Consider the following 383,839-nt stretch of genomic DNA (forward strand, 5'->3'; position numbering starts at 1 on the left):
CCGTCGCCACCGACCGCAACGGCAACGAGATCAACGCCAACACCGGCGTGGAGCTCGACGCGGTGGCGTCTGCCATCACCGTCGAAGCCACGGTCGACAACGGCGATGCCACCCTGGACATCCGCGGTACCACCACCGATGTGGCCCCGGGCAGTGTGGTGACGATCACCATCACCGACCAGAACGGCAACACCGTGACCGCCGACGCCACTGTCAACGACGATGGCAGCTACGCCGTGGACGGCGTGGACGTCAGCGGCCTGATCGACGGCGACCTCACGGTTGAGGCGGTCGCCACCGACCGCAACGGCAACGAGATCAACGCCAACACCGGCGTGGAGCTCGATGCGGTGGCGTCTGCCATTACCGTCGAAGCGACCGTCGACAACGGCGATGCCACCCTGGATATCCGCGGCACCACCACCGACGTGGCCCCGGGCAGCGTGGTGACGATCACCATCACCGACCAGAACGGCAACACCGTGACCGCCGACGCCACTGTCAACGACGATGGCAGCTACGCCGTGGACGGCGTGGACGTCAGCGGCCTGGTCGACGGCGATCTGACGGTTGAGGCGGTCGCTACCGACCGCAACGGCAACGAAATCAACGCCAACACCGGCGTGGAGCTCGATGCGGTGGCGTCTGCCATTACCGTCGAAGCCACGGTCGACAACGGCGACGCGACCCTGGATATCCGTGGTACCACCACCGACGTGGCCCCGGGCAGCACCGTCACCCTGACCATCACCGACCAGAACGGTAACGTGGTCAACACCACCGCCACCGTGAACCCGGACGGCAGCTACGCCGTGGACGGCGTCGATGTCAGCACCCTGGTCGATGGCGATCTGACCATCGAAGCCGTGGCGACCGACCGCAACGGTAACGAGATCGACGCTAGCACCGACGTGGTGCTGGATGCGGTCGAGAGCGCGATCACTGTCGAAGCAACGGTCGATGACACTGCCGCTACGCTGGACATCACGGGCACCACTATCGATGTGGCGCCAGGTAATACCGTTACCCTGACCATCACCGACCAGAACGGTAACGTGGTCAACACCACCGCCACCGTGAACTCGGACGGCAGCTACCGCGTGGACGGCGTGGACGTCAGCGGTCTGGTCGACGGCGATCTCACGGTTGAGGCCGCCGCCACCGACCGCAACGGTAACGAAATCAACGCCAACACCGGCGTGGAACTCGACGCGGTGGCGTCCGCCATCACCGTCGAGGCCACGGTCGACAATGGCGATGCCACTCTGGACATCCGCGGCACCACCACCGACGTGACCCCGGGCAGCGTGGTGACGATCACCATCACCGACCAGAACGGCAACACCGTGACCGCCGATGCCACCGTCAACGATGACGGCAGCTACCGCGTGGACGGCGTGGACGTCAGCGGCCTGGTCGACGGCGATCTGACGGTTGAGGCGGTCGCTACCGACCGTAACGGCAACGAGATCAACGCCAACACCGGCGTGGAGCTCGACGCGGTGGCGTCTGCCATCACCGTCGAAGCCGCCGTCGATAACGATGGCCTGCTGCTGGATATCCGCGGTACCACCACGGATGTGGCGCCCAACAGCATCGTGTCACTCACGATCACCGACCAGAACGGCACGGTCATTCGCACCCAGGCAACGGTCAAGGCGGACGGCACCTACGAGGTGAACGACGTGGCGATCAGTGGGCTGGTGGATGGCGAGCTGACTATCGTGGCTGTTACTACTGACCGCAACGGCAACGAAATCAACGCCAACACCGGCGTGGAACTCGACGCGGTGGCCTCCGCCATCACCGTCGAGGCCACGGTCGACAACGGCGATGCCACCCTGGACATCCGCGGTACCACCACCGACGTGGCCCCGGGCAGCGTGGTGACGATCACCATCACCGACCAAAACGGTAACACCGTGACCGCCGATGCCACCGTCAACGATGACGGCAGCTACAGCGTGGACGGTGTGGACGTCAGCGGGTTGGTCGACGGCGACCTCACCGTCGAAGCCGTTGCCACCGACCGCAACGGCAACGAAATCAACGCCAACACCGGTGTGGAGCTCGATGCGGTGGCGTCTGCCATTACCGTCGAAGCGACCGTCGACAACGGCGACGCGACCCTGGATATCCGTGGTACCACCACCGACGTGGCCCCGGGCAGCACCGTCACCCTGACCATCACCGACCAGAACGGCAACGCCGTGACCGCCGATACCACCGTCAACGATGACGGCAGCTACAGCGTGGACGGCGTCGACGTCAGTGGCCTGGTCGACGGCGAGCTCACAGTTGAGGCGGTCGCTACCGACCGCAACGGCAACGAGATCGATGCACGAGACGCGGTAGAGTTGGATGTATATGAGCCGGGTGTGACTGTCGAACTTCTCGGAGCGGGCAGCGACGGCGTCTATAACATTGCTGAAATAGCGCAAGGTCAGCCCGGTAGCGTGACGGCGTCGATCACGTTGCAAGAAGGCACGCAAGTCGGTGATACGCTGAGCGTTGTCGATGGTAACGGCTCGATCTTGTTCCGGGGCAACGTGACTCAGGCCCACCTGGACGATGGATTACAGGTCGAAGTACCGGTTGAGCAGGGAGCGACGAACGTAAGTATTACGGCCACCGTGCGCGACGGTCAGGGCAATCAAGCGACCAGCCAGGACAGCAAAGGCGTTTCGAATGTCGCGCCCGAGGCCAAGATCACCATCGACACCATCGCCGGTGACGACGTGATCGACGGTCGTGAAGCAACCCAGACCGTTACCGTAACGGGTAGCGTGGGCGGCGACGCGAAAGCGGGCGATACCGTGACCCTGACCGTGGGTGAGAGCAGCTACACCGGCACCGTGGGCGCGGATCTGACCTATGCCATCGACGTCCCCGGCGCGGTCCTTGCCCAGAACGATCAGGTCACTGCCGAGGTGACCGGTAGCGATGCGGCGGGCAACGCCTACGAGCAGGCGACCGAACGCGACTACGCCGTCAACGTCGATGTCACTGCCACGTTGAGCTCTTTCTTGCACCCAGGGGGTGATGAGGATGCCTCGACGGTGACTTACACCGTCAAACTGGGCGCCCCGGTGGATGTGGACAAGACCTTTACCTTCGAGGTCAACGGAGAAGCACAGACGATCACTGTAAAGGCGGGCGATAGCGTAGGCTCGGTGGATTACTTCTATAGCGACCCTGATGTCTATCTGGATGACGATATCATTGGCCTGCCCACTGGTCTGACAGTGGACGGGGATGATACCGCCTGGCAATGGACGCTGGTTAACGATGCCAAGGCCTACGACATCGACGATAGTATCGATGTCACAAACGTCAGTCTTAAGGCGATAATTACCAAAATCTCTCTCATCGACGTAAGCAATGTCGATGTGTCCAATAGCTTTAAAGTGACCGCTTACGGCACTGATGGCCAGAAGGCTAACCTGTCCAAGGTAATCGGCACTGATCACGATGGCTTCGGCGTCATGGGGCCAGCGTCGGGAGACGATCGTGAACTAGGGTTTGGTAACAACGGTGTCAGCGAAAAGATTGCTATTGATTTCAATAATGAAGTCAAAAGCTTCGACGTACAGTTCGCGTGGCGCAATAACAACGAAAAGGCCAAGGTCGAATTCATCGACGCTCAAGGCAACTCGGTTGGCTATGCGATCGTGTCCGGTGGGGGTACATCGAACAAAGCGATAGTGACCTACTACGATGCCGAGGGCCAAATTACTCGAGAAGAATCCGTACCTGGTGGCTCAGATCGGGTCGACCAAGCCTACCGTTTCGAGCCGGGCACCGGGGACAGCTTCCTGCGCGCTGAGTTCACCGCGGTCGGGTTCGACGATGACTATCTCATCCACTCCATTACCTACAATGAGGTACTCAGCACAGGTACCACTGCCATCACGGGCAAATCGGATATCGTGTTCGAAGTCGTCACGTCCAATCCGCCGGATCCAAGCAAGTATACTTTCTCCGGTAATGATTTCCCGACGGCCCTGGTCGATATCGACGGTGTGATCCATACCGTGACACTTGATCGAAATGGTCGTGGCACCGTTGAAGTTACCGTCGATGGAGGTCGCGATGTCGTGGCTAACGTCATCGAGGTCAATGGCAACTTCGAAGCCGTCGATGTGCCGGTTGGCTTGACGTTGGAAGCGTATCCGCTGCCCGAGGCCACCATTACCCTCGACACGATTGCCGGTGACGGTGTCGTCAATGCGAAAGAGGCGACGCAAACCATCAAGATCACGGGCACCGTCGGTGGCGATGCCAAGGTCGGGGATGCCATTACGTTGACCGTGGGCGGACAGAACTACACCGGTCAGGTGGGAAGCGGTTCGACCTTCGCGATCAACGTGCCTGGAAGCGTATTGGCTGCTCACACCCAAGTGACGGCCACTGTCGATGGACGCGATGCCTTCGGTAATGCCTATACCGGATCGGCGAGCAAGTCCTACCTCGTCGATACCCAGGCGCCGAGTGCTGGCACGACGACCCTGACCATCGATGATGTGACCAGTGACAATACGGTGAGCGTCAAGGAAGCGGCGGGTACGATCAACCTGACAGGTCGCGTGACAGGGGAGTTCACAAGCGGAGACGTGGTCACGCTGATCATCAACCAGAAGACCTACCAGACCCGAGTGGATGGCTCCGGCAAATGGAACGTCGACGTGTCGGGTAACGATCTGTTCGTGGATAGTGATCAGCGAATCGACGGTTCCGTGGCGGCGACCGATACCGCAGGCAATGTGGGTAACGTCACGGCGGTGAAGGCCTACGGCGTACAGCCAACCATCAGTGTCAACGAAGGCATGTTGAAAGGCCTCGATGTACTGGTCGATGAAACCGGGCTGCGTAAAGAATCCTCGGTCTCGTCCACGACCAACTTCTCGAAGGCGTTCGATGTGGGATATGCCTCGGGGCAAGAGGGTACGGCGTCCTATCAATTGGCTCTGGATCCCAGTGCGGATCAGGGACCGATGCTTAAAGCTTCAACCACCGGCGAGAATATCACCTTGGCCATGCAAGGGGGTAAGGTGGTGGGCCTGACCGAGAGTGGGCAGGTGGCCTTCGAGGTCAACGTCAATCAAGGCGGCGACGTCACGCTGACCCAGCATATGGCGATCCACCATCCGGATCCCACCCGCGGTGATGAAGTCCTGCCACTCAAGGATGCGGGTATCAAGCTGATCGTGACGGCGAGCCAGAACGGTATGGCGTCTTCCAGCAACCAGGCAGACATCAAACTCGGTAGCCATCTGAAGTTCGAGGATGACGGCATCACCTTGAGTCAAGATGCCAGTGACTATCATGCGATTGCGCGGGATGTACCCAAGGTTCTCAACGGCACCTTCGATCTGTCGTCCCCGACGATCAGCGATACCAAGAGCAGTACGTTCAACGGTTTCACCGTTACGGCGCAAGGTTTTACATCTGCAACGGACTCTACACTCACCGATGCGCAGGTTTACCGCAACGCGAATGGTATGGGGGTCAACAGCAACGGAAGCCCGTACCATAAGATCAATAGCGAGATCGATTACCGCTTGTTCAAGGATGGCACGGCGGCGTCGGAAGTGCTGGTCTTCAAGCTCAACCCGGGAAGTCTGGCGTTCGGTCTGAAGGCTCAGTTCAGCGCAATGTTTGGCGGTGAACTCGAAAAAGGCATGGTGGAGTTCTATCGCGGCGGTGAGCGAATCGGCAGTCGCGAGTTCTCTTCCGATGCCGCCAGCGGTATCTACGCGGGCGACTTCAAATCGATTCCTGGTGGGTTCGACGAAGTCCGTTTCATGGCGACGGATAATGGACGCAAGGATTTCGTCGACAACAGTGACTACGCCATCAAGAGCATCACGTTCTACGGCGAGGTGCCGAACCAGGTCATCGCCAGTGCTCATGGCAAGGTCACGGCCGAAGCAGCGGACGGTGTGCGTGACTTCAGCTTCAAGGGCCTGGTCAACGATTACGGTTACAAGATCACCGTACTCAACGATGGAAGCTCGCTGGTGGCTCGTGACGCTGAGGGTGCCAAGGTCTTCGGTCTCGAGCTTTCCAAGGAAACCGGGCGATGGGATTTCCTCCAGTACAAGGCGATCCCCGAGGACATCAAGTTCGTGATCGAAGCCACTGATGGCGACGGTGACAAGGCCTCGACCACCGTGACGCTGGATGCCTACGCCGACCCGATCCCGGTCGTGAATATCGAGAGCGTGACCACGGGACAGGAAGTCGGTGTCAACGTGCTGACGAAAGTATGGGGCAGCCTGGCGGATAATACCTTTGGTACTTCGAGCACGGCGGTCAACACGGGGAACGCGTCTCAGCAGATAGGTGGCTCTAGCTTAGCCACTAGTACAACACGTGCTTTGAGCATACAGTCTCGCGACGGCAGTAACGAAACGGCGTATTTACAGGTCGGAGACACTTATACCCTGGCTTGGCAGGAATATGTTTCAACGTGGCTGGGAGGCAGTTGGCAAGCTAAAAGCATGCAGGCCACGGTAACGCGCTCCGACAGGTCTGCCCTTGATGACTCAGCAAGAGATATTGTGGTTTTCTCCGGAACGATCAATGGTTCAGCTCAAACCCTTGTCATTGATAGTAAGGGTATCGCTGGAGGCAATTCAGCCTACCGTACCAACGATCAGTTTCCCGATAGCACAGTCGGTTTCCGCGAGATGGATATTTCCGGCTCCTCTGCGCCCAACGCATCGGTCAAGATCACCGATGGCAACGGCAAGTTGATCGAGACGGTCAAGGCTAATGAGGACGGGCAGTGGACGACCCCGCTCAAGCGCCTGGAGGCTGCATCGGGCAAGCTGGTGGCAACGGCCACGGATGAAGCGGGTAATATCACCACCGATACCAAGAACTACCAGTTGGGTGACAAGGGCGACAATGCCCTGACCGGTACTCAGGGTAACGACATTCTCTACGGCGGTGCCGGTAACGACACGCTGGTGGGTGGCGATGGCGACGATATTCTGATCGGCGGTAAAGGAAACGATACCCTTTACGGTGGCGCAGGTAACGATACCCTGATCGGCGGGCCAGGCAATGATACGCTCTATGGTGGCGCCGGGGCGGATACGTTCAAGTGGTCGTTTGGTGATCAGGGCGCAACCAGCAATCCGGCGGTAGATACCGTGATGGACTTCAAGAAGGGCGTTTACGGTCAGGATGCTCAGGCCGACCGGCTGGATCTGGCGGACTTACTGCAAGGTGAAAGTAGCGATAATATCGACCAGTTCATCCACGCCGAGCAGAAGGGCAGCGATACCGTGCTGCACATCAAGTCCGATGGCGGCCTGGCAGCCAACAACACCAATGCGGACCAGCGCATCGTGCTGAAGGACGTCACCATGCCCCAAGGCGAGAGTTCCTCGGACTTTATCCAGAGCCTGCTCGACCAGCACCAGCTGAAGATCGACCAGTAAGGCGCTAAGCTATAGCGAGAACAGAAGCCGTACCGAAGACAGAGGCCGCCGCAAGGCGGCCTTTTTTAACCCCGAACGCTGGTCGATGGCCAGTAGAGAGAGCATGATGTTTCATATCAAACGCAACACCGCCGGCGAGATCGTGCTGCTGAGTCGGGAAGCCTCGGGCGAGTATCACGAGCAGATCGCCGCAGACGACCCTGAAGTGCTCGCCTTTCTGGCCGGTCAATCCAGTATCAAGGCGAACTTTCTTGCCTCGGATCTGGCCTTCGTGCGCGTGGTGGAAGACTTAATGGAGGTGCTGCTCGACAAGGGGGTGATCTCGTTTACCGATCTGCCCGAAGCGGCGCAGCACAAGGTGATGCAGCGCAAGTCGCTGCGGGCCAAGAACAATGTCAATCTGATCGGCGAAGACGGCGGCATCATCTGATATCGCCGCGCGGCTGACTCAGGAAAGGCGAACGCCGGGGCCGGTGGCACCATCCACGCCGATGCGATAAAGCTGGGTCAACTCCTGCTGGTCAACCACCCCTTCGGCGATGACCAGGATGCCCAGCGAGTGGCAAAGCGTCGTCATGCCGCGCAGGAGGGTCTGCTGCTCGAGCGAGGCGTGAATGCCACGTACCAGGCTTGCATCCACTTTCAGGTAGGCGAGCCCGATATCCTGCAGGTCCGCCAGGCGAGTGAACTCGGCGCCCACGTGCTCGAGGCCGAAGGCGCACTCCAGGTGGCGAAGAGCACTACAGAACGCGCGCAGGCTAGCAATCGCACGCGGGTCCTGCGAAGCGGGAAGATCGAAGCATAGCCGCGCGGCGAGCGCCGGGCTCTTCTCGAGCAGGGCGCGCAGCTCATTGGTGAACTGCGCATCCATGATCGCGGCCAGCGACAGGTTGACGCCAAGGCGCACCTCGGGCTCGGCGCGAAGCTGCTCCAGCGCACGCTTGATCACCGCCATGTCGAGCGCGGGTTCGAGGCCGAAGCGTGCAAGCCAGGGAATGAACACGCCGGCGCTTTGCCACTGTGTATCGAGCTCGAGGCGCGCGGGGCTCTCGAAGTGGATCACCCGCTGGTAAGCGTTGAGGACCGGGTAACGGCCCAGGTCCGGGCCCTGCAGAATGGCAAGCTCGAGCGCCGAGCGCCAGGCGGCATGGGTGGTGAACAGTGCCGGTCGCTCGCGCTCGCGAATCACCACATTGGCCGTAGCGTGTGCAGCTTCGGCCTCGGCAAGAGCGGTATCGAGCGTGGCCATCAAGGCGCTGCGCTCGTCCTGAGGTGAGTAGGCGGTGAGCGCGGCAGGCAGGCGCACGTCCTTCAGGGCGATGTCCGCCAGCGTTTGGCGCAGATGTGCGTGCAGCGCGTCGAGATCGGTCTGACGGGGCAGCGCCAGTATGAAGTCGCTGCCGTTGAGGCGACCGACCAGCGCGGTCTGCGCGTCGCCGTCCAGGCTGTCGAGCCGGTTCACCAGCTCCACCAGCAGCGTATCGACTGCGTCATGGCCCAGCCGGTCGTTGAGCGCGGCCAGCGCCTGCACCCGCACCATGGCAAGGGCCCCGGTCGCACGGGCATCGTCGCCTTCCAGCAGTGCCGAGAGCCGGGCCATGAAAGCGTTGCGGTCGAGCGCGCCGGTCAGCCGGTCGTGCTGCAGGTCGCGGCGCAACTCGTCAAGCTTCTGGCTCTCCTGGGTCAGCATCTGGCGCACGCTATCGGAAAGCGCGTTCATCGCCTGGGTCACGTCGCGAAGCTCGCGGGTGCTGGGCTCCTGGATGGTGGTGAAACGCCGCCGGCTGATATCGCGGGCCTGGGCGACCACTCGCGCGAGCGGGCGCTTGATGCTGCTCACGAGCACCGCGGCTACGGCCAGGCTCGCCAGCGCCGCCAACAGAAACCAGCCCGCAAGCTCGATGACGCTGCGCCAAAGCGACGCGTAGGCGAAACTGTAGTGGCTTTGCAGCGTCAACGTGCCGAATTGCTGCCAGCCATCCTGCACGGTGGCGGTACCCGGCGGAATGTCGAAATCGACGAGCCCGCGAAACCACTCGGGCACGTCGCCCCGGTAGTCGCTTGCAAGGCGCTCCACCAGTACCTCGCCGCCGGTGTCGCGCAGTACGATCTCGCGGTAATAGCCGGTATCGAACTGGGCGGCGATCAAGAGCTCCTGCGTGACGATATCCTTGTCCAGCTGGCTCATCGAAAGGGCCAGGGCGTTGGCGTTGTCCTCGTTCTTGATGCGGATCTCCTGCTCGATGTAGAACCGGCTGGTGGTGATGCTGATCGCAAGGCTTCCGATGAAGGAGAGCAGCAGCAGGGCGATGATGGCAAGCCAGAGCTGTTTGATGAGTGACATGATGAATCCTTCTAGAGAAAGCCTTGAGATTGCATACGTTCGAGCACGCCGCGCCAGCGCGAGAGTCGCGCCAGCGGATCGGCGCGCGATTGCGACGAGCCGCCGGCCCAGAGCCCTTCGCTGTTGAAGCTGAACAGCGGGTCCAGGTCGGTGCGTTGTGAGGCAGGGGAGATCGAGGGGGCGATGTTGTCGAGGATCTGCGGCTCGGCGTCGGGCGTGGCGTAGTAGCCCAGCACCATGTGGGCCTGGGTGACCTGGCTTCGCCCCAGCCGGGCGCGCACATAGATCATGCGCAGCCGCTCGCCGGGCACGCCCAGCTGCTTGAGCGTGACATACTTGGCGATCGAGTAATCTTCGCAGTCCCCCTGGCCCTTGCCCATGGCTTCCAGCGGCGTGGCCCAGAAATCCTCTTCCCCCCAGGTCACGATATCGTCGACCCAGCGAATATGCCGGTTGAAGAAGTCGTTGACCTCGCGAAGCTGGGTCTGCACATCATGGCCGGCCAGCCGCTCGAGCAGTGCGAACCAGGCCTCGAGCACATCGAGCCGGCCCTGGCCGTAGAGCATCGCCATGCGCTGGCGAAGGCGCTCGGGATCGAAGGCGCTCGCCGGAAAGGAGAGAAGCCCCAACCCCGCGCCCAGCGACAACAGCCCGAAGGCGCCGAGCAGTGCGCGCCTGGACACCATCGAACGAGAAACGAGAGAACCGTTAGGCATGAACGCCCTGAGCCGCCATCGAATGAGGCTTAAGATTACAAGCTCGTATCCACCAGCGCTATACACCTCATGCTAAAAAGCGCCGATGGCATGAGGGTCGTCATCATCGCAAGCGGGCGTGCTACTCCTCGAACGCGATGCCTGCCTCGTCCAGCAGCGGCGCAAGCGCGGGCCAGACGTTGTCGAGGATGATCGGCTGGGCGTCGGCGGTCGGATGAATGCCGTCGCTCTGCATCAGCTCGCGGTTCAAGGCGACACCCTCGAGCAGGAAAGGTACCAGCGCCACGTCGTACTCCTCGGCAAGCGAGTGATACACTGACGTGAACGCGTCTCGGTAGGCCTGCCCGTAGTTGGGGGGAATATCGATACCCAGCAGCAGCACCTCGGCATCCAACGCCTGGCTCTGCTCGATCATGCCAGCCAGGTTGGCGCGCATCTGGGTCGGGGGCAAGCCCCGCAGCCCGTCGTTGCCGCCGAGCTCCAGCAGTACGATGGCCGGCTCACGGGTTTTGATGATCTCGGCGAAGCGCTCGGCGCCGCCGCCGCTGGTTTCACCGCTGATGCTCGAGTTAATGACCACGGCCTGCTCCGCCAGGCGCTGTTCGAGCAGGGTCACCCAACCCTGGCCCTGCTCGAGACCGTAGGCCGCGCTCAGGCTGTCGCCCATCACCAGCAGCGTCGGACGCTCCTCGGCAACGGCCTGAGGCAGGGCGACGATTACCAGGGCCAGTGCTCCTGCGGTTACCATGGACGCCATACGCCACCTTGAAGGGATGCCACGTTTCATGTCCGACTCCTTTGACCACGATACGAAACCCGCCGCGCCGCCCGAGTCAGCGCGCACGAGCGCGGCCATGCCGCAAACCCCCGGTGTACCACATGCATCGCCGGTTCTGCTAGCCGAGAAGCTCTCCAAGGCGGTCAGAAGCGGCGAGCGCTCGCTGACCATTCTCAAGGATCTGTCGCTGAGCGTCGCCCAGGGCGAAAGCGTAGCGATCCTCGGCAAGAGTGGAGCGGGCAAGTCCACCCTGCTCGGGCTGCTCGCCGGGCTCGACACCCCGAGCGATGGCGAGCTCAGCCTGTTCGGCCACCCCTTGAGCCGTCTCGACGAGGACGGGCGCGCCGCGCTGCGCGCCGGGCGGGTGGGGTTCGTGTTCCAGAACTTCCAGCTGCTGCCAACGTTGAGCGCCCTCGAGAACGTGCTGCTGCCGCTGGAGCTCTCGCCGCGGGCCGGTGAGAGCCAAACGGCGCGCGACTGGCTCGAGCGGGTAGGGCTTGGCGAGCGTATCGATCATTTGCCCAAGCAGCTCTCCGGAGGCGAGCAGCAGCGGGTGGCGATCGCTCGGGCCTTCGTCGCCGACCCGGAGCTGGTCTTCGCCGACGAACCCACCGGCAACCTGGACCCGGACACCGGCGCCCAGGTGATCGATCTGCTCTTCACGCTCAATCGCGAGGCGGGCACTACCTTGATTCTGGTTACCCATGACCACGCACTGGCGCGCCGCTGCGATCGCTGCCTGCGCCTGGCGGCGGGGCAGCTCAACGCTTTCGACCCGGCCGTGGAGGGCGGTGGCGATGAGTAGCGTGAACTGGCGATTGGCCGGGCGTAGCCTCAAGCGTGACCTGCGCGCCGCCGACGTGCGGGCGCTGTTCGTGGCGCTGGTGCTCGCTGTGGCCGCTGCCACCATGATCGCCTTCTTTCTCGACCGCCTGGAGCGCGGGCTCGAGCGCCAGGCAGGGCAGATGCTGGGCGGCGATCTGGTGCTCGAACAGCGCGACCCCTTCGACGACGCCCTGCGCGCTACCCTCGAGCAGGCCGGGTTCGTGCTGAGCGACCAGGTCGACCTGGTATCGATGATCAGTCAGGGCGAGCGCTTTCAGCCCACCAGCCTCAAGGCGGTAGATGATGTCTACCCGCACTACGGCGTCAATCGGGTCGATCGCGGCGAAGGGGTCGAGGAGATCTCGTCCGGCCCGCCCGCCGGGCAAGCCTGGGCGGACCCGCGCCTGGCGGAACTGCTCGGGCTGACGCTCGGCGAGCGTGTCCAGGTAGGTCAGACCGAGCTTGCCGTGACCGGGATCATCGAGCGCGAGGCGGACCAGTCCGCCGGGTTCGGCAACTTCAACCCGCGCCTGATGATCAACACCGCCGATCTGGACGCGACGGGGCTCGTCCAGCCCGGCTCGCGCATCGAGTTCGAACTGCTCGCCGCCGGCTCCGCCCAGGCGCTGGAGCAGGTCCAGCCGCTGCTGTCGAGGTTGCGTGAACAGGGCGTCGAGGTGCGCGACGTGCGCGTCGACCGCCCGCAGCTCGGCAACGCCCTGGCGCGGGCGGAAAGCTACCTGAGCCTGGCCGGGCTGGTCGCGGTGCTACTGGCCGGCGTGGCGGTGGCGATGTCCACAAAGCGCTACGTGGAGCGCCACCTGGACACCGCCGCCTTGTTGCGCTGCTTCGGCGCCAGCCAGTACCAGTTGGTTACCATTTTCGGGCTGCAGCTTTTGGGGCTGGCGTTGGCCGCCTCGCTGATCGGCGCGCTGCTGGGGCTGGCGGGTCAGGCGCTGCTGCTTTGGCTGCTGGTTCAATTTATACCGTTACCTTTGCCGCTGCCCGGTTTCATGCCACTGGGGCTTGGCGTGCTGACGGCGCTGGCCGTACTGGTCGGGTTCGCCGGGCCGACGCTCTTGCGCATCCAGCAGGTCAGCGCCCTCAAGGTGCTGCGCCGCGAGCTCGACCCGCTGCCGCCGGCGGGCTGGCTGGTGGTCGGGACGGCAAGCGCGGTCTTCGGCGCTCTGTTGTGGCTCTACTCCGGCAGCGTGTCGTTGGCGCTCGGGCTGCTGCTCGGCGGGGCGGTGGTGCTCGGGGTACTGTGGGTCGCCAGTGGTCTTTTGCTCGGCGGGGTGCTGGCGCTGGTGGCCAGACTCTCCGGTGCCACGCCCTGGAGCCAGGCACTGCGTCTGGGCGGGCGCCAGCTCGCCCGGCGGCGCCAGGCCGGGCGCGGCCAGCTACTGGCGTTTTCAGTCACCTTCTTCGCCATGGCGATGATCGTGCTGGTACGCGGTGATCTGTTGACCACCTGGCAAAGCCAGTTGCCGGACGACACGCCCAACTACTTCGCCATCAATATACAGCCCAGCGAGCGTGAAGCGTTCGAGGCCGCCATCGCCCCAAGCGTGACCACCCAGAGCGCGCTCTATCCGATGGTGCGCGGGCGCCTCGTCGAGATCGACGGCCAGGCCCCGCGCGAGGCGGTACCGGAGAGCGCCCGCGGTGACGGGGCGCTGCGTCGCGAACTCAACCTGACCTGGCAGGCAGTGCTTCCCGAAGGCAACGAGATCGTCGCCGGGCAGTGGTTTGCTGCGCCTCGCCCGGCACAGGGCTTCATGCAGGAAGTCGAGGCGACGCCCGAGACGGATTCCCCTGTGCCCATTTCCGTCGAGGCGGGACTGGCCGAGCGCCTCGGGCTCACGCTGGGAGATTCGCTTGCGTTCTCCGTGGGCGGCGATCGTATCGATACCCGTATCACCAGCCTGAGAAGCCTCGATTGGGATACATTCAAGCCCAACTTCTTCGTCATCTTTCCGCCGGAAAGCCTCGAGCGCTTCAGCCACAGCTACATCACCGCCTTCTATCTGCCGGAAAGCGAGCAAGGCCTCATACGCCAGCTGGTGCGCGACTTCCCCGGAGTGTCGCTGCTCAATGTCGAGGCGATTCTCGGCCAAGTGCGCGACGTGCTGGGGCAGGTGACCCGCGCCGTCGAGCTGATCCTGGCGCTGGTGCTGCTGGCTGGCATCAGCGTGCTCTATGCCGCGCTGACCGCCAGCCGCCCGGTGCGCGCCCACGAAAGCGGGCTACTGCGCGTGTTCGGCGCGGGCAATCGCATGATCTCCCGTGTGCAGGGGGCGGAGTACGCGCTGCTGGGTCTGGCCAGCGGCCTGATGGGCGCGGCCCTGGCGGAGCTTGCCAGCGCCGCGCTCTACCTCTACTGGCTCGACCTGACGCCCCGGCCGCACGTGGCGCTATGGCTCGTGCTGCCGCTGGGCGGGGCGCTGCTGGTCGGGGTCATCGGTCATATGCTCTCCTACTCCCTGCGCCGCCAAGCGCCGGCGGCGAGCCTGGGGCTTCTGGGCGAGGCGTGACCGGACTGATCGTCAAGCGTGCGGGCATCGAGGCCGTCATGAGGAGCGCTCATGTTTCACCTGACGCGGATGCGATGAAAGTCGCTTCCGCCTGGGGTATGATGGGCGCCTTGCTTTTTTCGATGCCCTAGCCTACGAGGTTTCTCCCATGTTCAGCCGCGATATGACCATTGCCGGGTTTGACGATGCGCTTTTTGATGCCATGCAGAAAGAAGTGGCGCGCCAGGAAGACCACATCGAACTGATCGCTTCCGAAAACTACGCAAGCCCACGGGTACTCGAAGCTCAGGGCAGCCAACTGACCAACAAGTACGCCGAAGGCTACCCGGGCAAACGCTACTACGGCGGCTGCGAATTCGTGGATATCGCGGAGAATCTGGCGATCGATTACGCCAAGAAGCTTTTCGATGCCACCTACGTCAACGTGCAGCCGCATTCCGGCTCCCAAGCCAACAGCGCCGTCTTCCAGGCGTTGGTCAAGCCCGGCGACACCATCCTCGGCATGAGCCTGGACGCCGGCGGTCACCTGACCCACGGCGCCAAGCCCAACTTCTCCGGCAAGCACTACAACGCCATCCAGTACGGCCTGAACGACCAGGGCCTGATCGACTATGACCAGGTGACGTCCCTTGCTCGCGAGCACCAGCCGAAGATGATTATCGCCGGCTTCTCCGCCTATTCACAGATCATCGACTGGGCGAAGTTCCGCGAGATCGCCGACGAAGTGGGCGCCTACCTGCTGGTCGACATGGCCCACGTGGCGGGCCTGGTCGCCGCCGGCGTCTACCCGAGCCCGCTGCCACACGCTCACGTGGTGACCTCCACCACCCACAAGACTCTGCGTGGCCCGCGCAGCGGCGTGATTCTCTCCGCCGAAAACGACGCCGATATCGAGAAGAAGCTGCAGTCCGCCGTCTTCCCCGGGGGCCAGGGTGGCCCGCTGATGCACGTCATCGCCGCCAAGGCGATCTGCTTCAAGGAAGCGATGGCGCCGGAATTCAAGGCCTACCAGCAGCAGGTGGTCAAGAATGCCAAGGTCATGGCGAGCGTATTCATCGAGCGCGGTTTCGATATCGTCTCCGGCGGCACCGAAGACCATCTGTTTCTGCTCTCGCTGGTCAAGCAGGGCGTGACCGGCAAGGACGCGGACGCCGCCCTGGGCCGTGCCCACATCACCGTCAACAAGAACGCCGTGCCCAACGACCCGCAAAGTCCGTTCATCACCTCCGGACTTCGCATCGGTACTCCGGCGGTCACCACGCGTGGCTTCGGTGAAGCCGAGTGCCAGGAGCTCGCCGGCTGGATCTGCGACATCCTCGAGGTGCTCGCCAAGGGCGAAGAGACCGCCAGCATCGAGGCTGCGGTGGCCGAGAAGGTGAACGCGGTTTGCAAGCGCTTCCCCGTTTACAAATAAACCTTGTGTCATCGGCTCCGTTCTATACACGATGATTGGAGTCTGATAGATTTGCCCAGCGCAGCCCAACGTGGCTGCGCTTTTTTAATGCCTTTCTACAACGCGTTCTCACCGTGAATCCAAGTTAGAAGGCGAGGCGGTGATGGCATGGAGAGCGCCCTCTTTTCCTGGTCGTGATATAGCCGCGATCAGCTCTGCCTTTCGAGGCGACAATTCGGTTTCTTTAAGCTAGGCCAAGGAGAAGGTGAGCTTGAATGTGGTTAAGTTTCCTGTTTAAGAGTCAGCTCATTTCTACCTTTGCGGCTCGAGGCATGGCGGCGGGAGGCACCTTCCTGCTTTCCTACGTCCTCGCGACGCTCGTCGATGTCAGAGAGTTCGGCGCTTTCATGCTGTGCCTGTCCATCATGATCGGCGTTCAGGTGTTCACGAGTCTTGGAACCGACAGAGCCACCCTCAAGTACATGGGCGTGGCTACCTCCAATGCCAGCGGCAGTGAGGTCAAGTGGATCTATCAGCGTGGCTTGTTGGTCAACATCCTTGCAAGCCTGGCGGCGGCGGTCGCGCTCTGGTGGTGGGCCGCCGAGATTTCGGCCATGCTCTTCACGGATGTCACGCAAGGCACGCAAGCGATAAGAGTCACTGCGCTGTTGTCTCCCCTTTATAGCGTCATCTATCTATGTAACTTCATCTTGAAAGGGTGGGGGAGGGCCAATGTGTCCTGCCTGTTCGAAATCGGCAGCATCTCGATCGTGTTGAGCGCTCTCATCGTCGGTGCAACGCTCCTTGGCGAGGTGGCCCTGAACGCGACGCATCTCATGACCATGCTTGGCGGACTACTCGTCGTGTACCTGCTGATTGGGCTCTGGGCGGTGATGCGCGTCTATGGTGCCAGTCGTCTCGATACGGGCGGGGAGGTCACGTTCGTGCGAGGTTTCTACAGGAGCTTGCCGGACTTTCTACTGGTGGGGATCATCTTCTACTATGTCCAGTGGGGGGCCAGTATCGTTCTGGGCTTTTTCCATGACGAAGATCAGGTGGCGGTCTTCAGCCTCGGGCTGCGGCTGGCCATGATCATCGGCTTCATTCTGACCGTGTACGACAGCATACTGGGCCCTCGATTCTCGCGGCTGCATCATGAGGGGAATCATGCGGCACTGAGTGCGCTTGCCAAACGCAGCACACTGCAAATGTCGTTCTTTTCGGCGATTCCCGCCATCGTGTTCCTGGGCTGGCCACAGTGGGTGCTGAGTTTTTTCAAAGGCGCTTACACAGATGCCGCCGGCGTGCTACAGCTGCTCGTGGTGGCTCAGGTCATCAATGTTTTTACCGGGTCGGTCATTCTGCTTCTCTTGATGGTCGACAAGCAGCGTGTCGCCCGTAATATTCTCGTTTTATCGGTGGTCATCGGCGGGATATTGTCCTTGATACTGATACCCCCCTATGGAGCCGTAGGCGCGGCGCTTTCACTGCTGGCCTGCCTGGCCCTGCAGAACCTGTTGGCCGTCTATGTCGTCAAGCGCGACCTCGGTTTTTTCATGATGGATTGGCTGGGTGCCATCAGGCGCCACTGATGCATCGAGCGAACGATCAAGAATTGGTAAGCCCATGAAAATGAAGCTTGAGCAACGCTTCGTCCTCCAATCTGGCGAGTGCTGCACGTTTATCAACCCCTTTTCTTTAGGGGTCGTCTCTGAAGAGCTCGACCAGCGCGAGTGTGAACGGCTGAAGTTCTACACCGACGGCATCGCCATCGTGCTGTATGCGCGACTGTTCAAGAACAAGCGGGTAGAGCGCGTCAGTTTCGATGATACGTCGATCGCACCCGTGGTGTTCGGCGATGCAGTGACCAATCACTTGCGGGTTTGCCTGGTCGGAGGCACGCCCGAGAATATTGTCGAAGCGACCCGGCTATTGAAGGAAAAATATCCAGGACTCGACATCGTACTGTCGCGTTCGGGCTACTTCGACAGCGAGCAAGAGCGCGCTGAATTTCTCGATCAGGCGATGACCTTGGATGTGCTCATCGTCGGCATGGGGGCGGGTAAGCAGGAACGCATACTGCTGGATATGCAGGACAAGGGGTGGAGTGGCAGTGGTTACACGTGCGGCGGCTATCTGGATCAATTGGTTCAGGCGAAAGGAGGCGACTACTATCCCGATTTTATCGATCGCTACCACCTGCGCTGGCTGTATCGTATCCTCAAGGAACCACGCCGTCTGGTGGCGCGCTACTTCGTCTATTACCCTTATTATCTTTTGAAGTTTGGCAAAAATATTGGTTAATCATAATGATTCCTAAAAAGATTCACTGCTGCTGGTTTGGTGGTAACGAGAAGTCGACACTCTACAAGGAGTGCATCGCCAGCTGGAAAGTCGTCATGCCGGACTTCGAGATCATCGAGTGGAACGAAGGCTCTGTCGATCAGGGCATTCCGTTCATCAAGGATTGCATCGAAAAGAAGCGCTGGGCCTTTCTTTCCGACTACATGCGAATGGTCGCGCTGCGCGATCACGGTGGAGTCTATCTGGACGTCGACATGGAAGCCGTCAAAAGTCTGGAGCCACTGCTCGAGTTCGACTGTTTTCTTGGCTATGAAGACGCCGACCGCCTCAACACGGCCGTGGTGGGTGGCGTTGCAGGACACCATTTCTTCACGGATGCGATCGAGTTGATCGAGCAACGATTCGAGCAAAAGAAACCTTTTCTGATCGCTCCCGAAGTGGCCAATGCCTGTCTCGCCAAAGATGCCAGCAATATTGAGGTCATGCCATGGTCCGCCTTTTATCCTTATAACCCCTATGCCAAGTCCCATGATCGCAAGGAACTGATGTTCAAGTATATCGAAACGGATACCTACTTGATTCATCATTGGGGGAAGGGTTGGAAAATGGGGTTATTTGAAAAAATAAAAAGAAAGTTGTTTTAAGTATACAGAGTTGTGCGTTCATTAGCTTAACGTTCGATGATTTTTGAGCGTATTAATGTTTTATATGTCTTTCGAGGGCGAGGAATGCTGAAGAACGGGCTTCTTTTTTTTCTTGTAGTGAGCTGGGTTTTCTTGGTCAATGGGAACTTTGACGATAGAGTGCTGCTCTCTTATGAGCAGTACGGCTTGATGTTGTTCGTGCTTGTTGGCTTGCTGGTCACCATGGTGTTTAGTGACTGGATGTTCAGTCTGAAAATATTGTTACTGCCTTTTTTCATTGGCTACCTCTTTCTGGTTTCAATGTTTTTTGGAGGGGACGTTTCGTCGTTAGCAAAGGTCATTGCCTTTTCGCTTGTTGTCTTGTTAGCTAGTTTTTGTGCTAGTAAAATGAGTGTCGAAGCTTTTCTCAAAGCTATCGTCGTATCTCTTTTTCTTCTACTTTCCTTTAATATCTTGCTAGCCAATTTTTCTACTGGGATAGGGCTGGAAGAGGGCAAGTTTGCAGGTGATTGGAAAGGTGTTTTCGATCAAAAAAACGCTTTGGGTAGGCTGTCGGCACTGCTTATGGTATCAGCTACATTGCTTTTTATTAGCTCGAAAGAGTTGGCCGTGAAACTTTGTTGTTTTTTGGTGTTCGTTGCTGCCGTCTTTGTTGTCTTGAATTCAGGTTCAAGAACAGGGTTTGCAACAGGTATGCTGATTTCTTTTCTAGCCTTCTTTTTCCATATGTCTTACACAGTTCTCAATGATCCAAAGGTCAATGGGAAACTTTTCGTATCCATATTGGTACTGGAAGGCTTTATTGTTGTCGCCATTCTTCTTTTCAACGCCCAAGCAGTAGCTCTGCATACGGGTAACGATGGCATCAGTGTTTTTGGAAAGTTTATTTCTTTGACGGGCCGTTTGACGATTTGGGAGTATGCATTGCAGCAGCTCCATGGGGTGCATCTGTGGTTAGGCTATGGTCTGGACAACCTTTGGACCATGGATCATTTTATAACGCTAGGCCCTATAGAAGGAATGGGTGATTTCTATCCAGAAGATAGTCATAACGGATATGTTGATATTCTTGCTCAAGGCGGAGTGCTAGGTGCCATTATTTATTTTGTTTTCTTTGCCGCACTCATGATGGCAGCATATAGAGCCAAGCTCGATGCAGTAGAATTTGTGGTATTCTTTACTTTTATATGCTTTTTTCTCGTATCGAATATTACGGAATCTTATACGACGAAGTCTACAAATATAGTGAATTTTATTTTTGTCTATCTGTCTGCCTTTGTTTTTTTGAAAGAGGCAAAGCAGCGTGACGGCTTTCTTTTTAAAGCTCCTAATGTAAAGAGTATGAAGCGTTTCGCCTTTCGTTCTCGCACTCAAGAACGCAATTGAAACAGGATGCTATCGAAATGATGTCTCGTGGTGGTGAAAGAAAGTCGGACAAGGGGGTAGTGTTTTCAGAACGTTACCCTCCACAACTGGTATTCCCGGTATTGGATATTGCGGCTATTGCATTCGTAGGCTTTATAGCTCATTTATATCGCTTCGGAACTGTGGAACTACATGAGCGCTATGTATTGGCGCTCGCTTGCATGTCTCTTCTTGTTATTATCATCAATAATTCGACCGGTAGTTACAAACGCTGGCGCGTATCTTCGAGCTATTATCTACTTGGCAAGCTCATGCTCGTATGGCTGGCTGTTGCAATCATCGCTGCTTCGCTGATTTATTTTGCAGATGCTTCCGAACGGTATTCCAGGCTCTGGATAGGTTTGACGCTGCTGGGTTCTTTCATATTGGCAGGTGGTGCTCGCATTGCCGTTCAATACGGTTTGCGTCGAGTACGACTGCGAGGAGGAGCGCGACGGCCTATCTTTCTTGTCGGTCCTGGAGCCAACGTTCTCAATGTGGCCAAAGGCATGCGTCAAGCTGCCTGGGAAGGCCATTCAATCGCCGGCGTCGAGCGACTTCATGGAACGCCTGAGCACTCGAACATGACCCGAATCGCCGAACGCATCAGCGCTTCAGGTGCTGCGGAGGTATGGATATGCGTTCCACTCGAGATGGGAGATACCGTTCATGGCCTGTTCTATGCGCTGCGTAACCATACCGAAGAGATTCGCTTGATTCCCGACTTCAAGGACATGCGGCTCTTAAATCATCGCACCAGCGAAGTGGCGGGGCATTTAGCTATCGATTTGAGCGTTTCGCCCATCAGCGGAATGGCACGACTGGTCAAGCGTGCCGAAGATATTCTGCTTGGCGGGCTCATCACGCTGATGATCTTGCCCGTCTGCCTGTTGATCGCCCTGATCATCAAGATGACTTCCAAGGGGCCGGTACTGTTCAAGCAATATCGCACCGGTTCGAACGGCAAGCAGTTCAAGGTATACAAGTTTCGTTCCATGCATGTGCATCAGGAAAGTGAGGGCGTGGTTACTCAGGCTACGAAGGGTGACAGTCGCTTGACGCCGATTGGCGCGCTACTTCGCAAGACATCGCTGGACGAGCTTCCTCAGTTCTACAACGTGCTGCAAGGACGTATGTCCATCGTCGGCCCACGCCCGCATGCGCTGGCCCATAACGAATACTACAAGGAGCTGGTCGAATCCTACATGCGTCGGCACAAGGTCAAACCGGGGATTACTGGATGGGCGCAGGTGAATGGCCTGCGCGGTGAAACCGAGACCCTGGAGAAGATGCAGCGTCGTGTCGAGTACGATCTTTGGTATATCGACAACTGGTCGTTGTTCCTCGACATCAAGATCATTTTCATGACCGTGTTCAAGGGTTTCACCAACAAGAACGCCTACTAGCCGACACGTTTACAAGAGGTAGCGCCATGATATTGGTCACAGGAGGAACGGGGTACATCGGGTCGCATGTCGTCGTCGAGCTCTTGCAAGCAGGCCAGGACGTGGTCGTGCTCGACAACTTGAGTAACAGCTGTCCAAGCGTCATCCATCGTATCGAGAAGATTACCCGGCGTGGCGTGACCTTTTTCGAAGGCGATGTGTGTGATCGAGGGTTGTTGACTGACATCTTTGGGCGTCACGGCGTCTCGGCGGTAATCCATTGCGCTGGTTTGAAAGCCGTCAGCGAGAGTGTGAGAAAGCCACTCGAGTATTATGAAAATAACGTTTACGGCACCTTGAGCTTGTGTGCCGCGATGCAGGCAGCCAACGTGAAGAAGCTGGTCTTCAGCTCTTCCGCCACGGTCTATGGTGAAGAGGCAAGCACCCCTTACGTCGAGACCATGCCCCGCGGAGTGGCCACGAGCCCTTATGGAACGTCCAAGGGAATGGTGGAAAAGGTTCTGGAAGACTTGAGTGCGAGCGACGCACAGTGGTCCATTTCCATTCTTCGCTATTTCAATCCGGTGGGGGCGCACCCTTCCGGTCTGATCGGCGAGGCGCCACAGGGTATCCCCAATAATTTGATGCCGTATATCGCTCAAGTGGCGGCGGGGTCGCTGAGCGAGTTGTCGATCTATGGTAGCGACTATCCTACCGAAGACGGTACGTGCGTACGGGATTACCTGCATGTCGTGGACCTGGCGCAAGGACACTCAAAGGCCTTGACGCATCTGCAGCATGGGGTGCATCACTATAATCTGGGAACCGGGCAGGGAGTGTCGGTACTGGAGATGGTTGAAAGCTTCATGGCTGCCACCGGGGTGAAGGTACCTTATCGATTCGCTCCACGTCGTGAAGGTGACTTGCCTGCTTTCTGGGCCAGTGCAAACAAGGCTTGTCAGGATCTCGGCTGGCGCGCCGAAATGAGCCTGACGGACATGATGATTGACACCTGGCGCTGGCAGCAAAATGCAACGCAAGACACCGCCACTTCATAAGCCGTGCTATAGTGCCGCCGAATCGCTGCCGACGTCTCGGCGGTATCGGGCTGACTTATTTACAAGCGATATCATGTCGAACACTGCACGGTGGGCTCACCACTATACTTCTCTTGCGGCGTTCCTGTTCGGAGCGCTCTCTCTCGTCATTCCCACTGGTTATTCGCTGGGCGCTGCCTTGCTCTTGCTGGGCGGGATAGCGTTGGTTTTTCTGCGTCCGGGCTTGAAGCTGGACCGGCAGGATCGAGCCATCATGGCGGTCATGCTTGCCTACGCCGTGGTCGTCATGCTCATGGCCTTGTGGGGGGGCGAGAGCTCGCGTGCGCTGGACCGCCCCAGCCGACTCCTGCTGGCCGTGCCGGCGCTGCTGTTCGTGCTGGCGTACCCGCCTAGGCTTGCGTGGATGTGGGCGGGCTTTGCCGTTGGTGCGATTGCAGCGGGCACCTGGGCGGCCTGGCAGAAACTCTTCATGGATATAGAGCGTGCAGGAGGATATACGCACGTCATCCAGTTCGGTAACTTGAGCATGCTGCTGGGAATTCTCAGTCTTGCCGGCTTGGGGTGGGCTTTTGTTCAACCTCGTCGCCTGACATGGAGTGCTTTTCTCTTGGGAGGAGCCTTGATGGGCATTCTCGGCTCCCTGTTGTCCGGAAGCCGAGGTGGCTGGATAGGCTTCCCGCTCGTACTCATCGTTCTTTATCGAAGCTATGGCAGTCAGCTTTCTCTTAGACTCAAGCTTGCTATCTTCGGTGGCGTGCTGGCAGCAGCAGCAGTGGTATTTTTCATGCCTCAGACAGGGGTGCAAGAAAGAGTAATTCAGGCATTCAATGATATTGCTTGGTATCTTTCTGGGGATTCACAGGAGACATCATTGGGAGCGCGTTTCGAGATGTGGAAGGGAGCCACTCACTTGATCGCTGATAAACCTTTTCTGGGGTGGGGTGAAATCGGTTATCAGTCCGGAATGGCCTCATTGGCTGAGCAAGGCTTAGTGAATCCGTCCATTCTTCAATTCGGCCACGCGCATAACGAATTCCTGGATGCTTTCGCTAAACGGGGGGTCGTCGGGCTGACCGTTTTGTTGCTGCTCTACCTCGTGCCCATGCGCCTTTTCGGGCGCTACCTGCGTCACGACAATCTCGAGGTACGTTCGGTCGCCGTGGCAGGGGTATTGCTCAGCGTTGCCTATATCGATTTTGGTCTGTCCCAGGTGTTTCTCACCCATAACAGTGGCGTCATGATGTTCGCTTTTCTGCTGGCCATATTGTGGGGCGTGCATGGCCACCATCGTCGCTGTCTGGCGTCACGAACCTAGAATGCGGTGCTGACAGCATGCAAAGGGCGGCCAGTGCCGCCCTTTTTACGTTTTATCGGCAAGATCATGATCGTCTCGAATGACCCGTACTCGCGTCTGCTCCTTGGTCCACTTGCCCGCCTTCTTGTCGATGTACTGAAAGTGCTCGTTGGTGAAGCTTCCCTGATTGCAGGCGTAGCGGTAGGGCACCGTAGGCACCATGGCGGGGTCGAGGTGCTGATTGAAGACGCCGGGGCCGGTCAGCTCGAACACGTTGGTGAGCGTGTTCGCCTCGATATTGCGCTGGACCTGGTCGATCAGGGTGCGCAGGTTGGGGTTCTCGGCCTGGCTCGCAATGAAGTAGTTACTGATTTCGCCGCGCCGTGTGGTAACAAAGAGCTCCGGGGTGTCTTTTCCGATCACGCAGCCAAGTGGCCAGACCGCATGGGCATCGATATCCAGGTAGACCCCGCCGTGATGATAGAGCACCAGCAGTCGCCAGAAGTCCGCCTGGGCGGCGCCGATCTGCAGCCGAGCGTAGTTCTGGTTGATGCGCGTGTCGAAGTGACGGGCGATGAACGCCTGGCGCGCCTCGGTGATCATGAAGCGGTATTCGAAGCGTGGCGCCATCAACCGGTTGAAGAGGTAGTTCAGATAGACCGGCAGGGTGACGCGGTCGGTGAAGTTGGTCTGCCACAGCGTACGGGGTATGGCCGTCTGATCATGGGGTTTCAAAAGCGGCGGCGCGTAGGCGGGCAACGTGAAGCGCTTGTTCGGCGCCAGCGCGTGGAATGCGTAGCTTGAAAGCTTGGTGATGTTGGCGACAAGCTTGATCACTCGGCTTGCCGCCACGATGATCAGGCGACTGGCATTGCTGGGTTGGGTCATGAGAAGCCCGTTTCTTTCCCTCAGAAAAGCGCTATCTTACCCGCAATATTGTGTCACCAGCCACCTTGCCCCTCGAGAAGGCTCAGCACGTTGTTGTCGATGGCGAGCTTGAAGTCCGCCGTGGCAAGCACCATCGCATCTCCCGCGCGCACCACCCGGGTGCTCACGTAGATGTAGTCCTGGCCTTGGGCATAAGTGCCCATCAGAATCGAGCGGGCGTTGCTCTGGGAGCTCAACCTTTGTACCTGGCGCGACAGGATCAGCTCGCCCACGTTCTCCTCAATGAACATGCTATCGCGCATCTTCACCTCGCGAACCTGCATGCCCTGCTGGGCTAGCGCCGAGGCCATGATTTCGGAGCTGATGCGCCCGAAGGTGGAGGAGGTGGTGAGGTTGTCGATACTCACGAAGGTGGCGGCGATCATCGGGCTGTAGCGAGTCAAGGCAGGGTTGCCGGCCATCATCTGTGCGGCGGCCTCGTGAGCCAGCTGGGAGAGATCCGGCGGCGGTGGCTCCTGCGGGCGGCTCTGGTTGTTTGCGCAGCCGCTCAGCATCAGCGCGCCGAGCAGCGAAAGCACCAGCAGGGCGCGGCGGCGGGGAAAGAGGGCAAAGAGTCCGGAAACGATTGCGTGCATGGCCTTACCAGGTATTGGTGAGCGGAACGGAAGGCTCGACGGGCGTGTAGGCCCGTTGGGGCGCGTACTGGCGCCGATCGCCCTTGTTGATGTAATAGATGTTGGACGACGAATAGAGAATGCGCTCGTCGTCGATCACCTGAGTGGTGACGATGATCTCTTCATTGCCGGTGTAGGTCCAGCTGCCGCTGGTGACATCCGCCACCATGGCGGCGGGAATCAGCCCGAGCGCCGGTTCGCTCCAGCGGTTGATCGGAATGGTGGCCACCGCCACGCCCGCCGCCAATGCCGTAAAGGCTCCTACAGGAGGACGCACGAAGCTTCTATCGCGGTGCTCGACCACCTCGACGCCGACCACGACTTCGGCGCTGTTGCTGGTGGGGACGGTGGTCACGTTGGCGCCGCGCGTCACCAGCTCGCTGGTCAGCAGGGCGCGAAAGCCGCGATCGAACTCCCCGCCGCTATAGGCGACGTAGCCTTCCGGGTTGGGGTCCTGGATGTGCAGGTCGCGAAAGCGTACTCGCTCGCGCTGGAGGATCTGGCCGGCTTCGTGGCGGGCCAGCACTTCCCAGTGATGAGCGGCCTGCATGCGCTGCTGCTCGGTGTAGGGGTAGGTCGTGGCGATCGGTACCTGAGAAGTATTGGCGTAGAAGCAACCACTCAACGCAAGGCTTGATAGCCCCACACCAAGCGCGCACCCGAAACGATGTGTTACGGCTAAAAGGCGGGTATACACCGGCTAGTTCCTTCTCTTCGCAAAAGGGCTTTTTGATAGACTAGGCCTTCTAGCCTGAAGCTTACACCTTGGGTATCGACCGCCAGGTGAAAAACTTGAATGAGTAGAGTTCCCCATGCTTGAAGACCACCGGGGCGGCCCGCGCCACGACTCGCTGATGTCCGCCTATTCGCAGGAAGACGGCAACAGCGGCTGGATGATCAGTTACATCGATATCATGACCCTGCTAGTGGCGCTGTTCGTGGTGATCATCGCCGCCGCCGATATCAGCCCCGGCGGCGCCCAGGAGGATACCCTCGTCGGTGCTGATCAAGACACGCCGGTGCCGGCGCTGGAAGTCCCCCTGCCGGAGTCGCTTCAGCGCGCCGCCCCCGCGCTGCCGGCGCCGATTCCCGGCGAGCTGAGCCCGGTCGCGGTCAGCGCCGCGCTCGGAGTGGTCGGCCCGCAGGCTCGGCGCCCGGTCGTCCCTGCACCGAGCGCTCCGCCGGCGCTGCTTGCGCGTCGCGACGTTGCCATCGAGGCGGTCATCGACGATGCGCCGTTGCAGCCCGCCCCGGTGCTCGAGTGGCTGCTGCCCACGCCGCTGTTTGCCTCAAGCGCCGGCGAAGGCCCGCCGGTACAGGCACCGCCGCCGATGGCGGACTACATGGTGATCCTCACCGACCGCCCCCCGGTCAACGTAGTCGCCCTCGACGAGTCGGCGATCCAGGGCGCCGTCGGTGTGGCCGAGCGCTTGAACGCGCGCGTGGCCGAATCCCCCTACCTGCCCAATCTCGAAGGCGTCGAGGTCGCACGCGTGGCTGAAGGCATCAGCCTTCGTGTACAGGACCAGCTGCTGTTCCCCTCCGCCGAGGCCGAGTTGACAGACGGCGGCACGGTCCTGGTGGGCTCGCTGCTGGAAACCATCCAGCGCTTCGATGGCGAAGTGTGGGTAGAGGGGCACTCGGATAGCCGGTCGATCAATACCCCGGCATTCTCCTCCAACTGGGCGCTTTCAAGCGCCCGCGCCATCGCCATCGTCGAGGCACTGGAGGCGGCGGGCGTGGCACCTTCGAGGCTGCGCGCGGTGGGGCTGGCGGATACCCGGCCCTTGGCGGATAACGCAACGCCCGAGGGGCGCACGCGCAACCGGCGGGTCGAGGTGGTCATTCACGTCGAATGAAAGATGGCGAATAAACCAGGCGAGTAGTTCAGGCGAATAGAACGTGCGAATAGAACGTGCGAATAGAAAGTGCGAATAAAAAAAGACCCGCCGGGGGTGGGCGGGTCAGTAAGGGCTTGGCTCGGTGTAGTCTGCTGGCATCAGGTGAGGGGTGTACCAAGGGTGCCAGCAGGTACAATTCGAGTATAGCCTTCCTCAGGCCTTTGCCAAGTTTTTTTATAATTTTCTGCTTGGCTGTTCATCTCTTGTCCAAGTTATTTTCCTTCCATCACCTCATCTCATGCTCTTCCATGGTGCGGCTTGAATGCTCGACGATGGTGCATCTGATCAATGCGGCGTTTGAAATTCTGCTAACCGGCTGATGCATTTAAATAAAAATGCATTGGCACATAACCTGCTAATCAAAAGCCATGATCGCGCACATGGTGCTGATCGTTTGCAGGCCAATCATGTTTGCAGGCCAATCATTGAAGACAGGTGATGTCATGTCGGAACACGCCCGCGCCGCGTCACAACGTGCCCCCGAGACTGCCGCGATCGACCCGGCCCTCAGGCCGCGCCTGGTCGTCACCGATTTGGACGGCTCACTGCTGGATCACGACAGCTACGATTTCTCGCCCGCCCGTGCGGCGCTTTCGCGTCTCAAGGCGCTCGGGGTGCCGGTGATTCCGGTCACCAGCAAGACCCGCGCCGAGCTTGCGCCGCTGCGCGAGGCGCTGGGCCTTACCTCCACGCCTTTCGTGGCCGAGAACGGTGCGGTGATCGGGTTGCCGCCGGGGTGGTGCCACCCTCGGCTGGATCGCCCTGGCGACGCCCGGGACAGCATGGTCGTCAAGCACACCGGGGTAGACAACGCCTTCATTCGCGCGCGGCTCGACGTCTGGCGCCAGCGCCTGAACGTACGCTTCACGCGGATGGGCGAGATGTCCGTCGAGAAGGTGGTCGCGCTGACCGGGCTCGACGACGCCCGCGCCATTGCCGCCCGCAAGCGCCAAGGCAGCGAGCCGCTGATCTGGGAAGACGATGCCGCCGCTCTCGACGCCTTGCGCCAGGCGCTGGCCGGCGATGGGCTGACGCTCACCCAGGGTGGGCGCTTTCATCACGCCATGGGCGCGACCTCGGACAAGGGCCGCGCAGTGACGTGGCTGATCAAGCGCTTTCGCTCGCTGCGCGGCAGCATGCCGCTGACGCTGGGGCTGGGCGATGGCCCCAACGATATCGAGATGCTCGAAGCGGTGGATCAGGCGGTGGTCATCAAGGGCGCTCATCACCTGGCGGTGAACCCTGCAAGCGACGCGCTCTATCGCACCCGCGCAAAGGGTCCGACGGGCTGGGTCGAAGGACTCATTCACTGGTGGGGCGCGCAGGACGAGCGTCTCGCCAGCCTGGCTCTAGGCATTGACGATCACGAACTCGACGATCACGAGCTCGATGGTCACGACGCAAAGCGAATCAAGGAGGATACGCCATGAGCGACTTTCATCAGAATGGCCTGATCACGGACTTTCATAACCTCACCCGGCGCCCGGTCGAGGAGCTTGAGCGTGACTTGGTGCGCTTTGGTGCCCGCCGGCCGATGGGGCTGATCCTGCCATCGCTGTTTTCAGAGCTCGAGGGGCCGGCGCTGTCGGCCATCGTCGACGAGCTCGCCAAGGTGCCGTATCTCGACGAGATCGTGATCGGGCTCGATCGCGCCGACCGCGAGCAGTTCCTGTTCGCCCGCGAGTTCTTCGCCAGGCTACCCCAGCATACGCGCATCCTGTGGAACGACGGCCCGAGGCTTCGAGCGCTGGATGCCGAGCTCGACGAGCATGGCCTGGGGGCGCTGGAACCGGGCAAGGGGCGCAACGTATGGTACTGCGCGGGCTACATGCTGGCCTCTCACCGCTCGTCGGTGGTGGGTCTTCACGACTGCGATATCCTGACCTACGACCGGGCGCTGCTGGCGCGGCTGATGTACCCGGTCGCCCACCCGCAGTTCGACTACAGCTTCTGCAAGGGCTACTACCCGCGTATCGCCGAAGGCCGCTTGAATGGGCGCGTTTCGCGGCTGATGGTCACGCCGCTTTTGCGCGCGCTGAAGACCGTCTGCGGGCCGCTGCCGTATCTGGACTATCTCGATAGCTTCCGCTATCCGCTTTCCGGCGAGTTCGCCATGCGCCGCGACGTGCTCGAGGGCATTCGCATCCCGGCGGACTGGGGGCTCGAGATCGGCGTGCTTTCGGAGCTTCAGCGCAACTATTCGCTGCGCCAGATCTGCCAGGTGGATATCGCCGACGGCTACGATCACAAGCACCAGCCGGTGAGCGAGGACGACCCGACCGGCGGGCTCAACCGCATGAGCCTGGATATCGCCAAGGCGCTCTACCGAAAGCTGGCCACTCAGGGTATCACCTTCAGCAGCGAGGATTTTCGCACCTTGAAGGCGACCTACTACCGGCTGGCGCTGGATCTGATCGAAGCCTACGACCACGACGCCACCATGAACGGGCTGAGCCTCGATCGCCACTGCGAGGAGCAGGCGGTGGAACTTTTCGCCAGCAACCTGCTGGAGGCGGGCAACCTGTTTCTCGACAACCCCCGCGAGCGGCCCTTCATTCCCAGCTGGAACCGGGTGCAGGCCGCAGTGCCGAATCTGCTCGCGCGCATGCACGAGGCGGTGGAGCGCGACAACCAAGGCGATGTCTGACGCCTTCGGTTGCATTCCCGAAAGGCAGGGCCTGAAAGGCACGACGCCCACGCTTGCGAGCGTGGGCGTCGTGTTTTCGTCAGACCCCCGAGCCTAGAAGTCGTCGGGGGAGGGCAGGCTGGCGCTGCCCGCCGGTGAGGCCATGGCCGGTGCGCTCGATGAGGCGATGCGGAAGTTGGCGACCCGCTGGCGCAGCTGGTCGCTCAGCGTCGCAAGCCGTTGGGTGGCGTGGTTGCTTTGCTGGACGAGCCCGGCGTTTTGCTGGGTCATCTGATCCATCTGGGTCACCGCGAGGTTGACCTGCTCGATGCCGCTGCTCTGTTCGCGGGTCGCGGCGGAGATCTCCTGCACCAGGGTGCTCAACTGCTGGATATCCTCGACCACGCGATTGATCACCCCGCCGGTGTCGCGCACCCGTTCGCTGCCTTGTGCTACCTTGACGCCCGAGTCCTCGATCAACTTCTTGATTTCCTGGGCGGCGGCGGCGGAACGGCTGGCGAGGTTGCGCACTTCACTGGCCACCACCGCGAAGCCGCGACCTTGCTCGCCGGCGCGCGCCGCCTCTACCGAAGCGTTGAGGGCCAAGATGTTGGTCTGGAAGGCGATGGCATCGATGGTATTGACGATGCTGCTCATCTGCGCGGCGCTCTCGTCGATGGCCTCCATGGTGCTTACCACCGTGGTCATGGCGTCGCTGCCACGCCGGGCGTTCTGGGCCGTGGTCGCGGCGAGCTCGCGGGCATGCTCGGCGTGCTCGGCGTTCTGCTTCACCGTGGCGGTCAGTTCTTCCATGCTCGAGGCGGTCTCGGCAAGCGAGGCGGCCTGCTGCTCGGTGCGGGTGGAAAGCTCCTCGTTGACGCCGACGATGCGCTCCACGCCGTCATTGACCTGATCCGCACCCTGGTTGATGTCCCCGATGGTGCTCGCCAGCGCTTCGCGCATGCGGTTGATATCGAACAGCAGGCTGCGGCGATCACTGGCTGCGAGCGTGGTGCTGCGGGTCAGGTCGCCATCGGCGATGTGACTGACCACCGTGGCCGCGTAGCGCGGGTCGCCTCCGAGCCGCTTGGCTACGTCGCGAATCACCCAGCCCATCAGCAGCGCCACGGGAATGCCCACCAGCAGCAGCGCGATCAGCGAGCGAAGCAGACTGTCGACGAAGGCTTCGTCGATGTCGTCCACATAGACCCCGGCGCCGTAGGCCCAACCCCAGTCCGCCAGGTAGGCGAAGTAGCTGATCTTGGGAAACTGCTCGTCGCCGGAGTCGATGCGCTGGGAGAAGTAGTCGACGAAGCCGCCCCCGTTTTGCGCTGCGTCGAGCAGCGCCTGGTAAAGGTACATGCCGCTCGAGTCCCGGAAGGTGCTCATGTCGTCACCGGGTTCGCGACGCGGGTGGGAGACGATGTCCAACTGATCGTTGAAGGCGAAGATGTACTCGCCGTCGCCGAATCGGGCATTGGCGATGCTCTCGATGGCACGGGCCTGCGCTTCTTCGTGGGTCAGCTCGCCGCTGCGCGCACGGGCCTGAAGACTTTCGAGCTGATACCCCAGGCTCTCAACGACGTACTGGAGGCTCGTGCGTCGCTCCTGTTCGATGGTTTGTCGGGTGTCCCAGCTCAGCCAGCCGACCAGCAGCAGCATGGCCAGGCAGATTACCGAGAGAATGCCCCAGAGGCGTTGGTTCAACGTCAGTCGCGTCATGGTTTTCCTGAGTACATGTAAGAATCGAAGATGCATCACATATCGGCAGGAAAGGGCGGGGCATGAGTTTGAAACGGATTAATTATTCGTAGTGCGCCGGACGACGGAACCCCGCGTCATACGCGGGGTTCGGCGCATTGCGTTGCCCGGCTCGAGCAGCGCTATCGCGGCGCTTCGCCGCCCATCATTTCGATCAGCCGGTCATGCCCCGGAAGACCCTCGATGCGATCCAGGCGCACGGCGCCATCGGTTTCGCGCTTGAACGCGCTGGTGGGGGTGGCATGAAGACCGAGCTCGTCGAACAGCTGGTTGTTGGTGTAGACCTGCTCCTCGATCGCCACGCTTTGGGCGCTGGCGGTGATCGGTTCACCTTCGCTGTGAGCGGCGAGCGCCTGTTCGGGGTCATCCGCAGCGAGCAGGGTTGCGGCCAGCGCTGGGCTGTTCGGGGCAAGAATGCCGACCAGAATGTGGCGAATCTGCACCTCGCCGGCCTCGACCCAGGGACGCGTCTGGCGCCACAGCGCCTTGCAGTAGGTACAGTTCGGGTCGGTGAACATGTACACCCTGCGCGGGGCGTCGGTGCTGCCATCCTGGACCCAGTGGCTCTGCTCCAGGCTTTGCCAGGTCTGCGCCTCGAGCGGAGCGCGCACGTGAGTCTCGAGCGCCGCCTCGGAGAGGTTCTCGCCCTGGGCATCGAACAGCGTGCCGATGATCGCGTGTTCGCCATCCGGGGTGAGGTAGATCACCATCTCCTGGCCCGGCGAGCTGGCCCCGAAGCCGACCAGCCCGCCAGGGGCATCAAAGCGCTCGTGAATCTCGAGACCGCGCTCGCGCAGGGCGTCGATGGGGGCGGGCAGCGGCGCGTCGGCGGCAAGGGCCGCGTTCAGGCTTGTGCTCGCAAGCGCAAGGGTCAGAAGCGATCTGGCAAGGGGCATGGCATTTTCCGTGTGGCTGCTAGTCGAGGCCCCAGTAGACCACAGCCCGGGCTAGCCTGCCTGCTCGTTGACCAGCCAGCGCGTCGCGTAGGGGGCAAGAGGCGCGTCGACAGGCCCCGCCGTGGGGCCCTCGAGCACGCGCCAACCGTCCTGGCCGAGCGCCTCGATAAGGGCCGAGCCGGTCTCGTCGAGCGGCACGGGCCGGTCGGTGACGTTGAAGAGTGCCAGCAGTCGGCGGCCGTCTTCGAGCGGCCCGCGTTCGATGGCCAGCAGGTGGTCGGGCGTGGCCAGCACGCGCTGGGCGGCACCGGGATGAAAGCAGGGTTCCGCGCGGCGCAGGGCGAGCAGCGCGCGCAGGGCGTGGAATACGTCGTGGGTCGGGGTCGAGGGGCTTGCCAGCAGCAGTTCGAGCTCGTTGCTTGGCCATTGGCGGCGGTTGATCGAACGCAGCCGCCCGCTGCGCTCCACGCCTTCCACATCGTTGAGCGAGCCGGTCAGCGTGTGGATGTAGAGCGCAGGGATGCCCTGCAGGGAGAGCATGATCGCCTGGCTGCAGAGAAAGCGGGCGATCTGCCAGGGGTCCGGTCCGCGCCGGGTGCCGCGCATCGCCTCGAACCAGGTAATGTTGATCTCGTAAGCGGTATCGCTGCCATCGGGGTTGCTGCGCATGCTGACGAAGCCACCGAAACGGTGCATCAGCTCGAGCAGCGCATCGCGCTCGTGATCCGGCAGCAATCCCTCCAGTGGGCGCACGCCGATGCCATCGTGGCTGGCCGTGAAGTTGAGATAGGTGCAGGAATTCGGTAGCTCGGGCAGGCCCGCGAGCCACTCCTGAAGCGTTGCGGCCTCGCCCCGGGTGAGCGTATGCAGCAGCAGCGGCGGCAGAGCGAACTGGTACACCATGTGCGCTTCGTCAGCGATGCGCACGGGGTCGGGGGCGTTCGATGCCAGCCGCTCCAGGCCGAAATAGCTGATGTTCTCCGCGTGGGGCACGTTGGTTTCGGTGATCAACAGCGTGTTGGGCGCGACCTCGTCGACGATGGCGCGCAGAAGCCGCACCACGGTGTGAGTTTCCGGCAGGTGAATGCAGGTCGTGCCCAGGCGCTTCCACAGAAACGCCACGGCGTCCAAGCGCACGATGCTCACGCCTTGCAGCAGGTAGAACAGCAGTATGCCGACGAACTCCAGCAGCACGTCAGGGTTCTCGAAATTCAAATCGATCTGATCATCCGAGAAGGTGGCCCACAGGTGGCGCGTGCCCCGGCGGGTGGCGACCGGCACCAGCAACGGGCTGCTGCGCGGCCGAGTCACCTGGGAGACGTCGGTGTCGGGGTCCACCTCGATGAAGAAGTCGCGCCCGGGCAGGCTTCCGGTCAGGTAGTCGACGAACCACAGCGACTCACGCGAGACGTGGTTGAGCACCAGATCGCCCATCAGGTCGAAATGGCGTGAAAGCTCGCGAATGTGCGACCAGTCGCCGAGCGCCGGGTTGACTTCGCGGTAATGGATGACCGAAAAGCCGTCGTCGCTGCTCCAGGGAAAGAAGGGCAGCACGTGAACGCCGCTGATCACGCCGTCGAGATGGCGGCGCAGGAAGTCGCCCAGCACCGTCAGTGGCGGCGTGTCGTCGGCAACGATCGAGTCGCCGTAGCTGATCACCCACTGATCCTTCTCGCTCCAAAGCGGTGCACCGCGCTCGCCGTCGAGCACTCGGCGGGGAGTGATTGCTGGGGTGCCATCCTGGCTTTCGCCCCGCGCGCGGGCCTCGTTGAAGTACGCCACGTGCTGGCCGATACGCCGCGCTACCTCGCCTGCACGCTCGCCATACAAGTGGGTCAAGTGGCGGTGGAGCGTCTTTTCGAAGTGCGTCATGGGCGCCTCTTTTTTGGACATCGAAAGGGATGTAACAAACGCTGCAGCTTGTGTGCCAAATCGTTACAATGCTAGGTTAAGGCCGCGTTAAATAAAAAGGGTGGGCCCGTGGCGCCCTTTTTGATAACGCGATCTGACGCCCCACGTTACTATCACTGCTCTCATCATAGGTTGACGGTCATGCATTGCCCTTTTTGTGGTGCCAACGATACTCGGGTGACCGATTCGCGCCTGGTGGCCGATGGCGATCAGGTACGTCGGCGTCGGCAGTGTGCCAGTTGCCAGGAGCGCTTCACCACCTATGAAACCGCCGAGCTCATCATGCCGCGTGTGGTGAAGTCCGATGGCTCCCGGGAAACCTTCGAAGAGCGCAAGCTGCGTGCCGGCATGCTGCGCGCGCTCGAGAAGCGCCCGGTCAGTGCCGAGGCGATCGAGGCCTCTGTTGAACGCATTCGCCAGTCGCTGCGCGCCCAGGGCGAGCGCGAGGTCAACGCCCGCGACATCGGCGAGGCGGTCATGAAGGCGCTTAGCGGTCTCGATCAGGTCGCCTACATCCGTTTTGCCTCGGTCTACCGCAAGTTCCAGGACCTCGACGAATTCCGCGCCGAGATCGACCGGCTGGCGCAGACCCCGAAAGGCGAGAAGAGCTGATGCAGGACTTGACCACGCGCGATAGCGCCTACATGGCCCGCGCCATTGCGCTTGCGCGCAAGGGACTCTACACCACCGACCCCAATCCCCGGGTGGGCTGCGTGATCGTGAAGGGTGAGGGAGCCTGCGCCCGTATCGTCGGCGAAGGTTTCCACGCGCGGGCCGGCGAAGCCCACGCCGAGATTCACGCCCTGAACGCTGCCGGTGAGGGCGCGCGCGGCGCCACCGCCTACGTGACCCTCGAGCCATGCTCGCATACCGGGCGCACCGGCCCCTGCGCTGTGGCGCTGATCGAGGCCGGCGTTGCCCGCGTGGTCGTGGCGATGGTCGACCCCAACCCCCAGGTGAGCGGGCGCGGCATCGTGCTGCTCGAACAGGCCGGCATTCGCGTGGCGGTGGGGCTGCTCGAAGACGAGGCCCGGGCGCTCAACCCCGGCTTCGTTTCGCGCATGAGCCGGGGCCTGCCTTTCGTGCGGCTCAAGATGGCCATGAGCCTGGATGGGCGCACCGCCATGGGCTCGGGACAGTCGCAGTGGATCACCGGGCCCGAAGCGCGCCGCCAGGTGCAACGCCTGCGCGCCCGGTCGAGCGCGATTCTGTGCGGCGTGGAGTCGGTGATCATGGACGACTCGCGCCTGACCCTGCGTCCCGAGCAGCTCGGGCTCCCCGACGGCGAGGCAATCGCTCGCCGCCAGCCGCTTCGCGTGATCATGGACTCCACCCTGCGCCTGCCGCTGGCCGCCGCGTGCCTGCGCGAGCCGGGCCAGACGCTGGTGATCACCACCGACGCGCACAGTGAAGAGAAACGCCGCAAGCTCGAGGCGGCCGGTGCGCATATCCACGTGATGCCCGCCTACCAGGCTGGCCGGGTGTCGCTGGCCGACATGCTGCGTTTTCTGGCAAGCGATCATCAGGTCAACGAAGTGCTGGTGGAAACCGGCGCCACGCTCGCCGGTGCCCTGCTCGATGCCGGGCTGGTCGACGAGCTGCAGCTTTTTGTCGCGCCCACGCTCATGGGCGGCGAGGCGCGTCCGCTGTTCGCGTTGCCGGGGCTGACCGAGATGGCGGACCAGAAGCGTCTGGACATACAGGACGTGCGCGCCGTCGGACGCGACTGGCGCATCATTGCAAGGCCCGTCGAGCGCGCTGCTCAGGTGCCGGGTACGTAAAATCTGGCGCGCGCAGGGTAGTCAAGGTACCCTGACGCGCTGAATCGCATACGCGTCGAATCGCATGAGGGTCGCGCGACCACTGTTTGGGAGATTCCATGGTGAACACCTCGTCCGAGGGGCTGTCCCCGATTGCAGAGCTCGTGGAGGATATCCGCCAGGGCAAGATGGTGATCCTCATGGACGATGAGGATCGCGAGAACGAAGGCGATATCATCATGGCCGCCGAGAAGGTGCGCCCGGAGCACATCAACTTCATGGCGCGCCACGCCTGCGGGCTGATCTGCCTGCCGATGACCCGCGAGCGCTGCGAGCGGCTCGAACTGCCGCTGATGGTGGGCAACAACGGTTCCGGTTTCGGCACCAAGTTCACGCTCTCCATCGAGGCGCGCGACGGGGTGACCACGGGCATTTCCGCCGCCGACCGTGCACGCACGGTGCAGGCCGCGGTGGCCCCGGGCGCGCGCGCCCGCGACATCGTCCAGCCCGGCCACATCTTTCCGTTGATGGCCGAGCCCGGCGGCGTGCTGCGTCGCGCAGGCCACACCGAGGCGGCCTGCGACCTGGCGGCGCTGGCCGGGTGCGACCCGAGCGGCGTGATCTGCGAGATCATGAACGACGACGGCACCATGGCCAGGCGTCCGGAGCTCGAGGCCTTCGCTCGCAAGCACGATATCAAAATGGGCACCATTGCCGACCTGATCCACTACCGCATGGTGAACGAGCAGACCGTCGAGCTGGTCGAGGCGACGTCGGTCGCCACCACCCAGGGCGAGCTCATGCTGCATGTGTTCCGCGATCGCATTCAGGGAGCTCATCACCTGGCGCTGGTCAAGGGTCGCCCTTCGCCTGAAGAGGTGACCACGGTGCGCGTGCACCTGGCCGACACCCTGCGCGACGTGCTTGGACTCAAGAAGGCCGCCTCCGGTCGCTGGCCCGCCCAGCAGGCGCTCGAGGAGATCGCCGCCGCTCCCGCCGGGGTGCTGGTGCTGGTCGACGAGGGCCACCCAAGCGTCGACCTCAAGGAGCAGCTCGACGTGTTCCTGGGCCGCGTGCAGCCGCCGCGCACCAGCGACTCAGATGGCGCCGGCAACTACCTGACCATCGGCACCGGCTCGCAGATCCTGCGCTATCTGGGCGTGGGCAAGATGCGCCTTCTGAGCTCGCCCTGGAAGTTCTCGGCGCTTTCGGGGTTCGATCTGGAAGTGGTCGAGCGGCTCGGCCCCGACGACAACGCTCCCCGGTAGATCGTCGCCAGGGCCGGCCCCGGCGCGCACGAGTGAATGTCACGAGCAGGTTTCAAGAGCAGATTTAACGAGTAGGAAGAAAAGAGATGCAATCGCTTTCCCAAGTTGAAGGTACCTTCGTCGACGTCGATGGCCGCTACGTGATCGTGGTGGGTCGCTTCAATCACCACGTGGTCGACAGCCTCGTGGAAGGCGCGGTAGACAGCCTGACGCGCCACGGCGTCGATGCCGACAACATCCATATCGTCCACGTGCCTGGCGCCTGGGAGCTTCCGCTGGCGGTCAAGCGCGTGCTCACCACCCTGAAGCCGGACGCGGTCATCGCCCTCGGTGCGGTCATCCGCGGCGGCACGCCGCACTTCGAGTACGTGGCTGGTGGCTGCAACACCGCCATCAACCACCTGCAGCTCGAGTTCGACACGCCCGTGGCCAACGGCGTGCTGACCGTCGAGTCCATCGAGCAGGCGATCGAGCGCGCCGGCACCAAGGCGGGCAACAAGGGCACCGAAGCCGCCATGGCGGCGATGGAGATGGTCTCGCTGCTGCGAGCACTGCCCATGGGAGAGCCGTCATGAGCGAGCGTCAGGCGCGCAAGCCGAGCGCGGCCCAGCAGGGGCGCCGCGCCGCCCGCGAGCTGACCGTCCAGGCGCTCTACCAGTGGCACATGACCGGCAAGTCCGCCTCTACCGTCGAGGCGGAGTTTCGTAGCCAGCTCGCCGACGACGATCTCGAGGATCACGAGAACTGGGTCAAGGTGATGCAGATCGCCGACAAGGCGCTGTTCCATACGCTGCTGCACGAAACCGTGCGCCACAAGGCGGAACTCGACCGCGAGATCGCCCCGCTGCTGGATCGCCGCCTCGAGGATCTCGATGCCATTGAGCTTGCCATCCTGCGTCTGGGCGCCTATGAACTCGCCAATCGCCTGGAAGTGCCCTACCGGGTGGCGATCAACGAAGGCGTGGAGCTTGCCAAGTCCTTTGGTGCCACCGACGGCCACAAGTACGTCAACGGCATCCTCGACAAGCTTGCCATTCGCTTGCGCAGTGCCGAGGTCAGCGCGCGCCGTCAGTAGGGCGCCGCTGTCCTGCGTTGAGAAGCCCTCGTGCTCGGCGAATTCGATCTCATTGAACGGTTTTTGAAGCCCGCCCGGGTAAGCGCCGCACACAGCGGCGTGGCACTCGGTGCGGGTGACGATGCCACCGTACTCACCCCCGAACCGGGCCACCAGCTGGTGGTCAGCGTCGATACATCGCTCGTTGATGTCCACTTCCCCGCCGATGCGCCCGCCGAGGCGATCGGGCACCGGGCGCTGGCGGTGGCGCTGAGCGATCTGGCCGCCATGGGCGCGCGCTCGCGCTGGTGCCTGATGGCGCTCAGCCAGCGCCATGACGCCTTTGCCGACGAGGCCGCCGCCACTACCTGGTACGCGGATTTTTCCCGTGGTTTTCACGCGCTGTGCGAGGCATTCGATACGGTGCTGGCCGGTGGTGACGTCACCGCCGGCGCGCTCGGCATCAGCGTCACCGTGATGGGCGAGACGCCCAGCGGCCGGGCACTGACCCGGGCCGGCGCTCGGCCCGGCGACGTCATTGCCGTAACCGGGGCGCTTGGCGGCGGTGCCGGCGGGCTACATCTATGGCAACGCGGCGAGCGGGACATGACGCATCCGCTCGTCAAACGTTATCTGCTGCCCACCCCGCGCCTCGAGGCGGGCCTGCGCCTGCGCGGGCTCGCCAGCGCCGCGATCGACGTCTCCGACGGGCTCTTGGCTGATCTTGGCCACCTGCGTCGCGCCTCCGGCGTCGGCGCTGAGCTTGACGAGGCGGCGTTGCCGCCGGCCGCCGGACTTCTCGAGGCGCTCGGCGAGCGCGAGGCGGTGGCGGCGATGCTCGGCGGCGGCGACGATTACGAGCTGCTGGTCACGCTGGCGCCGGACAACGTTGCCAAGGCTCGGCAGGCGCTCGCCAAGTGTGACGTGGCGCTCACCGTGATCGGGCGTTGCAGCGAGCAGCCCGGTGTGCGCGGCGTCGAGGCTGCGCGCGAAGGGTGGCAGCACTTTCAAGGGGAGAGGCCATGAATCAGGCACCTGGTAGCGTCTGGCGACGCCCTACCCATTTTTTCGCCTTCGGCCTGGGCAGCGGCATGGTGCCCTGGGCGCCGGGCACCTTCGGCACGCTGGCCGCAATTCCGTTTTTCTGGCTGATGGCGGATCTGCCGCTAGGCTGGTACATGAGCTTGGTGTTCGTCGCTTTCGTGGTTGGCGTGTGGCTGTGCGACAAGACCTCCCACGATCTCGGCGTACACGACCACTCCGGCATCGTCTGGGACGAGTTCGTCGGCTACTGGATCACCATGGCCGCCGTACCGTTCTCCTGGGAGGCGGCGCTTTGGGGGTTCGTGGTGTTTCGTATCTTCGACGTCTTCAAGCCCTGGCCGATCCGCTGGGCGGATCGCCGCGTGGCGGGGGGCTTCGGCATCATGATCGACGATGTCTTGGCGGGTATCTACGCCTGGAGCACCATGCACCTGTGGTTCTGGCTACACTGAAGGCCAACGCCTTCGCCGATGTGGCTTGAGCCCGGCCTGTCTGGGTCGAAAATTGCACGACCAGCGGCGTCATTCATGAAGCTGTCCGAGGAGATGGCATGCGCAAGGAACGTCTCATCGTCCCGATCATTGTGACCCTGACCGTGATCTGGGCCGTGGCGCAGCTGATTTCGAGCGTACTGTTCGAACGTAGCCTGAACCAGGCGCTGGAGGATCTCGAGGCCCGCGGCGAATGGCGCGTCAGCCGAACCGAAAGTCATCAAGGGTGGTTGACCTCACGAGGGCGGCTTTCGCTGTCGCCGCTGCTTGGTCGTCCCTGGCGGCTCGAGCTGACCTACGATGCCCGCCATGGCCTCTTGACCACCGACGTCCAAGGCACCGTCGTGCCGCGTCTGGACAGCGCCTTGCAAAAGGCGGTTGGCGAGGTATCGGCGTTGTCGCTGCCGCGTTGGGAAGGGCGCTACCATACGCTTACCGGCAAGAGCGAGCTGCGCCTGGCGCTGGCGCCGTTCATCATTCAGCAAAACGGCCGCGAGCTCGACGTGCGCGGCGCCCGACTGCGCCTCGAGGGCGTCTTCGGGGACTGGCGCCTGCGCGCGCGCTTTGATCAGCTCACCTTGAGCGACGGCCAGGCCTACCTCACCCTGGGGCCAACGACGCTCGAAAGCCGCTACACCTACATCGAGGATGCCTACCACTTCGCCCAGCGCGACCACCTGCACGTCGAGTCCGCGACGCTGTTCTATCCCGCCTTCGAAGTCCAGGTCGAGCCCATCGACCTCAACAGCGATATGGTGCTCGACGAAAGCGAGTTGCGCTTGAAGGGCCGCCTGGCACTCGGTGACGTGCGCGTACCCAGCGAAGCGCCGGAGACGTCGCTGGTGAGCGGCGTTATCGAAGCCGAGCTTTCGCGGCTTAACGCCGATGCGGTGCGCAGCATCACTGCCCGACTGCGTCAGGAAGCGGCCTGGGGCGATCGCAGTCTGCCGGTGGCCGAAGGCCTACTGGCCCGCATGGAGCCCGATATCCAGGCGCTTCTGAGCGATTCGCCGCGACTCGACGTGACCGGCATCGAGCTCGAAAGCCCGCTGCTGGGAATTACCGTCAAGGCCGATGGGGCACTGTTCTTCGATGGTCGCAAGCCCGAGGCACTCAGCGTGGTGAACCTTCAGGCACCTCTCGAGCGCGGGCGCTGGAAGGACCGCATCGACGGTGATTTCGTCTGGTACGACGCACCAACCGTGGCCGCGCTTTGGCTGGGGCTTCCGCTAGGCACCCGGGAGCTTCAGTTCGACGTCATCCGCGGTGTGTGGCGGGTGAACGGACGCCCCATGCCGGAGCTGTGGCCGCAATAGGCGCGTGCCAGGGTTGAAGTTTCGCCGTACAGCCCACATTCCTTAGACAAAGCTGGGCGGCACTGGCCGCCGGTATCCGTCGATGGAGGGCGCATGAGCGACCAGGATTTCGAGCACGACAACGAACACTCCGTATGGCTGGACGACGACGCCGAGACCCATGATCACGGTGGCGAAGGCGAACACCACTCCGACGGCGAGCAGGCGCACTCGCTGGTACCGGCAAGCGACATGCTCCCTGAGCGCATCTACCTGCTCCCCATTCACAATCGTCCGTTCTTCCCGGCGCAGGTGCAGCCCTTGGTGATCAACAGGGAGCGCTGGGAGGAGACCATGCGGCGGGTGGGCAACACGCCGCACCATACGCTGGGCGTGGCTTTTGTGGGCGAGCAAGGCGTGAGCGAGCTCGACGAGGAGGGCTTTCCCGCCATTGGCACCGCGGTGAAGGTGCACAAGCTCAAGAGCGAAGACCAGCAGATCCAGTTCATCGCCCAAGGGCTTCGTCGCTTCAAGATCCAGCGCTGGCTCTCCCGAAAACCGCCTTATCTGGTGGAGGTGACCTACCCCAAGGAGCCGGTGGACGCGGAGAACGAGGAGACCCGCGCCTACGCCATGGCGATCATCAACGGCATCAAGGAGCTGCTGCCGATCAACCCGCTCTATGGTGAAGAGCTCAAGCAGTACCTCAACCGCTTCAGCCCCAACCAGCCGGGCCCATTGACCGACTTTGCCGCGGCGATCACCTCCGCCAAGGGGCCGGAGCTTCAAGACGTACTCTCGACCCTGCCCGTGGCGGAGCGTATGCACAAGGTGCTGCCGCTGCTGCGCAAGGAGATCGACGTCGCCAAGCTGCAAAGCGAGATCAGCGAGCAGGTCAACGCTCAGATGCAGGAGCGCCAGCGCGAGTTCTTCCTGCGCGAGCAGTTGAAGGTCATCCAGCGCGAACTCGGTATCTCCAAGGGCGACCGGGAGAACGACGTCGACACCTTCCGCGAGCGCTTGAAAGCCTTGAAAGTGCCCGAGCGGGTGCAAACGCGCATCGACGAGGAGCTCGGAAAGCTCGGCGTGCTCGAGACCGGCTCGCCGGAGTACGGTACCACGCGCAACTACCTCGACTGGCTCACCTCGCTCCCTTGGGGCATCACCAGCGAGGACAAGCTCGACCTGAACCATGCCCGCCAAGTGCTGGATCGTGACCACGACGGGCTGGGTGATGTGAAGGAGCGCATCGTCGAGTTTCTCGCCGAGGGCACCTTCAAGGGCGATGTCGGCGGCTCGATCGTGCTGCTGGTCGGCCCGCCCGGGGTGGGCAAGACCTCGGTAGGACGCTCGATCGCCGAGGCCCTGGGGCGCAAGTTCTACCGCTTCTCGGTAGGCGGCATGCGCGACGAAGCCGAAATCAAGGGACACCGGCGTACCTATATCGGCGCCATGCCCGGCAAGCTGGTGCAGGCCTTCAAGGAGGTCGAGGTCGAGAACCCGGTCATCATGCTCGACGAGATCGACAAGCTTGGCCAGTCCTTTCAGGGGGACCCGGCCTCGGCGCTTCTCGAGGTGCTCGACCCTGAGCAGAACGTCGACTTCCTCGATCATTACCTCGACGTGCGCATGGATCTCTCCAAGGTGCTGTTCGTATGCACCGCCAATACCCTGGACTCGATTCCCGGCCCGCTGCTCGACCGCATGGAGCAGATTCGTCTTTCCGGCTACATCGCCGAAGAGAAGATGCAGATCGCCAAGCACCACCTATGGCCGAAGCTCTTGAAGCGCAACAAGCTGCCGAGAAAGCGCATCAACCTGACCGACGCCGCGCTCAGGCAGGTGATCGAGGGCTACGCCCGGGAAGCCGGGGTGCGCCAGCTCGAGAAACAGCTTCACCGCATCGTGCGCAAGGCGACGGTCAAGCTGCTCGAGGAGCAGGAAGAGCCGGTCAAGATCTCGGTCAAGAACCTCGAGGAGTTCCTCGGCGCGCCGCTTTTCCGAAAGGAGAAGGTGCTCAAGGGCGAAGGCGTGGTCACCGGCCTCGCCTGGACCTCGATGGGGGGAGCGACCCTGCCGATCGAGGCGGGCAAGGTGCACTCGCTGGATCGGGGCTTCAAGCTCACCGGCAAGCTCGGCGATGTGATGCAGGAGTCCGCCAACATCGCCTATAGCTACACGCTGGGCCATCTCAAGGAGTACGGCGCCCAACCGACGTTCTTCGACAAGGCGTTCATCCACCTGCACGTGCCCGAAGGGGCGACACCCAAGGATGGCCCCTCCGCCGGGGTGACGATGACCACCGCGCTGCTGTCGCTAGCCACCGGCAAGGCGATCCCGCGGCCTCTGGCGATGACCGGTGAGTTGACCCTGACCGGCCAGGTGCTGCCGGTGGGCGGCATCCGCGAGAAGGTAATCGCTGCCCGACGCAGCGACATCTTCGAGGTCATTCTGCCCGAGGCCAACCGGCGCGATTACGATGAATTGCCGGACTATTTGAAGGAGGGCATGACGGTCCACTTCGCCAATCGCTACAAGGACGTCGCCAACGTCGTCTTCGCCTAACGCCTTTTTGGTTTTGACTGGACGCCACTCTTGCGAAAGAGTGGCGTTTTTTTGGCTTATTCGTCGAATCAAACTTGGGACACGTTGCGGATAATCGCACGATAATTGTTAACAATGACAAGTGGAAAGCCAACGTGCGCAACAATCAGCCTGTCACCCAACGTGAGTACGTGCTCGACGACGAGACCGTCCTGATTTCCCGGTCGGACCTCGAGGGCAACGTCACTTATGCCAGTGCCGCCTTCGTCGAGGTCAGCGGCTACTCGCGCAACGAGTTGATGGGCTCGCCCCACAACATGATTCGCCACCCGGACATGCCGCCGGCGGCCTTTGCCGACTTCTGGAAGACCATCAAGGCCGGCGATACCTGGCAGGGGCTGGTCAAGAACCGGCGCAAGAACGGTGACCACTACTGGGTCAACGCCACGGCTGCCGCACTGCGCGATGGCGAGCGGATCGTCGGCTATACCTCGGTGCGCCGCAAGGCGAGCCCGGAGGAGATCGCGCTGGCCGACAAGGTCTATGGCGAGCTTCGCGAGAAAGGCACCTCGCGCAAGTATCGCGTCCACCAGGGAGTGCTGCGGCGCAAGGGCATGCTGGGGCTCGTCCGGCGCTTTCACCTGGGCAGCCTGCGCGCCAAGTTGATCGGCATGATGGTCGTATCGCTTCTGTTGTTGAGCCTGGCCGGGGCGGTGGGCATTCTCGGGCTGGTCAACGCCGGCGAGCGGCTCGACCGGCTCAACCGCGCCGGCCTCCAGTCGATTGCAAGTCTTCAGGAGATCGAGCGCCATATCGGCCAGACCGTCGAGCTGGTCGAGCCCGCCGTGCGCAACCCGCGCCGCGCGGACCTTGACGCGGTCGCCGCGACCACCGCCACCTACCGCGAGCAGATCGAGACCCAGTGGGCGCGTTACAGCGCGGCGGAAGAGACGGGCAACGCAAGCGTGCAAGCTTACGATGCCGCGCTCGGCGAGTGGCTGGGCGGCATCAGTGCGTCGATCACCGCGGTCAATGAGGGCAATGGGTTTGCCGCCTTCGAGGCGTTCAACGACGTCGTCACGCCGGCTACCCAGTCGCTGCGCGCGCTGAGCAGCGACCTGGTGATCCAGGAGCGCGACAACGCCCAGGCGCTGGTCGGCGAAGCGGGGCAGGAGCGCCAGCGCATGTTGGTCACTCAGCTATCGCTGATCGCCATCGGCCTGGTGGTGATGATCCTGTTGAGTGTCGTGATCCTGCGTTCGGTCTTCAAGGGCCTGGCGGGGGCTAGGCACATGACCTTCCAGGTGGCGGCAGGCAACCTCGCTGCGCGCAGCCAGCAGCGCTCAAGTGACGAGCTGGGCGATCTGCTCTACTCGCTGGATACCATGCGCTTCAGCCTGGCTGCCGTGGTCGGCGAGGTGGAAAACCGGGTCGCGGTGGTGACGCCCGCCGTCGAGCAGATCGCCGAGGAGAACGAGAGCCTCGCCCGGCGCACTGGCCAGCAGGCCAGCGCGCTCCAGCAGACCGCCGCCAGCATGGTGCAGATGACCGAGACGGTCGCCCAGAACAGCGAGAACGCCCGCCAGGCAAGCGAGCTGGCCGACCAGAACGCTGCCAGCACCCGCGATACCCGCCAGCAGATGGAAAAGCTCGTCGAGCGCATGCAGCGCATTGCCCAAAGCGCTGAGAAGATGACCGAGATGATCGGCGTGATCGACGGCATCGCCTTCCAGACCAACATCCTGGCGCTCAACGCCTCGGTGGAGGCGGCCCGGGCCGGCGAGCACGGGCGCGGCTTTGCCGTGGTGGCAAGCGAGGTGCGAAGCCTCGCCGGTCGCTCCGCCGACGCCGCCCAGGAGATTCGCCGCATGATCGACAGCGCCACCCAGGAAGTCGACGGCGGGCGCACGGCGGTGACCCAGGCGGAAGCCTCGATCGAGAACGTGATGCGCCAGGTCAGCCGGGTGAACGAGCTGATGGCCTCGATCACCGACGCCTCGAGCGAGCAGAGCAGCGGCATCGGCCAGATCAACGGCGCCATCGCCGAGATGGACAGCGCCACCCAGCAAAATGCCCACAAGGTGCAGATGATCGCCGATTCCGCCGACAACCTCACCGTCGAGGTGTTCGAACTCGCCAACGTGGTCGATGCCTTCCGCCTCAAGGGCGCCCAGGAGGAGAACATTCACGCGGCCATCGAAAAGCTCGACCGCATCAACCAGGCAAGCGACCGCCAGAGCCCGGCGCTGGCCGCACCGTGACTCACCCGAGCGGGCTATATAAACACCCGCTCATCTAGCGCCCAAAGCGCTACTCGTGCCACAATCCCTGCGCTGGATTCATCCGCCAGGCCCAGGCCTGGCATCGAACGATCGCGCTCGAGCGCGACGCAAAAAAGCAGTAGAGGACACCATGCCCGAGTATCGCTCCCGTACCACCACCGCCGGTCGCAACATGGCCGGTGCCCGCGCGCTGTGGCGCGCCACCGGCATGAAGGACGACGACTTTCACAAGCCGATCATCGCCGTGGCCAACTCCTTCACCCAGTTCGTGCCGGGGCACGTGCACCTGAAGGACATGGGCCAGCTCGTGGCGCGCGAGATCGAGAAGGCCGGGGGTGTCGCCAAGGAGTTCAACACCATCGCCGTCGATGACGGTATCGCCATGGGCCACGACGGCATGCTCTACTCGCTGCCGAGCCGCGACATCATCGCCGACAGCGTCGAGTACATGTGCAACGCCCACTGTGCCGATGCGCTGGTGTGCATATCCAACTGCGACAAGATCACCCCGGGAATGCTGATGGCCGCCATGCGCTTGAACATTCCGGTCGTCTTCGTCTCCGGTGGGCCGATGGAGGCGGGCAAGACCAAGCTGCTGGATCACGGCCTGGATCTGGTCGACGCCATGGTGATGGCCGCCGACGACAGCGTCGACGACGAAACGCTGGCGGAAATCGAGCGCAGCGCCTGCCCGACCTGCGGCAGCTGCTCCGGCATGTTCACCGCCAACTCGATGAACTGCCTGACCGAAGCGCTGGGCCTGGCGCTGCCGGGCAACGGCACGGTGCTTGCCACCCACGCCGACCGCCGCCGGCTGTTCGAGAATGCCGGCCACCGCATCGTGGAGTTGGCCAAGCGCTACTACGAAGGCGAAGAGGCGCACCTGCTGCCTCGCGCCATAGGCTCGAAAGCCGCGTTCGAAAACGCCATGACCCTGGACATCGCCATGGGCGGCTCTACCAACACCATCCTGCACCTGCTGGCCGCCGCCCAGGAAGCCGAGATCGATTTCACTCTGGCTGACATCGACCGACTCTCGCGCACCGTACCGCAGCTCTGCAAGGTAGCGCCCAATACCCAGAAGTATCACATCGAGGACGTTCACCGCGCCGGCGGCATCATGGCGATTCTCGGCGAGCTCGATCGCGCCGGCGTGCTCGATACCTCCGTGCCCACGGTCTACGGCGACAGCCTGGCCGCGGCACTCGAGGAGTGGGACATCATGCGCTCGCCAAGCAGCGAGGTGGTCGAGTTCTTCAAGGCCGGCCCCGGCGGTATCCCCACCCAGACCGCGTTTTCGCAAAGCGCGCGCTGGCCAAGCCTGGACGGCGACCGTGCCACCGGCTGCATTCGCGATCTCGAACATGCTTTTTCGAAAGAGGGCGGGCTGGCGGTGCTGTTCGGCAACATCGCTCGCGACGGCTGCGTGGTGAAGACCGCCGGCGTCGACGACTCGATCCTGGTATTCGAAGGCCGCGCCTACGTGGTGGAGTCGCAGGACCAGGCGGTGGCGGACGTGCTCGATGGCAAGGTGAAGGAGGGCGACGTGGTGGTGATCCGCTACGAAGGTCCGAAAGGCGGCCCGGGCATGCAGGAGATGCTCTACCCGACGTCGTACTTGAAGTCCAAGGGGCTGGGCAAGGCGTGTGCGTTGCTGACCGATGGGCGCTTCTCCGGCGGCACCTCCGGACTCTCGATCGGTCACGTCTCCCCGGAAGCCGCCGCTGGCGGCGCCATCGGCCTGGTCGAGCAGGGCGACCCCATCCTCATCGACATTCCCAACCGCGCGATCAACGTGCAGGTGAGTGATGCCGAGCTCGCCAAGCGTCGTGAAGCGATGGACGCCCGCGGCAAGGACGCCTGGAAGCCGGTCGACGAGCGCCCGCGCAAGGTTTCCGCCGCCCTCAAGGCCTACGCACTGCTCGCCACCTCCGCCGACAAGGGCGCCGTGCGCGACCTCTCCAAGCTCGACTGAGCTTCCGCGCTACGGTCCTGGCACCGCGCTTCGTGGTGCCTTTCGCGGGTGCGCCGTTCGGCTTACCCGCGCTACGGGGTCTATGCCAGCACTAACCGTAGCGCGGCGTAACGAGCGCCAGCGAGGCATCCGCGTGGCGGCGCCAGCCGCCTGGTTCGACCACCTAGATCAGGTCCGACGCATCCCGGCGTCGTTCATCACGCAGCTTGTCACGGGCGATGAACAGCGCGGCGATGGCGCGCGCCTCGTGGAAATCCTCGCGCAGCAGCAGGGCAGGCAGCTCTTCGATGGCGTGGGTCTCGACGATCAAGGGCTCCGGCTCATCGCCGGGTAGCCGTTTGGGGTATAGGTCGGTAGCCATCAACACCTGGATGCGGTGGTGCATGTAGTTGGGCGCCATGGAGAGCTCGACGAGTGGCTCGATGCGCCGGGCGCCGAAGCCGCACTCCTCCATCAGCTCGCGGTTGGCGGCGGTGACGAGATCCTCGCCCGGGTCCACCAGGCCCTTGGGCAGGGTGAGGGTGTATTCCTCGAAACCGGCGGCGTATTCGCGAATCATCAGCACGTGCTCCGGGTCCGGCATCGCGACGATCATCACCGCCGGTCGGCCGCTACCGCTCAAGCGCTCGAAGCGGCGCTCCGCACCGTTGGAAAAGCGCAGGTCCAGCGCCTCGACGTGAAAAAGCTGGCTTCTCGCCACGCTTTCGCGACCCAGGATGCGCGGCTTGACCGGGTAGCGGGAGGCGTCGTTGGAAGTGGGGGTGTCGGGGTGCGGCATGGGGGCCTCCGTGGCTCGAAAAAACGGCTTGGGCTACAATAGCACGCCTACCGTTTCGACTGTCGTTTCAACACCGGAGTGGCCATGATTGATTGGCGCGAGATCGATACCGTCCTGCTCGACATGGACGGCACGCTGCTGGATTTGCACTTTGACAGCCACTTCTGGCTAGAGCACCTGCCCAAGCGCTACGCCGAGTTGCACAAGCTCGACCAGGCGACCCAGGACACGCTCAAGGCGCGCATCATCGGCGAGCAGGGCACCCTCAACTGGTACAGCCTGGCCTACTGGAGCCGCGAGCTCGATGTCGACGTGGTGGCGCTCAAGCGCGAGGTGCAGCACCTGATCGGCTTTCGCAGCGATGCGCTGGACTTTCTCACCTGGCTGAAGACGGCGCACCCTCGCGTGGTGCTGGCCACCAATGCCGACCGGGCAAGCCTGTCGCTCAAATTGCCGCTGACGGGGTTGGAAAAGTACCTCGACGCCATCATCTCATCGGAAGACGTAGGCGCGGCGAAGGAGGAGCAGGCGTTCTGGTTGGCGCTCGCCGAGCGCGAACCCTTCGACCCGGCCCGTACCTTGTTCATCGACGACAACCCGCACGTGCTCGAGAGCGCCCGCGAGTTCGGCATCAAGTACCTGATGGGGATCAAGCAGCCTGACAGCCAGCGCCCCGAAAAGGAGCTGCAGGCGTTCATCGCCCTCGATCGATTTGCCCAACTGCTGCCCGGCGATCTGCCGGGGCCGCAAGGAGAGTTCAATGAGTGACAGCGTTCGCCTGGATAAATGGCTCTGGGCCGCTCGGTTCTTCAAGACCCGGGCACTGGCCAAGAAAGCCATCGAAGGCGGCAAGGTCCATTACGATGGCGCCCGCGTGAAGACCAGCAAGAACGTGGAGCTGGGCGCGCTGATACGCGTGCCCCAAGGGTGGGACATCTTCGAGGTCGAGGTCATTGGACTGTCCGATCAGCGCCGGGGTGCTCCGGAGGCGCGCACGCTCTACGCCGAGACCGATGAAAGCACCGTCCGCCGTGCCAAGGAGGCCGAGGCGCGCCGTCTTACCAATGAAGTCATGCAGCATCCTCTCAAGCGTCCCGACAAGAAGCAGCGCCGGGATATTCAGCGTTTCCAGCGCCACCAGGGCGAGTGAGCCCAGGGCGCCTGTCGCCCCTGTTGCTGCCCCTATTTTCCAACGGTTCTTTCCATGTCCGATCAAATTCAGCGGTTCCTGTTCGACCAGACCAACGTGCGCGGCGAGATCGTCACGCTCGATACCACCTATGCCGAAGTGCTCACCCGTCACGGCTACCCCCACGCGGTCAACGTGCTGCTCGGCGAGCTGCTTGCCGCAGTGGCGCTTCTGACCGACACGGTGAAGCTCGATGGCACGCTGAGCATCGAGGTGCGCGGGCGGGGCGATCTCTCCCTGCTCATGGCGGAATCCAATCCCGGTGGCGAACTGCGCGCCATCGCTCGCCTCGATGAAGAGGGGGTGCTTCCCGCCGAGGACGCCAGCTTTCGCGAGCTGGTAGGCGAGGGCCAGATCGTGATCACCCTCGACCCCAAGGAAGGCAAGCGTTATCAGGGGATCGTCGCCCTGGAGCATGAGACCCTGGGGGCCTGTCTCGAAGCCTACTTCAGCCAGTCCGAACAGCTGCCCACGCGGCTTTGGCTGGCCGCGGATGGCAAGAAGGCGGGGGGGCTTTTGCTCCAGCGCCTGCCGGATGCTTCTCAAAACCAGGATGTGGACGCATGGGAGCGCAGCGTGCACTTGGCTGAGACGATCAAGCAAGAAGAACTGCTGGGTCTCGAGCAGCGGGAAGTGCTCTATCGCCTCTATCATGAGGAGACGGTGCGTGTCTTCGATCCCAAGGCGCTGCGCTTTGGCTGCACCTGCTCGCGCGAGCGCATGACTCGCGCGCTGCACACCCTGGGCGAGGCCGAACTGAAGGACATTCTGGCCGATCAGGGTGAAATCGACACTCAATGCCACTTCTGCCACACGAAATATCACTACACGGCGGCGGAAATCGAAGCATTGATCGACAACCCCGACGCGCCGGCACCGACCATCCATTGAGCTTGTAGTCAGGCGCCGAGAATGGCTGGATCACCCCCTGCCCCTTTCACGCCAGGCCACCGCTGACTTCTTGGACTAAAGGCAAACGAGTGTTTGAAAAATTACCGCAGCGCAGCACGAGAAATCCTTGAATTGTAGTAGTTTAACTACAAAACGGATCGCTCAAGCCCCTGTTTTACGGGGGCTTTCTTTTTGCCATAATGCGCCGGTCTTCAGTGCTCGGCCGCTTGTCACCTGGCCGGGGAGAACTCGTTCAGCGTAGAAAGCTCAGGCTTTCCGCCATGGCCAACGGCCCAGGAATCGACATGACCACGACTCACGCCACTTCCCAAACCCACGTCAATCTCAGCACCGCCGAACTGGTCGAGCGGGCGGTGGCTCGTGGCGAAGGCCGCCTGTCGGCGGACGGCGCCTTGGCGGTGAATACTGGCGAGCGCACCGGCCGCTCACCGAAAGACCGCTTCATCGTCGAGGAGCCCGGCACCCGTGACCAGATTGACTGGGGCAGCGTCAACCGGCCTTTCGACGCCGACAAGTTCGATGCACTCTGGGCGCGGGTCGAGGCGTACCTGAAGGATCGCGAGCACTTCGTCAGTGAGCTTCACGTGGGCAGCGACACCACCCACTACCTGCCGGTACGCGTGACCACCGAAACCGCCTGGCAGAACCTGTTCGGCCGCACCATGTTCGTGCGCCCCGAGGTCTACAACCCGGCGGGCAAGCAGGCGTGGACGATCCTCAATGCCGCGAACTTCGAGTGTGACCCGAGCCGCGACGGCACCAATTCCGATGGCACCGTGATCATCAACTTCGCCGACAAGAAAGTGCTGATTGCCGGCATGCGTTACGCCGGCGAGATGAAAAAGGCCATGTTCTCGGTGCAGAACTTCCTGCTGCCGGCGTCCGACGTGCTGCCGATGCACTGCTCCGCCAACGTGGGCGAAGATGGCGAGACGTGCCTGTTCTTCGGTCTTTCCGGCACCGGCAAGACCACGCTATCCGCCGACCAGGGCCGCTACCTGATCGGTGACGACGAGCACGCCTGGGGCGACGACATCGTCTTCAACATGGAAGGCGGCTGCTACGCCAAGTGCATCGATCTTTCCGAGAAGAACGAGCCGGTGATCTGGAACGCGATCAAGTTCGGCACCGTGCTCGAGAACGTGGTGCTCGACGACCGCCGCACGCCTGACTATGCCGATGACAGCCTGACCCAGAACTCCCGCGCCGCCTACCCGCTGGAGCACGTCGAGAAGCGCGTACCGGAGAACCTGGCCGGCGAACCCAGCGCCATCGTGTTCCTGACCTGCGACATGTCCGGCGTTCTGCCGCCGGTGTCGGTGCTCTCCAAGGAAGCGGCGGCGTACCACTTCCTTTCCGGTTACACCGCCAAGGTCGGTTCTACCGAGATGGGCTCTTCCGAAGGTTTGGCCGCGACGTTCTCTACCTGCTTCGGCGCGCCGTTCTTTCCGCGCCCGGCCCGCGAGTACGCGGATCTTCTGATCAAGCGCGTCGAGAAGAAGGATGCCCAGGTCTACCTGGTCAACACCGGCTGGACCGGCGGCGCTTACGGGGAAGGCGGCTCACGCTTCTCGATCCCGACCACCCGCGCCATCATCAGCGCGATCCAGTCCGGCGTGCTGCGCGATATCGAGACCCAGCATATCGACGAACTGAACCTGGACGTGCCCACCGCGGTGCCCGGCGTGGACTCGAGCCTTCTGAACCCGCGTGACACCTGGGAAGACCAAGGCTCCTTTGCTCGCCACCAGCGTGAGCTGGCCGACAAGTTCATCGAGAACTTCAAGAAGTTCGAGGGTGTGAGCGACGCGATCCTGAAGGCCGGTCCCCAACAGGGTTAGAACTCTTCACTGTCCTGGCCGCTCATGGAAAGCTCTGGCTGTCATGCCAGAGCTTTCTCGTTTAGCCATCATGGGAAAGGGAGGCGGTGTCTGAAAAATGCGTTGTATCGTGTTGCCAGAAACCGTCGGATCGGTGCCATCCTGCTTTGAGCTTGTGTCGTAAAGCGCACATGGCATGATGTCCAAGCTTGAAGAACGGTAGCGTCAGGGAGATGATCGTTCTAACGAGACGCAGTATTTATCCTCGTAAAAGCGTCGAGCAGGCCGCATGTGATCCAGGCACAATTGGACCAGAATATCCCTTTCATTTTCTTCGATGGCATCAATCATCGCGTAGTGCTCTTTCTCTGCCTGCTGGAGTAATTCAGGCATTTTGAGTCCATGGGAACGGATGCCATGGGTTTTGGCATTTGAAAAGTTAATGGCTTCGGTCAGACTGGGGTTGCCTGTCCCTTCAAATAGCACCTGATGAAAGTGGTTGTTCGCACTGAAAATGGCTGACAGGTTATGATCTTTAACGGCGTTAGAATGTTGTTGCTGCGCTTTCTTCAACTTCTTTAACCACAATGCATCAGCAGGTAATTGAATTAACTTGGCGGCTGCTTCATGCAGAATTTTTCGCAAGACATAAAGGTCTTCTACTTCTTGACGCGTATAAAAGCGCACCATGGCCCCACGATTGGGAGAGCGTGACACGATACCCCGCCGTTCTAATTCCTGTAATGACGCCCGTACGATGTGCCTTTTAGTATTAAACCTAAGTATAAGCTCATCCTCGTAAAGGCGCTGCTTGGGCAGGAGCGAGCCGAAGATAATTTCTTCTTCCAATGCTGAAACAATAGTAAAAACAGCGTTTTGCGTTGAAGTGCCATGTGTCATGTCGGGGCTCCAGACAAGAGGTGACGGGATCGCAAGTAGTGCCTCCAGACTTTGCTTCTTTCATAACTTAATGATTTTAAAGTATTATTTTTATTTTTTTGATTTGGGGATAATATCAGGATTAGCCTCTCGCGACCATACGCCACCCTAGCCAATGCACTGTGTGCGACTATCAACCGATTGTTTTAATTGATGAAATATATTCCATGAAGAATCGATAGGATTATTGATAATCCTATCGATAGGTAGGGCGATAGTGCTATTGGCGCAAAACATCTTGAAACGCCGAAAGGCCAGGATAATGATAGTCATCGAATTTAAAGGGGGTTCACGAGAAACACAGTTGAGCATGGTAGTTTACGTTGCTCTTTTAAAACACGCCGGTTACTTGAATGATCGAGTAATTAGACATTAATGCTGATGAGAGAGTGGCTAATATCGCTCGCTTTAAAGTATTGATGATATAACAAGTGGAGAAGCATAATGATTAAAAAATCTGCACTGGCGCTTTCTGTCGCCATGGTGGCCTCACCTGCCTGGGCGCAATGGCCTGAAAAGTCTATCGAATTGATCGTGGCCTACGCGGCAGGGGGAGGTACCGATGTGACTGCCCGGGTGTTACAGCCCATGCTGGAGCGCGAGCTTGGGCAAAGCGTTGTTGTGGTGAACCGCCCCGGTGCTGGAGGTGAAGCCGGGCATGCAGCGTTGTCTAGTGCCAAACCGGATGGCTACACCCTCGGTATTCTCAACCTTCCGCCCATGTTGACGATCCCTATTACTCGAGACGCCGCGTTTGGTCCAGGGGATATCATGCCTGTCGCTGGGCTGGTCGAAGATCCTTCAGCCCTGTCAGTACCTGCCAGCAGCCCGTTTCAGACACTGGAAGACTTGATCGAGTTTGCCCGCGAAAACCCGGGTGCCGTTACAATCGGTACGACAGGGGTCGGCACCGACGATCACTTGGCCATGAACTACTTGGCAAAGGCTGCGGACATTACTTTGACACACGTACCGTTCGCTGGAGCAGGTCCGGCACGTACTGCGTTGGTTGGCGGTCATGTGTCTGCAGCTGCGATCAACCTGGGCGAAGCCATGCCATCGGCAGAGGAAGGTCAGGTTCGTATTCTGGCTCAGTTCGGGTCTGACGTATCGGAACTTGCACCCGATGTTCCTACCGTTGAATCCCTGGGTTACGACGTTCAGATGATCTCGTCGCGAGGCGTGGGGCTGCCCGCCGGCGTCGACCCTGCCATCGTCGAGCGTCTGTCGGAAGCCTTGGCCAATATCGCCAACGATGAAGCCTTCATCGCGCGTAATCACGAGCTTTATACCGAAGTGAACTATATGTCCACTCAGGATTTCACGCAGTACATCGAAGGCCTCCAGGCCGACTATCAAACGATGTGGGATGAATCTCCCTGGCAATAAGGGTGAACACAATGGTGCAGGCAAAGGTGGCGGCGAGCGAAAAGCTCGCCATCAATTTGTTCGTTGCAGGGGTAGGGGGGCTGTTCCTTTGGGATAGCCACACCCTGCAAGGGGGAAGTGCCTACTTCCCGATCAGTATTGGCGTGGCATTGATCGTTCTTACCGCACTGAGCGCACTCAATACCGTCATGACCAAGGAAGGAGCCACCCTAACCGATGAAGCCTCTCTCATACATGGAGTGGCGGGGTTAGTGCTGTTGGGGCTGTTTGTGCTGGGCGCGACCTTCCTGGGGTTTGTAACGTCGTCTCTTTGGTTCTTACCCGCGATGGCGTGGCTGGGTGGTGAGAAGAGATGGGTGCGTATTGGGGTGATCACCCTGACGTTTGCGCTTCTCACCACGCTTTTGTTTCACGTGCTGTTCTCGCAGACGATGCCGCCCGAGTTGATCTTTGGAGACGTACTATGATCGAAGTCCTGAGCGGCTTTGTGCCTGCCATCATGCCGGACAGCCTGTTCGCCATGCTGATCGGCACCGCAGCCGGTATCGTGGTCGGGGCCATCCCGGGGCTGACCGCCACACTGGCCATGGCACTTTTATTACCCTTTACCTACACCATGGATCCGCTGACCTCGCTGGGCATGATGGCGGGTATCTATAACGGTTCCATGTATGGCGGTGCTATTCCAGCGATATTGATGCGTATTCCGGGTACGCCTTCCGCCGTAGCCACGGTGTTCGATGGCAATGCTCTGGCAATGAATGGACGTGCAAAATTCGCTTTGCATGTCGCGTTGTTTTCATCCGCGGCAGGCTCTGCCATCAGCGCCGTGGCGCTCATGGTGCTCGCTCCTCCCTTGGTCGGGTTGGCGCTGAAGTTTGGCCCAGTGGAATACTTCTGGATCGCTATCTTCGGTTTGACCAGCGTGTCGCTACTGCTGTCGGACGCCCCTGCCAAAGGGCTGACGTCGGCGGTGCTCGGTATCGGTATCGGCTTGGTGGGCATGGATATGATCAGTGGTGCCGGGCGAATGACCTTCGGTGTCAGGCATCTCTATGACGGTGTCAATATTGCCGTATTGCTTACCGGCCTGTTCGCCATTCCCCCGGCGCTGGCGATGCTGGATACCGGTGCGCGAGCCAAGACCAATGTGACGGTCTCGGGAATCGGCATCAAGATGGCGGATATCTACCGGTTGCTCAAGACCTGGGTCAGGGCCGGTACCATCGGTGTCGTGGTGGGTATCATGCCCGGCGCAGGCGGCAATTTAGCCGGTATTCTCAGCTATGCCGAAGAGAAACGGGCAGCGAAAGATGCCAGCCAGTTCGGCAAAGGAGATCCACGCGGGGTCGCGGCTTCGGAATGTGGTAACAACGCAGATAACTCCTCCTCGCTCATTCCCACGCTGGCACTGGGGGTTCCGGGCAACTCCGTGGCGGCGCTGATGATGGGGGCCATGTTGATCCAAGGGCTCAACCCCGGGCCTGCGCTTTTCTCCCAGCATGGCGATGTGGTCTATGGCTTCATGTGGCAGATGCTGCTCACGGCTTTCATCATGCTGGGGCTTGGTTACATCGGCGCTGGATATTTCGCTCGTATGCTGCGTCTGCCGACCGGGCTTTTGGCCCCGATGATTCTGGTGGTGTGCTCCATTGGTACTTACATCGCCTCCAATAGCATCGCCGATGTGTGGATCATGCTGCTGGTCGGCATCATGGCTTTCTTTCTTTCTCGCTCCGGTTACCCGATCGCTCCCATCGTGCTGGGCGCCATTCTTGGGCCGATGGCGGAGTCCAGCTTCCGCCAGAGCATGCTCATCGGTCGTGGAGACCCCATGATTCTAGCCTCCTCGACGATCTCTCTAATCCTGATAGCTCTGATTGTTCTCGTGCTGCTGTTTCCGCTTTTCCGTTTATGGCGCCAATCGCGTGGCTGAGTCGATCAGCAGGCCATTCAATCCAGTATAGGTAAGGTGATAATTCAATGAATTCACAGATGGGCTCTGAATTAATCAGTACGAACCCCGCCACTGGCGAGGAAGTCGGTCGTGTCATCGTGACCACGCCTGAGGGGCTGGATGCGGTCGTCGATCGAGCTTGGCAAGCGTTTCATCACTCAGGATGGAAAAACCTCATGCCCCACCAGCGGGCAGACGTATTGCGTCGCATTGCAGATCGTCTCCAGGAAAAGAAAGCGTATTTGGCAAGCCTGCAAATGCAGGATAACGGCAAGCCGCTGTCCGAGTGTCGCGGAATGGTGGATTACGCTGTCGGCGCTTTTCGCTACTACGCCTCTGCCTGTGAAACGCTGGAAACGGAGGTGACTCCCCCTCGCGGACAATACGTTTCCATGACCGTGCTGGAACCCTATGGCGTCGTGGCGGCGATCACGCCCTGGAACTCACCGATCATGAACGACGCTACCAAGGTAGCGCCAGCACTGGCTGCCGGAAATGCAGTGATTCTCAAGCCATCGGAGGACGCCCCCTTGTTGGCGCCGGAACTTGAGCGTATCGCGCTGGAAGCAGGATTACCCGAGGGGCTGCTGCAAGTGGTTCAAGGGCAGGGGCGTGACATAGGGTCGGCGCTGGTCGGCCACGAGGGTGTTCGCATGATTTCCTTTACCGGAGGTACCACCACCGGGCGGGCGATTGGTCGCGTAGCGGCCGACCGGGTAGTGCCGGCGGCGCTGGAGTTAGGCGGGAAATCGCCGCATATCGTGTTTGATGACGCCGACCTGTCCCTGGCGGTGCCTGCCGTGTTGGCGGGAATATTCGGTTCGGCGGGTCAATCCTGTGTCGCCGGGTCTCGAGTATTTATCCATCGAAGCATTTATCAGTCGGTGCTGGATCAACTGGTGGAGCGAACGCGACAGATCAGGATTGCTGCACCGGATGCCGAGGGGATCGAAATGGGGCCGCTGGCCAGCTTCCAGCATCGCGAGCGAGTTGAGCAGTTTGTCGAGCGTGCCCGGGAGGAGGGTGGACGAATTCTATGCGGCGGCGCCAGGCCGACCGGTGCTGAATTCGAGCAGGGCGCTTACTACCTGCCCACCATCATCGATGGTCTTGGTATCGATGCGGTCTCCTGTCAGGAAGAAGCCTTTGGTCCGGTGCTGGTGGCGTTGCCCTTCGATGATGAGGCGTCGTTGATAGAGGCTGCCAACGGCACCGCATTTGGACTCGCCTGTGGCATGTGGACCGAAAGTTTCAAACGCGCGTGGCGTGTGGCGCGTGCCATCGATGCCGGCTCCATGTGGATCAATACCTACAAGCAATCCGTGACCAGCACCCCCTTCGGCGGTTTCAAGTATAGCGGGATCGGGCGCGAGAAAGGGTTGGAAGGTCTCAAGCTATATGGGCAGGTGAAAAGTCTGTTCTTCGGTCTTCAGGAACACCCGTTCCCAATTTCCAAGTAAGGCAGTGGCATCGCCGTGCTCCTCGATGGCCACTGCACTCGAGGCAAACAAACATTCAAAACAGAGGTGGGAATGGATAAGCGCAAAGTAGCCGTTTACGGGCTGGGTAATATGGGATATCTGGTCGCCGAGCGGGTTGCCCATCATTTTCAGGTCAGTGTTTTCGATCTCGACGAGAACGCCGTGGCCAAAGCCGCTGATGAGTTCGGCGCAACGGCGATCAGGGAGCCCGCCCAAGTCGCCGAGGTCGCGTTTGTGGTGTTGTGTCTGCCCACACCGGCCATATCGCTCACGGTATTGAACGACATCGCGCCGCACCTTCAACGCGATACGATCATTATCGAAACCAGTACCGTCAACCCCTACGACATGGAACAGAGCGCCCGAGTACTGAAACCCCATGGGCTCGCTATTATCGATGCCTCGATCCTGGCCGGGGTGAGTCAGATGGCGGCCGGCACGGCTAGTCTGTTGCTGGGAGGAAGTAAGGAGAGTATCGAAACTGCCCAGGCGGTTCTGGATAGCATCGCAGAAAAACAGATCTACTTTGGTGAGCTCGGCACGGGTGCGGCGGCTAAAGTCATCAACAATGCCGTGGCGCATGCGGTGATGGTCGTGGTGGCCGAAGCGGGGTCCATGGCGACCGCCGCAGGCGTCGATATAGAGAAGTTGATTGGCTTGCTCTCGGACAAGCAAATGGGATTGCATCGTCCATTGACTTATCGGTATGCCGATCGTGTGGTCAACGGAGATTACGATGGCGGCATGCCGTTGATGGCAGCACGTAAAGACTCCCAGCTGGCGGTTCATCTCGCCCAGTCTCAGGGGGTTCCACTGTTTGCGATACAGTCATGTCATACGGTGTACGAGCTAGGCGTCGCACAAGGCTACGGGCGTGAAGATTACGCGGCGATTGCCAAACTCTGGAACGATTGGGGCATGCCCGCGGTGCCTTCCAGCAGCTAATTCAGAGAAATGGTGGGGCGCCGAAATGCTATCGGCAGCCCCTGAATGAGTACTGTCCCACCTTTGAAGCTCTTTGCGATGTCAGTGGTCGCTCCCTTCTTCTGCATGACGCTGTGGCCTTTTGAAGCCAGCCGGGGGCTGGCATTTCATGCCAGCGTCATGGCTTTGTGGTACCGTGTCGGCATTTAAAAGCCGGTATGAGTTTGTGGCACCTATGGATGTAAACGCACGGATTGTTTCGCGTCTGGCCGAAGAGCTGGGCGTAAAGGCGCAGCAGGTCAGCGCCACGGTTGCACTGCTGGACGAAGGCGCCACCGTGCCCTTCATCGCCCGCTACCGCAAGGAGGTGACCGGGGCGCTGGACGACAGCCAGCTTCGAAACCTCGACGAGCGGCTTCGCTACCTGCGCGAGCTCGAAGAGCGTCGGACCGCGGTGATCAGCGCCATCGACGAGCAGGGCAAGCTCGACGACCCGCTCAAGGCGCGTATCGACGCCGCCGACACCAAGCAGCGCCTGGAAGACCTTTACCTGCCGTTCAAGAAAAAGCGTCGCACCAAGGCTCAGATCGCGCGCGAAGCGGGGCTCGAACCCTTGGCAGATGCGCTGCTGGCCGACCCGACCCTCGACCCGGAAGCCGAAGCACAGGGTTATCTGCGCGCCGCCGAGGGCGATACGCCCGCCATCGAGGATGCAAAAGCCGCACTCGACGGCGCCAAGCAGATCCTCATGGAGCGCTTCGCCGAGGACCCGGAGCTGATTGGCCGGCTGCGCGAGCGGCTGTGGGAGGAGGGCGAACTCAGCGCCCGCATGCTCGATGGCAAGGAACGCGATGGCGCCAAATTCTCCGATTACTTCGAACACGATGAAAAACTCGCCAAGGTGCCTTCCCACCGGGCGCTGGCGATGTTCCGCGGGCGCAATGAAGGCGTGCTGAGCCTGGCGATTCGCCTGCCCGGGGAAGACGAGGCGCCGGTGCACCCGGCCCAGGCCGCCATCGCCCAACAGGTCGGCATTCGCGACGAAGGGCGCGCGGCGGATAAATGGCTGATGGAAGTGGTGCGCTGGACCTGGCGGGTGAAGCTTTATACGGCACTCGAGACCGAACTTCTTGGCCGGCTGCGTGAGCAGGCGGAGCAGACCGCCATCGACGTCTTCGCCGCCAACCTTAAGGATCTGCTGCTGGCCGCGCCAGCGGGGCAGAAGGTGACGCTGGCGCTCGACCCGGGGCTGCGCACCGGCTGCAAGGTGGCGGTGGTGGACGCCACGGGTCAGTTCGTCGACCAGGCAACCATCTATCCCCACGCGCCGCAAAACCGCTGGGACGAGTCGCTTTCCGAACTCACGAAACTGATCAAACGTCATAATGTCGAGCTGATCGCCGTGGGCAATGGCACCGCCAGCCGCGAAACCGACAAGCTCGCAGGCGAGCTGGTGAAAGCGCTGGCCCCGAACCAACCTTTGAGCAAGGTGATGGTGTCCGAGGCGGGCGCCTCGGTCTACTCGGCCTCCGAGTACGCCTCGAAGGAGCTGCCGGACCTCGATGTCACCATTCGCGGCGCGGTCTCGATCGCCCGGCGCCTGCAGGACCCGCTCGCGGAGCTGGTCAAGATCGAGCCCAAGTCGATCGGCGTGGGTCAGTACCAGCACGACGTTTCCCAGCTCCAGCTCTCCAGGAGCCTCGAGGCGGTGATCGAGGACTGCGTGAACGCGGTCGGGGTCGATCTGAATACCGCCTCCAGCGCGCTGCTTTCCCGAGTGGCGGGGCTTTCCGCGGTGATTGCCGAGAATATTGTCGCCCAGCGCAACCAGCAGGGCGCCTTCAAGAGCCGCAAGGCGCTTCTCGAGGTCAGCCGGCTGGGGCCGAAGACCTTCGAGCAGTGCGCCGGTTTCTTGCGCATCCAGGACGCCGAGAATCCGCTGGATGGCAGCGGCGTTCACCCGGAGGCGTACAGCCTGGTCGAGCGTATCGCCCAGCAGAGCGGGCGCGAGGTGAAAAGCTTGATCGGGGACCGCCAGGCGCTCAAGGCGCTTGACCCTGCGGATTTCGCCGACGAGCGCTTCGGCGTGCCGACGGTCAGCGACATCTTCAAGGAACTGGACAAGCCCGGCCGAGACCCGCGCCCGGAGTTCAAGGCGGCGGAGTTTCGCGAAGGTGTCGAGAAGCTCACCGACCTCGAGCTCGGCATGGTGCTGCAAGGCACCGTCACTAACGTCACCCACTTCGGTGCGTTCGTGGATATCGGCGTGCATCAGGATGGCTTGGTGCATATCTCGGCGCTTTCCGAGAAGTACGTCGAGGACCCGAGAACCGTGGTCAAGGCTGGGGACATCGTCACCGTGAAGGTGATGAGCGTGGATATCCCGCGCAAGCGGGTAGGGCTCTCCATGCGGCTTTCTGATGAGATCGAAAGCGACAGGGGGCAGAAGGCGTCGAGCGCCCAAGGGGACGGCCGCAAGGCCCCGCGCGCCCAGAAAAACGGTCGCAGCGGCCGCGAACGGCCCGCCCAGGAGGGTGGAATGGGGGCGCTTGGCGCGGCACTGTTGAAAGCCAAGCAGGGCAAATAGTCGCGCGCCTTGAAGTTTGAGCGTATAGCGCCATATTCTTAGCCCTTCAAGGGCTGGCCGAATGGCGGTACCTGCAGATTTTATCCAGGCCTGCACGGCAGGCCTTATAGACAAGGAGTGTTCGTTTTGGCTGAGCCTCTCACTGTGCCCGCCTCGCTGACCGCCCAGATCGAGCGCTTGCTGCCAAGTGCCCGGCTGGGCCGGCTGGGGCGCCTGCGGCGTGGACTGGAAAAGGAAGGGCTGCGCGTCGATGCGGGCGGCCACATCGCCCAGACGCCGCACCCCGAAACGCTCGGGTCGAAGCTGACCCACCCGCACATCACCACCGACTACTCCGAATCACTGCTGGAGTACATCACCCCGGTCTACTCCGAACCGAAGGAGGCGCTGGCGTTTTTGTCGGATCTGCACACCTTCACCTACCAGCACCTCGATAACGAGTGGATCTGGCCGGGCAGCATGCCCTCCAGGCTCTCGGGCAACGAAAGCGTGCCTATTGCCGACTACGGCACATCCAACGTCGGCACCATGAAGCACGTCTATCGCAAGGGGCTCGACGTGCGCTACGGGCGCATCATGCAGGCGATCGCCGGCGTGCACTACAACGTCTCGCTGCCGGAAGACATGTGGCACGCGCTGCGCGAGCTGGAAAAAGCCACCAACATCCCGTTCAACGACTACCGTTCGACGCGCTACTTCGGCATGATCCGTCATTTCCGCCGTCACAGCTGGCTGCTGCTGTACCTGTTCGGCGCATCCCCCGCCGTGGACAAGAGCTTCCTGCCCGATGGCCAGGTGCCGGAGAAGCTCACGCCGATCGGCGACGACACCTTCTATGCCGAGTACGCCACGACCCTGCGCATGTCGGATCTGGGCTACCAGAACAAGGTGCAGGAGCAGCTCAAGATCTGCTTCAACTCGCTGTCGAACTACGTCAACACGCTGCGCCACGCCATCTCCTCGCCCTGGCCGGGCTACGAGAAGCTGGGCGTGAACGTCGACGGCGACTGGCGCCAGCTCAACGCCAACATCCTGCAGATCGAGAACGAGTACTACAGCGACATTCGCCCCAAGCGCGTGGCCCGGCACAACGAGACGCCGAGCCAGGCGCTCGAGGCGCGGGGCGTCGAGTATATCGAGGTGCGCTGCCTGGACTTGAACCCCTTCGACGCCCTCGGCGTGACCGAAGACCAGATGCGCTTCGTCGACGTGTTTCTGCTCTGGTGTCTGCTCAGCGACAGTCCCTGGATTTCTGATGAGGAGTGCGACCGCCTGGACGACAACCGCCGGCTGGTGGTCGAGCGCGGCCGTGACCCGGCGCTCGAATTGATGCGCGACGGCGAAGCGATCACGCTACCCGCCTGGGGCGAGCAGATCTTCGCCGAGATGGGCGAAGTCGCCCGGTTGCTCGATGCGGTGGAGGAGCACGCGCCGCACCAGGCGGCGCTCGATGCACTCGCCCCGCGCCTGCGTGACCCGAGCCTCACGCCCTCGGGCCAGCTGCTGGCTCGTCTCAAGGCGGGCTCGGGTTCGCTCAGCGATACGCTGCTGGCGCTGGCAAAAGAGCAGGGCGAGGCGCTGAAGTCGACCCCGATGCTGCGCTCGCGTCAGGCGCTGCTGGATCAGTTGATCGAAACCTCCCACCAGCAGCAGCACGACATTGAAGCCGCCGACGTTGAATCCTTCGGCGATTTTCTCGAGCATTACTTCACCAAAGCCCGCGAAATGCGCGCCTTTTCGGCCATTACTCCCGAGGAATCAGAATGATGCCATCCGCCATCCGTCCCACCGCATGGGCCGGGTTTGTCTTCTGCGTGTTGATGATGACGGTTGCCCTGATGCTCGAGCACGTGGCGGGGCTGGAGCCATGCCCACTGTGCATCTTCCAGCGGGTCGCGGTGATTGCGGCGGGTATCGTCTTTCTGGTGGCCGCGCTGCACAACCCCAAGGGGCGAGCGGGGAAAGCGATCTACGGCGTGCTCGGGCTTGCCAGCATCGGCACTGGCGCTTTCATCGCCGGGCGCCACGTCTGGCTTCAGCATCTGCCGGCGAGCGAAGTGCCTTCCTGCGGCCCGGGGCTCGACTACATGATGGACATCCTGCCCCTGCGCGACGTGGTATCCCTGGTACTCACCGGCTCCGGCGAGTGTGCCGAGATCGATTTCACTTTCCTGGGACTGTCGCTTCCCGCCTGGACGCTGATCGGCTTTCTGATCTTGTCGCTCGCGGCACTGCGCATTCTCTGGCTGGCCTTCAAACGGTGACGCTCCTTGCCGGCCGCCACGTGCGGGCGGCAGGCAATAAAATCCCGGTAGCGTAATTGACATGCTCTAGCGGAAAGGCGAGTCTAGGCCTGACCGAGAGTCCCGATCAGGAGAACGCCATGCTGGAGAACTGCAAGAATGCCCAGGAGCGGTGGGGAGGTGTGCATAGCCTGATCGACCGCTGGCTCGAGCAGCGGCGCACCTTTTTGATCAGCTTCATCGAGCTCAAGGAAGCCTGCGATGCCGAGCTCGAAGGCGTCGACAAGGCGCGCATCGACACCTTCAGCGAGCTCTTGATGGACTACATCAGCGCCGGGCATTTCGAGATCTACCCCGAGCTTGCCAAGGAGGCCAAGGCCTTCGAGGACGAAAGCGCGCTGGCGATCGCCGACAAGCTGCTCGAGCGCCTCGAGATGTCCACGGCCATGGTGCTCGAATTCGACGAGGACTACGCCAGCGTCGAGCGCTGCCAGGCGCATATCGCCCGGCTTCCCGCCTGGCTCGACCGCCTCGCCAAGGGCCTGACCGAACGCTTTGCCCTGGAAGACCAGCTCATCGCCCGCCTGCACGCCGCGCATAGCCCGCAGAAAGCGCCGCTCTAGCGCGTTAGGTACGACCCTTCCTCTTTATCTCTTCTATCTCCAGCAGCGCCGTGCGCTGCCTTTCGCGGGTGCGCCCTTCGGCTTACCCGCGCTACGATATATGCCTGCACTTGCCTCGTAGCGCGGCGTAACGAGCGCCAGCGAGGCACCCGCGTGGCGGCGATCAGTCGCCTGGATAGTGCTACCGCCACCTGCCGCACCGCCGTGCGCTGCCTTTCGCGGGTGCGCCCTTCGGCTTACCCGCGCTACGGTATGTGCCTGCACTTGCCTCGTAGCGCGGCGTAACGAGCGCCAGCGAGGCACCCGCGTGGCGGCGATCAGCCGCCTGGATAGTGCCACCGCCACCTGCCGCACCGCTTCGCGCTGCCTTTCGCGGGTGCGCCTTTCGGCTTACCCGCGCTACGGTATGTGCCTGCACTTGCCTCGTAGCGCGGCGTAACGAGCGCCAGCGAGGCACCCGAGTGGTGGCGATCAGCCGCCTGGATAGTGCTACCGCCACCTGCCGCACCGCTGCGCGCTGCCTTTCGCGGGTGCGCCCTTCGGCTTATCCGCGCTACGGTATGTGCCTGTACGTGCCTCTTAGCGCGGCGTAACGAGCGCTAGCGAGGCACCCGCGAAGGCGGCGCCCAGCCGCCCGGCGGGTGCGGAGGCTTGTCTATCGGCGGGTGAACCGACCGCCGATGACCAGCATGCAAGGGGTCAACAGCAGGGTGAGGGCGGTGGCGAAGGTGAGCCCGCCGGCGATGGCGCTGGACATCTGCGTCCACCACTGGGCGGAGGGCGCGTTGAAACCGAGCGCCGGGGCGAACAGGTTGACGTTGATGCCGAGCACCATCGGCATCAGGCCCAGTACCGTGGTAATGGCAGTCAAGAGTACCGGGCGCAGGCGCAGGCAGCCCGCTTCCAGGGCGGCCTCGCCGGGCGCCATGCCCTCCTGGCGCAGCTCGTTGTAGGTGTCGATCAAGACGATGTTGTTGTTGACCACAATACCGGCCAGCGCGATTACCCCCATGCCGACCATCACGATGCCGAAGGCCTGACCGGTGACCAGAAGCCCGATCAGCACCCCGGCGGTGGAGAAGACAATGGCCGAGAGCACCAGCACCGCCTGATAGTAGCTGTTGAACTGGGTGACCAGGATCAGCGCCATCAGGCCGATGGCGACCAGAAAGGCGGTGACCAGGAACTGCATCGACTCCTGCTGGTCTTCCTGCTCGCCGGCCACGTTGACCATCAGCCCGTCGGGCAACGCGCCTTCGCCGGCATCGAACAGGGCGCGCAGGCGCTCGTCGGCCAGATACCCGGGGGCAAGATCCGCTTCCAGGGTGATCGCCCGGCGCCCGTTGATGCGGTTGAGCGTGCCCACCTTGGGCGCGGGTTCGAAGGTCACGAAGTTCGACAGCGGCACCTGACCGCGCTCGGTGTTGACGGTCAGGCGCCCGAGCTGGTCCAGCGTGCGGTAGCGCTCCGGCAGGCGAATGCGGATGTCGACTTCGTCACTCACTGTGGGCGGGCGATAGCTTGCAACCTGAAGCCCCGTCGTCAGGAGCTGGACGGCACTGCCGATGGTGGTGACATCGGTCCCCATGCGCGCGGCGGCCTCGCGGTCGACGTTGATCTGCCATTCGACGCCGGGCAGGCTGCGGTTGTCCTGAATGTCGGTGAAGCCGCCAAGCTTTTGCATCAGTGCGCTCAGTCGATCCACCCCGGCATCGGCCACGACCGGATCGGTGGCGCTGATCTCCAGCACGATTGGTTTGCCACCGCCGGGGCCTTGTTCCTGCTCCTGAAACTCCAGGGTGATACCGGGAAGGTCTGCGGTGCGCTCTGCCATGTCCGCGAGGATGACTCGCGACGGCCGGCGCTGATACCAGTCGATGAACTGGAACTGCAGTACGCCCACCACGTCATCGCCCATCTGCTCGTTGGCCACGAAGGAGCGGGCGTAAAGCGCCTCGACCTCGCCAAGTCCGCTCAGGCGCGCCTCGACCCGCTGTAGAATGGCGTCCGCCTCGGTGACGGAAAAATCTCCCCGGGCGCGCACCAGCACCTGGGCGCTGTCCGGTTCCACGCTGGGAAAGAAGTCGATGCCGTGGTTGAAGCGCCCGTAGGCGGTATAGACCACCGCGATCAGCACCAGCGCCAGCGCCAGCACCCAGCCTGGCCTTCTCAGAAGCCGCGCCAGCACGCGCCGGTAGCCGCGCCCGAAGGCGGTGCTCTGGTCAGGCCGTGCGCTCTGATTTTCGGCGTTCTGGCGGCGGGTGAAGAGCCGCCCCAGAGTGGGCAAGAACACCAGCGCCATGGCAAGCGACGCCAGCAGGCAGAGAATGACCGTGGCGGGCAGGTACTTCATGAACTGGCCGACTACGCCGGGCCAGAACAGCAGCGGTATGAAGACCGCAAGGGTGGTGGCGGTCGAGGCGATGACCGGCCAGCTCATTCGCGAGGCGGCGTTGAGCCAGGCCTCGAACGGCGTCTGCCCCTCTTTCAGGTAGCGGTCCGCCAGCTCGCTGACCACGATGGCGCCGTCCACCAGCATGCCGGCCACCAGAATCAGCGCGAACAGCACCACGATGTTGAGCGTGAAGCCGAAGGCCCACACCAGCAGGATGCCGGTGAGAAACGCCCCCGGAATCGTCAGCCCTACCAGCAGCGCCATGCGCAGCCCCATTGCCGCCACCACCACGATCAGCACCAGCACCACGGCGGTCAGCACGTTGTTCAAGAGCTCCGAAAGCATGTCGGCGACGGTGGCCGACTCGTCGAGGATGGTGGTGATGCGCAGCGCCTCGGGCAACAGCGCCTCGGCGGCGTCGAAGCGCTCGCGCACCGCGTCGATGGTCTCGATGATGTTGGCGCCGGCGCGCTTGGAGATCTCCAGCACCACGGCGGGCTCGCCGTCGATGCGCGCGAACCCTTCAGGGGCCTTGAAGGTGGGGTGGATGAAGGCCACGTCGCCGAAGGTCACGACCCGGTCGCCATCGATCTTCACCGGCATCGCCATCACGTCCTCGAGCGAGGTGATGATGCCCGGCACCTTGAGCGCCTGCCGTCCGGCACCGGTATCGAGGCTGCCCGCCGCCACCAGGCGGTTGTTGCGCGACACCTGGTTGAACAGCGCATCGAAGTCGATGCCGTAGCTTTCCAGCACCAGGGGGTCGACGAGGATCTCGAGCAGGTCCTCCTGCTCGCCAGCGATCTCCACCTCGAGCACGTTGGCGATGCCTTCTATCTCCTCTTTCAGGCGCCGCGCGACGGTGATGCGCTCGCGGGTATCGAGCTGCCCGGAAAGACCGATGGTGAGCACCGGAAATTCCGAGACGTTGACCTCCATCACCCGCGGCTCGTCGGCTTCCTCGGGAATCTCCGCCCGGGCGATATCGACCCGCTCGCGCACGTCCGACAGCGCCGTATTGGGGTCGAAACCCGGATCGAACTCGAGCGTCACCGAGGCGTGACCTTCGCTCGACTGGGCGGTGAACTTGCGCAGCCCCTCGAGACCGCGAAGCTCCTGCTCCATGGGGCGCACCAGCAGCCGCTCGCCATCCTCGGGGCTCACGCCTTCGAGCGTCAAGGAGACGTAGATCAGCGGAATGGTGACGTCCGGGTTGGCCTCCTTGGGAATCGCCTGCCAGGCGGTGATGCCGGCGAGCAAAAGCCCGACCAGCAGCAACAGCGTGGTGCGCGTATGGGTGAGGGCGGCCTGTATCAACGAGCGCATTCAGGGGGCCGCCACGGTATCGGGTGACGGCGAAGAGGGGACATCCGCCGCCACTGGCGTGACCGTCTCGCCCACCGCGACCAGCCCTGCGCCCAGGGTGATTACCTCCACCGGGTCCGGCAGGCCGGCCACGAAGGCGTTTTCGAGCGTCGCGCTGACCAGCGTGACCGACGTCTGCACCACCTGGTCATCGTCGCCCAGGTGCTTGACGGCCAGTCGGCCGTCGTCGTCCAGGCTCAACAGCGCAGGGGAGAGCGCGACCACTTGGCGCGGGGGCAGGGTAATGGTGAACTCGGCGCTGCCGCCGGCCAGGCGACGGCGCTCGGGGTTGTCCAGGGTGATTTCGATGTAGAACGTGCGGGTCTGCTTCTCGGCGCGGCTGCTGATATGGGTGACTTCGCCGTCGAGGGTCTCGCCATCGAGTAGCCGCGCGCTGACCGGAAGCCCAAGGCTCAGCGCGTTGACCTCCTGCTGGGAGACCCAGGCGGTGCCGGTCAGCGTGCGGTCGTCGATCAGCCGGCCCCACTCCTCGCCGGGCTGAAGCAGGTCGCCAAGCTCCACCTGGATACGATCGATCACGCCGGCGAAAGGGGCGCTTGGGCGGGTATCGTTCAACTGGCGTTCGAGTTGTGCGACTTGCGCGGCGCTGGCACTGAGCGCGCTTTGCAGGCGCAGAAGCTCTGGCTGGGATATGAACTGGCGCTGGCGCAGGTCCTGGGCACCGGCGTACTCCGCCTGGGCCACGGCGAGCTCGTCGCGGGCCTGCTGCAGGCGCTGTGGCAGCGCATCGTCATCCAGCACCAGCAGGGTCTGACCCTGTTCGACCCGCTCACCCTGGGGCACGGGTTTTTCGCGCACGTAGCCCGCCGCGTTGGCACGCAAAGTCGTCTCCTGACGTGCTTCGAGCTGGCCCTGGAGTACCTGTCGGGGAATGAACGGCGTGCTTTCCAGACGGGTGACTTCCACGCGCGGCGCCTGGTCGGCCTGGGTGGGCGGGGTGTCCGGCGGGGCGCCTTGAAAGCGCTGAAAATCGCCCAGCGCCAGCCAGAGAACCAGCGCCAGCACGAATGCAAGGGCCAGCGCATAGGAGAAGGGAATGCGTCGCATGGGATCAAACGGTCTCGTCGTGGAACAGGCGTGGGCAACGGCTCACACCATAGCGCAATCCCGGCATGGCGGCGAGCCTTGGGCCGGGCGCGAACGGGCGGGTGGCCTCTCGTCTAATTGAGTTTTCGGTGAACTGAGCATACCATCTTGGCGTCTTGAGTTTTGTCGACCCATCCCAAGGCGAATCAACCAAGGAGCAGTGATGAAAGATCCCGTACGTATTGCGATTACCGGCGGTGCCGGCCAGATCAGCTATTCACTCATTTTCCGTATTGCCGCCGGCGACATGCTGGGCGCGGATCAGCCCGTCATTCTCCAGCTTCTGGAAATTCCCCAGGCCATGGACGCGCTCAATGGCGTGGTGATGGAAGTCAACGACTGTGCCTTCCCGCTGGTGCAGGAGATCATCGCCTCCGACGACCCCAACGTCGCCTTCAAGGACGCCGACTACGCCCTGCTGGTGGGTGCACGTCCGCGCGGTCCGGGCATGGAGCGCAAGGATCTGCTCGAAGCCAACGCCGCGATCTTCTCGGTTCAAGGCAAGGCGCTCAACGACAACGCCAGCCGCGACGTGAAAGTGCTGGTCGTGGGTAACCCGGCCAACACCAACGCGCTGATTGCCTCCTGCAACGCGCCGGATCTCGACAAGGGTCAGTTCACCGCGATGACCCGTCTGGATCACAACCGCGCGCTGACCCAGCTTGCCCAGAAGACCGGCAAGCACGTCACCGATGTCGAGAACATGATCATCTGGGGCAACCACAGCGCGACCCAGTACCCGGACATCGCCCAGTGCACCGTCGACGGCAAGGCGGCAAGCGAGCTGGTCGAGCGCGACTGGTACGAGAACGACTTCATCCCCACCGTGCAGCAGCGTGGTGCCGCGATCATCAAGGCGCGCGGCGCTTCCTCCGCGGCCTCCGCAGCGTCCTCCGCCATCGACCACATGCGCGACTGGGCGCTGGGTTCCAAGGGCATCGTCAGCATGGCGATTCCGTCCGACGGTAGCTACGGCATCGAGGAAGGCATCATCTACTCCTACCCGGTGCGCTGCCAGGGCGGCCAGTACGAGATCGTCCAGGGCTTCGAGATCGACGCCTTCAGCAAGGAAAAGATGCAGGCAACCGAGAAAGAGCTGCGCGAAGAACGCGCCGCCGTCGAGCACCTGCTCGGCTAAGCAGGCCATGGCATGACCCGAACCCCGCAAGCGATTGCGGGGTTTTTTATTGCCTGCGCACCCCGTGCCATCACCACCTCAAGCACCGCTTCGCGGTGTCTTTCGCGGGTGCGCCGTTCGGCTTACCCGCGCTACGGGATAGGGTGGCGCCAACCTTGTAGCGCGGCGTAACGAGCGCCAGCGAGGCACCCGCGACGGCGGCGATCAGCCGCCCGGATGTGCCATTGCCGCCTACAGCCCCGCTTCGCGGTGCCTTTCGCGGGTGCACCGTTCGGCTTACGCGCGCTACGGGGATTGTGCCCGCACCTGTAGCGCGGCGTAACGAGCGCCAGCGAGGCACCCGCGTGGCGGCGATCAGCCGCCCGGATGTGCCATTGCCGCCTGCAGCCCCGCTTCGCGATGCTTTTCGCGGGTGCGCCGTTCGGCTTACCCGCGCTACGGGATTGTGCCCGCACCTGTAGCGCGGCGTAACGAGCGCCAGCGAGGCACCCGCGACGGCGGCGATCAGCCGCCCGGATGTGCCATTGCCGCCTGTAGCACCGCTTCGCGGTGTCTTTCGCGGGTGCGCCGTTCGGCTTACCCGCGCTACGGGATAGGGTGGCGCCAACCTTGTAGCGCGGCGTAACGAGCGCCAGCGAGGCACCCGCGTGGCGGCGATCAGCCGCCCGGCAGTTGCTTATGGGTAGCGCTATGCGTGTGAGAGGATCTTCAACTGATCGCGACCATCGCGCTTGGCTTCGTAAAGGGCCTGGTCGCCCTGGCCGAGCAGGCTGCTGAGGTCCTGGGTCGGGGTGTCGATGAGGGTGGCGCCGAGGCTCAGGGTGACCGGCTTGGGCGTGGCGTAGGCCTCGGCAGCCAAGGCGTTGAAAGCGCGGCGCAGCTCGTCGCTCAACTCCTGAATGGCGCTGGCGGAGGTGTCCTTGAGCAGCAGCGCGAACTCGTCGCCGCCCAGGCGCGCCTTCAGGGCATCGCCCGGCAGCAGCTGGCGGGCCAAGTCGCTCAGCGAGACCAGCATGTGATCGCCCGCTGCGTGACCGTGCATATCGTTCATCAGCTTGAAGTTGTCGATGTCGATCAGCAGCAGCGCGCCGGGGCGGGACGGGTGGGCGTCGGCCAGCAGAAACGGCGCGCGCGCCTGGAAGCCGCGCCGGTTGTACAGCGAAGTGAGCGGGTCGCGCTCGGCCAGGCGCGTGATCTGGCGCTCGCGCCGGTAGCGCACCGTACCGGTCATCGACAGTGCGATCAACAGGATCGCCATCACGCCCTCGATCAGCGAGACCCGGATCATCAGCCCCTGGTAGAGCGACAGGTCGAGCAGCGTGCCCGGGGCAAGGGCATAGGCCGCCTTGACCAGATAGAAGAGGCCGTGTGCCAGCAGTACGTAGTGCAGCTGGCGCGTACCTAGGCTGGCAGCCCCGGGTTCGAGCTTGAGGAGCTGTCCCGCGTGGATCGCCAGGGCGCCGACGAACAGCGAGTTGACGGCCATGTAAAGCCGCGAGCTCAGCGTCCAATCCGCCAGTGGCAGCAGGGCACACCAGGCGGGCACCAGCAGCCACCAGAGACGCGAAGGCGCATGGTTGACGAAGCGCGCCACGCCGAGCATGAAGCAGGCGTGGGCGAGTACCAGCAGGCCGTTGGCGAACCAGACGCCGATGAAGTAGAACCCGTAGCTGCGCAGCAGCGACAGGCTCGAGCCGATGACGACCAGCAGGAACCCGGCAGACCAGTACACCAGCGCCCGTTCCCGGGCGCTGCGCCATTCGAGCAACAGGTAGAGGGCGGCGGCAAGCGCCAGGGCGACGTTGATCGTCAGAATCGTGCGGGGGTCGAACGCCATGGGTCACGCAACTCGGTTGATTGGCCGTTGAGTCTGGCTGCCATGACGCTTCAGTCCCTCAAGCTCATGATTCGCCAATGGCGCTGTTCGGCGACCTGGCGCAGCGTATCGTCGGGGTCGACGGCGACCGGGTGCTCCACGGTTTCGAGCAGCGGCAGGTCGTTGTGGGAATCGCTGTAGAACCAGGCCCCCTCCATGGTCAGGTCCTGCGATTCGAGCCACTCGTTCAAGCGCGTGATCTTGCCCTCGCGGTAGCTGGGAACACCCGATACCTTGCCAGTATAGCGTCCGTCGACCATTTCCGGTTCAACGGCGATCAGGTCGTCGACGCCCAGACGTTCGGCGATCGGCCCGGTGATGAAGCGGTTGGTCGCGGTAATGATCAGCAACGTGTCGCCTTGGGTGCGGTGGCGAGCCAGCAGCTCCTCGCCCTTGGCGAGAATGTGTGGCTCGATCTTGCTGGCCATGAACTGCTGGTGCCAGGCGGCAAGCTGCTCGGTGGAGTGGTCGGCCAGGGGTTTGAGCGCCACTTCCAGAAAGGCGCCCATGTCCAGCGTGCCCGCCTGGTAGTCCGCCAGGAAACGGTCGTTGGCTTCGCGGTAGGCCACCGGGTCGACGGCGCCCTGTTCCAGCAGGAACTCGCCCCAGGCGTGATCGCTGTCGGTGGATAGGAGCGTGTTATCCAGATCGAAAATGGCCAGGCTCACGATGTTCCCCTTGTGCTTGATGTTCTGGTGCTTGATGTTCTGGTCTCGAGTGATCGGCGTTCAGGCCACAGCGACGGTGCTTGGCCACCGGGAGGCAGGGCCTGAACGAAAGCGCGGCGGATTATCGCAGACTCCTTCTTTTCTGCCCACTTCGGCTGTCCACGCTCGGCAAGCGTCGGTTTTGCACCGTTATCGCCCTTGGACGTCATATTGTATTGATACGCTTGACCGCCTTATGGAAAAATGAGGACAACTGAAAATTCAAGAAGGTGAAGTCCGTGATCGACGCTGACGGCTTTCGCCCCAATGTTGGCATCATCATCGTCAACAGCCAGGGGCAGCTGCTTTGGGCGCGTCGTGTAGGGCAAAATGCGTGGCAGTTCCCCCAGGGAGGCATCAAGGCAAGCGAAACTCCACAACAAGCGCTTTATCGTGAACTGTTTGAGGAGATCGGCCTGACCGCCGACGATGTCGATATTGTCGCCTGCACCCGGGGGTGGCTGCGCTACCGTCTGCCACGACGCATGATTCGTACCCACTCGCGGCCGGTGTGTATCGGCCAGAAACAGAAGTGGTTTCTACTCAGGATCCGATGTCATGAGAACCGGATCTGCATGACGGCCACGCCCAAGCCGGAGTTCGACGGCTGGCGCTGGGTGAGCTACTGGTATCCGCTGGGCCAGGTCGTGCCCTTCAAGCGGGAAGTGTATCGACGAGCCTTGAGGGAGCTTTCCCCGCGCGTCCAGCGCCTTGCCCTGGACGACGAGTAACGAGCGATGCGCCGGGCGTATTTCATGGCGCCCGGGACGCCGTGGCCTCCACTCCTCAGCGAGGACAATAACAGTGAAGTCTAAAACATCCATGCTCGAGGTATTGCGACGCGTCATCCAGGAGGTCAATGGCGCGCGAACCCTGGAGGCCGCGCTCTCCACCATGGTGCGCCGGATCCGCAAGGCGATGCAGACCGACGTCTGCTCGTTCTATCTCTTCGATCGCGAGCTCGAATCGCTGGTACTGATGGAAACCATCGGCCTGCGTACCCAGGCAGTGGGGCGCGTGGTGCTGCCACTCGGCGAGGGCCTGGTGGGCATGGTCGCCCAGCGCAGCGAGCCCCTGAACCTCGAGGATGCGCGCGCGCACCCTCACTTTCGCTACTTCGAGGCCACCGGCGAGGAGCGCTACTCGAGCTTTCTGGGCGTGCCGATCATTCACCAGCGCCTCATGCTGGGCGTACTGGTGGTTCAGCAGGCGGAAAAGCGCCGCTACGACGACGAGGACGAAGCCTTCCTGGTCACCATGGCGGCACAGCTTGCCGGCGTACTCGCCCACGCCCTGGCCACCGGCAACCTGACCCGCCCGGCGCTGCCCGGCGGGCAGGCGATGTTCAAGGGCGTGGCCGCCTCACCGGGTATCGCCATGGGGCAGGCCGTAGTCATCACCCCGCCGGCGGATCTCAACAGCGTGCCGGATTTGATCCCGAGCGACCAGGAGTTCGAAATCGCGCGCCTCAAGGAGGCCATCGCCCAGACGCGTCAGGAGATCCGCGCTGCTGCCGAGCGCCTGGCCAACCGGATATCGGCCCAGGAGCTGGCGCTGTTCGACGTCTACCAGCAGATGCTGGGCGAGGCGGCGCTGGCTGAAGAGGTCGAGAGACGCATTCGCGAAGGGCAGTGGGCGCCGGGGGCGCTGGCGGACGTGGTGCGCCGCCACGTGCAGTATCTCGAGCGGGTCGACGACGACTATCTGCGCGAGCGCGCCGCCGACATTCGCGATCTGGGGCGGCGTGTGCTCGGCCACCTGCAGCAGGATACACCGACAACGCCAGAAACCTACCCGGACAACGCCATCCTGGTCGGCGACGAGATCAGCGTGGCCATGCTTGGTGAGGTGCCCAAGGGCAAGCTCAAGGGGCTTGTGTCGGTGCGTGGGTCGAGCACTTCTCACGTCGCCATCGTCGCCCGCGCCATGGGTATTCCCACGGTACTGGGCATGGTCGATCTACCGCTGCCACGGCTCAACGGCGCGCCGGTGGTGCTCGATGGCCATCGCGGGCGGCTGTTCGTGCGCCCCGCCCCGGAGCTCCAGGCCCGCTACGCGAGCTTCATCGCCGAGGAACAGGCCTTGAGCGACCTGCTCGAGCACGAGCAGGACCTGCCCAGCGAAACCCCGGATGGCTACCATGTACCGCTGATGGTCAACACGGGCCTGGCGGTGGATGCCGCGACGCTGCTGAAAAGTCGTATTGGCGGGGTGGGGCTCTACCGTACCGAAGTGCCGTTCATGATCGCCGAGCGCTTTCCCGGCGAGAAGGAACAGATGCGCATGTACCGCGAGCAGCTCGAGGGCTTCGCGCCCCTGCCGGTGGTGATGCGTACGCTGGACATCGGGGGCGACAAGGACCTGCCCTATTTCCCCATCGAGGAGGCCAACCCGTTTCTCGGCTGGCGCGGCATGCGCGTGACTCTCGATCACCCGGAAGTGCTCATGGTGCAGCTGCGCGCCATGCTGCGTGCCTCCCACGGGATCGACAACCTCTACGTGCTGTTTCCCATGATCACCAACGTCGAAGAGCTCGACGAGGCCGTGAAGCTTCTCGACCGGGCGATTCTGGAGCTCGGCGAGGAAGGCATCGCGGTCAGGCGCCCCCTGGTGGGCGTGATGATCGAAGTGCCCGCGACCATCTATCAGATGGACGCACTGGCCAAGCGGGTGGATTTCTTCTCGGTGGGCAGCAACGACCTGACCCAGTACCTGCTGGCGGTGGATCGCAACAATCCGCGGGTATCGAGCCTTTACGACGCGATGCATCCGGCGCTTCTCGGCGCGCTAGTGGAGCTCTCCCAGGATGCCCAGCGCCTGGGCAAGCCCATTTCGCTGTGCGGCGAGCTCGCCGGCGACCCCTCCGGCGCTTTGCTGCTGATGGCGATGGGCTTCTCGAGTCTTTCCATGAATGCCCCCAGCCTGCCCAAGGTGCGCGCCGCGATTCGCCGCGTACCGCTTACAGATGCGAAGACGCTGTTGCGCGAGATCATGGCACTGGATACGCCGGCCCAGGTACGCGAGCTCTTAAACCGGCGCATGGACGAGTGGCAGCTGGCGCACCTGCTGCCGCCCAGGGACTGAGCGGGGGCCTTCTAACGAGGCTGGCGCAGGGTGGTTTCACCTGTGAGCCGGCCCAGCGGGCCGAAGCGCTGCTCGGTGATGCAGACCCCGCCGCGATGATCCAGGCTCAGCCAGGTCGTTGCCCGAGTGCCGTACTCCTCGCCTTCGATGAACGCCGCCGACAGGCGGCGTTCGAGCGCAAGCGCCACGCCGGTATCGGGCAGGACATCGTCCGGTGCCGGGCGCGTATCGTGCAGCGCCTGCCGGGTGGCTTCGCGCCAGTTCTTTCCTGCACATTCGAGCGCCCGGCGCGCGGCGGTGAGCTTCGGCCAGGGCGTATCCAGCGTGGCGTTGGAGAGCCCGTGCACGCCCGGCGCCACGCGATCAAAGGTGACGCCCGATGCGCTGCGGTGCAGGTGCCAGAGCGCATCGTGCTGGGCCACCAGCAGGTTGAAGCCGGCAAAGCGCTGCGCTTCCTCCCGGGCCATAGCGCGCAGCCAGGCCTCGAGGTCATCGGCCTGCAGCGCGCGGGCGACGAGTTCGCCCCGGCTGGGGGCGCTGGCAGGGAGCGCGGCGGCGGGCTCTCGCACGTTGGTCAAGGCGGCGACCCGGCCCTGGGCGTTGGCCGCAAGCCAGGTGCCGCCGGCCAGCAGGTCGCGCCCGCCGAGAAGCCCGGGCGCGTCCTGCCAGTAGTCGAGCGGCGCGGTCGGGCGAGCGTGGAACTCGTCGCGATTGCCGGCGAGCTTCAAGGGCGTGGCGCTGTCGGGGCGCCAGGCAAAGGTAATCAGGCACATGTTTTTAAGCACATAGTTTTAAGCACATAGTTTTAAGCACATGGTCGTAGTGGCTTGGTTGCGTGGCAGGGCGGGTCGCCCGCGCTCTCGGAAAAGGTTGATGGTATCATCGCCGCTCTCACTTTCCTGCCAACGGAGAATTTCGCGCCATGAGTATCGCCCTCACCCTTTTCGGCTACCTGGCGCTGGGAGCGGCCGCCGGCACCATGGCGGGGCTGTTCGGCGTCGGTGGCGGGTTGATCATCGTGCCGGCACTGGTGTTCGCCTTCGGCCTGCAAGGCGTGGCGCCGGAAATTGCCATGCATCTGGCGGTGGGCACGTCGCTGGCCACCATCGTGGTCACCGGCGCCTCCTCCACGCTCGGCCATTACCGCAAGGGCAGCATCCACAAGGGGTGGTTCATGGCGCTGCTGCCGGGGTTGATGCTCGGCGCCATCGGCGGCGTGTTCATAGCGGGCAATCTTTCCGGCACGGTCCTGGGTACGCTATTCGGCGTATTCGTGCTGCTCCTGGCCGCCAAGATGGTGTTCGGGCTCAAGCCCAGGCCCGGTAGCCTGGCGCCGGGCAGGGTTGCCATGACCCTCGCCGGCGGCGTGGTCGGGGCGATCTCGGCGCTGTTCGGCATTGGTGGCGGGGCGATGACCGTACCCTGGCTTTCGCGCTGCGGCGCCACCATGACCCAGGCCGTGGGTACCTCGGCGGCCTGCGGGCTGCCCATCGCCCTGGTGGGCGCGCTCACCTTCGTGGTGGTGGGGTGGGGCAATCCCTTGCTTCCCGCCTGGGCCACGGGGTTCATCATGTGGCCGGCGTTCTTCGGCATCGTGCTGGCGAGCGTCCCCTTCGCCCGCGTGGGGGTGAAGCTCGCCCACGTCTTGCCTGCGCGCGTATTGCGGTTATCCTTTGCGCTGCTGCTGGCCGTGGTCGGGCTGCGTTTCGTGCTTGGCTGAAACCCAAGGCTCGCCCACGGCTATTACTGGTTCGCTTACATAGAGACGGCTGATGATCAACTATCCCGCGATTGACCCCGTGGCAATTTCCCTCGGGCCTTTACAGGTGCACTGGTATGGCCTGATGTACGTGGTGGGCTTCGTGGCCGCCTGGTGGCTCGGCTGCAAGCGTGCCTCGCGTATCGGGCTGACCAACGACGACATCAGCGATCTGCTGTTCTACTGCGCCATCGGGGTGGTGGCAGGTGGCCGCCTGGGCTACGCCTTCTTCTACGGCCTGGGTCAGTGGGCCGCCGACCCGCTATGGGTCTTCCGCGTCTGGGACGGTGGCATGAGCTTTCATGGCGGCCTGATCGGCGTACTGCTGGCCGCGTGGCTGTTCGCGCGGCGCAAGAAGCTGGCCTTCTTCACTCTGACCGATTTCATTGCTCCGCTGGTGCCGATCGGCCTGGGCGCCGGGCGCATCGGCAACTTCATCAACCACGAGCTGCCCGGGCGCGTCTCCTCGCTGCCCTGGGCGATGCCGTTTCCCGGCATGGGGCCGGAGCCTCGTCATCCTTCGGCGCTTTATGAGGCGCTGCTCGAGGGGCTGGTGCTCTTCGTCATTCTCTGGTGGGTCTCCGCCAAACCCCGGGCGCGCGGTTTCGTGTCGGGCCTGTTCCTGCTCGGCTACGGTGCGTTTCGCTTTCTGGTCGAGTTCGTGCGCCTGCCGGACGCGCACATCGGCTTCATTGCCTTTGGCTGGGTGACCATGGGCATGCTGCTGACGCTTCCCATGATCGCGCTGGGCGTGGCGTTCATGGTGTGGTCGCGCAGCAACCCGATCGACGCCAAGCGCGTTTGAATCGTGCGTTCTCGGGCGGCGTTGCATCTCTGACGCGCCGCCGCCTAGAATACAGCCTTCAACGACTTTCGACTCTGGACACCCTGTGACTGCAATGATGCCTGCCGCTTCGCCCCAAGCCGCTCCCACCGCCGCGCTCGAACAGCCCTATCTCGACCTCATGCGCACCGTGCTGGAGCAGGGCGTCGATCGCGATGATCGTACCGGCGTGGGCACGCGCTCGATCTTCGGCCATCAGATGCGCTTCGACCTGGCGCGCGGGTTTCCGCTGTTGACCACCAAGAAGCTGCATCTGCGCTCGATCATTCATGAGCTTTTGTGGTTTCTGAAGGGCGACACCAACATCGGCTACTTGAAAGAGCACGGCGTGCGCATCTGGGATGAATGGGCCGACGAGAACGGTGACCTGGGCCCGGTCTACGGCTACCAGTGGCGCAGCTGGCCCAGCCCGAAAGGCGGTGAAAGCGTCGACCAGATCGCCCAGGTGCTGGAGCAGATTCGCACCAACCCGCAGTCGCGTCGGCTCATCGTCTCGGCCTGGAACCCGGCCCAGGTGGACGAAATGAAGCTGCCGCCGTGCCACTGCCTGTTCCAGTTCTACGTGGCCGACGGCCGCCTTTCCTGTCAGCTCTACCAGCGCAGCGCCGATATCTTTCTGGGCGTTCCGTTCAATATCGCAAGCTATGCGTTGCTGACCGCCATGGTGGCCCAGGTGTGCGGGCTCGAGCCCGGCGAGTTCGTTCACACCCTGGGCGATGCGCACCTTTACAGCAATCACGTCGAACAGGCCAAAGAGCAGCTCTCCCGCGCACCGCTGAGCCCGCCCACGCTGTGGCTCAATCCGGAAGTGCGCGATCTGTTCGATTTCACCTTCGACGACATTCGTATCGACGACTACGAAGCCCATCCCCACATCAAGGCGAAGGTGGCCGTATGACTCAGCGCTCCTTATACGAGCCTCTGGTACCGGTGGCGATGATCGTCGCCATGGCGAAAAATGGCGTGATCGGCGTCGAAGGCAAGCTGCCCTGGTACCTTCCGGAGGACCTCAAGTTCTTCAAGCGCATGACCCAGGCCAAGCCCCTGGTGATGGGGCGCAAGACGTTTGCTTCGATCGGCAAGCCCTTGCCCAACCGCCTGAACATCGTCGTCACGCGTGACGACGCCTTCATGGCCGAAGGCATTCGCGTCTGCCACGATCTCTCGCAGGCGCTCGAGCTTGCCGATCAGCAGGCCACCATCGAGGCAGCGGAAGAGATCATGGTGATGGGCGGCGGCGAGATCTACCGCCAGGCGTTGCCCATCGCGCAGCGTCTCTACGTGACCGAGGTCGAGGTCGAGGTCGAAGGCGATACCACCTTTCCGGAAATCCCCCTTTCATCGTTTCGAGAAGTGCAGCGCGTGGCGGGTAGCCCCGGCGAGGGGCAGCCCCGGTACGATTTCGTCGTTTACGAGCGCATAGCCGACTAGTCAGCTCCAAGGAGGGCGCCATGGCCGCCAGCGTACTGAACCTGATCGAATCACTGGAAACGCATCTCGCGGGTACCCAGCAAGAGCTCGAGCAACTGCGCCGGGAGAACGCTCGCCTGAAAGAGCAGCTCGCGCACGTACTCGAACGCCCCTTGGCGGCCACATCGCCCGCCGAAGAAACGCCGGCATCGGCGCCCGAGACTGCCACGCGGGCCGAGGCGCCTCCTTCGCCCCACGCGCTTTTGAAGCAGTGGTACGAGCGCTACCCGCAGGCTTTCTTCAAGGGTCACACCAAACCGCTCAAGGTGGGCATCCATATCGATCTGGCTCAGCGCGAGCCGTGGTCCGGCAAGTTGATACGTCGGGCCCTGGCCAATTACGTCAACCTGCCGCGCTACGTCAAATCCATGCGTGAAGGCGCCGAGCGAGTGGACCTCGATGGCCAGCCTGCGGGTATCGTCGACAAGGAAGCCTCGCTTCACGCAAGCGAGCGGCGCAAGGAGCAGGTAGGCGACGAGCCCGCCAAATCTGCCTTCAAGAAGACCGGCAATTCCTCCGTGTCGGCGCGAAAAGAGGCTCGCCAGCAGGCCGGGCACGACCAACCGTCTCGGTCGAAAGACGAAGGGCAACGGGTCGAAGAAGCAAAGGCGCCACTGACGATGGAAGAAAAAATAAAAGGGTTGATGCAGAAGTTCGAAGGGCGCTGAGACTCGCAAGAGGCCTCCAGGGTTCCATAAAAAATCGCGAATAATAAAAGAACACTGTTTTTTTCTATTGCGTTCCCCGGAATCCCAGTATAGAGTTTGGCTTGCGAGCATTGGACTATAACAAGGCTGATTTGAGGGCATGCCACATATCGCCAAGAAACCGGCGAATGGCAGAAGAGCATGTTCCAGAAGCCACCTGCGGGGGTTTGGAAAAGCCCGGCAGAAACGATCGAAACAGTAAGCTAGTTAAGGAACCTACATCATGAAAAAGACACTTTTAGCGACTGCTGTCATCGGTGCCCTGGGCGCCTCTGCTGCCGCTCAAGCAGCCACTGTTTACGACGAAGACGGCACCAAGGTTGACCTGTACGGCCGTATCGCTCTCGGTGTTGCCGGTGGCGGCCCCGAGTACAACGATGCCGGCGCGAAAATCGATAACGATGTTGAATTCGTCGACGTCTTCTCTCGTCTGGGTTTCCGTCTGAGCCAGGAAATCACCTCCGACCTGACCGCCTTCGGTCGTCTCGAGTGGCGTTTCCGCGCTGACGAGCGTCGCACCGGCGAAGCCTTCCGCGAAACTCGCCAGTCCTACCTGGGTATCACCAGCCAGCAGTACGGTACTTTCCAGGGCGGTAACTTCGACAGCTTCTACAACCAGTTCGTTTCTCTGCCGTTCGACGTCTACGTCGACCAGGGCCTGTACTTCGCGGGTCACCCGAAGCAGTCTCGCGGCGACTCCATCGGTTACTACACGCCGGACCTCGAAGGCTTCACCGTCTTCCTGCAAGGCAAGCACTACAGCGAGCGCGGTCTGGTTGACGAAACCAACCCGGAGCTGGGCTTCGTTCGTGAAACTACCGATCAAGGTAACGTGACTGCCGCACAAGGTGGTGTTCGTTACGCACAAGGTCCTGTGACCGTTGGTCTTGGTTTCGTTGACGACGTCGTTCGTGGCGGCGGTAACGGCGAAATGATGTACGGCCTGATCGGCTCCTACGACTTCACCGACCAGTTCTCTGCTCGCCTGGGCTACGAAGGTCGTGAGAACAGCAATGACGTCGTGGGTGTCGACGAGACTCGTGGCGGCGGTTATGACACCGTAGGCGTAGGTGGTACTTTCACCACTGGCCCGTGGGCATTCAACCTCGATTACTACAACATCGAGCGTGACGATGCCGAAACCAGCCGTGCCTGGTCTACCGGTGCCTACTACAACGTCTCCAGCAACTTCGACGTATTCGTTGAAGTGGCCGACGCCGATGCACCGCGCATCAGCCGTAATGACAGCTTCGGTGACACCATCGACAGCCTGACCGACGACGTATACTGGCTGACAGGCGCTCGTTACTTCTTCTAAGCCCTGGTGCTTGAAAAGTAATACCTGAAGCTAGATAGAACCGGCCCAAAAGGGCCGGTTTTTTTATGTTCGATCATCGTAAGTAACCATGTTACGTGCACTTTCATCTTTTTTTGAAATGTTATAACATATTTTATCGCTGGATGATTCGTTCAATAATCATGCAAGGAAAGTCATGAAGTACCCATTCACGCTCGCCGCATTGGCATTGAGTACAAGCACTTTTGTGCAGGCCGCTACCCTCTACGATGAAAACGACACCCAAGTGGATATTTACGGTCGCATCTCGATCGGTGTCGCCGGCGGCGGCCCGGGTCGGGATGTCGAGGGAAACCGCATCGACAACGATCCCGAGTTCGTCGATGTCTATTCGCGTCTGGGCTTTCGCTTGAGTCAGCAGATCAACCCCGATCTCACCGCTTTTGGTCATCTGGAGTGGCGTTTCGCCGGCGACGAGCGAACCGTCGGTCAGGCCTTCAGGGAAACCCGGCAAAGCTACCTGGGGCTTGCGAGCGAGCGTTTCGGCACGGTCATGGCGGGCAATTTCAACAGCCTCTATTTCCAGAACGTCATCTCACCGTTCGATGTCTATCAGGATCGCGGGCTCTTGTTCAGTTCGAGCAATATCCAGTCGCGCGGTGACTCCATCGGTTACTACACGCCGGAAGTCAATGGCTTCACTACCTTCGTGCAGCTCAAGCACTACAGCGAACGGGGTCTCACCGAGCAGGAGCAGAGCGCCGAAGGCAGCGTCACCGCCGCGCAGGGCGGTATTCGCTACCAGCAGGGGCCGCTCACGCTGGCGTTGGGCGCGGTCGATAACGTGGTGCGTGGTGGGGGCAACGGCAAGGCGCTCTACGGCGCATCCGGCGCCTACAAGTTCGATGACCAGTTCGTTGCGCGCCTGGGTATCGAAACCCAGGCGGATAGCAGCGAATATGGGGGCGGTTTCGATTCCTACGGGATCGGTGGAACCTATACCACGGGACCCTGGGCGTTCAATGCCGACTACTACCGGGTAGAGCGTGACAACACTTCCAGCAGTGACGCCTGGGCAGCCGGCGGTTACTACGCGCTGACCAGCGATTTCGACCTGTTTCTGGAGCTGGCTGACGGAGATGCCCCGGCCATGCGCAACTCCTCCTCGAACATGTACTGGGTCACTGGCGCACGCTATCTCTTCTGACGCTTTGGTCATCTTGCACCTGTGCATTAGCCGGCCCATCACTGGGCCGGCTTTTTTCATGCAGCAATGGTGGCGTCGATTTCTGTCATCACTTCCTTGTATCGCTTCCTTGTAAAAGTTTTGTCGATGTAGAGCGGGGGAGAGTAATCACTTACAATGACCGGCTGACATGAGCGCTGGGTTGGCGCGCCTATCTTTTTCAATCAGGTAACATGTAGGGCAAGGGAAAACGCCCGGTTCGATCCCCGGGCGGTAGCGTGCCTCTTTTCTGGGAACCAATATGCCATTTTCACCACGTGACAATCTGTCGACCGTGCGCCTGTTGCTCGGCGCACTCACTCTTGCCTTGATCAGCGGCTGCGCCACCAGCTACCCCTCGGGCAGCGCGTCGCAGTCACCTCGGTACGCGCTGAACAACGACAGCGCCAAGGCCATTGGCGACGCCAATATCAACGGCTTTCTGGAACAGTCTCCCGCCGGCGGTGTGACGAGCGCGGCAAGAAGCCCTTGGGGCGACAATGTCGAGATCATTGCCGATGCCCCTTACCTGGCGGCCAGTGGCCGAGAGTGCCGCCAACTGCAGATCGTGGCCATGGGCGGCGATACTCGCCGCGGCCTGGTGTGCAAGACGGACAACGGCTGGGTGAACCAGCGGGTAGTGACACAAACGGTAGAAGGGCGCTTTTGATGAACATGCTTTCCATGGATAAGCCCGCACGTTGGATGAAAGGGCTCGCTACCGTTTCCCTCACGTGCCTGCTTGCCTTCGGCAGCACCGCCCAGGCCCAGTTGCTGAGCTTGCCCAGCGATACGATATCCGGTCAGCGCAGCGGCCAGTCGTCAGGCGCCGGCCAAGGCCAGAACTCGGGCCAGGAACAGGTCGACGACACTCCGCGCGCAGATTGGCGAAGCGGCACTTACGGCCCGGTGCCCAGCACCCAGCCACAAAACCCGGACATGCTGCCGCCGTTCGGCTTCAACCTGTTCACTGGCGGCTTTCGTGGTGCCATTGGTGACGGTCTGAACAGCGATTATCGCATCAAGCCCGGTGATCAGGTCACCGTACGCGCCTGGGGGGCTTTCGAGCTTGACCGCACGCTTCCGGTGGATGCCCAGGGCAACATCTTCATTCCCGGCTCCGGCCCCTTGAACGTGGAAGGCCAGAGCAGCCAACAGGTGGACAACAGCGTTCGCCAGGCCATCACCTCCGTCTACCCGGACAACGTCGAGGTCTACACCAACCTGCAAGGCGTGCAACCGGTAGCCGTCTACGTGACTGGCTACGTCGAAAACCCGGGCCGCTACGCCGGCACGCCGGACGACTCGCTGCTCTACTTCCTCGATCAGGCCGGCGGCATCGATCAGGACCTGGGCAGTTACCGCCAGATCCGCGTGCTGCGCAACGGTAACCAGATCGCCACCGTCGACCTTTACGACTTTCTCATCAACGGCACCATTCCCCGCCCGCAGTTCCAGGACGGCGATACCATCGTGGTCGAGGAGCGCGGCCCGGCGATTGCCGTGGTGGGCGACGTTCATCGCGAGCTGCGCTACGAGCTGACCAGCAACACCTTGAGCGGCGCGGAACTCGTCAACTTGGCGCGGCTGAGAAGCGGCGTTTCTCACGTATTGCTGCGCGGTGATCGCCCCAGTGGCCCCATCGCCCAGTATTTCCCCCTGGCCCTGTTCTCCGGCCAGACCATTCGCAGCGGCGATGAAGTGACCTTCAGTGCCGACCAGCGCAGCGAGACCATCGTGGTGGAAGTGGAGGGTAGCTACTATGGTCCCTCGCGCTACGCGCTGCCACGCAACGCTCGCCTGAGCGAGCTGCTTGACGCCATTTCGGTACCCCAGAACCTGACCGCAGTGGAGAGCGTCTCGCTGCGCCGCGAAAGCGTACGCCGCCAGCAGGAGCAGTCGCTGGAAGACAGCCTGCGCCGCCTGGAAACCACCTATCTGGGCGCGACCTCTCGCACCGACGAAGAAGCCCAGATCCGCCTGCGCGAAGCCGAGCTGATCGAGCGCTTCATCCAGCGTGCCCGCGATCTCGAGCCCAGTGGCACGCTCGTGGTCGCCCAGAACGGTCAGATTTCCGATATTCGTCTGCAAGACGGTGATGTCATCACCATTCCAGAAATCAGCGACTCCGTGCTGCTCAGCGGTGAAGTGCTCGTGCCCCAGGCCGTGGTCTATCGTCCAGGCATGAGTGTCATCGACTATGTCAATGGTGCCGGCGGCTTTACCGAACGCGCCAACGAGGACCAGATTCTACTGGTGCGCCAGAACGGTGCCGTCGAACACGCCAGGAACTCACCGCTGCGCCCGGGCGATGAAATCCTCGTCATGCCCAAGGTGCCGAGCCACAACCTGCAGTTCGCCTCGACCATCATGGAAATGCTGTTCCAGATCGCCGTGACCACTCGAGTCGTACTGGACCTGTAGATCATGGCGGAGAACCCGACGAAAGCTCTCGGCGCACGTACGCCCTGGCAAGTCACCCGTAGCGTGTGGTACGCCATGTTCATGCGCGAGGCCATCTCACGCACCATGGCGGACCGCATGGGCTGGTTCTGGATGATCTTCGAGCCGGTCGCCTTCGTGGGAATCATGATTGGCGTACGAAGCTTCATCCGCGGGGATCGCCTCATCATGAACGCCGAGTTCATTCCTTGGCTGATCGCCGGTTTGATGGGCTTTACCCTCGTGCGTGAGGGCATGATGCGCGGCATGGGCGCGGTGGACTCCAACAAGGCGCTGTTCGCGTATCGTCAGGTGCAGCCGGTGGACCCGGTCATCGTGAGAAACTTCCTGGAAGGCATGCTGCGCTCGCTCGTGTTCCTGATCTTGATCGTCGGCGCGTTGATGCTGGGTCAGGACATGTACCCGGACAACACCATTCGCGTCATGGCCGCCTGGTTTTCCTTATGGAGCCTGGGGCTGGGCCTGGGCCTTTTCACCTCGGTCGCGGCTTCGCTGGTGCCCGAAGTAGGCAAGGTCATCCGCATGCTGTCGCTACCGCTCATGCTGTTGTCCGGTGTCATCTTGCCGCTCAACAGCCTGCCGCACTGGTTGCTCGAATACCTGATGCTCAACCCCATCCCCCATGGGCTGGAAACGCTGCGTCTCGGATTTTTCGACAACTACCACGTCGTGCCCGGCACCAGCATGCTCTATTTCTGGCTATTCACGTTCTCGCTCATCGCCCTGGGGCTGGTCATGCACCTGCGCTTTATCGATCGTTTGAAGGCAAGCTAATTCATGCAAGCGTCACTTCGCCGTTTTATCACCAAGTCGCCCCATTGGGCCGTTGCGATTCTGGCCATTTTGCTGGTGTCCTTTTACTGGTTCGTCTGGGCGCAGGAGCGCTACGTATCCCGGGCCACCGTGGTACTGGATAGCCCCCAAGTCGCCACACCGGAATTCAGCTTGTCGTCGCTCATGGGCAGCGGGGGCGGGGGCAATACGCACGATCTGCTGCTGCTGCGCGAGCACCTGTTATCCGTAGATATGCTTCGCCGCCTGGACGAAGCGCTGGATTTTCGCAAGCACTACAGCGAACACGGGGATATTTTCGCCACCCTGTGGAACGCCAACGCCCCCATCGAGGAGCTGCATCAGTACTACCTGCGCCGGGTCAACATCGAGCTCGATGAGTACGCCGGCGTACTCAACGTAGAAGTGCAGGGCTATACCCCCGAGTTCGCCCATGACATGGCGCAGATGCTGCTGGATGCCGGCGAAGACCATATGAACCAGATGGGACACCGGCTCGCAGACGAGCAGGTGCGCTTTCTGGAACAGCAAATGGTTCGCCTGGAAGAGCGCTTTCGCGACACGCGCTCGGAGCTTCTGGATTTCCAGAACGAGTACGGCCTGGTATCCCCGACCGCCACGGTGGAAAGCCTGAACCAGGTAGTCGCCACCCTGGAAGGTGACCTGGCCCGGCTGCAGGCGCAGCGCGATGCCCTGGCAAGCTTTCAAAGCTCGCAATCCGCCGAGCTTCGCCAGGTAGAGCGCAACATCACGGCGCTGCGAGACCAGATCGGCGAGCAAAGCGAACGCCTGGCCCAGGCGGCCGGCGGCGCGCTCAACCGGGTATCGGCGGAATACGAAACCCTGGAGCTTCAGGCCCAGTTCGCCCAGGAAACCTACTCGAGCGCCCTGGCCGCCCTCGAAAATACCCGGCTCGAGGCCGCTCGCCAGCTCAAGCAGGTCAGCGTACTGCAAAGCCCGCTCTACCCGGAATACCCGACCGAACCCAACCGCCTGTACAACGCCACGGTCTTCGCGATCATCACCATCTTCCTCGCCTTCATCCTCAGCATGATCATCATGATCGTGAAGGACCACCGCGACTGAGGTTGGCAACCCAAGCACCGCTACGCGCTGCCTTCCGCGGGTGCGCTCTGCGGCTTACCCGCGCTACGAATACCGCCACACCCCGTAGCGCGGCGTAACGAGCGCCAGCGAGGCACCCGCGTGGCGGCGCCAGCCGCCCGATAGTGCAACGACAACCCGGAAGGAATGTACCCGTAGCGCGGCGTAACGAGCGACAGCGAGGCACCCGCGATGGCGGCGACCAGCCGCCCGGCCGCGCCACGCAACCTGGAGCACCGCTTCGCGCTGCCTTTCGCGGGTGCGCCCTTCGGCTTACCCGCGCTACGGGAATGTGCCCCCATAGCGCGGAAAAATGTGCCCACAACGCGGAAGGAATACACCCCGTAGCGCGGCGTAACGAGCGACAGCGAGGCACCCGTAGCGACGGCCCGGCGCGAAGGCGGCGCCAGCCGCCCGGCCTCGCCACGAAAGAAAAGGTGAACCATGCCGAACATCCTCCACCACGGCGGTGCCACCGGCGTCACCGGCAGCTGCCACCAGCTCGTGCTGAATGGCGAACACTCGCTGCTCGTGGATTGCGGCCTGTTCCAGGGGGATGACGCCCGCGAAGACACCTTCGAGCAGCTCAAGATCGAGTTCGATATCAGCACGCTGAAGGCACTCATCGTCACCCACGTGCATATCGACCACGTAGGCCGCCTGCCATACCTGCTGGCGGCGGGCTTCAAAGGCCCTATCATCTGCTCCAAGCCTTCCGCCAAACTGCTGCCGCTGGTGATCGAAGACGCGCTCAAGATCGGCTTCACCCGCAATGCCCAACTGATCGAGCGCTTCCAGGCCCAGCTCGAATCGCAGATCGTCAGCCTCGATTACCACCAGTGGCACACGGTGGTCGACGACGGCGACATCAAGACCCGCATCAAGCTCAAAAGGGCAGGGCACATACTGGGTTCGTGCTACGTGGATATCAGCCACCAGGATCACACGACCCGGCAAAAAGAGCGCTGGGTCTTCTCGGGAGATCTCGGCGCACCCCACGCGCCTTTGCTGCCTGCGCCGCAGTCGCCCCACGGCTGCGACCATCTGGTGCTGGAAAGCACTTACGGCCATCGCACCCACCCCAATCGCGAAAACCGCCGGGCGGTCCTCAAGCGCGCCATCGAACAGGCGCTGACAAACGGCGGTACGGTCATGGTGCCCGCCTTCAGTATCGGCCGAACGCAAGAGCTTCTATATGAGCTCGAAAGCATCATCTTCGAGGCCCGCAAAAGCCGCTGGAAGGAACTCGAGATCATCGTTGACTCCCCCCTGGCCGCCCGCTTCACCCAGGTGTATCGCGAGCTCAAGCCCTATTGGGACGACGAGGCCCAGGCGCGCCTGAAAAGCGGCCGCCACCCGCTGAACTTCGCCAACCTCTACACCGTGGGCGACCACCAGGAACACGAGCGAACGGTCGAGTACCTGGCGCGCACCGGTCGGCCCGCCGTGGTGATCGCCGCCAGCGGCATGTGCACCGGCGGGCGTATCATGAACTACCTGAAAGCCATGCTGAATGATGCACGCCACCAGGTACTGTTCGTGGGTTACCAGGGCGCGGGCACCCCGGGCCGCGCCATTCAGGAGTACGGCCCGCAGGGCGGCTGGGTAGAACTCGACGGCGAGCGCATCGACATCAAGGCGGGTGTGACCAGTATCAGCGGCTACTCCGCCCACGCCGACCAAACGAACCTGCTCGATTTCGTCAAGCGCATGCGCCGCTGGCCCAGCACCATTCATCTGGTGCATGGCGAACGCGCCGCCCGGCTGGCGCTCAAGGCCGAGCTCGAGGCGATGTACGCACGAAAGGGCAAGCCCGTCTCCATACGCAACGCATCGTAACCACGCGCATCTGGCATACGACCCCATGATCGAAATCAAGAATCTCTACAAGCGCTACCACAACCATCACGGTAGCGACTGGGTGCTGAAAGACATCAATATCACTATCCCCACCGGGGTGAGCGTAGGCCTGATCGGCGCCAACGGCGCAGGTAAATCCACGCTCTTGCGCCTGATTGCCGGAATGGACAAGCCCGAGCGTGGCGAAGTGATTCGCCATAGCCGCGTTTCCTGGCCGGTGGGGCTTTCTGGCGGCATGGCCAGCAGCATGACCGGGCGCCAGAACGTCAAGTTCGTGGCGCGCGTGCAGGGCAGCAGCGCCAAGGAGGTCGAGCGGGTCATTGCTTTCGTCGAAGACTTCGCCGAGATCGGCAGCGCCTTCGACGAACCCATTCGCACCTACTCCTCCGGCATGCGCTCGCGCATCTCGTTCGGGCTCTCCTTCGCCTTCGATTTTGATGTCTACATTTCCGATGAAGCCACCGCCGTGGGCGACCGCGCCTTCAAGGAGAAAGCCAAGAAACTGTTCCAGTCCAAGGTGGGGCAGGCATCGCTGATCATGGTGTCTCACGGCGAAGGCATCCTGAAAGACCTGTGCCAGGCGGGGCTTTACCTCAAGGGGGGCGGCGCTTTCTGGTACGACGATATCAACGAAGCCATTGCCGCCTACCACGTCGATGTGGATGCCCGTAAACAGGCCGGCGAAAGCGAGCTGCCCATGAGCGTGGACGGCGCGCGGCGCTATCTGGCCGATTGCCACCAAATGCTGAAAGGCGCCCAGGAAACCCTGCAGGAGCTTGAAGACGACGGCGCCCCCAGCGAGCGCATCAAGGCCGCCAGGCAAGAGGTCAACACTGCCGGCAAGACGGCCCGCGAGGCCCGCCTGCATCTGGAAGCGCTGGAAGAAAAGCAGCGCAACGCCAAGAAAAAGACCGCATGACGCATCTCAAGACGAGCAAGGAACCCACCATCAAGACGTTTCTGATTACCGGCGGCGCAGGCTTCATCGGCTCTGCCGTGATACGTGAGCTCAAGCGCAACACCTCGCATCGCATCGTCAATGTCGATAAGCTGACGTATGCCGGCAACCTGGAGTCTCTGCCCGGTATCGAACCCGGCGAGCGTTACGCCTTCGAGCGGGCCGATATCGGCGATGCCGCCGCCATGGCGCGCATCTTTGCAACGTACCAGCCCGATGTGGTGATGCACCTGGCGGCGGAAAGCCACGTGGACCGCTCCATCGACGGGCCCGCTGCCTTCATTCAAACCAACGTGGTAGGCACCACCGTGCTGCTGGAAGCCGCCCGCACGTACTGGGCGGGGCTCGACGCCGAGCGCAAGGCGGCGTTTCGTTTTCACCATATCAGCACCGACGAAGTGTACGGCGACCTGGAAGGCACCGAGGAGCTCTTCACCGAACAGACGCCCTACGCGCCGAGCTCGCCCTATTCCGCCAGCAAGGCAAGCTCCGACCACCTCGTTCGCGCCTGGCAGCGCACGTATGGCTTGCCCACGCTGATCACCAACTGCTCGAACAACTACGGCCCGTATCACTTCCCGGAAAAGCTGATACCGCTGATGATTCTCAACGCCCTGGCCGGCAAGCCCCTGCCGGTCTACGGCGATGGCCAGCAGATTCGCGATTGGCTCTACGTGGAAGACCACGCTCGTGCGCTCATCGAGGTCGCAACGAAGGGGCAGATCGGAGAGACCTACAATATCGGTGGGCATAACGAAAAAGCGAATCTCACGGTCGTCGAAATGCTGTGTGACCTGCTGCAAGAGCTGGTTCCCCAGGAGACGGCCTACCGTGACCTGATCACCTTCGTCACCGACCGCCCGGGGCACGACATACGCTACGCCATCGATGCCGGCAAGATCGAACGCGAGCTGGGCTGGACGCCCCAGGAAACCTTCGAGACCGGCCTGCGCAAGACCGTGCAGTGGTACCTGGACAACCAGGCCTGGTGGAAACGCGTACAAGACGGCAGTTACCAAGGCCAGCGCTTGGGCAGCTTGTGACCCCATACTGTATGTAAAAGGGGTAAAGGCACTGGCTGAGCACCCCGTAGCGCGTGGTAAGCGCCAGCGCACCCGCGAAAGCAGCACGCTTAGCGCTGCCAAAGCCGCCACTGCAATACAGCCCAAGCAACACGCGCCCGAAAAGGATTTCCCATGAACATCTTCATCACCGGCGGAAGCGGCCAGGTCGGCTTCGAGCTTCAACGTCAATTCGCGCTCTTCGGCAACGTGCTGGCACCCACACGCCAGGAGCTCGATCTGACCAGCGCCCAGGCCGTCGAAGCCTACCTTGCCCAGCACAAGCCCACGCTCATTCTCAACGCTGCCGCCTACACCGCCGTCGATCGAGCCGAAAGCGAACCCGAGCAGGCCAAGCGCCTGAACGCAGGCCTGCCCGAACAGCTCGCCCAGTACGCTGCCTGCCACGAGGCTACCCTGGTGCACTACTCGAGCGACTACGTTTACCCAGGTAACGGCGAAACGCCCTGGCAGGAAGACAGCCCCACCGGCCCCTTGAGCGTGTACGGGCAAACCAAGCTGGAAGGGGACGACGCCATTATTCGAAGCGGCTGCCAGCACCTCATCTTTCGCACCAGTTGGGTATACGCCGCCCGAGGCCACAACTTCATGAAGACCATGCTGCGCCTGGGGCGCGAGCGCGAGTCGCTCGATATCGTGAGCGATCAAATCGGCGCGCCCACCCCGGCACGCCTCATCGCCCAAGTCACCGCGATGTCATTCAGCATTCACCACTCACAACTCATCCCCCGTCTGCCAAAAGGCATCTACCATCTCGCACCGCGAGGAGAAACCAGTTGGCACGGTTTCGCCCAGGAAATATTCCGCCGGGCGGCCCACGCGGGGCAGGCACTTGCGATCTCCACCGACAAGGTTCGGCCCATCGCCACGCGGGATTACCCCACCCCCGCAACGCGACCGCTCAACTCTCGACTACGAACGACTAAACTCGAAGGCGCTTTGGGTGTCACACTACCGGCTTGGGACGAGCAGCTAGCGCTAACGCTAGGCGAATACCACGAGGTGCCGGGAGTGAACGCGTAGGTGAAGACACCCTCGCTCCCGCCATCGGGTTGGAAATACTCACGGATGACAGCATGAATACCGCACCCCTCACACCTGACGCTTCGCGAAGAAAAGGCATCATTCTGGCCGGCGGTTCCGGCACGCGCCTGCATCCCATTACCCGCGGCCTCTCCAAGCAGCTTCTGCCCATCTACGATAAACCGATGATCTACTATCCGATCTCGGTACTGATGCTGGCAGGCATTCGCGACATTTTGATCATCTCCACGCCGGAAGACCTGCCGCAGTACGAAAATCTGCTGGGCAACGGCGAAGACTTCGGCCTGAGCCTCGAGTACGCCGAACAGCCAAGCCCGGATGGCCTGGCCCAGGCGTTCATCATCGGTGAACGTTTCATCGGCGACAGCCCCGTTTGCCTGGTTCTGGGCGACAACATCTTCCACGGCCAGCACTTTTCCGACCAGCTCAAGCGGGCCAGTCGCCAAACCAGCGGTGCCACGGTATTCGGCTACCTGGTAAAGGACCCGGAGCGCTTCGGCGTGGTCGAGTTCGACGACGCCGGCAACGCCATGTCCATCGAAGAAAAGCCTAAAAAACCGAAATCCGCCTATGCGGTGACCGGGCTCTACTTCTACGACAACGATGTGGTGCAGATCGCCAAGAGCGTAGAGCGCTCCGAGCGGGGTGAGTATGAGATCACCAGCGTGAACAACGCCTACCTGGAGCGGGGCGCTTTGCGGGTCGAGCGCCTGGGCCGGGGCTTCGCCTGGTTAGATACCGGCACCCACGACAGCCTGTTGGAAGCCAGCCAATACGTACAAACCATCGAGCACCGCCAAGGGCTAAAAATTGCCTGTTTGGAAGAGATCGCCTGGCAAAATGGCTGGATCAACGACACCCGCCTAGCCGAGCTAGCCAAACCCCTGGCCAAAACCCAATACGGCCAATACCTCCAGCGGTTGCTCAAGCAAAAATTGCCAAAGTAACCGGTTGCCGCGGAAGACACGGAATAAACCACTGATTTATTTTTTTATATTCGTGTTTTAAGTGTGTATTGGCAGTTAATAGGAATGTTTTATGCAGTGCGAAAAACTCGCAATACCTGATGTAATGCTATTAAAGCCTAAAAAGTTTGAAGATGAACGAGGCTTTTTTATGGAAAGCTTCAATCAAAAAGTATTCGAAGAGGCGACGGGCATAAAGCGCACATTTGTTCAGGACAACCATTCAAGATCTGTAAAGGGTGTTTTGCGTGGATTACATTATCAAGAAAAAAAGCCGCAAGGCAAGTTAGTGAGAGTAGTTTCGGGTGAGATACTGGATGTAGCAGTAGATATTCGCAAAGAATCACCAACCTTTGGGAAGTGGGTAAGTGAAATTTTATCTTCAGATAATTACCGACAATTATGGATACCTGAAGGGTTTGCTCATGGGTTTTTAGTTTTGAGTAAAATTGCCGAGGTCGTATATAAGACTACTGAATATTATTCCCCCAGTCAGGAAAGAGCAATTAAGTGGAATGATCCAGGTTTATCTATTGACTGGAGGGTAGAAAATCTAGATGGCGCCCCAATGTTATCGGAGAAGGATAGCAATGCTGAGTATATGAATGTATTAAAATAAAACATATGGATCTATACGTTTTATGACATACACCTAAGAGAAAAGCCATGTTTGACATAGATAAAGACACATATCGAACAGTTAAAAAGTCAAAATTGATTAATGCCAAATGGTACCTAGAAGTGTATCCCGATGTCGCTAGTGTTGGAATGGATCCTATTCTTCACTATTTAAAATATGGGTGGCGAATGGGAAGGAATCCATGCCGAAGATTTGATACTAGATATTATTTAGATTCGTACCCCGATATTAAAAGCTCAGGTAAAAATCCACTTTTGCATTATATTAAGTATGGAATTCATGAGAATAGAAAAATTAATCGAGATGCCTCCAGTGATAAAGAAGCTGAAATAAAGGATAGAATAGTTGCACATTTATGGGGGGGGCATTCTAGAAATTCCTTATTTGAACTTCAAAAGATTTATAATTCGGAAGAATATACACTGCGTGAAAGAACTTTTGCTGCTTGGCATGCTTCGAGATGGTTTTTCTTTATTGATGAGTATAAAGCGGCGCTAGAGATTGCTTTTAAAGTTAGAGAGATAGATGAAGAAGTTTCATATCAAAAAAGATTTGTGATGCTTTTCACGTTTTGTTATTTAAAACTTAATGATAAAATTAAGGCTAGAGCTGAGCTGGAAAGATATTTGGCTAAAAAGCCGAATGACTCTGATGCACTTTTAGCATTTACTAATACAGTTGGAAATGATGATGAGTTAAGGATAGATTATATTAATCGTATATTTGAAGAAAGTGGTTTTCTAAAAATAAGAAAAATTGAAGAAGAAAAACCATTATCTATGGGTAATATTACAGCTCATAGTCCTGAGCATGCAATAAGCAATTCTGAAAAAGTCAGCATAATAATGCCTATATATAATGCGGAAGAATATATCGATGTAGCAATCAGAGGGCTATTGGAGCAGACATGGCAAAATATTGAAATCATTGCAGTTGATGATCGCAGTACAGATAATACTTTTGAGAAATTAAAAGAATGGAGTGAGAAAGATAACAGAGTAATTCCAATATTACAAGAGAAGAACGGTGGTGCATATGTGGCAAGGAATTCAGGGTTAAAGATAGCCTCTGGTGACTATATTACCACACACGATAGTGATGATTGGTCACATCCTCAAAAAATTGAAGTTCAAGTTAAATACCTACAAGAAAATAGTAAAAAGAAAGGTGTTATTACTTACTGGGTGCGAGCTCTTGAAAATTTAGTGTTTACTCAAAATTGGAGATTAAATAGTGAGCTCGTACATTGGAGTCATTCGTCTTTTTTGTTTAGAAAAGAGCTAATGGAAAAATTAGGATCTTGGGACAGAGTGTTAGTTGGTGGAGATACAGAGTTTATTTGGCGGGCTGAAAAAGCATTTGGCACATGGGCAATTAAAAAAATTAAAAAAACGGTTCCTTTTTCTTTTTCATTAGATGATGAAACCTCTCTAACAAGAACTAAAGCCACACATGTTAAGACAATCCACTTTGGGTTAAGACACACCTATAGAGAAGCTTGTATGTGGTGGCATAAAAATGCTAATTCTTTAAAACTAATACAAAATAGTGAACGAAAGTTTTTTGCTCCTACTAGGATGTTAGATAGAACTTCAGATATAATTAAAATAAAAAAATTGTACATTGCTGATTTTTCTAAAAAGGATTGTAGTCAGGCTTTGTTCAAATACCTGATTAGTGCTAGTAGCGAGAATCGTAGTCAATCTGCTATGTTCCATTGGCCAGACACTAATAAAATAGTAGAAAACCTGCATGATGGATATTTTAGCATGTTAAAGCTCGGTATAAATGCAATATGTGCAGGTGAGATGGTTGAAGTTGAAGAGCTAGTTATAGTTGATGAAGAAGCTGTTAAACACATGTTGGATGCACTTCCTATTTTTGTAAATAAAAAAATGAAAATTAGTTTTTTTAATAAAAAAAATAATTCTAATTCGTCTTCCTCAATTAGTTTGGACGAGCTTTTGGAAGAAATCTATCAGACTGCTGATAGTGAGTAATTTTTGATTTATAAACTCAAGAAAGGTTGCCTATATGGAAAATTTAGCGAGTAAAACGTCAGGAAAAGCAATTAGTGGCTTAATTAGCGATGAGTATAAGTTTTCACGGTTGGCTGATGTTCCAGCACAATACCATTTTTATAAAGATGGGTTCAAACATGAGTTCTTATGGTGGCCAAATGAAAAATCTAATAAGTTATTTGTTTTTTTTTCGGGTGATGCATTAAGAGAAAAATTTGACCTCCCTGTCTATCAGCGCTGGAGCTGGGCCAGTAAATTTCCTGGCTCATGTGTATTTTTTTCTGATCCGACACTTCATCTAAGCAAAACTCTTAGCCTTGCTTGGTATGCAGGCACCACAGACTATGACCCCTTGGAAAATATCTCTAAAGTGGTTGAGAATATATGCGATGATAAGAATATACTATTTAAAGATGTATTTTTTTATGGGTCTAGTGGTGGTGGCCATGCTGCTCTCAGAATGCTAAATTTTATTGAAGATGGAAATGCTATAACTATTAACCCACAAATTAATATTAAAGAATATCACTCAGGTAAAGTGACTGAATTTGTAAAGGTATGTTATGAAGGATATTCAGTGGATGAAGTATTCGAGCTGTTTAGTAATAAGTTGAATTTGATGAGTGATTTTGAAAGATATCTCGGTAAAAAAATATTCTTTTTGCAAAATAAGAAGGATAAACATCATTATGAAAAACATTGTAAACCTTTTGTTAAAAAAATTAGATTATTAGAAAGAGAAATTGGTTTTGATGATAGTCAGCTTACAGAGCTTTATTTCAATCTTGAAGGCGGACATGGTAAAGGTGAGTCTATTGAAGTCTTCGAAAAACTAATGGATTTAATTGAAAGAGACTAGTTAAGGTGACGAGTTCATGACTAAAAAAATATTCATTTTTACCCGCTATAGCGTTTTGTTGAAGACTAAGGCTTGGGCGCTCTCTAAAGATAATGATTTTGACCAATATAGAGAAAAACTTTTCAGCTCTGAAAGAATGCAACAACATTCCTTTTTTTTTAAAGAGTTAACTATACCTAGTATTCTATATCAAAAAAATATTCCTGAGAGTGTTGATTTTTACTATATTGTTTTAACTTCTAAGCATCTTCCTAATGAAGAAAGAATAAAGCTTGAAAGTACCCTATCTGAGCTTCAGCGCTCTAAAATCATTTACATCGAACCTGAGGAAGATCTTTATGATGTGATCAATAATTTTATTTCCAAGGAAGTTAAAGTGGGTGAGATTTTTGCATCAATAAGGCTGGATGATGATGATGCCTTGCATCCTAAATTTATAGCAAGTGTTTCTAAGTATATGGAGAGAAGTTTTGTAGGTCATGTTATTAGCCATTCTCGAGGCTATGCAACTTTATTTGATTTTGATCAACAAGCATTTATTTCTGCTATAAGTATTAACTATCCAAAGAATGCACAAGGGATGGCTTTTATTAATTCAAGAATTAATGAAGATAAATATTTTACTGACCAAGTAAATGTTTATGAAATTGGAAACCATACGATTGTTGATAAATTTTATCCATTAATTATTGATGAAACAATAAATGGCTATATTAGGATGTGCTATAAAAATCAAGACACGGCAGAAAAATTCTATATAAAAAATTCGGCAAAAAATAACAATGTTGCTATAAATAGAATAGCTAAAAAATTTCCCCTAAATTTACTAAAAAGCGAGATGCTTTAAGATGCTAAAATTAATTCCATTCAGAATGTATAATAAAATTAGAAATTTAGGTGACTCAATTAACCCATATGTAATTGAGTATGTGACTAAAGGTGAGGTGGTTCCTGTTTTTTCAAATAAAAAAGATACCCCCCATCTACTAGGAATAGGAAGTATTTTTTTTGATGCTAGTCTATCATCCCATATATGGGGAAGTGGTATAATAAACAAGAAAAATAACCTTCCCAAGATCAATCCTAAAAATATACATGCATTAAGAGGAAAGAAGACAGCTGAGTTATTAATGGATTTAGGTTATAAGATTCCAGACGTCCCATTGGGAGATCCTGGTGTTTTTGCTAAAAATATATTAGATGTTGAAGAATGGAACTATTCAAAAAAATATAAAGCATGTGTGATCCCGCATCATGCTTCGATTGATTCTCCATTCTTTAAAAAGCTAAGAAGGAATAAAGATATTGTCGTTCTTAATATGATGACAAGCGATATATCTATTTTAAAAATTATAGCTCAATCTGAGTGCGTGTTATCTCAAAGCTTACATGGATTGATTTTTTCAGAAGCACTTGGAATTCCTAATTTGTGGATCTCTGATAAGTTCGATGAGAACTGGAAATTTAAATTTGAAGACTGGTTCAGTACAACTCTAAATCCCCAAAAAAATCCTGTATCTTTTGAAGTTCCTTTCTCTGATATGCTTAAAATGTCCCGTCTACATTCAAGCATTATTTCCAGGCAAGATCTTATAGATGCTTTCCCACATAAAGAATTGGTTACAGGGTTGCAAGATAACTATAAAATTTCTCATAACCATAGTGAATTTTTTGATTTAAGAGTAAATAACTTTCCTTATAAAGATTCTATTTTAAATGAAAATACAAATAAGAATGAGATAGAGATGCTAGAAAGAAAGGTTAAAGAGGGGTTTGCTATCGCGAATTCTTTTTTCTCGTATCCGTATTATACATTTGTGAATTTTGGTCATAGCTACAATATCGGTAAGTTAGAAAAAATAACAAACATAATGGATAAAAAACATAATTTTGTATTTGCAACTTTGAATTTTGGAAAACAGCCACCTAAAGGTGTTAGAGTATATAATGTTGATGGATTTAGAGTGACAAAGAATATGCCGGTAGGGGATTCATTCGTCATCCGGCCAAATGGTAGGATCTTGTTCGGTAAAGAGTATTTAAATTTTTACCTTGATTGATATAATTTTATGAATTGATTATGTTAATGTTAAATGTTTTTTCCGATGTTAAAGTAAGGGTGTTGAGCAGTGGTGTAGTAATAGTGCAGCTTGATAGCTTGCCACCATTAGCTGAGTTTTAAAGTCCTTACTGATGTCTAGAAGACCTAAAACGATTCATTTAATATTATAACTACTATGGGGGCTATGTGGCTAACACGTCGATAAAAGATTTCTTAGATGACATTATTCCTTTCTTTATGGATAAAGAAATATGTGTTATTGATGTGGGAGCACATAAAGGTGATGTGTTTAAAGATGTTCTTAATACAGGTGTGACAATAACTGATGCATACTTGTTCGAACCAAATCCTGTTTCATTTAAGAAACTTAAAAATGTAGTAGAGTCTTTGCCGGAAACTACTGTTGTAAAAACGATTAATTTAGCTGTAGGTGATAGAGCGGCTCGTGTAAAAATGAAAGATGCAGACACGATGTCCAAAATTGTAGAAGTAATGGATCCTAAAGTTTCAAAGTCTAAAGCTAGTGATAAATCGTACTTTGAAGTTGATTCGGTTAGGTTAGATGATTTTCTGAGAGATTTTTTGAATGATAATAAAAGAGAGAAAATATCTCTGCTGAAAATTGATGTCGAGGGCTATGAACTCGAGGTTATTGAAGGCGGGCGGGAGCTGCTAACTTCAAAAAAAATTGATGTTGTATATATAGAGGCTGGGTTAAACCCAAACGGAGTACAGCAGACATATTATCGTAAAATAGAAGATGCACTTAATAAGTATGGGTACCGTTTGTTTCGTATTTATGAACAAAAGCATGAGTGGATTGATGACTCGCCTTTTCTACGGCGCATAAATATGGCTTTTTTTAGTGAACGCTTTGCTGCAGAGTATCCTTATAAAGCGACTAAAAAAAAATATGCTGAACGGTCAGTCGTAGTAAATGCTGGTGCTTCCCATGAAAATGGAATAAAGGGTGAGCCTATATTACATGAGACAAGTGTTTTGGTGTCTAAGTCAGCTATTGCTAAGCAATTGAATAAAAATTATAGACGGTTGGAAAGTTTTCATTGGTTAGTTAATGCATTGCATATACGGGGTAGGCTGCCTTACTTGGAAGGGCGTGAAATGGCTCCTGATGCGTTATTAGCAGTACATGAATATATTCGACAAGAGAAACCACGTTTGGTGGTATTAATTGGTGGTGAGGCAACAGCATTAGTAGCTGCGGATGCCTTGAGACAAAATGGAATTGGTAAAATGATTGTATTTGACCACTCACAAAATTTTAGTAGTGGCACACAGAACCGCCTTAAAAGAGAGCATTTATCTGTTTGGTGTGAATTGAACGTCTCTCCTTTAGTTGAGTGGGATGGAGAACATCTTGGCTCTGTGCAGAGAGAAGCTGTTGCTAAAAATAAAAAGTTGCTGAAATGGCATCATCCAGATGATTTTTCAGGAATAAGTAATATAGACTTTCTGGTTGTTGATGGGCCTCATGGAAGTTTATGTCCTTACGCTCGCTACCCAGCCTTGCCTGTATTATTTGATAAGTTAAGTCCTTCTGCTGAAGTATGGCTTGATGATACTGATCGAAGTGATGAAAAGTTAATAGCTGATGAATGGGCAAAGAAATACTCGCTTGATCTTGAGTTTTTTTCTAATGAAAATGGTTTGGCTAAATTAAAAAAATAGAGAGAGAGGGTATTTAAAACAACGATGTATTATGTTGAATCATCAAGAAGGAGGGGGGGGTAAGAAGGATCCTTAAGCCATTGATAAGATTTTAATCTGGCTTTAGTAAGTGTGCAAGCGGTGGCCTATCGCTGCTGATTTAAAAAGTTACGGGTTATATTTACATATGAGTAAAGTGTTAATTATAGCGTGGTGATATGAGTAATGTGCGTAAAGCAGAGGCAGGGTTAGTCGCATGCTTTATTCTTGCTGTTTTGATTTGGCAGCCTTGGGATATGCCTCAACGTTTACTACGGTTATTGATGAAAATTTCGACAGTTCCTCACTGTCTACTCAAGGTGAAGCCCTGCTTGCCCACCCACTGGTTCACCCATCCTCAGGAAGGGGCGTGAAGGCTCGACAGAAATTCAGGTTGATTACGAAGGCTACGAACGTGGTAGTCGCAGGGTGGTCAAAACCCCCCCGTATTCTACCTGCTGAGCAATATGAACTTGCGTTCTGGGTTCGTTTTTGTGAAGAGTTTGATTTCGCCCGTGGTGGTAAGCTACATGGCTTGGGGCATGCTAGTCCGGTGACGGGTGGGAATGAGATTACGGCGAAGGGGTGGAGCGCCCGATTGATGTTCCGCCGAGATGGAGGGGTGAAAACCTACGTGTATCATCAGGATATGGTGGGCGTTTTGGTGATAGGGAAGTGGCTTAAGACTTTGCTTTCCAACCAGGGCAATACCATCATATAAAAATGCGCGTTTTTTTGAATGATCCAGCTTCTGAGAGTAATGGAAGTATGGTGGTATGGGTTGATGATGAGTTGGTGATTGAACACGAGTCGTTGCGCTTTCGTAACCGCATTACACCTGCGAGTTATATACAGCGGTTTTTGTTTAATACGTTTCACGGTGGAAGTAGCCCTGAGTGGGCTCCTCGTAGTAAGGATGGCAGTTATAAAACAGACTGCGCTTACTTTGATGATATTAAGCTTTTGTCATCGTTGTAATTATTAAATGGAGAGATTGTAGGATGAAAATTGCTGTTGCTGGTACTGGCTATGTAGGCCTTTCAAACGCAATGTTATTATCACAACATCATGAAATAGTCGCAGTGGATATTGTGGCTGAGAAAGTGGATATGCTGAATAACCGGGTATCGCCTATTGGAGATGCAGAAATTTCAGCGTTTCTGGCTAGGGAAGACCTAAACTTTACAGCAACATTGGATGCTAAAGCTGCTTATCAAGGGGCTGCTTTTGTTATTATCGCTACGCCAACGGATTACGATCCAGAAACCAATTACTTTAACACTAAAAGCGTTGAAGCTGTTATCAGTAAGGTTATTGAGATTAATCCTGATGCGGTAATGGTCATTAAATCCACTGTCCCTGTTGGCTACACACAGGAAATATCTGAGCAACTTGGTACTCAGAATTTGCTTTTTTCTCCTGAGTTTTTGCGTGAAGGGAAGGCCCTACACGACAACCTTTACCCTTCGCGGATTATTGTGGGCGAATGCTCAGATCGCGCGGCTACTTTTGCAGAATTGCTTAAGCAGGGGGCCGTTAAGCAAGATGTAGAAGTACTGCTTACCAACAGCACTGAAGCAGAAGCCATTAAGCTGTTTGCTAATACCTACCTGGCGATGAGGGTAGCCTACTTCAACGAGCTGGATACCTACGCAGAAACACATGGGCTCGATGCCAAGCAAATTATTGAAGGAGTGGGGCTGGACCCGCGTATTGGCAAGCACTATAACAACCCTAGCTTTGGTTACGGCGGCTACTGCTTACCTAAGGACACCAAACAGCTGTTGGCTAACTATCAGGATGTGCCTAACAATATGATTCAGGCTATTGTTGAGGCCAACCGTACCCGTAAAGACTTTATCTCTGAATCTGTGTTACGCCGTAATCCCTCAGTGGTGGGTGTTTATCGTTTGATCATGAAGACCGGTTCAGATAATTTTCGTGCCAGTGCTATGCAGGGGGTAATGAAACGTTTAAAAGCAAAGGGTATTGAAGTAGTGGTGTATGAACCTGCATTAGAAGCGGAAGAGTTTTTTCACTCAAAAGTCATACGTGATTTTGCTGCATTTAAGCAGAAGGCCGACGTGATTTTGGCGAACCGTATGGTAGAAGAATTGCAGGATGTGGCTGAGAAAGTGTATACACGCGACTTGTTTGGTAGCGATTAAACTTTGATGCACTGTTTATATTGCGCTGTAGATATAGCCTTCAACTAGTAATTTTCAGTGTAACTTATATTAAATAATAAATTTATATGATTGTACAGAAACTTGTTTTTCGTGTATTGCCGTAAAGTGGAGTTGCTTAAGCTTTCAGCAGGTACACGGTATATGGGGCGTGGTTGTTTGCTCTTGCCTAGGGGGTCTTGATTTTTATTGCTCTTGGTAGTCTAAAGCTCTCTTCTCTTTGCTGACAAGGTTTCTGTACGCTAATATATTGGCAGTGCCACAAAGCGTTTTTTACATCTGAAGAGCTTGAATTCTCTTTTTATCTTTACAGCATCTATCATCTGGGTCGTACTGATATTTTGTTGCCTACTTAATTACGTGATAGGAATATATTGTGAGCCAGCAACAGCATTCGATAACTTCACGCTCTGATTCAGAGCTTGCTATCAAGCCTTCTATTAATACATTAGCTCAGGGGGCGATGTTTTGGCAGCCTGATTATCGAGGATCTTCTTCTTGGTTAGAGCATCTTCCATTTCTATTTTGGTTAATTGAAGCGTTGCGCCCACAAAATACGGTAGAGTTAGGGAGCGATCGTGTTGCACATTTTGCGCTTTGCCAGGCAGTAGTGAAGCTTCGCTTGAACGCTCGCTGTTATACAGTCCTACCAGATGGCCAACTTGAAAAAGTATATGACAAGGAGTATGCCACTGAGCATTTTGCATCGATAAGCCAGCCACTTTCCACCACTGCTACACGGGCGGTTGAGCAGTTTGCAGAAGGCTCGGTTGACTTGCTATTGCTACACGTTGAAGCGAGTGATGATAGTGTGGATTACTTGCTTGAGCGCTGGTTATCCAGGCTTTCCTCTCAAGGGGTTGTGGTGGTACCGGGTATTGCTTGTCGTGACCCTGGGTGCCTGGTGTTTCGAGCATTTGAGGCTATTAAGTCGCGTTATCCTTATTTTGAATTTCATCATGCCGGCGGTCTGGGGATTATTGCGGTGGGTGAGCAGTTGCCCACTTTGCTGCAAAACTTGCTGGGGGCATTGGAGTCCGATGCCTCTACTCAGGTAGTACAAGATGTCTTTGCTCGTCTGGGTCGTGGTTGCCAGGATAAAGTAACGTCTCGCCAACAGCGAGTACAGGTGCAGCGCTTGGAAGCTAAGGTCAGTGAGCAGTCAGGTGAGCTTAACAAGCGAAAGCAAAAAATAAGTCAACAAGCAGAACAACTGTTGCAGCTAAATAAGGAGCACGAAAAGCTGCAAGCGAGCATGGCGCAGCAAGAATTTCAAGCGGCTCATGAGCGTGGTCGCTTAGCTGAACGTATTAGTTCACTTGAGGAGTTAAATGCTGAGCTTAAACAGGAGTTAAGGCACCAGCGCCAACAAGCAGAACAACGTGAAATCCGACAGCGTGAAGAGGTTTTAGCCTTAAGACAAAATGAGAATGAGGTACGAGAAGCATTCAAGTTAAAAGGCCAGTATGAGCAGAAGCAGGATGAACTAAAGGTACTTCGTTCAACTATCCAGGCGCGTGAAGAACAGGTTCTGAAATTAACGAGTGATCTGACATATGTAGAGCAAGTAAATACTAAAGAATTTGCTCGACTTAATCAACTCCTTGATGGATATGTTCAGACATTAGGTGAGCGTGATAAACGAGTACAAGAGCTAACTCAGCAACTGGAAAAGCAGAAAGGAGCGAATGAAGAGTGTGTTAATGAGATTAGCCAGCTAACTCTTAAGCAGCAGGATACTGAACGTGTTCTTGATAACGCTGAACAAAGCTGGGCTGCTGCTGAACAACAGGTAGCGCAATATGAACAGAAATTATCAGCCATGACTTCTCAATTACAAGCGTCTACGGTACGTGAGAACGAGGCATTAAAGGCAGTGGATGAGCGCTTTCAGGAGATCGCAGTACTGACCGAATTACTGGAGTATAACGAAACGCAACGCAACCAATTGGAAAAAGAGTTGGAGGCAGCGAAGGCTGCGCAACAAAGGCTGGTGGAAACTGATAAGAGTAAAGTTAGTCAGTTAACACATATGCACCAGGAAATGAAGCGTGCTCTTGGTGAAGCAGAAAAAGGCCGTATAAACGCTGAGCAGCGGGCCATACAGTATAAGAAGGAATGTCAAACGTTATCGGTGCATGAAAAAGAGGTTCGAGAGGCACTAGAGGAGCGCTTTCATGAAATCGCTGTGCTGACTGAACTACTAGAGCAGAATGAAACTCAGCGAGATCATTACGTACAGACCTCTTCTGCTGATAAAGCTCTTCCCTTATCTAAAAGAGCGCTCAAACACCAAATCTCTATGATAAGGGCGAGCTCTTGGTTTGATGCAGAGTGGTATTTGGTTCAATACCCAGATGTTGCCGCCGATGCGCGAATGTCGGTTAATCCTGCTCGCCATTATTTGCTAATGGGAGGATTTGAGGGGCGTAATCCAAGTCCGAGCTTTGACTCAGCTTACTATTTGGCCCAACACTCAGATGTACGTGAAAGCGGTATGAACCCTTTAGTACATTTTCTTAAGTTTGGTGAAAAAGAGTTACGTCGCGTAAAAGCAAATAATAAGTGACTATAGCTGCGTGTCAGTGTTGGAAATGGCTGTACCTAGCTCTATCATCATTGTTAGAAATTAAGTGAACAATTAGGTGGAGTAAATTAAGGATGCAAATTGTACTAGCTGGTACCGGGTATGCGGGCCTTTCCAATGCCATGTTGGTGGCCCAGCATCATGACGTCGTAGCGGCCGATATGGTTTCTGAAAAGGTCGAGATGCTGAACAAGAGCGTGTCGCCAATCGAAGATACGGAAATATCCCCCTTTCTCGCACGTGAGGACCTGCGCTTCACGGCTAAATTGGAAGCCGAAGTCGCCTATCGGGATGCCCAGTATGTGATCATCGCCACCCCAACCGACTATGACCCAAAATCCAACTATTTCAACACGCGCAGCGTGGAAGCCGTCATTGAAAAAGTGATGGAGGTGAATCCGGAAGCGGTCATGGCCATCAAATCGACCGTTCCCGTGGGCTATACGCAGGAAACCGCCTAACGTTTTAATTCCCCCGACCTGATTTTCTTCTCCGGAGTTCCTGCGTGAGGGTAAGGCGCTTCACGATAACTTGTACCCCTCGCGCATCGTCGTAGGCGAGTGCTCAGCGCGTGCTTAAACCTTCGCTGAGCTCTTGAAGCAGGGCGCGCTCAAACAGGATGTCGAGGTACTGCTGACCAACAGCACCGAGGCGGAAGCAATCAAGCTGTTTGCCAACACCTACCTTGCCATATGAGTCGCTTATTTCAACGAACTGGATACTTACGTCCAGATCCATGGCCTGGATGCCCGTCAGATCATTCAAGGGTAGGGCTCGACCCGCGTATCGGCAAGCATTACAACAACACAAGCTTCGCTTACGGCGGTTACTGCTTGCCTAAGGATACCAAGCAACTGCTGGCCAACTACGAAGACTTGCCCAATAACATAATTCAGGCGATCGTTGAGGCCAATCGCACGCGTAAGGACTTCATCGCGGAATCCGTGCTCGAACGTGACCCGAACGTGGTCGGTGTGTACCGCCTGATTATGAAAACCGGCTCGGACAACTTCCGTGCCAGTGCTATGCAGGGGATCATGAAGCGTTTGAAAGGAAAGGGCATCGAGGTCATCGTTTACGAGCCGACCCTTCAGGCAGATGAATTCTTCCACTCCAAGGTGATCGAGGACCTCGAAAGCTTCAAGGCCCTAGCCGATGTCATCTTGACTAATCGCATGGCCAAGGAGCTTGAATACGTGGCTGGCAAGGTTTACACCCGTGATTTGTTTGGTAACGATTGAGCGGCCTGGCACTCATGGCCGGCTACCCTGAACCACAAAAGGGCCTTCATGAAGGCCCTTTTTCATGCTTACGGCGCTCTTGATGATGTGGGCAACAGTGATTCGCGCCTGGCGCAACCGGGGAAAAACACCCATTTCCAATGCAAAAGCGAGCGAGCGAGAGGCCCGAAAAGGCTTCGATCCCGAGTGGTACCTGGCCCAATACCCGGATGTGGCCGCCGCCGGGCTAGACCCCTGGCAGCACTATTGGCACCACGGGCAGTTCGAGTATCGCTTGCCTCGGCGTAACCGCGCCCAGGAGTGGGACCACGCGCTGTGGCGCGGCGGCGAACACGTCGTGCTGCCGCGTTTGCGTGCGTTGGTAGAAAGCGATGAAGCCAGTGATGAGGAACGCTTCACCGCGCGCCTGGCTTTGGCACGCTGGTACCGCTGGAAAGAGCAGTGGGGCGAGGTCATCTCGATACTCACGCCCCAAGGCGTACTGATCGAAGGCGGGGTGCCGCTCACGCCCAACGCCGCCTTGCTGCTTGTGGAGGCCGGTTGTCGTCTATCACGTGATGCCTGGGAAGCGGGGCACCCAGGCCTGCTCGATCAAGCGCTGGCGTTCTTGCAGCGCGCCTTCCCGGATACGGCAGATACCGCGCTCGCCCAGGCCAATGCATGGGGTACACGAAACGATGCGCTGCAGGCGCTGAACCGTTTTTACGCGCGCCGGGGCTTGATGACATTGACCCCGTTCGATTCCGCGTTGCCCCTCGGCTTGGATAACCTGGCCGCTAGTGCCGCTGAACCGGACAGTACGCCGGTCGCCCAAGCGCTGGTCTCGGTCATCGTACCGGTCTACAACGCCGAGGCCGCGCTAGGCACCGTACTCCGTGGCCTGTTTGCCCAACGCGGCGTTCGCCTCGAGATTCTGGCGGTAGACGATGCCAGTACAGATGGCTCCGTTGCTGTCCTCGAGCGCTGGCAGGTTGACTGCCCTGCCCACGTGATGCTGGTAGTGCTGCGCCATGAGATCAACCAGGGCGCCTACGCCGCCCGCAACACCGGGGCGGCCCAGGCCACCGGCGCGTTCATCACCGTTCACGACAGCGACGACTGGTCCCACCCGGAAAAGCTTTACCACCAGGTAGCGGCACTGGAAAACAACCCCGGCGCCCAGGCCTCGCTTTCCCACTGGGTGCGTGCCACGCCTGCGCTCTTGTTCCACCGCTGGCGGCTGGACGAGTATGGCTGGGTCTACCCGAACATTTCGTCGTTGATGATTCGCCGGGGCGTTCTCGAGACGCTGGGGTTCTGGGACGAGGTCCGGGTGAATGCCGATACCGAATACCGCGAGCGGCTCGAGGCGGCGTTCGGCCCGGGCAGCCTGGTGGAGGCGCTACCCGGCGTGCCGCTGGCCATCGGTCGCGCCAGTGGTGATTCCTTGAGCCAGCAAAGCGCATCGCACTTGACGTCACAGTTTACGGGTATGCGCTACCACTACATGGCGGCGGCCCGGCAATGGCACGCAAAGGCCAGCGCTCCCGCCGATCTTTACCTTTCCAAACATCCGAGCATACGCCCTTTTCAGGCGCCAGTAGCCATGGTGCGCGCACCGCAAGCGCCGCTTTCAGATGCGCTCACCGATGAAGAGCGTCTGCGCGCGTCCTCGCTGTTCGATCCCGGCTGGTACGTGGAGCGCTATATCGATCTTCAGTCGGCCATGATCGAGCCCTTCGAACATTTTCTTGCCGTAGGGGCGAGCGAAGGGCGCGACCCGGGCCCGGATTTTTCCACCACGGGGTACGCGCGTCGCTATGAAGAGGCGTTGTCTACCAGCGGGCAGGCGGCCTGGGCGCATTACCTGCACGCGTTGGAAAAAGGACAGGCCACGCACCACGACGCCTTGCCGGTCTGGCCGGGCGAGCGCGCTCACGCCGAGCGGCCGACGGTGCTGCTGTGCGCTCATCAGGCAGGGCATACGCTGTTCGGTGCCGAACGCAGCCTGCTCGACGTGCTGGACGCCATGAACACCTTGGCGTGGAACGTCGTCGTGCTGCTGCCGGAAGCCGGTAATGCGGCCTACGAAGCGACACTGAAAGCGCGCTGCAAGGCGCTGGCGGTGGTGCCTTACGGATGGTGGCAGCAGGGCAAGGCGTGCCACCCGGCTACCACCGCCCACGTTCGCCGGCTGATCGAACGTCTCAATGTCGATGCCGTGCATGCCAATACCCTGGTGTTGGACGAGCCCCTGGCCGCCGCGCGCGAAGCCAAGGTGCCCGCCATCACGCACGTTCGCGAGCTACCCGCCTTCGATGCCGCGCTGTGCCAGACGCTGGGCGCAACACCTGCGCAGCTCTTTGCCCGTACCCATGTGGTGAGCGATTTGATCATCGCCAACTCCAGGGTGGTCGCCCAGGCGTTCGGCGGGCCGGCGGCACCTTGCGTGCGTGTCGTTCCCAATACCATCGACATGGCGCCGCTACTGGCATTGCCGCCGTGCGTGCCGGGGCCTGGCCAGGCGTTTCGAGTGGGGATGCTGAGCAGCAACCTGCCGAAAAAGGGGCTCGACGATCTCGTGCGGGTGGCGCGCCTGCTCGAGCATCGCGCGCCCTCCATTCGCCTGGAGCTTTATGGCCCGCGCAGTGCGGCGCTCGAGCGCGTTCTGGCAGATTCGCCCCCGGCCAACCTGCACGACATGGGCTATGTGGATACCCCCGCTGAGGCGCTGGCGGCTGTGCATACCGTGGTGAACCTCTCGCACTTCCAGGAGTCTTTTGGGCGCACGGTGCTGGAGGCCATGGCCGCTGCGCGCCCGGTGGTGGCCTACGCCTGGGGCGCCTTGCCAGAGCTCGTCGTCGAAGAGCAAACCGGCTACCTCGTACCATTCGGGAAGGCCGAGGCGGTGGCGGACCATCTTGTATACCTGGCGCGCTCGCCTCGGTCGTGCCTCGCCTTGGGTGAGGCGGGCAGGCAACGTGCCCGGGCGCACTTTGGCCCCAGGCAGCTCGCAGAAGCGCTACGCCAAGGGTACGAGACTCTGGGGGCGCCCTGGGCGTAGCGGCGCTCGAGAACGCGGTTGGTGTGATTGAAACGGTTCGCTCGCATGGAGCAGGGCGACACGGAAAGGAAGGCATCGTTTGGGTACTGCACGGGAATTGAAGAGCTGGCTGAAAAAGCATCTTTCGGATGGTGGCGATGCGGCTTGGGAGCAAGCGCCGGTGATGCGGTGGGAGCTGGACTACCCATCGTCCGTTCGAGAGTCCCGCTTCACCGATGCGGGGCGGATCGTGCAGGGCTGGGTGCTGCTTCAGCCAGACCAGCTGCATCTGGTCGACGAACTGCGCATCGTGGCCGCCTGGGAGGCGAGTTTCGAGCTTTGTCATCCCCTCGAGATCGAACGCCCCGATGTCATCGAGCGGGTACTGGAAGAGCCCGCCGACGCGCACCCGCAGCGCTGTTGCGGGTTTCGGTTCACCGTGCCGGCGCGTATCGGGCATTTTGGTCTGTGGCTTGTGTGTGGCGAACACCGCTGGCTGCTTCAAGAGGTCGAGATAAGCGAGAACGCGCCCGAACCTGGCCAGCTTGCGCCCACGCTCAAGGTGCTGGAAGGCAAGGCTGGCTGGCTGTTTCTGGATAACGATACCAACGGCAGCGTCGATCAGTACTGCGGTCGGTTACGGCTGACTCGCCAGGGGCTGGCCGGCTGGCAGGCGTATCTGAACGGGTTTCGCGCCCTGGCCGAGGGAGTCGGCGCGCGTTCAGCGGTACTGGTGGCGCCCTCCAAGGAGAGCGTGATGGGGCCGCGTTACCACCCGCGCGAGGAGGGCACCGGCGGGCCGATCAGCCAGTTGCTGGCCCTGCCCGAAGTCGCCGAGTTCGTCTACCCGGTAGCCGAGCTCCAAGCCTTGAACGATGCCGCCTTCATCCAGACCGATACCCATTGGGCACCGCGCGGCGCCATGACGGCCATAGGCTCGTTGGCAAGCGCCCTGGGGTTCGAAACGTCGGCGGTGCAGTCGCTGTTCGCTGCCGACAAGTACCAGGCGCGCAAGCTGGTGGGCGACCTGGGCAACAAGTTCACTCCGGAGCGCTCCTGCGAGATCGATGCGCTTCGTTCGTTCAACTACAACCGCTATCGCCATTTCGATAACGGCCTGCCGAATTTCGGGCGGCTCGTCGTCCTTGCCTACCCCAAGGCGATGGTGGCCAGTACCTGCTTGATCTTCGGCTCCTCCTCGAGCTATTCGACGTTCAACTACCTGAGCCGCCTTTTTCAGCGGGTGGTGTTCGTGCACAGCGCGGGAAGCCTCGACCCGGCGTTGATCGATGCGGTAAGCCCTGCGTTTCTCGTGGTGCAGACCAACGCGCGTTTCGTGGTTCAAGTACCCAGCGCCGAGCAATCGCTGACGGCGCTGATCGATGAAAAACGCGCGCGATTGACCCCGGAAGAGCATGAACTGGTCGCCAAGCGGCGGGTCGACGTCGATGAAAACGACGAGACGATCGCGCAGCTGGGCCTGGCCGCCTGGGTTGGGCGGTAATCGGCCCGGCGGACCTCAATGAGATGGCCGTGGTCTTGCGCGCTCGAGGCCTAAATCGGCGGGCGAGGATGTTGAATGCCGAAGCGACTGTTACTATGCCCGCTTTCTTCTGGTTGGGTGCTGTACGAGTTTCATGAACAAGACCTCTTCTCGACGCGATCATGCCTGGTATCTTCATCACCGCCGCCCGAAGGCACTGGTGCCATTGCAACAACTCGCGCCAGGCGACGAGGCGGGGGTATGGCACTCTCAGGGCATGGAGCCGCTGTTTCAGTTGAAAGGGCAGCTTCCATGGCCGGGCTGGAACATGGTCGAGGTGGATGGCGAGAGCAGCGTCAGCGGTATCGTCGCGACGCTGACGCTGGAGTCCACCCGCCGCCAGATCACGTTCGATTTTCCCGTACGCCGTGGCAAGGTGACCAAGCGACTGATCTACGTGCCCTTCGGGGTCAAGAAGGTGACGTTCGCGCCGATGAACGCCGCCGGCACCTTCACCTTGCGCCATTTTCAGTTCGTATGGCTCACCCCCATGTTCGCCTACAACCGTATGCTCCAGCGGTTGACGAGCATGCACCAGCATTATCGTGATCTGCCGCTGCACGACATCGTCACGAGCCTGAAACAGCAGGCGCGTAAGCAAAGTCGCAAATGGCAGACCATTGCGCTGGAAGACTACGACAGCACCTTCGTCAGCATGTCGACAAGGCGCCATTACCAGCAGTGGATTCGCCAGATCGAGCAGCGCCGGGCGCCTTCTGAGCACGATATCGCGACCCAGAGCGACTTCGCCTGTAGCGTGTTGATCGTCGGTGCGGTGGTAGGTGATGACGAATCCGCCTTGAAGGCCCGCCTGAACCAGAGCCTGGCAAGCCTGGCTGAGCAATCGCTGGCGCCGCGACAGGCCATACTGCTGCTCTCTACGGATACTCACGCCCGCCTGCGCGAATGGCTCGACGAGTGGCGCCGCGAGCTCGCGTTCCTGCAGGTGATCGAATCTAGCGCCACCAGTATCGCCGGGAAGCGCCGGGAAGCGCTTTCCCGCGCCGAACACGACTGGGTGTGGTACGTGCGCCCCGGCGACCGGCTGGCGGAAAGTGCGCTCTACCATGCCGCGAGCATGGCGGGCGATCACCCCGAGGCCCAAATGCTGGTGGCCGACGAAGACAGCCTGGACAAGCAAGGGGTGCGCCATTCGCCTCTGTTCAAGCCGGCCTATAACTTGGACCTTCTGCTCTCGATGCCCTACATGGGCCGTGCCGTCTGTTATCGGCGTGACCGGCTGACCCAGCTTTCCCCCGAGGCGGCCGGCCCCCAGGATAACGACGCCGATTGGCTCGACTACGCCCAGACATTGAGCCTTGCCCGCCAACAAGGGTTCGTGGCTGATTGGCTGGCGCACGTTCCCCATATTGCCTACCACGGGGTTCCCCGTGAGGAGGAGGCCGATTACGTGGGGCTGGTTCAGCGACACCTGGACCAGTGCTCGGCGGGCGCGCGCGCCAGCGCCGGGCTTCTACCGGGCACTCAGCGCGTGCGCTGGCCCATGCCCACGCCCGAGCCGTTGGTGAGCCTGCTCGTACCCACGCGCGATGGCGTCGACATTCTGCGCCCCTGTGTCGATGCGCTGCTCGAGCGCACCGACTACACCCATTTCGAACTCTTGATTCTGGACAACCAGAGCACCTGCACACGCACGCTGGCTTACCTTCGTGAGGTCGAGGCGCGAGATGCTCGGGTGAGCGTGCTGCACTACGATCATCCCTTCAACTACTCCGCCATCAACAACTTCGGCGCCGCTCAAGCCAAGGGCAGCATCATCGGCTTGATCAACAACGATATCGAGCCGATGGAAGGCACCTGGCTCACGGAGATGGTCGAGCAGGTATCGCGCCCGGAGATCGGTTGCGTGGGCGCCAAGCTGTATTACCCGAACGATACCGTGCAGCACGGCGGCGTCATCCTGGGGTTGGGCGGTATGGCGGGTCATGCGCACCGTTTCTTCCAGCGCGAAGAAGATGGTTACATGGGGCGGCTGAAGGTCACTCAGAACCTTTCCGCCGTGACCGCTGCCTGTTTGTTGCTGCGTAAATCCGTGTTCGATGAAGTCGCCGGGCTCAACGAGGCTCACCTGGCCGTCGCCTACAACGACGTGGACCTGTGCATCAAGGTCCGCGAGGCGGGGTATCGCAACCTCTGGACGCCTTTTGCGGCGCTCTACCACCACGAGTCGATTTCCCGCGGGGCCGACGACACCCCTGAAAAACGCGCCCGCTGGCTCAGCGAATACGCCTACATGCGCCAGGCCTGGGGCGAGCTCCTGGACAGCGACCCCGCCTACAACCCGAACCTCACCCTGGTGCACGAGGATTTCTCGCTGCGCTAACGGCCCATTCAGGGCGGCTAGCGCCGCCACGCGAGTGCCTCGCTGTCGCTCGTTACGCCGCGCTACGGGTGATGGATGCACACCCCGTAGCGCGGGTAAGCCGAACGGCGCACCCGCGAAAGGCAGCGCGCAGCGGTGCGTCAGGTGGCGAAGGCACATCCGGGCGGCTGGTCGCCGCCACCGCGGGTGCCTCGCTGGCGCTCGATACGCCGCGCTACGGGAGTGCACATACTCGTAGCGCGGGTAAGCCGAATGGCGCACCCGCGAAGGGCAGCGCGCAGCGGTGCGGCAGGTGGCGGAGGCACATCCGGGCGGCTGGTCGCCGCCACGCGGGTGCCTCGCTGGCGCTCGTTACGCCGCGCTACGGGAGTGCACATACTCGTAGCGCGGGTAAGCCGAATGGCGCACCCGCGAAAGGCAGCGCGCAGCGGTGCGGCTGGGGGCGGCGTCTTTGTTCGAGCAAGCGCAGGTCCATGATGGAAGGGAGCCTAAGTGAGCAGTAAACACTGGACGGTATTGAGCGATGGCGCGAGGCCCACGGAGGATATCTACTTGCTCGGTTCGGCGGCGCCGCTGCTGGAAGGGCAGGGCCATCTCGTGCAGCGCATCGTGGCGTCGCGGGTGGCGGTGGCGGCGTGGTGGCAGCGGTCGCGTCTTCGTGGGCGGTTGGATGAACACCATCTCGTCATTTGCCGTTCGCTGCCGCTTGCCTGGGTGGCTTGGCTGGAGCGCCAACGGCATCGGTTGGGGTCGATCACGTATCTGATCGATGACGACCTGGAGGTCGCCGCCCGCGACCCGCGCTTGCCTGCGGCGTATCGTGCCCGCATGGCGCGCATCGCCCATTTGCAGCCTCGGCTCCTGGCATTAGCGGATACCGTGGTCGCCTGCAGCGAGCAGCTCGCCGCGCGGCTGCGCCCAAGGCATGCAAGCGTGCACGTACTGACGCCGCCGCTGCTGGCGCCGTTGCCGCCTCGTCACCATTTCGAGCAAGGGCCCAGTGAAAACGCCCCCTGGCAGTTGGGGTTTCATGGCACCCGTGCGCACCTGCCAGATCTTGATCACATCGCGCCCGCGCTGGTCGAGCTGCAGACCCACCGCCAGGACATGCAGCTCGAGATCATGCTGGGCGATCATGCACCGCCCACGCTTGCTTCGCTTCCCGGCGTGCGCACACCGAAGCCGCTACCCTGGGAGGCGTTTCAGGCCTACCAGCGCCAACATCGCTTTCATATCGGGCTCGCGCCGCTGTGGGAAACCCCCTTCAATGCGGGGAAGTCGTTCATCAAGTTCCTGGATATCGCCGCCATGGGGGGAGTGGGCATCTACTCCGACCGTTACCCCTATACGGCCATCGTGCGTCACGGTGAAAACGGCTTGCTGGCAGGGGATTCCCCCGGGGAGTGGCAGGCCGCCATTACGCGGCTGCTGGATGACCCGGTGTCCGCTGGCGCCATGGCGGCGCAAGCCGCAGACGATGCCAGAAGACTCGGCGAGCCCGGCACGGCCGCCCAGTTCTGGGCGGCGCTGCCGCATTCGCACCGCCTCGATGATCAAGGTTAAGTTTAGAGTTTCACGTAGCGTTTATAGTAGTATTCATGCCACAGGACAGGCCCATAGTTCGCAAAGGAGGCGCAGGTGGATAACATCGTCAACGCATTTTTCGAGCACACCCCCAATGCCGATATCGCCGCCGAGCGCGTGGCGTTCGGTACGTCCGGACATCGTGGCCGCGCCACCCAGCGTACCTTCAACGCCGCGCATATCTGGGCGATCACCCAGGCGGTGGTGGATTACCGTGTGGATGCTGGCTACCGGGGGCCGCTGTTTCTGGGGCTAGATACCCACGCGCTGTCTCGCCCGGCCTGGGAGTGCGCGCTACAGGTGCTGGCCGCGAACGATATTGCAGTGATGATCGAGAAAGGACAGGGCTATACCGCCACGCCCCTGGTCAGCCATGCCATCTTGCAGCATAACGCCAACCCCAATGCGCACCGGGCGGATGGCCTGATCATCACGCCTTCTCATAACCCGCCGGAAGACGGTGGCATCAAGTACAACCCCTACCACGGTGGCCCGGCGGATACCGACGCCACCGGCTGGATCGAGGCACGCGCCAACGAGTATCTTGCACGTATCGACGATGTGCCGCGCGTTACGCTTGAAAAGGCGCTCGCCCACGCCAGCGAGTTCGACTTCACCGCGCTCTACGTGAACAACCTCTCGCAGGTCGTCGATATGACGGCGATCAAGCGGGCGGGCCTTAAACTGGGCGCGGACCCGATGGGCGGTACGGCCTTGCCGGTGTGGCAGGCCATCGCCGAGCGCTTCGAACTCGAGCTCGAGGTGGTCAACACCACCATCGACGAAAGCTTCGCCTTTATGCCGCCGGATCATGACGGCAAGACACGCATGGACTGCTCGAGCCCGGCGGCCATGGCGAACCTGCTCGAGATCAAGGAGCGTTTCGATCTTGCCTTCGGTAACGACCCGGACGCCGACCGTCACGGCATCGTCGACGCTTCCGGCCTGATGAACCCCAACCACTTCCTGGCCGTGTGCGTGGATTATCTCTTGAGCTATCGGCCGAACTGGCCCGCCAGCGGCGGAAACGCGCTCAAGATCGGCAAGACCCTGGTGTCGTCGTCGATGATCGACCGCGTGGTGGCGTCTCACGAGCGCGAGCTTTATGAGGTGCCGGTCGGCTTCAAGTGGTTCGTCGAAGGGTTGCACCAGGGGTATCTCGGTTTCGGCGGCGAGGAGAGCGCCGGCGCGAGCCTTCTCACCCGCGATGGCAAGCCGTGGTCGACGGACAAGGACGGCATCGCGCTGTGCCTGCTGGCCGCCGAGATCATGGCGGTCACCGGCAAGACCCCCAGCGCCTATTACGCCGAGCTGACCGAGCGCCTGGGCACGCCCAGCTACAAGCGGGTGGATACCCCCTGCACCTTCGAGGAGAAGGCCGCGTTCAAGAAGCTGACCGCCGAAAGCGTGGCCGCCGATACCCTGGCCGGCGATGCAATCACGGCGATACTGGTCAAGGCGCCGGGTAATGGCGCCGGCATCGGCGGCCTCAAGGTGACGACGCAAAACGGCTGGTTCGCCGCACGGCCCAGCGGTACCGAATCGCTCTACAAGATCTACGCCGAAAGCTTCAAGGGCGACGAACATCTGGACGAGCTGATCGAAAGCGCAAAGGCGCTCCTGAAGAACGTTCTGGTAGGTTGAGTGGTCAGAGACAGCGGTGTGGCACTATGGCGCGCGCCGTGTCTCTTTTAGGCGCATGAGGCGGGTGCATTGACCTCACGCCTGCTACTATAGTGGCACTCGTTAAGGTTCGATTGGCGTACAGGCTCGTAAGCCCCCGAAAGCGCCTCTCAATATCGAGGTTGGCTCGAAGATTGCTGATAGGGATGAATGAATCATCTTATGAGACTCAAGGACGATACGATGAACGTTTCCACGTTTTCCAAGCCCGCTCGCGTCTATACCCCGCTCAACGCGCTGCAGTCCCACGCCGAACAGCTCCAGGCAAAGTCGCTGGCGGATCTGCTGGGAGGCGAGTGCCAGGTGGCGAAGCGGCGCGCCGAAGCGCTGCGTTTCGATTTGGGCTCGCTGCATCTGGATTTCAGTAAGCAGCGCGTAAGCGAACAGACGCTGTCCCTGTTGATGGACTGGGCGCGAAGCTGCCGGCTCGAGGAGCGGCGCGAGGCGCTGTTTGCCGGTCGTCACGTCAACGTCTTCGAGAATCGCCCGGCGCTTCACATGGCCGCCCGCTGGCCCGAAGGCGAGCCGGCCCCGCAGGGCATGGAAGAGGCCGTGGCGTTCTGCCAGGCCCAGAGGCAGAAGCTGGCCGGTATGGTCGAGCGGCTGCACGCGCGCCAGTGGTTCGGCGCTACGGGGCAGTCGATCACCGACGTGGTGCACATCGGCGTGGGCGGCTCGGACCTCGGCCCCAAACTCGTCAGCGAGACCCTGGGCCAGTGCCCTAGCCAGCAGCACGTGGGCGTACACTACGTCTCCAGCATGGATGGTGCCCAGTTGCTGCCGCTGATCGAGCGCCTGAATCCGGAAACCACGCTGCTCGTGCTGGCCTCCAAGTCGTTCACCACCGCCGATACCCAGTTCAACGTGAAAACGGCGCTCACCTGGCTGAGCGAAGCGCTGGAGATCGACGTGCCGACGCTGTGCGGCCATCAGCTCATCGGCGTGTCCACCCGCGCGGACAAGATGACCGAGTTCGGCATTCCCGAGGCGCACCAGCTCGAGTTCAAGGAGTGGATCGGCGGGCGCTTCTCGATCTGGTCGCCCATCGGGGTGAGTGTCGCCATGCAGCTCGGCATGGAGACGTTCGATCAGCTTCTCGAAGGCGCGCACGCCATCGACCAGCACTTTCTTGCCGCGCCGCTTCATGAGAACGTGCCGGTGCTCATGGCCGTCATCGGGGCGTGGAATTCGCAGTTTCTGAATATCGCGACCCACGCGGTACTGCCTTACGATGCGCGTATGGCGAGCGTGCCGGCGTACCTTCAGCAGCTGGAAATGGAGTCCAACGGCAAGAGCGTGGGGCTCGATCAGAAGCTCGTGCCGCATGCCACCTGCCCGATCATCTGGGGCGATGTCGGCCCCAATGCCCAGCACGCGTTCTATCAGCTGTTGCACCAGGGCAGCCACACGGTCAGCGCGGATTTCATCGCCGTGGCCAGCCGCGAGCATGGCATCGAGGGGCCGCTTGCCGATACCCTGAACGCACAGGAGCATTTGACGCTCGCCAACTGCCTGGCGCAGTCCCAGCTGTTCGCGCTCGGTGACGACGCGATTCCGGCGGTATCAAGGGGGCAGATGGCCCAGGGATACCGCGGCAACCAGCCCAACAGCGTCATCTTGATGCAGCGCCTGGATGCCTGGAACATCGGCGCACTGCTGGCGCTTTATGAACACAAGGTATTCGTGCAGTCGGTGCTGTGGAACGTGAACCCCTTCGATCAGCCCGGGGTGGAGCTGGGCAAGAAGCTCGCCACCAGCCTTTATCAGCAGCTCGAAGGCGAGCCGGTGGATACGCCTACGGTGTTCGACCCCAGCACCGGGGCACTGCTCGAAAAAATTCAGGCATGGCGGCAGTGACCGCCCGCCATGATCGATGACGCGAAGAAGTCGCATGACAAAGGATGATTCAATGACTCAGGTCCGCAAGGCCATCATTCCGGTGGCGGGTTTCGGTACACGCCTTCTGCCCATCAGTAAGGCGATTCCCAAGGAGATGGTGCCGGTGGTGGATCGCCCGTTGATCCAGCACGTGGTCGAGGAGGCCCTGGCGGCTGGCATCGACGAGATCATTCTGGTCACCCGCACGGGCAAGTCGGCCATCGAAGATCACTTCGATGCGCATTTCGAACTCGAGCATTCGCTGGCCACCAAAGGCAAGGATGCGCTGCTGGAAACCCTTTCGGCCATCGCGCCGCCCCGGCTCAAGGTCACCAGCGTTCGACAGCCCAATGCCAAGGGCCTGGGTCACGCCATCCACTGCGCCGCCCACCTGCTGGACAAGAACGAGCCCTTCGCCGTCATCCTGCCGGACGTGCTGGTGAAGCCCCAGCCGCAAGGCCAGGGCTGCGACCTGGGCGACATGGTGAAGCGCTGGGACGCCAATAACGCCTCGCAGATCATGGTGGAAGCCGTGCCCGAGGAAGAGGTGTACCGTTACGGCATCGTCGATTGCGACGAACCCCAGGCCGGTGAAAGCGCCGACATGCGCGGCGTGGTCGAAAAACCCAAGCCGGAAGACGCCCCGTCGCGCCTGTCGGTCATCGGCCGCTACGTGCTGCCGTACCGCATCATGGAGCTGCTCCACGACCAGGCCCCCGGTGCCGGCAACGAAATCCAGCTCACCGACGCCATCGACCGCCTGATGCAGGAAGGCCAGACCGTTCAGGCCTTCCGCATGCGCGGTCGCACCTTCGACTGCGGCCACATCGAAGGCTGGCTGCAAGCCAATACCACGCTTGCCCGCGAAGCCGGGTTCGATATCTAGAGCGCTTGGCGCGTTGACCCTGGGAGGGCGGCGTGTGCTGCCCTCCTGCACAGGATCAGCGGTGGTACTGTTTCTCGCGTTCGGGTTGCCAGTAAATGGCGTCGATGCGCAGATCCACCTGGGTGTGATTCGGCAGCGGCCAGGTAATTATATCGCCCACCTTGAGGCCGATCAGGCCCGCCCCCACCGGGGCCATGACCGAAATGGCATCGTCGACGCTCTTGAGGGCGTGCGGGTAGACGAGCGTGCGGACCATCTGTCGTCCGTGGGTCAGGTCCGTAAAACGAATGCGGCTGTTCATGCTGACGACATTATCCGGGATGTCTTCCGGGTCCAGCACCTCGCCCCGAGTCAGCTCCTCTTCCAGAAGATTCGCTACCGCCTGCTCATGGGGCAGGGCGTTGTCGATCAAGCGTTGAAGGCGCTCGGCGTCCAGACGATTGATGATGATGGGTGGGCGTTGCTCCATGTCTTTTCTCCAGGTAAAGCAACTCAAGAAATACCGCTTGTTCAATAAACCGATAGGTGGCAAAAGCCACCAACGCAAAAAAGCCTCTCCCCGAAGGGAGAGACCCTCTATCAAGGCCGCGCGATTTGTTCGCCGGCGCGAGGGCGTCTACATCACGCCCTGGTCGATCATCGCATCCGCCACCTTGCGAAAGCCCGCGATATTGGCGCCCAGCACCAGGTTTCCGGGGTCGCCGAACTCGGCGGCGGTCTCGGCGCACTGACGGTAGATGTCCGCCATGATGCGTTGAAGCTTCTCGTCGACTTTCTCGAGAGGCCACTGCTCCATGGCACTGTTCTGGGCCATTTCCAGTTGGCTGGTGGCCACGCCACCGGCGTTGGCTGCCTTGCCGGGTCCATAGGCGATGCCGGCTTCCAGAAAAAGCTCCACCGCTTCTTTGGTCGATGGCATGTTGGCGCCTTCGCTGACACAACGCACGCCTTGAGCCAGCATCACTTCGGCATCTTCCAGAGTCAGCTCGTTTTGGGTGGCGCAAGGGAAGGCGGCTTCTGCCTTGATGTGCCATACCGAATGGCCATTCATCGGGTAATCACGCACGGGAATATAGCGCGCTTGCGGGCGCTGTCCCACGTACTCCTCCAGGCTGCCCCGGCGACGTTCTTTCAATTCCTTGAGCAGCGCGATATCGATGCCTTCTGGATCATGAATCATGCCTTGGGAGTCGCTGCAGGTAACGGGCCGAGCGCCCAGCTCCAGAAGTTTCTCGATGGTATAGATGGCCACGTTGCCGGCACCGGAGACCAGACACGTCTTGCCTTCGAGGGTGTCGCCCCGGTCGGCCAGCATGTTCTGGGCGAAGTAGACGGCCCCATACCCCGTGGCCTCCTTACGACCCAATGAGCCTCCCCAGCAAAGCCCCTTGCCGGTCAGCACGCCTTCATAACGTCCCGTCAGTCGCTTGTACTGCCCGAACAGGTAACCAATTTCCCGACCGCCCACGCCGATATCCCCCGCCGGCACGTCACTGGTCGGGCCGATATGACGATGAAGCTCGGTCATGAACGCTTGGCAAAAGCGCATGATTTCCGCGTCCGACTTGCCTTTGGGATCGAAGTCGGCGCCGCCCTTGCCGCCCCCGATCGCAAGTCCGGTCAGGGAGTTCTTGAAAATCTGCTCGAACCCCAGAAACTTGATGGTGCCGGCGGTCACGCTGGGATGAAAGCGTAGCCCACCCTTGTAAGGGCCCAGGGCCGAGTTGAATTGAACACGAAAGCCCTTGTTGACGTGAACCTTCCCGGCATCATCGGTCCAGCTGATGCGAAAGAACACCTGCCGTTCGGGCTCTACGATCCGTTCGATGATTGCATGATCGTGGTAGTGCGGGTAGCGCTCGAACAGCGGGCGCAAACACTCCAGCACCTCTTCGGCGGCCTGGTAGAATTCGGCTTGGGCGGGGCTGCTGTGCTGTAGCCGGTTCAAGGTGTCGTGAACGTAGGGCATGAAATCGTTTACCGTTACTGGGTCATTGAAAAGTGATGGCGGACCAGCCAGTGGCCTCATTTAACGACCCCTACGCAAAGCTGCATACCCTATGTCGTTTTGTAATGGTGGGAAAGGCACAAGGATTAGACTAAAGTCTTGCTTTTTTGAGGTGCGGCTTAGTGTTGAGTAGAGTTTCGATAAACGAAAATTAAACGTTTTAGGGCAGGGTGGCCGCGCTAAACGGTGCGTTGGTGGCGGTGGCTCAATCCGGGCGGCTGGTCGCCGCCACGCGGGTGCCTCGCTGTCGCTCGTTACGCCGCGCTACAAGTGTGCAACCCGTGCGCGGGTAAGCCGCAGGGCGCACCCGCGAAAGGCAGCGCGAAGCGGTGCTTCAGGTAGCGGTGGCACATTCGGGCGGCTAATCGCCGCCATCGCGGGTGCCTCGCTGTCGCTCGTTACGCCGCGCTACGAGATGTTCACGTACCCGCCATATGGCGTCATTCCCAATTCATGCTGGCGATGGCGGGAGTGTGTTGTGTGCCCCAGTTCTCGTCGTACCAGCCCTTTTTCACGCAGGCATTGAAACTGGACCAGCGCCATTGGGAGGGCGCCGCTACGTAGCCGTGTTTCACCGGATTGAAGTGGATGTAATCCATATGGCGCTGCCAGTCGTGGTCATCGCGAATGACGTGCTCCCAGAAACCGCGTTGCCAGACGGTGTCTATTTCTTCGGAAAGCAACAACTCCTTGGTGGCGGTTTTCTTGATCTCTCGCCAGCGCGATGAATAATCGGCATCCCCTTCGGGGAGCGTCCATAGGCAGTGGAGATGGTCGGGGAGGATGACGAAAGCGTCCATCGTGAAGGGGCGGGCGTGACGTACGCGACGAAATGCCCCGCCCCAGGGCGGCGATGTTGCGCTCCTTCGCCAGCAGCGGCTGCCGTCGATGGGTGACGACGGTAAAGAAGTAGGTGCCGCCCGGTATCAAGGCCCGTCGGTAGGTTGCCATCGAATCCTCTTGCTGACTCCAAGGTTAATCAAGATTAGACAGGATCGGTGGCATTGAACACCCGTAGCGCGGGTAAGCCGCAGGGCGCACCCGCGGAAAGCACCGCGTAGCGGGGCCGTGAAGGCGCTTTTTACATTTTACAGCGGAGCATCAAACCGGCAGTACCGCACATCCGCTCGGGGTTCGGTCCCGCCTTGTAGCGCGGCATGTCCAGCGCCACCTGGAGGTTGAGCCCGTCCTGGAACATGCTGGCCACTACCTGCACAGCTGCATGTAGCCACCCATCACGCTGAAGGGGCCGACCGCCTGGTCGTCTTTGGTGATAAACCCCGGGATGATGGTGTGGTAGGTGCGCTCACCCGGGCGCAGCACATTGGCGTGATTCTCGTCCAGGTCGAGGGCGTCCTGGGCGATCAGCTCACTGCGCTTTTTGAGGTGGTCGGGCGAGAGCATTTGCTCGACAGTGAGGGACATGTGCTGGCGCTCTCCGGCGACAAGCCGGGAATGCCTAGCGAGATCAGCGGGATGACGCTGCCACCCACGGTGAAAGAGTTGCCGGCCTCGAGGGCTGTTACGCCCTCTACCGTTTATCTAATTAAAAATCGATTTTCAAGGCCGTTCGACTATAGGCGAAGCAAGGAAAGAGCGTCAATGGTCGAGCATGGCAAGGCACCGGTCGGCCTGGCCTGCGCGCGCAGGCCATTTCATTCGCCGTGCAAGGCCATCGACCGTAGCGCTCGGCGGTTTACCCTGGGCGGCGATTCGTGCCTTAATGCGCGTTCAATGATCGGAAAGGAAGCGGGTATGAAAGCGTGGGCACGGTATTTGGTGTGGGGCGGCGAGGTATTCACGGGCAGCAAGTCCTTCAAGGCCAACCCGATACTGGGCAGCGCACGTCTCAACCGGTGGGGACTGCACGCCGCGCGCGTTCGCCTCGCCTACTGGATGACCCGCCTGCGCATGGCGATGCTGGCACCGGGCGTGCCGCGTGCGGATCGTCGCCAGTTCAATGAGCAAGGTTTCGTGCTCAAGGAGAACTACCTCTCCGAGGCAGAGTTTCAGGCGCTCGTCAAGGCCATTGCAGCCTTCGACGGCGAGATACGCGAATGTTGCCAGGGTGACGCTCGTACCCACCGCATCCTTCTCACTCCCGAGGTGCTGAACGCGCTGCCGGAAGTGAAGAGCGTGCTGGAGGCGCCGTCGCTCAAGCGACTGTTTCGCTATTGCGCGGGCCATGCCCGCCTGCCGATCTGCCATATCGAGAACGTGCTCAACGACGCGGCCGCCCCTGGCGTGCGCCGCGATCCGCAGAAGAACCTGCATGTCGATACCTTCCAGCCCACCATGAAGTTCTGGCTCTATCTGGAAGACGTGACCGAGCGCAACGGCCCGTTCATCTACGTGCCCGGCTCTCATCGCCCGCACCGCTCGCGCCTTGAGTGGGAGCACGCCATGAGCCTCGAGGCGAGTGGCCACACCGACCACTATACCGCCAGCGGCTCATTTCGCGTCGGCCCCGAAGATGCGGCGCGCCTGGGCACTGAAGGCCCGCGCGCGTTTTGCGTGAAGGCCAATACCCTGCTCATCGCCAACACCTTCGGCATTCACGCCCGGGGTGACGCCGAGCCGGGCAGTTCGCGATTGGCGCTGTGGGGCATGAGTCGAACCAACCCTTTCCTGCCACTGCCGGGGCTGGGGTTTGGCTACGTCAACCGTCTGCAGTACCGCGTTCTGCAGCGCATGCGTCACCGCGACGACGAAAAGGCCGCCGCGCGCGGTACGCTCTCCTCCTGGCACCGCATCGAACAGACCCGCATCATCGACGACCTCCCCGCCGAACCGGCTTCCAAGGCCCGATAATCCCTGTAGAAAGAGAGTGCGCTGGGTGGCCCAGCCGGGCGGCTGGTCGCCGCCATCGCGGGTGCCTCGCTGTCGCTCGTTACGCCGCGCTACGGGGTGCGTTCTTTCCGCATTGTGAGCACATTCTTCCGCGTTATGGGGGCACATTCCCGTAGCGCGGGTAAGCCGCAGGGCGCACCCGCGGAAGGCAGCGCGACGCGGTGCGGTGGTGTAGCCGAGTCAGGGCGTCTTTTCGAGGCTGTCGAGAGCGAGCTCGATGTGCTGGGGGCGCTGGAGCACGTTGAGCAGCACAATGGCGCGCTCTTCACCCTTGGTATGCTTGAATACCGCTTCCAGGTGCTTGAAGGGGCCATCGCTGATGGTGACCTTTTCGCCGGCGGTGAAGTAGCTGTGGCTGCCTTCCTGGCGGTGGGGCTGGCGGCGCAGGCTGTCGATCAGCGCGTCCGGGACGGCGACGGGCTGATCGCCGAAGGTGAGCAGGCGCAGCACGCCCCGGGTGGAGCGAATGGGGCGCCAGTTGCTGACGACCTGGTCCAGGCGGATGAACAGGTAGTAGGGGAACAGCGGCTCGCTCACCGTCGCAAGCTTGCCCTGGCGCTTGCGCTTGATGTCGAGCACCGGGTGGAAGACCTCGAAAGCCTGGTTGGCCAGATGCTCGGCGGCGCGAAACGACTCGCCGCCCTTGCACTGGATGACGTACCACCGGGCCTTGGCCGCGTGTGGGTGGGATGTCGACATGAAGCTCCTAGGCGTTTTCCGCGAGCAGGCCGGCCAGGGCGTCGAGGGTGGCGTCGATCTGCGCGCGCTCATGCTCGCAGGAGAGAAAGAAGCGCAGCCGCGCGCTTTTTTCCGGCACCGCCGGGTAGAGAATCGGCTGGACGTTGATGTCGCGTTCGAACAGCGCGTGAGAGAGCTTGGCGGCAAGCGGGGAGCTGCCGACGATCACCGGTACCACCGCCGAGCCGATGCTGTGCCCGGTATCCATGCCCAGCGCCTGGGCGCGGGTCAGAAAGTATCGGGCGATCTCCTGAAGCTTCTGCACGCGTTCGGGCTCTTGCGGCATCAGCTCCAGCACCTTGAGCGAGGGCGCGGCGACCTGGGCGGGCATGCCCACGCTGTAGAGAAACCCCGGCGCGAAGTAGCGCAGCGTTTCCACCAGCGCTCGTGAGCCGGCGATATAGCCGCCGCACCCGGAGAGCGTCTTGCTCATGGTGCCCATCCAGATGTCGACGTCCGTCGGGTCGATCGCGAAGTGCTCGCGAAGCCCCAGGCCCGTGTCGCCCATCACGCCGAAGGAGTGCGCTTCATCGACCATCAGCCAGACCTGGTGACGCTTCTTGAGCTCGATGAAGCGCGGCAGGTCCGGAATGTCGCCGTCCATGCTGTAGAGCCCTTCGATCACCACGATGACCCGCTCGAACTGGCCGCGATGGCGCTCGAGCAGCGTCTCGAGGGCGTCCGGGTCGTTGTGGCCGAACCACATCCGCTTGGCGCCGGAGAGCTGGGCGCCCACCAGGGAGCTGTTGTGGATGTACTCATCGTGAAGTACCAGGTCCTTGGGGCCGAGCAGGTAGCCCAGGGTCGAGACGTTGGTGGCATGGCCGCTGACGAAGGCGACGGCGTCCTCGACACCGTAGGTCGCGGCGATGGCGCGCTCGAGCTCGGCGTGGATCGGGCGCTCGCCGGAGACCACGCGGCTGGCGGAGACCGAGGTGCCGTAATGTGAGGCGGCGTCGGCGGCGGCCTTCACCACCCGGGCGTCACCGGAGTAGCCAAGATAGTTGTAGCTGGCGAAGTTGAGGCATTCGCGCCCGTCGATCACGCTGGTGGCGCCGGCCAGCCCCTCGTGTACCTTGAAGAACGGGTCCACCAGGCCGAGCTGCTGGGCGCCTTCGCGCATCATGGCCAGCTGCTGGAAGCCCGGGTGCGCCTCGAAACTGACGAACCGCTCGGGCACGCGCCCCCCGGGGGGCGGTGCTTCGAGCGCCGGGGCGCTGTCGGGCTGGGCTCGGTGGCTGGGGCGGCGGCGGGCCTTCTCCAGAAGCTGTCGTTTGAGATCGGAACGCTTGGCGGTCATGATGCCTCGGTGGCGGAAGTGGAAGCCGTGGGCTTGTCGAGCGCGTCCGCGCCGTGGCGAGCGGCCAGGGAGGCCAGTGCCTCCTGGGGCGACTCTTCGACGTCGTCGTCTGCCTGGCCGAGCTTCTGGATCAGCACGGCGGACAGTTTCGACAGCGTCGAGGCCTCGCTGAGTACCATCACCGGCACCTGGACGCCGAGGCGGTTCTCGATGGCGGTCATCAGCTCCACGCCCATCAGCGAATCGAAGCCCATGTCGTACACCGAGCGGTCGACGTCGATCTTCTCTTCGTCGATCAGAAGGATACTGGCAAGCTCCGCGCGCAGAAGCTCGGTGACCGTCTGCTGCAGCTCCTCCGGCGAAAGATCCGCCAGCAGGGCGCTGATGTCGTCGTCGCTGTCGGCGTGGCCGTCGTCGTCGCTCTGGCGGGCCAGCTCGTCGAAGCGTGGCGCGGCGGCGGTCGGCAGAAAGCGCGCCAGCGCCCCCCACTCGAGTTCAAGCACCCCCAGACTCGGCCCCGGGGTGACGAGCATCTGCTCGAGCACCTTGAGCGCATCGTCGGAGCGCAGGGCCGAGCCGCCCAAGCGCTCCTGCAGCGCATCGCGGGTACGGGTGTTGCGCGCCAGAAAGCCGACGTCCTCGATAGCGCCCCAGCGCACGCAGGTGGCGGGCTTGCCCGCTCGGCGGCGGCTTCCGGCGAAGGCTTCGAGCCAGTGGTTGGCGGCCACGTAGTTGGCCTGGCCGGGGTTGCCGAACAGCGTCGTCGCCGAGGAGTAGAGCACGAAGAAGTCGAGCGCGTCGTCGCGGGTCAGCGCATCCAGGTGGCGGGCGCCGTCGATCTTGGGCGCCAGCACCTTCTGGATGCGCTCGGCATCGAGATTGCGGATCAGGCCGTCGTCGATCACCGTGGCGGCGTGCACGATGCCTGCCAGCGGCCCGAGCTCGGTGCGGGCGCGTTCGAGCACGGCGGCCAGCGCCGCGCGGTCGGTGATGTCGCAGGCGGTGGCCAGGACCTTGACGCCCTGGGCCTCGAACGCCTCGAGGGCGGCCTTGGCCTCCTCTGAGGCGGCGCCGCTGCGACCCAGCAGCACGAGCTTGCGCGCGCCCTTGTCGACCAGCCACTGGGCGGTCTTGAGACCGAAGCCGCCTAGCCCGCCGGTGACCAGGTAGCTGGCATCACCGGAAAGCGACAGCGGCTCTTGGCCGAGTGCCGCGCTCTTGGGTGCTGCGATGGGCGCGTCGTAGGTCACGACCACCTTGCCGATCTGGCGGGCCTGCTGCATGTAGCGGAAGGCGTCGATCACCTGGCTGTGGCTGAAGGCCGTGAACGGCAGCGGGCTCAGGGTACCGTCGTTGAACAGCGCCATCATTTCGCCGAACAGCCGCTGGGTGAGGGCGGGCTGGACCTTCATCAACTGGTCGGAGTCGATGCCGAAGTAGCTCAGATTGTTGCGGAACGGACGCAGCCCGATATGGGTGTTCTCGTAGAAGTCGCGCTTGCCGAGTTCCAGAAAGCGGCCGAACGGGCGCAGCGCGCGCAGGTTCTGGTTGATCGCCTCGCCGGCCAGTGAGTTCAGCACCACGTCCACGCCTTCGCCCTGGGTGTCGTGCAGGATCTCTTCGGCGAAAGTAAGCGAGCGCGAATCATAGAGCCGCTCGATGCCCATCAAGCGCAGGAAGTCGCGCTTCTCTTGGGAGCCGACCGTGGCATAGATCTCGGCGCCCATCCACTGGGCGATCTGCAGCGCGGCGATGCCTACGCCGCCGGCGGCGCCGTGGATCAACACCTTCTCGCCCGGTTCCAGCCGCGCCAGGTGCTTCAGCGCGTAGTAGACGGTGAAGAAGGTGGTCGGAATGGTCGCCGCTGCCGCGAAGCCGACGCCTTCCGGCAGCGGGGCAATGGCGTGCTGGCTGGCAATCAGCCGGTCGCTGAAGCTGGCAGGGCCAAAGCCCACCACCGCCTGGCCGGGCGTGACGTGCTCGACGCTCTCACCCACGGCGACCACTTCACCGGCGAACTCGAGCCCCAGCGTGGGGCCGGCGAAACCGTTCTCGATCGCTTCGTCCGAGAGAAGCCCGAGAGTGTACATCACGTCGCGGAAGTTCAGGCCCGTGGCCCTGACGCGCACCTCGACCTCGTCGGCGGCCAACGCGCTCAGAGTGCGCGGGCGCCACTGCAGCTGACGAAGCTGGCCGGGCAGGGCGAAGCCCAGGGTCATGGCTTGGCGCGGGGCGGTGTTTTCCTGCACGGCCGGATGCGGCGCAGCCAAGGTGCGAAGGCGAGTGGCAAGGCGCGCGCCGTCGGCGTCGATCACCAGCTCGTTTTCCGCGTCCGGCGCGGCGAGGGATTCAACGAGCGTGACCAGCACGCCGCTGGCGTCCAGGTCGGCAAGTTCGACCAGCGTGACCCGGTGGCCCACCGCCTCGTTGGCAAGTGAACGGCCAAAGCCCCACAGGGCGGCGTCACCGGAGCCCGCGGCGAGATCCCGCGCGCCGTGGGTGGCAAGCCACAGGGTGGGCGTATGGCCCCGGCTCTCGAGGCCGCTGGCCTCCAGAGCGAGCGACCATTGCCGGGCGCGGGCGCAGCGCGCCGTCTGCTCGGCGCTGGACGCAGCACCCAGGCCGCGCAGCTCGATGACATCCAGCGGGCCGGGGGCATCCGCCTCGAGTAGCTCGGCCAGCAGCTCGTCAGGGTCGTCGTTGCGTTGAACGAGGCGTGCGTGGCCGTCAAGGGCGGCGTGCAGCCGTTCGCCCAGGTCGTGACTGGCGGCGTCGGTGAGAATGAGCTGGCGGCGTGGCGCCGGGGCGGCCACGGGCTCCTGGGTTACCCACTGGGCGTGCAGCAGGTAGGCCCCGTGCTCTCCCTCTTCCAGGGCGATGGCCGGCGAAAGCTCGAAGCCCTGCGCCGCGAGCCATTCGGCTAGCTGCGCCTGTTCGACCGGTACGCCGTCGACGCCTGGGGTGGCCAGCGCGTCGTCGAGCCAGCGGCTCGGGCTCACGCCGATGCACAAAAGCTGCGCGCCGGGGGCCAAACGCGCCGGCAGCGCTTCGATCAGTGCCCGGGTGCGTTCGGCGCTGGTCACGTCGATGTCGACAAAGGCGAACTGCGCCTTCCGGGCCGGGGCAAGGGGCGCTTCGGCGTCGTCCAGCGCGTCGACATCGATCAGCGCAAAGCGCTCTTGTAGCTGCAGTGCCTGGTGGCGGGCGCTGTCGGTCGTCGCCAGTACCCGATAGTGGTAGCGGTCCTGGGCGTGGCCGAGGGCTTCCAGAAGGCGCTGGCCCAGTGCCGGGGCGCCGGGGCCGGCTTCCAGCACGTTCAGGCGCTGGCCCGAGGGGAGGCCCGTCAGGGCATCGCTGATCAGCGCCTCGAGGGTCTGGGCCAGGGCGTTCCAACCGTTTTCGCCGACCAGCACGCGGTTGAGCTCGGAGAGCTGGTCCACGGTGACGTTCAGGTCGGCAAGGTCGGTGTCGCCCCGGGACAGCGCCTCGCGGTGAAGCCCCAGCCGCCCGACCAGATGGATGGGGGCGAAGTAGTCCGGGTAGTACTGGACCAGAAGCTGCCAGATGGCCTCTGGCGCCAGGGTGTCGTCGTCTTCGGCCACGCGGAAGTCGGCGTTACGGAAGGCCTCGCTCAAGCTGTCGAGCAGCGGCGCGACCTCGGCGGCGTAGCGCTCGCCGGTAGCCGCGGCGTAACGCTTGGCAAGCTCTGCCAGGGTGACGAGCGCCTGCGCCGGTAACGCCTGGGAAGGAGCGGCCAGCGGCGCTGGGGTCAGCGTCACGTCGAGATAGCTGAGCGCGTGGTGGCGGGCGCGGTTGAGGCGAATGGCCTTGAAGCGCGTTTCGCCGAGCACCGCGACGGCGCGACCCTCGGCGTCGAACAGCTCGAAATCCGCCGTGAAGGAGTGGGGGGCGCGCTTGCCCATCACCGCCCGGGCGAGGACCGGCACTCCGGCGTCGCGATTCAGCTGGATGCGGCCGGCGCGCACCGGCACGAAGGCCAGGCCATCGCCAAAGCCCTGGTGGCGGGCGAGCAGCGGAATGAACATCTGGAAGGCGCTGTCGAGAATCCCCGGGTGCAGGTGCATCGATTCAAGCTGGCCTTGGGTCGCGTCGTCGAGCTCGATCTGGCCGATCACCGCGTTCTCTTCGAGCCAGCCGCGCTTGACCGCCTGGAAGGCCGGGCCGTAGTGCAGGCCGATGGCATCGGCCATGGCCAGATGATCGTCGAGTTGATAGTCCGGCGCGCGGGCGGGCAGCGCCGGGGCGCGGCGCTCGAGCATGAAGCCGCGGCTTTCGCGCAGGGTACGCGCCACGGCGTTGAGCTGCCATTCGCCTTCACCGGCGGGCTCGCGGGAGTGAATGGCGATGCGCCCGCTCTCCGGGTCCAGGGTCAGGCGCATGGTACGCCCGTTGGGGCCGTCGAGCAGCAGCGGCGCGCGGATCTCGAACTCTTCGAGATCGAGTATCGCGGTGTCTTTCAAGGTAGCGCTGGCCGCCAGGCCGAGCTCGACGAAGCCGGCGCCGGGGAAGACCGCGCCTTCGCCGACCACGTGATCACCCAGCCACGGCTCGCGCTTGGCGTCGAGCTGACTCTCCCAGGTGTGGGCCTGCTGGGCCAGCGGGTAGCCCAGCAACGGGTGCTGGTAGTAGCGTGACAAAAGCCCCTGGCCCTCGCTGGTGCCGGGCACCCAGTGGCGGGTACGCTGCCAGGCGTAGCGGGGCAGCGCCACGCGCTGGCCCTCGACCGGGAAGAAGGGGCGCGTATCGAGCGCCACGCCGCTGAGCAACAGCTGGCCAAGTGCCTTGAAGAGAAGCTCGCCGGCGTCCTTGTGGCGCTCGATACTGCCCAGCACGACGCCGGGCGTATCGAGACCGCGCAGCGACTCGTTCAGGTAGCGGCGCAGGATGGGGTGCGCACCGATCTCGACGAAGACGTTGTAGCCTTGCGCGATCAGCCGCGTGGCGGCGTTGTCGAACAGTACCGGTTCGCGGATGTTGAGCCACCAGTAGTGGGCGTCGAGCAGAGTGCCCTCGGCAAGCTCACCGGTCACCGTGGAGTAGTAGGGGATCGACGTGGCCTTGGTCTGGATGTCGCTCAGCGCCTCGACCACGCCCTCTTGAATGGTGTCCATGGCCGGGCTGTGGAAGGCGTAGTCCAGCGGCAGGCGCTTGGCGAAGATATCGCTGGCGGCCAGCCGTGCCTCCAGAGCGCCGAGCTGGTCGCGGTCGCCGGCAAGCGTTATGCCCTTGGGGCTGTTGATGCCCGCCAGGCTCACCCGGTCGAACTCCGGCAAGGCAAGCCAGGAGGCGATCTCGTCGGCGCCGATTGCCGCCGCCGTCATTTCGCCAAGCCCTCGCGTCTTGCCCTGGTAGTGGCTTCGGTAGTAGATGACCTTGACCGCATCGTTCAGGCTCAGGGCGCCGGCGGCCCAGGCGGCGGCCACCTCGCCCACACTGTGGCCGAACACCGCCACCGGAGTGACGCCTTTCGCCGCGAACCAGCGGGTGAGGGCGACCTGCAGGGCGAACAGCGCAGGCTGGGCGATCTCGGTACGATCAAGACGGTTCTCGGCCGCGTCGTTTGCGTCGTTGTCGCGCTGCTGGTTGAGCCCGGCGAGCTCGTCGCGCAGGGAGAACTCCCCGAGCGTCTTGAACAGCGCGTCGACCTCGTCGATGGCTGCGGCGAAGACGCTGTCGTCCAGCAGGTCCTTGCCCATGGTTTCCCACTGGCAGCCGTTGCCGTCGTAGACGAACACCGGCCCTTGGGCGTGCTCGGGCCTTTCCAGACGCACGCCGGCCCGGGCATCGTTCTCGGCTACGCCGTCGAGCAGGTCCGCCGCTTCTTGCGCGGTGCGGGCGAAGCCGAGTGCCGCGAAACGGTGGTGATCGCGATGATGAAACAGGGTGTGGACCGCGTCATAGAACGACGAGCGCGCCTCGGGCTCGCCCTGTGCCAGGATCTTGAAGTACGCGGCCAGGTTGGCGGCGTTGGCGGTCAGCGCCTGCTCGCTTCGCCCGCTGACGCGAATGGGCAGTGCCTCGCTCGCTTCAACGGCCGGGCGCGCGGGCTTTGCCGGTGCGCTTTCGAGTATCACGTGGGCATTGGCGCCGCCGAAACCGAAGGAGTTGACGCCGATCACCAGGCGGCCTTCAGGCTTCAGCTTGTGCGCCTTCTGCACCACGCTGAGATTCCATTCGTCGAATTTGATGTTGGGGTTGAGCTTGCGAATGCCGATGGTGGCGGGCACTTCACGATGCTGCAGGCTGTAGAGCGCCTTGGCGAGGCCCGCCACGCCTGAGGCGGTTTCCAGGTGACCGAGGTTGCTCTTGACCGAACCGATGGGCAGCGGCGTGCGGCGATGCTGGCCGAGCGCCTCGCCGATGGCGCGGGTCTCGATGGGATCGCCCACCGAGGTGCCGGTGCCGTGGGCTTCGAGGTAGTCGATCTCGTCCGGCGAGATGCCTGCCTGTTCGTAGGCGCGGCGCATCAGCGCCACCTGGGCGCCGGGGTTGGGCACGGTGATGCCGGACTTGTAACCGTCGGTGTTGACCGCCGAGCCCGCGACCACGGCGAGGATATCGTCGCCATCGGCTACGGCCTGGTCGAAGTCCTTGAGCAGGAACAGGCCCGCGCCTTCCGAGCGCACGTAGCCGTTGCCCGCCTCGTCGAAGACCTGGCAGCGTCCGGTCGGCGAGAGCATGCTCGCCTTGGAGAAGATGATGAAGCCATAGGGGTGCAGATGCAGGCTGATACCGCCGGCAAGCGCCATGGAGGTCTCGCCGCTTCTGATCGACTGGCAGGCCTGGTGAAAGGCGACCATGGAGGAGGAGCAGGCGGTATCCAGCGACATGCTGGGACCGTGGAAATCGAACACGTAGGAGAGTCGGTTCGAGGCGATGCTCGAGGTGTTGCCAGTGGCAGTGGAGGCGTCGATGGCCGCCATGTCGTCCGCCATGCGGTAGGAGTAGTCGAGACTCGCCACGCCCAGAAACACCCCGCAGCCGCTGCCGCGCAGAGTGCTTGGCTTGATGCCCGCGCTTTCGATGCTCTCCCAGGCGAGCTCCAGCAGCATGCGCTGCTGCGGGTCCATGTTGGCCGCCTCGCGCGGGGAGATGCCGAAGAACTCGGCGTCGAAACCACTGATGTCACCAAGGCTTCCCGCGGCGAAGGTCACGCTGGTGCCGGGGTGACGCTTGTCCGGATGCCAGTAGGCGTCGTGGCTCCAGCGATCCGGGGCAACGTGGGTGACCAGGTCCTTTTCGGCCTGCAGATTCTGCCAGAACGTTTCAGGGGTGGTGCCGGGGAAACGATGGGCGGCGCCGATGATGGCAACGCGTTTAGTCATTCTTGCTCCTGCGGTTCTGGGTCTGCCTTGATCCGTTCACTGCTCATGTCGTGCCCGCTCGCGCGCTCGAACAGGGCGATGCCGAGCTCGTGCGCCTGGCGTGCCTTGGGCATCGTGTTTTCCAAAACGGTGCGCTCGGTCGACCATATCATGTAAGGCGTCTCCCCCGCAGGGGCGCCGATATGGGCGTAGGCATCGGGGAGAATCGGCACGTGATCGCCGTAGAATCCCAGAAGCCCGGGGCGGCGGGCCGCGCTCAGCGACGTCTTCACCCGGTCGATCATCTCATCCGCTTCGCCCAGGTGCTTCAAATAGACGGCCAGATCCCTGAAAGGTTTGGACAAGGGCCAGGGGGCCGTCGGCAATGCCCTGCTCGCGTGCGCGCGATCCGGAGCCTCCAGATGCAGCGGCCCATGATTTTCCATGCTGATGACGAAGATGAAGAGCGGCCTATTATCGTCATCTTCCAGCAGACGTCCAACCTTTCGTGCCACGGCCAGATCCCCGATGTACTGGCCGTGCTTGTCGTTGGCGTCGAAATCACTCATGTCGATGAACGACTCGAAGCCGAGTTCGGGAAACACCCGATCGCGCTTGTAGAACGAGGCGATGTAAGGATGCACGCAGACCGTGCGATACCCCTGGGCCTTGAAGGCCGAGGCCAGACTCGGAAGCCCGCGGCGGGCCAGGGTGTGATAGGGATTGAACTGCCTTGCACCCCACGCCTTGGGTGCAAGGCCGGTGAGCACGGCGCATTCGGTGCGCACCGTGTTGGCACCCCAGGCCGGCACCGTCAGCGTGCCCTTGTCCAGCGCCTGGGTACGGGTGGCATCGAAGCGGGTAAGCAAGTGCGGGGCGATGTCGTCACACCAGGGGCGCGGGTCGAAAAACGATTCGCTCTGGATCAGCACCACGTTGGGCGACGTGTCGCTCGCCGCCCGCGCCGTCACACGCTCGAAGGGCGTCGACGCGGGGGCTTTCGAGCGGTAGAGCGCGATGCCGTAGGTCCAGAGGCTCGCGAACAGGCCCAGTTGGTGCATGTCCGTTGCCGGGTGCAGGGTGATCGGCGCACAGCGCCCAAGGCCCAGGCCGACGAGCATCGCCCCCAGGGTGCCAAGCAGGGCCAGGGTGACGACGACCGCGAACAGGCCGTGCCGGCCCGTCAGCGCCGGCTCCAGATACAGGAACATGCCGATCGCCACCGCACCCGCGGTGCTGGCCGCAATGGCGAGGCCAATGCCGAAGAACGGCACGTAAAGGCGTGGATGGCGGATGGCGTCCCAGAAGTACTCGAAGTCGTGGCAGATGAACGGCTCCTCGAGTGTGCGCGACTTGGTGTTGCTCGACTGCACCACGACCAGCGTCAGCGAGAGCACGAAAACGACCGCGAACCAGGGGCGCTGCAGTACCAGCGTGAAAAGCGCGAACAGCAGACACCAGCTGCCCAGGTGCACGCAGGCGGCCCCAACGCCTCGTCGAGTGAGCGACCGGGGGCGGGGGCGCAGGCACGCCTCGAGTGCCACGCTGCCGGCCAGGCCGACCAGCCAGGGGGCCCAGAGGGTGTCGATCAGCGCCTGCATCACGGCGCCTCCAGGTGATCGAAGCCCAGGCGCTTGATCAGCCACTGGGAAAGCGCCGCCGGCAGAACCGCCAGCCACCAGGTGCCGAAATCGAGTGGAAATGGAAAGCTCACCCGGGCGCGATTGGCCTCGATGCCGCGCGCGATGACGCGGGCGGCCTTCTCCGGCGGCCACTCAAAGGGCTTGGGGCCGGGCATGGCATTGCACATGGGGGAGGTAACGTAGCCCGGCATGACCACGGTGACGCCGATGCCGACGGGTGACAAGAGCCCGCGAAGCCCTTCACCGTAGGCCTTGATGCCTGCCTTGCTGGCGCTGTAGCTGGGCGTGCTCGGAAGCCCGTGCCAGGCGGCCAGCGAGCTGATCAATACCAGTTGTCCGCGACCTTTCGCCTTCATAGCCGGTACCAGGTGCTGAACCATGTTGATCGGCGTCTTGAGGTTGATGTCCAGAAGCGCCTGCACCTCGTCCCAGCGCTCGAGCTCGCCCGGGCCTGGAGGGTGGGTGTTCTTGCCGGCGCACAGGATGGCGATGTCCGGCGTGGCCGTGTGGCACAGGGTGTCGAGCCAGTCGCCGAGCGCGCCGGCATCGCCAAGGTCGACCGAGGCGCAAGTGACCGTCGCGCCCTTGGCGAGGCACGCGGCTTCGATGCGCTCGAGCGCGGCGACATTGCGGCCGTGCAGCACCAGGTGGCAGCCGGAGCTTGCATAGTGCAGGGCGAGGGCGCCGCCGATCGCGCCGGTGGCGCCGGTGATCAGGATGCGCTGTCGCGGGTGCGCGATGGAGGGGATATCGCTCACAGCAGTCTCTCCAGGGGCGAGGGGCAGGCCTCCAGTATACGCGCGGCGTTGGTCACGGCGAGTTCGATGCCCACCGTGCAATAGAAGCCGCCGTTGACCTGCACGGTATGCATGACGGTGTTGCGAAAGTAATCGAAGAGCCGCGCGTCGGGTTTGGCGGGGGCCTGCCAGAACTCCTCCAGCGGGCCTTCGCAGGTCAGCCCCGCCAAGTGGTAGATAGGGTCGCTCAGGGCAAAGGTCGGGCAGCCGTTCTCCAGCGCCACGATGCCCACGGTGCTGTTCACCGTGACCGTGCCGGCGGCGTGCTTCAAGAGCGCCTCCAGGTCGCCGGACTCCAGGTAGACGATGCGCCCTTCGAGGTCGTAGAAGCGCTCCAGGCGCTTCAAGGTATGCAGGTGACTGATCAGGCGCATGTCCAGCGGATGGTTCTTGACGCACAAGATCGACCCTGGCGGTGCGTGACGAGCGAAGGAGCCCAGCACGTGATCCATCACCTCCTCCATGTTGGCGTAGGGCGAGTGGTCGCGAATCTGGGCGTCGCTGTCGAGCTGCAGCGGCAACAGGTAGTAAGGCGCGTGCCCTTCGATGAGGGCCTTGACGCGCCGCGCGTCGCGCTTTTTCCACTGCTTCAAGAGCGTGAAGCGCTTGATGTACCCCGCGTACTCCACCGGCGCGGTGATGGGGGCGTGGTTGCGGTAACGGGGCGCGATGAGCGGGTTGGCGAGCCCTGCCGCATGGTAAGCGACATCGTGGCGTGCACGCAGCTTGAAAGAGGATTTGAAGCGCACGGGCTTGGGCAGCGCCGGCAGCGCCTTGCCGGTCTCGAAGAACCAGCTCGGGTCGCGGGGCAGCAGCGAATGGCCGTTGACGCCGTCGCGCTCGAGCGTTATCCAGAAGGGCCGAAAGTACCCCTCTTCGAAGACGTGAGTGCGAATGCCCGCCGCCTCGGCGTGGTCGATCGCCGCGCGATGCACCGGGCGGCGGTCGCCGAACAGTACCTGGTCGGTAATGGCGTAGCGTGCCCAGAGCGACTGGATGAACCCTGGCAGTTCGTCGAGCCGGCCACGAAACAGGTGGCTCGGGCCGAGCGAGCGATGCCAGTAAGCGATGTCACCGGCGTTGAAATGTACCTTCACGACGAGATGACCGTCGCTTTTCAACCGTTGCGCCAAGCGCTGGTAGAAGGGCGAGCAGACGCCCTGCAGAAATAGAAATGCGCGCTTTTGCATCGGCTCAGTGGCTTCCAATCCATAGATGACGGTAGTAGCGATAGAGGCGCTGCTTCAAGGTGAGCGCAGGCCCCGTCCTGCGCGCCTGTTCGAGCAGCGTGATCGCGGTTTCCGCGTTGCACAGCTGCCGGGTGCGGGGATCGACATAGTGGGGATAGCGGATCAAGGTGGCGGCCACGAGGGCATCCAGGCTCAGCCGCCGCTGGCGCCGGGGGCAGTGCAGGGCATCCGTCGTCAATCCCCAGCCGGCATAGAACGGGAGCCCGAAGGTGTGTACCCGACAGCCGCGCAACAGTGCCTCGAAACCGGTCAGCGAGCTCATGGTGTACACGACGTCGACCCGTTCGAGCAGCGTCGATATGTCCCGGTCGCTGGCGTCGAGATCATACAGGCTCGCGGCGTCTTTATCGAGTTTGCCCACGCGGGCGCCGGTCAGCACGTCCGGATGCGCCTTGTAGACGATGAACGCCGCGGGGTTCGCCTCCCGGGTCTTGCGCAAAAGCGCGCTGTTGGTGAAGACCTCCGGCGATCCGGTCGCGATCGAGGCATCGCTTTCGACCTGCCCGGGCACGAGGATCACGTCCCTGCCCTCGGGAAGTTCCAGCGTTCGCGTGCCCTGCACGTTGTACTTCGAAAGCTTGAGGCTCACCAGGCGCGCGCGCAGGGCGGCGGCCCTGTCGAGCTCCTCCGGGCTGAAGTCGGTCTCGCTGAGCAGCGTTTCCAGGTCGCTCGGCTGGCCGGGGTCGTAGTAGATGCCCTGGCGGTCGATCACCAGCGACAGCGGCCGAGCCAGGTCCACCCCCAGGCCGACCGAGCGGACGAAGCCATCCTCCATGCGCCAGAGCCTTTGCAACTGCGCCACGTGGCGGGCCTTGAAGGCGTCATCGATACGGCTCGACCAGACCAGCACCCTGGCGTCGCTATGGTCATCGACGGCGCTGGCTGGCTCGTCGGGAAGCTCTTTTCGATAGCGTACCGTGGCGCCGGGGCCCAGGAAGTCCGCGATGAAGCCGCGTTTCCAGGACGAGAAGCCGCAGGCGAGCCACTCCCCCTGCAAGCGCTCCTTCTGACGCTTTTGATCGCCGATCAGCGCCAGCGTCGCCTCGAGCGTGGTGGCCTCGCCGGTATAGGGGTTGGCGTAGCGGCAGTAGCGCAGGTAGGCGGCGGCGAACAGTTCGACGAGTTGCCGCTTGCGCTGGCGCCGCGGGCACGCCAGACGGTCTTGGGTCAATCCCCAGCCGGCGTAGAAGGGCAGGCCGAAACAGTGAACCGTCTTGCCTGCCAACAACGCTTCGAAGCCGAGCTGACTGGTGACGACGTAGACGTCTTCCACCCGGTCGAACAGCGCCCAGGGGTTCAGGTCGTGGCCGATCACCCGGCAGCGCGGATGCCGGGCGGCGTACGCAAGATGCCCCTGCTTGGTGCCGGCGATCACGTCGGGGTGGATCTTGACCCACAGGATGCTCGACGGGTGCGCCGCGAGGGCATGATCCAGCATGCGCGTGAAGCTTTCGGCGCTGGCGCCGCCGTGCTCGATCGAGGCGTCGTTGGCCGTTTGATCCACCACCAGCACGTTGGCGCCGGGTTCGTCGGGCAGGGGCGCATCCGGGGCGTGGTTGTACTTCGACAGCCGCTCGCGAGCGATCCAGCGCATGCAGCGCTCGGCTCGCGCCCGCTCCGCTTCATCGAAGGTGGCGGTGTTGAGGCAGTTTTCCAGATCAGACGGTCGTGAGGCGTCATAGTAGATGCCGGTGTGATCGACCACCAGGCCATGGGGCTGGTAACCGTGGGCGCCGAGGCCGAGCGAGCGCACGAAACCGTCTTCCAGGGCCACGTAGGGGAGTGCATGGCGCGCGGCATAGCGGCGTGCCCGGACGCTGGTGGGCTTGAGGCCCCAGCCGATGACGGTTTCGGGAGGTCTCGCTAGCGGCTTGATTCGTGTAAGCTTGTCGAATTCCGGCAAAAACGCGCGAAGATGGGGAATCTGTCCGATGCCTTTCGAGGTGAAGCCCGCTGTGTGTTTTGCCATGAGATGCCGAAGTGAGAACGTAGAACGTGATTGAGCGCGACATGTTACGCAATAGTAGCCCTCGAAGGCCAGACACCTCTCACCGCATGTCGCGAAGCCTTTCGCGGTTTTGCAAGGCAAGTTCAAGAGTATGAAAGGCGATTGACACGGGAATGAAATCGCCATATTAACTATAATGAATCCACCGAACGCCGCGTTCATAAATAGTTGAAACGATAGTTGAAACAAAGAGACTAGACTTCAGGCTCGGCTGCACGTGAAGTGTGCCGTCGCGATGTCGCATGCTCGATATCGATCTAGAGAAAATGAACAAGTGAGTACAACGGTGCTTTCAGCTCCTCTCTATAAAAGACTGATTCAGTATAAAAGATTGATTCAGTTTCGATCTCTCAAGAGTCGCTTGCTGTTGGGTCTCTCCGCAACGCTGCTGGTTCTCGCGGCTACCGTGCTGGGCCTGACCTGGCAGGCGGGCCAGAGCATGCTGCAGGAGTCCAACGTTACCCACCTGCGCTACGAAGCCAACATGCTCGCCGACGAGATCACCCAGCAGGTCCAGAATCGCATCGAGGCGCTCGAGCGTTTGAGCCAGACCATGGGCACCGCGAGCGACGCCGAATGGGTCCAGTACGAGCTTGCCAAGAACGATGCGCTCCTCTCCTGGTTCGAAGGTGTGGTGGTGAGCAACGAAGAGGGTACGCTCATCGCCGACTGGCCGAGCGTCATCGGGCGTGTGGGTCTCGAAACACGCGATCAGGAGTATTTCGGGATGCTGCGCGGCACGCGAAGCGTCTACGTGAGCGAGCCGTTCATCGGGCGGGCCAGCCAAATGCCGCTGGTGCTCATCGGCATACCGCGCCTGGACGCTCAGGGCGACTTTCTGGGGTTCATCGGCGGGGTGGTCCGGCTCAATTCCGGTGGACTCTTCAGCCGGTTGGCCACGATTCGTCTGGGGAATTACGGCTATTCGGCGGTGTTTACCGCTTCGGGCAAGGTGCTCTATCATCCCGACAGCCAGCGGGTGAATACGTCGATCGAGAACCGTGAAAGGCATCCGAATCTCGATCTGGCGCTGGATGGCTGGCTCGGCAATGGCGTGGGCAGACTCTTCGGCGAGCAGCCGCTTTATCAGTCCTACTCACAGGTGTGGCCGGCGAACTGGATCGTCGGGCTCTATCTGCCCGTCGAGCAGGCCCAGACGCCGCTGGCGGATTTCATTCACCGGTTGTGGTGGATCTGGATAGTGCTGGCGCTGTTTCTTCTGCCGGTGTTGTGGGGGTTGCTGGCTCGGATACTCTCTCCGCTCAACCTGCTCGAGGCGCAGATCGGCGAAGTGGGGCAGGGGCGCCGGTCGCACGTACGGCTCGATACGAGCATGCAGGAACTTCAGCAAGTGGCGGATACGTTCAACCGTGTGGAGGACGAGCGCCAGCAGCTGCTCGACAACCTTCAGGAGCGCGAGGCGTTTCTCGATTCGGTGCTCAATTCGAGCCCGCAGGGCATGTTCGTCGCCAATTTCGGCGGCCGCATCACCTACATGAATCCGGCATTGCTGAACATGCTGTCCATTTCCGCAGAAACGCAGATGGAAACGTGGCTCGAGAAGATTCACCCCGACGACCGAATGGGCGTGGCAGACCTGTGGGCGCACAGCCTGAAGACGGGCAAGGACTTCGTGCGCCAGATGCGTTTTATCAACAACGACGAAACGCTGTGGCTCGACGTTCACGCCCGGTCGGTCATGCTCTCTCAGCAGGGACATTCGATCGGGCTCGTCGGCGTGGTGAAGGACATCACCGAGCGTCGCCAGCAGGAGGCGCTGCAGCGTTGGGAGGCAGAGCACGATCCACTGACGGGCCTGCTCAACCGGCGCGGGTTTCTGCGCCGGCTGGAAGAGGCCTTTGCCGATTTCCAGAAAACCAGTACGCCGTCGGCTCTGCTGCTGTTCGACCTCGATCACTTCAAGCCTATCAACGATGAAGGCGGGCATGCCCTGGGCGACGAGATGCTGCGCCGAGTGGCCCAGGTCATCGCTTGGGAGGTGCGTCGCAGCGACCACGTGGCGCGCCAGGGGGGCGACGAATTCGGCGTGCTGTTACCCAGCTGTACGCTGGTGCAGGCACAGCGCATCGCCGAGGCACTGCGCGTAGCGGTCAGCGAGGTCTCCGTGACCCATGAAGGCAAGGTCTACAACGTCACCTTGAGCATGGGCGCCACCCGCTTCAACGAAAACGATGGCTCCGTCGAGGAGGCGCTGACCCGCGCGGACGCCGCAAGCTACGAGGCGAAGGATCGCGGGCGCAACGAAGTGGTCGTGAAGCTCCCCAGCGAGTTCGACCCGCTCTCGCTGTTCGATTGAGCAACGCGCGTGTGCGGGAGTGCGTTCTCGCGGTAAGATCGCCGCGTTCATCGACGAGAGGATTGAAGTGAATCTTGTAGAGCTTTTTTCGCGTACGCTGGATACGACCTTGCCGGTCTTCGCCATGGTGTTCATCGGCATCGTGCTCAAGCGCCTGCGCCTGATCGACCGGGACTTCGTCTCCACCGCCTCGGCGCTGGTGTTCCGGGCCACGCTGCCCACGCTGATCTTCTTGAGCCTGATCAAGGCGGATCTGGGCGTGGCGCTGGATGTACCGCTGCTGCTCTTTTTCGCCTTCGCCACCCTGGGGCAGTTCTTCCTGAGTTGGCTTTGGGCGCGCTTTCGCGTACCCCATGCCGATCGCGGTATCTACGTCCAGGGAGCCTTTCGCGGCAATGGCGGGGTAGTGGGGCTGGCGCTGGCCGCCGGGATGTACGGCAACTACGGGCTCTCGGCGGGCAGTTTGCTGCTTGGCGTGGTCATCGTGCTCTACAACGTGCTTTCGGTATGGGTGCTCTCGGTCTACCAGCCCGGCCAGACCACGAACTGGCGCGCGATGCTCAAGAACATCGCCACCAACCCCTTGATCATCTCGGTGCTGCTGGCCATTCCCTTCACGGCGCTGTCGATCGAGCTGCCGAGCTGGGTGATGACCTCGGGCGACTATTTCGCCTCGCTGACGCTGCCTTTGGCGCTGATCTGCATTGGCGCCACCCTGTCGGCGGCCAGCCTGCGCAGCGGTCATCAGGTCGCGCTCAGTTCGAGCTTGATGAAAATGGCGATTCTGCCGGCGATCTCCACCGTGGCGGCCTGGCTCATGGGCTTCAGCGGCCCGCAGCTCGGGCTTCTGTTTCTGTTCTTCGCCAGCCCCACGGCGGCGGCCAGCTTCGTGATGACCAAGGCAATGAACGGCAACGTGACGCTCGCCGCCAACATCATCGCCCTGACCACCTTGATGGCGAGCATCAGCATCACCCTCGGCATCTTCCTGCTTCGCCTGGCCGGCTGGATTTGACCCGCCCGGTTGGCCTGACGCCGGCGCCGCGCTATACTACGCGCCCCATCCAAGCGACAAGTCCCTGTAGCTCAGTAGGATAGAGCAGCCGCCTCCTAAGCGGCAGGTCGCAGGTTCGACTCCTGCCAGGGACGCCATTTTTTGTTCTTCATCTCTTTCTAGTCTTTATAGCGTGTGGCGTAAGTGGCTGAGCGGCTCGCGTCTGCCCGTTCACGGTAATCGAATAACGTGTGACTTCAACGACGCCCCGCCTTCGTGCGGGGCGCTCGCGTGTGACGCCATCCTGATGAGGGTACGCGTCCTGTGAAGCCTACAGCGGCATGTAATAGGCTGTTGCCACCCCGGCACCCGCCTACCAACCGCGACCCACGGCGCGCTATCGACACCCCGCCACGCCCGCGCGCTAAATGTAGTGGTTTTTATGCACCCCTTCACATGCCACCAAGCCGTGCCACTACTGGGCTAGCTGGTCAAAAAAGGGTTCATGAAAATCATGCGTTTTCATGCGGAGTTATGCAGTTTTGACGAATAGGATGGGGAGCAACAATCTAAAGCTGTGCTATCGGTTGGCCAATAGCTAAAAATGACATTCCTGACAAAACCCTGTAGAGCCGAAGCCTTCCGGCGCAGGATGGCCTAAAGTCGCAGCTGTACGGGTTGCACAGGCGTAAAGGAATAGGCAATACTGCTAAAAATAGTTAAAGTTGAAATTGGAGTTTATGAGTATCAATTTGCTTGCGGCCGGGGGTTGAAAATCACTAGCAATCGTAAGTGGCGCCGATGGTCGATGTCATTGTTTGATCACAGAAGCTTGCAGTTCTTCCTGTTCAGGAACCTTTACACTCCAACTATACAGCAGCTATCGACACTGAGCGGACATTCTTGGAAATACATCGGGAGCTCGAATTTTGGCTACACGGCCCAATGAAAATTAATAGCCCAAAGGATCATAGCCTTGGAAGAATCTGGCATGCCGCATTTGCTGGTAAAAGTGCCAGCACGTTCATTCAATCATAAAACGCGCCGTTTAATGCGCTGTTATCTGTTTATAAAATAGCGACATTTCTTCAATCAAACATCGATTAGGAGTAGTTATGGAAAGTAGTAAACCTGTAGAAGAAATTAAGTCAGGTATGTTGTTATATCTCAATTCAGACATTGAAAGTATCGCTGAACAATCCGAAAATAGTGAAATTCTTGGATTCTGGAATCGTACCCAAGCTGTGGCCGGAGCTATGATGATGCAGAAGCTATTAAGTGACGGTGAACTGAAAGAAATACACGCTAGGATCGCAGCATCTGTCGAAACAGCTTGAAAAAATGAGAAGAAGGATTTGGCTTCAAGAAGATAACAAGCTGTTTAAGAGTGATTCGCAACGCGAGGCATTTTTACTATGCGTTGCGCTTCTTGTTTAAGGTGGTATGCAGCGGCTATGGTATTGCGTTGCTCACACCTCAGCAGGGCGTTAAGTGTACAGGAAACTGAGCTACATGGAACAAATAGCTTTTCATGCTCTCGATGAGCATCAGAAAAAATTAATGCTAGAGGTTGCTTTAGGCAACAAAGGGAAGTGTGTTTCAGTTTCTAAGGGGATGTGCGGAGAAATTTATGTTTTTGATCAGGGTGAAAATGTTTCACCTCGCTACGTATGTGCAAAAATACCTAAACACCTTACCAACATATCTATAGAAGAAGCAAACAATAGATTTGTTAATGAGCTAAAGAATCAGCTCTCATATAATCACCAAAGGTTTGTTCATTGGGCGTTTGATTTTTCAGAAGTTCTTGGAGCCCCTCTGGCATTGTTTCGATATTGGGGAAGTGATCTTGAGAAAGTGATACGAAAACCTGAACTTTCCAGTAAGGTCGAAAAGCTTTCTATATTGGTTTATGTATGCAGTGGCTTGAGTCACTGCTATAAGCATGGTCTGGTCGCACATCAAGATTTGAAGCCAGCTAACATTTTTTTAAGAAATATAAAAAGCGAGTTTCGTGGTTTACCAGATCTCGATATTTATAACATGGCTCTAATAGCTGATTTTGGTCTGGCAAATGCTTCTTTAGACTCTTCCGTCTTCGGTGGTTCTCGGCCTTATATGGCTCCAGAGCAGTGGGATGAGATCGAGCTATCACCTAAAACGGATGTATTTGCACTGGGGGTTATTCTCTATGAGCTTATGAGTGGAGGATTCCATCCTGTTGGCATAAAACTCAGTGATTATTGGCCAATACCGTTGGGAAATAATAGTAAGAAGTGGACTAAAGAGGATGCTTGGAGGAAGTGGGCAAAGAGCGCAAGTATTAATTTTGAAAGTAATCCACCGATAGAACCTGAGATTCAATCTCTTGTTCATGAAATGCTCTCAGTGGACGCCCCTGATAGGCCAACTATTGACAACGTTAAGAATTCTTTGCTTGATATTATTCAGAGTGAATCGCCAGAAAGTAGTGCTCAGCTAGAGTTCCTTGTCAATTACTTTGAATGTAACGCATCGACAGAAACTTTAAAAGACAGATGGCCATATTTGTGGAAAAGGTGGCAGCAGTTTCAGTTAAAGTTCGAGAAGAGCATTTAACAAGGCCAGCCACAGCGACAGCTTTTCTGTTGCGGCTGCGCCTCCACTACAAAGCTGCGCGTGCTGGCGGCGTTAGGCATCAATATGAATAAACCCGAAGATACGACATTCTCGGTACCTAGGTTTTATCATTTATTGACTTTGGGTATCTTTATGAGGCAGCCAAAGCCGTGGATGAGCAGTTTGCGTCCCAAATTTCATCTCTTACGGATGCTGAGGTAAGAAACAAAACAGGAAATATAAACGCAACAAGGCAAAGTCTATTGCGTGCAGTTTTTATTTCGTCTTATGCAATCCTTGAGCAAAACCTAGATGAAATAGTGCTTATGGATCAGAAAAAGCAGGGTGTTAATTTATCCCCAAATGATCTAAAACATCGCGGAATTAATAGATCTATTGTCTATGCGAACAAGGTTCTTGGTATGAGCATAGATGCTAGCCAAAAGCACTGAAAGGAGCTTCAAAATTTACAGGAAATAAGAAATCACTTAACTCACTGCGGCCCGGATTTCTCTGATTCAAGTGAACATTATAAACGTTTCAGTAAATTCTCTGGCTCAGAATATGTAACTCTTCGGCCAACTATCTGCTTTACGATTGAGCAAATCGAGAATGTAATAAACCTCTATATAGATTGTATTGACGACTTTAGTGGTGGTGAGAAAAAAATGCCTAACAATCGCACTCATAGGGGCAAGTTTTTCACTGCGTTACAAATTTTCCCGTGCTGCGGGCGTTAATTGTCGTTTTTCTGAGCGCAGCGATAGTTTGCTATGCTTTATTAGGCCATACGATAAAGGAGTTTGATATGAGTAGTTTACGATTTATTGCCACGCTGTTACTTGTAACGTTGGTCACGAAGCCAAGCAAATGGGTCTGCCGAGCAGCCTTGTTTGTTTTGGGCTGGGTCGTCTTTCAGATAGGAACCTTGTTCGCCGACTTAGCTCCGCTTCTTCCCGGAGCATTTGCTGAGATTTTAGAAGGCAAGGTTTCGCTTGGTGTTGCTATAGCAGTTGGAATTCACCTCCTCGTATTGTTCCAGCTCAGTCGTACCTACAAGTCATACATCGGCTTAATCCATGTTGCAATGAACCGGCGGTTTGGCGTTGCGTCGTAACTCTCTAATTAACAAGGCACAGCAGTTCGTGCTGTTGGCCGCCGGACGCCTCTTACGTCGCGTCGCTGTGTTTCGCGTTTGGGCAACTCAACATTTATAGGTAGAATAATATATGAATGAAGCAGAAGTTTTTCCTGATAAATTCTGGCACTGCCATGTTGAGTTGGTTGGAGATAGCAAGAAGAAAGATAGATCTGCTGTGTTCAATGATTTGACATTCGACGAGCTAAAGCAGCAAATAGTTACTCCTTGGCATTCTGGTAGAGCATTTACCATTGATGGGATGATTATAAGAAATATTGATGACGTTCAAAAAATTAAAATTACCAATACGCCAAAGTCAAAGTCCCATTACGCCGAGCAACATAACAACAGCATGCGAAATTCTGGTATCGCCGATATGGCAACCGACAGAAGGTTGTTGCCTTTATCATCTGGTAAAGACTATACACATGACCTTTTATTTAAAGAAAAAGGAGTAAAAAATACTAAAGGTAGCGTGGTATCTGAAAACAGCAACAATGTATTTATTGTGCATGGCCACGATGAACAAGCAAAAGAGTCTTCTGCAAGGTTTATTGGAAAATTAGGCTTAAATGCAATAATCCTCCATGAGCAAGCCAATGAAGGGAAAACCATAATTGAGAAGCTCGAAAAGCATACCGACGCTGCATACGCTATAGTTCTTTTTACACCAGATGATGTGGGGTCAAGTGCTGCAACATCAGAGAACCTCCTACCCAGAGCTCGGCAGAATGTACTGGTTGAACTTGGTTATATGGCTGCAAAGATAGGTAGAGATAAGGTGTGCGTTCTTAGAAAAGGAAACGTGGAAATCCCTTCTGATTTTCTCGGTGTTCTATATATTGATATCGATGCTGCAGGTGCATGGAGGCTTACATTGGCCAAAGAGCTAAAGGTTGCAGGTTTAAAGGTAAACTTGAACGACGCTATGTAGGCCCTAACAAGGTGCTGTTGGCGGATCGATTTTTCACTGCGCTTCAAACCAGCCGCAAAGCACGGCGTTAAAGCGCTATATTAATGGCTCCTAAAAGACCGCTCTTAGCAGTCAGTAGTCCATATGTGCCACAAACAGGATTACCAGGGATTAATGTTATCCTATGACACGCTTTTCGCGGGTTGCAGACGGGGTGATGGTATACTTAGTGGTATATTGTGTTTTTTTGCTTTTATATTTAGCTTTTAAAATCATTCTGTTATGTGGTTTTATAGACTCCTGCCAGGAACCAGAGTATTCGTAATGAAAGCAAACTACCTAATCTCAGCATCACTCGCTAGCGTACTCGCTCTTACCGGTTGCGCCCCACTCGATGCTTCTTCCCATGACACCGCCTCTCAGGCATCACTGCAAAACACCTACTGGAAGTTGGTCACTGTCGGGACGCAGACTGCCACAGTCAGTGACCAAGCGCGCGAGGCGCATTTCGTGCTTCATGCGGAGGAAACGCGGGTGGCCGGCTCGACCGGGTGTAACAGTCTGATGAGTGGGTATACGTTGAAAGGCGACCAATTGAGTTTTGGTTCCTTGGCCACGACCCGGATGGCCTGTGCCAGCCCTCAGATGACCCTCGAGCGAGATTTTCTCGAAGCATTGAGACGCGTAACGCGCTGGGAGGTCGTGGGGGAGACGTTGACCCTGGATGATGCCCAAGGCCAGCCCGTGGCTCACTTCGAAGCGGTGTATCTCTATTGAACCGTGGCGCTTGAACGGTGAGATACCCCAGGCGTACGGCATCGCGCCGACGCAGCGGCGCAGGGGCTGGTCTATTCTGTAGAACACCACCACAGGAGACGACCATGAAGCCCTTACTCATTCCCGCCCTGTCCTTGATGCTCGTGGGCCTGCCCAGCGTTCACGCCTCCACCAGTGATGCCTGGGCCGAACACGATGCGGCGGTGCTCGAGCAGTGCCTGGCCCTGAGCCAGTTCGAGGATGCCGAGGCGGCCGGGGAGCCGGTGCTGTTCAGCGACGAGGCGGGCATGACGGCCTTGTTGATTGCGGGCACCTACCCCCAGGCCCACATGAACGGCGAGCGCGGCCAGGAGCTGTGCCTGTTCGATCGCGCCGAGGAGCAGGCGTACATCGCCGATGCGGATACCCTCACCAGCCCGAGCGTCGAAGACGAGAACGCTAGGGACGTCGACTCCGCTCAGTAACGTCTGCCGTCAAGGCGGCTTATCGAGACCCACCCAGGAGGCGTTATGGTTCGTATCGCACTAGCAATTGCCGCATTGGCGCTGTTGGCGGGGTGTACCACCGCCGGCCAGCCGGATACTCAGGCCCAGAAAATCGCCGAGGATTTTTGCCAGCGTGAAGGCGGGGAAGTGAAAGCTCGCGGCGAGGGGAACACCACGCGTCAGTATTGCCATTTGACCGAAGGACGGGTGATCGAGGTTCATCAGTTCTATCGCGCCGGTGGCCTCAGTATCGACTAAGCCCCGTTTGAAAGCCTTTGAACACCACAACGCCAGCGACCGCTGGCGTTGTGGGTTATAAAACGGCGATGCCGGTCAGTGGCCGAATTTCTCGTTCTCGCCCATGTCGGGTGTGGCATTCTTCTTGAAGTTGGCCTTGGCGATTTCGTAAAGCTGGTAGACCTTGCTCTCGTTCGCCTTCCAGTGTTCCCCCATGTGGATCTTGATTTCCATCAAGGTGAGGTCCGGGTCGTCCTTGCCTTTCGGGAACCAGGCAGCAACGAAGGGGTTCCAGTACTTCTCGATCAGATCCGGGTTGTCGTTCAGGCTGGCGGTGCCGGACAGCGATACGTACACGCCGTCTTCCTGGTCGGAAAAACTCAGGCAAACGTCATGGTCTTGCCGGGTCTCGAAAACCTTCTCGGCGCTGCGCCGGGTAAAGAACCAGAGCGTGCCGTCGTACTCTTCCTGCACCAGATGCATCGGGCGTGCCCGGGGCATGTCGTGGTCATTGGTGACCAGCATACCCACCTTGATATCCTTGATCAGTTTCCAGATCTTCTGCTTGTGCTCGGGGCTCGACATTGCCTCACTCCTTGTATGCCATCAAATGTTGCAAAATGTAACTAATTGGTTGGGGTACGTTATTACCCTCTATCAGTATAGACAAAAATGATTCCTTCACTTGAATACTATAAAAGTGACGTTGATTTCGATACATCTCATGATGTTAAGCGAGCTTTATCAATAAAGTTAGTTTGTTATCTTAATCCGTCGATATCTCCTACAAATGTCATAAGTTACGTATTTAACGACACTTATTCGGCAATAAGTGCACAGGTAGTTATGTTTACAAAAGATAACGTTACACAAATTAAGAATATGAAATCCGTTATAGAAAAAAATCGTAGTTCGACTTGTTTATCATTCGAAATAATTAAAAATCTGTTTGAAGTAAACTTTTATATTATTAAATCACCCGTGCCCTAGTTATAACTACATGTTTGAAATGGCTATTTTTTGTATACAGGGTGGTGCGTCAGTCAAGCGTATAGTTTTTGCCTCTTGTACAAATAGAGCATGACGTTGGAGATATTGAATATTAATGAAAACTCGGCTGATATTGCTTTGATCGCGTTTACAAGAATACAGAGGATCGAAGCATGTCTTACCAAGCCAAGGTAGCGTCTCTCGAAAGCGATGTAACCGCCGTTTCAGCGTTTGATTTCGACACTAACATCGTCTTGTCGCGTCCCAGCCAAGTGCTTCTTCAGGTGGCGCCGGAAGACATTGCATCGATGCTGCGCGATGGCAACGACCTGGTGATCGAGCTCACCAACGGTGAGACGCTTCGCGTAATTGGCTTCTATGCCGACGTACCCGGTCAATCTCCCAGTGAGCTCTATCTGACCGGTGAAGAGGATCAGTTGATCCCCGTCGAGTTGAATACGCTTTCCAACGGTACCGTGGTTTTCGCGGCTTCCTACCCGGAAGCCGAATACGCGGGTTTCGAACAGGGTCGGGAAAAGGGCGCCATTTACATGGATGACCTTGTTCCGGCCTTGGCGCTGGGTGGATTGGGGGCAGCGGCCATTGGGCTGGCAAGGGGGTCGTCCAGTTCCTCGGACTCACCGGCCAGTCCGCCCGTCGATGAAGGCGAAGAGGGTGTAGCCGATCCGGTGGAGCCCGATGACCCGATCGAGGATGGGGAGGGTGAACCGGAGATTCCGGGCGAGCCCGAGGATCCAGATGTGCCGGGCGACCCTGATGATCCCGAAGAGCCCGGCGATCCCGAGGATCCAGAAGAACCGGGCGACCCTGACGACCCGGAAGAACCGGGTGATCCCGATGATCCCGAAGAACCCGGTGACCCCGATGATCCTGAGGAACCGGGCGACCCCGACGATCCGGAAGAACCGGGCGATCCCACTCCGCCCCCAACCCCTACCTTGACGCTGGTCAACGATACCGGCATCAGCGACAACGATGGCATTACCCGCGACGGCACCGTGCAGGTGGGCGGCTTGGTCGATGGCGGCGGTTGGGAATACAGCCTGGATGGCGGCCAGACCTGGCGGGCAGGCGAGGGCGAGAGCTTCGTCGTTCCGGAAGGCACTTATCCGGCGGGTCAGGTGCAGGTGCGCCAGCGCGATAGCGATGGCAATCCAAGCGAGGCCGCAAGGCTCGGTAGCCTCGTGGTGGATACCACCGCGCCTGAAGCGCCCACGCTCACGCTCGCCAACGATACCGGCGAGGTGGACGGCGTCACCACCGACGGCACGATGCTGGTGGGTAATCTCGAGCCGAATCTGCGCTGGGAGTTCTCTCTCGATGGCGGCCAGAGCTGGCAGGCGGGTACCGGGGATCGCTTCATTCTGCCGGAGGGAGAGTACGCTGCCGGCCAGATCCAGGTGCGCCAGACCGATGCGGCGGGCAACGTGAGCGACGTCACCGAATTCGGCCCCCTCACCGTGGATCTGGTCATCGTCGACCCGGATGACCCGGCGCTTCCCGCCATTCCTACCCTGGCACTTCTCGACGATACCGGTAGTAGCGACAGCGATGGCATCACGAGCAATGGCATCGTGGTGGTGGGTGGGCTGGTCGAGGGTGGCACCTGGGAGTACAGCCTGGATGGCGGGGCGAGCTGGCAGGTCGGCAGCGGCGATCGCTTCACGCTTGCCGAGGGCGAGTACGCGGCAGGCCAGGTGCTGGTACGCCAGAGCGATGCGGACGGCAATACCAGCGGCACCCGTGCCCTGGGCGCGGTGGTCATCGACCAGACCCCGCCCGAGGCGCCCACCCTGGCCCTGGCCAACGACGTGGGCGCGCCGGACGGCGTGACCTCCAACGGCACGATCATCGTTTCCAACCTCGAACCCGGGGCGCGCTGGGAGTTCTCCCTGGATGGCGGCCAGAGCTGGCAAGCGGGCAGCGGTGATCGCTTCATCCTGGCCGAGGGCGTGTACACGAGCGGCCAGGTACAGGTGCGTCAAAGCGATAGCGCCGGCAACGTCAGCCCGGCAGGCGAACTCGGGGCCGTGACCATCGACCCGGACCTTTCCGAGCCGGGCACGCCGGACGTTCCCGCCGCACCGACGCTGTCGCTCGGCAACGATACGGGAGAGATCGACGGCATCACGCGGGATGGGACGGTGAACGTGGGGGGGCTCGAGCCCGGTAACCGTTGGGAGTTCAGCCTGGATGGCGGCGCCACTTGGACCGCTGGCCAAGGCGATCGCTTCGTGCTGCCGGAAGGCGAGTACGGACAAGGCCAGGTGCAGGTGCGCCAGATCGACCCGGCCGGCAATACCAGCCCCGCCGGCGTGCTGGCGCCCGTGGTCGTGGATACCACCGCGCCGCAGGCCCCCACGCTGACGCTCGAGAACGATACCGGCGAGGTGGACGGCATCACCAGTGACGGCAGTGTGGTCGTCGGTGACCTGGAGCCCGGCGCGCGCTGGGAATACTCGATCGACGGCGGTGCAAGCTGGATTGTCGGTGAAGGTGGCGCCTTCACGCTGTCCGAGGGGGCTTACGCGGCGGGTCAGGTACTGGTGCGCCAGTTCGACGTGGCGGGCAACGAAAGTGCGACGACCCATCTGGGCGCCGTGATCGTGGATACCACGGCCCCCGGCGCGCCGAGTCTGACGCCTTCCGGAGTGGTCGACGGCGTCACGACCGACGGTACGGTGCGCGTGGGGAACCTCGAACCCGGTTCGGCCTGGGAGTTCAGCCTGGATGGCGGGGCGACCTGGCTGCGGGGAAGCGGTGATCGCTTCATCCTGGGCGAAGGTAATTATCTGGCGGGGCAGGTGCAGGCCCGCCAGGTCGATGCGGCGGGCAATATCGGCGCCGTGACCGAACTGGGCGCGATCCGGATCGATCTGATCATCGAGGACCCGGACGATCCGGCGCGCCCGCCGATTCCAACCCTTGCTCTGGCCAACGATACCGGCGAGGCGGATGGCATCACCTCCGACGGCACCATCTTGGTGGGCGGGCTCGTTCAGGGCGGCACCTGGGAGTTCAGCCTGGACGGCGGCAACACCTGGCAGGCAGGCAGCGGCGACCGTTTCGTGCTGGCCGAGGGCGACTACGCCGCCGGCGAGGTGCTGGTGCGCCAGAGCGATGCCAACGGCGTGACCAGCGGAACGCGCACCGTGGGCAGCGTCATCGTCGATACCACCGCGCCCGACGCGCCGAGCGTGGCGCTCGACAACGACACCGGAACCCTCGATGGCATTACCGCAGACGGTACTGTGGTGATAGGCGGCCTCGAGCCCGGCGCCCGCTGGGAGGTCAGCCTTGATGGCGGGGTGAGCTGGCAGCGCGGCGTCGGCGACCGGTTCATCCTGGCCGAAGGGGACTACATCGAAGGGCTGGTACAAGTGCGCCAGGTCGACCGCGCGGGCAACGTGAGCGCGCCGGTCGAACTCGGCCCGGTGACCGTCGATCTGACCGCGCCCCAGGCCCCGACCCTGGTGCTCGACGGGCTCGACGCGGGCATCACCAACGAAACCCTCGTGACTGTGGGCAACCTGGAAGCGGGGGCGCGCTGGGAATTCAGCCTGGACGGCGGCGCGAGCTGGACGGTCGGCACCGGCACGAGCTTTTCGCTGCCGGAAGGCACCTTCGGCCTCGATCAGGTACAGGTGCGCCAGACCGATGGTGCGGGCAACGTAAGCCCCGTCACCGCCCTGGCTCCCGTGGTGATCGATGTCACCCCGCCGGCAGCGCCGGATATTTCCCTCGTCGCTGACAGCGCCATCACCAACGATGCAACCGTGAGTGTCGAGGGCCTGGAAGAGAGGGGGCGCTGGGAGTACAGCCTGAATGGCGGTGTCTCTTGGATCGTCGGCGTGGGCGACAGTTTCGAGCTGCCGGAAGGCCGTTACGCTGCAGGCCAGATTCTGGCGCGCCAGATCGATGCAGCGGGTAACGTCGGCGCTGTGGCCAACCTCGGTGCCGTGGAGATCGATATCACACCGCCTCCGGCACCGCTTCTGACGCTGAATGATACCGGCGACGACGGGGTGACGGCCGATGGCACCGTGCTGGTCGGCAATCTCGAACCCACCGCCCGTTGGGAGATAAGTCTGGATGGCGGGGTGACCTGGCAACCGGGCACCGGAGATCGCTTCATCCTCGCTGAAGGCAGCTATCCCGAGGGCGCGGTGCAGGTTCGCCAGGTCGACGCGGCGGGCAACGTCAGCGGCGTTGCCGGCCTGGGCCCCATCACGGTGGATCTCACCATCGATCCGCCGACGGACCCGGCCGCACCAGACACGCCCACCCTGGCGCTGGTACTCGATACCGGTAGCCTCGACGGCGTGACCTCCAATCCCGGCGTGCAGGTGAACGGAGTGGTACCCGGCAACACCTGGGAGTTCAGCCTGGACGGCGGCACCACCTGGCAGACGGGGCAGGGCGACGGGTTCACCCTGGCGGAAGGCACCTACACGGCGGGCCAGGTACTGGTGCGCCAGACGAGCCCCGAGGGCGTGACCAGCGGTACCTCCACCCTGGGAGCGGTGACCATCGACCTCACCGCGCCGGTGACACCAAGCGTGACGCTGGTCGTCGATACCGGCGGCATCGATGGCATCACGCGAGACGGGACGCTTGCGATCGGCAACCTCGACCCGAACGCGTTCTGGGAAATCAGCCTCGACGGCGGCGCTACCTGGCAGCGGGGCACCGGGGATCGCTTCGTGCTGAGTGAAGGCGAGTACCCGGCAGGCGCCATTCAAGTGCGCCAGACCGATGGTGCAGGCAACGTCAGTACCATCACTCCCCTGGGGGCGGTAACCGTTGTCACCCAGCCTCCCCAGGCGCCCATCGTCGAGCGTCTAGGCGACGACATCACGCGTGATGGCACCCTCACGGTGGAAGGGCTGCAGCCCGGCGCCACCTGGCAGGTCAGCCTGGACCGCGGCCAGAGCTGGCAGACCGTCAGCGGCGACCGCTTCGTGCTGCCCGAAGGCAACTACGGGGCAGGACAGGTGCAGGTGCGCCAGATCGATGGGGCCGGCAACGTCAGTGCCCCGGCGCTGGTGGAGGCGGTCATCGTCGATACCACCGCTCCGCCCGCGCCCACCGCCACCCTCGGCGGCACCGGTGCGATCACCAACGTGGCCATTCTCGAGATCGGTAACCTCGAGGCCGGGGCCATCTGGGAAATCAGCGTGGACGGTGGCCGAACCTGGATAACCGGGGAGGGGACGCGGTTCGAGCTTGCCGACGGCGAGTACGCCGCCGGCCAGATCCAAGTACGCCAGACGGATACGGCAGGCAACGTCGGCAAGCCCCTGGCGCTGGGAGCGGTGATCATCGATACCCTCGCCCCGGGCGCCCCGTCGCTGACGCTTGCCAATGATACCGGCACGCCCGGCGATGGCATCACCGCCGACGGTACCCTTGTGGTGGGCAACCTCGAAGCGGGCGCCTACTGGGAAGTCAGCTTCGATGGCGGCATGAGCTGGCAGCGCGGCGCAGGCGACCGTTTCGTGCTGAAGGAGGGGACCTACCCGGAGGGTGAGGTCCAGGTCCGCCAGGTCGATGCCGCCGGCAATCGCAGCGAGGCCGCAAGGCTCGGCCCGGTCACCGTCGATCTCACGGTGACACCGCCGGAAGACCCCGAGGCGCCGGCAACGCCGAGCCTGAGCCTGGAGCTCGATAGCGGCGAGCTCGATGGCATCAGCAACGACGGCAATATTCTGGTGGGCGGGCTCGCATTTGGGGCGACCTGGCAGTTCAGCCTGAACGGCGGGGTGAGCTGGCTGCGGGGCATGGGCAGCGGCTTCACCCTGCCAGAAGGCAGCTACGCGGCGGGACAGATCCTGGTGCGCCAGTTCGATGCCAGCGGCCGGGTCAGCGGCACCTCGACCCTGGGCGCGATCACCATCGACACGACCCCGCCGGAAGCGCCGACGGTGAGCCTGGTCAATGACAATGGCGACATTCCCGGGCTGACCAACGACGGCACGTTGCGCCTGGGCAATCTGGAAACCGGTGCTCGGTGGGAAATCAGCTTGAACGGCGGTACGACCTGGCTCATGGTCACAGGTGAGCGCTATATCCTGCCAGAGGGCAGCTACGCAGCCGGCGCCATTCAGGTACGCCAGACCGATGGGGCGGGCAACGTCAGCGAGGTGGCGCGCCTGGGCGCGATCACCGTGGACACGACGCTGCCGGACGCGCCCGTCATCGAGCTGCTGGGAGGCGAGATCACCAATGACGGCATCGTGACCGTCGGCGGTATCGAAGAGAACGCACGCTGGGAGTACAGCCTGGACGGCGGCGCGACCTGGATCAGCGGGCGTGGTACCAGCTTCACCCTGGGAGAAGGGCGCTACGGCGCCGGCACGATCCAGGTGCGCCAGATCGACGGTGCGGGCAACGTCAGCCCCAGCGCCGTTCTCGAAGGCGTGGTGATCGACCTGACCCCGCCAGCGGCGCCGAGCGTGGCGCTGGTGGCCGACAGCGCCATCACCAATGACGGCACCGTCGAGGTGAGCGGCCTCGAGCCTGGCGCGAGCTGGGAGTACTCGCTGGACGGCGGGGTGACCTGGCAGGCCGGGTCAGGTGAGCGTTTCGTGTTACCGGAAGGCGATTACGCGGCGGGGGACGTGCAGGTACGCCAGATCGATCTGGCTGGTAACGCCGGCGCCTCGGTCAATCTGGGGGCAGTGGTGATCGATACCACGCCTCCCGGAGTACCCGCCCTGGCCCTGGCCGACGATACCGGCACGCCCGGCGATGGCATCACCGTCGATGGCACCGTGATCGTGACCGGGCTGGAAGCGGGGGCTAACTGGCAGTTCAGCCTGGATGGCGGCGTTACCTGGCAACAGGGGCTGGGCGATCGCTTCATCCTGCCAGAAGGCAGTTACGCAAGTGGCGTGGTCCAGGTGCGTCAGTTCGACGTGGCGGGCAACGTAAGCCCCGTGGCCGAGTTCGGCCCGATCACCGTTGATCGCGAGGTCACCGCGCCGGAAGAGCCCGGAGCGCCGGCCACGCCCACGCTGAGCCTGGCGGTAGATACCGGGGCGTCGGATGGCATCACCAGTAACGGCGAGGTCGAAGTGGCCGGGCTGATCGGCGGCGCCACCTGGGAATACAGCCTGGACGGCGGCCTGAACTGGCTCACCGGCAGTGGCACCACGTTCACTCTGGAGGAGGGGGACTACGCCGCCGGCCAGGTGCTGGTCCGTCAGACCCTCGATGGGCTCACCAGCGGCACCTCGACCCTGGGTGCGGTCACCATCGATACCACAGTACCCGAGGCGCCGACGGTCACGCTGGCGGTGGATACCGGCACCCTCGACGGCATCACCGCCAACGGCACATTGATCATCGGCAATCTCGAGCCCGGCGCCCGCTGGGAAATCAGCCTGAACGGCGGCGTCTCCTGGCTGCAGGGTGCCGGCGAGCGCTTCATCCTGCCGGCAGGCAGCTACGCCGCCGGCGCGATCCAGGTACGCCAGTTCGATGTGGCGGGCAATGTGAGTGGTCTCGCTGAGGCCGGCGCGATCAGCGTCGTTATCACCCCGCCCGCCGCGCCTACCCCGAGCCGGGCGGGCGGTCCGGTCAGCAACGAGACCACCGTCGACGTGGACGGCATCACGGAGGGCGCCACCTGGGAATATACCCTGGACGGCGGCCAAACCTGGCTGCCCGGCACCGGTGAGAGCTTTACTCTGCCGGAGGGCAACTACGCCGCCGGCGACATCCGCGTGCGCCAGACCGATGGCGCGGGCAACGTCAGCGTCGGAGCGCCGCTGGGAGCGGTCGTCATCGACCTGACGCCGCCGGCGGCACCGACGCTCACGCTCTCCGGCGAACCCCCGATCACCAACGATGGCCGCATCGACGTTGGCGGCCTGGAGCCCGGCGCGAGCTGGGAGTACAGCCTGGATGGCGGTGCAAGCTGGCAGCTCGGTATCGGCACTGGCTTCACCTTGCCCGAAGGCGTCTACGCCGCGGAGGCAATCCTGGTTCGCCAGACCGATGCCGCCGGCAACCTCGGCCCGGAGGCGGCGCTCGAGCCTGTCACCATCGATATCACCCCGCCGGCTGCACCGGCGGCCGCGCTGGTGGCCGACCGAGCAATCACCAAAGATGGTCGCGTCGAGGTGAGTGATCTCGAACCCGGCGCAAGCTGGGAGGTCAGCCTCGATGGCGGGGTGACCTGGCAGGCGGGAGCCGGCACCGGTTTCACGCTCATCGACGGTGACTATGCCACCGGGGACGTTCGGGTACGCCAGATCGATTCTGCCGGCAACACCGGACCCTCGGTCGGCCTGGGCGCGGTGGTGATCGACACCCTTGAGCCCGACGCCCCCACGCTGGTACTGGTCAACGACACCGGCATCGTCGGTGACGGCCTCACCGCCGACGGTACCCTGCGAGTTCAGGGGCTGGAACCGGGAGCGAACTGGGAGTTCAGTCTGGATGGCGGTACCACCTGGCAGCGCGGTTCAGGGGATCGCTTCACCCTGCCCGAGGGCGTCTATGAAGGTGGCGCGGTTCAGGTGCGCCAGTTCGACGTGGCGGGCAACGTAAGCCCTGCTGCCGAGTTCGGCCCGATCATCGTTACCGGCGAGATCACCGAGCCACAAACGCCGGATGCACCGGCCACGCCGACCCTGAGCTTGGCAGTGGATACCGGCGCCCAGGATGGCATCACCAGCAACGGCGTGGTCAACGTGGCTGGGCTAATCGAAGGCGCCACCTGGGAAGTCAGCCTGGATGGCGGCCTGAGCTGGCTTACCGGCAGCGGCACTACGTTCACCCTGGACGAGGGCACCTACGCCGCCGGTCAGGTGCTGGTACGCCAGACCCTGGACGGACTCACCAGCGGTACCTCGACCCTGGGGGCAGTCACCATCGATACCACGGCGCCCCAGGCACCGACGGTCACGCTGGCGCTGGATACCGGGACTCTCGACGGCATCACTGCCGACGGCACGTTGCTCGTCGGCAACCTCGAGCCCGGTGCGTACTGGGAGATCAGCCTGGACGGCGGGGCTACCTGGCTCGAAGGCTTCGGCGATCGCTTCATCCTGCCCCCGGGCAGCTACGCGGCGGGCGCGATCCAGGTCCGCCAGTTCGACGCGGCGGGCAACGAAAGTGGTCTTGGTGAAGCCGGCGCGATCAGCGTCGTCGTTACACCGCCGAGCGCACCCGGCGTGAGCCCGGCCGGTATCGGCCCCATCACCAACGCCGCTGCCGTGGCGGTGGAGGGCATCCTCGACGGCGCCACCTGGGAATACACCCTGGACGGTGGTTCGAGCTGGCTGCTTGGCACCGGTGGCGGTTTCTCGCTCCCCGAAGGCAACTACGCGGCAGGAGAGGTGCGGGTGCGCCAGATCGACGGGGCAGGTAACGTCAGCGCCGCCACGCCGCTGGAGGCGATCATCATCGACTTGACACCGCCGGCTGCGCCTACCGCGACCCTCGTCGCCGGCAGCGCGATCACCAATGACGGCGCCGTCGAGGTGGGCGGACTCGAGCCCGGCGCCCGCTGGGAGGTCACTTTCGATGGCGGGGCGAGCTGGCAGGCGGGCGTCGGTACCGGCTTCGTTCTGGACGAGGGGGACTACGCCGCAGGCACTGTCCAGGTACGCCAGATCGACCTGGCCGGCAACGTCGGCGCCGCGGTCAATCTGGGAGCGGTGGTGATCGATACCACGTCGCCGGTTGCACCCACGCTGGTGCTGGTCGATGACACCGGGCCGGTCGGTGACGGTGTTACCGCCGACGGCACCCTGCAGGTGGAAGGGTTGGAACTTGGAGCAAGCTGGGAGTTCAGCCTGGATGGCGGTACCACCTGGCAGCGCGGTTCGGGGGATCGCTTTACCTTGCCAGAGGGGGCCTACGCCGATGGCGTGGTGCAGGTGCGTCAGTTCGACGTGGCGGGCAACGTGAGCCCGGAGGGCCTCTTCGGTCCGATCATCGTGAACCCAGAAGTGACCCCGCCTGAGGTGCCGAATGCGCCGACCACGCCTGGATTGAGCCTGGCGGTAGATACCGGGGCGCTGGATGGCATCACCAGCAACGGCCTCGTCAACGTGACTGGACTCCTCGACGGCGCCACTTGGGAGTTCAGCCTGGATGGCGGCCAGAGCTGGCAGGCCGGCGTGGGTAACGGCTTCACGCTGGAGGAGGGCATCTACGCCGCGGGTCAGGTGCTCGTTCGCCAGAGCCTGAACGGGCTCACCAGCGGCACCTCGACGCTGGGCGCAGTCACCATCGATACCACCTTGCCTGACGCGCCGACAGTCGAGCTTGCCATCGATACCGGTACGCTCGACGGCGTCACCGCGAACGGCACCTTGATCATCGGCAACCTCGAGCCCGGCGCCCGCTGGCAGATCAGCCTGGATGGCGGTCTCTCGTGGCTCGAAGGTGCTGGCGAGCGCTTCATCCTGCCGCCAGGCAGCTACGCCCAGGGCGCGATTCAGGTGCGCCAGTTCGATGTAGCGGGCAACGTGAGTAGCCTTGGTGAGGCCGACGCGGTCAGCGTCGTCACCACGCCGCCCTTGACGCCCAGCGTGAGCCTGGTCGGTACCGGACCGATCACCAATCAGGCCGCCGTGGAGGTGAGCGGAATCGTTGATGGCGCCACCTGGGAGTATACCCTGGACGGTGGTGCGAGCTGGCTGCCGGGTAGCGGTGGCGGCTTCACTCTTCCTGAAGACAGCTACGCGGCGGGCGATATCCGCGTGCGCCAGATCGATGGCGCGGGTAACGTGAGCGCTGCCGCGCCGCTCGAGGCCGTCACCATCGACCTGACCCCGCCGGCGGCGCCGAGCCTGACGCCTGCCATCGAGGGTGCGATCGTCAACGATGGTCGCATCGACGTGGGCGGTCTCGAACCCGGCGCGACCTGGGAGGTCAGCCTGGATGGAGGTCAGAGCTGGCAGGCGGGCATCGGCGGTGGCTTCACGCTGCCGGATGGCGACTACGCGACGGGCGAGGTGCAGGTACGCCAGATCGACCGCGCCGGCAACGTGGGCGCGGCAACGGAGCTCGAGGCTGTCCTGGTCGACGCCACGCCTCCCGCCGCGCCGATCATTGCCCTGGGCCTTGACGGCGACATCATCAACGACGCCGTCCTCGGGGTCTCGGGCATCGAGGCCGGGGCGAGCTGGGAGATCAGCTTGGATGGCGGACGCACCTGGCAAGCGGGCACCGGGGACAGCTTCACGCTGCCCGATGGCCGCTATGGAGTGAATGACATCCAGGTACGTCAGACCGATACCGCCGGCAACCTGAGCCCGGCAGCGGTGCTGGGGCCAGTGGTGATCGATACCCAGGCGCCTCTCGCCCCGACACTCGAGCTGGTCAACGACACCGGGGTCGTCGGCGACGGCATCACCGCCGACGGCACCTTGCGCCTGGTGGGGCTGGAGCCGGGAGCGGGCTGGGAGTACAGCCTGGACGGGGGGCAAACCTGGCTCCCAGGTCAGAACGGTACCTTGGTCCTGCCCGAAGGGATCTACCAAGACGGGCAGATACAGGTTCGCCAGACGGACGCGGCGGGCAACCAGAGCCTAGAGGGAACGTTCGGGCCGATCACGGTCGATCTCACCATCACGCCACCGGAAGAGCCGGACGCCCCGGCCACGCCGACCTTGAGCCTTGCGGTGGATACCGGGGTGGCGGACGGCATCACCAGCGACGGCACCGTCGATGTGGGTGGGCTGGTTCCGGGTGCGGTGTGGGAGTTCAGTCTGGATGGCGGTGCCAGCTGGCAAACCGGTACAGGCGCAAGTTTCCTGTTGCCGGAAGGCGTCTATCCCGCCGGGCAGGTGCAGGTTCGCCAGAGCCTGGACGGCCTGACCAGCGGCACTCAAACCCTGGTAGCGGTCACGGTGGACCTGACGCCGCCCGCCGCGCCCACCCTGACGCTGGTCACCGATACCGGCACCGTCACCGGGGTGACCAGCGACGGTACCGTGCGAATCGGTGGTCTTGAAGAGGGCGCACGCTGGGAGTTCAGCCTCGATGGTGGTACCACCTGGCAGGTGGGTAGCGGAGCCAGTTTCCTGCTGCCCGAAGGCGTTTACGCCGAAGGGCAGGTGCTGGCGCGCCAGTTCGATCTGGCGGGCAACGAAGGACCAGACAGTGCGCTTGCCCCGGTCACCGTGGATGTGACCAGCCCCGGCGGCGACGCCGGGTCGGATGCGCCCTACATCGCACTGCCGGCGCTGGTACGCGGCTTCATCAATGCCGAGGCGGCCCAGGACGGGATCGAGCTCGGGGTCATGCTGACCGAAGGTACCCAGGCGGGCGATATCCTGACCGTCACCCTGACCGGAGGTACGCGACTGGAGTTCGATTATCTTCTGACCGCTGAGGACATCGCGGCGGGCATGATCGTGGTGGATCTGGCGTCGACTTACCCGGACGGTCGTTACAGCGTCTCTGCCGCCATCGTCGACGGTGCCGGTAACCGCTCCGCGGTTTCCAACGCCATCGGCTTCGAGCTCGATACCACGGCGCCGGACGCCACGACCACGGAGATTCGGGTCAACCCGATCACCGCGGACAACGTCATCAACCTGGTGGAGGCGGGACGCAGCGTCGAGATCTCCGGTCGCGTCGAAGGCGAGTATCGCTCCGGGGACCTGCTCAACGTCACGGTCAATGGGGTCGACTACAGCGTCAACGTGGGGGCCGGAGGCGCCTTCAGCGTCACGGTACTGGGCAGCCTGCTTGCCAGCGCCGTACCGCCGGTGGTGGCCTTCGAGCTGCTGGCTCGGGACGCCGCAGGCAACATCGGTGCCATCGAAACGAGCGTGGGCTATGCGGTCAATCTCGCCACGCCCACCATCACCATCGATCCGGTGACCGGTGACAACGTCATCAACGCACAGAACATCGCCAATGGGCTTCAGGTCACCGGTACCGTCGAGGGCGCCGCTGACGGGGCGACGGTCACGCTCTTCATTGGTGGCGCTTCTTTTGATGGCACGGTGCAGGCAGGCACCTGGAGCGTCAGGGCGCCGGCGGCGTTCCTGCGCGATCTTGAAAACGGCACCCTCGAGCTGTCGGCGCGGGTCGTCAACGAGGTCGGAAACCTGGGGCAGTCGGTGCCGGTCCAGGTACTGCTTGATACGGTTCGCCCGAGCGCCACCATCACCATTTCCGATACGCTGATCGGCGGTGGCGAGACGGCGCTGGTCACCTTCACCTTCAGCGAGGCGGTGACGGACTTCACGCTGAGCGACGTGCAGGTCACCGGGGGCAGCCTCGTCGACCTGAGCACCACCAACGGCATCACTTGGACCGCCAGCTTCCAGCCCGGTACCGCCTCGGGTCAGGCCAGCATCACGCTACCCGGCGGCAGCTACACCGATGTGGCGGGTAACCTCGGCAGTCCGGCCAGCATTGGCGGCATCACTGTGGACATCGACCCGCCCACCCTGACCTCGATCACCTTCGCCGTCGGCGGGCGGCCCCTGACCTCGGCGGAGAGCACCACCGTGACCTTCGCCTTCAGCGAAGCGGTCACCGGCCTCACCCTGGACGACTTCGCCGTGACCGGCGGGCGGCTGACCAACCTGACCAGCCTCAACGGCGGCTCCACCTGGACCGCCACGTTCCGGCCCGACGGCCTGGCGAGTTCGGCCTCCGTCTCCCTGGCCAGCGGAAGCTTTACCGATCTCGCCGGAAACCCAGGGGTAGGCGGCGTGAGTCCGACCCTTCCGATCACCATCTTGCAACCCGTACTGTCGATCGCGGCCTCGGAAGATGGCTGGATCAACGGACTCGAGGCAGTGGGAGCCGAGGTACAGATCGGCTTCGGTGGCCTGCCCGTCGCGGCGGGGGACATCGTCACGCTTAACGTCTTCGCCCGCGCGGGCGGCGGCCTGGCGGTCGGTAGCACCATCGCCACGCTCACCTACGCCTTGACCACCACGGACGTGGCCAACGGCTATGCGCGGTTCCCGCTGGACATCGCCACGGAGTATACCTTCCAGCCCGCCGGCGCGCGGGTAAGCATCGGGGGAAGCGCGCTGTCTCAGGAGGTCGATTTCGTGCTCGATACCGTGCCGCCGGGCCGCGCGGTGGCCGACGGTACCGAGGTGGCGGGCAACGGTATCCTGATCGATACCCTGCTCAACCCCGGTGAAGGCATTCGCCTGCGCATCGAGGACGAGACGGATACGCTGCGCATACTCGATACCCGCGACTACCCAGGACTGCTGACTCAGAACGCCACTGGGCAGTACGAGCTCAACCTGTTCGTGCTGGCGCTCAACCTGCAGCAACTGCTGGGCAATGACCTGGAGGGACTGCTCGATCTTCGAAGCCTCGATCTGCAGCTTTCAAGCTTTGATCGTGCTGGCAACGAGAGCGACATCGTCACCTTGACCGATGTCAACCTGCTGGGGCCGGTCGTCTCGCTGGTCGACTTCACCGGATCGCTGGTCGGCGTGACCGACCCGGGGGCGTCGGTCGCGGTCACCGTGCGGCTGGGCGGCGTGACCCAGACCGTTACCGTCGGCTCCGATACCAACGGCGCTTTCGCCATCGATCTTCTGGCCAATCCGCGCCTGAACTTCAGCCTCGATGATCTACTGCGTGCTTCGGTCACGGCGGTCGCCACCGATGCCCAGGGCAACCGAAGCTTCGCCCCGGTCACGGTCAACCTGGTGGATCTACTGCCGGTACCCCTTTCCACGCTCGACCTGAGCCCGATCACCAACCTGGTGGTAGGCGGCTCCGGGGCCGTGGCGGCGCTGACCAACATCGTGCTGCCGGTGGGCAGCGAGCTCACCGCCACCCTGGAGATCGGAGGGCTCGGCACGGTGAGCGTTCCGGTGACGAGTGGCCCGGGAGGCGCGCTTTCGCTCAACCTGGGCGCGGCACTCACCTCGGCCGTGGGCACGTTCAACCTGCTGGGCGGAGTGGCCGGGCTTCTCACCGGGCGTGGAGCCACCCTGACCCTCGAGTACACCTCGCCGCAGGGGGTCGTGGGCACCACGGAGGTGGCGCTGCTGGGCAACGCGCTGGCCTCGCTGACCTTCGGTGCCGTGCGCGAGACCGTCGTCAATGGTACCGAACAGGCGGACGTGCTCATCGTCGGCGCCGGTCAATCGGTCCAGGCGCTGGGGGGTAACGATCTCATCGTGCTGAGAAGCGATGCCTTCGCCAGCATCGATGGGGGGGCCGGTTTCAACACCCTGCTCGTTGAAGGGCGCCAGACCCTGGATCTGGCGGACTTCGCCCGCATGAGCAACATTCAGCGGGTCAACCTAGGCAGCACGGGCAGTACCGTGCAGCTGAACGCCGCCACTGCCAGCGCGCTTGCCGGGGAGGGCGACACGCTCCAGATCGTGGGAGGGACCAGCAACAGCCTGGTCATCTCCGGGGCCGCGGCCTCGGCGGGCACGACGGTCATCGATGGCGTGACCTATCGCCTGATTCAACTGGGCGATACGACGCTCGCGGTCAACCAGGGCATTGCACTGGATTTCGTGCCCACCATCAACCAGACCGCCGGCTACATCGTCAGCGGCGGCGGCGAAGCGGGGGTCGCGGTAGCTGTGCAGGTCGGCAGTACCACCTACAACACCCGGGTGAACGAGGAGGGCGAGTGGCGACTGGTTCTCAACCAGCCCGCCGCCGCCGGTAGCCAGATTCGCGCCGTGGTGGGGGGTGACACTACCGAGACCGTCAGCGTGCCAACGCCGGTGGCGGCACCTACCGGCCTCTCGATTCGTACGCCACCGCTGTTGGGCTTGCTGGCCTCCTTCCTGGAAGGCAGCGCGGTCGGCGCCCAGACGATTCGACTGGATGTCTACCAGGATGACCTCTTCTCGTCGCTGCGCAGCAGTACCATCAACGTCAACGCGAACGGCACGTTCTCGGTGGGCACGACGGTGCTGAGCAACCTGCTCAATAGTGCAACGTCACTGCTGGTGGGAGGCGAGGGAGTGAACGTCGGCTTCACCGCCGTGCGCAGCGATGGCTCGCACAGCACCACCGAAGTGGTCAATTTCGGATCGGCGGAGTCGGTCTTCACCAATCCGGTGGGGGCCATCACCTCGACGCTGGGAGGGGTGATCGGCGGAGCACTCGGCAGCAACAATGCGCTGCCGGTCACGCGCTCGTTCTACGATGGCAGCGATCGCGCCGACCTCGTGCAAGGCAGCGCGCGGGATCAGGTCTTCACCACCGATGACGGCAACGACGTGGTGATCAGCGTGGGCGGGCGAGACGTCATCAATACCGGCGACGGCGACGACGTCATCGTGCTGCGCAATACCCAGTTCGCCAGCATCGACGGCGGGGATGGCTTCGACATCGTGGCGCTGGGGGCGGGTATCAACCTCAACCTCACCAGCACGACCGTAGGCGATATCAACAATATCGAACGCATCGCGCTCGGCAAGGGCAACGGCGCCAATCGACTAACGTTGAATAGAAGCGCCCTTGTCGAGCTGACCGATGATGATAACGTTCTACAGGTCACCGGTGACAGTCAGGACCGTGTCGATCTGACCGGGGGCAACTGGACGCGAGCAGCGACGCAGACGGTGGATGGCGTGGTATTCAACGAGTACGTCAACCAGGGGGCCGTGCTGTTCATCGAGCAGGGAATCAGCGTGGTGGAGGTGACTTGATCCGGGCAACGAGAGATATCACGCAGCACGACGCCAAGCGCCCCGAGGCGGCGCTTGCCGACACGTTCAAGCAGCAGGGAGGACGACGCTTCCGATATGCTCTGGTGGGGCTTGGGCTCCTGCCGATGACGAGTGGAGCCATTACCCTCGATGAGGCGGTACGGCGCGGACTCGAGATCAATCCGCTGGTGGCCCGCGCCGAGCAGGAGCTTCTCGAGGCGCGAACGGAGGTGGAGATCGCCCGCGACGGTTACTGGCCGACGGTCGGGCTTTCCGCCGGGCCTGAGGGATTCTCGACGAGTAACTTCGGCTACGACCTGACCGCCAGCCAGACGCTCTACGACTGGGGGCGAGTCAGAAGCCAGGTGGATGGCGCCTCTGCGGTCGAGCGCCAGTTCGAGCAGGAACTGAACCTCGTTTCCGAGGAGGCCGCGCTGGATGTCGCCGAGGTCTACCTGGACGTGGCGAATGCGCGACGACGTGAAGCGGTGGTCGAGCGCCATATCGAGGCGCTCGAGCGCATCGGTCGTCTGACCCGCTCGCGCAGCGACGTCGGCTATGCCGACCGTACCGAAACCGATCGGGCCGCGCTCGAGATCGCCCGCGCGCGCGAACAGGCAGCCCTCGAGGAGGGTGCCCGGCGCGATGCCGTGCTGCAGTTTCGTCGGCTGGTAGGCGAGGCACCCGACGCGATGGTCTGGCCCGACCCGCCGGCGCTGACCGCGATACTGCGTGACGCGCCGCAGGTACTCGACGAGGCGATCCTCGACTCACCCCAGTTTCGACAGAGCGAGGAGCGCATTGCTCAGGCGCGCGCCGGAACCGAGGAGGCGCGCGCGGCGCTCAAGCCGCGGCTCAACCTGGAGGGATCGATGCTGCGGCGTGAAATCGGCGGCACCATGGAAGACGACACCGTGGTGGCGTTGCGGCTGCGCATGGACACCTTTCAGGGGCTCTCCAACTTTCGCCGTACCGAGTCCGCCCAGCAGCGGCTCGAAGCGGCGCGCTGGGGGGTGGAGGTAGCGCGACGCGACGTGGGGCGAACGCTCGGCTCGTTGATCGAGAATTTCGAAGCGCTCGGTTGGCGCCGCGAGGCTCTCGAGGCCCAGCTAGGCAACGCGGCGAGCGTGGTCGAGGTGTACGAGGAGCAGTTCGCCATCGGCCTTCGCGACGTTTTCGATCTCTTGAGCCTGCAGCGCGACGCCTTCGAGGCCGAGCGGCAACTGGTGGAACTCGAGACCGAGCAGGCGCGCATGCAGTACCGCGCCGCGGCCCAGCTGGGCCTTCTTTACCCGTTGATGATATCGACGCGAGACGAGATGGAGCATCTCATAAGGACCCGTCATGCAGCGCCCTAGCGTTCACTCTCCCGACGATGCGTTCAACGAGGGCCTGGCGCTGCTGTGTCGCCAGTTGGGAAGGCCCACGGCCAGCGTCGAACTCACCGATGGTTTCGCCCTTGATCAGGGGCGGCTGCCACTTTCCCTGGTGCCGCGTTCGCTCAGGCGGGCAGGCATGACCGGCCGGGTGGTCGAGCTCTCGCCGGCGCGGCTTTGCGAGGGCCTGCTGCCGGCGCTGTTGTTGCTCGACAGCGGCTCGGTGTGCCTGCTCGTCGAGCGACACGGCGACGAAGTGGTCATCCTGGTACCGGAAACGGGCGGCGGCGAGGAGCGCCTGACCCTTGAGGCGCTCACGGCGCGCTATTCGGGCGTGGCCGTGGTGGCCCGTCGCGAGTATCGCGGCGATGACCGCGCCGGTGGCTTCGCCCGCACCCAGCGCGAACACTGGCTCAAGGGGCCGATACGCCGACAGTGGAAGACCTACATGGAGGTGGGGGTCGCAGCCTTGATGGCCAACCTCCTGGCGATCGGCACCGCCATCTTCGCCATGCAGGTCTACGACCGCGTGGTGCCGAACGATGCGCTCGATACGCTGTGGATCCTGGCCAGTGGCGTGGCCCTGGCCGCCACCTTCGAGTTCGCGCTGCGGGTGCTGCGCGCCCGGCTGATCGATACTACCGGCAAACGCCTCGACCTGAGCCTCTCCTCGCGGCTCTTCGAGCAGGTCATGCAGCTGCGCCTCTCCGCCAAGCCCGGCTCCACCGGCGCCTTCAGCAGCCAGCTTCGCGAGTTCGAGTCGGTGCGCGAGTTCTTTACCTCCTCGACCATCGGCGCGATCAGCGATCTGCCCTTCGTCGCGTTGTTCATCGCCGTGATCGCCTACATCGGCGGGCCCATCGCCTGGGTGCCGCTGTCGGCGGTGGTGCTGATGGTGCTGCCGGGCATTCTGGCCCAGCCGCGCCTGGCTTCGCTTGCGCGCCAGAACCTGCGCGAAGGGGCCATCCGCCAGGGCGTGGTGCTGGAAACCCTGGAGAACCTCGAGACCGTCAAGACCACGCGCGCCGAGGGGCGCCACCTCAGAATGTGGGATTCGCTCTCGGCGCAGCTGGCCGATGCCGGCGTTCGCCTGCGCTCGCTGAGCTCGATGCTGAGCTTCGGCGCCGCCTTCGTGCAGCAGCTTTGCTATATCGGCGTGGTGATCGTCGGGGTCTACCAGATCAGCGCCGGGGCGCTGACCGTCGGGGCCTTGATTGCCTGCACGATCCTCGCCTCGCGTACCATCGCGCCGATGAGCCAGGTGGCCGGCATTCTCGCCCGCTGGCAGCATACCAAGGTGGCGCTGGAGGGTCTCGATGAGGTGATGAAGGCGCCGGTCGAGCGCCCGGAAGGGCGCACCTTCGTTCACAAGGCGAGCCTTGCGGGCACCTTTGAGCTCAGCGATGTGAAGCTGAGTTACCAGCAGGATGGCCCGGTGGCGCTCAATATCGAACGCCTGAGCATCGCCGCCGGCGAGCGTATTGCGCTGCTGGGCGGCAACGGCGCCGGCAAGTCGAGCCTCTTGCGCCTGTTGGCGGGGCTCGGTGATACCGACAGCGGCGAAATTTTGCTCGACGGGGTCAACATCACCCAGCTCGAACCCGCCGACAAGCGCCGCGCCATTGGCTACCTGCCGCAGGATATCGCGCTGTTCTACGGCACGCTGCGCGAGAACCTGCTGCTCGACGGTCAGGCGCACAGCGACGAGACGCTGCTGGAAACCCTCGAGTCGGTCGGCCTTGGCAGCTTCGTGGGGCGCCATCCCCAGGGGCTCGACCTGCCCCTTCAGGGCAGTCGCAGCCTCTCCGGCGGCCAGCGTCAGGCGGTGGGGCTGGCCAGGCTGCTGCTCCAGGACCCGCGCATCGTGCTGCTCGACGAGCCGACCGCGGCGTTCGATCAGACCAGCGAACGCCGCGTCATCCAGACCTTGAGCGACTGGCTCGAACAACGCACGCTGGTGCTCTCCACTCACAAGTCGGCGCTCTTGTCGCTGACCCAGCGCGCCGTGGTGCTCAGCGACGGCAAGCTGGCGATGGATGGGCCGGTGGAGGGCGTGGTGAACGGCAACCAGGTGAAGGTACCCGCCCGAAAACCCCAGGGAGTGCGCCGCCATGACGCCCAGTGAAACGATTCGCCGCGAGCTCGAAGACCCGCGGCTGGCGCTGACGCCTCGTCGCAGCCACGTCATCCTGTGGGTCAGCGTGCTGGCCTTCGTCGCCTTCGTTGCCTGGGCGGCCTGGGCCACCATCAACGAAGTGACCAAGGGCGAAGGCAAGGTGGTGCCGTTCACGCGGCTACAGACGATCCAGAGCTTCGAAGGCGGCATCATCGCGGAGCTTCTGGTGGGGCGCGGCGATCGGGTCGAGATCGGCCAGCCGGTGGTGCGCCTGGACGATACGCGCTTTCGCAGCGCCTTTCTGGAGACCGCAAGCCAGATTGAGGTGCTGCGTGCGGCCATCGCGCGCTTGGAAGCCGAGGTGCTGGAACAGGCGGAGATCGAGTTCCCCGAGGGCATCGACCCCGACGGGGGGCTGGCGGTCTCGGAGCAGGCACTGTTCAACGCCCGACGCGGGCGTTTGCACGAGGCGCAGAGTTCGATGAACGAGGAGATCGCGCTGGCCCGACGTCAGTTGGCGCTGGTCGAGCCACTGGTGCAGAGCCGCTCGGTGAGCGAGATGGAAGCGCTGAAGCTGAGCCAGACCATCGCCGGGCTGGCCGGACGCCTGGCAGAGCTGCGCAATACCTACGTCCAGGACGCCTATACCGAGCTAGCCACCAAGAAGGCGGAGCTCGCCACCCTCGAACAGATCGTGATGCAGCGTCGCGACCAGCTCAATCGCACCGAAATCCTTTCGCCGGTACGCGGGCGGGTCAACGACATTCTGGTGACCACGCTGGGCGGCGTCATCCAGTCCGGCGAGCCGATCATGGAGATCACCCCGATCGAGGATCGCCTGTTGATCGAGGCGCGTATCAAGCCTCAGGACGTGGCGTTCATCGCTCCGGGCATGCCGGCCAGCGTCAAGATCACCGCCTACGACTACACCATCTACGGCGATCTCAAGGGCCAGGTCGAGCAGATCAGCGAAGACACCATCGAGGAGCAGACCCCGCGCGGCACCGAGGCCTTCTACGAGGTGCTGATCGTCACCGACGAGACTCATCTGCAGCGCCATGGCGAAACCCTGCCCATTCGCCCGGGGATGCGCGCCGACGTGGACATCCAGACCGGCGAGCGCTCGCTGTTGAGCTACCTGTTGAAGCCACTGATCAAGGCGCGGCTCTACTGAGCACCTGCCGGGCGGTTGAAGCGTCTTTCACCCTGGGCGTCGGGGCGATAAGCTGGGAGCGACTCTTCGTTTCCAAGGATACCGCGTGCGCCTTCACTACTGTGGACCGCTGCCCGAGCGGATCGGGTTTCTCCTGCTGCCTCGTTTTTCCATGATGGCGTTCTTCTCCGCCGTGGAACCGCTTCGTATCGCCAACCGCATCAGCGGTCGGTCCCTGTTCGAATGGACCCTCTACAGCACCGACGGTGAGCCGGTCACCGCCAGCAACGATATGACCCTGCTGGTGGATGAACCCATGGGCGACGAACGGGCGCTGTCGTCGCTGGCGGTATGTAGTGGCTTCGAGCCCGAACGCCATTTGAACCGGTCGCTGGCGGGCTGGCTGCACCGGCTGGACCAGGCCGGCTGCGCCCTCGGCGGACTCGATACCGGAGGCTTCGTGCTGGCCGCCGCTGAGCTCTTGAAAGGCGAACGCATCACGCTGCACTGGGAGAGCCTGCCGGTGTTTCGCGAACGCTACCCGACCCTTGAAACATCCGACGAGCTGTTCGAACTCGGCGAGCGGCGTTTTTCCTGTGCCGGTGGCGCGGCGGCGATGGACATGGTCCTCGAGGTCATCGCCCGACGCCACGGCGCGGCGCTGGCCGTAGCCGTGTCTGAACAGCTCATTCACGAGCGCCTTCGAAGCCGCCATGACCAGCAGCGCATGTCACTGGCAGGGCGGCTCGGCACCCATCATCGCCGCTTGATCGAAGCGGTGGGGTTGATGGAGCGCCACCTGGAGGAGCCTTTGCCCTTGGTGGAGATTGCCCGGCGCAGCGGCATCTCGCCTCGTCAGCTGCAGCGTCTGTTCGAACAGGAACTGAAGGTATCGCCGCGCCATTGGTATCTGGATCTTCGCCTTGCCCGCGCCGAACGGCTTTTGGCGGACACCGACATGGGGGTGCTGGCAGTGGGGGTGGCCTGCGGGTTTCGCTCGAGCTCGAGCTTCGCCCGAGCCTTTCGCGGGCGCTACGGCCACTCGCCGATGCAGGCGCGTCGGCGCTTTCGCAGCGGGCCCATGACGTAAAAAGGGGCAATAGCGTCGCCTGGTGTCGACTTTTCAGTTGTCTTAGCCCTCACACTGAAGGCTCATGATAAAAATGGAGACGACATGAACGCATCTTCCCAAGCCCTCAAGACCCCTTTCATTCTCGCTGCCCTTGGCGTGGCGACCCTGGCCGCCGGGCCCGCTACCGCCGACCTGGATGAGGTGCGTTTCGGCGTGCCGCCCTGGCCCGGGGTCACCGTCAAGTCTGAAGTGGCGGCGCAGTTGATGCAGGCCATGGGCTACGAGACTCGCCAGCGGGACCTGGCGGTGAGCGTCATCCTCGAGGGCTCGACTCGCAATGATCTCGATGTCTACCTGGGCGGCTGGTATCCGGTACAGATCGACATGATCGAGCCTCTGGTGGAAAGTGGTCAGGTCGAAAAGCTGGTCTCGAACATCGAAGGCGCGAACTCGGGCCTCGTGGTGCCTCGCTACGTGTATGACGCCGGCGTGACCTCGGTGGCCGACCTGGATGCCCATCGCGATCGTTTCGACGGCGAGATCCAGGGTATCGAGGCGGGTACCGGTATCAACAACGCGATACTGGCCGCCATCGATGGCGACCGGGCGGGGCTGGGGGATTGGACCCTGCGGGAAAGCTCCACCTCGGCGATGCTGGCCCAGGCGCAGCAGGCGATGGCGGAACAGGAGTGGGTCACTTTCGTGGGCTGGGAGCCGCACTGGATGAACGTCAGCTTCGATCTGGTCTATTTAGAGGATGCGGACGAGGCGGGCATTGCCGAGATCGAGAGTACGGTCTGGACGGTGGTGCCGGCGAGCCTCTCCCAAGAGGACCCGGAGCTTCATCGCTTTCTGAGCCAGTTCACGGTGGCGATCGAGGACCAGAACGACTGGGTTCATGGCTATAGCTTCGAGGATCGCCCTGCCGATGAAGTGGCTCGGGAGTGGATCGCAAGCCACCTGGACACCGTGGGCGAGTGGCTTGAGGGTGTGAGCGCCAAGGACGGCTCCCCGGCGATCGAGGCCGTTCGGGCCCAGTTCGAGTAACGGCGCCCGTGTCAGTCACGGCGAATATCGCCTAGCCTTCATCCAAGTGACGACGGCACGCCTGGCAGAAGTCCTGCCAGGCGTGCTTCATGTTCCAGAGCGTATCGTGGGCGTGCAGGGCGGCGTGTACCATCCCCGGAGCAACGCGGTCGCCGATGTCGCCTCCCGCCCGGCGCCAACGGACAATCTCTTGTATCAAGGGGGCGGTGAGCGGGTCGTGCTCCACACTCAGTACCTCGACCGGTCCTCGAGGCCGGGGCGTGGGTATCGCGCTTGAAAGCGCCGGGCAAAGCGGCGCCAGCGCCAGTACGTCCTGGCGGCTCAGAAGCGGGGCATCCGGGCCCAGGGTGTCGAGATTCAATCCATTCACGGGCGGATAGACAAGCCCCGACAGCGACGAATGGCAAACCTCCAGAGCGAGGCGAGCGCCGGCGCTGTCGCCCATGACGCCCACCGGACGCACCGTATCGATCACCCGCTGGCAGGCGACGACCATGGTATCGAACCGGTGCTCCGGGGCTAACGGGTAATCGACGCTGACGACCTCCCGGCCGAGCCGCTCGGCAAGATTTGCCGCGATGCCGTGGTGGCTCTCGAGGGAGCCGAGGGTGAAGCCTCCGCCATGCAGGTAGATCACAGACCCTGACCGGGCCCGCGCCGGTCGAAAACGCCTCACCTTCGTGCCTGCCACCTGATCATCGATCCGGGTCATCCCCACCGGATCTGGCGGGGCAAAGCTTGCGCAGAGCCGGTCATAGCGCCGACGGGCATAAGCGAGAGGCAGGGGCTCCATCGCCTCGAGCCCCTTCTCGAAGCGCTCGATAAACGCTTCGATGTCCATCAACGGCGAAGGCCGATACGGCGTCCGGCCAAGTCGGGCCATTCGCCTTGAGAGCGGGTGGGCAGGGTCGCGACCGCCGCCTCCACCGGCGAAGGGAAGGGGGCCGGCCGAGTGCTGGTTTGGTCGATGCCCATCAGCATCTGCTCGCTGGTCGCCAGCACGTTTTCTTCGCGATCCAGCAGCTCGAAAAACACGTGCAGGCGCTTGGCGTCGCGATCGAGCAGCGTCAGTCTGACGCTGAGCGCGGCGCCTTCGTGCACCTCCCGGCGATAGCACAGGTGGGTTTCCAGGGTATAGAGGGTGTAGCGATAACGCGTGCGCCCGGCCTCATCGAGGCCGAGGGTGACCATCAGCGCTTCCACGGCCTGGGAGAACACCCGGGCGTACTCCGCATCGTTCATGTGGCCGTTGTAGTCGACCCACTCCGGGGCCACCCGGGTATCGAGCACGATCATCAGATTCGTCCTTCGAGGCGTTCGGCCTCGGGCCAGTATTTCTGAACGAGTCCCAGCAGCTCCACCAGGAAGTCGTCCCGACGCCGATCCAGCTCGGCGATCGAGCGTCCCGCGGCCTGGTGCTCACAACCTTGCACCACGCGCTCGATCAGCTCGTTGGTAAGCTCTGGCGCCTCGAGCTTGGTCCAGGGAAGCTTCAGGGCCGGGCCGAACTGCTCGAGCATGTGGCGCATGCCCGCGTCGCCCCCGGCCAGGTGAAAGGTCAGGAAGGTGCCCATTAACGACCAGCGTAGCCCACAGCCGTAGACCACCGCCGCATCGATTTCCTCGGTGGTGGCCACGCCGTCGTTGACCAGGTGAAGCGCCTCGCGCCACAGCGCTTCCATCAGCCGGTCCGCCAAGTGGCCCTCGATCTCCTTGCGTACCACCAGCGGGCGCATGGCCAGGCGTTGATAAAGCGCCCGGCCGCGCTCGATGTGATGAGCCTCGGTGGCGTTACCGCCCACCAGTTCCACCAGCGGCAGCAGGTAGACCGGGTTGAAAGGATGGGCAACGATTACCCGGCCAGGAGCCCGGGTGCACTCGGTTTGAAGTTCGCTGGGCTTGAAACCGGACGTTGAGGAGCCGATGAGTACCGAGGGGTCGGCGCAGCGATCAAGGGCGGCCAGGATCTCGCGCTTGAGCGCCAGACGCTCCGGTACGTTTTCCTGGATCAGGTCCGCCTCCTGCACCGCGTCTTCAAGGCTGGATGCGAAGCGCAGGTTGTCCGGGCGCGCCCCGGGGGCGAGCCCATGAGCGCTCAAGGAGGCCCAGGCGTTGTCCACAAAGGCGCGGGTGCGCTCGGGGGCGCTCGGGTCCGGGTCGAACGCGACTACGTGAACCCCCTGGGCCAGCGCCCGGGCGATCCAGCCGTTACCGATGACGCCAGTGCCGATCACGCTGAGCTGTTTCATGCCTCACCTCCGGTCTGGGCGCCGCGAAGCTCCAGGTGGTCGCGAGTGCGGGCAGGGGTCATCACCCGGGCGCCCAGGTTCTCGATCAAGCTGGCCGCGTGCTCGACCAGTTGGGCGTTGCTCGCCAATACCCCTTTTCTGAGGTACAGGTTATCCTCGAGCCCCACCCGAGCATGGCCACCGAGCAGCACTGACTGAGCGACCATCGGCATCTGCTGGCGGCCGATGCCAAACGCCGCCCACTGGGCGGATGCCGGCAACTTGTTGCGCATGGCGAGCATGGTCTCCGTGTCCGCCTCGGCCCCCCAGGGAATGCCCAGGCACAGTTGGTAGAGGGGGTCGGCATCGATCAGACCCTCCTGTTGCAACTGACGGGCGAACCAGACGTGGCCCAGGTCGAAGCACTCGAGTTCCGGCTTGACGCCGGCAGCCTGCACAAGCCTTGCATGCTCGCGAAGCCAGTCCGCGGGGTTTACGTACACCATATCGCCGAAGTTGAGGCTTCCGCAGTCCAGGGTGCAAAGCTCCGGCAGAAGCTCCCCCACCGGGTGATGACGCTCGGCGGGGGTCTGGATGTCGGTGCCGGGCCCACCTCGGGTCGGGTCCGCAGGATCGGGAATCCAGTCACCGCCGCCACCGGCGGTGATGTTCATCACGATGTCCACGCCTGAATCGCGCACCCGGTCCATCACCTCGCGAAAGTGCGCCGGGTCGTGGCTGACGCCGCCGGTGGCCGGGTCGCGCACGTGAATGTGGGCAACGCTCGCTCCGGCCTTGGCGGCGGCGATGCAATCATCTGCGATCTGCTTTGGAGTAACCGGCACGTTCGGGTTCTTGCCAACGGTGTCGCCGGCGCCGGTAACGGCGCAGGTCAGGATGACCTCGGAATTCATCGCGCTCTCCTGTCGTTCAACTGACATGTCCAGCTCACGTGTTGATCGGATGTACTCAACCGATTCGCTTGCAGGTTGCGGATCAGTATGGAGAGACAAGGAGGGTTCGAATTGACCAGAAGCGACGAAGGATCGTCACTTTTGGTCATTCAGAAGGGCAGGAGAATGCAGGCGGGTCAGGTCGTGGAGGTCGGCTCGGTGCCGGTCAGGTCTGCCTCCGGGGCGTGTTCCATGCGCTCGCGCTCCTTGTCGATCAGGGCAAGCGCCTGCTGATGGGTGACGGTGGAGGCCGGTGTGATCAGGCTCACTACCACGCCGACGATTGTCGCGACGATGACCGCCGGCAGGCTCGGATTACCCCAGAAGGCGTTCCAGTCCGCATGACCGATGATGATCAGGGAGGTGGCCGACGCACTGGCGAGGGTGGCCAGACACCCTTGCCAGTTGTAGCGCTGCCAGAAGCGCCCTAGCAGCGCACTCACGAACAGCCCCGACATGATGGTGGAGATCATGCGGGTGATGTAGGTGATGACGTTGTCCGAGGCCAGCGCGAACAGCAGGGCCAGCAAGATGGTGCCCACCAGGGCGATACGAGAGAAGCGCACCACGTTGCCGGCGGACGGGGCGTGGCCGCGCACCAGCACGTAGAGATCACGAATCACGGTCGAGACCCCGGCGATGGCATCGGAGCTGGCGCTCGACATGGTGGCGGAAAGGCCGGCCACCAGCAGGAGCAACCCAAGGCCCAGCGGCAGGATCTCCGTGGCCAGGAAGGGGAAGGCGTAGTTACTGTTCTCGAGGTCCGGGTTGAGAGCGTGCGTCGCCATGCCGATGACCGCGGGAATCATGGCGAAGCCCAGGTAGAGCACTCCAGTGATGACGAAGGAGCGGCGTACCGAGCGCACTGAACGCCCGGAGTAGATGCGCTGACGAAACGAGGGGGTGGCGAGCACGCCGATGGCGATGACTGCCGCCAGGGATAGGGCGGGCAGAGCGCCGATCTGGGCGATGCCCAGAAAGCTCACCGCCTCGGGCGACATATTGGTGGTCAAGCCGCTCATGCCGCCTACTTCGGAAAGCGCCAGCACGGCCATTAGCATGAAACCGACGAACAGGATCACTGCCTGGACGGTATCGGTCCAGATGACCGCGAAGTAGCCGCCGATCACGCAGTAGATGCCGAACCCGAGGGCCACCAGTATACGGGCGGTGACCAGGTCGATGCCCGCCATCCAGGACAGGTACAGCCCACCGCCGAGAATATGGGCGCCCAGCCAGCCGATGGAGGCGATGTAGATCAGGCAGGCCACGATGTTGCGCACCCACCGATTGGCGCCGACGTAGTAGGAGAGTTCTTCGCTCATGGTCATGAAGCGGAGCTTGCGTACCGGCGCGAAGCACAGCGCCAGCAATAATACGCCGACGGCGCCGCCGAGCCCGTAAAGCGCCCCGGCCCAGCCGTTGGCGTAGCCAAAGCCTACCGCCCCCATGCTGGAGCCGGTGCCGACCATGGTGGCCACCGTAGTGCCCACGGTGAGAAACAGCGGCACGCTTCGCCCGCCCAGAAGAAAGTCGTCGCCGTTGCCGCGCTTGTGGCGAGAAACATACCAGCCGAACACGATCATGACGGCGATGTAGCCGACGAAGGCCGCGAGGAATATAGGACCGTTCATGTTAACCTCTTGTCGTTGTTAGCCCAGCCGTTGCCGCGGCCGAGGGAAAGCAATGAGGTGGCTGCTGAGGGAGGTCGTCCCGTGGTACAGCAGCGTGGTGCCGCTCCCTTGCCGGGGAGCGGCACTTTTTCTTTTGTCTTGCCTGACGTGTACCTGCCCGAATGGGTCGCTGTTTTCCTGTCGATGCATCAAGTACCGATGTGTCGGGCGTCGGTCAGGGGGCCTTGTAGCACTTCACGTCGACCTCGACCTTGCAGTCCACGACCAGGTCTTGAACGCTGCAGATCCGCGCCGGCGGGTTGTCGCCGAAGATCTCCTTGAACACCTTGTTGAAGGAGGTGAAGTAGCGCGCATCGGTCAGCACGGCGGTGACGTGCACCACATCCTCGACGCCGTACCCCGCCTCTTTCATGATCGCCAGGCAGTTATCGAAGGCCAGCCGGGTCTGCTCGACGATGCCGCCTTCGACCACCTCGCCGTCGGTCATGGGGGTCTGGCCGGAAACATACAGCCAGCCACCGGCTTCCACGGCCCGGGCGAAAGGCAGTTTCTGGCCGCCGGTGCCGACGCCACCTTCGGTGCCGTAACGTTTGATGCTCATGTATCGTTCTCCTGTGAGGGTGAGTGGGGGTGGGACAATGTGTCAAAGTGCGTCTCGATGCGCGCGCTGCGGCGCAGCATGCGTCCATGACGGCCAGGCTCGGTCATGTCCGGGGTATAGGCAAGCGCCCCGTTGACGAACACCGCCTCGATCCCCGTGGCCGGGGCGATGGGCTTGGCATAGGTGGCAGTGTCTTCAAGCACCGCGAGATCGAAAAGGGTCACATCGGCCATGGCGCCTTCGCGAAGCACGCCCCGGTCGGTGAGGCCGAAGTTGGCCGCGGACAGGCCGGTCATCTTGCGCACCGCCTCGGGCAGGGGCAGCAAGGCCAGATCACGACTGTAATGGGCCAGCACCCGGGGAAACGCCCCCCACAGCCGCGGATGCGGGTGGGGGTCGTTGGGCAGACCGTCCGAGCCCACCATGGCCAGCGGATGGGCGAGCACGCGCTGCATGTCCGCCTCGCTCATGTTGTGGTAAACCGCGCCGGCAGGCTGCAGGCGCCGCGCGGCCTCCAGCAGCGAGAGCCCCCACTGCGCCGCGATGTCGCAAAGCGGGCGACGAGCCTGTTCCGGATGCGGCTCTGACCAGGTGATGACGATCTCGATCTCGTCGGTGACCTGCCCAAGATCCAGGGTCGAGGAGCCTGCGGTGTAGGGGTAGCAGTCGCAGTGGGCGGTCTGGTGTCTGGCGGCGGTCTCGAGCTTTTCAAGCGCGGCGGGGGCGCCGCCCCAGTTGCCCGCTCCAGCGCATTTCAAGTGGGAGATGACCAGGGGCACTCCGCCATGGCGCGCGGTATGAAAGGCCTCGTCCATGGCTTCAAGCAGTCCCGCGAACTCATCGCGAAGATGGGTGGTGTAGACGCCGCCGGCCTCGCCGAGCACCTCGACCAACGCCTCGATCTCCTGGGTCGGCGCCTGGTAGGCGTTGCGATAGGCAAGCCCGGTACTCAGCCCAAGCGCTCCCTCGGCCAGGGCTTGGCCCAAGCGCTCACGCATGCTCGCTATCTCAGCTTGGCTGGCGGGGCGGGCGAAGTCGTCCATTACCTGGCTTCGCAGGCTGGTATGGCCGACCAGAGCCGCCACGTTGACGCTCGGGCGAGCGCTTTCCACGGCGCGGGCGTAGGTCGCGAAGCTTGGGTAGCGAAAATCCTCCGCCCGACCCAGCAGATTCATGGGGTCCGGTACCTCCCCGGCCAACGTCACCGGGCTTGCGCTGATACCGCAGTTGCCTACCACCACCGTGGTGACCCCTTGGGACAACTTGGCCAACATCTGCGGTGTGCGAATGACGTTGGTATCGTCGTGGGTATGCACGTCGATGAAGCCTGGCGACAGGTAAAGGCCGTCGGCGTTGAGGGTGGTCTTGGCGCTCGCGCCTTCGAGCGCGCCGATGGCGGCGATGCGGTCCCCGCGAATCGCAAGGTCGGCCCGCCGGGCGGGAGAGCCTTGGCCATCAAGTATCCAGGCGCCCTTGATCAGAACGTCATAGACCATGTCAATCTCCTAGGGGCTGGCGGTTGTCGCCACCACGATGGGCGTCGAGGGTGAGTTTCAAGCGGCGCAGCTTGTCTCGGGAGCGCTCCCGGTGACGCGTGGCCAGGGCCAGAGCCAGCACGTCGATCACCGCCATCATGGCGTAGCGCGATGCCGACGGGTGATAGATGAAATCCGTCTCCCGCGAGGCGATGGGCAGCACCAGATCCGCCGTCTCGGCCAAGGGCGAGCCCAAGGCGGTGATGGCAATGATCCGAGCGCCGTACTGACGGGCAATGCGGGCGCTGTCGACCATTTCCGGGGTGTAGCCGGTCACCGAGAGCACCACCACCACGTCGTTCTTGTCCAGGGTGGAGGCGACCATGCGCGGCAACAGCGCCTGGGGGTAGGCGGCCACGGCGTAGCCCAGGCGCACGAGGCGAAACTGCAGTTCCTGGCACAGCAGGCTTGAGCCACCCCCGGCGCCGAAGGCCAGGACCTGGCGAGCATCGTCGAGCCACGAGACCGCGTCGTCGACGTCCGCCCGGGCCATCAGCTCACGGTTGAGGGCGAGGGTCTGCGTGGCGATGTCGTAGACCGCCCCGGCACCGCTTTCGTCCCCGGCCTCTTGAATGAAGCGGCGACCGGCGCCGAGGGCGCGCACGAGGCAGGATTTCAAGGTGCGCACATTGGTACAGCCTACGGCGCGGGCGAAACGGGTGACCGTGGCGTCGCTTACCCCGGCCCGGCGAGCGATCTCGCCGATGCTGGACTCGGCCACGAAATCGATGTCATCGAAGATCAGCGTCGCGACCTTCTTCTCCGCCTCACGCAGGGCGGCAAAGTCGGCAGTGATGCGCGAAAGAATGTCGATTTCCTGGCTCACGTCTCGCTCCTTGGCTGGCCTGACCCTGAAAGTATGTTAATTTCTAACTCATATCCAGCGTGATGTGAAATTTTCTAACAATTCGTGCCCCACAACAGCAGGAGCCAGTGATGACCCACGATCGCAATGCCTCGTTTCCGGGAAATGCAGAAGCAAAAGGCGTGATACCGACCCTTGATGGAAAAAAAGAGGTGGCCAGCTTGGAGAAGGGAAGCACTGTGCTCGGTACCAAGGTGCTGAGCGGGGTCAGCCTGCCTGCCGCCATCATTCGGGACGAGGCACTCACCCATAACCTGGCCTGGATGCAGGCATTCGCCGAACGTCATGGGGCCGAGCTTGCCCCTCACGGCAAGACCACCATGACCCCGGTCTTGTTCGAGCGCCAGCTGGCCCAAGGGGCCTGGGGCATCACCCTGGCCACGGCGGTACAGTGCCAGGCCGCGGCGGCTCACGGCGTGACGCGACTGCTCATGGCGAACCAATTGGTAGGGGAGGCCAACATGGCGATCGTGGCCTCTCTGATCGCCGACGGCGTCGACTTCTACTGCGTGGTGGACAGCGCCGAGAACGTTGCCCAGCTTGATGGCTTCTTCGCCGCTCGCGGGCTGACGCTTCAGGTCTTGATCGAGTTCGGGGTGCCCGGGGGGCGGTGCGGCTGTCGCAGTGCCGAGGAGGTGCTGGCCCTGGCAGAGGTCATCCACGAGGCGCCGGCCCTGGCGCTCGCTGGGCTCGAAGGCTATGAAGGCGTGGTGGAGGCGGTGGATCCGGCTCAAGGGGTGCGCCGCTACGCGGATACCCTGGTGGAGGTGGCGCGCACTCTGCACGAGCAAGGGCGGTTCACCGTGGCCGCGCCGTTGGTCACTGCCTCCGGGTCCGCCTGGTACGACGTGATCGCCGAGTCCTTTCACGCGGCGAAGCTGACCGGGCGGCTCACCCCGGTTCTGCGCCCGGGCTGCTACGTGGTGCACGACCACGGCCTGTACCGCGAGGCCCAGGCCGCAGTGCTGGCCCGGCGGGGGGATCTCACCTCGGCCCTGGAGCCGGCTCTCGAGGTGCTGGCCCAGGTGCAGTCGCTGCCGGAACCCGGGCTTGCCATCGTGGCCTTGGGCAAGCGCGATATCGGCTACGATCACCTGCCCTTTCCCCTGCGCCGCTATCGGGAAGGGGGCACCGCGAACCAGATCCTCTCCACCGAGGGGTGGACCCTGACCAAGCTCATGGACCAGCACGCGTTCGTGCAGTTACCCCGTGACACTCAGGACGTCGCGATCGGCGACATTATTGCTTTCAGCGTTTCCCACCCGTGCCTGACCTTCGACAAGTGGCGCCAGCTGTTGCTCGTCGACGAGGCTCTGGACGTCAAGGCTTGCCTGTCTACCTGCTTCTAGCGTCAAAGGCGCTGGGCGCCAGCTAGGTAGCGCTTGAGAATAGGTAGCGCTTGAGAAAGTCGAGAAAGCGGTGGTCGTTGGCATAGGCGATATGCACCCGCAAGGCGCCGGCATCCGGGCCGTTGGGGCGTAGCGAGAAGATGGCGCCGGGGGCAATGAAAATGCCCTCGTCGCTGGCTCGGCGCGCCAGGGCCTGGGCATCGATTCCCGGGGGGAGGTGGCCCCAAAGGTAGTAGCCTTCGTTTATTGCCCCGTGGGTCTGGATGCCCGCGTCTTTCAAGGCAAGCGCGGCACTGGCGCTTGCCTTGCTGATGCGCTCTCGAAGCTGTACCAAGTGGCGGCGGTAGCGCCCTTGCTCGATCATGTCGTGAATCAGGCGCTCGTTGAAGGTGGAGCTGTTGACCACGGTGATCATCTTGATATCCGTCAGCGCGCTGACCAGCGTCGGGCTGCCCGCCAGATACCCCGACCGCACGCCCGTGGAGAGCGTCTTCGAGAAGCTTCCCACGTAGATGACCCGGTTGAGATCATCCAGTGCCGCCAGGTGGGCGCTACCCCGTGGTGAGAGATCGCCGAAGACGTCATCCTCCACCAGCACCACGTTGTAGCGCTCGGCGATGGTCAATAGCCGGTGCAACTGGTAGGGCGGGAGGGTCGTGCCGGTGGGGTTGTGGGCGTTGGGCTGAAGAAAGAAAAGCCCGGGCCGGTACTGCTTGATCTTGCGCTCGAGGTCGTCGAGATCCAGGCCCTCGTGGCTGCGAGGTACACCCACCAGCTTGGCCCGGGCCAGGCGCAGCTTGCCGAAGAGCGGGTAGTAGCCCGGGGTCTCGACCAGCACGCTGTCTCCAGGCCCTACGAAATGGCGAATGATCAAATCGAAAGCGTGGTTGGCCCCAAAAGTGAGCAGCACCTGATCCTGGGTGGCATGGATCGAGCGTCCGGCGAGCACCCGTGCGATGGTCTCGCGAAGGGGCATGTAGCCTTGGGGGGCGCCGTACTCGAGGTCGCTGTCCGCAGCGGTCAGCTGCTTCGCCAGGCGTGCCAGGATTGCCCCGGCCATCCAGCTGGCAGGGGCTCGTCCGTCTCCCACTCGAACCGCGAAATTGCCCACGAGCTGCTCGCGCAGTAGCGAAACGCTGTCCACGGCTTCGTTGAGCTCTTCGGTCTTCTCACTGGTGTCCAGCACCAGAGGTTTGACGACGAAAAACCCGGCGCCCTGGCGCGCCCGGACTCGGCCCAGGGCCACCAGTTGATCGTAGGCATCTACTACCGTGTTCTTGGACACGCCGTGCTGGCGCGCCGCCTCGCGAATCGAGGCGAGCCGCGTTCCGGGCATCAGGCGCCCCTGCTCGATGGCATCCAGTATGCCCTGCACCATTCGCTTCGATTTCGTCATCGCCCGGCTCGCTCTGGAGTGAGATGCATCAGGGTACTGTACCGGTGAGCTGATGGGTACAGTCCTTCGTTCAATGGGGTCAACTGTGCCTGGGCGAGGAGGGCCGGGTTCGCCATCATCGCTTGAAAATCAAACCAATAAACAATAATAGAGGAATCACGCCATGCCGGAGCCGCGTACCCGCTACCTGAACGTTTGGGATGACACCGTGGGAGGGCGCGATCTGCTGCTGTCCCTGTGCCTGTCAACCCCCTTGACCCTGGGGGGCTACCTGCTGGCCCCCGGGCCCGCACCCATGCCTCTTATCTGCGGGCTGTGCGGCGCTCTTGTCGGATTTCTGGCCAACACCTTGCTGTTTCGCCCCAAGCGGCGGATCGACACCGGCGAGGAGGTCTAGCCATGGATCCTGTCATCTTGCTGCAGATGCTCGTCGCCGCGGTGATCGGCGTGGTGATCTATACCGCCATCGGCGTGGCCCCGGGCACCGATGAAACCGCGGTACTGGCCCCGGTGACGCTGGCCCTGGTGGTTGCCGGGGTCGCTCTACCGGTGGTGCTTGCGTTCTTCATGGCAGCTATCGTTGCCAAGAAGCTGACGGATTCCATTCCGGTCTCCGTGGCGGGGATTCCCGGCGGGGTCATGTCCGCTCCCATGGTGGAGCATGCCTTGATCCTCAAGCGTGAAGGCCATGCGACACTGGCGATTCGCAAGATGGCCTCCGGGTCGGTGATCGGCACCCTGGTCGCCATTCCCATCAGCCTTTTCCTCGCGTTTCTGCTGACCCCTCTAGCGGACGTGCTGGGGCAGTACGCCAGTCAGATATTCTTCGGTGGGGCGGTCTTTCTGGCCTTGATGAGCCGTGAAAAGGTCATCAGCCTGATCAGTATCGTGCTGCTGGCGGCGCTCATTCAGGCGCTGCGGCATTTCTACTGGGGGATGGGCGTCATTCCCGAAGGCCAGACCGTGTTCATCTCCTTCTTTCTGGGCATCACTATCGGCCCGATGATGTTCAATCTCGCCCAGCTCACGGTCAACCGCGAACGCCAGACCATGACCGAAAGCGCGCCCAAACAGATCCAGATCCACGGCAGCGACGACACAGGACGCCTGCCCAACCCGTTTCGTATCCTGAACCGCCAGGAGGCGACCTCCGCGGCGGCGAGTTCCGTGCTCGGCTCGGTCACGTTCTTCATGAGCCCCGTGGGCATCACGATCTTTCTCGGAGAGGTGATGTCGAGCTGGGTCAAGGGCACGGTAGCCAAGGCCAGTCGCGCGCTCTCGTCGATGGATGCGGTGACCAACGCCTCCTACATCGCCGGTATCCTGATTCCTCTGGCCGCGCTCGGCATCCCCATGAGCCCGATGGCGATCGGCCCGGGCAATGCGTTCTTCAACGCGCCGCCCGTGTTGACCCTGGAGCAAAACGCGCACCACCTGATGAGCTTCTGGGAAATCACCGTGGCCAGCGTGCTGGGGGCCGGGGTGGCGCTCTTGATCACCTATCCCATCGCCGTGCGCTATGCCCGGCGCATCTGCCTGTTCGTGTTCACGCGCATTCCCCACGAAGCCTTCCTGGCGATGTTCTTCTCTCTGGTAATGCTGCTCGCCTACATGGACGCCGGACTCATGGGCATCCTGGGCGTCATGGTGCTGGCACTGGTGGCGGGGCTTCTCAACCGTTGGGGGGTGAACTACGGCGTGCAGTTCATGACCCTCTACGCCGCGCCCTGGCTGATGGGCCTGCTGGCCTGACGATACTCATTCAACGAAAGGAAGGCTCATGACCCGTTCAAGCGCTGACACACATTCTGACAAAAGCTCTGACATTCGTGCTGGTTCCCACCTTGGCTCAGGTTCGCGCATCCCCGGTTTTCACCAGCTGTCCCCGGAGCAGCGCCTGGACAAGGTGCTCGCCCAGACCGGGCTCGGTGACGAGGTGCGCAGCCACTTCACCGACATGGGCAACGTCTCGCCGGCGGCGGCGGATGCCATGATCGAAAACGTCATCGGCACCCTCAATCTTCCGATCGGTATCGCCACGAATCTGATCATCGACGGCGAGGAGCCTCTGGTGCCCATGGCCACTGAAGAGTCCTCGGTGGTGGCGGCGGTATGCAACGCCGCCCGCCAATGCCGGGCATCCGGCGGTTTCAAGACCGATACCTCGGCGCCGCTGATGATCGCCCAGATACAGCTTCTCGAGGTGCCGAACCCGGCCTTCGCCCGCCTGCGGTTGCTGTCGGAAATCGAGCAGATCAAGGCGATCTGCGATGCCACGGACCCGGTGCTGCTCGAGCACGGTGGCGGCTTTCGGGATCTCGAGGTGCGAGTGATCGACGACATGGTCATCGTGCACCTGCTGGTGGACGTGCGCGACGCCATGGGGGCCAACGCGGTGAACTCCATGGCCGAGGCGGTTGCGCCCTTGCTGGCGCAGTGGAGTGATGGCAAGAGCTGCCTGCGTATCCTGTCGAACCTGGCGGATCGGCGCCTGGCCCGGGCGCGAGCTACCTGGAGCCTTTCCGACATTGGCGGGGAGGCAGTGCGCGATGCCATGTTGAACGCCTATCGCTTCGCCGACCTGGACCCTTACCGGGCGGCGACCCACAACAAGGGCATCATGAACGGGGTGAGCGCCGTGGTGCTGGCCACGGGCAACGATACCCGGGCCGTCGAGGCCGGAGCCCATGCCTTCGCCGCGCGCAGCGGGCGCTATCGCTCCTTGACCCACTGGGAAGTGGATGGCGAGGGCAATCTCACCGGCACGCTGGAAATGCCGATGCCGGTGGGCCTGGTCGGCGGGGCGACGCGTTCGCATCCCAGTGCCCGGCACTGCCTGTCCATTCTGGGGGTCGAGACCGCAGACCGACTGGCACGTATCATCGTGGCCGTGGGGCTTGCCCAGAATTTCGCCGCCATGAAGGCATTGGCCACTACCGGCATTCAGAAGGGCCATATGGCGCTTCATGCCAAGAACATCGCGGTCATGGCCGGTGCCGAGCATGACGAGATCGACCACGTGGCCGCCTTGCTCGTGAAGGAAGGTAAGGTACGGGTGGATATCGCAAAAGGGCATCTGGCAATGCTTCGAGGCGCCTGAGCCACCGGCCCAGGCCGGCATGGCGACCAGGGCGGAGAAGGCGCAGATGGCGACGAAGCGGTGGTTCATCGAGAGCTCCTCGTGCGGGGGGCGGCGAGCGCCTCGTATTCGGCGTTGCTGCTTGAAACGCCATCACGTCATGACATCTGCCGAAGACACCGCTCATCCAGCTCGCTCAAGTGCGTGAACCCCAGCAGGCCGAGCGTGGAGGCCATCTCCTTTTCCAGCAAGCCTAGGGCATGGGTGACGCCGGCCTGGCCGCCGGCGGCCAGGCCATAAAGCGTGGCGCGACCGAGCCACACGGCATCGGCGCCCAGCGCCAGGGCCTTGACGATGTCGGTACCACGGCGAAAGCCGCTGTCGACGAACAGCTGGCAGCGCTCGCCCACCCGCGCCTTGACCTCGGCCAGCGTATCCATCGGCGACAGCGAGTGGTTGAGCTGACGCCCGCCGTGGTTCGACAGCACGATCCCGTCCACCCCGCGTTGCACGGCTTCCTCGGCCTCGTCCGGGGCGATGATGCCCTTGAGGATGAGCTTGCCCGGCCACACGTCGCGAAGCCAGGCGATGTCGTCCCAGTTGAGGGTGGGGTCGAGCTGCGGGCCGATGATCTGCGAGGCGCCCTGAGCGTTGCGCTTGTCCGGTGGCAGCAGGTCGTCGAGGTTCTTGAAGGTGGGCAGCCCGTCTGGCCACAGCACATCCTTCATCCAACCTGGCTTGGTCAACAGGTGCAGAAGGTTGGCAGTGGAGGGCTTCAGGGGGCGGCGGAAATTGCGCACGTCCCACTCACGGTTGCCATAAATGGCGCTGTCGGTGGTCACCACGATGGCATCGAAGCCCGCCCGGGCGCAGCGCTCGATCATCGATTTGACGAAATGCCGGTCGCGGTAGAAGTAGATCTGCATCCAGGCCGTGAGGCCTTCGATGGCGGTGATCTCCTCCATACGGGTCGTCGAGACACTGCTGAGCACGAAGGGAATGCCGGCATCCCGCGCGGCCAGAGCGAGCTTCAGATCGCCGTCGTGGCTGAGCATGCCGTTGAACCCGGTAGGGCCGATCGCCACGGGCAGGCGATGCTCCTGACCGAACAGGGTGGTCGAAAGCTTGCGAGGACCCACTCGAGTCATCGTCTTTGGCTCGAAAAGATAGCGGTCGAAGACCCTGCGATTATGGGCGAGCGTATGCTCGTCGTCGCTGCCGCCGTAGACGTACTCGAACACGAAACTGGGCAGTCGGCGCTTGGCGATGTGCTCCATGTCTTCGATATTCAAGGCTTTTTTATAATTCGAACCGGTATAACGCTGGCGTTTCATCGTTTTTGTCCTTCAACCAAAGTATAGACGGCAAGGGCTTTAGTTTGTTTCGCCATACTACCATACTAGTCATATCAGTTACGGGGCTAGCCCCACATTCAGGCGATATCCATGGACGACATCAATCCCACCTTGCAGGCGCTGTGGCAGGAGACCTCGGAAACCGAGTCCGTGCGCCAGCGCCTTTATCAGGTGCTGCGGCAATCCATCATTCAGATGGTCCTGGCACCTGGCAAGGCGCTGTCCGAGAAAGAGGTCGCCGACGCCTTTTCGGTGAGCCGGCAGCCGGTACGCGAAGCCTTCATTCGCCTGTCCGAGGTGGGACTGGTCGAGGTTCGCCCGCAGCGCGGCACCTTCGTCGTCAAGATTTCCCGGCGCGCGGTGCTCGAGTCGCGTTTCGTGCGTGAAGCGGTGGAGGTTGCCGTAGTGCGCCAGGCGACCGTCAAGGGACTTTCCCCCGCGGTTCTCGAGGAGCTCGATGAGTTGGTCGAACGCCAGCGCCGCTGTATTCAGCCGCACGACTCGAATCGCTTTTACCTGCTCGACGAGCGCTTTCACAAGACGCTCTCGCTCGCGGTGGGCCAGCAATCCGCCTGGAAGGTGATCGAGGAAGTGCGCGCTCAGCTCGACCGGGTGCGCTATTTGAGCGTGCCCGATACCACGCCCATCGCGCGGCTTGTCGAGCAGCACGCCGATATTCTGTCCGCTATCGAGGAGCGCGACGTCGCGCAGGCGGAACACGCCATGCGGCGCCACCTGCGCGAAATTCTCGTGTCGCTGCCCGATCTGGTCCAACGCTTTCCCGAGATGTTCGATGCTCAGGAAACGCTATCTTTCATCGAGGAAGACGCTTCATGAAGATCGAACACGCCTATACCATCGTCACCTCCCCGGGGCGCAACTTCGTCACCCTCAAGATCGTCACCGACGAGGGCACCTACGGCATCGGTGATGCGACGTTGAACGGCCGCGAGATGGCGGTGGTCGCTTATCTCGACGAGCACGTCATCCCGGCACTGATCGGCCGCGACCCGCAGCGCATCGAGGACATCTGGCACTACCTGTATCGCGGTGCCTACTGGCGGCGCGGACCGGTGACCATGAGTGCGATCGCCGCCGTCGACATGGCGCTTTGGGACATCAAGGCGAAGCTCGCCGGCATGCCGCTCTACCAGCTGCTCGGTGGCAAGAGCCGCGAGCGAGTGATGGTCTACGGCCACGCCACCGGACGCGACATCGAGTCGTGCCTCGAGGAGGTTGCCCGCCACGTGGACGAAGGCTACAAGGCGGTACGTGTGCAGGCCGGCGTGCCGGGGATCGCCAGCATCTACGGCGTGGCCAAGAAGGAGGGCGAGCCCTACGAGCCGGCGGATGCGGACCTGCCCGCCGAGCACGTCTGGAGCACCTCCAAGTACCTGAATCACGTGCCCAAGCTCTTTGCCGCCGTGCGCGAGCGCTTCGGTGACGACCTGCACGTGCTGCACGACGTCCATCACCGCCTGACGCCCATCGAGGCCGCGCGCCTGGGCAAGGCGGTGGAGCCCTACAATCTCTTCTGGCTCGAGGACTGCGTACCGGCAGAAAACCAGGAAGGCTTCGGGCTGATTCGCCAGCACACCACCACGCCGCTGGCGGTGGGCGAGGTGTTCAACAGTCTGTTCGACGCCAAGGCGCTGATCGAGAACCAGTGGATCGACTACATTCGCGCCACGCTCACCCACGCCGGGGGTATCACTCACGTGCGAAGGCTTGCGGATCTGGCCGGGCTCTACCACGTGCGCACCGGCTTCCATGGACCGACGGATCTTTCGCCGGTGTGCATGGGCGCGGCGATCCATTTCGATACCTGGGTGCCCAACTTCGGCATTCAGGAGTACATGCCGCACACCGCTGCGACCAACGAGGTGTTCCCCCACGATTACCGCTTCGAGGATGGCCATTTCCTCGTCGGCGAGAGCCCGGGACACGGCGTCGATATCGACGAGGAACTGGCCAAACAGTACCCCTACAAGCGTGCCAGCCTGCCGGTCAACCGGCTGGAAGACGGCACCCTATGGCACTGGTGAGGAGCCTTGCATCCATGAAAGCATTCCAGGTCAACGCCCCGCATGACTACCGCGTTGCCGAGATCGACGTACCGACCGCCGGCGCTGGCGAGGTGCTGGTGCGCGTTGCGTTCGCCGGTATCTGCGGCTCCGACATGCACATCATCCATGGCGACAACGCCTTCGTGCGTTTCCCGCGCATCACCGGCCACGAGTTCGCGGGGGTGATCGAGGCCGTAGGCGACGGTGTCGAGGGTAAACGCGTGGGCGAACGCGTCTGCGTCGATCCGGTCATCAGCTGCGGCCACTGTTATCCCTGCCACATCGGTCGGCCCAACGTGTGCAGCGCGCTGGAGGTGATCGGTGTGCACCGCAATGGCGGCTTCGAGGAGCTCGTCGCCGTGCCGGCGGCAAACGTGCATGCGCTTCCCGAACATATCGGCCTCGACGCCGCCGCACTGGTCGAGCCCTACACCATCGCCGCGAACGTGCTCGATCGCATGCAGCCGCATCCGGGCGACCGTCTCTTGATTCTCGGCGCCGGCGTGATCGGCATGACCATCCTGCAGATGGCCAGGGCCCTGGGGCTCGAGGAGATCATCGTCGTGGACGTGATCGACGAGCGCCTGGAGGCGGCGAAAAGCCTGGGCGCCACCCACGTCTTCAACAGCCGCACTCAGGACGTCGAGCAGGAAATCACCGCGCTGACCCAGGGCGAGGGCGTACCGCTGATCGCCGATGCCGCCTGCGTACCGGCGCTGCTGCCCCAGATGCTGCGCCTTGCCTCGCCCGCCGGGCGCATCGGCCTTCTGGGCTTCAGCGTCCAGCCAAGCGACCTGGTCCAGTTAGAGGTGATCAAGAAGGAGCTGACCCTGGTCGGCTCGCGGCTCAACAACCGCAAGTTTCCGGAGGTGCTCGAGCTCATGGCGAGCGGCCAGCTCGATCCGCTGGCGCTGGTCAGCCACCGCTTACCGCTTGTCGAGATGCCCGAAGCCATCGACATGCTCGACCACCGCCCGGAGGAGGCCCGCAAGGTGCTGATCCAGATCGGTACCTGAGGAAGATAGCCCACCACCACGCCCACTCATCAACACAGCGCTACCAACAACCAATAACGCAACAGTGCAGGAGTCACGACCATGATCAAGAAACTACTGACCAGTGCGGTTCTGGGAACCGTTCTTCTCGGCGCGCAGTCGGCGCTGGCAGCGGACTACACGCTGCGCTTTGGCCACCTGGCCAACGAGCAGAACATCTGGCACCAGGCTGCCGTGAAGTTCAAGGAGGAGGTGGAAGCCAACTCCGATGGCCGCATCGAGGTGCGCCTGTACCCGAGCGAGCAGCTCGGCAGCGAAATGGACGTGATCAACAGCATCCAGCTGGGCACCGCGGACATGACCATCACCGGCGAGAGCCTGCAGAACTGGGCGCCAAAGGCGGCCATGATGGCGGTGCCTTACGCGTTTCGCGACTCCGAGCATTTGAAGGCGGCGGTGGATGGCGAGATCGGTCGCGACATCGAGGAGCAGATCGTCGAGCGTACCAACCTGGTGCCGCTGGCCTGGTTCGAGCGCGGCCCGCGTGAGCTGACCTCCAACCGGCCGATCCGCACGCCGGAGGATCTGGACGGTTTGCGTCTGCGCGTGCCCAACGTGCCGCTGTTCGTCGATGTGTGGCAGGCGCTCGGCGCCCGCCCGACCCCGATGGCCTTCAGCGAAGTGTTCACCGCGCTTCAGCAGAACACCCTCGAAGGCCAGGAGAACCCGTTGAGCCTGATCGAGAGCGCGAGCTTCAACGAGGTGCAGGACTACGTCAACATGACCGGCCACGTGCGCAGCTGGATCTACGTGGTGATCGGCCGCAACCAGCTCGAGAACATGCCCGACGAGCTGCAGGACGTGGTACGCGAGGCGGCCCAGACCATGCAGAGTTACGAGGCGGAGCTGTTCGTCGAGGACCAGACTCGCCTGGAAGAGGCGTTGGCCGAGCGTGGCATGGAGTTCATCGAGGTGGATGTCGACGCCTTCGCCGAACAGGCCCGCCCGGCGGTGGTCGAGGCGCTGACACCCGAGCAGCGTGAGCTTTTCGACGCCATTCAAGACCTGTAAGACGCCAAGGCGAGAGCGGGCCGGCACTGCGCCGGCCCTCTTGTATTCGCAAGAGCCGTTTGCCCCGCGAGGAATTGTTTATGAGCTCGGATCAAAAAGCGCTGGAACAAGAGGCGTTGGAAAGTCTGGATTCGATGTCGACGGTACCCAGGTTTGAAGGCGCCGTCGGGCGCGTGATGGGCTGGGTCGATACCGTTTTTCTTACCCTGGCGGTGCTGGCGCTCGTCGCCATTGCCGTTACGGTCCTGCTCCAGGTGAGCGCGAGGCTCTTCCTGCCCATTTCGATTGCCTGGACCGAAGAGCTGTCGCGCTATCTGTTCATCTACATGGTGGCGCTCTCTGCCGGCGTGGTGATGCGCCAGCACCGCAACATCAGCGTCGAGCTTTTCCATCACGGGCTCGGCCCGCGCATGAAAGGCGCCTTCCAGGCACTGATCTGCCTGATGATCGGCGTGTTCGCCTTCATGGTACTGCCCTATGCATGGCAGTACGCCCAGAACGGAGCCTGGCAAACCTCGCCCACGCTGCGTATTCCCATGCTGTATATCTTCTTCTCGACGGTGGTCACCTTCGCACTGCTGCTGCTTTACAGCGCACTCGGGTGCCTTGAAGGTCTCGTCGCGATGTGCCGCCCAACCGTTCGCGCACAGGAGTCGTGAGCATGGAAGTCATCATTCTCTTCAGTGTTTTTCTCGTTCTGCTGGTGGTGGGCATGCCCATCGCCTTTGCGCTGGGCATCGCCTCGATGTCCTATCTGTTGCTCGAGGGCATCTCGCTGACCATCGTGCCCCAGCGCATGTACGCGGGTATCGACACCTTCGTGCTGCTGTGCATTCCCGGCTTCGTGCTGGCCGGCAACCTCATGAACGTGGGCAACATCACCGAGCACATCGTGCGCTTCTCGAACGCGTTGCTTGGCCACATTCGCGGCGGATTGGGCCTTGCCAACGTCGGCGGGTCGATGATCTTCGGCGGTATTTCCGGCACCGCCGTGGCGGATTCGGCGAGCATCGGCTCGGTAATGATTCCCGGCATGGCGCGCTCGGGCTACGACAAGCCCTTTGCCGCCGCCGTGACCGCAGCCTCGTCCACCGTCGGGCCGATCATTCCGCCCAGCGTGCCGATGATCATCGCGGGTTCCCTGAGCGGTATCTCGGTCGGGCGCATGTTCCTGGCCGGCGCCGTGCCTGGCATCCTCATGGGGCTTGCCATGATGGTGACGGTCTACATCCTGGCCGTGCGTCGCGGTTATCCCAAGGAGAAGCGCGTTCCGGTCCTGCAGCTTCTGCGCGAGGCCAAGACTGCCTTCTGGGCGCTGCTGATGACCGTCATCATTCTCTACGGCATCATCGGCGGCTTCTTCACCCCGACCGAAGCCTCCATCGTCGCCTGCCTTTACGCGCTGGTGGTCGGCATGTTCGTCTACAAGGGACTTACCCTGCGCAAGCTGCCGGGCATCCTGGTGGACACGGTGCTGACCTCCTCGGCGCTTCTGCTGATGGTGGGGCTCGCCAACCTGTTCGGCTGGATTCTCACCAGCGAGCAGATTCCGCAGATGATCGCCACGATGATCCTGTCGATCAGCGAGAACCCGCTGATCGTGCTATTGATCCTCAACCTGATCCTGCTGTTCGTCGGCGCCTTCATGGAAACCATCGCCGCGCTGATCATCCTGTTCCCGGCGCTTGTCGGCGTGGCGACCGGGGTGGGCGTGGACCCGGTACACTTCGCCGTCATCGCGGTGCTCAACCTGATGATCGGCCTGACCACGCCGCCGGTCGGGGTGTGCCTGTTCGTGGTCGCCGGTATCGGCAAGCTGCCGATGCTGACCGTGGCCCGCGCCATCGTGCCGTTTCTGCTCTGCAACCTGGGCGTGCTGCTGCTGGTCACCTACGTGCCGGCCATCTCGCTGTGGCTGCCGAACCTGCTGATGGGAAGTAACTGATCATGACGCTCGACCGTATCGAGGCGGCGCCGAAGGGCGCCGTCGGCATCGTTCACCTGGGCCTGGGCGCGTTTCACCGCGCCCACCAGGCGGTGTATCTCGAACGCTACCGGCAGCGCACCGGCGACGCCCAGTGGGGCATAAGCGCGGCGAACCTGCGCCGTGGGGCGCCACTGGTCGACGCGCTCGCCAAGGCGGGCTGTCATTATCATGTGGCGGAGTATCGCGACAGCGAGAGCGTCACGGTTCGTGAAGTCGGCGCCATCGAGGAGACGCTGTTCACCGGTCAAAATGCCCAGGGGCAGTGGGGGCGCGATCTCGAGGCGCTGCTGGCTCGGCTGGCGCGCCCGGAAACCCGCATCGTTACGCTCACCGTGACCGAGAAGGGCTACTTTCTCGATCCGGCCAGTGGCGCGCTGTTGCAGGACGACCCGATGATCCAGGCGGATATCGCCGCGCCGCACGCGCCGCGCACCGCCCCCGGTATTCTGGTCGAGGCGCTGCGCCAGCGCTTCGAGGCGGGCCTGGCCCCGTTCACCGTGCTCTGCTGCGACAACATGCCGGACAACGGCGAGCGCACCCGTCAGGCGGTGGCAGGGCTCGCCTGCGTGCACGACGCAGCGCTTGCCGACTGGATTCTCGCGCACGTCGCGTTTCCCTGCAGCATGGTCGATCGCATCGTGCCCGCCATGACCGACGAGGACTTTGCCGCGCTCGAAAGGCTGGGCGTCGCTGATACCAACGCGGTGGTGGGCGAGGCCTTCTCGCAATGGGTAATCGAGGATCGCTTTCCCCAGGGCCGCCCGACGTGGGAGGAGGAGGGCGTGACCATGGTTGCCGACGTCACCCCCTTCGAGGCCATGAAGCTTCGCATGCTCAACGGCAGCCACTCGCTGCTCGCCTATCTCGGTGCGCTGGCCGAGATCGAGACCGTGTTCGACGCCGTCTCGCAGGCGCCTTTTCGGGCGCTGCTCGATCGCTACATGCGCCAAGAGGCCGCCCCGACGCTGGCCATGCCGGAAGGCATCGACCTGAACACCTACGCGGATTCGCTTCTTGCCCGCTTCGCCAACGACAGCCTGCGTCACCGCCTCCAGCAGATCGCCATGGATGGCAGCCAGAAGCTGCCCCAGCGCTGGCTGCAGGTCGTCGAGGCCAACCTGGCCGCCGGGGGCGAGACCGCTTGCGTGGCGCTGGGTCTGGCCGGCTGGATTCGCTACACCGCCGGCAGCACGCTCGCCGGTCACGCGTTTCGTATCGACGACCCGATGGCCGAGACGCTCGGCGCGCTGCACGTGCGCCATGGCGACGACGCGAGCGCGTTGATCGATGCCTTCTTCACCCTCGGCGCCGTGATGCCGGCAGCGGTGGCTCAAGACGGCGCCTTCAAGGCCCAGGTGCTCGCGGCTTACCGTGCGCTCACCGAGCGCGGCGTCGCGTCCGCTATCGCCGACGTCACCCGCCTGAGTACTCGCTGAAAGGAGATTCCATGGAACATACCTGGCGCTGGTTCGGGCCTTCCGACCCCATCCAGCTCGCGGAAATTCGCCAGACCGGCGCGACCGGCATCGTCACCGCGCTGCACGACTTGCCCAACGACCGGGTCTGGTCGGTGGAGGCGATCAATGCGCGCAAGGCGATGATCGAGGCGGCGGGACTCACCTGGTCGGTGGTCGAGAGCGTGCCGGTGCCTGAGGCGGTCAAGAAGGGCTTGCCCGAGCGCGACGCGCTGATCGACACCTACTGCCAGACGCTGAGAAACCTCGCCGCCTGCGGCATCGATATCGTCTGCTACAACTTCATGCCGATCCTCGACTGGACGCGCACCGATCTCACCTACGCGCTGGCCGATGGCGCCCGGGCGCTGCGCTTCGACCAGACCGCTTTCGCCGCCTTCGATCTCTATTTGCTCGAGCGCCCCGGGGCGCTGGCGGAGTACTGCGAGGCCGACCAGCGCGATGCCAGACGGTATCTCGAGTCGCTCGACGAGGCGGGGCGCGCAAAGTTGATCGACACGCTGATCGCGGGGCTTCCCGGCGCCGAGGAGCACTACACCCTGGCGCAGTTTCGCGAGGCCCTGGCGGACTACGCCGAGATCGACGCCCAGGCGCTGCGCGAGAACCTGGCCTATTTTCTGCGCCGCGTCGTGCCGGTGGCCGAGGAGCTCGGTCTACGCCTGGCAATCCACCCGGACGACCCGCCGCGCCCGCTCCTGGGCTTGCCGCGGGTGGTCTCGACTCAGGCCGATGCCCAGTGGGTGATCGACTGCGCGCCGAGCCCGGCCAACGGTCTTACTTTCTGCACCGGCTCGTTTGGGGTGCGCGAGGACAACGACCTGGTGGCCATGGTGCGCCACTTCGCCTCGCACATCCACTTCGCGCACCTGCGCTCGACACAGCGCGAAGCCGACCCGCGCTCGTTCCACGAGGCGCCGCACCTGGCCGGCGACGTCGACATGGTCGGCGTCATCCGGGCCCTGGTGGAAGAGGAGCGCCGCCGCGAGCGCGAAGGCGGCGCGCGGCTGCCCATCCGCCCGGACCACGGCCACCATATGCTCGACGATCACGCCCGGGCCACCGCTCCGGGCTACCCGCTCTACGGGCGGCTGAGGGGGTTAGCCGAACTTCGCGGCGTGGAAATAGCGGTACGCCAGCTGGCATCAAACTGAGCCGGTCCCACTCAAGAACGCCCCGCCTGATGTCATCGGGCGGGGCGTTTTCATAGGGGGGGGCTGGATCGCAGAAGCTAGGCTTGCGCCATGCGGCGCAGGCGGGCGACCACCTCAGGCAGCTCATCGGCATGACGAATCTCCACGGCGCCTTGCGGAGTGCTTTCGTCTTCTGGGAAGTGGTTGAGGTGGATCACCTGCATACCGGCGGCAAGGCCCGCCTCGACCCCCACGGCGGCATCGTCGATGACGATGCAGCTGGCCGGTTCGTGGCCCATGGCGGCGGCGGCCCTCAGGTAGAGCTCTGGATCCGGCTTCCAGACGTTCAAGGTATAGGCGCTGAACAACCGGCCCTCGAAATGGTGCGCCAGGCCAGTGCTCTCCAACGCGCAGCGGATCTTGCGCTCCGGGCCGTTGGACACCACTGCCTTGGGGTGCGCCGCAAGCGCCTGCAAAGCATCGGGCATGCCGGGGATGGGTTTGAGCTGCGCGCGCATACGTTTTTCCATCAGCGCGCGCATCTCGGCTTCCAGCGCCGCGAAGCGCTCCTCCATCCACACGCCGTGACGCTCTTCGAGCAGCTGCACGATGGTGTAGAAGCGAATGCCGCGAAACTCCTCCATGTACTGCTGGGCCGAGAAGGGCAGGCCGAACTGCGGAAGCAATTCGGCCATGACGTTCGCCAACAGGATTTCGCTATCGACCAAGGTGCCGTCGTTGTCGAAGAGTAAACAGAGCGGTGATTGCATAAAAGCCCTATTGCTGATTGAGTGCTTCAGCATTGACCGGGCTAATGGGCGGCTGGTCTTGCAGGAAGCGTGTGAGGTTGTCTACTGCACGTTGAGCCATGGCCAGGCGAGTCTCTGAGGTTGCAGAGCCGATATGCGGCAGCGCGACGACGTTGGGAAGCGCAAGCAGCGGTGATTCGGCCGGTAGCGGCTCCTGCTCGAAGACGTCGAGGCCCGCGCCGCGAATCGTGCCCGCTTTGAGTGCCTCGGTCAGCGCGGCTTCGTCGACGACTTTGCCTCGCGAGATGTTGACTAGAAGAGCGGAGTCCTTCATTTGCGCCAGCTGGTCGGCGCCGATGAGCTTTTCGGTTTTCTTGGTCAGTGGCACGGTAAGGCAGACGAAATCGCTTTCGGCCAGCAGCTCGTCGAGTTCGCAGCGCGTGGCGCCAAGCTCACGTTCGAGTTCGGGCTTGGGAGATGAGAGGGCGTAGCGCACCTTCATGCCAAAGCCCAGCGCACCGCGACGGGCAACGGCCGCGCCGATACGGCCAAGCCCGACCATGCCCAGGGTCTTGCCGTGGATGTCGCTACCATAAAGCTCGGGGCCGGGTGATTTCTGCCACTTGCCCGCCTTGACCCACTCCGCCAGCTCGACGACGCGCCGGGCACTGGCAACGATCAGCGTGAACGCCAGGTCGGCCGTGGTTTCGGTCAATACGTCGGGGGCGTTGCACAGTAGCACACCACGCTTGCTCAAGGCGTCGACATCCATGGTGTCGTAGCCTACCGAGAACAGCGTGACGGCTTTAAGCTTCGGGGCCGCATCGAGGAAGGCATCATCGATGGTGAAACCAGAGCCAATGATGCCGTGCGCATCGGCAAGCGCTGCTTTTACCTCGGCGTCATCGGCGTTAAGCGGCTTGCCCAGGTCGATCAGGTGGGCATGGGGTTCGAGTTCCTGGCGCTGCGCTTTGCTGAGCTGTCCGGCGACGATAACGTTCTTTTTCATGCGTTCTCCTGTCGGGCTTTTGTGTAATGACTTTTTTTATCGATGCGTTTAGGCGTTTTCCAGTGCCTGTAAACGCGCGCGAGTGGGCAGACCTTCCATGTCGCCGACCACTTGGACCGCTTCGGCGCCGATCAGATTGCCGCGGCGCAGGGCCTGTTCTGGCGAGAGGCCTTCGAGCAGGGCGCTGATGGCCCCTACGGCGAAGCCGTCTCCCGCGCCAACGGTATCGATGACTTGGGCGACCGGCTTACCAGGTACCTCGCAGCTCTCTAATGTAGCGCCTAAACGGCCGCGGTAATAGCTGCCCTCAGGGCCCAGCTTGATGATCACGCCTTTGGTGCCGCGGGCAAGATACACATCGGCAATGGCCTCAGGCGTCTCTTCTCCGGTCAGCAAGCGCCCCTCGGCAAGGCCGGGTAATACCCAGTCGGCAAGGCTTGCCAGTTCGTTGAGCGTCTCTCGCATCACGGCTTCGCTTGGCCACAGGGTAGGGCGCAGGTTGGGGTCGAAGGAGATCGTTGCCCCAGCCGCGCGAGCGCGCTGCATCAGCTCCCGGGTCAGCGCCAGGGCGCTTGGCGAGAGCGCCGGGGTGATGCCGGTCGCGTGGAGGTGATCGAGCGCGGCGAAGTCGATCGCCTGGGCGTCTGCCGGGCAGAGGTGGCTCGCCGCACTTCCGCGGCGAAAGTACTCCACCCGCGGGTCGGCGCCGTTCTCGGCGCGCTCCTTGAACATCAGCCCCGTGGGGTGCGCCGGGTCGGTCTGAATGTAGCGGTCGTCGATGTCTTCGCTGGTAAGCGTGTGGCGAATGAACTCGCCCATGCTGTCGCGCCCCACGCGGCTCATCCAGCTGACCTTGAAGCCGAGCCGGGCAAGGCCAATGGCCACGTTGTTGTCGGCGCCGGCCAGACGGCGGTGGAAATGCTCGACGCCTGCGAGCGGTCCGGGCGTATCGGCGACCAGCATGCCCATGGCTTCGCCGAAGGTGAGAACGGATAGAGCAGAAGGGGAGGTGGCCATGCGTCGATCTCTCATCAAGGTAAGGCCGGCGGGGTGCCGGGTCGTCGGGTACTGCCGCGCGCGATCAGGTGCGGCGCGAAACGGGCAGGCGTCGAGCAATCATCGAGCAGACGGGCCAGCGCCGCCTCGGCGATCGCGTCAAAAGGCTGGGCGAGCGTGGTGATGCCAGGGCCGACCAGCGCACACCAGTCGAGCTCGTCGATGCCGAGCAGGCCGACCTCGCCCAGCGGCAGGTGCAGGGCGTTGAACGCCTGGGTCACGCTCAACGTCGCGGTGGCGTTGGCGCATAGCACCGCCGTCGGTGTTTCGTGTGCTTCACGCGTGAAGGTCCCGAGCGTCGTTAACAGCACTGCAGGCTCCAGCGTGGTCAGGGTCGTGACCGGAAACCCTCGCTTGGCGCTGCGCTCGATAAAACGCGCCAGCCGCGCCTTGCGCGCGCTGGCGGCCTGGGGCGCGTTGGTGACGAACAGCAGTGTCTCGTAGCCCTGGCCTTCAAGGTGATCGAGGGCCAGGTCCACCGCCAGGGCGTCGTCGAGGCCGACTGCCTCGCTTTCCAGGCTAGCGATTTCTCGGTCCAGAAGGACCACCGGCACCCCGCGATGTCGCAAGGCATGAAGCTGAGCGTGCGGGTCGCCGGCGGCGTTGACGATCACACCTTCCACCTGGTAGGCGGCCAGCAGTTCCAGGTGCCGGCGCTCCTGCTCCGGGTCGTTGTCGGTGTTGCAGACGATCAGGGCGTAGCCGCGCTCACGCGCCGCGCGCTCGACCGCGTGCACCGCCGCCACCGAGAAGGGGTTGCGGATATCCGCCACCACCATGCCCAGAAGCTTCGAGCCCGCGCCCTTGAGGCCCCGCGCCATCAGGTTGGGGTGATAGCCGAGCTCGCGGGCAGCCTGGTCGATACGCGCTTGCAGCGGCGCCGAGAGTCGGTCGCGCTCGCCGCTGAAAAAGCGCGAGACACTGGTCTTCGAGGTCCGGGCGCGATCGGCGACTTCGATCAGCGTTGCCCGGGAAGAATCTGCCATGATAATCGCTGCCTGATCTGTGTTGGGAACGTTCCCATGACGCAAAAGAGTAAGATCTTTACGTTGGCCTGGCAATATCGCCAAAAGTGGTAGATGGGGGGTGCCGTGGCAGCGCGCTTTCCCGGCAAGCGTTTTCGTCGTCGTCGGCGTAGACTAGCACCTTTGACAGTTCATCCGGCAGAGATCGAGCCCGACCATGCAGCCCCCTCATGAATTGACCCGCGAAGGCGATCGCTACTTCGACGGCATGGCCGAGAAGTTCTCGCGCTCGCTCTACCATGCGCCGCGCGGCGAACTGCGCCTCAAGATGCTCGATCATCTATTGCCGCAGATGCTCGCCCTCGACGGTCAGCCGGTGCTGGACGTCGGCGGTGGCCTGGGTCAGCAGGCAGCATGGTTCGCCGAGCGGGGTCACCCCGTCACCCTGGCGGAGCCCTCGGCGGACATGCTTGATTACGCTCGGGGCTTTCACGCCCAGCGCGAAACGCTGCCGCCCGGCGCCATCCGCTACCTGTCGACGTCTTTGCAGGCGCTGCCGGCAGAGGCGCCCGGCCCGTGGGGCGTGATCACCTGCCACGCGGTGCTCGAATGGCTGGGCGATCCGCGCGGGGCGCTCGCCATTCTGGCAGGGCTACTCGCACCCGGCGGCCAACTGAGCCTGATGGTGTTCAACCGCGATGCGCTACGCTTTTCCAACGCTGTGAAGGGCAACCTGGAAAAGGCGCTCAGCGACCGGCTCGAAGGCAAGGGGCGGCGCCAACGCCTTACGCCGATCTCGCCGGTCACTCACGATCAGATTACTGCCTGGACCGCCGAGAACGATTTGGTGCTCTCCCAGGTGGCCGGCATTCGCATCTTCCAGGACTACCTGCGCAAGCCCCTGGCAGACGATGTCGAGGAGGCGACCCTGCTCGCGCTGGAGAAGCATTATTGCCGCACCGAGCCTCACTGGCGCCTGGGGCGCTACCTGCTCTACACCCTGGCCCGACCCTATTGATTCAACCCGAGACCGATTCATGAGTGCCCAACTGCCTGCCTGCCAACTGCTCGAACGCTACCACGGCAACGCTTCCGAGCTCTGCTTCATCGCTGTGCCGGAGGACGACTGGCTGGTGAGCCGCTCGGCGGCCATGGTCAGCGACAATGTTGCGCTGCGAACCCGCTGGCAAAGTGCCGAACGTATCGCTTTCTCCCCCTTCGACGAGCATATCGTGCTGCCCGAGGCGCCGGTGGTGCTGTTCTGGCCCAAGGCGCACCAGCTGGGGCTGTGGTGGCTCGACTGGCTGTGTGCCACCTTGCCGGACGCCACCCCGCTCGAGATCGTCGGCGAGCACCAGGGCGGCATCAAGCGCGTGCCCAAGTTGCTCGACGAGCGTGGCCTTGGCTGGGACAAGCTGGACAACGCCCGGCGCTGTTCGCTTTACGCCACGCGCACCGTGAAGCGCGCCGCTCCCGACCCCTGGACGCGCTTTGGCGTTGGCGAGCTTTCACTGGTCAGTCACCCCGGCGTATTCGGCCACGGCAAGGTGGATGAAGGCACGCGGCTGCTGCTCGAGACCCTCGAGCGCGAGCTTCAAGGCTCCCCGCGCCGGGTGCTCGACATGGGCTGCGGCGACGGCATCATCACCGCTTGGCTCGCCAGGCGCGGTTTTGATGTGACGGCGGTGGACGTCAGCGCCTTCGCGGTGCAGGCCTGCCGGCGCACGCTCGAGGCCAACGACTTGACGGCGAGGGTCGTCGAGAGCAACGTCTACGCGGGCATCGACGGCGAGCGCTTTGATCTGATCGTCAGCAACCCGCCGTTTCACCAAGAGCGCGAGATCAGCTTCGGGCCGAGCGCGCGGCTGATCGAACGGGCGTGCGACCACCTGACGCCGCGCGGGCAGCTGGTGCTGGTGGCGAATGCGTTCCTGCCCTACCCGGACCTTCTCGACCGGGCGCTGGGCAGCTTCGAGACGCTGGCGGACAACCGCCGCTTCAAGGTCTACAGGGCCGGGCGCTGATTTTTTTGTACGGCGGCTTGGCGCTTTCGCCGCGCTCGATGGTCAAAGCGGCAAGCGCGCGTCGCGCGGGACGATTCAGTCGAGGAGAAGGGCATGGCGGTGAACACGAAAGGGGTCGTGGTACTGGCGAGCGCCGTGGCGCTGGGTGGGCTTCTGGCGCTGGGACTTGGCTGGGGTGGAAGCTATTTCAAGGGCGCCGCCGAGGTGTGGCAGCAGTCGTCGCGAAGCGTCACCGTGCGCGGGCTCGCCGAGCGCGAGGTGGCGGCGGATCTGGTGATGTGGCCACTCAACTACGCGGTGAGCGCCGATACGCTGACCGAGCTCGAGCAGCGCCTGAGCACTGATGAGCAGCGAGTACGCGACTTTCTCGCCGAGCGTGGCTTCGCCGCAGACGAGGTCAGCATGACACCGCCACGCATCACCGATCAGTACGCCAACACCTACGGCGGCGAGCGCCCGGACGAACGTTTTCGCGCCGAGGCCACGCTTCTCTTGCGCACCGACCGGGTGGACGACGTGATCCAGGCGGTGCCTGAGGCGACCGCGCTGGTGCGTCAGGGCGTGTTGCTTTCGCCTACCTACGAGTACCGCACCGAGTTCCTGTTCACCGGGCTCGACGCGATCAAGCCCGAGATGATCCGCGAGGCCACGGCGGATGCGCGAAGCGCCGCCCAGCAGTTCGCCGAGGACTCGGGAAGTGCCGTGGGCGGCATCAAGAGCGCGACCCAGGGCTACTTCTCCATCGAGGACCTGGACACCTACACCCCGCAGACCAAGCGCGTGCGCGTGGTCACCACCATCGACTATGCCCTGGAGTGATCTCAGGGCGATAGCATCGGCAGCCACAGGGCCAGCGCCAAAAGTGTGGCCAGCAGTACTGGCGGGGTGATCAGAAGCCCGATCTTCATGTATTGGCCCCAGCCGATGCGATACCCCTTGCCAGCGAGCACGTGCAGCCAGAGTAGCGTCGCAAGGCTTCCGATGGGCGTAAACTTTGGCCCCAGATCGTTGCCGATGACGCTCGCGTAGATCATCAGTTCTTGGGTCAGCCCTGGAAGCTCGGCTTGGTCTATCGCCAGCGCCGCCACCAGCGTGGAGGGCATGTTGTTCATTACTGACGCCACGAGGGCGACCAAAAAGCCGGTGCCGATCGTGGCCACGAAATGGCCTTGCCGCGCCAGCCACTCCAGCGCCTGTACGCCGTAGTCAGTGAGACCCGCGTTACCCAGCCCGTACACCACCAGATACATGCACAGCGAAAACAGCACGATTTGCCACGGCGCGCCGCGCAGCGCGTGAGTAACGGACACGCTGCCCCCCTTGCCGCCGCGCCACCAGCGCCCGGCCAATACCATCAACGAAAGCGCCGCCGCGCCGGTGATCAGCGCAATAGGCACGTTCAGCGGCGCGGTGACGAAATAGGCCGCCATGAGTAGCGCCAAAAGCGGGAACGCAGCCTTGAACACCAGCGGATCCTTCACCGCCGCGTGCGGCGTTTCGAGCTTTGCCACTGAGTACCTGGCCGGTATCCGGCGCCCGAACGCGATCCAGAGCACGCCAAGCGTGGTGGCAAGCGATACCAGGTTGACCGGCACCATGACCTGGGCGTAGCGGTCGAAACCGATACCGAAGTAGTTGGCGGTGACGATGTTGACCAAATTGGAGATCACCAAGGGAAGGCTCGTGGTGTCCGCGACGAACCCGGTGGCGATAATGAAAGCCAGCGCCGCGGGGGGCGAAAAATCCAGGCGCAGTAAAATTGCGATCACGATGGGGGTAAGCAGCAGCGCCGCGCCATCATTGGCGAAAAAGGCCGCGATGAACGCGCCCAGCACGACCACCAGCGGGAACAGCAGATGGCCCCGGCCATTGCCCCAACGCGCCACGTGAAGCGCCGCCCAGGCGAAAAAGCCGGCCTCATCGAGCAAAAGCGAAATAATGATGAGCGCCACGAAGGTGAACGTCGCATCCCAGACGATCTCCCAGATGACGGCCACCTCGCCTGCTTGCACCACTCCCGTCAGCAGCGCTGCCACGGCGCCGCCCAGCGCGCTCCAGCCAATGCCGAGCCCCTTGGGCTGCCAGATCACCAGTACCAGGGTGACGATGAAAATGGTCAACGCCAGCATGGCATCAGTTACTCATCGGGGAGGAGGGCGACACCTGTTCGCCATCCTCTTTGGTAAATGTGTCCACCGGATTCTCCAGCAGTGCGAAGACCCGCTCCGAAGGGCGGCACAGTCGTGCCCCCTTGTCGGTCACGACGATCGGGCGGTTGATCAGGATGGGATGGGCGATCATGGCATCGATGAGCGTCTGATCGTCCACCTTGGGGTCATCGAGGTCCAGCTCGCGGTAGAGGGCCTCCTTCTGGCGCAAAAGCTCTCGGGGCGTGATGCCCATCATCGTGATCAATGCCACCAGACGCTCCTGGCTGGGCGGCGTCGTCAGGTATTCGATTACTTCGGGCGGCTCGTGAGAGGCCTGCATGATGGCCAGCGTATTACGCGAGGTGCCGCAAGTGGGGTTGTGATAGATCACGGCGGTCATGAAGTGGCCTCCTTTGGCGACAGCGACGGGCAGGCCGTCAGGGTATCGATAAGCGGTTGACACAGTGCAGGGTCGCCTTGGCAGCAGTCGCTGACGAGAAAGGTGAGTATGCGCTGCATATGATCGAGGTCAGCACGGTAGATGATCGAGCGGCTCTCGCGCCGGGAGTTGACCCAGCCCGCGCGTGCAAGCACCGCAAGATGCGCCGAAAGAGTGTTATGGGGAACGTCGAGCGCCCGTGCGATCCCACCGGCGGGTAAACCGCCGGGTTCGTGGCGCAAGAGCAGGCGTAGCGTTTCCAGGCGAGTCGGTTGGGAGAGCGCGCTGAAACTTGAGATAGCATCGTTTATTTCCATATGTCCAGTATTATGGACATAATAAGCCAAGGCAAGTGTTTCATCGAAAGTTCATGAAACGCGCTAGGCTATTTATCCAGGCGCATCAGAGCAGGCAATCAGGCACCGGAATAACGGATGGCAGTCACGACATAGAAATCCTCGCCGCTCGGGGTCTGCACGGTGATTTCGTCATCCACTTCCTTGCCGAGCAGCGCCTTGGCCATCGGCGAATCGACGCTGATCCAGCGCTTCTGGGTGTCGATCTCGTCGTGGCCGACGATGCGCAGGTCGAGCAGCTTGCCGTCGTCGTTCTCCAGGCTCACGAAGGCGCCGAAGAAGACCTTGTCGGTGTTGGCCGGCAGGCGATCGACCACCTGCAGCTCGTCGAGGCGCTTGGTCAGGTAGCGAATGCGCGCGATCACCCGGTTGAGCTCTTTCTTGTTGTAGGTGTAGTCGGCGTTTTCAGAGCGATCGCCCAGGGCGGCGGCTTCACCCACCTTGGCGGAGAGCGCCGGGCGCTTCACCCGCGAAAGATGGTCGAGGATGCCGCGCAGGCGTTCGGCGCCCGCCTGGGTGATCAGGTTGCTCTTGGGGGCCTGGCGCGGGTCCTTGGCCGGATCGCGCCAGCGGGTCATGTTACGGCCTTTCATGGGCACTTCCTCATTGAGCAGCAGGGCCAGGTGAGCGCGTCGTCTCGGCGGGCGACGATTACTCCTGGCGAGTCATTCAAACGTTCGTTACAGTGATCTGAGAGCGAGCGTCGCTCGCTCTATGACCCTTTTCAGGCGACAACAATAAACAAGGAGCTTTCCATGCGCACGCACTCTTCTCGCTGGCTGATGGCCTTGGCACTCGGCGGCGCCCTTGCGCTGTCACCGCTTGCCGCCAGCGCCTACCAGGACGAGCTGTTCTCCCTGAAGAATCGCTGGGAGCACACGGTGACGGAGCTTCCCGCCAACCAGCGCCAGGGCACCCTCGAGGCGTTGAGCAACGAAGCCACGACGCTCGCCGAGCAGAACCCGGGGACTGCCGATGTACTGGTGTGGCAGGGCATCATTCTGGCCTCCTACGCCCGCGAGCGGGGCGGGCTCGGCGCACTCGGTACCGCCAAGCAGGCGCGCGACGTGCTCGAGCGCGCCATCGAGATCGATCCTCAGGGCAGCAACGGCTCGGCCTACGTCACCCTGGGCGCGCTTTACGACCGGGCACCGGGGCGGCCGCTGGGCTTTGGCAACAGCGATACCGCCGAGCGAATGTTTCAGCGGGCGCTCGAGATTCGCCCGGATGGTATCGACGTCAACTACTACTACGCGGCGTTCCTGAAAGAGGAGGGCGATACCGAAGGCGCCCGCCGGTACGCAGAGCGTGCCGTGGAAGGCACCGCCCGCGACAATCGCCAGCTCTCGGACGAAGCCCTTCGTCGTGAGGCGCAGGGGTTTCTGCAGTCGCTCTAGCACGACGCAAATTGGCATTCCCGGCGGCAAGCATTGATAATGGACCGATTGTGTCGACCGGGAGTGCCCCATGGCATCCAGCCTCTTGCCGCCGCTCGCTCCTGAGCTTGCGAGCCCCGAACTCACCCGCGCGGACGTGACCCTCGAAAAGCGCGAGACCCTTTATCAAGGGTTTTTCCGTCTCGAGGAGCTGACGCTCAAGCATCGCCTTTTCGAAGGCGGCGAGAGCCGGACGATGCGGCGTGAAATCCACAGCCGCTTCGACGCCGTCGGCGTGTTGCTGTACGACCCGCAGCGCGATGCGGTGGTGCTGGTCGAGCAGTTTCGCGCCGGCGCCATCGACGATCCGCGCTCGCCTTGGAAACTCGAGCTGGTGGCCGGGCTCGTCGAGAAGGGCGAGACGCTCGAGGCGGTCGCCCGCCGCGAGGCCATGGAGGAGGCCGGATGCGAGGTGAATGACCTGACCCTGCTGCACACCTACTACCCGAGCCCTGGCGCCTGCAACGAGCGGGTCACGCTGTTTTGCGGGCTGGTGGATACCGCAAACCTCGGCGGCATTCACGGCCTGGCCGAGGAGCACGAGGACATTCGCGTTCACGTACTGAGTTTTTCTGCGGTGTGGGAGCTTCTCGGCCAAGGGCGGCTCGACAACGCCATGTGCTTGATCGGGCTCTACTGGCTCAACGGCCAGCGCGCCACGCTGCGCGCCGCCCCTCATCAAGCGCCGAGCCCCCGTGAGTTTCCAAGGAGCGAAGATGGCTAGAGCCGCCTACGTCACCGACCTGCGATCGCTGCAAGGCGAGTGCAGTGCCAACTATGCCCGCCTGCTGCGCCTGGTGGGCGATCTGGAGGCCGGCCAGCAGCGCGATATCGCCCTGCATCAGGACGCGCGTCACCTGGGCGAGCTGCACCTGGCGGTGCTGGAGCAGGCGCCTTACACCACCATGATCGAACTCACTCAGAGCGGCCCGCTTGACGGCGTGCTCGAGGGACCGCGCATGCGCGTGCATCTCTATCACGACGTGCGCATGGCCGAAGTCACCGATTTCCAGCGCCAGCGCCACTTCAACGGCCGCTACCGCTACCCCAATGCCAAGATGCACCAGCCGGACGAGAAGCTGCAGCTCAACCGCTTTCTGGGCGAGTGGCTGGCTCACGGGCTGGCCCACGGCCACGCCTACGACATGCCCGAGCTGCCCTGATGCGCCTTATCCAGATCACCGATGCTCACCTGCACGCTGACAAGCGCGCCCGCTCGCGTAGCGGCGTGCCCTGGCGCCAGTTCGAGCGTGTGCTGGCGCAAGTGATGCGGGAGCGTCCGGACGTGGTGCTGCTTAGCGGCGACGTCAGCCAGGACGAGACGCTGGCCTCCTACCAGCACGCCTGCCGCGCCCTCGAGGGTCTTGCGTGCCCGTGGTTCTGGATTCCCGGCAACCACGACCAGCCCGAGCTGATGGTCGAGTGCCACCCGCTGATCGACGAGGTCGACCTCGGTAGTTGGCGTCTTTTGCTGCTCGATACCCGAGTGGCGCAGATGCCCCACGGCGAACTCGGTACCGAGCGGCTGGCGGCCCTGAGCGAGGCGCTCGAGCAAAGTGACAGGCCCGTGGTCATTGGCTTGCATCATCCCCCGGTCGAGGTCGGCGCGGCGTGGATGGACGCCATCGGGCTCAAGGATCGCGACGCGTTCTGGCAGACCCTGACGCGCTATCCGCAGGTCAAGATCGTGCTGTTCGGCCATGCTCACCAGGCGTTTGCCCACCGTCGATCTCTGGGCGAGCACAGCGTCGAGGTCTACGGCTGCCCGGCGATGGCGGATCAGTTCATGCCCGGGGCGAAGGCGTTCGCCATCGACGAGGCGTCCCGTCCCGGCTATCGCATCGTCGAGCTGCGCGGCGACGAATGGCAGACCTGGGTGGAGCGGGTGAACCTTTGATCCTGACGTAAGCGTCAGCGGTTAGTTATTAAAAGAATAAAAAGATAGTTATTAATTCTTTCGAGTTATTAATTGGACGCGTTACCCTACTCCCATTGATCAGAATGAGGTGAATGCCGCGCGCCGTATGGATCGGACGCGGCCCGCCCAGAGGGAGTAGGCAATGACCCAGTTCAAAGCTCCGCCGAGCCAAGAGCGGCGCGAGACTTCCATCGCGATCGACGGCGCGCGACTGACGCATCTCAAGCAGCTCGAGGCCGAGTCGATCCACATCATTCGTGAAGTGGCTGCCGAGTTCGCCAACCCGGTGATGATGTACTCCATCGGCAAGGACTCCTCGGTCATGCTTCACCTGGCGCGCAAGGCTTTCCATCCGGGTACGCCGCCGTTTCCGCTGCTGCACGTGGATACCACCTGGAAATTCCGCGAGATGATCGAGTTTCGCAACCGTATGGCGCGTGAAGCCGGCATGGAGCTTCTGGTGCACACCAACGAAGAGGGCCGGGCGGCGAACATCAACCCCTTCGATCACGGCAGCGCCAAGTACACCGACATCATGAAGACCCAGGCGCTCAAGCAGGCGCTGGACAAGTACGGTTTCGATGCCGCCTTCGGCGGCGCGCGGCGCGACGAGGAGGCCTCGCGCGCCAAGGAGCGTGTCTACTCGTTTCGCGACAAGTACCACCGCTGGGACCCGAAGAGCCAGCGTCCGGAGCTCTGGAACGTCTACAACGCCAAGGTCAACAAGGGCGAGTCGATCCGCGTCTTCCCGCTCTCCAACTGGACCGAGCTCGATATCTGGCAGTACATCTACCTGGAGTCGATCCCGATCGTGCCGCTCTACTACGCGGCGCCGCGCCCCATCGTCGAGCGCGACGGCATGCAGGTAATGGTCGATGACGAGCGCCTGCCGATGGCACCCGGTGAGGTGCCCGAGCAAAAATCCGTGCGCTTTCGCACCCTGGGCTGCTACCCGCTGACGGGCGCGGTCGAGTCCACGGCGGCAACTCTGCCCGAGATCATTCAGGAAATGCTGCTGACGCGCACCAGCGAGCGCAGCGGCCGGGCGATCGATCGCGATCAGGTAGGCTCCATGGAGAAGAAAAAGCGCGAGGGGTATTTCTGATGGCACACCAATCGAACTTGATCGCCGACAACATCGAGCAGTACCTGCACGAGCACGAGAACAAGGATCTCTTGCGCTTTATCACCTGCGGCAGTGTCGACGACGGCAAATCGACCTTGATAGGGCGGATGCTGCACGACTCGAAGATGATCTTCGAAGACCAGCTCGCCGCCATCACCCAGGCCTCGAAAACCAGCGGTACCACCGGGGATGCGGTGGATCTGGCGCTGCTGGTCGACGGGCTGCAGTCCGAACGCGAACAGGGCATCACCATCGATGTCGCTTACCGGTTCTTCTCTACCGACAAGCGCAAGTTCATCATCGCCGACACGCCGGGGCACGAGCAGTACACCCGCAACATGGCCACTGGCGCCTCGACCGCGAGCCTTGCAGTGATCCTGATCGACGCGCGCTATGGCGTCCAGACCCAGACCCGTCGCCACAGCTTCATCGCCGACCTGCTGGGTATCCAGCATCTGGTCATCGCGGTCAACAAGATGGATCTGGTCGATTTCTCCGAGGAGCGTTTCAACGAGATCAAGCGCGACTATCAGGCGTTTGCCACCAACCTCGACGCCCCGGACATCCGTTTCGTGCCGCTGTCGGCGCTGACCGGCGACAACGTGGTCAACAAGAGCGAGCGCACGCCCTGGTACTTTGGTCCTGGCTACGAGGGCAAGACGCTGATCGAGCTTCTGGAGAGTGTCGAGCTCAGCCATGACCAGAACCTGTCGGATCTGCGTCTGCCGGTGCAGTACGTGAATCGCCCGAATCTGGATTTTCGCGGCTACTGCGGAACGCTTGCCGCCGGCCTCCTGCGCCCGGGGCAGCGGGTCAAGGCCTTGCCCTCCGGCAAGACGTCGCGGGTCGAGCGCATCGTCACTTTCGATGGTGACCTGAGCGCAGCCTACCCGGGGCAGGCGATCACCGTCACCCTCGAGGACGAGATCGATATCTCCCGCGGCGACTGGCTGGTCCAGGCCGACGCCGAGGTGCCTATCTCCAACGCCTTCACGGCGGACATCGTCTGGATGCACGAGGATGCCCTCACGCCAGGCAAGCTTTATGATTTCAAGCTCGCCACGCGGGATCTGTCCGGCGAGGTTCGCGCCATCGAGTACCAGGTGGACGTGAACACGCTTGAAAAGCACCCCGCCCAATCGCTCGAGCTCAACGCCATCGCCCGCTGCGAGGTGGAACTGACCGCGAGTATTCCGCTCGAGGACTACCGCGCAAGCCCCGGCACAGGCAGCTTCATTCTCATCGACCGGCTCACCAACGTGACCGTCGGTGCCGGCATGATTCGCGGCGTGACAAGCGAGCGCGAGGTTTCGACCAGCACCGACTGGGCCGCTTTCGAGCGCGACCTCAACGCTCTGGTGCGCAAGCATTTCCCGCACTGGGAAGCCAAGGACATCGCCAAGCTGTTCTGACCGTTCGCGTCTCGAAACCGGGCCGGCCCTTCAATGAAGGGCCGGCTTTTTTTATCCCTATTCTGCTTGGCTTGTACAAGATTTTTTGCCCGTGCTATCTAGCCTGGTTCTATATTAGCGCTTGACGATTGTACAAGATGGGCCACACTTGTAAGGCGTTGTACGGCATGGCCGCAACGCGTAGTTGCAACGAGCAGTTACCACGAGCAGTTATCACGAGTAGCTACCACGATTAGCTACCACGAGTAGTCACCACGAAATGTCCTCATCACGAAATGGAGAGCATGATGAATCAAGCACTGAACGGTAAACGTGTCGCGATCCTGTCTGCCGACGGTTTCGAAGAGTCCGAGCTGAGCGTTCCGCGCGCCTCGCTGCAGAAAAACGGTATCGAGGTACATATCGTCACGCCGACCGGCAAGGGCATTCGCGCCTGGGCAGAAACCGAGTGGGGCGACACCTACGAGGCCGACAAGGCGCTTTCCGACGCTTCCGAGTCCGATTACCACGCGCTGGTACTGCCGGGCGGCCTGTTCAACCCGGATGAGCTTCGTACCAACGAGGACGCACTGAGTTTCGTCAAAGCGTTCTTCCAGGCCGGCAAGCCGGTGGGCGCGATCTGCCACGCGCCGTGGATCTTGATCAACGCCGGTGTAGTCGACGGTCGTGAGATGACCTCGGTGCATAGCATCGCTCAGGATCTCAAGAATGCCGGCGTGAAATGGGTCGATGAAGCCGTGGTATGTGATCAGGCGCTGGTCACCAGTCGTACGCCTGAAGACCTCGACGCTTTTTGTGCCAAGCTGCTAGAGGAGATTCAGGAAGGCAAGCATTCGGGTCAGCACGCCTGATGGCGTGGTACCGCCAGTGGGCAAGTTTCGTCAAGCGGCTTGCCCACATTGTCGCCAAGCCCATGAAGCGCGACAGCGGTCGCGGAGGGATGGTCGTCCATCCCTACCGTGGCTACGGGTCGCAAAAGGAAGTTTTCGTCATGGGGCGGGTGTTTCGACAGGCGGCGCTTGGCCGTGCCATTCCCCGGCGCGGCATTCTGCGTGATACCGCCGATGTCACTCGGCGCATCTTTCGTCGTGGTTTCAAAGAAGCAGAAGTCGAGCTGAACGTCGGCAGCAATACGCTGACACTCACTACCGACCGCGATGGCTATTTCGATGCTCATCTGCCCATCGAACACGATCTTCCCATCGACATTTCCTGGCACCGCGCGGACATTCTTGTGCGTGCCGAAGGCCAGACGCCGGTGCGCACCAGCGCGGAAGTCTACGTGCCGCCGCCGGAAGCCGATCTTCTGGTGATCAGCGATATCGATGACACCGTGATGTTCACCGGTGTTGCCGAAAAGCTCAAGATGCTCTATCGGCTGTTCGTGCGCAAGCCGCATCGACGCACCGCCTTTCCCGGTGTGGCCTCGCTCTATCAGGCGCTTTATCGAGGCGTCAGCGAGAAGGCCGAACGGCCGATTCTCTACGTCTCGCGCGGGCCTTGGGCGATCTACGAGATGCTTGAGGCGTTTTTCCAGATGAACCGCATTCCCGTCGGGCCGATCCTGTTTCTGCGCGAGTGGGGCATCTCCTGGCGCAAGCCCTGGCCACGCAAGGCCGAGGATCACAAGCGCGATCTGATCGACCGGATGCTGGGGCTCTACGACGAGATGCCCTGCATCTTGATCGGTGATAGCGGCCAACACGACCCAGAGGTCTATACCGAGGTAGTGAAGGCCTACCCAGGCCGCATCAAGGCCATCTACATTCGCCGGGTGGATAAGGACCCCAAACGCCAGGAGGCCATCGAGCGGCTTCGCGACGAGCTGGCCGGCACGGATTGCGACCTGGTACTGGCCGCCGACAGTGTATTGATGGCAGAGCATGCCCACCGGCAGGGCCGAATTTCCCGGCGCGGACTGGATGCGGTCAAGCGCGATGTCAAGGAGCACCTGGCCGAGGAAGAGGCGGAGCAGGCTGGCATCTCACAGTGAACGGCGTGTAAACGCCGATCGCTCGTGGTACAAGGGGGCACTCCCGCTCGAGCACTCCCCATGATCGTTCTTCTTGTCGTATTGGCACTCGCCATCTTTCTGCTTCCCAACCTGTGGGCGCAATGGGTGCTCAAGCGCCATGCCCGGGGCCGCGACGACTATCCGGGCAGCGGCAGTGAGCTCGCAAGCCACCTGCTGCGCCGTTTCGGCCTCGATCATGTTGCGGTGGAGATGAGCGAGCAGGGCGATCACTACGACCCGCTGGCCAAGGCGGTGCGCCTCTCTCCGGATCATTTCGACGGGCGTTCGCTCACCGCCGTGACCGTCGCCGCCCACGAGGTCGGCCACGCCCTCCAGCACGCCGAAGGCTACGCTCCGCTGGTGGCGCGCAGCCGCATGGTCGGTGTGGCACAGAAAGCCGAAAAGCTCGGTGCGCTCCTGATGATGGCCGCCCCCTTCCTCTTCATCCTCACCCGCCTGCCCGGCGGGCTCGCCGCGGTAATCGCCATTGCCGTCGTCAGCTTCGGCACCGCTGCCGTCGTGCACCTGGTCACGCTGCCGGTCGAGTTCGACGCCAGCTTCAACCGCGCGCTTCCGCTACTCAAGGAGTACGTGCCGCCTTCTGATATGAACGGCGCGCGCCACGTGCTCACCGCCTGCGCCTTCACCTACGTGGCGGCCTCGCTCGCCAGTGTCTTGAATCTGGGGCGGTGGCTGGTGATCTTGCGGCGTTAATTGCCGGGCTTGTTGGCCACAACGATCGCCCGCCGTGGCGCCGGATAACCCTCGATCGTGCGTGTGGGGTCTTCGGGGTCGAGGAAATCCGCAAGCGACTGATAGGTCATCCACTCGGTGGAGCGCTGCTCGGAAAGCGTTGTCGGGGCTTCATCGACCACGCGAACGTTCTCGAAACCGCAGCGTGTCAGCCAGTGGCACAGTGCTTTGGAAGAGGGCAGGAAGTAGACGTTGGGCATCGCCGCGTAGCGCTCGCCGGGGACGAACACCGTCTGCTCGTCGCCTTCGACCACCAGGGTTTCCAGCACCAGTTCGCCGCCGGGGGCAAGGGCGGCTTTCAACTGGTTCAGGTGCTCAAAGGGCGAGGCGCGGTGATAGAGCACGCCCATGGAGAACACGGTATCGAAAAAGCCCAGGTTCTCCGGCACGTCCTCGATGCCCACCGGCAGAAAGTGGGTGCGGTGGCCATCCGCGTCGCCGACGAAGTGGCGCACCGCCTGGAACTGCCAGTAGAAGCGCGGCGAGGGGTCGATCACCAGCACGAAGGCGGCCCCTGCGCCGGCCATGCGCCAGGCGTGATAGCCGCTGCCGCCGCCGACATCGAGTACCTTGCGGTACCTCAAGTCGGACAGATGCGGCGCCACGCGCTGCCACTTCCAGTCCGAGCGCCATTCGGTGTCGATCTCGATGCCGCCAAGGTTGAACGGCCCCTTGCGCCAGGGCGCGAGTTTCTTGAGCAGGTTGAAGCACTGGCGCCGTTGGCTCTCGTCGAGCGCCATCTCGACGCTGACCGTATCGGCGTCGAGCGCGACTTGGCGCGCCTCGGGAAGCGCCGGTAGCTTCTTCACCGCCTTCTCCCAGGCCGAGAGATCGCCGTGGCGTTTCTTGTCTAACCCCGTGGCCAGCTGGGCGGGTAATCGGGCGAGCCAGGGCAGCAGGGCCTCGTTGTCTGCGGCCAGGTCGAGAAACGCCTGGTAGAGGCCGCGGTGATCATCCGGTAGCGCCACCTCAGGCCTCCTTGAACGCGATCAACGAGGCGAAGTTCAGGTACTGGAACCAGGTCATCGAACGGGGAAAGCCCGCCGTCTGCAGGCGCTCGTGCAGTGCGTCGAGGCTGTCGGGAACCAGCACGTTCTCGAGCGCGGTGCGCTTCTGGCTGATCTCGAGCTCCGAGTAGCCATTGGCACGCTTGAAGTCGTGGTAGCGCTCCACCCGCCAGGCGTTGTCGCGCTCGTCCGGGTCGACGGTCTTCTCCGACAGGATCAGCACGCCACCGGGTTCAAGGGCTGCATAGAGCCTTGCAAGCAGGACGTCGCGGTCATCCGGCGGCAGAAACTGCAGCGTGAAGTTGAGAATGATCATGCCCGACGACGCGTACTCGAGGGTGCGGATGTCCTCCTCGAGCACCGTCATGGCGTGTTCCGGGCATTCGGTGGAGAAGGTGTCGCGCGCCTTCTCCACCATGGCCGGCGAGACATCGACCCCGGTATAGCGAAAAGCGTCCGCGGGCAGGGCGCCGGCCAGTGCCAGGCCCGAGGCGCCGAGCGAGCAGCCCAGGTCATAGATGTGGGCACCGTGACGCAGATGACGCTTCGCGATCAGGCTCAGCATGCCGAGAATCTGGCCGTATCCCGGGATCGATCGGCGAACCATGTCGGGGAAGCACGCCACCACCTGCTCGTCGAAAGAGAAGCGGGCCACCCGGTCAAGGGGTGTCGAAAAGATAGCGTCACGGTAAGATGCGTTACTCATGGGCAAGCCAGGATAGAAAGTGGAGGTTGCGTAGTTTACGCGCCCTTGACAACCCGCGACAGTCCCCGGCTTTGCAACACCACGAACCAGAGGGCCAACGGCTTTGGCACGACACCACACTCCCGACCAGCTTGCCGCCTGGCAAGCGCTCGAACGCCACGCGCGCACGCTTCGCCAAGTGCATCTCAAGGAGCTTTTCGTCCAAAGCGAATGCCGCTGGAGCGCCTTCACCCGCACGGTGAACGGCTTGACGCTGGATCTCTCCAAGCAGCGCTGGAACGACGAGACCCTCGGCCACCTGCTGGCGCTCGCCGAGGAGGCGGGCCTGCCCGGCGCCATCGAGGCGCTGTTGAGTGGCCAGCGGGTGAACGTCAGCGAAAATCGCCCGGCACTGCACACGGCACTTCGCCTGCCGGCGGAGGCCACCCTGACGGTGGAGGGCGACGACATCGTCGCTGCCGTGCATGAGAGCCTAGCGCAGATGGAGCGTCTGGTGGAGCGGCTGCACGCGGGCCAGTGGCGCGGCGCGACCGGCAAGCCCATCCGTCACGTGGTGAATCTTGGCGTGGGCGGCTCGGATCTTGGCCCCTTGATGGTCACCCACGCGCTGGCGGACTATCGGCCTGAGGACATTCACCCGGTGGAGGTGCATTTCGCCTCGACCATGGATGGTTCCCAGCTTGCCGACTACCTCGCCCGCTTCAATCCGGAAACCACGCTGTTCATCCTGTCGTCGAAGTCGTTCACCACCATCGACACGCTCTCCAACGCCAACACGGCGAAGGACTGGCTCCTGGGGCGGCTCTCCGAGCACGACGACATGGCCGGAAGCGACCCGGTCAGCGCGGAATTGATCGTGCGCCAGCACTTCATCGGCGTCTCCGCGAGCCCGGAGAAGATGTGCGCGTGGGGGATCGCGCCGGATCACCAGCTGATGTTCTGGGAGTGGGTCGGCGGGCGCTATTCGCTGTGGGGCACCATCGGCCTGCCCATCGCGCTGATCGTCGGCATGGCACACTTTCGTGCACTGCTGGCCGGGGCCCACGCGATGGATAACCACTTTCGCCAGGCGCCGCTGGACCAGAACCTGCCGGTACTGCTGGGCCTGGCGGGCATCTGGAACGTCAATTTCCTGGATATCCGCGCCCATTCGATTCTGCCCTACGATGGGCGCCTCGAGTACTTCGCGGCGTACCTTGAGCAGCTCGAGATGGAGTCCAACGGCAAGTCGGTCACCCGCCAGGGCGAAGAGGTGGGTTACTCCACCTGCCCGGTGCTCTGGGGCCAGCTCGGGCCCAACGCCCAGCACGCCTTCTACCAGCTCCTCCACCAGGGCACCCAGCCGGTCGTGTGCGACTTCATCGCCCCGCTCAAGCGCTACGACGATATCGAGGATCCGGACACCCAACGCCACCTCAAGGCCCAGCACCGGCTGGCGCTGGCCAACTGCTTCGCCCAGTCGCGGGTGCTGATGCTTGGCGACGACGCCGTGGACGAAGAGGGCACGCCGCCGGCGCACAAACGCTATCGCGGCAACCAGCCCTCCACTACGGTGCTGATGGACGAGCTCACCCCGCACACTCTGGGTGCGCTGATCGCGCTCTACGAGCACAAGGTGTTCGTCCAGGCAGTGATCTGGGACATCAATCCCTTCGACCAGTGGGGCGTGGAGCTTGGCAAGGCGATCGCCAAGGAGACTCAGGCGATGATGGAAGGCGAAAGCGCCCTCGACAGCCTCGACGCCTCGAGCCAGGGGCTGATCCGCACCTTCAGGGCCGCGGAGCAGGGCAAATCGCTCAAGTAATGAAATCAACCCTGTCCAGCCTGCCTCGGCCATGTTCAGTAGAGAAGGTATGGCTGGATATACAGTAATTTGCTTTTACGCTATGCTGTCTCTTTTTTCGCCGCGCCCGTTCATCCGGCGTGGCCTGCGCACCGTTTCCCAGGAATTGATGCACCATGACCCAGTTTGATGCCTCTCAGTACGGCGCGAGTTCGATCGAGGTCCTTTCCGGGCTCGAGCCGGTACGCAAGCGCCCCGGCATGTACACCGACACGACCCGGCCCAACCATCTGGCCCAGGAAGTCATCGACAATAGCGTCGATGAAGCGCTGGCGGGTCACGCCACGGCCATCGAAGTGGTGCTCGCAAGCGACGGCGCCATCGAGGTCAAGGACAACGGCCGCGGCATGCCGATCGACATCCACCCGGAGCACGGCGTCTCCGGCGTCGAGTTGATCCTCACCAAGCTTCACGCCGGCGGCAAGTTCTCCTCGTCGAGCTACCGCTTTTCAGGCGGCTTGCACGGGGTCGGCGTATCCGTGGTCAACGCGCTCTCTCGCCGCCTGGAAGTGGAAGTGACCCGCGATGGCGCCCGCCACGCCATCGCCTTCGAGCACGGTGAAAAGGCCGAGGAGCTTCACGAGATCGGCAAGGCCGCCAAGCGCGCCACCGGTACGCTGGTGCGCTTCTGGCCGGACGAAAGCTACTTCGACAGCCCCAAGCTCGCGCTTGGCCGCCTGAAGCATTTGCTGCGCGCCAAGGCGGTGCTCTGTCCGGGGCTCAGCGTCACCTTGGTCGAGCCCGACGGTACCAGAACCGAGTGGGCCTACGCCGACGGCCTGCGCGACTATCTCGCCCAGGCCACCGACGGCTATGAAGTGCTGCCGAGCGAGCCTTTTGTAGGCCACTTCAGTGACGACGAGCACGGCGTCGACTGGGCCATCCAGTGGCTGCCGGAAGGTGGCGAGGCGCTGCTGGAGAGCTACGTCAACCTGATTCCCACGCCTCAGGGCGGCACCCATGTCAACGGGTTTCGCTCCGGGCTTCTGGACGCGCTGCGCGAGTTCTGCGAGTACCGAAGCCTTCTGCCTCGAGGCATCAAGCTCACCGCCGACGATCTCTGGGAGCGCGCCTCCTTCGTGCTTTCGGTGAAGATGCTCGACCCGCAGTTCGCCGGCCAGACCAAGGAGCGGCTCTCGTCGCGCACCATCGCCGCCTTCGTCTCCAACGTGGTCAAGGACGCCTTTTCGCTGTGGTTGAACCACCACGTCGATCAGGCCGAGCAGCTCGCGGAGCTCGTCATCAGCGCCGCCCAAAGCCGCCAGAAGAAGGCCAAGAAGGTGGCGCGCAAGAAGGTGACCTCCGGCCCGGCGCTGCCCGGCAAGCTCGCCGACTGCTCCGGCCAGGACCCTTCCTTGAGCGAGCTTTTCCTGGTCGAGGGTGACTCCGCCGGTGGCAGCGCCAAGCAGGCGCGTAACCGCGACACCCAGGCGATCCTGCCGCTGCGCGGCAAGATCTTGAATACCTGGGAGGTCGAGACCCACGACATCTACGGCTCCCAGGAGGTGCACGACATCGCGGTCGCGATCGGCGCGGATCCTGGCAGCGCCGACCTCGAGAAGCTGCGCTATCACAAGATCTGCATCCTCGCCGATGCCGACTCCGACGGCCTGCACATCGCCACGCTTTTGTGTGCGTTGTTCGTGCGCCACTTCCCGGCGCTGGTGGATGCCGGCCACGTGTTCGTCGCCATGCCGCCGCTTTACCGCATCGACCTGGGCAAGGAGGTGCACTATGCCCTGGACGAAAGCGAGAAGGCCGCGATTCTCAAGCAGCTGGCCAAGAAGCGTGGCACCCCGAACGTTCAGCGCTTCAAGGGCCTGGGTGAGATGAGCCCGCTGCAGCTTCGTGAAACCACCATGGCGGTGGAAACCCGGCGGCTGGTTCAGCTCACCCTTGAAGATGGCGACGGAACGCTCGAGATGATGGACATGCTGCTCGCCAAGAAGCGCGCCAGCGACCGCAAGAAGTGGCTGGAAGATTACGGCAACCTCGCAGACATTGAGGTATAACCCCCGATGACCATGGATATTCAGGTGGCCGAAGGCGACGTCGAGCGTCTCTCCCTTCGTGATTACACCGAAAAGGCGTACCTCGACTACTCGATGTACGTGATTCTCGACCGCGCGCTGCCCAACATCGGCGACGGCATGAAGCCGGTGCAGCGGCGCATCATTTACGCCATGCGTGAGCTTTCGCTCAACGCCAACGCCAAGTACAAGAAGTCCGCGCGCACCGTGGGCGACGTGCTGGGCAAGTTCCACCCCCACGGCGACAGTGCCTGCTACGAGGCCATGGTGCTCATGGCCCAGTCGTTCAGCTACCGCTACCCGCTGGTGGATGGCCAGGGCAACTGGGGCAGCCCCGACGACCCCAAGTCCTTTGCCGCGATGCGCTATACCGAGGCGAAACTCTCGAAATTCGCCGATGTGCTGCTCAGTGAGCTTGGGCAAGGCACCGTCGAGTGGGCGCCGAACTTTGACGGTACCATGCAGGAGCCGGTGGTACTGCCGGCGCGCCTGCCCCATGTGCTGTTGAACGGCGGTACCGGCATCGCCGTCGGCATGGCCACCGATATTCCGCCGCACAACGTGTCCGAGGTGGTCGAGGCGACCTGCCATCTGCTGCGTAACCCGAAAGCCACCACCGCGGATCTGATGGAATTCATCCCCGCGCCGGACTTTCCCACCGATGCCGAGATCATCACCCCGGCGGCGGATCTGCGTAAGCTTTATGAGGCTGGCCGCGGGTCGGTGAAGCTGCGCGCCCGCTTTGTTCGCGAAGAGGCCAACATCGTCATCACTGCAGTGCCCTACCAGGTCAGCGGGGCCAAGGTGCTCGAGCAGATCGCCGCGCAGATGCAGGCGAAAAAGTTGCCTATGGTGGCGGATCTGCGTGATGAATCGACCCACGAGGAGCCTACCCGCCTGGTGATCGAGCCGCGCTCAAACCGGGTGGATGTGGAGTCGCTCATGGCGCACCTGTTCGCCACCACGGATCTCGAGAAGAACGTGCGGGTGAACATGAACGTGATCGGCCTCGACGGCCGCCCGCGCGTCATGCCGCTGCCGGAGATGCTCGGCGAATGGCTGACCTTCCGCCGCACCACCGTGCGTCGGCGCCTCGAGCATCGTCTCGGCAAGGTCGAGGATCGCCTGCACATTCTCGAAGGGCTCTTGACCGCGTATCTCGATCTCGATGAAGTGATCCGTATCATCCGTGAGGAGGACGAGCCCAAGGCCGCGCTGATCGAAGCCTTCGCGCTGTCCGAGCGCCAGGCCGAAGCGATCCTGGAGCTGCGCCTGCGCCACCTGGCCAAGCTTGAGGAGATGAAGATTCGCGGCGAGCAGGACGCGCTCGAGAAGGAGCGCAAGACCCTCACGGGCCTGCTGGGGAGCGACGCCAAACTCACCACGCTGATCGAGAAGGAGATTCGCGCCGCCGGCAAGGAGCACGGCGACGCCCGTCGCTCACCGCTGGTCGAACGCGGCGAGGCGAAGGCCCTAACTGATGTCGAGCTTCTGGGCGCCGATCCGATCACCGTGGTGGTCTCCGAGAAGGGCTGGATTCGCGCCGCCAAGGGCCACGACATCGACCCCGCCGGGCTCTCCTTCAAGGCTGGCGACCGTTTTCAGCTTGCCGGGCGCGGCAAGACTAACCATCCGCTGGTGCTGCTCGACGATACCGGACGCGCCTACACGCTTTCCGCCCACAACCTGCCCAGCGCCCGCGGCCAGGGCGAGCCGATCACCGGTCGAGTCAACGTCACCGCCGGCGCCCAGATGACCGGTCTCATGCTCGCTGCGCCAACTCAACGGTTCGTGCTGGCAAGCGATGGCGGCTACGGCTTTCTGGCCACCCTTGGCGATCTCACCGGCAAGAACAAGGCGGGCAAGGCGGTGCTGAGCCTGCCCAAGGGGTGCACCGTGATGGCCCCGGTGGCGGTGACGGAGAATGAGGCGCTGTGGGTGGCGCTGGTCTCCAACGAAGGGCGGCTCTTGCTGTTCCCGGCAAGCGATCTGCCTCAGATGAGCAAGGGCAAGGGCATCAAGATGCTGGATATTCCCGGGCCACGGGCGGCGCGGCGCGAGGAGTTCGTGCGCGACATGACGGTGCTCGGGGAGAGCGCCGAACTCATCGTGCACGCCGGCAAGCGCAAACTCACTCTGAAGGCTGCCGATCTGGCATACTACCGCGGCGAACGCGGGCGGCGAGGCAGCAAGCTCCCGCGGGGTTTCCAGAAGGTGGATCGGCTTGAGGCAGGAGAGTAGGGCATGGCACGTAGCGAGAAACTGATGACCGTCTTGGCGCCGAGCCTGACGCCCGCCATCGAGTCCGAGCTCGGCGCCTTGAAGGTGCAGTTCAACCTGCGAGAGCAGGGATTTAAGCGTCTGGCGGACACCGCTCAGGGCGCGGCGCTCGACGTCATCGAATACAGGGTGGCCTGCGACGCGCAAGGCGGCGAGAGCTGCCCCTGGGAGGCGCTTCGCCACGCCGCGCTCGCCATCGGCGAGGCCCACCCCGTGGACATCGTGATCCAGGACATCGATGAGCGCGCCTATCGTCTGGTCTGCTTCGACATGGATTCGACCCTGATCAAGGCGGAAGTGATCGACGAGCTCGCCAAGCGCCACGGCGTGGGGAACGAGGTGATGGAGGTGACCGAACGTGCCATGCGTGGCGAGCTCGATTTCAAAGCGAGCTTTCGCGAGCGCATGGCGAAACTCGAAGGGCTCGACGAGTCGGTGCTCGAAGGCATCGCTTCCGAACTCGTGCTGATGGATGGCGCCCCACGGCTGATGAAGAACCTGAAGCGCCTGGGTTATCGCACCGCGATTCTTTCCGGCGGCTTCACCTACTTCGCTCATGCGCTGCAGCGGCGCCTGGGGTTCGACGAGGTGCATGCCAATGAGCTGGTAATCAGGGAGGGCTGTGTCACCGGCGAGACCCGTGAGCCGATCGTCGATGCCGAGCGCAAGGCGACGCTGCTGGCCGAGATCGCCGATCGCGAGGGCTTCACGCTTGCCCAGGCCGTGGCGGTGGGCGACGGCGCGAACGACCTCAAGATGCTCGCCCGGGCGGGGCTTGGCGTTGCGTTTCGTGCCAAGCCTCTGGTACGCGCCGAGGCGCACCAGGCGCTCTCGAGCGTGGGGCTGGACGGTGTGCTCTACCTGCTAGGCCACGCGGAGGCCGAGCTCGAAGGCTGAACGCCTTCAGCCGTTCTAAAGCAAAAGCGGCGCCTCTGGCGCCGCTTTTGCTTTCTCGGGGGCTTAGCCGTGGCCCTTGTCCGGATGCGGCACCGGCTTCTTGCCGACCTCCTCGTCACGCAGCTCGAAGGGCACGCCGCCGGTCTTCTGTACGTGCCTCACGCGCAGGTGCAGACCTGACTTGGCCAGCAGGTGGGCGCTGACCGGCGCGGTAATGAACAGAAACAGCGTGATCAAGAGCTCCTGGATGTCGATATGGCCATCCATGCTCCAGAAGTAGCCCATCGAGGCGATCAACATGCAGCCGATGCCCAGCGTGGAGGCCTTGGTGGGACCGTGCAGGCGCATGAAGAAATCGCGCAGGTGAGCCATGCCCAATGATCCGATGAACACGAACACGCCGCCGGTGAGCAGCATGAGCGAGATGAGAGCCTCGACTAGAAAGGGCATGGGCGGCCTCCTTGGCGCTCGATCGTTGATGTCATTCGATGATGTCTCCCCGCAGAATGTACTTGCACACCGCCACCGTGCTGATAAAACCCAGCATGGCGATGAGCAGCGCCGACTCGAAGTAGGTCTTGCTGTCGAGCCATAGCCCCAGCAGCACGATCAGAGCAATGGAGTTAACGTACATGGTGTCCAGCGCCAGTACCCGGTCGGGCAGATCAGGCCCCACGATCAGTCGGAACAAGTTCATCAGAAGCGCCAGTACCACCAGCGTGAGGGTGAGATAAAGAGCCACGCTCAGCATTCGTAGATCTCCTTGAGCGGGCGTTCGTAGCGCTCGCGAATCTCCTCGATCAGTGCCTGCTCATCCTCCACGTCCAGCGCGTGGATCAAAAGCGACTTGCCATCGAGGCGCAAGTTGGCCGACACCGTGCCCGGGGTCAGGCTGATGGTGCTGGCCAGCAGCGTGATGGTGAAGCGCTCCTCCAGCATCAAGGGATACTCTATGAAGTGCGGCTTCAAGCGCTTCCAGGGGTTGGCCACCAGGCGCGCGACCTCGAAGTTGGCCACCACAATGTCCTTGAGCACGCGCAGGATGAAGCGCACCAGCACCCAGGGCTTCTTGATGCGCAGCTTGGTGTCCCAAAAACGGAAGGTGACCAGCGGAATGACGATCGCCAGCACCCCGCCGAGCAGTATCTGCCCCGGGGCATAGCTGCGCGCCATCAAAAGCCACACGAACAGCAGCAGAAGCGACAGGACCGGCGTGGGCAGCCAGCGACGCGGCGTGATCATAAGCTACCTCGCGCGTTGGAGAGAAGGGTATCGGTCAGGCGCTCGGGATGAGCAAGCTGCTCGGCGGTCGCCTGGGTGTAGCTGCTCACTGGCTGGGCGAAGGCCACCAGCAGCGGAGCCGCGCTCAAGAGCCACACCACGCCGAACCACTGGCACCTTGAAAGTGCCGCGCCACTAGGGTTGCCGTAGTGACTGCGCCAGAAAAGCGTCGAGCCGGCCCGAGAAAGTGCGATCAGCGAGGCGAGGCTTGCGATCAACAGCGTCGGCCAGAGCCACAGCCGCTGCACGTCGTCGGCCGAGTTGAGCACCAAGGCCTTGCCGAGCGCCCCGGAGAGCGGCGGCACGCCCACCACGGCCACGGCGCCGATGAAGAACGCAAGCCCCAGCGCCTTGCCCTGCACCAGCGGCCGTGCCTTTACCAGGCGAGTGCCCGCCTTGCCGCGCTGGGCGCCGATCATCTCTGCCAGCAAGAATAGCCCGCCGGTGACCAAGGTAGTGTGGATCAGGTAATAGAGAAGCGCTGACGCGGCCGCCTCGCTGCGCATCCCGGCGCTTGCCAGAAGCGTGCCCACCGACAGCAGCACCAGATAAGCGATGAGCTGGCGAAGGTCCCGCGAGGCGAGAATGCCTACCGCCGACGCGGCGAGCGTGGCAAGGCCGAGCCACCACACCCACGCCTGCTCGAGGGCGTCAAGCGCCCCGGCGCTTTCACCAAAGATCAGTAGATAGACGCGCAGGATGGCATAGATGCCCACCTTGGTCATGATCGCGAACAGCGCCGCTACCGGCGCCGGGGCGGCGGCGTAGGCGCGCGGCAGCCAGAAGTAGAGCGGCAGCATCGCCGATTTCAATCCGAACACCACCAGCAGGATCAAGCCGCCGGCGGTCACCAGTCCCTGGCGTTCGGCGGGAAGTTCCGCCACGCGAATCGCCATGTCTGCCATGTTGAGCGTGCCGGTCGCGCCATACAGGATGCCTGCCGCGATCAGAAACAGCGACGAGCCCGCCAGGTTCAGCACCACGTAGTAGACGCCGGACTGGATGCGCGCCTTGCCGCCGCCGTGCAGCAAGAGCGCATAGGAGGCGAGCAGCAGCACTTCGAAGAACACGAACAGGTTGAACAGATCGCCAGTCAGAAAGGCGCCGTTGATGCCCAAGAGCTGCCATTGGAAAAGTCCGTGGAAGTTGCTGCCCTTCTCATCGTCGCTGGCGCAGGCGAATACCACCGCGCCCAGGGCAAGCACGGCGGTGACCAGCAGCATCAGGGCGGAGAGCCGGTCGAGCACCAGCACGATACCGAAGGGCGGCTGCCAGTCGCCCAGCGCGTAGTAGAGAATCTCGCCCTCGGCGGCGCGAGTGATCAGCGCGATGGCGGCCGCCAGGCTCAGTAACGTTGCCACCACGCTCACCGCGCGCTTGAAACGCACTAGCCCCTGGCGCTGGTAGAGCAGAATGATGCCCGCAACCAACGGCACCACGATGGGAAAAACGACCAGGTGTTGCATCATTCGCGGTCTTCCTTCTTGCCGTCGACCTGGTCATTGCCCAGCTCGCTTCGCGCACGCATGGCCAGGATCACCACGAACGCCGTCATGGCAAAGCCGATGACGATGGCGGTGAGTACCAGCGCCTGGGGCAAGGGGTCTGCGTAGGCGCCGTGGCCATCGTCGTGGATGACCGCCGCGCCGTCGGTGGTGAGCCCGCCCATCGAGAACAGAAACAGGTTCACCGCGTAGGAGAGAAGCGTCAGCCCCACCACCACCGAGAAGGTGCGTCCTCGAAGCGTGAGATAGAGCCCGCAGGCGCTGAGCACGCCCGTGGTCACTGCGTAGAGGGTTTCCATGTCAGAGAGTCTCCTTGTTCGGTGCCGGGGCATGGGGCTCGTCCTTGGGTGCATCTACCACCGGGCGGTGGGCGGTGGTGACCTTGCCCAGGTTTGCCAGAATCATCAGCGTGGCGCCGACCACGGCGAGATACACCCCGAGATCGAACAGCAGGGCCGTGGCCAGCTCGAACTTGCCGACCACCGGCAGGCTGAAGTAGCCGAACGCCGAGGTGAGAAAAGGATGGCCGAAGAGCCAGCTGCCGAGTCCGGTCAGCGTGGCGACGGCCACGCCCACCACGGCTACCGGCTGGAAGGGGAAGTCCAGTCGGCTTTGGGCCCATTCGACGCCCCGCGCCATGTAGAGAAGAATCAAAGCCACGGCGGTGATCAGCCCGGCGATGAAGCCGCCGCCGGGTTCGTTGTGCCCGCGCAGGAAGATGAACGCCGAGACCAGCAGCGCCAGCGGCAGCAGCGCCAGCGATATCGAGGTCAGGATCGCCGGGTAGCGATCCGGCGACCACACGCGGCCTTCGCTGTCGCTATGGGGAATGAACAGTCTCAGCCGGTTCAGAAGCTTGAAGATGGCAAGCCCGGCCAGCGCCAGCACGGTAATCTCGCCGAGCGTATCGAAGCCGCGGAAATCCACCAGGATGACGTTGACCACGTTGTGGCCGCCGCCGCCGGGAATGCTGTTCTCCATGAAGAACTGCGAGATCGACAGCGTCTCGCGGGTCATCACCGCGTAGTTGAGGCTGGCGACGACCAGACCCACTCCGCCGGCCAGGAAGACATCGCGCAGGTTGCGCTTGCCGCTCGATTCCGGCGGCGTTTTCTGGGGCAGGAAGAACAGCGCCAGCATCAGGAGGATCATGGTGACCACTTCCACCGACAGCTGGGTCAGCGCCAGATCCGGCGCCGAGAAGCGCGCGAAGGTCAGCGCCACGAACAGCCCCACCACCGAGAGCATCAAAAGCGAGGTCAGCCGGTAACGGTGGGTGATCGCCGTGGCGAGACCGCCGAAGATCAGCATCACCGCGCCGAACAGCACGATGCCATCCACCGGCTGATTGCCGCGCGAGCCGGTCAGCGTCTCGATCTGGGTGAGCCCCATGACCCCGGCGATCAGCGTGGCCAGCAGCAGCCACCCCATGTAGCGCTGTAGTGATTGGCCGTCCCAGAGTGCCAGCAGCTGTTCGCAGCGCTGGCCGAGACTGACCAGCGCGCGCTCGAACAGGCGCGGCGCGTCTACCGGTGCGAAGGAGTCGGTGAAGCGGCGCAGGTCCGAATGGCGCCAGTAGAGCGCGGCGCCGACCACGAAGGCGATCGCGCTCATCAGAAGCGGCAGGTTGAAGCCGTGCCAGATCGCCAGGTGGAAATCGAGCGGTGCCTGAAGCACCGCCTGAGTGGCGAGCTCCAGAAGCCCCGTCGCCATGAAAGCGGGAAAGATTCCCACCAGCAGGCACACCGCCACCAGTACCTCGACCGGCAGGCGCATGAGGTAGGGCGGCTCGTGGGGTGTCTTGGGGGACGCTTCCCGGGCGGGCCTGTGGCACACCGCGACGACCAGGCGCACCGAGTAGGCCACCGACAGGATGCCGCCGACGGTCGCCAGCACCGGCAGCAGCCAGCTCAGCCCGCCGAGCAGCGGGCTCTCGAGCGTCTCGGTGAAGAACATCTCCTTGGACAGGAAACCGTTGAGCAGCGGAACCCCCGCCATGGCGGCGGCAGCCAGGGTCAGCAGCAGCGCCGTGACCGGCATCGTCTTTCTGAGTGCGCCGAGCTGCTTGAGCTCCCGCGTGCCCGCTTCGTGGTCGATGATGCCCGCCGTCATGAACAGCGCGGCCTTGAAGGCAGCGTGATTGATGATGTGAAAAAGCGCCGCCAGCACCGCCATGGGGCTACCGATGCCCAGCAGCACGGTGATCAGGCCGAGATGACTGATGGTGGAGTAGGCGAGAATCGCCTTCAGATCGGTCTTGAAGAAGGCGAACCAGGCGCCGTAGAGCAGCGTGATGGTGCCCACCAGCGGCACGATCAGGTGCCAGAGGGCGCTATCCGCCAGCGCCGGGTGCAGCCGCGCCATCAAGAATATGCCCGCCTTGACCATGGTGGCCGAGTGCAGGTAGGCCGACACCGGCGTGGGTGCTGCCATGGCGTTGGGCAGCCAGAACTGGAACGGAAACTGGGCGGACTTGGTGAACGCGCCAAGCAGCACCAGCGTGAGCATGACCGGGTAGCGCGAATCCTCGACGATCAGCGCGCCGCTCGCCAGTACCGTGTCCATGTCGAAGCTGCCGACGATGTTGCCCAGCAGCAAAAGTCCCGCCAGCAGCGCAAGCCCGCCGGCACCGGTCACGGTCAGCGCCATGCGCGCGCCCTTGCGGGCATCGTTTCTATGCGACCAGAAGCCGATCAGCAGAAACGACGACAGGCTCGTCAGCTCCCAGAACAGCCACAGGAGCAGCAGGTTGTTGGAGAGCGAGATGCCCACCATCGAGGCCATGAAGAGCATCAGAAAGGCGTAGAAACGCCCCACCGGCTCCTCCTTGGAGAGATAGAAATGGGCGTAGAGCAGAATCAGCAGGCCGATGCCGAGAATCAACAGGTTGAAGAGAAGCGATAGCCCGTCGAGGCGAAAGGCCAGTGCCAGCCCAAGCTCCGGCAGCCACTCGGCGAAAAAGCGCATCGGCTCATTGGCGCCGAGGGCGGGAACGAGCCCGAGGGTCAGGCCCAGTGCCACGGCGGGGGCGATGGCGGTGGCGAGCGAGCACGTCAGGCGGGAACGCCTGCCCGCCAAGACGGGCACCAGCACGCCCAGCAAGGGGAGTAGAGCAATCCAAAGCAGTGTCATCGGGGCATCCAGCACAAAGGGTGTCAACGTGGCCGAGCGCTTTCATGGCGCCTTCAGGCTAGTTCAGTGTAAGCAAACCGCAGGAGGATACCACTTTAAGCCAGTCTTGCGGCTTTAGTCTTAGGCCCGCAAGGGGGATGAGCGCGGTAACGGGCCGTAACCCGCCAAGTCCGTGGACGTGAGACACGTTTGCGTCGTGGCTGCCGCGCAGGAATAATGCCCACGTTTTGACACGGCATCGCGCACGCGCGCCCAAGAGATTGCATACCCCATGAGCACTTCGCTTCGTACCTGGCAGGCGCGGTTCGAGAAACTGCGCAGCAACAAACTCTTCGAGACCTTCGTGATCGCCATCATCGTCGTCTCGGCGCTGGTCATCGGCGCGCGCACCTACGACGAGGTGAGCCGCTTCGAGCAATGGCTCGCCTATCTCGATATGGCGGTGACGTTGTTCTTTCTGGTCGAGATACTGATTCGCATGGCCGCCGAGCCGCGCCTGCGCGACTTCTTCAAGAAGGGCTGGAACATCTTCGATTTCCTGATCGTCACGGCGAGTCTCATTCCGATGGACGAGTCCGAGATGGTGCTGCTGGCGCGCCTTCTGCGCATTTTCCGCGTGCTGCGACTGGTGTCGATGATTCCGGAACTGCAGATGCTGCTCTCTGCGCTGGTGAAGTCGATCCCACGCATGGGCTACGTGGCGCTTTTGATGTTCATCATCTTCTATATCTACGCGGCGATCGGAAGCTTTCTGTTCCACACCGTGGACGAGCAGCTCTGGGGCAACATTGCGCTGGCCATGCTGACGCTCTTCCAGGTGGCGACCTTCGAGAGCTGGGCCACGGCGGTGCTCTACCCGACCATGGAGCAGTTTCCCTATGCCTGGATCTATTTTCTGACCTTCATCTTCCTTAATGCTTTCGTGTTCTTGAACATGATGATCGGCATCGTGCTCGACGTGATGCAGAAGGAGAGCGCCCAGATGGCGCTCGACAGCGGCGAGGGCGAAGAGGCCGAGCTCTCGGCGCTGCGCGGCGACGTCAAGAGCTTGAAGGCGCAGCTCGACCGGATGGAGGCCGCGCTGATCCGTCAGGACGAAGGCGCGGGCAAGCCTTGAACACGCCCCCGGCCCACGGCCGGGGCGCGGTTCAGCGGGCGGAAAAGGCGTAGGTGAGCTTGCCGCGCTCGCTGGTGAGCTTGGTGAGCTCCTCGTTGTCGAAGGCGTCGAGCTGGCCCATCTCCCGGGCGGTGAGCGGGCCGCTGGCGGTCTCGGCGATGAGGGTCTCACCTGGGACGTCTACCATCGCCTGGGCTGCGGCGATCACGGCCTCGGCGTAACCCTCCTTCGTGGTCAGGTCGAAATCTTCGAGCGACAGACGCTCGGCCAGCCACTGTCCCCAGTAGAACTCCAGAAACGGCGGCGGGGTGTCGGGCTTTGCATAGCCCACGCCGCGGGTGAAGTAGACCAGCGAGCGGAAGGGATCGTCCACCTGATGTGCCCGGCCTAGCTGCTCCGGCAGCGCTTCGACGCCGATCGGCCCACTCGGCGCATCGAGCCACACCTGACGCTCGGCCTGCATCCTCTCCCAGAACGCCGCCATGTCGGCCAGGTCGCTGTAGTCGTCGGTGATGCGCACCGGCATCACGAAGGACGCGCCCTGCACGTCGATGTAGTTGCTGAAGGTATGGTGGCCGTCGGTCAAGTAAAGCTCACCGTTGGGGGCGATCACGGCAGTCTTCATGTCGCCGAGGTGAGTGCCGAGGGCATCGCTGCAGTCGAAGCTTGCCCCGTCGTCGAGGCTGGAGGCGTCATCGAAGCGGGCGATGTCGCCCTGGCCGCCCGTTTCGCAGTATTCATCGAAAAGCTTTTCGCGATCGAGGGCAAAGCGACCCTGCTTGTAGTCCATCTGCCGGTAGCCGAGCGCCGGCTGGGTCGGGTGCAACTCTCCCAGCACGACTTCGCGAATCATCGGGGAGGGCGCCTCCTGCGCCCAAAGCGGAGTGGCGCTCAACAGCGCCAGCAGGCCAATCGTCTTCTTCATCGTGTCTCTCGCAGGTTTGAACCGCGCCTATCCTGAGGGGAAACGATGACAGGGGCGTGACGGTGGCACGCAGGTCGCACCAATGAAAAGGGCGGCCCATGGGCCGCCCGATCGGTCGATGCCTGCGTCATTCCGGCAAGGCGTAGACCACCACTTGATCACCGACGTGATCTTTCAAAATGGTGTTGCCACCGGCAACGAACGCCACGTACTGGCGGCCCTGGTACTCGTAGACGGCGGGATTGGCGACCACCGGGGCCTGGGCCTGGTCCGACCAGAGCTGCTCGCCGGTATCGAGTGAGTAGGCGCGCACCTTGGCGTCCATCGAGGCGCCGATGAAGATCAGGCCACCGGCGGTGACCGCCGGGCCGCCGATGGTCGGCGAACCCCAGCTTTCCGGCATGAAGAAACCGAACTGCTGCGAGGCGCCGACCGGGCCACGCCACTTGACCTCGCCGGTGGTCATGTCGATCGCCACCAGCTCGCCGAAAGGTGGCTCCCAGCAGGGCATGCCCAGCCAGTTCAACGCCACTTCCAGGCGCATGCCGTAGGGTGCACCTTCTTGCGGAGAGAAGCCGCTTTCGTTGCCGGAGCCGCTGTCCGCCTCCTCATAGGCCTCGCGGTTGAAGAGCTTGACGTACTGCACGATGTGCGAGGTATTGACCACCGCCGTCTGGCTGACCGGATCGAAAGCCACGCCGCCCCATTGAACGCCACCGGCGCTGTCCGGGTAAGCAAGCGTGCCTTCGCCCTGGGTGGTGGGCGGGGTGTACATGCCTTCGTACCAGAGATCGTCCCAGAGGGCGGAGCACTGGCCGAAGCTTGCGACATCCGCCAGCGCCCACACCTCGGGTTTGCGGGACTGGTCGAGAAGCGGCGCAGGCAGGGTGGGGAAGGGTTGGGTGGGCGAGTAGACCTCGCCTTCGACGTTGCCGTCGCCGCCGGGCACCTCGCGCTCCTCGATCGGCCAGACGTCCTCGCCGGTCTCGCGGTTGACCACGAACAGAAAGCCCATCTTGGTCGCCTGCATCAGCGCCGGGATCTCTTCGCCATCGACGGTGATATCCATCAGCGTCGGTGCGGCATTGATGTCGTAGTCCCAGATGTCGTGGTGTACCCACTGGCGCGACCAGACCACCTCGCCGGTCTCGATGTCGAGCGCGGTGGTCGAGGTCGCCAGCGGCACTTCTTCGGTGCGGTTGCCGCCCCAAAAGTTCGGTGAGGGCGAGGCGATGGGCAGATAGACCAGCCCTAGCTCCTCGTCGGCGCTCATGTGAGTCCAGACGTTGGCGGTGCCGCTTCGCTCACGCATTTCCGGGGTCAACGCCTCGAACGTCCATTCACGCTCGCCGGTACGCGCATCGATGCCGAACACCGTGCCCGCCGGCGTGACGCTTTCCGCCCAATCCTTGCCGGCCCAACCTACGATCAGGCGATCGCCGACCACCGTGGGTGGCTGCAGAAGCGAAAGTGGCCAATTCTCGAGCTTGTCATTCCAGTCGTTGATGTTCAAGACGCCGCCGTCGGCAAAGCCTTCGCACAGCTCGCCGCTGTCGGCGTCCAGCGCGAAGAGCTGGGCGTCCATGGTGCCGAAATAGACGATCTTCTGGCACATCTCGCCATCGACCGGTTCATCCGCCTCCCAGTAGGCGACGCCGCGGCTCTTGAGCGCCGGCTGGGTCAGGGTTTCTTGGCTCGACTGAGTATCGAATTGCCAGCGCTCGTCGCCGGTGGCCGGGTCGAGCGCGAACACCCGGTACATCGGCGTGCCGATATAGAGTGTGTCGTTGGCGAATACCGGCGTGGCCGACCACACCGTCGGGGCGTGGTCACCGGAGCCATCGGAAACATCGCCGGTATGAAACTCCCACGCCTTCTCGAGATCCGCGACGTTATTCGCCGTGATCTGATCCAGCGGGCTGTACTTCTGGGCGTTGAGCTGACCGTGGAAGCTGTCCCAGACAGCCCCTTCCGGCACCAGCGGAATCGGCGGCGCGGCGTCTTCTGGTGTTGTCGCTTCAATGGTGCTCTGCTGTTGTTCGCTGTTCGAGAGGTCGTTCGCGGACGCAGGCTGCTCCTTGGCCAGCAGCGCTGACGGCGCCAGCAGCAGCGTGAAAAGCGCCAGCGGGGTCAGGAACCTGATGGAGCGTGAGCGAAGGTGCAGCGGGATAATGTCGTCAGGCATGGGGTATCTCACGAGCGAAAGGCGTTCGAAGGGGCGGGGCTTGCAAGATCGATGATCCAGCCGATCAGGCCGATTACCATCGCCACACACAGAAGCCACTGGTGAAGCAACAGCGCGGCAAAGAACGTGCCGGCCAGGCCCAGCAGGATCAGAACGCGAAGGATGACGAGACCCGCGCCGCGGTTGAGTTTGAAAAGCGCAAGTGAAGCACCGGCAAGCACCACGCAGGCCAGGAGGGCGACCAGCGCGCCGAGCGTGCCGGTCACTCCCGTCAGCGGCGTCAAGTACGCGTAAAGCGCGATGAGTAGCCCGACGAGCGCCGATACGAGCAGTAGCCCCGCGCCCAGACGGCGCCTTTGCAATTGTGGCATTGCGATGATTTCCCTGAAGTATGGTTTTCGATGTTTAATTAGTTAGCCGACAACCTTTTAAGTTTAGCAGAGGTTAAGTGCTGCGCTCGTCGAATATTGCTCGTGCACGCCTGCGGATCTGGATGACGGCGACGCTGCGCCTTGAGTTTTGAGGTGGTTGGTCTTTAATGGGCGTTTCAGTCACACCGAGGAAAATCTATGCGCTCGGCACGAATCCTCCTCGCTCTCGCCGTGGGGCTGGCCGGGTTGCTGACCGCGCTGGCCTCGACGGAGGCCTTCGAGCCGCGTCTGGTGCGCCTCGAAACCCAGCGCGCGCTGCCCTCGCTCGACGCCGCCCTTGCCGGAGAAAGCGCCGAGATCAACGCGGTATTTCTTCACTACGCCGACGAACCGGCGCTATGGATGAACGCCCATCTGGCGCTCGAGCGCTTTGGCGGCGCCGCTCGCGAGACGCTGCTCTCCTATGCGTATCTCCCTGCCTTCCAGGACGTGCTCGCCCGCTTCGGGCCGGAGGCGCTCTTGCCGATCGTTTACTACCGCGAGCACGATGTGGCCACGCTCAAGGCCAGCCGCTGGTGGAACGAGGCCGATGACACGCCGCTGGCGCCTGTCGAGTGGAATGCGAACCAGCGCGGGCTGATGGGCATTGCGCTGCTGGCGGACGAGGGGCATGCGCTGTTGAACCAGTTCGCGGTGGATAGTGACAACGAGATTCACTGGCTGCAGAGCGAGCGCGTCATTACCGGCGTGGGGGATTTCTTCACCAGCGGCGTGCGTGGCCTGGAAAGTCGGTGGCGCCGGGATGAAGCGATCGGCGCGGCGGATATGGGCTGGGCAGGGGTCGATCTGCTCTTGATGGCGAGCACAGTGAAGGTGCTGCGCGCCGGGCGTCTCGCCCGTGGCGCACGGGTGGGGGGCGTCGAAGCCCGCGCGACGCAAACCGGCGCTCGCTCCGGCGCGCTTGCCGGCACCGCCCGCTTTGCCGCGCTGCCCAGAGCTGCCAGACTCGCCGCGCTCACCGCCACCGCCTACGTCGTGATCCGCCATCCGTCGCTGATCAGCGCGCTCGGCGCCAACCTCGCCCGCTGGCTTGGCCTGCCCGCCTGGCTTGGGCAGTTCGCCCTTTGGCTGGTCGTGCTGCTGCCGGCGCTGATCATGCTGCGGGTTCTGTGGCGCTTCGTGCTGGCGCCGCTTTCATGGGCCGTCGCGCTATTGCTGCGTCATTCGAAACGCCCGATCGAATAGCTCGACCCCGCCCATCTGCCCGCCTTTCATGATGACGGGTAAGCGGCGGGCATCATGGAGGTTGGCGGCACAGATCGGCACGCCGTCGGCCAACGGCCCCAGGTAGTCGATGCTTTTAGGCGCCAACTGGCGAAGGGCCAAACTCGAGGTATCGCCGCCGGCCACGAGGAGCGTGCCCACCGGTGCCGTCTCGACCAGCGAGGCGATCAGTTCGGCGCAGCGCCTGGCCAACTCGAGGGGGCTCATGCCGTGGGCGGCGTCCTCGTCGAGAACGGCAAGCGTTGCCTGGCCTTGTCGCAGGTGAGCGGTGATCCGTTCGCGTTCGGCATGGCAGCCGCTGGCAAGCTGCCGCGTTGAAAGGGGGATCTTGACCAGCCGATGCGCTGCAGCGACCTGGGCGGCGGTGACCGCGGAGCGGCTGCCAGCGAATACCAGAAGCGGCGCGGGCAGGTGCGAAGGTAACGCGACCTCGGCGTGCTGCGGATACAGCGCCTGAACCACGCTGCTCGCTCCGACCCAGAGCCTGGGGCAGGGGCCCGAGCCGAAACGCTGGCCGATGCGCGCCAGGTCGCGGCTTTCCAGCGCATCACAGAGAAGCGGGCCGTCCGGTACCGGCGTCGAGGCGTGAAGCCCTTCGCGATCCAGCAAGACCACGTGATCGAGCCCCATGGCGGCGAAGTGCAGGCGCAGGTCCGATTCGATCATGGGCGTGACCGGGTGGCGCTGCATCACCGGGTGGCGGTCGATGCGGTAGGTGCGGCCATCGCTTGCGCGGGCGAACAGATGGCCGAATACGCAGTAGCGCCCGAGGCTTGGCTGGCCGCCGACGATCAGCGTCGCCTTGGGCGCCAGGCGCTCGGTGAGCGCGCGGATCGCCGTGGCAATGTTGCCCGTCGAGACGCTGCTGTCGAAGGTCGAGCAGACTTTCAGGTGAATGACCTCCGGGCGATGGGCAAGAAGCCGTTCGCCAATCTCGGCCATTTCGCGGGCGATCGCCTGCTGACCCATGCTGCGCGCGGCGGTGGCGATGCCGAAGGCGTCGAGATCCGCCACTTCCTCGGGGGAGGGCGGCGACAGGTAGAGCCGCGCCTTGAGCCCCGCCCGGCACAGCGTGGCGAGCGTATCCGACGCGCCGGTAAAGTCGTCGGCAATGAACACGTAGCGCATGGTCAACGCCCGCCGAAGAAATCGAGCGCCTCGCCCAGCGCCGGGCGGCCCGCTCGCGCCAGCGGCTCGCCGGCTTCGATGCTTTGCCACGCCTGCTTGAGGCTCGCCACCCCCGCCGCCGGCCCGCTCGGGTGGGCCAGAATGCCGCCGCCGGCGAGGAACATGAAATCGGCGCTTCGGGTCTTTTCGAACGTCAGTTGCAGGGTGCCCGCCCACTGGCCGGAGGAGAACACCGGCATGACGCGGTCGTCGGTGCCACCGAGCGCGGTGAGCGAAAGCCTCGCGGCGTGGGCGACCTCGTCGGTTGAATCGGCGAACTTGCCGGCCATGCCGTGAACGTGTAGATGGTCGATCCCCGCTAGCCGATAGAGCGTCTGATAGGCGGCGATGTTGATGCCGAGCGCCGGGTGCCGGGCGAAGGCGCCGAAGCCGTTGCGGTGGCCGTGAATGGCAAGCGGGGTCGAGGCGCGCAGGCTCTGCATCGCCGAAAGCCCGCACCAGTTGAGGCTCGCCATCACACAGCTGCCGCCCTCTTTCTGGACGTGGTCGGCGTGGCGGCGCATGGCGTCGAGCTCGTCGGTGATGTTGAAGGCGACCATGACGTCGCGCCCGCTGCGCTCGCGATAGCGACGCACGCGCTTCATCACGGCGCTGACGCGCGCCTCGACCGGCGCGTGAGGATGGTTGCCGGCGATTTCGTCATCCTTGATGAAATCCACCCCGACCTCGCAAAGCGTCTCGACCAGTTCGGCGATCTCCTCGGGGCTCAGGCCGATGTTGGGCTTCAGGATGGTGCCGAACAGCGGCCGCCCGACGACGCCGAGCGCCTCGCGCGTGCAGGCCACGCCCAGCGCCGGGTGCAGGTAGCGATCCCGGTAGTCAGGGCGTAGCGTGAGCGCCGTGAGGCGAAGCCCGGTCAGCTCGCCCAGATCGAACAGGTTGCCGGCCACCGTCGCGGCAAGCGTTGGCAGGTTCACCCCGACGTTCTCCTCCGGGTACTCGATCTCGACCGCCGCGCGCCGCCAGGGCCCCTGGACGCCCTTGCGCTCTAGGTAAGCGCTGGGCAGGCTGGGCGCTGCGCGCTCCTCTATCACCTCGACCCGGGTCACTCGCGCGCCGAAGCGCGCCCGCAGCGCCTCGGTTTCGCCCTGGATCTTGACGAACGTGCCCGAGCTCTGCTCGCCGGCCATCGTCTGCGCCACCTCGGCGGGGTCGTAAGGCGTTTCGATCTCGTAGTGGGCGCGAATCACGGTTGTTTCTCCCCGAGGTTCGGGAAGGGGCGCACCGGGTCACGGCCGTCCCAATGTTCCGACGCTTCGCGAATTCGGCGAAACATGTCGCCCTTCGGGCCGAGCACTTCGGAAAGCTCGATGACCGTACCCGGGTGATACTCGCGATCAAAGTAGGCGAAGCGGCCATTGGCGCCGACCTCGCCGCTCATCTTGACGTGGTGGCCGCGCGCCTGCATGGCGGCCAGATCCGCATCGTAGGTTTCCGTCCAGAAGGCGACGTGCTGAAGGCCGGTGTGACCCGCCGCCATGAAGTCTCGATACATCGAGGGGGCGTCGTTGCGCGTCTGGATCAGCTCCACTTGGATGAAACCGGAGTTGGCCAGCGCCACCGAGTTGTGCACCTCGAAGGAGTCGCCGTCGTAGGTGTAGTTCTCGATGGGCACGCGCGGGTTGTAGAAGAAAGGCCCGACGCCCATAACGTCGGTCCAGTAGACCATGGCCTGCTCGATATCGGTGACTACGTAACCCAGCTGGCGAATATTGCCTAGAAATTGGCTCATGACGTTTCCTACATGACGAGGTTCGGCAGCCACGTGGAGAGCGCGGGCACCAGCGTGACCAGCGCCAGGGCGGCGAACAGTGAAAGATAGAAGGGGGCGACGCCGCGAACGACCGTGGCAAGCGGCATTTTGGTGATGATCGATACCATGTAGAGGCTCATGCCCACCGGCGGCGTCAGAAGCCCGAGCATCAGGTTGAGCACGAATACCACGCCGAGCTGCTCCGGCGGCACGCCGGCTTGCAAAAGCGCCGGTGTGACGATCGGCGCGATGATCAGAATCGCCACGATCGCCTCCAGGAACATGCCCACCACCAGCAGCAGCAGGTTCAAAAGCAGCAGAAGCACCAGCGGGTTGCTCGACACGCCGAGAAGCCACTCACCGGCCAGAGCCGGCACGCGGTCCATGGTCAGCACCCAGGCGAAGAGCGCGGCGCACGCCACCACGAACAGCACGTTGGCGGTCGATAGCACCGTTTCCCGGGTGCAGGTCACGAAGGTGCGCAGCGTCAGCGAGCGGTAGATCAGCACGCCGATCAGCACGGCATAGGCGGTCGTCACGCCCGCTGCTTCGGTCGGCCCGAAGTAGCCGCTGACCATGCCGCCGACCAGCAGCACCGGGGCAAGCAGCGCCGGTAGCGAGATCAGCGTTTTCTGACCAAGCGCCCTCACGCTCGGCTGCACGTCGTCGTGGGGCAGCGAGTAGCGCCGGGCCATCACGGCGATCTGGATCATCAGCGCCGCCGCCACGACCAGGGCGGGCACGACGCCGGCGAGCAGCGCACGAATGGTCGAGACCTCCGCGGCCGTGGCGAAGATGATCAGCGGAATCGAGGGCGGAAAGATCGGGCCGATCGTCGCCGCCGCGATGGTGAGGCCGGCGGCGAAGCGCTGGGTGTAGCCCTGCTGTGCCATCTGGCGAATCTGGATGCCGCCGAGTGCTCCGATGTCCGCCAGCGCCGCCCCGGACATGCCGGAAAAGATCAGGCTGGTGAGCACGTTGACGTGAGCCATGCCGCCGCGAATGCGCCCGACCACCATCCGCATCAGTTCGAACAGGTGCGTGGTGACGCCGGTTGCCCCCAGAATCGATGCCGCCAGAATGAACAGCGGCACCGCCAGAAGCGGCGTGCTGTCGAGGGTATTGATCGCCCGCTGGGCCATGACCGTGAAGGGCAGATCATAAAGCAGGATGACCAGTCCCGCGGAGAGCCCCAGGCTCACCGCTACCGGCGCCCCGATCAGCAGGCAGGCCGCGAAGATCAGCAGTAGCGTCAAGGACATGTCGAATCCCTCCCGCGTGCCAGCCGCCCCAGGCGATAGAGCGATATCACGGCCAACAGGACGATGCTGACCAGCGCCGGCATGTAGAGCCACAGATTGGGGATGCCCAGCGCCGGTGACGCGAAGCGCCCGGCGCGCAGCAGAAAGCGGTAGAAGCCGTAGAGTGTCAGCGTGCAGAACCCGAGCGTTGCCAGCTCACCGAGCGCCAGGCAAACGGTTTGCTTCAGGCCTGAAAGCGCCTCCGCCAGCATCGTGACCGCCACGTGCTGGCCGTGAAACAGCAGGTAGGGCGTGGCCAGGTAGACCATCGACAGCCCGGCGAAGCGCGCGGCTTCATCCGCCCAAGGCAGACCGGTGCTGAACAGGTTGCGGGCGACGACCTGGGCGACCACCAGGGTGGCGATGAGCACCAGAAGCAGCATCGCCACGCCCACACACGCCTCGCTCAGCCGATCAAGGGCTCTGCCCATCAGGGAGTGTTGAGCGCTCATGGCTTAGCGCGTTTCGTCGATCAGCCGGTAGAGCTCGCCGTACTGGTCGTCGAACTCCTCGGCGATACGCGCCTGTACCCGGCTGCGAAAGGCGTCGACGTCCAGACCCTCGTCGACTCCAATGATCTGCATGCCGGCTTCGCTCAGCTGGGCCAGATCGCTCGCCTCGGCCTCCAGCATCGCCTCGGTGGCGCGCTGGCGAACTTCCTGCGCGGCTTCGGCGATCGCCGCCTGGTTCTCCGCCGAGAGCGACTGCCAGGTGTCATCGTTGATCACGATCACCTGCGCGGCGCTGATGTGGCCGGTGAGCATCAGATGGCTCTGCACCTCGTTGAGCTTGGAGGTGACCACCACGTTGACCGGGTTTTCCTGGCCCTCGACCACGCCGGTGGCCAGCGCCGTCGGGACCTCCGACCAGTCGATGGGCACCGGAATCGCCCCCATGCCTTCGACGGTCGCCATGTAGATCGGGAAGGGAATCGAGCGGATCTTGACGCCGTTCAAGTCATTCGGCGTGAGGATCTCCCGATTCGCCGTCAGGTGCCGGGTACCGAAGTAGAAGGCGTAGAGCAGACGCACCCCGGAAGCGGCCGCGAGCTCTTCGTTGAGCGTGCTCATCACCGGCGAGTCGACGTCCATCACCGCCATCAGATGATCCACGTCGCGGTAGAGATACGGCGTATCGAAGGCGGCAAAGGGCGCGTAGAGCGAGCCGATGGCGCCGGCGGTGTTGTGGGAGATTGCGATGGAGCCGGTCGAGACCGCCTCGGCGAGCTCCTGAAGGCGCCCTAGCTGGGAGTTGGGATAGATCTCGACGGCGACCTCGCCGCCGGTTTTTTCCTCGATCGCCTCGGCCAGCCACTCGGCCTGCATGCCGGCGATGGAGTTGGGCGTGTGCATGTGCCCGTAGCGTAGCGTGACGTCCTGGGCGAAAGCGTTCGAGAGGGCGAAGGCGGACATGCCTGCGACCAATGCGAGATGGCGAGGGCGAATCAGTTTGTCTAGCATTGTTATTCTCCGAAAGCGTGATTGTTTTTTATTGTTCTGTAGCCAAGTGTTTTCCACCTGCTCACGACTTGAAGGCTAGGGCAGCTCTTCTCTTCATAGCAATGAGAAATTCATGATGGTTTTTGATGTAAAACGTCCCCTGATACCCGATATTGCGGCGGCGGCCGGGGTCTCCACGGCCACCGTCGACCGGGTGCTCAACCGTCGGCCCGGCGTGCGTAAGGCGACGCTCGCCCGGGTGCTCAAAGCCGCCGTCGAGGTGGGTTATCTTGAAGAGGAGGAGCTCAATCGGCGCCTTGGCCCCACGTTCGCCCGGGTGGTGTTCCTGCTTCCCCAGGGCACCAATCCCTACCTCACCGGGCTCAATGGCTACGTTCGCGAGATGGCGCAGCAGTCCGTCGAGCCGTTGAAAGTGAGCAGCCATTTCATCGAAAGCTTCAATCCCGAGGCGCTGGTACAGGCGCTCCGGCGCTACGGCCGATTGGCGGACGTGGTGGTCTTCATGGCCATCGAGCATCCTAAGGTACGCCAGGTGATCGACGAACTGACCGGAGCCGGCAAGCGCGTCGTCACCATCATTTCCGATCTACCAACCTCGAGCCGCAGCGCCTATATCGGCATCGACAACTTCGCCGCCGGGCGCACCGCCGCTCGGGTCATGGGCCGTTTTTGCACCGCGCCCAAGGGCAAGCTCGCGCTGGTCGCGGCGAGTCGTGCCTACCGCGCCCACATGGAGCGCGAGATGGGGTTTCTGGCGCTGGTCGAGGAGAGCTTTCCTCATCTTGGCGTGATCGGCCCTCAGGAGGGTCACGACAACCGCGACGAAAACTACGTCAACACGTGTCGCTTGCTCGAGCGCCATCCGGATCTCGTGGGGATCTACAACGTCGGTGGCTCATCGGACGGTATCGGCCGAGCCCTGCGCGAATCCGGGCGCGAGAGGCAGGTCTGTTTCATGGGCCACGGGCTAACGCCGGACACCCGCGCGATGCTGGTCGACGGCATCATGGACATGGTCATCACGCAAAGCCCCGCCGCCATCTACAGCTGCGCGATCGAGGTGGCCAGCGGCGATGTCCTTAATAGCAGCGCCGTGGCCATGGAGATCTATTTTTCGGAGAATTTGCCGCCTACGTGATGCAAGCGACCTTGCCGGTAGAGATCACCAGCGTCATTTCAAGGCGGCACGTTCGACCATGGTCGCGCGTGCCGCCAGAAGAGGCCAGATGATGCGCCTCATGCCGTCACGAAGCGCGGTCGCAGGGTGAAGCGCCAGAGTATCAAGGTCAGTGCGAGCACCAGGGTTAGGCTCCATGGCGTCGACAGCGTCGGCGAGAGAATCATGGCCAGGCTCACGCCCAGAAAGAGCGCGCGTTCGAACCAGGAGAGCTTGCCGTTCATCCAGCCCATCAGGAATACAGCCCAGGAGAAGGTGGCCAGCAGCATGCCGGCGGCGCTCACGCCGATCTCGAAAGCCGTGCCTTGCCAAAGCACGTTGGGGTCATTGATGAAGCCGAAAGGAACGATGAAGATCACCAGCGAGTAGGCGAAGGCCAGAAGCCCGGTCTTGTTGGCATCGGCGTTGGCGATGCCGGCCGCCGCATAGGCACATAGCGCCACTGGTGGTGTGACCATCGACAGCACGCAGTAGTAGAGCACGAAGAGGTTGGCGGCCAGACGGTCGATGCCCAGATCCACCAGGGCGGGAACGAAGACCAGCGAGCCGATGATGTAGGCAGCCACGGTGGGAAGTCCCATTCCCATGATGATGCAGCCGACGATGACCAGCAGCAAAGAGAGATAGAGCTGGCCAGTGCCCGCGTCCGAGAGCAGGCTCACGAACTTGAGGGCGAGATTCGACTGGGTGGCAACGACCATCACCACGCCCACGGCGGCCAGCGGTGCGGAAATCCATGCCATCTGCTTGGCGGTATCGAGTACCGAATCGAACAGCTGGTGCAGGCTGTAGCGGGTCGACTTGCGCAACAGCGGCATGACGAGGGCGGTAACGGTACCCACCAGGGCAGCGTAGGGCGCGGAGTAGCCGACGATCAGGCAAGTGATCATCGCCACCGGCGCGAGCAGCAGATGCAGGCGTGGCAGAACCGGAGCGATATCCAGGAGCTCGGATGGCACGTTGCCGATGCCGAAGCGGCGCGCGCGCAGGTCGACGATCACGTAGAGCGCGAAATAGAACGCCGCGGAAGGAATCAAGGCGGCCGCGGCGATCGTGCCGTAGGAGATGCCCATCATGTCCGCCATCACGAAGGCGGCCACCCCCATGATGGGGGGCATCAACTGCCCGCCGGTCGAGGCGATCGCCTCCGTGGCCGCGGCCTGGTCCTTGGAGTAGCCGGCGCGGTTCATGATCGGAATGGTCAGCACCCCGGTCGATGTCGTGTTGGCGATCGCCGAGCCGGACACCATGCCGAACAGGGCGGAGCCTACCAGCGCCATCTTGGCCGCCCCTCCTTTGAGGCGCGCCGTCATGCGCATCGCCAGGTCGATGAACAGGGCGCCGCCGCCAGTAAAGGTGAACACCGTGCCGAAAAGAACGAAATAGAACACGAAGTTGATCGCGGCGGTCGCCGTGACGCCGAAGATGCCATCGGTCTTCATGCTGATCAGCTCGGCCATCGTCGAGAGCGAGAAGCCCGGGAAGGCCATCCAGCCAGGAAAGTAGCCGCCGAAGTAGGCGTAGCCGAGAAACGCCAGCACGACCGCCAGCAGTGACCAGCCCACGGCACGGCGCACGGCTTCAAAGATCAGGACGAGGCCAGCCACGTGCAAGAAGAGATCGATGGGCAGGACCGGGTCGATCATCTCGAGGTGGCGCTCGAGTCGGCCGACCTCCAGGTGATAGATCCAGACGAAGGAGATTGATAGCGCAAGGCAGCCAAGATCGACCGTGCGCCCCAGCCAGCGCTTCAGGTCCGGCCCCCAATCGAGCGGGTTGAAAGCGAAGATCAGCGCCACGGACATGTAGACGTGGAAAGTTACCGAGGCCAGAGGCGACGACGGATTGAAGAAGTGCCTGAGTAGATAGATGACATAGGTGAAAGAGAGGCCTATCTGCAGGGCGCGCAGCAGCATCGGATAGGAAAGCAGGCCGGACGGTTTCAAGAGACGTACCTCGCAATGTTCGCCGTGATGAACGCTCGGCGCCGCCGCAAGAGTCTGCAGCGGCGCCGTGCATGGTGGTGCTGGGTATCGCCGGGACGTGACTATTCGATCCAGCCACGCTCACGGTAGTAGCGGGCTGCACCGGGATGAAGCTCGAGCACCGCCTGGTCGGCCTGGGCGCCGGCTTCGGGGTCCCAGCCGGCCAGCGGCGGGAAGGCATCGGCCAGTTGGTCGCGGGCTTCGACCATGGCCTGGGTGATCTGGTAGGCAATCTCGTCGTCCATGTCGGCGCCGACGATCAGGATGGTCGGAGTGTTGGAGGTGAAGTAGTCGCTATCCAGACCCTGGTAGCTGCCCTCCGGCAGAGTGATGCGCGGAACGCCCACCTCGGTCATGTGATCGAGCACGGTATCGGACATGGGAACGAAGACCAGGTCGCTGGTGAGTGCCAACTCCTGCATGGTGGCCTGGCCGATCGGGGCGTTCTCGATATACACGTCCGCCGTGCCGTCACGCATCATCTGGGCGATCTGAGCGGTACTGATCTGATTGATCACACCACGGCTGCGCATCTCGTCGAGGCTGGTACCCAAGGCTTCGAACATGTGGTCGGCGAGAATCGGCACCTGGGAGCCGGTCGGCTTGAGAACGAACCGCGGAGGCCGCTCGGCGTTGACCATGTCATCGAAGCTGGTTTGTCCCGTGCGCTCGACGTAGGCACGTCGGGCGGCGACGGTGACATAGGCGGCCTGTAGCCCACCGATCAGCGTGCGCAGGTTTTCTGCGGCACGGCCTTCGAACGCCTCACCGATGCCGTCACGAGCCCAGAGCGCTGCGCTGGCGCTGGCGAAGCCAATATCCGCTGAACCCTGGCCCACGGCGAGCGGGTTCATCATGCCGCCGCCTCGCGGCAGCACGTCGGCACTCAGTGAGTAATTTCCTTGGGAGCGATCAATGATGTCGCCTACGGCGGAACCATAGGCGTACCAGCCGGTGCCAGGGTCTTGCGAGATGATCCGCACCGTGGCGTCTTCGGCCAAGGCCGAGAAAGAAGTGGCGGCCAGGAAAGTGGCTAGCGCGGCGGTTTTGAAATGCTTCATTTCTTCTCCCAAGCGCCTTTGAAGACGCTGAAAATTATTGTGTATGCGGGCTTGGCGTGACTCGGTGTAAGTAGTAGCGCTGAGGCGATCCGATAACGATGCAGTCAAGGCGTGCTCACCCGCAGGAAACAAGCGGACCGTCAATCAAAGCGAGCGTTTAGGAGAGTGCGGAGTGACGACTTGAGTCACTAATGTGTATTAATTGATTGAATCGTGCATTTATACTTTCGATTATGCGACTAAAGCCAATCCTTTAAATGGTATATTTTTATACTAAATTCATAGCATTGGGATTACTGGAAGTAGCTATATAAGGAGTGGTGAAAGGTTTTTCGTACGTTTAGATAATATTGATATCTAGAAGTGATCGCTTTGATCAATAGGTGTTCAAGCCTTGGGATGTTTGCAAGCCGGGCTGGTTCTTGCTGCCAACCCGGCTGGAATTGATCAAAGCGGCGTCTTGCTCGCTTCCCCCGAAACCTCGCGCACTAGCCGTGGCATCAGAAAGCCCGGCAGGTGGCTGCGCAGCCGCGATACCAGCGTGCGCGCCTCATCATCCGGTACGTCGAAGTGCGCTGCGCCCTGAACCGGGTCGAGCACGTGCAGGTAGTAGGGCAGGATGCCGGCCTCGAACAGCCGTTCGGAGAGCGCGGCCAGCGTGGCCACGTTGTCGTTGACGCCGCGCAGCAGCACGCTCTGGTTCAGAAGCGTCACCCCGGCCTTTTTGAGGCGCGTGCAGGCATCGACCACCGTTTGGTCGATTTCGTTGGCGTGGTTGATGTGCAACACCATGACCTTTTGCAGCCGCGTGGCGTTGATCCAGCCGAGCAGGGCGTCGTCGACACGGTCGGGGATCACCACCGGCAGGCGGGTGTGGATGCGCAGGCGCTTGAGGTGGGGAATGGCTTCGAGCTCGCCGACCAGCCAGCCAAGCTGGCGGTCGCTCGCCGCCAGCGGGTCGCCGCCGGAGAGGATCGCTTCATGAATGCTGTCGTCACCGCGCAGGTAGTCGAGCGCCTCCTGCCACTGGGCGCGGGAGGGCGAGTTGTCGGCGTAGGGGAAGTGGCGGCGAAAGCAGTAGCGGCAGTTCACCGCGCAGGCGGGGCTTGCGATCAGCAGCACGCGGCCTGCGTACTTGTGGATCAGCCCCCTGGCAGGGCGGTGCTGCGCCTCTTCCAGCGGGTCGAGCACGTAACCCTCGGCGCTTCGCGTCTCCTCCTCCAGTGGCAGAACCTGGCGCAGCAGCGGGTCGTCGGGCGCCTGGCGGGCGATGCGCGCAAGATAGGCTTCCGGCACGCGCACCTCGAACAGCACGTGGCCGGCCCGGGCGCCGTCGAGCAGGCGAGCGTCGAGCCCCAGGCGCTCGAGCAGTTGACGGGGATCGCGAATGGCGCCGGAGAGCTGGCGCTGCCAGGGGGCGGCCGCGTCGGCGCCGGGCTCGAGGCGAGCCGCGGCAATCATCATGTTCTCCTGCAAAAAAGGGCTCCTTCGGGTTATCATGCGCCCACTTGATGAAAAGCGCTTGCCCGGCAAGCGCTTTTACGCGCTTACTCTAGCAACGGATGATCGAGAGACGATATGGCGAACTATTCTACCAATGAATTCAAGGGCGGTTTGAAAGTAATGCTCGACGGCGATCCCTGCTCGATCGTCGAGAACGAGCTGGTCAAGCCGGGCAAGGGTCAAGCCTTCAACCGCGTGAAGCTGCGCAACCTGATGACCGGCCGCGTCGGCGAGCGTACCTTCAAGTCCGGCGACTCCCTGGAAGGCGCCGACGTCATGGATCTGGAAATGGAGTATCTCTACACCGATGGCGACATGTGGCACTTCATGAAGACCGATGGCTCCTTCGAGCAGTACGCGGTGGAGAAGAAGGCGCTCGGCGATACCGAGAAGTGGCTCAAGGAGCAGGTGCCCTACACCATCACCCTGTGGAACGACAAGGCGATCTCGGTGACGCCGCCGAACTTCATCGAGCTCGAAGTGGTGGAAACCGATCCGGGCCTCAAGGGCGATACCGCTCAGGGCGGCTCCAAACCGGCCACGCTCTCCTCCGGCGCGGTGGTGCGCGTGCCGCTGTTCATCAATCAAGGCGAAGTGCTCAAGGTCGATACCCGTTCCGGCGAGTACGTTTCTCGCGCCTGATCGGGCGTCTCCAGCCGGTTACGGCTGACGGGCTTACAAGGCCACGCTACGGCGTGGCCTTTTCATTGGGAGTGACACGATGACTATCGAGTGGCGGCCCACCGCCGAGATCGAGACGCTCAAGGCTCGAGCAATGCTCACGGCCCGAGTCCGGGCGTTCTTTGCCGAGCGCGACGTGCTCGAGGTGGAAACCCCGGTGCTGGGCCAGGGCGGCAGTACCGACGTGCATCTGGTGTCGCTCTCGACCCGGGCGCGTACCGACACGGGCCAGCATACTCTGTGGCTGCAGACCTCGCCGGAATTTCACATGAAGCGCCTGCTCGCTGCCGGTAGCGGGTCGATCTTCCAGCTCGCCAGAAGCTTTCGCGATGGCGAAGTAGGGGGGCGCCATAACATCGAGTTCACCATGCTCGAGTGGTACCGGCCGGGAATGTCGCTCGAGGCGTTGATCGACGAAACCGCCGCGCTGGTAATGGCGGTGGCACCGCACCTGGCAAGGCCGGTGACGCGCTACCGCTACCGGGCGCTGTTTCATGAACAGCTGGCGGTCGACCCGTTCACCACGTCGCTGGACACCCTGCGCCGCCTGGCCGCCGAGCGGGGCCAGATGTCGTCCCAGAGCCTGACCGACGAGAGCCGCGAGACCTGCCTCGATCTCTTGATGGGTCTGGTGATCGAGCCGACCCTGGGGCGCGACGAGCTCTCCGTGGTGGTGGACTACCCGGCGAGCCAGGCGGCGCTCGCCAGACGCCATCAGGACGACGACGGGCAGTGGGTGGCCTCGCGCTTCGAGCTCTATCTTGACGGGGTGGAGCTTGCCAACGGCTACGACGAGCTGACCGATGCCGATGAGCAGCGCCTGCGCTTCGAGCAGGACAATCAGGCGCGTCGTCGCCTGGGCTTCCAGGAAGTGGACGTGGACGAGCGCCTGCTGGCAGCGCTCGAGCACGGCATGCCCGAAGGCGCCGGCGTGGCGCTGGGCCTGGATCGCTTGATCCAGCTCGCCCTCGGCAAGGCGCGCCTGGAAGATGTGCTGGCCTTCGCCACGCCGCGCTGTTGAGTCAGGCGCGGATGCGCTTGAGCAGAAACACCAGCGGTACCGCCACAAGGTAGATCAGCCCCAGCCAGGTGAAGATATCGTTGAAGGCGAGCACCTGGGCCTGCTGGGCGACCCGCTGGGCGATCAGACCGATCGCCGCCTGATGCGCATCGGCAACAGAGCCCGTCAGCAGCGCCTCGTACTTGGCAATTTCCGCCACCACCACATCGCGGCTGGTGTCGATGGCCGGAATCAGCTGGTTCCAGTGGAAGTCCTCGCGAATGTCGCGCACCGTGTCCAGCAGCGCCAGCCCCACGGCGCCGCCTAAGTTGCGCATCACGTTGAAGAGCCCGCTGGCATTGCCCACCTCCGCCGGGGGGAGGGTGCCGAGCGCGATGCGCGAGGCGGGGATGATGCACATGATCAGCCCCATGCCGCGCACCACCTGGGGCAGGCAGAACTGCCAGAAGCCGGACGCCACGGTAAGGTTGGCGTTCATCATCGTGCCGACCCCGACCAGCAGAAAACCCGCGAACAGCAACAGGCGCAGATCCACGTGGTTGGTGGCCTTGCCCACCAGCGGTGCGCAGAAGAACATCGTCATCCCGGTGACGAACATCACCTGGCCTATCTGGAGGCTCGAGTAGCCGCGCACGTAGCCGAAGAACAGCGGCATGATGTAGACCAGCCCGTAAAGCGCGATGCCGACGATGAAGCCCATGCCCGCGCCGATGGCGAAGTTGCGGTTGGCGAAGGCGCGCAGATCGACGATCGGATGCGAGCTTCTCAGGGTTCGGATGAAGAACCATGCGCCGGCGACGACACACAGCAGGCTGAACGCGACGATCTCGCGGCTGGCGAACCAGTCATCCCCCGGGCCCTCTTCCAGCACGAACTCCAGCGAGCCGAGAAACAGCGCGATCAGCGCAAGGCCCAGCACATCGAGCCGGCGCGCGAGCGAGTGGTCGGGCTTGTCGATATCCAGAAAATTCCAGGCCGCCCAGCACACCAGGATGCCGGGAATCACGTTGGCCAGAAAAAGCCAGTGCCAGCTGTGGGTCTCGGTGATATAGCCGCCAACGGTCGGGCCGATCGAGGGCGCCATGGTCACCACCATGCCGATCACCGCCTGCACGCTGCCCATCACCCGGCGGGGGAAGATCGAGAAGCTGATCGCCTGCGTGATGGGGATCATCGCCCCGCCCATGAAGCCCTGGATCGCTCGCAGCACGATCAGCTGCTCGATGGAGCCCGCCAGCGCGCAGCCCAGACTCGCCAGGGTGAAACCCGCGCAGGAGAGGGTAAAGGCAACCCGGGTCGACAGGATGCGCATCAGCATGCCGGAAAGCGGAATCATCACGATCTCGGCGATCAGGTAGGAGGTTTGCACCCAGGAGATCTGATCCTGACTTGCCGACAGGCCGGATTGGATCTCGTTGAGCGAGCTGGCCACGATCTGGATGTCCAGAATCGCCATGAACATGCCGAACACGGCCGCGATGAAGCCGATGCGCTGAGGCCAGGGCGGCATGTCGGTCGCGTCCTGAGGAAGGGATATCGGCGTGCTCATCGTGCGGGGTCAAGCTCTCGGGTGTCGATCTCGGGAATCGCCGAGAGCCCGGCGCGCAGAAGTCCGAGCGAGTCGGCGGGGCCGGTCACCTCGATTCTCACCGGCACGCGCTGGACGATCTTGTTGAAGTTGCCGGTGGCGTTGTCCTGGGGCAGCAGGCTGAACTCGGTGCCGGTGGCCGGCGACAGGCTATCGACCACGCCCTCGAAGGTAATGTCCGGGTAGGCGTCCAGGTGAATGGCGACCGGCTGGCCGAGGCGAATGCGCTCAAGCTGGGTCTCCTTGTAATTGGCGCTGATGTAGGCCGACTCGATCGGCACGAGCTGCATCAGCGTGAGTGAGGGCTGGGCGAGCGCGCCGACCTTGACTCGCAGATTGCCGATCACCCCGTCGCGCGGGGCGACAATGCGGGTCTTGTCGAGCTGGTGCTGGGCGTAGGCGAGATCCGCTTCGGCGGCCTCCAGACTTGCCTCGGCGCGAGGGATATCGCTTTCGGCCACGGCCAGCTGGCGCTGAGCGGACACCACGCTGGCGCGGCGGCTCGCCAGGTTGGCCTGGGCCACGCGCAGCGCGCTCTGGTCGTCTTCGCGCTGCTGGCGTGAGCCGTAGTTGTTGGCGGCAAGCGAGCTCGAACGGCCCAGGTGCGCCTGGGCCTGATCGACCTCCGCCTGGGTGGCGTCCACCTGGCTCGAGGCCTGATCGATAGCTGCCCGCTGCAGCTCGACCTGGCGCTGGGCCTGGGCGAGCGATGCGGTAGCCACTGCCTGCTGTGCCCGGGCCTGATTCAACTGGTCGCGGTAACCGGCGTCGTCGAGCTGCACCAGCAGGTCGCCGCGCTGGACGCGCTGGTTCTCGCGCACCGCAACGTCGATCACCCGCGCCGCGAGCTCGGCGTTAATCGCGACGCTATCGGTGCGCACGTAGGCGTTGTCGGTATCGATCATGAAACGCCCCACCTGCCACCAGTTCACCGCCCACACGGCAAAGACTGCAAGGGCGGCGATGGCGACGACGAGCACGATCATTCTGCGTCCGCGTTTTCGGGGCTTGGGTGTCGGGCGCTCTGGGGTATTGCCTTCGAGTTCGTGGCTGGCCATGTTGATGTTCGTCCTCGTTAGAAGCATCGGCATTGCGCCGATCATCGCAAGTAGTATAGTGTAATGAAGGTTACACTACATATCTACAGGAATGCGCGTCTCGAGAGGCATATGCTTCTTCGGGTCGAGGTTGGGTCAACGGCGGCGGTTGTCGCTCGATGAAGGAGAAGGCATGGTTCAAGGTGACGCTTGCAGTACGCAAAACGAGCCTTCACAGGCGCCTGGCACGCGCGGTCAGGCGCGACGCGAGCGGCTGCTCGACGCTGCGCGAGATGTCTTTCTGGAGCAGGGCTATGCGGGGGCCAGCGTCAGCGACGTGGTTGCCCGGGCCGGGGGGTCGCTCGCTACGCTCTACAAGCAGTTCGGCAACAAGGAAGGGCTTTTCACCGCGGCGATGGAGCGCCATATCGAAACTGTCTGGGCAGTGCTGGAAGAAGGGCGGCGGGATCGCCAGGCGCCGGAGCAGGTGCTTTGTGAGCTGGGTCGACGCATGCTGCTGCTGGTGTTCGATCCCGGCGTCATCCGGCTGGTGCGCGGGCTCGCGTTCGAGGCCGAGCGCGCCCCGGAGCTTGGTGAGCTATTTCTGGTGCGCGGCCCGGACCACACCCGTCAGGCCCTGGCCGACTATCTGACCGACCAGGTAGAGGATGGCGTGCTGGGCTTGAGTGATCCCCGCGAGGCGGCGGGGATCTTCATGGGCATGCTGCTCGGCGAATGGCACATCAATGCGCTGCTCGGGCGTCGCCTCGACATCGACGAGGCGCGCTGCGATGCCCGAGCCCGGCACTGCGTGGAGATATTTCTGGCCGGCGTCAGGCGGGGTAGGGCGTAAGGCTCGGCGGCTCGCCCAGGCGCTGGCCCATGCGCACCAGCGTCTCCGGCGGATACGCCGAGAAGTCGACCGGGTTCTCGAAGCACATCACCACCGTCGAGCCCAGCTTGAAAAGCCCCATCTCCTCGCCGCGTGCCAGCGTGATCGGACGATCGAAGCGGGTGCGCTCGGGCGTGCCGGAAAGCGGCGTGACCTGGCCCGCCCACACGGTCTCGATGGCAGCGACCACCATGGCGCCTACCAGCACCATTGCAAAGGCCCCACGGGGGCTATCGAAGATGCACACCAGCCGCTCGTTGCGGGCGAACAGGTTGGGCACGTGACGAGCGGTCGCCTGGTTGACCGAGAAAATGCGCCCGGGCACGTAGATCATCTCGCGCAGCGTGCCGTCGAGGGGCATGTGCACGCGGTGGTAGTCACGCGGCGACAGGTAGACCGTGGCGAAGCTGCCGCTCGAGAACTCGGCGGCAAGCTCGGCGTCGCCGCCGAGCAGCGCCTCGACCGAGTAGCGATGGCCCTTGGCCTGAATCAGGGTGCCGTGCTCGATGTTGCCGTGACGCGACAGCGCCCCGTCCGCCGGGCTCAGCAGCCCCTCTTCCAATGGGCGCGCATCCGCTTTCAAGGCGCGGGTGAAGAACGCGTTGAAGTGGCGATAGGCGGTCGGGTCCGGCTCCAGCGCCTGGCTCATGTCGACATCGAAGCGCTTGATGAACGCCTTGATCAGTGCATTTTTGAGCCAAGGCGTTTCGCAGCGAGCGAAGGCGCCGGTCAGCCGCGAGATCGCGTGATGCGGCAGCGGGTACTGGATCAGCGAAAAAATCTTTTGAGATAGCGTCACGTTGGGTTCTTTTCGTAGGTGCTCATCGAGGCCCGGCAAGGGTCGGGCGCTACTTTTCTATCGGCGTGTCGTCACGGTTGCCCCACTCGCCCCAGGAGCCCGCGTAGCCGCGCATGTCAAAGCCTAGAGCCTTGCCGACGAGCCAGGTGAAACTGCTGCGGTGATGGCTCTGACAGTGGGTGGCGATCTCCATGTCCGGGGTGAGGCCCATCGCCTCGAGCTCGGTGACGAGCTCCGCGTAGTCGCGGATGCGCAGCGCCCGCGTGCGATCCATGGCGTCGACCCAGTCCATGTTCACGGCACCGGGGATATGGCCGAGGTGCTTGTTGTTGCCGCGCTCGCCGTCGTACTCCGCCTTCGAGCGCGCATCCCATACGGCGAAGTGGCGCTCGCCGAGCTTCTGCTGGATCTCGTCGCGGGTGATCAGCGTGTGCGGGTTGAGGATCTCGGCGCGGTACTCGGAGGGCGTCGGCAGGGTCTGCTCGGTGCTTTCGTCGAGCCCCTCGTCGCGCCAGGCGTGAATGCCGCCATTGAGATAGGAGTAGCGGGTATGACCGATCAGATCCAGCGTCCACAGAAGCCGCGCCGCCCAGCCGCCGCCCTCGTCGTCGTAGGCCACCACGTGGGTGTTACGGGTCAATCCCAGCGCGCTGAAAAGCTGGGACAGGAAGGCCACGTCCGGCACATCGTTGGGGACGGGGCCCTCGCCGCGCATCAGGTAGCGAAAATCCAGATACACCGCGCCCGGTACATGGCCCTGGCGGTAGCTCTCCGGCGTGGTCGGCACGTCGACGATCAACAGGTCCGGATGATCGAGCGAGGCGGCAAGCGCGCCGGGCTCGACGATCAGGGGCAGCAGGTGGTCTTCGCTCGCGGGGTGGTCAACACTCATGAATCGCTCCTATCGATGCGGCGTAGATATCTTGTTCGGGCTATTGTCAGGCGTTCAGGTCATGTCAGGCGCTCAGGCTGTCGAGGATGCGTCGGTAGCTGGCAAAGCGTTCTGGATGGATCTTGCCTGCCTCAACGGCTTCGAGTAAAGCGCAGCCGGGCTCGGCCCGGTGGCGGCAGTCACGAAAGCGGCAGCGGCCGAGAAAGGGGTGAAATTCGATGAAACCATCAGTCACTTCCTGCTCACTCAGGTGCACCAGGCCGAACTCGCGAATGCCCGGCGAGTCGATCAGCTCGCCATCCTCCACCTCGTCGCGGTTCATGGTGTAGAGCCTGGCGGTAGTCGTGGTGTGGGTGCCCTTGCGCGAGTCCTCGGAAAGCGCGCCGATACGCAGGCTCTCGTCTGGCAGCAAGAGGTCGATCAATGACGACTTGCCCACGCCGCTTTGGCCGACGAACACCGAGGTGCGGCCTTCGAGCTGCCCGCGAAGCGCGGCCAGGCCCGCCTCGTTTTCCGTGGTGGTGCGCACCACCGGGTAGCCGAGCGACTCGTAGCGCGTCAACAGCGCACCGAGCTCGCCGCCGTCCTCGGGCAAGAGGTCGATCTTGTTGAGCACCAGTACCGGCGCGATGCCGGTCGCCTCGGCGGCCACCAGGTAGCGGTCGATCAGGTTGGCGTGGGGGGCAGGCTCGACGGCGAAGACGATCAGGATCTGGTCGATGTTGGCCGCCACCGGCTTCAAGAGGCCCCGGGCATCGGGGCGCTTGAGGATGCTGTCGCGCTCGTTGCGGGCGACCACCACGCCGGAACCGTCCTGGCCCGCGCGCCAGATCACCCGGTCGCCGGTGACCAGCCCCTCGAGATTGGCGCGCAGGTGGCAGCGCACCGGTTTGCCTGCCTCATCGCGCACCTCGAGGGTACGCCCGAAGTGCGCCATAACGCGCCCGGGTTGCTCGGCGCCGTACTCGCCGGCGGCGAGCTTCTGGCTGTCGTCGGCGTCGCGCTTTTCGGCGCGGCTGGCGCGCTCGGCCTGGATCTTCTCGACGCGCCAGCGCTGCTGGCGACTCAATTTACGTTTGCTCATGACCACCCGATGATCGGTACAATGATCCTAGTGTACCTGTTAACGTGGCCCGGGTAATCCTGCCCGTCGCCACCTTGCCCGGCCTCCTGGAGAACGCCATGCCTGATACCACCGCCCCCCGCCGCGACCTGCTGGTCTGGATCGACCTGGAAATGACCGGGCTCGATCCGAACATCGAGCGCATCATCGAGGTCGCGACGCTCATCACCGATGCGGACCTGAACGTGATCGCCGAAGGCCCGGTGATCGCGGTGCGCCAGCCCGAGAGCCTGCTGGCGGGCATGGACGCCTGGAACCAGAAGACCCACGGCGAGTCCGGGCTCGTGGCCAGGGTCAGGGCGAGTGACAAGGACAGCGCCGCCGCCGAGCGCGAGACGCTGGATTTCCTGCGCCAGTACGTCGAACCGGGCAGCTCGCCGATGTGCGGCAACAGCATCCATCAGGATCGGCGCTTCCTCGAGCGCGAGATGCCGGCGCTGTGGGCGTTCTTCCACTACCGCAACCTCGATGTCTCCTCGGTCAAGGAGCTGGCCAAGCGCTGGAACCCGGCGGCGCTCGAAGGCTTCGAGAAACGCAACGTCCACCTGGCGATGGACGACATCAAGGAGTCGATCGCCGAGCTCGCCCACTACCGCAAGACGTTCCTGAAACTCGCCGACGACTAGCCGATGGCGATACGCGCGCCGCGCTTGGCGCGCTGTTCGGAAAGCGCCCAGGCGACGTGCTCGCGCACAAGCGGGCTCGGGTAGGCGCGTCGGGCCGTGAGCGCGGCTTCCACCTCGCGGCTCCAGGGGGCGTTGCCGAGTCCCACGGCGAGGTTTCTCAGCCAGCGCTCGAAGCCGATGCGGCGAATGGCGCTGCCGGCGGTCTTGTCGAGAAACTCCTCCTCGCTCCAGGCGAACAGCGCGACGAGCGAGGCGCGATCCAGATCGTGGCGCGGTGCGAAGTCCTCCTCCTGGCTTGCCCGGGTGAAACGGGTGAAGGGACAGACCAGCTGACAGTCGTCGCAGCCGTAGATTCGGTTGCCCATCGCCCGGCGATACTCGACGGGAATCGCGCCATGAAGCTCGATGGTCAGATACGAGATGCACTTGCGTGAATCCACCACCTTGTCATCGACGATGGCGCCGGTGGGGCAAGCGGTGCGACAGGCGCTGCAGCGCCCGCAGTGCTCGGTGTCGAAGGGCGCATCGACCGGCAGCGGCAGGTCAGTGTAGAGCTCGCCGAGAAAGAACAGCGACCCGGCCTTGGGGCTCAGCAGCATGGCGTTCTTGCCGAACCAGCCAAGCCCGGCCTTCTGGGCCAGCGCCCGCTCCATCACCGGCGCCGAGTCGACGAAGGCTCGGTAGCCGAATGCGCCGACTTCCCGTTCGATCTTCTTGGCAAGCGTCGCCAGGCGCTTTCTGATCAGCTTGTGGTAGTCGCGCCCCAGCGCGTAGCGCGAGACATAGGCGAGGCCGGGCTTGCCCAGTACCTGAGTGGTCTCGACTTCGGGCGGCAGGTAATCCATGCGCGCGCTGATCACCCGCCGGGTGCCGGGTTCGAGCTCGGCGGGGCGGGTGCGCTTGGTGCCGTGCTTGGCCATATAGGTCATCTCGCCGTGATGGCCGGCCTCTAGCCAGTCGGCAAGGCGCTCCTCGTGCTCCTCAAGGTCGGTGTCGGTAATGCCGATCTGCTGGAAACCGAGCTCGCGCCCCCAGGTCTTGATCAGCGCCGCCAGGCGCGCGAGTTCGTCAAGCGAAAGGGAAGAAGCGGTGAAAGTCGCCATGGGTCGTCAACGTCGGTGCATAGGCGCGCTATGCTAACCCATCAGGAAAGTCGATGACACGCTGCCCACGTGCTGGTGATCTCGCGTTATCCTTCTTCATGTCCTGTTCACACATTTTTTCTGGAGCCTCGTGTCGATGCAACGCTCTCCTTCTTCTAGCGCACTCACCACCGCCACGCTTCGCCCGCTCTATCAGGCCGCCCAGGTGCGCGAGCTCGACCGGCGCACCCTCGCTTCCGGTATCGAGGGCTTCGCCCTGATGCAGCGCGCCGCGTCCAGCGCCTGGCACAGCTTCCGGGCGCGCTGGCCCCAGGCCAGAAGCGTGAGCGTGGTGTGCGGCGCCGGCAACAACGGCGGCGACGGCCACGTATTGGCCGCGCTCGCCATGCAGTCCGGGCTCAAGGTGCAGCGCGTCTCGATGCAGCCCCTGGAGGCGCTCGAGGCAGATGCGGCGCGGGCGGCGATGCTTGCCAGCGCCGCCGGTGTCGGCGTTACGCTCTACCGTCCCGACATGGTGTTCGAGGGCGATGTCATCGTCGATGCGCTGCTCGGCATCGGGCTCTCGCGAGAGGTCGAAGGCGATCTGCGCGCGGCGATCGAGGCGATCAACGCTGCGGGGCGGCCGGTGCTGTCGCTGGACATCCCTTCGGGCATCGCCGCGGACACCGGTGCGGCCCTGGGCGTGGCGGTGTCCGCCGACTGCACGGTGACCTTCATCGGCGACAAGGTCGGCCTGCACACCGGCGACGCGCCGGGCCACGCCGGTGAGATCTACTTTCGACCGCTGGGCGTCAAGGCCCAGGCGTTCTTCGACATCCTGCCCGCCGCCTGGCGGCTCGAGGAGAGCTGGCTGGCCGCGGCCTTTACGTCGCGCCCCCGGGCGGGGCACAAGGGCACCTTCGGCCACGTACTGGTGATGGGCGGGGCGCCAGGCTTCGGTGGCGCGGCGCTGCTCGCCTCCCAAGCCGCCGCGCGCCTGGGGGCGGGCAAGGTGAGTCTCGCCACCGCCGCCGAGCACGTCGGGCCGAGCCTTACCCGCTGCCCTGAAGTCATGGCGCGCGAGGTGCGTGGCGGCGCCGACGCCGCGGCGATGACCAAAGGCGCCGATGTCATCGTGGTCGGTCCGGGTCTTGGTCAGGACGCTTGGGGCCAGGCGGTGCTGCAAAGTGCGCTGCAGGCCGATGTGCCCCTGGTGGTCGATGCAGATGCGCTGAATCTGCTGGCCACTCGCTGGCCGACGCTGTCCCGCGACAACTGGATATTGACCCCGCACCCGGGTGAGGCGGCAAGGCTGCTCGAGTGCTCGGTGGCGCAGGTCCAGGCCGACCGGCCGGCGGCGGTGCGAGCGCTGCAGCGCGCCCGGGGCGGGGTGGTGGTGCTCAAGGGCGCCGGCACCCTGGTCGCCGGTCCCGGTGGCCTCGTGGTCTGCCCGTTCGGCAACCCCGGCATGGCCAGCGGTGGCATGGGAGACGTCTTGAGCGGCATGCTCGGCGTGCTCGCCGCGCAGTTCGATGAGCTCGAGCTCGCCACGCGGCTGGGCGTGCTGGTCCATGCCCTGGCGGGCGACGGCGCAGCAAAAGAGCACGGCGAGCGTGGCTTGCTGGCAAGCGATCTGGCATCCTATGCGCGCGTTTTGATCAATCCGTGAAGGCGGGCTTCCATGCAAGTGCAGTTAAACGATGAACGGGCGCACGTCGCCTTCGGCGAAGCCCTGGGGGGCGCGCTCGACGGGCGGGGGCGGGTGTATCTGGAAGGCGAGCTGGGCGCGGGCAAGACCACGCTCACCCGCGGTATCCTGCGTGCCTACGGCTTTCAAGGCGCGGTCAAAAGCCCCACCTACACGCTGGTGGAGCCTTATGAGCTCGCTGCGGCACGCATCTATCATCTTGATCTGTACCGGCTTTCCGATCCTGAAGAGCTTGAATTCATGGGTGGGCGCGATATCTTGAGCGACCAGGCGCTGTGCCTGATCGAGTGGCCGAGCCGGGGGGCAGGCTGGTTGCCGCCGCCGGATCTGCGTATCGAACTGAGCGCAGCGCTGCAGGGACGCAGGGCAACGCTTCACGCCGACACTGCGTGGGGGCAGCAGGTGCTGACAGCCCTGCAGGCCATGCACAACGAAAAACCGCAGGAGAGTGGTGTGATTCAATGGACATGAGTGGCACGATCAAGCGTCTGTTCGGCGCCGCTGCGCTCGCTTCCACCCTGGTGCCAAGTCTGGTCAATGCCGCGGTGGTCGAGAGCATGCGGCTGTGGGCGGCCCCGGACCATGCCCGACTGGTGTTCGACTTGTCCGGCGCCGCCGGGGCCAACGTGTTTTCACTGGACAACCCCGCCCGACTGGTCATCGATCTTGACGATACCGAAATGGCGACGGACGCTTCGACGCTGCCGCTGGGCGACAGCGCCATCGACGCCGTGCGCACCGGCACCCGCGACGATGGCGGGCTGCGCGTGGTGCTCGAGCTCAATCGGGTGATCACGCCGCGCCACTTCACGCTTGCGCCCAACGAGCAGTACGGCCACCGTCTGGTAGTGGATTTGGAGTACCCCGGGGAAAGCGCGGTGGAGAACCCGATCGATCCGATCGAGGCGATGATCCGCGAACAGGAGATCCAGGCGCAACGCATCACCGCCCAGGCCCAGGCCAGCGCACCGGCGGATGCGCCGATCGCCGAGCAGGCGCCGGTCGCCGTTCAGCCGGCCCAGCCCCATCCTCGCCGTGACATCATCATTGCCGTGGATCCGGGGCACGGTGGCGAAGACCCGGGCGCGATCGGCCCAGGTGGCACCCGCGAGAAGGACGTGGTGCTGGACATCTCCCGGCGCCTGGCGGCGGACATCAACGCCACGCCCGGTTTCAAGGCAGTGCTCACCCGCGACAGCGACTACTACATCGGTCTGCGCCAGCGCACCCAGCTCGCCCGCGAGCAGAAGGCGGACTTCTTCGTCTCGATCCACGCGGACGCCTTCTCGAGCCCGCGCCCCCAGGGCAGCTCGGTGTTCGCGCTCTCCCAGCGCGGGGCGACCTCGGAGACCGCCCAGTGGCTGGCCGACAGCGAGAACCGTGCCGACCTGATCGGCGGCGTGGACGGTTCGCTGTCGCTGCGCGACAAGGACCAGGTGCTGCGCGGTGTGCTGCTGGACCTGACCATGACCGCCACGCTCAATGACTCGCTCGCCATCGGCGGCGAGGTGCTCGACCGGCTCGGGCGCATCAACCGGCTGCACAAGTCCCAGGTCGAGCAGGCCGGCTTCATGGTCCTGAAGTCGCCGGACATTCCGTCGCTTCTGATCGAGACCGGCTTCATCTCCAACCCGGACGAGGAGCGTCGCCTGCGCGATCCGGCCTACCAGAACACGCTCTCCCAGGCGATCTTTGGCGGGCTGCGCGCGCACTTCGAGCGCAATCCGCCGCCGGCGAGCCTCTTGGCCTGGCAGCGCGACAACAGCCGTGCGCCCACCGGCAACGAGTATCGCATTCAGTCCGGCGATACGCTCTCGACGATCGCCCTGCGCCACGGGGTGCCGGTCAACCAGCTACGCCAGGCCAACGACCTGAACGGTGACGTCATTCGTGTGGGCCAGGTGCTGCGCATTCCCGGCTCATGACCCCTGAACACAGCCCGAGCAAAGAGGTGTCTAGTGTCTGAAGCGAGCCAAGCGACGCGCATTCACGTCCTCGACCCGCGCCTGGCCAACCAGATCGCCGCTGGCGAAGTGGTCGAGCGACCCTCGTCGGTCACCAAGGAGCTGATCGAGAACGCCATCGATGCCGGCAGTCGGCGCATCGAGGTGGAAATCGAGCAGGGCGGCACTCGGCTGGTGCGGGTGCGCGATGATGGCATCGGTATCGGCGAGTCGGACTTGCCGCTGGCGCTGGCCCGCCACGCCACCAGCAAGATCGAAAGCCTCGAGGATCTTGAAGGGGTGAGCTCGCTCGGCTTTCGCGGCGAGGCGCTCGCGTCGATCAGCTCGGTGTCGCGTCTCGAGCTCGTCTCCAACGCCGAGGAGGACCCGCGCGGCGGCTGGCGCGTGGTGGCCGAGGGGCGCGGCATGGAGGCGCGGGTGACGCCGGCGCCGCACCCGCGCGGCACCAGCGTCGCGGTGCGCGACCTGTTCTTCAATACGCCCGCGCGGCGCAAGTTCCTGCGCACCGAGAAGACCGAGTTCGCTCATATCGAGGAGGCGTTTCGCCGCCAGGCGCTGTCGCGCTACGACATCGGCTGGGTACTGCGCCACAACCAGAAGACTGTGCACCAGCTGCCCGCCGGCGATTCCGCAGCGGCGCGCGAGCGGCGCATCGCCTCGCTTCTGGGCAAGAACTTCATCGAGCACGCGCGCTTCATCGAGCGCGAGGCCGGAGGGATCAAACTGAGCGGCTGGGTGGGGCTGCCCACCCATTCCCGCGCCCAGGCGGACCAACAGTACTTCTTCGTCAACGGTCGGGTGGTGCGCGACCGGCTGGTCGCCCATGCGGTGCGCCAGGCCTACCGCGACGTGCTCTACAATGGCCGGCATCCGGTGTTCGTGCTCTATCTGGAGCTCGACCCGGACGTGGTGGACGTCAACGTCCACCCGACCAAGCACGAGGTGCGCTTTCGCGACGGTCGCATGGTGCACGACTTTCTCTATTCGAGCCTGCACCACTGCCTCGCCGCCTCGCGTCCCGCCGAGCCTGTAGTGGAAGACCCCGTGGCCGAAAACGGTGAAAGCGCCGAACCGCCGACCGCCACGCCTTCGGCGCCGGCGCCGCGCTGGCAGCAGCAGGGCATGGCGCTGGGTGAAGGGGCGGGCACTGAACGCCACCCCGGCGCCGAGCGGGTGCGCCGCTTCATGCAGGGCTACCAGGCGCTGCACCCGGACCACGAGGCGACGCTTCTGACGCCCCGGCCTCAAGGCGATGAGGCGCCGGCGGCCGAGGTGCGCGAGGCGCCGGTCGCTTTGCCGGAGGCAGACCCGACCAGCGCGCCGCCGCTCGGCTTTGCGCTCGGGCAACTGCACGGCATTTACATTCTGGCCCAGAATGCCCAGGGGTTGGTGCTCGTCGACATGCACGCTGCCCACGAGCGGATCGTCTATGAGCGCATGAAGACCCAGCTGGCGATGCAGGGGGTGGACACCCAGCCGCTGCTGGTGCCGGTGTCGCTGGCCGTCAGCGCCCAGGAGGTGGCCACCGTCGAGAGCGAGAATGACGCCATCGCGCGCCTCGGCATCGAGCTCGACGTGGCTGGCCCCGAGACGCTATTGGTGCGCAGCCTGCCGGCGCTGCTGGCCGGCGCCGACCCCGAAGGGCTGGTACGCGAGATGCTCGAGGAGCTGGCGAGCTTCGGGCGCACTCACCAGGTGCAAGCGCGACTGCACGCGCTTCTTTCCACCATGGCCTGCCACGGCAGCGTGCGCGCCAACCGGCGTCTTACGCTCGACGAGATGAATGCGCTGCTGCGCGACATGGAGCGTACCGAGCGCAGCGATCAGTGCAATCACGGGCGGCCCACCTGGACCCAGATGAGCATGAAGGCGCTCGACAAGCTTTTCCTGCGCGGCCAGTAGCGGCCCACAACGAACGGAGTTGCCACGCGATGGCCGATACACGCCCTTTGGCGATCTTCCTGATGGGGCCGACCGCCGCCGGCAAGACCGATACCGCGATCGCGCTGCACGAGCGGCTGGGCTGCGAGCTGATCAGCGTCGATTCCGCCATGGTCTACCGCGGCATGGACATCGGCAGCGCCAAGCCAAGTGCCTGCGAGCTTGCCCGGGCGCCGCATCGGCTGATCGATGTCAGGGACCCGGCGGATCCCTACTCGGCGGCGGATTTTCGCGTCGATGCGCTCACCGAGATGCGGCAAATCAGCGCGGCGGGAAGGATCCCGCTGCTGGTGGGCGGCACCATGCTCTACTACAAGCGCCTGCTCGACGGGGTGGCGGATCTGCCCGCCGCCGACGAGACGGTGCGCGCCGAGCTCGCCCAGGAGCGGGAGATCCAGGGGCTCGACGGACTGCACGCCGAGCTCGCCCGCGTCGATCCGATCTCTGCCCGACGCATCCATCCCAACGACCCCCAGCGGCTTTTGCGCGCCCTTGAGGTCTACAGAGTCAGCGGTCGGTCGATGAGCGAGCTCTGGGCCGAACAGCGCCCGGAAACCTTTCCCTACCGCGTGGTGTCGATAGGTTTGGCGCCGCTTGAGCGGCGCGTGCTGCACGAGCGTATCGCGCAGCGTTTCGAGAAGATGGTGTCCCAGGGCTTGATAGACGAGGTGGCCGCCCTCAGAAAGAGAGGCGATCTCGACCGCTCGCTTCCGTCGATGAAAAGCGTGGGCTACCGCCAGGTGTGGGAGTATCTCGACGGCGAGTACGATCGCGCCGCGATGATTGAGCGGGGCATCATCGCCACTCGCCAGCTCGCCAAACGTCAGCTAACGTGGTTAAGAAGCTGGGCGGGGCTTGCCTGGGTCGATGCAAGCCAGCCCGAGCTTGCGGATAAGGTGCTGAAAATCGTGCGCGAAAGCGGTGCTTAGCGTAAGATGGTCTTTTCGTAAGCACGGATTTTCGAGCGGCCAAGACAGTTTCGTCACCCAGGCCTTTCGGGCAACAAGATTGCGGTAGCGCCCCGGCGCGCCATTGATAACCAACCCCCAACGACAGTTTAGGGAGAGCAGCATGTCCAAAGGGCAGTCCCTTCAAGACCCGTACCTGAATATCCTGCGCAAGGAGCGCATTCCGGTATCCATTTTCTTGGTCAACGGCATCAAGCTGCAGGGACAGATCGAGTCCTTCGATCAATTTGTCATCCTGCTGCGCAACACCGTGAGCCAGATGGTCTACAAACACGCTATCTCCACGGTAGTGCCTTCACGCAACGTGCGCCTGCCGGCTCAAGACCCGGCCGCTGCGGATGCGGATGTCTGAGGTCCGTGGTCAGCTCGAGATACAAGAGGTATTGATTGTTTTTTGAACGCCCAGACGCCGGTGAAACGGCCGTACTTGTTCACGTGGACTTCTCCGATGAGCAGGCGCGAGAAGACCCGGGTGAGTTCTTGGAGCTCGTGCGCTCTGCCGGTGCAGAGCCTGCGACACTGCTCACGGCAAGCCGTCAGCGCCCCGATCCGCGTACCTTCATCGGATCGGGGAAACTCGACGAGCTGAAAGCGCTGCTTGGCGCCCACCAGGCCGAACTCGTGATCTTCAACCATGGATTGGGTCCTTCCCAGGAGCGTAACCTCGAGCGCGAGCTCAAGTGTCGCGTTCTCGACCGTACGGGCCTGATTCTGGATATCTTCGCCCAACGGGCCAGAACCCATGAGGGCAAGCTGCAGGTCGAGCTTGCCCAGCTTGAATACATGTCCACGCGCCTGGTGCGCGGATGGACCCACCTCGAACGCCAGAAGGGCGGCATCGGCCTTCGCGGGCCGGGCGAGACCCAGCTCGAGACCGACCGCCGCCTGCTGCGCGGTCGGATCAAGGCGATCCACAAGCGCCTGGACAAGGTACGCAGTCAGCGCGAGCAGAATCGCCGAGCCCGTTCGCGCGCGGAAATTCAGAGTGTATCGCTGGTCGGCTATACCAACGCCGGCAAGTCAACGCTTTTCAACGTACTCACCGATGCTAAGGTGTACGCCGCCGATCAGCTGTTCGCCACGCTCGACCCGACGCTGCGCCGGCTCGAGATCGACGACGTCGGGCCAATCGTGATGGCCGATACCGTCGGGTTCATTCGCCACCTGCCGCACAAGCTGGTGGAGGCGTTCCAGGCAACGCTTCAGGAGGCCGCGGAGGCGTCGCTTCTGATCCACGTGATCGACGCCGCCGACCCGGACCGCGAGCTCAACGTGCAGCAGGTCGACAGCGTGCTCAAGGAGATCGGTGCCGACAGCGTGCCGGTGCTCAAGGTAATGAACAAGATCGACCGGCTCGACAGCGCTCCGCGTATCGAGCGCGATGGTCAGGGTCGACCGGAAGTGGTCTGGCTTTCGGCGCGCGAGGGGCAGGGTCTCGATCTTCTTCATCAAGCGCTGTCCGAGCGCCTCGCCGACGATGTCATCGGTTTTTCGCTGACGCTCGCGCCGGAGCAGGGTAAGCTCAGGGCGGGCCTTCACGAGCTGAATGCCGTGCGAGAAGAGCGGTTCGACGAGCAGGGGCGCTCGGTGCTCGACGTTCGCCTGCCGCGGCGCGATTTCAATCAGCTGATGGCCCAGCTCGGCGAGCGCGCCGATACCTACTTGCCCAAGGCGCTGCAAGAACCCGGCGAGTGGTAACGAGGTCGTGGCGAGTCGGCCATGCGTACGGCGCCGGCGCGCACCTAGAGCAACAATATTATAAGCATGGCGGCCTCGCTTTCAGCGGGGCCGCGTGCAGGTTAACACCTTAGTGGAGACGAAGTATGGCCTGGAATGAGCCTGGTGGTGGCAACCAGCACGACCCATGGAGCGGTGGTGGCCGACGCGGCAGCAGCGGCGACCGTGGCAACGACGATCGTGGCAACACGGGCGGCGGGGGTAACAACGGGGGAAACAACGGCGGCAACAATCAGGGGCCGCCGGACCTGGACGAGGCGCTGAAGAAGTTCCAGCAGAAGCTCAACGGCATGCTGGGCGGCAATGGCAAGCGCAGCGGTGGTGGCAACGGCGGTAACGGCGGTGGCAGCAAGCCGCGCAACGCCCTTGCGCTGCCGGCGCTGGTGCTGATCGTCGCGCTGGCGATCTGGGCGGCGATGGGCTTCTACCTGGTGGATCAGTCCGAGCGCGGAGTCGTACTGCGTTTCGGCGAGTACCAGGGCATCGTCGATCCGGGTTTGCAGTGGAATCCCCCCTTGATCGACGACGTGCGCATGGTCAACGTGACCCGCGTACGTTCGGTTTCCCAGACCCAGTCGATGCTGACCCGCGACGAGAACATCGTCGAAGTCGAGATCTCGGCTCAGTACCAGGTCTCCAATCCGAAGGACTTCGTGCTTAACGTACGCAACCCGGCGCTCTCTATCGAGAACGCGCTGGATTCGTCGCTGCGTCACGTGGTCGGCGGTACCGACATGATCGATATCCTGACCTCGGGCCGCGAGATTCTCGGCAGCTCCGTGGCCAGCCGCCTGCAGAGCTATCTCGACGCCTACGGCGCCGGCATCCGCCTGCAGACCATCAACATCGAGTCCACCTCGGCGCCGGCACCGGTTATCGATGCCTTCGACGACGTCATTCGTGCCCGCGAGGATCGTCAGCGCACCATCAACGAAGGCATGGCCTACGCCAACGCCATCATTCCGGCGGCGCAGGGTCAGGCGCAGCGCATCGTCGAACAGGGCCAGGGCTATCGCGAATCCGTCGTGGCCGAGGCCCAGGGTCAGGCCAACCGCTTCAACGCGCTGGTCGGCGAGTACCGCAACTCCCCCGAGATTATGCGTGAGCGTATGTATCTGGATGCAATCGAAGAGGTCTTCGGCAGCACGCCCAAGGTCCTGCTGGACGTCAGCGAAAACGCCCCCTTGATGTACCTGCCGCTGGATCAGATGCGCGGTGGCCAGGGCAGCAGTCGCCCGGCGAACGCCTCCAGCAGCGACGACGAGCAGATCGATCCATCGGTGCTCGAGACGCTGCGCAATACCCAGGGCAGCGGCGGCACGTCGAACAACGGCGGTATCCGCCGGGAGGGTCGCTAAATGATCAATAATCGCTCCCTGCTGATCGTCGGTGGCCTGGCCGCCGTGGCCTGGCTTGCCAGCAACACGCTCTACGTGGTCGATGAAACCCAGCGTGCGGTAAAGCTGCGCTTTGGTGAGGTCATCGAGGAGAACATCACCGCAGGTCTTCACGCCAAGGTGCCGATCGCCCAGACGATCCGCAAGTTCGACACGCGCCTTCTGACGCTGGATACCGATACCAGCCGCTACCTGACCCTGGAGCAGAAGGCGGTGATCGTCGACTCCTACGTCAAGTGGCAGGTGGTCGACCCGACCCGCTACTACGAGGCGACCGCCGGCGACGAGATGATGGCGATTCGCCTCATCCAGCCACGTGTCGACGAAAGCCTGCGTAACGAGTTCGGTCGTTTGAACCTGCAGGAAATCATCGCCGAGCGTCGCGACGACCTGATGATCGGGCCCACCGAGGAGCTCGATCGGTTGATGCGCGATGAGCTGGGCGTGGCGGTGCGCGACATTCGCATCAAGCGGATCGATCTGCCCGAGGACGTCTCCGCGGCGGTCTTCCAGCGCATGCGCTCCGAACGTGAGCGCGAGGCGCGCGAGTGGCGTGCCCAGGGTCAAGAGGAGGCCGAGCGCATTCGTGCCAACGCCGACCGCCGCCGCCAGGTGCTTCTCGCCCAGGCCAACGAGCGCGCGGAAACACTGCGCGGTGAAGGCGACGCGGAAGCGGCGGCGATCTTCTCGGAGTCCTATGGCCAGGATCAGGAGTTCTTCGCCTTCTGGCGCAGCCTGAACGCTTACCGCTCGAGCTTCTCGGGAGATGGCAACATGCTGGTGCTGGAGCCGGACAGCGACTTCTTCCGCTACCTGCGAAGCCCCGACGGCGCCGCAACCGAGGCGGCAAGCGATCAGGAGTGATCCTTTCGGATGCGCCCCGCCGTTTCAGGACGACGGGGTTCATCTGGCCGACAAACGTGTTAGACTTAATTGAACCGGGCGTTCGCCCGGTTTTTTTGTGGCCCCCATTCGGCGACCCTGCGTTCACGCGGGCGATTTCAGCGCGTTCGGGGCCTTCATCGTCTTGCAGGATTGTTGACATGACCATCGCTGACCGCTGGCTGCTGCCCGACGGCATGGATGAGGTGCTGCCACCTCAGGCAAGCCGTATGGAAGAGCTGCGCCGCGCGCTGCTGGATCTCTACTACGTCTGGGGCTATGACCAGGTGATGCCGCCGCCGGTGGAATTTCTCGATTCGCTCTTGACCGGCACCGGAACCGACCTGGATCTGCAGACCTTCAAGCTCACCGACCAACTCACTGGCCGCATGATGGGCGCCTCCGCCGATGTCACTCCCCAGGTGGCGCGCATGGATGCTCACTCGCTCAAGCGCCAAGGCCCGGTGCGTCTGTGCTACTGCACCAACGTGCTGCGCGCCAAGGCCGACCAGCACCAGGGCGGGCGCAGCCCGGTCCAGGTAGGCGTCGAGCTCTTCGGCCATGCGGGGCTCGAGGCGGACAGCGAAATCGTACGACTCGCCCTGGCCAGCCTCACCGCCGCCGGTGCCCGCGAGATCCATCTGGCGCTGGGCCATATCGGCATCTTCAGAAGTCTGGTCGAGGCTGCCGGTCTCGACGATGACCGCGAAGCGCTGATCTTCGACGCTCTGGCATTGAAATCACCGGGTCAACTGGCCGCCCGGGTGAGCGAGCACGTCGCCGACCCCGCGCTCGCCGACATGTTCCTGGCGCTGGGCGAGCTTCACGGCGACGCCTCGATCCTGGATGAGGCGCGTGAGCGCCTGGCCGGCGCGCCGGTGTCCGTCACCGCCGCGCTCGACCAGCTCGAGGCGCTCAGCCAGGCGGTCCTGGCGCACTTCGACGCCTCGCTCTATTTCGATCTGGCGGAGCTTCGCGGCTATCAGTACCATACCGGCATGATGTTCGCCGCCTACGTGCCAGGCTACGGCCATGCGCTGGCCAAAGGCGGGCGCTACGACGATACCGGGCGTGCCTTTGGCCGCGCGCGCCCGGCGACCGGTTTCTCGATGGATCTGAAGCAGCTGGCATCGCTTGCCGCCGCTTCCCCCGCGCCGGGCTCGATCTGGGCGCCGTCAACGGATGACGAGACGCTGCAAACGGCCATCGATGCGCTGCGCCGGCAGGGCGAGCGCGTCATCCAGGCGCTGCCGGGGCAGCGTACCGAACCGGCGGAGCACGATTGCGATCGCCGCCTTGAGTTTATCGACGGTCGTTGGCAGCCAACGGCCCTGACACGAGAGACGAGTGCATAATGGGTAAGAATGTCGTAGTCCTGGGTACCCAGTGGGGTGACGAAGGCAAGGGCAAGATCGTGGATCTGCTCACCGAGTCGGCCTCTGCCGTGGTGCGCTTCCAGGGAGGCCACAATGCCGGCCACACGCTGGTCATCGACGGCGAGAAGACGGTCCTTCACCTGATTCCCTCGGGCATCCTGCGCCCGGGCAAGACCTGCATCATCGGCAACGGCGTGGTGCTCTCGCCGGAAGCGCTGATCAAGGAGATCCGCGAGCTCGAGGAGAAGGGCGTACCGGTGCGCGAGCGCCTGCGCCTGTCGCCGGCCTGCCCCTTGATCCTGCCTTATCACGTACGCCTGGATCAGGCCCGCGAGAAGGCGCGGGGCGTGGCCAAGATCGGCACCACCGGCCGCGGCATCGGCCCGGCTTATGAAGACAAGGTGGCGCGTCGTGGCCTGCGCCTGGGTGACATGCTCCACCGCGAGCGTTTCGCCTCCAAGCTCGGTGAAGTGCTCGACTATCACAACTTCGTGCTGACCCATTACCACAACGAGCCAGCGGTGGACTTCCAGGAAGTGCTCGATAACGCCATGCAGATGGCCGATGAGCTGCGCCCGATGGTTGGCGACACCGTGAGTCAGGTGCACGATCTTCGCAAGGCCAACGAGAATATCCTGTTCGAAGGTGCTCAAGGGTCTCTTCTGGACATCGATCACGGTACCTATCCGTACGTGACGAGCTCCAACACCACCGCCGGCGGCACCGCCACCGGCTCCGGCGTGGGTCCCTTGTATCTCGACTACGTGCTGGGCATTACCAAGGCCTACACCACGCGCGTGGGCTCCGGCCCGTTCCCGACGGAGCTCTTCGATGACCACGGCCGGCATCTGGCCGAGCGCGGTCACGAGTTCGGTGCCACCACGGGCCGTGCGCGGCGCTGCGGCTGGTTCGACGCCGTGGCCCTGCGTCACGCAGTGCAGATCAACTCGGTTTCCGGCATCTGCCTGACCAAGCTCGACGTGCTCGACGGTCTCGAGAACATCCGTGTCTGCGTTGGCTATCGCAGCAAGGATGGCGAGGTGCTGGAGAACCCGGTCGACTCGGAAGGCTACGAAGCCGTCGAGCCGGTCTACTTCGACCTGCCGGGCTGGAAGGAGTCGACGCTGGGCGCCAAGAAGGTCGAGGATCTGCCCGCCAACGCGCGCGCCTATATCAGCTACCTGGAAGAGCAGGTGGGCACCAGCATCGACATCATCTCGACTGGCCCGGACCGTAACGAGACGATCGTGCTGCGCAATCCCTTCGACGACTGATGTCGCAAGGGTAGTGATGTCGCAAAGGTAGTACACAACGCCGCCGGTTTTCCGGCGGCGTTCTGCGTTCTGCGTTCTGCGTTGGCGGATCAGTAATCGATGCCGCGCCGCGCCTTCACGCCCGCGTTGAAAGCATGGCGAACCTCCTGCATTTCGGTGACGGTATCCGCCATGCCGATCAGCTCGCGGTGAGCGCTGCGCCCGGTGATGATCACCGTCTGCTCCGGCGGACGGTTTTCGAGCGCGCGTTTGACTCGCTCGATGTCGAGATAGCCGAACTTGAGCATGTAGGTGATCTCGTCGAGCACCACCAGGTAGGTCTCGGGGTCCGCGAGCATGCGCTCGGCGTCCTGCCATACCGCCAGACACGCCTGCGTGTCGGCCTCGCGGTCCTGGGTCTCCCAAGTGAAGCCGGTGGCCATGACCACGACCTCGAGATTGGGGTCGTCCTCGAGCCGGTTGCGCTCGCCGCACTCCCAGAGGCCCTTGATGAACTGCACCACGCCCACCTTGTAGCCGTAGCCGAGCGAGCGGGTCACCGTGCCCCAGGCGGCGGTGGTCTTGCCCTTGCCGTTGCCGGTGTTGACCAGCAGCAGCCCACGCTCCTGGTCGGCGCGGGCGACCTTTTCGTCGACGTGGGTCTTGAGTCTCTCCATCGACGCCTTGTGGCGGCTGTCACGATCGCTCATGAACGTTTCCTTGTGTTGAAAAACTTCAAGGTTAAGGGATGACGCCAGGCGTTTGCACGCCCGGGGCGAACCGGATTAGCCGAGGCGGCCTGGCTGCTCTAGAATGGCAGCCTGACTCTCGTTAAGGAAAACCCATGCCGTCATTCGATATCGTCTCCGAATTCGACCGTCACGAAGCCGCCAACGCCGTGGATCAGGCCAATCGCGAGGTCGGCACGCGCTTTGATTTCAAGGGGGTGGACGCAAGCTTCGCCCTCGAAGGAGAAACCGTGGCCCTGGAGGCCGAGGTGGACTTCCAGCTCAAGCAGATGCTTGAGGTGCTGCGTGGCCGGCTGATCGCCCGCGGCATCGATGCACGCTGCATGGAGGTCAAGGACCCGGAACTTTCCGGGGTCAAGGCGCGCCAGAGCGTGGTACTGCGCCAGGGGCTCGACGCCGCCCAGACCAAGGACATCGTCAAGCGCATCAAGGCGAGCAAGCTCAAGGTGCAGGCGCAGATCCAGGGCGAGAAGGTGCGCGTTACCGGCAAGAAACGTGACGATCTGCAAAGCGTCATGGCGCTTCTGCGCGGCGAGGAAGGCCCGGACCTGCCGCTGCAGTTCGACAACTTCCGCGATTGATCACTCGTCCCCGGGCCTTGAAACGCCGGGGACCGCCTCGTCTATACTGATCGTTTCACGTCACCGCGTTCGATGGAAAACTGTTCGATGGAAAAGGAGCCATGCATGTCCGATCCGCAGCCGGTCTATCTAAGCGACTACCAGCCGCCCGATTACCTCGTGACCCATACCGAGCTGACGTTTGATCTCGACCCCACCGCTACCCGCGTGAAGGCCCGCCTGCACATCGAGCGCAACCCCGCCGCCGCCCTGAGTGCCCCACTGGTGCTCGATGGCGAGAACCTGACGCTCGTGTCGCTCGGCCTCGACGGCACCGCGCTCGAGGAGCGCGACTACGTCGTGAGCGACACCACGCTTCGCATCGAGCATGTGCCCGAGCGCTTCTGCCTCGAAAGCGAGGTCGAGATCGACCCGAACAGCAATACCGCCCTGGAAGGGCTCTACCGCTCCAGCGGCATGTACTGCACCCAGTGCGAGGCCGAGGGCTTTCGTCGCATCACCTACTATCCGGACCGCCCGGACGTGATGGCGACCTTCAAGGTGACGGTGATCGGCGATCCGGCCCGTGAGCCGGTGCTGCTCGCCAACGGTAACCGGGTAGAGCAGGGCGAGCGTGACGGACGCCACTTCGCGGTGTGGGAAGATCCGCACCCCAAGCCCTGTTACCTTTTTGCCCTGGTGGCGGGCGATCTCTGCAAGACGAGTGACCGCTTCACCACCCAGAGCGGGCGCGAAGTGGCGCTCGAGATTTGGGTGGAAGAGGAGAACCTGGACAAGACTGGCCACGCCATGGCCTCGCTCAAGCGCGCGATGGCCTGGGACGAGACGACCTACGGGCGCGAGTACGATCTCGACCTGTTCATGATCGTGGCGGTCAACGACTTCAACATGGGCGCGATGGAGAACAAGGGGTTGAACATCTTCAACTCCGCAGCGGTGTTGACCCATCCCGACACCGCCACCGACGCCGCCTTCCAGAACGTCGAGGGCATCGTTGCCCACGAGTACTTTCATAACTGGTCCGGCAACCGGGTGACCTGCCGCGACTGGTTCCAGCTCTCTTTGAAGGAGGGCTTCACCGTCTTTCGCGACCAGTGCTTCTCGGCGGACACCAACTCCGCGCCGGTCAAACGCATTCAGGACGTGTCGTTCTTTCGCACCGCCCAGTTCGCCGAGGATGCCGGCCCCACGGCGCACCCGGTACGCCCGGATCACTACATCGAGATCACCAACTTCTACACCCTGACCATCTACGAAAAGGGCGCGGAAGTGGTACGCATGCTGTGCAACCTGATCGGCTGGGAAGCGTTTCGCCGCGGCGCGGATCGCTACTTCGAGCGCTTCGATGGCTGCGCTGCCACCATCGAGGATTTCGTCGGCTGCATGGAGGACGCCTCCGGCGAGCGCCTCGATCAGTTCATGCGCTGGTACTCTCAGGCGGGCACGCCGGAGGTCGATGCCTTCGGCGAATACGATTACGTGCACGGCGAGTACCGCCTGACCCTTCGCCAGCGCACGCCGGCAACGCCGGGCCAGAACGAGAAGCTGCCGCTGCACGTTCCCGTGCGCCTGGGGCTCGTCGGCACCAAATCCGGCCAGGATCTGACCCTGACCCTCGACGGCGAGTCGCTCGGCAAGGAGGGCGTCATTCATCTGCGCCAGGCGGAGCAGACCTTCGTGTTCGAGAACGTCGCCGAGGCGCCGGTGCCCTCGCTCTTGCGCGGCTTTTCCGCGCCCGTGCTGCTCCACTACCCCTATTCGCGTGAAGAGCTCGCCTTTCTGCTGACCCACGACAGTGACGGTTTCAACCGCTGGGACGCCGGGCAGCGCCTCTCCATGCTGGCGTTGGACGACTTGATCGCCGCTCACCGCAACGGCGTGGAGAAGGTCATGGATACCCGGGTCGTCGAGGCGTTTCGCACGCTGCTCGATGGTGAGGTGAGCGACAAGGCGGTGCTTGCCGAGATGCTCACGCTGCCGACGGAAGCCTACATCGCCGAGCAGCAGCGCATCGTCGACGTGGACGCCATCCACGCCGCCCGCGAGTTCATGCGCCAGTCACTGGCCGTGGCCCTGCGTGACGAGTTCATCGCCACCTACGAGGCCAATGCAAGCGATGAGCCCTACGCGCCCACGCCGGAGCAGATTGCCACGCGCAGTCTCAAGAACGTGGCGCTGGCTTACCTGATGGCCATCGAGGACGCCAAGGGTCTTGAGCTGTGCCAGGCACAGTTCGCTGCAGGGCGCAACATGACCGATGTGCGCCAGGCCTTGACGCTGTTGGTGCACAGCGATCGCCAGGATCTGGCGGCGCCGGCGCTCAAGACCTTCGGCGAAAAGTGGGCACACGACTCGCTGGTGATGGATCAGTGGTTCACGGTGCAGGTCACAAGGCCTCAGCCGGACGTGCTCGAGCGCGTCGAATATCTGATGGACCATCCGGCGTTTTCGATCAAGAATCCCAACAAGGTGCGCGCGCTGATCGGCGCGTTCACCCAGAACCGGGTGAACTTCCATCGCCTGGACGGCCAGGGCTACCGACTGCTCGCCGACGTGGTGATCGAACTCAACCGCCTGAATCCGGAGATCGCCGCGCGGCTGATCACGCCGTTGACACGCTGGCAGCGTTTCGACGAGAGCCGTCAGGCTCTGATGCGCCAGGAGCTTGCGCGTATCAAGAAGGAGCCGCTGTCGTCCAACGTCTACGAAGTGGTGGAGAAAGCGCTGGCCTGAAGGTGCCTATAACCCAAGGAAAGGAATACGTCGGTGAGCGACTCACGAAAGCGTTATTTGCTGATTGTCAACGGAAAGTCCTCCAGCAATCCGGAGCTGCGCGAAGCGGTGCAGAGCGCTCGTGACCGGGGTTTCACGATCACCGTGCGAGCCACCTGGGAAGGTGGGGACGCGGCGGAGTTCGCCGAAAAGGCGTTCAGCGAAGGCTTCACCCACGTGATCGCCTGCGGTGGCGATGGCACGGTGAACGAAGTGGTTAACGGCCTGATGCGCGTGGCTCACGACCAGCGTGCAGCGCTGGGTATCGTGCCGCTGGGCAGCGCCAACGACTTCGCGACCTCGGTAGGCTTGCCGCTTGCGCCGGGTGCCGCGCTCGAGGCGGCGCTGGAGCTCCGAGCGCACCCGATCGACGTGGTGCGCCTGACGGCCGAATCCGGCGATGAGCAAGCCATCAGCTACTACGTCAACATGACCACCGGTGGCTTCGGCGCCGAGGTCACCTCTTCCACCCCCAAGATGCTCAAGCGCATGCTGGGCGGCGGGGCGTACTCCCTGATGGGGGCACTCAAGGCATGGCGCCACAAGAGCTATCGCGGCACCCTGCACTGGCAGGAGCGCGAAGAAAGTGCTTCGCTCTTGCTGCTGGCGCTGGGCAACGGCCGCCAGTCCGGGGGGGGGCAGGTGCTGGCGCCGCGCGCCAAGCTCGACGATGGGCGACTCGACGTGCTGCTGGTCAAGGATTTCTCATCGGTATGGGAGCTTCCCACGCTGGTGGGCGAGCTGCAGGATTTTCCCAGTGAAGGACGCTACGTCCACTACTTCACCGCGCCGAAGCTGACCGTGACCACCCGGCCTGACGACGAGCCCTGGCCCTTGACCCTGGATGGCGAGCCGCGTCGCCACGAGCGCTTCACCGTCGAGGTGGTGCCGCTGGCGCTTGGCGTGCTGCTGCCCGAAGAGTGCGCGCTGCTGTCCGCCAACGACCGCCATTGAGCGCAAGCATGATCGATCGACCATGTCGATCAAGAGACAAACGAAGGAGCGAGTGATGACAAACCGTGTATGGATACCCCTGCTGGCGAGCTTGGCACTCGTGCTGAGCGCTTGCAGCGAGCCCGAGGAGGACCCGAACGTCGACCTCGGCGAGCAGGAGAGTTCGGTGGCCGATGACGAGGTGATCCAGAACGAGCAGGCGCCTGCCGCCGCCGAGAACGCCGCCGACATGCCGGAGCCCGCCGAGATCGAGGATGACGTCGAGGCGCGTCAGGCCGCAGAAGAGTTGGAACAGGCCGAGGCGCTGGACGCGCAGAACGCCGAGAGCGAGCCGATGACGGGCGAGGAGGTCCAGGCCGATGAGGAGACGCTGGCCGCCGACCCCGAAGAGGCGCTCAGCGAAGAAAGCGCCATGCCCGGCGAAACCACTCGTTCCGATGTGGACGACGTGATCGCCGAGACCGAGCGGCGATTCGAGGAGGCCCAGCGTCAGCTCGACCAGCAGTTCCAGGAGGTCGAGCGCCAGAGCGACGAGCTCGATCCCGTGGAGTCCACGCAGTTCTCCGACGACTGGGAGGTGGAAAGCAGCTTGCCGGAAAGCGCCCGCCGCGAACCCCAGGGCGGAGCGCTCGACGTCGATGAGCTGATCGAGGACACCGAACGGCGCTTCGAGCAGGCCCAGCGGCGCCTCGACGAGCAGTTTCAGGAGCTTGAGCGCGAATCCAGCCAGGCAGGCGATAATGCCGTTCTCGAGCCCAATAGCACCGTTTCGGAGTCCGCCTCTTCGCAGGCGCAGGACGCTGATGCAGCAAGCGAGACGACCGCTACCGGCGTTGTGCGCACGCTCGACGACGAGGCATCAGGCGCGTCCGGGCAAGAGCAAGGTCAGGCGCAGGAAGATGCGTCAAGCGCAGGCGACACCCGTGAGCGCTCGAGCATCGAACCCTAGGCGCGCAGGCAATAAAAAGGCCCGCATGTGCGGGCCTTTGTTTCGCGAGCCGATCAGGCGACGCGAATGTTTGACGCCTGAAGGCCTTTCTTGCCTTGCGTTACTTCAAAGGTGACTTTCTGACCATCCTGCAGGGTCTTGAAGCCTTCAGCCTGAATCTCTGAGAAGTGCGCAAAAAGGTCGTCGCCGCCGTCATCGGGTGAGATGAAGCCGTAACCTTTGGTGTCGTTGAACCACTTGACGGTACCAGTTGCCATCTTTCGTATCCTTAACGTGCTTAGGTAATAGGCGGACAACCTCGTGTTTGCCCACAAATTCACTGTAGAAGCAAAAAAAGTGATCGTCCAGTGACGAACTCACGATTCCTTTAAACGCAACGAGCCTCTTTCGATGAGCCAGATGACCCTGTTCGACGCGCAGTTCGTGCCCTTCGTGATCGCCATCACGCTGCTCTCCATCTCTCCGGGCGTGGACACGCTTCTGGTGATCCGCAATACCGCGCGAGGCGGAGTGCGCGACGGCGTGGCCACCAGCGTTGCGATCTGCTGCGGGCTGTTCGTGCACGCTACGGTGTCGGCTCTCGGCATCTCCTTGATCCTGTTGCAGTCCGCCTTCGCCTTCAACCTGCTCAAGCTGGCAGGCGCCGGCTATCTGGTCTGGCTCGGCGTGACGAGCCTGTTGGCCGCGCGACGAGGGACGGCGCTGCCAGTGGGTGAAGCTCGCGTGGCCGGGGCTCGCGTGGGGCTCTTTCAGCCGATCAAGGAGGGACTTCTCTCCAATGTGCTCAACCCCAAGACGGTGGTGTTCTACATGGCGTTTCTGCCCCAGTTCATTGCCCCGGGTGAGCCGGTGCTGTTGAAGTCTCTATGGCTTGCCGGGGTGCATTTCGTGATCGCCAACCTGTGGCAGATCGGCGTGGTGCTGATGGTGGGCGGGACGAGTCGCTTTCTGGCAAGCCCGCGCTTTGCACGGGTGCTCAACGCCGCGACGGGTACGGTGCTGGTGGGGCTTGGCTTGCGTCTGGCGCTGGAGCAGCGCCCGGGATGACCGGGCGCTTGTCGGGGGTCAGCGCAGCGCGAGCAGGGCGCGGTCATAGCGTACCTGCTGCTCGTTGTCGCTGAGCAGCGTCACGCCCTGGCTGTCGCCACCGTTGGCCAGGCTTTCGAAGATCACCCGGTAGCTCAACACCGCCTGGACGTAGTCGCGGGTCTCGCGAAACGGGATGCTCTCGACGAACAGGTCGAACGCCTCTACGCCGCGACCGTCGCCCAGCCATTGATCCACCCGGCCGGGGCCGGCGTTGTAGGCTGCCGTTGCCGCCAGGCGATTGCCCTGGTAGCGGTTAAGCTTGTCGCGCAGGTAGGTGCTGCCCAGACGAATGTTGAGCTCCGGATCGAGTACGCCGTAGGGTCCCGGGTCGCTCAGGCCGAGCTGACGGCTGACCAGCGCGGCGGTGCCGGGCATCAGTTGCATCAGCCCTCGCGCACCGGCAGGCGAGAGTGCCACCGGGTTGTAGGCGCTCTCGCGCCGGGTGATGGCCATCAGAAGATACGGGTCCACTCCGGTCTGCTCGCCCCAGCGCAGGAAGCTTTCGCGGTAGGCGGGCGGGAAGCGCCAGTCCAGCGCGTCCCACATTTCGCCTGCGATGGTGGTCTGCACCAGCAGCGGGTACCACTGGCGGTGAGCGGCGTAGTCCGCCAGCGCCCGCGCCTGGGCCGGTGAGGACGTGCGCACGGCGTAGAGCCATTCGCTGTTGGCGAGACCCTCCTCGCCGATCCGCATCAGCGCCTCGGTGCGCTGTACGGTGGCAAGCGCTGCGGTGTGTTCGCGCGAGGCGTCGTCGAAATGGTTGCGCTCGTTGTTGAGCCGGTAGGGCACGCCGAGGCGTTCGGCGGCGGCGAAACCGTAGAAGCTGCGATCCAGCGCCGCCTCACGGTAGCGCGCCTCGGCGGCGCCGTGGTTGCCGAGCTGTTCGTTGGCCCGGGCAAGCCAGTACTGCCAGCGGCTATTGCTTTGCTGGCTGGCAGGCATCTGGGCAATCCAGTTAAGCACCTCCGACCACTGGCGATCCTCCAGCGCCCGGCGTACGCGAAGCTCGAGCACCCGCTCGCTGTCGAGCCCCGGCAGCACGCTGTCCACCCAGGCAAGCGTGCCCGGCACGCTGCGCACCAGGGCATAGAAGGCAAGCTCCTCCTCGATCACGCGGCGCTCGTCGGCTGTCAGCGACAGGCGCGGCGCGATGCTTTGCCAGGCAGAAAGTGCTGCCGGCGTGTTCTCGCGCGTGTAGCGCTGCAAGGCGGCCTGGTAGAACGCAGCACTCGCCGCGCACTCGGGGCCGAGGCAGGCGGGCGCCTGGGTGACCGCGGAAAGGTTGCCCTCGATGCGCTCGACGGTCTCCTCGGCGGTCTGCCACTGGCCACTCAGAAGCCCACCGAGATAGCTTGAAAGCCCTGTCTCGCCGGCCTGCCAGGCCAGCATCTTGCGCTCCCATACGGCGCGGTCGTCGATGGTGCCATCCGCGCGCAGCCGGTTGAACAGGCTGTCGCAGGCGTTGGGCTGCGAGCCGCCGGTCAGCCAGAGCTCGCGTCCCGCCGCGCGGGCCTCGAGCGGCGAGCGGTCGAGCAGAGCACTGTAGTAGTAGCACTGGCGCGCGGTGCCGTCCGGCACGCCGTCGGCCACGGCGAGCAGATCATCAAAACGGCCGGCGTAGCCGTAGTTGGCGATCGCCTGGCCGCGTATCCACTCCGAGAGCGGCGAGTCGCGGTAGCGGTCGATGAACGCCTGGATGCGCTGAGCGGGAACGTTCGGGAGCTGGCCGCGCAGGCGATGGTACTCCACGTAGCCCCCCAGCACGTGATCGTTGACCACGCGCTCGTCAACGCGCTGCCACTGCTGGTCGCGGGCGGCTTGAAGGGCATCGCGCATCTGGGCGTCGGTGGCCGCCCCCGCGTGGCTGGACAGACCGACGATCGCCGCGGCGCATAGCGCGCGAAGGCGAAAACGAACTCGCAAAACCGGCATGGCTTCCTCTCTTGCCTGGTGAGCTGACTGCTGAAATAAGAGTAAAACGATGGAATAGGGGTGAAGCGACTATAGTGGACTATAACGACAAACGCCGCGCGCACAATCCCTCTCTAGGCGATCTGCCTCGCCTCGATATCTCGATGCCACTCATTTGCTTGAAATCTTTCGGCCTAGCCCCATATTGACTGCACACGAGACACTGCGCCTTTTTAGAGCGCATCGGATATCCAGTGATTGGCAATTGAGGGCTACGCATGAGCACCGCCACCCACGAAGAGACGCTTGGTTTTCAAACAGAAGTCAAGCAGCTTCTCAACCTGATGATCAACTCCCTGTACTCCAACCGGGAAATCTTCCTGCGCGAGCTGATCTCCAACGCCGCCGACGCCTGCGACAAGCTGCGCTACGCTGCCCTCGACAACGACGCGCTGTATGAAGGCGACAGCGACCTGCGCATCGAGATCGAGCACGACGCCAGCGCCAACACGGTGACGCTGCGCGACAACGGCATCGGGATGAACCGCGAGGATGTGATTGCCAACCTGGGCACCATCGCCCGCTCCGGCACCGCCGAGTTCATGCAGCAACTCACCGGCGAGCAGCAGAAGGACGCCAAGCTGATCGGCCAGTTCGGCGTCGGTTTCTACTCCGGCTTCATCGTTGCCGACGAAGTCACCGTGCGCACCCGCAAGGCTGGCACCAGCGCTCAGGAAGGCGTCGAGTGGCGCTCCAGGGGCGAGGGCGAGTTCAGCGTCGCCGACATCGAGCGCGACAAGCACGGCACCGAGATCATCCTTCACCTCAAGGACGACGCCAAGGAGTTCGCCGACGAGTACCGCCTGCAGGGGCTCGTTCGCAAGTACTCGGATCACATCGAAGTGCCGGTGCGCATGCCGAAGATCGAGACTGCCAAGGACGATGATGGCAACGAGATCGAAGGCAGCGAAGTCACTACCTGGGAGACCATCAATGAGGCCACCGCCCTGTGGGTGCGGCCGAAGTCCGAGGTCTCGGACGACGAATACAAGGCGTTCTACAAGCACGTTGCCCACGACTTCAGTGACCCGCTGACCTGGAGCCACAACAAGGTCGAGGGCAAGCTCGAGTACACGAGCCTTCTCTACGTGCCCGGCCGGGCGCCCTTCGACATGTTCGAGCGCGATGGCGCGCGCGGCGTGAAGCTCTACGTGCAACGCGTGTTCATCATGGACGACGCCGAACAGTTCCTGCCGCTCTATCTGCGCTTCATCAAGGGCGTGCTCGACACGCGCGATCTGTCGCTCAACGTCTCGCGCGAGATTCTCCAGCAGGACCCGAAGGTCGAGAAGATCAAGGGCGCGCTCACCAAGCGGGCGCTGGACATGCTCAAGAAGCTCTCCAAGGACGACGAGCAGTACAAGACGTTCTGGAGCACCTTCGGAAGCGTTCTGAAGGAAGGCCCCGGCGAAGACCCGGCCAACCGCGAGAAGATCGGCGAGCTCTTGCGCTTTGCGTCCACCCATACCGATACCGCCGCCCAGGAGCAGTCGCTGGCCGGTTACATCGAGCGCATGAAGGAAGGCCAGCAGAAGATCTACTACGTGGTGGCGGACAGCTTCAACGCGGCGAAGAACAGCCCCCACCTGGAGATCTTCCGCAAGAAGGGCATCGAGGTACTGCTGCTGTCCGATCGCATCGATGAATGGCTGATGACCCATCTCACCGAGTTCGACGGCAAGACGTTCGCTGACGTGGCCAAGGGTGAACTCGATCTTGGCGATGTCGAGAACGAAGAGGAGAAGAAGGCCCAGGAGGAGACCGCCAAGGCCAAGGAAGAGCTGGTCAAGCGCGTGAAGGAGGCGCTCGGTGACGGTGTTCAGGAAGTGAAGATTACCCACCGCCTGACCGACTCGCCCGCCTGCGTGGTGCTGCCCGAGCACGAGATGGGCTACCAGATGCGCCGCATCATGGAGGCCGCCGGCCAGCCGCTGCCGGAGGTGAAGCCGATCCTCGAGCTTAACCCGGAACACGCGCTGGTCGATCGCCTGGAGGCGAGCGACGACGACGCTTTCGGCCAGCTGGCGCACATCCTGCTTGACCAGGCAATCATCGCCGAAGGCGGCCATCTGGACGACCCGGCGGCCTACGTCAAGCGGCTCAATAGCGTGCTGACCGCCTGAACGTGATGCGTTGACAACACGGCCCGCCGGCTTGCCGGCGGGCTGTTTTCGTTGGCGAGCGTCAAAACCGCCGGTGGCGCCCTCGTGCGCCACGCCATTGATGGTAAAGTAGCCGCCATCGTCCAGAGACTCAGGAAAACACCATGGCCTTGGAGCAGAGCAACGTCGCCGTTCTCGGTGGAGGGAGCTTCGGTACCGCGCTTGCCAGCATCGCCGCCGATAACGGCGCGACGGTGCGTCAATGGATGCGCGACCACGCGCTGGTGGAGCAGATCAATCGGGAGCGGCGAAACGGCCGCTACCTGCCGGACTACGCGATCAACGAACGTGTCGAGGCCACCACCGATATCCGCCACGCGGTGGAGGGGGCGGCCATCGTGCTGGTGGCGATTCCCTCGAAGGCGTTTCGCCAGGTGGTCGAGCAGGCAAAGCCCTGGCTTTCGCCGGAGCAAATCCTGGTCAGCACCACCAAGGGCATCGAGCAGGAGGGCTTTCTGCTCATGAGCCAGGTGCTCGAGGAAATCACCGGATTTGACCATATCGGCGTGATCGCCGGTCCCAACCTCGCCTCCGAGATCGCCGACAAGCAGCTCACCGCCACGGTGATCGCCAGCGCCGATCCTGGTACCCGTACCCGGGTGCAGAAGGCGCTGGGGTGCAGCTACTTTCGCGTCTACGCCAGCGATGACCGCCACGGGGTGGAGCTTGGCGGGGCGCTCAAGAACATCTACGCCATCTCCGCCGGCATGGCGGCCGCACTCGGCATGGGCGAGAACACCCGAAGCATGCTGATGACTCGGGCGCTGGCCGAGATGGGCCGCTTCGCCGTCGCCCAGGGCGCCAACCCGATGACCTTTCTAGGACTGGCCGGCGTGGGGGACTTGATCGTCACCTGCTCGTCGAAGCTTTCGCGCAACTACCGGGTCGGCTACGCCATGGGCGAGGGGCGAAGCCTCGACGAGGCCGTCGAGGCCCTCGGCCAGGTGGCGGAAGGGGTCAATACCGTCCGGCTCGTGTGCGACAAGGCAAGAGAGATGAACGTCTACATGCCGCTTGCCGAAGGCTTGAAAAGGGTGCTGTTCGAAGGCGTGGCCGCCAAGGAGATGGCCGGGCTCTTGATGGCGGGCGAGCAGAGCAGCGACGTCGAGTTCGTGCTGCCCCGGGAGGCGGTCCTCGAGGCGCACCGCGGCGAAAAGGTGCGCCATGACTAGCGCATCAAGACTTGTGATCATGCGCCACGGTGAAGCCGGCCCCGGCCGGGTGGACGCGGCGCGTGCCCTGACATCGCGCGGCGAGCGCGAAGCATCGCGCATGGGCGCGTGGCTCGCCAACGACTACCGGCACACGCTGCTTGCGCTCTACGCAAGCCCCTTCGTACGCGCCCAGCAGACCGCGACGCTGGTCGGTCAGGCGCTGGGACAGCCGGTGCGTACCCTCGAGGGCATCACGCCGGACGATGACCCGCAGGCGGTATGCGACTGGCTGCTCGAGCAACAGGAGGGCTGCATCGTGCTGGTCAGCCACATGCCGCTGGTGGGGATGCTGACCGGACGGCTGGTGGAGGGGGCGCGAAGCCCGGGGGTGGGGTTTGCGACCGCGGCGGTCGCCGAGCTCGACGGCGACGTTTGGGCTGCCGGCTGCGCTCGGCTGGTGCGCTTCACCGAGCCTTCCATGCTGGGATAGAAAAAGGGTCGCCGCCCGTCTGGCGGGCGGCGAGGGGGCTAGAGCAGGGCGTCGAGTTTCTGCTTCAACAGCCCGTTGACCTGCTGCGGGTTGGCGGTACCGCGTGAGGCCTTCATCACCTGGCCGACGAAGTAGCCGATCATCTTGCCGCGCTTGTCCGGCTCCGCGTCGCGGTACTGGGCGACCTGGGCAGGGCTTTCGGCGATCACCTGGTCGATCATCGCCTCGATGGCACCGCTGTCGGTCACCTGCTTCAGGCCCTTGGACTCGATCACCTCGTCGGCGCTGCCGCCCTGGCCGTTCCACAGCGCCTGGAAGACTTCCTTGGCGGCCTTGCCATTGATGGTGCCGTCGACCACGCGCTCGATCAGTCCGCCAAGCTGCTGGGCGGAGACCGGGCTCTGGTGAATGGCGAGGTTTTCGCGGTTCAAGGCCCCGGAAAGCTCGCCCTGCACCCAGTTGGCGGCCTGCTTGGCATCGCCGCACACCTGGTACGCCTCTTCGAAGAACTCCGCCATCTCGCGACTTGTCGCGAGCACGTTGGCGTCATAGGCCGAAAGCCCGAGCTCGTTCTGGAAGCGCGCGCGCTTGTCCGCCGGCAGCTCTGGCAGAAGGGTCTTCAGATGGTCGAGGTAGGCCTGGTCGAGCACCACCGGCAGAAGGTCCGGGCAGGGGAAGTAGCGGTAGTCGTTGGCTTCTTCCTTGGTGCGCATGCTGCGCGTCTCATCGCGTTCCGGGTCGAACAGGCGCGTCTCCTGAACTACCTTGCCGCCATCCTCGATCAGCTCGATCTGGCGCTCGACCTCGAAGGCGATGGCGCGCTCGACGAAGCGAAACGAGTTGACGTTCTTGATCTCGGCGCGGGTGCCGAAGGCATCCGCTCCCTTGGGGCGCACCGAGACGTTGACGTCGCAGCGCATCGAGCCTTCTGCCATGTTACCGTCGGAAATGCCCAGATAGGTGACGATCGAGTGGATCGCCTTCAAGTAAGCCGCGGCTTCCTTGGCGCTGCGCATGTCCGGTTCGGAGACGATCTCCAGGAGCGGGGTGCCGGCACGGTTGAGATCGATGCCGGTCATGCCCTGAAAGTCCTCGTGCAGCGACTTGCCGGCGTCCTCCTCCAGGTGGGCGTGGTGGATGCGGATGCGCTTGGTGACGTCGTCATCCAGAGTGATCTCCACCTCGCCGGCGCCGACGATCGGGTGATACATCTGGCTGGTCTGGTAGCCCTTGGGCAGGTCCGGGTAGAAGTAGTTCTTGCGATCGAACACCGAGACTTCCGGGATTTCGGCGTGTACCGCGAGGCCGAACTGCACCGCCATCGCCACCGCCTGCTCGTTGAGCACGGGCAAGCTGCCGGGCAGGCCCAGGTCCACTGCGCTTGCCTGGGTATTGGGTTCGCTTCCGAAGGCGGTCGACGATCCGGAGAAGATCTTCGAGCGGGTAGCGAGCTGAACGTGGACCTCGAGCCCAATTACGGTTTCCCATTGCATCAGGCGTTCTCCTCGGCGAGTGCGGGAAGGTGACGGTGCCAATCAGTGGCTTGCTGGAACTGGTGGGCAACGTTCAGAAGCTGCGCCTCGGCGAAGTGGGTGCCGAGGATCTGCAGGCCCACCGGGCGGCCATGGGCAAAGCCTGCCGGCACGCTGATGCCGGGAATGCCCGCGAGGTTCACGGCGATGGTGTAGATGTCCTGCAGGTACATCGATACCGGGTCCTTCTTGGCGCCCAGGTTGAACGCGGTGGTGGGGGCTGCTGGGCCCATCAGCACGTCAACGTCCTCGAAGGCATCCAGGAAATCCTGGCGAATCAGGCGGCGCACCTTCTGCGCCTTGATGTAGTAGGCATCGAAGAAGCCTTCCGAGAGCGTATGGGTGCCGATCAGGATGCGTCGCTTGACCTCCTCGCCGAAGCCCTCCTGGCGCGTGCGGGTGTAGAGATCGATCAGGTCCTTGGGGTCTTCGCAGCGGTGGCCGAAGCGCACGCCATCGAAGCGCGACAGGTTCGACGAGGCCTCCGCCGGGGCGATGACGTAGTAGGCGGGGATGGCGTAGTGGGTATGCGGCAGGCTGACCTCGCGCACGGTGGCACCCAGCGACTCGTACACCCTGACCGCCTCGCGCACGGCGCGCTCGACGTCGGCATCGAGGCCGTCACCGAAATACTCCTTGGGCAGACCGATCTTGAGCCCGGACAGCGGTGCATCGAGGTTCTCGGTGTAGTCCGGCACGCCTCGGGCGGCGCTGGTGGAGTCACGCACGTCGTGGCCGGCGATGACGTTCATCAGGTGCGCGCAGTCGGAGGCCGAGCGCGCCATGGGACCGGCCTGGTCGAGACTCGAGGCGTAGGCGATCATCCCGTAACGCGAGACGCGTCCGTAGGTGGGCTTGAGCCCGGTGATGCCGCAGAACGCCGCCGGCTGGCGGATCGAGCCGCCGGTGTCGGTACCCAGTGCGGCCGGCACCAGTCCCGCCGCCACTGCGGCGGCACTGCCGCCGGAGCTTCCGCCGGGAACGGCTTTCAGATCCCAGGGGTTCTTCACCGGGCCATAGTGGCTGTTCTCGTTGGAGGAGCCCATGGCGAACTCGTCCATGTTGGTCTTGCCCAGGCTCACGGTATGCGCGGCCTCGAGCTTCTCCACCACGGTGGCGTCGTAAGGGGCGACGAAGTTGTCGAGCATCTTCGAGCCGCAGCTGGTCTTAACGCTCTGGGTACAGAAGATGTCCTTGAGCGCCAGCGGGATGCCGGCGAGCGCGTGGGCGTGGCCATCAGCGCGAGCCTTGTCGGCGGCCTCGGCGGCGTTGAGCGCGCGCTCGGCGGTCACGCTGATGAAGCTGTTGAGCTTGTCATCGAGGCGTTCGATGCGCTGCAGGTAGTGCGCGGTGATCTCGCGGCTCGAGAGCTCGCCGCTTTTCAGGGCGGCGGCCAGCTGGGTGACGGTTTGATCATGCATGACCCAAAAGCTCCGTTCGGGACGAATGTAAAAAAGCCAGGAAGGACGGTGCGCGCATCGCTTATTCGACCACGCGGGGCACGAGGTAGAGCCCCTCCTCGGTGGCCGGCGCACAGCGCTGGTACTGCTCGCGCCGGTCGGTTTCGGTGACCTCGTCGGCACGCAGGCGCTGGGTGGCATCGAGCGGGTGGGCCAGAGGAGCGACGTTATCGGTATTGACCTGTTGAAGCTGGTCGACCATCTCCAGGATCCGGCTCAAGTCGTCCACGAAACGGTTGGCCTGGTCGTCGCTGATGGCGAGTCGGGCCAGGTGGGCGGCCCGGCGCACATGGGATTCTTCAAGCGCCATGATCAAGGTATCCTCGCAAGCGTAAGGGAACGTATGTCGTAACGAGCGGTATACATACGGTCATCTTGAATTCGTCTGACGGGGCAGACGTGGAAAATAGCCGCAAAAGGTACCATACAATGGCCGCCGCGGGCAGGGGAGCGACTCGCGCTTGCTGCCGGCGGGTTGCGGTGATACCGTTTGCATCCGCACAGGGTTCCCGGTCTGCACTAGGTAACAACATCCATGTTCAAACGCTTGAGGGGGCTGTTTTCCAGCGATCTGTCGATCGACTTGGGTACGGCCAACACACTGATTTATGTTCGCGGTCGCGGTATCGTTCTCGACGAGCCTTCCGTGGTCGCCATTCGCCAGTCCGGCAACATGCGAAGCGTCGCCTCGGTCGGCGCCGATGCCAAGCGCATGCTCGGCCGCACCCCCGGCAACATCACGGCGATCCGGCCGATGAAGGATGGCGTCATCGCCGACTTCACCGTCACCGAGCAGATGCTCCAGCACTTCATCCGCAAGGTACACCAGAGCACGTTCCTGACGCCCAGCCCGCGCGTGCTGGTGTGCGTACCCTGCATGTCTACCCAGGTCGAGCGTCGTGCCATTCGTGAATCCGCCGAAGGGGCGGGTGCGCGAGAAGTCTTTCTGATCGAGGAGCCCATGGCGGCGGCGATCGGCGCGGGACTGCCGGTCGAGGAAGCTCAGGGGTCGATGGTCGTCGACATCGGCGGGGGCACCACCGAGATCGCCATCATCTCGCTCAACGGCGTGGTCTACTCCGAATCCATCCGCGTTGGCGGCGACCGCTTCGACGAGGCGATCACCGCCTACGTGCGTCGTCACTACGGAAGCCTCATTGGTGAAGCCACCGCTGAGCGCATCAAGGAAGAGATCGGCTGCGCCTACCCCGGTGGCGAACTCAGAGAGATCGACGTGCGCGGGCGCAACCTGGCAGAAGGCATCCCGCGAAGCTTCACGCTCAACTCCCACGAGATCCTCGAAGCGCTCCAGGAGACGCTCGGCTCGATCGTTGCCGCGGTCAAGAGCGCACTCGAGCAGTCACCTCCGGAGCTTGCTTCGGACATCGCCGAGCGTGGCCTGGTGCTGACCGGCGGCGGGGCGCTCTTGCGCGATCTGGACAAGCTGATCGCCGAGGAGACCGGACTTCCCGTGATCGTCGCGGAAGATCCGCTGACCTGTGTGGCGCGCGGCGGCGGCAAGGCACTCGAAATGATCGACCAGCATACCTTCGAGCTGCTTTCCAGCGACTGATCCTGGCGGTTTGCTGCGGGGGAATTGCCTATTAAACCGCTCTTTTCGCATGGCCCCTTGCCGGGCTATCGACTCTTCTTTTGCGTGCTGGTGGCGAGTGCCTTGATGTTCGTCGACCAGCGCTTTACCCGTATGGAAGACGTGCGTGCCCATATGACCATGGTGGTGGCGCCGATCCAGTGGGTCGTCAGCCTGCCGAGCGATCTGCTCAACTGGGGGGCGCTGGTGTTCTCGGACCAGCAGGCCCTGGTGGACGAGAATCGCCGCCTGCGCGAACAGATCCTGACGCTCTCCCACCGTGGCCAGCGCCTGGCGAACCTGACCGCCGAGAACGCCCAGCTGCGCGAGCTGCTCGATGCCGCCGAGCGCCACGACATTCCCTTCATGTCCGCGGAGTTACTGTCGCTCGACAACGACCCGTTCAGCCATCAGATGGTGGTGGATCGCGGGCACCGCAACGGAGCCTACGTCGGCCAGCCGGTGATCGATGCCTTTGGCCTCGTCGGCCAGGTCACGGCGGTATCGGCCTATTCGAGCCGGGTGCTGCTGATGGCGGATGCCAGCCACGCCTTGCCGGTGCAGATCAATCGTAACGGGTTGCGCTTCATCGTCCAGGGTACCGGGCGCTACGACAGCGTGAGTGTGCTGCATGTGCCGGACACCGCCGACATTCGTGAAGGCGATCTCCTGACCACCTCGGGCCTTGCCGGGCGGTTCCCGCCGGGCTACCCGGTAGCGCGGGTCACTGAGGTCTATCACGATCCGGGTCAGCCCTTCGCGCGCGTCAGCGCCGAACCCACCGCGCAGCTCACCCGCTCGCGCCACTTCCTGCTGCTCTTCCCGCCCGCCATCGAAGCGCAGGGAACGCCGCTCTGGAACAACGCCATGTCGATTTCCGCCGCCGCGATCCATGCCGCCGAGCGCCTGGCCGACGAAGCGCCGGCATCGCTTCAGGAGGTGCCCTGATGCCCAAGGCGCCGGTGATTCCACTGCTGTTCATCTGGCTGAGCCTGGTGCTGGCGCTGTGCCTGCAGGTGATGCCGCTGGCCGATGGCTGGCAGATGTACCGCCCGGACTGGATCGGCCTGATGCTGATCTACTGGTGCATGCGCGTACCCGACCGGGTCGGCGTGTTCCACGGCTTCGTGATCGGGCTTCTGATCGACCTGATCGACGGCAGCGTACTGGGTCAGCACGCGCTGGTGTTCTCGCTGCTGGCCTTTCTGTGCGCGCTGGTCTATCCCCGTTTTCGCGCCTACTCGCTGGTTCAGCAGGCGGTGCTGGTGCTGGTGCTGCTGGGGTTGATCCAGCTCATCGAGCAGTGGCTGCGCGTGCTCACTGGCGTGTTCTCCATTCACCTGTCGTTTTTGATTCCTGCGCTGATCAGCGCGCTGCTGTGGCCCTGGCTTGCCACCATGCTGGTGGCGCTCGAGCGTCGCGCGGCGCGAACCTGATGACCATGGCCGCCAAGGATGACGCCGGCATGCGAAAGCAAGGTCCGAACGGACAACCCTCTCCCGTGCTCTGCCTGGCGTCCGCCTCACCAAGGCGTCGTGCGCTGCTGAATTCGATCGGCGTGGCGGTCGAGGTCGTCGCCACGAACGTCGATGAAACGCCGCTGCCCGGCGAGTGTGCCGCGGCCTACGTTGAGCGCCTGGCGCGCGCCAAGGCAAGTGCCGCCCTTGGGCACACGGCGCTTCCGGTGCTGGGTTCGGACACTGCCGTGGTGCTCGACGGGCGCATTCTCGGCAAGCCCGTCGACGAGGCCGACGCTCACGCGATGCTCGCGGCGCTCTCCGGGCGTAGCCATGAGGTGCTGACCGGGGTGGCCGTGATCGGCCCGCGCGGCGTCTGCGCCTGCGTGGTCACCACCACGGTCCACATGCGGATGGTCGAGGGCGACGAGATCCGCAGCTACTGGCGAACCGGCGAACCCCAGGACAAGGCCGGCGGCTACGCGATCCAAGGGCTGGCGTCGGTGTTCGTCGAACAGATCCACGGCAGCCACTCGGCGGTGGTGGGGTTGCCTCTGTTCGAAACGGCGCAGCTACTTTCCAAGCAGGGTGTGTCCGTTTGGTCGGCTCGCCTGTAAAGTAGCGTCAATACGGAGTCTTTGACGCAATCGAGCCCAGAAGGAAGAGTGCATGAGCGGTGAAGTCCTTATCAACCTGACGCCCATGGAGACGCGCGTTGCGCTGGTCGAGAACGGGGTGCTGCAGGAAGCCTTGATCGAGCGCTCGCGCCGGCGCGGCATCGTGGGCAATATCTACAAAGGCAAGGTGGTGCGGGTGCTGCCTGGCATGCAGGCTGCCTTTGTCGATATTGGCCTCGAGCGTGCGGCCTTCATCCATGCCCACGAGGTGATGCCCGCCAATACGCCGAGCGACGAGCAGCAGACCATCGGCCAGCTCCTGCACGAGGGCCAGTCGCTGGTAGTGCAGGTCACCAAGGATCCGATCGGCACCAAGGGGGCCAGGCTCACGACGCACCTGTCGATTCCCTCGCGCTACCTCGTTTACATGCCGGACTCCTCAAACCACGGTGTTTCCCAGCGCATCGAGGACGAGGCCGAGCGCGAGCGGTTGAAAAAGCTTCTTGACGAGAGCATCGCCGCCCAGACCCTGGAGGTGAGCGGCGGCTTCATCGTGCGCACCGCCGCCGAAGGCGTGGGCGAGGAAGAGTTTGCAAGCGACATGTACTTCCTGCTGCGCATCTGGCGCAAGGTGAGTGAGCGCAAGATCAGCGCCGCGCCGCCGAGCGTGATCTACGACGACCTGCCGCTGTTCATGCGCACCCTGCGCGACGTGATGCGCGACGACATCGAGAAGGTGCGCATCGATTCCCGCGAGAACTTCGTCAAGCTCGTGGAGTTCGCCGAAGAGTTCATGCCTTACGCGGTGGATCGCATCGAGTACTACCCCGGCGAGCGGCCGATCTTCGATCTCTACAGCGTCGAGGATGAGATCCAGAAGGCGCTGGCGCGCAAGGTGCAGCTCAAGTCCGGTGGGTATCTCGTGATCGACCCGACCGAAGCGATGACCACCATCGACGTCAATACCGGCGGTTACGTCGGCCACCGCAATCTCGAGGAGACCATCTTCAAGACCAACCTGGAAGCGGCGACCGCCATCGCCCGCCAGCTGCGTCTGAGAAACCTCGGCGGCATCATCATCATCGACTTCATCGACATGGTCGACGTCGAGCACCAGCGCCAGGTCCTACGGGTGCTGGAAAAAGCGCTGGAGCGCGATCACGCCAAGACCAAGTGCACCGGTGTCACCGAGCTTGGCCTGGTCCAGCTGACCCGCAAGCGCACCCGCGAGAGCCTGGAGCAGACCCTGTGCGAGGCGTGCTCGACCTGCCACGGTCGCGGTACGCTCAAGACCCCGGAAACCATCTGCTACGAGATCTTTCGCGAAATTCTGCGTGAAGAGCGCGCCTATAGCGCCGACACCTACCGGGTACTGGCCTCCCAGCCGGTGGTCGATCGGCTGCTCGACGAGGAGTCCGCGGCGGTGGCGGATCTCGAGGCGTTCATCAACAAGACCATTCGCTTTCAGGTCGAGCAGAACTACTCCCAGGAGCAGTACGACATCGTGCTGATGTAATGACGCTACCCGCTCTTCTCTTTCGCTGGACGCTGGTCGCCTGCGCCACGCTTCTGGGCCTGATCGCCGTGCTGTCGCTGGTGATCCGGCTGCTGTTCGCCCAGGCCGGCCACTGGGTTCCCCAGATCGAGGACTTGCTCGCGTCACGCATCGGCGCGCCGGTGAGCCTCGAGTACCTGTCGCTCGGCATCGAGCGCCATGATCTGGTGCTGCGCCTCGAAGGGCTTCACGCCGAATCAGGGCAGGCGCCGCTGGTCTCTCTCGACAGCGCCTACCTGCGCCTGGATACCTGGGCATCGTTCAAGGCGTGGGCGCCCATCTTCAGCGATGCCCGCCTGTCGGGAATCGATTTTCACCTCTATCAGAAAGACGAGACCACCTGGGGCTGGCCCGAGCCCGCGATGCTTCCGCTGCTTATGGCACCGGAGCCCGAGGTTGATCTCGATCAAATCGACCGCTGGACCGAGATTCTGCTCAAGCAGCGCCTGTGGGTGCGCGATACCAACCTGAGCCTGCACGGGCTCGAGGAGTCCCTGACCCTGAACGCGCCCCGGCTTCTGCTAGGTGGAAGCGATGAGCTCGCTCGTTTCGAGGGGGCGGTGAACATCCGGGAGGCGAGCACGCTGGAGCAGGCCAATGCCCAGCCCGCGCTGATCGTCCAGGCGGAGATGCAGCCCGACCGCGATGACCCCGGCGATTTCTTCGCGACGGTGCAACTCGAACTCCAGCTCGATCACCTGGTGGCGCTGGGCGATGTGTTTCGCGCCGATCACATGCCGCATATCGAACAGGCGGGCGGGGCGGTGCGCCTGTGGGGCGAGTGGCTCGACGGGCAACTGAGCGAGGTGCGCGCGGGGCTGGGTATTCCTCAACTGATCTTGCGTCAGCAGTCGCAGTACGCGGTACTGCGCGATATCAAGGCCAACGGCCAGTGGGAGCGCGATGACGTTGGCGGGCAGGCGTGGCTTAGCGCCAACGCCAAAAGCGTCGAGTGGGCGCAGCCGGACAATGTGAGTGAAGGCCCGGCGCTGCCGCGCCACTGGTACTTCGCCCACCAGCCGGGGCAGTGGGAGCTGCGTACCAGCCCCTTCGAGCTCGCCTCGCTAACCGCCTGGCGGGAGTACGCCTTTTTGCCGGAGTCGGTGACTCGGGTACTGCAGACCCTGGCGCCCAGCGGTCAGGTGCAGGGTCTGCGCCTGGGCCAGCGCAACGGCCGCTGGGGCGTGGACGCGGCGTTGACCAACCTGGCGGTGCAGCCCTGGGAGGAGGCGCCTGGCGGCGGCCCTCTCGACGCCTGGGTCCAGGCGCGGGATTCGCGCGGACAGGTGAGCTTCAGCAGCGCCGGGCCAAGCGAGCTCTACTTTCCCGAAGTGTTCGAGGCACCCATGCAGTTGAGCCACGCCCAAGGGCGGGTCGAGTGGGTCTACGACGGCCCGCGCACCATGGTCAGCGGGCGCGACCTGGATGTCGTCTGGGACGGCGCCCGCATCGAGGGCGGGTTTGGACTGGTGACCGGCGAGCGGCGCGGCCAGTTCGGTCTCAATCTCGACTTCGCCGACGTGGACGCCATCGACACGCCCTTGACACAGTGGCTGCCGATGAAGACCTTGAACGAGGGCGTTCGCGAGTGGCTGGCCACCGACGTCGGCGGCTTCGTGCCGCGCGGCTCGCTGCGCCTGGGGTTGCCCATCGGCGGCGATCGCGAGCAGAACCCGCCTACCGTCAACCTGGCGCTCGAGATCGAACGCGCCTATCTGCCCATCGCCGATGACTGGCCCTTGATCGAGGAGGTCGAGGGTCGCCTGACCTGGCAAAACGAAGTGCTCGAGGCCGAGGTCGACCGTGCGCGTAGCCGGGGTGTGGAGGCCTTCGACGGGCAGGTGCGCATGCAGGATGAGGTACTCGGCGTCAGCGGCAAGCTCGCCAGCGACGCCGACGGCTTGATCGATTTCATCCGTGCGATTCCTGATGTCGAGACCGGTTTTCTTGATGACGTTCACGCCAGCGGACACATCGACGGTGACATCGCCGTGGCGGTAGACCTCGACGCCCCGGAAGACGCCGAGGTCGAGCTCAACGCCCGGCCGCGGCTTTCGCGGGTCAGCTATGCGGGCCTTGCCCAGGCGCCGCTGCGCGACGTCGAGGGCGATCTAGCCTGGCAGCAGCGCGGCGAGGTGTTCGCACTGCTGGGCAGCGCCCGGGGCCGGCTGCTCGATGGCCCTATCGCTGCCGAGTTCGACGTGCCGCGAGAGGGCATCGCGCTCTCCGGGGTGCTCGACAGCGCCGCGCTCTTCGAGCTTGCGGGCATGGACGCCGATGAAGCCGCCAGGCTGATCGACGGCCGCGCGGGCTGGAGCGCTCGCGTGCGCCTCGAGCCGGCGGCGTCGCTGCGTCTGCAAAGCGATCTCGTCGGGGTAGAGAGCCATCTGCCTGCGCCGTTCGCCAAGCCCCGGGGCGAAGTCTGGCCGCTGCGCCTGGAAGCAGATATCGATCGCGGCCGGCTTCAGGCGCGGCTCGGGCAGGTGATCGAGGCTGACCTTCTGATCGGAGATGCGCTCGAAGGCGCCATCGCCGTTGGACGGTCGACGCTTTCGAGCGCCGCGAGCGGCGACGGACTGCGCATCGAGGCCGATGTCGCGCGCCTGGATGTCGGCGAGTGGCAGCGCGCCCTGGCGCCGCTGGGCAACGAGACGGGCGAGGTGTCGACGACGCTTCCATGGTTTGGTGCACCGGTATCGCTGATGTTTGATACCCCCTGTCTGAGTCTCGATGGCCAGTGCCTGGGCGAGCTGGGACTTGCGGCGCGCCTGGAGGAGCAGTCGCTCGATGCCCGGGTCAGTGGCGATCTCGTCTCGGGCCGGCTGAGCTATCGCCCGGATGTCCGGCGCCCGCTCGACGTGACCATCGCCTCGCTTGATCTCGACCGTTTCTTGTCCCACGCGCAAGCACCGCGCGGCGAGGCCCCGGCCTCCTGGATGGAGGCGGTCGAGACCGCTCGCTACGAACCCGCCCGGGCACCGGCGTGGCTTGTCAAGGTGCCGGACGGACGCCTGCGCCTGGCGCAGGTGACGCTGCAGGAGAGCCGGGTCGGGCCATTGACCGCCTACTGGCAAAGCGGTGGCGACCGCTTCGTGGTCTCGCCGATGGGCCTGACCCTGGGCCAGCTTTCGCTGCGCGGCGATCTTTCCTGGCAGGCCAACCGTACCCGGGCGGACGTCTCCGTGCGCGGCGGGGACCTGGGCACGGCGCTGGAGCAGCTGGGCCAGCCGGTAGCGATTCACAACCGTGCCAGCAGCGCCAACGCACGCCTGGAGTGGCCCGGCGCCCCGTGGCAGCTCGACCTTGCCCAGGCAACCGGCTTTCTCGAGACCGATCTTCGCGACGGGCGCTTCTTGTCGATGAACTCCACGTCGGCACGCCTCGTTGGGCTTCTGAACTTCGACAATATCCTTCGTCGGCTGCGGCTGGATTTTTCCGATGTGACCGGCCGAGGCACCGCTTTCGATCGCGTGCACGGCAGTGCCGACGTGGCCGGCGGGCGATTGACCCTGCGCGGGCCCTTGCAAATCGAGGCGCCGGCCGCCACGTTATCCTTGACCGGAAGCGTCAATCTGTTACAGCGTGAACTCGACCAGCGTCTGGGCGTCACACTGCCCGTCAGCCAGACATTGCCGATCGCCGCCATCGCCGTAGGCGCGCCCATCGTCGGTGGGGCGCTGCTGGTCGCCGACCAGCTGTTCGGTGAATCGCTCAATCGAGCAACGACTCTATACTTTCGCGTGCAAGGCCCCTGGACCTCGCCGCGGGTCACTCTAGAAGGTCCTTAATGAGCGCACATACAAGCGATTTAGACACCGCCGTTTCCATTCTGCTGACGCCCAGCGGCCTCGACGTCGCGGCGCTGGACAAGGGGCTCGGCTACGCCCTGGGTGCGGGTATCGACTATGCGGATCTCTACTTCCAGCGTACCTGGCAAGAGGGCTGGGTGCTGGAGGATGGGCGCGTCAAGGAGGCCAGCTACAACATCGACGGCGGCGTGGGCGTGCGCTCGCTCGCCGGCGAGAAGACCGGCTTCGCCTACTCCAACCAGATCAGCGCCAACGCGTTGATGGATACCGGGCGCACCGCCGCGGGCATCGTGCGAAGCGGCAAGACGCTGTCGGGTCAGGCAGTCGAGATGGTCGGCGCCGAGCGCTTCTACGCCGGCATCGACCCGCTCGCCGGGCTCACCGCCGAAGAGAAGGTTGCCATGCTGCAGGAGGCCGACCGTGTTGCGCGGGCGGCGGACCCGGGCGTGAGCCAGGTCAGCGCCTCGCTCTCGGGCACCTATGAAGTGGTGCTGGTGCGAGCAAGCGACGGGTCGCTCGCCGCCGACATTCGCCCGCTGGTGCGCTTCAACGTCAGCGTCATCGCCTCTCGAAACGGCCGTCGCGAGCGCGGCGGGGCCGGCGGCGGCGGGCGCTATTCGATGGCCGAGCTCAAGGCGCAAGGGGCGCCTGCGCGCTACGCTCGCGAGGCGGTGCGCCAGGCGCTCGTCAACCTCGACGCGGTGGACGCCCCGGCGGGGCAACTGCCGGTGGTACTCGGCGCAGGCTGGCCGGGTATCCTGCTTCACGAGGCGGTGGGCCATGGCCTTGAAGCTGATTTCAACCGCAAGGGCAGCTCCGCCTTCGCCGGGCGCATGGGCCAGCGCGTGGCCGCCCCCGGGGTCACGGTGGTGGACGATGCGACCATTCGCGACGGGCGCGGCTCGCTCAGCGTCGACGACGAAGGCACGCCGGGCCAGTACACCCCCTTGATCGAGGACGGCATCCTCACCGGCTACATGCAGGACAAGCTCAACGCGCGGCTGATGAACATGGCGCCGACCGGTAACGCCCGGCGCGAATCCTTCGCGCACATGCCGATGCCGCGCATGACCAACACCGTGATGCTGGCGGGCCAGGACGCGCCGGAGGACATCATCAAGAGCGTCAAGCGCGGGATCTACGCGGTCAGTTTCGGCGGCGGCCAGGTGGACATCACCTCGGGCAAGTTCGTGTTTTCGGCAAGCGAGGCCTACCTGATCGAGGACGGCAGGATCACCGCGCCGGTCAAGGGCGCCACGCTGATCGGCAACGGGCCGGAAGCGATGGGGCGGGTGTCGATGATCGGACACGACCTGGCGATGGATACCGGGGTCGGCGTGTGCGGCAAGGAGGGGCAGGGCGTGCCGGTCGGCGTCGGCCAGCCCACGCTCAAGCTCGACGAGCTGACCGTGGGCGGCACGCAGTCATGAGCCGAGTTCAGAGCTCAAGGGTGTCGCGCAAGTGCTTGAAGAGCTTGCGGGCGCTAGCCGGCGGCTTTTGCTGCTCGCGCTCCTTCTGGGCATTGCGCACCAGCTGGCGAATCAACTGACGATCGGCACTTGGGTGTTCGGCCAGAAAGGCGTCCACCGCCGGGTCGCCTTCGGTGACGAGCCGGTCACGCCACTTTTCGAGACGGTGAAAGGCATGATCGCGCTGGGTCTTCTCGGCCTCGATCGTGTCGAAGACGGCCTGGATGGCGACCAGGTCCTCTTTACGAATCAACTTGCCGACGTACTGCATGTGACGCCGGCGCCCTTCGTGGGAGCGAATGCGCGAGGTCTCGTCTATGGCGGCGAGCATGTCGTCCGAAAGCGGAAAACGGGCGCGCTCCTCGGGCTTCATGGCGATCAGCGTTTCGCCGAGCGCCTGGAGCTCGTGCATCTCGCGTTTGAGTTGGGACTTGCTGGGGCGCATCGACTCTTCCGGCAACTCCTCGAGCTCGGCGGGGGCGGGGCGTCTTCTAGGCATACGGGCACTCACTAAATAGATGTGTCGCCGGCTAGTATACCAGCTGCGACCACCACATTGATGCGCCGGCGACATTGGCGACAAGGAGACGATGATGGCACAGGCATTCGACGCGACCGCCCAGGAAAAAGAGCTGGCTGCACGTGCGCAGGAGGCTCTGGCGCTGGCGCGCAAGCTTGGCGCAAGCGAAGCGGAGGTCGGCGCCAGCGTCGATCAGGGCCTGGGCGTGAGCGTACGCCTGGGCGAGGTGGAGACCGTCGAGCTTTCCCGCGACCAAGGGATCGCGGTCACGCTTTACGTCGGCAAGCGCAAGGGCAGTGCCTCTTCTTCGGACGCGAGTTCCGCCTCGATCAAGGCGGTGGTGGAGAAAGCGCTGGCGATCGCTCGCTACACCGGCGAGGACCCGGCGGCGGGGCTCGCCGAGGCATCAAAAATGGCCACCGACCTTCCCGATTTGAAGGTGCATCACCCTTGGGCGCTGGATACTGAGCGGGCCATCGAGCTGGCGCTGGCCTGCGAGCAGGCCGGGCGCGAGGTGACGGGCATCCACCAGTCGGAAGGGGCGTCGCTGTCGAGCGGCGAGGGCGTGCGCGTCTACGCCAACAGCCACGGCTTTTTAGGTACCCAGAAGGGCAGCAGCCACTCGCTTTCCTGCATGCTGATCGCCCAGGACGAGGGTGGGATGCAGCGCGACTATGACTACACCAGCGCCCGCAACCCGCATGCACTCAGAGACCCTGCGAGCGTGGGTCGCGAGGCCGCGCGGCGCACCCTGCGCCGGCTCGGCGCCAAGCGCCCGCCCACCGGTACCTTTCCGGTACTCTTCGACCCTTCCTTGGCTTCCGGGCTCGTCGGCCACCTGATGGGGGCGCTGGCGGGTGGGGCGCTCTACCGCGAAGCGTCGTTTCTGTGCGACAGCCTCGGCCAGCCGCTGTTTCCTGAATGGTTCAGCCTTGGGGAGCGGCCGATGGAGGTCGGTGCCCAGGCAAGCTCGCCCTTCGATGGCGAAGGCGTACAGACTCGCGACAACCGCTTCATCGAGGATGGGCGCATCGCCAGCTACATGCTCTCCTCCTACAGCGCGCGGCGTCTCGGCATGAGCACCACCGGCAACGCCGGCGGGGCGCGTAACATTCGCCTCGAGGCACCGCTGGAGACTCTGGAAGCGCTGCTGAAGAGGATGGGGCGCGGAGTGCTGGTCACCGAGCTGATGGGCCAGGGCGTGAACGGCGTGACCGGTGATTATTCGCGCGGCGCAGCGGGTTTCTGGGTCGAAAACGGCGAGATCCAGTACCCGGTCGAGGAGTTCACCATCGCCGGCAACCTGAAGACCATGTTTGCAGGCCTGCAGGGGCTGGGCGGCGATATCGATACGCGCGGCAGCATTCACACCGGCAGCTGGCTGATCGATGCGATGACCGTGGCCGGGAGCAGAGTCTAGCCTGGAGCGTTATCGGAAAGGGCGGCGAAAGCCGCCTGGTTCGGAATGTCGTGCACCAGAAAAGCGGCAAGGCGCACTGTGTCAGGCGTCTTCGTCGAAGCGTGCTTCGAACAGTGCCTGTATCGCATCGAGCGTCGCGTCCGCATCGCTGCCTCGAGCCTCCACGGTCAGCGTAGTGCCGCAGGGGGCAGCGAGCATCAGAAGCGACATGATGTTGGCGGCATCGGCCTTCTGGCCGTGCTTGTAGACGTGCACCTGCGACTCGAAACGCTGGGCGCAGGTGACCAGCTTGGTGGCGGCGCGCGCATGGAGCCCGCGTTGATTGAGCAGTGTCAAGCGTCTTTCTGGCACCCTGGTTCCTTTTCCGAGCGGTGTCTTGGTGAAGTCGTGGGGGCGGTGATCGCGCGCCGCCTTCAACTCATGACGTGGGCAACGCCGTCGCGGCGCTGTAATGCAGCCCGAGTTCGCGATGGCGAACCTGGACGTTTCGCTGCGAAGTGGCGAGCCGCTGGGCCAGGCGCTCGACCAGGTACACCGAGCGGTGTTGGCCGCCAGTGCAGCCGATGGCGACGGTCATGTAGCTTCGCTGACTGTCTTGATAGACCGGTAGCCACTTCTCTAGCCATGACTGAATGTCCTGGCACATCTGCTCGACCACGGGGTAGCCTTCCAGAAACGTCGCGATCTCGGTGTCACGGCCGGTGAAAGGGCGCAGTGTCGGATCCCAGTAGGGGTTGGGCAGGCAGCGAATATCGAAGACGATATCGGCATCCAATGGTACGCCACGCTTGTAGCCGAAGGATTCGAAGGTCAGCGTCAGTTGGTCCTGGCGTTGGTGGGCGAGCTCGTCGGTGATGCGCCGGCGCAGGTCATGCACCGTCAGTCGCGAGGTATCGATCATCAGATCGGCGAGCTCGCGTATGCCGAATAGCGTCTGCTCCTCCTTGTCGATCGCCTCCTCCAGCGTCATGTCTGTGTCGCGAGTCAGCGGATGGCGTCGTCGGGTGGCGGAGTAGCGCTCGAGCAGGATGCGCGCATCGGTGGTCAGGTAGATCACCTGTACGTGGATGTTCCCGACCTTGATGTCGCGCAGAAGCGTTGGAAAGCGTTCGAGCGCCGCGGGAAGGTTGCGGGCATCGATGCTCACCGCCAGGTGGGTGCGCTCTCCCTGCTGGCCTAGCTCCTCCACCAGCGAGCCCAGCAGCATCGCCGGCAGGTTGTCGATGGCATAGTAGCCCAGATCTTCCAGCGCCTGCAGGGCGATGGATTTTCCCGACCCGGAGCGGCCGCTGATGATGACTAGTTGCATGGCATCTCTCTTCGGTGGTCGAGTCCGGGTCGCGGTCGCTAACCGTCTCCCTGCTCGCGAATCCGGGCAATGACCAGTTCAAGCAGTTCGCGCTGGCTCTCGCACTTGCGAAACTGGGCGCGGGTCGAGGCGTCGTTCATGATCGTGGCGACCTGACCGAGCAGCGCCAGGTGCGTATCGTCGGCCTCTTCGGGCACCAGCAACACGAACACCAGGTCCACCGGGTCTCCATCGATGGCATCGAAGTCCACGGGTTCCGCGAGCTTCAGAAAACCGGCGATGGGAGCGCTGCAGTGCGGGCTTCGGGCGTGGGGAATGGCTACGCCATTGCCGATACCGGTACTGCCCAGGCGCTCGCGCCCGATCAGTCGGCTGAAGACTTCCTGGCTGTCCAGGCTGGGAGTGTTCTGTGCGATGAAGGTGCTGAAGAACTCGAGCACCCGCTTCTTGCTGCCCCCGGGCACGTCGAACAGCACGCGCTCCGGGGGGAGTATGGTTTCCAACGTCATCGATTTAACGCACGCCCGCGCCCTGGGCGCGAGCTTGTGCTTTTTCCTTGTGTTTGACCAGTTGACGGTCGAGCTTGTCGGCCAGGGCGTCGATCGCAGCATACATGTCGCTGTCCTCGGCGACGGCGTGGAGATCTGCACCGGCGGCGTGCAGCGTGCAGGCAGCCTGCTGGCGCTCCTTTTCGATCGATAAGGTCACTTGAACGGTGGTGATGTTGTCGTAATGGCGTTCAATACGGTCGAGTTTCTCGTTGACGTAGTCACGCAAGGCGTCAGTCAGTTCCAGATGATGACCGGTGATGTTTACTTGCATCGACGTGCTCCTTATCGAGGGCTGTACTTCGATTGTAACCCTTTTTACGCCGTTGCAAAGCCCCGGCGGCAAGTTTCGATTCAGCGCAGCCGGCGCCGCTCGCTCGACGAGGGGATGCCCATCGCCTCGCGGTATTTGGCCACCGTCCGCCGTGCCACGTTGATGCCGCCTTCCTCGAGCAGCGACACCAGCCGGCTGTCCGAGAGCGGCTTGCCCGGTGTCTCCTCCTGGATGAGCTTCTTCAGGCGCGCGCGAATCGCCGTGCTCGAGTGGCTGTGGCCCCCCTCCTGACCGCTTACCTGACTCGAGAAGAAGTACTTGAGCTCGAACACGCCGCGCGGGGTATGGATGTACTTCTGAGTGGTGACCCGCGAGATGGTCGACTCGTGCATTTCGACGGCTTCGGCGATGTCCGCCAGGATCAGGGGTTTCATCGCCTCCTCGCCGTGCTCGAGAAAGCCGATCTGGCGAGCGATAATCTCGCGACCGACGCGCAGCAGGGTGTCGTTGCGGCTCGACAGGCTCTTGATCAGCCAGCGCGCCTCCTGCAGGTGATCCTTGAGGAACTGGTTGTCCTGGCTCTTGTCGGCGCGCTTGATGAGGCTGGCGTAGTCGGGCTGCACGCGCAGGCGCGGCAGGGCGTCCGGGTTGAGCTCCAGGTGCCAGCCCTCCTGGTCGTGGCGTACCACCAGATCCGGCGTGATGTAGCTGTCGTTGGTGACCCCGAAGGCGCTGCCCGGGCGCGGGTCGAGGCTTCGAATCAGGCGGATGACATCGTCGAGCTGTTCATCGTCGAGACCGAGCCGGCGCTTGAGCAGACGCTTGTCGTGCTTGCCGAGCGCCTCGAGGAACTGGCGCACCAGACGTCTGGCAGGTACCAGCAGCGGAGTGTCGTCCGGAAGCGTGGCGAGCTGGAGCATCAAGCACTCGCGCAGATCGCGAGCAAAGACACCGGTGGGCTCGAACTGCTGCAGGCGCAGCAGCACGTTCTCCACCTCGCGCAGGCTCAACCCTTCCAGGCCTTGGGCTCTGAGGCCTTCGCGAATGTCGTTCAGCGGCTGGGTAAGGTAGCCGTTGGCATCGAGTGCATCGATCAGGCTTTCGGCCACGGCGTGATCGCGCTCGGAGACGTCGGTCATCGCCAACTGCCAAAGCAGATGTCCATGAAGGCTCTGGCCTGCCGCCTGACGGTCGAAATCCGGACCTTCCGGGGCGCCGCTGCTGGCGGCCATGTCCTGATAGGTATCGGACCACTCGCTGTCGATGGAGAGCTCGCTGGGAATGCTCTCCTCCCAGTCGCTTTCCGGCGTTTCGGTCACGCTCTGCTCGCCGAATTCGTCTTCCTGTTCCAGCAGCGGGTTGGAGTCGAGCGCCTGCTGAATTTCTTGACGGAGGTCCAGGGTGGAAAGTTGCAGCAGGGCGATCGCCTGCTGCAATTGGGGTGTCATGGTCAACTGCGTACCGATGCGCAGCTGTAGAGACGCTTTCATGACCATCGCAGAACCACTCGTTACTCGTAAAGCTCCACCCTAGTGCGAGTTCGTGTTTGGCGCAAGTGCAATAAACATGCCATCGGGTGGAACTTCATGAGTGGCATCGGCTTAGAGGCGGAAGTCGGCGCCCAGATAGACCTCGCGGACCTTCTGGTCGTTGAGGATCGCCTCGGCGTCGCCGCTGGCGATGATGTGACCGTCGCCGACGATGTAGGCGATGTCGCAGATATCCAAGGTCTCGCGAACGTTGTGGTCAGTAATCAGCACGCCGATATGGCGGGACTTGAGCGCCAGAATGATCGACTTGATTTCGCCCACCGAGATCGGGTCGACCCCGGCGAAGGGCTCGTCGAGCAGGATGAAGGCCGGGTCGGTGGCCAACGACCGGGCGATCTCGACGCGCCGCCGCTCGCCGCCGGAGAGGCTCATGCCCAGGTTGTCGCGAATGTGAGTGATGTGGAAGTCTTCAAGCAACTGCTCGAGGCGCTCTTCGCGGGCGTGGCGATCCAGCTCCTTGCGGGTTTCAAGAATCGCCAGGATGTTGTCGGCCACCGAGAGCTTTCGGAAGATCGATGCTTCCTGGGGCAAGTAGCCGATGCCGGCGGTGGCGCGCTCGTGCATCGGCGCACGGGTCAGGTCCAGCTCGTCGATGCCCACCGTTCCGGCGTCGGCCTTGACCAGTCCCACGATCATGTAGAACGAGGTGGTCTTGCCTGCCCCGTTGGGGCCGAGCAGGCCGACCACGCTGCCCTGAGCGATTTCCAGGTTGATGTCCTTGACTACCCGGCGGCGCTTGTAGCTCTTGGCCAGGTGCCGGGCGTGCAGCGTCTTGACTGGTGCGCTTGGGGTATTCGACACGGCGGCCTCCTATTGGGCGGGCTGGAGGGTCATGCGGATACGCTGATTGTCGCTGCCGCTCACCTCCGAGCGTGCCTGGACGACCTCGCGATCGATGAAGTATTCGAGCCGGCCGCCGCGAAAGCGGTCGCCGCGCTGGGTCAGCTCCGCCTGATCGATCAACTCTACCCGGCGCTCGCCAACGTGATAGACGATGCGCCGTGCCCAGCCCTCCATGGGGCCATCTTCGTTCTCGAGCTGGTTGCGAAGGTAGGCGCGCTCGCCGGTGGCGATGGCCTGAGAAAGCTCGCCGGCATCGTTGCGCTGGATCTCGACGCGGTTGCCGCGAATCTGCATCTCGCCCTGGCGAATGTCGACGTTGCCGGTATAGACGGCGGTGCCGGCGCGTTGGTCGAGATCGAGCTGGTCGGCCTCGACCTCGACGGGCGCCTGGTTGTTCTGGGCAACGGCGGTCAGCGGCATGGCCAGTGCCAGCAGGGCGGCGCGAAGCAGAGGGTGGTGAAGCAAGGGGGCGCGAAACGATGGGTGCATAACGACTCCTAGGGCGTGGGGCTGACGGGGGGGTGTTCACCGCGCACGTTGTCGGACATGCGCACCCGGCTCTCGTCGAGCCAGACGTCCATGCGATCGGCGCTCATGCGCTGGGGCGGCTGCTGCAGCAGCGCCGGCGTTTCAGTGTAGGCGTGACGCTCGAGGCCATCGTAGTGTAGCCGCTCGGTGTCGAGCTGCCAGCCCTCGTCCGGCGCCAGCAGTCGGGCCGAGCCCTCGAGCACGAGCGACTGGCGATCGGTCTGCAGTAGGCCGTGGTCGGCCTGGGCCAGCCACTGGCGCTGCTCGGAATCGAACAGCGTGGCACGCGGGTCGTCGGCTTCGGTCAGCGCTTGCTGGGGCGTATGCACCAGGTGCGGGGTGACCAGCGACTGGTCGATCGCACCGGATTCACCGAACAGCGTGAGCTCGGCATTTTCCAGCACGTGCCCGGGCTCCTGCGCCTGAGCCTCGGGATCGACGTCGTCGAAGTCAGGGCCGCGCGGATCGAGCCAGACAAGCAAGGCACCGAGTGCAACGACCAGCGCCGGCATCCAGAGGCGTTTCTTCAAGCGTCTCGACATAGGCGTGAACCTCTACAGGTACGTGTCCATGGCCGCATCCCAATGACCCTGGGTCATCAAGAGCGTATCGCAGATCTCGCGAACCGCGCCGTGGCCACCGAGGGCATCGGTGATCCAGCCGGCGTGGGTGTGCATGTAATCCGGTGCGTTGGGCACGGTGATGCCGACCCCGACGCGGCGAATCACCGCCAGATCCGGCAGGTCATCGCCGCAGTAGGCGACCTGGTCGAGGGACAGGTCGAGACGCTGGCAGAGCCCCTTGAGCGTGGCGAGCTTGTCCTCGACGCCCTGGAAGACGTGGGTGATACCCAGCGCCGCCGCCCGCTGGCTGACCATGGGCGAGTCGCGCCCGGTGATCACCGCCACGTGAAAGCCCGCGCGCTTCAAAAGCTTCAGGCCGTGGCCGTCCTGAACATGGAACGCCTTGATCTCGACGCCGTCGGCCTGGAAGTAGAGGCGTCCATCGGTCATCACGCCGTCGACATCGACGGCCAGCAGGCGCACGTTGCGAATTCGGTCGTGCAGGGCATCGGGGAGGGCCATGGTAACTCCATTGAAAACGGTCTATCAGCGTAGATCAGATCACGCCGCTCGAAAGCAGGTCGTGCATGTGCAGGGCGCCGATGGGGCGCTCGTGTTCGTCGACCACGGCCAGGGCCGTGATGCGGCTGTCTTCCATGAGGCGGACCGCTTCGGCGGCAAGCACGTCCGGGCGAATGCGCTTGCCCGGGCGGGTCATCACCGCATCGACGCTGACGCTGCGCAGGTCGTGGTACTCGTCCAGAGTGCGGCGCAGGTCGCCGTCGGTGTAGACACCGGCGAGGCGCCCGTCGTCGTCCACTACGCAGGTGAAACCGAGCCCTTGGCGAGTGATCTCGAGCAGCGCGTCGCGCAAGGGGCTGCCCAGCGGCACCTTGGGCAGGCGCTCGCCGCTGTGCATCAGGTCCTTCACACGCAGCAAGAGCCGTTTGCCGAGACTGCCGCCAGGGTGGGAGAGGGCGAAGTCCTCGGCGGTGAAGCCGCGCGCCTCGAGAAGGGCCACGGCCAGCGCGTCACCCAGCGCAAGGGCAGCCGTGGTCGAGCTGGTCGGCGCCAGGTCCAACGGGCAGGCCTCACGCGCCACGCCGCTGTCGAGATGAGCATCGGCGTGGGTGCCAAGCGTAGAGCCCGGCCTACCGGTCATGCTGATCAAGGGCACGCCCAGGCGCTTCAGTAGTGGCAGAAGGGCGGTGACTTCAGCGGTCTCGCCGGAGTTGGACAGCGCCAGCACCACATCGGTCCTCGTGATCATGCCCAGATCGCCGTGGCTTGCCTCACCCGGATGGACGAAGAAGGCGGGCGTACCGGTACTGGCGAGCGTGGCGGCGAGCTTGCCGGCGATATGACCGGACTTGCCCATGCCGGTCACGACCACGCGGCCCTGGCAGGCTAGAATGAGAGAGCAGGCGCGGTCGAAGCCTTCGTCGAGCTTCTCCTTGAGGTCATTGATGGCGGCCTGCTCGATGTGCAGCGTGCGTAGCGCGCTTTCACGCAGGGCGCTGGTAAGGCCGGAGGACGCTGGCATAGATGGGCCTCTCTGAAAATGACGTCGTCGAGCGCCTAGAATAGCATTTCACACGCCCGAGTAGGTACGGGATCTTTACCGTCTGCCGACCGCGCGATATCGAACAAAGAGTTTCGAAGCAAGGTTTTAGCGTTACCAGCCGGGGGGATGGCTGGCGTTGGGGCACGATGTTCGTTACTATTTCGAAAACACTGTTTCACAATTGCCGGCCTTGAAAAGCCCGCCCAGGCGTCGGCAGCATGCACGCTGCCTGCCCCAAGGAGGGTTATGCACCCATGACAGACACCCCCTTTATCGAAATCGAGGATCTGCACTTTTCGCGCGGAGAGCACGACATCTTTCGCGGCATCGACATGCGTATCCCGCGCGGTCAGGTGACCGCGATCATGGGTCCGAGCGGCACGGGCAAGACGACGCTCTTGAAGCTCATCGGTGGCCAGCTTACCCCCGATCGCGGGCGGGTGCTTATCGACGGGCAAGACGTGCACCGACTTTCGCGCAAGGCCCTGTTCGCGCTGAGAAAACGCATGGGTATGCTGTTTCAGAGCGGCGCGCTGTTCTCGGACCTGAACGTGTTCGAGAACGTGGCGTTTCCGCTTCGCGTGCACACCGACCTGCCCGAGGCGATGATTCGCGACCTGGTGCTCTTGAAATTGCAGTCGGTAGGCCTTCGCGGCGCGCGGGCGCTGAGCCCCGCCGAGCTCTCCGGCGGCATGGCCCGGCGCGTGGCGCTGGCACGCGCCATTGCGCTGGACCCGGAGCTGGTGCTTTTCGATGAGCCCTTCGTGGGTCAGGACCCTATCTCCATGGGCGTGCTCGTCCAGCTCATCAAGCGCCTGAGCGAGGCGCTGCGGCTGACCTCGCTGGTGGTCTCCCACGACATCAAGGAGACCTTGAGCATTGCCGATTATCTCTATCTCATCGCCGACGGCCAGGTGGTGGCCCACGGCACGCCCCAGACGCTGGATGCCAACCAGGACCCGCGGGTAAGCCAGTTCATCCACGGCGAGCCCGACGGGCCGGTGCCGTTTCACTACCCGGCGGACGAGTTCTACCGCGACATGCTGGGCCCGGCGCGGCCACAAGGGGCGAAATGATGCCGTCATTACTCAATAAAAGCACCGCCCAGGTGACGAGGCTTGGTCGCAAGGGGTGCGATACCGTGGAGTCGCTCGGCCGGGCCGGGGCGTTTCTGCTCCAGTCGAGCGTCGGGGTTCCCTCGCGAGAGGGCTTCTCTCTGTGGCTTCGCCAGATGCACTTCGTCGGCGTGCTGTCGCTGGCCATCGTGCTGGTGTCGGGGCTTTTCATCGGCATGGTGCTGGCGCTGCAGGGCTATACTATTCTGGTCGATTTCGGCGCCGAGCAGGCGCTGGGTCAGATGGTGGCGCTTTCGCTTCTGCGCGAGCTCGCGCCGGTGGTGGCGGCGCTGCTGTTCGCCGGACGCGCGGGTTCCGCCCTGACTGCAGAGATCGGCCTGATGAAGGCCACCGAGCAGCTCACCAGCATGGAGATGATCGGAGTCGACCCGCTCAAACGGGTAGTAGCTCCCAGGCTCTGGGCCGGTTTCGTGGCGTTGCCGATTCTCACCGTAGGTTTCAGCGTGGTGGGCATCTGGGGCGGCTATCTCGTTGGCGTCGAGTGGCTCGGCGTCTTCGAGGGCTCCTACTGGAGCAATATGCAGGCGAGCGTGGCGTTCGCAAGCGACGTTGGCAACGGCATGATCAAGAGCCTGGTGTTCGCCGTGGTGGTCACCTGGATCGCGGTCTTCCAAGGGTATGACCTGGTGCCCACGTCGGAAGGTATTTCCCGCGCAACGACCCGTACCGTGGTCTACTCGTCCCTGGCGGTGCTGGGGCTCGATTTCGTACTGACCGCCGTGATGTTCGGCGGCCTTTGATAGCTGGAGCGCGTTCATGAAACGTAGTAAAACCATGGAGTTCGGCGTCGGCCTGTTCATGCTGGCGGGTATTGTCGGACTCGTCTTCCTTGGGCTTCGCGTCAGCGGTCTGTCGCTTTCAACGCCGACCCAGACCTTTCAGCTAGAGGCCAACTTTGCCAATATCGGCGGCCTCAAGCCGCGCGCGCGGGTCACCATGGCTGGCGTGACGGTGGGGCGCGTGGAATCCATCGATCTCGACACCGACTGGTACGATGCCCGTGTGGTAATGAGCCTGGACTCAGGCCTCGAGGGCGAGCTCTCCCAAGACACTACTGCCGCGATCCTGACTGCAGGGCTTCTAGGCGAGCAGTACATCGGCTTGAGCGTGGGTGGTGCGCCGGAGATGCTCGCGGATGGCGATACGATTCGCGATACCCAGTCGGCGTTGGTGCTCGAAGAACTCATCCAGCAGTTCGTATCCAGTATGGCTAACAACTGACCCAGCCCTATACTACTACTACCAAGTACCAAGCCTTGTACTACCAAGTACCAAGCCTTGCACGGCGACTTTCTTCAACTGTTGAGTAAAGAGGTGGATACCATGCGTAAGCTGAACAACCCGCTGAACTACTGGGTGATGGCGCTCTATGCCACCGTGCTTTTGATGCTGCCGATCGGTGCCAGTGCCCAGACCCAGTCGCCGGAGGCGATGATCCGCGAGAACGTTACCGGTTTCATGGAGCGTATCGACGGCCGCGAGGATTACTACGCCAGTAATATCGACGAGCTGAAGGCGATCGTCGACGAGAGCCTCAACGACGTGGCGGACTTTCGCTACATCGGCGCGAGCGTGATGGGCAGCTACTTCCAGAACGCCACCCCGGAGCAGCGCAGCCGCTTTGCCGACGTCTTTCGTCGCACCCTGATCGATACCTACACCCGCGGGCTGGTCACCTTCGACTACGACGCGCTGCGCGTGCTCGACAACCAGCGCGGTCAGCGCTACGAGGATCAGGCGAGCGTCGACATGGAAGTAGTCGCCACCAACGGCCAGGTCTACCCGGTGAGCTACAGCCTGCGCCTCTCCAACGGCGAGTGGCGCGTGGTCAACGTGATCGTCAACGGCATCAACCTGGGGCTGACATTCCGCAATCAGTTCGACCAGGCCATGCGCCAGAACAACCGTGACTACGATGCGGTAATTCGTACCTGGTCGCCGGAAGTGGGTGTCGAGGAACTCGAGCGCGGAGGCGATGCGTGATCGAGCTGGTCAATGCGTCCGGCGTGTCGCTTTCCCAGCGTGACGACACGCTGTTCGTCGAGGGCGACATGAGCATTCACGCAGCGGCCCCGGTGGCCGCTGCGGGCGTCGAGTGGCTCGAAAAGGCTCAGACGCCCTCGGTCACCTTTGACTTCACCGGCGTAACGAGTGCCAGCAGTGCCGCGCTCAGCGTGCTGTTCGAATGGCTTCGCGGGTGCGAGCGCCGGGCGCTTCCCGTCGAGCGCATTGCGCTCTCTTCCCCCCTGATGCGTCTCGCCGCGTTCGCCGAACTCGAGGCCCTGATCCTCGACCCGCGCCACGCTCTGCCCCATTGAGCGGCGCTCGCCAGCTCGGCATCGCCAAGCGGGGCGCTTTTCTTTATCATGTCGCCTGCCTTTTTTCTTACATTCACGGACGACCCCACAGGAGCTTGCCGTCTCATGCAACCCAACGAGGTAAAAGCGCTGCTTGAATCCCGCATCGACGGATGTGACTTCCATATCCAGGGGGAGGGGTGCAACTTTCAAGTCATCGCGGTGGGGGAGGCCTTCGACGGGCTCTCGCCGGTCAAGCGTCAGCAGCTGGTCTATCAGGCGCTGAGCGACGAGATCGCTTCCGGCGCGCTTCATGCGATCAGCATCAAAACCTTCACTCCGGCGCAGTGGCAAGACGCGCCGGAAAACGCCCGGTAAGGGGCGCGTGATGGATAAACTCCTGATTACCGGCAACGGCTCGGCGGACGGCGAAGTGTGGGCGAGCGGAGCGAAGAACGCGGCCCTGCCCATTCTCTGCGCCAGCCTTCTCTCCAATGGCCCGGTGGTCATCGGCAACCTTCCCCATCTGCAGGACATCACCACCACTCTGGAACTTCTCGGGCGGATGGGCGTGGAGCCGGTGATGGGCGAGCGCTTGAGCATCCAGCTCGATGGCTCCCAGGTCACCCGGTGCCACGCGCCTTACGAGCTGGTCAAGAAGATGCGCGCCTCGATTCTGGTGCTCGGCCCTCTGCTTGCCCATTTCGGCAAGGCGGACGTGTCGCTGCCCGGTGGCTGCGCCATCGGCTCGCGCCCGGTCGACCTGCACATTCGCGGGCTCGAGGCCATGGGTGCTGCGATTCGCGTCGAGGGCGGCTACATTCGCGCAAGCGTCGACGGGCGGCTCAAGGGCGCGACCATCTACTTCGATACCGTGACCGTGACCGGCACCGAGAACCTGCTGATGGCGGCAACGCTCGCCGAGGGCAGGACGGTGCTCGAAAATGCCGCGCGCGAGCCCGAGGTGGTAGATCTTGCCGAGTGCCTGATCAAGATGGGCGCGAACATCACAGGCCACGGCACCGACACCATCGTCATCGAAGGCGTCGAGTCGCTGCACGGTTGCGAGCACGACGTGATGCCGGATCGCATCGAGACCGGCACCTTTCTGGTGGCGGCAGCGATGACCGGTGGCCGGGTGAAGGTGACCCGCACTCGCGCCGACATTCTCGAGGCGGTGCTCGCCAAGCTCGAGGAGGCCGGCGCCGACATCACCTGTGGCGAGGACTGGATCGCGCTCGACATGCACGGCAAGCGCCCCAAGGCGGTCAACATTCGCACCGCCCCGTATCCGGCGTTTCCCACCGACATGCAGGCGCAGTTCGTGGCCATGAACGCGGTGGCAGAGGGGCACTCGCGGGTGGTGGAGACCATCTTCGAGAACCGCTTCATGCACGTGCAGGAGCTCAACCGCATGGGCGCGAATATCGTCGTCGAGGGCAACGCCGCGCTGATCACCGGCGTTGAGCGCCTGTCGGGCGCGCCGGTCATGGCCACCGACCTTCGCGCTTCGGCGTCGCTGGTCATCGCCGCCATGATGGCCGACGGGGAAACGCTGGTGGATCGCATCTACCATATCGACCGCGGCTACGAGTGCATCGAAGAAAAAATGCAGTTGCTGGGGGCGAAGATTCGTCGTATTCCCGGCTAGCCACGCGAACAACCATGGGCCCAAACCATGAGCAAGCAACTGATTCTGGCGCTCTCCAAGGGGCGCATTCTCGAGGAAACGCTGCCGCTTCTGGCCGACGCCGGCATCACGCCGGCGGAGGATCTCGGCAAGAGCCGCAAGCTCTTGTTCGACACCAACTTGCCGGACGTGAAGCTGGTGGTGATTCGCGCCACCGACGTGCCCACCTACGTGCAGCTCGGCGCAGCGGATCTCGGCATCGCCGGCAAGGACGTGCTGCTCGAACACGGGGCTGAAGGGCTCTACGAGCCGGTCGATCTCGATATTGCCCGCTGTCGTCTGATGACCGCCGGTGTCACCGGCCAGGCCCCGCTCAAGGCGCGCCGCCGGGTGGCCACCAAGTTCGTCAACGTGGCAAGGCGCTACTACGCCGAGCAGGGCATCCAGGCCGAGGTGATCAAGCTTTATGGGGCGATGGAACTGGCCCCCTTGATGAATCTGGCCGACGAGATCGTAGACATCGTCGATACCGGTAACACCCTGCGCGCCAACGGCATGGAGCCGCGCGAGCTGATCGCCGAGATCAGCACGCGCCTGGTGGTCAACAAGGCAGCCATGACCATGAAGCACGAGCGCATCAAGCCGCTGCTGGCGCGACTCGACAGCGCTGTCAAACACCGCAAGGCCGAGCTTGCGAAGGGATGAGAGGTCAATGATGAGCGACAACCCGGTCACGATCCATCGGCTATCCACCGCCGATACCGACTTCGAGCGCCGCCTCGACGACCTGCTCGCCTGGGAGGGCGTCTCGAACGATGACGTGCAGTCCCGGGTCGCGGCCATTCTCGAGGACGTCAAGCATCGCGGTGACGCGGCGGTGATCGAGGCGACTCGTCGCTTCGATCGTCTCGAGGCGAGCGCCATGGAGGAGCTTTGCCTGTCGCCGCATCGGCTCGAGGCTGCCTTCAAGGGGCTTCCCGACGAGCAGCGCACGGCGCTCGAAAACGCCGCCGAGCGGATTCGCCGCTACCACGAGCGCCAGAAGCCGACTTCCTGGCAGTACGAGGAGCTCGACGGCACGGTGCTCGGTCAGAAAGTGACGCCGCTGGATCGCGCCGGCATCTACGTGCCGGGTGGCAAGGCGGCCTACCCGTCGTCGGTATTGATGAACGCCATTCCCGCCCAGGTGGCCGGAGTCGGCGAGATCGTCATGGTGGTGCCGACGCCGGATGGCGTAGTCAACGAGCTGGTACTGGCCGCCGCGCATCTAGCCGGGGTCGATCACGTCTTCACCATTGGCGGCGCCCAGGCGGTGGCGGCGCTGGCGTACGGCACCGAGAGCGTGCCGCGGGTCGACAAGATCGTGGGTCCCGGCAATATCTACGTGGCGACCGCCAAGCGGGCGGTGTTCGGTCAGGTCGGCATCGACATGATCGCCGGACCGTCGGAAATCCTGGTAGTCTCCGACGGCCAGACCGACCCGGAGTGGCTGGCGATGGATCTCTTCTCCCAGGCCGAGCATGACGAGGACGCCCAGGCGATCCTGGTGAGCTGGGACGGCGAGCATCTGGACGCGGTGCAGGCGGCCATCGAGCGTTTGCTGCCGACGCTCGATCGCGAGGCGATCGTGCGCGCATCGCTTTCCCGGCGCGGCGCATTGATCCAGTGTGCCGATGAGGATGAGGCGCTCGCGCTGATCAATCGCATCGCGCCCGAGCACTTGGAGCTTTCGGTAGCCGAGCCCGAACGGCTGGTGTCCGAGGTGCGGCACGCCGGCGCCATCTTCATGGGCCGCTATACCGCCGAGGCGTTGGGCGACTACTGCGCCGGGCCGAATCACGTGCTGCCGACCTCCGGTACCGCGCGCTTCTCCTCGCCGCTCGGCGTCTACGACTTCCAGAAGCGCTCGTCGCTCATTCACTGCTCCGCCGAAGGCGCCTCGACGCTGGGTCGAACCGCCTCGGTCCTCGCCCGCGGCGAATCGCTCACCGCCCACGCCCGCTCTGCCGAATACCGCATTCGCGATTGATGCGTGCCTCTTCAGGAGTCGCTGCGTCGATCGAGGGTCATTTCGGTCGGGGTGGGGCGCTCGCCCACTTCCAGGGTCATCTGGATGCGCTCGCCGTTGCGCACTACGGTCAGCGGGAGTTCGGTGCCGGGTGCGATGGAGGCGATGTCGCTCATGGTCGAGCGGGCATCGAGAATCGCCTGGTTGTCGATGGAGAGCAGCACGTCGCCGGGCTGCAGCCCGGCACGCTCCGCCGGACCTTCGCTGACCACGCCGGCCACGATCACCCCCTGAGGGGTGCGTAGCCCGAAGGAGGCGGCAAGCTCGCGGGACAGGGCCTGGGCCTCGATGCCCAGCCAGCCGCGAATCACCCGGCCCCGGGTGACCAGTTCGTCCAGAACGCTGTGTGCCAGGTTGGCGGGAATCGCGAAGCCGATGCCCTGGGAGCCACCGGAGCGCGAGAAGATCGCCGTGTTGATCCCGACCAGCGCGCCTTCGGCGTTGACCAGCGCACCGCCGGAGTTGCCCGGATTGATCGCCGCATCGGTCTGGATGAAGTCCTCGTAGGCGTTGAGGCCCAGGTGGCTGCGTCCGGTGGCGCTGATGATACCCATGGTCACCGTCTGGCCGACACCGAACGGATTGCCGATGGCCAACGCCACGTCACCCACCGCCACGTTGCGTGAATCGGTCAGCTCGATCACCGGCAGGTCGTCTAGGTCGATGCGCAGCACGGCCAGGTCGCTCTCCGGGTCGGTGCCGACCACCTCGGCCAGCGTCTCGCGACCGTCGCGCAGTGCCACCTGAATCTGATCGGCATCGTTGATCACATGGTGATTGGTCAACACGTAGCCGTCCTGGCTGACGATGACCCCGGACCCCAGGCTCGAGAGCATGCGCTGGTGGGCAGTGGCGTCGTCGCTGCTGAAGAACTGCTGGAAGAAAGGATCCGACATCAGTGGATGCTGGTCACGCTCGACGATGCGCGACGAGTAGATGTTGACCACCGCCGGCGCCGCCTGGCTCACCGCATCGGCGTAGCTCGCCGGGCCTTGGTCGCGATTCAGGGGGGCGGCCTGGCGAATCTCGGGGCGCGGGCGGTTGATGGCGGGATCGGAGGTATCTCCGGTGGTCACCAAGGTGCCCGGCGCAGAAACGGCGGCCGGCGGATCGTCGCGAAACGGGTTGGGGAGCAGGTCGGGAAAGGCCAGCAGCAGCAGCGCCGCCACCAGAATTCCGGTAACGATTGGCCATATATAAGGCAGTACGAAGCGGTGCATGCAGGGTATCCTCAGCCGTAGGCAGTTACGGAGGCGGCCGGGTTCGCTATGACGCGGCGCGAGCTTTACACTAGGCGCTATGGTAACACTTTTTCGATAAGTTCCTCAGCCGTCAAACCGTTACAAGGAGGGCACGTGATTCATCGCGACCAGCTCGTAAAGGCGTGCGACCACCAGCTTCGCTCCGCCCGCTTCAAGGACTACACCATCAACGGTCTGCAGGTACAGGGGCGGGACAGTGTCACGCGCGTGATGACCGGGGTGACCGCTAATCAGGCGCTGCTCGACGAGGCCGTGGCCTGGCAGGCGGACCTGGTGCTGGTGCATCACGGCTATTTCTGGAAGAACGAGCCGGTGGCGATCACCGGCATGAAGCATCGGCGCATCAAGACGCTGATGGATCACGACATCAACCTGCTGGCCTACCATCTGCCGCTGGACGCCCATGCCGAACTCGGCAACAACGCCGAGCTCGCTCGGCGCCTGGGCTGGAAGGTGGAGGGGTGCCTGGACGGCGAGCTGGGCGAGGGGCTCTTGTGGTCCGGAAGAATTCCCCAGGCGCAGTCTCTCCAGGCACTGGCCGAACAGGTGAGTGCGGTGCTCGAGCGCACGCCCACGGTGATCGAGGCGCCGGGCATTGCCCGCATCGAGCGCATCGCCTGGTGTACCGGCGGTGGGCAGGATATGATCACGCAGGCTTTCGAGGCCGGCGCCGAGGTGTTCGTCTCCGGCGAGATTTCCGAGCGCACCACGCACCTGGCGCGCGAGATGGGTATTCACTACATCGCTGCCGGGCATCACGCCACCGAGCGCTACGGGGTGCAGGCGTTGGGCGAGTGGGTTGCCGACGAGTATGGCGTTGCCCATCGCTTCGTGGATATCGACAACCCCGCCTGAACGCCGCGAAGCGAGGCGGGCCTCGCTTCGTCGGTCGACTCCGGGGGGCTTCAGGCCGCCGGGTTCACTGCTCTTCGCTCAATATCGAGCGCTTCGCTCAATAACGCGGTGGCTGGGCGACGTCGCTCTTGCTCGCGGCATTGTTCTTGAGGCCGAAATCTTCGGAAAGCGTGCCACCCTTGCCATCGGCGTAGTCTCGCGGCATGGCCGGGGCGTCGCTGGCGGCGGGCGTGGTGCGAGACGCGGCGGCCTTAGGGGCGTCGTCCTGCGCGGGTGTCGGGCGATGGCCAAGCTGCCACTGACCGGCATCGCTTTGCATCTGCCTCTCGAGCTCGTCGGCCTGGCGGCGGATGCCGTCCAGGCAGTCGCGCACGTTGCCGAAATGGCCGCCCATCGCCTTCTTGAGTTCGGCGATCTGGTGCTCGCGCTCGAGCAGCGTCTGCTTGAGCGATGCCCGGTGACGCTCACCCCGGCTCAATAGCCGGTAGCACGCAAGGCCAATGAGAAAACCGACGACCAGGCCGACGAGTGCATAGATGAATGGTGAGTTTGCTTCCACAGTCTTCTCCCTGAAAGTGATTGGCGCTGTTCCGGCGTATCGCTGAGCGTGCTGGCGAACCCTGCTGCATTATAGGCGTCTCTCGGCGGCTCGGGTCAATGCGCCGATGCGCTCATTGCTTAACGCGCGTATAATTAGCCGCCTTCATGCACTGGCCGCCTTGGCCGCGCCATCGACCGGGAGAGTATTGAATGTCATCGACTGTCGCCTCGGCAACGGCAAGTCCCGCCCATCCGCCCACGCCCCTTCAGCGCTATCGACGCGACATTCAGCGCGACGACTTCCAGTTCGACGCCGCCCAGCAGAACGCGGTCGAACACCTGCAGCGCCTTTATGACGAGCTGCTGGCCACGCCCTCGACCACGCCCAAGACCGTGGTGGCCCACAAGGGCCTGAAAGCGCGCATGGCGGGGCTCATGGGCAAGAAGAAGCCGCAGGGCGAGCCGGCGCTGCCGCGGGTGCGCGGGCTTTACTTCTGGGGTGGGGTGGGGCGCGGCAAGACCTATCTCGTCGATACCTTCTTCGAGGCGCTGCCATTTCCCGACAAGATGCGCACCCACTTTCACCGCTTCATGCAGCGGGTGCACAACGAGCTCAACCACTACAAGGGCGAGAAGAACCCGCTCGAGCTGATCGCCGGCAAGTTTGCTACCGAGGCGCGGGTGATCTGCTTCGACGAGTTCTTCGTCAAGGACATCACCGACGCGATGATCCTGGCCAACCTGCTCGAGGCGCTGTTCGAGCGCGGGGTGGTGCTGGTGGCGACTTCCAATATCGTGCCCGACGAGCTCTACAAGGATGGCCTGCAGCGCACACGCTTTCTGCCCGCCATCGAGCTGCTCAACCGCCACTGCGACGTGGTGAACGTCGACTCCGGCGTCGACTACCGCCTGCGCGCGCTCGAGCGCGCCGAAATCTTCCATGCCCCTTGCGACGAGGCGGCCGAGCGCGAGCTTGCCCGCAGCTTCAAGGAGATCGCCGGCCAGGCCGGCGAAGCGGAGGCGCCGCTCGAGGTGAATCACCGCGTGCTCAAGACCCGCAGGCTCTGCGACAGCGTGGTCTGGTTCGACTTCAAGGCGCTGTGCGACGGCCCGCGCAGCCAGAACGACTATATCGAGATCGCCCGCGAGTTCCACACCGTGCTGGTCTCCAATGTGCCCCAGATGGGCGCGAAACAGGACGACCAGGCGCGGCGCTTCATCAACATGGTGGACGAGTTCTACGATCGCGGTGTCAAGCTTCTGATGTCCGCCGAGGTGGCGGTTGAGACGCTCTACACCGACGGCAAGCTGACCTTCGAGTTCAAGCGCACGCTCTCGCGGCTGCAGGAGATGCAGTCGCGCGAATACCTGGCGCTTCCCCACAAGCCGTGAAAAAAAGCCGCGCGGTGCTTAACTTGTCGGCAACGCTCGTGTAGAATGCCGCCTCGCTGTACGTTACAGGCTTTTCGAGACGCACGTCTCGGCGGGTCGGTAACCAAAAAGAATAGGGATGGTGAAAGGCGTCATGCCTTGTCACCCAATACACTTAAACTGGTGAAATTCATCCATGAAGACGTTCAGTGCTAAGCCGCAGTCCGTCCAGCGCGACTGGTATGTTGTCGATGCTACGGACAAAACGCTCGGTCGTCTGGCCACCGAAATCGCTCGCCGCCTGCGTGGCAAGCACAAGCCCGAATTCACGCCTCACGTCGATACCGGCGACTACATCGTCGTGATCAACGCCGAGAAGGTCCAGGTTACCGGCAACAAGGCCAAGGCCAAGACCTACTACCGCCACACCGGTTACCCGGGCGGTCTGCGCTCCATGACGTTCGACAAGATGCTCGACCATGCGCCCGAGCGCATCATCGAGTTCGCCGTCAAGGGCATGCTGCCAAAGGGCCCGCTGGGTCGCGCCATGTACTCCAAGTTGAAAGTGTACGCTGGTGCCGAGCATCCCCATACCGCTCAGCAGCCGCTTGAACTGAACATTTAAGGAAATCTTCGCCATGTCACAGCAATATTACGGTACCGGGCGCCGCAAGACTTCCACCGCTCGTGTGTTCCTCAAGCCGGGCTCCGGCAAGATCACCGTCAACAACCGCGCCCTCGACGAGTTCTTCGGTCGCGTGACCGGTCGCATGGTGGTTCGTCAGCCCCTCGAGCTGACCGAAACCCTGAACCAGTTCGACGTCTACGTCACCGTTGAAGGCGGCGGCGGTTCTTCCCAGGCCGGCGCCATTCGTCACGGCATCACCCGCGCTCTGATGGAATACAACGAAGAGCTGCGCCCGGCGCTGCGCGCTGCCGGTTACGTGACCCGCGACGCCCGTCAGGTCGAGCGTAAGAAAGTCGGCCTGCGTAAAGCACGTCGCCGTCCGCAGTTCTCCAAGCGTTAATTTCCGCGCTGGTACTGCGAAAACGCCCAGGCCCATGGCCTGGGCGTTTTCATGTCGGCCCCGTGCGTTGAGAGCAAGCGCCCAAAAGCGTGTAAGGGATGTTAAGGTGCGTCGAGCGCCGCAAGCGAGCGCGGAGTCGCCAACATCGGAGGCTCCCGGCATGGTATTATTGACTACTGTTCTATAACGAGGATGCTTTCATGGGTGTTGTGGCCAAGCGGTCTTCTATGATCTTCTACTCCGGAAACGACGATCATTTTAGCCATCGTGTGCGCATTGTTCTGGCCGAGAAAGGGGTCGCCGTGGACATCGTCGATGTCAATGACGATCAGCCGCCGCAGGAGTTAGCCGATCTCAACCCCTACAACAGCGTCCCCACGCTGCTGGACCGCGATCTGGTGCTCTACGAATCCAAAGTGATGATGGAGTACCTGGACGAACGCTTCCCGCACCCGCCGCTGCTGCCGGTCTATCCGGTCGCCCGTGCCCAGAGTCGGCTCTGGATGCACCGTATCGAGCGCGAATGGTGCCCCTTGCTCGACCAGATTCGCACGGGCGGCAAGAAGGAGGCCGACAAGGCGCGCAAGGAGCTGCGTGAAAGCCTGATCGGCATCTCGCCGATCTTCGAGGACATGCCTTACTTCATGAGCGACGAGTTCACACTGGTCGACTGCTGTCTGGCGCCGATCCTGTGGCGCTTGCCGGAGCTCAACATAGAGCTGCCCGAGAAGCAGGTGAAACCGCTTCTGAGCTACATGACGCGGGTTTTCGAACGCGAGGCGTTCAAGGAGTCCTTGAACGAGCGCGAGAAAGAGATGCGTACATAACCCTTCAGGGCCTCACCGGTGGCGAGGCCCTGCCGATTTTGAAAGAGGGAAGTCTGATGAAATCGAGCCGTCCCTATATTGCCCGGGCCCTGTACCAGTGGCTTCTCGACAACGACCTGACGCCTCACCTGGTGGTGGACGCCACGCTGCCCGGGGTCGAGGTGCCGCGCCAGTTCGTGCAGAACGGCCAGATCGTGCTCAACGTCGCCCCCACTGCGGTGCGCGACTTGTTCATGGAGAACCAGGCGATCGGTTTCAGCGCCCGCTTCGGCGGCCAGCCCATGAACGTGCTGATCCCCACCGATGCCCTGATCGCGATCTACGCTCGCGAGAACGGCGCGGGCATGGTCTTCGGCCACGAGCCCGAGCTCGAGACCGGGGAGGGTGAAGGTGAGGCGGACGATGCACCGCGTGACGAGGACACAGGGCCACAGCTCAGCGTCACCGAGTCCACCGATGGGCCGGACGACGAGCCGCCCAAGGGCGGCAAGCCCAAGAAGAAGCCGACCCTTCGCGTCGTCAAGTAATTGGCCGTCGAGTCGTTTCCGATCCGGCACGAAAAAAGCCTCGCATTCGCGAGGCTTTTTTCATGGCAGAGTGGCGAAGGTCAGTCGATGTAGTCGAAGACCTTGACGATGCGCTGGATACCGCCCACTGCCGAGGCGGCGTTGACGATGCGATCGGCTTCCTGGCGAGTCACCATGCCCATCAGGTAGACGCTGGCGTTTTCGGTGGTGACCTTGAGTTTCGAAGAGTCGATCGAGTCGTTGGTCGCCAGGTGGCTGATCACATTGGTGGTGAGCCAGGTATCGGTCAGGCGCTGGCTGGCGGGCAGGTTGGCGGCGATCGCCAGCTCGTTGTGCACCTGATTGACGCCGCGCAGGCTGGAGGCCACCTGACCTGCCTTGTCGCGCAGCTCTTCGCTGGGCACCTGGCCGACCAGCAGCACCGAGCCGTTGTAGCTGTGGGCGCGAATGCGGGCGTCGCCCAGGCGTGCGTCGGCGCTATCCAGGGCGCGCTCCACCTGGCGCTCGATGGTCGAGTCCACGGCCTGCACGTCGTTGCTGCGCTGGCCGTAGTTGGAGGGGTTGGAGGCTGAATTGTTGGCGCAGCCTGCCAGCAGCACTGCACTGCAAACGCCCATCAAGCAAAAGGTACGAAACGCGTTACGAAGGACCATTGTCGACTCCTTAAAGAATGGGGATGACCAGGGCGGGCTCAGGCGGCGCCACCGAACAGTTGCTCATCGATCAGATCGCACAGGCAGTGGATCACCAGCAGATGCACTTCCTGAATGCGGGCAGTGGAGGTGGCCGGCACGCGGATCTCGCAGTCGTCCTGGCCCAGGAGCGACGCCATGTCGCCGCCGTCGCGGCCGGTGAGCGCCACCACCGTCATGTCACGGTCGTGGGCGGCCTGAATCGCCTGGACGATATTGGCGGAGTTACCGCTGGTCGAGATCGCAAGCAGAATGTCGCCTGGCTGACCCAGCGCCCGGATCTGCTTGGAAAACACCTCGTTGTAGCTGTAGTCGTTAGCGATTGAGGTGAGCGTAGAGGTGTCGGTGGTCAGTGCCAGTGCCGGCAGGCTCGGGCGTTCACGCTCGAAGCGGTTCAAGAGCTCGGCGGAGAAGTGCTGGCTGTCGCCGGCGCTTCCGCCATTGCCGCAGGCCAGAATCTTGCCTTCGCTCACCAGGCATTGCACCATCATCTGGCTGGCCACTTCGATGAATGGTGGCAGCACTTCGCTGGCATAGGTCTTGGTGTCGATGCTGGCGTTGAAGTGGTCGAGAATGCGGGATTGAAAGTCCATGAGGGCTTCCTAATGTCATGTCAGTAAGCGTCGAAAGCCGCCTTCTCCCAGTGGAATTCCAGAGAAGGGGAGTGGCCGGTGATGGCTAGAATATCAAAACGGCACGGGGTTGAGACAGCGTAACGCGCGATATACAGCGAAGCGGCGCGAATCAGGCGTCGCTGCTTGGTAGGGGTGATGGTTTCCAGAGGGTGGCCGTAGGCGGGGGTGGCGCGATGCTTCACCTCGACGAAGACCAGGGTATCGCCGTCTTGCATGATCAAGTCGAGCTCGCCGCCCTTTACCTGGTAGTTGGCGCTGACGAGCGTGAGCCCGCGGTCGATCAGCCATCGAGCGGCCAGTCGCTCGATGGCTAGACCGCGCTTGCGCGCGGTCTGGGGTCTATCAGTCACCCAGTAGTCCCGGGGTCAGGATCGGGCCGGGCCGGCCGTTCTGGAAACGTGCCCAGGGCAGCTCGCGATGGATGCGGCCATCGCCTGCGATGGTCAGCTCCCCGGTGGCGCCGTTGAAGCCTTGAATCGAGGAGAGATCCGACAGGCGCGTGGCGAGTTCGAAGGCATCGACGCCCATTGCCTGCAGGCGGAAAAGCGAAGCATCGCCTTCCCCGCTCAGAGCCTCGTAGCTCTGGTAAAAGGGCAGGGCTTCCGGGCCGCCGACGGCTGCATCGGGAATTTGCCACGGGATATCGACGAACATGACGTCGTTCAAATCCTGATCGAGGCGCCGCTCGCGGGAGCCCTCGTTCAGGTGCGACGTGGCGTAGATCGGCAGGTCCGGCGCGTAGTAGTAGTCCATGGTCGGCGGCACCTGGCGCGCGTACTCGGGCAGGGCGAGCAGGAACAGAGCATCGATGTTGCCCAGCTGGGCACGATCGCCGCTGACGTTGAGCGCAGTCTGAACGGCGTTGGAGACGGGGTTGCTCGGGTTGTAGCGCACCGCATTGGTCACTTCGCCTCCCTGGCCCTGAAACTCGTTCCAGAAGGCTTCGCCAACCCGGCGGCCCCAGTCGTTGTCCGGCACCATGACCGACATCTGACGACGACCGTCTTCAAAGGCACGGCGCGCTGCCTGGCGCGCTTCGTCCTCGGCAGAGAGGCCATACTGGAACAGGCGCGACGCCTGATTCTGAGCATTGCTGCCGTAGTTGAGCGCCAGCGTCGGCACCGGCACATCGGACTGCTGCTCCAGGCGGCTCACCTGCTCCTTGTCGAGCGGGCCGATGATCAGTTGGGCATTCATCTCCTCGGCGCGGCGGTAGAGCTCGTCCATCGAGTGTTGGGAGGCATCGACGAAGCTCAGCTGGACATCGCCGTCGCGAATCGAGGCGTGCTGACGCATCGCGTTGCTGAGGGTGTCGGCGATATTGCTGAGCGGGCCGGACTGAGGCAGTGCGACCATGATGCGCGTGATGCTCTGACCCTCGAGCTCCGGCAGGCTCGCCTGGGAGCGGCCGGGCTGATCCATCGCGCCGCGCGCCCACTGGGCGCGTTCGCGCAGCGTCTGCTGGGCGTCGCCGCTCATGGGCAGCTCATCGTCGAGGACCTGGGTGGCGCGCAGCACCGCGCGGGGGTCGTCGAGCGCCCGACCGAGCTCGGAGAACAGCAGTGCCCAGCGTACCCGGTCACGATCGGACAGCTCGCCTTCCTCCACGGCGCTCGCCGCCTCGAAGGCCGCTTCGCGCTGGCCCTGCTGGGCCAGGATGTCCGCCGCCTCCAGGCGGCTCTGGGCGGCCTGGCCGGGAGCCTGCTGCTCCGCTTGATCCAGGAGTCGTCCGGCGTCTTCGCCGGCCATGCGGTCCACCACGCTGGGCGATTGGGTGGCGCACCCGGAGATCAATAGCGCCGTGACGGCGGTGGCGAGCAGGCCACGAAGTGAACGTTTCATGTATCCTTCCTTAGGTTTGCGTTGGTGCAGAGGCTGTGCCGAGGATGGTTCCCTCAATCCTTGCACAAGCATAGCGCACCATCCGTGCAAGTTATCAAAAAATCGGGAGTCAGTATGACCTACCAGCCTCCGGGCACATTGTACGTGGTCGCCACGCCCATTGGGAATTTACAAGACCTGACGCCGCGTGCCGCCCGGGTTCTCGAAAGCGTTACGCGTATCGCTGCCGAGGATACCCGCCATAGCGCACGGCTGCTGGCGCACCTGGGCATCAACAAGCCGCTGATCTCGCTTCACGAGCATAACGAGGCGCGCCGGGTCGACACCCTCGATGCCTACCTGGAAGCCGGTGAGGACATCGCCTTGATCAGCGATGCCGGCACCCCCTTGATCAGCGATCCGGGCTTCGTGCTGGTACGCGAGCTGCGTGCCCGGCAGCGCCACGTGGTGCCACTGCCCGGCGCCTGCGCGCTGGTCACCGCGCTCAGCGCCGCGGGCCTTCCCACCGACCGCTTCACCTTCGGGGGCTTTCTGCCCGCCAAGCCCGGTGCCCGGCGCCAGTCGCTGGAGAAGTGGTCCACGCGCGAGGAGACCCTGGTGTTCTACGAGTCGCCTCACCGCATCGAGCACACCCTGCAGGCCTTGGCCGAGCAGTTGCCCGAGCGGGCCATCGTGCTGGCTCGCGAGCTGACCAAGACCTTCGAGACCTTCTTGCAGGGAAGCGCCCAGGAGCTTCTGGAGATTCTCGCCGACGACCCCAATCAGGGGCGGGGCGAGTTCGTGGTGATGATCGCCGGCGCCCCGGCGATGGACGAGCGCCAGGCTCGCGACATCGACGACGAGCGCCTTCTCAAGGCTCTGCACGATGAGGGTGTGGGTGTGAAGCAGGGCGCCAATATCGCCGCGAGCCTTCTAGGGGGGCGCAAGAAAGAGTGGTACGCGCGGCTGCAGGCAATGAAGCCTGAGGTGTGAGTACGGCATAGCTTAGAAAAGCGTCGACTTGACGAGGCACTGCAAACTTAGCACTGAAAACAGGGCATTGAGACACGAGCGGGGCGCTGGTATGCTTGCCGCCGGAGTTGGCCAGACAGTCGCCGCTGCGCGTGCGCAGGGGAGGAAAGTCCGGGCTCCACAGGGCAGAGTGCCAGGTAACGCCTGGGCGGCGAGAGCCGACGGCCAGTGCAGCAGAGAGTAGACCGCCTAAGCCGCGAGATTCGTCTGGCGGCCGGTAAGGGTGAAAGGGTGCGGTAAGAGCGCACCGCGCGCCTGGTAACAGTGCGTGGCATGGTAAACCCCACTCGGAGCAAGACCAAATAGGGACCCGTTGGCGTGGCCCGCGCTGGGTCCGGGTAGGTTGCTTGAGCGCTTTGGCGACAAAGCGCCTAGAGGAATGACTGTCCACGACAGAACCCGGCTTATCGGCCGACTCCCCATTTCCATAAAGGCCCCCGCGGGGGCTTTCGACATCCTGCGAGCGTACCATGTCCTCTGCAAGCCAGCCCGTTACCGATTTTCGCCATACGAGCGTCTTGCTAGACGGTGCGGTCGATGCGCTGGTGCATGCGCCGGACGGTGTCTATCTCGACGGCACCTTCGGGCGCGGCGGGCACTCTCGCTTGATTCTCTCGCGCTTGAGCGACGAGGGCCGGCTGCTGGCGATGGATCGCGATCCCCAGGCCATCGAGGCCTCCGCCGCGATCGATGATCCACGCTTCTCGATCACCCGGCGTGAGTTCGCCCGCCTGGGCGAGTACGCCAGAGAGCTCGGTCTTCACGGCAAGCTCGCCGGGGTGCTTCTGGACATCGGCGTCTCGTCGCCACAGCTCGACGACCCGGAGCGCGGCTTCAGCTTCATGCGCAACGGCCCGCTCGACATGCGCATGGACCCGACCCAAGGCGAGAGCGCGGCACAGTTTCTTGCTCGCGCCAGCGAGGCCGACATCGCCCAGGTGTTCAAGACCTACGGCGAGGAGCGTTACGCGAAGCGCCTGGCGCGAGCGGTAGTGACGCGGCGCGCCGAGAAGCCCTTCACCCATACGCTGGACCTGGCCGAGGTACTCAAGACCGCGCACCCGGCCTGGGAAAAGGGCAAGCACCCGGCGACCAAAGCGTTCCAGGCGCTGCGCATCTACCTCAACGGTGAGCTCGAGCAGCTCGACGCGGCGCTCGATGCAGCGCTGGAGGCGCTGGCTCCCGGCGGTCATCTGGTAGTGATCAGCTTTCACTCGCTGGAGGATCGCCGGGTCAAACGCTTCATTCGCCACCACGTGCGTGGCGATACCCACCTGCCCAAGGGCGTGCCGATTCGCGACGACCAGCTCGAGCGTCGTCTCGAGGCGATCAACAAGGGCGAGCGACCCTCACAGAGCGAGGTGGCCGAGAACCCGCGGGCGCGCAGCGCCGTGATGCGCGCGGCCAGAAAGCGAGACGCGTGATGCTCGAGCGACTCGACTACTGGTGGTCGGTGCTGCGCGCCGAATGGCCTTTCAAGCTGCGCCCCCGCCTGTGGCCCCTGATCATCACGCTGCTGTTTCTGGCCTGCCTGCTCACGGCGCTCGCGGTGGTGGCGACCACCCACATGACCCGTACCCAGTACGCTCATCTTCAGCGCCTCGAGCAGGAGAAGAGTCAGCTGCAGACCGAGTGGGGGCAACTGCTCCTTGAAGAGGGCGCCTGGTCGACGCCGGCGCGCATCGAGCAGATCGCTACCGACCGACTCGACATGCGCATTCCCGATGTCAACGATGTCGAGGTCATAAGGCCATGAACCAACGGCGACGGGGAGGGAGTTCCCGACAGCTGCCGATCGCACCGCCCCTCGGGGGCGGACGCTTTCTCTTCATCCTGATCCTGGTAGCGCTGGCGGCCATCGTGCTGATCGGGCGCATCACGCTGCTGCAGGTCATCGACCGGCCGTTTCTGCAAAGCCAGGGCGATGCGCGAACATTGCGCCACGAGGTGATCCCCTCCCATCGTGGCATGATCACCGACCGCAACGGCGAGCCGTTGGCGATCTCCACGCCCGTGGTGACGCTTTGGGCCAACCCTCAGGAGCTGCCTTCCGATGGCATCCAGCGGGTGATGCTCGCTCAGGCGCTGGGCATGAGCCTGGACGACCTGGAGTCGCGCGTGGCGCGCTACGAGAACCGCGAGTTCATGTATCTGCGCCGTCAGATGACGCCTGAGGCGGCCCAGCGCATTCTCGATCTGCGCACGCCCGGGGTCTACCAGCAGCGCGAGTACAAGCGCTACTACCCGGCCGGCGAAGTCGCCGCCCAGCTCCTGGGCGTCACCAACGTCGACGATATCGGCCAGGAGGGCCTCGAACTCGCCTACCAGCCGTTTCTGGCCGGCCATCCGGGCCAGCGCCGGGTGCTAAAGGACCGTCGCGGACGACTGGTGCGCGAGCTGGGCATCATCAGCGATGCCCAGCCCGGCGGCGAGCTATCGCTCGCCATCGATCAGCGCATCCAGTACATGGCCTACCGGGAGCTGCGCGCGGCGGTTGCCGAGAACGAGGCCGATGGCGGCGTGCTGGTCACCATGGATGCGCGCACCGGCGAGGTGCTGGCGATGGCCAACCTGCCATCCTACAACCCCAACAACCGCGCCGGGCTAGATCCGCGGGGGCTTCGCAATCAGGCGCTGGTCGACGTGTTCGAGCCTGGCTCGGTCATGAAGCCGCTGGCCATGGCGGCGATCCTCGAAAGCGGCGTGGTCGATCGCGACGTGGTGGTGGATACCTCGCCCGGCTGGATGCGCATCGACCAATTCACCATCCGAGACATTCGCAACTACGGCGAACTCGATCTGCCCGGCATTCTCGAGAAGTCCTCCAACATCGGCATGTCCAAGCTCACCTTGCAGCTCGACGACACCACGGTGTGGGAGAAGTACAACCAGCTCGGCTTCGGCCAGAGCCCGGGCACCGGCTTCCCTGGCGAATCGACCGGAAGCCTTCCGGCGCCGGTGCGCTGGTCGCGCAGCGAGCGCGCCGCGCTCTCCTACGGCTACGGGCTCTCGGTCTCGGCAATCCAGCTCGCCAGCGCCTACACGGCGCTTGCCAACGGCGGGATGCGCATGCCGCCGTCGCTGTTGCGCCTCTCCGAGCCGCCCCAGGGGATCCCTGCGATCGACCCGAGCGTGGCGGACGACCTGCTGGATATTCTGGAAACCTCCGTCGGTCCCAACTCCGGCGGGCGCCGCGCTCGCGTGGAGGGTTACCGAGTGGGCGGCAAGACCGGCACGGTGCGCAAGACCGGGCTTCAGGGCTACGCCGAGAACGCCTACCGCAGCGTGTTCGCCGGCATCGCACCGATCTCGGACCCGCGAATCGTCACCGTGGTGATGATCGATCACCCGCGTGCCGGACAGTTCTACGGCGGCGCGGTGGCCGCGCCGGTCTTCTCCAGCGTGACCGGCAACGCGCTGCGGCTGCTGGACGTGCCGCCGGACTACGAGGTGGAGTAGCGTGACAGGCAATAGCGTGAAGGAGTGTCAATGACGTCCCATCCCAGTCGACTGTGGGCCGCGCTCAGGGAAGTGTGGCCGCCGGGCGAGCTTTTCGACGAGCGTGTCGAACTCCCCGAGACCTTCAAGGTGAGCACCGACTCCCGCGATATCGGTGCGGGCGACGTCTTCGTGGCGGTGCCTGGCAGCCAGCGCGACGGGCGTGATTTCATCGACCGCGCTCTGGAGCAGGGCGCGGCGCTGGTGCTGGCCCACGGCACAGCCGCACAGGTGGAGCTCGACGAACGCGTGCTCTACCTGCCGCACCTGGCGCTGCGCCTGGGCGAGTTCGGGCGCAGCCTGTTCGCGGTGCCCTCGACGCTCGAGCTGGTCGCGGTGACCGGCACCAACGGCAAGAGCTCGGTATCGCACTATATCGCCGCGCTCGGCGAAGCGCTGAATACGCCCTCCGCGGTGATCGGCACTCTTGGCGTTGGGCGCCTCGAGGCGCTGGTCGATAGCGGCTTGACCACGCCCGGTGCGTTGTTCACCCAGGCCACGCTGGCGAATCTCGCCGGGCAGGGCGCGCGGCGCGTGGCGCTCGAGGCTTCCTCCCACGCCCTCGACCAGCATCGGCTGGATGCCTGCGATATTCGCGTCGGCGTGTTCACCAACCTGAGCCGCGATCACCTAGATTACCACGGCAGCATGGCAGCCTACGCCGCGGCCAAGGCGAAGCTCTTTCGTCGGCCGGAGCTTACGCTTGCCGTTGTCAACGCTCAGGACCCCTTGGCGCGGCTGATGCTGGCAGGGCTTTCGCCGGGTGTGCGCGTGCTGGCGGTGGGCGAGGACGAGGCCTGCACGCTGCGCGTGCTGCACTGGCAGCCCCACGGTCAGGGCCAACAGGCGCTGATCGCGACGCCGGAAGGTGAAAAGGCGCTGGAGCTTGGCCTGATGGGGCGCTTCAACCTGGATAACGTGCTGCTTGCCATCGCCACGCTTTTCGGCATCGGCGAGTCGCTGGATGCGCTCTTCGAGGCCGCCGCGCGGCTGGCGCCGGTGCCTGGGCGCATGGCGCTGGTCACTGCCCCGAATGCGCCGAGCGTGGTCATCGACTACGCCCACACGCCGGATGCGCTGGGTTCCGCGCTCAAGGCGCTGCGCGATCACCTGGGCGATGCCGGGAAGCTGTGGTGCCTGTTCGGCTGTGGTGGCGAGCGAGATACCGGCAAGCGGGCCGAGATGGCGCGGGTCGCCGAAAGGCTTGCCGATCGGTGCGTGGTGACCGACGACAACCCGCGCGGCGAGTCCGCTGAGGCGATCCGTGCGATGATCCTGGCCGGTTTCGGCGAGAGTGCCCCGGTCACCGCTATCGGCGATCGTCGCCTGGCCATCGCTCAGGCCATCGAGCAGGCCGGTGCCGAGGACGTGATCCTGGTCGCCGGCAAGGGCCACGAGCCCTACCAGGAGATCGACGGCGTGCGTCATCCCTACCGCGACGACGTCGAGGTGGAGAAGGCTCTCGCAACGCGGAGCGCACGTTGATGCAGTGGACACTCGAAGAGGTCGCCCAGGCGCTCGAACTGCCGCTTGCCGACGTCGCGTCCGGGGTGGCGCTCTCTGCCGTGGTGACCGATACCCGACGCATCGTGCCGGGGTGCCTGTTCGTGGCGCTCAAGGGTCCGCGCTTCGACGGCCATGATTTCGTCGCCCAAGCCTGCGAGCAGGGCGCTGCGGCGGTGCTGGTCGAGACACCCCAGACGGTGGATGCCCCTCAGTTGCTCTGCGCCGATACGCGCCTGGCGCTCGGGCTGCTCGGGCGGGCCTGGCGCACGCGCTTCAAGCACCCCATCGTCGCCGTGACCGGCAACAGCGGCAAGACCACGGTCAAGGAGATGACCGCGCACCTGCTGGCGCCGCTCGGGCCGGTGCTGGCCACCGAGGCCAATCTCAACAACGATTTCGGCGCACCGCTGACCCTTCTACGCCTGAACGACGAGCACCGTGCCGGCGTGGTCGAGCTCGGCGCCAATCACCTGGGCGAGATCGCCTGGACGGCGCGGCTCGCGGCGCCGGACGTGGCGATCATCACCAACGTGACCGGCGCCCATGTTGGCGAGTTCGGCGGCATGGGCCAGATCGCCCAGGCCAAGGCCGAGATCCTCGCCGGGCTCGGCGTCGACGGCGTCGCCGTGCTCAACGCCGATGATCGCTACTTCGCCACCTGGGCAGCGCTTTCGCATCCGCGCCGGGTGGTCAGCTACGGCTTTTCGAGCGATGCGCGCGTCAGCGCCTGGGGCCTTTCCTGCGACCCGCAAGGGCGGTATGCTTTCACGCTCGTCGAAAACGGGGTCCCGCTTGGCGAGGTGCGCCTGCCGCTACCGGGCAGGCACAACGTCAGCAACGCCCTGGCGGCGGTAGCGGCGGCTCTGGCCCTCGGCGTTGCACCAGAGAGCGTACTGGCGGGTCTTGGCTCGCTCGTGCCGCTCAAGGGCCGCCTGAGCGTCTTGAAGGCGAAAGGCGGCGCCACGCTGCTCGACGATACGTACAATGCCAATCCGGGTGCGATGAAGGCCGCTCTCGAGACCCTGAAAGCGTTCCCGGGGCCGCACTGGTGCGCGCTGGGGGCCATGGGAGAACTTGGTGAGGCCTCTGAGGCGCTGCACGCCGAGGTCGGCCGTGTTGCCCGTGAGCTTGACATCGACACGTTGCTCACCTGCGGTGATGCCGCGCGCGCCATCAGCACTGCCCACGGTCGCGGGCAGCATTTCGACGACCACGAGACGCTTGCGCGTCATATCATCAATACGCTGCCGCCCGGTGCCACGTTGCTGGTCAAGGGGTCACGCAGTGCGGGCATGGAAAGCGTCATTGCCGCACTGCTCGGTTGAAACAGGGTAAACGCCGTTCATGTTAGTTCATCTGGCGAATTTTCTGGCGCAGTACCAGAGCGCCTTTCAGGTCTTCAACTACCTCACGCTTCGTATCATTCTCGCCGCGATCACCGCGCTGATGCTCTGTCTGTGGCTGGGGCCGTGGGTCATCCGCCGCCTGGTGGAAGGCCAGATCGGCCAGGCGGTGCGCGACGACGGCCCGCAGTCGCACCTCTCCAAAGCCGGCACGCCCACCATGGGTGGGGCGATGATCCTGCTATCGATCGCGCTCAGCACTCTGGTGTGGGGGGATCTCACCAACTACTACGTCTGGGTGGTGCTGGGCGTGACGCTGGGCTTCGGCGCCATCGGTTGGGTGGACGACTATCGCAAGGTGGTCGAGAAGAATCCGCGCGGGCTGCCCGCTCGCTGGAAGTACTTCTGGCAGTCCGTGGTCGGCCTGGGAGCAGCGGTCATACTCTACGTCACCGCCACCACGCCCGCGGAGACGAGTCTTCTGCTGCCGCTGTTCAAGGATTTCGCGCTGCCGCTGGGCATCTTCTACATCGTGCTGACCTACTTCGTGATCGTGGGCAGCTCCAACGCGGTGAACCTGACCGACGGACTCGATGGCCTGGCCATCATGCCGACGGTGCTGGTCGCCATGGGGCTTGCGGTATTCGCCTATGCCAGCGGCAACGCGGTCTTCGCCACCTACCTGCACATGCCCTTCATCCACGGTACCGGCGAGCTGGCGGTCTTCTGCGCCACCATCGCCGGCGCCGGGCTCGGGTTTCTGTGGTTCAACACCTATCCCGCCCAGGTGTTCATGGGCGACGTGGGCGCACTTGCGCTGGGGGCGGCCCTCGGCGTAGTGGCGGTCATCGTGCGCCAGGAGATCGTGCTGTTCATCATGGGCGGCATCTTCGTGCTCGAGACCGTTTCGGTCATTCTTCAGGTGGCGTCCTTCAAGCTGACCGGCCGCCGGATCTTTCGCATGGCGCCGCTGCATCACCACTACGAGTTGAAGGGCTGGCCGGAGCCGCGGGTCATCGTGCGCTTCTGGATCATCACCGTGGTGCTGGTGCTTCTGGGGCTGGCGACGCTCAAGGTTCGCTGATCAACGCCGCCGATCGCCCCCGCGCAAGGAGCCGACGCATGCAAGTACCAGAGGGAGTCACCGCGGTCATCGGGCTGGGTATCTCCGGCCGGGCGATCTGCCGCCACCTGCAGCGTCTGGGTACGCCCTTCGTGCTGATTGATACCCGGGCAGAACCCCCGGGGCTTGCGGATTTCAAGTCGCTTTATCCGGAGGTGACCACCTGGTGCGGCCCGCTTTCGAAAGTGGATTTCAGCCGCGCCCGGGAAGTGGTGCTGAGCCCCGGGGTCGATCCCACGACCCCGGGGCTCGAGGGCTTGTCCGGGCGGCAAAGCCCGGTCACCGGCGAGCCTCTGCTGGTGGGGGAGATCGCGCTGTTTCGCCGCGCAGTGAAGGCGCCGATCGCGGCGATCACCGGCTCCAATGCCAAATCGACCGTCACTACGCTGCTGGGCGACATGGCAAGGGGCTGCGGGGTCGACGCCGCCGTGGGCGGCAATCTCGGTACGGCGGCGCTGACGCTGCTGGAAACCCATCCCGAGGCCGAGCTCTACATTCTCGAGCTCTCGAGCTTCCAGCTCGAGACCACGCCCAGGCTCGGCGCTGCTGCAGCGCTGTTTCTCAATCTCAGCGACGATCATCTTGATCGCCACGGCGACCTGGAAGGCTACCGCGCGGCGAAGGCGCGCATCTTTCTTGGCGCCGAGAGCGCCGTGGTCAACGCCGACGACCCTCGTACCTGGCCGGATGCGCCGGGCGTGCCGCTTGACCATTTCGGTGCCAGCGCCCATCTCGAGGGTGGCTGGGGTCTGGCGACGGTGGACGGGCGAACCTGGCTTGCCAAGGGCGATGAGTGTTTGATCGACGTCGAGTCACTTCCGCTTGCCGGGCGTCACAACCAGCTCAACGCGCTGGCCGCGCTCGCCCTCGGTGAGCGTTTGGGCCTTTGTCGCGAGAAGATGCTCGAGGCGCTCGTGCAGTTCAAGGGCTTGCCCCATCGCAGCGAGCTGGTCGACACGCTTGCCGGCGTGCGCTATGTCAACGACTCCAAGGGCACCAATGTCGGCGCGACCCTGGCGGCGATCGAAGGCATCGGGGAGGGGGTCGACGGCCGCCTGGTACTGTTGGCCGGTGGTGTCGGCAAGGGCGCCGACTTCTCGCCGCTCGCCGCACCGCTTGGCCGCTACGCCCGCGAGGTCGTGGTGTTCGGCGCCGATGCCCTGCGCCTCGAGCAGGCGCTCGAGGGCGCGGTGCGTGTCCGCCGGGTCGCGACCCTCGTTGACGCCTTGAACGCCGCCCGCGAGATCGCCGAGCCTGGCGACTGCGTGCTTCTTTCGCCAGCCTGTGCCAGTCTCGACCAGTTCGCCAACTACGAGGCGCGCGGCGAGGCGTTTCGTCGCTGGGTGGCCCAAAACCGCAGTGAGGTGTCTTCATGAGTCGTCGTCAGCGCTTTCTGAACGCCGTCGCCACGCGTCATCTGCCCTGCGACATCTGGCTGATCGTGGCGGTGGTCACGCTGGCGGGCCTGGGTTGGGTGATGGTCAGCTCCGCCTCGGTAGGGCTTCTGGAAAACAGCTACTACTATTCTCGCCAGCACGCGATCTTCTTGTTGGTGGCGGGGTTCGCCTGCCTGTTCATGCTCTGCGTGCCGCTCGAGGCGTGGCGCCAGAACGCCTCGCTCATCCTGATGGCGAGCATCTTCATGCTGGTGATGGTGCTGCTGGTCGGCCAGGAGGTCAACGGCAGCAAGCGCTGGATCTCGCTGCCCGGGCCGCTGCCCAGCCTGCAGATCTCGGAGCTGGGCAAGGTGGGATTGATCTTCTACATGGCGGCGTTCATGTCGCGCTTCACCTATGAACTGCGCAACCGGGCGTTCAGCATGTGGCGGCCGATCGCGGTGCTCGCCATTCCCGCGGGACTTCTGTTCCTGGCGCCGGACTTCGGTGGCATGGTGGTCTACACCGTCTGCGTGATCGGCATGCTGATGATGAGCGGAGCGTCGCTCACGCTGCTGATCGGCAGCGGCGGGGTGCTGACCTTCGGGGCGGTGATGATGGTGATCATGGAGCCCTACCGCCTGGCACGCTGGACGAGCTTTCTCGACCCCTGGGCGGATCAGTTCGCCACCGGCTACCAGTTGACCCAGGCCCTGATCGCCTTCGGCCGCGGCCACGTGACCGGCATGGGCCTTGGCAACAGCGTGCAGAAGCTCCACTACCTGCCCGAGGCGCATACCGACTTCATCTTCGCGGTGATCGCCGAAGAGCTCGGCATGATCGGCGCGGTCTGCGTGGTGCTGCTGTTCACCCTGTTCGTCGCCCGGGCGATGCTGATCGGCCGGCGGGCGGAGCTTTCCGGCCACCTGTTCGGCGCCTACGTGAGCTACGGCATCGGCTTCATCGTCTCCGCCCAGGCGTTCATCAACATGGCGGTGAGTTCGGGGCTTCTGCCCACCAAGGGGCTGACGCTGCCGCTGGTCAGCTACGGCGGATCGAGCCTTTTGGTGACCGGCATGATGGTCGGGCTGTTGCTGCGCGTCGATGCGGAGACTCGCCACCGGCCCAAGCGCGCCTCGACACCTTACAAGGCGCGCTACGAACCCCATCTATCGTGAGTAGCACCCAGAGCAACAAGGAGTTTTCGGTGACGACGAATAGACGTCGACGCATTCTGATCATGGCCGGCGGCACCGGTGGCCACGTCATTCCTGCGCTGTCGCTGGCCCGCGCGCTCGCCGCCCGGGACGTCGACGTGGAGTGGCTGGGCAGCCCGCGCGGCATCGAGAATCGCCTGGTGGTCGAGGCGGGTATCCCGCTGCATACCATCGCCGTGGCGGGTCTTCGTGGCAAGGGGCTGGCTGGCTGGTTCAAGGCGCCGGTCAACCTGAGTCGTGCGGTAGGCGAGGCCCGGCGTGTGATCAAGACCTTCGCGCCTGACGTGGTGGTGGGGCTTGGTGGCTTCGCCAGCGGCCCCGGCGGACTGGCGGCGAGACTCGCTGGCATCCCGCTGGTGATCCACGAGCAGAATGCCGTGGCCGGGTTGACCAATCGGGTGCTGTCGCGTCTGGCAACCCGCACCTATGCCGCCTTCGACGAGGCCTTCGGCCCGCGTGCCGAAGTGATCGGCAATCCGGTGCGCGAGGAGATCGCCGCGCTCGGCGAGCATCCGCGCACCCGGGAGGAGATCGCTTCCCGGCGGCTGCGGCTGCTGGTGGTGGGCGGCTCGCTTGGCGCGGTGGCGCTCAACGAACGCTTGCCCACTGCGCTTGCCGCGCTCGATGCCGACCGGTGCCCGGAGATATGGCACCAGGCCGGCAAGGAGCGCGATGAGACGACTCGCCAGAACTACGCAGCCGCCGGGGTCGAGGCGACGGTGTCACCCTTCATCGACGACATGGCCCGCGCCTACGACTGGGCGGACCTGGTGGTGTGCCGTTCGGGTGCCTTGACCGTGGCGGAGCTCGCCGCGGCAGCGAAACCATCGCTTCTGGTACCGTTTCCGTACGCCGTGGATGATCATCAGCGGATCAATGCCGAGGTCCTGGTCAAGGCAGAAGCGGCGCGCTGCGTGGTGCAAGCGGAGCTGACCGAAGCGCGCCTGATCCACCACCTCGACGAGCTCTTGAACCGTGACACCCTGGTGGAGATGGCGTCCAGGGCGCGCCGGGCAGCGCACCTCGAGGCCACCGAGCGTTTAGCGGCAGGATGCCTTTCGTTAGTCAAGCAAGGAGATATGGCGTGACCGATCCAATCACCGACAAGCCGGCGCAGCGCGCCCCCGCCGGGCCCGGCATGCGCCGCATCAAGCGCCTTCATTTCGTGGGCATCGGCGGGGCGGGGATGTGCGGCATCGCCGAGGTCCTTGCCAACCAGGGCTACTCGGTCAGCGGCAGTGACATGAAGGTTTCCTCGGTGGTGGCGCGGCTGCGTGGCTGCGGAGTCGAGGTGTTCATCGGTCACGCCGCCGAGAATGTCGCGGGTGCAGATGTCGTGGTGGTCTCCAGCGCCATCGACGAAACCAACCCGGAAATTCGCTGGGCCCACGAGCACCGCGTGCCCGTGGTGCGCCGCGCCGAGATGCTCGCCGAGCTGATGCGCTTTCGCCACGGCATCGCGGTGGCCGGCACCCACGGCAAGACCACGACCACGAGCCTTACCGCAACGCTTCTGGCCGAAGGGGGGCTCGACCCGACCTTCGTGATCGGCGGCAAGCTGACCAGCGCCGGTGCCAACGCGCGGCTCGGTGAAGGCGACTACCTGGTGGCGGAAGCCGACGAGTCCGATGCGTCGTTTCTGCACCTGCAGCCGATGGTGTCGATCGTCACCAATATCGATGCCGACCACATGGCCACCTATGGCGGCGACTTCGAGCGCCTGAAGACCACCTTCATCGAGTTTCTGCACAACCTGCCGTTCTATGGTCTGGCGGTGCTGTGTACCGACGACCCGCACGTCAAGGGGCTGTGCGACCAGGTCAAGCGCCAGTTCGTCACCTACGGCTTCAATGAGCAGGCCGACTACCGCATCGAGGACTTTCGCCAGCACGAGGGGGAGGTCTCCTTCACCGCGCGCCGGCCGGACGGCGCGGCACCTCTCGAGGTACGCCTGGCGATGCCCGGGCGCCACAACGCGCAGAACGCCATGGCGGCGATCGTCGTGGCTACGGATGCCGGTGTCAGCGATGCGGCGATCCTCAAGGGGCTTGCGAATTTCGCCGGTGTCGGGCGACGTTTCCAGGTCCATGGTCACTTCCCGGCGCCGAACCGGGAAGGCGAGATCATGCTGGTGGACGACTACGGTCATCACCCGCGCGAGGTCGACATGATCATTCAGGCGGTGCGCGCCGGCTGGCCAGAGCGGCGCCTGGTGATGCTCTACCAGCCCCATCGCTACAGCCGTACGCGAGACCTGTACGAAGACTTCGTGCGCGTGCTCTCCCAGGTCGATACGCTGGTGCTGCTCGACGTCTACAGCGCCGGTGAGCCGGTGATCCCCGGTGCCGAAGGGCGCACGCTGGCCGGCTCCATCCGCCAGCGCGGCGAGGTGGACCCGCTGTTTGTCGAGCATAAGCAGGAGCTTGCGCCACTGCTGAAAAAGGTGCTGCGCCCGGGAGATATCCTGATTACACAGGGGGCGGGGGACGTCGGCGGCATCGCGCTCGCCCTGGCCCAGGCACGACTCCAGTTGGATGAGGTGACACTATGATGGATGCCAGTGCGCGCTCGGCCTCGTTTGGCCGAGTAGTGGTGGTATATGGCGGCACCTCCGGCGAGCGTGAGGTGTCGCTCAAGAGCGGGGCGGCGGTGCTCGAGGCGCTCAAGCGTCAGGGTGTCGATGCGCTGGGCTTTGATCCCCGCGAGGGCGGCCTGGCCGGGCTCGAGGCGCTGGCGCCGAGTGCGGTGTTCATTGCGCTTCACGGCCGCGGCGGCGAGGACGGTACCCTGCAGGGAGCGCTGGAGCTTCTCGGCATTCCCTATACCGGCAGCGGCGTGCTCGCCTCGGCGCTCGGCATGGACAAGGAGCGTACCAAGCAGGTTTGGCGCGCCCAAGGGTTGCCGACTCCGGAAAGCATCACCTTGACGGCCGACGCCGACTGGAACGGCGTCATCGCGGCGCTGGACCTGCCGATGATCGTCAAGCCCGTCCATGAAGGCTCGACGCTCGGCATCAGCATCGTCAGGAGTCGCGAGGAGCTCGAGGCGGCCTACCGCGAGGCGGCCCGGTTCGATGCCCGAGTGATGGCGGAGCGCTTCGTCCAGGGCGAGGAGTATACCGTGGCGCTGCTCGGTGACGAGGTGCTGCCGGCCATTCGTGTGGAGGTGCCGGGCGGCTTCTACGACTATGAGGCGAAATATCTCTCCGACACTACCCAGTACCATTTGCCCTGCGGGCTCGACGCCGAGGCCGAAGGTGCGCTTGCCAGGTTGTGCCGCCAGGCGTTTTCCGCCATGGGCGGGCAGGGCTGGGGACGTATCGACGTGATGCGCGACGGCGCCGGAATGTTCTGGCTGATCGAGGTCAATACCGTTCCGGGCATGACCGATCACAGCCTGGTGCCCCAGGCGGCGGCCCACGCCGGTATCGATTTCGATGCGCTGGTACTGCGCATCCTGAACACCGCCGTGTCCGCATGAGCCCCCTTTGCAATGAGCGATCATGAAAAAGCGTAACGCATGGCTTGGAGTGATCCTGCTGGCCCTGCTGCTGGGCGCCGGCGGGCGGGCGCTATGGCTATGGCTCGACCGGCCCATCGAGCGCGTCTCGATTCGCGGCGAGTGGGAGTACGTCAGCGCCGACTACCTGCGCACCCAGCTGGCGCCATTGGTGCACAACGCCACCTGGCTCTCGGCGGATCTGGGCGAGATTCGCGACCGCGCGCTCTCCATCGGCTGGCTGCACGAGGTGCGTATTTCCAGGGAGTGGCCCAACGCCCTGGTGTTCGAGCTGGTCGAGCAGCTGCCGGTGGCGCGCTGGAACGATGACTTTTTGCTCAATACCGAAGGCAAGCCCTTCGCCTTCGCGCCGCTCGAGGTGCCGCAGGGGCTTCCCGACCTGGGGGGGCCGGTGGGGAGCAGCGAGGAAGTGCTGATCTATTACCGACGTCTGACGACGCACTTCGCCACGCTCGCCCTTGGCCTTTCCCAACTGCGTCTGGAGCCTCGCGGAGCCTGGCGGCTGCAGCTCGACAACGGCACCTGGGTAATGCTGGGTCGACGCCAGCACGACATTCGCCTGGCACGACTGTCCGCTTCCTGGCAGCGCGAGCTGGGCCGCCAGGGCGACCAGATTCGTTACATCGACCTGCGCTACCCCAATGGTGTGGCCGTGGCCTGGCATGGCCAGAGCGATTTCGACGCTGATGATTAGGAGCAGGTGCCCTAGTATTTACGTTCAAGCAGCGTTGAACACTTAAAAGTAAGCGATTGCCAACACCTGAAATCCCGCCAATGGGGTTTAAATTCTTGGTCAAGCCCATTATCGTGGTGCGGGACTAGTCGTATAATGGTCATCATTTCTATATGATGACCCTGTTTGCCATCGTTCTGGACGTTCTGGTTCGCGATTATCCAACCAAACTAAATGATAACGATGAAGCATGGTTAATAACCTGTTTGTTGACTAGTTTTATTTAATTCGGTGACTTGGCCAGCTGTTTATATAAAAGCATGTATAAATAGTTAGTAGTTGGTAAATGTATCGATAGGGCAGTGCCGACCATCAATAACCTATCGCTTGAGATCACTATAAGGAGATAACCCGGCTCATGGCAGGCTCACCCAATGCATCCAATATGGTTGTCGGGCTGGACATCGGAACGTCCAAGGTCGTCGCGATAGTCGGTCAACCCACCGATGACGGTGGCATCGAGATTGCGGGTATCGGCTCACATCCTTCACGGGGAATGAAGCGCGGCGTCGTGATCAACATCGAATCGACCGTGCAGTCGATTCAGCGTGCCGTGGAAGAAGCGGAACTCATGGCGGGGTGCGACATCCACTCTGTCTACGTCGGCGTCGCCGGAAGTCACATCAGTTCGATGAACTCCGACGGGGTCGTCGCCATCAAGGAGCGTGAAGTTACCCCCTCGGACATCGACCGGGTCATCGATTCGGCGCGGGCACGCGCCATCTCCGAAGGCCAGCGGGTGCTTCACGTGTTGCCTCAGGAGTTCTCCATTGACGCCCAAGGCGGCATTCGCGAGCCGCTCGGCATGTCCGGGGTGCGGCTCGAGGCCCAGGTGCATCTGGTCACGGCGGCGCTGAACGCGGTGCAGAACATCGAGAAGTGCGTGCGTCGTTGCGGGCTGGATGTGGATGCCATCATTCTCGAGCAGCTCGCTTCCAGCATGGCGGTCCTCACCGAGGACGAGCGCGAGCTCGGTGTCTGCATGGTGGATATCGGCGGGGGTACCACCGACATGGCGATCTTCAGCGAGGGGGCGATTCGCCATACGGCGGTCATTCCCATTGCCGGTGACCAGGTCACCAACGATATCGCCATGGCGCTACGCACCCCGACTCAGCATGCCGAAGAGATCAAGGTGAAGTACGCGTGCGCGCTCACCCAGCTCGCGGCAAGCGATGAAATGATCAAGGTACCCAGCGTGGGCGATCGCCCGTCGCGGGATCTCTCCCGCCAGGCGTTGGCGGAAGTGGTCGAGCCGCGTTACGAGGAGCTCTTCACGCTGGTACGCGATGAATTACGCCGCAGTGGCTACGAGGACATGGTGGCCGCCGGGGTGGTGCTCACCGGCGGCACCTCGCGTATGGAGGGGGTCAGCGAGCTGGCGGAGGAAATCTTCCACATGCCGGTGCGTATCGCCTGCCCGCAGAACGTGCGCGGTCTGGCGGACGTGGTCCGCAACCCCATCTATGCGACCGGCGTCGGTCTTCTGCACTACGCATTGCAGGAGTCACGCCACGGACAGGGTCAAGAAAGCCATGGTCGGGTCAGCTCGCCCCACAAGGGACGCAGCGAGCTCGCCCAGCGTAATAGCAGGGACGATCATTCGGCACTAGCAAGAATCAAGGGCTGGTTCAAAGGAAATTTCTGACAGGGCCGCAAGCGCGGTTCAGGAGACGGGGCTTATGTTCGAATTGGTAGATAACGCACCCTCGAGCAGTGCGGTCATCAAGGTCGTCGGTGTCGGCGGCGGCGGCGGTAATGCCGTCAACCACATGGTGGAAAGCAACATCGAGGGCGTCGAGTTCATCTGCGCCAACACCGATGCGCAGGCGCTCAAGCGCGTCTCCGCCAAGACGGTCTTGCAGCTGGGCGGTGAGATCACCAAGGGCCTGGGGGCCGGTGCCAATCCCGAAGTCGGGCGTCAGGCCGCCATGGAAGATCGCGATCGCATCGCCGAGCTTCTCGACGGCGCCGACATGGTGTTCATCACCGCCGGCATGGGCGGTGGTACCGGGACCGGCGGTGCGCCGGTGGTCGCCCAGGTGGCCAAGGAGCTGGGTATTCTGACGGTGGCCGTGGTGACGCGTCCGTTCCCGTTCGAGGGTCCCAAGCGCATGCGCGCCGCCGAAGAGGGCATGAAGGAGCTCTCCGAGCACGTCGACTCGCTGATCACCATTCCCAACGAGAAGCTCCTCTCGGTGCTTGGCAAGAACGCCACGCTCTTGACCGCCTTCAGCGCGGCCAACGACGTGCTGCTGGGCGCGGTACAGGGCATTGCCGAGCTGATCACCAGCCCCGGCATCATCAACGTCGACTTCGCCGACGTGCGCACCGTGATGTCCGAGATGGGCATGGCGATGATGGGCACCGGCGGGGCCACCGGCGAGAACCGCGCCCGTGAGGCGGCGGAAAAGGCCATTCGCAGCCCGCTGCTCGAGGATATCGATCTGCACGGTGCGCGTGGCATCCTGGTCAACATCACCGCCGGCCCGGATCTTTCCATCGGCGAGTTCAATGATGTGGGCGCGACGGTTCAGGAGTTCGCCTCCCAGGAAGCGACCATCGTGGTGGGAACCTCCATCGACATGGAGATGTCCGACGAGCTGCGCGTGACCGTGGTGGCTGCAGGCCTCGACGGCACCAAGCCCAAGGCGGCGGTACGCGAGCCAGCGCGTCGTTCAGCGGCCGAGCCTGCGGATTATCGCAAGATGCAGCAGCCGACCATTACGCGACAGCAATCCGCCGCTCGCGCCGAAGCGCAGGAAGCCGCACCCAAGCCGCGTCCCGAGAAGCGTCGCGCCGCCGAAGCGGACGACTATCTCGATATTCCTGCTTTCCTGCGCCGCCAGGCGGATTGAACCTCGTCTCCGTGACGATATCGGGTTCACTCAACGGCAAACGAGGGTTTCGACAGATTCTTTTTGTTGAAACGCTCGTTTGCTGTTAAAGTAAACACTGTTCGATAACTTTTTTCTATTCACGCCAGCGGCCGGTTGTTTCGGCACCGTCGTTACCAGAGTTTCACCACGCCCATGATCAGACAACGTACACTACAAAATGTCATTCGCGCTACCGGAGTGGGTCTGCATTCCGGTAAAAAAGTCCATTTGGCTTTGCGTCCGGCACCCGCAGACACAGGGATAGTGTTTGTCAGAACCGATCTGGATCCCGTGGTACACGTGCCTGCCCGGGCCGAGCTGGTCGAAGACACCAAGCTTTGCACCGCGCTCTCCTTCGAAGGGGTCAAGGTCGCGACCGTCGAACACTTGATGTCCGCCTTTGCCGGGCTCGGTATCGACAACGCCTATGTCGACGTGAGCGCAGCAGAAGTACCGATCATGGACGGCAGCGCCAGTCCCTTCGTCTTTCTGATTCAGTCGGCGGGCATCCACGAGCAGGACGCACCGAAGAAGTTCATCCGTATCAAGCAGCGAATCGCCGTGACCGACGGTGACAAGGAGGCGGTTTTCTTGCCTCACCAAGGCTTCAAGGTATCGTTTTCCATCGATTTCGATCACCCGGTGTTCGAACAGCAGAACCAGAACGCGCTGATCGACTTCTCGACGACGTCCTTCGTCAAGGAGGTATCGCGAGCTCGTACCTTCGGCTTCATGCGCGATCTCGAGTTTTTGCGCTCGAACAATCTTGCGCTCGGCGGCAGCTTAGACAATGCCATCGTCGTTGACGACTACCGCATCGTGAACGAGGGCGGGCTTCGCTACGAGGACGAGTTCGTCAAGCACAAAGTGCTGGATGCGATCGGAGATCTCTACCAGCTCGGGTTCAGCCTGATCGGCGAATTCCGTGGCGTGAAGTCCGGCCATGCCCTGAACAACCAGCTGTGCCGCGAGCTTCTGGCCCAGCCCGAGGCGTATGAGATCGTGACCTTCGAAGGCGAGAAGGCGGTAGCGCCCATCTCCTACGCTGCACCGGCCATGGCCTGAGTTCTAAAGACGTGATTTTGCAAGGCCGCGGTTGAAATGAGTTGTTTACGCCCCATCTATGAAGCACCGCCTGGCGGTGCTTCATGCGTTTGGGGGCGGCCCTTTCTTGTCGGCGTGAGAGGCGAGGCGTTCCAGCGCACGTTTCAGGCGTGGATCGTCGGTGTCGTCGGCGCATTGAGCGATGGTCTCGCCGGCATCGGCAGATAGCGAGCGGTGGTAGCGTTCGGGGGCTTTGACCGGACGCACCGGGCGTACCTTGAAGTGAAAACCGGTCACCGCCTCGAAGCCGGGCAGTTGATGCAAGAGTTCGAGCAGTCGGCGCTGCTCGAAGCGCAGCCAGGCAAGCCACGTCGCCTGTCCGCTGATCACCGTCAGGCGCGCATTGCTGAATCCGCCCACGTAAATGTGTGGGCGCATCTCTTCAGGCAGGTGAGCGCGCAGATGACACTGGGCCTGGTCGATCAAGCGCGACTGGCGCAGAAGGTTGCTCACCTCGGTAGAGCTTGCGAGCACCGACTTGATGGGCTGTGCGCGAGAACGCTTAACCTTTATACTCATACGCTTAATTCCAGAGTGCCGATTCAGTACGCAAGCACCGGCTTGATGTAATGTCGAAAGCCTAACACGCCAGGGAGCCGCCACACAGCATGTCGTTGACGCCCACGCTCGTTACCCCGCCTTGCCCTCGGCGCGCGCGCCGCAGCGGCCTGGCGCGTTGGTGGCTGGCGGGACTGCTGGTCGGCTGTCTGCTACCGGCAAGCCTTGCGACCGCCGACGCCAGCCGCGTAAGCGAGCGCAGTGTCGCCATCTGTCTGTGGGTGCCGGCGATGCTGCGTGCGCAGTCACGGCGTCTTGCCAGCGAGCAGCGCTCGCGTCGAGCGGCCGGACGCAAGAAGGCACTCGGCGCTTGTCTGTCGCGCCTTCTCCTTGCCCAGTTCACCGGCCAGCCGATGGTCGCCGCGCGGGATGTCTTCACCCGACGCGGCCCGCCCCGCCCACTGCCCTTGAAATATCCTCGCCGCTTTATTCAATAGGGCGCCCACCGGGTGCGACCGAAAAGATTTGGAACGTTCATGATCACTACACTACTGCGCAAGGCCATTGGTTCGAAAAACGATCGCGATGTGAAGCGCATGCAGAAAAACGTCCTTGACGTCAACAAGCTCGAAGCCGAGATCGAAGCGCTCGACGATGCCGCGCTCCAGGCGCAGACTCAGGAGCTTCGCGCACAGCTCGAGTCCGGCGAGACACTCGACCGGCTGCTGCCCCACGCCTTTGCGGTGGTGCGCGAGGCGAGCAAGCGGGTGATGGGCATGCGCCACTTCGACGTGCAGATGGTCGGCGGCATGACCCTGCATCGCGGGCGCATCGCCGAGATGAAGACCGGCGAGGGCAAGACGCTGGTAGCGACCCTTGCGGTCTATCTCAACGCGCTGCCTGCCAAGGGCGTGCACGTGGTAACGGTCAACGACTACCTGGCGCGTCGCGACGCCGAATGGATGCGCCCGCTGTACGAATTCCTCGGACTCTCGGTCGGCGTGATCTTCGCCGGGCAGACCAACGAGGAGAAGCGCCACGCCTATCAGTGCGACATCACCTACGGTACCAACAACGAGTTCGGCTTTGACTACCTGCGCGACAACATGGCGTTCTCCCTCGAGGACAAGGTCCAGCGCGATCTGCACTTCGCCATCGTCGACGAGGTCGACTCGATCCTGATCGACGAGGCGCGCACGCCGCTGATCATTTCCGGCGCGGTGGACGAGAACACCGAACTCTACAACGTGGTCAACGGCCTGGCCCAGAACCTCGAGCGTGGCGAAGTGAGCGAGGACGACGAGGCGCCGGTCAGCGGTGACTTCGTGCTTGACGAGAAGCAGAAGCAGGTCGAGCTCACCGAACAGGGTCACAACAAGGTCGAGGAGATGATGCGCGCTCAGGGGCTTCTGGGCGAGCACGACTCACTCTACGCCGCTCAGAACCTGAATCTTCTCCAGCACATGCACTCGGCGCTTCGCGCGCGCCATCTCTACCAGCGCGACGTCGACTATATCGTCGTCGAGGGCCAGGTGGTGATCGTCGACGAGCACACCGGGCGCAGCATGCCGGGCCGGCGTTGGTCCGAGGGTCTGCACCAGGCGGTGGAGGCGAAGGAGGGCGTGACCGTCCAGCGCGAGAGCCAGACGCTCGCCTCGACCACTTTCCAGAACTACTTCCGCCTCTACGAGAAGCTCGCCGGCATGACCGGTACCGCCGATACCGAAGCTTTCGAGTTCCGCCAGATCTATGGTCTCGATGTGGTGGTCATTCCTACCAACCGGCCGCTGGCGCGCAAGGACCTGAACGACCTGGTCTACCTGAGCGCCGAGGAGAAGTACGAGGCGATCATCAAGGATGTCCAGGCGGTCACCGAAACCGGCCGTCCGGTGCTGGTGGGTACCGCTTCGATCGAGACCTCCGAGTATCTCGCCAAGCTGATGCGCGATGCCGGCATGCAGTTCAACGTGTTGAACGCCAAGCAGCATCAGAGCGAGGCGGAAATCATCGCTCAGGCCGGTCGCCCGGGCGCGGTGACCATCGCCACCAACATGGCCGGCCGGGGTACCGATATCATGCTCGGCGGCAACTGGGAGGCGGAAGCCGCCAAACTGCACAATCCGGACGAGGCGCAGATCGCCGAGCTCAAGGCGGAGTGGAAGAAGCGCCACGATGCGGTGCTCGAGGCGGGGGGCCTTCACGTGATCGGCTCCGAGCGCCACGAGTCGCGGCGTATCGACAACCAGCTGCGCGGCCGTGCCGGTCGTCAGGGCGACCCGGGCTCCACGCGCTTCTTCCTGTCGCTGGAAGACGGCCTGATGCGTCTGTTCGGCTCCGACCGGGTCAAGCGCCTGATGCAGGCACTGGGGCTCGAGCGCGGCGAGGCGATCGAGCACAAGATGGTGTCCAACGCCGTCGAGCGCGCCCAGAAGAAGGTCGAGGGGCGCAACTTCGATATCCGCAAGCAACTGCTCGAGTACGACGACGTGGCCAATGACCAGCGTCGGGTGATCTATGAGCAGCGCAACGACATCCTCGCCGCAAGCGACGTTTCCGAGGCGGTACTCGGCATTCGTGAAGAGGTGATGGACAGTACCGTCAGTGACTTCGTGCCGCCCCAGAGCCTGGCGGAACAGTGGGACCTGCCGGGACTCGAGATGCACTTGAAGACCGAGTTCAACCTCGATGCGCCGGTGGTCCAGTGGGCCGAAGAGGACGACCGCTTCAGCGAGGAGAAGCTCAAAGAGCGCCTTCAGGCCATGCATCGCGAGGCGTATGACGCTAAAATCGCCGCCGCCGGGCAGGCGCTCATCCAGCGCTTCGAGAAGCAGGTGATGCTGCAGGTGCTCGACACTCGCTGGAAGGAGCATCTTCAGTCGATGGATCATCTGCGTCGCGGCATTCACCTGCGCGGCTACGCCCAGAAGAATCCCAAGCAGGAGTACAAGCGCGAGGCCTTCGAGCTGTTCCAGCATCTGCTGGTCAACATCAAGGCCGATGTCACGCGGATTCTGAGCCACGTGCAGGTGCGCCAGCCAGAAGAAGTGGACGCGCTGGAGCAGAAGCGCCGCGAAGCGGCCGCCCGCGAGAAAGCCGCTGCCGTGAACACCCAGCGTGCCCCGGAAGACGCCGGTGAGAACGCCGCCGACGCCGAGGAGCGCGTACCGCGTCGTGACGCGGCCAAGGTCGGGCGCAACGATCCTTGCATCTGCGGCTCGGGCAAGAAATACAAGCAGTGCTGCGGCAAGCTGCAGTAACTGTATCGCATCCATCAAGCGGCTCTAGTCGGATGAACTAGGCGAGAGGAGAAGAACATGGCGGTGGGTCACTGTCCGTTTCCACAAATGCCGCCCCTCGAAGGGGTGCGACTTGGCTGTGCCATGGCCGGGATCAAGAAGCCCCAGCGCCGTGATCTCGTCGTCATCGAGCTGCCCGAAGGCGCCACGACCGTGGGCGTCTTTACCCAGAACGCCTTCTGCGCGGCGCCGGTGATTGCCGCCAAGACGCATCTGGAAAGCACCGCGTCGCGCTACTGGGTGATCAATACCGGCAACGCCAACGCGGGCACCGGCGAGGCGGGACTGACGGATGCCTACCGCACCTGTCAGGCGATGGCCGAACAGGCCGGCGTCGTCAGTAAAGCGGTATTGCCGTTCTCCACCGGCGTGATCGGCGAACCACTGCCGATGGAGCGCTTGCTCGCAGGGCTGCCAGACGCTTTTGCGGCGCTCGACGGTTCGAGCCAGGCCTGGGAGGCGGCGGGCCAAGGCATCCTGACCACCGATACCCGCGCCAAGGGCGCGACTGCGACCGGCATCATCGACGGCCAGGCGTTTCACATCAACGGCATCACCAAGGGCTCGGGCATGATCAAGCCCAACATGGCCACCATGCTGGGGTTCGTGGTGAGCGACGTCACCATCGAGAAGTCGCTGCTGGCAAGGCTTCTGCGCGAGACCGTGGATCTCTCGTTCAACGCCATCACCGTTGACAGCGACACCTCGACCAACGACGCCTGCATGCTGGCGGCGACCAACACCGGCGTGCGCATTGAGACCGATGAGCAGGTTGCCACGTTCAAGGCCGCCCTGCAGGAGGTGATGACCTCGCTTGCCCAGATGATCATTCGCGACGGCGAGGGGGCGACCAAGTTCGTGACCTTGGAGGTCGTCGGTGCCAAGAGCCGATGTGAGGCGCTCGATGTCGCCTTTACCGTGGCCCACTCCCCACTGGTGAAGACCGCGCTCTACGCCAGTGATGCCAACTGGGGGCGCATTCTCGCTGCGGTGGGCCGCGCGCCGATAGAGCGTTTCGACGTCAGTCGCGTGGTGATCGACCTGGGCGATGTTCGCCTGGTGGAAAACGGCGGACGCGCCGCCGGTTACTCCGAGGCCGCGGGTAGCCGGGTGATGGGTGAGGAAGAGATCACCATTCGTATAGACCTGGGGCGGGGAGAGGCGCGGGCCACCGTATGGACCTCGGATCTCTCTCACGACTACGTGTCGATCAACGCCGACTACCGTAGCTGAGCCGGTCGAGCTCGGCTCGCAGCGTTGTCGAACGTTCGGTCCCTGTGCAGTCAAGCGCTGACGACGCCAGCGCTCCAATGTGGAAAAGACGTAATGAATGTAAAGGTAAAACGGCGGGTTCACGTGGCCGCTGCGGCCATCGTGAGTGCCGACAAGCAGCAGGTGCTGATCGCGCGCCGCCCCTCCAATGTGGATCACGGTGGGCTATGGGAGTTTCCCGGCGGCAAGCTCGCCCCTTACGAGACCGGCCTCGAAGGGCTCAAGCGCGAGCTTCATGAGGAGCTGGGCATCGAGATCCGTCGTGCCCAACCCTTGATCCGCGTTCACCACGAGTACAGCGACAAGCATATCCTGCTCGACGTCTGGCAGGTGCACGAATTCGCCGGCGAGCCCTTCGGCCGGGAAGGCCAGGCGGTGCGCTGGGTGCCGATGGAGGAGCTGGTCAGCTATCCGTTCCCGGCGGCCAACCTGCCGATCCTGCGCGCGGTGATGCTGCCGACCGAATACCTGATCACCGGCGAGGAAGCCGACGACGAGCGCTTTGCGGGGCTGCTCGAACGGGCTCTGAAAGAGGATGGCGTGCGCCTGGTCCAGCTACGCGCCAAGGGGCTTTCGACAGACGCCTACGTTGCGCGCGCCGAGCGCTCACTTGCCCTGTGCCGCGACTACGGCGCGAAGCTTTTGCTCAACGGCGAGCCTGAGCTTCTTGAGCGCGTCGATGCCGATGGCATTCACCTGACCAGCGAGCGGCTGATGAACCTGGAGCGTCGGCCGATCGCCGAAGGCAAGTGGCTCTCCGCCTCGACCCATAATCAAGCGCAGCTCGAGAAGGCGGCGAGCCTGGGGTGCGATTTCGTCACCCTGTCGCCGCTGCGCACCACGCCCTCGCATCCGGAAGTCGCGCCCATGGGCTGGCACGATTTTCAGCAGCTGGTCGAGCGCGCCGGCATGCCGGTGTTCGCCCTCGGCGGCATGACCCGCTTCGACGCCAACCACGCCCGGGCGGTGGGCGCCCAGGGCATCGCCTCGATTCGCGATTTCTGGAAGTAGCCGCACCAGGAAACGAAAACGCCGGAGCCTTGGGGCTCCGGCGTTTTTTTGTGCGCGCGGCTAGTCGCGGTAGCGACGGGTCAGGTCGCCGTAGGCGTCCACGCGGCGGTCGCGAAGGTAGGGCCAGATACGCCGGGTGTGCTCGCTCTTCGCCATGTCGAGGGTGACCACCAACTGCTCGGCCTCGGTGCCGGCATGGGCCAGAAGCTCACCCTGGGGGCCGCAGACAAAGCTTCCGCCCCAGAAGTCGATGCCGGCGCCGACGCCGGAGTGATCCGCCTCGAAGCCGACCCGGTTGGCGACCAGCACCGGCACGCCGTTGGCTACGCCGTGGGCACGCTGGATCAATGTCCAGGCCTCTTTCTGGCGACCCTTTTCGGCGTCGTCGTCCTGCGGATCCCAGCCGATGGCGGTGGGGTAGAGCAGAAGCTCCGCGCCGGCCAGCGCCATGAGACGTGCCGCTTCTGGATACCACTGATCCCAGCACACCAGCACCCCGAGCCTGCCGACGGAGGTGTCGATGGGCGTGAAGCCTTCGTTGCGCTGCTCGTCGGCGTCGCCTGGGGTGAAGTAGAACTTCTCATAGAAGCCCGGATCGTCGGGAATATGCATCTTGCGGTACTGGCCCACGCGCCCGCGTGCGCCGTCGAAGACCACGGCGGTGTTGTGGTAGAGCCCGGCGGCGCGCTTTTCGAAGATCGAGCCGACCAGCACGATGTCGAGCTCCCGGGCGAGTGACGCCAGGCGCTGGCCGGTAGGGCCGTCGAGCGGTTCGGCGAGTTCGAACAGCGCCGGGTCCTCGTACTGGCAGAAGTAGTGCGTGGCGTGCAGCTCCTGGAGGAGCACGAGCTTGGCGCCGCGGGCGGCGGCGGCGCGCACGCCTTTCTCGCTCTCGGCGAGGCTCTGGGCCTTGTCCGGCCAGGCGCTTTGCTGAATTACGGCGACGGTCAATGCGTGGGTCATGCATCCTCCTCGAAAAGCGCAGTGTCGAGGGTACCGCGTGGCAGCTGCATGGTCAGGCAGTGGAGGCTGCCGTGCTGGCGAATCACGCTGTGGCACTCGACGGGAATCACCCGGCGCCCGGGAAAGGCGCCGGCCAGGGCATTCAGGGCGCCAAGATCCGCCGGGTCGGCGTAGGTGGGTACCAGTACCGCCTCATTGATGATCAGGAAGTTGGCGTAGGTAGCGGGCAGCCGGTGGCCGTCGTCGGGATCGAACGCCGCCCGGGGCCAGGGCAGGGCGACCAGCCGGTAGGGCGAGCCGTTGAGGCGGCGAAAGGCCATGAGCTCGGCTTCCATCGCCTTCAGGGCCGCGTAGTGTGGATCCGTTTCGTCGTCGCAGCGCACGTAGGCAATGGTGTCGGGGCTGCAGAAGCGTGCCAGGGTATCGACGTGGCTGTCGGTATCGTCGCCCTCCAGGTAGCCGTTCTCGAGCCACAGGATGCGCGAAACGCCGAGCTCCGCCTTCAAGACCGCCTCGATCTCCTCATGCGAGTGATCCGGATTGCGGTTGGGGTTGAGCAGGCACTCCTTGGTGGCCAGCAGCGTGCCTTCGCCGTCGGTCTCGATGCCGCCGCCCTCGAGTACCAGCGGCTTCGTTACCACCGGGCAGGCCCAGACACCTTGGCGCTCGAGGGCACGGGTCAGCGCATCGTCACGCAGTGCGGGAAACTTGCCACCCCAGCCGGTGAAGGTGTAGTCGAGAAGCGCCATCTCGCCGTTCTCGCCCATCACCCCGAGCGGGCCGTGATCGCGGGCCCAGGTGTCGTCGGTGTCAATCTCGATCAGGCGCAGGCGACCGGGCGCAACACCCAGGGTCGCAAAGCGTGTTGCGAGGCGCTTCCGGGTGGCCGCGTCCGGTACGCTGATCAGCACGCGTTGCGTGTCAGCGGTGGCCAGGACAATGCGCTCGAGGGTCGCCTCGATACATTCGAGAATCGGCTGCCAGTCGCCGTCCGGGCGTGGCCAGGTCAACTGCAAGCCATCTTGGGGGTGCCATTCCGGCAGCAAGCGGTAAGAGGGGTGTGCCAAAATCGGATGCTCTCGTTGCCCATGAAAGGCGGCCTGACGTGAAGGCCGATGTCGCGCGCAATGTAGGGGCTCGCCCGCCAAGTTGCAAGTCATTGTCCCTGTGCTGAACCACCGGCTGGCCGATCGTATCCTCAATGCGTGTTTGCGCATGCAGCAGGCTCAAAAAAACCGTACCATGGGCGCCCATCATCAAGGAATCCTGCCATGCTTGACCGTTTGCCATTTCTGGTGGGGCTGCGCTACGTGCGCGCCAAGCGCCGCAACCACTTCATTTCGTTCATCTCGCTGATTTCGATGCTGGGTCTGACGCTGGGCGTCACCGTGCTGATCCTGGTGCTGTCGGTGATGAACGGCTTTGACCACGAGCTGCGCACGCGCATTCTCGGCATGGTGCCCCACACCAAGATCGAGTACCAACCCGGCCTCATCGAGTGGGAAACACTCGCCGACCGGCTGATGGAGCGCGACCGGGTGATCGGCGTGGCCCCTTACGTCGAGCAGCAGGGCATGTTCTCCGCCGGCGGCCAGAACCAGGGCGCGATGGTGACCGGGATTGATCCGGCCTGGGAAGAGCAGGTTTCGATCGTGGGTCAGCATATGCGTGAAGGCGCGCTCGAGGATCTCGCCCCGGGCGAGTGGAACGTGGTGCTGGGATCGATTCTCGCCAATCGCCTGCGGGTCGGCGTGGGCGATCGGGTGACGCTGCTGGTGCCGGAGGCCTCGATCACGCCGGCCGGGGTCTTCCCGCGCCTCAAGCGCTTCACGGTGAGCGGCATCTTCAGCGTTGGCGCCGACCTCGACGGCAGCCTTGCCTACGCCAACATCGAGGATATGCAGACACTGGCGCGCCTGGGCGATGCGATCGGCGGGTTGCGCGTCGAGCTCGACGATCTGTTCGTCGCCGGCAGCGAAACCCAGGCCATCGTCAACGACCTGGGGCCGGGCTACGTCGGCCGCGACTGGACCTTCACCCAGGGCAGCTTGTTCCAGGCAATCCAGATGGAGAAGCGCATGATCGGGCTGCTGCTGACGGTGATCGTCGCCGTGGCGGCGTTCAACATCGTCTCGACCTTGGTCATGGTAGTGACCGACAAGCGGGCGGACATCGCCATCCTGCGCACCATTGGCGCGACGCCACGCTCGATCATGGGTATCTTCATCGTCCAAGGCCTGACCATCGGCTTGATCGGTATCGCGCTTGGCGTGCTCGCCGGAGTGGTGCTGGCGTTGACCATCTCGGATCTCGTCGCCTGGTTCGAGGCCACCTTCGGTATCCAGTTCCTCGATGCCGGGGTCTATTTCGTCAGCCACCTGCCGTCGCGCCTGCTGTTCGACGACATTCGCGACATCGTGCTGGCGGCCTTCGGCCTGACCTTCCTCTCGACGCTCTATCCCGCCTGGCGCGCCGCGCGGGTTCAGCCAGCGGACGTACTGCGCTATGAATAAGGACGCGCTCATGAATTCGACGATTTCCGATGCCCCGGTGATGCTCTCCTGCCAGGGACTCACCCGCGTCTACAGCGAAGGCCCGCAGGACCTCACCGTGCTCGACCGGCTGACCCTCGAGGTGCGCGCAGGCGAACGCGTGGCCATCGTTGGAAGCTCCGGCTCTGGCAAGACGACGCTCTTGAACCTGCTCGGCGGGCTCGACCGTCCCAGCGATGGCAGTGTCGTCATCGCCGGGGAGTCTCTGGCTGGGCTCAACGAAACCCGGCTGGGCCATTTTCGCAACCGCTACATCGGCTTCGTCTACCAGTTCCACCACCTGCTGGCCGAGTTCAGTGCGCTGGAGAACGCGGCGTTGCCGTTGATCATTCGCGGCCAGCGCAAGAAGGAGGCCGAGAAGCGCGCCATGGGGATTCTGGAGCGGGTCGGCATGAAGGCCCGCGCGGACCACAAGCCCGGCGAGCTTTCCGGCGGCGAGCGCCAACGCGTGGCGATCGCACGCGCCTTGGTCACCGATCCGAGTCTCGTGCTGATGGATGAGCCCACCGGTAACCTGGACCAGGCCACCGCCGGCACCATCCTCACCCTGATGGATGAGCTGGCCAGCGAAAGCGCCTGCGCCTTTGTCATCGTCACCCACGACCCGGCCCTTGCCGCCCATCAGGACCGCGTGTTGCGACTCGACGCCGGCAAGCTCCTCGAGCAGGAAAGGGCGCCCGCCTAAGCGGCTAGTCGTCGAATTCCGATTCGATGCGTGCCCGCCGCTGCCGGCGCTTCTGCCGGCGGCGTTTCCAGTTGTGAGAGACATGCCAGCGCCAGATCAGGCGGATGGCGATATTGGCCAGCACCGCGACGATGATCGCTGCCACCACTGATCCTAGAAACAGTGGCGGCACGATGTCGTGCATCTGCTCGGCCAGCCAGCGGGTCGAGATCCGCGACGGGGCCTCGCGCACCGGCGCGCCCATCAGATAGGTTCCCACCCGATAGTTGAAGTAAAAGATCACCGGCATGGTCAGCGGGTTGGTAATCCACACAAGACTCACCGATAGCGCCAGGTTGCAGCGAAACACCCGCGCGCCGAGGGCGGCCACCATCATCTGCAGCGGAATCGGCAGCATCGCGCAGAACAGCCCGACGCTAAAGGCGTTGGCCACGCTTTTGCGCGTCAGAAGCCAGAGTCCGGGGTCGGCGATCAGCGGCGCCATGAAGCGCAGCGAGCGCTGGCGCCTCAAGGTGTCGGGCCTGGGCATGTAGCGCTGCAGGAAACGACGCGGCATGTGGGGTACTCTTGAAAATAGTGCGCCCTATTATCCACATCGCGCAGCGCTTCGGCTACGCCAAGCGTTTAACGGCGAAGGCGGAGGAACGATGCAGCGAGGGATGGTCATTCCAGCGGCCCTGGCCGCCTTGGGCGCGGCGCTGCTGGCCTGGCAAAGCGGAGACGAAGGGCGGCTGGGCCCGTGGGTCGGCGCGCTGGCATTGATCATGCTGCTGATCGTCAGCCGCTCGCCACGGGCGATCGTCTGGCTGGCCGTCGGTAGCTGGGTGTTCGTCGCCGTTCACCACCAGTGGCAGCGCCAGCTTCCGGCAGGCCTGGCGGGCGAGGATCTGCAGGTGCAGGTGCGGGTGCTCACTGCCGAGCGCGAGGCTGACATCACTCGTTTGACGCTCGCTATCCAGCGCTGCCGGGCCGGCGCGAACCTGCCAAGGTGCGACGCGCTTGGCCGGGTGCGGGTCAGCGCTTACCAGGATCACCCCTACGCCGCGGGTGAGCGCTGGCAGTTGACCCTTCGCCTGCGCGCTCCTCATGGCTTCGCCAACCCGTCGAGTTTCGATTACGCCGCCTGGCTCTGGCGCGAGGGTATTCACGCCACCGGCTACGTGCGTGCGACGCCGTCGCCCCGGCGACTCGAGGCCGCGCGCCCTACGCTGCGCACACTGGCGCTCGAGCGCCTCGATCGTGCGCCGCTTGAGCCGCGCACGAAGCGCTGGCTGGCGGCGCTGTCGCTGGGCGACAGCAGCCAGCTGACGCAAGAGGACTGGGCGCTGCTCAACGCTACCGGCACCACCCACCTGGTGGTGATTTCCGGGCTTCACGTGGGGCTGGTCGCCTCCTTCGTGCTGCTGGCCTGCCGACTCATCGCACGGCTCGTCACTCCCTTGAGCTGGCGGCTGCGCGCCTGGCCCTGGTGGGCGGCGGGCGCTGCGTGTATCGGCTACGCGCTGCTGGCAGGCATGGGGCCACCGGCACTGCGCGCCATGGTGATGACGCTGCTCGGGCTATGGGTGCTCGGCGGGCGCCACGCGCCGGGGCCCTGGCAAGCGTGGTGGCTGGCGCTGGTGATCGTGGTGGCACTCGACCCGTTGGCCGCCTGGCGGCCTGGGCTGTGGCTCTCCTTCGTGGCGGTGGCCTGGCTGATCGTCATCTGGCAGGGGCGCACGCGGCCTGTCGGTATCAAGGGCTGGGGGTACGCGCTGGTGCGTACTCAACTGCTGCTGGCACCGCTGATGGCCGCAGCGGTGTTGATCGCCTTCGGTCGCGTCGCGCCTGGTGCCCCGCTGGTCAACCTGCTGGCGGTACCCTTCGTCAGCCTCGTAATGGTCCCGCTGGCGCTGCTGGGTTGGCTGGGCGCGGCGCTGCCCGGTGTCGGCGACGCCCTCTGGTGGGGGTTCGGGCAGTCGCTCGGCCTCTTTCGGTGGCTGCTCGATGCGACGCTTGCGCTCGCGCCGCTCTGGCAGCCATCGGCGGCGCTGCGCTACCCGCTGGCTGCGGCGTGGCTTCTGGTCGCGCTCTGCTTCGGGCTCGCCTTCGTGCCCGGCTGGCTGCGAGCGATTTCCCTGGCGGTGGCGGGGTTTCTGCCGTTCGCCCACGTTCCTGAAGCGCTGCCGCCCGCGGCGCTGCGCGTCACGGTCCATGACGTCGGGCAGGGCCAGCTCGTGGAGCTCGAAAGCGCCCGCCGGCGCATGCTCTACGATACCGGCCCGCGTTTCAGAAGCGGCTTCATGCCGCTCGAGTCGCTCTGGGCGCCGGGTCGGCACTTCGATCGGGTGCTGGTGAGTCACGCCGATAGTGATCACGCCGGCGGCGTAGCGGCGCTGCGGCGAGAGCACCAGGTGGCGCAGTGGCTGGCCCCGCGGGGCGAGACGCTGGCGGTGGAGCATCGCCACTGCGCTCAAGGCGTCGAGTGGCGCGAGGATGGTATCGATTACCGCGTGCTCTGGCCGCTGCCGGGGCTGAACGCGCTGTCGCCCAACGAACGCTCCTGCGTGCTTGAGGTACGTATCGGGGAGCATCGCCTGCTGATCACCGGCGACGCGGGCAGCGACAGCGAGCGGCGCTTTCTCGGCGCGCTCGAGGGGAGGGTCGACGTGCTGGTCGCGGGGCACCATGGCAGCAACACGAGTTCCGGTATCCAGTTCGTGCGCGCGACCGAGCCCAGGCACGTGGTCTTCAGCGCCGGGCGAGGCAACGCTTTCGGCCACCCGACGGACGCGGTGGTACGCCGTTTTCGCGCCGTGGGTAGCTGCCTGTGGAACACCGCCCACGACGGCGCGCTGACCTTCGTGCTGCGCGCCGGCGAGGATCTCGAGGTTTCACCTCAACGCGCGCCGGGAGGAGGGCGCAGGCGGTGTCGATAAGGCGCGCCTTAGGGTAGAATCCGGCGCATTGCACACTACGTCCAGGAGCGCGTGTGACCGATTCCAGTTGGGTGATCTACAAACGTCTGTTGAGTTACGTCAAGCCGCACTGGCGCATGTTCGCGCTGGCGATCATCGGTTTTCTGATCTATGCCGCCTCCAGTACGGCGCTGGCCGAGATGATGAAGCGGCTGATCGACGGTATCCAGAACCCCGACGCGGCGTTTCGCTTCTTCCTGCCGCTGTTCGTGGTGCTGATGTTCGCCGCCCGCGGGGTGGGCACCTTCTTGAGCACCTACTACATGGCTTACGTGGGCCGCTACGTGATCCATACCCTGCGCTGCGACGTGTTCGACCACATGCTGCACCTGCCGGGGCGCTTTTTCGACCAGCACTCGAGCGGGCATCTGGTGTCACGAGTGACCTACCACGTCGAGCAGGTGGCCGGGGCGGCCACCAATGCCGTGACGGTGATCCTGCGCGAGGGACTGTTCGTGATCGGGCTGATCCTCTATCTGCTGTGGACCAACTGGATGCTCACGCTACTGTTTCTGGGCGTCACACCGGTGATCGCCGTCGTGGTCAGCTACGTCAGCAAGCGTTTTCGCAAGATCTCCAAGCGCATCCAGAACTCCGTGGGTGATGTGACCCACGTTGCCTCTGAAGCGCTGACCGGCTACCGGGTGGTGCGCACCCATGGCGCCGAAGGCTTCGAGAAGAAGCGCTTCGAGCGCGCCAGCGAAGAGAATCGTCGCCAGAGCATGAAGCAGGCGATGACGCGCGCGGTCAGCTCGCCGGTCATCCTGATGCTGGTGGCGATCTCCATGGCGCTTCTGGTATGGCTCGCCATGGCACCGGCCTTCATGGCCAACATGACTCCGGGCGAATTCGTCGCCTTCATCACCGCCGCGGCGCTGATGATCAAGCCGGTGCGTCAGCTCACCGAAATCAACGGCGATATCCAGAAGGGCCTGGCCGCCGCCGCGGAACTCTTCGCCGTGGTGGACCTGCCACGTGAAACGGACGAGGGCACCCTGGCGCCCGAGACGCTCGAAGGCGACGTGCGCTTCGAGAACATCGGCTTTCGCTACGGCGAGGAGCATCCGAACGTGCTGCACGGTATCGACCTGCACGTCGCCCCCGGCGAGATGATCGCCATCGTCGGGCGCTCCGGCGCCGGCAAGTCGACGCTGGTCGGGCTGTTGCCGCGCTTCTATCGACCCTCGGAAGGGCGCTTGCTGATCGACGGCGTCGATAGCGACGAATACGAACTCGGCGCGCTGCGCCGGCAGATTGCCATCGTTTCCCAACAGGTGACGCTGTTCAATACCACCATCGCCGCCAATATCGCCTACGGCGACTCGGTCCCGGATCTGGCCCGGGTCAAGGAGGCCGCCGATGCCGCTTACGCCAGCGAGTTCATCGACAAGCTAGCCCAGGGCTTCGATACGCTAGTAGGGGAGAACGGTCTGACGCTTTCCGGCGGCCAGCGCCAGCGCCTGGCGATCGCCCGGGCCATCTACAAGCAGGCGCCGATCCTGATCTTCGACGAAGCGACCTCGGCGCTCGACTCCGAATCCGAGCGCTATATCCAGAAGGCCCTCGAGTACGTCTGCAAGGGGCGCACGACCCTGGTGATCGCCCACCGGCTCTCGACCATCGAGCGCGCCGATCGCATCCTGGTGATGGAGCAAGGGCGCATCGTCGAGTCCGGCACTCACCAGGCGCTGCTCGAACGCGACGGCGCCTATGCCGCGCTTCACAAGATGCAGTTCCAGGAGCCGGCGTGAGTCTGGCGAGCCGCTGGCTCGACGCCGTATACCGCCCGGGCGGAGCCTTCTGGCTGGTACCGCTCTACCCGCTGGGGGCGCTCTACCGAATACTGATGGCGCGACGAGCGCGCGCCTACGCCACGGGTCGAAAAGCGGTCGCGCGCCTGCCGGTGCCGGTCATCGTGGTCGGCAACATCACCCTGGGCGGCACCGGCAAGTCGCCGCTAGTGGCGTGGCTGGTGCGCCGGCTGGTGGACAACGGCTGGACCCCGGGCATCGTGACAAGGGGCTACGGCGGCCGGGCGAAGAACCACCCGCTCCGGGTGAGCGCGAATACCGACCCCGCCGAGTGCGGCGACGAGCCCGCGATGCTGTTTCGCCAGACCGGTGTCGCAGTGGTGGCCGACCCGAATCGACCGCGCGGCGCCCGGGCGCTCGTGGAGCAAGGGTGCGATATCATTGTCAGTGACGACGGTCTGCAGCATCTGGCATTGGGCCGCGATATCGAAATTGTGGTGGTGGATGGGGCCCGAGGGCTCGGCAACCGACGCTGCCTGCCGGCGGGGCCGCTGCGCGAGCCCGCCGGCAGGCTTAGCGAGGCGGATGCGGTGATCGTCACCGGCGTGCAGGCGACGCCGTTGCCGGTCGCGACCCAGTCAATGACGCTAGTGCCGGTACGCTGGCGCCGGGTGGCGAGTGGCGAGGCCGCGCCGCTGGCGCCGCTTCCCTTTGCCCCGCCCGTGCACGCGGTGGCGGGTATCGGCCATCCGGCGCGCTTTTTCGAGACCCTCGAGGCCCTCGGGGTGACGGGCGAGCGCCACCCGCTCACCGACCATCACGTTTTCGATGCGACCACACTTGCGTTCACGCCGCCCCGGCCGGTGGTGATGACCGCCAAGGATGCGATCAAGTGCAAGAACCTCGCGCCCGCCGACAGCTGGGCGCTGGAGATCGAAGCCGCGCTGCCTGCCGGCTTCGAGGCCTGGCTGTTCAAGACCCTGGAAATAATCAACGATACACCCACACGTGCTGACAATGACGAGGAAGGCGCTCATGGATAAGGAACTCTTGGCAATGCTGGTCTGCCCGCTCTGCAACGGCCAGCTGGAGTACGACAGAGAGGCCCGGGAACTGGCCTGCCACTACGATGGCCTGGCGTTTCCCATCCGGGAGGGGATACCGGTGATGCTGCCGGAAGAGGCGCGCGTGCTGAGCGCCGACGAGAAGCTCAAGCCCTCGCCGGGACGCACGGGAGACGCGTGATGGCCGCCGAGGAAAATCTCGATTTCGTCGCCGTCATCCCCGCGCGGATGAACTCCTCGCGCCTGCCCGGCAAGCCGCTTCTCGACATCGCCGGCGAGCCGATGGTGGCTCACGTCTGGCGGCGCGCCGGGCTCTCGCGGGCCAGCCGCGTGGTGGTCGCCACCGACGACGTCCGTATCCGCGAGGCGCTGACACCCTACGGCGCCGAGGTGGTGATGACTCGCCCCGAGCACCCCTCCGGCACCGATCGCCTGGCCGAGGTGGCCACGCACCTGGCGCTTGGCGACGACGCCCTAGTGGTCAACGTTCAGGGCGACGAGCCCTTAATTCCGCCGGCGCTGATCGACCAGGTCGCCGCGTGCCTTGCCGCGGACCCGGGGGCCGCCATGGCCACGCTCGCCGAGCCCATCGTCGACGTCGAGACGCTCTTCAACCCCAATGCGGTCAAGGTGGCCCGAGCGCACTCCGGACGCGCGCTCTACTTCTCCCGCGCACCGATTCCCTGGGATCGCGACGCCTTCGCCCGGCGCCCGACGCTGTTGGAGACCGATGCCTGGCTCAGGCATATCGGCATCTACGCCTACCGGGCGAGCTTTCTGAACGCCTTTCAAGAGATGGCACCGTCGCAGCTCGAGCAGCTCGAACAGCTCGAGCAGCTCAGAGCGCTGCAGCACGGCCACGCCATCCAGGTAGCGCTGGCCTGCGAGCCCAACCCCGCCGGGGTGGATACGCCGGAAGACCTGGCCAAGGTGCGCTCGCTCATCGCACGCCTTGAGTATCCAGCGCGAGAAACGATGTGACGGACTTGATGGCCAAGGCGGATCTCTCCCGCGCCAACACCCTGAAGCTTCCCTGCATCGCCGACTTCGCGGCACGGCCCACCACGCTTTCAGCGCTGCGGGAGGTGATCGCTGAATGTCGCACGCGCGGGCTTTCGATCACGCTGCTCGGCGGCGGCAGCAACGTGCTGCTGCCGGAGCGTCTGCCTGGCGCGGCGGTGGTGCCCGCCTTGACGCAGTGGTGGATCGAGCGCGACGGCGAGCGTGCCACGGCCTACGTCGGCGCCGGGGTGAACTGGCAATCGCTGGTCATGACGCTGGCCGAACGCGGCTGGTGGGGGCTCGAGAACCTGGCGCTGATTCCCGGCGCCTGCGGCGCGGCCCCGGTGCAGAACATCGGCGCCTACGGCGTCGAGCTTTCTGACGTGATCGAAGGCGTGCAGGTGATGGCCTTGGATACCGGGCGCGTGCGCTGGCTGGATATCGCCGAGTGCGCCTTCGGCTATCGCGACAGCGTGTTCAAGCGCGCGCAGGCGGGGCGGGTGGTCATCACGCAGCTGGCGCTGAGGCTTGCCCGTCATGCGACTCCAAGGCTTGGCTACGGTGATCTGGCGGCGCGAGTGTCGGCCGACCCCACGCCGCTCGACGTCGCTCGGGCGGTGTGCGCCATTCGCCGCGAGAAGCTGCCGGACCCGGCCACGCTCGCCAATGCCGGCAGCTTCTTCAAGAACCCGATCGTTGCCCGCGAGCTCGCCGACCGGCTGGCCGCCCGTTATCCCGGCATGCCGCGCTTTCCCCAATCTCAGGGAGGCGACAAGCTGGCCGCCGGCTGGCTGATCGACCAGTGCGGCCTGAAAGGCGAACGGCAGGGCGCCTTCGGTGTGCACGAGCGCCAGGCGTTGGTGCTGGTACATTTTGGCGGTGGAACCCGCGAGGGGCTTCTGGCCTTTGCGCGGCACATCATCGAGGCCGTCGAGGAGCGCTTCGGCGTGACCCTCGAGCCGGAGCCGCGCCTGCTCTAGCGCGTCATCCAGACATAAAAAAACCCCGCTCGAGGCGGGGTTTTTCGTGAGGGTGGCTTACTCCTGGCCACCGCTCTCCTGCTGACGGCGCTTCTCGCGCGGGTCGTTGTGCGCCCGGCGGCGACGACGCTTGGCCGGCGCGGCGCTGAACGCCTCTTGAGCCGGTGCGTCGCTTTCGACCGGCGCCTTGGGCTCAACGTCACCCTGAGCGTCGATGCTGCTCTCGGGTCCGGCTTGGCCAGGCTTGGCGGCGACCGACACTTCGGGCTCTACCGGCGTTGCCGGTGCGGCGGCTTCTGAAGCCGGCTCGACGCGCTGCTCAGTGGTTTTCACTGGCGTGGGCGTTTCGTCTACCTCGGCAGCGACCATCTCGGGCTTCGGCGCGGGTTCGGCGGTGTCATCCTGCGCTTTCTCGACGTCGGCTGCGGGTTCGACGGCGTCGGCGCGCGGTGCGCTCTCTTCGACCAACACCGAGCTGGACAGGGCGGATGGCTCCTCTACATTGGTCGGTTCGATCGGCTGCTCGGCCTGCGGTGCTTGTGCCTTTTGAGCGACCGGATCGGTCGTGTCGTTCTCGACCGGAGTCACTGGCGCTTTCGCGGCATCGCTGGGCGTTTGCGGCAGCTCTTCATGCACCGGCTCGTCTTTCTGCGGCTCTTCTTTTACCGGCGAGTCTTTGGGACGCTCTGCCTTGGGCGGCTCCTGGGCGCTGGCGGCGTCGCTCGGTTTGGAGTCCGCTGGCACAGCGATGCGCTGCTCGTCCTGTGCGACGTTTTCCTGCACGGGTTCGGTGACGGGAGTACTGGCCTGGTTGATCGACGGTTCGCGCGGCGCGCTTTGCTCCACCGGTTCGATCGACGGCTGCGGCTTGTCAGCCAATGAGGCAGTATCGGCCTTGTCGCTTACCGGCGCTTCTGGCTTGCTTTGTGCCGGAGCCTGGGCGGCTTCTGCCTGCAGGGCGAGCTGCTCGGCTTCGGCCTTGGGATTGACGGCCTGCTTGCGCGAGCGGCTGCGCGGGTTGTTACGAGTGCGCTTGGGCTTGCCGTCATCCTTCGGCGTGTCCTGGCGGGTCTCCTGCTTCGGCTCTTGACGAGCTTCCTGCTTGGGCTCCTGGCGGACTTCCTGTCTGGCCTCGGGCTGCGACTGAGCCGCGCTGCGGTTCTGCTCGCCTTTGGCATCGCTCTTCTTGGCGTCGCGCGGTTTTTCGCGCCGGCTTTCCGAGCGGCGGTTGTCCGCCGGTGCCTCCTGGGGCGCCGGGCGTTCGCTCTGGCGAGTGGGCTTGGCGGCGTTATCCGTCGCTTTCTGGTCGCTGGCGGCACCGCTGCGACGGCGATTGCGCGTGCGGCTCGGGGTGCTGCGCTTGTCACCCTCGTCCTGGCTCTTTGCCGGGCGCGAGGAGGGCGCATCGCCACGGCTCGTCGCGGACTCGCGACGCGTGTCGCGCGCCGGGCGGGCGCTCTCGGCACGGCGACCTTCGGTGGTGGCGGGCTGGCTTCTGGTTTCGCTGGTCTCGTCGCTTCCCAGCAGCTTGCTGAAGCCACGAATCAAGCGCCCGAGAACGCCGGTTTCCGGGACTTCCGCCGGGGCGCTCTTGGCCGGGGGCGGCGTCTCGGTCTGCAGTGAAGCCGGCGCGGGGGCGTTGTGGGCGACGGTCTTCACCGCTGCCTCGGCGCGCTGCGCGGGCGGTGCGAAGCTCGGGTCCGGCTCCTTGCCGATATCGGTCTCGGTGGAGAGCTCGTAGCTCGAGAGCGTGTGGCTTTCGTCCTCGTCGAGATGGTCGGTACGCAGGCGCTGCACGTCGTAGTGCGGAGTGTGCATGTCCGGATTGGGCAGCAGCACCACGCGCACGTCCTGGCGCGATTCGATGTCCGCGAGCACGCTGCGCTTCTCGTTGAGCAGGTAGGTGGCGACGGGCACCGGCAGGATCGCGCGGATCTGGGCGCTGCGCTCCTTCATCGCCTCTTCCTCGATCAGGCGCATGATCGACAGCGACAGCGAGCGCACGTCGCGAATGGTGCCCTGACCGTTGCAGCGCGGGCAGACCACGCCGCTGGTTTCACCGAGCGACGGCCGCAGGCGCTGGCGCGACATCTCCATCAGGCCGAAGCGCGAGATGCGCCCGATCTGCACGCGGGCGCGGTCGAGCTTGAGCGCGTCGCGCATGCGGTTTTCGACTTCGCGCTGGTTGCGCGCTGGGCCCATGTCGATGAAGTCGATGACCACGAGGCCGCCGATATCACGCAGGCGCAGCTGGCGCGCGATCTCGTCGGCGGCTTCGGAGTTGGTCTGAAGCGCGGTCTCCTCGATGTCGCTGCCGCGGGTGGCGCGCGCCGAGTTGATGTCGATCGACACCAGCGCCTCGGTGTGGTCGATGACGATCGAGCCGCCGGAGGGCAGCTTCACTTCGCGCTGGTAGGCGGTCTCGATCTGGGATTCGATCTGGAAGCGCGAGAACAGCGGTACTTCGTCGGTGTAGAGCTTGATCTTCTGCTGGTACGATGGCATCACCTGACGGATGAAGCCCAGTGCCTCGGCGTGGATCTCGGGATTGTCGATCAGCACCTCGCCGATGTCCTGGCGCAGGTAGTCGCGCATGGCGCGGATGATGACGTTGGATTCACGGTAGACCAGGAAAGGGGCAGGGCGCTTGGTGGCCTCGGCGGTGATCGACTCCCACACCTGGGCGAGGTAGTCCAGATCCCACTGCAGCTCTTCGGCGCTACGCCCGATGCCGGCGGTACGCACGATCAGGCCCATCTTGTCCGGCACGGTCATCTGTGACATCGCGTCCTTGAGCTGGCTGCGATCGTCACCTTCGATGCGCCGCGAGATGCCCCCGGCACGCGGATTGTTGGGCATGAGGACCAGGAAACGCCCGGCCAGGCTGATGAAGGTGGTTAGCGCCGCGCCCTTGTTGCCGCGCTCCTCTTTATCTACCTGGACGATGACTTCCTGCCCTTCCTTCAGGACTTCCTTGATGCTGGGCCGCCCGGAGACGTCCTTGACGAAGTACTCCCGCGAGATCTCCTTGAGCGGCAAGAAGCCGTGGCGCTCGGCGCCGAAATCGACGAAGGCGGCCTCGAGCGAGGGCTCGACGCGGGTGATCTTGCCGCGGTAGATATTGGCTTTCTTCTGTTCCCGGGCGCCGGATTCGATGTCCAGATCGTAAAGGCGCTGTCCGTCGACGAGCGCGACCCGCAGCTCTTCGGGCTGGGTCGCGTTGATGAGCATTCTCTTCATGGTGTCTCGCAAAGCATGTGCACCGATTCACCGTCTGGCGGGGCGTCGACGAATCGCTTTTGCTGCGTGCTTGTGCTCGGCGCATGGCTATGCTGACGCGTTGAACCGGGGGCATGAGGGCCCGCGCGGTCGGTGGGCGTTGAGTACGTGGCGGAGGCAGGACATGTTTCGGTGGCTGTCACGTCCATCCGGCCCTGCTGACACCGCCTACACCTGGCATTCTTCGATTCGTCGGCGCCGGTATCGGCACCGCGTTGATCTTGTGTCTCGAGCGTACGCCCTGCGTGACGCGCAGGACCAGGCTCGAGGCATGTCGTGTCATCTTTTTTTCGTGGCGGCCGAGTCGGCAACGTCACGGATCCTTCCGCCCGTCGGGGCAAAAGGAGTGTTCTTCTAGAACCTTTCGGTAATGGGTAATGCGTACACTATTCCATTGGACCTTCGCTCGGGCCTGCGTGTCGGTCGTGCAGGCGCTTGGGCATGGCGGGCAACGATGTGCGGGGTTCCCCTTCGGCGTGATCATCACGGGGTCGTCGGGTCGTTCCGACAGCGGATCACGCCATGCCGATGAGCTCACTGGAATATAACAGCAAAGACAACCGCCAGCAATTGACGCAATGGCTTCGCCACTGCGCTAGAATGGCGCCCCGACGTGAAAAGTTGGCGTGAAAAAAAGAAGCAATCGAACCAGGAGCATGCGGCGATGGCCGAAGGGCGTGAAGTACAGTGGGTGGAGATCGCCCCGGAACAGGCGGGTCAGCGGATCGACAATTTCCTGATGACCCGGCTCAAGGGGGCTCCTCGCGCTCTGATCTACCGCATCGTGCGCAAGGGCGAAGTGCGCGTGAACAAGAAGCGCATCAAGGCGGACTACCGACTCGTCGCCGGTGATCTGGTGCGCGTTCCGCCGCTGCGCCTGGCTCCGAAGGAGGCCCAGAAGGAGGTCAGTGACAACCTGCGTGACCTGCTGATCGGCAGCGTGATCATGGAAGGGCCGGACTGGCTGGTGCTCAACAAGCCTTCGGGGCTCGCGGTACATGGCGGCAGCGGCGTGAAGATCGGCCTCATCGAGGCGCTACGCCAGGTGCGCGACGACCTGAACTTTCTCGAGCTGGTCCACCGGCTCGATCGCGACACCTCGGGCTGTCTGCTGCTGGCCAAGTCCCGCGAGGCCTTGGTGACGCTCAACGAGTCGCTCAAGAAGCATGCCATGGACAAGCGCTACGTGGCGCTGGTCAGCGGGCGGTGGCCGGCGCGCAAGACCTACGTCAGCGCGCGTCTCGACCGGTTCGATGCCGGTAACGGCGAACGTCGGGTGCGGGTCGACCCCAACGGCAAGGTGTCGCGCACCCACTTCCAGGTGCTCGAGGCCTTCGAGAAGGCCACTCTCATCGAGGCGGAGCCGGTGACCGGGCGTACCCATCAGATTCGTGTTCACGCCGCCCACGCCGGTCACGCCCTGCTCGGCGACGACAAGTACGCCACCCGCGAAAGTACCCAGATGACCCGGCAGCTGGGAGTGGAGCGCCTGTTCCTCCACGCCCGTGCGCTGACCTTTCCCGAACCCGGCAACGGTCGCCCGGTCACCGTCAAGGCACCGCTGCCCGAGGCGCTCGAAAGCGCGCTCGCCCGCGCCCGTCGCTAATCAAGGAGTCTCATGCGTTTCGATCTGATCATCTTCGACTGGGACGGTACCCTGATGAACTCGGTGCCGAAGATCGTCGCCTGCATGCAGGCTGCTGCCCGTGAGGCCGAGTGGGGTGAGCTCGAGGTGAGCGCCATCGAGGACATCATCGGCCTCGGCCTGCCCGAGGCGATCGCCACGCTCTGCCCGGGGATCGCGCCCGCCCAGGCCGAAACGCTCCGGCAGCGATACTCCCATCACTTCGTGCACGAGAACACCACGCCGATGCCGTTCTTCGACGGCGTCGAGGGGCGCCTCGCCCGGCTGCGCGCGCGGCCCGGTCAGCGCCTGGCGGTGGCCACCGGCAAGAGTCGTCGCGGGCTCGATCGTATCTTTCGCGAGACCGGCAGCGGCGTACTCTTCGATGCCAGTCGGACCGCCGATGAGACGCGCTCGAAGCCGCATCCGCAGATGCTCGAGGAACTGCTCGACGAGCTTGACGTCGGCGTCGACCGTGCCGTGATGGTGGGCGACACCGAGTATGACCTGGAGATGGCCCGCGCCATCGGCATGGCGCGGGTCGGGGTGACCTACGGCGTGCATACCCCGGCGCGCCTGTCCGCCAGCGAGCCGCGCTGGGTGGCGCACAGCGTCGCGGATCTGTTCGACTGGCTGGAAGGCGAATGATCGCTCGGGCCAGGCTCACCACCGTGCAAGGGAAATCACACCATGAACCACGATGATGGAAACAACGACCGCTCGCGGCGTCGTCGGCTGGACGACGCGGCACGCGGCGACACGCCAGATCGCTGGACGCAGGGCCCCGAAGTGGCGCCGCGCGCGAAGCACGAGGCCTTGGCCGGTAGGCCGGGCGATAGCGACGAGACGCTCCGAGAGCGCCAGCGCCTGGCGCAGATCGAGATGATGGACCGTTGGATCGGGGGCGTGCTCACCGAGCAGCGCCGTACCCGACGGTGGAAGCTCTTCTTTCGCCTGCTGTTGCTAAGTGTGGTAGTGGCGCTGGTTTCGCTGGTGGTGCACCGCGTCTACTTCGCCGAGCCCAGCGGCGCGGCGCCGGCCCAGGAGCACCTGGCGCTGGTAGAGGTGCACGGTGTGATCGCAAGCGATGCCCCGGCCAATGCCGAACGCATCATTCAAGGACTCAATCGCGCCTGGGAAGCGGACAGTGCGGCGGCGGTCGTGCTGCATATCGATAGCCCCGGCGGCAGTCCCGTGCAGTCCCAGCGGGTCTACGCCGAGATCATGCGGCTGCGTGAGCAGGGCGACAAGCCGATCATCGCCGTGATCGAGGACATCGGCGCCAGCGGCGCCTACTATATCGCCTCCGCCGCCGACGAGATCGTCGCATCGCCGGCGAGCCTGGTCGGCTCGATCGGCGTGATCTACGCCGGCTTCGGCTTCCAGGAGGCGATCGACCGCCTCGGGGTGGAGCGCCGGGTGATGACCGCCGGCGAGAACAAGGCCTTCCTGGACCCCTTTCAGCCGCTCGACGAGAGCAGTGCAGCGTTCTGGCAGACGGTGCTTGCCCAGACGCATCGCCAGTTCATCGAGGATGTACAGGCCGGGCGCGGAGATCGCCTGGCGGATGACGAGACGCTTTTCTCGGGGCTGGTCTGGAGCGGCGAGCAGGCGATTGAGCTTGGTTTAATCGACGAGCTCGGCAGCCTCGAGCAGTTGGCCCGAGCCCGCGTGGGGAAGGCCGTGTGGGAGGATTACACGCCGAGTCTTGATCCCTTCGATCGTCTGACGCGGCGCTTCACCAGTGCGGCGGCGGCGCTTCTCGGCATCGAGGTCAGCCACTCGCCGCTGCGCTTCGAGGCGCGCTAGCCTGGCGCTCGCCGAGCGGGTCCATTCCCGCCTGGCGCAGCATATCGCACAGCGCGATCAGGGGCAGGCCGATCAGTGCGTTGGGGTCGCGCCCTTCGAGGGCCTCGAACAGCGTGATTCCGAGGCCTTCCATGCGAAAGCTGCCGGCGCTGTCGAGCGGCTTCTCGCGCGCCACGTAGCGCTCGATCTCGGCGCTGTCGAGGGGCCTGAAGCGCACGTGGAAGGGTTCGACATGGATCTGGTGCTGGCCGCTTCGTGTATCGAGCAGCGCAAGGCCGGTCAGGAAAGTGACTCGGTGCCCGGAAAAGCGCGCCAGGTTGGCGCAGGCGCGCTCGACGGTGTGCGGTTTGCCGAGAATCTCGCCGTCGAACAGGGCAATCTGGTCCGAGCCGATGATCAGGTGAGCCGGGAACCCTTTTGCCACGGCGTTGGCCTTGCCCAGCGCCAGTCGGCGCACGAGTGCCTCGGGAGTCTCGTCGGGACGCGGGGTTTCATCAATGTCCGGCGAGCGGCACTGATAGGGAAGCTCCAGTCGATCCAGCAGCGCCTTGCGAAAGCGGGAGCTCGAGGCAAGCACGAGGGGGGCGTCGGTAGTCTCGGGCACGGTATTCTCCTTGCGCGTTGCGCGTCTCGAAAAATTAAACGTCTTGAAAAAAAGTATCGTTGTATCTCGCCCTACAGTCTATCTGGCGTATGGCTGCGCTTTCTCTAAGTTGTATTCAGCGCAGAACCCAATGACATGGCCCATTCATTACACTAGTTCAAGTGCTTGAACTTTACTTTGAAACAGTGCTTTGAAAACAGTGCTTTGAAAAACAGTATTTTGAAAACAGCGCTTTAGCTTTTTCATGCCAGTGTCGGCAACGAATCGTTTCGACGAGTCGAGCGCTCTTTGACAAGTCTGCTTTCAGGTTTAACGAGTTTCATGGCGAAGGACGACCAGAGTTCTTTCGTGAAACCGCGAATAATTGATGCTGTGGCTTTGACAGCGGCGGGGGGAGTGCCTATCATTGCGCGCCTATGTTGACCTCACAACTCCCCAGTCGGGTCGAGCCCTACAAGCTCGCGACCCGCCGCGAACGACTCGAAGGCCAGGTGGCGCTTGACAAGATGGCGCGCTTGACCGAAGAGGCAGGCGAACAGACCGGCGAATGCTACGCAACGCTCGAGTTCGGTGTCGATGCCCAGGGTCGTCGTGAAATTCGTGGACATCTGCATGCGACGCTTTCGCTAGCCTGTCGTCGCTGTCTGGTGCCGCTCGAGCAGGACGTCTCCAGCGACTTTCTTCTGGGAATGATCTCCGACGAGGCGCTGGCGTCCGAGTTGCCCGCCAGCCACGAGCCGGTGCTGGTGGAGAACGAACAGCTGGATCTGCTGACGGTGATCGAGGATGAGCTCATCCTCAGCTTGCCGCAAGTGGTCTATCACGATGAGGCCGAGTGCTTTGTTTCGGCAGAGCAGCTGGTCAGCAGGACCGAAGGCGCGGAGCAAGAGAACGCGTCTCGACCGAACCCTTTCGCGGTGCTCGGTGCCCTGAAGGGCAAAGGGTCATCGGAAGGCCAGAAATAAGTATCACTGACCCACTCTATCTTGGAGTAACTACCCATGGCAGTTCAACAGAATCGCAAGACTCGTTCCAAGCGCGGCATGCGTCGCAGCCACGATGCGCTGAGCGCGCCGACCCTGTCTCAGGACAAGGAAACCGGCACCACGCACCTGCGTCACCACGTCGCTCCGGACGGCTTCTACCGCGGTCGCAAGGTCGTCGAGGTATAAGCCTCTCACCTTCAGCCTGCGGCCAGGCAGCGAGTGGCGCGTGCGTCTAGCGATCGATGTGATGGGGAGCGACCAAGGTCCCCGCGCCATTGTCGAAGGTTCCGCCAGAGCCGTGGTCGAACGACCCGAGCTCGAGCTCGTCCTGTTTGGTCCGTGTCAGCACCTGGTTGCTGAGCTAGCGCGTTTGCCGCGGCCTCTGGCCGCGGCAACGTCGCGTCTGGAGCTTCGCGATGCGCCGCAAAGCGTCGAGCAGGACTCCACGCTCGCCTGGGCGCTGCGCAACGGCGGCGACACCAGCATGACTGCCATGCTGCGCTGCGTGGCCAGTGGCGAGGCCGCCGCCGGCGTCAGCGCCGGCAATACCGGCGCGCTGGTGGCCTTGGCGCGCCGCGAAGTGGGCATGCTCGAGGGCCTCTCGAGGCCAGCGATCAGCACCTCGGTGCCGGCCGGTCGCGGTCAGCGCTGCTACCTGCTGGATCTGGGTGCCAACGTCGATTCGCCCCCGGTGAGGCTGGTCGATTTCGCCCTGATGGGGGCGGCGATGGCGCAGTGTGTCGATGGCATCGCGCGCCCGGCGGTGGGGCTTCTCAACGTGGGTCACGAAGCCATGAAAGGCAGTGCCTGCGTTCGTGAGGCGGATCGAATGCTCGGTGAGCGTGCCGAGGCGTTCGGTATTGATTATCGCGGTTATGTCGAGGGTGGCGAAATCTACCGGGGCGAACTCGATGTCGTTGTCTGCGATGGCTTCGTGGGTAACATCACGCTGAAGGCGAGTGAAGGATTGACCCGTATGCTGGTCGAGCGCGTGCAGGCGACGTTCGAGTCGCGTTTGTGCGGACGCTTGGCGAGCCTACTGGTCAGGCCTTTATTGCGCCAGCTCAAGCAAGAGCTGAATCCGGTGCGCTATAACGGGGCGAGCCTTTTGGGGCTCAAGAGAAGTATCGTGAAAAGCCACGGCAGTACCCAGGCCGATGGCTTCTACCATGCCATCGAGCGCGCCCTGCGAGAGGCGTCGCTAAACCTGCCCGCCCGGGTCGACGCCCTGCTCAGAGAGCGTGGCCTTGCGGCAGCACCACCCCGGATGGCAGTACGGTGATTCTTTAGCGGACGGCCGGCATTGCGCTCAAGGCGTGGCCGGCGCGCCTATACTCGGACGACCAAATGCCTACTAGAGCAAAGGTGAACGACATGTCTCAACCCCTTGCCCTCGTGTTTCCCGGCCAGGGTTCGCAGCAGCTGGGAATGCTGCGCGAACTGGCCGAGCGCTACAGCGTGGTGGGAACGACATTCGAGGAAGCGTCAGATGCCCTGGGCTTCGATCTATGGAAGACCGTTCAGGACGGCCCGGAAGAGGCGCTCAACAAGACGGCGTGCACCCAGCCGGCGCTGCTGACCTCGAGCGTGGCGATCTGGCGCGTCTGGCAGGAGCTCGAGGGGCCGCGCCCGGCGATGATGGCAGGTCATAGCCTCGGCGAGTACAGCGCCATGGTGTGCGCTGGCGTCATGGGGTTCGCCGAGGGCGTGCGCCTGGTGCAACTGCGTGGTGAAGCCATGCAGCAGGCGGTGCCCGAAGGCGAGGGTGCCATGGCGGCGATTCTGGGGCTCGAGGACGACGTGGTGGAGGCCGCCTGCGAAGGAGCGGCTCAAGGCGAAGTGGTTTCGGCCGTCAACTACAACTCGCCCGGCCAGGTGGTCATCGCCGGTAACAAGGCGGCGGTCGAGCGCGCTATCGCGGCGTGCCAGGATGCCGGCGCCAAACGTGCGCTGCCGCTGCCGGTGTCGGTGCCCTCGCACTGCGCGCTGATGCGCCCGGCCGCCGAGCGCCTCGAGGAGTACATGCAGAACATCGAGTTCCGCGCGCCTCGCTATACCGTCATCCAGAACGTCGATGCCCAGGCGCACGCCGATGTCGATACGCTGCGCACGCGCCTGATCGAGCAGCTCTACCAGCCGGTGCGCTGGGCGAGCTGCATCGAGCGCATGGCCGAGCAGGGCGCTCGCGTGTTCATCGAGTGCGGTCCCGGCAAGGTGCTGACCGGTCTCAACAAGCGCATCGTGCGAGGCAGCAAGGGTCTTGCGGTCAATGATCCGGACAGCCTCGATGCCGCCCTCGAGCTTGCCCGCGAAGCGTTGGTCGATGACGACGCCTAGGCACTATACTCAGCAGATCATTCAACGGTTGAAGGCAACGCCTTATGACACAAGAACGTAGAGTCGCGCTGGTCACCGGCGCGAGCCGCGGCATCGGTCGCGCCATTTCCCATGAGCTTGGCCGCCAGGGACGTATCGTGATCGGGACCGCGACGAGCGAGTCCGGCGCCCAGAAGATCGACGCCGACCTGAAGGAGCAGGGCATCGAAGGGGCGGGCCTGTGCCTGAACGTGACTGACCAGGCCAGCATCGACACCGTGCTCAAGGAAATCACCGAGCGTTTCGGTGCGCCGACCATCCTGGTCAACAATGCCGGTATCACACGTGACAACCTGCTCATGCGCATGAAAGAGGAAGAGTGGGATTCGGTCATGGATACCAATCTCAAATCCGTCTATCGTGTAAGTAAAGCTTGCCTTCGTGGCATGACGAAGGCACGCTTTGGGCGTATCGTGTCGATCAGCTCGGTCGTGGCCACCATGGGTAATCTGGGCCAGGCCAATTATGCTGCCGCCAAGGCGGGCATGGAGGGCTTCAGCCGCGCGCTGGCGCGTGAGGTCGCTTCCCGAGCGATCACCGTCAACGCGGTGGCGCCGGGGTTCATCGCCACCGACATGACCGAAGCCCTGCCCGAGGCCCAGCACGAGATGCTCTTGAAGCAGATCCCGCTGGCGCGCCTAGGTGGGCCCGAGGAGATCGCCGCCGCTGTGGGCTTTCTGACCAGCGACGCCGCTGGTTATATCACCGGTGAAACGTTGCACGTCAACGGCGGCATGAATATGCGTTGATGGCTCGGGGTTTGGCGGTTGCGTCGACCCTGGGGCGTCTATAAACTACCCCGCAGCTTTTGGCTTGCGGTTTCCAAATAGCTGGTTATCAATAACGGCTAATGTGAATGACTGGAGTACGTTGATGAGTACCATTGAAGAGCGCGTGAAGAAAGTCGTGGCTGAGCGCCTGAACGTCAAAGAAGAGGATATCCAGAATAGCTCTTCTTTCACCGAAGACCTGGGTGCCGACTCGCTTGACACCGTCGAGCTGGTCATGGCTCTCGAAGAGGAATTCGATACCGAAATCCCCGACGAGGAAGCCGAGAAGATCACCACGGTTCAGGAAGCCATCGACTACGTCAACGCCCATCAGTAAGGGCCTGGTCGACGGAATCACGCCGAGTGCCTGATCGCGCTCGGTGCAAAAAAAGCCGCCCTGGTTCAGGGCGGCTTTTTTGTGTGGGTCGCGCAGTGAATTCGTCCCTCGATCTCCGTTATACTAGGCGGCATTTAGAGAATGGCCTTAGGGTCTCGTACCAAGGATGCCGGGAGAAGAGCTGATGGCGCGCAGAAGAGTAGTGGTAACCGGACTGGGTCTAGTGACACCGGTGGGCAATGACGTCGAGCAGTCGTGGGCCAGCATCGTGGCGGGCAAGAGCGGTATCGCACTGATCGAGCATTTTGATACCAGCGGTTTCAACACCCGCTTCGGCGGGTCGGTCAAGGACTTCGATATCGGGCAGTATCTCAATCCCAAGGATGCACGCAAGATGGACCTGTTCATCCAGTACGGCATGGCGGCGGGTGCCCAGGCCATTCAGGATGCGGGGATCGAGTGTACGGAAGAGAACGCCGAGCGTATCGGGGTGGCGATCGGTTCGGGCATCGGGGGACTTCCGATGATCGAGCAGAACCATAACGCGCTCAACAAGGGCGGCGCGCGCCGCGTGTCGCCGTTCTTCGTGCCCGGGTCGATCATCAACATGATCTCAGGCAACATGGCGATTCAGCACGGCTTCAAGGGACCGAACATCGCCATCACCACCGCTTGCACCAGCGGTACTCACAATATCGGCTACAGCGCGCGCACCATCGCCTACGGCGATGCCGACGTGATGATCTGCGGCGGTGCCGAAATGGCCACCACGCCGCTGGGCCTTGGCGGCTTCTCCGCGGCCCGCGCGCTCTCCACGCGCAACGACGATCCGCAAGCCGCCAGCCGCCCGTGGGATGTCGACCGCGACGGCTTCGTGCTGTCTGACGGCGCAGGTGTGCTCGTGCTCGAGGAGTACGAGCATGCCAAGGCGCGCGGGGCGACCATCTACGCCGAGCTTTCCGGTTTCGGCATGAGCGATGATGCCTACCACATGACAGCCCCCCCCGAGGATGGGCGCGGCGCGGCGCTGGCCATGAGCAATGCCATCAAGGATGCCGGCATCAATCCGGACCAGGTGCATTACATCAACGCCCACGGCACTTCCACCGCTGCGGGGGATCTGGCCGAGAGCCGGGCGGTCGAGCGAGTGATGGGCGATGCCGCGAAAGATGTCGCGGTCAGTTCCACCAAGTCTATGATCGGCCACCTGCTGGGCGCAGCGGGCGCCGTGGAGGCGGTCTTCAGTATCCTGGCCATTCGCGACCAGGTGGCGCCGCCGACCATCAACCTGGATAATCCCCAGCCTGGCTGCAACCTCGACTACGTGCCGCATACCGCGCGCGAGATGCGTATCGATGCCACGCTTTCCAACTCCTTCGGGTTCGGCGGCACCAACGGTTCGCTTCTGTTCACGCGAGTGTAGGACATGCCGGACGCCTCGGTCCCCGCTGACGATCGCGGGCTCGCCTACGGCGATGGACTCTTCGAAACGGTGTTGATGCGCGCCGGCCAGCCGCTTTTATGGTCCTACCATCTGGCGCGGCTGGCCGAGGGCTGTCGGCGCCTGGGGCTTCCCATGCCGGACACCGCCGCGCTCGACGCTGAGCTTGCAAGACCCGGCGCAGCGGCGCTCGAGGTGCTGAAACTGGTGTTGACACGAGGCAGCGGCGGTCAGGGCTACCGCGTGCCGGATGCGCCGGCTCCCCGACTGTTGGTAAGCAGGCGTGCTTTCGTGCCGTCCATCGTACGTTGGCAGGAGGGTGTCTGCGTGCGGCTTTGCGACCTGCGCCTGGGCCACCAGCCACGGCTGGCCGGCATCAAGCATCTCAACCGGCTCGAGAACGTGCTGGCGCGTCAGGAGTGGTATGACCCCGGTATCGCCGAGGGGCTTCTCGTCGACACTGACGGTAAGCTTGTCGAGGCTACCAGCATGAACGTGTTCTGGCGCGCGAAGGGGCAGCTCTGGACGCCGCCCGTCACGCGCTGCGGGGTAGCGGGAACGCTGCGCGCGGCGCTGCTCGATGCACGCGTCGTGGCTGAGGCCGAGCTTTCGTTCGAGGTGCTGGCCGAGGTCGATGCACTGTGGGTCGCCAACTCCGTTCAAGGCGTATGGCCGGTGCATACCCTGCTGGACCCCCGGGGCGGAACATTGGCCACTTGGGCGCGCACGGGTCACGATACGCTTCAACGCCAAGGCCATCGCCTGCTGGGGTATCCTGGCTCCTTTCGAAATGAGGCAGAGTGACATGGTGAAACGGTTATTGATCACGGTCCTGCTCCTGCTGGTGCTCGCCGCGCTGGCGGTGGCGGGTGGTTACGTTTATTGGCAGAGCCGGCTCGACGCGCCGGTGGGGGTGAGCGAGCCCACGCTCTACTACGTGCCGCCGGGGGCGGGGTTCAACCAAGCGATGCGCGAGCTCGAGGAGCAGGGCGTCGTCGAGGACGCCTGGGCATTTCGGCTGCTCGCGCGGGTCGACCCGGAGCGTATTCCTCGCCTGCGCGTGGGCGAGTACCGGATTACCCCGGAGATGAGCGCCATGGACGTCCTGACGCTGCTGGGCAGCAACAACGTGGTGACCTACCCGCTGACCATTCCCGAGGGCTGGACCTTTCGCCAGATGCGCGCTCGGCTCGACGGTGCCGACAAGCTCGAGCACGTCACCGCCGGCATGAGCGACGAGGAGGTCATGGCGCTGCTCGATCGCGAGGACGTCTACCCTGAAGGCTGGTTCTTTCCGGATACCTATCGCTACCATCTGGGCATGAGCGATGTCGACATCCTGCGCCAGTCGCTTGCGCGCATGGAGCAGATGCTCGCCGAGGTGTGGGAGAGTCGTGACGACGATCTCACCGTCGAGACTCCCTACGAGGCATTGATCATGGCCTCCTTGATCGAGCGTGAGACCGGCGCGCCACAGGAGCGGCGCGAGATCGCCGGTGTCTTCAAGCGGCGCATGGAACAGGGCATGCGCCTGCAGACCGACCCGACCGTCATCTACGGCATGGGCGAGCGTTATGCGGGTCGCATCACCTACGCGGACCTGCGCGAGGCCACCCCCTACAACACCTACGTCATCGACGGCATGCCGCCGACGCCGATCGCCATGCCCGGCCGGGCATCGCTCGCGGCGGCCGTGAACCCGCTGCCCGGCGACACCCTCTATTTCGTCTCCAAGGGCGATGGTACGCATCACTTCTCGCGTACGCTCAGAGAGCACAATAACGCCGTCAATCGCTACATACGCAACCAGTAAGGGCGCCGCCGGCTTGCCGGTGTCGTCCGATTCATGAATGAGGTTTCAATGACCCAGCGCGGTCGCTTTATTACCCTAGAAGGGGGCGAGGGGGTGGGCAAGTCCACCAACATCGCTTTTGTGGCCGGTTGGCTCGAGGCGCGCGGCATCGACGTGGTGCGTACCCGCGAGCCCGGCGGCACGCCGCTGGCCGAGTCGATTCGCGCGCTGCTGCTGTCCACCGACCATGCCGAGCCGCTCGACGTCGACGCGGAGCTGCTGCTGATGTTCGCCGCCCGCGCACAGCATCTGGCCGAGAAGATCGAGCCGGCGCTGGCCCGCGGTGCCTGGGTGGTGTGCGACCGGTTCACCGATGCCACCTTCGCCTACCAGGGCGGCGGGCGCGGTATTGACCCGGCGCGGATCGAGGTCCTCGAGCACTTCGTCCAGAAAGGGCTCGCGCCGGATTTGACGCTGCTGCTGGACATGTCGCCAGAGGACTCGGCCCGGCGCCTGGCCGGGCGGCTGCGCAGCGAAAACACCACGCTCGATCGTTTTGAGCGCGAGCAGGCGATGTTCTTCACCGCCGTGCGCGATGCTTATCTGGCCCGCGCCCACGCCGAGCCCCGCCGCTTCGCGGTGATCGACGCCGCCGGACCGCTCGAGGTGGTTCAGCGCGCGCTCGAAGCCGTCCTGGCCGAGCGGGTGACGCCATGGCGCTGAGCGATCTTCTGCCCTGGCACAGGAGCGTTTGGGAGCAGTTCACGCGGCTTTCCGACGATGAGCGCCTGCCCCACGCGCTGCTGCTCAGTGGCGCCCACGGGGTGGGCAAGCAGCAGCTTGCGGATGCGCTGGTCGCGCGTACGCTCTGTGCGGACCCGAGCGAGATGGCCTGTGGTCATTGCCATAGCTGCAGCATGCTCGCCTCGGGCTACCATCCAGATCTGATGCGCGTTGCCCTCGAGGAGGGCAAGCGCCAGATTCGCATCGACCCGATCCGCGAGGTCAATCGATTCGTCAGCCAGACCGCCCAGCAGGGCGGCTATCGGGTCATTGTCATCGCCCCGGCGGAGGCAATGAACGTCGCCGCCGCCAACGCCCTGCTCAAGAGCCTGGAGGAGCCCGGCGAGCGCACCCTGTTCGTGCTGCTGTCGGACGTTCCCTCCCGGGTGCTGCCGACCATACGCTCGCGCTGCCAGCAGTGGACGCTACCGAGCGTGGCCTTCGAGCAGTGCCAGGGGTGGCTCACCGAACGTCTGGGAAGCGAAGAGGCGCTGTTCTGGTGGCAGGTATCCGGGGGCCTTCCGCTGCTCGCCGTCGAACTCGCCGCCCCCGAGGAGCGCGCCTTGCGTCACCAGATCCACGACAGCTTCGAGCAGCTGGTGCGCGGGGCCGAGCCGGTTGCCGAGGCCGCCCGACTCGACCGCCAGGCGATCGATGCCATACTGTGGTACGGTATCGCCTGGCTTGAGGATCTGATCCGCCTGGGCCTGACCGGGCAGACGACGGCCCTTCACAATCCGGATCTCGAGCCGCTCTACCGTCAGGCGGTGAAGAACGGCCGGGTCCAGGACTGGTTCAGGCTGCTCGACTACGCCCGTGAGCAGCGCCGCCTGCTCTTCGCCGGGGCCAACCCGAACCCGCAGCTGGTGCTCGAGGCATGGATGGTGCGCTGGTCGGCTCTGCTGCGCTCCTGACGACGAGGTAACCATGAACGCCCAGAAAGCTCTCTCGCTCACGGTGCCGGACATTCCCACGCTGCTCTCGGCCTACATGCCCTATCTCGAGCGGGGCGGGCTATTCGTGCCCGCCGAGGGTTTCTATACCCTGGGGCAGGTGGTCAACCTGTTGATCGCGCTGCCCGGCGAGAGCGAGCGACTCGGCATCACCGGTCACGTGGTCTGGGTATCGCCGACCGGCATCGGCGGGCGCCGCGTGCCGGGCATCGGCGTGCATTTCAGCCACCAGGACTATCCGGTGCGTGACAAGATCGAGACGCTTCTGGCTGGACAGCTCGACAGCGCCCCGCCATCGTTCACCCTCTAGCCGCGCATTTCGTTTCTACCGAGGCACCCATGTTTGTCGATTCGCACTGTCACCTGGACCGTTTGTCCAACGATACCCACGGCGGCGATCTCGACGCCGCCCTGAGCGCTGCGCGCGCCGCGCATGTCACCCAGTTTCTGGCCATCGCGGTCACCCTCGACGACCTGCCGGGGCTGGCCGAGATGTCGCGCCGCCACGCCGACGTGGCGATCTCCGCCGGCCTGCATCCGCTGGCGAGTGTCGAGGAGGAGCCCAGCGTCGAGGCGATCAAGGAGGCCGCCGAGCGCTACGGGGCCGTTGCCATCGGCGAAACCGGTCTCGATTATCACTACCGCGACCGAGTGAGCGGCGAGGTGCAGCACGAGCGCTTCAAGCGCCACCTGATCGCCGCCACCGAGCTCGGTCTTCCCGTAGTGGTGCATACCCGGGAAGCTCGAGAAGATACGCTGACGCTACTTCGCGAGCATACCGATCCGGATGTGGCCGGCGTGCTGCACTGCTTCACCGAGGACATCGATATGGCGCGCGAGGCCATTCGGCTCGGCTTCTACGTGTCGCTTTCCGGCATCGTGACGTTCGCCAGCGCCGCCTCGCTCAGAGAGCTTGCCCGGGTGCTGCCGCTCGATCGCCTGTTGATCGAGACCGACAGCCCCTACCTCGCCCCGGTGCCGCATCGCGGCAAGCCCAACGAGCCTGCCTGGGTGGTGGAAGTGGCCGAGTGCATCGCCGCCGAGCGCGGTATCAGCGTCGACGAGCTCGCCATGCAGACCACCGCCAACTTCTACCGCCTCTTCCGCGCGGCCGCACCGGACGCGCCGGACCACGTGCAGCAGGCGCTCGCCCAGGCGGGGCTGGTGTGATCCACTCTCATTGATTCGACTCGCATCGAGGATGCCATGAACATCGATCGACTGCTCAAGCACCCACCCGGCGCGGCGACGATCCCGCCCGTGGACCGTTGGCATCCCGCGCTCTGTGGCGATATCGACATCCTCATCCAGGTCGACGGTACCTGGCGGCACGAAGGGCAACCCTTCGCGCGGCAGGAAATTCCGCATCAGCTGGCGCGCCTTCTGCGCCGCTTCGACGAGGGGATCTGCTTGGTCACGCCGGTCGAGCGCTGGCGCGTGACGGTGGCGGATCTGCCGTTCGTCATCGTCGAAGCCGATCGTCGTGACGGCGCCTGGTGGTTGACTACCCAGTTCGATGACGTTCTGCGCCTCGATGCGAGCCATCCGATGACGCTCAGCGCAGCGCCCGACGGCGAGCGGAGGCCGGAAATCGCCATCCGCTTCGGCCTCGGCGCCAGGCTTCACCGCAACGTCTACTACCGACTGGTCGATCACGCCGTGCTCGAAGAAGCGGGTGAGACGACGCGGCTGTGTCTGGAGAGCGCGGGCGAGACCTTCGTACTTGGCGAGCTCGACGGCGAGGCGCCGTGAAGCTGACCGATGAGCAGCGCGCCGTCGTCGACCATCCCGGCGGCCACGCCCGGGTCGCGGCGGTCGCCGGCGCCGGCAAGACCACCACCATGGCGGCGCGCGTGCTGCGCTTGCTTGAGCAGGGCGTGGCGCCCAGACGCATGCTGGTACTGATGTTCAACCGCTCCGCCCGCGAGGACTTCCAGCGCCGGCTAGCGGCGATGGCGCCCGCCGGGCAGGCGCTTCCCGACGTGCGCACCTTTCACTCCTTGGGGCATCGCCTGACTCAGAGTCTGTGCCGCTGGGGCGCGCTCGCCCCGCGCCAGCTGCTGTCGGCGGAGTGGCAGCTCGAGCGGCTGCTGCGCCAGGCGAGCTTGAACGTGCTGGTTGACCAGCAGGAGCGGCGCGAGGCCGCCCTCGATGGCGACCGGCTGGAGACCCTGGCTCATTTCTGCGGGCTCGTGAAGGCCGAGATGTGCAGCGCCGAATCCCTCTTCGACCGGCTCGATCTCGACGCCGAGAGCGACTACTTCCCGGCGGCGTTTCACGAGGCCGAGCGGCTGCTGGAAGGCGAGGGCGCGATGACCTACGCCGATCTTCTCTATCGCCCGCTGCGTGCCCTGGAGGCGGATGGCGCCTTGCGAGAACGTGTCGAGGGATTTCTCGATCACGTCATCATCGACGAATACCAGGATATCAATACCGCCCAGCAGCGGCTTTTGAAGGTGCTGGCCGGCACCCGTGCCAGCATCATGGCGGTCGGCGATGCCAACCAGTGCATCTACGAGTGGCGCGGCGCCCGCCCGGACACCATGCTCGCGGATTTCACCGCCACCTTCGGGGCCGCCACCGACTATCCGCTCTCGACCACCTTTCGTCACGGCCACGCGCTGGCGCTGGCCGCCAATCACGCCATCATGAACAATCGTCGCCGCCCGGACCAGCTCTGCCTGGCGGCGGCGGGCAACGTCGATACGTGCATTCATGCAGGCCAGGGCACGCGGCTCTTGCTCGAGACGCTCACCGAGTGGACAGCCGGTGGCCGCGCCTTCGATGAGACCTGCCTCCTGGTGCGCAGCTGGGCGCTGTCGGTGCCGTTTCAGCTGGCGCTTCTGCAGGCGGGCATACCCTTTCGGCTGGCCCGCGAGGACCGCTTCGTGTTTCGGCTGCCGCTGGTTCAGGCGCTGGCGGGCTACTTGAAGCTTGCGCGAAAGCCCCAGCTTCTCCACGACCCGAATCACCTGCTGTTGCTGCTGGCTCAGCCGACACCGTTCATCGCGCGCGAGCGCCTGGTGCGGCTGGCGCGTCACCTGGCCACCACGCAGGCTTTTCCCGAGCGCGACGACCCCTTGGTCGCCGCGCTCAAGCCGGTACAGCGGCGCACTCTGAAAAAGCGCTGGGAGCTTCTCTGCGAGCTGCCCAGGCTCGCCGCCTGGCCACCGGCGAAACTTCTGCAGCACGTGGTGACCACCATCGATGCGGAAAAGACCCTCAAGCATGCCGCCGCCCGGCGTGACAAGGGCGAGGAGGACGTGCGCCTGCTCGACGTGTTGATCGAGCAGGCGCAGGAGGCGCAAGACCCGGACGCCTTCATCGAGCTGCTCGAGCGGCCGGTGGAGAATCAGGCCCAGGGCGTGTTGATCAGTACCGTGCATGGCGCCAAGGGCCTCGAATGGCCGCTGGTGGCGGTGGCCGGCGTCAACGAGGAGGATTTTCCCCACTACAGCCGGGACAATCCGCTCTCCGATGCGCGCCTGGAAGAGGAGCGACGGCTTTTCTACGTGGCGATCACCCGTGTGCAGGAGCGGCTATTGTTGCTTCATGACGCAGGTGCCCATCGACCCAGCCGCTTCATTGCCGAGAGTGGCTGGGCCGATAGCGTGCGCGTTGCCAAGGCGCTGGCCGAGCCATCAGCGCCGCAAGTAGCGCTTGCGGTGACGCGCCCCGCCCTGATCGAGCGCTATCTGTGGCGGCTCGGGCGCGAGGAGATCGCCCTGCGCGCCGAGACGGTCAACGAGTCCCGCGCTGGGTACGCCACGGGCGCCGCGTTCTACCCCGGGCAGCGCTTGATACACGACGTCTTCGGCGAAGGTGAGGTGGCGGCGGTGGAGGGCAATCCGGCGGATCCGGTGATCGACGTGCGCTTCGTTCAGGCCGGAAGGCGCCGGCTGATCGCCAGCCGCGCGCCGATCACGTCGCTGGATTCGGTCAAGCCCGCCTGACGACGGGCGCGATGCCTTCTACATGTTGGGGTAGTTGGGGCCACCGCCGCCTTCCGGCGCCACCCAGGTGATGTTCTGGGCCGGATCCTTAATGTCGCAGGTCTTGCAGTGCACGCAGTTCTGGAAGTTGATCTGAAAGCGCGGCTTGCCCTGATCGTCTTCTACTACTTCGTATACCCCGGCCGGGCAGTAGCGCTGGGCGGGTTCGGCGTACTTGGGCAGGTTGTGCTCGATGGGGATCGACGGGTCGGTGAGCTTCAGGTGGCAAGGCTGATCCTCCTCGTGGTTGGTGTTGGAGAGAAACACCGAGGAGGACTTGTCGAAAGAGAGCTTGCCGTCGGGTTTGGGGTAGTCGATCTTCTTGAACTTGTCGGCCGGCTGCAAAGCGCCGTGATCGGTGGTGGTGTCGTGCAGTGTCGGCAGCTTGTTGCCGATGAGCTGGTTGACGAAGTTGAAAGCGCCACCGCCGACGTTGCCGTACTTGTGCATCGCCGGGCCGAAACTCGCGTTTTCCTCGAGCTCCCGATACGCCCAGCTCGACTCCCACTTCTGGTTGAAACTGGAAAGCTCCGCGCCGCCTTCGTCACCGCCCTTGATCGCATCATAAACGCTCTCGGCGGCCACCAGGCCCGACTTCATCGCGGTGTGAATGCCCTTGATCTTGGCGAAGTTGAGCGTTCCCGCGTCGCAGCCGATCAAGAGCCCGCCGGGAAAGGTCATCTTCGGCAGGCAGTTGAAGCCGCCCTTGGTGATGGCCCGGGCACCATAGGCGACGCGCTTGCCGCCTTCGAGATACTGGCGCAGCACCGGGTGGTGCTTCATGCGCTGGAACTCGTCGAAAGGCGAAAGCCAGGGGTTCTTGTAGCCAAGGTCCATGATCAGCCCGACCACCACTTGCTGGTTCTCGGCGTGGTAGAGAAACCAGCCGCCGTGGGTGTCGCCGTCAAGCGGCCAGCCGGAACCGTGAACCACCAGGCCTGGCTCGTGCTTGTCGGCGGGCACGTCCCACAGTTCCTTCAATCCGATGCCGTAGTGCTGCGGGTCGCGGCCCTCGTCGAGGGAGAACTCGCGAATCAGGCGCTTGCCCAGGTGCCCGCGGGAGCCTTCGGCGAACAGGGTGTACTTGGCACGAAGCTCCATGCCCGGCATGTAGCCATCCTTGGGCGTGCCGTCGGCGGCGACCCCCATGTCGCCGATCAGGATACCGCGCACCGCGCCTTCCTCGACGATCACGTCCTGGGCGGCAAAACCAGGGAATATCTCGACGCCAAGGGCCTCTGCCTGTTCGGCGAGCCAGCGACACAGGTTGCCCGCACTGATCACATAGCGGGTCTGATCGCCGCCGGTGTTGTGCATGCTCTTCGGCACCAGCGCGTGGGGCAGCTTGCGCGCGTTCTCGCCATCCTTCAAGAGGTACAGGTCGTCGCGGATGGCGGGGGTGTTCAGCGGGGCGCCGCGCTCTTTCCAGTCGGGGAAGAGCTCATCGAGTGCGCGCGGCTCGAGTACGGCACCGGACAGGATATGGGCCCCCACCTCGGAGCCTTTCTCCACGACGCAGACGGTCAATTCCTGGCCCGCCTCGTTAGCTTGCTGCATCAGTCGGCAGGCGGCCGACAGGCCCGAAGGCCCCGCGCCTACGATGACCACATCCATCTCCATGACATCGCGCTCAGCGTTTTCCACCGGGTCTCTCCTTATTCTCATAAGTGCCGTGTCTTATGAAAACACGGCCTTAATATAAAACGGTCGTTTGCTTCTGGTTGTTCTCCATGATAGGCATAATACCTTGACGAGGTCATCCCTACGATGGCCTGCCCTATATTTGTTGACGCCGCCGGGCGCCTTTCACTCGTAAGCTGCACCAGGTTTGCTAGGGTAGAGAGGTTCACGCGAGGGTTGCGTCAGGTCGCTCGTGCTCATCGAACACATGGACGACGGTCGTATCGACAAGAACGTTCAGGCGCAGGATCATGCCCGTTCGGATCGAGACTTCCTTCTCAAAGCCAAGTGAGGAAACTATGAAAGTACTGGTCGCGGTGAAACGCGTCATCGACTACAACGTCAAGATTCGCGTCAAGGCGGATCACTCCGACGTGGATCTCACCAACGTCAAGATGGCCATGAACCCCTTCTGCGAAATCGCTGTGGAAGAGGCAGTACGCTTGAAGGAGAAGGGCGTGGCGACGGAAGTGATCGCCGTGACCATCGGGCCCAAGGCCGCCCAGGAACAGCTGCGCACCGCACTCGCGCTCGGCGCCGACCGCGCGATCCAGATCGAGACCGACGAGCGGGTCGAGTCGCTCGCCGTGGCAAAGCTCCTGGCGAAGGTGGTGGAAGAAGAGCAGCCGGGGCTGGTGATCCTCGGCAAGCAGGCGATCGATACCGACAACAACCAGACCGGCCAGATGCTCGCCGCGTTGACCCACATGGGCCAGGGCACCTTCGCCTCGAAGGTGGAGATCGAGGGTGATCGCGTCAACGTCACCCGCGAGATCGACGGCGGCCTGCAGACCGTCTCGCTCGCGCTGCCGGCGATCGTCACCACGGACCTGCGCCTCAACGAGCCGCGCTATGCCAAGCTTCCGGACATCATGAAGGCGAAGAAGAAGCCGCTGGACGTCAAGACCCCGGCGGACTACGGCGTCGAGGTGGCATCACGTATCAGCCTGATCAAGGTCGAGACGCCCGCCGAGCGCAAGGGCGGCGTGAAGGTGGCTTCGGTGGACGAGCTGGTCGACAAGTTGAAGAACGAAGCCAAGGTGCTTTGATTTCCCGGCCCAGTGATCGCCTCTTTCACCCGTATTCAAGGAGTTTCTCATGAGCATTCTGGTTCTGGCCGACGTTCACGACGGTCACCTGCTTGACGCCACTGCCCACGTGGTGGCCGCCGCCCGCGCCATCGGC

The 383,839-nt window shown here is 63.1% G+C and carries 315 protein-coding genes, 1 tRNA gene, 1 other RNA gene and 4 pseudogenes; 219 read left to right on the plus strand and 102 right to left on the minus strand.

Features of this window, described 5'->3' with window-relative positions; genetic code table 11:
- Nucleotides 1-62: 62 nt before the first annotated feature.
- Nucleotides 63-7,451, plus strand: a complete 7,389-nt coding sequence (locus GEV37_RS10165; protein ID WP_227390144.1) for an Ig-like domain-containing protein — start codon at nucleotides 63-65, stop codon at nucleotides 7,449-7,451.
- 106 nt (nucleotides 7,452-7,557) lie between these two features.
- Nucleotides 7,558-7,881: a tryptophan synthase subunit beta like protein gene (locus GEV37_RS10170; protein ID WP_227390145.1), complete on the plus strand. Its 324-nt coding sequence runs from the start codon at nucleotides 7,558-7,560 to the stop codon at nucleotides 7,879-7,881.
- Between the two features lie 18 nt (nucleotides 7,882-7,899).
- Here the strand turns inward: GEV37_RS10170 and GEV37_RS10175 are convergent, their stop codons facing one another.
- From GEV37_RS10175 to GEV37_RS10185, 3 genes are all read right to left on the minus strand, one after another.
- The gene (locus tag GEV37_RS10175; RefSeq protein ID WP_227390146.1) at nucleotides 7,900-9,795 is read right to left on the minus strand and encodes an EAL domain-containing protein; all 1,896 of its coding nucleotides are present in this window, start codon (nucleotides 9,793-9,795) and stop codon (nucleotides 7,900-7,902) included.
- An 11-nt stretch (nucleotides 9,796-9,806) separates the two neighbouring features.
- The gene (locus GEV37_RS10180; RefSeq protein WP_227390147.1) at nucleotides 9,807-10,511 is read right to left on the minus strand and encodes a transglutaminase-like cysteine peptidase; all 705 of its coding nucleotides are present in this window, start codon (nucleotides 10,509-10,511) and stop codon (nucleotides 9,807-9,809) included.
- A gap of 121 nt (nucleotides 10,512-10,632) precedes the next feature.
- On the minus strand, nucleotides 10,633-11,298 hold the full coding sequence (locus GEV37_RS10185; RefSeq protein WP_386110798.1) for an arylesterase: 666 nt from the start codon (nucleotides 11,296-11,298) through the stop codon (nucleotides 10,633-10,635).
- A 67-nt stretch (nucleotides 11,299-11,365) separates the two neighbouring features.
- Here GEV37_RS10185 and GEV37_RS10190 point away from each other — a divergent pair, with 67 nt between their 5' ends.
- The 10 genes from GEV37_RS10190 to GEV37_RS10235 all read left to right on the plus strand — a co-directional run bounded on the left by GEV37_RS10190 (nucleotide 11,366) and on the right by GEV37_RS10235 (nucleotide 24,151).
- Nucleotides 11,366-12,094 (plus strand): ABC transporter ATP-binding protein, encoded by a 729-nt coding sequence (locus GEV37_RS10190; RefSeq protein ID WP_227390149.1) that lies wholly within the window; start codon nucleotides 11,366-11,368, stop codon nucleotides 12,092-12,094.
- Nucleotides 12,087-14,648 carry an ABC transporter permease gene (locus GEV37_RS10195; RefSeq protein ID WP_227390150.1) on the plus strand — a complete coding sequence of 854 codons (2,562 nt, stop codon included), beginning with the start codon at nucleotides 12,087-12,089 and terminating at the stop codon, nucleotides 14,646-14,648. The genes GEV37_RS10190 and GEV37_RS10195 overlap by 8 nt, the downstream gene beginning before the upstream one ends.
- 148 nt (nucleotides 14,649-14,796) lie before the next feature.
- Nucleotides 14,797-16,062 (plus strand): serine hydroxymethyltransferase, encoded by a 1,266-nt coding sequence (glyA, locus tag GEV37_RS10200; RefSeq protein ID WP_227390151.1) that lies wholly within the window; start codon nucleotides 14,797-14,799, stop codon nucleotides 16,060-16,062.
- A 254-nt stretch (nucleotides 16,063-16,316) separates the two neighbouring features.
- Nucleotides 16,317-17,633: an MATE family efflux transporter gene (locus GEV37_RS10205; RefSeq protein ID WP_227390152.1), complete on the plus strand. Its 1,317-nt coding sequence runs from the start codon at nucleotides 16,317-16,319 to the stop codon at nucleotides 17,631-17,633.
- A gap of 34 nt (nucleotides 17,634-17,667) precedes the next feature.
- Entirely contained in the window at nucleotides 17,668-18,345 is a 678-nt protein-coding gene (locus tag GEV37_RS10210) for a WecB/TagA/CpsF family glycosyltransferase (protein ID WP_227390153.1), read from the plus strand.
- Nucleotides 18,346-18,350: 5 nt separating this feature from the next.
- The gene (locus GEV37_RS10215; protein ID WP_227390154.1) at nucleotides 18,351-18,989 is read left to right on the plus strand and encodes a glycosyltransferase family 32 protein; all 639 of its coding nucleotides are present in this window, start codon (nucleotides 18,351-18,353) and stop codon (nucleotides 18,987-18,989) included.
- A gap of 84 nt (nucleotides 18,990-19,073) precedes the next feature.
- Nucleotides 19,074-20,375 carry an O-antigen ligase family protein gene (locus tag GEV37_RS10220; protein ID WP_227390155.1) on the plus strand — a complete coding sequence of 434 codons (1,302 nt, stop codon included), beginning with the start codon at nucleotides 19,074-19,076 and terminating at the stop codon, nucleotides 20,373-20,375.
- Nucleotides 20,372-21,799, plus strand: a complete 1,428-nt coding sequence (locus GEV37_RS10225; protein WP_338035125.1) for an undecaprenyl-phosphate glucose phosphotransferase — start codon at nucleotides 20,372-20,374, stop codon at nucleotides 21,797-21,799. Before GEV37_RS10220 ends, GEV37_RS10225 begins: the two co-directional genes overlap by 4 nt.
- A 26-nt stretch (nucleotides 21,800-21,825) precedes the next feature.
- Nucleotides 21,826-22,836: a UDP-glucose 4-epimerase GalE gene (gene galE / locus GEV37_RS10230; protein ID WP_227390156.1), complete on the plus strand. Its 1,011-nt coding sequence runs from the start codon at nucleotides 21,826-21,828 to the stop codon at nucleotides 22,834-22,836.
- A gap of 73 nt (nucleotides 22,837-22,909) precedes the next feature.
- Nucleotides 22,910-24,151, plus strand: a complete 1,242-nt coding sequence (locus GEV37_RS10235) for an O-antigen ligase family protein (protein ID WP_227390157.1) — start codon at nucleotides 22,910-22,912, stop codon at nucleotides 24,149-24,151.
- Between the two features lie 45 nt (nucleotides 24,152-24,196).
- On the opposite strand, the gene GEV37_RS10240 is transcribed toward GEV37_RS10235, so the two are convergent.
- The 3 genes from GEV37_RS10240 to GEV37_RS10250 are packed head-to-tail and all read right to left on the minus strand — an operon-like array spanning nucleotide 24,197 to nucleotide 26,338.
- Entirely contained in the window at nucleotides 24,197-25,018 is an 822-nt protein-coding gene (locus tag GEV37_RS10240) for a glycosyltransferase family 32 protein (RefSeq protein ID WP_227390158.1), read from the minus strand.
- A gap of 53 nt (nucleotides 25,019-25,071) precedes the next feature.
- Nucleotides 25,072-25,653, minus strand: a complete 582-nt coding sequence (locus tag GEV37_RS10245; protein WP_227390159.1) for a FlgO family outer membrane protein — start codon at nucleotides 25,651-25,653, stop codon at nucleotides 25,072-25,074.
- 4 nt (nucleotides 25,654-25,657) lie between these two features.
- Nucleotides 25,658-26,338 (minus strand): hypothetical protein, encoded by a 681-nt coding sequence (locus GEV37_RS10250; protein WP_227390160.1) that lies wholly within the window; start codon nucleotides 26,336-26,338, stop codon nucleotides 25,658-25,660.
- 166 nt (nucleotides 26,339-26,504) lie between these two features.
- On the opposite strand from GEV37_RS10250, the gene GEV37_RS10255 reads away from it, so the two are divergent.
- The 3 genes from GEV37_RS10255 to GEV37_RS10265 all read left to right on the plus strand — a co-directional run bounded on the left by GEV37_RS10255 (nucleotide 26,505) and on the right by GEV37_RS10265 (nucleotide 30,240).
- Nucleotides 26,505-27,551: an OmpA family protein gene (locus GEV37_RS10255; protein ID WP_227390161.1), complete on the plus strand. Its 1,047-nt coding sequence runs from the start codon at nucleotides 26,505-26,507 to the stop codon at nucleotides 27,549-27,551.
- A gap of 485 nt (nucleotides 27,552-28,036) precedes the next feature.
- Nucleotides 28,037-29,023, plus strand: a complete 987-nt coding sequence (locus GEV37_RS10260; RefSeq protein ID WP_227390162.1) for an HAD-IIB family hydrolase — start codon at nucleotides 28,037-28,039, stop codon at nucleotides 29,021-29,023.
- Entirely contained in the window at nucleotides 29,020-30,240 is a 1,221-nt protein-coding gene (locus tag GEV37_RS10265) for a glycosyltransferase family protein (RefSeq protein ID WP_227390163.1), read from the plus strand. Before GEV37_RS10260 ends, GEV37_RS10265 begins: the two co-directional genes overlap by 4 nt.
- Before the next feature lie 93 nt (nucleotides 30,241-30,333).
- On the opposite strand, the gene GEV37_RS10270 is transcribed toward GEV37_RS10265, so the two are convergent.
- The 3 genes from GEV37_RS10270 to GEV37_RS10280 all read right to left on the minus strand — a co-directional run bounded on the left by GEV37_RS10270 (nucleotide 30,334) and on the right by GEV37_RS10280 (nucleotide 34,748).
- Nucleotides 30,334-31,941, minus strand: a complete 1,608-nt coding sequence (locus GEV37_RS10270; protein WP_227390164.1) for a methyl-accepting chemotaxis protein — start codon at nucleotides 31,939-31,941, stop codon at nucleotides 30,334-30,336.
- A 161-nt stretch (nucleotides 31,942-32,102) separates the two neighbouring features.
- On the minus strand, nucleotides 32,103-32,876 hold the full coding sequence (gene dsbG, locus GEV37_RS10275; RefSeq protein ID WP_227390165.1) for a thiol:disulfide interchange protein DsbG: 774 nt from the start codon (nucleotides 32,874-32,876) through the stop codon (nucleotides 32,103-32,105).
- 51 nt (nucleotides 32,877-32,927) lie between these two features.
- Nucleotides 32,928-34,748, minus strand: coding sequence for a sugar phosphorylase (locus GEV37_RS10280; RefSeq protein WP_227390166.1), 1,821 nt, complete (start codon nucleotides 34,746-34,748; stop codon nucleotides 32,928-32,930).
- Between the two features lie 180 nt (nucleotides 34,749-34,928).
- Here GEV37_RS10280 and nrdR point away from each other — a divergent pair, with 180 nt between their 5' ends.
- The 11 genes from nrdR to ilvD all read left to right on the plus strand — a co-directional run bounded on the left by nrdR (nucleotide 34,929) and on the right by ilvD (nucleotide 48,500).
- The gene (gene nrdR, locus GEV37_RS10285) at nucleotides 34,929-35,399 is read left to right on the plus strand and encodes a transcriptional regulator NrdR (RefSeq protein WP_227390167.1); all 471 of its coding nucleotides are present in this window, start codon (nucleotides 34,929-34,931) and stop codon (nucleotides 35,397-35,399) included.
- On the plus strand, nucleotides 35,399-36,568 hold the full coding sequence (gene ribD / locus GEV37_RS10290; RefSeq protein WP_227390168.1) for a bifunctional diaminohydroxyphosphoribosylaminopyrimidine deaminase/5-amino-6-(5-phosphoribosylamino)uracil reductase RibD: 1,170 nt from the start codon (nucleotides 35,399-35,401) through the stop codon (nucleotides 36,566-36,568). Before nrdR ends, ribD begins: the two co-directional genes overlap by 1 nt.
- A gap of 98 nt (nucleotides 36,569-36,666) precedes the next feature.
- Entirely contained in the window at nucleotides 36,667-37,815 is a 1,149-nt protein-coding gene (ribBA, locus tag GEV37_RS10295) for a bifunctional 3,4-dihydroxy-2-butanone-4-phosphate synthase/GTP cyclohydrolase II (RefSeq protein WP_227390169.1), read from the plus strand.
- Between the two features lie 86 nt (nucleotides 37,816-37,901).
- Nucleotides 37,902-38,390, plus strand: a complete 489-nt coding sequence (ribH, locus tag GEV37_RS10300) for a 6,7-dimethyl-8-ribityllumazine synthase (RefSeq protein WP_227390170.1) — start codon at nucleotides 37,902-37,904, stop codon at nucleotides 38,388-38,390.
- Nucleotides 38,387-38,890, plus strand: coding sequence for a transcription antitermination factor NusB (gene nusB / locus GEV37_RS10305; protein WP_227390171.1), 504 nt, complete (start codon nucleotides 38,387-38,389; stop codon nucleotides 38,888-38,890). The genes ribH and nusB overlap by 4 nt, the downstream gene beginning before the upstream one ends.
- Before the next feature lie 30 nt (nucleotides 38,891-38,920).
- Nucleotides 38,921-39,895: a thiamine-phosphate kinase gene (gene thiL / locus GEV37_RS10310; RefSeq protein WP_227390172.1), complete on the plus strand. Its 975-nt coding sequence runs from the start codon at nucleotides 38,921-38,923 to the stop codon at nucleotides 39,893-39,895.
- Entirely contained in the window at nucleotides 39,892-40,365 is a 474-nt protein-coding gene (locus tag GEV37_RS10315; RefSeq protein WP_227390173.1) for a phosphatidylglycerophosphatase A family protein, read from the plus strand. Before thiL ends, GEV37_RS10315 begins: the two co-directional genes overlap by 4 nt.
- 98 nt (nucleotides 40,366-40,463) lie before the next feature.
- Nucleotides 40,464-41,720 carry a DUF945 family protein gene (locus GEV37_RS10320; protein WP_227390174.1) on the plus strand — a complete coding sequence of 419 codons (1,257 nt, stop codon included), beginning with the start codon at nucleotides 40,464-40,466 and terminating at the stop codon, nucleotides 41,718-41,720.
- A gap of 93 nt (nucleotides 41,721-41,813) precedes the next feature.
- The gene (lon, locus tag GEV37_RS10325) at nucleotides 41,814-44,264 is read left to right on the plus strand and encodes an endopeptidase La (RefSeq protein WP_227390175.1); all 2,451 of its coding nucleotides are present in this window, start codon (nucleotides 41,814-41,816) and stop codon (nucleotides 44,262-44,264) included.
- Nucleotides 44,265-44,398: 134 nt separating this feature from the next.
- Nucleotides 44,399-46,504 carry a methyl-accepting chemotaxis protein gene (locus tag GEV37_RS10330; RefSeq protein ID WP_227390176.1) on the plus strand — a complete coding sequence of 702 codons (2,106 nt, stop codon included), beginning with the start codon at nucleotides 44,399-44,401 and terminating at the stop codon, nucleotides 46,502-46,504.
- Nucleotides 46,505-46,655: 151 nt separating this feature from the next.
- Nucleotides 46,656-48,500 carry a dihydroxy-acid dehydratase gene (gene ilvD, locus GEV37_RS10335; RefSeq protein ID WP_227390177.1) on the plus strand — a complete coding sequence of 615 codons (1,845 nt, stop codon included), beginning with the start codon at nucleotides 46,656-46,658 and terminating at the stop codon, nucleotides 48,498-48,500.
- 163 nt (nucleotides 48,501-48,663) lie between these two features.
- Here ilvD and nudE read toward each other — a convergent pair whose 3' ends face one another.
- Nucleotides 48,664-49,278: an ADP compounds hydrolase NudE gene (gene nudE, locus GEV37_RS10340; protein WP_227390178.1), complete on the minus strand. Its 615-nt coding sequence runs from the start codon at nucleotides 49,276-49,278 to the stop codon at nucleotides 48,664-48,666.
- A gap of 84 nt (nucleotides 49,279-49,362) precedes the next feature.
- Here nudE and yrfG point away from each other — a divergent pair, with 84 nt between their 5' ends.
- From yrfG to GEV37_RS10360, 4 genes are all read left to right on the plus strand, one after another.
- Nucleotides 49,363-50,046 carry a GMP/IMP nucleotidase gene (yrfG, locus tag GEV37_RS10345; protein WP_227390179.1) on the plus strand — a complete coding sequence of 228 codons (684 nt, stop codon included), beginning with the start codon at nucleotides 49,363-49,365 and terminating at the stop codon, nucleotides 50,044-50,046.
- Nucleotides 50,039-50,428 (plus strand): ribosome-associated heat shock protein Hsp15, encoded by a 390-nt coding sequence (gene hslR, locus GEV37_RS10350; protein ID WP_227390180.1) that lies wholly within the window; start codon nucleotides 50,039-50,041, stop codon nucleotides 50,426-50,428. Before yrfG ends, hslR begins: the two co-directional genes overlap by 8 nt.
- Before the next feature lie 54 nt (nucleotides 50,429-50,482).
- Entirely contained in the window at nucleotides 50,483-51,358 is an 876-nt protein-coding gene (hslO, locus tag GEV37_RS10355; protein ID WP_227390181.1) for an Hsp33 family molecular chaperone HslO, read from the plus strand.
- 305 nt (nucleotides 51,359-51,663) lie between these two features.
- Nucleotides 51,664-53,220, plus strand: coding sequence for a phosphoenolpyruvate carboxykinase (locus GEV37_RS10360; protein WP_227390182.1), 1,557 nt, complete (start codon nucleotides 51,664-51,666; stop codon nucleotides 53,218-53,220).
- A gap of 204 nt (nucleotides 53,221-53,424) precedes the next feature.
- Here the strand turns inward: GEV37_RS10360 and GEV37_RS10365 are convergent, their stop codons facing one another.
- The gene (locus tag GEV37_RS10365; RefSeq protein WP_227390183.1) at nucleotides 53,425-54,099 is read right to left on the minus strand and encodes a GntR family transcriptional regulator; all 675 of its coding nucleotides are present in this window, start codon (nucleotides 54,097-54,099) and stop codon (nucleotides 53,425-53,427) included.
- 483 nt (nucleotides 54,100-54,582) lie between these two features.
- Here GEV37_RS10365 and GEV37_RS10370 point away from each other — a divergent pair, with 483 nt between their 5' ends.
- The 9 genes from GEV37_RS10370 to rsd all read left to right on the plus strand — a co-directional run bounded on the left by GEV37_RS10370 (nucleotide 54,583) and on the right by rsd (nucleotide 65,342).
- Nucleotides 54,583-55,527 (plus strand): Bug family tripartite tricarboxylate transporter substrate binding protein, encoded by a 945-nt coding sequence (locus GEV37_RS10370; protein ID WP_227390184.1) that lies wholly within the window; start codon nucleotides 54,583-54,585, stop codon nucleotides 55,525-55,527.
- A gap of 11 nt (nucleotides 55,528-55,538) precedes the next feature.
- Nucleotides 55,539-55,994, plus strand: coding sequence for a tripartite tricarboxylate transporter TctB family protein (locus tag GEV37_RS10375; RefSeq protein WP_227390185.1), 456 nt, complete (start codon nucleotides 55,539-55,541; stop codon nucleotides 55,992-55,994).
- A complete protein-coding gene (locus tag GEV37_RS10380) occupies nucleotides 55,991-57,463 on the plus strand; it encodes a tripartite tricarboxylate transporter permease (RefSeq protein ID WP_386110785.1) in 1,473 nt (490 codons plus the stop codon). Before GEV37_RS10375 ends, GEV37_RS10380 begins: the two co-directional genes overlap by 4 nt.
- A gap of 47 nt (nucleotides 57,464-57,510) precedes the next feature.
- The gene (locus GEV37_RS10385) at nucleotides 57,511-58,944 is read left to right on the plus strand and encodes an aldehyde dehydrogenase (RefSeq protein ID WP_227390186.1); all 1,434 of its coding nucleotides are present in this window, start codon (nucleotides 57,511-57,513) and stop codon (nucleotides 58,942-58,944) included.
- Nucleotides 58,945-59,016: 72 nt separating this feature from the next.
- Nucleotides 59,017-59,910 carry an NAD(P)-dependent oxidoreductase gene (locus GEV37_RS10390; RefSeq protein ID WP_227390187.1) on the plus strand — a complete coding sequence of 298 codons (894 nt, stop codon included), beginning with the start codon at nucleotides 59,017-59,019 and terminating at the stop codon, nucleotides 59,908-59,910.
- 214 nt (nucleotides 59,911-60,124) lie between these two features.
- Nucleotides 60,125-62,476, plus strand: a complete 2,352-nt coding sequence (locus GEV37_RS10395) for a Tex family protein (RefSeq protein ID WP_227390188.1) — start codon at nucleotides 60,125-60,127, stop codon at nucleotides 62,474-62,476.
- 126 nt (nucleotides 62,477-62,602) lie between these two features.
- Nucleotides 62,603-64,243: a glutamate--cysteine ligase gene (gene gshA / locus GEV37_RS10400; protein ID WP_227390189.1), complete on the plus strand. Its 1,641-nt coding sequence runs from the start codon at nucleotides 62,603-62,605 to the stop codon at nucleotides 64,241-64,243.
- Nucleotides 64,240-64,740: a disulfide bond formation protein B gene (locus tag GEV37_RS10405; RefSeq protein ID WP_227390190.1), complete on the plus strand. Its 501-nt coding sequence runs from the start codon at nucleotides 64,240-64,242 to the stop codon at nucleotides 64,738-64,740. The genes gshA and GEV37_RS10405 overlap by 4 nt, the downstream gene beginning before the upstream one ends.
- Before the next feature lie 119 nt (nucleotides 64,741-64,859).
- Nucleotides 64,860-65,342, plus strand: a complete 483-nt coding sequence (gene rsd, locus GEV37_RS10410) for a sigma D regulator (protein ID WP_227390191.1) — start codon at nucleotides 64,860-64,862, stop codon at nucleotides 65,340-65,342.
- A 655-nt stretch (nucleotides 65,343-65,997) separates the two neighbouring features.
- Here rsd and GEV37_RS10415 read toward each other — a convergent pair.
- Together GEV37_RS10415 and GEV37_RS10420 are read right to left on the minus strand one after the other, a co-directional pair.
- Entirely contained in the window at nucleotides 65,998-69,063 is a 3,066-nt protein-coding gene (locus tag GEV37_RS10415; protein WP_227390192.1) for an efflux RND transporter permease subunit, read from the minus strand.
- The gene (locus GEV37_RS10420) at nucleotides 69,064-70,170 is read right to left on the minus strand and encodes an efflux RND transporter periplasmic adaptor subunit (protein ID WP_227390193.1); all 1,107 of its coding nucleotides are present in this window, start codon (nucleotides 70,168-70,170) and stop codon (nucleotides 69,064-69,066) included.
- Nucleotides 70,171-70,372: 202 nt separating this feature from the next.
- On the opposite strand from GEV37_RS10420, the gene GEV37_RS10425 reads away from it, so the two are divergent.
- On the plus strand, nucleotides 70,373-71,347 hold the full coding sequence (locus GEV37_RS10425) for a malate dehydrogenase (protein ID WP_227390194.1): 975 nt from the start codon (nucleotides 70,373-70,375) through the stop codon (nucleotides 71,345-71,347).
- Between the two features lie 688 nt (nucleotides 71,348-72,035).
- On the opposite strand, the gene GEV37_RS10430 is transcribed toward GEV37_RS10425, so the two are convergent.
- Complete coding sequence (locus GEV37_RS10430) at nucleotides 72,036-73,184, minus strand: GGDEF domain-containing protein (protein WP_227390195.1); 1,149 nt, start codon at nucleotides 73,182-73,184, stop codon at nucleotides 72,036-72,038.
- 50 nt (nucleotides 73,185-73,234) lie between these two features.
- Nucleotides 73,235-73,891 (minus strand): histidinol-phosphatase, encoded by a 657-nt coding sequence (locus GEV37_RS10435; protein WP_227390196.1) that lies wholly within the window; start codon nucleotides 73,889-73,891, stop codon nucleotides 73,235-73,237.
- 278 nt (nucleotides 73,892-74,169) lie between these two features.
- Between GEV37_RS10435 and GEV37_RS10440 the strand changes: the two genes are divergently transcribed.
- Both GEV37_RS10440 and ptsP read left to right on the plus strand, forming a co-directional pair.
- A complete protein-coding gene (locus GEV37_RS10440) occupies nucleotides 74,170-74,661 on the plus strand; it encodes an RNA pyrophosphohydrolase (protein WP_227390197.1) in 492 nt (163 codons plus the stop codon).
- Nucleotides 74,662-74,752: 91 nt separating this feature from the next.
- Complete coding sequence (gene ptsP / locus GEV37_RS10445) at nucleotides 74,753-77,014, plus strand: phosphoenolpyruvate--protein phosphotransferase (protein ID WP_227390446.1); 2,262 nt, start codon at nucleotides 74,753-74,755, stop codon at nucleotides 77,012-77,014.
- An 11-nt stretch (nucleotides 77,015-77,025) separates the two neighbouring features.
- On the opposite strand, the gene GEV37_RS10450 is transcribed toward ptsP, so the two are convergent.
- On the minus strand, nucleotides 77,026-77,787 hold the full coding sequence (locus GEV37_RS10450) for an NRDE family protein (protein ID WP_227390198.1): 762 nt from the start codon (nucleotides 77,785-77,787) through the stop codon (nucleotides 77,026-77,028).
- Nucleotides 77,788-77,936: 149 nt separating this feature from the next.
- On the opposite strand from GEV37_RS10450, the gene GEV37_RS10455 reads away from it, so the two are divergent.
- From GEV37_RS10455 to GEV37_RS10615, 34 genes and pseudogenes are all read left to right on the plus strand, one after another.
- Complete coding sequence (locus GEV37_RS10455; RefSeq protein WP_227390199.1) at nucleotides 77,937-78,734, plus strand: sulfite exporter TauE/SafE family protein; 798 nt, start codon at nucleotides 77,937-77,939, stop codon at nucleotides 78,732-78,734.
- A 52-nt stretch (nucleotides 78,735-78,786) separates the two neighbouring features.
- Nucleotides 78,787-79,578 (plus strand): prolipoprotein diacylglyceryl transferase, encoded by a 792-nt coding sequence (gene lgt, locus GEV37_RS10460; RefSeq protein WP_227390200.1) that lies wholly within the window; start codon nucleotides 78,787-78,789, stop codon nucleotides 79,576-79,578.
- Nucleotides 79,579-79,672: 94 nt separating this feature from the next.
- On the plus strand, nucleotides 79,673-80,515 hold the full coding sequence (locus tag GEV37_RS10465) for a thymidylate synthase (protein WP_227390447.1): 843 nt from the start codon (nucleotides 79,673-79,675) through the stop codon (nucleotides 80,513-80,515).
- Nucleotides 80,512-81,048, plus strand: a complete 537-nt coding sequence (locus GEV37_RS10470; RefSeq protein WP_227390201.1) for a dihydrofolate reductase — start codon at nucleotides 80,512-80,514, stop codon at nucleotides 81,046-81,048. The genes GEV37_RS10465 and GEV37_RS10470 overlap by 4 nt, the downstream gene beginning before the upstream one ends.
- Before the next feature lie 20 nt (nucleotides 81,049-81,068).
- The gene (locus GEV37_RS10475) at nucleotides 81,069-81,755 is read left to right on the plus strand and encodes a ProQ/FINO family protein (RefSeq protein WP_227390202.1); all 687 of its coding nucleotides are present in this window, start codon (nucleotides 81,069-81,071) and stop codon (nucleotides 81,753-81,755) included.
- Nucleotides 81,756-82,017: 262 nt separating this feature from the next.
- Complete coding sequence (locus tag GEV37_RS10480) at nucleotides 82,018-83,112, plus strand: porin (protein ID WP_227390203.1); 1,095 nt, start codon at nucleotides 82,018-82,020, stop codon at nucleotides 83,110-83,112.
- Nucleotides 83,113-83,287: 175 nt separating this feature from the next.
- Nucleotides 83,288-84,298 carry a porin gene (locus tag GEV37_RS10485; RefSeq protein ID WP_227390204.1) on the plus strand — a complete coding sequence of 337 codons (1,011 nt, stop codon included), beginning with the start codon at nucleotides 83,288-83,290 and terminating at the stop codon, nucleotides 84,296-84,298.
- Nucleotides 84,299-84,578: 280 nt separating this feature from the next.
- On the plus strand, nucleotides 84,579-84,986 hold the full coding sequence (locus GEV37_RS10490; RefSeq protein WP_227390205.1) for a DVU3141 family protein: 408 nt from the start codon (nucleotides 84,579-84,581) through the stop codon (nucleotides 84,984-84,986).
- 35 nt (nucleotides 84,987-85,021) lie between these two features.
- Nucleotides 85,022-86,740, plus strand: coding sequence for a polysaccharide biosynthesis/export family protein (locus tag GEV37_RS10495; protein WP_386110818.1), 1,719 nt, complete (start codon nucleotides 85,022-85,024; stop codon nucleotides 86,738-86,740).
- Between the two features lie 3 nt (nucleotides 86,741-86,743).
- The gene (locus GEV37_RS10500) at nucleotides 86,744-87,553 is read left to right on the plus strand and encodes an ABC transporter permease (RefSeq protein WP_227390207.1); all 810 of its coding nucleotides are present in this window, start codon (nucleotides 86,744-86,746) and stop codon (nucleotides 87,551-87,553) included.
- A gap of 3 nt (nucleotides 87,554-87,556) precedes the next feature.
- Entirely contained in the window at nucleotides 87,557-88,657 is a 1,101-nt protein-coding gene (locus GEV37_RS10505; protein WP_227390208.1) for a KpsE/RkpR family capsule polysaccharide export protein, read from the plus strand.
- Between the two features lie 462 nt (nucleotides 88,658-89,119).
- Nucleotides 89,120-90,514 carry an MBL fold metallo-hydrolase RNA specificity domain-containing protein gene (locus tag GEV37_RS10510; RefSeq protein WP_227390209.1) on the plus strand — a complete coding sequence of 465 codons (1,395 nt, stop codon included), beginning with the start codon at nucleotides 89,120-89,122 and terminating at the stop codon, nucleotides 90,512-90,514.
- A gap of 25 nt (nucleotides 90,515-90,539) precedes the next feature.
- On the plus strand, nucleotides 90,540-91,454 hold the full coding sequence (locus GEV37_RS10515) for an ABC transporter ATP-binding protein (RefSeq protein ID WP_227390210.1): 915 nt from the start codon (nucleotides 90,540-90,542) through the stop codon (nucleotides 91,452-91,454).
- Entirely contained in the window at nucleotides 91,451-92,536 is a 1,086-nt protein-coding gene (rfbB, locus tag GEV37_RS10520) for a dTDP-glucose 4,6-dehydratase (protein WP_227390211.1), read from the plus strand. The genes GEV37_RS10515 and rfbB overlap by 4 nt, the downstream gene beginning before the upstream one ends.
- 153 nt (nucleotides 92,537-92,689) lie before the next feature.
- Nucleotides 92,690-93,598, plus strand: a complete 909-nt coding sequence (rfbD, locus tag GEV37_RS10525; protein WP_227390212.1) for a dTDP-4-dehydrorhamnose reductase — start codon at nucleotides 92,690-92,692, stop codon at nucleotides 93,596-93,598.
- Between the two features lie 53 nt (nucleotides 93,599-93,651).
- The gene (gene rfbA / locus GEV37_RS10530) at nucleotides 93,652-94,566 is read left to right on the plus strand and encodes a glucose-1-phosphate thymidylyltransferase RfbA (protein ID WP_227390213.1); all 915 of its coding nucleotides are present in this window, start codon (nucleotides 93,652-93,654) and stop codon (nucleotides 94,564-94,566) included.
- 91 nt (nucleotides 94,567-94,657) lie between these two features.
- Nucleotides 94,658-95,203 carry a dTDP-4-dehydrorhamnose 3,5-epimerase gene (rfbC, locus tag GEV37_RS10535; protein WP_227390214.1) on the plus strand — a complete coding sequence of 182 codons (546 nt, stop codon included), beginning with the start codon at nucleotides 94,658-94,660 and terminating at the stop codon, nucleotides 95,201-95,203.
- A gap of 47 nt (nucleotides 95,204-95,250) precedes the next feature.
- Complete coding sequence (locus tag GEV37_RS10540; protein ID WP_227390215.1) at nucleotides 95,251-97,224, plus strand: glycosyltransferase family 2 protein; 1,974 nt, start codon at nucleotides 95,251-95,253, stop codon at nucleotides 97,222-97,224.
- 34 nt (nucleotides 97,225-97,258) lie between these two features.
- Nucleotides 97,259-98,104, plus strand: a complete 846-nt coding sequence (locus tag GEV37_RS10545; RefSeq protein WP_227390216.1) for a hypothetical protein — start codon at nucleotides 97,259-97,261, stop codon at nucleotides 98,102-98,104.
- A gap of 16 nt (nucleotides 98,105-98,120) precedes the next feature.
- On the plus strand, nucleotides 98,121-98,951 hold the full coding sequence (locus GEV37_RS10550) for a glycosyltransferase (RefSeq protein ID WP_227390217.1): 831 nt from the start codon (nucleotides 98,121-98,123) through the stop codon (nucleotides 98,949-98,951).
- A 25-nt stretch (nucleotides 98,952-98,976) separates the two neighbouring features.
- Nucleotides 98,977-99,531: pseudogene (locus tag GEV37_RS17095) on the plus strand (polysaccharide pyruvyl transferase family protein); the annotation flags it as partial.
- 821 nt (nucleotides 99,532-100,352) lie between these two features.
- Entirely contained in the window at nucleotides 100,353-101,855 is a 1,503-nt protein-coding gene (locus tag GEV37_RS10560; RefSeq protein WP_227390219.1) for an FkbM family methyltransferase, read from the plus strand.
- 235 nt (nucleotides 101,856-102,090) lie between these two features.
- Nucleotides 102,091-102,594 carry a polysaccharide lyase gene (locus tag GEV37_RS10565; RefSeq protein WP_227390220.1) on the plus strand — a complete coding sequence of 168 codons (504 nt, stop codon included), beginning with the start codon at nucleotides 102,091-102,093 and terminating at the stop codon, nucleotides 102,592-102,594.
- Between the two features lie 2 nt (nucleotides 102,595-102,596).
- A complete protein-coding gene (locus GEV37_RS17100; protein ID WP_386110772.1) occupies nucleotides 102,597-102,851 on the plus strand; it encodes a polysaccharide lyase in 255 nt (84 codons plus the stop codon).
- Between the two features lie 23 nt (nucleotides 102,852-102,874).
- A complete protein-coding gene (locus tag GEV37_RS10570; RefSeq protein ID WP_227390221.1) occupies nucleotides 102,875-104,041 on the plus strand; it encodes a nucleotide sugar dehydrogenase in 1,167 nt (388 codons plus the stop codon).
- 394 nt (nucleotides 104,042-104,435) lie between these two features.
- Nucleotides 104,436-106,628: a class I SAM-dependent methyltransferase gene (locus GEV37_RS10575; protein ID WP_227390222.1), complete on the plus strand. Its 2,193-nt coding sequence runs from the start codon at nucleotides 104,436-104,438 to the stop codon at nucleotides 106,626-106,628.
- A gap of 92 nt (nucleotides 106,629-106,720) precedes the next feature.
- Nucleotides 106,721-107,887 (plus strand): annotated as a pseudogene (locus tag GEV37_RS10580) (nucleotide sugar dehydrogenase).
- 82 nt (nucleotides 107,888-107,969) lie between these two features.
- Entirely contained in the window at nucleotides 107,970-110,930 is a 2,961-nt protein-coding gene (locus GEV37_RS10585) for a glycosyltransferase (protein ID WP_227390223.1), read from the plus strand.
- Between the two features lie 79 nt (nucleotides 110,931-111,009).
- The gene (locus tag GEV37_RS10590) at nucleotides 111,010-112,413 is read left to right on the plus strand and encodes an alginate O-acetyltransferase AlgX-related protein (protein ID WP_227390224.1); all 1,404 of its coding nucleotides are present in this window, start codon (nucleotides 111,010-111,012) and stop codon (nucleotides 112,411-112,413) included.
- A gap of 133 nt (nucleotides 112,414-112,546) precedes the next feature.
- Nucleotides 112,547-114,796: a glycosyltransferase family 2 protein gene (locus tag GEV37_RS10595; RefSeq protein ID WP_227390225.1), complete on the plus strand. Its 2,250-nt coding sequence runs from the start codon at nucleotides 112,547-112,549 to the stop codon at nucleotides 114,794-114,796.
- A 492-nt stretch (nucleotides 114,797-115,288) separates the two neighbouring features.
- A complete protein-coding gene (locus tag GEV37_RS10600; RefSeq protein WP_227390226.1) occupies nucleotides 115,289-116,359 on the plus strand; it encodes a glycosyltransferase family protein in 1,071 nt (356 codons plus the stop codon).
- A 75-nt stretch (nucleotides 116,360-116,434) separates the two neighbouring features.
- Entirely contained in the window at nucleotides 116,435-118,024 is a 1,590-nt protein-coding gene (pgm, locus tag GEV37_RS10605) for a phosphoglucomutase (alpha-D-glucose-1,6-bisphosphate-dependent) (RefSeq protein WP_227390227.1), read from the plus strand.
- A 222-nt stretch (nucleotides 118,025-118,246) separates the two neighbouring features.
- Nucleotides 118,247-119,920 (plus strand): glucose-6-phosphate isomerase, encoded by a 1,674-nt coding sequence (pgi, locus tag GEV37_RS10610; RefSeq protein ID WP_227390228.1) that lies wholly within the window; start codon nucleotides 118,247-118,249, stop codon nucleotides 119,918-119,920.
- Between the two features lie 52 nt (nucleotides 119,921-119,972).
- The gene (locus tag GEV37_RS10615; RefSeq protein ID WP_227390229.1) at nucleotides 119,973-120,827 is read left to right on the plus strand and encodes a UTP--glucose-1-phosphate uridylyltransferase; all 855 of its coding nucleotides are present in this window, start codon (nucleotides 119,973-119,975) and stop codon (nucleotides 120,825-120,827) included.
- A gap of 55 nt (nucleotides 120,828-120,882) precedes the next feature.
- On the opposite strand, the gene rnk is transcribed toward GEV37_RS10615, so the two are convergent.
- From rnk to GEV37_RS10635, 4 genes and pseudogenes are all read right to left on the minus strand, one after another.
- Nucleotides 120,883-121,296: a nucleoside diphosphate kinase regulator gene (gene rnk, locus GEV37_RS10620; RefSeq protein WP_227390230.1), complete on the minus strand. Its 414-nt coding sequence runs from the start codon at nucleotides 121,294-121,296 to the stop codon at nucleotides 120,883-120,885.
- A gap of 147 nt (nucleotides 121,297-121,443) precedes the next feature.
- Complete coding sequence (gdhA, locus tag GEV37_RS10625; protein ID WP_227390231.1) at nucleotides 121,444-122,796, minus strand: NADP-specific glutamate dehydrogenase; 1,353 nt, start codon at nucleotides 122,794-122,796, stop codon at nucleotides 121,444-121,446.
- 479 nt (nucleotides 122,797-123,275) lie between these two features.
- A pseudogene (locus GEV37_RS10630) lies at nucleotides 123,276-123,786 on the minus strand (REP-associated tyrosine transposase).
- A 193-nt stretch (nucleotides 123,787-123,979) separates the two neighbouring features.
- Nucleotides 123,980-124,272 (minus strand): annotated as a pseudogene (locus tag GEV37_RS10635) (gamma-glutamyltransferase); the annotation flags it as partial.
- Between the two features lie 318 nt (nucleotides 124,273-124,590).
- On the opposite strand from GEV37_RS10635, the gene GEV37_RS10640 reads away from it, so the two are divergent.
- Complete coding sequence (locus GEV37_RS10640) at nucleotides 124,591-125,646, plus strand: phytanoyl-CoA dioxygenase family protein (RefSeq protein ID WP_227390233.1); 1,056 nt, start codon at nucleotides 124,591-124,593, stop codon at nucleotides 125,644-125,646.
- 219 nt (nucleotides 125,647-125,865) lie between these two features.
- Here the strand turns inward: GEV37_RS10640 and rfaH are convergent, their stop codons facing one another.
- Genes rfaH through GEV37_RS10675 form a run of 7 tightly spaced genes read right to left on the minus strand, consistent with a single transcriptional unit; the run spans nucleotide 125,866 to nucleotide 140,707 of the window.
- A complete protein-coding gene (gene rfaH / locus GEV37_RS10645; protein ID WP_227390234.1) occupies nucleotides 125,866-126,384 on the minus strand; it encodes a transcription/translation regulatory transformer protein RfaH in 519 nt (172 codons plus the stop codon).
- A 7-nt stretch (nucleotides 126,385-126,391) separates the two neighbouring features.
- The gene (locus GEV37_RS10650; RefSeq protein ID WP_227390235.1) at nucleotides 126,392-127,723 is read right to left on the minus strand and encodes an aminotransferase class I/II-fold pyridoxal phosphate-dependent enzyme; all 1,332 of its coding nucleotides are present in this window, start codon (nucleotides 127,721-127,723) and stop codon (nucleotides 126,392-126,394) included.
- Nucleotides 127,720-135,069: a type I polyketide synthase gene (locus tag GEV37_RS10655; RefSeq protein ID WP_227390236.1), complete on the minus strand. Its 7,350-nt coding sequence runs from the start codon at nucleotides 135,067-135,069 to the stop codon at nucleotides 127,720-127,722. Before GEV37_RS10655 ends, GEV37_RS10650 begins: the two co-directional genes overlap by 4 nt.
- Complete coding sequence (locus tag GEV37_RS10660) at nucleotides 135,066-136,649, minus strand: LTA synthase family protein (protein WP_227390237.1); 1,584 nt, start codon at nucleotides 136,647-136,649, stop codon at nucleotides 135,066-135,068. Before GEV37_RS10660 ends, GEV37_RS10655 begins: the two co-directional genes overlap by 4 nt.
- Entirely contained in the window at nucleotides 136,649-137,449 is an 801-nt protein-coding gene (locus GEV37_RS10665) for an SDR family NAD(P)-dependent oxidoreductase (RefSeq protein WP_386110762.1), read from the minus strand. Before GEV37_RS10665 ends, GEV37_RS10660 begins: the two co-directional genes overlap by 1 nt.
- Complete coding sequence (locus GEV37_RS10670) at nucleotides 137,446-138,678, minus strand: capsule biosynthesis protein (protein WP_227390238.1); 1,233 nt, start codon at nucleotides 138,676-138,678, stop codon at nucleotides 137,446-137,448. Before GEV37_RS10670 ends, GEV37_RS10665 begins: the two co-directional genes overlap by 4 nt.
- A gap of 4 nt (nucleotides 138,679-138,682) precedes the next feature.
- Complete coding sequence (locus GEV37_RS10675; protein ID WP_227390239.1) at nucleotides 138,683-140,707, minus strand: capsular polysaccharide biosynthesis protein; 2,025 nt, start codon at nucleotides 140,705-140,707, stop codon at nucleotides 138,683-138,685.
- Between the two features lie 403 nt (nucleotides 140,708-141,110).
- Between GEV37_RS10675 and GEV37_RS10680 the strand changes: the two genes are divergently transcribed.
- The 11 genes from GEV37_RS10680 to GEV37_RS10730 all read left to right on the plus strand — a co-directional run bounded on the left by GEV37_RS10680 (nucleotide 141,111) and on the right by GEV37_RS10730 (nucleotide 150,229).
- Nucleotides 141,111-143,063 (plus strand): diguanylate cyclase domain-containing protein, encoded by a 1,953-nt coding sequence (locus tag GEV37_RS10680; RefSeq protein ID WP_227390449.1) that lies wholly within the window; start codon nucleotides 141,111-141,113, stop codon nucleotides 143,061-143,063.
- Nucleotides 143,064-143,130: 67 nt separating this feature from the next.
- Nucleotides 143,131-144,078, plus strand: a complete 948-nt coding sequence (locus tag GEV37_RS10685; protein WP_227390450.1) for an AEC family transporter — start codon at nucleotides 143,131-143,133, stop codon at nucleotides 144,076-144,078.
- A gap of 60 nt (nucleotides 144,079-144,138) precedes the next feature.
- Nucleotides 144,139-144,215, plus strand: a tRNA-Arg gene (locus GEV37_RS10690).
- A gap of 957 nt (nucleotides 144,216-145,172) precedes the next feature.
- Nucleotides 145,173-145,394, plus strand: a complete 222-nt coding sequence (locus tag GEV37_RS10695) for a hypothetical protein (RefSeq protein ID WP_227390240.1) — start codon at nucleotides 145,173-145,175, stop codon at nucleotides 145,392-145,394.
- Nucleotides 145,395-145,569: 175 nt separating this feature from the next.
- Nucleotides 145,570-146,655 (plus strand): protein kinase domain-containing protein, encoded by a 1,086-nt coding sequence (locus tag GEV37_RS10700; RefSeq protein ID WP_227390241.1) that lies wholly within the window; start codon nucleotides 145,570-145,572, stop codon nucleotides 146,653-146,655.
- Between the two features lie 170 nt (nucleotides 146,656-146,825).
- Nucleotides 146,826-147,107, plus strand: a complete 282-nt coding sequence (locus GEV37_RS10705; RefSeq protein WP_227390242.1) for a hypothetical protein — start codon at nucleotides 146,826-146,828, stop codon at nucleotides 147,105-147,107.
- A gap of 356 nt (nucleotides 147,108-147,463) precedes the next feature.
- A complete protein-coding gene (locus tag GEV37_RS10710) occupies nucleotides 147,464-147,772 on the plus strand; it encodes a hypothetical protein (protein WP_227390243.1) in 309 nt (102 codons plus the stop codon).
- Between the two features lie 112 nt (nucleotides 147,773-147,884).
- Nucleotides 147,885-148,730 (plus strand): TIR domain-containing protein, encoded by an 846-nt coding sequence (locus GEV37_RS10715; RefSeq protein ID WP_227390244.1) that lies wholly within the window; start codon nucleotides 147,885-147,887, stop codon nucleotides 148,728-148,730.
- Nucleotides 148,731-149,033: 303 nt separating this feature from the next.
- Nucleotides 149,034-149,486 carry an META domain-containing protein gene (locus GEV37_RS10720; RefSeq protein ID WP_227390245.1) on the plus strand — a complete coding sequence of 151 codons (453 nt, stop codon included), beginning with the start codon at nucleotides 149,034-149,036 and terminating at the stop codon, nucleotides 149,484-149,486.
- A 104-nt stretch (nucleotides 149,487-149,590) separates the two neighbouring features.
- Nucleotides 149,591-149,950, plus strand: a complete 360-nt coding sequence (locus GEV37_RS10725; protein WP_227390246.1) for a hypothetical protein — start codon at nucleotides 149,591-149,593, stop codon at nucleotides 149,948-149,950.
- Between the two features lie 45 nt (nucleotides 149,951-149,995).
- Nucleotides 149,996-150,229: a DUF333 domain-containing protein gene (locus GEV37_RS10730; protein ID WP_227390247.1), complete on the plus strand. Its 234-nt coding sequence runs from the start codon at nucleotides 149,996-149,998 to the stop codon at nucleotides 150,227-150,229.
- Nucleotides 150,230-150,304: 75 nt separating this feature from the next.
- Here the strand turns inward: GEV37_RS10730 and GEV37_RS10735 are convergent, their stop codons facing one another.
- Nucleotides 150,305-150,793 carry a pyridoxamine 5'-phosphate oxidase family protein gene (locus GEV37_RS10735; protein ID WP_227390248.1) on the minus strand — a complete coding sequence of 163 codons (489 nt, stop codon included), beginning with the start codon at nucleotides 150,791-150,793 and terminating at the stop codon, nucleotides 150,305-150,307.
- Between the two features lie 578 nt (nucleotides 150,794-151,371).
- Between GEV37_RS10735 and GEV37_RS10740 the strand changes: the two genes are divergently transcribed.
- The 6 genes from GEV37_RS10740 to GEV37_RS10765 all read left to right on the plus strand — a co-directional run bounded on the left by GEV37_RS10740 (nucleotide 151,372) and on the right by GEV37_RS10765 (nucleotide 174,614).
- Nucleotides 151,372-167,850 carry an Ig-like domain-containing protein gene (locus GEV37_RS10740; protein WP_227390457.1) on the plus strand — a complete coding sequence of 5,493 codons (16,479 nt, stop codon included), beginning with the start codon at nucleotides 151,372-151,374 and terminating at the stop codon, nucleotides 167,848-167,850.
- Complete coding sequence (locus tag GEV37_RS10745) at nucleotides 167,847-169,208, plus strand: TolC family protein (protein WP_227390249.1); 1,362 nt, start codon at nucleotides 167,847-167,849, stop codon at nucleotides 169,206-169,208. Before GEV37_RS10740 ends, GEV37_RS10745 begins: the two co-directional genes overlap by 4 nt.
- Entirely contained in the window at nucleotides 169,195-171,351 is a 2,157-nt protein-coding gene (locus tag GEV37_RS10750; protein WP_227390250.1) for a type I secretion system permease/ATPase, read from the plus strand. Before GEV37_RS10745 ends, GEV37_RS10750 begins: the two co-directional genes overlap by 14 nt.
- Complete coding sequence (locus GEV37_RS10755) at nucleotides 171,338-172,516, plus strand: beta-barrel domain-containing protein (RefSeq protein ID WP_227390251.1); 1,179 nt, start codon at nucleotides 171,338-171,340, stop codon at nucleotides 172,514-172,516. Before GEV37_RS10750 ends, GEV37_RS10755 begins: the two co-directional genes overlap by 14 nt.
- A gap of 85 nt (nucleotides 172,517-172,601) precedes the next feature.
- On the plus strand, nucleotides 172,602-173,585 hold the full coding sequence (locus GEV37_RS10760) for a GlxA family transcriptional regulator (protein WP_227390252.1): 984 nt from the start codon (nucleotides 172,602-172,604) through the stop codon (nucleotides 173,583-173,585).
- Between the two features lie 84 nt (nucleotides 173,586-173,669).
- A complete protein-coding gene (locus GEV37_RS10765) occupies nucleotides 173,670-174,614 on the plus strand; it encodes an ABC transporter substrate-binding protein (RefSeq protein WP_227390253.1) in 945 nt (314 codons plus the stop codon).
- A gap of 31 nt (nucleotides 174,615-174,645) precedes the next feature.
- Here GEV37_RS10765 and GEV37_RS10770 read toward each other — a convergent pair whose 3' ends face one another.
- From GEV37_RS10770 to GEV37_RS17045, 8 genes are all read right to left on the minus strand, one after another.
- Nucleotides 174,646-175,497: an alpha/beta hydrolase gene (locus GEV37_RS10770; protein WP_227390254.1), complete on the minus strand. Its 852-nt coding sequence runs from the start codon at nucleotides 175,495-175,497 to the stop codon at nucleotides 174,646-174,648.
- Entirely contained in the window at nucleotides 175,455-175,910 is a 456-nt protein-coding gene (locus GEV37_RS10775) for a thioesterase family protein (RefSeq protein WP_227390255.1), read from the minus strand. Before GEV37_RS10775 ends, GEV37_RS10770 begins: the two co-directional genes overlap by 43 nt.
- Nucleotides 175,910-176,863, minus strand: coding sequence for an L-carnitine dehydrogenase (locus GEV37_RS10780; protein ID WP_227390256.1), 954 nt, complete (start codon nucleotides 176,861-176,863; stop codon nucleotides 175,910-175,912). Before GEV37_RS10780 ends, GEV37_RS10775 begins: the two co-directional genes overlap by 1 nt.
- Nucleotides 176,860-177,756, minus strand: coding sequence for a beta-keto acid cleavage family enzyme (locus tag GEV37_RS10785; protein WP_227390451.1), 897 nt, complete (start codon nucleotides 177,754-177,756; stop codon nucleotides 176,860-176,862). The genes GEV37_RS10780 and GEV37_RS10785 overlap by 4 nt, the downstream gene beginning before the upstream one ends.
- A 176-nt stretch (nucleotides 177,757-177,932) precedes the next feature.
- Entirely contained in the window at nucleotides 177,933-179,429 is a 1,497-nt protein-coding gene (locus GEV37_RS10790; RefSeq protein ID WP_227390257.1) for a sodium:solute symporter family protein, read from the minus strand.
- Between the two features lie 214 nt (nucleotides 179,430-179,643).
- On the minus strand, nucleotides 179,644-180,030 hold the full coding sequence (locus GEV37_RS10795; protein WP_227390258.1) for a RidA family protein: 387 nt from the start codon (nucleotides 180,028-180,030) through the stop codon (nucleotides 179,644-179,646).
- Nucleotides 180,027-181,526, minus strand: coding sequence for an N-acyl-D-amino-acid deacylase family protein (locus GEV37_RS10800; RefSeq protein WP_227390259.1), 1,500 nt, complete (start codon nucleotides 181,524-181,526; stop codon nucleotides 180,027-180,029). The genes GEV37_RS10795 and GEV37_RS10800 overlap by 4 nt, the downstream gene beginning before the upstream one ends.
- Nucleotide 181,527: 1 nt before the next feature.
- Nucleotides 181,528-182,391 carry a MurR/RpiR family transcriptional regulator gene (locus GEV37_RS17045; protein WP_227390260.1) on the minus strand — a complete coding sequence of 288 codons (864 nt, stop codon included), beginning with the start codon at nucleotides 182,389-182,391 and terminating at the stop codon, nucleotides 181,528-181,530.
- A 218-nt stretch (nucleotides 182,392-182,609) separates the two neighbouring features.
- Between GEV37_RS17045 and GEV37_RS10810 the strand changes: the two genes are divergently transcribed.
- Nucleotides 182,610-183,779: an amino acid deaminase gene (locus tag GEV37_RS10810; RefSeq protein ID WP_227390261.1), complete on the plus strand. Its 1,170-nt coding sequence runs from the start codon at nucleotides 182,610-182,612 to the stop codon at nucleotides 183,777-183,779.
- A gap of 22 nt (nucleotides 183,780-183,801) precedes the next feature.
- Here GEV37_RS10810 and GEV37_RS10815 read toward each other — a convergent pair whose 3' ends face one another.
- Nucleotides 183,802-185,175 (minus strand): aminotransferase-like domain-containing protein, encoded by a 1,374-nt coding sequence (locus tag GEV37_RS10815; protein WP_227390262.1) that lies wholly within the window; start codon nucleotides 185,173-185,175, stop codon nucleotides 183,802-183,804.
- A gap of 163 nt (nucleotides 185,176-185,338) precedes the next feature.
- Between GEV37_RS10815 and GEV37_RS10820 the strand changes: the two genes are divergently transcribed.
- Genes GEV37_RS10820 through GEV37_RS10830 form a run of 3 tightly spaced genes read left to right on the plus strand, consistent with a single transcriptional unit; the run spans nucleotide 185,339 to nucleotide 188,275 of the window.
- Entirely contained in the window at nucleotides 185,339-185,572 is a 234-nt protein-coding gene (locus tag GEV37_RS10820) for a hypothetical protein (protein ID WP_227390263.1), read from the plus strand.
- Nucleotides 185,573-185,574: 2 nt separating this feature from the next.
- Nucleotides 185,575-186,927 carry a tripartite tricarboxylate transporter permease gene (locus GEV37_RS10825; protein WP_227390264.1) on the plus strand — a complete coding sequence of 451 codons (1,353 nt, stop codon included), beginning with the start codon at nucleotides 185,575-185,577 and terminating at the stop codon, nucleotides 186,925-186,927.
- 28 nt (nucleotides 186,928-186,955) lie between these two features.
- Entirely contained in the window at nucleotides 186,956-188,275 is a 1,320-nt protein-coding gene (locus GEV37_RS10830; protein WP_227390265.1) for a hydroxymethylglutaryl-CoA reductase, degradative, read from the plus strand.
- 137 nt (nucleotides 188,276-188,412) lie between these two features.
- On the opposite strand, the gene GEV37_RS10835 is transcribed toward GEV37_RS10830, so the two are convergent.
- Entirely contained in the window at nucleotides 188,413-189,588 is a 1,176-nt protein-coding gene (locus tag GEV37_RS10835) for an alpha-hydroxy acid oxidase (protein ID WP_227390266.1), read from the minus strand.
- Nucleotides 189,589-189,699: 111 nt separating this feature from the next.
- On the opposite strand from GEV37_RS10835, the gene GEV37_RS10840 reads away from it, so the two are divergent.
- From GEV37_RS10840 to uxuA, 8 genes are all read left to right on the plus strand, one after another.
- The gene (locus GEV37_RS10840; RefSeq protein ID WP_227390267.1) at nucleotides 189,700-190,446 is read left to right on the plus strand and encodes a GntR family transcriptional regulator; all 747 of its coding nucleotides are present in this window, start codon (nucleotides 189,700-189,702) and stop codon (nucleotides 190,444-190,446) included.
- A complete protein-coding gene (gene manD, locus GEV37_RS10845) occupies nucleotides 190,443-191,654 on the plus strand; it encodes a D-mannonate dehydratase ManD (RefSeq protein ID WP_227390268.1) in 1,212 nt (403 codons plus the stop codon). Before GEV37_RS10840 ends, manD begins: the two co-directional genes overlap by 4 nt.
- 14 nt (nucleotides 191,655-191,668) lie before the next feature.
- Nucleotides 191,669-192,691 (plus strand): Zn-dependent oxidoreductase, encoded by a 1,023-nt coding sequence (locus GEV37_RS10850; RefSeq protein ID WP_227390269.1) that lies wholly within the window; start codon nucleotides 191,669-191,671, stop codon nucleotides 192,689-192,691.
- A gap of 81 nt (nucleotides 192,692-192,772) precedes the next feature.
- Nucleotides 192,773-193,741: a TRAP transporter substrate-binding protein gene (locus GEV37_RS10855; RefSeq protein WP_227390270.1), complete on the plus strand. Its 969-nt coding sequence runs from the start codon at nucleotides 192,773-192,775 to the stop codon at nucleotides 193,739-193,741.
- Between the two features lie 80 nt (nucleotides 193,742-193,821).
- On the plus strand, nucleotides 193,822-194,400 hold the full coding sequence (locus tag GEV37_RS10860) for a TRAP transporter small permease (RefSeq protein WP_227390271.1): 579 nt from the start codon (nucleotides 193,822-193,824) through the stop codon (nucleotides 194,398-194,400).
- A gap of 2 nt (nucleotides 194,401-194,402) precedes the next feature.
- Nucleotides 194,403-195,686, plus strand: a complete 1,284-nt coding sequence (locus GEV37_RS10865) for a TRAP transporter large permease (protein WP_227390272.1) — start codon at nucleotides 194,403-194,405, stop codon at nucleotides 195,684-195,686.
- Nucleotides 195,687-195,688: 2 nt separating this feature from the next.
- Nucleotides 195,689-197,164, plus strand: coding sequence for a mannitol dehydrogenase family protein (locus GEV37_RS10870; protein ID WP_227390273.1), 1,476 nt, complete (start codon nucleotides 195,689-195,691; stop codon nucleotides 197,162-197,164).
- Nucleotides 197,165-197,175: 11 nt separating this feature from the next.
- Nucleotides 197,176-198,354, plus strand: coding sequence for a mannonate dehydratase (gene uxuA / locus GEV37_RS10875; RefSeq protein ID WP_227390274.1), 1,179 nt, complete (start codon nucleotides 197,176-197,178; stop codon nucleotides 198,352-198,354).
- 77 nt (nucleotides 198,355-198,431) lie between these two features.
- On the opposite strand, the gene GEV37_RS10880 is transcribed toward uxuA, so the two are convergent.
- From GEV37_RS10880 to GEV37_RS10895, 4 genes are read right to left on the minus strand one after another with little or no spacing between them, the layout of a single operon-like run.
- Nucleotides 198,432-199,103 (minus strand): HAD family hydrolase, encoded by a 672-nt coding sequence (locus tag GEV37_RS10880; RefSeq protein ID WP_227390275.1) that lies wholly within the window; start codon nucleotides 199,101-199,103, stop codon nucleotides 198,432-198,434.
- Nucleotides 199,104-199,110: 7 nt separating this feature from the next.
- A complete protein-coding gene (locus GEV37_RS10885; protein WP_227390276.1) occupies nucleotides 199,111-200,091 on the minus strand; it encodes a 2-hydroxyacid dehydrogenase in 981 nt (326 codons plus the stop codon).
- Between the two features lie 48 nt (nucleotides 200,092-200,139).
- On the minus strand, nucleotides 200,140-201,108 hold the full coding sequence (locus GEV37_RS10890; RefSeq protein ID WP_227390277.1) for a sugar kinase: 969 nt from the start codon (nucleotides 201,106-201,108) through the stop codon (nucleotides 200,140-200,142).
- A 14-nt stretch (nucleotides 201,109-201,122) separates the two neighbouring features.
- The gene (locus GEV37_RS10895; protein WP_227390278.1) at nucleotides 201,123-202,133 is read right to left on the minus strand and encodes a substrate-binding domain-containing protein; all 1,011 of its coding nucleotides are present in this window, start codon (nucleotides 202,131-202,133) and stop codon (nucleotides 201,123-201,125) included.
- Between the two features lie 196 nt (nucleotides 202,134-202,329).
- Here GEV37_RS10895 and GEV37_RS10900 point away from each other — a divergent pair, with 196 nt between their 5' ends.
- The 3 genes from GEV37_RS10900 to GEV37_RS10910 all read left to right on the plus strand — a co-directional run bounded on the left by GEV37_RS10900 (nucleotide 202,330) and on the right by GEV37_RS10910 (nucleotide 204,955).
- The gene (locus GEV37_RS10900) at nucleotides 202,330-203,130 is read left to right on the plus strand and encodes a methyltransferase domain-containing protein (RefSeq protein ID WP_227390279.1); all 801 of its coding nucleotides are present in this window, start codon (nucleotides 202,330-202,332) and stop codon (nucleotides 203,128-203,130) included.
- A gap of 19 nt (nucleotides 203,131-203,149) precedes the next feature.
- Nucleotides 203,150-204,136 carry a methyltransferase gene (locus GEV37_RS10905; protein ID WP_227390280.1) on the plus strand — a complete coding sequence of 329 codons (987 nt, stop codon included), beginning with the start codon at nucleotides 203,150-203,152 and terminating at the stop codon, nucleotides 204,134-204,136.
- A gap of 93 nt (nucleotides 204,137-204,229) precedes the next feature.
- Nucleotides 204,230-204,955 carry an SIMPL domain-containing protein gene (locus tag GEV37_RS10910; protein ID WP_227390281.1) on the plus strand — a complete coding sequence of 242 codons (726 nt, stop codon included), beginning with the start codon at nucleotides 204,230-204,232 and terminating at the stop codon, nucleotides 204,953-204,955.
- 2 nt (nucleotides 204,956-204,957) lie between these two features.
- On the opposite strand, the gene GEV37_RS10915 is transcribed toward GEV37_RS10910, so the two are convergent.
- From GEV37_RS10915 to greB, 4 genes are all read right to left on the minus strand, one after another.
- A complete protein-coding gene (locus GEV37_RS10915; RefSeq protein ID WP_227390282.1) occupies nucleotides 204,958-206,265 on the minus strand; it encodes an arsenic transporter in 1,308 nt (435 codons plus the stop codon).
- 4 nt (nucleotides 206,266-206,269) lie between these two features.
- Nucleotides 206,270-206,686, minus strand: a complete 417-nt coding sequence (gene arsC / locus GEV37_RS10920; RefSeq protein ID WP_227390283.1) for an arsenate reductase (glutaredoxin) — start codon at nucleotides 206,684-206,686, stop codon at nucleotides 206,270-206,272.
- On the minus strand, nucleotides 206,683-207,042 hold the full coding sequence (locus GEV37_RS10925) for an ArsR/SmtB family transcription factor (RefSeq protein ID WP_227390284.1): 360 nt from the start codon (nucleotides 207,040-207,042) through the stop codon (nucleotides 206,683-206,685). The genes arsC and GEV37_RS10925 overlap by 4 nt, the downstream gene beginning before the upstream one ends.
- Nucleotides 207,043-207,140: 98 nt before the next feature.
- Nucleotides 207,141-207,674, minus strand: coding sequence for a transcription elongation factor GreB (gene greB / locus GEV37_RS10930; protein ID WP_227390285.1), 534 nt, complete (start codon nucleotides 207,672-207,674; stop codon nucleotides 207,141-207,143).
- Nucleotides 207,675-207,836: 162 nt separating this feature from the next.
- Here greB and GEV37_RS10935 point away from each other — a divergent pair, with 162 nt between their 5' ends.
- The 9 genes from GEV37_RS10935 (at nucleotide 207,837) to GEV37_RS10975 (ending at nucleotide 215,701) form a co-directional block, all read left to right on the plus strand.
- Nucleotides 207,837-208,478: a tetratricopeptide repeat protein gene (locus GEV37_RS10935; RefSeq protein WP_227390286.1), complete on the plus strand. Its 642-nt coding sequence runs from the start codon at nucleotides 207,837-207,839 to the stop codon at nucleotides 208,476-208,478.
- Nucleotides 208,479-208,548: 70 nt separating this feature from the next.
- Entirely contained in the window at nucleotides 208,549-209,241 is a 693-nt protein-coding gene (locus GEV37_RS10940) for an NUDIX domain-containing protein (protein WP_227390287.1), read from the plus strand.
- Nucleotides 209,234-209,680, plus strand: a complete 447-nt coding sequence (locus GEV37_RS10945; RefSeq protein WP_227390288.1) for a DUF1249 domain-containing protein — start codon at nucleotides 209,234-209,236, stop codon at nucleotides 209,678-209,680. Before GEV37_RS10940 ends, GEV37_RS10945 begins: the two co-directional genes overlap by 8 nt.
- The gene (locus tag GEV37_RS10950; RefSeq protein ID WP_227390289.1) at nucleotides 209,680-210,414 is read left to right on the plus strand and encodes a metallophosphoesterase; all 735 of its coding nucleotides are present in this window, start codon (nucleotides 209,680-209,682) and stop codon (nucleotides 210,412-210,414) included. The genes GEV37_RS10945 and GEV37_RS10950 overlap by 1 nt, the downstream gene beginning before the upstream one ends.
- A gap of 163 nt (nucleotides 210,415-210,577) precedes the next feature.
- Nucleotides 210,578-211,540, plus strand: coding sequence for a sulfate adenylyltransferase subunit CysD (cysD, locus tag GEV37_RS10955; RefSeq protein ID WP_227390290.1), 963 nt, complete (start codon nucleotides 210,578-210,580; stop codon nucleotides 211,538-211,540).
- Complete coding sequence (gene cysN / locus GEV37_RS10960; RefSeq protein ID WP_227390291.1) at nucleotides 211,540-212,973, plus strand: sulfate adenylyltransferase subunit CysN; 1,434 nt, start codon at nucleotides 211,540-211,542, stop codon at nucleotides 212,971-212,973. The genes cysD and cysN overlap by 1 nt, the downstream gene beginning before the upstream one ends.
- Before the next feature lie 287 nt (nucleotides 212,974-213,260).
- Complete coding sequence (locus GEV37_RS10965) at nucleotides 213,261-213,824, plus strand: type 1 glutamine amidotransferase domain-containing protein (protein WP_227390292.1); 564 nt, start codon at nucleotides 213,261-213,263, stop codon at nucleotides 213,822-213,824.
- Entirely contained in the window at nucleotides 213,824-214,966 is a 1,143-nt protein-coding gene (locus GEV37_RS10970; RefSeq protein ID WP_227390293.1) for an App1 family protein, read from the plus strand. Before GEV37_RS10965 ends, GEV37_RS10970 begins: the two co-directional genes overlap by 1 nt.
- 60 nt (nucleotides 214,967-215,026) lie before the next feature.
- On the plus strand, nucleotides 215,027-215,701 hold the full coding sequence (locus GEV37_RS10975; protein WP_227390294.1) for a zinc metallopeptidase: 675 nt from the start codon (nucleotides 215,027-215,029) through the stop codon (nucleotides 215,699-215,701).
- On the opposite strand, the gene cmoB is transcribed toward GEV37_RS10975, so the two are convergent.
- Both cmoB and cmoA read right to left on the minus strand, forming a co-directional pair.
- Nucleotides 215,698-216,708, minus strand: a complete 1,011-nt coding sequence (cmoB, locus tag GEV37_RS10980; RefSeq protein WP_227390295.1) for a tRNA 5-methoxyuridine(34)/uridine 5-oxyacetic acid(34) synthase CmoB — start codon at nucleotides 216,706-216,708, stop codon at nucleotides 215,698-215,700. The two genes, GEV37_RS10975 and cmoB, sit on opposite strands and share 4 nt — an antisense overlap.
- Nucleotide 216,709: 1 nt before the next feature.
- Nucleotides 216,710-217,453 carry a carboxy-S-adenosyl-L-methionine synthase CmoA gene (gene cmoA / locus GEV37_RS10985; protein ID WP_227390296.1) on the minus strand — a complete coding sequence of 248 codons (744 nt, stop codon included), beginning with the start codon at nucleotides 217,451-217,453 and terminating at the stop codon, nucleotides 216,710-216,712.
- Between the two features lie 103 nt (nucleotides 217,454-217,556).
- On the opposite strand from cmoA, the gene pgi (GEV37_RS10990) reads away from it, so the two are divergent.
- The 4 genes from pgi (GEV37_RS10990) (at nucleotide 217,557) to serB (ending at nucleotide 224,503) form a co-directional block, all read left to right on the plus strand.
- The gene (gene pgi / locus GEV37_RS10990; RefSeq protein WP_227390297.1) at nucleotides 217,557-219,257 is read left to right on the plus strand and encodes a glucose-6-phosphate isomerase; all 1,701 of its coding nucleotides are present in this window, start codon (nucleotides 217,557-217,559) and stop codon (nucleotides 219,255-219,257) included.
- A 155-nt stretch (nucleotides 219,258-219,412) separates the two neighbouring features.
- The gene (gene parE / locus GEV37_RS10995; protein ID WP_227390298.1) at nucleotides 219,413-221,308 is read left to right on the plus strand and encodes a DNA topoisomerase IV subunit B; all 1,896 of its coding nucleotides are present in this window, start codon (nucleotides 219,413-219,415) and stop codon (nucleotides 221,306-221,308) included.
- Between the two features lie 6 nt (nucleotides 221,309-221,314).
- Nucleotides 221,315-223,567 (plus strand): DNA topoisomerase IV subunit A, encoded by a 2,253-nt coding sequence (parC, locus tag GEV37_RS11000; protein WP_227390299.1) that lies wholly within the window; start codon nucleotides 221,315-221,317, stop codon nucleotides 223,565-223,567.
- A gap of 3 nt (nucleotides 223,568-223,570) precedes the next feature.
- The gene (gene serB, locus GEV37_RS11005; RefSeq protein WP_227390300.1) at nucleotides 223,571-224,503 is read left to right on the plus strand and encodes a phosphoserine phosphatase SerB; all 933 of its coding nucleotides are present in this window, start codon (nucleotides 223,571-223,573) and stop codon (nucleotides 224,501-224,503) included.
- Between the two features lie 63 nt (nucleotides 224,504-224,566).
- Here serB and GEV37_RS11010 read toward each other — a convergent pair whose 3' ends face one another.
- The 6 genes from GEV37_RS11010 to GEV37_RS11035 are packed head-to-tail and all read right to left on the minus strand — an operon-like array spanning nucleotide 224,567 to nucleotide 230,421.
- Complete coding sequence (locus tag GEV37_RS11010) at nucleotides 224,567-224,953, minus strand: Na+/H+ antiporter subunit G (protein ID WP_227390301.1); 387 nt, start codon at nucleotides 224,951-224,953, stop codon at nucleotides 224,567-224,569.
- Between the two features lie 31 nt (nucleotides 224,954-224,984).
- Complete coding sequence (locus tag GEV37_RS11015) at nucleotides 224,985-225,254, minus strand: K+/H+ antiporter subunit F (RefSeq protein ID WP_227390302.1); 270 nt, start codon at nucleotides 225,252-225,254, stop codon at nucleotides 224,985-224,987.
- Nucleotides 225,248-225,745: a Na+/H+ antiporter subunit E gene (locus tag GEV37_RS11020; protein WP_227390303.1), complete on the minus strand. Its 498-nt coding sequence runs from the start codon at nucleotides 225,743-225,745 to the stop codon at nucleotides 225,248-225,250. Before GEV37_RS11020 ends, GEV37_RS11015 begins: the two co-directional genes overlap by 7 nt.
- Nucleotides 225,742-227,253 (minus strand): monovalent cation/H+ antiporter subunit D, encoded by a 1,512-nt coding sequence (locus tag GEV37_RS11025; RefSeq protein WP_227390304.1) that lies wholly within the window; start codon nucleotides 227,251-227,253, stop codon nucleotides 225,742-225,744. Before GEV37_RS11025 ends, GEV37_RS11020 begins: the two co-directional genes overlap by 4 nt.
- Nucleotides 227,250-227,588, minus strand: a complete 339-nt coding sequence (locus GEV37_RS11030; protein ID WP_227390305.1) for a Na+/H+ antiporter subunit C — start codon at nucleotides 227,586-227,588, stop codon at nucleotides 227,250-227,252. The genes GEV37_RS11025 and GEV37_RS11030 overlap by 4 nt, the downstream gene beginning before the upstream one ends.
- A gap of 1 nt (nucleotide 227,589) precedes the next feature.
- A complete protein-coding gene (locus GEV37_RS11035) occupies nucleotides 227,590-230,421 on the minus strand; it encodes a monovalent cation/H+ antiporter subunit A (RefSeq protein ID WP_227390306.1) in 2,832 nt (943 codons plus the stop codon).
- Nucleotides 230,422-230,692: 271 nt separating this feature from the next.
- Here GEV37_RS11035 and GEV37_RS11040 point away from each other — a divergent pair, with 271 nt between their 5' ends.
- The gene (locus GEV37_RS11040; RefSeq protein ID WP_227390307.1) at nucleotides 230,693-231,538 is read left to right on the plus strand and encodes an ion transporter; all 846 of its coding nucleotides are present in this window, start codon (nucleotides 230,693-230,695) and stop codon (nucleotides 231,536-231,538) included.
- A gap of 31 nt (nucleotides 231,539-231,569) precedes the next feature.
- Here the strand turns inward: GEV37_RS11040 and GEV37_RS11045 are convergent, their stop codons facing one another.
- From GEV37_RS11045 to GEV37_RS11055, 3 genes are all read right to left on the minus strand, one after another.
- On the minus strand, nucleotides 231,570-232,463 hold the full coding sequence (locus GEV37_RS11045; RefSeq protein ID WP_227390308.1) for a ParB/Srx family N-terminal domain-containing protein: 894 nt from the start codon (nucleotides 232,461-232,463) through the stop codon (nucleotides 231,570-231,572).
- Between the two features lie 127 nt (nucleotides 232,464-232,590).
- Nucleotides 232,591-234,648: a pyrroloquinoline quinone-dependent dehydrogenase gene (locus tag GEV37_RS11050; protein WP_227390309.1), complete on the minus strand. Its 2,058-nt coding sequence runs from the start codon at nucleotides 234,646-234,648 to the stop codon at nucleotides 232,591-232,593.
- An 8-nt stretch (nucleotides 234,649-234,656) separates the two neighbouring features.
- Entirely contained in the window at nucleotides 234,657-235,019 is a 363-nt protein-coding gene (locus tag GEV37_RS11055) for a hypothetical protein (RefSeq protein WP_227390310.1), read from the minus strand.
- A 198-nt stretch (nucleotides 235,020-235,217) separates the two neighbouring features.
- On the opposite strand from GEV37_RS11055, the gene GEV37_RS11060 reads away from it, so the two are divergent.
- Nucleotides 235,218-236,264, plus strand: coding sequence for a hypothetical protein (locus tag GEV37_RS11060; RefSeq protein WP_227390311.1), 1,047 nt, complete (start codon nucleotides 235,218-235,220; stop codon nucleotides 236,262-236,264).
- Here GEV37_RS11060 and GEV37_RS11065 read toward each other — a convergent pair.
- From GEV37_RS11065 to GEV37_RS11090, 6 genes are read right to left on the minus strand one after another with little or no spacing between them, the layout of a single operon-like run.
- Entirely contained in the window at nucleotides 236,229-237,431 is a 1,203-nt protein-coding gene (locus GEV37_RS11065; RefSeq protein WP_227390312.1) for a four-carbon acid sugar kinase family protein, read from the minus strand. The genes GEV37_RS11060 and GEV37_RS11065 overlap by 36 nt on opposite strands.
- A gap of 2 nt (nucleotides 237,432-237,433) precedes the next feature.
- Complete coding sequence (locus GEV37_RS11070) at nucleotides 237,434-238,681, minus strand: RuBisCO large subunit C-terminal-like domain-containing protein (protein ID WP_227390313.1); 1,248 nt, start codon at nucleotides 238,679-238,681, stop codon at nucleotides 237,434-237,436.
- Nucleotides 238,678-239,223 (minus strand): VOC family protein, encoded by a 546-nt coding sequence (locus GEV37_RS11075; RefSeq protein WP_227390314.1) that lies wholly within the window; start codon nucleotides 239,221-239,223, stop codon nucleotides 238,678-238,680. Before GEV37_RS11075 ends, GEV37_RS11070 begins: the two co-directional genes overlap by 4 nt.
- A gap of 8 nt (nucleotides 239,224-239,231) precedes the next feature.
- The gene (locus GEV37_RS11080) at nucleotides 239,232-240,506 is read right to left on the minus strand and encodes a TRAP transporter large permease (protein ID WP_227390315.1); all 1,275 of its coding nucleotides are present in this window, start codon (nucleotides 240,504-240,506) and stop codon (nucleotides 239,232-239,234) included.
- Nucleotides 240,497-240,997, minus strand: coding sequence for a TRAP transporter small permease (locus tag GEV37_RS11085; RefSeq protein WP_227390316.1), 501 nt, complete (start codon nucleotides 240,995-240,997; stop codon nucleotides 240,497-240,499). The genes GEV37_RS11080 and GEV37_RS11085 overlap by 10 nt, the downstream gene beginning before the upstream one ends.
- A gap of 3 nt (nucleotides 240,998-241,000) precedes the next feature.
- Nucleotides 241,001-242,005, minus strand: a complete 1,005-nt coding sequence (locus tag GEV37_RS11090; protein WP_227390317.1) for a TRAP transporter substrate-binding protein — start codon at nucleotides 242,003-242,005, stop codon at nucleotides 241,001-241,003.
- Between the two features lie 112 nt (nucleotides 242,006-242,117).
- On the opposite strand from GEV37_RS11090, the gene GEV37_RS11095 reads away from it, so the two are divergent.
- Complete coding sequence (locus GEV37_RS11095) at nucleotides 242,118-243,143, plus strand: LacI family DNA-binding transcriptional regulator (RefSeq protein WP_227390318.1); 1,026 nt, start codon at nucleotides 242,118-242,120, stop codon at nucleotides 243,141-243,143.
- 98 nt (nucleotides 243,144-243,241) lie between these two features.
- On the opposite strand, the gene GEV37_RS11100 is transcribed toward GEV37_RS11095, so the two are convergent.
- The 3 genes from GEV37_RS11100 to epmB all read right to left on the minus strand — a co-directional run bounded on the left by GEV37_RS11100 (nucleotide 243,242) and on the right by epmB (nucleotide 247,692).
- Entirely contained in the window at nucleotides 243,242-245,128 is a 1,887-nt protein-coding gene (locus GEV37_RS11100; RefSeq protein ID WP_227390319.1) for a TRAP transporter permease, read from the minus strand.
- A gap of 101 nt (nucleotides 245,129-245,229) precedes the next feature.
- Nucleotides 245,230-246,228 carry a TAXI family TRAP transporter solute-binding subunit gene (locus tag GEV37_RS11105; RefSeq protein ID WP_227390320.1) on the minus strand — a complete coding sequence of 333 codons (999 nt, stop codon included), beginning with the start codon at nucleotides 246,226-246,228 and terminating at the stop codon, nucleotides 245,230-245,232.
- Nucleotides 246,229-246,675: 447 nt separating this feature from the next.
- Nucleotides 246,676-247,692: an EF-P beta-lysylation protein EpmB gene (gene epmB, locus GEV37_RS11110; protein ID WP_227390321.1), complete on the minus strand. Its 1,017-nt coding sequence runs from the start codon at nucleotides 247,690-247,692 to the stop codon at nucleotides 246,676-246,678.
- Nucleotides 247,693-247,806: 114 nt separating this feature from the next.
- On the opposite strand from epmB, the gene efp reads away from it, so the two are divergent.
- Nucleotides 247,807-248,373, plus strand: coding sequence for an elongation factor P (gene efp / locus GEV37_RS11115; protein ID WP_227390322.1), 567 nt, complete (start codon nucleotides 247,807-247,809; stop codon nucleotides 248,371-248,373).
- 79 nt (nucleotides 248,374-248,452) lie between these two features.
- Nucleotides 248,453-249,433, plus strand: coding sequence for an EF-P lysine aminoacylase EpmA (epmA, locus tag GEV37_RS11120; protein WP_227390323.1), 981 nt, complete (start codon nucleotides 248,453-248,455; stop codon nucleotides 249,431-249,433).
- 1 nt (nucleotide 249,434) lies between these two features.
- Here the strand turns inward: epmA and GEV37_RS11125 are convergent, their stop codons facing one another.
- Both GEV37_RS11125 and GEV37_RS11130 read right to left on the minus strand, forming a co-directional pair.
- Nucleotides 249,435-250,943 carry a DHA2 family efflux MFS transporter permease subunit gene (locus GEV37_RS11125; RefSeq protein WP_227390324.1) on the minus strand — a complete coding sequence of 503 codons (1,509 nt, stop codon included), beginning with the start codon at nucleotides 250,941-250,943 and terminating at the stop codon, nucleotides 249,435-249,437.
- 35 nt (nucleotides 250,944-250,978) lie between these two features.
- Nucleotides 250,979-252,079 (minus strand): HlyD family secretion protein, encoded by a 1,101-nt coding sequence (locus GEV37_RS11130; RefSeq protein WP_227390325.1) that lies wholly within the window; start codon nucleotides 252,077-252,079, stop codon nucleotides 250,979-250,981.
- A gap of 172 nt (nucleotides 252,080-252,251) precedes the next feature.
- Here GEV37_RS11130 and GEV37_RS11135 point away from each other — a divergent pair, with 172 nt between their 5' ends.
- Nucleotides 252,252-252,911 carry a TetR/AcrR family transcriptional regulator gene (locus GEV37_RS11135; RefSeq protein WP_227390326.1) on the plus strand — a complete coding sequence of 220 codons (660 nt, stop codon included), beginning with the start codon at nucleotides 252,252-252,254 and terminating at the stop codon, nucleotides 252,909-252,911.
- Here GEV37_RS11135 and asd read toward each other — a convergent pair.
- From asd to rsgA, 3 genes are all read right to left on the minus strand, one after another.
- Nucleotides 252,892-253,749 carry an archaetidylserine decarboxylase gene (asd, locus tag GEV37_RS11140; protein ID WP_227390327.1) on the minus strand — a complete coding sequence of 286 codons (858 nt, stop codon included), beginning with the start codon at nucleotides 253,747-253,749 and terminating at the stop codon, nucleotides 252,892-252,894. The two genes, GEV37_RS11135 and asd, sit on opposite strands and share 20 nt — an antisense overlap.
- 49 nt (nucleotides 253,750-253,798) lie before the next feature.
- Nucleotides 253,799-254,641: a sulfurtransferase gene (locus GEV37_RS11145; protein ID WP_227390328.1), complete on the minus strand. Its 843-nt coding sequence runs from the start codon at nucleotides 254,639-254,641 to the stop codon at nucleotides 253,799-253,801.
- Between the two features lie 64 nt (nucleotides 254,642-254,705).
- Entirely contained in the window at nucleotides 254,706-255,725 is a 1,020-nt protein-coding gene (gene rsgA, locus GEV37_RS11150) for a small ribosomal subunit biogenesis GTPase RsgA (protein ID WP_227390329.1), read from the minus strand.
- A 98-nt stretch (nucleotides 255,726-255,823) separates the two neighbouring features.
- On the opposite strand from rsgA, the gene orn reads away from it, so the two are divergent.
- Nucleotides 255,824-256,390, plus strand: coding sequence for an oligoribonuclease (gene orn / locus GEV37_RS11155; RefSeq protein WP_227390330.1), 567 nt, complete (start codon nucleotides 255,824-255,826; stop codon nucleotides 256,388-256,390).
- Here orn and queG read toward each other — a convergent pair.
- Nucleotides 256,387-257,493 carry a tRNA epoxyqueuosine(34) reductase QueG gene (gene queG, locus GEV37_RS11160; RefSeq protein WP_227390331.1) on the minus strand — a complete coding sequence of 369 codons (1,107 nt, stop codon included), beginning with the start codon at nucleotides 257,491-257,493 and terminating at the stop codon, nucleotides 256,387-256,389. The genes orn and queG overlap by 4 nt on opposite strands.
- Before the next feature lie 136 nt (nucleotides 257,494-257,629).
- On the opposite strand from queG, the gene GEV37_RS11165 reads away from it, so the two are divergent.
- From GEV37_RS11165 to GEV37_RS11215, 11 genes are all read left to right on the plus strand, one after another.
- Entirely contained in the window at nucleotides 257,630-259,141 is a 1,512-nt protein-coding gene (locus GEV37_RS11165) for an NAD(P)H-hydrate dehydratase (protein WP_227390332.1), read from the plus strand.
- Nucleotides 259,142-259,153: 12 nt separating this feature from the next.
- The gene (gene tsaE, locus GEV37_RS11170) at nucleotides 259,154-259,651 is read left to right on the plus strand and encodes a tRNA (adenosine(37)-N6)-threonylcarbamoyltransferase complex ATPase subunit type 1 TsaE (protein WP_227390333.1); all 498 of its coding nucleotides are present in this window, start codon (nucleotides 259,154-259,156) and stop codon (nucleotides 259,649-259,651) included.
- Nucleotides 259,642-261,105, plus strand: coding sequence for an N-acetylmuramoyl-L-alanine amidase (locus GEV37_RS11175; RefSeq protein WP_227390334.1), 1,464 nt, complete (start codon nucleotides 259,642-259,644; stop codon nucleotides 261,103-261,105). The genes tsaE and GEV37_RS11175 overlap by 10 nt, the downstream gene beginning before the upstream one ends.
- A 33-nt stretch (nucleotides 261,106-261,138) precedes the next feature.
- Entirely contained in the window at nucleotides 261,139-263,046 is a 1,908-nt protein-coding gene (gene mutL, locus GEV37_RS11180) for a DNA mismatch repair endonuclease MutL (protein WP_227390335.1), read from the plus strand.
- 29 nt (nucleotides 263,047-263,075) lie between these two features.
- Complete coding sequence (gene miaA, locus GEV37_RS11185) at nucleotides 263,076-264,014, plus strand: tRNA (adenosine(37)-N6)-dimethylallyltransferase MiaA (protein ID WP_227390336.1); 939 nt, start codon at nucleotides 263,076-263,078, stop codon at nucleotides 264,012-264,014.
- A gap of 142 nt (nucleotides 264,015-264,156) precedes the next feature.
- Nucleotides 264,157-264,405 carry an RNA chaperone Hfq gene (hfq, locus tag GEV37_RS11190; RefSeq protein ID WP_227390337.1) on the plus strand — a complete coding sequence of 83 codons (249 nt, stop codon included), beginning with the start codon at nucleotides 264,157-264,159 and terminating at the stop codon, nucleotides 264,403-264,405.
- Between the two features lie 35 nt (nucleotides 264,406-264,440).
- Nucleotides 264,441-265,751: a ribosome rescue GTPase HflX gene (gene hflX, locus GEV37_RS11195; RefSeq protein ID WP_227390338.1), complete on the plus strand. Its 1,311-nt coding sequence runs from the start codon at nucleotides 264,441-264,443 to the stop codon at nucleotides 265,749-265,751.
- A 125-nt stretch (nucleotides 265,752-265,876) separates the two neighbouring features.
- Entirely contained in the window at nucleotides 265,877-267,148 is a 1,272-nt protein-coding gene (hflK, locus tag GEV37_RS11200) for an FtsH protease activity modulator HflK (protein WP_227390339.1), read from the plus strand.
- Nucleotides 267,149-268,051 carry a protease modulator HflC gene (gene hflC, locus GEV37_RS11205; RefSeq protein ID WP_227390340.1) on the plus strand — a complete coding sequence of 301 codons (903 nt, stop codon included), beginning with the start codon at nucleotides 267,149-267,151 and terminating at the stop codon, nucleotides 268,049-268,051.
- Nucleotides 268,052-268,230: 179 nt separating this feature from the next.
- The gene (locus GEV37_RS11210; RefSeq protein ID WP_227390341.1) at nucleotides 268,231-269,424 is read left to right on the plus strand and encodes an ATP phosphoribosyltransferase regulatory subunit; all 1,194 of its coding nucleotides are present in this window, start codon (nucleotides 268,231-268,233) and stop codon (nucleotides 269,422-269,424) included.
- Entirely contained in the window at nucleotides 269,424-270,719 is a 1,296-nt protein-coding gene (locus GEV37_RS11215) for an adenylosuccinate synthase (RefSeq protein WP_227390342.1), read from the plus strand. The genes GEV37_RS11210 and GEV37_RS11215 overlap by 1 nt, the downstream gene beginning before the upstream one ends.
- An 89-nt stretch (nucleotides 270,720-270,808) precedes the next feature.
- Here the strand turns inward: GEV37_RS11215 and cobO are convergent, their stop codons facing one another.
- A complete protein-coding gene (gene cobO, locus GEV37_RS11220; protein ID WP_227390343.1) occupies nucleotides 270,809-271,408 on the minus strand; it encodes a cob(I)yrinic acid a,c-diamide adenosyltransferase in 600 nt (199 codons plus the stop codon).
- Nucleotides 271,409-271,542: 134 nt separating this feature from the next.
- Here cobO and GEV37_RS11225 point away from each other — a divergent pair, with 134 nt between their 5' ends.
- The 4 genes from GEV37_RS11225 to GEV37_RS11240 all read left to right on the plus strand — a co-directional run bounded on the left by GEV37_RS11225 (nucleotide 271,543) and on the right by GEV37_RS11240 (nucleotide 276,703).
- Nucleotides 271,543-272,028, plus strand: coding sequence for a YajQ family cyclic di-GMP-binding protein (locus GEV37_RS11225; protein WP_227390344.1), 486 nt, complete (start codon nucleotides 271,543-271,545; stop codon nucleotides 272,026-272,028).
- Between the two features lie 105 nt (nucleotides 272,029-272,133).
- A complete protein-coding gene (gene pepN / locus GEV37_RS11230; protein ID WP_227390345.1) occupies nucleotides 272,134-274,761 on the plus strand; it encodes an aminopeptidase N in 2,628 nt (875 codons plus the stop codon).
- A 33-nt stretch (nucleotides 274,762-274,794) separates the two neighbouring features.
- Nucleotides 274,795-275,754, plus strand: a complete 960-nt coding sequence (gene yegS, locus GEV37_RS11235; RefSeq protein ID WP_227390346.1) for a lipid kinase YegS — start codon at nucleotides 274,795-274,797, stop codon at nucleotides 275,752-275,754.
- 55 nt (nucleotides 275,755-275,809) lie between these two features.
- A complete protein-coding gene (locus tag GEV37_RS11240) occupies nucleotides 275,810-276,703 on the plus strand; it encodes a hypothetical protein (RefSeq protein ID WP_227390347.1) in 894 nt (297 codons plus the stop codon).
- 53 nt (nucleotides 276,704-276,756) lie between these two features.
- On the opposite strand, the gene GEV37_RS11245 is transcribed toward GEV37_RS11240, so the two are convergent.
- Nucleotides 276,757-276,960 (minus strand): cold-shock protein, encoded by a 204-nt coding sequence (locus GEV37_RS11245; protein ID WP_227390348.1) that lies wholly within the window; start codon nucleotides 276,958-276,960, stop codon nucleotides 276,757-276,759.
- 133 nt (nucleotides 276,961-277,093) lie between these two features.
- Here GEV37_RS11245 and GEV37_RS11250 point away from each other — a divergent pair, with 133 nt between their 5' ends.
- The gene (locus GEV37_RS11250) at nucleotides 277,094-277,750 is read left to right on the plus strand and encodes a LysE family translocator (RefSeq protein WP_227390349.1); all 657 of its coding nucleotides are present in this window, start codon (nucleotides 277,094-277,096) and stop codon (nucleotides 277,748-277,750) included.
- 18 nt (nucleotides 277,751-277,768) lie between these two features.
- On the opposite strand, the gene GEV37_RS11255 is transcribed toward GEV37_RS11250, so the two are convergent.
- Entirely contained in the window at nucleotides 277,769-279,724 is a 1,956-nt protein-coding gene (locus GEV37_RS11255; protein WP_227390350.1) for a transglycosylase SLT domain-containing protein, read from the minus strand.
- Nucleotides 279,725-279,981: 257 nt separating this feature from the next.
- Here GEV37_RS11255 and htpG point away from each other — a divergent pair, with 257 nt between their 5' ends.
- From htpG to sixA, 3 genes are all read left to right on the plus strand, one after another.
- Nucleotides 279,982-281,886, plus strand: a complete 1,905-nt coding sequence (gene htpG, locus GEV37_RS11260) for a molecular chaperone HtpG (RefSeq protein WP_227390351.1) — start codon at nucleotides 279,982-279,984, stop codon at nucleotides 281,884-281,886.
- Nucleotides 281,887-282,029: 143 nt separating this feature from the next.
- A complete protein-coding gene (locus tag GEV37_RS11265; protein WP_227390352.1) occupies nucleotides 282,030-283,097 on the plus strand; it encodes an NAD(P)H-dependent glycerol-3-phosphate dehydrogenase in 1,068 nt (355 codons plus the stop codon).
- Nucleotides 283,090-283,569 (plus strand): phosphohistidine phosphatase SixA, encoded by a 480-nt coding sequence (gene sixA / locus GEV37_RS11270; RefSeq protein ID WP_227390353.1) that lies wholly within the window; start codon nucleotides 283,090-283,092, stop codon nucleotides 283,567-283,569. Before GEV37_RS11265 ends, sixA begins: the two co-directional genes overlap by 8 nt.
- Nucleotides 283,570-283,607: 38 nt before the next feature.
- On the opposite strand, the gene gatB is transcribed toward sixA, so the two are convergent.
- The 3 genes from gatB to gatC all read right to left on the minus strand — a co-directional run bounded on the left by gatB (nucleotide 283,608) and on the right by gatC (nucleotide 286,871).
- Nucleotides 283,608-285,062 (minus strand): Asp-tRNA(Asn)/Glu-tRNA(Gln) amidotransferase subunit GatB, encoded by a 1,455-nt coding sequence (gene gatB, locus GEV37_RS11275; RefSeq protein ID WP_227390354.1) that lies wholly within the window; start codon nucleotides 285,060-285,062, stop codon nucleotides 283,608-283,610.
- Complete coding sequence (gatA, locus tag GEV37_RS11280) at nucleotides 285,062-286,522, minus strand: Asp-tRNA(Asn)/Glu-tRNA(Gln) amidotransferase subunit GatA (protein ID WP_227390355.1); 1,461 nt, start codon at nucleotides 286,520-286,522, stop codon at nucleotides 285,062-285,064. The genes gatB and gatA overlap by 1 nt, the downstream gene beginning before the upstream one ends.
- Nucleotides 286,523-286,583: 61 nt before the next feature.
- On the minus strand, nucleotides 286,584-286,871 hold the full coding sequence (gene gatC, locus GEV37_RS11285; protein WP_227390356.1) for an Asp-tRNA(Asn)/Glu-tRNA(Gln) amidotransferase subunit GatC: 288 nt from the start codon (nucleotides 286,869-286,871) through the stop codon (nucleotides 286,584-286,586).
- A gap of 225 nt (nucleotides 286,872-287,096) precedes the next feature.
- Here gatC and GEV37_RS11290 point away from each other — a divergent pair, with 225 nt between their 5' ends.
- Genes GEV37_RS11290 through tldD form a run of 7 tightly spaced genes read left to right on the plus strand, consistent with a single transcriptional unit; the run spans nucleotide 287,097 to nucleotide 297,020 of the window.
- Nucleotides 287,097-288,134, plus strand: a complete 1,038-nt coding sequence (locus tag GEV37_RS11290) for a rod shape-determining protein (RefSeq protein WP_018915723.1) — start codon at nucleotides 287,097-287,099, stop codon at nucleotides 288,132-288,134.
- Nucleotides 288,135-288,158: 24 nt separating this feature from the next.
- Entirely contained in the window at nucleotides 288,159-289,100 is a 942-nt protein-coding gene (gene mreC, locus GEV37_RS11295) for a rod shape-determining protein MreC (RefSeq protein ID WP_227390357.1), read from the plus strand.
- Nucleotides 289,100-289,588, plus strand: coding sequence for a rod shape-determining protein MreD (gene mreD / locus GEV37_RS11300; RefSeq protein ID WP_227390358.1), 489 nt, complete (start codon nucleotides 289,100-289,102; stop codon nucleotides 289,586-289,588). Before mreC ends, mreD begins: the two co-directional genes overlap by 1 nt.
- 29 nt (nucleotides 289,589-289,617) lie before the next feature.
- On the plus strand, nucleotides 289,618-290,226 hold the full coding sequence (locus GEV37_RS11305) for a Maf family protein (protein ID WP_227390359.1): 609 nt from the start codon (nucleotides 289,618-289,620) through the stop codon (nucleotides 290,224-290,226).
- A 52-nt stretch (nucleotides 290,227-290,278) separates the two neighbouring features.
- Entirely contained in the window at nucleotides 290,279-291,742 is a 1,464-nt protein-coding gene (gene rng, locus GEV37_RS11310; protein ID WP_227390360.1) for a ribonuclease G, read from the plus strand.
- Nucleotides 291,742-295,569 carry a YhdP family phospholipid transporter gene (locus tag GEV37_RS11315; RefSeq protein WP_227390361.1) on the plus strand — a complete coding sequence of 1,276 codons (3,828 nt, stop codon included), beginning with the start codon at nucleotides 291,742-291,744 and terminating at the stop codon, nucleotides 295,567-295,569. Before rng ends, GEV37_RS11315 begins: the two co-directional genes overlap by 1 nt.
- On the plus strand, nucleotides 295,569-297,020 hold the full coding sequence (gene tldD / locus GEV37_RS11320; protein ID WP_227390362.1) for a metalloprotease TldD: 1,452 nt from the start codon (nucleotides 295,569-295,571) through the stop codon (nucleotides 297,018-297,020). The genes GEV37_RS11315 and tldD overlap by 1 nt, the downstream gene beginning before the upstream one ends.
- A 7-nt stretch (nucleotides 297,021-297,027) precedes the next feature.
- On the opposite strand, the gene yjgA is transcribed toward tldD, so the two are convergent.
- Nucleotides 297,028-297,558 (minus strand): ribosome biogenesis factor YjgA, encoded by a 531-nt coding sequence (gene yjgA, locus GEV37_RS11325; protein ID WP_227390363.1) that lies wholly within the window; start codon nucleotides 297,556-297,558, stop codon nucleotides 297,028-297,030.
- A 94-nt stretch (nucleotides 297,559-297,652) separates the two neighbouring features.
- On the opposite strand from yjgA, the gene pmbA reads away from it, so the two are divergent.
- Nucleotides 297,653-298,999: a metalloprotease PmbA gene (pmbA, locus tag GEV37_RS11330; protein WP_227390364.1), complete on the plus strand. Its 1,347-nt coding sequence runs from the start codon at nucleotides 297,653-297,655 to the stop codon at nucleotides 298,997-298,999.
- A gap of 81 nt (nucleotides 299,000-299,080) precedes the next feature.
- Here pmbA and GEV37_RS11335 read toward each other — a convergent pair whose 3' ends face one another.
- The 10 genes from GEV37_RS11335 to GEV37_RS11380 all read right to left on the minus strand — a co-directional run bounded on the left by GEV37_RS11335 (nucleotide 299,081) and on the right by GEV37_RS11380 (nucleotide 306,157).
- The gene (locus GEV37_RS11335) at nucleotides 299,081-299,350 is read right to left on the minus strand and encodes an HPr family phosphocarrier protein (protein ID WP_227390365.1); all 270 of its coding nucleotides are present in this window, start codon (nucleotides 299,348-299,350) and stop codon (nucleotides 299,081-299,083) included.
- Between the two features lie 67 nt (nucleotides 299,351-299,417).
- Nucleotides 299,418-300,308 (minus strand): RNase adapter RapZ, encoded by an 891-nt coding sequence (gene rapZ / locus GEV37_RS11340; RefSeq protein ID WP_227390366.1) that lies wholly within the window; start codon nucleotides 300,306-300,308, stop codon nucleotides 299,418-299,420.
- A 38-nt stretch (nucleotides 300,309-300,346) separates the two neighbouring features.
- The gene (locus GEV37_RS11345) at nucleotides 300,347-300,817 is read right to left on the minus strand and encodes a PTS sugar transporter subunit IIA (protein ID WP_227390367.1); all 471 of its coding nucleotides are present in this window, start codon (nucleotides 300,815-300,817) and stop codon (nucleotides 300,347-300,349) included.
- 4 nt (nucleotides 300,818-300,821) lie between these two features.
- A complete protein-coding gene (gene hpf / locus GEV37_RS11350; RefSeq protein ID WP_227390368.1) occupies nucleotides 300,822-301,130 on the minus strand; it encodes a ribosome hibernation-promoting factor, HPF/YfiA family in 309 nt (102 codons plus the stop codon).
- A gap of 80 nt (nucleotides 301,131-301,210) precedes the next feature.
- Nucleotides 301,211-302,626, minus strand: a complete 1,416-nt coding sequence (locus GEV37_RS11355; RefSeq protein ID WP_227390369.1) for an RNA polymerase factor sigma-54 — start codon at nucleotides 302,624-302,626, stop codon at nucleotides 301,211-301,213.
- Between the two features lie 105 nt (nucleotides 302,627-302,731).
- Nucleotides 302,732-303,481, minus strand: a complete 750-nt coding sequence (gene lptB, locus GEV37_RS11360) for an LPS export ABC transporter ATP-binding protein (protein WP_227390370.1) — start codon at nucleotides 303,479-303,481, stop codon at nucleotides 302,732-302,734.
- A gap of 9 nt (nucleotides 303,482-303,490) precedes the next feature.
- Nucleotides 303,491-304,012 carry a lipopolysaccharide transport periplasmic protein LptA gene (gene lptA / locus GEV37_RS11365; protein WP_227390371.1) on the minus strand — a complete coding sequence of 174 codons (522 nt, stop codon included), beginning with the start codon at nucleotides 304,010-304,012 and terminating at the stop codon, nucleotides 303,491-303,493.
- Between the two features lie 8 nt (nucleotides 304,013-304,020).
- On the minus strand, nucleotides 304,021-304,593 hold the full coding sequence (lptC, locus tag GEV37_RS11370; protein ID WP_227390372.1) for an LPS export ABC transporter periplasmic protein LptC: 573 nt from the start codon (nucleotides 304,591-304,593) through the stop codon (nucleotides 304,021-304,023).
- Nucleotides 304,594-304,605: 12 nt separating this feature from the next.
- The gene (locus tag GEV37_RS11375) at nucleotides 304,606-305,136 is read right to left on the minus strand and encodes a KdsC family phosphatase (RefSeq protein WP_227390373.1); all 531 of its coding nucleotides are present in this window, start codon (nucleotides 305,134-305,136) and stop codon (nucleotides 304,606-304,608) included.
- A gap of 34 nt (nucleotides 305,137-305,170) precedes the next feature.
- A complete protein-coding gene (locus tag GEV37_RS11380) occupies nucleotides 305,171-306,157 on the minus strand; it encodes a KpsF/GutQ family sugar-phosphate isomerase (RefSeq protein WP_227390374.1) in 987 nt (328 codons plus the stop codon).
- 275 nt (nucleotides 306,158-306,432) lie between these two features.
- Between GEV37_RS11380 and GEV37_RS11385 the strand changes: the two genes are divergently transcribed.
- From GEV37_RS11385 to hisD, 9 genes are all read left to right on the plus strand, one after another.
- Nucleotides 306,433-307,254 carry an ABC transporter ATP-binding protein gene (locus tag GEV37_RS11385; RefSeq protein ID WP_227390375.1) on the plus strand — a complete coding sequence of 274 codons (822 nt, stop codon included), beginning with the start codon at nucleotides 306,433-306,435 and terminating at the stop codon, nucleotides 307,252-307,254.
- The gene (mlaE, locus tag GEV37_RS11390) at nucleotides 307,251-308,054 is read left to right on the plus strand and encodes a lipid asymmetry maintenance ABC transporter permease subunit MlaE (protein WP_386110695.1); all 804 of its coding nucleotides are present in this window, start codon (nucleotides 307,251-307,253) and stop codon (nucleotides 308,052-308,054) included. Before GEV37_RS11385 ends, mlaE begins: the two co-directional genes overlap by 4 nt.
- 16 nt (nucleotides 308,055-308,070) lie before the next feature.
- The gene (gene mlaD / locus GEV37_RS11395; protein WP_227390377.1) at nucleotides 308,071-308,535 is read left to right on the plus strand and encodes an outer membrane lipid asymmetry maintenance protein MlaD; all 465 of its coding nucleotides are present in this window, start codon (nucleotides 308,071-308,073) and stop codon (nucleotides 308,533-308,535) included.
- 138 nt (nucleotides 308,536-308,673) lie between these two features.
- A complete protein-coding gene (locus tag GEV37_RS11400) occupies nucleotides 308,674-309,297 on the plus strand; it encodes an MlaC/ttg2D family ABC transporter substrate-binding protein (protein ID WP_386110814.1) in 624 nt (207 codons plus the stop codon).
- On the plus strand, nucleotides 309,294-309,632 hold the full coding sequence (locus GEV37_RS11405; RefSeq protein WP_227390379.1) for an STAS domain-containing protein: 339 nt from the start codon (nucleotides 309,294-309,296) through the stop codon (nucleotides 309,630-309,632). The genes GEV37_RS11400 and GEV37_RS11405 overlap by 4 nt, the downstream gene beginning before the upstream one ends.
- Before the next feature lie 105 nt (nucleotides 309,633-309,737).
- Nucleotides 309,738-309,989: a BolA family protein gene (locus GEV37_RS11410; RefSeq protein WP_227390380.1), complete on the plus strand. Its 252-nt coding sequence runs from the start codon at nucleotides 309,738-309,740 to the stop codon at nucleotides 309,987-309,989.
- Nucleotides 309,990-309,999: 10 nt separating this feature from the next.
- On the plus strand, nucleotides 310,000-311,262 hold the full coding sequence (gene murA / locus GEV37_RS11415; protein ID WP_227390381.1) for a UDP-N-acetylglucosamine 1-carboxyvinyltransferase: 1,263 nt from the start codon (nucleotides 310,000-310,002) through the stop codon (nucleotides 311,260-311,262).
- Between the two features lie 27 nt (nucleotides 311,263-311,289).
- A complete protein-coding gene (gene hisG, locus GEV37_RS11420; RefSeq protein ID WP_227390382.1) occupies nucleotides 311,290-311,946 on the plus strand; it encodes an ATP phosphoribosyltransferase in 657 nt (218 codons plus the stop codon).
- A gap of 10 nt (nucleotides 311,947-311,956) precedes the next feature.
- Complete coding sequence (gene hisD / locus GEV37_RS11425) at nucleotides 311,957-313,270, plus strand: histidinol dehydrogenase (RefSeq protein WP_227390452.1); 1,314 nt, start codon at nucleotides 311,957-311,959, stop codon at nucleotides 313,268-313,270.
- Between the two features lie 11 nt (nucleotides 313,271-313,281).
- Here hisD and GEV37_RS11430 read toward each other — a convergent pair whose 3' ends face one another.
- A complete protein-coding gene (locus GEV37_RS11430; protein ID WP_227390383.1) occupies nucleotides 313,282-314,529 on the minus strand; it encodes a S1C family serine protease in 1,248 nt (415 codons plus the stop codon).
- 135 nt (nucleotides 314,530-314,664) lie between these two features.
- On the opposite strand from GEV37_RS11430, the gene GEV37_RS11435 reads away from it, so the two are divergent.
- Nucleotides 314,665-315,426 (plus strand): Nif3-like dinuclear metal center hexameric protein, encoded by a 762-nt coding sequence (locus GEV37_RS11435; protein WP_338035126.1) that lies wholly within the window; start codon nucleotides 314,665-314,667, stop codon nucleotides 315,424-315,426.
- A gap of 97 nt (nucleotides 315,427-315,523) precedes the next feature.
- Here the strand turns inward: GEV37_RS11435 and GEV37_RS11440 are convergent, their stop codons facing one another.
- On the minus strand, nucleotides 315,524-315,985 hold the full coding sequence (locus GEV37_RS11440; protein WP_227390384.1) for a Z-ring associated ZapG family protein: 462 nt from the start codon (nucleotides 315,983-315,985) through the stop codon (nucleotides 315,524-315,526).
- A 191-nt stretch (nucleotides 315,986-316,176) separates the two neighbouring features.
- Between GEV37_RS11440 and zapE the strand changes: the two genes are divergently transcribed.
- The 5 genes from zapE to GEV37_RS11465 all read left to right on the plus strand — a co-directional run bounded on the left by zapE (nucleotide 316,177) and on the right by GEV37_RS11465 (nucleotide 319,719).
- On the plus strand, nucleotides 316,177-317,358 hold the full coding sequence (zapE, locus tag GEV37_RS11445) for a cell division protein ZapE (protein ID WP_227390385.1): 1,182 nt from the start codon (nucleotides 316,177-316,179) through the stop codon (nucleotides 317,356-317,358).
- Nucleotides 317,359-317,533: 175 nt separating this feature from the next.
- Nucleotides 317,534-317,962, plus strand: coding sequence for a 50S ribosomal protein L13 (rplM, locus tag GEV37_RS11450; protein WP_227390386.1), 429 nt, complete (start codon nucleotides 317,534-317,536; stop codon nucleotides 317,960-317,962).
- 13 nt (nucleotides 317,963-317,975) lie between these two features.
- A complete protein-coding gene (rpsI, locus tag GEV37_RS11455) occupies nucleotides 317,976-318,365 on the plus strand; it encodes a 30S ribosomal protein S9 (protein ID WP_227390387.1) in 390 nt (129 codons plus the stop codon).
- 200 nt (nucleotides 318,366-318,565) lie between these two features.
- Nucleotides 318,566-319,192, plus strand: a complete 627-nt coding sequence (gene sspA / locus GEV37_RS11460; protein ID WP_227390388.1) for a stringent starvation protein SspA — start codon at nucleotides 318,566-318,568, stop codon at nucleotides 319,190-319,192.
- Between the two features lie 56 nt (nucleotides 319,193-319,248).
- Nucleotides 319,249-319,719, plus strand: coding sequence for a ClpXP protease specificity-enhancing factor (locus tag GEV37_RS11465; protein WP_227390389.1), 471 nt, complete (start codon nucleotides 319,249-319,251; stop codon nucleotides 319,717-319,719).
- 80 nt (nucleotides 319,720-319,799) lie between these two features.
- On the opposite strand, the gene GEV37_RS11470 is transcribed toward GEV37_RS11465, so the two are convergent.
- Genes GEV37_RS11470 through GEV37_RS11485 form a run of 4 tightly spaced genes read right to left on the minus strand, consistent with a single transcriptional unit; the run spans nucleotide 319,800 to nucleotide 322,888 of the window.
- Nucleotides 319,800-320,372, minus strand: coding sequence for a BON domain-containing protein (locus tag GEV37_RS11470; RefSeq protein WP_227390390.1), 573 nt, complete (start codon nucleotides 320,370-320,372; stop codon nucleotides 319,800-319,802).
- 38 nt (nucleotides 320,373-320,410) lie between these two features.
- Nucleotides 320,411-321,004, minus strand: a complete 594-nt coding sequence (locus tag GEV37_RS11475; RefSeq protein ID WP_227390391.1) for a phosphoheptose isomerase — start codon at nucleotides 321,002-321,004, stop codon at nucleotides 320,411-320,413.
- 20 nt (nucleotides 321,005-321,024) lie between these two features.
- On the minus strand, nucleotides 321,025-321,396 hold the full coding sequence (locus GEV37_RS11480) for a YraN family protein (protein WP_227390392.1): 372 nt from the start codon (nucleotides 321,394-321,396) through the stop codon (nucleotides 321,025-321,027).
- Entirely contained in the window at nucleotides 321,389-322,888 is a 1,500-nt protein-coding gene (locus GEV37_RS11485) for a penicillin-binding protein activator (protein ID WP_227390393.1), read from the minus strand. The genes GEV37_RS11480 and GEV37_RS11485 overlap by 8 nt, the downstream gene beginning before the upstream one ends.
- A gap of 114 nt (nucleotides 322,889-323,002) precedes the next feature.
- Here GEV37_RS11485 and rsmI point away from each other — a divergent pair, with 114 nt between their 5' ends.
- The 17 genes from rsmI (at nucleotide 323,003) to lpxC (ending at nucleotide 342,158) form a co-directional block, all read left to right on the plus strand.
- A complete protein-coding gene (gene rsmI / locus GEV37_RS11490) occupies nucleotides 323,003-323,860 on the plus strand; it encodes a 16S rRNA (cytidine(1402)-2'-O)-methyltransferase (protein ID WP_227390394.1) in 858 nt (285 codons plus the stop codon).
- A gap of 103 nt (nucleotides 323,861-323,963) precedes the next feature.
- Nucleotides 323,964-324,322, plus strand: an RNA gene (gene rnpB, locus GEV37_RS11495) — RNase P RNA component class A.
- 47 nt (nucleotides 324,323-324,369) lie between these two features.
- The gene (rsmH, locus tag GEV37_RS11500; protein ID WP_227390395.1) at nucleotides 324,370-325,323 is read left to right on the plus strand and encodes a 16S rRNA (cytosine(1402)-N(4))-methyltransferase RsmH; all 954 of its coding nucleotides are present in this window, start codon (nucleotides 324,370-324,372) and stop codon (nucleotides 325,321-325,323) included.
- Nucleotides 325,323-325,655 carry a cell division protein FtsL gene (gene ftsL, locus GEV37_RS11505; RefSeq protein ID WP_264477766.1) on the plus strand — a complete coding sequence of 111 codons (333 nt, stop codon included), beginning with the start codon at nucleotides 325,323-325,325 and terminating at the stop codon, nucleotides 325,653-325,655. The genes rsmH and ftsL overlap by 1 nt, the downstream gene beginning before the upstream one ends.
- On the plus strand, nucleotides 325,652-327,358 hold the full coding sequence (locus GEV37_RS11510) for a peptidoglycan D,D-transpeptidase FtsI family protein (RefSeq protein ID WP_227390397.1): 1,707 nt from the start codon (nucleotides 325,652-325,654) through the stop codon (nucleotides 327,356-327,358). Before ftsL ends, GEV37_RS11510 begins: the two co-directional genes overlap by 4 nt.
- Nucleotides 327,359-327,388: 30 nt before the next feature.
- Complete coding sequence (locus tag GEV37_RS11515) at nucleotides 327,389-328,882, plus strand: UDP-N-acetylmuramoyl-L-alanyl-D-glutamate--2,6-diaminopimelate ligase (protein WP_227390398.1); 1,494 nt, start codon at nucleotides 327,389-327,391, stop codon at nucleotides 328,880-328,882.
- The gene (locus tag GEV37_RS11520; protein ID WP_227390399.1) at nucleotides 328,882-330,228 is read left to right on the plus strand and encodes a UDP-N-acetylmuramoyl-tripeptide--D-alanyl-D-alanine ligase; all 1,347 of its coding nucleotides are present in this window, start codon (nucleotides 328,882-328,884) and stop codon (nucleotides 330,226-330,228) included. Before GEV37_RS11515 ends, GEV37_RS11520 begins: the two co-directional genes overlap by 1 nt.
- Nucleotides 330,229-330,247: 19 nt before the next feature.
- Entirely contained in the window at nucleotides 330,248-331,330 is a 1,083-nt protein-coding gene (mraY, locus tag GEV37_RS11525; RefSeq protein ID WP_227390400.1) for a phospho-N-acetylmuramoyl-pentapeptide-transferase, read from the plus strand.
- Nucleotides 331,331-331,368: 38 nt separating this feature from the next.
- Nucleotides 331,369-332,745: a UDP-N-acetylmuramoyl-L-alanine--D-glutamate ligase gene (gene murD, locus GEV37_RS11530; protein ID WP_227390401.1), complete on the plus strand. Its 1,377-nt coding sequence runs from the start codon at nucleotides 331,369-331,371 to the stop codon at nucleotides 332,743-332,745.
- A complete protein-coding gene (gene ftsW / locus GEV37_RS11535; RefSeq protein ID WP_227390402.1) occupies nucleotides 332,742-333,923 on the plus strand; it encodes a putative lipid II flippase FtsW in 1,182 nt (393 codons plus the stop codon). The genes murD and ftsW overlap by 4 nt, the downstream gene beginning before the upstream one ends.
- A gap of 29 nt (nucleotides 333,924-333,952) precedes the next feature.
- Nucleotides 333,953-335,050 carry an undecaprenyldiphospho-muramoylpentapeptide beta-N-acetylglucosaminyltransferase gene (gene murG, locus GEV37_RS11540; protein WP_227390403.1) on the plus strand — a complete coding sequence of 366 codons (1,098 nt, stop codon included), beginning with the start codon at nucleotides 333,953-333,955 and terminating at the stop codon, nucleotides 335,048-335,050.
- Between the two features lie 50 nt (nucleotides 335,051-335,100).
- Nucleotides 335,101-336,513: a UDP-N-acetylmuramate--L-alanine ligase gene (murC, locus tag GEV37_RS11545; protein WP_227390454.1), complete on the plus strand. Its 1,413-nt coding sequence runs from the start codon at nucleotides 335,101-335,103 to the stop codon at nucleotides 336,511-336,513.
- Nucleotides 336,510-337,442 (plus strand): D-alanine--D-alanine ligase, encoded by a 933-nt coding sequence (locus GEV37_RS11550; RefSeq protein WP_275951404.1) that lies wholly within the window; start codon nucleotides 336,510-336,512, stop codon nucleotides 337,440-337,442. The genes murC and GEV37_RS11550 overlap by 4 nt, the downstream gene beginning before the upstream one ends.
- 22 nt (nucleotides 337,443-337,464) lie before the next feature.
- Nucleotides 337,465-338,175, plus strand: coding sequence for a cell division protein FtsQ/DivIB (locus GEV37_RS11555; RefSeq protein WP_227390404.1), 711 nt, complete (start codon nucleotides 337,465-337,467; stop codon nucleotides 338,173-338,175).
- 397 nt (nucleotides 338,176-338,572) lie between these two features.
- On the plus strand, nucleotides 338,573-339,862 hold the full coding sequence (gene ftsA / locus GEV37_RS11560) for a cell division protein FtsA (RefSeq protein WP_227390405.1): 1,290 nt from the start codon (nucleotides 338,573-338,575) through the stop codon (nucleotides 339,860-339,862).
- A gap of 34 nt (nucleotides 339,863-339,896) precedes the next feature.
- Nucleotides 339,897-341,072, plus strand: coding sequence for a cell division protein FtsZ (gene ftsZ / locus GEV37_RS11565; RefSeq protein ID WP_227390406.1), 1,176 nt, complete (start codon nucleotides 339,897-339,899; stop codon nucleotides 341,070-341,072).
- 174 nt (nucleotides 341,073-341,246) lie between these two features.
- A complete protein-coding gene (lpxC, locus tag GEV37_RS11570) occupies nucleotides 341,247-342,158 on the plus strand; it encodes a UDP-3-O-acyl-N-acetylglucosamine deacetylase (RefSeq protein WP_227390407.1) in 912 nt (303 codons plus the stop codon).
- A gap of 81 nt (nucleotides 342,159-342,239) precedes the next feature.
- On the opposite strand, the gene GEV37_RS11575 is transcribed toward lpxC, so the two are convergent.
- Nucleotides 342,240-342,716: a DUF721 domain-containing protein gene (locus GEV37_RS11575; protein ID WP_227390408.1), complete on the minus strand. Its 477-nt coding sequence runs from the start codon at nucleotides 342,714-342,716 to the stop codon at nucleotides 342,240-342,242.
- 89 nt (nucleotides 342,717-342,805) lie between these two features.
- Here GEV37_RS11575 and GEV37_RS11580 point away from each other — a divergent pair, with 89 nt between their 5' ends.
- The 4 genes from GEV37_RS11580 to GEV37_RS11595 all read left to right on the plus strand — a co-directional run bounded on the left by GEV37_RS11580 (nucleotide 342,806) and on the right by GEV37_RS11595 (nucleotide 348,274).
- Complete coding sequence (locus tag GEV37_RS11580; protein ID WP_227390409.1) at nucleotides 342,806-343,192, plus strand: hypothetical protein; 387 nt, start codon at nucleotides 342,806-342,808, stop codon at nucleotides 343,190-343,192.
- 39 nt (nucleotides 343,193-343,231) lie between these two features.
- Nucleotides 343,232-345,952, plus strand: a complete 2,721-nt coding sequence (gene secA / locus GEV37_RS11585) for a preprotein translocase subunit SecA (protein ID WP_227390410.1) — start codon at nucleotides 343,232-343,234, stop codon at nucleotides 345,950-345,952.
- Between the two features lie 57 nt (nucleotides 345,953-346,009).
- Nucleotides 346,010-347,224 (plus strand): bifunctional glutamate N-acetyltransferase/amino-acid acetyltransferase ArgJ, encoded by a 1,215-nt coding sequence (argJ, locus tag GEV37_RS11590; RefSeq protein WP_227390411.1) that lies wholly within the window; start codon nucleotides 346,010-346,012, stop codon nucleotides 347,222-347,224.
- A 93-nt stretch (nucleotides 347,225-347,317) separates the two neighbouring features.
- Nucleotides 347,318-348,274, plus strand: a complete 957-nt coding sequence (locus tag GEV37_RS11595) for a Nudix family hydrolase (RefSeq protein ID WP_227390412.1) — start codon at nucleotides 347,318-347,320, stop codon at nucleotides 348,272-348,274.
- 60 nt (nucleotides 348,275-348,334) lie between these two features.
- Here the strand turns inward: GEV37_RS11595 and GEV37_RS11600 are convergent, their stop codons facing one another.
- Nucleotides 348,335-349,237, minus strand: a complete 903-nt coding sequence (locus tag GEV37_RS11600) for a carbon-nitrogen hydrolase (RefSeq protein ID WP_227390413.1) — start codon at nucleotides 349,235-349,237, stop codon at nucleotides 348,335-348,337.
- Complete coding sequence (locus tag GEV37_RS11605; RefSeq protein WP_227390414.1) at nucleotides 349,234-350,304, minus strand: agmatine deiminase family protein; 1,071 nt, start codon at nucleotides 350,302-350,304, stop codon at nucleotides 349,234-349,236. Before GEV37_RS11605 ends, GEV37_RS11600 begins: the two co-directional genes overlap by 4 nt.
- Nucleotides 350,305-350,508: 204 nt before the next feature.
- Here GEV37_RS11605 and GEV37_RS11610 point away from each other — a divergent pair, with 204 nt between their 5' ends.
- Together GEV37_RS11610 and GEV37_RS11615 are read left to right on the plus strand one after the other, a co-directional pair.
- Complete coding sequence (locus GEV37_RS11610) at nucleotides 350,509-351,750, plus strand: lipoprotein-releasing ABC transporter permease subunit (protein ID WP_227390415.1); 1,242 nt, start codon at nucleotides 350,509-350,511, stop codon at nucleotides 351,748-351,750.
- Between the two features lie 10 nt (nucleotides 351,751-351,760).
- Nucleotides 351,761-352,474: an ABC transporter ATP-binding protein gene (locus tag GEV37_RS11615; protein ID WP_227390416.1), complete on the plus strand. Its 714-nt coding sequence runs from the start codon at nucleotides 351,761-351,763 to the stop codon at nucleotides 352,472-352,474.
- A 4-nt stretch (nucleotides 352,475-352,478) separates the two neighbouring features.
- On the opposite strand, the gene GEV37_RS11620 is transcribed toward GEV37_RS11615, so the two are convergent.
- On the minus strand, nucleotides 352,479-353,030 hold the full coding sequence (locus GEV37_RS11620) for a DUF2062 domain-containing protein (protein ID WP_227390417.1): 552 nt from the start codon (nucleotides 353,028-353,030) through the stop codon (nucleotides 352,479-352,481).
- Nucleotides 353,031-353,121: 91 nt separating this feature from the next.
- Between GEV37_RS11620 and GEV37_RS11625 the strand changes: the two genes are divergently transcribed.
- From GEV37_RS11625 to murB, 6 genes are read left to right on the plus strand one after another with little or no spacing between them, the layout of a single operon-like run.
- Nucleotides 353,122-355,392, plus strand: a complete 2,271-nt coding sequence (locus tag GEV37_RS11625) for a DNA internalization-related competence protein ComEC/Rec2 (RefSeq protein ID WP_227390418.1) — start codon at nucleotides 353,122-353,124, stop codon at nucleotides 355,390-355,392.
- A 53-nt stretch (nucleotides 355,393-355,445) separates the two neighbouring features.
- Nucleotides 355,446-357,182 carry a lipid A export permease/ATP-binding protein MsbA gene (msbA, locus tag GEV37_RS11630; protein ID WP_227390419.1) on the plus strand — a complete coding sequence of 579 codons (1,737 nt, stop codon included), beginning with the start codon at nucleotides 355,446-355,448 and terminating at the stop codon, nucleotides 357,180-357,182.
- Nucleotides 357,179-358,225 (plus strand): tetraacyldisaccharide 4'-kinase, encoded by a 1,047-nt coding sequence (gene lpxK, locus GEV37_RS11635; RefSeq protein WP_227390420.1) that lies wholly within the window; start codon nucleotides 357,179-357,181, stop codon nucleotides 358,223-358,225. Before msbA ends, lpxK begins: the two co-directional genes overlap by 4 nt.
- Nucleotides 358,218-358,427: a Trm112 family protein gene (locus GEV37_RS11640; RefSeq protein ID WP_227390421.1), complete on the plus strand. Its 210-nt coding sequence runs from the start codon at nucleotides 358,218-358,220 to the stop codon at nucleotides 358,425-358,427. The genes lpxK and GEV37_RS11640 overlap by 8 nt, the downstream gene beginning before the upstream one ends.
- Nucleotides 358,427-359,227: a 3-deoxy-manno-octulosonate cytidylyltransferase gene (gene kdsB, locus GEV37_RS11645; RefSeq protein ID WP_227390422.1), complete on the plus strand. Its 801-nt coding sequence runs from the start codon at nucleotides 358,427-358,429 to the stop codon at nucleotides 359,225-359,227. The genes GEV37_RS11640 and kdsB overlap by 1 nt, the downstream gene beginning before the upstream one ends.
- Before the next feature lie 8 nt (nucleotides 359,228-359,235).
- The gene (gene murB / locus GEV37_RS11650) at nucleotides 359,236-360,228 is read left to right on the plus strand and encodes a UDP-N-acetylmuramate dehydrogenase (protein WP_227390456.1); all 993 of its coding nucleotides are present in this window, start codon (nucleotides 359,236-359,238) and stop codon (nucleotides 360,226-360,228) included.
- Between the two features lie 57 nt (nucleotides 360,229-360,285).
- Here the strand turns inward: murB and rne are convergent, their stop codons facing one another.
- Nucleotides 360,286-363,468: a ribonuclease E gene (rne, locus tag GEV37_RS11655; RefSeq protein WP_227390423.1), complete on the minus strand. Its 3,183-nt coding sequence runs from the start codon at nucleotides 363,466-363,468 to the stop codon at nucleotides 360,286-360,288.
- Between the two features lie 703 nt (nucleotides 363,469-364,171).
- Between rne and GEV37_RS11660 the strand changes: the two genes are divergently transcribed.
- Genes GEV37_RS11660 through sppA form a run of 3 tightly spaced genes read left to right on the plus strand, consistent with a single transcriptional unit; the run spans nucleotide 364,172 to nucleotide 366,940 of the window.
- Entirely contained in the window at nucleotides 364,172-365,113 is a 942-nt protein-coding gene (locus tag GEV37_RS11660; protein ID WP_227390424.1) for an RluA family pseudouridine synthase, read from the plus strand.
- Between the two features lie 12 nt (nucleotides 365,114-365,125).
- Nucleotides 365,126-365,779 carry an HAD family hydrolase gene (locus GEV37_RS11665; protein WP_227390425.1) on the plus strand — a complete coding sequence of 218 codons (654 nt, stop codon included), beginning with the start codon at nucleotides 365,126-365,128 and terminating at the stop codon, nucleotides 365,777-365,779.
- Between the two features lie 42 nt (nucleotides 365,780-365,821).
- Nucleotides 365,822-366,940 (plus strand): signal peptide peptidase SppA, encoded by a 1,119-nt coding sequence (gene sppA, locus GEV37_RS11670; protein WP_227390426.1) that lies wholly within the window; start codon nucleotides 365,822-365,824, stop codon nucleotides 366,938-366,940.
- Here sppA and GEV37_RS11675 read toward each other — a convergent pair.
- Entirely contained in the window at nucleotides 366,906-367,544 is a 639-nt protein-coding gene (locus GEV37_RS11675; protein WP_227390427.1) for a Maf family protein, read from the minus strand. The genes sppA and GEV37_RS11675 overlap by 35 nt on opposite strands.
- Nucleotides 367,545-367,960: 416 nt before the next feature.
- On the opposite strand from GEV37_RS11675, the gene GEV37_RS11680 reads away from it, so the two are divergent.
- The 15 genes from GEV37_RS11680 to GEV37_RS11750 all read left to right on the plus strand — a co-directional run bounded on the left by GEV37_RS11680 (nucleotide 367,961) and on the right by GEV37_RS11750 (nucleotide 380,935).
- A complete protein-coding gene (locus GEV37_RS11680) occupies nucleotides 367,961-368,509 on the plus strand; it encodes a YceD family protein (protein WP_227390428.1) in 549 nt (182 codons plus the stop codon).
- A gap of 36 nt (nucleotides 368,510-368,545) precedes the next feature.
- Nucleotides 368,546-368,716 (plus strand): 50S ribosomal protein L32, encoded by a 171-nt coding sequence (gene rpmF / locus GEV37_RS11685; RefSeq protein WP_227390429.1) that lies wholly within the window; start codon nucleotides 368,546-368,548, stop codon nucleotides 368,714-368,716.
- Between the two features lie 40 nt (nucleotides 368,717-368,756).
- Nucleotides 368,757-369,812: a phosphate acyltransferase PlsX gene (gene plsX / locus GEV37_RS11690; protein WP_227390430.1), complete on the plus strand. Its 1,056-nt coding sequence runs from the start codon at nucleotides 368,757-368,759 to the stop codon at nucleotides 369,810-369,812.
- Between the two features lie 92 nt (nucleotides 369,813-369,904).
- Nucleotides 369,905-370,867, plus strand: a complete 963-nt coding sequence (gene fabD, locus GEV37_RS11695; protein WP_227390431.1) for an ACP S-malonyltransferase — start codon at nucleotides 369,905-369,907, stop codon at nucleotides 370,865-370,867.
- A 44-nt stretch (nucleotides 370,868-370,911) separates the two neighbouring features.
- Nucleotides 370,912-371,655, plus strand: coding sequence for a 3-oxoacyl-ACP reductase FabG (fabG, locus tag GEV37_RS11700; protein WP_227390432.1), 744 nt, complete (start codon nucleotides 370,912-370,914; stop codon nucleotides 371,653-371,655).
- A gap of 124 nt (nucleotides 371,656-371,779) precedes the next feature.
- Complete coding sequence (acpP, locus tag GEV37_RS11705; RefSeq protein WP_008956801.1) at nucleotides 371,780-372,013, plus strand: acyl carrier protein; 234 nt, start codon at nucleotides 371,780-371,782, stop codon at nucleotides 372,011-372,013.
- 184 nt (nucleotides 372,014-372,197) lie between these two features.
- A complete protein-coding gene (gene fabF / locus GEV37_RS11710; protein ID WP_227390433.1) occupies nucleotides 372,198-373,436 on the plus strand; it encodes a beta-ketoacyl-ACP synthase II in 1,239 nt (412 codons plus the stop codon).
- A 3-nt stretch (nucleotides 373,437-373,439) separates the two neighbouring features.
- A complete protein-coding gene (pabC, locus tag GEV37_RS11715; protein ID WP_227390434.1) occupies nucleotides 373,440-374,258 on the plus strand; it encodes an aminodeoxychorismate lyase in 819 nt (272 codons plus the stop codon).
- Nucleotide 374,259: 1 nt separating this feature from the next.
- Nucleotides 374,260-375,267 carry an endolytic transglycosylase MltG gene (mltG, locus tag GEV37_RS11720; protein ID WP_227390435.1) on the plus strand — a complete coding sequence of 336 codons (1,008 nt, stop codon included), beginning with the start codon at nucleotides 374,260-374,262 and terminating at the stop codon, nucleotides 375,265-375,267.
- 48 nt (nucleotides 375,268-375,315) lie between these two features.
- Nucleotides 375,316-375,969, plus strand: coding sequence for a dTMP kinase (tmk, locus tag GEV37_RS11725; protein ID WP_227390436.1), 654 nt, complete (start codon nucleotides 375,316-375,318; stop codon nucleotides 375,967-375,969).
- Complete coding sequence (locus GEV37_RS11730) at nucleotides 375,960-376,943, plus strand: DNA polymerase III subunit delta' (protein WP_227390437.1); 984 nt, start codon at nucleotides 375,960-375,962, stop codon at nucleotides 376,941-376,943. The genes tmk and GEV37_RS11730 overlap by 10 nt, the downstream gene beginning before the upstream one ends.
- Before the next feature lie 13 nt (nucleotides 376,944-376,956).
- Nucleotides 376,957-377,292, plus strand: coding sequence for a PilZ domain-containing protein (locus tag GEV37_RS11735; protein ID WP_227390438.1), 336 nt, complete (start codon nucleotides 376,957-376,959; stop codon nucleotides 377,290-377,292).
- A gap of 29 nt (nucleotides 377,293-377,321) precedes the next feature.
- Nucleotides 377,322-378,152 carry a TatD family hydrolase gene (locus GEV37_RS11740; RefSeq protein WP_227390439.1) on the plus strand — a complete coding sequence of 277 codons (831 nt, stop codon included), beginning with the start codon at nucleotides 377,322-377,324 and terminating at the stop codon, nucleotides 378,150-378,152.
- Between the two features lie 36 nt (nucleotides 378,153-378,188).
- Entirely contained in the window at nucleotides 378,189-378,734 is a 546-nt protein-coding gene (locus GEV37_RS11745; RefSeq protein ID WP_227390440.1) for a DUF1285 domain-containing protein, read from the plus strand.
- Nucleotides 378,731-380,935: an ATP-dependent helicase gene (locus GEV37_RS11750; RefSeq protein WP_227390441.1), complete on the plus strand. Its 2,205-nt coding sequence runs from the start codon at nucleotides 378,731-378,733 to the stop codon at nucleotides 380,933-380,935. Before GEV37_RS11745 ends, GEV37_RS11750 begins: the two co-directional genes overlap by 4 nt.
- 18 nt (nucleotides 380,936-380,953) lie before the next feature.
- On the opposite strand, the gene GEV37_RS11755 is transcribed toward GEV37_RS11750, so the two are convergent.
- Nucleotides 380,954-382,618: an electron transfer flavoprotein-ubiquinone oxidoreductase gene (locus GEV37_RS11755; RefSeq protein ID WP_227390442.1), complete on the minus strand. Its 1,665-nt coding sequence runs from the start codon at nucleotides 382,616-382,618 to the stop codon at nucleotides 380,954-380,956.
- A gap of 335 nt (nucleotides 382,619-382,953) precedes the next feature.
- On the opposite strand from GEV37_RS11755, the gene GEV37_RS11760 reads away from it, so the two are divergent.
- A complete protein-coding gene (locus GEV37_RS11760; RefSeq protein WP_227390443.1) occupies nucleotides 382,954-383,703 on the plus strand; it encodes an electron transfer flavoprotein subunit beta/FixA family protein in 750 nt (249 codons plus the stop codon).
- Nucleotides 383,704-383,839: the final 136 nt, after the last annotated feature.

It is taken from the genome of Vreelandella malpeensis (assembly GCF_020622355.1).
GTDB classification, from domain to species: domain Bacteria; phylum Pseudomonadota; class Gammaproteobacteria; order Pseudomonadales; family Halomonadaceae; genus Vreelandella; species Vreelandella malpeensis.

Bases quoted from the DNA above. Each gene is read 5' to 3' on its own strand.
- uxuA (WP_227390274.1), top strand. From the start codon at position 197,176: ATGGAACATACCTGGCGCTGGTTCGGGCCTTCCGACCCCATCCAGCTC.
- GEV37_RS11265 (WP_227390352.1), top strand. From the start codon at position 282,030: ATGGCCTTGGAGCAGAGCAACGTCGCCGTTCTCGGTGGAGGGAGCTTC.
- hfq (WP_227390337.1), top strand. From the start codon at position 264,157: ATGTCCAAAGGGCAGTCCCTTCAAGACCCGTACCTGAATATCCTGCGC.
- GEV37_RS10725 (WP_227390246.1), top strand. From the start codon at position 149,591: ATGAAGCCCTTACTCATTCCCGCCCTGTCCTTGATGCTCGTGGGCCTG.
- nusB (WP_227390171.1), top strand. From the start codon at position 38,387: ATGAGCGAGCGTCAGGCGCGCAAGCCGAGCGCGGCCCAGCAGGGGCGC.
- GEV37_RS11045 (WP_227390308.1), bottom strand. From the start codon at position 232,463: ATGAAGAAGACGATTGGCCTGCTGGCGCTGTTGAGCGCCACTCCGCTT.
- GEV37_RS10485 (WP_227390204.1), top strand. From the start codon at position 83,288: ATGAAGTACCCATTCACGCTCGCCGCATTGGCATTGAGTACAAGCACT.
- GEV37_RS10895 (WP_227390278.1), bottom strand. From the start codon at position 202,133: ATGGCAGATTCTTCCCGGGCAACGCTGATCGAAGTCGCCGATCGCGCC.
- GEV37_RS11595 (WP_227390412.1), top strand. From the start codon at position 347,318: ATGAATGTAAAGGTAAAACGGCGGGTTCACGTGGCCGCTGCGGCCATC.
- GEV37_RS10540 (WP_227390215.1), top strand. From the start codon at position 95,251: ATGTTTGACATAGATAAAGACACATATCGAACAGTTAAAAAGTCAAAA.
- GEV37_RS11660 (WP_227390424.1), top strand. From the start codon at position 364,172: ATGGCCGAAGGGCGTGAAGTACAGTGGGTGGAGATCGCCCCGGAACAG.
- GEV37_RS10965 (WP_227390292.1), top strand. From the start codon at position 213,261: ATGAATCAAGCACTGAACGGTAAACGTGTCGCGATCCTGTCTGCCGAC.
- greB (WP_227390285.1), bottom strand. From the start codon at position 207,674: ATGAAAGGCCGTAACATGACCCGCTGGCGCGATCCGGCCAAGGACCCG.
- GEV37_RS11510 (WP_227390397.1), top strand. From the start codon at position 325,652: ATGAACCAACGGCGACGGGGAGGGAGTTCCCGACAGCTGCCGATCGCA.
- GEV37_RS10280 (WP_227390166.1), bottom strand. From the start codon at position 34,748: ATGACGCACTTCGAAAAGACGCTCCACCGCCACTTGACCCACTTGTAT.
- rpsI (WP_227390387.1), top strand. From the start codon at position 317,976: ATGTCACAGCAATATTACGGTACCGGGCGCCGCAAGACTTCCACCGCT.
- GEV37_RS10490 (WP_227390205.1), top strand. From the start codon at position 84,579: ATGCCATTTTCACCACGTGACAATCTGTCGACCGTGCGCCTGTTGCTC.
- GEV37_RS11550 (WP_275951404.1), top strand. From the start codon at position 336,510: ATGATGGATGCCAGTGCGCGCTCGGCCTCGTTTGGCCGAGTAGTGGTG.
- GEV37_RS10210 (WP_227390153.1), top strand. From the start codon at position 17,668: ATGAAAATGAAGCTTGAGCAACGCTTCGTCCTCCAATCTGGCGAGTGC.
- GEV37_RS10595 (WP_227390225.1), top strand. From the start codon at position 112,547: ATGAACAAGACCTCTTCTCGACGCGATCATGCCTGGTATCTTCATCAC.
- cmoA (WP_227390296.1), bottom strand. From the start codon at position 217,453: ATGAGTAACGCATCTTACCGTGACGCTATCTTTTCGACACCCCTTGAC.
- GEV37_RS11245 (WP_227390348.1), bottom strand. From the start codon at position 276,960: ATGGCAACTGGTACCGTCAAGTGGTTCAACGACACCAAAGGTTACGGC.
- GEV37_RS11615 (WP_227390416.1), top strand. From the start codon at position 351,761: ATGAATTCGACGATTTCCGATGCCCCGGTGATGCTCTCCTGCCAGGGA.
- GEV37_RS10950 (WP_227390289.1), top strand. From the start codon at position 209,680: ATGCGCCTTATCCAGATCACCGATGCTCACCTGCACGCTGACAAGCGC.
- GEV37_RS11575 (WP_227390408.1), bottom strand. From the start codon at position 342,716: ATGAGTATAAAGGTTAAGCGTTCTCGCGCACAGCCCATCAAGTCGGTG.
- GEV37_RS11105 (WP_227390320.1), bottom strand. From the start codon at position 246,228: ATGAAGCATTTCAAAACCGCCGCGCTAGCCACTTTCCTGGCCGCCACT.
- GEV37_RS10360 (WP_227390182.1), top strand. From the start codon at position 51,664: ATGACCACGACTCACGCCACTTCCCAAACCCACGTCAATCTCAGCACC.
- GEV37_RS11520 (WP_227390399.1), top strand. From the start codon at position 328,882: ATGCAGTGGACACTCGAAGAGGTCGCCCAGGCGCTCGAACTGCCGCTT.
- GEV37_RS10650 (WP_227390235.1), bottom strand. From the start codon at position 127,723: ATGACCGCCAAGCGTTCCGATCTCAAACGACAGCTTCTGGAGAAGGCC.
- GEV37_RS10935 (WP_227390286.1), top strand. From the start codon at position 207,837: ATGCGCACGCACTCTTCTCGCTGGCTGATGGCCTTGGCACTCGGCGGC.
- GEV37_RS11385 (WP_227390375.1), top strand. From the start codon at position 306,433: ATGACAGACACCCCCTTTATCGAAATCGAGGATCTGCACTTTTCGCGC.
- GEV37_RS10660 (WP_227390237.1), bottom strand. From the start codon at position 136,649: ATGCAGGCGCTGATCGACACCCTCTGGGCCCCCTGGCTGGTCGGCCTG.
- GEV37_RS11065 (WP_227390312.1), bottom strand. From the start codon at position 237,431: ATGCGCTACGTGTTCATTGCCGACGACTTTACCGGCGCGTCGGATACG.
- lpxC (WP_227390407.1), top strand. From the start codon at position 341,247: ATGATCAGACAACGTACACTACAAAATGTCATTCGCGCTACCGGAGTG.
- GEV37_RS10915 (WP_227390282.1), bottom strand. From the start codon at position 206,265: ATGCTGGCGTTGACCATTTTCATCGTCACCCTGGTACTGGTGATCTGG.
- hisG (WP_227390382.1), top strand. From the start codon at position 311,290: ATGAGCAAGCAACTGATTCTGGCGCTCTCCAAGGGGCGCATTCTCGAG.
- GEV37_RS11025 (WP_227390304.1), bottom strand. From the start codon at position 227,253: ATGATGCAACACCTGGTCGTTTTTCCCATCGTGGTGCCGTTGGTTGCG.
- GEV37_RS10900 (WP_227390279.1), top strand. From the start codon at position 202,330: ATGCAGCCCCCTCATGAATTGACCCGCGAAGGCGATCGCTACTTCGAC.
- GEV37_RS11225 (WP_227390344.1), top strand. From the start codon at position 271,543: ATGCCGTCATTCGATATCGTCTCCGAATTCGACCGTCACGAAGCCGCC.
- GEV37_RS10655 (WP_227390236.1), bottom strand. From the start codon at position 135,069: ATGACTAAACGCGTTGCCATCATCGGCGCCGCCCATCGTTTCCCCGGC.
- GEV37_RS10505 (WP_227390208.1), top strand. From the start codon at position 87,557: ATGCAAGCGTCACTTCGCCGTTTTATCACCAAGTCGCCCCATTGGGCC.
- GEV37_RS10420 (WP_227390193.1), bottom strand. From the start codon at position 70,170: ATGCGACGCATTCCCTTCTCCTATGCGCTGGCCCTTGCATTCGTGCTG.
- GEV37_RS10185 (WP_386110798.1), bottom strand. From the start codon at position 11,298: ATGAAACGTGGCATCCCTTCAAGGTGGCGTATGGCGTCCATGGTAACC.
- GEV37_RS10550 (WP_227390217.1), top strand. From the start codon at position 98,121: ATGACTAAAAAAATATTCATTTTTACCCGCTATAGCGTTTTGTTGAAG.
- orn (WP_227390330.1), top strand. From the start codon at position 255,824: ATGCCTGATACCACCGCCCCCCGCCGCGACCTGCTGGTCTGGATCGAC.
- nudE (WP_227390178.1), bottom strand. From the start codon at position 49,278: ATGCCGCACCCCGACACCCCCACTTCCAACGACGCCTCCCGCTACCCG.
- GEV37_RS11210 (WP_227390341.1), top strand. From the start codon at position 268,231: ATGACCATCGCTGACCGCTGGCTGCTGCCCGACGGCATGGATGAGGTG.
- GEV37_RS11625 (WP_227390418.1), top strand. From the start codon at position 353,122: ATGCAGCGAGGGATGGTCATTCCAGCGGCCCTGGCCGCCTTGGGCGCG.
- GEV37_RS10945 (WP_227390288.1), top strand. From the start codon at position 209,234: ATGGCTAGAGCCGCCTACGTCACCGACCTGCGATCGCTGCAAGGCGAG.
- serB (WP_227390300.1), top strand. From the start codon at position 223,571: ATGGCACGTAGCGAGAAACTGATGACCGTCTTGGCGCCGAGCCTGACG.
- tldD (WP_227390362.1), top strand. From the start codon at position 295,569: ATGAGCGCACATACAAGCGATTTAGACACCGCCGTTTCCATTCTGCTG.
- GEV37_RS11345 (WP_227390367.1), bottom strand. From the start codon at position 300,817: ATGACGTTGGAAACCATACTCCCCCCGGAGCGCGTGCTGTTCGACGTG.
- rfbB (WP_227390211.1), top strand. From the start codon at position 91,451: ATGACGCATCTCAAGACGAGCAAGGAACCCACCATCAAGACGTTTCTG.
- ftsW (WP_227390402.1), top strand. From the start codon at position 332,742: ATGAGTCGTCGTCAGCGCTTTCTGAACGCCGTCGCCACGCGTCATCTG.
- gatC (WP_227390356.1), bottom strand. From the start codon at position 286,871: ATGGCGCTTGAAGAATCCCATGTGCGCCGGGCCGCCCACCTGGCCCGA.
- GEV37_RS10390 (WP_227390187.1), top strand. From the start codon at position 59,017: ATGGATAAGCGCAAAGTAGCCGTTTACGGGCTGGGTAATATGGGATAT.
- GEV37_RS10190 (WP_227390149.1), top strand. From the start codon at position 11,366: ATGCCGCAAACCCCCGGTGTACCACATGCATCGCCGGTTCTGCTAGCC.
- GEV37_RS10835 (WP_227390266.1), bottom strand. From the start codon at position 189,588: ATGAAACGCCAGCGTTATACCGGTTCGAATTATAAAAAAGCCTTGAAT.
- ribBA (WP_227390169.1), top strand. From the start codon at position 36,667: ATGGTGAACACCTCGTCCGAGGGGCTGTCCCCGATTGCAGAGCTCGTG.
- GEV37_RS11555 (WP_227390404.1), top strand. From the start codon at position 337,465: ATGAAAAAGCGTAACGCATGGCTTGGAGTGATCCTGCTGGCCCTGCTG.
- GEV37_RS11075 (WP_227390314.1), bottom strand. From the start codon at position 239,223: ATGAGCCAATTTCTAGGCAATATTCGCCAGCTGGGTTACGTAGTCACC.
- GEV37_RS11760 (WP_227390443.1), top strand. From the start codon at position 382,954: ATGAAAGTACTGGTCGCGGTGAAACGCGTCATCGACTACAACGTCAAG.
- GEV37_RS10205 (WP_227390152.1), top strand. From the start codon at position 16,317: ATGTGGTTAAGTTTCCTGTTTAAGAGTCAGCTCATTTCTACCTTTGCG.
- GEV37_RS11015 (WP_227390302.1), bottom strand. From the start codon at position 225,254: ATGCTGAGCGTGGCTCTTTATCTCACCCTCACGCTGGTGGTACTGGCG.
- glyA (WP_227390151.1), top strand. From the start codon at position 14,797: ATGTTCAGCCGCGATATGACCATTGCCGGGTTTGACGATGCGCTTTTT.
- zapE (WP_227390385.1), top strand. From the start codon at position 316,177: ATGTCATCGACTGTCGCCTCGGCAACGGCAAGTCCCGCCCATCCGCCC.
- GEV37_RS11175 (WP_227390334.1), top strand. From the start codon at position 259,642: ATGGACATGAGTGGCACGATCAAGCGTCTGTTCGGCGCCGCTGCGCTC.
- lon (WP_227390175.1), top strand. From the start codon at position 41,814: ATGAGCGACCAGGATTTCGAGCACGACAACGAACACTCCGTATGGCTG.
- rplM (WP_227390386.1), top strand. From the start codon at position 317,534: ATGAAGACGTTCAGTGCTAAGCCGCAGTCCGTCCAGCGCGACTGGTAT.
- tsaE (WP_227390333.1), top strand. From the start codon at position 259,154: ATGCAAGTGCAGTTAAACGATGAACGGGCGCACGTCGCCTTCGGCGAA.
- GEV37_RS11130 (WP_227390325.1), bottom strand. From the start codon at position 252,079: ATGGCCAGCCACGAACTCGAAGGCAATACCCCAGAGCGCCCGACACCC.
- GEV37_RS10405 (WP_227390190.1), top strand. From the start codon at position 64,240: ATGATGCCATCCGCCATCCGTCCCACCGCATGGGCCGGGTTTGTCTTC.
- GEV37_RS10495 (WP_386110818.1), top strand. From the start codon at position 85,022: ATGAAAGGGCTCGCTACCGTTTCCCTCACGTGCCTGCTTGCCTTCGGC.
- GEV37_RS10510 (WP_227390209.1), top strand. From the start codon at position 89,120: ATGCCGAACATCCTCCACCACGGCGGTGCCACCGGCGTCACCGGCAGC.
- gatA (WP_227390355.1), bottom strand. From the start codon at position 286,522: ATGCATGATCAAACCGTCACCCAGCTGGCCGCCGCCCTGAAAAGCGGC.
- GEV37_RS10270 (WP_227390164.1), bottom strand. From the start codon at position 31,941: ATGACGCGACTGACGTTGAACCAACGCCTCTGGGGCATTCTCTCGGTA.
- GEV37_RS10515 (WP_227390210.1), top strand. From the start codon at position 90,540: ATGATCGAAATCAAGAATCTCTACAAGCGCTACCACAACCATCACGGT.
- yrfG (WP_227390179.1), top strand. From the start codon at position 49,363: ATGATTGATTGGCGCGAGATCGATACCGTCCTGCTCGACATGGACGGC.
- GEV37_RS10670 (WP_227390238.1), bottom strand. From the start codon at position 138,678: ATGCAAAAGCGCGCATTTCTATTTCTGCAGGGCGTCTGCTCGCCCTTC.
- GEV37_RS11010 (WP_227390301.1), bottom strand. From the start codon at position 224,953: ATGCCCTTTCTAGTCGAGGCTCTCATCTCGCTCATGCTGCTCACCGGC.
- GEV37_RS10775 (WP_227390255.1), bottom strand. From the start codon at position 175,910: ATGATCGTGCTCGATACCCGGGTGGCCCCGGAGTGGGTCGACTACAAC.
- GEV37_RS11430 (WP_227390383.1), bottom strand. From the start codon at position 314,529: ATGCACCGCTTCGTACTGCCTTATATATGGCCAATCGTTACCGGAATT.
- GEV37_RS10585 (WP_227390223.1), top strand. From the start codon at position 107,970: ATGATGTGGGCAACAGTGATTCGCGCCTGGCGCAACCGGGGAAAAACA.
- GEV37_RS11085 (WP_227390316.1), bottom strand. From the start codon at position 240,997: ATGAGCGCTCAACACTCCCTGATGGGCAGAGCCCTTGATCGGCTGAGC.
- htpG (WP_227390351.1), top strand. From the start codon at position 279,982: ATGAGCACCGCCACCCACGAAGAGACGCTTGGTTTTCAAACAGAAGTC.
- fabF (WP_227390433.1), top strand. From the start codon at position 372,198: ATGGCGCGCAGAAGAGTAGTGGTAACCGGACTGGGTCTAGTGACACCG.
- murA (WP_227390381.1), top strand. From the start codon at position 310,000: ATGGATAAACTCCTGATTACCGGCAACGGCTCGGCGGACGGCGAAGTG.
- hslR (WP_227390180.1), top strand. From the start codon at position 50,039: ATGAGTGACAGCGTTCGCCTGGATAAATGGCTCTGGGCCGCTCGGTTC.
- lptC (WP_227390372.1), bottom strand. From the start codon at position 304,593: ATGTCGAGACGCTTGAAGAAACGCCTCTGGATGCCGGCGCTGGTCGTT.
- GEV37_RS10890 (WP_227390277.1), bottom strand. From the start codon at position 201,108: ATGGCCACCTCCCCTTCTGCTCTATCCGTTCTCACCTTCGGCGAAGCC.
- GEV37_RS10735 (WP_227390248.1), bottom strand. From the start codon at position 150,793: ATGTCGAGCCCCGAGCACAAGCAGAAGATCTGGAAACTGATCAAGGAT.
- yjgA (WP_227390363.1), bottom strand. From the start codon at position 297,558: ATGCCTAGAAGACGCCCCGCCCCCGCCGAGCTCGAGGAGTTGCCGGAA.
- GEV37_RS11135 (WP_227390326.1), top strand. From the start codon at position 252,252: ATGGTTCAAGGTGACGCTTGCAGTACGCAAAACGAGCCTTCACAGGCG.
- GEV37_RS10415 (WP_227390192.1), bottom strand. From the start codon at position 69,063: ATGCGCTCGTTGATACAGGCCGCCCTCACCCATACGCGCACCACGCTG.
- GEV37_RS10675 (WP_227390239.1), bottom strand. From the start codon at position 140,707: ATGGCAAAACACACAGCGGGCTTCACCTCGAAAGGCATCGGACAGATT.
- cysD (WP_227390290.1), top strand. From the start codon at position 210,578: ATGACCCAGTTCAAAGCTCCGCCGAGCCAAGAGCGGCGCGAGACTTCC.
- GEV37_RS10395 (WP_227390188.1), top strand. From the start codon at position 60,125: ATGGATGTAAACGCACGGATTGTTTCGCGTCTGGCCGAAGAGCTGGGC.
- GEV37_RS11470 (WP_227390390.1), bottom strand. From the start codon at position 320,372: ATGGTCCTTCGTAACGCGTTTCGTACCTTTTGCTTGATGGGCGTTTGC.
- rsmI (WP_227390394.1), top strand. From the start codon at position 323,003: ATGACCTACCAGCCTCCGGGCACATTGTACGTGGTCGCCACGCCCATT.
- GEV37_RS10240 (WP_227390158.1), bottom strand. From the start codon at position 25,018: ATGACCCAACCCAGCAATGCCAGTCGCCTGATCATCGTGGCGGCAAGC.
- GEV37_RS10455 (WP_227390199.1), top strand. From the start codon at position 77,937: ATGAGTATCGCCCTCACCCTTTTCGGCTACCTGGCGCTGGGAGCGGCC.
- pgi (WP_227390228.1), top strand. From the start codon at position 118,247: ATGAACGTTTCCACGTTTTCCAAGCCCGCTCGCGTCTATACCCCGCTC.
- GEV37_RS11610 (WP_227390415.1), top strand. From the start codon at position 350,509: ATGCTTGACCGTTTGCCATTTCTGGTGGGGCTGCGCTACGTGCGCGCC.
- GEV37_RS10715 (WP_227390244.1), top strand. From the start codon at position 147,885: ATGAATGAAGCAGAAGTTTTTCCTGATAAATTCTGGCACTGCCATGTT.
- kdsB (WP_227390422.1), top strand. From the start codon at position 358,427: ATGGCCGCCGAGGAAAATCTCGATTTCGTCGCCGTCATCCCCGCGCGG.
- GEV37_RS11095 (WP_227390318.1), top strand. From the start codon at position 242,118: ATGATGGTTTTTGATGTAAAACGTCCCCTGATACCCGATATTGCGGCG.
- dsbG (WP_227390165.1), bottom strand. From the start codon at position 32,876: ATGCCCCTTGCCAGATCGCTTCTGACCCTTGCGCTTGCGAGCACAAGC.
- GEV37_RS10975 (WP_227390294.1), top strand. From the start codon at position 215,027: ATGATCGTTCTTCTTGTCGTATTGGCACTCGCCATCTTTCTGCTTCCC.
- mltG (WP_227390435.1), top strand. From the start codon at position 374,260: ATGGTGAAACGGTTATTGATCACGGTCCTGCTCCTGCTGGTGCTCGCC.
- GEV37_RS11620 (WP_227390417.1), bottom strand. From the start codon at position 353,030: ATGCCGCGTCGTTTCCTGCAGCGCTACATGCCCAGGCCCGACACCTTG.
- secA (WP_227390410.1), top strand. From the start codon at position 343,232: ATGATCACTACACTACTGCGCAAGGCCATTGGTTCGAAAAACGATCGC.
- GEV37_RS11515 (WP_227390398.1), top strand. From the start codon at position 327,389: ATGACGTCCCATCCCAGTCGACTGTGGGCCGCGCTCAGGGAAGTGTGG.
- rng (WP_227390360.1), top strand. From the start codon at position 290,279: ATGAGCGGTGAAGTCCTTATCAACCTGACGCCCATGGAGACGCGCGTT.
- GEV37_RS10380 (WP_386110785.1), top strand. From the start codon at position 55,991: ATGATCGAAGTCCTGAGCGGCTTTGTGCCTGCCATCATGCCGGACAGC.
- GEV37_RS11465 (WP_227390389.1), top strand. From the start codon at position 319,249: ATGAAATCGAGCCGTCCCTATATTGCCCGGGCCCTGTACCAGTGGCTT.
- murD (WP_227390401.1), top strand. From the start codon at position 331,369: ATGCAAGTACCAGAGGGAGTCACCGCGGTCATCGGGCTGGGTATCTCC.
- GEV37_RS10260 (WP_227390162.1), top strand. From the start codon at position 28,037: ATGTCGGAACACGCCCGCGCCGCGTCACAACGTGCCCCCGAGACTGCC.
- GEV37_RS11250 (WP_227390349.1), top strand. From the start codon at position 277,094: ATGAGCCAGATGACCCTGTTCGACGCGCAGTTCGTGCCCTTCGTGATC.
- parE (WP_227390298.1), top strand. From the start codon at position 219,413: ATGACCCAGTTTGATGCCTCTCAGTACGGCGCGAGTTCGATCGAGGTC.
- GEV37_RS10180 (WP_227390147.1), bottom strand. From the start codon at position 10,511: ATGCCTAACGGTTCTCTCGTTTCTCGTTCGATGGTGTCCAGGCGCGCA.
- GEV37_RS10425 (WP_227390194.1), top strand. From the start codon at position 70,373: ATGAAAGATCCCGTACGTATTGCGATTACCGGCGGTGCCGGCCAGATC.
- GEV37_RS10730 (WP_227390247.1), top strand. From the start codon at position 149,996: ATGGTTCGTATCGCACTAGCAATTGCCGCATTGGCGCTGTTGGCGGGG.
- GEV37_RS10700 (WP_227390241.1), top strand. From the start codon at position 145,570: ATGGAACAAATAGCTTTTCATGCTCTCGATGAGCATCAGAAAAAATTA.
- acpP (WP_008956801.1), top strand. From the start codon at position 371,780: ATGAGTACCATTGAAGAGCGCGTGAAGAAAGTCGTGGCTGAGCGCCTG.
- cysN (WP_227390291.1), top strand. From the start codon at position 211,540: ATGGCACACCAATCGAACTTGATCGCCGACAACATCGAGCAGTACCTG.
- GEV37_RS10885 (WP_227390276.1), bottom strand. From the start codon at position 200,091: ATGAAAAAGAACGTTATCGTCGCCGGACAGCTCAGCAAAGCGCAGCGC.
- GEV37_RS11145 (WP_227390328.1), bottom strand. From the start codon at position 254,641: ATGAGTGTTGACCACCCCGCGAGCGAAGACCACCTGCTGCCCCTGATC.
- pmbA (WP_227390364.1), top strand. From the start codon at position 297,653: ATGGCACAGGCATTCGACGCGACCGCCCAGGAAAAAGAGCTGGCTGCA.
- GEV37_RS10475 (WP_227390202.1), top strand. From the start codon at position 81,069: ATGGCCGCCAGCGTACTGAACCTGATCGAATCACTGGAAACGCATCTC.
- miaA (WP_227390336.1), top strand. From the start codon at position 263,076: ATGGCCGATACACGCCCTTTGGCGATCTTCCTGATGGGGCCGACCGCC.
- GEV37_RS11125 (WP_227390324.1), bottom strand. From the start codon at position 250,943: ATGCCGCCCTGGCCTCAGCGCATCGGCTTCATCGCGGCCGTGTTCGGC.
- arsC (WP_227390283.1), bottom strand. From the start codon at position 206,686: ATGACCGCCGTGATCTATCACAACCCCACTTGCGGCACCTCGCGTAAT.
- GEV37_RS11030 (WP_227390305.1), bottom strand. From the start codon at position 227,588: ATGGAAACCCTCTACGCAGTGACCACGGGCGTGCTCAGCGCCTGCGGG.
- GEV37_RS10175 (WP_227390146.1), bottom strand. From the start codon at position 9,795: ATGTCACTCATCAAACAGCTCTGGCTTGCCATCATCGCCCTGCTGCTG.
- GEV37_RS10855 (WP_227390270.1), top strand. From the start codon at position 192,773: ATGATCAAGAAACTACTGACCAGTGCGGTTCTGGGAACCGTTCTTCTC.
- GEV37_RS10780 (WP_227390256.1), bottom strand. From the start codon at position 176,863: ATGAAACAGCTCAGCGTGATCGGCACTGGCGTCATCGGTAACGGCTGG.
- GEV37_RS11090 (WP_227390317.1), bottom strand. From the start codon at position 242,005: ATGCTAGACAAACTGATTCGCCCTCGCCATCTCGCATTGGTCGCAGGC.
- GEV37_RS11290 (WP_018915723.1), top strand. From the start codon at position 287,097: ATGTTCAAACGCTTGAGGGGGCTGTTTTCCAGCGATCTGTCGATCGAC.
- rfaH (WP_227390234.1), bottom strand. From the start codon at position 126,384: ATGTCGACATCCCACCCACACGCGGCCAAGGCCCGGTGGTACGTCATC.
- mraY (WP_227390400.1), top strand. From the start codon at position 330,248: ATGTTAGTTCATCTGGCGAATTTTCTGGCGCAGTACCAGAGCGCCTTT.
- GEV37_RS10860 (WP_227390271.1), top strand. From the start codon at position 193,822: ATGAGCTCGGATCAAAAAGCGCTGGAACAAGAGGCGTTGGAAAGTCTG.
- GEV37_RS10770 (WP_227390254.1), bottom strand. From the start codon at position 175,497: ATGGCCCGACTTGGCCGGACGCCGTATCGGCCTTCGCCGTTGATGGAC.
- GEV37_RS11375 (WP_227390373.1), bottom strand. From the start codon at position 305,136: ATGGCCCTCCCCGATGCCCTGCACGACCGAATTCGCAACGTGCGCCTG.
- GEV37_RS10385 (WP_227390186.1), top strand. From the start codon at position 57,511: ATGAATTCACAGATGGGCTCTGAATTAATCAGTACGAACCCCGCCACT.
- GEV37_RS11035 (WP_227390306.1), bottom strand. From the start codon at position 230,421: ATGACACTGCTTTGGATTGCTCTACTCCCCTTGCTGGGCGTGCTGGTG.
- ftsZ (WP_227390406.1), top strand. From the start codon at position 339,897: ATGTTCGAATTGGTAGATAACGCACCCTCGAGCAGTGCGGTCATCAAG.
- GEV37_RS10370 (WP_227390184.1), top strand. From the start codon at position 54,583: ATGATTAAAAAATCTGCACTGGCGCTTTCTGTCGCCATGGTGGCCTCA.
- murC (WP_227390454.1), top strand. From the start codon at position 335,101: ATGCGCCGCATCAAGCGCCTTCATTTCGTGGGCATCGGCGGGGCGGGG.
- efp (WP_227390322.1), top strand. From the start codon at position 247,807: ATGGCGAACTATTCTACCAATGAATTCAAGGGCGGTTTGAAAGTAATG.
- GEV37_RS11355 (WP_227390369.1), bottom strand. From the start codon at position 302,626: ATGGTCATGAAAGCGTCTCTACAGCTGCGCATCGGTACGCAGTTGACC.
- gdhA (WP_227390231.1), bottom strand. From the start codon at position 122,796: ATGCCCTACGTTCACGACACCTTGAACCGGCTACAGCACAGCAGCCCC.
- GEV37_RS10640 (WP_227390233.1), top strand. From the start codon at position 124,591: ATGAAAGCGTGGGCACGGTATTTGGTGTGGGGCGGCGAGGTATTCACG.
- GEV37_RS10825 (WP_227390264.1), top strand. From the start codon at position 185,575: ATGGATCCTGTCATCTTGCTGCAGATGCTCGTCGCCGCGGTGATCGGC.
- galE (WP_227390156.1), top strand. From the start codon at position 21,826: ATGATATTGGTCACAGGAGGAACGGGGTACATCGGGTCGCATGTCGTC.
- GEV37_RS10740 (WP_227390457.1), top strand. From the start codon at position 151,372: ATGTCTTACCAAGCCAAGGTAGCGTCTCTCGAAAGCGATGTAACCGCC.
- GEV37_RS10500 (WP_227390207.1), top strand. From the start codon at position 86,744: ATGGCGGAGAACCCGACGAAAGCTCTCGGCGCACGTACGCCCTGGCAA.
- GEV37_RS10765 (WP_227390253.1), top strand. From the start codon at position 173,670: ATGAACGCATCTTCCCAAGCCCTCAAGACCCCTTTCATTCTCGCTGCC.
- GEV37_RS10840 (WP_227390267.1), top strand. From the start codon at position 189,700: ATGGACGACATCAATCCCACCTTGCAGGCGCTGTGGCAGGAGACCTCG.
- cobO (WP_227390343.1), bottom strand. From the start codon at position 271,408: ATGAGCGATCGTGACAGCCGCCACAAGGCGTCGATGGAGAGACTCAAG.
- GEV37_RS11740 (WP_227390439.1), top strand. From the start codon at position 377,322: ATGTTTGTCGATTCGCACTGTCACCTGGACCGTTTGTCCAACGATACC.
- sspA (WP_227390388.1), top strand. From the start codon at position 318,566: ATGGGTGTTGTGGCCAAGCGGTCTTCTATGATCTTCTACTCCGGAAAC.
- rapZ (WP_227390366.1), bottom strand. From the start codon at position 300,308: ATGCAACTAGTCATCATCAGCGGCCGCTCCGGGTCGGGAAAATCCATC.
- rsmH (WP_227390395.1), top strand. From the start codon at position 324,370: ATGTCCTCTGCAAGCCAGCCCGTTACCGATTTTCGCCATACGAGCGTC.
- hisD (WP_227390452.1), top strand. From the start codon at position 311,957: ATGAGCGACAACCCGGTCACGATCCATCGGCTATCCACCGCCGATACC.
- GEV37_RS10195 (WP_227390150.1), top strand. From the start codon at position 12,087: ATGAGTAGCGTGAACTGGCGATTGGCCGGGCGTAGCCTCAAGCGTGAC.
- GEV37_RS10465 (WP_227390447.1), top strand. From the start codon at position 79,673: ATGATGCCTGCCGCTTCGCCCCAAGCCGCTCCCACCGCCGCGCTCGAA.
- sppA (WP_227390426.1), top strand. From the start codon at position 365,822: ATGAACCACGATGATGGAAACAACGACCGCTCGCGGCGTCGTCGGCTG.
- GEV37_RS11410 (WP_227390380.1), top strand. From the start codon at position 309,738: ATGCAACCCAACGAGGTAAAAGCGCTGCTTGAATCCCGCATCGACGGA.
- GEV37_RS10375 (WP_227390185.1), top strand. From the start codon at position 55,539: ATGGTGCAGGCAAAGGTGGCGGCGAGCGAAAAGCTCGCCATCAATTTG.
- fabD (WP_227390431.1), top strand. From the start codon at position 369,905: ATGTCTCAACCCCTTGCCCTCGTGTTTCCCGGCCAGGGTTCGCAGCAG.
- GEV37_RS10905 (WP_227390280.1), top strand. From the start codon at position 203,150: ATGAGTGCCCAACTGCCTGCCTGCCAACTGCTCGAACGCTACCACGGC.
- GEV37_RS11745 (WP_227390440.1), top strand. From the start codon at position 378,189: ATGAACATCGATCGACTGCTCAAGCACCCACCCGGCGCGGCGACGATC.
- GEV37_RS11735 (WP_227390438.1), top strand. From the start codon at position 376,957: ATGAACGCCCAGAAAGCTCTCTCGCTCACGGTGCCGGACATTCCCACG.
- hflK (WP_227390339.1), top strand. From the start codon at position 265,877: ATGGCCTGGAATGAGCCTGGTGGTGGCAACCAGCACGACCCATGGAGC.
- GEV37_RS10815 (WP_227390262.1), bottom strand. From the start codon at position 185,175: ATGACGAAATCGAAGCGAATGGTGCAGGGCATACTGGATGCCATCGAG.
- GEV37_RS10545 (WP_227390216.1), top strand. From the start codon at position 97,259: ATGGAAAATTTAGCGAGTAAAACGTCAGGAAAAGCAATTAGTGGCTTA.
- GEV37_RS10850 (WP_227390269.1), top strand. From the start codon at position 191,669: ATGAAAGCATTCCAGGTCAACGCCCCGCATGACTACCGCGTTGCCGAG.
- rsgA (WP_227390329.1), bottom strand. From the start codon at position 255,725: ATGAGCAAACGTAAATTGAGTCGCCAGCAGCGCTGGCGCGTCGAGAAG.
- GEV37_RS10235 (WP_227390157.1), top strand. From the start codon at position 22,910: ATGTCGAACACTGCACGGTGGGCTCACCACTATACTTCTCTTGCGGCG.
- ribD (WP_227390168.1), top strand. From the start codon at position 35,399: ATGCAGGACTTGACCACGCGCGATAGCGCCTACATGGCCCGCGCCATT.
- GEV37_RS11165 (WP_227390332.1), top strand. From the start codon at position 257,630: ATGCAACGCTCTCCTTCTTCTAGCGCACTCACCACCGCCACGCTTCGC.
- parC (WP_227390299.1), top strand. From the start codon at position 221,315: ATGACCATGGATATTCAGGTGGCCGAAGGCGACGTCGAGCGTCTCTCC.
- lgt (WP_227390200.1), top strand. From the start codon at position 78,787: ATGATCAACTATCCCGCGATTGACCCCGTGGCAATTTCCCTCGGGCCT.
- mlaE (WP_386110695.1), top strand. From the start codon at position 307,251: ATGATGCCGTCATTACTCAATAAAAGCACCGCCCAGGTGACGAGGCTT.
- queG (WP_227390331.1), bottom strand. From the start codon at position 257,493: ATGGCGACTTTCACCGCTTCTTCCCTTTCGCTTGACGAACTCGCGCGC.
- rsd (WP_227390191.1), top strand. From the start codon at position 64,860: ATGCTGGAGAACTGCAAGAATGCCCAGGAGCGGTGGGGAGGTGTGCAT.
- GEV37_RS11040 (WP_227390307.1), top strand. From the start codon at position 230,693: ATGAGCACTTCGCTTCGTACCTGGCAGGCGCGGTTCGAGAAACTGCGC.
- GEV37_RS10695 (WP_227390240.1), top strand. From the start codon at position 145,173: ATGGAAAGTAGTAAACCTGTAGAAGAAATTAAGTCAGGTATGTTGTTA.
- GEV37_RS10925 (WP_227390284.1), bottom strand. From the start codon at position 207,042: ATGGAAATAAACGATGCTATCTCAAGTTTCAGCGCGCTCTCCCAACCG.
- GEV37_RS10910 (WP_227390281.1), top strand. From the start codon at position 204,230: ATGGCGGTGAACACGAAAGGGGTCGTGGTACTGGCGAGCGCCGTGGCG.
- ribH (WP_227390170.1), top strand. From the start codon at position 37,902: ATGCAATCGCTTTCCCAAGTTGAAGGTACCTTCGTCGACGTCGATGGC.
- GEV37_RS11020 (WP_227390303.1), bottom strand. From the start codon at position 225,745: ATGATCACGCCGCGTCGCTGGCTGCCCACGCCGGTCCTGTCGCTTCTG.
- rfbD (WP_227390212.1), top strand. From the start codon at position 92,690: ATGAACATCTTCATCACCGGCGGAAGCGGCCAGGTCGGCTTCGAGCTT.
- epmB (WP_227390321.1), bottom strand. From the start codon at position 247,692: ATGATGATTGCCGCGGCTCGCCTCGAGCCCGGCGCCGACGCGGCCGCC.
- ptsP (WP_227390446.1), top strand. From the start codon at position 74,753: ATGCTCGAGGTATTGCGACGCGTCATCCAGGAGGTCAATGGCGCGCGA.
- hpf (WP_227390368.1), bottom strand. From the start codon at position 301,130: ATGCAAGTAAACATCACCGGTCATCATCTGGAACTGACTGACGCCTTG.
- GEV37_RS10470 (WP_227390201.1), top strand. From the start codon at position 80,512: ATGACTCAGCGCTCCTTATACGAGCCTCTGGTACCGGTGGCGATGATC.
- GEV37_RS10450 (WP_227390198.1), bottom strand. From the start codon at position 77,787: ATGTGCCTGATTACCTTTGCCTGGCGCCCCGACAGCGCCACGCCCTTG.
- rnk (WP_227390230.1), bottom strand. From the start codon at position 121,296: ATGGAGCAACGCCCACCCATCATCATCAATCGTCTGGACGCCGAGCGC.
- GEV37_RS11580 (WP_227390409.1), top strand. From the start codon at position 342,806: ATGTCGTTGACGCCCACGCTCGTTACCCCGCCTTGCCCTCGGCGCGCG.
- epmA (WP_227390323.1), top strand. From the start codon at position 248,453: ATGACTATCGAGTGGCGGCCCACCGCCGAGATCGAGACGCTCAAGGCT.
- GEV37_RS10565 (WP_227390220.1), top strand. From the start codon at position 102,091: ATGCTTTATTCTTGCTGTTTTGATTTGGCAGCCTTGGGATATGCCTCA.
- GEV37_RS10970 (WP_227390293.1), top strand. From the start codon at position 213,824: ATGGCGTGGTACCGCCAGTGGGCAAGTTTCGTCAAGCGGCTTGCCCAC.
- GEV37_RS11215 (WP_227390342.1), top strand. From the start codon at position 269,424: ATGGGTAAGAATGTCGTAGTCCTGGGTACCCAGTGGGGTGACGAAGGC.
- tmk (WP_227390436.1), top strand. From the start codon at position 375,316: ATGACCCAGCGCGGTCGCTTTATTACCCTAGAAGGGGGCGAGGGGGTG.
- GEV37_RS11380 (WP_227390374.1), bottom strand. From the start codon at position 306,157: ATGCCAGCGTCCTCCGGCCTTACCAGCGCCCTGCGTGAAAGCGCGCTA.
- GEV37_RS11305 (WP_227390359.1), top strand. From the start codon at position 289,618: ATGCGAAAGCAAGGTCCGAACGGACAACCCTCTCCCGTGCTCTGCCTG.
- rfbA (WP_227390213.1), top strand. From the start codon at position 93,652: ATGAATACCGCACCCCTCACACCTGACGCTTCGCGAAGAAAAGGCATC.
- GEV37_RS10870 (WP_227390273.1), top strand. From the start codon at position 195,689: ATGACGCTCGACCGTATCGAGGCGGCGCCGAAGGGCGCCGTCGGCATC.
- GEV37_RS11400 (WP_386110814.1), top strand. From the start codon at position 308,674: ATGGCGCTCTATGCCACCGTGCTTTTGATGCTGCCGATCGGTGCCAGT.
- GEV37_RS10430 (WP_227390195.1), bottom strand. From the start codon at position 73,184: ATGGCGTTCGACCCCCGCACGATTCTGACGATCAACGTCGCCCTGGCG.
- GEV37_RS10265 (WP_227390163.1), top strand. From the start codon at position 29,020: ATGAGCGACTTTCATCAGAATGGCCTGATCACGGACTTTCATAACCTC.
- GEV37_RS11240 (WP_227390347.1), top strand. From the start codon at position 275,810: ATGACAAACCGTGTATGGATACCCCTGCTGGCGAGCTTGGCACTCGTG.
- GEV37_RS11255 (WP_227390350.1), bottom strand. From the start codon at position 279,724: ATGCCGGTTTTGCGAGTTCGTTTTCGCCTTCGCGCGCTATGCGCCGCG.
- GEV37_RS11055 (WP_227390310.1), bottom strand. From the start codon at position 235,019: ATGCCACAATTGCAAAGGCGCCGTCTGGGCGCGGGGCTACTGCTCGTA.
- GEV37_RS11485 (WP_227390393.1), bottom strand. From the start codon at position 322,888: ATGAAACGTTCACTTCGTGGCCTGCTCGCCACCGCCGTCACGGCGCTA.
- GEV37_RS10940 (WP_227390287.1), top strand. From the start codon at position 208,549: ATGGCATCCAGCCTCTTGCCGCCGCTCGCTCCTGAGCTTGCGAGCCCC.
- fabG (WP_227390432.1), top strand. From the start codon at position 370,912: ATGACACAAGAACGTAGAGTCGCGCTGGTCACCGGCGCGAGCCGCGGC.
- pepN (WP_227390345.1), top strand. From the start codon at position 272,134: ATGTCCGATCCGCAGCCGGTCTATCTAAGCGACTACCAGCCGCCCGAT.
- GEV37_RS10785 (WP_227390451.1), bottom strand. From the start codon at position 177,756: ATGAATTCCGAGGTCATCCTGACCTGCGCCGTTACCGGCGCCGGCGAC.
- GEV37_RS10865 (WP_227390272.1), top strand. From the start codon at position 194,403: ATGGAAGTCATCATTCTCTTCAGTGTTTTTCTCGTTCTGCTGGTGGTG.
- mlaD (WP_227390377.1), top strand. From the start codon at position 308,071: ATGAAACGTAGTAAAACCATGGAGTTCGGCGTCGGCCTGTTCATGCTG.
- argJ (WP_227390411.1), top strand. From the start codon at position 346,010: ATGGCGGTGGGTCACTGTCCGTTTCCACAAATGCCGCCCCTCGAAGGG.
- GEV37_RS10720 (WP_227390245.1), top strand. From the start codon at position 149,034: ATGAAAGCAAACTACCTAATCTCAGCATCACTCGCTAGCGTACTCGCT.
- rpmF (WP_227390429.1), top strand. From the start codon at position 368,546: ATGGCAGTTCAACAGAATCGCAAGACTCGTTCCAAGCGCGGCATGCGT.
- murB (WP_227390456.1), top strand. From the start codon at position 359,236: ATGGCCAAGGCGGATCTCTCCCGCGCCAACACCCTGAAGCTTCCCTGC.
- GEV37_RS10790 (WP_227390257.1), bottom strand. From the start codon at position 179,429: ATGAACGGTCCTATATTCCTCGCGGCCTTCGTCGGCTACATCGCCGTC.
- GEV37_RS10820 (WP_227390263.1), top strand. From the start codon at position 185,339: ATGCCGGAGCCGCGTACCCGCTACCTGAACGTTTGGGATGACACCGTG.
- GEV37_RS11640 (WP_227390421.1), top strand. From the start codon at position 358,218: ATGGATAAGGAACTCTTGGCAATGCTGGTCTGCCCGCTCTGCAACGGC.
- GEV37_RS11060 (WP_227390311.1), top strand. From the start codon at position 235,218: ATGCGCTCGGCACGAATCCTCCTCGCTCTCGCCGTGGGGCTGGCCGGG.
- GEV37_RS10220 (WP_227390155.1), top strand. From the start codon at position 19,074: ATGCTGAAGAACGGGCTTCTTTTTTTTCTTGTAGTGAGCTGGGTTTTC.
- hflC (WP_227390340.1), top strand. From the start codon at position 267,149: ATGATCAATAATCGCTCCCTGCTGATCGTCGGTGGCCTGGCCGCCGTG.
- GEV37_RS11680 (WP_227390428.1), top strand. From the start codon at position 367,961: ATGTTGACCTCACAACTCCCCAGTCGGGTCGAGCCCTACAAGCTCGCG.
- GEV37_RS10320 (WP_227390174.1), top strand. From the start codon at position 40,464: ATGCGCAAGGAACGTCTCATCGTCCCGATCATTGTGACCCTGACCGTG.
- hslO (WP_227390181.1), top strand. From the start codon at position 50,483: ATGTCCGATCAAATTCAGCGGTTCCTGTTCGACCAGACCAACGTGCGC.
- ilvD (WP_227390177.1), top strand. From the start codon at position 46,656: ATGCCCGAGTATCGCTCCCGTACCACCACCGCCGGTCGCAACATGGCC.
- sixA (WP_227390353.1), top strand. From the start codon at position 283,090: ATGACTAGCGCATCAAGACTTGTGATCATGCGCCACGGTGAAGCCGGC.
- GEV37_RS10215 (WP_227390154.1), top strand. From the start codon at position 18,351: ATGATTCCTAAAAAGATTCACTGCTGCTGGTTTGGTGGTAACGAGAAG.
- GEV37_RS11730 (WP_227390437.1), top strand. From the start codon at position 375,960: ATGGCGCTGAGCGATCTTCTGCCCTGGCACAGGAGCGTTTGGGAGCAG.
- GEV37_RS10710 (WP_227390243.1), top strand. From the start codon at position 147,464: ATGAGTAGTTTACGATTTATTGCCACGCTGTTACTTGTAACGTTGGTC.
- mreD (WP_227390358.1), top strand. From the start codon at position 289,100: ATGCCCAAGGCGCCGGTGATTCCACTGCTGTTCATCTGGCTGAGCCTG.
- GEV37_RS11050 (WP_227390309.1), bottom strand. From the start codon at position 234,648: ATGCCTGACGACATTATCCCGCTGCACCTTCGCTCACGCTCCATCAGG.
- ftsA (WP_227390405.1), top strand. From the start codon at position 338,573: ATGGCAGGCTCACCCAATGCATCCAATATGGTTGTCGGGCTGGACATC.
- GEV37_RS10170 (WP_227390145.1), top strand. From the start codon at position 7,558: ATGTTTCATATCAAACGCAACACCGCCGGCGAGATCGTGCTGCTGAGT.
- nrdR (WP_227390167.1), top strand. From the start codon at position 34,929: ATGCATTGCCCTTTTTGTGGTGCCAACGATACTCGGGTGACCGATTCG.
- GEV37_RS10795 (WP_227390258.1), bottom strand. From the start codon at position 180,030: ATGAGCATCAAACGTTACGGCACCGAAGGTGGCGTCGGCACCGGCGGC.
- GEV37_RS17100 (WP_386110772.1), top strand. From the start codon at position 102,597: ATGCGCGTTTTTTTGAATGATCCAGCTTCTGAGAGTAATGGAAGTATG.
- GEV37_RS10255 (WP_227390161.1), top strand. From the start codon at position 26,505: ATGCTTGAAGACCACCGGGGCGGCCCGCGCCACGACTCGCTGATGTCC.
- GEV37_RS10750 (WP_227390250.1), top strand. From the start codon at position 169,195: ATGCAGCGCCCTAGCGTTCACTCTCCCGACGATGCGTTCAACGAGGGC.
- pabC (WP_227390434.1), top strand. From the start codon at position 373,440: ATGCCGGACGCCTCGGTCCCCGCTGACGATCGCGGGCTCGCCTACGGC.
- GEV37_RS10570 (WP_227390221.1), top strand. From the start codon at position 102,875: ATGAAAATTGCTGTTGCTGGTACTGGCTATGTAGGCCTTTCAAACGCA.
- rne (WP_227390423.1), bottom strand. From the start codon at position 363,468: ATGAAGAGAATGCTCATCAACGCGACCCAGCCCGAAGAGCTGCGGGTC.
- lptA (WP_227390371.1), bottom strand. From the start codon at position 304,012: ATGCACCCATCGTTTCGCGCCCCCTTGCTTCACCACCCTCTGCTTCGC.
- GEV37_RS11600 (WP_227390413.1), bottom strand. From the start codon at position 349,237: ATGACCCACGCATTGACCGTCGCCGTAATTCAGCAAAGCGCCTGGCCG.
- GEV37_RS10480 (WP_227390203.1), top strand. From the start codon at position 82,018: ATGAAAAAGACACTTTTAGCGACTGCTGTCATCGGTGCCCTGGGCGCC.
- rfbC (WP_227390214.1), top strand. From the start codon at position 94,658: ATGCAGTGCGAAAAACTCGCAATACCTGATGTAATGCTATTAAAGCCT.
- GEV37_RS10315 (WP_227390173.1), top strand. From the start codon at position 39,892: ATGAATCAGGCACCTGGTAGCGTCTGGCGACGCCCTACCCATTTTTTC.
- GEV37_RS10880 (WP_227390275.1), bottom strand. From the start codon at position 199,103: ATGCAATCACCGCTCTGTTTACTCTTCGACAACGACGGCACCTTGGTC.
- GEV37_RS10615 (WP_227390229.1), top strand. From the start codon at position 119,973: ATGACTCAGGTCCGCAAGGCCATCATTCCGGTGGCGGGTTTCGGTACA.
- GEV37_RS11315 (WP_227390361.1), top strand. From the start codon at position 291,742: ATGACGCTACCCGCTCTTCTCTTTCGCTGGACGCTGGTCGCCTGCGCC.
- GEV37_RS10800 (WP_227390259.1), bottom strand. From the start codon at position 181,526: ATGGTCTATGACGTTCTGATCAAGGGCGCCTGGATACTTGATGGCCAA.
- GEV37_RS11080 (WP_227390315.1), bottom strand. From the start codon at position 240,506: ATGTCCTTGACGCTACTGCTGATCTTCGCGGCCTGCCTGCTGATCGGG.
- GEV37_RS11665 (WP_227390425.1), top strand. From the start codon at position 365,126: ATGCGTTTCGATCTGATCATCTTCGACTGGGACGGTACCCTGATGAAC.
- GEV37_RS10245 (WP_227390159.1), bottom strand. From the start codon at position 25,653: ATGCACGCAATCGTTTCCGGACTCTTTGCCCTCTTTCCCCGCCGCCGC.
- gatB (WP_227390354.1), bottom strand. From the start codon at position 285,062: ATGCAATGGGAAACCGTAATTGGGCTCGAGGTCCACGTTCAGCTCGCT.
- GEV37_RS10755 (WP_227390251.1), top strand. From the start codon at position 171,338: ATGACGCCCAGTGAAACGATTCGCCGCGAGCTCGAAGACCCGCGGCTG.
- GEV37_RS10365 (WP_227390183.1), bottom strand. From the start codon at position 54,099: ATGACACATGGCACTTCAACGCAAAACGCTGTTTTTACTATTGTTTCA.
- manD (WP_227390268.1), top strand. From the start codon at position 190,443: ATGAAGATCGAACACGCCTATACCATCGTCACCTCCCCGGGGCGCAAC.
- ftsL (WP_264477766.1), top strand. From the start codon at position 325,323: ATGCTCGAGCGACTCGACTACTGGTGGTCGGTGCTGCGCGCCGAATGG.
- GEV37_RS11475 (WP_227390391.1), bottom strand. From the start codon at position 321,004: ATGGACTTTCAATCCCGCATTCTCGACCACTTCAACGCCAGCATCGAC.
- GEV37_RS10830 (WP_227390265.1), top strand. From the start codon at position 186,956: ATGACCCGTTCAAGCGCTGACACACATTCTGACAAAAGCTCTGACATT.